This window comes from Flaviflagellibacter deserti, assembly GCF_042652085.1.
GTDB lineage: Bacteria > Pseudomonadota > Alphaproteobacteria > Rhizobiales > Methylopilaceae > Flaviflagellibacter > Flaviflagellibacter deserti.
This window is the reverse complement of the sequence record NZ_JBHSJF010000006.1, coordinates 368,133-787,874: the sequence shown is the minus strand read 5'-3', so window position 1 is coordinate 787,874 and position 419,742 is coordinate 368,133. Positions and strand designations below refer to the sequence as shown.

The window sequence follows — 419,742 nt, the reverse complement described above, 5'->3', positions numbered from 1 at the left end:
CGAGCGGCTGCAGCGGCCTGACCATCCTCGGGATCATGGGCGAGGCGCCGAAGCTCGAACCGGCCGAGTCGCGGGCGCTGGTGAAGCAAGTGGTCGGGCGGACCCGGCTGCCGGTGATCGTCGGCGTGTCGGCGCCGGGCTTCGCGGCGATGCGCTCGCTGGCGCGGGATGCGATGGCGGCCGGCGCCGCCGGGGTGATGATCGCGCCGGTGCCGAATCTGCGCACCGACGAGCAGATCACTTCCTATTTCGCGCAGGCGGTGGAGGCGATCGGCGAGGACGTGCCGTGGGTGCTGCAGGACTATCCGCTGACCCTCGGCGTGGTGATGTCGGTCCCGGTGATCGCCAGGATCATGGCCGACCATCCGTCCTGCCTGATGCTCAAGCACGAGGACTGGCCCGGCCTCGACAAGATCTCGAAGCTCCGGGCGCTGCAGGCGGAGGGAACGCTCAGGCCGGTCTCGATCCTGTGCGGCAATGGCGGCCTGTTCCTCGATTTCGAGCCCGAGCGCGGCGCCGACGGCGCGATGACCGGCTATGCCTTCCCCGACATGCTGGTCGAGCTGGTCGAGCTCCATCGCGTCGGCAAGCGCGACGCGGCGCATGATCTGTTCGACGCGCATCTGCCGCTGATCCGCTACGAGCAGCAGCAGGGGATCGGTCTGGCGGTGCGGAAATATCTGCTGTGGCGGCGCGGCGTGATCACCTCGGACGCGCAGCGCAAGCCCGGCCCGCCGCTCGATGCCGCCGCCCGGGCCGAGGTCGACTACCTGCTGGGCCGGCTCGCCCGGCGCGACCCGCGCGCCGCGATTTAGGCCGTCAGTCTATCGACGATCATCCGTGCGATCGGCATCGCCGAGGTCGCTGCGGGCGAGGGCGCGTTGCAGACGTGCAGCATGCGCGGCGAGTCCAGGAACAGGAAATCGTGGACGAGCGTGCCGTCGTCGAGGATTGCCTGGGCGCGGATGCCGGCGCCGGGCGTGCCGAGATCGTCAATGGTCAGGCTCGGGCAGTACTTGCGGCATTCCTCGAGATAGCGGGCGCGCAGGATCGAATTGCGGAATTCGATGGCGCCCGAGCGCAGGTTCTTCCGCGCCATCTTCCAGAACCCGGAGAAGCCGATCATCGACGCGACGTCGCCCAGTCGGATGCTCCCCTTGTCATAGCCCTCGCGGGAGAAGCCAAGAACCGCATTCGGGCCGACGGTAACGCGGCCGTCGATCATTCTCGTCAGATGGATGCCGAGGAAGGGGAGGTTGGGATCGGGGATTGGATAGATGAGGTGGCGGACGACGTTCGATTTGCTTTCCGGCAGCGTGTAGTACTCGCCGCGAAACGGCACGATCTGATGCGTGGCTTTCAATCCGGCGAGGCGGGCGATGCGATCGGACTGAAGCCCGGCGCAGGCGACCAGACGCCCTGACCTGATAGTGTCGTCGCTATCGGTTCGGACGGTGACGCCGGTCGCGTCTTCCGCGATCGCCGTCACGCGGGTGCCGAGCGTGAGCGTTGCGCCCATGTCCTTCAGGCGTTCGGCCATTGCGTGGCAGATGCGCTGGTAGTTGACGATCCCGGTAGCGGGAACGAGCACGGCACCGAGACCGGCGATGTTCGGCTCGATCTCGCGCAGGCGTTTGGCCGAGATGGGCTCGAAGACGATCTCGTTTTGCCGCGCGCGCTCTTCCAGCGCCGTCATCCGTTCCAATTCGAGGGGACTGGTCGCTACGAGCAGCTTGCCGCAGGTTTCGAACGGGATCTGATTATCCCGGCAGAACTCCTTGGTCGCGATCGCGCCCTCCCGGCACAATCGGGCCTTGAGCGAGCCGGGCTGATAATAGATCCCGGCATGGATGACTCCGCTGTTGTGCCCGGTCTGGTGCTGGCCGAAATCGCGCTCCTTCTCGATCAGGACAAGACGCGCCCGCGGGTCGCGGGAGAGGATTTCTAGCGCGGTGGCGAGACCGACGATGCCGCCGCCGACGATGCAATAGTCATAGGTCGTCATGCGGTCCTTTCGCTGTCTGCTGGCATGGCTTCCGCCTCGGCCTCGTCGGCCGGGATCTTGCGCAATTTCAAGACGCGCATGATCTGCGGAAGCACGATGACGAAGGCGGTCGCGATGAAGAGCGTCAGCGAGATCGGATGCTGAACAAAGACGCTGAGATCGCCCTCCGACTGGATCATCGTGCGACGGATATTGCGCTCTAGCATCGGGCCAAGCACCAGGCCGAGAACCAGCGGTACCGGCGGATAATCCAGCTCCATCAGAACGAGGCCGATGCCGCCCGCGATGATCGCAATGACGATGTTCGCCATCGAGAATTCGATCGCATAAACGCCGAACATCACGACGGCTATGATCACGGGATAGAGCAGCGCCGTCGAGATGAAGAGGATACTGGCGAGCAGCGGGGTCAACAGCAACGTCAGGAAGACCAGCGCGAGATTGCCGACCCAGAAACTGCCGAATAATGTCCAGATGAACTCGGAGTTGTTGACGAACAGCAGTGGGCCGGGCTGGAGGCCGATCATCAGGAGGCCGCCCATCATCACCGCCGTCGTCGCCGAGCCGGGAATGCCGAGCGTAAAGAGCGGAATCATATTGCCGTAGGACGCGGAATTGTTCGCCGCCTCCGGTGCAGCGACGCCCTCAACGATGCCTGTGCCGAACTTCTCCGGCCGACGCGAGAAGCGCTTGGCGGTGGCATATGACAGCATGGTCGCGGCTGTGGCGCCAACGCCCGGCAGCACACCGACGACGAAGCCGATAATCGAGCCGCTCAGGAGTTCCCAGCGCGAGGCAACCGCATCCCTGAAGCGTGGCAGGAGCGAGCGAAGACTGAAGCTGGCGGCGTCGCGATCTATCTTGTCGCTGACGCTGGTGAACATGGCGGTGAGGCCGAACAGGCCGACCGCGACGACCGAGAAATCGAGGCCATCGAACAGATCCATCTGGCCGAATGTGTAGCGGGCAGGGCCCGCGATGGGATCGAGGCCGATCATGCCGACCCACATGCCGAGCACGAGCGCGGCGAAGCCCTTGATCGAATTGCGGCCGCCGAGAACGCTGACCAGCGACAGCGAAAATGCCATCATCGCGGTCATTTCGGTCGGGCCGAAGGCGAGGGCCCATCTCGATATCGGAACCGACAGCGCGACCATTCCGGCAAGGCCGAACAGGCCGCCGATAAAGGATGCGAACACGCTCATCCCGAGCGCGCGGCCGGCCTCCCCCTTTAGTGCCATCGGATAGCCGTCGAGCACGGTCATGACCGATGGCGCGTCGCCGGGAATGCCGAGCAGGATCGAGGTGATCGCGCCGCCAAACATCGCGCCGTAGTAGATGCCGGCGATGCAGGCGATGGCCGCGGTACCGCCGAACGTCACGGCGATAGGCAGCATGATCGCGACGCCTGCGGATGGCCCAAGGCCGGGCAGGGCACCGATCAGAAGCCCTAGAATGGCTCCGAGCATGGTCGAAGCCAGGATGCTCGGCTGCATCGCCTGGCCGATGCCGTCGATGAGAAGACCCATGATTTCCATCGCGCTCTCCCTGTTGTTGTTATTCAGCGATGGCGGTCAGAGACCGAAAATACCGCGTGGCACCGGAACGCGAAGGAGCGTGCCGAACACGACGAGGCAGGCGAGGGAAAAGAAGATCGAGGTGATGCCGAGGCGCACGAGATAAGCGCGCTCCAGTGAGGGTCGGATGATCAGGCCGATAGCCAGCATCAGCAGCATGGTCGCGATGGTCATGCCCGCAAACGGGGTAATGACCACGAAGACGAGCATCGCCGCGGTGATGGCGATGAACTTGACCACGTCCCTGCGCGCCATTCGGGACTTCAGATCTTCCAGCCCGGCCAGGCTGCGGACAAGATTGATCGCACTGAGGACGATGAGGACACCGCCTGCAAGCGCCGGAAAATAGCCCGCGCCCGGTGTCGTGCCTTGCATGAATCCGAAGCCCAGCCCCGTCCATACGAGGTAGGCACCGAACAGCAGAAGGAACAGCGCAACGAATTGGTCCAGACGATGAATGGTCATGATCGAATCCCGCCGGTTCCGGAAAGGAGGTGCCCGGGCATCAGCGACGCCCGGGCACGCGCGTCGTCATTTGATGACGCCGAGTTCCTTCATCAGGCGCTCATAACGGCCGCTGGTATCAGCGATCGCGGTGGCGAATTCGGCGCTGTTCATAAAGTTCGGAACGTCGTGAAAGCGGTCGATGTACTGCGTCCGCCATTGCGGGCTTTCGGCGACCTTCTTCAGCACGCCTTCCCAACAGGCTACGACCTCGGGTTTCACGTCCTTCGGCATGACGAGGCCGCGAATCTGGGTATGGACGATGTTATGGCCGAGCTCCGAGAAGGTCGGCACGTCGGGGAAGGCGTCGGCCCGTTTGGCGGAGCTGACGGCGAGCGGACGCAGCGTGCCGGCCTTGATCTGGGGCAGGGCCTCGCTTGGATTGAAATAGGCCACGTTCACATGGCCGCCGAGGATGGCGGCCATGACCTCTCCCTCGCCATCGAACGGCACCGCGTCGATTTTCACACCGAGGCCGTTGGACGTCATCTTGGCCAGCAACGCCGCATCGGAGACGACACCAACGGTGCCGGTCGTCAGTCGCTTGGCCTTCTTGAGGTCGTCGAGCGTCTTGTATTCCGATGAGGCTGGAACGACGAGAACGTAGGGCGACTGGGCGATCGCCCCCAGCGGGGTAAAGTCGCGATAGCTCACCGGCGAGCCACCTTGCAACGGTGTCGTGAAGAAGCTCACGCTCACGGTCGCAATCACATACGGATTGCCCTTCTCCTTGCCGACGCTGCTGTATCCAACCGCGCCGCTGCCGCCCGGCCGGTTCTCCGGCAGGATTTGAACCGGCAGCAGTTTCAGCTCGCCAATGACATTGGCGATCGTGCGGGCCAGCGTGTCGCTGCCGCCGCCTACACCGAACGGAATGATCATGGAGATGTCGCGCTCGGGGTAGTCGGCGAGCGCCGGGGTGGTTGCCATCAGCGAGGCGGCGCAGAGTGCGCTGACAGCGGTGATGCGACCTCGGCTCCAGAGAGCCGAAAGCGTGGAATGCGTCATCAGTGTCCTCCCGATATTATTGTTTGTGATGGCCTGACTGTCGGGGCGCTCCCGCGACCCTTTTTTCGTTCTCCTGTCACATCCGCACTTGTGCCCGGTTCGTTGCGGGCGGTTTCATCAAGCTAGGGAAGGAATTGCCTCGCGCAGCAGGTAGCCGTGGGCATCGCGGTTTTTCAGTCGGCTTGCCTCTGGGTCCTTGACCCGGCCGTCCCTGAGGGCATCGTAGTTCGGCGTGAAGCCGAGGCCTGGCCGATCGGGAATGCGCATCTTGCCGTTGATCGGATCGGGGGTGCCGTCGAAGAAGTGCTTCCCGGTCATCCACATGCCGTAATGAAACTCGACCGGGCCACCATTCATGACGCCCGCCAGGATATGCATGTTGAAGATCGGCCAGCCACCGCCGTTGGCCATCGGCAGGTTGAAGGCCTGCGCCATGTGCGCGACCTTCAGCGCTTCGGTATAGCCGCCGTTGTAGAGGACGTTCGGCTGGAGCACGTCGACCGCATGGTGGGTGACGAGCTCACGGTAACGCCAGCGATGGCCTTCCATCTGGCCGGCTGCGATCGGCACCTGGACGCGACTGCGAAGATCGGCGAGCGCACGGGCGTCGTTCTGCTGGATCGGCTCCTCGAACCATTTCAGATTGCAGTCCTCGACGCCCTTGGCGAGCATGAAGGCGTCATGCGGATCGAACCAGCAATTGGCGTCGATCATCAGGTCGACGTCGGGGCCGATGGCGTCGCGGGCCGCGCGGACACGGCGGACATCATCCTTCCAGGTTCGTGTCGGTTCGCCGCCGACAACCATCTTCAGCATGGTGTGGCCGTCGGCCAGGAATTTCTTGGCGTAGTCGGCGATCTGCTGTTCGTCGAAGAACGGATAGCCGAACGTCGCGTAGGTGTAGGCCTCGTTGCTGAAACCGCCGAGAAGTTCGGCGATGGACTGGTTCTCGGCTTTGCCGCGCAGGTCCCAGCAGGCGATGTCGATCGCCGACAGCGCGTTGGAGATCACGCCCGTATAGGCGCGGTTGTTGAGCTGCTTCCAGACGGCATGGTGGATCGCCTCGGTGTGCCGGACATCCTTGCCTTTGATCAGCGGAAAGATGTGCTGCTCGATGCAAGGCATCACTGCCCAAGGCAGAAACGAGCCAGTGCAGCCCATTCCCTTCCGGCCGTCCTCCGTCTCGATCTCCACGAAGACGAACATGCGCGTTTCGATGGAGGCACCGATGCCCGGCAGATCAATCTCGTGCCTGTGCAGACTTGCCTTGATGTTTGCGATTTTCACCGTCTTCTTCCTCCCTGTCGTTTTGATTTTTTATGCGCGGGCGGCTTTCGGAGACCTCGCTCCCAGCGAAGCCAGCCAGCGTTCCTTTCCGTGAATGACATGTCTCTCGCCGAGCGCGCGCGCCTTGTCGTGATCGCGCTCGCGGATGGCATCGACAATCGCGCGGTGCTCGCTGTTGGTCTGGCCAGGAGAGAAGAGCGAACGGCGCAACGAATGCGTCTCGCGGATGAGATCGTCGTAGATCCGGTGCGCGCAGCTGTGGTCGGCGATGCGGCCGATCAGGTCGTGGAATTCGAGATTGATGCGATAATAGCGAGGGACCTGATTGGCCGCGATCGCATCGTCCATGCCACGGACGAGAGCGTCGAGCTGGGCAACCTGCTTGTTGCTTCTACGGTCAGCGGCGCGGCCACAGACGAGTCCTGTGAGTAGCGCGCGGACGTCGTAGTTCTCGCTGATTTCAATCTCTGACATCTCGCGTACGAACACGCCGCGCGCCGGAATCGAGGTCAGAAGTCCGGCTTTCACTAGCGCGCGCGTCGCCTCGCGCACGGGGCCTCGGCTGACGGCGAACTGCTCCGCCAGGCTGACTTCGTTCAGACGGCTACCGGGCTCGAGATCGCCGGACAGGATCATTTTCTCGATCTCCTGATAGACGCGGGTCGTCAGTCCCGCGGTCCGTTCGATGCGTCGTGTGTGCATGGGCCTCGTCTGCAATTCGGTCGACATCAGATCGTCATCTGTCATGCAGTAAACTGTCAACAGCTTTTATGAAATCGACGGGTTTACAGATAGATAGATGGGTCTCAATTGCTCCGTGTTATTTGTTGAAGGATGCTGAAAGAACCATTCGGCTCCGTTTTCGCGCGCGATCTCATGGAGACGCCGCAGCAGGCCAGGGCCAATCGGAATGCCTGTCTTCTCGCGCTCCGCCATGACCGCGCGCTCGGGATCGCCGGCAACCAGAACAGGCTTTGCCAGATCGACCGGAGGTGTCGCGCGAAGGTCGTCACAGAGTTGCTTCACGTCGGCGCGGAAGTCGGCGACATCTCGGAATTGGCCGGGATCGAAGGCCATGAAGAAATGGCCGACATCGAGCCCCTTGGGCTGTTTCGAATGCATCGGGTCGGTGATCAGGGTCGAGCCCGACAGGCACGACGACAGGATGTTGACCATGACTGCGAGGCCATAGCCTTTGTGGCTCGCGCCTTCGGGCGTGCCGCCGAGCGGCGATAGGAACCCGCCCTGCATGACCTCGGATGGATCGAGCGTTGGTTTGCCGGCTTTGTCGAAACCCCATCCTGGCGGCATCTGCTGCCGCTCGACGACTTTGTTACGGACCTTTCCGGAGGCGACGGTTGTAGTCGCCATATCGAGAAGGAACGGCTTGCCTTCGTCTCCAGGCGCGGCGAAGGACCAGGGATCCGTGCCGAAGCGAGCGGCTGCGCCGCCCGTTGGCGGAACGCGAATGCCGAACACACTCGTGGTCGCGATACCGATAAGATCGGCCTCGGCCGCCATGCTTGTGAAACAGCCAAGCGCGCCGAAATGGCCGGAATTTCGTACCGAAACCATGCCGACGCCGGAGGCTTTTGCCTTCTCGACCGCAAGCGCCATCGCGAAGGATGCCGGCACATGGCCGAGCCCGCCATCGCCATCAACCAAGGCACTCACGGGCGTCTGTCGGACGATCTTCGGGACGGCCTGCATGTTGATCGGCCGTGTCTGGCGACGTTCGTTATATTCGACAAGCATCGCGATGCCGTGGCTCTCGACGCCGCGAAGATCGGCCCAGCCAAGCACTTTGGCGGTTTGCTCCGCGTTCGCGGGTGTCATGCCCCACGATCTGAGGATCGCGGCGGCCTGCCGAATGTGAGTTTCGAAGTCGTGATTGATTGCCATGGAGACCCTCAACATCAAACCGAAACCGACGGTTGCTAGTCGAGGATAGAAAGGGAATTGGCGAAGAAAACTATGCGCTCGGTTGCTTCAAACAGAACCAAAAGTATCTTGCGAGCAGGTGCGAGGCGCTTACCGCCGCGAATTTAACGGGAGATCAAACAGGCCTCGCTTGGATGCTAAATCTTGGGAGCGCTGGGAGAACCCGGGCTTGGTGCATCACAGTGGCGGAGAGGGTGGGATTCGAACCCACGGTGGAGTTGCCCCCACGGCGGTTTTCAAGACCGCTGCCTTAAACCACTCGGCCACCTCTCCTTATCGCCCTTCCACCACGAGCGGCGCCGAAGGGCAAGGGGTTAAGGATCATGGCGCTTGTCCAATTCTGCCGCAGTTTTGACACTTTGCGCGGGCTTCCATGTTAATACGTGTTACGATTTGCTTAACGCGCGTTAAGGGTTGGAGCGGCACGGGGTCGACGGAACTTGTTTCGTCGAGGCCGCCCAAGAGGGAACAGAAACCGTATGGCTCGACCGACGGACGTTTCGCGCGGGACCCGTCCCGAACACGGCACAGCACGAGGCTCGTCATTGGTGGTTGCCGCCACGGTCGCGCTGGTGCTCGGAGCCTGCGCGCAGAAACAGAACGTCGATCCGCGCCTTGCAGTCACCACCCCGACGCCGGCGAAAGTCGTCGCCGACGGCGAGCCCGTTCCGAAAGGCGGGGGCGTCGAACAGCCGGCGGAAGCCGCTGTGACGACCAAGAAAACATTCGTTGCCGGCGTTGAGCCCGACGGCTACTCGGCGGAGGGCCTCGCATCCTGGTATGGGTCACAATTCCACGGCCGCATGACCTCCAATGGCGAGGTCTTCGACATGGCGTCCATCACCGCAGCCCATCCGAGCCTTCCACTGCCGTCCTATGCCCGCGTGACGAATACGAGCAACGGCAAATCGATCGTCGTCCGCGTCAATGATCGCGGTCCGTTCCATAAGAACCGCCTGATAGACGTCTCGAGCCGCACCGCCGAAATCCTCGATTTCAAGCGCAAGGGAATGGCGCGTGTCCGAATCGATTATGTCGGCCCAGCCTCGCTGAAGGGCAGCGACGAGCAGAAGCTCCTCGCCACATTCCGCGACAACGGCGCGAGCCCGTCGGGCACCCAGCTCGCGGCATTGGTCGAGACCTCGGGGCCGGGCGCGATCACAGCCGGCGGCAAGGCATTGTTGAAACCGAAGCCGGTGATCGCCGCCAAGGACGCGCCGCCGGAGCTGCGCACCGATACGACACCTCCGAGTGGCTACGCCCTCGCATCTGCCTCGACCGAACCGGTCGCCGCGCCGGTTCCGGCACCTCCGACCACGCCAAAGGCGAATGTCGCGTCGCGCATCGCCGCCGGCTTCGGCGGCTTCAATTCGCAGCCTCTGGCGCAGAACGCCAAGCCCGGCCTGATTCAGCCGGTTCTGAGCGGGTTCGCTTTCGACCCGACGACCTTCGCTCCCCCTCGCTGACATCATCCTGATTGGACGCTCGATCTCCCTCGCGGTAGAAACCGGGAGAAGGGGATTCTTGGCACAATGGGGCGTCTTGGTCGGATAGCGCTTCTCGCACGCGTTCTGTGCGCGTTCGCGGTCGCTTTGGCGTCGCTCGGGTCTAAAACGGCTCGGGCCCAGGCTTTCGAAACCGATGCCAAGCAGGCGATTCTCTACGATGTGCAGAGCGATTCCGTTCTTTTCGCGAAAGAGCCGGATGCTACCTTTCCGCCGGCGAGCCTAGCCAAGCTGATGACGCTTGCGGTCGTGTTCAACGAGGTGAAACGCGGCTGGGTCTCAGCCGCCGCGCCATTCACGATCTCGGAGAATGCCTGGCGCACCGGCGGTGGCCCGGCGCGGACGACGGCGATGTTCGCGAAGCTCGGCAGTGAGGTGACGGTTAGCGATCTCGTCCGCGGCGTTGCGATCGTGGTCGGCAACGACGCGGCGATCGCGCTCGCCGAGGGCATCGCCAAGAACGAAACGGCGTTCTCCGAACGCATGAATCAGCTCGGCAAGGAGATCGGCCTGACCTCGTCGGTCTTCGTCAACGCAACGGGGCTGCCGGCACAGGGGCAGAGAACGAGCGTTCGCGACATGGCGCGCATCTCGGCCTATCTCGCGACCAAGCATCCGGACTTCTATACTGTCTTTTCCCAACCGGACCTCGATTGGAACAATATCCGCCAGCTCAATCGCAATCCCCTGATGGGACAGTATGAAGGCGTGGATGGTTTGATCATCGGCTCGGTCGCTGACCTCGGCCATATGATCGCCGCGTCGGCGGTCCGCGACGGACGGCGGCTGATAACGGTGCTCGCGGGCCTTCCCGATGAAAATGCACGCGTGAAGGCGGCCAAGGCCATTCTGGACTGGGGCTTCAACGATTTCATCGACCGGGAGCTCTTCCGGCCCGGAACGCTCGTCGCCGAAGCGAAGGTTTTCGGCGGTACGCAACGTTCGGTACGGCTGGTGTCGGAAACGACGGTGACTCTCCCGGTGCCGAAGGACGGCGACAGCCGCATCGTCGCCCGTGCCGTGTATCGCGGGCCGATCACCGCGCCGGTGACCAAGGGCGAGCGGGTCGGCGTCCTCCGCATCTGGCGAGACGGCCTGCTGCAGAGCGAAGTGCCGCTCGTTGCCGACGAGAACGTCGCGGAGGGCACTTTGTGGCGCCGCGCATTCGACGCGACCTACGAGCTCGCGGTCGGCGCGGTTTCTCCGCTGTTCGAGCGGCTGAAACTATGACGCCTTTTCGCAGCCGGTTCGTCACCTTCGAAGGCGGGGAGGGGGCCGGAAAATCTACGCAGATCGGACTTCTCGCGGCCCGCCTGCGCGACCGTGGCGAGGATGTCGTTGTGACCCGCGAACCGGGCGGCTCACCAGACGCCGAACGGCTTCGCGGCATCATCCTGTCCGGCAAGGCCAAATCGTTCGGCGCCTTCGCCGAGGCGGCACTGTTCTCCGCCGCTCGGATCGATCATCTCAGCAAGACCATCCGCCCCGCGCTGGAACGCGGCGCGTGGGTGCTCTGCGACCGTTTCCTTGATTCGACCCGCGCCTATCAGGGCGCGCTCGGCAACCTCGATCCGAAGGTGCTTCGCGCAATGGAGAGGGTCGTCGTGGGGTCGACCGTTCCGGGTCTCACGATCCTGCTCGATCTGCCGGCCGAGATCGGTCTCCAGCGCGCACGGCAACGCGGGCAGAGCGAGACGCTCGACCGCTTCGAGGCGGAAGACATGGATTATCATCGCGGGCTGCGTCAGGCATTCCTCGATATCGCCCATGCCGAACCCGAACGGGTCGCGGTCATCGATGGCGAGAACGCACCCGACGTGGTTTCCGAACTGGTCTGGCACGCGGTCGAAAACCGCTATGCGATGGCGGTCGCAAGCAATGGCTGAGGCGGCTGAGCTCGAATCAGACCGGTTCGAGGACGCGCCGCATCCGCGCGAGACCTTCCGGCTGATCGGCCACGCGACAGCCGAACTGACCCTGCTCGACGCCTACCGCTCGGGCCGCATGCACCATGCATGGATACTCGGGGGCGAGGAAGGGATCGGAAAAGCGACTTTGGCCTACCGGCTCGCCCGCTTCATCTTCGCCAACCCAGATCCAATGTCCACGGCGGTCCAGCACGCGTCGAACCTCGATGTCAGTCCGGACAATCCAGTCGCGCGGCGCGTGCTTCAACAGGCGCATCCGGACCTCTTCGTCCTGCGCCGCGGCCTGACCGCCGATCGCAAGAATGTCGCCGGCGAGATCAAGGTCGACGAGGCGAGGCGGCTCGTCTCGTTCTTCTCGACGACAGCGGGCGAGGGGGGCTGGCGAATCGCGATCGTGGACACCGCCGACGACCTGAACACCAACGGCGCCAATGCCTTGCTCAAGGTACTTGAAGAGCCACCTCCGCGCTCGCTTTTCCTAATCCTGACAACCGCGCCGAAACGACTTCTGCCCACCATTCGCTCGCGCTGCCGCATGCTGACGCTGAAGCCTCTCGCAAGCGAAGAGGTCGTCGAAGTGCTTGAAGGCGTCGATGTATTGTCGGGCGGAGCAGAGGGCGATGATCTCCGCCATGCCGCCGATCTGGCCGAAGGTTCGGTGCGCCGCGCCGCCGTTCTTCTCGGCAGCGACAGCCTCGGGCTCCGGGACACGTTGTCCGGCCTGATCAATCGCCTTCCCGACGTCGACCACGCCGCTGTCCACGCGCTCGCCGAGAAGATGACAGGCAGGGAAGGGGCCCCGAGCTTCGAGTTCTTCTGCGCCTTCGTCCAGGACTGGCTGCATGAGCGGATGCGGCGCGGAGCGTCATCCGGCGAAGCCCGCCTTGCGAGATGGGCAGAGCTGTGGGACAAAAACGCCCGCGCGTTCCGCGACGTAGAGATTTATAATCTCGACAGGCGTCCGCTCGTGCTCGCCATCTTTACCGATCTCGCCGCAGCAACCCGCGGCTGACAAACCCTCCGGGCTCATGGCCGACCGCAACGCCTTTTATATCACGACCGCCATCGCATATCCGAACGGCGCTCCACATATCGGACACGCCTACGAGGTGATCGCGACCGACGCGATCGCGCGATTCCAGCGCCTCGACGGCCGCAACGTCTTCTTCATGACCGGCGCGGACGAGCACGGCATCAAGATGCTGCAGACGGCGGAGAAAGCGGGCATCACGCCGGCCGAGCTCGTCGAGCGGAACGTGCCGAAATTCCAGGAGATGGTCGAGCGGCTGAACATCTCGAGCGACCGCTACATTCGAACGACCGAACAGGCGCACCACGTCTCCTCCCAGGCGATCTGGCAGAAGATGGAAGAGGCCGGCGACATCTATCTCGATGTCTATGCCGGCTGGTATTCCGTCCGCGACGAGGCCTTTTACGCCGAGGACGAGACCACCGTTCAGGAGAACGGCACGCGTTTTGGCCCGCAGGGAACACCGGTCGAATGGGTCGAGGAGAAGAGCTATTTCTTCCGCTTGTCCGCCTATCAGGACAAACTGCTCGCCTTCTACGACGCCAATCCCGATTTCATCGGTCCCGATGCTCGCCGCAATGAGGTCGTCAGCTTCGTGAAGGGAGGCCTTCAGGATCTCTCGATCAGCCGCACGACGTTCGACTGGGGCGTGAAGGTGCCGGGCGCACCCGAGCACGTGATGTATGTCTGGGTCGACGCTCTGACGAACTACATCACCGGCGTCGGCTATCCGGACACGGAGTCCGAGAGCTTCAAGAAGTTCTGGCCGGCGGACGCCCATATCATCGGCAAGGACATCATCCGCTTCCACGCGGTCTACTGGCCGGCCTTCCTGATGTCGGCCGGCGTCGCGCCGCCGAAGCGCGTCTACGCCCACGGCTTCCTCTTTAACAAGGGGGAGAAGATGTCGAAGTCGGTCGGCAACGTGATCGATCCGTTCACTCTGACGGACGCCTATGGCGTCGACCAGGTGCGCTATTTCTTCCTGCGCGAAGTGCCGTTCGGCCAGGACGGCAGCTACAGCCACGAGGCGATCGTCCAGCGCATCAATGCCGATCTCGCCAACGATCTCGGCAATCTGGCGCAGCGTTCGCTCTCGATGATCGGCAAGAACTGCGATGGAAAGGTCCCGGCGCCGGGCGAATTCACGAAGGCGGACAAGGCGATCCTCGTAGCGGCCGACAATCTGGTGAATGAGGCGAGGGCGGCGATGAAGGGATTTGCCCTTCACACGATGCTGTCCTCGATTTGGCGCGTGATTGCCGACGCGAACCGCTATTTCGCTTCGGAAGAGCCTTGGAAGCTCAAGGCAACCAATCCGCAGCGCATGAACACGGTCCTATACGTCACGGCGGAGGTGCTGCGCAGCTTCGCGATCCTCACCTTACCCGTCACTCCAACAGCGTCCGGCAAACTGCTGGATATTCTCGGTGTTTCCCAATCGGCGCGAAACTTCGCGGCGCTTGGGGAGGGAGGACGTCTGGTCCCCGGCTCCGACCTGCCGGCACCGAGCCCGGTCTATCCGCGTTACGTGGAGACGGAAGAGGCGACGGCCTGACGCCATGCTCGTCGACAGCCACTGCCATCTCGATTTCCCGGATTTCGCGGCCGACCGCGGCGGTATAATCGCGCGCGCCAAGGCCGCCGACGTCGGGCTTATGGTGACGATCTCGACGCGGGTGCGGAAGTTCGACCAAATTCGCGAGATCATCGAGGCGTACGACAACGTTTACGGCTCGGTCGGCACGCATCCTCACAATGCGCAGGAGGAACTCGACGTCACGGCCGACGATCTGATCCGGCTCGCCGAGCATCCCAAAATCGTGGCAATCGGCGAGGCCGGTCTCGACTACCACTACGACAATTCGCCTCGTGACGCTCAGATCCAGGGTCTACGTGCCCACATCGCGGCTGCCCGGACCACCGGTCTTCCGCTTGTCATCCATGCGCGCGAAGCCGACGAGGATATGATCGCAATCCTCGAAGGCGAGACCGAGAAGGGCGCCTTTCCCGCCCTCCTGCACTGTTTCTCGTCCGGCGCCGAGCTTGCCCGTCGCGGCGTGGCGCTCGGCCTCTACGTCTCGTTCTCCGGCATCCTGACCTTCAAGAATTCTCAGGCGATCCGCGATATCGCCGCCGAGATTCCGGCCGATCGTCTGCTTGTCGAAACCGATGCGCCTTACCTCGCTCCGGTGCCGCATCGCGGCCAGACCAACGAGCCGGCCTATACTGCACACACGGCGTCGGTTCTGGCTGAGGTGCGCGGCTGGAGCCGCGAAGAGACGGCCAGGCGGACCACCGAGAACTTCGCCCGCCTTTTCCGCAAGGTCCCGCGCTCGGCGCTGGGGCTCGAGGGCGAGGCGGCGGCGTGAGCCTGACGGTCACGATCCTCGGCTGCGGCTCGTCCGGCGGCGTGCCGCGCGTCGCCACCGGCTGGGGCGCCTGCGATCCGCACGAACCTCGCAACCGACGTCGGCGATGCTCGATCCTGGTCCGGCGTGAGAACGGCCATGGCGAGACTAATTTCCTTGTCGACACATCGCCGGACCTGCGCGAGCAGATGCTGGACAACCATGTCGAGACAATCGACGGCGTGCTGCTGACGCACGACCACGCTGACCACACGCATGGCATCGACGATCTCAGGCCGTATTTTATTCGATCGCGCAGGCGCATCGATGCTTGGATGGACCCCGTGACGTCGCCGGACGTTCGCCAGCGTTTTGGCTATATTTTCGAAACGCCGGACGGCAGCGATTATCCGCCCATTCTCAACCAGCATCAGACCGGGCCTGATCGGCCTTTCGCCGTGGACGGTCCCGGCGGATCGATCCACGTGACGACATTCAGGTTGCCGCATGGGCAAACCCAGGCTCTGGGCCTTCGGATCGGCGGCATGGCCTATACGCCGGACCTCAGCGACATTCCGGACGACCAGAAAGGCCATTTGAGCGGCCTCGATCTCTGGATCATCGACGCGCTCCGCATCACGCCGCATCCTAGCCATTTCAGCCTGTCCGAGGCGCTCGAATGGATCGAACGGCTGAAGCCTAAGCACGCGGTGCTGACCAACCTGCACACCGATCTGGACTACATGACGCTGAAGAGGCAGGTGCCTCCGAATGTTGAGCCGGCTTACGACGGTCTGGTCCTCGAGCTCTGATCGATTGCTTGCAAAGGCGGTGTAACCGCATGGGACCGTCGGCGGACCGCGTCGGCTATCGGTCGATCTCCCCAAAACAATGTCAGCGATCCTTGACCGCGCTGCGCCGACTAGGTGAGGGCCCAGCGGAGAACGGATCCAACGCCGATCGCGCTCGCGCGGATTGCTGGGCGGCGCAGAGGCGCGATCCGAAGTCCGTGCATCTCCGCCGCCCAGTCGGGGAGCAGATCCACTCCCGCGTCGAGGACGAGGCGCTGGAAGGGTGCGAGCGCCAAGCTCGACGCCGGCTGCTTGAGCAGAGCATCCGCGACTTGCCGGGTTCTGCGGTCGAACCGCAGATCGGCCCGTGACGTCCGTAGATATTCCGACACCTCCTGACGAGTGCGCGGCACGGCTTCCGCCCCTAGCAAGACTGCGATTTCCGACACCTCGGCGAAGTATCTGTCCTGCTCGGAGTGCGGCAGGAGGGGGTCGCGATATCGGACATATGCTTTCAGGAAGCTGCTGACCTCCGCTACGTGAATCCAGGTGAGAAGTGCGGGGTCATTGGCGCTGTAGGGGGTACCGTCAGGGAGGACGCCCCGTACCCGGTCGTGAATAGTCCGGACCCGATCGATCAGCCTCAAAGCCTGATCAGTGTCTCCATAGGTTGTCCCGGAGATGAATTGGGCAGTGCGCCGCAGGCGCCCCTGCATATCGTGCCGGAAGTTCGAGTGATCCCATACTCCGGCAACGGCGGCTGGATGCAGCATCTGCAGGAGAAGAGCGGCAACGCCGCCGATCATCATCGTCGTGAAATCGCCGTGTACCTTCCAGCAGACCGAGCTTCGTCCGAACAGGCCGTCATCTTTTCGGATGTGCCTCGTGCCGCTTGTCCTGATGCCAACAAGACCGTGGACGTGCTCCCGGATCACATTGCGCAACCTGTTCATGCCCGAGACTATGAGCCTCGATGTCGAAAGGCGAAACTCAAACTCGCTCGATCCGGCACCAATCGATATCCACGTAGGTTCCATAATATATCTTATGCGACTCGCGGCATAAGGAACTTCAGGCGGCGTCGGCCGGTTCTTGAGCCGATGCAAACACCTTGTCGTCAGCCCCTCTTCGATCGCCTGTGATATGCGCGCGGCCATCGTACTCAATGCGATTGCCGGTTCGGCGTCCGGCATCGCGCTCGACGACCTGTTGAAGCGTTTCCGTGATTTCGGCATCCAGCCGGAGCTGCACGACGACACCAACCTGAAACTGCCCGGTCGCATCGACGCCGCGATCGCCAGCAATCCCGACGCCCTCGTCATCGGCGGCGGCGACGGTTCGATTGCCTGCTCCGCCCAGAAATTGATGGGGACCGGCATCCCGCTCGGCATTCTGCCTTTGGGTACGATGAACCTGCTGGCGAAAGACTTGGGCCTGCCACTGACGATACCCGACGCAGTCGCAGTTATCGCGCAAGGTTACAAACGTACGATCGACGTCGGACTGGCAAATGAGCATATATTCCTTTGCAAGTCGTTACTGGGCCTGCCAGCCAATATCGGTCAGCTTCGCGAGAAAGGCCGCGGCTCGCTTGGAATGACCGGCAGCCTTCGGCTCGCCCGGTCCCTCGCCCTCGGGCTTCGCCGCTATCCTCTGCTCTCGTTAGCGCTTCGGGTTGACGGCAAGACGACCCGCATCAGAACGCGCGCGCTGGCCGTCGCCTGTAATGCCTATGATGAAGCGTTCGGGCGGTTCCTTCGCCGTTCGCACCTCGATCGCGGCGAGCTCGTCCTTTACGTACCGCACGAATTGACGTTCTGGCGTCTGTTGCGCCTCGGCGCCGGCCTCGTCATCGGCAGCTGGCTCAGCCAGCCCTGGCTCGAAGTGCGGGCATTGAGCCGTCTCGCTATCGTCAGCCCACGCCCCCTGCTCCGCATCATGCTTGATGGCGAGGTGAGACTGATGAAACCGCCTATCCGCTTCCGCATTCTGCCCGGTGCGCTGACCGTCTTCGCGCCCGCCGAGAGTCCCCGCTCATGACCCGCATCGCCCATCTGTCAGACCTGCATTTCGGCCGCGTCGATCCGGTCGTGGTCGACGCATTGCTAGCCGAGATCAGGAGCAATCCGCCGGACCTCGTCATCATTTCCGGCGACTTCACGCAGAACGCGGAGCGGAGCGAATTCATCGAGGCCCGTGCCTTCGTCGACAGTCTTGGTGCGCGGACCTTTTCCGTCCCGGGCAACCACGACATCCCGCCGCGCAATCTGGTCGAGCGGTTCCTCAATCCCTACGGCCGCTATCACCGCTACATCTCGACTGACCGCGAGCCGATGTGGTGCGACGACAAGGTGGCGATCATCGGCCTGAACACAGCGCGCCGCGCGTCACTGGACTGGAACTGGGCGCATGGGCGCATCACGAAAGAGCAACTCGAAATGCTGGAGGAGCGGCTCGATCGCCTCCCCAAGGATCGGATGCGCATCATCGTCGCGCATCACCCCTTCATCACGCCGGAGGCCCTGCCGGATACCCGTCTGGTCGGGCGCGCTAACGAGGCGCTAGCGCTGTTCTCCCGCCAGAATGTGCGGCTGATCCTGGCCGGCCATCTCCACCGAGCCTATACCCGGATCGCGCCACTCAAGGATATGCCCTCGGTCTTCGTGGTGCAGGCGGGGACAGCGACTTCGACCCGTCTTCGCAACGAGCCGAATGCCTATAATCGCCTCGCCATCGCGGAGGACCGGATTGCGATGGAAACCCGGGTATGGTCCGGAGGCGAATGGCGGACCCATTACGAATCCGCCAACATCCTGAGCAAACCGGAGGAGGAAGTCGTGGCAACCACCTCCCCGCCGGATGAGATCGAGGACGAACAGCCGATGTCAGTGCTGTGACGCAGTTTTCTCGCTGTCCATGTGCGCTAGATGGGCTTCGGGATAGCGGCCACCGGCAGCGGCACCTTTCGGCACGACTGCCGAGAGCGCCGTGAGGTCGTCGGCGGACAACGTGACATCGAGAGTTCCGAGCGATTCCACCAGTCGATCACGACGGCGCGCGCCGACCAGTGGAACGATATCCTCGCCCTGCGCGGCCACCCAGGCGATGGCCACCTGCGCAACGGACACTCCGATTCTGTCGGCTACGCCCCGCAACCGCTCGACCAGTGCAAGATTGGCATCCAGATTTTCGCCCTGGAAACGCGGGCTCATCGCCCGGAAATCCTGCCCTGCCCGTTCCTTGGTCCAATGCCCGCTGATCAGCCCGCGCGAAAGGACGCCATAGGCCGTGATGCCGATACCAAGCTCCCGGCAAGTCGGCAGGATTTCATCCTCGATGCCACGGGAGATCAGCGAATATTCGATCTGCAGGTCGGCAATCGGATGGACTGCCGCCGCCCGCCGGAGGGTCGCAGCTCCGACCTCCGACAGCCCGATATGGCGGACATAGCCAGCCTTCACCATGTCCGCGATCGCGCCGACTGTCTCTTCGATCGGTACCGCTGGATCGAGACGTGCCGGACGGTAAATGTCGATGTAGTCCGTTCCCAGCCGGCGCAACGTGTAGGTCAGAAAAGTCTTCACTGCCTCCGGCCTCGTATCGAGACCTATCCAGCTCATCGCCGGATCGCGCAGCGCGCCGAATTTGACGCTGATCTCCACCTGATCGCGGTTCCTCCCCTGCAGAGCCTCGGCGATCAACATCTCGTTGTGGCCCATGCCGTAGAAGTCGCCGGTATCGAGCAGCGTCACGCCTGCATCGAGCGCGGCGTGGATGGTCGCAATGCTCTCACCGCGATCCGCCGGACCATAGAAGTCCGACATGCCCATACAGCCGAGGCCGAGCATCGAAACCTGCGGGCCAGTCTTTCCTAGAGTGCGCGTCTTCATCGTCTGGTCCTTTGAGTTGGCGTGATGCCCTCGCCGGAATAGATGACGCGGAACCATACGAGCGATAAGGTGCACAATATCGGACACACTGTTCTATATTAAGCACAATGAGCCCACCCGATCTTCGCGACCTCCAGGCCTTCATCGCCGTCGCGCGGCATCGCAATTTCCGCCGCGCCGCCGCCGAACAGCAGGTCTCCGCATCCAGCCTCAGTCAGCGGCTGCGCGATCTCGAGGAACGCCTCGGCGCCCGTCTCCTGCATCGGACGACGCGAAGCGTGTCGCTGACCGAAGCCGGCGAACGGCTTCTCGATCGGACGATCCCGGCGCTGGCCGAGGTCACCGAGGCGTTGGACGAACTTCGAGGCCTTCGCGAGGGAGCAGCGGGGCGGCTCCGCATCAATGCGCCGCCGCCGGCAATCGACTCCGTACTAGCTCCGATGATCGCGCCGTTCCTGAAGCGCTATCCCAACATTGAGCTCGAACTCGTAGCGGAGGCCGTGAGGGTCGATATCGTTGCGGGCGGCTTCGATGCCGGGGTCCGCTACGAGGAGCATCTGGCGCAGGACATGATCGCCGTGCCACTCGGCCCGCCGCAATGCTATTCGCTCGTCGCCGCCCCGCCCGTCATCGAGACATATGGTGTACCGAAAGAACCAGCGAACCTGGTCGGACTACCTTGCGTCGTGCACCGCTTCGACAACGGCAACGTGCTTCCCTGGGAGTTCGAGAAAAACGGACGGACCGTGAGGATCGCACCCACAGGCCAGTTCCGGTCCAACAATCTCGCCGCGCTGCTGCAGGCGACTCTCGACGGCTTGGGCTTCTTCCTGAGCTTCGAGGATTGGGTGCGAGCGGACATCGAGGCCGGACGGCTCGTGCCGGTACTGAAAGACTGGTGCGAGGAGTTTCCCGGTCCCCTGCTCTATTACCCGAGCCGCCGGCAGCCCCCGCCCGCGCTCCGCGCCTTCGTCGATTTCGTCAGGGAATGGCGCGCAAGCAGGATCAGCTGAAGGCGGCGTATCCGCTTTCGACCGGTTCGGCGCGTTTGGATGGCCGGGTTGGGTTTCCCAGCCTAGATCGGGAAACGCCACCAGGCGATTGCCACGACGGTCAGTTCGGCAATTGAGGAAGCCCTTCTCCTCCATATAGGCGAGGAGGCGACGCGCGCGGCCGGGGGAACGGCTGCCACATGTCCGCGCAAGCTGGAGATCGCCGGGACATGGAAGCTGCTCCATCGCCGCACGGGCGAGGACGAGGAACATGCCCTGCAGATCCTCCGTCAAATGAGCGGACAGGGCGACCGCCGCGTCCCAGTCCGCCGAACCCTCGACCTGCTTCATCGGCACGCCCGCCCGAGAGACGGCAAGGCGGCGGCGGAATTCGGAAAGATCGAGCGGGGCGCCCGGCACGTTCTGGATGCGGCAGCGGACGATGAAGTCCTGATAGAGCACGGCGACCGATCGGAACGCGGATTCCGGATCGGAGACGACCGTCTGCATCACGGCCTCTATTGCGGCTTCCCGCTCGGTGGGGTCGACGGGCTTCGCCGCGTCGGGAACCGAAATCGCCTCTGGGGGCCGCGATTGAACGAGTTGGCGAAGCAGATCGCTGGTCGCCGTCGTCCGGTTCGGCTCGGTCGCGCGGCGCTCCTGCGTGATCGGAGCGAAGATCACGCCTTCGATATCCTCCGCCTCCTCGGGCATCGGTATCAGCTTCGGGCTGACGCTGCGGGCGCCGGTCTCCACATTGCCGATCTTCACGGTCAGCGGCCGCCGCGACAGCGCGGGACCGAGAGCGACGAAGGTGCCGCGGTCGAGGTCGCGGAAGGTCTCGGCCTGACGGCGCTCCATGCCGAGCAGATCGGCGGCGCGCGCCATGTCGATGTCGAGAAAGGTCCGGCCCATCAGGAAGTTCGATGCTTCAGCGGCGACATTCTTGGCGAGCTTGGCCAGGCGCTGGGTGGCGATGACGCCGGCCAGTCCCCTCTTTCGGCCACGCGACATCAGGTTCGCCATCGCGCCCAGCGAAATTTTGCGCGCCTCTTCGGAGACATCGCCCGCGATTGCAGGTGCGAACAGCTGCGCCTCGTCGACGACCACGAGAACCGGATACCAATGATCGCGCGGCGCCTCGAACAGGCCGTTCAGAAAGGCGCCCGCACAGCGCATCTGGGTTTCCGCGTCGACGCCTTCGAGATTGAGCACGGCGGACACGCGATGCTGGCGGATGCGTCGTGCGATCTCCTCGAGGTCGCTGTCGCTCCGCTCGGCGTCCACGACCGTGTGGCCATAACGCTCCGACAGGCTGACGAAATCGCCTTCGGGGTCGATGATGATCTGCTGTACCCAGCTCGCGCTCTGCTCGATCAGGCGACGCAGCAAATGCGATTTTCCCGAGCCCGAATTGCCCTGCACCAGCAGGCGCGTCGAGAGAAGCTCTTCCAGATCGAGGGTAACCGGCGCGCCATTCAGCTGCGCGCCCATGTCGATGGCGACTTGCATTAACGAACGGTTAGCACATCCCTCCCCGCCAGGGTGTTGCAGACCGGTCGCTTCCACAGGAAGGCGCGCTGGCAAAACGAGATTGCAATTTCGCCCGTTATTCTCGTTATTTCCGGGATTATATTGCAATCATGAACGACATTCTCTCCAAACCGGTCGATGCCGGCACCCGCATCGGCCACGTCCACCTCAAGGTCGCGGACCTCGAACGCGCCATCGGTTTTTATAGCGGCGTGCTCGGCTTCGAACTGATGCAGCGCTACGGCACGCAGGCGGCGTTCCTCTCGGCCGGCGGCTACCATCACCATATCGGGCTGAACACCTGGGAAAGCCGAGGAGGCCAGCCTCCTGCGCGCGGCACCACCGGCCTGTTCCACACGGCGATCCTCTATCCGACGCGTGCGGCGCTCGCCGATGCGCTTCGCAGACTGATCGCGGCCGGAATTCCGCTCGATGGCGCGAGCGACCACGGCGTCAGCCAGGCCCTCTACCTGCGCGATCCGGACCAGAACGGCGTCGAGCTATACTGGGACCGCCCGCCGGAGGAATGGCCGCGCACGCCGGAAGGCGACCTCGCAATGGTCACCCAGCGGCTCGATATCGACGACCTGCTCAGGCAGTAGCGGTCTTTGGGAACAGGTGGACGAACGGCATCCCCGTCCGTTCCTCCACGGCCTCGGCGACGATCGTCCGGTGGCAATGAGCAGGATCGTGCTCGAAGCACATCAGGCAAACCCGTCTGCCGGATTTCATCAGATCGAGTAGGCCGGCCAAATCGTGCCGGGCAGCATCCGTTTGCATATGCGCCGTGAAAATCCTGTCGAACCCCGCACGGTTTCCCGAGCGGGCCGCAAGCCTGCCTTCCTTCGGCGTTCCGAGTCCCTTCAGATGGACATAGCCGATGCCATGCTCCTGGAGGCCGGCGGCGAATGGGGTCTTCGAGAATCCGGGCTTGCGCGATCCAGAGATGGCGCGGACATCGACGAGCAGTTCGACGCCGGCGTCTTCGAGCGCGGCAAAGACGGCATCCGGCGGCGCACCTTCATATCCAATGGTGGTGAACGTCCCACTGTCCTTGCTCATGCCCTCAAACTGTGGCGCATAGAACCGGCAATGCAAGAGGTGCGGACGTGACTCCTTCCCGCGACATCAAGGGCCTGCTCGACATCATGGCCGCGCTGCGCCACCCGGAAACCGGCTGCGCTTGGGACCTCAAGCAGACCTTCGCGACCATCGCTCCATACACCTTGGAAGAAGCAGCGGAAGTCGCCGACGCGATCGCCAGGAACGACATGCCGGACCTTCGCGAGGAACTCGGCGACCTCCTGCTCCAGGTCGTCTTCCACGCCCAGATGGCTGACGAGGCCGGCGCCTTCGCGTTCCCGGATGTCGTCGAGGCGATCACGACCAAACTCATCCGTCGCCACCCGCACGTCTTCGGCGAGACGCGGCACCTGTCTCCCGAAGAGATCAAGACGATCTGGGACAGGATCAAGGCCGAGGAGAAGGCCGAGCGCGCCGCGAAACGAGGTTCGGCCGAACCCAATGGCGGCCTACTCGACGGCGTGCAGACCTCCCTTCCCTCTCTCTCCCGTGCCGTCGCGCTGCAGGCCAAGGCCGGTACGGTCGGTTTCGACTGGAACGACGCGCGCATGGTGCTGGCGAAGATCCGCGAGGAGGCCGACGAGGTCGAGGAGACACTAAGCGCTGATGCGACCGACGAGCAGCGGTTGGACGAGATCGGTGATCTCCTGTTCGCCGTCGCCAATCTCGCCCGGCACATGAAAGCGGATCCGGAAGTCGCGCTCCGCCGCGCCAATGCCAAGTTCGAGCGGCGCTTCCGCTTCATCGAGGCCGCGCTCGCCGCCGAGGGCAAGACAACCGCAGGATCGTCGCTCGCCGAGATGGACGCGCTGTGGGATGAGGCGAAGCTCGCCGAGCGCCAGCCGGTCTAGGCGGAGAAACGCCGCCTGATCCCGTCCGCCCGGTCGGGCGGGACGCGGACGCGGAGCCGGAGAGAACCGTCTTCCTGATCGGCGCGGTCGAGCACCTCGGTATGCTCGTAGAGCCAATGCAACCCTTCGCCGTCGGCCGCGTCGAGAGCGACCTCGAGCTCGGCTCGACCAGCGGAGACGCGGGTTTCGATCTCGTCGAGCAAGGCTTCGATGCCCTCCCCCGTCAGCGCCGAAACCAGCACCGGGCGGCTCTCGGCGGGGCGCCGTGAAACAATCTCGCGCAACCGCTCCGCTCCGCCCTTTTCCAGCGCATCGACCTTGTTCCAGACCTCGATCAGACGGCGGCTCATCAGGTCGACGCCGAGTTCGGTCAGGATCGCCTTTACATCGGCGGCCTGCGCTTCGGTATCGCCATGCGAGACGTCGCGAACATGGAGGATGACGTCGGCTTCCAGTACCTCTTCGAGCGTGGCCCGGAACGCGGCGATCAAAGTGGTTGGAAGATCCGAGATGAAACCGACCGTATCGGACAGGATGATCTTGGTACCGTGCGGGAGCTCGATAGAGCGAAGCGTCGGGTCAAGCGTCGCGAACAGCATGTCGGCCGCTAGCACCTTCGCCCGCGTCAGCCGGTTGAACAGGGTCGACTTGCCGGCGTTGGTATACCCGACGAGGGCGACGATCGGATACGGCACGCGCTTGCGGCTCGCACGGTGCAGGCCACGCGTGCGGCGCACCTGTTCGAGCTCGCGCTCGATCTTGTGGATACGTTCGCCGATGACGCGCCGGTCCGCCTCGATCTGCGTCTCGCCGGGACCGCCGAGGAAACCGAAACCGCCGCGCTGGCGCTCGAGATGGGTCCAGGAACGGACGAGCCGGCTCTTCTGCCAGTTGAGGTGGGCGAGCTCGACCTGGAGCGTGCCCTCCTTCGTTCGCGCGCGCCGGCCGAAGATTTCGAGGATCAGCCCGGTCCGGTCCAGGACTTTGCAGTTCCAGGCCCTTTCGAGATTTCGCTGCTGAACCGGAGATAAAGCCGTATCGACGACGACGAGTTCCGCCTCTTCCGAACGAACGATTCCGGCAAGTTCCTCGACCTTGCCGGTGCCGATGAAGGTCGCCGGCCGAATCTCGCTGAGCGGGACAAGACCGGAAGATACGACGTCGAGATCAATCGCCAGAGCAAGGCCGACCGCTTCGTCGAGCTGTGCCTCGGGACTGCGCGCGGCGTCGAGCGGTCCGTCCTTCGACGGCCGCCTGAGATGCGGAACAATGACGATTGCCCGCCCGCTTGCACCCTTCCCTTCAGGTTGGGGCTGCAGCGGAGCGGATTCTTTGGTCTTCGGTTCGGTCAATCAGCCTTCTCGTCATCCGTCCCCTCAAACAGGGAAATAGGATGACCCGGCATTACGGTCGAGATCGCGTGCTTGTAAACCAGCTGCGAATGTCCGTCCCGACGGAGCAACACGCAGAAGTTGTCAAACCACGTCACAACGCCCTGAAGCTTAACGCCATTCACAAGGAAAATCGTCAGCGGGACTTTGTGTTTACGAACGTAATTGAGGAAAGTGTCTTGGAGGTTCTGGGCTCTGTCAGCCATTGTTCTTGCTTGCTCCCCGGGTCGTTATGCGGCTGAGGGGCAACGCACTTCCCCCTCTCCTGCCCGAATTTTTCTGTGTCTATTAGAAAGCAACCTGCCCTTGCTTCGCAAGTTATAACGAACGCCATTCGGCAATATCGTGAAAACGTTGACGCAGGCGCAGCACAATATCACCTGGTTTTCCATCGCCGACCGGGGTGTCGTCGATCTGAACGACTGGTGTAAGGATTGTCGTCGCAGATGTCACGAAGGCCTCGCGCGCTGTTTTCGCCTCATCGATCGTGAACTGCCTCTCCTCGAACCGAAGCCCTTCTATGGCGATCAGATCGAGCAATGTGGTACGCGTCACGCCGCGCAGGATACCGTGCTCGGCATGGCGCGTGACCAGGGCGTCGCCGACGATGATCCAGGCATTGCTGGATCCTCCTTCGGTGACGAAGCCGTCGCGGTCGACGAACCAGGCTTCGCGGGCGCCCGCGGTCTTGGCTGCCATCTTCGCCAGCACATTGGGCAAGAGCCCGATCGTCTTGATGTCGACCCGCGCCCAGCGATTCTCAGGCACCGAGACGATACGGATGCCGGCTTGGGCAACTGCCTCCCCGATTGCCGGATCGACCGAGCGGGCGATCACGACGAGCGTCGGGGCGACCGCATCCGGGTCCGGGAATGTGAACTCCCGTTTTGCCGCGCCGCGCGTCACCTGGAGATAGACCAAACCGTTTCGAACCCGGTTCCGGCGGAGCGTCTCGCCCATTACCAATCGAAGCGCGGCATCGGCCATCGGAAACGAGATCGACAGCTCCTTCAGCGACCGTCGCATCCGGGCGAGATGCCGGCTCTCGTCGATGATCCGTCCATTGCGGACTTCACAGACCTCATAGACGCCGTCGGCGAACTGAAAGCCGCGATCCTCCACGTGCACGCTGGCGTCGCGATAGGGCACATAGCGGCCATTGACGTAGACGACGCGGCTCAAGGATTGGCTCCGAATGGGCGGTGCAGGACGATGGTGGCTGTCGGGCGCTAGCTGATTTCCAGCGCCTTGAGCTTGCGGTGCAGAGCCGAACGCTCCATGCCAATGAACTCCGCCGTGCGCGAGATATTGCCGCCGAAACGGCTGATCTGTGCCAGCAGATATTGCCGTTCGAACACCTCGCGCGCCTCGCGAAGCGCCATGCCCATCAACTGTTCTCCGCCCGCACCGCTGGGAGTCGGCGGCACCATGGCCCCGACTTCAGACGGCAGCATGCTGGCGGTGATGACCGCTTCCGGGTCGCCGCCCGCCAGGATCAACAGACGTTCGATATTGTTGCGGAGCTGGCGAACATTGCCCGGCCAGTCGTGCGACTGCAGCACGGCAAGCGCATCCTCGCCGATGGCGCGTTTCGGCAGACCGCTCTGCCCGGCAATCTGGTCGAGGAAGTACTCGATCGTCTCCGGAATGTCCTCGCGGCGCTCGGCCAACCCCGGCACGCGGATCGGAACGACCGCAAGACGATGGAAGAGGTCTTCCCGAAAGCGGCCGGCGGAGATCTCACTCGGAAGGTCGCGGCCGGTCGAGGCGATGATGCGGACATCGACGCTAACGCGGTTTGAGCCGCCGACGCGGGTGAAGTTCTGATCGACGAGAACACGCAGGATCTTGCTCTGCGTCTCGCGCGGCATCTCCGCCACTTCGTCGATGAACAGCGTCCCGCCATGCGCCTCCTCAAGCGCGCCGACCTGCCGCTGACGGCCATTGCCGTCGGATTCAACACCGAACAACGCGACTTCCATGTTCTCCGGCGTGATGGCGGCCGCGTTGACCGCGACGAACGGGCCGTTCGAACGCTGCGACTGGGCATGCAGCGACCGGGCGACCAGTTCCTTGCCGCAGCCGGGCGCACCGGTGATCAGCACGCGGCTATTGGTCGGCGCGACACGTTCGATCGTGGCGCGCAACTGGTTCATCACGCTCGAACGGCCGATCAGTCCCGACGGGTGGTTCGACTGCTGCCGGAGTTCGCGCAGCTCACGCTTCATCCGCGAGGCTTCGAGCGCGCGGCTGGCGACCAGCACAAGCCGGTCGGCCTTGAACGGCTTCTCGATGAAGTCGTAGGCGCCCTTCTTGATTGCGGCGACGGCGGTTTCGATGTTGCCATGACCTGAAATCATCACGACGGGAACATCGGGATTGTGCTGCTTGATCACGTCGAGGATCTGCATGCCGTCGAGCTTCGAGCCCTGCAGCCAGATGTCCAGGAAGATCAGATGCGGTCGCCGTTCTTCGACGGCGGCGATCGCGAGGTCGCTGTTGCGTGCGGTGCGGGTCTTGTACCCTTCGTCCTGAAGGATGCCCGCGACAAGGTCGCGGATGTCCGCTTCGTCGTCGACGATAAGAATGTCGGCGCTCATGCCTCAATACCTGCTTCAAGGTTGGAGTCGACCACCGGGTTCGGCGGCGCGGAAGGAAACCAGAGGCTTACGCGGGCGCCCCGCCCGCCAGTTGCGACGGATGGTGCATCGTTCAGATCGATGCCGCCTCCGTGCTCCTCCAGTATTTTGGTCACTATCGCGAGACCCAAACCGGTCCCCTTCTCGCGCGTCGTCATGTACGGCTCCAGAAGCCGGCTGCGATTTTCAGCCGGCAGACCGACACCGTTGTCGGTCACGTCGATAATGATCTTGCCTCCGCTCTCGTGCACGTCGACGGAGATGCGGCCCTCACCGCGCTCCTCCTCCGGCACCGCGGCGATGGATTCCGCCGCGTTCTTCACGATGTTCTGCACGGCCTGCGACATCAGCCGCCGGTCGAACAACCCCATAACGCGCGTACCCGGCGCGTTGAGGTCAATGGTAATCTCAGGATTTCCGACGCGCATCATCAGAACGACCTGACGAACGCTCTCGGTGATGTCGTCCGGCTCGATGACCGGCTTCGGCATGCGTGCGAACGACGAGAACTCGTCGACCATGCGTTTGATGTCGTCAACCTGCCGGACGATCGTATCGGTGCACTGGTCGAAGACCTCCCGATCCTCGGTGATGTGTTTTCCGTATTTGCGACGGATTCGCTCCGCTGAAAGCTGGATCGGCGTTAGCGGGTTCTTGATCTCGTGGGCGATGCGGCGCGCGACGTCAGCCCAGGCCGAGGTCCGCTGCGCCGCGACAAGTTCGGAGATATCGTCGAGCGTCACGACATAACCGTGTTCTGGATCGGCCGTCTGCTCGCTGGTGATGCGGGCATTCACCGTCCGTTCCTTGCCGGCGCGCACCAGCATGATCGTGCCGTGCACCAGCCGCGAACGCCCTTGGAGTGCCTCATTGAACAGTTCCGAGAACTCGGGAGCCGCCTCATTGATCGGCCGATGCAGAAGCTCCGCCTCGGCGCTGCCGAGAATGAGTTCGGCCGCGCGATTGACCAGCGTTATCCGGCCGTCGCCGGTAATGCCCATCACGCCGGCGGTGACGCTCGACAGCACGGCCTCGGTGAAGCGGCGGCGCTCGTCGATCTGCTCACTGGCTTCCAGCAATGCGTTCCGCTGTGTGCGAAGCTGCGCCGTCATCCGGTTGAACGTGCCCGGCAGGCCGCCAAGCTCGCCTTCCTTCTTTCCGGTCGGCACCTGGACGTACAGATTGCCGTTGGAGACCTGCTCCGCCGCCGCAATGAGACGGCTGATCGGCGAGACGAGGCGGTTCGCAAAGGCAAGACCCAGCCAGATCGCCGCCAATAGCAGCGTCAGGCCGACAACGAAATACATCAGGCCGAACGCGACCTGCACACCGAAGCGCCGCTGCTCGAGCGCGACATATTCCGCGGCGGCAGCCTCGGTCATCCGGAGATATTGCGTCGCCTTCGGATCGACGGCGCGCACCGCGAAAAGCCAGAGGTCGTCGTAGCCCGCCAGTTTGAAGACGGCGCCCATGAGGCTCTGGCTGCCTGGCGACAGGATCGCCGGCTCCGTCTCGGTCGCCTGATCGAATGCGCTCGCGGGCGGCATGGGCACCGGCCGGCCGCCGTCGTTCGCCGCGCGCTCCACGACGGTGAGGTCGCGCTTCAGAATATAGGTTGCCTGCATGCCACGAATGGTCGACTGGACCGTGACGAGGTCCTTGAACCGTTCGCGCTCATTGTCATAGAGCGGCCGGGCACGGTTGAGGTCGTTAGCCATCGCGAGGATTTCGCCGCGGATCGTACGCGCCTGCTCCTGCAGGTAGGCGCGGGACACAACGAGAGCGTTATCGACGATGCTGCGCGCGCGGGTCGAGAACCACTGGTCGAGGCCGCGATCGAGCGTGATCACCGCAACCGCCGCCAGGATCAGCGCGGGCGTGATGGCGACGATGCCGAACAGTAACACCACCTGCTGGTGGAGCTGCGCGCCGGCATATTTCCGGCGGCGGGCAAGGATCAGTGCCCTCGCCTGCCAACCGATGATTCCAAGCATCACCAGACCGCAGGCGATGTTCACGCAGAGCGTGGTGACGACGATCGCATGCGTCGGTGTGACTGGGGTAAGACCGGCGAGAACGAGGAAGGTCGCGAGGGTCGACAGTAGCGTCAAGACAAGCGCGACGGCGCCGAAACGGCTTGGACCCGGCGTAGGGTCGCGAACCGCGTCGGGATCGTCCGAGCGCACTGCTACAGCGTCAACTGTCAAAGTCCTACCCTAGATGGAACCCCCGGATATCACACTTCCAGGGTGATGCAACGGCGTGACACTGTTGTCCAAATGCGACAACTTCTGGGCACGCCAGTCACATTTTATGAGTGATCAACGACCGTTTCGAATGACCCGGAGGTCAAGGTCGCGAATTTTCTTGCGAAGCGTATTCCGGTTCAACCCGAGCAGCTCCGCCGCGCGAATCTGATTGCCGCGGGTGGCGACCAAAGCAGCCCCGAGAAGCGGCTGCTCGATCTCGCGAAGCACCCGGTGATAGAGACCCGGAGGAGGCAGAGCATCGCCAAACTCCGCGAAATAGGATGACAGGAACCGCTCGACCGCCGCGCCCATCTGGTCTGGAACCGCGGGCTCGTCGGATGCAGGCGCAATCGCGGGCTCCGACAGCTCGACATCGACGATGTTCGCCGTGATGACGTCCTGCGGATAGAGCGCAGCGAGACGCCGGATCAGGTTTTCCAGCTCGCGCACATTGCCCGGCCAGCGATAACGCTTCATCCGGTCGAGTGCGCCGACATCGATCTGCTTGTGCGGCAATCCTTCGCGCTCGGCCATGGCGAAGAAGTGGCGGACGAGGTCAGGCACGTCCTCGGCCCGCTCCCGCAGCGGCGGCAGGCGGATCGGCACCACGTTCAGACGGAAGAACAGATCCTCGCGGAAAAGACCCTGCTGGATCAGGATCTTGAGGTCCTTGTTCGTCGCGGCGACGATGCGAACATTGGTCTTGATCGGCGTGCGGCCGCCGACCGTCGTATATTCGCCCTGCTGGAGGACGCGAAGCAGACGCGTCTGCGCCTCCATCGGCATGTCGCCGATTTCGTCGAGGAACAGCGTGCCACCCTCGGCCTGCTCGAAGCGGCCGGTCGAGCGCGCCTGAGCGCCGGTGAAGGCGCCTTTCTCGTGCCCGAACAGTTCGGATTCGATCAGGTCGCGCGGGATCGCCGCCATGTTGATGGCGACGAACGGGCCCGCACGACGCTTGCCGTAATCATGCAGCGCACGGGCGACGAGTTCCTTGCCCGTGCCGGACTCGCCGTTGATCATGACCGTCAGGTCGGTCTGCATCAGGCGCGCGAGGACACGGTAGATGTCCTGCATCGCCGCCGAACGGCCGACGAGCGGAATGTTCTCCGCCTCTTCCGGACCCGCATCGTTCGCCGCCGCCTTCGGCTCGACGAGAGCGCGGCCAACGATAGCGATCAGTTCCTTCAGGTCGAACGGCTTCGGCAGATATTCGTACGCGCCGCGCTCCGACGCGCGGATGGCGGTCATGAACGTGTTCTGCGCGCTCATCACGATGATCGGCAGATCCGGCCGAAAGCGCTTGATACGAGGCAACAGATCGAACGCGTTCTCATCCGGCATCACCACGTCGGTGATGACGAGGTCGCCCTCACCCTGCGTCACCCAGCGCCAGAGCGTCGCCGCATTGCCCGCGGTGCGGACCTCATAGCCGGCACGCGAAAGCGCCTGGTTCAGAACCGTGCGGATCGCGGCATCGTCGTCGGCGACCAGAATGCTGCCCTGCGCCATGGCTCAGATCTCCGCTTCCGACGGACGGCCGCCGGCAAAGATAGGCATCAGGATCCGGAACGTCGTGCGACGCGGCTGCGACTGGCATTCGACGATGCCACCATGGTCGCCGATGATCTTGGCGACCAGCGCAAGCCCGAGACCCGAGCCCGTGGGCTTCGTGGTGACGAACGGGTCGAACAGATGTGGCAAGAGATCCTCCTGAACGCCCGGCCCATTGTCGCGGACGCAGATTTCGAGCGGAAGGCTGACACGCGTCTGGCTGCCCGGCACGCTGAGGCGCACACCGGGACGGAAGGCGGTGGTCAGCTGGATTTCGGCATCGTTGGACGAGCCGGCTGCCTCGGCGGCGTTCTTAACGAGATTGAGGAAGACCTGGATCAACTGGTCCCGGTTCGCCAGCACCGGCGGCAGCGATGGGTCGTAGTCTTCGACGATCCTGATATTGCGGGCGAAACCCGACTGGGCCAGCCGGCGTACATGTTCCAGCACGACATGGATATTGACCGCCTCGCGCTCGACAGGCCGCTCGTCGGAGAAAATCTCCATGCGGTCGACGAGCTTCACGATACGATCGGTCTCATCACAGATCAGGCGGGTCAACGCGCGATCGTTGTCGTCCGCCGATTGTTCGAGAAGCTGGGCCGCGCCACGGATACCCGACAGCGGATTCTTGATCTCGTGCGCCAGCATCGCGGCCAGAGCCGTGACCGAACGGGCAGCGCCGCGATGGGTCAGTTGCCGGTTCATCTTGTCGGCGATGGTCCGCTCCTGAAGCATCACCACGACATGGCCCGGACGTTCGCTGTGCGCGCCGATATGGATATCGACCACGCGGGAGCCGCCGATGCGCGGCGTACCGAGATCGACCCGATATTCGTTGACCGGCGCGCCACGTGTGCGGACCTGTTCGACCTGCACCAGAACCGGCGAGCCGAACGGAACCAGATCGGCCAACGGCTGGCGGCGCAGCAGCGCCGAACTCATGCGGAAGAAGGTCTCGGCGGCGGCGTTGGCGCCGGTCAGCCTGCCCTTCTCATCGACCGAAATCACAGGGTTGGGCAGCGCGTTGAGAACGGCATCGGCTTCGCTGAACCCGACTTGCTGCATGAGCTCTTCGGCCAGCGCGCTCACGCTGCAGCCCTCCAGGCAAGGCTGTCATAGGCGGAAGCGAGCGCCATCTGCGCCTCTTCAGGTGTTGGTGCGGTCATCACGGCCATGCGGATATCCTGCGTGATCTCGATGCCGGACGTCCGGCTTGCCTCGTCGAGATACCAGCCGAGATGCTTGCGGGCATGACGCGTGCCGACCTCCCTGCCGTAAAGCATGAGAAGCCCGTCGTAGTGCTCGCGTGCGATCGCGTGCTGTTGCACGAGATCGGGCTCGCCGGAGCGCTCGCCGTTTTCGAGGAACCGCGCCACCTGGCCCGGGAACCAGGGACGGCCCTGTGCTCCACGGCCGATCATCACGGCGTCCGCTCCGGATTCATTGAGCATAGCCGGGGCATCGTCGAATTCGGTCAGGTCGCCATTGGCGACGACGGGGATCGAGACGGCATCCTTTACGGCACGAATGGCGGCCCAATCGGCCGTGCCCGTATACATTTGCTGCCGCGTGCGACCGTGAATGGTGATCAGGCGAATGCCGGCAGCTTCGGCGCGGCGCGCAAGCTCCGGCGCGACGATCGACTCCGTGTCCCAACCCAGCCGCGTTTTCAGGGTCACCGGCACCGAGACAGCATCGACCGTGGCTTCGATCAATGTCAGCGCATGATCGAGGTTCTTGAGCAGCGCAGAACCTGAATGACCGCCTGTGACCTTCTTCACCGGGCAGCCCATATTGATGTCGATCAGTTGCGCGCCGGATCCCTCGGCCACGCGAGCGGCCTCTGCCATCCACTTTGCCTCACGGCCGGCAAGCTGGACGGAATGCACGTTCATACCGTCTCCCTCGGCGCGAAGCCGCGCCTCCTCGTCACCCGTCGCGAGTTCGGCCGACGCCACCATTTCGGACACCGCGAGCCCCGCACCGAGGCGAACCGCAATACGGCGGAACACGATATCGGTGACGCCCGACATCGGAGCGAGTATGACCTGGTTATCGATCGAGAGCGGCCCAATCCGAAGACTGGCCGGCCCGGCATTCGCTGTACTGTCCAATTTTTAGGCGCTCTCTGTCGTTGCCCATTACCTAAGCAGAAGCTGCTCCGCCGGGCAAGTCACGAAACGCAGGCGAGACATTCTGCGGCGGCTTCGCTAGAAGCTGCGGTTTCGTCCGGAGGAATGTTTGTCCCATAGTTATCCACAGGCCGGCAAGACGCCTCGGGTCGCCGCGGTGATTGTCGCGGCCGGTCGCGGAACGCGCGCCGCCGGAGCGGGGGGACCCGCCAAGCAATACCGCCCCGTCGCTGGCCGCACCGTTTTGGCGCGTACCCTCGACGCCTTCACCTCTCATCCCCGGGTGGATTGCGTATTGACCGTTATCCACAGGGACGACCGCGATCTCTACGACGAGTCGGCCGCCGGATTCGTAGGCAGTCTGCTCGACCCGGTTTTCGGTGGAGCGACACGTCAGGAGTCGGTTCGCATCGGTCTCGAGGCGCTTGCCGGCGAAACCCCCGACATCGTCCTCATCCATGACGCCGCGCGCCCCTTCGTTGCCGCCGACCTCATCGACCGCGCTATCGAAGCAGCGGAAGGAGGCGCGGCAGTGCCGTGTACCCCGGTGACCGACACCGTCTCGGTCGTCGACAACGACATTCGTGGCGAGACACTGGACCGCTCGAAGCTGCGTGCCGTGCAGACGCCGCAGAGTTTTCGCTACGCCGATATCCACGCCGCCCACCAGCGCGCCGCGAGCGAAGGCCGCGACGATTTCACTGATGACGGCGCCGTCGCCTCCTTCGCGGGGCTGGATGTGACCGTCTTTCCTGGAGACGCACTCAATATGAAGCTGACCACGCCCGAGGATTTCCGTCACGCTGAAGCGCGCCTCCTCGCCTCGCTGCCCGACATACGGACCGGCACCGGCTTCGACGTCCACGAATTCTGTGACGGCGACCACGTCTGGCTGGGCGGCGTGAAGATCCCGCACGATCGCGGCGTGCTCGGCCATTCCGACGCTGACGTCGCTCTTCACGCGCTGACCGACGCGATCTTCGGTGCGATCGGCGAAGGCGATATCGGCCAGCACTTCCCGCCGTCCGACCCGCAATGGAAGGGCGCGGCTTCGGTGACCTTCCTGGCCTTCGCCGCCGGCAAGGTGAAGGAGCGCGGCGGCATCATCGCCAATGTCGACATCGCCGTCCTCAGCGAGGCGCCGAAGGTCGGCCCGCATCGCGCGACGATCAAGAAGGTGATCGCCGAGACGCTCGGCATCACCGAGGACCGCGTCGGCATCAAGGCGACGACCATGGAAGGCCGAGGCTTCATCGGCCGCCGCGAGGGTCTCTGCGCCGTCGCGACGGCGACCGTCCGGCTGCCGGTCTGATCGTGTCCGACGACCTCGACATCACCCGCCTGGACCGGGCGCTGATCGAGGCCGCCGCTGCGGTGCTGAGGCTCGGCGATGAGCGCGGACTGACGGTCGTGACCGCCGAATCCTGTACCGGGGGACTCGTCGCGGCGGCCCTGACGGACATCGCCGGTTCGTCATCGGTCGTCGAGGGCGGCTTCGTCACCTATTCGAACGAGGCGAAGTGCAAGTCACTGGGCGTTCCGAACGACATGCTGGAAGCGCACGGCGCTGTCAGCGAGCCTGTCGCCCGCGCAATGGCCGAGGGAGCGCTTCGCGCTTCGGTAAGCGCGGATCTGGCGGTCGCCATCACCGGCATCGCCGGTCCAGGGGGTGCGACTCCCGGCAAGCCGGTTGGCCTCGTCCACTTTGCCGCTGCTCGTCGTGACGGCCCGGTGATCCATCGCGAGAAGCGCTATGGCGATATCGGCCGTGCTCTGGTCCGTCGAAACTCGGCGATGGAGGCACTCGCCCTCCTGATCGAAATCGCCGACGCCCGTTAGTTCGTGACGGGAGCCTGCTGGCCATTTCTCCAGCGGCGGATGAGCGCGCCGAGAATGTCGGAATAATCGTCCGTCCAGGCTGCCACCTGCGTCGGCTGCAGCCTCTCCCAGAGATCGAGCGAGGGTAGAGCGCCGAAGGCTTCCTCGTTGCGGGCCAGCACGACAACCAGTGAACGCGCAGCCATGTTCAACGTCTCTTCATCGGTCAGCACGTCCTGCTTCCACCAGCCGACGAGACCGAGGTCATCTGCGATAGCTCCGACGACCGGCAGCAGATCCAGATGCCGGTTGGAAATGTGGAGCACAAGTACGCCGCGCGGCGTCAGGCGATCGAAATAGAGCTCGACCGCCTCGCGCGTCAGCAGATGGATTGGGATGGCGTCCGACGAGAAGGCGTCGATCAGAAGAAGTTCATGCTTCGTGTCGTCGTCCTGCAGCGTAATGCGCGCATCGCCCAGAAGGATTTTCGAGTTCGGAGCACAGGCCGGGATGAACCGGAACAGACCGCTGTCCTTGGCGATACGGACGATGTCGGCGTCTATCTCATAGAAGCGCCAATCCTCCCCCTCCTCGCGGTAGCAGGACAACGAGCCGGCACCGAGGCCGACGATGCCGACCGGCGAGAGCTTGAAGCCGTCGTTCGCATCGCGCACCGAACGGATCGCTTCCGCCATGGGACCGCCGAGGTAGTAGTAGGTCAACGGCTCCGGCCAACCGGATCCCGGCTGGCCCTTGTCGAGTCCGATCGCGCCATGAAGGGTGGTGCCGTTGTAGAGCAGCCGGAAACTGCCGTCGCGGAAGTCCACGGCCTTGTGAACGCCGAAAAAGCTCCGGGTCAGCAGCACCTGGTCCGGGTGCGATGACAACAGCCCGCCCACGAGCAGCGCCGTTGCGAACACGGCGACGGAGACGAGCGGAGCGAACCAGACGATGGCGAGTGCGAAGCCGATCACGAGAAAGACGACAATATCCCAGCGGGTCGAATAATCGACCGGGATCGAGATATCGAAGGACCACGCGAATTGCGCCGCGACCAGCGCAAGAACCGCAATCGCAAGGGCCACGCGTAACTGCTTGCGCCCGATCTTCTTGGGCGAAACGAACAGCCCGAATGCCATCACCAGCAGCAGCGGATATTCGAGGATCGTCGGGAAAATGTAAGGCGCGACCAGTCCCGTGAACGCGCCGCCGAGCACGCCGCCGAAAGACATGCAGAGATAGAATTCGGTCAGTCGCGAGGCCGGTGGACGTGCTGCGTACAGCTTCGTATGCGCGGTCAGCGCGACGACGAAGAACGTCACCAGGTGCAGCGCCAGCGTCCATTCCATAGGCAGGAAGCGGGCCTGCCAGTCGCAGGCGACTATGGCAACGAGGACCGGCATTGCGACGGCAAGGAACCTCGCCGGGACCAGCGGCCGGTCACGGAAGACGACGACAAATGTCAGCAGGAACAGCGCGAGCGGAACCACCCAGAGAAATGGTGCGGCCGCGATGTCGGTGGAAATATGCGCCGTCACCGCGACGAGCAGCGCTGACGGGATGAAGGCGAGCAATATCCATTGCAGGCGCCGAGCCATGGTGATCGGTACATCGGCTAACACAGAGACCTGGGGCAAGGTCGCGGAGCGACCGCTCGACCACATCCCCAAGGCTGCAATCAAAAGACCAGCGGTAGCATAGCCGACGGACCAGAGGAGCGATTGCGTCCCCAACCGTAGCCAGGGTTCCATCACCAGCGGATAGCCGATCAATGCGATGAAGCTGCCGAGATTGGACGCGCCGTAGAGGAAGTAGGGATCGCGAGAGCCCTCCTCGCCCGTCCGGGCGAACCACGCCTGCAAGAGCGGGGCATTGGCTGACAACGCGAAGAACGGCATTCCAACCGAAATGCCGAACAGGCCCAGCAGCCAGAACATCTGGCCACTGGCGGGCGGATGTCCCCAGCCCGAGGCGAGCGCGAGCGGCAGAAATACGGCGCCCAGGGCCAGCACCACGATGTGGATGAGCACCCCTGCCCTCGCGCCAGCGAAGCGGATCAGGAGATGGGCATAGGCGTAGCCCGCGAGCAGGACGCCCTGGAAGAAGACGAGGGCAACCGACCAGACGCCGGGAGCGCCACCGAGGCGCGGCAGCACCATCTTGGCGAACATGGGCTGAACGGCGAACAGCAGCGTGGCGGACAGAAAGAGAGCGCCGCCGAATACAAACAGGGCTCCGCGCCCCCTCGCCGACTCAGCGGTCGACGCTTCCGCAACGCTCATTACGCCTCCCAGGGAGGCGTCTTGTTCCTTATCCGCCTCTCGATGGCTGCGGAGCCTCTGTCAAATGAGCGGGCTTGTAAACATGGTTCGCGCGAGCCTCGAAGGCCTCGGCGAACCGCCTGAATGCACGCTCGAAAACCGCGCCCGCGACCATCGCGAAGGTCCGGCTCTTCATCTCCCAGGCGATGAAGAAATCGACCTCGCTGGCAGTCTCGTCGATGGGTTTGAAAGACCACCGGTTCATCAGGGATCGGAACGGACCCGTAACATATTCGACCCTGATCGTCAGATCGGCCGGGTTCATCGTGACCCGGCTCGTGAAGGTATCCCGGATCAACGAATAGGCGACCGTCATATCGGCGATGATCACCGTCTTGCCGTCGCGCTGCTCGCGCTTCCGGACCCGCAGGCTCTCGCAGAGCGGTACGAAGTGCGGATAGTTCTCGACGTCCCCGACAAGATCGTACATCTGCTGCGCCGAATGATGGACGCGCTTGGTCGTATGGTGCTGCGGCATAAAGCTATTCGACCGTCGCGCGGGCGGCGCGGGCCGCTTTCAGGCGGGCGAAATCCTCGCCGGCGTGGTGGGACGAGCGGGTCAACGGGCTGGCCGAGACCATCAGGAAGCCTTTGCTGAGCGCGACCGTCTCGAAGCCCTTGAACTCCGCCGGCTCGACGAAGCGGGCAACCGCATGATGCTTGCGGGTCGGCTGGAGATACTGGCCGATGGTCAGGAAATCCACGTCGGCCGAGCGGAGGTCGTCCATCAGTTGCAGCACCTCGTTCCGCTCCTCGCCGAGGCCGACCATGATGCCGGACTTGGTGAACATGGTCGGATCGAGTTCCTTCACCCGCTGCAGCAGCCGCATCGAATGGAAGTAGCGCGCGCCCGGACGGACCGTCAGGTAGAGCGACGGCACTGTTTCGAGGTTGTGATTGAAGACGTCGGGCTTGGCTTCGACCACCACTTCGAGCGCGCCGGGCTTGCGCAGGAAATCCGGGGTCAGGACCTCGATCGTCGTCTGCGGGCTAACCTCGCGAATGGCGCGGATGACATTGGCGAAATGCTGCGCCCCGCCATCATCGAGATCGTCGCGGTCGACCGAGGTGATGACGACATGGTGCAGCGAGAGCTTGGCGACGGCATCCGCCACGCGGCGCGGTTCGTCGGCGTCGACGCCCGGCGTCGGCAGGCCGGTGCGGACATTGCAGAAGGCGCAGGCTCGCGTGCAGGTGTCGCCCAGGATCATGAAGGTCGCGTGCTTCTTCGACCAGCACTCGCCGATATTGGGGCAGCCGGCCTCCTCGCACACGGTGACGAGCTTGTTCTCGCGGACGATGTCCTGCGTCTCGCGATAGACCGGTGAACCCGGCGCGCGCACACGAATCCAGTCCGGCTTCTTCAGAACCTCGGTGTCGGGCCGGTGCGCCTTTTCGGGATGGCGCAATGCGGGCCGCGGATTCTTGGTGAGATCGAGAACGACGGTCATCCGGTTCCTGACATGGTGACGCGGACAGATACTATAGGACGGTTGCGTCGTCACAAAATGCGAAGGCGCAACCCTGTCATCACCAAGTAACGAGGCTTATTCCGCCGCGATTTTCTTCATCGCATAGGTATGCTCGGGCGCCGGGAAGCTGCGCGCCCGCACTTCCGAGGCGTAACCCTCGATCGCGCCGCGGATATGGTCGCGGAGCGAGCCGTATTTCTTGACGAATTTCGGCACGCGCTCGGTCAACCCAAGCATGTCCTCCATGACCAGGATCTGGCCGTCGCAGGCGGCGGACGCACCGATGCCGATGGTCGGAGCCTTGGTGATCTCGGTGATCTTCTTGCCGAGCGGCTCCGCGACGCCCTCGACCACGATCGAGAACGCGCCGGCCTCGTCGACCGCTCGGGCATCGGCGAGGATCGGCTCCCAGTCCTTCTCGTCGCGGCCCTGGGCCTTGAAGCCGCCAAGCGTCAGCACCGACTGAGGCGTCAGCCCGATATGGGCCATTACCGGCACGCCGCGATCAGTCAGGAAGCGGATCGTTTCGGCCATGCGGACACCGCCCTCCAGCTTCACCGCTCCGGCGCCGGTCTCCTTCAGCACGCGAGTGCAGGACTTGAAGGCCTCCGCCGGGCTCGCCTCATAGCTGCCGAACGGCATGTCGACGACGACGAGAGCCCGTTTCGAGCCGCGGACGACCGCCTGGCCCTGCAGGATCATCATTTCGAGCGTGACGGGCACGGTCGTCTCGAGACCGTGCATCACCATGCCGAGCGAATCGCCCACGAGGAGCAGCTCGACGAGATCGTCGGCCACCGACGCGGTATGCGCGTGATAGGCCGTCAGGGTGACGATCGGCTCGCCGCCCTTGCGAGCGCGGATTTCGGGAGCGGTGATACGACGGATAGTGGCTTGAACCGACATCGGAACCTCTCTGCCCGAAGGCAAATGCCCTGGCATTTCGTTCAGGCGATCATCACATCGTACCTGCCAACGAAATGTGCAAGCGCCCTGCACTTTGCGCTTCCTGCAAACGTGCTACACTTTCGTCAACTAAACGCGTTGGATGCTTGTGCGCGCCGAAAGGTTGTGTCGCATCCCGAAGGATATGCGGTTGACCAATCGTGCCCCGCATCAGATGGCGGCTGGGCAGGTGCCTGACGCCATGCCCGCGCCTGCGCCCAGGATGAATGGCGGCTGGTCGGATCGCTCGACCGACCGCCGTCACAATCTTTACGCGGCGCTCGACCTCGGCACCAATAATTGCCGCCTCCTGATCGCCCGGCCGATCTGGGACGGCTTTCGTGTAGTCGATGCGTTTTCGCGCATCGTCCGCCTCGGGGAAGGCCTCGGCGGCTCCGGTCGCCTCTCGTCGGAGGCCATCAGCCGCGCCGTGGATGCACTCAAGATCTGCCGCGACAAGATCCAGGCGCGCGGCGTCCATCGCGCTCGCCTGATCGCGACCGAGGCCTGCCGTAGCGCGGAGAACGGCGAGGAATTCAGCACCCTGGTCCGCGAGGAGACCGGCCTCGACCTCGAAATCATCGACCGGGCCACCGAAGCGCGCCTTGCCGCGGTTGGCTGCTCTCCCCTCGCCGATCCGAGCTCGGATGGCGTGATTTTGTTCGATATTGGCGGCGGCTCTTCCGAGCTCGTCTGGATCGAGCGCCAGCATAACGGCTTCTCATCGGCTCCGAAGATTCGCTCCTGGATTTCGCTTCCGGTTGGAGTCGTGAATCTCGCCGAGCGGCATGGCGGCATGGCCGTCACCGACGAGGTGTTCGAGGACATGGTCCGCGACGTCGAACCGATGCTCGAGGCTTTCCCGCAGAAAGCCGAACTCACCAAGGCCTGCAGCCGGCTTCACATGCTTGGCACATCCGGGACCGTTACTACGCTTGCCGGCGTCCATATGGACCTGCCGCGTTATGACCGCCGCCGCGTGGATGGCTTTTGGCTCACCGACATGCAGATCAACGATGTGGTCGGCCGCCTGAAGGCAATGTCTTATGAGGAGCGCGTGGCGAATCCGTGCATCGGCCGCGAGCGCGCCGACCTCGTGCTCGCCGGCTGCGCCATCCTCGAAGCCTTCCGCCGCGCCTTCCCCTGCGCCCGCCTCCGCGTCGCCGATCGGGGTTTGCGCGAGGGCATCCTGATCGAGCTGATGCAGGCCGACGGCGTATGGCGCCGTTCTTCAAGGGCAAGCGCGTGACGGCAAAACGAAGCGGCGGCGCTGGCGGCACCAGCGGGCGCGATCTGTCGAAGCGGCTCAAGACCGCCCGTGGCCGCACCACATCCCAGCAGCTATGGCTCCAGCGCCAGATCAACGACCCCTATGTCGCCCGCGCCAAGCGCGAGGGCTATCGGTCGCGCGCTGCATACAAGCTGATCGAGATCGATCAGCAGCATCACCTGCTGAAACCCGGCGACCGGATCGTCGATCTCGGCGCGGCGCCCGGCGGATGGAGCCAGTTCGCCGCCGAGAAGGTCGGCCCCAGAGGCAAGATCGTCGCGATCGACATTCTCGACATGCCGACAATCACCGGCGTGGAGTTCGCGCAGATCGATTTCCTTGATCCCAGCGCACCCGACGTTCTCAAGGAAATGCTCGGCGGTCAGGCCGACGTCGTCCTGTCTGACATGGCGGCGAACACAACGGGCCATCGGCAGACCGACAAGCTTCGGACGCTCGGCCTCGTCGAGATAGCCATGGATTTTGCCCGCGAGGTTCTCTCACCAGGCGGGAAGTTCCTCGCGAAGGTGCTTCAGGGCGGCACAGAGGGTGAGCTATTGGCGCAGTTGAAGCGCGACTATCAGACCGTCAAGCACGTCAAGCCGCCGGCGAGCCGCCAGGGCTCGTCGGAGCTTTATGTCCTGGCTACAGGCTTTCGCGGAACGAACTAGGCGCGTCGCGTCCCGGTACGGCGGTCGTCGTGGCCGCGGCCAACGAACTTCTTGGCGATCCAGACTAGGAAGGCGGCTTTGATAAGTCGTCTGATCATCGGTTGATCCTCCTCGAGGGATCAACCGGCACTGCCCGGCATGGTTCCTCAGCCGCGCTCGCGTGCCTCGATGATGGGATCATCGGCGATGAGCTCGTCGCCCTCCTCCGACACCGTCTTGCGACGATGGCCCGACACCTCCGCGCCCGCGTTGGGCTTTAGCCGGGCGAACGCGAAGACCGACAGCGCGGAGACCACCGCGACCACGATGAAGGCCGGCGTGAAATCGCTGATGATCAGCGTGTGATCGCCGCGCAGCTTCAGCGACGTCTCGAGCGTCAGCGCCGCGATCGAGACGCCCACGGACAATGACACCTGCTGCGCCACGCTCGTCATGCTGGTCGCGCGGCTCATCTGCAGCTGTGAGACGTCGGAATAGCCGAGCGCGTTGACGCTGGTGAATTGCAGCGAGCGGAAGAAACCGCCGGCCAGGAGCACTGCCAGGACAATCGCACCGGGCGTCGCGGTCGTGAAGAAAATCGGGGCCGCGACAAACAGCGACGCGATGATCGCGTTCGTCACCATGACCGTGCGGAAACCCAATGTCCGCAAGATCGGCGGCGCGGCGAACTTCATCGCCATGGCGCCCAGAGAAGCGGCGAAGGTCAGCATGCCGGACTGGAATGGCGTCATGCCGAAACCGAGCTGGAACAGCAGCGGCAGAAGGAACGGAATCGCGCCGATGCCGATCCGGAACAGCGATCCGCCGGTGATGCTGATCCGGAAGGTAGGAATGCGGAACAACGACAGATCGAGGATCGGATTCGGTACCCGGCGAGCATAGAAGACGTAAGTAGTCAGCAAGGTCGCGCCGCAGAGGAGCAGCAGGACGACCAGCGGAATCGGCAGGATGTTCAGGCCGATCGCGGTCGAGCCGGTGACGAAGCTCGCCATGCCGATGCCGGACAGGATGAAGCCGATCGTATCGAACCGCGTCTGCTCTTCGCCGCGCACATTCGGGATGAACATGGTCGCGAGGATCAGGCCCAGCACGCCGATCGGCAGGTTGATCCAGAATATCCAGCGCCAGTGGAAATAGGTCGTGATGAAACCGCCGAGCGGCGGGCCGACGACGGGTCCGATCAGCGCCGGAATGGTCAGCCATGCCAGCGAACCGACGAGCTCGCTCTTTGGCACGGTGCGGAGGATGACCAGACGCCCCACGGGCACCATCATCGCCCCACCCATTCCCTGGACGATGCGCGCCGCGATGATCTCGCCCATCGTGCTCGACAGCCCGCAGAAGATCGAGCCCAGCATGAATACGGCGATCGCGAGCCGGAACACCGACCGCGCGCCGAAGCGGTCGGCCATCCAGCCGGAGGCTGGGATGAAGACCGCAAGGCTCAGGAGATATGAGGTCAGCGCCAGCTTCAGCCGGATCGGGTCGGCCCCGATATCCCGTGCGATCGCGGGCAATGCCGTCGCGAGAACCGTCGAATCGAGGTTCTCCATGAACAATGCGCAGGCGACGATGAGGGGAACCAGTACGCGCGGCGGGAGCATGGGCGGCTAGTTAGTGCAAAGCTGCATCGCAGCAAAGCCAAAGCGCGCTTTGCCCCCACCCGACCTTCGTGCTAAGCACCCGCGCCAACTCCCAAGAGCGAAGACGAGGCGCGACCGCGCATCCGTCCCGCTCATCCGAACGCTAGGAACGTTGGCATGGCTCGCCTCATCGAATCGGCATTTGGCCGCGAAGCCCTCACTTTCGACGACGTATTGCTTCGTCCAGGCCTGTCCGAGGTCCTGCCGAGCGAAGCCGATCTCCGGTCGCGCGTCACCCGTACGATCTCCGTCAATATCCCGATCATGTCCTCGGCGATGGACACGGTGACCGAAGCCCGCCTCGCCATCGCAATGGCGCAGGCCGGCGGCCTTGGCGTCATCCATCGCAACCTCTCTGTCGAAGAGCAGGCTGCCCAGGTCCGCGCGGTCAAGAAGTTCGAGAGCGGCATGGTGGTGAACCCGGTCACCATCTATCCGGACCAGACGCTGAGCGAAGCCTTCGAGCTGATGAAGCGCTACTCGATCTCGGGCATTCCGGTGGTTGAGCGTGGTCCGAACGGCCGTTCCGGCAAGCTCGTCGGCATTCTTACCAACCGCGATGTTCGCTTCGCCACGAACCCCGCACAGCCAGTTGCCGAGTTGATGACCAAGGACCGGCTGATCACGGTCAAGCAGGGCGTGGTCGATCAGGCCGAGGCCAAGCGCCTCCTCCATCAATACAGGATCGAAAAGCTCCTCGTCGTCGACGACGACGGACGCTGCACCGGCCTCATCACCGTGAAGGACATCGAGCGCGCGGTCTCGAATCCGCTCGCCAACAAAGACGAACAAGGCCGCCTCCGCGTCGCTGCCGCCTCTACCGTCGGCGATTCCGGCTTCGCCCGCTCCGAACAGCTGATCGACGCCGGCGTCGACCTGCTCGTCATCGATACGGCGCACGGCCATTCGGCCCACGTCCTGAAGGCGGTCGACCGGGTGAAGAAGCTCTCGAACAGCGTTCAGGTCATGGCCGGCAACGTCGCCACGGCTGGCGCCACCAAGGCGCTGATCGAGGCCGGCGCGGACGCGATCAAGGTCGGCATCGGCCCGGGCTCGATCTGCACCACCCGCATCGTCGCCGGCGTCGGCGTTCCGCAGCTGACGGCGGTGATGGATTCCGCCGACGAGGCCCGGAAGCACGACGTCCCGGTCGTTGCCGACGGCGGCATCAAGTTCTCGGGCGACCTCGCAAAAGCGCTCGCGGCAGGCGCCGACGTCGCGATGGTCGGCTCGCTCCTTGCGGGCACCGAGGAAAGCCCCGGCGAGACGTTCATCTATCAGGGCCGCTCCTACAAAGCCTATCGCGGCATGGGCTCGGTCGGCGCGATGGCCCAGGGCTCGGCCGACCGTTACTTCCAGCAGGACATCAAGGACTCGCTGAAGCTCGTGCCGGAAGGCATCGAGGGCCAGGTTCCTTACAAGGGCCCCCTCGGCGCGGTCCTTCACCAGCTGGCCGGCGGCCTCCGCGCCGCGATGGGCTATGTCGGTGCCAAGGACCTGACGGAGCTGAAGGAAAAGGCGGAATTCGTCCGCATCACCGGAGCTGGTCTGCGCGAAAGCCACGTCCACGACGTCAGCATCACCCGCGAAAGCCCCAATTACCCGACACGGGTCTGACCCATGTCCATACAATCCGTCCTGCTCCCGGTCTTTGCTCAGGCAGCCCTGACCTTTTGTCTGCTGTTCTGGATGGCTCGGGAACGGGCGCGGGCCGTGCGGGCCGGCCAATTCGACATGGCGGCCTATATGGACGAGGGCCGCGGCTGGCCGAAGCGCGCGACCTTGATCAACAATTGCTACAAGAACCAGTTCGAACTGCCGGTCCTTTTCTTCGCGCTGGTTCCGCTCGAACTCCTGACCCATCAGGCAGGCCTGTTCTTCGTCGCCCTCGCTTGGGTCTTCGTCGCGACCCGCATCCTGCATGCCTGGTTTTACGTGCAAGGAAACCTGCGCATGCGCGCCGCGTTCTTCGCAGTCGGCGTGATGATATTGTTCCTCGCTTGGCTGATCTTCGCGCTGAACATCCTGTTCGCCTCGCTCTAGATGAACGCCGACGACCTCCTCCTTCTGCTGGCGCGCGTGCTCGCGGGGGGCGCATTCATTGTCATCGGCATCCGTATCCTTCGAGGCTTGCCACTGGTCGCGGATTTGCTCAAAAGCAAGCGCATTCCGCTTCCCAAGCTGGTCGCCCAGTGCGGTGCGATCATCGAGATCGTCCTCGGCGCATTGGCCATTTCCGGCTTCTGGCTGTTTGAGGTTGCGATCGCCATGGCCGCATTCGTAATCGTGGCGACTTTGATGGTGCATGACATCTGGAACACCCGAGGTCCGCAGCGGGAGAAGGAGTTGAACGTCATCCTCTCGAACACGATCATCGTCGGCGGCCTGCTCGCAATCGCGGCGTCCGCGCGATGAGGCCCGGAGCCCATGCCGCGGCGGCCATCGAGGTTCTGGCCGATCTCGAAGCGCGCCGCCGACCTGTTGCGGACGCCCTGAAGGATTGGGGCCTGTCGCATCGCTTCGCCGGATCGAAGGATCGGGCCTCGATCGCAAGCCTCGTCTACGACGCTCTGCGCCGCCGCTCATCGATCGTCTGGCGCCTCGGAGCCGAAACGCCTCGCGCGCTCGTGCTCGGCGCGCTGGCGTTCACGCGCGGCCTGGATGCAGACAAAGTCGCCGCTTTGTTTGCAGACAGTCCGCACGCTCCCGACGCTTTGTCCGCATCAGAAATACAAGCATTATCAAATAGTAAGATCGACGATGCCCCAGAATGGGTTCGCGGCGACTATCCAGAATGGCTCGACGAGAAGTTCGCCCGCGTTTTCGGCGCTGAAAGGGCTTTCGAGGGCGAGGCACTGGCCGAGCGCGCGCCACTCGATCTCCGGGTCAACGCCCTGAAAGGTGACCGTGCGGAAGCGCTCAAAGAGCTTTCGCATCTTCATGCCGCTCCCACACCGCTGTCACCCGTCGGTATCCGCATTCCACTCCTCGCCGACGGGCGCGGCCCCCCGGTCCAGTCCGAACCGGCCTTTCTCCATGGCCTCGTTGAGGTCCAGGACGAGGGTTCGCAGATAGCCGCTCTTGTTGCCGGCGCGGCTCCGGGAGAACAGGTGATCGATCTCTGCGCTGGCGGCGGCGGCAAGACGCTCGCGCTCTCGGCCGGCATGGCGAACAAGGGCCAGATCTTCGCTTATGACCGCGACATCCGCCGTCTCGCCCCGCTCCACGAGCGAGCCCAGCGCGCCGGCGTCCGCAATCTCCAGATCCGCTCGCCGCGCGGCAAGGAAGACGTGCTCGGCGATCTCTCGGGGCACGCCGACATGGTCCTCGTCGATGCCCCCTGCACCGGCACCGGCACCTGGCGCCGCAATCCCGACGCCAAATGGCGTCTTCGCCCGAACGCACTCGAAGCCCGCATGGCCGAGCAGGACGCCGTGCTCGATCAGGCCGCCCCATTGGTGAAAGCCGGTGGCCGGCTCGTCTACATCACCTGCTCGCTGCTCGCGGACGAAAACACGGATCGCCTCGCGGCATTTCGTGAGCGCCATCCCGGCTTCGTGCCGAGCGACATGCATGAAGCCATGGGTCAAGCCGGCCTTGCCGCCTGCGAGAGCCACGCCGCGAAAGACGGCAACAGCCTGCTCCTGACGCCGCGCCGCAGCGGCACGGACGGCTTTTTCGTCGCGATCCTGAAACGTCAGTCCTGAGTGGTCGCGCCCGGCGGCGTCCAGTCCGCCGTTTGCTGGGGCGTGAACTCGGCCTGCCAGCGGCCGGACGCTGATTTCGCTGGGGCCGGGCCGCTCAGCATCGAGACATAGTCCGCGCGCGGCACGACCTGCCCGCCCAAAGTCTCGACCCAGGCCGACATGTTCTGATGGTCGACGGTGGTGAAGCCCCATTCGCTGAGGTGATGATAGAGGCTGACGATGCCGATCTTCGAGGCGTTGTCGGCGATGTGGAACATCGACATCGCGCCGAACACCGGGCCGAGCGCCACCCCGAACAGGCCACCGACGAGCGCGCCTTCCGCATTCCAGACCTCGACCGAATGGGCATGGCCCTTGTCGAAGAGACGCGAATAGAGATGCAGCGTACCCGGCCGAAGCCAGGTCAGATGAGGCCTGCCCGGGCGCCGGGCAGCGCAGCCAAGAAGCACGTCGTCGAACGCGCGGTCGAGGCTGACGGTCAGATCCGTGCCGCGCAAGGTGCGGCGGAAGCGTTTAGCGATATGAACGTCCGACAGGGACATGACCGCGCGCTTCGGCGGCGACCACCATTTCAGCGGGCCGATATGCGAGTGCGGGTAGAAACCCGCGCGCATCCCATCCAGGACGACCTCGGGTGACTCGTCGCGCACGCGGCCGCCATAGCCCGGCGGACGGTCGTTGACGCGGCCGATCTGCGGAGCGGCGGGAGCGCTTGTCAGGAAATCGGCGACGCTCGCCAGCGCCAGCGGCAGCGCCTCGCCGATGCGAACCGGCTTCAGCGTATAGGCGAGTCCGAGCACCTGCCGCTCGAGCCATTGCCGCGGAGTCTCGGCGAAGCGGGCGCGTCGGTCTTCCCGGCGGCCCGCCGAAATCGCAGCTGCGGAAGTGTCCGTCAGCGACTGCATTGCGGCATCCTTACAATCTACTGACCTCAGACATCACGGAAATCCAATAAAATGCGGTAAACACACCGAGGGAAACTTGCGGCGACGACTGAAGCCATTGCGAAGCGGACGGCTTTGCCTTAACCCCTCGCCATGTCCGCATCTCCTTCCCACGACCGCATTCTCATCATCGATTTCGGCTCGCAGGTGACGCAGCTCATCGCGCGCCGCGTCCGCGAACAGGGCGTTTATTGCGAGGTCGTTCCCTCGCAAAAAGCCGCGGAAGTCTTCCGGTCCTTCCAGCCCAAGGGCGTCATTCTCTCCGGCGGCCCGGCCTCCGTGACCGAGCTCGACACTCCCCGCGCCCCGCAGGAAGTGTTCGACGCCGACATCCCCGTTCTGGGCATCTGCTACGGCGAACAGGCCATGGTCGCCCAACTCGGCGGTGAGGTCGAAGGTGGCCATCACCGCGAGTTCGGCCGCGCCGAGGTCGAGGTCGTCGCCCACAGCCATCTCTTCGACGGCGTCTGGCAGAGCGGCCACAAATATCCCGTCTGGATGAGCCACGGCGACCGCGTCACCTCCCTGCCCCAGGGCTTCAAGGTCATCGCCGTCTCCCAGGGCGCGCCGTTCGCCGCGATCGCCGACGAGGCCCGCCGCTATTACGCCGTGCAGTTCCATCCGGAAGTTGTCCACACGCCGGACGGGGAGCGCCTGATCCGCAATTTCGTCCGTCAGATCGTCGGCGCCGACGGTGACTGGACCATGGCGACCTATCGCGAGGAGGCGATCGCCAAGATCCGCGCCCAGGTCGGCAACGGCCGGGTCATCTGCGGCCTGTCGGGCGGCGTCGACTCGTCGGTTGCGGCCCTCCTGATCCACGAGGCGATCGGCGACCAGCTCACCTGCGTATTCGTAGACCACGGCCTGCTCCGCAAGGACGAGGCCGAACAGGTCGTGAGCCTGTTCCGCAACCATTACAACATCCCGCTTGTCCACGCCGACGCGTCCGACCTCTTCCTCGGCGCGCTCGAAGGCGTCACCGACCCGGAGCAGAAGCGTAAGACGATCGGCAAGCTCTTCATCGAAGTCTTCGAGGCCGAGGCGAAGAAGATCGGCGGCGCCGATTTCCTCGCGCAGGGAACGCTCTATCCGGACGTCATCGAAAGCGTGTCGTTCCACGGCGGCCCGTCGGTCACCATCAAATCCCACCACAATGTCGGCGGCCTGCCCGAGCGTATGGACATGAAGCTCGTCGAGCCTTTACGCGAACTGTTCAAGGACGAAGTCCGCGCGCTCGGCCGCGAGCTCGGCCTGCCGGAAGCCTTCGTCGGCCGCCATCCCTTCCCCGGCCCCGGCCTTGCAATTCGCATTCCCGGCGAGATCACCCGCGAGAAGATCGGCATTTTGCAACAGGCCGACGCAATCTACCTCGACGAAATCCGGAAAGCCGGCCTCTACGACGTCATCTGGCAGGCCTTCGCTGTGCTTCTGCCGGTCCGTACCGTGGGCGTCATGGGAGATGGACGTACATACGATCACGTATTGGCACTGCGTGCCGTGACTTCGGTCGACGGCATGACCGCCGACTTCTACCCCTTCGACATGAACTTCCTCGGCCGTGCTGCCACTCGGATCATCAACGAGGTCCGTGGCATCAACCGTGTGGTCTACGACGTCACGTCGAAGCCGCCCGGCACGATCGAGTGGGAGTAATGGCGGACGCCCTAAGGACGCCGGTCGCAGGCGTGCCGGCTGGAGATCAGCCTGAGCCAGGGCGCCGAGTGGAAGGCGCTCATCAGCCCGTACATCAGGGCCATCCCGCTAACCGGTGACGCGTCCACCGCCGAGCACAACATCTCCTGCGCGCCGTGCCCGGGAACGCCCGTCAGCAGCGCCATGATCGCGAAGGTCGGCGCCGCTGCGAGGTTCAGCAAGTCTGCTGTGGCGAGGACGGACGGATCACCGCGTTCATCACGGACCGCCATGACGCCGGTCATCCTGGTCGTATTCGTCATGGCGACGCCACCAGAGACCCGCCTCGTTGCGTCCCCTGGGTGCTCGATCGAGCCACTGATACATGCCCCAAAGACCATCGAGCCCACGCGAATAGGTGGAATAGGTGTGATAGATGACGCCATCCTCCAGCACGAACGCGCTCATGCCCGGCCGCTCGCGGGTGAACGTGGCCGCGTCGGTTCCGCTCATGGCAGCGAACAGAGTGGGCCCGTCCGGTGTCGAGCGTGAGGGTATCTCGGCGTCCTCGCTCCCGTACGACGGCGCCTCGCGCTGGTAATTATATACGATCGTCCCATCGCGCTGCTGCTCTTCGGTCAGCGACACGTTGAAGTCGAAGTTGAACTCGCCGCCGGTCGAGGACGCCCAGGGAAACGTCCAGCCCATCCGCGTTTTGTAAGCCTGCAGCTTGGCGAGCGGCGCACGCGACACCGCCGTGAACGCAACGTCGTGATTCTCCAGATGGACGAAGACGCCGTTGAACCCATCCGCGATCGACGAACAGGACGGACACCCCGCCGTGTAGTCGGGTCCGAACATGAAATGGTAGACGAGGAGCTGCGAGCGCCCCTTGAAGAGGTCTTGAAGCGAGGCGCTCCCCTCATCGGTCTCGAACCGGTACTCCTTGTCGACCTTGACCCACGGCAACTCCTGACGCCGCTGAGCCAGCTCGTCGCTGCGCCGCGTCAGTTCCTTCTCCTCGTTGAGCAGCGCGAGCCGATCCTTCAGCCACTCGTCTCGTGAAGCGATTTGATGCTGCATAATTCATCTCCCTGCTGCGACGTCCATTACTAAACCATACGGTTGAATATAGGCTCGCACTCTGGATAGTCAACCGGATGGTTTAATGACGGCTGGCAAGACAGCGATCCGGGCGTCGGAATATTTATGGCAGCAGCCGTCTCCCGTGCTTCGAGCCGGCGATGCGCTTCGGCCGCCCATGGGCGACATACGGAATCCGGAATCGGCGATCGGCATGAGGGCCTCCGGGACGGCCTCGAAGGCTGTGACGACTATGCAAGGCGCGTCCGCTATCGGCTGATCCCGTTCGTCTGGTGACCGACGGCTATGTCACCTGTGTCACGATCTGAGCATTGGTGAAGTCGCGTTTGCCGAGATCATCGTCGCTGATCGCCGCATAGACGATACCGCCCGGCCCCCAGCTCTGCGACGATGCACCATCGTGGTACTCGCCGATCTGCAGCAGGAGATCGAAGTCCGGCTCGACGTAAGAATAGTCCACCAGATCGCCCTGCAGCAGATCGGGCCAGCCGAACAGCTTGCTGTTGTCGCAATGATACTTCCAGTTCTTCCCCGGCTCCGCAAACAGTTCGCCGTACATCGCCTCATAGAGGCTCGTTTCGGTGTCATCGAGCCTCAAAGCCTGGATGGCGCTACTATTGGGATGCGGAAGCTCCATCGTCTCGTAGAACGCTAGCCCGCACTGCACGGTCGGTTCAAAATCTTCGACTGGCGGCTCCGTCAGCCGGAGTCCGTCGGCGCTCGGACAATAAATGACCGCGTACTCGAATGTCGGCTCGCATCCGTGAACGTCGTCGTGATCGCAGAAGAACTGGACCAACCCTTCACTCGGCAGAGGAGTTTCGCCCACCGCCGCGTAAAGCTCGGCACAATTGATCTGGCCGATAAAAACCAACGGCTCAAGCTCACCCTCGGGCCAGGAATGCCCGGGCGCCATGATTGGTAGCCCACCGAACCTGGACGATCTGGGATCGTTCGCGGCTTCAGTCGGACGCAGCAGGATCGCTCGGCGTATCAGCGCCGACATCTCTTCGACGCGGCGTCCGGAAAACCGCGTCCTTATCGCCCCGATGACGGCATCGCGCGAATGACAGGCGGGCGCGCCGGGAAATGGCAGCACCCGAGGAATCTCCAGCGCCCTTGAAATGCCGGCGGCCATACGCTCACGACTATCCAGCCAGCGCGCGGCGCGCGATCCTATTTCGCCGCCACGCGCGACCAAGCCGCTCACCGTCGCCTCGGCATCCTGAACCATGAACCGTCGCCAGCCACAATACCAGGCGGTGGTCATCTGCACGTCCGGATCCGGATGATTGAGCAACGCGCGAAACAATTCGGTGTTGGCGGGGCTCGCCTCGGCCTGCTCGTAAAGCCGATTTTGCCTCGTGATCAGCCGATTGGTGCGGCCGATATGAGCGGTTTCCTTTATCTCGCGCGACAGTTGCGCAATCTCATTGACCAGTTCCATCAGATATCCCCCAGCCCTGCGCAACTCGATCTTCAGTGCAACCTTCCCGCGCACAGAAAAGCTCATCGGCGCAAAACATGCAAGATCAAAACGTGAACAAAATTTTCATCAATTGCGCTGATGGCGACACGCCGATACGACTTTCAAGACTCCGATCGGGCCACCCGGAGAGACGTTTTGCCCAGGTTCACGAACAAGCGCGTCCTCATCACCGGTGGCACCAGCGGCATCGGTCTGGCGGGCGCGAAACGCATCGTCGATGAAGGCGGCCAGGTACTCGTCACCGGGCTGAACGAAAGGCGGCTGGACGAGTCCCGGCGCGCCATTCCGACGGCCGCCGTCCTCCGCAACGATGCCGCAGACCCGTCCTCAGCGGATGAACTCGCTGCCCGGGTCCAATCCATCGGCAAGCTCGACGGCCTATGGCTGAATGCGGGCTATGCGGCGGTCGGAACCGTCGAGGAGGTCACGGCCGATTTCTTCGATCGCATGATGAGCGCCAATGTGCGTGGTCCGGTGCTCCAGCTCGCGCGGCTGTCCCATCTCATCAACGAGGGCGGCTCGGTGGTCGTCACCTCGTCGACGTCGACCTACGAAGGCGCCGGCATGGCCAGCGTCTATTCCGCCACCAAGGGAGCGCTCGTTGCCCTCGCACGCTGCTGGGCGTCCGCCCTCGCGCCCCGCGGCATTCGGGTTAACGTTTTGGTGCCGGGACCGATCGAAACGAACTTCCGCGATTTCATGGCCGATGACCTTCGGGCTTCTTTCGAAGCGAGCGTCGTTTCCAACGTCGCTCTCGGACGCATTGGCTCCGCCGAGGAGGCCGCCGCCGTGGCCCTCTTCCTGCTGTCCGACGACTCATCCTATGTGACGGGCAGCCAGTACGCCGTGGATGGCGGCCTGACCATGCGATGAGCGTCAAAGCTGGGGAACCATGTCCATCACCATCTACGGCATCAAGAACTGCGACACGATGAAGAAGGCGCGTGCCTGGCTCGATGAGCGCGGCGTGACCTATCGCTTCCACGACTACAAGTCCGAAGGTCTCGACGCAGCCACGCTCGCCGGCTGGGTGAAGGAACTCGGCTGGGAAGTCCTGCTGAACCGCTCCGGGACGACATTCCGGGCCCTACCCGAAGCCGACAAGCAGGACCTCGACGCGAAGAAGGCGCAGGCGCTGATGCTGGCTCAGCCGAACATGGTGAAGCGTCCGGTGCTGGACGTGAACGGCAGACTGACGGTCGGCTTCAAGCCGGAAATCTACGCAGCCGCAACGACCTGATCAGCCGGCGGGCTGCTTGACGTCACCGAGCCCGATGGCCGCCGCCCCGCGTGGCTGGCGCGGCATCGGCCCGAAATAGGAGCCGATCTGCATGAACGGTCGGGCATGGTTTTTCACCAAATCGAGGCGCTGCAGCAGGCCCTTGGCCGAAAACGGCTTCACCAGAATTTCGTTTACGCCGAGCTGCATGGCCTGCTCGATGCGGTGACGCTCGGTATGGCCGGTCATCATGATGATCGGCACGGTCGCATTGGCGGAGGTTTCCGGGTTGCGGACGAGGCGGATCATCTCCGCGCCGGTCAGCATCGGCATTTCCCAATCGACGAGAAGAACGTCGGGCCGGAACTGCTCCAGCAGTTCGAGCCCCTGCGCGCCGTCGCCGGCCTCGTAGACGCGCTGCACGCCGAAGCCGATCAGGAGGCTGCGGACGATCTTGCGAAGATAGGCGTCGTCATCGACGACGAGCACTGCAGTCTGAGCGTAGGGGGACGTAGCCAAAGGCCTGTCTCGCGAATTCAGCAATAGCCTTTATCGCCTGTCAGGCGTTAGGGACCCGTGAACGGAACTGTCGAAAATGCGGTGTCCGGCACCTATTTGGCGTTAAGCATCGAAGGAGCGCGCGATGAAGAAACCGGTCGTCGTCACCCTGCCCCATCATCACACCAAGGCCGAAGCAACGAAGCGCATCCGCGAGGGCCTGGATTCGATCAAGCCTCAGCTTGCGAGCTATGCCTCGTCCCTGGAGGACGAATGGCAGGGCGACGACCTGAATTTCAAAATGGTGATGTTGAAACAGTCGGTGACGGGTCGGATTCACGTGATGGACCAGCAGGTCCGGGTCGAGGTCGACCTTCCTTGGGTACTCGCGACGATCGCCGAGAAGGTCAAGGGGCAGATCGAGAAGCGCGGTTCGCAGATGCTTCTCACAAAGAAATGACGCTAGCGGATGATGTCGTGCTCGACCTTGTCGCCACGCTTGAGGCCGATCTTCGCCGCGGTGCCCGCCGCGAGCTCCAACACGTATTTCACGTCCACGCCTGAATCGATCGTCCTGGTCGAGAGTGGAGTGGTCCTCTCCTCGACGCGATGCACGACGCCGTCCGCACGGATGAACACCATGTCGAGCGAGACATAAGTGTTCTGCATCCACATCGAGACCGGCTGCTCCCGGCCGAAATCGAACAGCATCCCATAATCCGGCGCGATTTCGCGGCGGTACATCAGGCCGCGGGCGCGGTCATTATCGTCCTTCGCGACCTCGACATTGAAGACGTGTTCGCCGCTGGCCGTATCGATCGTCAGTTTCGTCAGGTTCGCGGCATGCGCCGCCGGCACCAAGACGAGCAGCGCCCATAGCAGGCAAAGACCAAGGCGCATCATGTGGGAGAATTTCAGTGCGAGGACGGGCCCTGGATCGGACCGCCGTCCGGGTGGACTTCCGCCGCCATCAGGCCGTTCGGTCCCTGCCCGTAGCGCACCAGCACCGTCTGGCCGGGCTTCAGCTCCGCGAGGCCATAGCGACGCAAAGTCTCCATATGGACGAAGATATCCGGAGAGCCATCGCCCCGCGTCAGGAAGCCGAAGCCGCGCAGCCGGTTGAACCATTTCACTTCCACCCGCTCGAGATTGCTGGTGGGAGTAACGTTCACATGCGTCCGCGGCGGAAGCTGGGCGGGATGAACCGCCGTCGATGTGTCCATGGAGAGGATGCGGAACGCCTGCATGCCCTTGGCGCGAGCCTGCGCCTCGCAAACGATGCGGGCACCTTCGTTCGCCGTCTGGAAACCGCCCGCGCGGAGGACTGTGACGTGCAAAAGCACATCTGGTCCGCCCGCATCCGGGACGATAAATCCGTAGCCTTTAGCGACATCGAACCACTTGATCACGCCTGCGACCTCTACAAGGTCGAGGGGATGCGATTCGTCTGTCTCTTCCGACTGCTGTGGCCCCAGCCCCGCCTGGCTGCGCATACCGTCAGATCCCATCTCGCTGCTCGCCGCCTCATTCCGCGAGTCGCTATTCAATCCAGAATAGCAGTGACTTGATCGACGGGAAGCGAAAAGTGGCCAAATCTTGGCGCCTGTGATTCAGGGTGACCGAAAAGCCTCACCCACCCCTAACTCTGGACTTGAGATCGCCGTTCCACCCCATATTTTCCAAAGCCCGCAAGCCAGAGGATTTCCCATGCGCTATCTCCACACCATGGTCCGCGTCCGCGATATCGATGCTTCGCTCGATTTCTACTGCCGGAAGCTCGGACTGGTCGAAACCCGGCGCAAAGACGTGCCGGAAGGCAAATTCACCCTCATCTTTCTGGCCGCGCCCGAAGACAAGGACCGGGCCGAGGCCGAGCGGGCACCCGAGATCGAGCTGACCTATAACTGGGATCCGGAAGAGTACGGCGAGGGTCGCAATTTCGGCCACCTCGCCTTCGTCGTCGACAATATCTACGAGACCTGCGAGCGCCTCCAGAAGGAAGGCGTCGTCATCAATCGGCCTCCGCGTGACGGCAACATGGCCTTCGTCCGCTCGCCCGACAACATCTCGATCGAGCTGCTGCAGAAAGGCCCGGCGCTGCCCAAGCAGGAACCCTGGGCCTCGATGCCGAACACCGGCAAGTGGTGAGCCAGATGCGCAGCAATCTCGTTTCCACCGATTGGCTGGCGAACAATCTCAGCCGCTCGGACGTCGTTGTGCTTGACGCCAGCTGGTACACGCCTGATCGCGATCGCGACCCCGTCGCGGAATATCGCGCAGCACATATTCCGGGTGCCGTTCGGTTCGATATCGACGCCATCTCCGATCATTCCTCGAGCCTGCCGCACACTTTGGCCTCGCCCGAGACGTTCGCCGCGGCAGTCGGAAAGCTCGGTGTCTCCGACGACATGACGGTGGTCGTCTATGACGGCGCCGGCATGTTCTCGGCCGCTCGCGTCTGGTGGAATTTCCGGGTCATGGGGCTGAAGGACGTCTTCGTCCTCGATGGCGGGTTCCCCAAATGGCAGGCGGAGGGTCGCCCCACGGAAGCGGGTGAGGTGACGCGCGGGCCGCGTCATTTCTCGACCCGCTTCGATGCCGGCGCGGTCGCGCATATCGACGACGTCCGGCAGGCGCTCGATGACGGCCTCGCCCAGGTGGTCGATGCCCGCTCGGGCACGCGCTATCGCGGCGAGGAGGAAGAGCCGCGTCCGGGCGTCCAGCCAGGACACATGCCGGGCAGCCACAATGTCCATTATTCCAGCGTGCTGACCGATGGTCAGTTGAAAGATGCCAAGGCGCTCGAAGAGGTGTTCAGCAAGAACGGCGTCGAACTTGACGGACCGATCCTGACGACATGCGGCTCCGGCGTCACGGCGGCGATCCTGGCGCTTGCGGTCGAAGAAAGCGGCCGTCCCCTGCCCCGTCTCTATGACGGCTCATGGGCGGAATGGGGGAGCCGCAGCGATACCCCGAAGGCGAAAGGCTAGGCGGCCGCCGGCTTTGCGCGAGCTTCGGCTTCCTCCGCCGGCGGCGTGTGGGTCTCGCGCGCGGACAGGAACTGGCCGATCGCGTCGAGCCCTTCGACGTGATCGGAGAACACCTTCACCATCACGAGCAAGGGCACGGCCATCAGCACGCCGACAATGCCCCACACCCAGCCCCAGAACGCGACGGCGAGCAGGATCGCCACGGCATTCATCTCGAGGCGGCGTCCGACGATCATCGGCGTCAGCACCTGCCCTTCGAGCATGGCCGCGAGAAGATAGATGCCCGGCGCGAGCATCGCGTAGCTCACGGTCTCGAACGAGACGAGCGCGACGCAGGCAACGAGGATAATCCCGATCAGCGCGCCGAGATATGGGATATAGGTCAGGAACGTCGCCAGCACGCCCCACAGCACGGGGTTGGGCATGCCGATGATCCACATGCCGACCCCGATGAAGGCGCCGGTCGCGATGTTGATGCCGGTGATGGTCAGGAGGTAGCGTGAGACCTCTCTCTCGATGTCCCGTGAAATGTGGATCGCCCGCTTCTTGTCGCTGAGCGTGGGCAGGATCTTCACCAGCTTCTCGCGGAAGAGATCTCCGGACGCCAGCAGGAAGAGCAGAAGGACAAGCGTCAGGCCGACCTTGGCCACGACTGCAGGAACGCCCGTCGCGGCACTCCTTAGGAACCCCGGCTCTTTCAGGACGACTCTCTGCACACCGGGATCGTTCTGCGTCGTCATCTGGCTGACCTGTTCGGTGACCTGCACCACGAAACCGAGCGAGGCGCGGATTCCCGACAGCTTCTTCTGGACTTCGCTGCCGATCCGGGGCGCGTCGTCGATCCACTGCGATACCGGTCCGCTCAACGAATAGACGCCGAGGGCGATCAGGAAAAAAAGAAGCAGGACCAGAGACGTAGCCGTCATCCATTCGGGAATCCGCCACTTAGCTCCCGCCCGCACGATCGGGCTGAGCAGGATCGAGAACATGAAGGCCAGCGCGATCGGCATCAGCAGATCCTGCGCGAAGTACATCGCGCCGATCAGCATGATCAGGAAAATGCCGATGATCGAACTGCGCAGCAGGCCGCGCATCGAGACCTCGATCGGCTGCTGCCGGAATGACAGGGACGAGACTTCGGCACGTTTCGACTCTTCGGCCATCGGGTTTCGTTCCAGCAAAGGGAATGCTCGAAAGAACGTCCGATCGTCTTCGCCGTTCCAAGAGATGGGCTTGCCTCCGGGCAAAAGGAGGAGAGAATGCCTGCCCTCCCAATGATCGGACCTCAGTCATTCCATGTCAGCTTCTCGTGATCCGCGGACCCCGTTGGGCCCGAACACGGCTCTGGTCGCCACCGGCCGCGATCCCCTTCAGCAGCACGGCTTCGTCAACCCGCCGACCTATCGCGGCTCGACCGTGCTCTATCCCAACGCGGAAGACCTGTTCGCGCATCGGAACAAATACAGCTACGGCCGCCGCGGTTCGCCGACGATCGATGCGCTGACCGGCGCGATCAACGAACTCGAAGGTGCCGCCGGCACAGTCCTGACCCCGTCCGGCCTCTCGGCCGTCACGACCGCCATGCTCTCGGCGGTCCGGGCGGGCGACCATTTCCTCGTCGTCGACAGCGCCTACAATCCCGGCCGGCATTTCTGCGATACGACTTTGAAGGATTTCGGCGTCGAGACGACCTATTACGATCCGCTGGTCGGTGCCGGCATCGCCGACCTGATCCGCCCGAACACCAAGGCGATCCTGACCGAAAGCCCCGGCTCGCTGACCTTCGACGTCCAGGACGTTCCCGCCATCGTCGAGGTCGCGCACAGAGCGGGCGTACTGGTCCTGATGGACAACACCTGGGCGACGCCGCTGTTCTTCAAGCCGCTCGAGCATGGCGTCGACATCTCGATCCAGGCCGGCACGAAATACATCTCCGGCCATTCCGACATCATGATCGGCACCGTTTCGGCCAACAGAGATGCCTGGGCACGGCTTCACAACACCCATGGCAATCTCGGCCTGACGGTGGGCCCGGACGACATCTCGCTCGCCCTCCGCGGCCTCCGCACGATGGGTATCCGTCTCGCCCGCCATCAGGAGACCGGCTTCGCGCTGGCCCGCTGGCTGCAGAGCCGGCCGGAAGTTGCGCAAGTCATGCATCCGGGACTCGAAACCGATCCGGGCCATGCGATCTGGAAGAGGGACTTCTCCGGCGCGTCGGGTCTTTTCGGCTTCGAACTCCGTGAAGGCTATTCACAGGCGGATATCGAGCGCTTCCTGAACTCGCTGACGCTTTACGGCATGGGCTATTCCTGGGGCGGCTTCGAAAGCCTCATCATTCCCTTCGACACCCGCGGCCGTTCCCTGCCCTCGCGATTCAAGGGGCGCACGCTGCGCATCCATGCCGGTCTCGAAGATGTCGAGGATCTGATCGCCGATCTCGACCGTGCGTTCCCGGCTCTGCGAGGCTGAAACGAACGCGGCCGGCGCAATGCGCCGGCCGCTCGGCTTTCCGTCAGGCTCGGATTATTGCGGAGCCTGCTTCTGTTTGGGCATCGGCTCCGCCGACGAGCGGCCCGTCGTCGCATCGCTCTCGCCCTGGGCCACGCCGCTCAGGCCCTGCACATGTCGGCGATGCTCCTGCAGGATCGGCAGGGTATTGGTGGCGAACTGTTTCAACTGGGAATTCGAAGCGGATGACTCGCCATAGTTCCGGAACAGGGCGACCGCCTCATTATGCGCGTCGAGCTGCGCCTGGATGTACATCCGGTCGAAGGCCGCTCCCGAGAGGCCGCCGAGCTTCTGGATGACCTGGTTGTGCTTGCTGTCGAGCGCTTTGGGCGTCTCCGCGCCCATCTCCTTCGCAAGATCCATGAGTTCGCGATTGGCCTTGCCATGATCCCGGACCATCATCCGGGCGAAATCCTTCACCTCGGCGCTCTCGCCCTTTTTCAGTGCGAGCTCGCTCGACTGGACCTCGAATGCGCCGCCAATCGCGGCGTTTTGGACGAATTTTGCGTCCGCCGACTTCAACTGGCCCTGCTGCTGGCCCATCTCGGCCGGCTTCTTCATCGGTGCGGGGGCTGCACCCTGCGCGAAGGCCGCTGCCGGGGCGAGCGCAAGACTCGCCGCTGCGGCCAGAAGGATGTGCTTTCTCATTGGATCGCTCCTCTGTGGGCGGGCCCGCAGAGGTCTCGTGCTTGGCGTGGCCCGCTATCCTATGGAAACGAACCGAAGATAGCGGGGTTCCGAGAAAGTCTTCCTGATCAGCAGCTTACCTTCGCGGTAAGGTCAGACCTCAGAACGGAATCTCGTCGTCGAGGATCTCGCCCATCCGGCCCGAACTGCTTCCGCCACCGCCACCACCCGCATAGGCCGGCTGGCGACGCTCCGACGAGCCGGAACGGCCGTAATCGCCGCCACCACCGCCGAAGTCATCCTCGCCCGAACCGCCGCCGCCCCGGCCATCGAGCATGGTCAGCACCGAGTTGAAGCCCTGCAGCACAATCTCGGTCGAGAACTTCTCCTGGCCGCCCTGGTCGGTCCACTTCCGGGTCTGGAGCGCGCCCTCGATATAGACCTTGGCGCCCTTGCGGAGGAACTGCTCCGCCACCTTGCAAAGACCTTCATTGAAGATCACCACGCGGTGCCATTCGGTCTTTTCCTTGCGCTCGCCGCTGTTGCGGTCACGCCAGGTTTCCGAGGTGGCGATGCGAAGATTCGCGATCGGCTTGCCGTCCTGGGTACGGCGAATTTCCGGGTCGGCGCCGAGATTGCCGACGAGAATGACCTTGTTGACGCTGCCGGCCATAACCATCTCCGTCCGTGCGCGTGAATTGGGATTGAAGCCCACCCTAGTCTTTGGCCGGGCGGCCCCACAATATGTGGCGTCGCTGTCGCTGTAGACAACTCGCGTGTTCTCTTTATGTTCCTAAACGCTCCGACTCGCGGGTGCAAGGCTGATCGTGCTTTATCGACACGGCTTCTCTATATCTGAACTACCGGCGGCGGGGCCGGCGGACACACCATGACCAGCAAATTCATCTCGGTTCGCGGCGCGCGCGAGCATAACCTCAAAAACATCGACATCGACCTGCCGCGCGACCAGCTGGTCGTGCTGACGGGCCTGTCCGGCTCGGGCAAATCGTCGCTCGCCTTCGATACGATCTATGCCGAGGGCCAGCGCCGCTATGTCGAGAGCCTGTCGGCCTATGCTCGACAATTCCTGGAGATGATGCAGAAGCCGGACGTCGACCAGATCGACGGTCTGTCGCCCGCCATCTCCATCGAACAGAAGACGACGTCGAAGAACCCGCGCTCGACCGTCGGCACCGTCACCGAGATCTACGATTATATGCGCCTCCTCTGGGCGCGCGTCGGCATCCCCTATTCGCCGGCCACCGGCCTCCCGATCGAGAGCCAGACGGTCAGCCAGATGGTCGATCGCGTCATGGCACTGCCGGAGGGCACCCGCCTGTTTCTGCTCGCCCCTGTCGTCCGCGGCCGCAAAGGCGAGTACCGGAAAGAAATGGCGGAATACCAGAAGAAAGGCTTCCAGCGCCTCAAGGTCGACGGCGAATTCTACGCCATCGACGAGGCCCCGGCGCTCGACAAGAAGTTGAAGCACGACATCGACGTCGTCGTGGACCGCATCGTCGTCCGCCCGGACATGGCGACGCGTCTCGCAGATAGTTTCGAGACCGCGCTCGGCCTTGCTGAAGGCATCGCCTTCGTCGAATTCGCCGACGTGCAAGAGGCGGGGAGCGCCTCAGGCGCGACAGGGAACGCAAAAACAGACGAGAAGGGTCGACCGAAGCGCATCACCTTCTCGGAGAAATTCGCCTGCCCGGTCTCCGGCTTCACCATCGCCGAGATCGAGCCGCGCCTGTTCTCGTTCAACAATCCGTTCGGCGCCTGCCCGACCTGTGGCGGTATCGGCCATGAAATGCGGATCGACCCGACGCGTATCGTCCCGGACGAGACGCGGACGCTGAAGGGCGGCGCGATCGCGCCCTGGGCGAAGTCGACCTCGCCGTTCTACGGCCAGACGCTGACCGCGCTCGCCAAGCACTACGATTTCAAGCTCTCGACACCCTGGAAGGATCTGCCAGAGAAGGCGCGCGACGTCATCCTCAACGGCTCGAGCGGCGAGAAGATCGGTTTCATCTACGACGACGGCCTGCGCGCCTACGAGACGCGGAAGACCTTCGAGGGCGTCGTCACCAATCTCGAGCGCCGCTGGAAGGAAACCGAAAGCGAATGGGCGCGCGAGGAGATCGGCAAATATATGGGCGAGTCGCCGTGCCAGGCCTGTAATGGCGCGCGACTGAAGCCCGAGGCGCTGGCCGTGAAGATCGCCGGCAAGACCATTTCGGATGTAACCGAGCTCTCGGTGACGGCTGCTGCCGAATGGTACGGCGCCCTGCCCGGCCAACTCACCGACAAGCAGAACGAGATCGCGGGCCGCATACTCAAGGAGATCCGCGACCGTCTGAAGTTCCTGGTCGATGTCGGCCTGACCTATCTCACCCTCGGTCGCGCCTCCGGCACTCTATCGGGCGGCGAGAGTCAGCGCATCCGCCTCGCCTCGCAGATCGGCTCCGGCCTGACCGGCGTTCTCTACGTCCTCGACGAGCCGTCGATCGGCCTGCACCAACGTGACAATGAGCGCCTGCTCGAAACGCTGAAACGCCTGCGCGACCTCGGCAATACCGTCATCGTCGTCGAGCACGACGAGGATGCGATCCGCCTTGCCGATTTCGTGGTCGATATCGGCCCCGGCGCCGGCACGCATGGCGGCGAGATCATCGCCAAGGGAACGCCTGATGAGATCATGGCCCATCCGGCCAGCCTGACGGGCAAATACCTCACCGGCGAAATGTCGGTCACGATCCCGAAACGCCGACGCGCATTCGACAAGAAGCGGACACTGAAGGTCACCGGCGCCCGGGAGAACAACCTCAAGGATGTCACGGCCGAGATCCCGCTCGGCACCTTCACCTGCATCACCGGCGTCTCGGGTGGCGGCAAGTCATCGCTTCTGATCGACACCATCTTCCCGGCGGTCGCGCGTCGCCTCAACGGCTCGACTGCGCATCCGGGCGCTCACGACACGATCTCCGGCCTTGAACACCTCGACAAGGTGATCGACATCGACCAATCGCCGATCGGCCGCACGCCGCGCTCCAACCCGGCGACCTATACTGGCGCCTTCACGCCGATCCGCGATTGGTTTGCAGGCCTGCCGGAAGCCAAGACGCGCGGTTACGCACCGGGACGCTTCTCGTTCAACGTCAAGGGCGGCCGCTGCGAGGCTTGCCAGGGCGATGGCGTCATCAAGATCGAGATGCACTTCCTGCCGGACGTTTACGTCACCTGCGACGTCTGCAAGGGACGCCGTTACGACCGCGAGACGCTGGAAGTACTCTATCGCGGCAAGTCCATTGCCGACGTGCTCGACATGACCGTCGAGGAAGCCGCCGAGCTGTTCAAGGCCGTGCCGTCGATCCGCGACAAGATGCAGACGCTCGCCCGGGTCGGCCTTGGCTACGTCCATGTCGGCCAGCAGGCCACCACCTTGTCGGGCGGCGAGGCGCAGCGCGTGAAGCTGTCGAAGGAGTTGTCGAAGCGCGCCACCGGCCGCACGCTGTACATCCTCGACGAGCCGACCACCGGCCTGCATTTCCACGATGTGGCAAAGCTCATGGAAGTGCTCCACGAACTGGTCGATCAGGGCAATACGGTCGTGGTGATCGAGCACAATCTCGAAGTCATCAAGACCGCCGACTGGATCATCGACATCGGACCGGAAGGCGGCACAGGCGGCGGTGAGATCGTCGCGGCCGGCACGCCTGAACAGGTCGCCAAGGTCGAGCGCAGCTATACCGGGCGCTTCCTGAAAGATGTGCTGTCACGCAAGCCGAAAGCACGAAAAGCGGCAGAAGCGGCGGAGTAGCGAAAAGAACTGGCCACTTCGGCTATGAATTGTTTCCCGTAAACCACACTTCGCGGAAAGCTGCGCCTCGGGCGCCCTCGTAGTCTAGACCTCCGATACTCGGTCGATTTATCTCGACCATGCCTTCACGTGCGGTGAATGGAATCGGGGCTCAGTGTACATGACGGTCATCAACCGCCCGGACTGGCGGGGATTTCTGGCAGGAGCAGCGTTGCCGCTGCTCGGCGCAATGTTCCTCTATACTGCTATGCTTGCGACGGGCGTCGGGCTGAAGAGCCCTGCCTTCTATCATCTGCCCTTCGAGCCGACCGGTCGGCTTTCCGCCGCGATCTGGATCGCGCTCTTCGGTTTCTACGGCATCACCCGCTGGGCGGCGCTGCGCCACGGCGAGCGTGCCAGGACCGCGATCCATCTCGTCGAGGCGCTGATGGCCTGGGCGGTGATCTACACCTTCATCGCCGGTACGCTGTCCGACTTCTGGTTCGACGTGCTCAACGTCGCCTCGCTCTGCTTCGGCATCTTCGTCGCCTTCCGGCTGGTCCGGCTGTCGCGCTTCGTCGCCGCCTGGCTGTTCCCGACCTTCCTCTGGAAAGTCTTCGCCGTTGCGATCAGCCTCGGACCGGTCGTCGGAATCAGCTTCTTCTGAGCTAACATTCGTCGAATGATGGATGTAGCGATCATCGGCGCCGGTCCCGCAGGCCTGATCGCTTCCGAACGGCTCGCGCAGGCGGGTCGCACCGTCGCGATCTACGACCGCATGCCGAGCCCGGCCCGCAAATTCCTGATAGCCGGCCGAGGTGGCCTCAACCTCACCCATTCCGAACCACTCGACCGGTTCCTCGACCGCTATGGTTCCTCGCGGCAGCGCCTCGGACCGGTAATCCGCGCCTTCACGCCAGACAATCTCCGTGCCTGGGCAGCCGATCTCGGCGAACCGACCTTCGTCGGGTCGAGCGGCCGCGTATTTCCCAAGAGCTTCAAGGCCTCGCCACTGCTGCGCGTCTGGCTCCGCCGGCTCGCGGCGCTCGGCGTGACGCTCCATTCGCGCCATTCCTGGACCGGATGGTCGAGCAATGGCGGCCTCACCTTTCGGACACCAGATGGGCAGGTATCTACCCAACCTCGTGCGACGCTGCTCGCACTCGGCGGCGCGAGTTGGCCGAAGCTCGGTTCGGACGGAGGTTGGGCCGGGCTACTGACAGCGAAAGGAGTCGAGATCACTCCATTCGCTCCCTCGAACAGCGGCGTCCGCGTCGCGTGGTCGGAGCAATTCGTCTCGCGCTTCGCGGGAGAACCAGTGAAGCGCGTCTCACTAACCCTCGGCGACATGTCGGTGACAGGCGAGATGATGGTGACCGATCGCGGCCTCGAAGGAGGCGCGATCTACGCCCTCTCCCCCCCAATCCGGTCCGCTCTCGCCGCAGGCGAAGCCGTCCTGACCGTCGATCTGAAACCCGATCTTGCCGAGGCCGAGATCGCGAGCCGCCTCGACCTCCCTCGCCGGGGAGAGACGGCCAGCAATTTCCTTCGCAAGAAGATCGCTCTCTCGCCTGTCCAGATCGGTCTACTGCGAGAGAGTGCCGGCCGCGATCTGCCTTCCAATCCAAAAGCCCTCGCCCGATTGATCAAGGCCGCTCCCCTGAAGCTCGACGGCGTTCAGGGCCTGGAGCGGGCGATCTCAACGGCCGGCGGCGTTGCGTGGGACGCCATGGACGGGAATTTCATGCTCCATGCTCTGCCCGGTACCTTCGTTGCCGGAGAGATGATCGACTGGGACGCCCCGACCGGCGGGTACCTGCTCCAGGCTTCGTTCAGTACCGGCGTTGCGGCGGCAAACGGCATCACCAATTGGTTGGCCGCCGGATAAGGACACGGTCGACACGCGGAGTGCACAAGAGTGCACACGAACGGTACCGGTTGAGACGGTTCGGGAGCGGCGCAATTCTGTAGAATCGTGCAATCGGGAGCGAGGAGCGGTCTACCGCCCTGTTTGAACCCTTTGGCATCTTGTGGCGACCAAATCAGAGATCGCGAGCAAGACGCCATGGACATCGAAAAACTCTACCTCCGCACCGTTCTCAGCCTGGGCTTCGTCAGCCTTGTAGTCGGCGCCGCGGCCACCCAATTCTGAGGGCCGGATAAACCATTGTGTATGTCCGGTGACTGAAACTTTGTTTCACCGGCCGGCGTTGTCACGACATCAGCCGGAAATGCCCGGCCGTTAGATAAGTCCTCATTCTCTTAAGCGTATCGGGTGCCGCCATGACTGACAGCTCGGACGAATTCGCGCTCTTCGCCTTTGTGGCCTGCGTTCTCGCCGGCGGCGCTTTCGCGTTCCTGCATTACGCTGTCTGAACGCGCGAGCGGTATCATCATTGAAGTGACTGGACGCCTGGCTTAAGCCTGCGCCATGACACCCGTTCATGTGATCGGCGGCGGCCTCGCCGGCTCCGAAGCCGCTTGGCAGATCGCCGAGGCCGGCGTTCCCGTCGTTCTGCACGAAATGCGTCCGGTGCGCGGCACCGACGCCCACAAGACCGACGGCCTCGCCGAATTGGTCTGCTCGAACTCGTTTCGCTCCGACGACAGCGATGCCAATGCGGTCGGCCTACTCCATTGGGAAATGCGCCGTCTCGGTTCGTTGATCATACGCTCCGCCGACTGCCATCAGGTTCCGGCAGGAGGCGCGCTTGCGGTCGATCGCGACGGCTTTTCGGAGGCGGTAACCATAGCACTCGAAGCCCATCCCCTGATTACCATCGATCGCAAGGAAATCGCGGGCCTTCCTCCCACCGATTGGGACAATGTCATCGTCGCCACCGGCCCGCTGACGTCACCCGCTCTGGCCGAAGCAATCCGCGAGAAGACCGGCCGCGACGCGCTCGCTTTCTTCGACGCCATCGCTCCGATCGTGCATTTCGACTCGATTGACATGGACATCTGCTGGTTCCAGTCACGCTACGACAAGGTCGGGCCGGGCGGCACCGGCGCCGACTACATCAACTGTCCGATGGATAAGGACCAGTACGAGGCCTTCGTCCGCGCGCTGGTTGAAGGCGACAAGGTCGACTTCAAGGACTGGGAAGCGAACACGCCCTATTTCGATGGCTGCCTGCCAATCGAGGTCATGGCCGAGCGCGGTCCGGAAACCTTGCGCCATGGTCCAATGAAGCCCGTCGGCCTGACCAATCCGCACAATCGGGAGGTGAAGCCCTACGCGATCGTGCAACTCCGGCAGGACAACGCGCTCGGCACCCTGTTCAACATGGTCGGCTTCCAGACCAAGCTACGCCACGGCGCCCAGGCTGAGACCTTCCGCATGATCCCCGGCCTAGAGAAAGCGGAGTTCGCGCGTCTCGGCGGCCTGCATCGCAACACCTTCCTCGACAGCCCGCGTCTGCTCGACGGCACGCTCTGCCTGAAAGCCGAGCCGCGCCTGCGCTTCGCCGGCCAGATCACCGGTTGCGAGGGGTACGTCGAAAGCGCATCCGTCGGCTTGATGGCCGGCCGTTTCGCGGCCGCCGAACGGCTCGGCCATGCGATCGAACTGCCGCCTGTGACGACAGCCTTCGGCGCACTGCTCGGCCATATCACCGGCGGCCATATCTCGGTCGAGGACGAGAACACTAAGCGCAGCTTTCAGCCGATGAACGTCAATTTCGGCCTGTTCCCGCCGATTGAGGGTCCTATCCGCGGACCGGAAGGGGAGCGCGTGCGCGGAGCGGCCAAATCGGCCGCCAAGAAGCGTATAATCACGTCGCGGGCGAAGGCCGACCTGGAAACCTGGCTCGGCGGGGCCCGTCAAAGCGCCGCCTGACACACACGCCTCTCCTCGGCTACATGTTCCAGCAGCACGGCCTGCTGCCGTGAAGGATCATCACTGCCAACGTCGAACTGGGTTTGGAGATTCAGGGCCTCACGAACAGGACGGTCTTGCGATGGTCGTTCCAGAACCGTGCGAACAGCTCCTGCGTGTAGATCTCGGTCTGGGCACTCAGTGCACCGAACGGCGTCCATCAGGATGACGTCTGGATCCGAGATCAATGTGCGTGCAAGTGCCGCGTGCACTGCGGTCGGCACCGGGCGTCTGGAACGAGTTCGATCTGATGAGCCCAAGACCACTCAACGGGTCATCCTTGCCGATAGTGGCTGGCTGAAGCTCGATGGCGAGCACATATTCATCCAAGGCGGAACCATTCCTGCCGAAGCGCGACGCGTGCGTAGCGTCGACAAAGGAATGAGGATCAATGACCGACACCGCGACTCTGCTCGAGCTCGATAAGCGCATCGCCGCGATTCGAGACAACATCTCCCTGCTCACTGAACAGGCGACGGCCTTGTCAGGAGCCGGAGACGAAGCCCGTATCGCCGACAGGATCGCCGAACAGGAAGAGCGACTGAGCGAACTGTTGAAGGAGCGAGACGCACTGACAAAATAGGCCTCTGGAGGCGTCGCAGATCATCGTCGATCCACGAGAGCCGCAGTGACCCCCCACGCTGATCGCCGTGTCTGGTCGACCGCCGCGATGCGACGGCGAAGTTCGTTGACGTCGGGTGATCGGCGGCCTGGCTGAACACCCTCGCGATGACACGCCTTCGTCCCGTCATCCGCAACCCGCGTTTGCCGCAAGGGCGCTCGATCGCTTCGACTTTACGCTGCATGTTTTTGCGTCGCTGCTAAAACATCCCGGGGCCCGTCAACCGGACGTTAACCGTTGCGGAACACATAAGGAACGAGTAGTTTCTTGTTCCTGATTTGTTTCGGCGATTCCTGCCGATCGCGAGGCCGATAATGTTGACGCGTAAGCAGCATGAGCTCCTCCGCTACATTCACGAACGGCTGAAGGAATCCGGTGTCCCGCCATCTTTCGACGAAATGAAGGAAGCGCTGAACCTCCGGTCGAAATCAGGCATCCATCGGCTCATCACGGCTTTGGAGGAGCGTGGCTTCATCCGCCGCCTGCCGAACCGTGCGCGCGCCCTCGAAGTGATCCGCCTTCCGGAGTCGGTCGCGCCGAACATGCGCCCTGCTCCGGGCAAATTCTCGCCCGGCGTCATTGAGGGCGGTCTCGGCAAACCGCGACCGCGTGCGGTCGAAACAGATGAGGAAGATACCTCATCCTCTCCGGTTTCAGTGCCCGTGATGGGCCGCATCGCCGCCGGCGTGCCGATCGAGGCCATCCAGACCCGCAGCCACACCGTGACTGTGCCGCCGGAAATGCTGTCCTCGGGCGAGCACTATGCGCTCGAAGTGCGCGGCGACTCGATGATCGATGCCGGCATTCTCGAAGGCGATCTGGTCATCATCCGTAAATCCGATACGGCGAATACCGGCGACATCGTCATCGCGCTCGTTGACGGCGAGGAAGCGACCTTGAAGCGGCTGCGCAAGCGCGGCGCCTCTATCGCCCTCGAAGCGGCTAACCCGGCTTACGAAACCCGCATCTTCGGACCGGATCGCGTCAACGTTCAGGGCCGCCTCGTCGGCCTGATCCGCCGCTACTGATCAGGCCCCTCGCCGATCGTATCCGCCATGATCGCGCCTCGCTGCCCTATCGGGCGCGGTGCGCCGGTCGTGCTGTCCGTCACGGTCTGGTGCTCCGTTTCGGCGCTGATCTCGGCGCCCGTTAGGACGATCGCCGTCGATATCCAGATCCAGGTCATGAAGCCGATCGCCGCCCCTAGGGAGCCGTAGGTTCTATCGTAAGAACCGAAGTTCGCTACATACCAGGAAAATAGCAGGGACGCTGCGATCCAGAGCATCGACGCCGTGATGCTGCCGACCGTCAGCCAGCGCCATTTCGCATCGGACCGGCTTGGTCCGTATCGGTAAAGAACCGAAAGCGCGAATGTCGCGATCAACAGCATCACCGGCCAGCGTAGCGCTGCGAATAGAGCCTGGGTCGCGTTCTGAAGGCCTAGATATTCCAGCGCGATCGGCACGACCGCAATGGACGTCACACCGAGCACCAGAAACAGGATCGCACCGAGGGTGAAGCTTAGTGACAAGGCGTTCAGAGCGAAGAAACCTCGTTTCTCGGTTTCGTCATAAATAACGTTCAGAGCATCAAATATTGCCTTCATGCCTGCATTGGCGCTCCAGAGCGCGGCCGCGAGGCTGATCGCGAAGGCAAAACCGAGTTTGCCCTCCCCCTGTGATGTCAGCCGCGCCAGTTGATCGCCAATGATGGAGATGCCACCAGCCGGTATGATCCCGGACATCGCATTCACATGCTCGGCAAGTGTCGCGCGATCTGCCACTAGTCCGTAGACCGAGACGAAGGCGGCGATCGCCGGGAAGATGGCCAACAGTGCATAGAACGTCACGCCGGCAGCGACGGCGAGCAGGCGATCGTTAGACATCTCGGCGAAGATCCGCTTGGCGATATCCCACCAGCCGCGAGCGGGAATTTCGACCGGCGAATGCGCCTGACGCCCGTGGGGGTCATCGGACGGATTCATCTCGCCGCCGGATGTTGCCTGCACCCGATCCCGGTGTCGCCGCCCGGCCCGGTTCTCCCAAACGCCGAGCCCGATCAAAGTCGCACCGACGCCTATGGCCAAGGCCCTCGCCAAAGTCCGGCCAGATGTCGTTCTGTGTTCGGCAGTCGAGTCTGCCATCCTGGTGTTCCAGCATTGAAGCCATCTGGAAACGCCCAACGTACACTTTCGTTGCCTCAGCCACCTTCCAGGACGCGCTGGATGGCCTTTGCCGCGACGACCCCGTCCGCCATGGCGGTAACGACGCTCGGATGTGCTCGCCGGGTCATCTCGCCGATCGCATAGACCCCTGAAATGCTGGTCTCGCACGTTTCCGGATGGGTTTTCACATAGCCCTGCTCATCGAGCTCCGGTGAAAGCCCCGGAAGCGGCGTCGGCTCCCAACCGTACATGACGAGGATGAGGTCGTAGGGAGAACCGTCGACGGTCGCCTTGTCCTCGTCGACCTCGTATGGACCGATCCGCACACCCGCCTCTGGCACCCGCTCGCGAAAGAAGCGACCGGCGCGCGCGGGCGAGCGCGCATAGATGTGGACCGTGTCGGCACCACGCGACCGGACGAAATCGTAGTTCTCGAACGCATTGTCGCCGCTGCCGAGTATGGCGACTGTCTTGCCAGCAAAATCAGCATCATGGACATGCCGTCCCGGCCCAAAGAGCAGCTTCGGCGCGGACCCCAGCCCGCCGGAACGCGGCCGTACGCCGGTCGCGAGCACGACCAATCGTGACGTTTCAGTCCTCAGCTTTCCGGTATGCATCTCGAATGTCGTCGAGAAGCTCCTGCCGCCGGCTTCGACGTTGGTCACCCGGCAGCCGAGCATCAAGGGCACGCCGATGGCAGCGAGTGACAGTCCCATCTGCTCGGCAAGGTCCGGGCCGGTCACGCCCGGCTGGGTCGCGATCCAACCGTTGACGAAGGGGCTGTCGTTGAGAAGGCCGCCGACATTCGGTCGCGCATCGACAACGGCGACGTCAAAACCCAATTTGGCCAACCACACCGCACAGGATGCGCCTGCGGGGCCCCCGCCAATGATCAGCGCATCCATCTGTGTCAGCCGCCCGTCCGCTTTGCCCGGACGAACGCTTGCTTGAAGCGCCTCGGCTTTTCAAGCCGAGGTCGCATTTCACGCTGCTTTCTTCTTGGCCCTGGTCTTCTTCGGCTTGAAGCTCGTCAGCAATTCCAGATCGATCTGCCGCTCGGCCTCGAGCCAGTGGTCCCAGTCGGCGCCATGCGGAAAGCCCATGCTCTCCCAAAGCGCGTAAGCCCGCTCCTGGATTTTCGCATCACGGTTTAGCATCGGAAGAATCTCCTCTTCGAAGCCCGCTGAGTGTCGACGCGGACACGATTCCCGTCAAAGCTGTATCCGCACGAGATCGACGCTAGGAGCGATTGGTTAACGATGTGTTGCGTGAACACCGCAAAGCCGACGACAGAAGATCGAGATTTTGAGGAAGATGTCTTGGTGAGCCGGGAGGGGATCGAACCCTCGACCACATGATTAAAAGTCACGTGCTCTACCGCTGAGCTACCGGCCCCCGCGACGCGGCGGAACCTATGGGGCTCAGCCCGTGGGGTCAAGAAGCGTAAGCAGTTATGCCGCTTCGCGCTCCCGCGCCCAACCAGCACGGGCCTCGGCCGCATAATCCGCGAACCGCCCTTCGCGGATCGCCGTCCGCGCGCCGGCCATCAGCGATTGGTAATAGGCCAGGTTCGCCCAGGTAATCAGCGTCATCGCCAGCAGTTCGCCGGAACGAACGAGGTGATGGAGGTAAGCGCGCGAATAGTCCCGCGCCGCCGGGCAGTTGCTCTCCGGATCAAGCGGTGTCGGATCGTTCGCATGCCGGGCGTTCTTCAGGTTGATGCGGCCGAAACGCGTATAGGCGAGGCCGTGCCTCCCTGCCCGCGTCGGCATCACGCAGTCGAACATGTCGATGCCGCGCTCGATGCTGAGCAAAAGATCGTCCGGCGTGCCGACGCCCATGAGGTAGCGCGGCCTGTTCGATGGCAGCTCTGGCACCGTCACGTCGAGCATCCGCGCCATGACCTCCTGCGGTTCGCCGACCGCAAGGCCGCCGATTGCATAGCCCGGAAAATCCATCTTCACGAGCGCGCGCGCCGATTCCACGCGGAGATCGGCGATGTCTCCGCCCTGCACGATCGCAAACACCGCCTGGCCCGGACCTCCCTGAAACGCGGCCTTCGACCGTTCGGCCCATCGGAGCGAAAGCCGCATCGCACGGTCGATCTCGTCGCGGCCGTTCGGCAGGTCGACGCATTCGTCGAACTGCATCTGGATGTCGGAGCCGAGCAGCGCCTGGATTTCCATGCTGCGCTCGGGCGTCAGCACATGCTTCGAGCCATCGATATGCGACTGGAAGGTCACGCCGTGCTCGGTGACCTTCCGGAGCTTGGCCAGCGACATCACCTGGAAGCCGCCGCTATCCGTCAGTATCGTGTGCGGCCAGTTCGAGAATTTGTGGAGCCCCCCAAGTTCCGCGACCCGCTCCGCGCCAGGGCGCAGCATCAGGTGATAGGTGTTGCCGAGAACGACGTCGGTGCCCGTCTCCCGAACATCGCGCATCTGCATCGCCTTAACGGTCGCCGCCGTGCCGACTGCCATGAAGGCAGGCGTCGCGACGTCGCCATGGGCGGTGCGGATCGTGCCGGTGCGCGCGGCACCGTCGGTCGCGTGGACGGTGAAAGAAAACGGTTCGGTCATCGGGTCTCGGGGAACAGGAGGCTGGTGTCGCCGTAGGAGTAGAACCGGTAGCCGGTTTCGATTGCGTGGCGATAGGCCTTCAACATGCGTTCGCGGCCGGAAAATGCCGAGACCAACATGAACAAAGTCGATTTCGGCAGATGGAAGTTGGTCATCAACGCATCGACCGCACGGAAACGATGGCCCGGCGTGATGAAGATGTCGGTATCGCCGGTCCAGGCCCTGATTTCTCCCGTCGCAGCGGCTGAGGTTTCAAGCAGGCGAAGCGCCGTGGTGCCGACGGCAATCACGCGGCCGGCATTGCGCCGAACCGCGTTCAGCGCGTCCGCGGTCTCGGCGGAGATCGTGCCCCACTCCGAATGCATATGGTGGTCGGCCGTGTCTTCGGCCTTCATCGGCAGGAACGTACCCGCCCCGACATGAAGGGTCAGCGTGTGGAGCGCCACTCCTCGCTCTCGCAGACGGGCAAGCATGGCATCAGTGAAATGCAGGCCGGCGGTTGGCGCGGCGACGGCGCCCTCCTGCACTGCGAAACGGGTTTGATAGTCGGTGCGGTCGCGATCATCGGCGGGGCGCTTGCCAGCGATGTAAGGCGGGAGAGGCATCGCTCCGGTCAGCGCGATCGCTTGGTCCAGCGCGGCGCCCGACAGATCGAACGCCAAGGCGACCTCACCGCCTTCGTGCTTTTCGAGCACGCGGGCTGTGAGTTCGCCGAGCATGCAGGTTTCGCCTCCCGTACCGAACCGGACCTGATCGCCTGGTTCCAGCTTGCGGGCGGGCTTTGCGAAGGCGAGCCAGGTCTGGGCGTCCAGCCGCTTGTGAAGCGTAGCCTCGATCTTCGGCTCGGTTTCGCCGCGACCCTTGCGCTGCCCGAACAACTGGGCGGGAATCACTCTCGTATCGTTGACGATCAGAGCGTCGCCGGGCTGCAGAACGCTCGGCAGGTCGCCGACCATGCGGTCTTCGAATTCGGGTTTCTCGTCGGGGCGGACGACGAGCAGGCGCGCGCTCTCACGCGGCTCCGCCGGGCGGAGCGCGATTCTCTCTTCCGGCAGGTCGAAGTCGAACAGCGAAACGTGCATGAAAGAGGTGATGACGGCCGGGCAGCCCGGCCGTCAAGCAGATCGGCCCTTAGATATCGGCCTTGATCTTCGCGGACACGATCTTATCCGGGTCCTTCACGGGCTCTCCGCGCTTGATCTGGTCGACGTTCTCCATGCCCGAGACGACTTCGCCCCAGACCGTGTATTGACCGTCGAGGAAGCTCGCATCCTCGAAGCAGATGAAGAACTGGCTGTCGGCCGAGTCCGGGCTCTGCGCGCGGGCCATGGAGGTCGTGCCGCGCTTGTGCTTGCCGGCGTTGAACTCCGCCTTCAGCTTCTGGCCCGAACCGCCCATACCGGTGCCGGTCGGATCGCCGGTCTGCGCCATGAAGCCGTCAATCACGCGATGGAAGACGATGCCGTCGTAGAAGCCCTGACGGGTCAGTTCCTTGATACGAGCGACATGGTTCGGGGCAAGGTCGGGACGCAGCGCGATCTCGACGGGTCCCTTTGTCGTCTCAAGGACGAGCGTGTCTTCTGCTTCGGCCATCGTACTCTCTCCTGTCTCTTGTTACTTCGCGGTCGCCTTCACGATCCGGTCTGGATTCTGGACCGGCTCTCCGCGCTTGAGCTTGTCGACGTTCTCCATGCCCGAAACGACCTCGCCGACGACGGTGTACTGGCCGTTGAGGAACGAGGCGTCGCCGAAGCAGATGAAGAACTGGCTGTTGGCGCTGTTCGGGCTCGACGATCGGGCCATACCGACCGTGCCGCGAACGAACGGTGTCTTGGTGAACTCCGCTTTCAGGTCCGGATAGCTCGATTTGCCGGTACCGGTACCGGTCGGATCGCCGGTCTGCGCCATGAAGCCTTCGATCACCCGGTGGAACGGCACATTGTTGTAGAAGCCGTCCTTCGCAAGCTGCGCAAGGCGCTTGGCATGTTCGGGCGCGAGATCGGAGCGAAGACGGATGACGACCGGGCCCTTCGTGGTCTCGAGCGTCAGGGTCGGAGAAGCCGTTGCCGGAGCCGCTGTCTGGGCGGCGGCAGGCGCGATGACGCTCAGCGCAAGCGCGAGCGCAGCAAGAATTCTGATCAAACGATGACTCCCTTGTCGCCCGTTCCGAAGCGGGCTGCCAATTTTTCCGCGACCGCGGCCGGGACGAAGCCGGTCACATCTCCGCCCATTGCGGCGATCTGACGGACAAGCGTGGCGGTGATGGGGCGAACATTCGGCGAAGCCGGCAGGAAGACCGTCTGCAGGTCGGGCGCCAGCCGCTCATTCATCCCGGCCATCTGCATCTCATAGTCGAGATCGGTGCCGTCACGGAGGCCACGGACGAGCACCGTGGACTTGGCGCGGCGGGCGGCGAAAATCACGAGGTCGGAAAACGTCGCGACTTTCAGCGTGCAGTTCTCCTCGCTGGCTATCGGCCCGCAGACAGTCTTGATCAGCGATAGCCGCTCCTGCTCCGAGAACATCGGTTGCTTGCCTGGATTGACCCCGATCCCGATCGTCAATTCGTCGAATAGCCGGCATGCCTGCCGGACAACATCAAGATGACCGTTCGTGATCGGATCGAAGGATCCGGCATAGAAGGCGGCGGGAGTCATGGGGCGGGGCTTATCCTGAAGTTACAGGTTCGGGCAAGCTTCGGATCACATCATCGTGTTACCAGAATGCTCGCATTTGAAACACTCTGGGAAACAATTTGGACATCGACGGGTTGTATAGTCCAAACAGTTGACATGGAGCGAACCAAATGCTGCGCGGTTTCGCGACGACTTTAGCGGTTGTTTCGGCAGTTACGCTGGTGGCTTGGGCCTATACGGACCAGGCTCGCATGGCGCGCGCCACGACCGCAGCCGAGATGACCCCGGTAACTTCGTCCGCCACCACCAATTCCAATCTCGCCGCCAAGGGTGACCGGCTTTCCGTCGGCGTCCGTCTCAGTGGTGTGGCGAGCGCGGACGGCGCGATGGACCGGATCATGGAAGCACATGCACGCGCCATGGCAGAAAACGCGAGCGACCGGTTCATGACCGTCTCTGTCCCCAGCGGTCATGATGAAACCACGCTCGTGAGGGTTCCTGTCCGGGACTAGACCCCCTCCCCGCTCGAACCCAATAAGGCGCCCCACTGGGGCGCCTTATTCGTTTTCGGCGCCCTCTTCCTCGTCCTCTTCTTCGCTGATCCGCTCGACTGACACGACCTTCTCGTCATCAGCCGTATTGAAGACGGTGACGCCCTTGGTGCCGCGCGCAGTGATGCGGATCCCGTCGACAGGCACGCGGATCGTCTGACCACCATCGGTGATCAGCATGATCTGGTCCGAATGCTCGACGGGGAACGAGGCGACGAGCTTGCCGTTTCGGGCATTCACGTCCATCGCGACGATGCCTTTGCCGCCCCGGCCGGTGATCCGGTACTCGAAGGACGACGAACGCTTGCCGAAGCCCTTCTCGGACACCGTCAGGATGAACTGCTCGGCCGCGCTCATGCGGGCATAGAGTTCCTGGCTGAGTTCGACCGTGCCGACGACCTCGTCCGCGTCGACCGCCACCTCTTCCGGATCTCCATTAGTGCCGCGCCGCAGCGCGCTGGCCGTCTTGAGATAGGTCGAGCGCTCCTCGGCCGTCGCTTCGATGTGGTGGATGATCGCCATCGAGATGATGGTGTCGTCCTTGTCGAGCCGGATGCCGCGAACGCCGACCGAGTCACGACCCTTGAAGACGCGGACATCGTCGACCGGGAAGCGGATGCAATTGCCGCCGGCCGTCGTCAGCAGCACGTCGTCCTGCGGACCGCAAAGCGCGACGTCGGCGATGTGCTCGCCTTCTTCGAGCTTCATCGCGATCTTGCCGTTGCGGTTGACGGTGAGGAAGTCGGCGAGCGCGTTGCGACGGACGGTGCCGCCTGTCGTCGCGAACATGATCTCGTTCCTCTCCCAGGATGCCATGTCCTCGGGAAGCGCGATGATTGAGGTGATGCGCTCATCGGCGTCGAGCGGAAGCAGATTGACGAATGCCTTGCCTCGCGCCTGTGGGGCCGCCAGCGGCAGGCGCCACACCTTCATCTTGTAGACCTGACCGGCCGACGAGAAGAACAGCACCTCGGCATGGGTCGAGGCGACGAACAGGTTCGTGACGAAATCCTCGTCCTTCGTCGTCATGCCCGAGCGGCCCTTGCCGCCGCGGCGCTGTGCTCGATAGGTCGTGAGCGGCACGCGCTTTACATAGCCGGCATGGCTGACGGTGACGACCATGTCTTCGCGCTGGATGAGGTCCTCGTCCTCCATGTCGCCGTCGGATTCGAGGATCTCGGTCCGGCGCGGCGTTGCGTGGGCGGCACGAACCTCGGCCAGTTCGTTCTGGATGATCGCCAGCACGCGGGCGCGTGAACGGAGGATGTCGAGATAGTCGGCGATCTCCTCGCCGAGCTTGTTCAACTCATCGGCGATCTCGTCACGGCCGAGAGCGGTGAGGCGCTGCAGGCGAAGGTCGAGGATCGCGCGGGCCTGCTCGGCGGAGAGCCGGTAGGTCTGCTGCTCCGAAACCCGGTGGCGCGGATCGTCGATCAGCGCCACGAGCGGCGCGACATCGCCAGCCGGCCAATCGCGCGCCATCAGCTGTTCGCGCGCCGTCGCCGGGTCCGGCGCGGTACGGATCAGGCGGATGACCTCGTCGATGTTCGCGACCGCGATCGCGAGGCCCACCAAGACATGCGCGCGGTCGCGCGCCTTGCCGAGGCGGAATCGCGTGCGGCGGGTGACAACCTCTTCGCGGAAGGCGATGAACGCCGTCAGCATGTCCTTGAGATTCATCGTCTCCGGACGGCCGCCGTTCAGCGCCACCATGTTCGCGCCGAAGCTCGATTGCAGCGGCGTGTAGCGGTAGAGCTGGTTCAGGACTACGTCGCCGACGGCGTCCCTCTTCAGCTCGACGACGATACGCATGCCGGAACGGTCGGACTCATCACGAAGCTCCGAGATGCCCTCGATCCGCTTTTCCTTCACGAGTTCGGCGATTTTCTCGACGAGCAGCGCCTTGTTCACCTGATACGGGATCTCGGTGATGATGATCGCTTCGCGGTCCTTGCGCAGCTCCTCGACCGTCGCGCGGCCGCGCATAATGATCGAGCCGCGACCGGTCGCGTAAGCCGAGCGGATGCCGCTGCGGCCGAGGATCAGGCCGGCGGTCGGGAAATCCGGGCCGGGCACGATCTCGTTCAACGCCTCGACATCGAGATCCGGGTTCTCGATCAGTGCCAGAACGGCATCGATGAGCTCGCCGAGATTATGAGGCGGGATGTTCGTCGCCATGCCGACGGCGATTCCGCCCGCGCCATTGGCGAGCAGGTTCGGGAAGCGCGCCGGAAGGACCTTCGGCTCGTGCTCCGAATTGTCGTAGTTGTCCTGGAAATCGACCGTGTCTTCGTCGATGTCCGAGAGCAGCGCCAATGCCGGCCGTGCCAGCCGAACCTCGGTGTAGCGCATGGCCGCCGGCGGATCGCCGTCGACCGAGCCGAAATTGCCCTGGCCGTCCACGAGCATCAGGCGCAACGAGAATTCCTGCGCCATGCGTACCAGCGCGTCATAGACCGACTGGTCGCCATGCGGGTGATACTTACCGATCACGTCGCCGACAACGCGCGCCGACTTACGATAGGCTTTGTCCGGCGTGTAGCCATTCTCGTTCATCGAGAACAGGATGCGGCGGTGGACCGGCTTCAGTCCGTCGCGGACATCCGGCAACGCGCGGCTCACGATCACGCTCATCGCGTAATCGAGATAGGACCGCTTCATCTCGTCGGAGATCGAGATCGGCTTGATGTCGAATGAAGGACCGCCACCCGGCGGATTGTCGTTCTCGGGCACTCTGAATCTGCTCTCGTGGGATCACCTATGGTTTAGGCGATTCCGGCATGGATACCAAGCTTTGTGGCTCTTGGCGTTCAGGTGTGGATGGGTCGGCGGAAGACGAAGCGCGCAATGCGCTCATCAAGCTGAGTGTCGGCGGTGACGGTGCCGTCATTCTCAGCTGTTTCGGCCTGGACGACGGTCAGCGGAAAGACGCCCGCGAATCGAGCCGCACGTTCGCTAAGAGCGACGTCAATCGCTCGCAACTGCTCCAGAGCCTGCTCGCCGTTCTTGAACATACGCCTGTCTCATGGTGCGGGCGCGTGTCAGAACGGCACGCGCCCGCTATTCGCCATCCTAGGCTGCAATCGCCATGCCGCTTAGACGCACGGCCGCATCTGGCCGCTGAAGCTCTTGTACATGCCGGTCGCGGCATCGAAGCTTTTATACTTCGCGGCACAGGCTGCGTTCCATTCGGCAGAGCCCTGAGCCGGACTTCCTTCCGCGCTCGCAGGCGCCGCGGGCGCCGGTGCCGGTATGGCCGCCGAGGCCCGTCCCACCAAAATGTCAGGACATTTCAGCGAGCGTGCCGTGTCGTCATACCGGCAATCGAGGTGATTGAGCGAGACTTCCTGAGCACCGGCTGTCCCTCCGGCACACAGAGCTAGTCCCACCATTGTCGCGTAGATATGGAGACGCATGACCCCACTCCCATCCCGTTAACGATTGTTAACTAGCCCGATGGGATGTGGCCATTTCATGGACGGTTTCGTCCGATTTTGAGACGTTCGGCGAAGGATTGTCGCGGGCCGAAGAGATCAGAAGTGGTAGTTTATGCCCACTTTTCCGACGTGATATTGGTGCTCGACGACCGAGCTGCCGAAGCCCACAGGTAACACGCCATTCGGATCCTGGATTGCTTCGTCATCCCCAAGATCGACGAACAGGTATTCCCCCTTCACCGACCATTTGTCGTAGAAAGCCCATTCGAAACCGGCGCCGGCGGTCCATCCCTTGCGGCTACCGGTTGTTTCTTCCTCGGCTCCGCCGGAGAGGAAACGATCATCGGTTTCCGCAGCCGCGAAACCGCCTGTGGCATAGATCAGAAGATTGTTCCAAGCGTAGCCGGCACGAAGGCGGAATGTCGCGAGCCAATCGATATTCGACTCATATTCGCCAACGGCTAACGTTTCTGACGTGTCCCCGTCGGTGAAGCTGATATCGATCTCGCCGCCGACGACGAACTGGCCGAACTGGTGGTTATAGCCAAACTCGACCCCGCCCAGAGCAAAGTTGAGATCATACTCGGCGTCGTAAGGAGCGGTATCGGCATCGGCCGTGATCTCACCCGCCGCATAGCCGCCGAAGCCGCCGAAATAGGCGCCGGTCCAGTTCACGAACTCGGAGGTGGTAGCCATAGGGTAATCCGCGGCACTGGCGGCACCACCCCAAACCAGTATGGCGGCGGCTCCAACGATTCTCATCAGCGGCTTCATGAGACACCCCACGCTTCGAGTCGTGACCTTAATCCAGACCGGCGTGGTCGTCTGTGCCTTCGTTGCAACTCAATGGCGAAAATGTGTCAGTTAGGGAACTGTCGCGAACTCCTTCGAGAGAACGACAGCGCAACCAGTATTTTTGGCCGTTTCAGGAAGGCGATCGTCAGCGATTGCAGGCGACCTGTCAGGCCGCGCGTCTCAGCTCCGTCGCGGCTTCATCGCCGCGCTGCTCGCTCGAAGGCGGTTCCGCAGGATTATCTCCGGGGCGCAGAATGAAGGCAATCTCATATATGATCAGCGCAAGCACGCCGAGAAGCACGCCCCACGCCAAAACGACAGCAAGCTCCAGCATCTTTTTCGTTTCCCACCCTCCACCGACAATACAATCACAGGGTGAGACGTCGCAAGTCACTCGCGCTTCGATTTCTCGGGCTCCGCCGGAGCGCAAATAAGCTCAATTGTCCGATGTCGAGAGAAGCTGACGGATTTTTCCGTCCTGTCTGATTTCCAACGCCTTGTTCGAATGCCCCGAACGTGTCATTTCCCTCCGCGTATCAGCGCTTCGGGGCGTAGCGCAGTCTGGTAGCGCATCTGGTTTGGGACCAGAGGGTCGCTGGTTCGAATCCGGCCGCCCCGACCATTTTTTTGGTGTTTCGAGAGATGACCGCTCGCATCTATAAGCCCGCCCGCAACGCCATGCAGTCCGGCACTGGCAAATCCAATCAATGGATGCTCGATTTCGAGCCGGCGACACCGCGCGTGATCGACCCCCTGATGGGCTGGACGTCCTCCGACGACACCCAGAAGCAGGTCCGGATGAGCTTCGACACCAAGGAAGAGGCGATCGCTTACGCCCAGAAAGCCGGCATCCCCTACCAGGTGTATGAGCCGAAGTCCGCACACCGTCAGAAGATCTCTTATTCGGACAATTTCAAATGGGGTCGCGTCGGTCAGTGGACCCACTGACTAGCGGTCCTTCGGGCTGGCCCCGTAGCTCAGCTGGATAGAGCAGCCGCCTTCTAAGCGGCAGGTCGCAGGTTCGAGCCCTGCCGGGGTCGCCACCTTTCGCCTTGCCCCCGTCCGGCCACCCCGTTAAGCCGCAGCCATGGCTCCCCCACTCCTTCTGCTGCAAAGTATCGGACTGACGTTCGGCGGCACGCCGTTGCTCGACGGCGCCGAACTCTCCGTCTCCGCCGGAGAGCGGCTTTGCCTCGTCGGCCGGAACGGTTCGGGCAAATCCACACTTCTCAAGATCGCCGCCGGCCATATCGAACAGACGTCCGGCACTCGCTTCTTCCAGCCGGGAGTGACGCTTCGCTACCTGCCGCAAGAGCCCGATTTTTCCGGCTTCACAACGGTGCTCGCCTATGTCGAGGCCGGGCTTGCCCCTGGCGACGATGCCTACCGCGCGCGCCGCCTGCTCGAAGACCTCGGCATGACGGGCGGGGAAGATCCGTCGCGTCTCTCCGGTGGAGAAGCTCGCCGTGCCGCACTGTCTCGCGTGCTGGCGTCCGAGCCGGACATTCTTCTGCTCGACGAGCCGACCAACCATCTCGATCTGCCGGCCATCGAATGGCTGGAAAATGAGCTGAAGCGCACCCGGTCTGCGCTAGTCGTCATCAGCCACGATCGTCGTTTCCTCGAAACCTTGTCCCGCGCCACGGTCTGGATCGACCGCGGCCAGACGCGCCGTCTCGAAAAGGGTTTTGCCTCTTTCGAAACCTGGCGCGACGAAGTGCTGGAACAGGAAGAGAGAGACCGCCACAAGCTCGATCGCAAGATCGCCGATGAGGAGCACTGGCTTCGCTACGGCGTGACCGCCCGCAGGAAGCGCAATGTCCGCCGCCTCGAACAGCTCGGCTCGCTGCGCAAGGACTATCGCGAGCACCGCAAGGTCCAGGGTGATGTCCAGCTGACGATGACCGAGGCCACGACCTCCGGGAAAATGGTCGCCGAGGCCCGCAACATCTCGAAATTCTACGGCGACCAGCCGGTCGTAAGGGATTTTTCGATTCGGGTGGCCCGCGGTGATCGGCTTGGACTGGTCGGTCCCAACGGCGCCGGCAAGACGACGCTTATCAACCTGCTGACGGGAGTTATTGAGCCCGACCACGGGTCGGTCCGAATCGGCGCGAGCGTCGAGCTCGCTGGGATGGATCAGAAGCGCACCAGTCTCGATCACGAATGGACGTTGAAGGAAGCGCTTACTGGCGGACGCGGCGATACGGTTTTCGTCGGCGGCCAGACCAAGCACGTCATGAGCTATATGAAGGACTTCCTGTTCGCCCCCGAACAGGCCGGCACTCAGATCAGCCGCCTATCCGGTGGCGAACGCGGTCGTCTTCAGCTTGCACGCGCGCTGGCGCAACCCTCCAACCTTCTGGTTCTGGACGAGCCGACGAACGATCTCGATCTCGAAACGCTCGACCTCCTGCAGGAGATGATCAGCGACTACCAGGGCACTGTCATCCTCGTCAGCCATGATCGCGATTTTCTCGATCGCACGGTCACCTCGGTCGTGGTCGCCGAGGGTGAAGGTCGATGGGTCGAATATGCGGGCGGCTATTCGGACATGCTTGCGCAGCGCGGCCGTGGCGTCGATGCGAGGGCAGCCGCGAAGATCGAGCGCGAACGAGACCCGGGTGACTCGGCATCCCCGGTCGCCAAGCCGCAGACGAGACGCAAACTTTCTTTCAATGACCAGCACGCCTTGAAGACGCTGCCCGGCAAGATCGACAGCTACCATGCCGAGATCGCCAAATTGAGCGACAAGCTCGCCGATCCCGCGCTTTACACCAAGGACCCGACAGCCTTCCAGAAAGGCAGCCAGAAGCTGTCTGAGGTCCAGGCTGCGTTGGCCGAAGCCGAGGACGAATGGCTCCGCCTGGAGATGCTTCGGGAGGACATCGAGTCTGCCTAAAGCGGAACGGCGGACGCGATCCGTCGTTTAGCTGTCCATGTACGACGCGATCATAGTCGGCGGCGGGCCGGCGGGACTGAACGCTGCCCTCGTCCTTGGGCGCTGCCGACGGCGCGTGCTGCTCTGCGATGACGGCACGCCGCGAAACGCCGTATCGCGAGGCGTCAGCGGCTTCATCACTCGCGACGGCATCCTCCCAGGCGAGCTTCGTTCGATCGGCCGCGCGGAAATCGGCAAGTACCCCTCGGTCGAGATCCGTGACATGCCGGTCGCTGACGTCGAGATCACGCCGGACGGTTTCGAGGTCGTGATGAACGACGGCATCCGTGAACTGGCTCGCAAACTACTGCTAGCAACGGGCGTCGACGACAATCTCCCAGATATTCCGGGTTTTCGCGAACTCTACGGCCACGGCGTCTACAATTGCCCCTATTGCGACGGCTGGGAGGAAAGGGATCGCCTCTTCGCGATCTATGGCCGGGGCGACAAAGGTAAGAACTTCGCGCTTCAGTTGACTCTCTGGGGCAAGGACCCGGTGCTCTGCACCGATGGCGCATCCGAACTTTCAGAAACGGATCTCGCTCAGCTTGAGCGGAACGGCGTCACCGTCCGCGAAGACCGGATCACTCACCTTGAGGCCAAGAACGACACGCTCGCGGCGGTGCATTTCGAGAACGACTCGTGCCTGCCCCGCGACGCGCTGTTCTTCATCACCGGCGCCAAACCGAGTTGTGCCATCGCTACAAAACTGAACTGCCATCTGACGGAGAAGGGTGTTGTCCGAACCGTCGGCAATGAGCAGACGAATATACCCGGCCTATTTGTCGCCGGAGACGCCTCACAGGGGGTACAGTTCGCAATATTAGCGGCAGCTGAAGGCGCCTTGGCGGCTTTCCAGATAAATAGCGAGTTGATCGCCGAAGATTTGATCTAGATCAGCGATCTTTCAGCGCCTTGGCGACAAGATCAGCTGCGTGATGGATTCTGAACGGCTTGCGTAGAAATGCAAAATAGTCGTCAAAACGCTCTCGGACTGCGGCCTCCGGCATCGCACTCATCATGATGATGGGCAGATCGGAATGGCCATCAGAACGCAAGGCGTGCGCCATTGTCGGTCCGTCCATGACCGGCATCATGAAATCAACAAGGATGAGGTCTGGCCGGGACTCGGCCAGTCGCTCGATGCCTTGCTTGCCGTTAGCGGCCGTGACGACGCGGTAGCCTTCGTCCTCGAGCGCTGCTGCAAGCACGTCGGCAACCCCGAACTCGTCATCGACGACGAGGATTGTCCGCACGGTCGTGCCTCACTTCTTTCAAAACCGGACGTCTCACCGCCCCGGCCCATTATCTACGCCGGGCGCCATTGCCCGGTGCGGCGCTCAGCGTTCATGCGCAAACCCCGTCATCAGCCCTTCGGCGCCAAAGACTGGGTCAAGAACGGTGAGCCCCTGATCCGAAATTTTGAACTCCCGTAGCGCCGGGTCGAAGTCGCTATCGCGCATCTTCACCACCGAAATCAGGCGGCGTACGCTGGATTGAAGTTCAACGAAACGAAGGACGATTAAGTTCTCGATCAAGCTTGAAATATTGGCGATCGGCAGTTCGACCGGAGCACCAAGGAACTCACGGCTTTCGCTGGTGTAGAGCGTGGTGACGCCCCGTACCCGAAGCTCGTTCGACAGAGCCGCAAAATATTTCGAAATCCGCTGCGGGGATATGACCGAGGCCATGAAGCCGCCGAGGCCGTCGACGACAAGACGCCGGGCGCCGGTTCGGTGGACCGCATCGAGAAGGCGCGCGCCGAGCGCATCGAAATCGTGTTCCGTTGCCGGCTGCCAGATCACGTGATGCTTGCCTGCTTGCAGCAGCGAGCGGGTCGGCAATCCAAGCGCGTCGGCCTTGCGCAGCAGCCGCTCCGGCGACTCGAAGAAACCGAAGAACAACGATGGCACGTCCGGCTCAGCCGAGAACCAATGCAGTCCGAGAGTCGTCTTACCGATACCGGGAGGACCGAACGCGACCGTCGTCGACGTTGCCGGTACCCCCTCGCCCATCTTCTGGTCGAGGCTCCCGATGCCCGACGTCACCCGCGAGAACGGCGCCTCGTCGTATCGAGACGGCCAGGCGAACCGGGATTCGATGCGGGGATAGACGACAAGCCCGTCACCGGTGATCGTGAAGGAATGGCGACCTTCGAGATAGCTCGATGCACGGAACTTCAGGATTTCGAGTGAGCGCTCGCTGCGAGCGTCGAAATTCTGGCGCTGAAGAACGAAGATGCCATCGACCATCGTGCGCTCGGGCCGCGACGGACGATCGGAACCATTGGTCAGCAGGAATACGGTGCAGCCGGCGGCGATCGCATGGCCCTGGAGCTCATGGACGAATTTCTTGAAGTCACGCTCGGTGGAGGCCGAGGCTTCGGCGGCGAGGAAGCCGTCGAGCACCATCGTCGTCGCCCGGCGGCCCATCATTTCGCGGCGCAGAAGATCGAGCAGGCCGCTCAGACCGCGATCTTCCAGGGCACTGAGGGCGCTTAGAAAGACAAGTCGCTCCGGAACCGCGCTCTCGTCGAAGAACGACATCGTCCGGAGCTGCTGCATCAGTCGCGCATGGCTCTCGGACAAAAGCGTCGCGTAGATCGCCTTGCCGCCCTTGTTCACATGATGGGCGCAGATCTGGTTAGCAAGAATGGTCTTGCCCGAGCCAGGTTCACCTTGGACGATATAGAGGCCGCCCTCGAAGAACCCGCCCCGCAGAATGGTGTCGAGGCCCTCAATCCCACTCGGTACGCGCGTCAGTTCCGTTTCTTTGTCTTGTGCCATCTTCGGGAAAGCTGCCGCGTTTGCACTGGGAAGGGATGAGGAAGGATTACGATCTTTATCGCACGCTACGATTTGTCCGCAACTGGTAGCGAGACGCGAAAAACTTGGAAGAGCAACCGGGATCCGTCACTTGAGCGTGGCCCAGCCCGCGTCGGGCTGGAAGCGCTTGCCATGCACCTTGGCCAGAGCCTTCAGGCTCTTCGTCACGTCCGCCACGCCACGCTGACGAGCATAGTGCAGAGGTCCACCCCGGAAGGGAGCGAAGCCCGTACCGAAGATCATGGCGCCGTCGATGATGTCCTCCGTCTCGGCCACGCCTTCGCGCAGAAGGGCGATGCAGACATTGACCATGGGCAGGATCAAGCGGTCGGCCATCGCCTCGTCCGGTAACGGCGAATCCTTGGCTCTGACCGCCTCGCCTTTTTCCCAGGTGTAGATGCCCTTGCCGGTCTTCTTGCCGAGTTCACCCTTCTCGACCTTGTCGCGCAGCCATTGCGGCGCGTCCGGCATCGGCCAGCCGAGGCTTTCCTTCAGCACGTCGGCGACATGGACACAGATGTCTAGGCCGACCTGATCGGCCAGTTCGATCGGTCCCATCGGCATACCGAAATCGGTCGCCGCTCGGTCGATCGTCTCAGGCTTCACGCCCTCGTCGAACATGACGAGCGCTTCCAGCATGTAAGGCAGGAGCGCCCGGTTCACGAGGAAGCCCGGCGCGCTCTTCACCGGCGCGGGCAGACGGTCGATCTGGCCGCAGAATGCGAGTGCGGCGGCGAGCGTCGCCGCCGACGCCTTGTCGTGGCTGACCACCTCGACGAGTTGCATCCGCGAGACCGGATTGAAGAAATGCAGGCCGACCAGTCGCTCCGGCCGGGCCAGCCCGTCGCGCAGCGTTTCGAGCGGAATGCTCGAAGTATTCGTCGCGAGGATCGCCTCCGGCTTCATCCGCTGCTCGGCGATTGCATAGATCTTGCGCTTGAGATCGAGATTTTCCGGCACCGCCTCGATGACGATATCGGCCCGCCCGACGCCGTCGCCGTAGAGGTCCGGGATCAGCCGATCCAGGGCATCACGCGTCTGCGCGCTCTTCCGCCCGATCTTACCGAACAGCGCCGACGCCCGGCCGATCGTCTTCGCCAGCGGAATTGGCTGCATATCGGCGAGGCTGACCGTGACGCCCTGCCAGGCACACCAGGCGGCGATATCGCCGCCCATTGCCCCGGCACCGACGACATGAACGTGCTTCACCTTCTCGGCGGCCTTGCCGGCGAGTTTTTTCAGGTTCTCGCGAAGAAAGAATACCCGGACGAGATTCTTCGCCGTCGGCGTGACGAGCAGCTTGGCGAAGGACGCGACCTCCGCTTCCTTCATCGTCTGCGGCTCGCCGCCGAGATCTTCCCAGAGATCGATCAGCGCGTAGGGTGCCGGATAGTGCCGGCTCGGCGCCTTCTTCTCCGCTTCACTGCGCATCTTGCGAGCGAACAGGCGGCGGCCGATGCCAGTCTGGGCGATGCCGGAAATCACGCGCTGCGGCAGCGCCGGCTTCGGCAGGCGAAGCGAGCCGTCGAGCGCGGCCGCGACCGCGCCGAGCACATGCCGCTCCTCGGTCACCGCGTCGACGAGGCCTGAATTTTTGGCCTGACGCGCGTGCACGGTCTTTCCAGTCAGCATCATCGTCATGGCTTCGACGGGATTGATCAGCTTGATCGATCGCCACGAGCCGCCAAGTCCCGGATGCAGCCCAAGAAGAACTTCAGGAAAGCCGAAACGGGCACCCTCGATGGCGATACGCCGGTCGCAGGCGAGGATTAGCTCAAGCCCGCCACCAAGACAGAAGCCGTGGACGACCGCGACCGTCGTGCATGGCAGATCGTCGAGGCGGTCGAAGATCGCATTGCCGTTCTTCAGCAGCGCCTCGATCGCGTCCGGATCGTCCATCACCCCGAATTCAGTGATGTCCGCGCCCGCGACGAAGCCCGACGGCTTTGCTGAGCGGATCACGAGCCCGCGCGGCGTCTCGGTCTCAAGAACCGTCAGGACATCGCTCAGCTCGGCCAATACATCGGCCGACAGCACGTTCGCGCTCGCACCCTGCTTGTCGAGGACGAGCCACGCGACGTCGTCGGCGGTGCGGGTCAGCTTCCAGTGCTTCCATTTGCTGCGCTTGGCCGGAATCGGGCCGAGTTCGAGATTGCGGTCGCCGAGCGTCCGCATCGCCAGTCCGTCCATCACGCGGCCTCCAGAAGCATCGCACCGCCCTGCCCGCCACCGATGCATTCGGTGGCGACGCCGCGCTTCTTTCCGAGCCGCTTCATTGCGTTGACGCAATGAAGCACGATCCGGTTGCCGCTCGCACCGACCGGATGGCCCAAGCTGATCGCGCCGCCGTCGACGTTCAGCGTCGACCGGTCGATCTGGCCGAACGCGCCGTCGAGGCCGAGTACGTCCTTGCAGAACTTCTCGTCGTTCCAGGCCGCCAGACAGCCCAGCACCTGCGCGGCGAAGGCTTCATTCAGTTCCCAGATGTCGACGTCCTCACGCGCCAGTCCGTTGCGGCTGAGGATCGGCGTCGAGGAGACGACCGGCCCAAGCCCCATGATCTCCGGATCGAGCGCCGCCCAATGACTGTCGCGGATGATCGCGAGCGGCGTCAGGCCGTGCTTCTTCAGCGCATCTTCGGATGCCAGGATGACCCAGCTCGCGCCGTCGGTAATCTGCGAGGAATTACCGGCGGTCACCTTGCCCCAGGGCCGCTCGAAGGCCGGGCTCAGCTTCGCCAGCTTCTCGACGGAGGAGTCGGCGCGCACGCCATCGTCCGCATCATACAGCTTGCCGTCGCGGCCGAAGGCGGGCTCCAATTCGCCCTTGAACCAGCCCTCCTTCTGCGCCCGTGCCGTCCGCAGATGGCTTTCGACCGCATACTGGTCGGAGTCCGCCCGGCTGATGTCGAACAAATGCGCGACGAGTTCAGCCGTCTGGCCCATGCCATATTCCACGATCGGGTCGGTGAGCCCCTGAACGAGGCCGATCACCGGCTTGAAGAAGGTCGGCCGCCACGACGCCAGCGTTTTCAGCTTGGGGCCGGTACCGCGTGCCGCGTTAAGCGCACTGAACCAGTTCACCGCCTGCCTGTTGTAGAGCAGCGCCGAATGGCTCAGCGCCTCGGCGCCGCCGGCCAGGATCAGGTCCGAGCCGCCATCGGCGATATAGCGATAACCGACATCGATCGACTGCATGCCCGAGCCGCAATTGATCTGCACCGAGAACGCCGGCGTCTCCTCGCCCATGCCTAGCCGTAGCGCGGCGACACGGGCCGGGTTCATCTCATTGGCGATGACGTTGACGACGCCAAGGATCACCTGGTCGAAATCGGTCGGTTTGAACGGCTGGCGCAGCAGAAGCGGCCGTCCGCACTGGACCGCCAAGTCGACCGGCGTGAAGGGTCCGAGACCACCGCGCGCGCGCAGGAACGGCGTGCGGCTGCCGTCAACGATATAGACTGGGCGTCCACCTACTTTGCGGGTGCTGCCCGTCGCGGCTGTCGTGGCGATGGTTGATCCTCCCTGCCATTATTTTTGAAGAGTGCGCTGAAATCGTCCGGCGCGAAATCGTCGACTGCGATCACTTCCGCGACGGCTTCCTGCGCTCTCGCAAGTTGATCCGCTTCGATGTCAGTGATGAGGCCGCGCTCGACCGCGAGCGACGGGTCGCGCAGGCCGAGCGCCTTGAGCTTGGCGCGGATCGGCTCGCTGCCGGTCACGAGATCGAAGGCCTCCTGCAACTTCACGAGACCCGGGACCTCGGTGTTGCGGGCAATACCCGCGACAAGTCTCTCACGTGCCGCGGAATTCTCGAGCAGTACGTTCGCGCAGGTTTGCATGAGCGCATCCGACGGCCCGCGTTTCCGTACACCGAAGGGCAGAAGCAGGAGCCGCAGAATCCAGGCGACCGGACGGTTCGGCAGATTGGCCAGGATTTCGTCGAGTCGGTGCTCGATCACCGAGAAGCCGGTCTGCATCGAGAAATCGAGGATCGGCACGTCCGCGGTCTGCCGGCCTTCGTCTTCCCAGCGCTTCAGCGCGCCGGACAACAGGAACAGTTCGGAAAGGATATCCCCGTAACGCGCCGATAGCATCTCGCGTCGCTTCAGAGCGCCGCCGAGCGTCAGCAGCCCCATATCGGCGGTGAGCGCGAAAGCCGCGGAATATCGGCTGAGCTGACGATAGTGAGGCGTCGCCGCTCCCGTCGGCGGAGCCGGAGCGAACCTGCCGCCGGACCACGCCCTCCCCCAGGCGCGGAACAGGTTCGACGCGCTGTGGCCGACATGGGCCCAGAATGCCTTGTCGAACGCATCGAGCGCCCGGCGCTTGTTGCGGTTCCGAAGCGCCAGCATCTCCTTGAGCAGGAAGGGATGACTGCGGATCGCGCCCTGCCCGAAAATGATCAGGCAGCGCGTCAGGATGTTCGCGCCCTCGACGGTGATGCCGATCGGGATGCCGCGGTACATCGAGGTCAGATAGTTCGTCGGGCCATCGATCACGGCCTTGCCGCCGTGGACGTCCATCGCGTCGTTGATGGCGACGCGCATCCGCTCGGTCGCCTGATATTTCATGATCGCCGAGATGACGGCGGGCTTCTTGCCCATGTTCAGACCAGCACAGGTCAGACGCCTCGCGCCGTCGACGACATAGGCCGAGCTTGCGAGGCGAGCGAGCCGCTCCTGCACGCCCTCGAAGCGGCCGATCGGAATGTTGAACTGCTCGCGGATGCGGGCATAGGCGCCGGTCGTGTGCGCCGACATCACGATCGCCGCCGCCGACAGCGACGGCAACGAGATGCCGCGTCCGGCCGCCAGCGCCGACATCAACATCTGCCAGCCCTGCCCGACCCGCGCCTGCCCGCCGATCACGGCATCCATCGGCACGAAGACGTCAATGCCGCGATTGGGCCCGTTCTGGAACGCCTGTCCCGAAGGGAAATGGCGATTGCCGATCTCGACGCCGGCGGTGTCCGTCGGCACCAGGGCGACGGTGATGCCGATGTTCGGATTCTTCCCGATCAGGCCATCAGGATCCTGAAGCTTGAAGGCAAGGCCGAGTACTGTCGAGACGGGACCGAGCGTGATGTAGCGCTTGCGCCAGTTCAGCTTGATACCGAGGACGTTGCCACCCGGCCCCGGTCCCATGCAGACCGTGCCGGTGTCGATCATCGCGGCGGCGTCGGAACCCGCCTCGGGGCTGGTCAGTCCGAAGGCCGGGATCTCGCGGCCGTCAGCCAGACGCGGCAGCCAGTAATCGCGCTGATCCTTGGTTCCGAACTGATGCAGCAGTTCGCCCGGCCCAAGCGAATTCGGCACCATGACGGTTACGGCGCCGGTCAATGAACGGGTCGAGACCTTCCGGACGACCTCCGAATGCGCAAAAGGCGAGAAGCCGAGGCCGCCATAGTTCTTCGGAATGATCATCCCGAAGAACTTCTCCTTCTTCAGGAAGGCCCAAGCCTCTGGCGACAGATCACCGATCTCGTGGGTGATCTTCCAGTCCTCGAGCATGTCGCACAGCTCTTCAACGGGACCGGCGAGGAAGGCTTCTTCCTCGGTAGTCAGCGCCGCAGGCGGAACTGCGAGCAGCTTGCTCCAGTCAGGATTGCCGGTGAACAGATCGGCTTCCCACCAGACGTCGCCGGCCTCGATCGCCGCGCGCTCGGTCTCGGACATAGTGGGGAGCGCTTTCTGCGCCCAACCGAAGATCGGTTTTGTAATCCAATCCCGGCGCCAATTGGTCATCCTCGCCAGCCTTATCCCAGAATCACCGTCCGGACAGAGTTTGACAGGTTGAACGCGACAAATCTGAAACTCTTGTGATCAACGCGGGCCGAATTTCTCCATTTCGCGGTGTTCCGCACGGATCCTGCGCACGGTGCCCGTCGCCGAACGGTAGACGACCGTCTCGGTCTCCACATAATCCTTGCCCAGCACGACGCCGCTCACGAGCGGACCCGTCGTTACGCCTGTCGCGGCGACGATGACGTCACCGGATGCCAGCTCATCCACCTTGTAAAGGCGGTTCGGATCGCTGACGCCCATCTTGGCGGCGCGGGCAATTTTCTCCTCAGTATCCAGGATCAGGCGGGTCTGCATTTGGCCGCCGACACAACGTAGCGCCGAAGCCGCGAGCACGCCTTCCGGCGCCGCGCCGATACCGAGATAAAGATCGATACCCGTCTCTTCGGGGCGGGTCGTGTAGATGACGCCAGCGACGTCGCCGTCGGTGATCAGGCGGACGCGAGCTCCGGTCGCACGGGCGCGGGTGATGATGTCCTTATGGCGCGGACGATCGAGCATCAGCACGCCGATCTCGCTCACCGGAACACCCTTGGCCTTGGCCAACGAATGGATATTGTCCTCGGGCGACGCGTCGAGATCGACCGTGCCTTCGGCATATCCCGGACCGATGGCGATCTTGTGCATATAAGCGTCGGGGGCGTGGAGCAGCGTGCCGCTTTCAGCCATCGCCATGACGCAGATCGCGCCCGCAAGGTCGTCGGCGCAGAGTTCGGTGCCTTCCAGCGGGTCGACCGCGATGTCGACTTTCGGACCGTTACCGGCGCCGACATTTTCCCCGATGAAGAGCATCGGCGCCTCGTCGCGCTCGCCTTCGCCGATGACGATGGTGCCGTCAATCTCAAGACGGTTCAGTTCGCGCCGCATCGCGTCGACCGCCGCCTGGTCCGCCGCGTTCTTATCGCCGCGACCGCGCCAGTAGGCAGAAGCAACCGCGGCGCGCTCGGTCACGCGGACCAGTTCCAGCGTCAGGATGCGCTCGATGGCTTTCCCAGGTTCGACTCTGATCTCGGCCATGAACGTCCTTCCGGGCGAAGCCCTTATTCGGTCTCGATGCGGATAACCTGCGGTGATCCGTGAATATGTCCGTCCGCGAGCACCGCATCGAGTGCGCGTCTCGCCGCATCCTCGCTGGTCGCATGGGTAATCAGCACCAGCGGGACGGTTTTGACATCAGTATCAGATGATTCGGACTGTTTCTTATCACGCGGCTTACGCTGCAGGATGCTCTCGAGCGAGATGCCCTGCTCCGCCATCCGGGTCGCGATCGCCGCTGCCGTTCCGGGTTGATCGACCACGCTGAGGCGGATGTAATAGCCGCCCTTGTGGGTACGGATCGGTGCCTTCTCGGCCTTCTCAAGCAACGCTACCGGCAGACCGAACGGCAGGCGCACGGCGCCGCGCGCCACGTCGACGATGTCGGAGATCACCGCCGTTGCCGTCGCTCCGCCGCCGGCACCCGGGCCGACGAGGGTCAGTTCACCGATCGCGCTGCCGTCGATTGCGACTGCATTCGTTACGCCCATCACCTGGGCGATCGCAGAGCTCTTCGGCACCATGGTCGGGTGGACACGCTGCTCGATGCCGGCATCGGTCCGCGTCGCCACGCCCAGGAGCTTGATGCGGTAACCGAGTTCATCCGCCATCGCGAGGTCGAGCGGAGCGATCGAGGCGATGCCCTCTACATAGATGGAATTGGCATCGATCTGAGTGCCGAAAGCGAGGCTGGTCAGGATCGATAGCTTGTGAGCGGTGTCAAAACCTCCGACGTCGAATGTCGGATCGGCCTCGGCATAACCGAGCCTCTGCGCCTCGACCAGCGCATCGGCGAAGGACAGCCCCTCCTCTTCCATCCGGCTCAGGATGAAATTGCAGGTGCCGTTCAGGATGCCCGAAATGCGGGTCAGCCGGCTGGCTGGAAGCGCCTCTCTAAGCGCCTTGATGACCGGGATGCCGCCCGCGACGGCAGCTTCGAAGGCGAGCGCCGCGCCATTCTCCTCCGCGAGGGCCGCGAGGTCGAGCCCGTGCTCGGCCAGAAGGGCTTTGTTCGCGGTCACGACCGGCTTGCCGCGCTTGAGGGCCGCCTCGACGACATCCTTGGCCGCGCCGTTCGAGCCGCCGATCAGTTCAACGACCAGATCGACATTCTCGTCCGTCGCGACGTCGACCGGATCGTCATGCCAGCGGACGTTTGAGAGGTCGATGCCGCGATCGCGCGAGCGGTCACGGGCCGAAACAGCAGTCACCTGAATGCCTCGGCCGCTCAGCGCTTCCAGCGCGGTACGGCGTTCATCCAGCAGGCGGATCACCGAAGCGCCGACGGTGCCAAGCCCGGCGACGCCAACTCTCAATGCAGCAGACATCAATGATCCCGAAGGGGTGTGCGCAACTCTCAGCGAGCCGCGGCGGCGAGCGGGATCACGTTGTGCAATGTTTGATCCGAGGTTTCAAGGAACCGGCGGAGATTGCGCGCCGCCTGCCGGATGCGATGCTCGTTCTCGACGAGCGCGATGCGCACATGGTCGTCGCCATACTCACCGAAACCCGCGCCCGGCGAGACCGCGACATCGGCCTTCTCGACGAGAAGCTTGGCGAACTCGACGCTGCCCATGGAGCGGAACTTCTCCGGGATCGGCGCCCAGGCGAACATCGACGCCTTGGGAGCCGGGATTTCCCAGCCCGCCCGCGTGAAGGTGTCGACCAGCACGTCGCGGCGGCTCTTGTAGATCGCACGCATCTCGTCGACGCAGTCCTGCGGGCCAGTCAGCGCGGCAGTCGCCGCGACCTGGATCGGCGTGAACGCGCCGTAGTCGAGATAGGACTTCACCCGCGACAGAGCGCCGATCAGCCGGTCGTTGCCCACCGCGAAGCCAACGCGCCAGCCCGGCATGGAATAGGTCTTCGACAGCGAGGTGAATTCCACCGCGACGTCGAACGCACCCGGCACCTGCAGGATTGAGGGCGGTGCCTCGTCGAAATAGATCTCCGAGTAGGCGATGTCGGAGAGCAGGAAGAGCTCGTGCTTCTTCGCGAAGGCGACGAGGTCCTTGTAGAAATCGAGGCTCGCGACCTCCGCCGTCGGGTTCGACGGATAGCAGAGCACGACCGCGATCGGCTTCGGGATCGAGTGCTGGATCGCCCGCTCGAGCGCCACGAAATAGTCCGGCCCGGGCGTCGACGGCACGTTGCGGATGACACCGCCGGCCATCAGGAAGCCGAACGCGTGGATCGGATAGCTCGGATTCGGGACGAGTACGACATCGCCCGGCGCGGTGATGGCCTGCGCCATATTGGCAAAGCCCTCTTTCGAACCAAGCGTCGCGACAACCTGCGTATCCGGGTCAAGTTTTACCCCGAACCGATTGGCGTAATAGGTCGCCTGCGCACGGCGGAGACCTGGAATGCCCTTGGAGGCCGAATAGCGATTGGTGCGCGGCTTGCGCGCATTCTCGATCAGCTTCTCAGTGATGTGCTCGGGCGTCGGCAGATCGGGATTGCCCATTCCAAGATCGATGATGTCGGCGCCGTTCTTGCGGGCGGCGGCCTTCACGCGATTCACCTGCTCGAAAACATAAGGCGGCAGTCGGCGGATCGAGTGGAAGTCCTGCGTCATCTCAGAAGTGTCCTAGGCAATCGGGACGGGAATTGTAGCACGTTCCAAAGTGAAAACGGCGGATTGAAGTCAACCTGGCGTAGCTTGCTTCGTGCTGGTCGTGTTTGGGGGATGACCCGCTGGCGGGTCAAGCGGCGGACGCGCCGGCGGATCGATATTGATGTTCGGATAGGCCTTGTTGGTCCGGTCGACCGGCGGCAGGCCGTATTTGTCGCTCGCCATCGTGCATCCGGCGAGCATGGCCGCGACCGTCGCCAACAAGATCATGCGTGCCGCTACCGGCATCATCGTCCCTCCCCGAACCAAAACATGCCGCAGCAAATATGAGCGGCCAATGAATATCCAAGCAGGCCCGTGTGGCGACATTAGACCAAGATATAATATGCTTGCTTATTATATCCGCCTACATCACTGCCATGACTGATAGCACCCCCAGCCTGGAAATCGGCTTCCTGCTCTCGGATACGTCCCGGATCCTACGCCGCATCATCGACCAACGGGCCAAGGAAGTCGGCATGTCGCGCGCCCAATGGGCCGTGCTCGCCCGGGTCTCTAGGTATGAGGGCCTGCGCCAGGTCGATCTGGCTGCCCAGATGGAAATGGAGCCGATCAGCGTCGGCCGCATCATCGACCGCCTCCAAGCGTCAGGTTTTGTGGAGCGTCGGCCCGACCCCGCCGACCGCCGCGCTTATCGGCTCCATCTCCTTCCCGCGGCCGAGCCGGTTCTCGACCGCGTCCGGGCGATCGGTTCGATCGTCATGGACCGCGCGCTGGCGAAGTTGGACGAGACGCAGATCGATGCGCTGGCGGAGGCGCTACAGGACATCCGCACGAACCTTCTGAAGATCGAAGATACAGGCGAAGACCATGCTGGACAGAGTGACGAACACACCTCCACTCGACCCGTCAGTCGACGCGCCTGAGGACAATGTCGCGCAGTCCAAGCCGCGCCGCCGACTGACCGCGAAGAATCTCCGCAAGCCACTGCTTATCGCCGGGCCGCTGCTCGTGGCGCTTGTCGCGCTCGGCCTGTGGCTAACAGGCGGTCGCTACGTCTCGACCGACAACGCCTATATCGGCGCGAACACCGTGATGGTGACGCCCCAGGTGACGGGCACCGTTTCTCAGGTCGCCGTCCATCAGGGCCAGCGCGTCACTGAAGGCGATCTGCTGTTCGAGATCGATCCCGAGCCTTATCGTATCGCCCTCGAAACGGCGCGCGGCCAGCTCGAAGCCTCGAAGCTCGATCTGGCTGCCCTGAAGGAGCGCTATGCCAAGGCGGTTCGCGACGCGGCCACGGCCCAGACACAGCTCGACTATCAGCTGAAGAACTTCGCCCGGATTCGCGACCTCAACGCCCGCACATTCGCGGCTCAGTCCGAACTCGATCAGGCACAGGCCTCGCTGAACAGCGCGCAGGGAGCACTCGATTCTGCCAAGCAGGACGCGTCCGAGCAGCTCGCCAATCTCGGCGGCGACCCGAACCTGCCGCTCGAAAAGTATCCTGCCTTCATGCAGGCCCAGGCCAATGTCGATCAGGCCCAGCGCAATCTCCGCCTGACCGAAACTCGCGCGCCGATCTCTGGCGTCGTGACCCAGGCCGAAATGCTGTTGACCGGCCGCTACCTCGTTCCGGGTACCGTCGCGCTCGCCGTGGTCGATGTCGATCATGCCTGGGTGGACGCCAATCCGAAGGAGACGGACATCCAGAATGTCCTTCCCGGTCAGCCTGTCACCATCACGGTCGACGCCTACCCCGACCACGCCTTTACCGGCCGGGTGGACTCGATCAACCCCGGCACCGACGCCCAATTTTCGCTGATCCCGGCCCAGAATGCCTCCGGCAACTGGGTGAAGGTCGTCCAGCGCGTGCCGCTCCACATCCTGATCGACCATAAGGACGGCGATCCAATCCTGCGCTCGGGCATCAGCGCGGTCGTATCCGTCGACACGGGCAAGTCCCGCTCGCTGAGCGATCTGTTCTGATCGACGATCGCCATGACCATCGCGGCTGATATCCTGAAGGTCCGTCCGATCATCGTCGCTTGCGCGATGATGGCGACGATCATGCAGGCGCTCGACACGACGATCGCGAACGTCGCCTTGCCCTATATGCAGGGCTCGCTATCGGCCACGCAGGACCAGATCAACTGGGTCCTGACGTCCTACATCGTCGCTGCGGCCATCATGACGGCGCCGGTCGGCTGGATCACCAACAGGTTCGGCCGCAAGAATGTGTTCATGGTCTGCGTGGCCGGATTCACCCTCGCGTCGATGCTTTGCGGCATAGCATCCACCCTCAATCTGATGGTCTTCTATCGCCTGCTGCAGGGCGTGTTCGGCGCGGCGCTGGTGCCCCTGTCGCAATCGGTGATGATGGACATCTATCCGCCCGAACAGCGCGGCTCGGCCATGGCGATGTGGGGCATGGGCGTCATGCTCGGCCCCATCCTCGGCCCGACGCTCGGCGGCTGGCTCACCGAGACCTACAATTGGCGTTGGGTGTTCTTCGTCAACCTGCCGTTCGGCCTGCTCACGTTCCTCGGCTTCCTTTGGGTCCTTCCCAAGACTGAGGCGCAGCAGGGCCTGAAATTCGACTGGTTCGGCTTCGGCATGTTGGCGCTTGCCATCGGCGCGTTCCAGATGATGCTCGATCGCGGCGAACAGCTGAACTGGTTCGACTCCAGTGAGATCGTCACCGAAACCGTGATCGCGGGCCTCGCCTTCTATCTCTACATGGTCCACACCGCGACGGCGGAGAAGCCGTTCATCAGCCCGTCGCTGCTGTTGAACCGCAATCTGGCCGCCGGTCTCGTCACGATGTTCGTGGTCGGCATTGTCCTGCTCGCGAGCCTCGCGCTGCTGACGCCATACCTCCAGAACCTGATGGGCTATCCGGTGCTCACGGCTGGCCTCGTCCTCGGCCCGCGCGGCATCGGCACCATGGTCGCGATGATGATCGCCGGGCGCCTCGTCCAGAAGATCGACCCTCGTCTTGTCATGCTAGCTGGCTTCGCCCTGACGGCATTCCCGCTCTGGCAGATGAGCGGCTACACACCCGACGTCTCGGCTTCGTCGCTGATCTGGACCGGCGTCATCCAAGGGCTCGGCCTCGGTTTCCTGTTCATCCCGATCCAGACGATCGCCTTTTCGACCATCGAGCCGCACCAGCGCACCGACGCGGCGGCGTTGATCAGCCTCGTCCGCAATATCGGGAGCGCGGTCGGCATTTCGGTCGTCACCTTCCTGCTGACCAGGAATTCGTCCGAGCTGCATGCCGAGCTTGGCGCGAGCATTAATCCGTTCCGCGCCTCGATACAGATGCTCGCGGGAACGCCGCTCGACCCGTCGACCGATCTCGGCCGACAGATTGTGGATGGGATGGTCAATCGCGAGGCGGCGATCATCGCCTATGCCGACGATTTCCGGTTGATGATGTTCATCGCGCTTGCCGCGACGCCGCTGCTTCTGTTCATGAAGCGCCCGCCCAAGGCCCAGCCGGGCGAGGCCTCCCACGCCGCGCTGGACTAAGTGTCCGCCGAGGCGTGAACGACGGGCTGATAGCCGGCTGAGAGGACACGGACGATCGGAAGCGGTGTAAGCACCCGGACCTCGTCGTCCGGAAGCTCTCGCCGCTCGCTGTAACCCTCGTGGCTCCAGCGGTGCAGGCCGCCCTTCCAGATCAGGAACGCCTGACCCTCGACGTCGACGAAACTTCCGTCCGGAAGAGACCGCGCGTGCCTCGTGGGCCGCTCCTTGGCCGTCCTCGCGGGATGGAGAACGGCATCCATTTCCTTCGCCAGCACCGGCCGGTCGCATGCGAACGCCGGCTGCCACGCGAACGCAAAACGTCTATGATCCAGACGCCGGCACTCGCCGCAGGGACGGTGTCCCGCCGCCAGAGCCACGGCCTCATCTAGAAAGAAAAGCTGGGTGTAGTGCGAGGGCGGATTGATCGTCTGCTTCCGCCCCTTGAACTCGAGCAGGCAGCAGACCCAGTTCTTGTGTCGCCAGCGTGCCCTGCCGAGCCGTTGAGCGCCGTCGTGCAGGATGCCGCGATTGCCCATGAACAGGCCACGCGCGCTGGAGAACTCGATTTCTCCGTGTGGCGTGACCCGGTTCTGGAACGGCATGGCTTAGGGGAACAGCGCGGGCCCGGCGAGCGCCGTCGCTTCGTCGAAGCCGCACATCAGGTTGAAGTTCTGCACGGCCTGACCGGACGCGCCCTTCATCAGATTGTCGGTCGTCGAAATAACGATCGCCCGGCCGTCCATGCGGTCGGCGATCACGCCGAGCTGGCAATTGTTCGAGCCCTTCACGTGCCGCGACTGCGGAACCTGGCCGAACGGCAGGATCTGGATGAAGGTCTCGCCCGCGTACGCATCTGCCAGAACGCGATGCAGGTCCTCCGGCTTCGCACCGCCGAGCGTGCGCAGATAGATCGTCGCGTATATGCCGCGGATCATTGGCAGCAGATGCGGCGTGAAACTCGCAAAGACCGGCCGGCCGGCCGCCTTCGAGAATTCCTGGTCGAGTTCAGACGTGTGCCGATGCTTGCCGACGCCATAGGCATGCGTGCCCTCGGCGACCTCGGAGAACAGCATTCCCTCGCTGGCGCCCCTGCCCGCTCCTGACATTCCGGTCTTGGAATCGATAACGATGTTATCGGCATCGACGATGCCTGCCTTCAGCAGCGGCACCATCGGGATGATCGAGGTGCCGGAATGGCAGCCGGGGTTGGCCAGCAGCCGCGTCCCCTTGATCTTCTCGCGATAGAGCTCGGTCAGGCCGTAGACGGCCTCCTTCTGCTGGTCGAGCGCTTCGTGGGCATGCCCATACCAGCGGGCATATTCCTCGGGATTCTCCAGGCGGAAATCGGCCGACAGATCGACGATCTTCAGTTCGGGCCGCTGCATCATCAGGTCGGCGACCACGTGCTGCGTCGTTCCATGCGGCAGCGCGCAGAAGACGACATCGAGCTTATGCGGATCGACTTCCGTGATCGTCGTCAGCACCGGCAGATCGACGCCGGTGAACTGCGGAAACACGTCCTTCATCTGCTGGCCAGCCTTGCGGTCGGCCGTCAGCGCGGAGATCGAGACGTTGGGATGGCGCAGCAGAATGCGGAGCAGTTCTGAGCCCGTATAGCCCGATGCACCGTAAACGCCGACCCGAACCGTCTCTGCCATCTCTTGATCTCCTTGGGGACGCTCACATAAGGACGATCGGAGCCGCCGTCGAGACGGTTGCCATTACCCAATGCAGATGACACTCGCGAAAATCGAATGTCTCGCCTCTTTAAATGCTGTGGGAAAAGAGTATGTTTACGCCTGTCCGGGATAAACGGATGTGAGCTGGCTTTGGGCCGGCTTTTATAAGAACCCAGATATGCTCAAATTGAGCATAAGGGGAGTGAGAGATGGACCTTTCGTCTGCCGCTGTCCTCGAACGGCCCCGTCCGGCGCCGCGTGTTTTGACTGCCGCGGAGCGGTTCGGCGTCCTGCCGATGCCGTCGCTTGAGTTCACCCCGGAAGTTGCTGCGGAAACAGCTCATTTCTACGAGCGCGTGAAGCACGTCATCCCCGCGATCGAGTGGCCGGTCCATGCCCCTTACGTGAAGGCGATCAACGACCTGAAGAAAGTCCGCAACGCCGTTCTCCTGGCGCACAATTATCAGACGCCGGAAATCTATCATTGCGTCGCGGATGTCGTCGGCGACAGCTTCGCGCTCGCTCGCGAAGCCACCAAGACCGACGCCCAGATCATCGTCCAGGGCGGCGTCCACTTCATGGCGGAGACCTCGAAGCTGCTGAACCCCGAAAAGACGGTCCTCATTCCGGACATGCGCGCCGGATGCTCGCTCGCCGAGTCGATCACCGCCGAGGATGTCCGCGCGCTGAAGCGCAAACATCCGGGCGTACCGGTCGCCGTCTACGTGAACACGTCGGCGGCGGTGAAGGCCGAGGCGGACATCTGCCTCACCTCCGGCAACGCCGTCGAGGTGATCGAGAGCCTCGGTGCGCCCGAAGTGCTCTGCCTGCCGGACGAATACCTGGCGGCCTGGATCGCCACCCAGACCAAGGTGAAGATCATCTCCTGGAAGGGCCATTGCGAGGTGCATGAACGCTTCACGGGAGAGGAACTTCGCCGCCTGCGCGAGGACGATCCGTCGGTGACGATCATCGCCCACCCGGAATGCCCGCCGGATGTTCTGGCCGAGGCCGACTTCACCGGCTCGACGGCGAAGATGCAGGAGTTCGTGCGGGTCAATAAACCTAAGCGGCTGGTCATGATCACCGAGTGCTCCATGGCCGACAACATTGCCGAGGTCTCGCCAGAAACCGAGTTCCTGCGGCCGTGCAATCTGTGCCCCCACATGAAGCGGATCACGCTGCCGAAGATCCTCGACAGTCTGCTGACCATGCGTGAGGAGATCATCATCGACCCGGTGATCGCCGCCAAGGCGCGCCGCTCGGTCGAGCGGATGGTCAATCTGAAGATCTGACCTGAGAGCACTCCCTTCACACGGGAGTTCTCCGCGAGGCGGCCATGTCCCCTTCGAGTGAAATCGTCATCGTCGGCGGCGGCCTCGCCGGTCTGTTCTGCGCGCTGAAGCTCGACCGCCCGGTCACGGTGCTGACCGTAACGCCGCTTGGCGAAGGCGCGTCTGCCTGGGCGCAGGGCGGCATCGCGGCCGCCATCGGCGAAGGCGACACGCCGGAAGCGCATGCCGCTGATACGATCGCTGCCGGTGCCGGCATCGTCGACCCCGAGATCGCGCAGCTCATCGCCGAAGAAGCCGGTCAGCGTATCGACGATCTCCTTCGCTACGGCGTCCCCTTCGACCGGGATCTCGAAGGCAAGCTCGCGCTTTCCCGCGAGGCCGCCCATCGCGCCCGCCGTATCGTCCGGGTCCGTGGCGACCTCGCCGGCAAGGCGATCATGGCCGCGCTGGTCTCGGCCGTGCGCTCGAATGACGAGATCCGCATCGTCGAGAACTGGTCGCTCACCAGCCTGCGCACAGAGAATGGCCGCGTGACCGGCGTGACCGGCGCCATCGTAGGCGGCAGACCGACCACGATTCCCGCCCGAGCTGTCATTCTAGCGACCGGTGGCATCGGGCATCTCTATGCCGTGACCACCAATCCCGTTGGATCGCGCGGCGATGGCCTCGCGGCAGCGGCGCTTGCCGGAGCGGTCCTGGCGGACACCGAATTCGTCCAGTTCCACCCGACCGGCATCGACATCGGCCGCGATCCGGCGCCGCTGGCGACGGAAGCCCTGCGCGGCGACGGAGCGATCCTCATCAACGGTCTCGGTGAGCGGTTCATGCCGAAGCTCCACCCGGACGCCGAGCTCGGCCCGCGCGACGTCGTTGCGCGCGGCGTCTTTGCCGAGATCGCGGCCGGCCGTGGCGCCTTCCTTGATGCCCGTCAGGCGATCGGCGCGCGCTTCCCCGATCTGTTCCCCACCGTTTACGCCACTTGCACAGCGGCCGGCATCGATCCAACCATCCAGCCGATCCCGATCGCCCCTGCCGCGCATTATCACATGGGCGGAGTGAAGACCGACCGCGACGGTCGGACCTCCCTGGCCGGCCTCTGGGCCTGCGGTGAAGTCGCCTCGACAGGCGTCCATGGCGCCAATCGCCTGGCGTCCAACTCGCTGCTTGAGGCGATCGTCTTCGCAGCCCGCATCGCCGACGACGTCAACGGCGAGATCGTACCCTCCTCTGTCTCGCCCGCCGACGGCGACGCAACGGCAGTTGCTGCCCTCCTCGCGCCCGACACTCCGGCAATGATGGAACTCCGCCGAATTATGAGCCGCCAGGTTGGCGTCCTCCGCGATGCCGACGGCATCGCCAGTGCGCTGGCCCATCTCCGCGCGATCGACCGCGACCGCGCCGCGCCACAGGCCCTGCGCAGAATGGCGATAGCCGGACTGCTCGTCGCCTCGCCAGCATGGGCGCGGCACGAGAGTCGTGGCGGCCATGCCCGTACCGACTATCCGGACGCAAATCCCTCGCTTCAGCACCGCACGATACTGACGCTCGACAAAGCACGCGCGATCGCTGACGAAGCGGCTCAACACGTCATCGAGGCCGCTGAGTGATTCCTGTTCTCGACCCGATCCAGGTGTCCCGTGCGGTCGAGGCGGCGCTTGCCGAAGACTTTGGTCGCGCCGGCGACATCACGACCAATTCGACGATTCCCGCTTCCGCCAAGGCGACGGCCGTCATTGCCACCCGCGGACCGGGGGTGGTCTCCGGTCTGCAGCTGGCGGCCGAAGCCTTTCGCCGTCTTGATCCGTTGGTTTCTTTCGAGGCACAGCTTGCCGATGGAGATGCAGTCACCCCCGGCGCGATCATCGCCCGCATCAACGGCCCCGCCCGCCCGATCCTCTCCGGCGAGCGCGTCGCGCTGAACTATCTGGGTCGTCTCTCGGGCGTTGCGACGGCGACGTCCGCCTTCGCGCGGAGGATCGCACATACCCGGGCCAAGATCGCGGATACGCGCAAGACGACGCCCGGACTGCGCGTCTTCGAGAAATATGCCGTGCGCTGTGGCGGCGGTGCCAATCATCGGTTCGGCCTCGACGATGCGGTTCTCATCAAGGACAACCACATCGCGGTCGCCGGCGGCATCGCCGCTGCTTTGCGTGCTGCGAAGGCTGGTGCCGGCCATCTCGTGAAGATCGAGATCGAGGTTGACGGACTGGATCAGCTCGACGAGGTCATCGCCGAAGGAGCCGATGCGGTCCTGCTTGACAATATGGGACCGGATCTCCTCGCGGAGGCTGTGCGCCGGGTCGCGGGTCGCATGATCACCGAGGCCTCAGGCGGTGTGACCTTGGAAAGCGTCACGGCGATCGCAGAAAGCGGCGTCGACCTGATCTCGACCGGCTGGATCACTCATTCCGCGCCGGTGCTCGATCTCGGCCTCGATATTCAGATCACCTGACGGCGCGGCGGATATTTCGGCTGCCGGTCGGGGAACATGACCCCGATCATTTCGGCGTCCTGCCAGACCATCTTGCACTTGCGAACGACGGGGATATTCGCGGCCATCTCAAGTGTGAAATAGTCCGGCACGTCCTCGAAGGTCAGCAGCTCGAGCTGGGCCCCGGTCTGCGATACGTCGCGAACCACGACTTCCAGTACCACGCCGTTCGGCAACAGGACTCGCCCCTCTCCAGCGATGGTTCTGCGGATCGCCCTGCGATTGTTAAAGTCGTAACGTCCCATGTGGTTCCCCCTCCACCTGCGACGAGCATCCGCTCTAGTAGTAAATTATAGGTTGCACTCTTCTCAGACAGAAATGCTCTTCCCGGCCACTTTCCGCGCAGACAACAATCCAAGGTAGTATTGTGCGATCGTCGCTCCCGCCAAGGCCGTAACTCCGGCGTGATCGTAAGGGGGCGACACCTCGACGACATCGCCGCCCCTGAGATCGAGCGGCTCCAGCCGCCGCAGGATCGCCAGCGCTTCGCGGGTCGAAAGGCCGCCGCAAACCGGCGTGCCGGTGCCGGGCGCATAGGCCGGGTCAAGCGCATCGATATCGAAGGTCAGGTAAACCGGCGTGTCGCCGACATGCGCCAGAATCCGCGAAGCCATCGCTGCCGGCCCGAGATCAGCCACGTCGAAGCCGCTGACGACCGCGATGCCGTGATGGGCGGGCGCATGAGTACGGATACCGACCTGGATCGACTTTTCTGGAATGATCAGACCGTCCGCGACAGCACGCGAGATCATCGTGCCATGGTCGATGCGCGCATTGTCGACGTCATCCCAGGTGTCCTGGTGTGCATCGAAATGGAGAAGCGCGACCGGTCGACCGAGTCTCTTCACCAACGCTTTCAGCACCGGATAGGTCAGGAAATGATCGCCGCCCAGGGTCAGAAGATGCGCGCCCGTCGCAAGTCGCGCGGCCGCCTGTGCCTCGATCGCTGCCGGAGTTTCAGCCGGATAGCCGTAGTCGAATACCGCATCGCCCGAATCGCAGACCGATAGTTCCGCGAAGATATCGTATCCGAATGGATACACCGGATCGCCGTCGAGGATGGTCGAGGCCTCGCGGATCGCTCTTGGTCCGAACCTTGTACCGGGCCTGTTCGACACAGTCGTATCGAGCGGCACGCCCCACACCGTCACATCGAAACCGGACGGGTCACGCGAGTAGACGCGGCGGAGAAACGACACCACGCCGGAATAGTTCGGTTCGGTGCTCTGGCCGTAGCGGAAGTCGGAATCGAGCGCCCGGTCGACGGGACGCGGCGCCAACGGATCATGTGGCATGAAAGACTCACAGACAGAAAACAATAACGCTATTCAGCGTTTTGCCCCGTACGCGACGTTCAGTCCACTTCCAGAATCCGCACTTCGGGCGGACACTTTTGGAATTGTTATCTTTCGCTGGGGTGCGAGAAGATGAACGCTACGCAAGCGCAGGCACGGGTACTGACCGTGCTTGAAGGAGCAAGAGGTCGCTGGGTACCGATGCGGTGGCTAGATACCACACCTTTACTTCACGACGATGACTTTCCGGTCATACCGAGTTTGATCGAAAACGGATGGGCGCAACACAAGCTCCGCTCCGTTCAGATCACCCGGGCCGGGATGGCAGCGCTCTACGAAGTCAGAGGCGAGACCCGGACGGCAAAACGGTAAAAACGAAAAAAGGCGGGCACCGAGCCCGCCTTTTCGTTTTCTGGATGCCGTTCGATCAGCGCTTCGAGAACTGGAAGCTGCGGCGGGCCTTGGCACGACCGTACTTCTTACGTTCGACGACACGCGAATCGCGGGTCAGGAAGCCTTCCTTCTTCAGGACGGAGCGGAGCTCCGGCTCGAAATAGGTGAGAGCCTTCGACAGACCGTGGCGAACAGCGCCAGCCTGGCCGGAAAGACCGCCGCCGGCGACCGTGACGCGCACGTCGTACTGGCCATCGCGGTTGGCGACGTGAAGCGGCTGCTGAAGGATCATGCGCAGGACCGGACGGGCGAAGTAAACTTCGAGTTCGCGGTCGTTGACGACGATCTTGCCCGAGCCGGGTTTGATCCAGACGCGGGCAACCGCGTCCTTGCGCTTGCCCGTGGCATAGGCGCGGCCCTGGGCGTCGAGTTTCTGCTCGTGACGCGGTGCTTCGGACGCACCGGACGAGCCGAGAGCGCCGCCGAGATCTTCGAGAGACTGGATGTTATCGGCCATGGGGCTCAGCTCCGGACGTTCTTGCGGTTCAGCGAGGCGACGTCGAGGACGGCCGGCTGCTGAGCGGTGTGGGGATGCTCGGAACCGGCGTAGACGCGGAGGTTGCCGAGCTGCTGGCGGCCGAGCGGGCCACGCGGAAGCATGCGCTCCACGGCCTTCTCGAGGACGCGGTTCGGGAAGCGGCCGTCGAGAATCTTCTCGGCTTTGCGCTCCTTGATGCCGCCCGGATAACCGGTGTGCCAGAAATAGCTCTTGTCGGCGCGCTTCTTGCCGGTGAACACCACCTTCTCGGCGTTGATGACGATGACGTTGTCACCGGTATCGACGTGGGGGGTGAAAATGGCTTGATGCTTGCCGCGAAGGCGCATCGCGATGAGAGAAGCCAGGCGACCGACGACGAGACCCTCGGCGTCGATCAGGACCCACTTCTTCTCGACGTCGGCAGGCTTCGCCGAAAACGTGGACATGTCGAGATCCTTGAAAATGAGAGCGGCCGCACAGGCGGCCAGCTGCGGAGCTTCTAGCTCAACACGACCGACAAATCAACGAAATGGAGAATAGAATAGCCCAGTAGAATCAATGGCTTATAAAAATGGTATTAAAATACCCCCGAAACACGCTCTGATTCTCTAGGCTTCATGGACCAGATCGCCCCATTCGTCCTTCCAGAGATCATCTTCGTCTATTACCCCGACCACCCCGCCATATTTGCCGGCAAGCTGAATCGCCGATGCCAATGCCTGATGGACACCGATAGGCTCATGATGCTGCGCGGCGACCTCCGCCGCGGTGTGCGTTCCGGCCAAACCGTCCGGCGCCGTGACCTCGCCAAGCACCTCGGACGCGTCCTGATGAATTCTCAGTGAAACTTCGCCGTCTTGAGGGACGGAACGTTTGACGAAATGCGTGGTCATTCAAGGCTCTCCCTTCCCTAAAAACGCCTGCAAACGCATCACGTTCCATGGCTTGGGAGGGTTGCAAGACGCCCCCTTAACGGGGCATCAAGGCAAATCATCCCGTTCAGCTTGAGTCGCATGCGTCTGATCGCAACCCTTCTCGCGTTCGCCATTCTGGCCGGCACGGCGGCGCACGCCCAGACCGAGACCAACGCTTCGGTCGTGGAGACAGCTCCCCTGCCCGATGTCCAACCGGTCCAGATCCAGCTCTCGCCCGATATGGTGCGGCGCTATGTCGAAAGCCTGCCAGACACAATCGTCCTGGCGCGGGAGTTCGATGCCAAGGAAAAGGCGCCTCCGGCCTCGACCAACCTGGACGACATACCCTTCCTCCTCGTGCCATATCTCTTCGATCCTGAAGCGGAACGGCGCATCAATGCGGTCCTCGCCCGTTTTGGCTTCGGCAATTATGCAGCCTGGGCAAACGCGGCTTACTCGATCGCGCTGGCTGCAGAATCCGTGAACTTCGGCCGGGTCGAAGACCTCACCAGCCAGAAGGGAGCGGCCGAGCGGGAAATCCGGGCGGACAAGACCCTCAGCGATGAGGACAAGAAGAAGGCCATCGAGGACCTCGACGCTCAATTCGCCGCTCTCGCCGAATTCGAGCCCCTTCCCGGAAATCGCGAGGCGGTGCAGCCGTTTCTTCAGCGATTGAGGTCGGCAACGGGCGGCTGACCACCTATATCAGATTGAGCAACAGGAGATTCCGCCATGGCCGCTGATGGCCTTTCCGATTCCGACGTCCGCAGCATTCTCGAGGGCGTCCGCACGATCGCGGTCGTGGGCGCCAGTGAAAAGGCCGAGCGTCCCTCGAATTACGTTCCCGCATTCCTGCAGCAGCATGGCTACCGCATCATCCCCATCAATCCGGGACAGGCCGGCAAGGAAATCCTCGGCGAGACCGCGTACGCCTCGCTCGCGGATGTCCCGGAGCCGATCGATATGGTCGAAGTCTTCCGCGCGGCCGAGCATCTTCCCGGCGTCGCCGACGAGGTAATCGCGTTGGATCCCAAGCCGCGGATCCTCTGGATGCAACAAGGCATCATCAGCGAGCCGGCGGCCGAGAAGGCACGCGCGGCTGGCCTTCAGGTCGTGATGGACCGTTGCCCGAAGATCGAAATTCCCCGTCTTCAGCCGAAAACGCCGGCCTGACGGCAAAAGAAAAAGGCGCCCAAGGGCGCCTTTTTGCTTCCATTCAGGGCGATTACCGGCAGGGGTAATTCGCGACCTTCACGACTCGCCCGTTCGGATATTCGTACCAGCAGCGGCCGCGGCTATTGAAATAAAAGCCCTCGCGGCGCTCGCGATAACGGCGGCGGTCGGATTCGCTGCCGATGATGGCGCCTGTCACACCACCGATAATGGCGCCTGCCGCCGCACCGCCGGCACGGCCGGTCGCCGCGCCACCGATCACGGCACCTGCACCGGCACCGAGAAGGCCGCCAACGAGGCCACCGTCCTGAGCCTGAGCCTGAGAAAAGGTTCCGGCCATCAGCATGGCGGCCGCGATTGCAGTCTTGCGGATCATGTAATCCCCCCGTGATTTGGCGTCTAAGCCTCGCGCGTTCTCACACGCAATCGAGGCAATTTCCAGACTATTCCCGCGTTATGCTGCGAACTCGGTTTCGCCGCCGCGAAGAGCCTTTCTGACCTTCCGCTGTTTCTTGCTGCCGGAAATCGGGTGGAGTGTCTCGACCAGCTCGAGATACAGCTTGCCGGGCAGCGGCGGGGAGAACACGAAGCCCTGCGCCGCTACCACGCCTCTCTCGCGCAGATACTCGATCTGCTCGAAGGTTTCGACGCCCTCGGCCACGAACTCCATGTTCAAGTCCTCGGACAGCTTCACCAGCGTATCGATGATCGTCGACGAGCAACGCTCCGTCCCGATCGCATCGACGAACATCTTGTCCATCTTCATCTGGTCGGCGCCGAGCTTCAGCAGATAGGACATGCCGCCATGGCCGGTTCCGACATCGTCCAACGCGATACGGGCTCCAAGCTCCTGCAGCTTGGCGATGATCACCCGAGCGCTGGCAAGATTCGGTAGAGGCTGACGTTCCGTCACCTCGAGCACGACTTGGTTCGGCCGGACCGGCCCATTGCTAAAAATCTCCTGCACATCGGAGACGATGGTCATGTCGTCGAAATGCTCGGCAACCAGGTTGAACGACACTTTCAATTCCGGCCGCGGCCCATAGGCGGGTCCAAGTTCGTCGCGCGCCTGGACCATCAAGCTCCGGGTGATCTCGAATATCTGTCCCGTCGCTTCCACCAGACGAATGAACGCGCCCGGCCCGTCGATGCCGCCATCGGGTCGCCGGCGCCGGACCAGAACCTCGCAGCCACGCAGCTTGCCGGTGCGGATATCGACGAGTGGCTGGTAATAGGGAATGAAATCGCCCCGCCGGATCGCGTTCTCAATATCGCGGACTGGCCCCTCAGTTTGCCGCGCCACGCCGATCGCGACCGCGATGCTGAGCATAGCGAGCAGCAGGCCACCGGCATTGCCCCAGATAAAGAGCTCGCGATAGCTGCGCCACAACGCTTCGCTGGGCACGGCGACCGTCAGCGCGATGGGATAGCGGTCGGAGATCGCCTGGACCTCGAACGCCGACTTCCCATCGGATGCCATTTGCTGGTTCGAGAGGCGATTGGCGACGAAGGTGCCGTCAACAAGGGTCAACCGGGCGATGAAGTCGGCCTGAAGGCGGCCAACCACAAGCGCGGGCATGAGCTTCTCGCCGGAGAGCAGCATCGCCAGGCTCGCCCCATTGGGAAATTGCCAGACGAAACGCACCGATCGCGGCCCCTGGTCGTTGCCGAGGTCGACCGCGAACAGTTTGATGTTCGGATTTCCAGTATCATGGGCCGATGAGACCGTGCGAACGATGCGAGGTGCCCCGTTCGGGGTGCAGAGAGTTGCCCCCGTCGAATCGATGACGCTGACTTCACTGACCTGGGTCGCCTTCATGGCGGCTCGCGACAGCTGCGCAAGCCCATCGGGCAAACACGAGGGCTTGCTCGCCATTCCGAGTGCGACGAGTTGCGTCATCGATTCGTCGAGACGCGCTTCGACCAATTCGAGGATATGAGCCGCCGCATCGCGAACATCGGTTCGGCCATGTGCGTTGATATGCATCCAGAGTAAGAGATTCAGACCGACAAGCGGTGCGAAAGCCATCGCACACACGAGCAGCGACACTCTTGATCTGCTAGTCTTGCGCCGAACCAAAGCGCGTCTCCGCAACTTACCCTCGTCCTATAGACCGCGGCACGTTAAGCCGCTCTTAAACCGGGGACGGCGCGGAACTTGCTGTAGGAAAAGAAGAATAACGGCGGTATTGGCCGCGTCGGAAAGGGGAGAAATGGAAGCTCTCTTCATTGGTCACACCTATATCGATGTGACTTTCATCACCGACCACTTACCCACGGGGGATGAAAAGACCTTGGCCGATGACTATGCGGTCAGCTTCGGCGGCAACGCCGTCGCCGCGGCCTTCTGCTGCGCCAAGCTCGGCATCGTGCCCGACCTCCTCACCACGCTCGGCGATGACTGGCTGTCGCGAATGTTCCGGGATATGGCCTCGCGCTATTCGATACCGCTGCATTCGCGCAAAGTCCGAGAGGCGTCCCTTTCCTTCATCATGCCGAATGCCGGAAAAAGAGCGATCGTTCGCTGCCGCGATGACGACCACCTTCATCCGTTTCCGATGCTCAACCTCTCCGGCTGCCGCGCCCTGCATCTCGACGGACATCAGCCTGACGCCGCCCTCCACTACGCCAAGAGATGTCGAGATGCGGGCATTCTGACCTCGCTGGACGGCGGTGCCGTGCGAGAGAATACCGACGAGCTTCTGACCTTCATCGACGTTGCCGTCGTGTCGGAGCGGATGTGCGAACAGATGGAGCTCGCCCCTGCCGAAATGCTCGAATACCTGAAATCCAAGGACTGCAAGGTTGGCGCGGTCACGCTCGGCGAGCGTGGAATCGTCTGGTACGACGAGAAAGGCGCACCGCGCGAAACGCCGTCACTCGCGGTGCCGTTTGAGCGCGTCATCGACACGAACGGCGCCGGCGACATCTTCCACGGCGCCTATCTCTATTCGTATCTGGCGCGGCCATATGCGCCTTGGGCGGATCATTTCCGCTTCGCGCGCGCGGCATCCGCCCACTCGGTGCAGCATCTCGGTATCGAGGACAGCCTGCCGACCCTGGCAGACGTCGAATACGTCTCCCGCACAATGCGCGAGGCGGTTCAGAAAGCCTCCTGAACCGCCATCGCCGGTCAGTTCTTCTGGCTGGCGTATTCCTGCGCCTCCATCACGGCAAAAGCCGTGACGTTGACGAGGCCGCGTGTCGTCGTCGTCGACGTAACGATCTGAGCCGGACGCGCCGCACCCACCAGGATCGGACCGATCGGCAGCGAATTGTCCATCGCCGCGACGAGCTGCGAGGCGATCTTGGCCGCATCGAGATCGGGCATGACCAGCAGATTCGCGTCGCCCTTCAGGCGCGACGAGGGCAGGACACGGTCCCGCAGTTCCTGGGAGAGCGCGAGGTCCGCATTCATCTCGCCATCGGCTTCGAGGTAGGGCGCCTGCTCATGCAGGATCGCCAGCGCTTCCCGCATCTTCAGCGAGCTTGCCGAGTCACGCGATCCGAAATTGGAATGGCTGAGAAGCGCGATCTTCGGCTCGACGCCGAAGCGGCGCACGACCTCGGCTCCAAGGCGCGCCTTCTCCGCGATCTGGGCCGCCGTCGGCTCGAGGCCCACGTAGGTATCCGAGATGAACAGCGCTCCGCGGGCTGTGATCAGCAGCGAGATCGCCGCATAATCGGAAACACCCTGGTTCTTGCCGATCACGTCGTTGATCGTGGCCAAGTGTGCCGGATAACGGCCTTCGAGACCGCAGATCATCGCATCCGCTTCGCCACGGAGAACCGACAGTGCCGCGATCACGGTCGCATCGGTGCGAACGATCGTACGGGCCAGATCAGGCGTCACGCCATGGCGCCCTGCCCGGTCCAGATAGAGCGCGACGTAATCGCGATAGCGCGGATCATCCTCGGGATTGACGATGGAAAAGTCGCGTCCGGACGCGATCGACAGGCCGAATCGCTTCAGGCGCGTCTCAATCACCTGCGGACGGCCGACGAGGATCGGTTGAGCGAGACCTTCCTCGACCACGACCTGTGCCGCACGCAGCGTCCGCTCGTCCTCGCCCTCGGCGTAGATGACGCGGCGCGGCGATTCCTTCGCGGCGGCGAAGATCGGCTTCATCACGAAACCCGAGCGGTAGACGAAGCGCGACAGGCGGTCGTCGTATGCGTCGAAATCCGCGATCGGCTTGCGAGCAACGCCGCTCTCCATCGCCGCGCGGGCAACGGCTGGCGCAATGCGGAGAATCAGACGCGGATCGAACGGGTTCGGGATCAGCGATTCACGACCGAAACCGACCGTCTCGCCTCCATAGGCGCGCGCGACCACGTCCGACGACGCCTCGCGAGCCAGAGCGGCGATCGCCTTCACAGCCGCCTGCTTCATCTCCTCGTTGATCGTCGATGCGCCAACGTCGAGCGCGCCGCGGAAGATGAACGGGAAGCAGAGGACGTTGTTGACCTGGTTCGGGAAGTCCGAGCGGCCAGTGCAGATCATCGCATCCGGGCGAACTTCGCGAGCGACGTCCGGCATGATCTCGGGCATCGGGTTGGCGAGCGCCAGGATCAGCGGGTTCGGCGCCATCGCCTTTGCCATTTCGGGCTTCAGCACATTGCCAGCGGAGACGCCCAGGAAGATGTCGGCACCACCGATGACGTCGGCGAGCGTCCGGGCCTTCGTCTTCTGCGCATAGACCTCGGTCCAGCGGTTCATCAGGACGTTGCGGCCTTCATAGACCACGCCTTCGAGGTCGGTGACCCAGATGTTCTCGCGCTTTGCGCCCATGTTGACGAGCAAGTTCAGACACGCCGTGGCTGCGGCGCCCGCACCAGATGTCACGATCTTGACATCCTGCATGCGCTTGTTGGCGAGTTCCAGCGCGTTGACGATCGCCGCCGCGACGATGATCGCCGTGCCGTGCTGATCGTCGTGGAACACCGGAATGCCCATCCGCTCCTTGAGCTTCTCTTCGATCTCGAAGCACTCGGGTGCCTTGATGTCCTCGAGGTTGATGCCGCCGAAGGTCGGCTCCAGCGCCGCTACGACTTCAACGACATGATCCGGCTCGGTCGCGGCGATCTCGATGTCGAACACGTCGATGCCGGCGAACTTCTTGAACAGGACGGCCTTGCCTTCCATGACAGGCTTCGACGCCAGCGGGCCGATATTGCCGAGGCCGAGCACGGCCGTGCCGTTCGAAATGACTCCGACGAGGTTCTGACGACCGGTCAGTTCGGCCGCTTCCTCCGGCTTCTCGTGGATTTCCTCGCAGGCGGCGGCGACGCCCGGCGAATAGGCGAGCGCCAGGTCGCGCTGCGTGCCGAGCGGCTTCGTCGCCTGGATTTCGAGCTTGCCCGGCTTCGGATGGCGGTGGAACGCAAGAGCCGCTTTACGGAGATCGTCGGAAATATTCGAAGCCATGAGAAGCCTGTTCGTCGAGGGGGCCTGAGTGAACGCCCTTCGAAGGCATTCTTCAAGCTGGGGATTTTGTTCTTAATCCAGCAATTCCAAATACATCGCCATCGCGTGAAGTGACGATGACGCGGGCGGCGAGGCTACTTCTCCGGCAAGTTTACGCGGATATGCAATTCGCGAAGCTGTTTCGGAGTGGCCGTCGCCGGCGCACCCATCAGGATGTCTTCGGCACGTTGGTTCATCGGGAACAGCGCGATCTCGCGGACGCTCTGCGCACCGCAGAGCAGCATCACGATGCGGTCCACGCCGGCCGCCATGCCGCCATGCGGCGGCGCGCCGTATTGGAACGCGCGATACATGCCGCCGAAACGCTCAATGACCGTCTCCTCGCCATATCCGGCGATTTCAAAGGCCTTGATCATTGTTTCCGGCCTGTGGTTGCGAATGCCGCCCGAGGCGATCTCGTAGCCGTTACAAACAAGGTCGTACTGGAACGCCGGGATCGTCAGCGGATCCTTGGTCTGCAGCGCTTCCAGGCCGCCCTGCGGCATCGAGAACGGGTTGTGCGAGAAGTCTACCTTCTTCTCCTCTTCGTTCCATTCGTAAAACGGGAAATCGACGATCCAGGCGAGTTCGAACCGGTCCTTGTCGATCAGACCAAGCTCCTCGCCGACGCGGATACGAGCGGCGCCGGCGAGCTTCGCCGCCTTGTCCTCGACGCCGGCCGAGAAGAACACCGCATCGCCCGCGCCGATGCCGGCCGTGGAAGCGATCGAGGCCTGCACGTCGGCCGGAAGGAACTTCGCGATCGGCCCCTTGCCGGTCAGCACGCCGCTCTCGTCATCGAAAACGATATAGCCGAGTCCCGGCGCGCCCTCGCCGCGCGCCCAGTCGTTCAGCTTGTCGAAGAACGAGCGCGGCTGCGTCGCGGCGCCCGGCGCCGGGATCGCGCGGACAACGCCACCCGAGGCGACGACGTTCTTGAAGGCGTTGAAGGTCACCTCTTCCTTGGTGAACTCCGAGCTCACATCGGCGATGACGATCGGATTGCGGAGGTCCGGCTTGTCCGAACCGTATTTCAGCATCGCGTCCGAATAGCGGATGCGCGGGAAGCTCGGCGTCACCGGCTTGCCTTCAGCGAATTCCTCGAACACACCGCGCAACACCGGCTCCATGGTCGAGAAGACGTCTTCCTGCTCGACAAAGCTCATTTCCAGGTCGAGCTGATAGAATTCACCAGGCAGGCGGTCGGCACGCGGATCCTCGTCGCGAAAGCACGGCGCGATCTGGAAGTAGCGGTCGAAGCCCGCAATCATCAGAAGCTGCTTGTATTGCTGCGGCGCCTGCGGCAGCGCGTAGAAATTGCCGGGGTGAATGCGCGATGGCACCAGGAAGTCGCGCGCGCCTTCCGGCGATGACGCGGTCAGGATCGGCGTCGCGAACTCGGTGAAACCAGCATCGCCCATCCGGCGGCGCATGGACGAGACGATCTTCGTCCGCGTCATGATGTTCTTGTGCAGCGTTTCGCGGCGCAGATCGATGAAGCGGTAGCGGAGACGGATGTCCTCCGGGTAATCCGGCTCGCCGAACACCGGCAGCGGCAGTTCGGCCGCGGCGCCGAGCGTTTCGACGTCCTTGATGAAAAGCTCGATCTGCCCGGTCGGCAGCTCGGCGTTCTCCGTGCCAGCCGGACGCTTGCGGACGGTGCCCTCGATCCGGATCACCCATTCCGAGCGAACCTTCTCGACATGCTTGAAAGCGGACGAATCCGGATCGGCCACGCACTGCGTCAGGCCGTAATGATCACGCAGGTCGATGAAGAGGACGCCGCCATGGTCGCGAATGCGATGAACCCAGCCCGAAATGCGAACGGTTTCACCAATGTGCTCCTCGCGAAGCTCGCCGCAGGTATGGGAGCGGTAACGATGCATGACCGGGTGTCCTGAAAATTCTTGGCAAACGCGCCTGATGCGCTAAAGGCGGCGGAGAACCGCACGCGACGCGGCCAATTGTCAACCGTCGCAGTCGTGCATCGCGCGCGAGTCGGTTATATGACGGCCTATGTTGATTACGACCACCGCTGATCTTCAGGCCGCCTGCGCCCGTCTCAGTTTATCGAAGTTCATCACCGTCGACACCGAGTTCCTGCGGGAAACGACGTTCTGGCCAAAGCTTTGCCTCGTCCAGCTCGCTGACGACGAAGGCGCTTTTGCTGTCGACGCCCTGGCCCCTGGCCTCGATCTGGGCCCCCTCTTCGCGCTGATGGCCGACGAGCGCGTGCTCAAGGTCTTCCACGCCGGCAGGCAGGACATCGAGATCATGTGGCATCGCGCCAAGCTGATCCCGCATCCGGTGTTCGATACCCAGGTCGCAGCGATGGTGCTCGGCTATGGCGAGTCGATCTCCTACGACCAGCTTGTCCAGCGCATCACCAGCGTCCAGCTCGACAAGTCGTCGCGCTTCACCGACTGGAGCCGCCGGCCCCTGACCGAGGCGCAGCTCACATACGCGCTGGCCGACGTCACCTATCTCCGCTCGGTCTATCGCCGCCTGTCGGAAGACCTCGAAAAACGGGGCCGCAGCGAATGGGTGACCGAGGAGATGTCGATCCTGACCTCGGTCGACACCTATCGCCAGGCTCCGGAAGACGCCTGGAAGCGCATCAAGGCACGGTTGCGCAAGCCGCGCGACCTCGCTGTTCTGATGGAAGTCGCCGCCTGGCGCGAGCTCGACGCCCAGACCCGCGACGTTCCGCGGTCACGCATCATGAAGGACGAAATTCTCGCCGAGGTCGCACTGCGGGGCCCGACCAGTCCTGAAGCGCTGGCCAGCCTGCGCGGCTTACCGAGCGGCTTCGAGAGATCGAAGGCGGGCGGCGACCTCATCGCAGCGGTCAAGCGGGGCGTGGAACGCGATCCGACGACCATCCCGAAGATCGAACGCGACCGTCCGCCACCGAATGGTGCCGGTGCAACCGTCGAGCTGCTCCGGGTTCTTCTCAAGATGATCTCGGAGAAGGAAGGCGTCGCGCCGAAAATTCTGGCGACGACCGACGATCTCGAACAGATCGCGGCCGACGACAACGCCGATGTCCCCGCCCTTCACGGCTGGCGGCGCGACCTGTTCGGCGAGAAGGCGCTCGGGCTCAAGCGAGGCGACATCGCGCTCGGCCTGCGCAAAGGCCGGGTCGCCGCGGTCGAGATCAAGGATTGATCGTCAGCTGACGATGATCTCGGCTTCCTTGCCGATCAGCCGCCCGAGCTGGCGCAGCCGGTTGTGCAAGCGGTCGCCGGCCAGATCGCGCAATTCATGCGAGAGGCGTAGCACCAGTTTGTCGCTCGAGACCTCGATTGGCGCTTGGGGCAGGATGCCGGGCATCGAGGCCGAAACCAGATAAGCCACACGCATCGCCGCGCCGACGATCTTCGCCCGTTCCAGCAGACGCGGCATCGCGAGCTGCAGCAGCATCGGGCTGACGCCGTCGTCACTCAGGCCCTCATTGCGATAATAGATCGCCAAAGCCAGAAACGCCCGGCCGGGATGGTCGACGCCGACGAAAGCGGCGTTGGCGATGATGTTCAGGCTCTGCTGGCCGCGATAGTCTGGATGCGCGCGCCAGCCGATATCGGCGAGATGACAGGCCGCATGGCGCAGCCGGCGATCGCTGGGATATTCCTCGAGCAAAGCGGTCTCGAACAGGCGCTCCGTCCAGTCGATCAGTTCGTAGCCATGCTTCGGCGAGCGCGAGCGGAGAACGTTGAATTCTTCGGCCGCCGCGATCAGTGCGTCGACCTCACGCGTCTGCTCATCCAACATCTCGTAGAGAAGGCCCTCGCGGACGCCCATGGCCGAGACGACGACATCCTTCGGTTTCATCACGCGGAGCACGTATTCGAGAACGACCGCGCCATAGGCCAACAGCGGCCGACGCTCGCTCGGCACGACATTGATGAACGGGATACTCTCCGGCGTCTGCATCCGGACGCGACGGCAAAGGTTCAGCGCTTCCTTGGTCGGGATCGTATAGGCGTGCATCACCCTAAGCGGGTAATGCTTCTGTGCCATGTGAAGACGCGCAAGTGAGCGCCAGGTGCCGCCGACGGCATAGAAGCTCCGGCCTTCTTGCCCCTTCAGCAGACTGGCTTTGCCCATGGCGTCGCGAACGATCTTGCTCGCCTTCTTGATCGATCCTTCGGAGACGTCCTGCAGCGACAGGCCGCCGAGCGGAAGCGTGATGCCCTGACCAACCTCGTGATCCTTCACGTCGATCAGTTCGAGGCTGCCGCCGCCTAGATCGCCGACAATACCGTCGGCATGAAAAATGCCGGAAACGATGCCCAGCGCCGACAAATGCGCCTCGCGCTTGCCGGACAGGAGCTCGATATCCGCCCGGCAGATATCTCGCGCCTCATCGAGGAAAGCCTGGCCGTTCGCGGCGTCGCGCGCGGCGGCCGTCGCCAGCACCTTGACCTCGTCGACGCGCATGACGTCGCAAAGCGCACGGAACCGCTTCAGCGCCGCCAGCGCCTTGGTGACGGCACGTTGCGTCAGTCGCCCCGTCGTCGCCACGGAGCGGCCGAGGCCGCAAAGCACTTTCTCGTTGAAGATCGGCGTCGGGCTGCGAGTCAGCCCCTCATAGACGACCAGTCGGACCGAGTTCGATCCGATGTCGATGACGCCGATCGTCGGGCCTGTCCGCAAACGACCGCGCGCCTCCTCGACTGCGTCGAGGCTCGCCGGCAGTTCAGCGGTTGGCGAGACGCCGAGGCGAACTCTTTTTAACAGATTTACCACGTCCCGACAGGCTCGGATTGGTCATGAAATAACGATGCGCGTTGAATGGTTCCTCACCGTCCGCGGGGTATATGCGACGCGAGGTTCCATCCGGCAATACGGTCCAGCTTTGCTGGTTGTCCTTCAGATTCGCCACCATGATCTGGTCGAGCACCTGCTCGTGGACCGTGGGGTTCAGGATTGGCACGAGCGTCTCGACGCGACGGTCGAGATTGCGCGGCATCAGGTCTGCCGAGGCAATGTAGACCGCGGCCTCGGGGTTCGGCAGACCCTTGCCATTACCGAAACAATAGATGCGAGAATGTTCGAGGAACCGGCCGACGATCGACTTGGCGCGTATGGTTTCCGAAAGGCCCGGAACACCAGGGCGCAGGCAGCAGATGCCACGGACGATGACGTCGATTTCGACGCCGGCGCGACTCGCATCGTAGAGCGCATCGATGACGACGCTGTCGACCAAGCTGTTCATCTTCAGCCAGATCGCCGCCGGACGGCCGGCCTTGGCATGGTCGATCTCGGCCGCAATGTGATCGAGGATGCGGCGACGCAGGCTAAATGGCGAGACCGACATCGCCTCGAGTTCGGCCGGCTCGGCATAACCAGTGATGAAGTTGAAGATGCGCGCGACATCGCGACCGATCACGGGATCGGCGGTGAAGAAGCTGAGATCGGTATAAATCTTTGCCGTGATCGGGTGATAATTCCCGGTGCCGGCGTGGCAGTAGGACACGAGCTGCCCTGCTTCGCGGCGCACCACCAGTGACAGCTTGGCGTGCGTCTTCAGCTCCAGGAAGCCGAACACGACCTGCACGCCGGCACGCTCCAGGTCGCGCGCCCAGCGGATGTTGGCCTCTTCGTCGAAGCGCGCCTTGAGCTCGACCAGCGCCGTCACCGACTTGCCGGCCTCCGCCGCCTCCGCGAGCGCCTTGACGATCGGGCTGTCCGACGATGTGCGATAGAGCGTCTGCTTGATCGCGACCACGTTCGGATCGCGCGCCGCCTGGTTCAGGAACTGGACGACGGCGTCGAAGCTCTCATAGGGATGATGGACGACGATGTCCTTCTGCTTGATCGCCGCAAAGCAGTCGCCGCCGTGCTCGCGGATGCGTTCCGGGAAGCGCGGATTGTAGGGAATGAACTTCAGCTCCGGCCGATCGAGCGAAACGATCTGAGAAAGCTCGTTCAACGCGATCAGGCCGTCGACGAGGAACACCTCGTTCTCGCTCACGTCGAGCGCGTCAGCCACGAAAAGGCGAAGCTCTTCCGGAGTGCCGCTCTGAATTTCGAGTCGGATCACCGTGCCGCGACGGCGCTGCTTCAATGCGGATTCGAACAGCCGGACGAGATCTTCGGCCTCTTCCTCGACTTCGAGGTCAGAGTCGCGGATGACACGGAACGCGCCCTGCCCCTTGACCACATAGCCGGGGAACAGACGGCCGATGAACAGGCCGATCGTGTCCTCGAGCAGGATGAAGCGGGTCACGCCCGGATGGCCGTCAGTGGCGATGCGGATGAAGCGTTCGATCTTGGCGGGAACGCGGATCAGAGCGTTCAGCGGCCGGCCATCGCTCTGGCGCGTCAGCTGCAGCGCAAGCGAGAAGCCGAGATTGGGAATGAACGGGAACGGGTGCGCCGGGTCGATCGCCATAGGCGTCAGAACCGGGAAGATGTACTGCATGAAATAGTCGTCGAGCCAGGCGCGCTCATGCTCGCCGATCTCGTCGCGGCCGACGATGACGACGCCCGCTTTTTTCAGATCGCCCTGAATCGACAGCCAGCGGCGCTGCTGGTCGTGCGCGAGTTCGACGACGACTTCGTTGATGCGGTCGAGCTGCTCGGCAGGCGTCCGGCCGTCCGGGCTCACCACGGTAACGCCGGTGCGGACCTGCCCCTTGAGGCCCGCGACGCGGACCATGAAGAATTCGTCGAGATTGTTCGCCGAGATCGACAGGAAACGGAGTTGCTCCAACAGCGGATGGTTCGGATTGTCCGCTTCTTCCATCACCCGGCGGTTGAACTGGATCCAACTGAGTTCGCGGTTGATGAAGCGTTCCGGGGAATGGCGAACGTCAGTCGAAGGCTCGGCGCCGGGGGTGACGACTGCAGTCGCGTCGAGGACTTCGACGACTTCATCTTCGGACATCATTGGGCCACCCGTTTTTGCCGGTTTGGCCCTGCTGTTACGACCCGAAGATGACGGTTGCGCGACGGACATCTACTCCTCGATTTCCTCGAACCTTGCCATCACCTCGGACGCGATCGGGCGCGTGACGCGTCGACCCAGCGAAAGCGCCTCCTCATCGAGCGCTGCGACGAGGTCGCGCGCGACTCCAAGCGATCGGTGCATGCGGCGGGAAATATAGTCGACCACCTCGGCATCCACGGCAAGCTGCCGATCATGAAAGAGTTTCACCAGAACCGCTCTAACCAACGCGTCGTCAGGCGCAAAGAGTTCCGCGACGGGCAGCGCGCGAAGGCGGGACGCCAGGTCCGCCAGTTTCGGCCAGATCAAGTTCGGCACCTGCGAAGCCGTCAGCAGAAGCCAGAACTTCTTCTCACGTGCGGAATTAACAAGATGAAATAGGACTTTGTCCTCGCTGCCGTTCGCATTGATGTTCTCAACGGCGACGGCGCCTTCGATCTCGTCGACCGCCGCCAATGTCAGGCGTCTCGCGTCCAAAACCGCGGCGTCCGCCTGCTCGCTCCAGATCGCCGTCAGATGGCTCTTGCCGCTGCCATGCGGACCGACCAGCAGAGCGGAGCGACCTGGCCAGTTCGGCCATTTTGTCAGGAAGGAATGCGCCTGCTCGTTCGACGGCGTCACGAGATAGTCAGCCGCATCGAACGCTGGACCGGAATCGAGCTGGAAGACCAGCTGCCGCGGCGGGCGTGTCATGCCTTGCCAGTCGATGCTTTCCGGCGCGGCTGTTTCGGCTTCGCGGCCTCTCCGCCGGTGTAGAATTCACTCGCCAGATACTGCGACAACGCAAACCGGACGATGACACCGGCAGCGGCCGCGAGCGGCACTGCGAGAAGGAGGCCGACAAAACCGAACAGCGCGCCAAACGCGAATAGCGCGAACATCAGCCAGACCGGATGGAGGCCGACCGAGCGGCCGACGAGGTTCGGCGAAAGGATATTACCCTCGATGAACTGGCCGACAGCGAAGACGAGCAGGACCAGCCCGATCGAGACATAGTCCGGCCAAAACTGAACGAGCGCCACGCCCGTCGCCACCACGAGGCCCGTCAGCGAGCCGACATAAGGCACGAAGCTGATGAGGCCCGCCCCGAGGCCGATAAGAAGGCCGAAGTTCAGGCCGACGACGGTCAACCCGACTCCATACATCGTGCCGAGCAGTATGCAGACAATCGATTGACCCCGGACGAAGCCCGCGACCGCGTCATTCATCTCGCGCGCCAATTGGCGAACCGTGTCGCGATGGCGCACAGGCACCCACCCGTCGATCGAGCCAGTCATGCGGTCCCAATCTACCAGCATGTAGAAGGCGACCACAGGAGTGACCACGAGAAGGCTCGCCACCGACATCAAGGCTGCGCCGCCCTGCAGCAGGCTTTTCAGGAAGTCACCCGCCCAGCTTGCTCCCTGCGAGACGATACCGCCGATCGAGGATTGAACGCTCGGCAGCCGGTCGCCGGCAATACTGCGCAACCATCCCAGTCCTGGGCCGGCAATCAGCGCCTGGATCCTGGATATGTAGTCCGGGAGATTGTTGACGAATGCCTGTAGCTGATCCACCAGCATCGGCACGAGGATCGCGCCGAGTACGATCACCACCAACAGGAACGCCAGCAGGATCAGGACGGCGGACGTCGTTCGCCCGATCCCGGTGCGAGACAGCCGGTCGGCAAGCGGATCCAGCATATAGGCAAGCGCAAAACCGGCCACGAACGGCAGCAGGATATCGCTCAGCAGCCAAAGCACGAAGACGACCAGGACAAACGCCACAAGCCAGAAAATGACTTGGCGTTGGATCGTCATTCCCGAGCGCTCTTCCTCGAGCTCGGCTTCGGAGGTGCCGGTTCTGCCATGTGACGCATCCATGCGGCGAGATAGGCAGCCGCCGAGACGAGCGTCAAGCCAGCCGTCACGAATGCGGCGGGATAGAGCATGTGGCCCCAGTCGACGCCGAACCCTTTCGTCGAAAGGATCGCCGCGGCAAAGAGGATCTGCGCTACCGTATTCAGCTTCGAGACCATCAAAGGTTTGATGGTGATGGGCTTTTCCATCAGCCAGGACAGGATGACGGCGCCAACGATCATCACGTCGCGGAACACGACGATGATCGCGAGCCAGTTCGGAATGACGTCCCCTATCGCGAGCGTGACATAGATCGAGACGAGAAGCGCCTTGTCGGCGATAGCGTCGAGATAAGCGCCGAGCTCGGTCCGCTGATTCCAGCGGCGAGCGAGATATCCGTCGACACCGTCCGAAATTCCGGCGGCGAGAAACACCCAGAATGCGAGCTGGATGAAGCCGCCGAGTATGGCCCAGACAGCGACCGGCACGGCGACGAGACGCAGCACCGTGATCGTGTTGGGCAGGTTCATCGGCATCCGGCCGAGACGTTATCGCGCGTGCCGGAGCTTTGGGAAGTGCGGCCTTACCGTTGAAAGCCCGCGTCTCTCGGGCTAAGCCCCGTGTCGAACGGAGATTTGGATGTCCGAGAAAAGCCAGGGCCTGACCTATCGCGACGCGGGGGTCGATATCGACGCGGGCAATGCCCTGGTTGAGGCGATCAAGCCTTTGGTGCGCGCGACGCGCCGGCCGGGCGCGGATGCGGAGATCGGCGGCTTCGGCGGCGTCTTCGATCTGAAGGCCACCGGTTACAAGGATCCGGTCCTGGTCGCCGCGACGGACGGCGTCGGCACCAAGCTCAAGATCGCGATCGACACCGGCATCCACGATACGATCGGCATCGATCTCGTGGCGATGAGCGTCAATGACCTCGTCGTTCAGGGCGCCGAGCCCCTCTTCTTCCTCGATTATTTCGCCTGCGGCCATCTCGCGCCGCAGACTGGTGTCGACGTCGTGAAGGGAGTGGCCGCCGGCTGCGTCGAGGCAGGCTGCGCGCTGATCGGCGGCGAAACGGCCGAAATGCCCGGCATGTATGCCGACGGCGACTATGATCTCGGCGGTTTCGCGGTCGGCGCGGCGGAACGCGGTATGCTGCTGCCGAAGGGCATCGCCGCAGGCGATATCCTGCTTGGCCTCGCCTCGTCGGGTGTCCACTCGAACGGCTATTCGCTGGTTCGCCGCGTCGTCGAGCGTGCCGGCCTGAAATGGACGGACCCTGCGCCGTTCGCGCCCGCCGTCAGCACGGGCCGTGCCCTCCTCGCTCCGACCCGGATCTACGTGAAGTCGATCCTCTCAGTGCTGAAGCAGCACACCGGCCTCAAGGGCCTCGCCCATATCACCGGCGGCGGCTTCCCGGACAACATCCCGCGCGTTCTGCCCGATGATCTGGCCGCCCGTCTCGATCTCGCCGCCATCGACACCCCCGGCGTCTTCCGCTGGCTTGCCTCGGCAGGCGGTATCGCCGAGAGCGAGATGCTGCGCACCTTCAACTGCGGCATCGGCATGGTTGCGGTTGTCGCCCCCGAGCAGGCCGTTGCGATCGCCGCCTCGTTCGCCGCGGCCGGCGAGAGCGTGATCCGCCTTGGCGAGGTCGTGCCGCGCACATCCGGCGGCACCGAGAACATTGGCTCGCTGGACCTCGCCTTCTGATGAGAAGGCTCAAGACCGCCGCCCTTATCTCCGGCGGCGGCAGCAATATGGCGGCGCTCGTCGCGGCTGCGAAACAGCCGGACTATCCGGCCGAGATCGCCCTCGTCATCTCAAGTCGTCCGGATGCAGGCGGCCTCGCCAAGGCGGAAGCCGCCGGAATCCCGACGGCCGCCTTCGACCACAAGGCCCATGATCGCCCGGGCCTCGAAAGGCTCGTCGACGAGGAATTGGCCGAAGCCGGCATCGAGCTCGTCTGCCTCGCCGGCTGGATGAGGCTGCTCTCGCCCTATTTCATCGAGCGCTGGCATAACCGGCTGATCAACATCCATCCGGCTCTGCTGCCAAGCTTCAAGGGCCTGCATACCCACCAGCGGGTCCTTGACGAAGGTGTGAAGATTCACGGCTGCACCGTGCATTACGTGCGCCAGGAGATGGATGCCGGGCCGATCATCGCGCAGGCGGCCGTGCCGGTGCTCGATGGCGACACCGCCGACATCCTGGCCACACGCGTTCTGATGGCGGAGCACATGCTCTACCCGCACGCGCTCGCGCTCGTCGCCTCCGGCCGCGCGCGGGTCGAGGGCGAACACGTCGTCTATTCCGGACAGCCGAGCGACGCCGTACACCCGCTCCTCATTGCTCCTCCGCTCTGACTTATTTGCAGACCGCGAGAGCCTTGGTCGCTTCGGCCTGCACCGTCGGCGTCAATTTCTTCGTCGAGCTGTAGGCCAGGATGTCGGCGTCCGTCATCGCCTTGGCCACTCGCGAGGCGTAGCAATTGCATTTCGGTCCGGCGCCCTGATCCGCGGCCTTGCCGGATTGGGTGAGTACGCAGCCATCGAGCAGGCGGATGCGCACCTGCTCACGCGTCAGTGGCGGGCCTTTCGGGGCCGAGCCGAACAAGAACTGAGCTTCGGCCGGGGCTGCCAACAGAGCCACCGCCAGCATTGCGCCACCAATTCGCACCAGACCTGCTGCACCAGCCATCGCCGCCTCCAGAAACAAAAAAGCGGGTAGCCCGAGAGCTACCCGCTTTGCAAGATTGAGAAACGCCGATCCCCCGGGATCAGCCGACGATCTCGCCGTCCTCGAAGAAGTATTTTATCTCGTTCGGAGCGGTGTCCCCGCCGTCCGAACCGTGGACCGAATTGGCCTCGATCGACTCCGCGAAATCCTTGCGGATCGTGCCCGGCTCTGCATCGGCCGGGTTCGTGGCGCCCATCACTTCGCGGTATTTCGCGATCGCGTTCTCGCCTTCGAGAACCTGGACGATCACCGGGCCGGAGATCATGAAGTCGACGAGTTCGCCGAAGAACGGCCGCTCGCGGTGAACGGCGTAGAAGCCTTCGGCCTGTTCGCGGGTCAGATGGACGCGCTTCGACGCGATCACGCGTAGCCCGGAGCTTTCGATCCGGTCGATGATCTTGCCGGTAATGTTCCGGCGAGTAGCGTCAGGCTTGATAATCGAGAAAGTACGTTCGAGCGCCATAACATCCCGCAATGGTCTGGAAAAAGACGTGCGGTTATACCGATAGGGGCGCGGTCGCCGCAACTAAAACTGGAGAGGTTCGAGAGACCAAATTCGTCGCGGGGGAAATGGTCCCGGCGCGGCCTCGAAAAAGGAAAGCGCCGGGCGGAAACCGCCCGACGCAAATCAGGATCAGGCTGCGCCCGTAACCTCTTCGACGCGCTTCTTCTGCTTGGCACGGACCATGAGCCAGCCCACCACGACGACCGCCGCGGCGCAGAACAGAGCAACCGTCATCTCCCAGCTATGGACGAACTCCTCGCCGAAACGCTCGGCAAGAGCCACGTCCGAGAGCAACATCTCGCCGGCCACGAAGCCGAGAAGCGCGGCACCCGCCCAGACGATGACCGGAAACTTGTCGATCAGCCACAGGATGGCCGCCGAACCGGCAATAATCATGGGGATCGAGATCACGAGGCCGATGATCAGAAGACCCCAGTGGTCGCCCGCCACGCCGGCAATGGCAATCACGTTGTCGAGGCTCATCACGAGGTCGGCGATAGCGATCGTGCCAACGGCACGCCAGACGCTGTCGTGCGCGGCAACACCATGGTCGCCTTCGTCCTTCGGTCTGATCAGATCGATCGCGATCCAGAGAAGCGCGAGCGCTCCAACGATCTTGAGATAGGGAATCCCCATCAACGTGACGATGATCATGGTGAAGATGATGCGCAGTCCGATTGCTACGCCAGCACCCAGAATCATGCCGATCTTGCGCTGATTGTCAGGAAGCGACCGGCACGCCATCGCAATCACGACGGCGTTGTCGCCCGACAACAGGGCATTAATCCAGATGATCTGACCGAGTGCGATCCAGACTTCGGGTGAATCCCATGACAACGTATTTGCCTCCTTCCACCGGACGGTCTCCGTCCGAAAAGCGTTGAACCCCGAATAAGCCCGGGTTGTCCGGGTCTGTTATTGTGTTGGGCGCATTGCGCGCGGCCGCGACCGGCGAGCCTGCCGGTGTCAACGCGGAGGGCATACTACGCAAACTTTCCTCAGTAAATATACGCTGTTCTACGGATGTCTCCCTTTCAGGCGCGATTTTTTGCGGCTATTTTCGGGCGCGGAGAGAAAAAGCGTTATTCTACAAATGGTTGCACCGGGCATCCGCACATCAGCCTGACCTCCCAAGCGACGAAAGATCGCCGTCGGAGGTCGCCGCCCTGGACGCCCAAGGTGGCAAGAGGCGCCAAGCTTCAAGGAGTTCGGATGGCGGACACCATGTTCTCGATGCTGGCCGGCTATAACAAATGGGCCAACAACCGCTTGTATGACGCCGCCGCTTTGGTGCCGGACGAGGAATACCGGGCCGATCGCGGCGCGTTCTTCGGCTCGCTTCACGGCACTCTCAACCACCTTCTGGTCGTGGATTACATCTGGATGAGGCGCTTCACCGGCCGGGGCAGCGCTCCCGACGAGCTCGACGTCATCCTGCATGACGATCTCGCCGCCCTCCGCGCTGCCCGTGAGGTGCAGGACGACGTCATCATCTCGTGGGTCGACAGCCTGACCGAGGCCGACCTCACCGGCATGATCCGCTACCGTTCGATCTCAAAGCCAACCGATATCGCCCAGCCGCTGGCGCCCGCTCTCGTCCATTTCTTCAATCACCAGACACATCATCGCGGGCAGGCGCACGCACTGCTGACCCGCTTCGGCGGACGCGATCTAGCACCGAGCTTCGACCTCATTCTCTACCAGCGCGAGAGCGGCGTGGGTCTGGGTTGACGAACCGTCACTTGCCCTCAAGCGCCTGAGGCGGCACAAGGCGCCATGCTTCAGGTCAACGATCTCACGCTGCGCATCGCGGGGCGCACGCTTCTCGACAATGCCTCGGCCATGATTCCCGAGGGTGCCCGCGTTGGCATCGTCGGCCGTAACGGCACCGGCAAGACCACTTTCTTCAAGGCGATCGCCGGCGATATCGGCCCCGACGACGGCACTCTGAAGCTGCCGAAAGCCGCCCGCTTCGGTCGCGTGGCGCAGGAAGCGCCGTCGGGCCCCGACAGCCTGCTCGACCGCGTGCTCGCCGCCGATACCGAGCGCACCGCGCTGCTCGCCGAGGCCGAGACGGCGACGGACCCCGGCCGCATCGCTGACATCCAGATACGCCTCGTCGACATCGACGCCCATTCCGCCCCCTCGCGCGCGGCCCGGATCCTGGCGGGTCTTGGCTTCGATGCCGACGCCCAGCAGCGGCCCTGCGCGTCCTTCTCCGGCGGCTGGCGCATGCGCGTCGCTCTGGCGGCGGTCCTGTTCTCCGAGCCGGATTTGCTGCTGCTCGACGAGCCAACCAACCATCTCGACCTTGAAGGCACGCTCTGGCTGCAGGACTATCTTGCGCGCTATCCGCGCACGGTCCTCGTCATCAGCCATGACCGCGATCTGCTCGACGCCTCCGTCGATCACATCCTGCATCTCGATGGCGGCAAGCTCGTTCTCTACCGAGGCAATTTCACCAGCTTCGACCGGCAGCGGCGCGAGAAGCTGGCGCTCGACATCAAGGCCAAGAAGAAGCAGGACGAAGAGCGCGCCCGGCTGGAAGCCTTCGTCGCCCGTTTCAAGGCCAAGGCCTCGAAGGCCAGCCAGGCCCAGTCGCGCGTCAAGCGGCTGGAGAAGATGGAGACGATCTCCGTCCGCATCGAGAACGACGTTCCCCCCTTCATCATCCCGCCGTTCGAGAAGCCGCTGGCGCCTCCGATCCTCGCGCTCGACCGCGTCTCGATCGGCTATGGCGAGCGCGTCATCCTGAAGAACCTGGCTCTGTCGCTCGCGCCCGACGCCCGGATCGCGCTGCTCGGCGCCAACGGCAACGGCAAGTCCACCTTGTCGAAGCTGTTCGCCGGCGAGCTTGGGCCGATGGCCGGCGAGGCGCACCGCTCGTCCAAGCTCAAGATCGGCTATTTCGCCCAGCATACGGTCGAGGGCCTGAATCTCGACGAGACGCCCTATCAGCACATCCGCGAGCGCATGCCGGACGCGCCGGACGCCAAGGTGCGCGCCCGCACGGCGCAGATCGGCTTTTCCGCCCAGCGCGCCGATGTCCAGGTCAACCGCCTCTCCGGCGGCGAGAAGGCGCGGCTGGCGATGGGCCTCGCCGTGTTCGAGGCCCCTCACCTGCTCATCCTCGACGAGCCGACCAACCATCTCGACATCGACAGCCGCGCGGCCCTGGTCGATGCGCTGAACGAGTACGAAGGCGCCGTGATCCTGGTCAGCCACGACCGGCACCTCCTCGACGCCTGCGCCGACGAACTCTGGCTTGTCGCGAACGGCACCGTGAAGCCATTCGACGGCAGCCTTGAGGACTATCAGAAACTGATCCTCAAGACCGCGCGCGGCGATGGCGAAGGGAAGGCCCGCAAACAGGAGCCCGCCGCCGACTGCCAGGCCGAACTTGCCCCGCTGCGTGCCCGCATCCGCGACCTCGAAGCCCAGGTGTCGAAGCTGGAGACCGATATCGGCAAGATCGACGACGAACTCGCGGCGGGAACCGCGAACCCGCTGCGGGCCGGGCAGCTTGCCAAGAAGCGTGCGGAATTCGCCACGAAGCTGATGCAGGCTGAGGAAGATTGGCTCGCGGCAGGGGCGGAACTCGAGAAGGCGATGGCGTGAGTCGGTAAGGAGCGGGATCCTTATGGATTCCCTCATTGCCGGGCTCGAGACTCGGCAATCCAGCAGCAACACCCGTTGCTTGGCTCTGGATGCCCGGGTCAAGCCCGGGCATAAGGGAAACAAGATGGGACGTCGTCCTCCAGCTCGACCGAAGGACCCATAGGAGCCTTTGCCGTGTGGCGTGGATCCTCCGGTCAAGCCGGAGGATGACGACGGTGGCAGCGCCCCAATGCCCTCACCCGCTCGCTTCGCGAGTCGGCCTCTCCCGCAAGCGGGAGAGGCGGCTGCCCTGGCTCTAAGCCCGCTTCACCCAGCGGCCGCTATCGTCCTGCTGCCAGTAGGCGATCTCGTGACCGGCGGCTTTCAGCGCCTTCCAGCGAAGGCGCTCTCCCGCGACAACATCCTCATCATTGCCGTCGAACAGGACCATCGCCCTGATATAGGCGCCGAGGTCCGGCCCTTCCGCGCCGTCGACCAGGACGCGGACCTGCGCCCCGTTCGGATTGATGTCGGACGCGGTCAGCAGGATCGGCTGCATCTCGGGCTTGCCTTCCGCCTCGGTCCCGTGCGGCAGGAAACTCTCGTCGGAAAAGGTCCAGAGCAGTTCGTCGAGCGCCCTCACCCGCTCGTCGGAGCCGGCCTGGACCACGACCTTCCAGCCGCGCTCCAGGCAACGTTCGAGCAGAACGGGCAGAACCCGTTCCAGCGGCTGCTGCTGGAGGTGATAGAAAAAGACTTCGGTCATCGCGTGTTCCGGAGCCGCGAAGCGGAGCCGGAACCCATATCCCCGGTCTCCGCAATAGGCACAGGGCTTATGGATTCCGGGCTCGCGGGCTTCCCGCGCCCGCGAAAACTCACCCCTCGTAGTGGTCCGCCACGAGCTGGTTCAGCAGGCGCACGCCCCAGCCCGAACCCCAGCTCTTGTTGATGTCGTTCTGCAACGAACCCATGCCGGTGCCGGCGATGTCGAGATGCGCCCACGGCGTACCGTTGACGAAACGCTGCAGGAACTGAGCGGCTGTAATCGATCCCCCATAACGTCCGCCGGTGTTCTTCATGTCGGCGAACTTCGAGTCGATCATCTTGTCGTAGGCCGGATCGAGCGGCAGGCGCCAGACGCGCTCGCCGGTCGCCTTGCCCGCCGCATGCAGCCGCTCGGACAATTCGTCATTGTTCGAGAACAGACCGGCATATTCCTGGCCGAGAGCAACGAGGATCGCGCCCGTCAGGGTCGCCAGATTGACCATGAAGGCCGGCTTGAAGCGGTCCTGCGTGTACCAGAGCACGTCGCCGAGGACGAGGCGGCCCTCGGCATCGGTGTTGATGATCTCGATGGTCTGGCCCGAAAGCGAAGTGACGATATCGCCCGGCCGCTGCGCATTGCCGTCCGGCATGTTCTCGGCGAGGCCGATCACGCCGATCGCGTTCACCTTGGCCTTGCGGGTCGCCAGCGCATGCATCAGGCCGACCACGCAGGCCGCACCAGCCATGTCGCCTTTCATGTCTTCCATGCTGGCCGCCGGCTTGATCGAAATGCCGCCGGTATCGAACGTCACGCCCTTGCCGATGAAGGCGACCGGACGCTCCTTGGAATCCTTGGCGCCGTTCCAGCGCATGATGACGACGCGGCTTTCCTTCTCGGAGCCCTGGCCGACGCCGAGCAGCGCGCCCATGCCGATCTTCTTCAGCGCCTTCTCGTCAAGGATCTCGACCTCGACGCCATCGTCGACCAATTGATTGGCGCGCTTGGCGAATTCTTCCGGATAGAGAACGTTCGACGGCTCGTTGACGAGGTCGCGGGCGATGTCGACGCCCTGCGCGATCGCGTGCTTCGGCTTCCAGGCCTTCTTGGCCGCGCTCTCGTCCTCGACCGCAATGGTCAGGGAGGAGGCGCAGGCGCCGTTCTCGTCGTCGGATTTCGATTTCGTCTTATAGCGATCGAACTTGTAGGCGCGGAGACGGGCGCCGAGCGCGATGTCGGCAGCCGCCTGCGCTGGCGCGTCGTCGAGGCCCGGCGGAATGTCGACGAGGATCGTCGCGGCCTCTGCCGAGCCGATCTTGCCGAGGATCTGGCCGCCAGTCTTCACCCATTCGGTGGCCGGATCGCCCTCGCCGCGACCGAGCCCGAACACGATCAGCCGGTCGAGTTCGGTGCCCTTCGGCGCAACGATGTCGACGCTGGAACCGGCCTTGCCGGTGAACTTCGCGGCCGCTGCGATACGGGCGAAATCGCCAAGTCCATCGATGAGCGCCTTGGAACTGCCTGAAAAACCGAGATTGCTGTCGGTGAGCACGACGGCAACACCTTTTGTCGGAATGCTCGATTTCGCGAACGCGATCTTGGGGGTAGAGGCCATACGGCTGTAAGCTCCTCAGACTCAAAGTGCACGGGCGGGGCCGTGCGGCGGGACACATTGTTTAGGCCTCGGTTCCCGCAAAGCCAAGGTGTCGGATTTTCACGGCTATGAGTGCGTTCGAACGCTATCTGGTCCGGCTCACGGCTTCAGCCTTCATCGGCGCGGTCGTCGCCGTCACGGCCGTGGTCTGGGTCAGCCAGTCGCTGCGCGAGTTCGACCTCATCACCACGCGCGGCCAGAGCTTCTGGACCTTCTTTGCGGTGACCGCGCTCGCGGCCCCCTATTTCGCTCTCCTGGTCGCCCCGGTCGCCCTGTTCGGTGCGGTGGTTTACGTGCTGAACCGCCTGAACGCCGATTCAGAACTGCCGGTGCTGAGCGCGGCTGGCGTCACCCCGCTGCGGCTGATGCGGCCGTTCTGGGTCGTCTCGATAATCGTCGCGCTCGCCGTCGGCATCCTGAGCACGAGCGCGATCCCTGCCAGCCTGCGCAAGGTCCGCGACATCATCACCGCGATCCATGCCGACGTCATCGTCAACGTGCTGAGGGAGGGCGAATTCACCCAGCTCGACCGGGGAGTGACGATCCATATACGTCGCCGCGATGCCGGCGCCGCGCTGATCGGCGTGATGATCGCCGACAACAGGGACAGGAAGCAGGACATCGTCTACACGGCCGAGCGTGGCCAGGTCGTCAAGACCGACCAGGGCACCTATCTCGTGATGGAAAACGGGACGGCGATGCGCAAAGCGACCGGCGAGGAAAATGCCAGCCTGGTCACGTTCGATCGCTACGCCTTCGACCTTTCGCCGTTCCAGGACGATGACGTGGTCATCTCCTATAAACCAAGAGAGCAGTATATCTCCGGCCTGTGGAAACCACCCTCCGACGTCAAGTCGGAGGCGGCGTTGGGCCGTATTCGATCGGAGTTGCACGATCGTTTGACGACCCCGCTCTATCCGGTGGCGTTTATGTGTATCGCGTTCGCTGCCCTTGGCCGCCCCCAGAGTAATCGACAGAGCAGGTTTGCCGGCATTCTGGCGGCGGTGCTTGCCGTCGTCGCCGTGCGGGTCGCCAGCCTGTGGCTGACCAACCAGATCGCCGTCAGCGCCTGGGCGGTGCCGGCGCTCTACATCCTGCCTCTGGCCGTATGCGCGATCAGTCTCTGGATGGTGCTCGGACCGGGTCTGATGGCGTCCCGCACGCGCTCGCCGCAACCGAGAACGGCGTAGCGCAGATGCTCGCCGGCACCCTGCTCCCGCTTCTTCCCGCCTATATCGCGCGCCGCGCGCTGCTGGCGATCATGGTGGCGTTCCTGATCGTCTTCGCACTGATCTATGTCATCGACTTCGTCGAGGTCGCGCGGCGCCTCGGCGATGAAGACAATGTCGGCGTTCTCGACATGATGCAGGTCTCTTTCGAACGTGCGCCCGGCATCGCCGGCGAGACCTTGCCGTTCACCGTTCTCTTCGGCGCGATCGGCGCTTTTGTCGGTCTCTCCCGGCGGCTTGAACTGGTGGTTGGCCGAGCGTCCGGGTTCTCGATCTGGCAGATCGTCGCTCCGGCCTGCATCGTCGCGGCTATCGTCGGCATCCTCGCGACCGCCGCGTATAGCCCTGTCTCCGCATGGCTCACCGAGCAATCGGCGGATCTGACCGCGAGGCTTTCGGCCAAGGCGCCGCCGACCGGCGGGCGCTGGATCAGGCAGCAGAGCGTCGACGATCAGTCGATCATCCGGGCGCAGTCGTCCTCGGAACGGGGCCGGATTCTCCGCAAGGTCACGGCCTTCGTATTCACCCAGTCCGGAGCACTGCAGGAGCGCGTCGACGCCGACAAGGCAACGCTGCGAGACGGCTACTGGGAGCTCGATCATGCGCATGTCGTCCGGATCGGTGCGACACCGGAGAATCATCAATCCTATCTGCTCGCCACCAACCTGACCGCGCAGCAGGTTGCCGATTCGCTGTCGGACGCGAATGCGATCGGCTTCTGGGCCCTCCCCTCGGTGATCTTGAGCACCGAGAGAGCCGGCCTGTCTCCGACCAAATTCCAGATGCAATATCAGTCTCTTATCGCGCAGCCGGCGATGTTCGTGACGATGATCCTGATCGCTGCGACAGTTTCGCTCGGCTTCTCCCGTACAGGGGGCGTGGCGAAGGCTGTTGTGGGTGGCATAGGGGCCGGCTTCGTGCTTTATGTCCTCGGCAAGGTGGCAGAGGATTTGGGCGCCGCGGGCTTTGTCGCCCCGGCGGTTGCGGCGTGGACACCCGCCGTGATTGGGGCGTTGATGAGCGTGACGGTGCTTCTACACCGGGAAGACGGATGAGAGGGTTGGGTCCGTCCAGTAAGAACCGTTTGGCTGCGCGGCTCGGGGCTGCTGCGGCGACGGCTTTGCTTTGCCTGGTTTTCGGTCCGTTTTCGCAGGCCTGGGCGCAGACGCCCGGCGGGCTGCGCGACCCGAACCAGCAGATGCACGTCAATGCCGACGAGCTTCTGTACGACGACACCAAGCAGACGGTTTCAGCGGTCGGCAATGTCCGGCTCGATTACGGCACGTCCACGGTCGAGGCGGACCGCGTCGTTTACAACCAGGCAACCGCGAAGGTTTATGCCTATGGCAATGTCCGCCTGACCGAGGCGAGCGGCAATGTCATCCACGCCCAGGAACTCGAGCTTTCCGAGGATCTGAGCGCCGGTTTCGTCAATTCGCTTCTCATCGAGGGCGTCGACAAGACGCGTTTCGCCGCCACTCGCGCGGTCCGTCAGGGCGGCAATGTCACTGTCCTCGACAACGGCGTCTATACGGCCTGCGAACCCTGCCGCGACAATCCGAACAAGCCGCCGCTATGGCAGATCAAGGCAGCGCGCATCATCCACGATCAGAACAACAAGACGATCTATTATGAGGACGCGCGTCTCGAATTTTTTGGCATGCCGATCGCGTACCTGCCGTATTTCCAGCACGCCGACTCCACGGTGAAGCGCAAGACCGGCTTCCTCACGCCGTCGTTGATGTCGTCGACCGAATACGGCGTCGGCGTCCGGACGCCGTTCTTCTGGAACATCGCGCCCAACATGGACGTCACGGTCGCCCCGACCTACCTGTCGGAGCAGGGACCGCTGCTGGATGTCGAATTCCGTCACAGGGTGATGAACGGCGCCTACTCCATCCGCGCCGCCGGCGTCTTCCAGCAGGACCCGGATCGGTTCGGCACGACCGAACAGCAGGAAGACTGGCGCGGCGCGGTTCAGTCCAAGGGCGAGTTCGCCATCAATCAGTACTGGTCCTGGGGCTGGGACATCAACGTCCTGAGCGATCGCTTTGTCCTTGATGACTATGACCTCTGGGGAACCGGCTGGTCCGAAGCCGTATCCAACATTCATCTGACCGGCGTTGGCGACCGCAATTACTTCGATCTGCGGGCCTATCACTTCTATGGCCTGTCGGAAGACGACGTTCAGGAGCAGCTGCCGATCGTCGGCGTCTGGGACTACAACTACGTCCACGACAAGCCGGTCCTGGGCGGCGAAGTCCGGATTGATGCGAACATCACCAACCTCTCGCGTGACGAGACGGACTTCGATTGCTCCACGAGCGAGTGCCTCGTTCGGGGCCTTGGCGGGAATTACAGCCGCGCATCCGCGGACGCCCAGTGGCGCAAGGAATTTGTCGATCCCATCGGTCAGGTCTGGACACCGTTTGCCTACGTCAAGGGCGATCTGGCGTGGCGGGATTCCGACCCCGTCCCGTCCTCGATCAATGGCGTCGATGTCGTTCCGGACGTCTACCGCAATCTCGTCAACAGCGACGAAGATTTCGTCTTCCGAGGCATGGCGGCGGCCGGCCTCGAATATCGCTATCCGTTCGTCGCGACGACGAGCTGGGGCACGCATGTCATCGAGCCGATTGCACAGCTCATCCTGCGCCCGGACGAGTCCCACATCGGAGCCTTGCCGAACGAGGACGCCCAAAGCGTCTTCTTCGACACGACCACTTTGTTCCAGTGGGACAAGTTCTCGGGCTACGACCGAATGGAAGGTGGCGGCCGCGCCAATATCGGCGCGCAGTACACCTTCAACTTCAATTCGGGCGGCTTCTTCAACGTGATGTTCGGCCAGTCCTACCACCTGTTCGGTACGAACTCGTTTGCCGAGCAGGATCTGGTCAACGCGGGCCTCGATTCCGGCCTCGACAAGGACAAGTCCGACTACGTCACGGGGGCCTATCTGCAGCTGACGCGTCAGCTGTCCTTCTCGTCCCGTTTCCGCCTCGACGAAGACGATTTCAGCCCGAACACGGCCGAAGTCGAAGGCAGGTTCGCCACGAACAATTTCTCGGGCGGCCTGATCTATGGCCGTTACGACGAACAGCCGCGCATCGGGTTCGATGAGGCGCGCGAAGGCGTCCTCGGCAATCTCAAGGTCAATCTGAACGACAACGTCTATGTCGGCGCCGCCGCACGTTATAATCTGGACGTCGACAAATTCGACCGGACCGCAGCGACGATCGGATATATCGATGAATGCTATGCGTTCGGTCTGACCTATTCGGTCGATTTCAGCGAGAACGGCAACGAAGATCCGGTACAGAAGGTCTTCGTCCGCTTCTCTCTCCGTACCATCGGCGAGGGCGGCAGCTCGTTCAATGTCGGCAATCTCGCCAGCAACGACGAGACCAGGCAACCCTGATCCTGAGCGGAACCGGGACATGAGGCGGTGTCGTGACACCTAGGCCGCTTGCATTGACGATGGGCGAGCCCTCAGGCATCGGCCCGGAACTCGCGCTGATGGCCTGGAAGGCGCGGCAGGGCCAGGGCCTTCCGCCTTTCTTCGTGATCGCCGATCCGGACCATCTGACTGCGCTCGCCGAGAAGCTGAATCTGTCCGTCCCGGTGGTTGTCACCGAACCTGACCGCGTGAACGAGATGTTTCCGCTCGCATTACCGGTCGTTCCGCTCGATATGGCGGTCGTCGCATCGCCTGGGACACCGAACGTCGCGGATGCGCCGGCCGTCATCGAATCGATCCGTCGCGGTGTATCCTTGGTTCAGTCCGGCGCCGCGTCCGCGGTCGTCACCAATCCGATCTCCAAATCGCCACTCCTGCGCGCCGGGTTCCCGCATCCGGGGCACACCGATTTTCTGGGCGTCCTCGCCGAGGAGCATACCGGCGTCTTCGCCCGGCCGGTCATGATGCTCTGGAGCGAGAGCCTCGCCGTCGTTCCCGTCACGGTGCACATACCGCTCGCCGAGGTACCCGCGAAACTGACACAGGACCTGATTGTCGAAACCGCCCGCATCGTCGTCCGCGACCTGGTCCAGCGGTTCAGGATCCAGCATCCCCGTCTGGCGCTCGCCGGCCTCAATCCGCATGCGGGAGAAGACGGCACGCTCGGTCCAGAGGATGCCGCTGTCATCGCACCCGCCATCGAGCACCTCCGCTCCGAGGGCGTGGACGCAACCGGCCCCTACCCAGCCGACACGCTGTTTCACGCCGGAGCCCGCACCCGTTATGATGCGGCGCTCGCGATGTATCACGATCAGGCGCTCATCCCGATCAAGACGATCGCTTTCGACAGCGCGGTGAACGTGACCCTCGGCCTGCCCTTCGTCCGCACTTCGCCCGACCACGGCACGGCCTTCGATATCGCCGGTACCGGCAAGGCCAACCCGGCAAGCCTGATCGAGGCGCTGAAGCTCGCCGAGCGTCTCTCCCGATGAGCATTGACGATCTTCCGCCGCTTCGAGACGTCATCCGCCGCCACGAGCTCAGCGCGCGAAAGAGTCTCGGCCAGAATTTCCTGCTCGATCTCAATCTCACGGCCCGCATCGCCCGCTCATCGGGCCCGCTGGATGGAGCGGAAGTGGTCGAGATCGGTCCCGGTCCGGGTGGCCTGACCCGCGCTCTGCTGGCCTTGGGCGCGGACCGTGTCATTGCCGTCGAAAAGGACCGCCGCGCCATCGCCGCGCTCGCGGAGGTCGGCGAGCATTATCCCGGCAGACTGACGGTGATCGAGGGCGACGCGCTTGAGACGGACCTCGCGAGCCACCTGTCGGGACGGCCCGTGCGCATCGTCGCCAACCTCCCCTACAACGTCGCGACCGTGCTCCTCACGGGCTGGCTCACCGCCGAGCCATGGCCGTCCTGGTGGCGGTCGCTGACTTTGATGTTTCAGAAGGAGGTCGCCGAACGCATCGTCGCGCAACCCGGCACCGGCGCCTATGGCCGGCTGGGCGTGCTTGCCGGCTGGCGGACCGAGGCGAAGATCCTGTTCGACGTCGCGCCGTCGGCGTTCGTTCCGCCGCCCAAGGTCACATCCTCGGTCGTCCATCTCGTGCCGCGCGCCGAGCCGGAACCCTGCCGCATCCGCTCACTCGAACAGGTCACGCAGGCGGCGTTCGGCCAGCGGCGGAAGATGTTGAGGCAGAGCCTGAAATCGCTCTTCCGCGATCCGGTGGCGGCTCTCGAGGCAGCAGGAATCGAGCCGACCCGCCGTGCGGAGGAGATCGATGTCGCCGGGTTCGCCGCGCTCGCGCGCGAACTTCTATCGGAACGTTCCGCCGCAACCGGCTGAGTCGCTGCGACGGCCGCTCGCCGCAACAGGCCCTGGCGCTCGAAAGTCCGTCGCAGGCGCAGCAGCGCGATCTCGGCCGCATTCATCTCCTGGAGCGCATCGACCGTCCGGCGAGCAAGGGCGGGATCGTCCGTGCTGACATTGGTGATCCCGTCCAGCACGGCGTCGATGATTGCCGCGTCGCTGTTCAGACCCCACGCATGCGCCTTCCGGCCGGTTTCGGTGATGCGCCTGATCAACGCTGGGGTGACGAGCCGCGCGGAGAGCGAATAGAAGTCGACGTTCAGGGCAGTGAGATTACCCACGCCGCTCGCGACGATGAAGCCGATTACGATTGCCGGCTCTTTCTGGCGCACCTCGGCCAAAATCGGCTGATCGAACGAGGAGACGACCGCCGTGTCGGCGACGCCGGTTTCCTTCAGGATGGTGAGCGTGCGGCTGGCCAGATCGACGCCGTGTCCATTCACCTTCAGTTCGACATTGAGCCGGATCCGCCCCTTCGAACGGAGCGCCAATTCCCGCAATGTCGGAATGCGTTCGTCGCGGAATGCCGGACTGAACCACGATCCAACATCGAGTTGCCGGATCTCATCGTAGCTGATGTCCCAGACCGAACGTGCGACGCCCGCCACGCGGCGGAGATCGGTGTCGTGCAGCACGACAATCTCCCCGTCACGCGTTTCCTGAACATCGATTTCGGCAAAGTCCGCCCGCGCGGCGATCGCCTTATCCAAAGCGGCGAGCGTGTTCTCCGGCGCCATCGATGAGCCGGCCCGATGTGCCGTGACGTCGATCCTGTCGTCGAGATCGAATGCCTCCAACGCCCACACGGTCTGGAGCGTCGCGACGGCGGGAACGGACAGGCAAAGGAGCCAAGTCGCCAGCACTCTGCGGGGCGTGCGCGGACTTTCGGAAGGCTCGGCGATCCGCACGCCTCCCGATCTGGCGTACAGATCGACCGCGAGGACGGCAAACAATGCGCGAATGACAGCCGAGACGAGCGTCGCCAACACGGCAGCCGCGATCGCGAGGAGCAACGTATTCCGTGTAGCGCCCTCCAGCGTCCGCTCTAGGGCGATATGATCAAACAGGACCGTGAATCCCGCTGTCGCGGCCACGGACAATAAAAGCGCGATCGCCGCCCAAGTGGCGATGCGCAGAAGCAGCCGGCCGCGGTGCCCGGTCGTTGCGGCGGCGGACCATTCGAGCGCTGCCGTAGCGCTGACACCCATGGCTACGCAATACGGCACCGCCAGAAACCAGCGCAGCACCAGGACCACGCCCAGGAGCCCGGCGAGCAGCATCACGCCTCCGACGAGCAACACCGCGTAATAGAATTCGCGCGGCCGCGTCGATACGAAGAAGTAGATGTCGCCGTCCGAAAGCCAGAGCTTCTTGGCCACGAGGGCCGCCAAGCCAACCGGGATCAGCAGCACGAAGGCGGCCAGGCAGACCAACCCGGTCAGGACCAACAGTGCCGGCAACCTTACCGTTAGCCGGCGCGTGACGGAACTCAGGCTCGTCCGCTGACGGATCAGACCGTTCAGGGTGATCAGGGTGAGGCCACCGAATTCGATTGCCGTCAGGACGACGAACGCACCCACAATCACCAGCGCGGTCAGCAGTCCCGCGGGTGACAGGAAGAAGGGGACGAGATCGAAGTCACCGGCAAAGGGCTGGCCGTGCAATGCCACCAGGCCTTGGGCGAGCGCCACCGCCAGCGGGTCCAGAACGACGAGTGAGATTGCCGCCATGATCGCCGAAAACGCGATCAGCGACCCGAGGATACGCCCGACCCAGGACCAGCTACCGACACGCCAGGGCGACATGCTTGCACCGCCCGATCACGAGCTGCCTCGGCGTGATCCTACCGGGCGGCGCAAGGAATGCCTAGGACGCGAAGCCCTTGAGGTCGGCGAGCAACTGGTCGGCGAACGCCTGGACGTTTTGCGGGTGTACCCGCTTCAGCCGTTCAGCCGTCAGGATCGAGCGCAGGCGCGTGAAGCTTCTCTCGAGCTCTCGGTTGACCAGCACGTAGTCGTATTCGACCCAATGCGGAATCTCGTCGGCGGCGTTCTCGAGCCGGCGCTTGATGACATCCGAGGGATCTTCCGCGCGCCGTTCGAGCCGTGCCTTCAGCTCCGCGGCCGAGGGCGGCAGCAGGAACACGGTGATCACGTCAGGCGCCAGAACGCTGTGGCGAAGCTGTTGCGTACCCTGCCAGTCGATGTCGAACAGAACGTCCTTGCCAGCCGCCAATGCCGCCTCGACGGGTTCACGCGGCGTCCCGTAGCAATTGCCGTGAACCTCCGCGGATTCAAGCAAGTCGCCGTTCTCGCGCATCCGCTCGAACTGCCTCTGCGAGATGAAGTGATAGTGGACGCCCTCGATCTCGCTCGGCCGCTTCGCCCGGGTGGTGACCGAGACGGACATCACGACCTCCTTCTCTTCCTGCAGCAGGTTGCGTGTCAGCGTCGTCTTGCCCGCTCCAGACGGCGACGAGACGACGAGCATGATGCCGCGGCGGTCGATTTCTAATGGCTGGTCGCTCATTCGACGTTCTGAACCTGCTCGCGGAATTGCTCGATGACGGCCTTCAGTTCGAGGCCGATCGCGGTAAGGCTTACGTGATTGGACTTAGCGCAAAGTGTATTCGACTCGCGACCGAACTCCTGCGCCAGAAAATCCAGCCGTCGGCCGACCGCATTCCCCTCGGCCAACAATGCCCGCGCCGCCGCGACATGCGCATAAAGCCGATCGAGTTCCTCGCGGATATCGGCCTTGGTCGCCAGAAGAACCGCTTCCTGATGCAGTCGGTCCTGATCGAGCATCGGCGCCGAGCCAATCAAGGCCTTTATCTGCTCAGCAAGCTTCTCCCTGATCGCGTCCGGCTGACGCGCCGGACTCTGATCGGCGGCCTTGGTCAATTGCTCGATGCCGGCCAGGCGATCCTCAATGACCGCCTGCAACGCCTCTCCCTCGCCCCGTCTGGCTTTCGACAATTGGTCGGCGGCCTGTGCCAGCCCGGCGAGGATCGCTGCCCCTTCCGCCGCCTTCGTGGCCTCGTCGGCCTCGGCGTCGGCAATCTCAACCACGCCCCGAACAGCCAGCAGACCGTCGAGCGAGGGAGCCGTCGCATCGATCCGCGATTTCAGAACGTCGAGCGCCGCCACCAATTGTTCAAGCGCCGCATCATTGATGCGAATGACGGGAGCCTGACCCTCGCGACTGACGCTGAGGTTGGCGTGGCAGGTTCCACGCTGCAGCTTCGCGCCGAGCGCCGCACGTGCGGCAGGCTCAAGCGCGTCAAAACCCGGCGGCATGCGCAGCCTGATATCCAGCCCCTTTCCGTTCACGGTCTTGAGCTCCCAGGACCAGCGCAATCCGCCGACTGAGCCGTCGGCACGTGCAAAGCCGGTCATGCTGGTCAGGCCCATCGGGTCTCCAATCTGGCGGGGGTTGGGGTGCGAACTTAGCGATGGCGCGCCGGAGGCTCAACTTGAGGGAATCAGCGCGGCGGCGCGGGAGGCGGAGGCGCCGGGCGGCGCGGCTGCTGCGGGACGCTACCTGCGGCAGGAGGTCCCGCGGGAGCCGCCGCTGGGGGACGTTGCGCCGCCGGCGTCTGCTGGCGGCGCGGTCGCTGCGGTTGTGCGGCCGGAGCCGCCGCAGGAGGCGCCTGGTCGGCCGCACCCTCGGTTTCCTCGGGCACAGCCTCTACCGGGGCACGGTCGGTATCCTGTCTGGCATTGTCGATCGCACGCCAGCGCGAAACGTTCTGGTTATGCTCGCTCAGTGTCGATGCGAATGCGTGGCCGCCCGAGCCGTCCGCGACGAAGTATATGTCGTTCGTCTGCGCCGGATTGGCGGCCGCCTCGAGCGAGGCGCGCCCCGGATTGGCGATCGGGCCAGGCGGCAGGCCGGGGATCGTATAGGTGTTGTAAGGCGTCGGACGGGTGATCTCGCTGCGCAGGATCGGGCGCCCCAAAGTGCCCTTGCCGCCCACCAGGCCGTAAATGATCGTGGGGTCGGATTGCAGGCGCATGCGCTTGCCGAGCCGGTTCACGAACACCGAGGCGACGCGCGGCCGCTCGCTGGCGATACCTGTCTCCTTCTCGACGATGGAGGCGAGCGTCACGAGTTCGAGCGGCGATTTCACCGGCACCGACGGATTGCGCTTCGCCCAGACCTCGTCGAGGAGCTTCTTCTGCGCCGTGGCCATGCGCTGAAGGATCTGCTCACGGCTGTCTCCACGCTTCACCTGATAGGTTTCAGGCAGAAGCGTACCCTCCGGCGGCACATCGCGAACGGGACCGGACAGCAGCGGCTCTTCCATCAGCCGGGTGACGATCTGCATCGAGGTCAGTCCTTCCGGCAGCGTGATCGTGTGCTCGACCACTTTGCCGGATGACAGCATGTCCATGATCTGGCGCATGCTCGCCCGCGCCGGGATTTCATATTCGCCAGCCTGTAGCGTGCCGCGATTGCCGGTTGCCTGGACACCCGCGACGAACAGCCATTCGCTGCTGATCGCTCCGGCCTTGCCCAGCGCTTCCGAAACGTCGCGGGCGCCCGCCCCGCGCGGCACGGATACGACCGTGTCGGCTTGTAGCGGGCCCGGCTCGTCGAAGCGTTTGATGCCGTAGTAGACGGTCACCGCCAGCCCAATCAACGTCAGGATCAGGATGTTCAGCGCGGCGTTGAATCCAGCAACGAACGGACTGCGCGAACGCTCGGACCATCGCGGCCCCCGGCGCTTGGCCGGCGGAGCGGGCGGCGGCGGAGGAGGAGCGGCAGCGACCTTCTCCCTGCGTCCGCCAAACCACGAACGCTTGGTTGGCTTCCCTTGAGCGGCAGGTTGTGGCGCAGGTTCGGCTGGAGCAGAGTAGGAGATTGGCGTCGCCGGCTGCACGGGAGGCGCGGTCGAAGGCGCCGGACTGGCCGGTTCCGCCGGCGCGGGTACGTCGGGCGGCAGGTTGGCTGGATCGTTCGGGTCCGGTCGGTCCTGCATCATCGCTCGTCACTGTCCGCGTTTCGGGATTCCGGCGCGGCTGGCGCCGGAACGGCGGTGCTCAGGCGTTGTAACGGCGGAAAATCAGGGACGCGTTTGTACCGCCAAAGCCGAACGAGTTCGACAACACGGTATTGATTTCCCGTTCCCGCTTCACCTTCGGCACGAGATCGATCGGCGTATCGACCGACGGATTGTCGAGGTTCAGTGTTGGCGGAGCCACCTGGTCGCGCATCGCGAGCAGGCAGAAGATCGCCTCGACCGAGCCCGCCGCACCGAGAAGATGGCCGATCGCCGACTTCGTCGACGACATCGAAATCTTGCCCGCCGCGTTTCCGACAACGCGCTCGACGGCCGCGAGTTCGATCGTGTCAGCCATGGTCGACGTGCCGTGCGCGTTGATATAGTCGAGCTCGCTCGCCGGAATACCGGCCCGCTTCAGCGCCGCCATCATCGAACGATAGGCGCCATCGCCGTCCTCGGTGGGAGCGGTGATGTGATACGCGTCGCCCGACATGCCGTAGCCGATCACCTCGCCGTAGATCTTGGCGCCGCGTGCCCTGGCGTGTTCGAGCTCCTCGACCACGACGACACCTGCGCCCTCACCCATGACGAAGCCGTCGCGGTCGCGGTCATACGGACGCGAGGCCTTCTCGGGGGTATCGTTGTAGCTGGTCGAGAGCGCCTTGCAGGCGGCGAAACCGGCGACGGAAATCCGGTTGATCGGCGATTCGGTACCGCCCGCGACCATCACGTCGGCGTCGCCGAGTGCGATAAGGCGCGCTGCATCGCCGATGGCGTGGGCGCCCGTCGAGCAGGCAGTCACGACGGCATGGTTCGGGCCTTTCAGCCCGTGCTCGATCGAGACATAACCGCCGGCGAGATTGATCAGACGGCCGGGAATGAAGAACGGTGAGACGCGGCGCGGACCCTTCTCCTTCAGGATGAGGGCGGTTTCCGCGATACCTTCGATTCCGCCGATGCCGGAGCCGATCAGGACGCCGGTCGTGTTCTGCTCATCGGGCGTCTTCGGATGCCAGTCGGCATCGTTCAGCGCCTGCGTGGCGGCGGCCATCGCAAACAGGATGAAATCGTCGACCTTGCGCTGCTCCTTCGGCTCCATCCATTCGTCAGGATTAAAGGTGCCGTCAGTGCCGTCGCCGCGAGTGACGCTGCAGGCGATTCTGGCCGGAAGATCCTCGACTTCGAACTTCTCAATCGGCTTCGCACCCGATTGTCCGTTCAGGAGCTTCTGCCAAGTCAGTTCCGCGCCATTGGCCAGCGGAGAGACCATTCCGATGCCGGTAACAACGACGCGTCTCATCAAAGCTCCATGACGGAGCGCCGAAAGGCGCTCCGTGTTTCCTAAAAAATCAGCCCGCGTTCTTCTCGAGGAAGCGCGTGGCGTCGCCGACGGTCAGGATCGTCTCGGCGGCATCGTCCGGGATTTCGACGCCGAACTCTTCCTCAAACGCCATGACCAGCTCGACGGTGTCGAGGCTGTCCGCGCCCAGATCGTCGATGAAGCTGGCATTGTCCGTCACCTTCTCGGCGTCAACGCCAAGATGTTCAATGACGATCTTCTTAACCCGTTCGGCAATGTCGCTCATCGCTCGGTACCTCAAAAATGTTGGATGTGCCGCCACGGTCTGCGACTCGGGGAGAGCCACGGGCCCGATCGGGCATCGGTTTTTTTGCCCCCGCAGAGTGTCCGGCAGCGGGCGGCGCACCGCTCCGAAACCGGGCCTCTCTCCCCTCGGGATCAAAAATCGCGGGGTCGATTAACACACTTATTTTAGATTGGCCACAAGCCCCGGCCAGCCTTCCACGCCTCAGCTCCGCCTTCAGATCATCGCCATTCCGCCATTCACGTGCAGCGTCTGGCCGGTGACGTAGGATGCTTCGTCGCTGGCGAGATAGACCACAGCGGAGGCGACGTCACCACCCGTACCCAGACGGCCGGCCGGCACCTTCTCGATGATCGTCTCTTTCTGCTTGTCGTTCAGCGCGTGCGTCATTGGGCTTTCGATGAAGCCAGGCGCCACGCAGTTCACGGTGATGCCGCGGCTCGCGACCTCCTGGGCCAGTGCCTTCGACATGCCGATCATGCCGGCCTTCGACGCCGCATAATTGCCCTGCCCCGGATTGCCCGTCACGCCGACGACCGAGGTGATTCCGATCAGTCGTCCGGTACGGCGCTTCATCATCCCGCGCAGCGCAGAGCGATAGAGGCGGAATCCGGCGGTGAGATTGACCTGCAGGACGGCATCCCACTCCTCGTCCTTCATGCGCATGAAGAGATTGTCGCGAGTGATACCTGCGTTGTGGACAAGAATGTCGAGCCCGCCGAGCGCCGTCTCCGCCTGCCCCGCCAGTGCGTCGACCGCCGCCGCGTCGGAGAGGTTGCAGGTCAGGATATGCGTCCGCTCGCCGAGTTCGCCCGCAAGCGCATCGAGCGCCTCGGCGCGGGTGCCGGACAGGACGACGGTCGCGCCTTGTTTGTGAAGCGCGCGCGCGATGTCGCCGCCGATTCCACCCGTGGCGCCGGTGACGAGCGCTTTCTTCCCGGTCAGGTCAAACATTTGATGATTCCTCCTCCATCCCTCATGCCCGGGCTCGACCCGGGCATCCAGAGCCCCGAGATCGGCGCTGCGTCTGGATTGCCGGGTCAAGCCCGGCAATGAGGGAGCCTAGATTGAAAAGCTGGCCGCATCTTCCGGCGTGCCGATGCTGGTCCCTTCAACGCCGTCGGCAATGCGTTTCACCAGTCCGGCGAGCACCTTGCCGGAACCAAGCTCGACGAACCGGGTCACGCCGTTCTGGGCCATATAAGCCACGCTCTCACGCCAGCGAACCGTTCCGGTCACCTGCTCGACGAGCAATTTGCGGATTTCGTCCGGGTCGGTGACGGCGCGCGCCACCATATTGGCGACGACCGGCACGACCGGAGCGTTGACCACGGCATCGAGCAGCGCGGTGCGCATCTTATCGGCCGCAGGCGCCATCAGCGGCGAATGGAACGGCGCGGACACCGGCAGCAGGATGCCGCGCTTCACGCCCTTGGCCTTGGCGATCTCGATCGCGCGCTCGGCCGCTGCCTTGTGGCCGGAGACGACGACCTGTCCGCCGCCATTGTCGTTCGCGACCGTGAGAACCTCACCCTGCGCGGCTTCGGCCGCGATCTCGCGGGCCTGGTCGGGATCGGTGCCGATCAGAGCGGTCATTCCGCCCTGCCCGACCGGCACGGCCTCCTGCATTGCCTCGCCGCGAATGCGCAGAAGGCGCGCGGCATCCGAAAGGGAGAGGCTGCGGGCGGCGCAAAGCGCCGAATATTCACCAAGGGAATGACCGGCCACGAACTTGGCGTTGCGTGCGAGATCGAGCCCGCGCTCCGCCTCGAGCACACGGAGCGCCGCGATCGACACCGCGAGGAGCGCCGGCTGAGTGTTCGCGGTCAGCGTCAGCTGGTCCTCGGGGCCTTCCCACATGATCTTGGAAAGCCTCTGTCCGAGCGCCTCGTCTACCTCGTCGAAGACCGCACGGGCCACGGGGAAGGCATCGGCGAGCGCGCGGCCCATGCCGACCTGCTGGCTGCCCTGCCCCGGAAAGACAAAGGCCGTTCCCATCCGTGTCTCCTCTTGTTTCTTGAGGAGGCGCACAGACACGACACAGCGGCGCACTGTCAAGCTCGCGCAAGCAAAAAGGCCGCCCGTCGGGCGGCCTCCTGGTCTCTGCCAGCTCTGCTTACTGATGGTACTTCTGTACCCTGTGGAAGGTCGCGGCCTTGGTCTGGGGAGCGGTCGAGACCGCCGGAGGCAGCTGATGGTGTGTCATACCGTACATCAATCCCTGCGACATCGGTGGAATCGCGGTATGCTCATGGTAAATCTCGTTACGGATTTCTGCGTCGACCTTGCCGGAATTGGCGAGAGCAGCATTCGCACTGAGTGCAAGAGCACTCGATGCTATGAGAACGCGGATAAGATTGGTCATAACTTCCATCCCGGTTGCGGCCGTCATTTGGCTGACCGCGATTGCTTCTGCTCGGGCGGCGAAGCTTTTGTTTACGTCGTCCGTGACTATGAAATGGGTGCGCATAGCTGGACTGCAATCCTCGACAATGGTCGAATAATGAACGACTTCGATCACAGGTCCAGCGCGCGCGTGTCGGGCTATTCAACCACCGGAAGAGTGGGTAGGCTGGTGGAGGCCGTTGCGACATAAGTGATCTGCACGGTGGTCGTCGCCAAACCACAGATTTAGAGGCAGGAGCGCCATGCTTAAGGGCTTCTTACTTGCCTTCGCAACCAGCTGTGCACTCCTCTCCCCGCCACAGGCCCGAGCGGACACGTCGGTCCCAACGTCAATCGTCACACCGAATGTGGTGGAGACATCGCGCGGTACGTTCGAGTTCAAAGATGGGGTGCCGACAGAGCCGACTGCCGACGCGCTCTACGATCAGCTCGACTTCACCTACGCCTACCGCACCTTCATGGACACCATGCGCGGCGTCAGCATCCGCGCGCTCCGGCGCGGAATGGAGGACATGGGTGTCAAGAAGAACGAGGTGCTGGTTTTCTCCGAACTGATGGACGCGAAGTCGCTGTTCCTGACCCCGAACGCGGACACGATCTACGTCATGGGGTGGCTCGACCTGAGCGACGGTCCGGTCGTGATCGAGTCGCCGCCCGAGTTCCTCGGCATCGTGCAGGATGCTTGGTTTCACTGGGTGACCGACATGGGCAGTCCGGGGCCCGACCGTGGCCTCGGCGGGAAATACCTCATCGTCCCGCCCGGCTACGATGGAGAGCTACCGAACGGCGGCTACTTCATCGCCCACGCAAAGACGAACGGCATCCTCTGGTTCGGCCGCTCCTTTCTGAAGGACGGACGCGACCCGAAGCCGGCCGTCGACGTGATCAAGTCGTCCACGAAGGTCTACCCCTTCGAGCCGGGTGGCGTCGGCACCCCGATTGCCGCCTTCCTCGCCGGCACCGCGCGCCTCGGCAAGATCATCGAGCCCCCGGCTACCATTTTCCATGAGGGAAGCGGAAAGGTAATGAACACCCTTCCCCCGAACGATTGGAGTTACTTCGAGCTACTGGACGAGGTGGTCCAGGACGAGCCCGCGACCGCGCTCGACGTCGAGCTGATGGGTCCAATCGCAGCCGTCGGCATTGTGAAAGGCAAGCCGTTCGCGCCCGACCAGCGCATGCGAGGGATCATGACGGACGCCGTCGCGGTGGCGAATGCCGCGTCGCGCAATCTCCTGATGAATCCGAGGGACCCAGACTGGTTCTTCTATCCCGACTCGTCCTGGTTCAACATGCTCTTCGAGAGCGGTTACGAGTTCGAGACCCCGATCCCCGAAATCACGCGTAACGGGGCAAAGCCCTACCCGCCGACGGGATACCGTCAGATGGACGCCCGCACGAGTTTCTTCTACGGCATCACCGGGATTACGCCGGCAATGGCGATGCGCCTGACGGGGATCGGCTCGCAGTATCTCATCACGGCGAGAGACGCCGACAGGAAGTACTTCGATGGGTCCAAAACCTACAAGGTCACGTTGCCTAAGGATATTCCGGAGTCCAACTTCTGGTCGCTTACGGTGTACGACAACATGACCCGCTCGATGCTCGACACGCCGCAACGATACCCGCGGGCCGGCAGCCAGAGCTACCCTTCGCCCGCAGCGGAAGCCAATGCCGACGGCTCAACCACGGTCTACTTCTCACCAACCCAGCCGGTCGGAGTTGCCAGGGGAAACTGGATTCAGACGATGCCAGACAAGGGCTGGTTTGTATGTCTGCGGCTTTATAGTCCGCTCGAGCCGTTCTTCGACCGGAGCTGGCGGATCAGCGAGATCGAAGCCATCAAATGATGGATCCGACGGTGCTGGTCGGCGACACCGCCATGAACCAGACCTGATGGTTCCGTTTTGCAAAAGCCCGACGAGCGACGGCTTTATGTATTTCTCGAAGCGGAATTCCGCTTTCGCCAATTCAAGCTGTTCGCGTTCATCGGGTCACGGCCTAGCTGGAAACCGATCGGCCTCCGTCACACTCGCGCCGCTGCACGGCGTCTGCTAAAGACCTCGCATGATCCGCGTCACGCTCATCGACAACTACGACAGCTTCACTTTCAACGTGTTGCACGCCATCGGCCGCCTAGGCGCGCAGGTCAAAGTCCTGCGCAACGACAAGACCACGGTCGAGGACGTCATGGCCGACCGGCCGGACGCGATCGTGATCTCGCCGGGACCGTGTACGCCTAAAGAAGCAGGCATTTCCTGTGACCTGATCCGCCGCGCGGGCCCCGAGATTCCGGTTTTTGGCATCTGCCTCGGCATGCAGGCGATGGGCGACATCTACGGCGGCAACGTCGTTCGTGCGCCCGTGCCGGTCCACGGCAAGGTCAACCTGATCAACCATCAGGGCAAAAGCGTCTTCCGCGGCATCAACGAGCCGATCCACGCGACGCGCTATCACTCGCTTGTCGTCGACCGCGCGACCCTGCCCGCCGAGCTCGAAGTGACGGCGGAGAGCGAGGACGGTCTGATCATGGGCCTGTCCCACAAAGAACTGCCGGTTCATGGCGTGCAGTTCCACCCCGAGAGCATTGCGTCCGAACACGGGTCCACCCTGTTTTCGAACTTCCTCGCGATCGCCCGCGAGTGGAACGACAGCCGCCGTACCGGCTCCCTCCGCAAGGCCGGCTGATTGCCGATGGACAGCTTCAAGCCTTTCGTCGCCCGTGTCTCCGACGGCCGTCCCCTCACACGTGAGGAAGCGACCGCCGCGTTCGACATCATCATGTCCGGCGAGGCGACGCCCGCACAGATCGGCGCCTTCCTGATGGCGCTCCGCATCCGTGGCGAAGTCGTCGACGAGATCGCGGGCGCGGTCTCGGTCATGCGGGCCAAGATGACACCGGTCATCGCTCCGCCTGGCTCGGTCGACGTGGTCGGCACCGGCGGCGACAGCGCCGGCTCGTACAATATCTCTACTTGCGCCGCCTTCGTGGTCGCTGGCGCCGGCATTCCCGTCGCCAAGCACGGCAACCGGGCGCTTTCCTCCAAATCGGGCTCGGCGGACGTGCTGATTGCGCTGGGCGTAAAGATCGACATCCCGCCGGAAAAGATATCCGAATGCATCAACGAGGCCGGCATCGGCTTCATGTTCGCGCCGAACCATCATTCGGCGATGCGCTATGTCGGCCCGGCCCGCGCCGAACTCGGCATCCGCACGATCTTCAACATACTGGGCCCGCTCTCGAACCCGGCCGGCGTCACGCGCCAGATGGTCGGTGTGTTCTCGCGCGCCTGGGTCGAGCCGATCGCCCATGCGCTCGCGGCGCTCGGCACCGAGCATTCCTGGGTCGTCCACGGGTCCGATGGCCTGGATGAGATCACCGGTACCGGCCTGAGCCACGCCGCCGAGATCAGGAACGGTCAGGTGACTTTGTTCGACATCGATCCGCGCACGTTCGGCCTCACCTGCTGCACGGCGGAAGACCTCAAGGGCGGCGACGGCATCTATAATGCGGCGGCTCTGCTCGGCGTTCTCGACGGCGTCGACAACGCCTATCGCGATGTCACGGTGCTGAACGCGGCCGCCGGTCTCGTCGTCGGAGGCAAGGCCGAGAACCTCGCGGAGGGCGTGGTGCTGGCCCAGCAGAGCATCGACACCGGTGCCGCTCGGGCGCGGTTGGAGAAGCTGATCGAAGTTTCGAATTCGTGATGGTCTGCCCCTCTCCCTTAGGGAGAGGGCCGGTTCGCCGGCAGGCGAGCGGGTGAGGGGTAAGGCCTATCGACAGCTTTTACCCCTCACCCGGTCACGGCTTCCGCCGTGACTCGACCTCTCCCCTTGGGAGAGGTAATGAACCATCCCATGACCGACATCCTGTCGAAGATCGAAGCCTACAAACGACGCGAAATCGCGGAAGCCAAGTCGACCGTGCCGCTGGTCGAGATTTCGGCTCGGGCGATGCGTGCGCCGCCCGTTCGTGGCTTTGCCGATTCCATCGCAGGGAAGATCGCAGGCGGCCAGACGGCGCTCATCGCCGAGATAAAAAAGGCGAGCCCGTCAAAAGGCCTGATCCGCGCCGACTTCGACCCGCCTGCCCTCGCCCGCGCTTATGAGGCTGGCGGTGCTGCCTGCTTGTCCGTCCTTACCGACGGCCCAAGCTTCCAGGGCGCTCCGGAGTTCCTCACCGCCGCCCGCGCCGCCTGCTCCTTGCCGGCGCTCCGCAAGGATTTCCTCTATGAGCCCTATCAGGTCGCAGAAGCGCGCGCATGGGGTGCCGATTGCATTCTGATCATCCTTGCGGGCGTCACCGATGCCGAAGCTCGTGACCTCGCCAAAGCTGCGAAGGATTGGGGTCTCGATGTCCTCGCCGAGGTGCATAACGAAGCGGAACTCGACCGCGCGCTGGAGCTCGACGCCCGGATGATCGGCATCAACAACCGTGATCTGCGGACCTTCGAGGTCTCGCTCTCGATCACCGAGCGTCTCGCGCCGAAGATTCCGAGCGACCGCATCATCGTCGGAGAGAGCGGCATCTTTACCCCGGCCGACGTCGCCCGCGTTGCCGAGGCCGGCGCTCGCACGATCCTCGTCGGCGAAAGCCTGATGCGCCAGGCGGACGTCGAAGCCGCGACCCGCGCGCTTCTGGCTTCCGCGCACGCCCGCTCCGCCGCCGAGTGATGTCCAGGCTCACCCATATCGCCGAGAGCGGCGAGGCCCACATGGTCGATGTCTCAGACAAGGCCGAGACCGAGCGCGAGGCGCGGGCCGAGGGCCGCGTCGTCATGGCCGCCGAGACGCTCGACCTGATCCTGCGCGGCGACGCCAAGAAGGGCGACGTCATCGGCACAGCCCGCATCGCCGGCATCATGGCCGCCAAGCGCACCTCGGACCTGATCCCGCTCTGCCATCCGCTGATGCTGTCCAAGGTCACGGTCGATATCGAAGCCGATCTCGCTCTTCCCGGCCTGCACGTCACGGCAACCGCCAAGCTCAAGGGCCAGACCGGAGTCGAAATGGAAGCGCTGACGGCCGTCTCCGTCGCCTGCCTCACCATCTACGACATGGCCAAGGCGGTCGATCGCGGCATGCGGATAGAAAACATCCGGGTTCTGGCCAAATCCGGCGGCCGTTCCGGCGACTGGCACGCGGACTGAGCATGAGCCGCCAACCGCTCCTTCCGGTCGCCGAGGCACTGGCACACGTCCTGCGCGGCGCGACTCTCCTCGGCACCGAAGCGGTTCCGCTGACGATGGCAGCCGGACGTACGCTCGCTGAGCCCATCACCGCCCTCCGCACCCAGCCTTCGTTCCCGTCATCCGCGATGGACGGTTACGCCGTTCGCACAGCAGATGCCGTGGAAGGCGCCGAACTCCGTCTGATCGGCGAATCGGCCGCGGGCCATCTGTTCTCCGGAAGGCTTGAGGCGGGCCAGACCGTCCGCATCTTCACCGGCGGCGCGGTGCCGGAAAACGCGGACGCCGTGGTCGCGCAGGAAGATACGGTTCGCGAGGGCGATCGCGTCAGCATCATCATCAATGCGAAGCCCAATCAGCATATCCGCCCGGCGGGTCTTGATTTCCGCGCCGACGATGTCCTGCTGGAGGCAGGCACTCTTCTGACTGCGCGGTCGGTAGCGCTCGTCGCCGCAACTGGACGCTCCGAAATCGTCGTCGCACGTCGCCCGCGTGTCGCCATTCTCGCGACGGGCGATGAACTGGTCGAGCCGGGCGAAGAGCCGCGCGACGGCCAGATCAACGGCTCGAATGGCATCATGCTGGAGAACATGGTCCGGACTGCCGGCGGCGAGCCGATCGAGCTCGGCATCGCACGCGATACGCTGGAGGCGATCCAGGACGCGGCCCGCCACGCACGCGACCTCAATGCGGACGTGATCGTCACGACTGGCGGCGCCTCCGTCGGCGACCATGACCTCGTTCACAAGGCGCTGTCAGCCGAAGGGCTCAAACTCGATTTCTGGCGTGTCGCCCTGCGGCCGGGCCGCCCGATGATGGCGGGCAACATGAACGGCATCCGCATGCTGGGCCTGCCGGGAAACCCGGTCTCGACCCATGTCTGCGCCTTCCTGTTCATGGTGCCGCTGCTGCGCGCTCTGCAGGGGCGCAGGGACGTCCATCACCAATTGGAGTATGCGGTGCTCGGCACGTCACTGGGCGAAAATCAGGGTCGCCAGGATTATATGAGGGGCAAGCTCACCCTGTCGGAAACCGGTGTGGCGACGGCCATGCCGTTCGGCAGGCAGGATTCGTCCATGCTACGCCTGCTCGCCGAGGCCGACTGCCTGATCATGCGGCCTCCGGAAGATGCGCCGCGCTCGAAAGGCGATCCGTGCCGGATCATCCGGCTCGACGAGCACTTGTAGAGAACGCGCGTCCGTATTCACGTACAATTGCAGCCGGATCGTCGGCGCGCATCACCGTGCCCATTACAGCCAGGCCATAGGCGCCCGCCTCGATGCAGGGATGCGCCGAAGTCGGGGTCACGCCGCCGAGCGCAAAGACCGGGATGGCGAACTCCGCCGCCAGACGGATCGTCTCGAGGCCGAGCGCGGGCCCATATCCCGGCTTGCTTTCGGTCGGGAAGATCGGGCTGAGCGTCACGTAATCCGCACCCGCTTCCTTTGCCGACCCGACATCGCCGAGCGAGTGCGCCGAGAGGCCGACCCAAGCCGAGCCGAGCAATTCGCGGGCGGGCCCGATATCCTCGGCCCTCTGTAAGTGGACCCCGTCCGCGCCGATCTCCGCCGCGAGGGCCACATCGGTGCTCACGGAGAGCCTGGACCCGCAGCCTCGCGTGATCTCGCGCAGCCGGAGCGCCATATCGCGCCGCTCGGCAGGGGCGATGTCCTTGTCCCGGAAGAGGATCCAGCCACAACCGCTGCCGCACAACTTCCCCACCACCTCCTCGACCGAGGTTTTCGCCTGGGTCCGGTCAGTGATGATGAGAAGACGCGGCAGCCGGTTCACGAACCGACGAGGCCGAGTTGCGGGCTCGACGGCTCCGCGCGGCCGCGGCGCGGGATACGGCCTGCCAGATAGGCCAGGCGTCCGGCATCAACGGCATGGCCCATCGCCGCCGCCATCCGCACCGGATCGGCCGCCTTGGCGACCGCCGTGTTCAGCAGGACGGCCGATGCGCCGAGTTCCATCGCAATTACCGCGTCGGAAGCAGTGCCAATACCGGCATCGACAACCACCGGAACCGGCGAACGGTTACAGATCAGTTCGATATTCGCCGGATTGGCGACGCCCATGCCCGAGCCGATCAGCGAGCCCATGGGCATCACCGCCGCCGCGCCGAGATCGGCCAGCCGCTGGCAGACCACCGGATCGTCGTTGCAATACGGCAGCACGGTGAAGCCGCGCGAGATCAGTTCCTCGGTCGCCTTCAGCAGTTCCTGAACGTCCGGATAGAGCGTCTCCCGGTCACCGATGACCTCAAGCTTGATCCAGTTCGTCTCGAGCGCCTCGCGGGCAAGCTCGGCCGTCAGGATCGCGTCGCGCGCCGTCTCGCAGCCAGCCGTGTTCGGCAGGAACTTGTAGTCCGACAAAAGCTTGACGGTATCGAAGCCCTGCCCCGCCAGCGAGACGCGGCGGATCGACATCGTCACCATCTCGGCGCGGCTGGCCTGCACGCTGTCGAGCAGCACCTTCTGGTTCGGATAACCGGCCGTGCCGATCCAGAGCCGCGAGCGGAACGTCTCGCCGCCGACGACAAAGGGATCGTCGAAAATGTCGGTGTTCGCCATCTCAGCCTCCCGGCAGCGCGCGGACGATCTCCACGCGATCGCCCTTGGAAAAGGTCACGCGCTCCCATTCGGCGCGGGGCACAACCTGCCCGTTCAGCGCGACCGCGATGCCGCGCCGCGTATGGCCCTCGTCGAGCTCTTCCTTGAGCAGGTCATCGACCGTCGTCGCACCGCATTGGCGCGTCTGGCCGTTGATCGTCAGTTCCATGGTCCTCAAAGTCCTCCGGTCAGCCGGCTGCTGTTCTTGCCGAACCGCTGAAAGGTGAAACCAGTTTCCGGGCCATCCATCCGTCCGTCCAGGATCAGGTGCTCGATCGCCCGCGCGGAAACGGGTGCGAGCAGGATGCCGTTGCGGTGATGGCCGGTCGCGAGCACGAGCCCGTCGATCCCTGCTTCGCCGAAGATCGGCGCATCATCGAGCGAAGTCGGCCGGAAGCCGGCCCATATCTCGTCGATCGCCAGCTCTTCCATGGACGGAAGAACCCTCCGCGCCGCTTCCAGCAGCGCGAAGACGCCGCCGGCGGTGTTGACCTTGTCGAAGCCGCGCTCCTCCACGGTCGCGCCGATGATCAGGCGATTATCTCCCTTCGGCGCCATATGGATCTGCTCGGTCCATATGACGTGGGTCAGCGCCGGCATGCGCGGATCCATCCGCAGCGCCAGCGACTGACCGCGCAGCGGTCGGACCGGCAGGCTGATCTCCGGCACGAGTTCCGGCGACCAGGCTCCGGCGGCCAGCACGACGGTGCCTGCCGAATAGGTCTCGGTCGCGGTCGATAGGCCGGTTATCCGCCCGCCGCTCCGCTCCAGCGAAACGACCGGCGTGTTCTCGAACAGGACGCCACCCGCGCGCTTGAATGCCTCGGCCAGGGCGGCCGCGACCTTCCGGGCGTCGACCTGATGATCCTGCTCGCAGAGGATGGCGCCCGAAACGTTGGGGCGAAGCCCCGGCTCGCGCTCGCGCGCCGACGATCCGGACAGCCATTCGGTGTTCAGGCCGAGCCGCTTCTGCAGATCATGCCGGAAGCGCAACCGGTCGACTTCCTCGCGGCCGAGCGCCACGACCATCGTACCCTCGGCCTTGTAGTCGACCGAAAGCCCGCTCACGTCCTCAAGCTCGCGGGCGAAAGCGGGCCAGAGTTCCTGGCTGGCGAGCGTCAGCGGCAGGAGATCATCCTCGCCGGCCTCGACCTCGGCGGTCGCGGCCAGCATGCCGGTCGCGGCCCGCGTCGCGCCGGACCCGACGACGTCGCGCTCGAACACCGCGACGGAAAGCCCGCGTTTCCGGAGCTTCCAGCCGATCGACAGGCCGATGATGCCGCCGCCGACGATGGCTACGTCGAAGCGGGTACCGGCCATGCGCTCACTCAGATTGATGACCCTGTCCATTCACGCTCCCTTCGCTGGAATGACCCAGATCAGGTTCGTCGGGTTTGATCTCAGCCGCTGAACAGCGGCACCCCGGCGCGGTTCAAGACGACATAATCGCGGCGTTCCCGCCGTGCAAGCCGCCCTTCCACAATCTCCATACTCTACACGCATTTAGCCTGCCGCGCGAACCTGTGGCCATGCGGCATAGCAAATGCAGCTCAGCTGCCAGCGCATTTTCAGGCCGTCAAATTAATCTAACTTATACGGGCAATCCCCTATTCAAGGGTCCGGATTCGTTTTGATTCGCGACCGGGCATCTTTCAACAGGCGCTCGCAGAAAATCGGGCGCCGATGGACCAGATCGAAGTTCTGCAAGGCTGGCTGATCTCACAGGATCTGGTTCTGCGTGGACTGCTCGCCCAGCACGCCCGCGATGTCGGCCCGGATGGCATCAAATGTATCCGCTCGATGCGCTCCGGCATGCTGGCCTCCCTGCAATTGATGCAACGCGACTGCGATGAGAAGAGCGATCGCGTCTGGGCCCATGCGACCGACTTCCTCAACACCCTCTTCGACGAGGTCGAGAAGCGGCTGGAAAGCCTCAGCCGCGCCGAGGCGGCGGAAAAAGGCAGGCAGGCTGACGCGCCATGCGGCGCAAGCCTTCCGGAAATATCGAATCTTTAGCGCAGGGAACCCGATTCCCGTGCGTACAATTCTCATAGACCGGGGTTGGGTATGGATCACCGGAGGATGGGAATGAAAAAGTTTCTCGCAACTGGCATCGCGGCGCTCATGGCGGCCGGCTCGTTCGTAAGCCCCGCCGCGGCGCAATTCGCCGGAAGCGCACCGGCCGCCGTCGCGGCCGCCGAGAAGACGAGCAATGTGACCGAGATCCGCAGCCGGCATGGCGGCGGTCATCGCTGGCACGGCAACCGTCATGGTCGCTGGCACGGCAATCGTGGCGGCCACCGGTATTACGGCTATCGCCACCGCCATTACGGCTATGGCTATCGGGACTATTACGGTCCGGCCTTCGCCGCCGGCATCATCGGCCTGACGGCCGGCGCCATTGCGGCAAATGCAGGCTCCTACGACCGTAATGACGAGTACTGCGCGGCGCGCTTCAGGTCATACGACCCGCGTAGCGGCACTTATCTCGGCTACGACGGTTTCCGGCACGCCTGCCCGTAAGGCGACCCAGACGAACCCCCGCTTCGGCAACGGAGCGGGGGTTTTTATGCCGGAACCGCCGGCGCTTCTTGCGAGACGAGGTCGCGCAATTCCGGCAGGCACGAGCCGCAATTCGTGCCGCATTTCAGCACCCGCCCAAGCGCCGCCGTATCGCCGACCCCATCCCGGATCGCCCGGCGGATCCGCTCCTCGCCGACGCCGAAGCACGAGCAGACGATCCGCCCCTCGGACGGCTGGGGCGTGACCGACCGCGCTCCGAGCAGAACTCGCCGCTCTCCGGCCGTCACAACGCGCCTGTCGGCGAACAATTCCATCAGCCAGACGGGGTCCGGCAGGCCGGCGGGACCACCCACCATCAGGCACTCGGTCATCGCGCCGCCATCGTCCAGCGCCGCCGCGCGGAAAAGACCTCGCTGCCGGTCATGATAGTCGAGAAGCCCGTTCTGGCTCGCCATCAGCGAAAGGCCGAGGACGATCCCTTCTCCCGCCGGCTCCAACCCCGCAAGCCGATACGCATAACCGCCGGGAACGGCCGATCGCGCCCAGTAGCCGAACCCCCTGGGACGGAAGCGCCGGCGTGACAGGAAAAGTCCTTCCCAGCGCGCAGCGAACGGCGCCAGACGCGCCGGGGTATGCTTCAGTTCCGGCTGGCCCGACACCGCGTCGCAGGCCGGATTTGCAACTCGCCCCGGTGAACCATGGGCGGTGACGTCGTCCGTCCAGTGCATCGGCAAAAAGGCCTGACCCTTCGTCTGGTCGGTGGTCACCCGCACGCGCGCCACTGCTCGTCCCCACGCGCTCGATACTTCGGCGAACCCGCCGTCTGCGATCCCCAACGAAATCGCGTCAGCCGGGTTCAGTTCCAGCACCGGTTCGGGAGCCTGCGCCATCAGCCGCGCAACCTCGCCGGTCCGGGTCATCGTGTGCCATTGGTCACGCAGCCTCCCGGTATTGAGGACGACGGGATGCCCCTGCCCCGTCGCGTTCGCCGGAGCCTGCTGACCCACCGCAATGAACCGCGCCCGGCCGTCCGGCGTCGGGAAACGCCTGTCGCAGAACAGTCGCGCGGTTCCAGCCCGTTGGCCCGCCGGCACCGGCCATTGCACCGGTTTCAGCGCCTCGAATTCATGGTCCGTCAGATCGGCGAGGCCGCCGATATCGAAGACCCGCTCACCGTGGTTTTCGAACGCCGATAAAGCCGCGTGCTCGCGAAAGATCGATGCCGCGTTCCGGAAGCCGAATGCCTCGCCGAACCCCATCCGCTGTGCGACATCGCAGACGATCCGCCAATCCGGACGCGTCTCGCCCGGCAGCGGCATGAAAGCCCGCTGGCGCGAAATCCGCCGCTCGCTATTCGTGACCGTACCGTCCTTCTCGCCCCATCCGGCGGCCGGAAACAGCACGTCGGCATGGCGTGCCGTGTCGGTCCCCGGGACGCAATCGGACACGACGAGAAAATCGCAATTGGCCAGCGCCTTCCGCACCTGGTTGCCGTTCGGCATGCTCGCCGCTGGATTGGTCCCCATCACCCACAGCGCCTTGATCCTGCCGTCAGCCAGCGCATCGAACATGTCGACCGCCTTGAGCCCCGACGCGGTCGCGAGCTTCTGTGTTTTCCAGAACCGCTGCACGCGATCCAGATCGGCCGGGTTCTCCAACGTCATATGCGCGGCGAGCTGGTTCGCCAGTCCGCCGACCTCGCGCCCGCCCATCGCATTCGGCTGGCCGGTGAACGAGAACGGGCCCATGCCGGCATGGCCGATCCGGCCGGTCGCCAGATGGCAATTGATGATCGCGTTGACCTTGTCCGTGCCGCGCGACGACTGGTTCACACCCTGCGAATAGACGGTAACCGTGCGCTCGGTTGCGGCGAACAGGTCATAGAACGCGACGAGATCATCGAACGGAACGCCGCATTCCTCGGCGATCGCGTAAAACTCCGGCGCGTCGGACTGCGCCTTGGCCAGCGCATCCTCGAAGCCGTTGGTGTGTTCCGAGACGAAGTCGCGGTCGATCCGGCCGACTCGCGCCAGATGGGCCAACAGTCCGTTGAACAGCAGGACATCGGTCCCCGGCTGGACCGGCAGGAAGAGATCGGCGTCGGCAGCCGTCGCGGTCCGGCGTGGATCGATCGCCACGATCTTCGTCCCACGCCGCGCCCGCGCATCGGTCAGCCGCCGGAACAGGATCGGGTGGCACCAGGCGGCATTCGAGCCGACGAGCACGACAAGATCAGCCTCGTCGAGGTCCTCGTAGCTGCAAGGCACGAGATCCTCGCCGAATGCTCGCCTGTGGCCAGCAACCGAGGAGGCCATGCAGAGCCGGGAATTGGTGTCGATGTTCCCCGAGCCGATGAAGCCTTTCATCAGCTTGTTGGCGACGTAATAGTCCTCGGTCAGGAGCTGGCCCGAGACATAGAAGGCGACCGAATCCGGCCCGTGCTTTTCGACCGCCTCGGCGAAGCGGCGCGCGGTCAGGTCGAGTGCCTCGTCCCAGCTCGCACGCCGTCCGCCGACCATCGGATGCAGCAGGCGGTTTTCCAGTCCCAGCGTCTCGCCAAGTGCCGAGCCCTTGGCACAGACGCGGCCGAAATTGGTCGGATGTTCGGGATCGCCCGGCGTCATGGGCGCCGGCCCGCCCAGGACCCCGCATCCCGTACCGCAATAAGGGCACGTGGTACGAACCGGCTCGTGATCGGCGGAATGCGCGGTCATGGACGAGACGACGCCTCTGAGGCCAGGCATTTATAAGTCGTCGTCCTCCGGCTAGACCGGAGGACCCGTGCGACGCTGCTGATGGATGCTCCGGTCAAGCCGGAGCATGACGGCGGAGAAAGAAAAACACCCACCTCAATACACATCGGCCTGGTACCGATGCGCCGCCTTCAACGCGGCGACATAGGTCTTAGCCGCCACCGCATCGCAACCACGGTGCTCCTCGACGATCGCATGCAGCGCCCGGTCGACATCGGCCGCCATGCGCTTGGCGTCGCCGCAGATGTAGAAATGCGCGCCACGCTCAAGCCATTGATAGAGCTCGGCGCCCTCTTCGCGCATCCGGTCCTGTACATACACCTTCCTGTCGCCGTCGCGCGACCAGGCGAGCGACAGCTTCGTCAGCGCTCCGGCCGTCTGGAGACCCGCCAATTCCTCCTCGTAGAAGAAGTCGTTGTCTCGCCGCTGATGGCCGAAGAACAGCCACGCACCGCCGGTCGCCGAAGTCGCCAGCCGATCCTGGAGGAATGCGCGGAACGGGGCGATGCCGGTGCCGGGCCCGACCATGATGATCGGCACGCTGCCGTCCGCCGGCAGAGCAAACCCGTGCGCCTTCTGTACATACACCGGGAGTTTTGCTCCCTCGCCGATACGTCCAGCGAGGAATGTCGATGCGACGCCCAGCCGTTCCCGGGAGCCGATCTCGTAGCGAACGGCGTCGACGGTCAGCGTCAACCGTCCGGCCTGTGCCTTCGGGCTCGACGAGATCGAATAGAGGCGCGGCTGCAGCGGGTCGAGCACCGAGAGGAAAGCGCCCGCTTCCAGCATGGTGGACGGCGACTTGTCGAGCGCGGCCAAGACGTCAGTCACGTCGAGATCGCCGTCGGGGTCCTCGCCTTCGGCCATCCGCGCCAGCTTCACCTTCTCGTCGGGGTCCTCGGCCATCTCGCCGATCAGCGCGAACAAAGCGTCGGGGGCAGCGCCGATCGCCTTCTCGCGCAGCAGCACGTCACGCACGGACTTGCCGTCGGCTGTCGCATCGGCCGCGAGACCGAGCCGCGCCATGATCGCGTCGACCAGGCCCGCGTCGTTCACCGGCATCAGGCCGAAGCTGTCGCCGGCGGCGTAGTCCAGTCCGTCGGGAAGCTGGAACTCGACGTGCCAGGTCTCCTTGGCGGACGCACCCTTGTTCAGCCGCGACCGGCTCAGGAAGGTCGCGTCGACGGGGTGCTCCCGCGAGCGCCCCGGTGCCGAGGCGGGCGCCGCCTGCGTCTCAGCCTTTGCCTCAACTGCCGGAGCCGCGCCACCGTCGAGTTCCGCGGCGAGCTTCTTCAGCATGCGCATCGTCTCCTTGCCGCCGGGCTGGCAAAGATTGAGGCGCTCCTCTTTCTTGAGAGCGATCGCGTTCGAATAGTCTTCGCAATTGTAGCCGCACTGGCCGCAGTCCTGCTGCGCCATTGCCGCCATCATCCGGCGCTTCAGCGGCTTGCCGTCGGCCAGGGCCATGCGCTCGTCCATCGCCATGGTGGGGTCGTGCCACGGCGCGCCGTCGTCGACTTCGGCTGGTTCTGCCGTACCCGGCAGTCCGGGCATGAAGGCAGCGGCCTGCTCCGACGACAGGCTCGCCGGGCCGGCGCCGTCGAGCGACAACATCCCGGCAAAGAAGCCGTTCAGCCAGGCCCGCTGCTCGGACGAGAACGGGGCATTGTCCGGAAGGACCGGCGAGAAGAAGGGTGACGGCTGAACGCTCATTCCGCGGCCTCCGCCGCGAAGATCGCGGTCAGTTGGTCGATCTCGTGACGGCGGGTGAAGTCGGCGAAGCTTTCCTCGTCCGACGAGCGATTGGCCATCCAGCCTTTCAGCATCCGCTCGACGAGGCGCGGCGCGTCCTCGGCCTTCACGTCCTGGAAGAGCTCGCGGCCGATACCGGCATCGGGGCCGAACCCGCCGCCGACGCAGACATTGTAGCCATCGACCGTATCGCCCTCATCGGAGACGGTGACGCGCTGACCGATCAGGCCGATATCGCCGATGTAATGCTGGGCACAGCTGTTGTGGCAGCCGGTCAGGTGGATGTTCACCGGCCGATCGACCTGCACCGTCGCGTCGCAATGGAGCGCGATTTCCTCGGCATTGCGCTTGGTCGGCGCCGCCGCGAACTTGCATCCTTCGCTGCCGGTGCAGGCGACGAGGCCGGCCCGTACCGCTGTCGCCGAAATCCCTAGCCCCATCGCCTCGATGGCCGCCACGGCGAGCGCAACGTTCGCGTCGCGGACGCCTGAAACCAGCAGGTTCTGCCAGACGGTCAGCCGGATATCACCGTCACCGAGATCGCGGGAAATCTTGGCGATCCCGCGCATCTGCTCGACGGTCATCTTGCCGACCGGCAGCGTCACGCCGATCCAGTTCAGTCCATCCTGCTTCTGCTTGTGGACGCCGATATGCGCCTGCCGGTCGGATGCCGGCCGTTCGATCACGGCTTCGCCTGGAACGCGGACGAGCGCCTCGCCAAGCTTCGCCTCGACCTCGACCAGGAACTTGTCGAAGCCCCAGGCGTCGAGCACGTATTTCAGCCGCGCCTTCTTGCGATCGGTGCGGTCGCCATGGTCGACGAAGACGCGGACGATCGCATCCGCGACACGGGTCGTGTCCTCCGGCTTCACGATGACGCCGGTGTCCAGCGCCAGATCCTTGTGGCCGGTGATGCCGCCGAGCGCAAGGCGGAACCAGACCCCGGCCTCGACGCCGAACCCGTCCCTCACCTCGACCGCCGAGAAGCCGATATCGTTGGTATCCTCGAGCGCCGTGATCAGTCCGGCGCCATCGAATGCCACGTTGAACTTGCGCGGCAGACCGTAGAGCGAGCGATCATTCAGGATGTGGTGGTGCCACTCGCTGGCATAGGGTCGGGTATCGAGCAATTCTTGCGGATCGATGCCCGCCGTCGGCGTACCGGTGACGTTGCGGATGTTGTCGGCGCCTGAGCCCTTGCAGGTCAGGCCGAGTGCAACGAGCTTCTCCAGCACCTGGATGCCGTCGGTCGCCGGAATCTCGCGAACCTGCAGATTGGCCCGCGTCGTCACATGGGCATATGGCCCGCCATGCGCCTCGGCGATATCGGCCACACTCGCGAACTGCCAGTGCGTCATCACCCCGTTCGGGATGCGCAATCGGACCATGTAGCTGTCCTGCGCCGGCCCGACGAAGAACAGGCCATGATAGCGCCAGCGCAGAATGTCCGGCCCCTTCGGATAGACGCCGTCCTTCGCTGCCTTCTTCATCCGGCTGTAGGAATCGAGGCCGTTTTCCTCGCGCCGGGCGATCTCGATGGGATCGAGTTTCTTGCCCTCGGCTTCCGTGCGGAGCTGCGCCTTGAGGCCGGCGGCGTCCGGGCCAGTGGGCTCGGCGGGGGCCGATGCCGGAGCCATTCCGGGCATCGCGCCGCCGCGCGCGCCGAGTGGCGGCAGGCCGCGCGACGAGCGCATCGCGCCCAGCCCCGAGACGAAGCCTTCGAGATAGCGTTTCTGTTCCGCTGAAAAATCGCCGCTCATCATCGCCTCATGCGGCCGCGCAAAGCGCGGGCCCGAAGATCAGGGTGTCGCGGATCGGCGCGGTGTCGGCGCCGCTCTGGATCAGATTGAAGAAGAAGGCGCCGTCGGCGGTGTCGCCGTAGAGCACGGCGCCGATCAGCCGGTCGTCCTTCAGTACGAGTCGCCGATAGACGCCACGGCCGGGATCGCGCAGCACGACATCCTCGCGGTCTTCGGCGGGCGCGAAATCGCCGGCCGAGAACAAATCGATGCCGGTCACCTTCAGCCGCGTGGCCGTCGCCGCGGGAACGTAGGAACCGCCCGCGCCCACTAGCGTCCTGGCCAATACCGCCGCCATGTCGTAGAGCGGAGCGACGAGCCCGTAACAGGAGCCGCGATGCTGGACGCATTCGCCGACCGCGAAGATATGCGGATCGCTAGTCCGCATCTCGTCGTCGACGACCACGCCGCGATCGACGACGAGACCCGCGCTGCGCGCCAGATCCGCGTTCGGCCGAACGCCAACCGCCATCACTACGAGATCGGCCTCGATCTCCGGTCCGAGTTTCAGCTTCACCCCGGTCACGCGGTCGGTGCCAAGAATGGCTTCCGTCACCGCGCCGGTGACAACCTCGATCCCGCGCCCTTCCAGCTCGCGCCGGAGCATCCGCCCGGCCTCGACGTCGAGCTGGCGTTCCATCAGGCCGGGCATCAGGTGGACGACCGTGACCTTCATCCCGCGCGCCAACAGACCATTGGCCGCTTCAAGTCCAAGCAGGCCGCCGCCGATAACCACCGCACGGCCGCCGCGGCCGGCCGCCACGACCATCCGGTCGACGTCGAATGCGTCGCGAAAGCTCACGACACCGTCGAGCTCGGCTCCCGGCAGGGGCAGCATGATCGGATGCGAGCCGGTGGCGAGGATCAGTTTGTCATAGGAGATGCGCTCGCCAGCGCTCGTCATTACTTCACGCGCCGCGGGGTCGATCCCCGAGACCGGAGCCGAACGGCGAAGCTCGACGCCCGCCTCCGCGTACCAATCGGCGCCATGCGAGACGATGTCGTCGAAGCTCTTCTCGCCGGCCAGGACCGGCGAGAGCATGATCCTGTTATAGGCGAAATGCGGCTCTGCGCCGAACACGGTGATGTCGAAGCGGCCCGGAGCGCGCGCCAGCATCTCCTCCACCGCGCGGATACCGGCCATGCCGTTTCCAATGACGACGAGCCGGTCCTTCATGACGCCCGCGCCTTCTCGGCGGAGGCGGCGGCGTCCTTCATGAAGCCCGCGAGAAAGGTGTAGGTCTCGACCCAGGCTTCGCGCACATCCGGCGTGAAGCCGTCCCCGAGCCCCTGCTCCAGCGTCCAGATCAATGACGCGCCGACTGGCTCGTAATGCTCCGGCTTGACGCCGTAATCGTTGTGCCGCACCGCCAGTGCCGCGACGGCTGGCGCAATCGTTTCGAGCTTGGTCAGGCCGTTCACGGCTGTCGCAAGCATCATCATCAGCTTGCGCTTCTGCTCGCTCATATCCTCGGGGAACAGCCCCCGCAGATGCGGAGCCGCCTCGAACAGGCGGCCGTAGAACAGATCGGCGGCGACATCCGAAATCGGGGCAACCTTCCGGAAGCTCTCCTGGACGAGCGCGATGTGACGGTCATCCATCACGCCGCCTCGACGAAACGGTGGCGCTCGTAGAGGAACTTCAGGACAGCCTGGCGGCAGCGGATGTACGCCGCGTCTGACACCAGTTCGAGCCGCTTGCGTGGACGCGCCAGCGGCACGTCGAGAATCTCGCCGATCCGCGCCGACGGGCCGTTCGTCATCATCACGATGCGGTCGGACAGAAGCACCGCCTCGTCGACGTCATGGGTGATCATCATCACGGTGTTGCCGAGCGTCGCATGGATCTGCATGACGGAGTCCTGCAGATGTGCCCTGGTGAGTGCGTCGAGCGCTCCGAACGGCTCGTCGAGCAGAAGCACCTTCGGCTCCATCGCGAGAGCGCGGGCGATACCGACGCGCTGCTTCATGCCGCCGGAGATTTCGGACGGCCTTTTGTCCTTGGCATGCGCCATTTGCACCAGATCGAGATTGTGCATGGTCCAGGCATGGCGCTCCGCCTTGGACCGCGTCTTGCGGGAGACCTTGTCGACCGCGAGCGAGACGTTCTCGTAGACCGTCAGCCACGGCAGCAGGGAATGGTTCTGGAAGACCACCGCCCGGTCTGGTCCGGGGTCGTTGACCTCCTTGTCCTCCAGCAGGACGACGCCGGTCGTGGCATCCGTCAGGCCGGCGACGATGTTGAGCAGCGTCGACTTCCCGCAGCCGGAATGGCCGATGATCGAGATGAACTCGCCGCGCTCGACCTTGAGGTCGATCTCCTTCAGCACCTCGGTGGATGCCGCACCGCGAGAGAAGCTTTTGCCGACGGATTCGAGCGAGAGATAAGGTTTCGCCATGACGGTTCTCCTCAGGAGTTCGCAGTACCGCGGGTGACCGCGTGGGCGACGAGAGCGACGAGACGGTCGAGGAGGAAGCCGACGATGCCGACATAGGTCAGCGCGACGATGATGTCGCTGATCAGCGACGAGTTCCAAGCGTCCCAGATGAAGAAGCCGATGCCGACGCCGCCGATCAGCATCTCGGCCGCGACGATCGCGAGCCAGCTGAGGCCGATGCCGATCTTGAGGCCGGTGAAGATGTACGGTGCGGCCGCCGGGATCATGATCTTGATCGCGTATTCAGCCGGGTTCAGCCGCAGCACGCGGGCGACGTTGCGGTAATCCTGCGGGATGTTGCGGATGCCAACGGCCGTGTTGATGACGATCGGCCAGACTGCCGTCACGAAAATCACGAAGATCGCCGAAGGTTCGCCGTCGCGGAAAGCGGCCAGCGACAGCGGCAGCCAGGCAAGCGGCGGCACGGTGCGAAGCACCTGGAAGATCGGGTCGAGACCGCGCATCGCCCAGGTCGACTGGCCGATCAGCGTACCAAGGGCGACACCAATGACCGCCGCGATCGCGTAGCCGAGCATGACGCGCTTGAGACTGGCGAACAGGTGCCAGAAGAGCCCCTTGTCGAGGCCGCCCCGGTCATAAAACGGGTCGATGATGAGTTCCCAGCTGTCGTTGATGACCTGCGACGGCGGTGGCAGGCTCGAGCCGGTCCTGCTGCACAGCAATTCCCAGATGAGCAGCAATGCTGCGAGCGTCACGAGCGGCGGCACGATGCGTGTCGCCAAGGCGCGGAGGAGCGGCATGACCCGCGACTGCAGGGCGGCGGCGGAAGACGGCGCCGGCAGGGCCAGCACCTTCGCCGCGCCGGGCAGCCGGTGGACTTTCGTTTCGGTCTCGATTGCGGGCAGGCTCATGGCCTCTCCTCCTTGTCGGGCGGTCAAGCCGCGGCGCGCTTGATGGTGAGGCTGGCGAGATAGTCTGCCGGCTTGTCGGGATCGAAGACCTTGCCGTCGAAGAAGGTTTCCTTGCCGCGCGATGTCGAGGCCGGGATGTCCTCGGCCTTGGCGCTGATCGCCTTGGCCGCCTCACGCCACAGATCCTCGCGGTTGACCTTGGCGACCATGCTCTTGACGTCGGTGTCGACTGCGAACTTGCCCCAGCGGATGTCTTCCGTGAGGAACCATGCGTCGTGGCTCTGGAACGGATAGGAGGTGTGATCGCGCCAGAACTTCATGAAGTGCGGGCTGTTCGCCTCGACCCGGCCATTGCCGTAGTCGTAATTGCCCTTGATGCGCTCGATGATGTCCTTCTTCGGAACGTTGAACCAAGCGCGCTTGCCGACGATGTCAGCCATCTCGTCCTTGTTCGCCATGTCGTCGCACCAGATCTGGGCTTCCTGCACGGCCATCAGCAGCGCCTTGGTGGCGTTGGGGTTCTTGTCCACCCAGTCCGCCCGCATGGCGAAGCTCTTCTCGGGGTGCCGGTTCCAGATCTCGGCGGTGTTGCAGGCGGTGTAGCCGATGCCCTGATGGATCAGCTGCTCGTTCCACGGCTCGCCGACGCAGAAAGCGTCCATCGTGCCGACCTTCATGTTCGCCACCATCTGGGGCGGCGGAACGACGATGGTCTCGACATCGGAATCCGGATCGATGCCGCCGGCGGCAAGCCAATAGCGGAGCCACAGATCGTGGGTGCCGCCCGGGAAGGTCATAGCGACCTTGGCCGGAGTGCCGGCCGCCTTCTTCTTGGCAAAGGCCTCCTTCAGGACCGAGGAATCGACGCCGACCTTCAGGCCCTCGTATTCCTTGGCGACAGAAATTCCCTGGGAGTCGAGGTTCAGCCGCGCCAGGATGTACATCGGCAGCGGCACGTTGTTCTGCGTCACCTTGCCGGCTGAGATCAGATACGGCATCGGCGTCAGGATATGCGCGCCGTCGATACCGGACCCTTGCGAGCCGAGGACGAGGTTGTCACGCGTCGTGCCCCACGACGCCTGCTTGACCACTTCGACATCGGGCATGCCGTATTTCGCGAACAGACCCTTTTCCTTCGCGACGATCAGCGGAGCGGCGTCAGTCAATGCGATGAAGCCGAGCACGGCCTCGGTCGTTTCCGGGCCAGCCGCGTGAGCGATGCTGGCTCCGAACGGCAACGCGGTCTTGGCCGCTGCGAGCAAGGCCGCAGTCGAAGCCGTCCCGATCAGTCCGCGCCTCGTAATGCCCTTGCCGTTCTCGATCCCGTCGCTCATTGCCCGTCCTTTCGCGAAGCCGAAAAACAAAAAAGCCGCTGTCCGCACCGGGCCGGAGGCCAGGGCGAAACAGCGGCATCGCTTATGAAAGCACCCATCGTTGGGTGCGAAGCGCGCTCTCCAGGGAGGACGGAGCGAGCAAATCTGGTGCTTACAAGCGCCGTGCCAAACCTGAGTTCGCACCTAAGTGGCCGCACAGCCACCGCAAATCGCTGCGCTTGTCAGCGACTGTGTTTATCGCTTTGGAAGAAGTCCAATCGCAAGATTAATTGTTGTGCATGCCTGCTGAATGAGCAGTCACTTCGGGTCCAGGGCGGCGAGGTAAGCGGGAATGTCGGTCGGATCGAAGGCCGGCCCGCTGAACGCGCCAATGCCGTCGTCGAGAACCGTCTTCCGGGCCATCGTGCACAGCGCGGCGTCGAAGAGTTCGGGCGACAGGCAGGCGTTCACGGCATCCATATGCGAGGACGAGAATTCCGCCTGATTCCAGCGGACCATCTGGGCATAGAGCCATAGTCCCTGGCGCACATCCGGGCGCGCCGCGGCGGACGACAAAACGAGGTATTGCGCGTTCTCCCGGATGCGCCCGTTCGCGTCCATCCGAAGCCTGCCCTCCAGCGCCCGGAGTATGAGATCCGGTGACAGATTCATGCGGCTTGGAGCGGCCAAAATATGTGCAAGCTCCACCCGGTTTTCCGGGGTCGCGCACCATACTGTGCTGCGAATAAGGGCACGAGTGAGCGCCAGAGCCGAATCGCGATTCTCTGCCGCCCATGCGGAACGCACCGCAAGCACCTTCTCCGAACACGTCGCCAGAATGTCCGAGCCGAAATGGACGATCCTTCCGATTCCGGCCTCGACCGCCATGCTCGGCCATGGAGCTCCGACGCAGAAACCGTGGACATGTCCATTCTTCAGGCTGTCGACCATATAGGGAGGCGGAAGGACGACGAGCCGGATATCCTCGTCGGGATCGATCCCCGCCGCCGCCGTCCAGAACCGCAGCAGGTAGTTGTGGCTCGAGAACGGGAAGGTCATGCTGAAGGTCAGCGGCTCCTCGCCGGCCTTCGCGCGGGCCTCGATCAGCTTCTTCAGCGCTGCTCCCGAAACCGCGGGATCGTCCAGATCGCCCTGCGCATGCTCCAGCAGCGCCGCGTAGGTCTCATTGCCGAACAGGATCGAATTGCCGTTCTGGTTCATCACCAAAAGGCTGGTCAGCGGCACCCGCGCATAATCGAGCCCGAGGCTTTCGGCGATCGCCAGCGGCGCCAGCATATGCGCAGCCTCGTAATGGCCAAGATTGAGCTTGTCGCGGACGTTCGACCAGGAAACCTCACGGACGAGTTCGAGATTCACGCCTTCGGCCTCCGCGAAGCCGCGATCGGCGGCGGCGATCAGAACGGCCGCATCGACGAGCTGGACGAAGCCGGCGCGCAGTTTGATCATTTCAGCAGTTCCGCGGCGGTGATGACCGATTGCGCGATCTCGGCCACCTTCTTCTGCTCGTTCATCGCCTTGGAGCGCAGGAGATTATAGGCGTCCTCCTCGTTCAGACCCTTCGCGCTCATGAGAATGCCCTTGGCGCGATCGATCAGCTTGCGTTCGGCAAGCGACGTCTTGGCGAGGTCCAGTTCCCGGCGAAGATTCTCGAATTCCTGGAAGCGCGCGACCGCCACATCGAGGATCGGCTTTACCCTGCTCGCCTTCAGTCCGTCGACGACATAGGCGCTGACGCCGGCACTGACCGCGGCTTTCATCGCATCGGTGTCGCTTTGGTCGACAAACATGACGATAGGGCGCGGCCGCTCGCGGCTGGCGACCCTCAACTGTTCGATCGTGTCACGGTCCGGCAGATCGAGATCTACGATCAGAACGTCCGGTTCGATCTGGCGCAGCAGATCGAGCAGGTAGCCGGTGCCGCCTGCCGCGATCTGCACGTCCAGGTTCGGATCCTCCTTGAGCGCCTGTTCCACGATCTCGGCGCGCTTCCGATCCTGATCGACGACAAGCACACGCAGCACTAGAATCCCCCGGCATCTGAGACGCGTAAAGCAATTAGCACGCCATGCTCCGCCCGATATCCCGGGCGTTTGGTCGCTGTTGCAGGGCTACCGACACGTGCGGTAATCGCGCCTCGCCCGCTGTTGTCGTCGCGCTATCGGAGGCGCATTCCCCACGATGAATTTCGCTCAAAACCCTGCCTGGATTGGCACCCGGCCGTTCTCGGTCGAGAGCAAGACACCGGAAAGCGACATCATCACATCCTTCGTGCTCCGCCCGGTCGACGGTAAGCCGGTGCCCCGTCACCTGCCGGGCCAGCATCTCAGCTTCCTCTTCGACGTGCCCGGGCTGCCGCCCCAGAAGCGGAACTATTCGATATCCTCGGCCCCAAACGGCGAGACCTATCGCATCTCGGTGAAGCGCGAGCCGAACGGCACCGTCTCGAAATGGCTGCACGACCATGTCGCGCCCGGCACAGTGATCAATGTCATGCCGCCCTCGGGCAGCTTCATACTCAAGCCGGACCATGCACGCCCGATCGTCCTTCTAAGCGGCGGAGTCGGGCTCACACCCATGGTCTGCATGCTGGAGGCGATCGCAGCCGGCCACACAAAGTCGCCAGTCCAGTTCATCCATTCGACGATCAGCAGCTCGACCCACGGCTTCGGCAAGCATGTCCGAAAGCTGGTCGAAAGCCTGCCCGACGCGTCGGCGACCTTCTTCTACTCGCAGCCGCGCGACGTCGACGTCTCGGGTCGGGATTATGACCAAGCCGGCCGGCTGACCATGGACTGGCTCAAGGCGCACACGCCAATTGAAGAAGCCGACTACTTCGTCTGCGGCCCGATCCCGTTCATGCGTACATTCGTCAACGGACTGGCCGAAGCCGGTGTTCCGACCGATCGCATCCATTACGAGTTCTTCGGCCCGGTCGAGGAGCTGATCGAGGAAGAAAGCAAGCCGGCCGCAACGGAGTCCGCGACTTTGGAAGCCAAGACCCAGTTCAAACCAAGCGCCGGCCTGGGTGTCCCCGACATCGGCCAGGCTCTGCTTGAAAGCCTTTCGGACGGTATCGTCGCGAGCGATCGGAAAGGCACGATCGTCTTCTGGAGCCCCGGCGCCACGCGCATCTTTGGTTTCAGCGAACAGGACGCTCTTGGCCAGTCGCTTGATATCATCATCCCGGAACCGTTCCGTGACCGGCACTGGGAGGGCTATCACGAGACCGTGGCGAGCGGCGAAAGCCGTTACGGCGCAGGTGACCTTCTGGCGGTCCCGGGCCAGCACAAGGACGGCCGCCGCATCTCGATCGAGTTCACCATCGTTCTCATGAAAGATGCCAGCGGCTCGGTCATTGGCATGGCCTCCGTCGTGCGCGACGTGACGAAGAAGTTCGAGGAGACGAAGGCGCTCAAGAAACAGATCGCCGAACTCACCAAGGCCTGATCCTCGAAGTCAGCCTCGATCCATCCTCGCGCGTGACAATCCGCCGGATAAGATACGGCGGGGTTCATGGCCGAGCACGACAACAAGCGAAACACGAAGCGCTGGCCGACGCGCCTTCGCGCCGGAAAAGTCTTCGATCGCTCGAACCGCCTTCTCGCCGAATGCTGGATCTCCGACCGCTCGGAAAGCGGAGCGCGCCTGAGGCTCGAATCCGTCCGCCCCCTGCCCGTCGAGATCCGCATTTACGACGAGGCATTCGCGACGCTTTCGCCTGCGGCCGTGGTCTGGATGCGCGAGGGCGAGCTCGGAATCCGCTTCCTTCGCCCGGAGGAAGATCCGATCCGTTTGTCGCCGGACGAAATCGCACAACTCAGCCGAGTCTCGCCTCGCCGGGGCTAAAACGAGCGCTTGACTCGCATGTGGCGAAAATTTGAGCAGATCGTTTTTTAGCCACTGCTGCTTTCCGGCAACATGTCACCGAGTTTAAGGGATTGATTTGTTTCATAAATCACCCGATAGACCGTCGGAAAATGAGGCGGTTCCATGACATTAAAAAACTTTCGTGACACCCATTTCCCCATAGTGACAATGGCTTGGTCCTTGGCGTAGCATCATTGCCACAAAAAGAGGCCTGCCACGCTCATGGCGTGAACGGGTTCAAGTCTTGGGAGGAAAAGAGGCTCTTTAATCGCTGTCCCGCACACGGCGATTACGACGAAAGGTCGATCCCGCATCTCGACCCTAACGAGCCCGCAGGAACTCAAAGAAAAGCAAGGCGAAAGCCTTGCTTTTTTCTTTTGTACGACCGATTTGCGGCCGTTTCTTCAGGGAAGGAACGGAATGTCGTCCAGAGAGATCAAGTGGCGGGTATAGACCCAATAGAACGCCACGAAGATGACGGTCGCGAAGATCGTGTTGATGATCACGATGCGCAGAAGCCGCGGAGTCGCGGGCGCACCGGGATCGGTACCGGGAACAACCTCTCCCGCCTCGTGCTGCGAGCGGACGCCCCACGGCAGAACGGCGAAAAGGCCGATCCACCAAATCAGGAAATAGATCGCGATCGCACTGCCGATATCCATCAGAGAGCCACCACCAGAACGTGGCACACCGGCTTCTTGCCCCAGCAGGCATTGATCTCGGCGCGGATTGCACGGCGGAGCACGTCGGCTACGAAGACCGGATCGCGGCGCTTCGGCCGCGGCAGGCTTTCCAGCGCATCGAGGACGGCATCATGGACGATGTCGTCGAACTTCTCGCCCTCCGCATCCTTCTCGGGGAAGCCGCTCAGTTCGATCTCCGGATCGCCGGCGATCTCGCCCTTCTGATCGATAGCGATTGCGACGGAAGCAACGCCCGCGAAGGCCAGACGGCGGCGCTGGCGGAGCGGCTCGTCGCTCGCCATGACCAGATCGCCGTCCTTGTAGAGCCGCCCGGCCGGTACCTCGGCGATGACCTCGGGCGCGCCAGGCGCCAGCCGCAACATCTTGCCGTTCCGCACCCGGCCGACGAACGGGATGCCCATTTTCCGAACGAGCTTCTCGTGCTCGTGCAGATGCATCGCCTCGCCGTGCACCGGCACGACCGCGAGCGGTTTCAGCCAAGTATAAAGTTCTTCCAGATCGCCGCGACGAGGATGACCCGACACGTGCACCATCGCATCGCGATCGGTGACCACCTCGATGCCAAGATCGATCAGCGCGTTAATGATCTTGTTCACCTCGCGCTCATTGCCCGGAATGGTGCGCGAGGAGAAGATCACCCGGTCGCCGCGCGACAGGCTGATCTCCGGATGATCGTCATTGGCGATGCGGGCGAGAGCCGCCCGCTGCTCGCCCTGGCTGCCGGTGAGAAGCAGAAGCGCCTTGTCCGGCGGCAGATAGCCGAACACGTCCGGCGAGCGGAATTCCGGGACGCCGTCGAGCCAGCCGGTCTCCCGCGCGGCCATCACCGTGCGCTCCATGGCTCGGCCGACGACGACGATCTCACGGCCGACCGAGACCGCCGCCTCGGCAACCGTCCGGATACGAGGAATATGCGAAGCGAAGGTCGTGACCGCGACACGCGCCGGCGCGCTCCGGATCTGTTCGCTGATGCCTTCGAGGACGTCCGCTTCGGACTGCGAATGGCCGTCACTCGTGGCATTGGTGGAATCGCCGATGACGGCGATCACGCCCTCTTCGCCGAGCGCCCGGAACAGCGACTCGTCAGTGACGCCGAAATGATGGGACTTCTTGTCCATCTTCCAGTCGCCGGTATGAACGACGAGGCCGGCCGGCGTGCGGATCGCAAGCGCATTCGCCTCGGGGATCGAATGGGCGACCGGCACGAATTCGATATTGAACGGGCCGAGTTCGATCTTGCCGCTCGGCGAGACCACCTGGACCGGCAATTGCGGACCGCGCTTCTCGCCCGCCGATTTCGCCGCCAGCAGGTTGGCGGTGAAGGGGGTCGCAATCAGCGGAATATTCAGCTTCGGCCAGAGGTCGAGAACCGCGCCGAAGTGGTCCTCGTGACCATGCGTGATGATCAGGCCGAGCAGGTTCTGCTTCAGCCCAAGCGCGAACTGGATGTCAGGGAAGATCAGGTCGACACCGGGCGTCTCCGCCGCATTGCCGAAGGTCAGGCCGCAATCGACCATGATCCACTGGCGATTGCGTGGCGGCCCGTAGCCGTAGAGGCCCATATTCATGCCGATCTCGCCCACGCCGCCGAGTGGCAGGAAGACGAGGTCGTTTCCGTCTGTCGTGCTCATTGCAATGCCGCCGTGGCCGCGGCGCCGAAATGGACTTCGCCAGCAGCAATCGTGCGGCGCGCGCCGTCAGCGGTCAGAACTATCAACCGGCCATCCTCATCGAGCGTTTCGAACGTGCCGCGCAGAATATCATTGCCGAGCCGAACGGCTACCGGCGCTCCAAGCCCCGCAGCCTGAGCCAGCCAGAGGCGGCGTATCTCGGACAGCCCCCTGCCCTCGTCCCAAATCGCATGGAAGCCGACCCAGGCGTCAGCTAAAGCGGTGAACAGCTGTTCGGCGGTCGCATCCGAGCCGAGGCGCTTCAGGCAGGTCGCGGCGTAAGGGAGCCCGTCTGGCGCGGCCGCGACATTGATCCCGAGCCCGATCACGACAGCCAGCCGGCCATCAGCCAGAGCGTCGACCTCAAGCAGGATGCCGGCGACCTTGGCACCGTCCGCGAGGACGTCGTTCGGCCATTTCAGGGTCAGCTTGGGCCCGCGCGGCTCGTCGAGGCCGTCCACGCCGACCGCGACCGCGATATTCGGAGCAACGGTCCGGATCGCCTGATTGAGCGCAAGCCCGGCGACGAAGCCGAGCGTCGCGGCGAGCGGACGATCAGCTTCGACGGAAACCAAAAGGCTGGCCGCGAGATTGCCCTCGGGCGTCTCCCAAGCACGCCCGCGCCTGCCACGACCCGCCGTCTGGTGCCGGGTCACGACCCAGACTGGCCCTGCCACTCCGACGCGGGCACGCGCCAGGGCTTCGGCATTGGTCGAGCCGACCGTATCGAAGGCTAGGAGGTCGTATCCTGCGTCCCGAGCGAGCGTCCCGAGTTCAAATCCCATCAGAACAGGCTGTTGGCGGCGGCTCCCGCGACGGCCACCATCGGCGCTGGGAAGATGAAGTAGAAGAGCACGAACGCGCCGGTCAGGGCGATGATCGCTTTCAGTTCGAACGGCATGCGCTGGAACTCGATCGTCGCCTCGTCGAAATAGATGATCTTGACGATGCGCAGATAATAGAACGCGCCCACCACGCTGGTCACGACGCCGATGACCGCAAGCCAATAGAGCTGGGCCTCGATCGCGGCCAGGAAGACGTAGAACTTGGCGAAGAAGCCCGCGAGCGGCGGGATGCCGGCCAGCGAGAACATCATCATCGCCATGACGAAGCCCATCAGCGGCTGCGTGCGGGCCAGACCGGCGAGATCATCGACGTTCTCGACCAGCCGGCCGTCCTTCGTACGCATGCAGAGCACGACCGCGAAGCAGCCGAGCGTCATGATGACATAGACCGTGAGGTAGATCAGCACGCTCTGCACGCCGTTGGACGTGCCGGCCGACAGGCCGACAAGGATGTAGCCGACATTGCCGATCGACGAATAGGCGAGCAGTCGCTTGATGTTCGACTGACCGATGGCGGCGAACGCGCCGAGCATCATCGAGGCGATCGAGATGAAGACGATGATCTGGCGCCACTGGTCGAGGATGTTCGGGAAGGCGTCGATGGCGACACGGACGAACACGCTCATCGCCGCGACCTTGGGAGCCGCGGCGAAAAACGCCGTCACAGGCGTCGGCGCGCCCTCATAGACGTCAGGCGTCCACATGTGGAACGGCACGGCCGACACCTTGAAGGCGAGGCCCGCGAACAGGAAGACGAGGCCGAAGATCAGTCCGGTCGGCGCGTTGCCGGCCTGGACCGACTGCGCGATGCCCGCGAACGAGATTGTGCCGGCGTAGCCGTAGATCAGCGAGCAGCCGTAGAGCAGCATGCCCGACGACAGCGCGCCGAGGACGAAGTATTTCAGGCCAGCTTCCGTCGACCGCAGATTGTCGCGATGGATCGCGGCGATGACGTAGAGCGCAAGGCTCTGCAGCTCGAAGCCGAGATAGAGCGCGATCAAATCCGATGCCGAGATCATGATCAGCATGCCGGTCGTCGAGAGCACGACTAGGATCGCGTACTCGAAACGCTGCAGCTTCTCGTGACGCAGATAATCGAAGCTCATGATGAGCGCGATCAGCGCGCCGCCGATGACGAGAACCTTCAGGAAGCGCGCATAGGCGTCCCAGGTGAAAGCGCCGTTGAACAGCACCTTGGTTTCGGGCGACGCCGTGACGAGAGCCGCACCAGCCGCGAGCAGAAGGATCGCCGCCAGGACGTTGATCAGACCCGACGACCGGTCACCGCCGATCGCGCCGACCAGAACCATCAAGAGCGCTCCGCCCGCCAGAAGCATTTCCGGCAGGGCTGGCGCGAGGTCGGCGAAGAATTGGCCGTTCATGGTCGAAACTGTCCGAGGTCAGCGCGCAGCGAGTGCGGCGGGTTCAATCGTAAGAGTCGACGCGGTCGCCGACTGTGTGAGGAGGTTTTCGATGCTGGCCGTCGTCACATTGAAGATCGGCTCAGGCCAGACGCCGAGCAGGATCGTCAGCACGACGAGAGGCAGCAGGATGACGAATTCGCGCAGCGACAGGTCCGTCATGAACTTCAGGCTCGGCTTGTCGAGCTCGCCCCAGATCACCTTGCGGTAAAGCCAGAGCGCATAGCCTGCCGAGAGGATGACGCCGGTCGTCGCGAAGAACGCGACCCAGGTATTGGCCTGGAAGGCGCCGAGCAGCGACAGGAATTCGCCGACGAAGCCCGACGTGCCCGGAAGGCCGACATTGGCCATCGTGAACAGCATGAAGATGGTGGCGTAGACCGGCATCCGGTTTACGAGGCCGCCATAGGCCTTGATCTCGCGGGTGTGCAAGCGGTCGTAGACCACGCCGACGCAGAGGAAGAGCGCACCCGAGACCACGCCGTGCGAGATCATCTGGAACACTGCGCCGTCGATGCCCTGACGGTTCAGCGTGAAGATGCCCATGGTCACGAAGCCCATATGGGCGACCGACGAATAGGCGATCAGCTTCTTGATGTCTTCCTGCATCAACGCGACGAGCGAGGCATAGACGATCGCCACGACCGAGAGCGTGAAGACGAGCGGCGCGAAGAACTCGGACGCATCCGGGAACATCGGCAGCGAGAACCGCAGGAAGCCGTAGCCACCCATCTTCAGCAGGACCGCGGCCAGAATGACCGAGCCCGCTGTCGGCGCCTCGACGTGCGCGTCCGGCAGCCAGGTGTGGACCGGCCACATCGGCATCTTCACCGCGAACGAGGCGAAGAAGGCGAGCCATAGCCAAGTCTGCATCGAGGCCGGGAAGTCATAGGCCTGCAGCGTCGGGATATCGGTCGTTCCGGCCTGCCAGTACATCGCCATGATGGCCAGCAGCATCAGCACCGAACCGAGCAGCGTGTAGAGGAAGAACTTGAAGCTCGCATAGACGCGGCGCGGTCCGCCCCAGATGCCGATGATGAGGAACATCGGGATCAGGCCGCCCTCGAAGAACAGATAGAACAGCACCAGATCGAGCGCGCAGAACACGCCGATCATCAGCGTTTCGAGCACGAGGAACGCGATCAGGTATTCCTTTACGCGCTTCTCGATCGACTGCCAGCTCGCGAGGATGCAGAGCGGCATCAGAAAGGTCGTGAGGATGACGAACGGCATGGAAATGCCGTCGACGCCCATGTGATAGGTGATCGTGCTGCCGAGCCACGGCTGTTTCTCGACGAACTGGTAGTCGTGAGTGCCGTAAGTGAAATTCACCACGATGAAGAGCGACACCGCGAAGGTGACGAGCGTCGTCCAGAGCGCGATGTGGCGCGCATTCCGGATCACCGCCGGGCTCTCGCCGCGCAGCATCAGGATGAACAGCGCGCCGACGAGCGGCAGGAAGGTGATGACGGAGAGGATGGGCCAGTCCGTCATATCAGTGCACTCCGCCCAGCATGAACCAGGTAAACAGGGCCGCGACGCCTATCAGCATCGCGAAGGCATAGTGGTAGACGTAGCCGGTCTGCAGCCGGACCACGCCGCGCGTCACGTCGATCACCCGAGCCGAGACGCCGTCCGGGCCGAGCCCGTCGATGATCTTTCCGTCGCCGGTCTTCCAGAGGAAGTGGCCAAGCCGCTTGGCCGGGCGCACCAAAAGGAAGTCATAGAGCTCGTCGAAGTACCACTTGTTCAGCAGGAAGCGGTACAGAACGTCGTGACGGCGGGCGAGTTGAACCGGGAGCTGCGGGTCCTTGATGTAGAACCAGTAGGACACCACGAAACCGAGGGCCATCATCACGAACGGCGATGACTTCACCCAGGCCGGAGCGTGGTGCATGTGCTCCAGGATTTCCGGCTCCGCACCGCCCGCGAGGACACCCTTCCAGAACTCAGCGTAATGCTCGCCGATGAAGGCGTCGTGGAAGAGGAGGCCCGCGAGAAGAGCGCCGGCCGCCAGGACGAACAGCGGGACCAGCATCACCATCGGCGATTCATGCACGTGCTTCATCGTTTCGAACGACGCGCGCGGCGTGCCGTGGAAGGTCATGAACACCAGGCGCCACGAATAGAAGCTCGTGAAGCCGGCCGCGATGACGAGGAGGATGAAGGCATAGGTCGACATCGAGGCATGACTGACGAACGCCGACTCGATGATCGCGTCCTTCGAGAAGAACCCGGCTGTGCCGATGATGGTCATGGGGATACCGAGACCGGTCAGCGCGACGGTGCCGATCAGCATCATCCAATACGTAGCCGGAATCAGGCGACGGATACCGCCCATCTTTCGCATGTCCTGTTCGTGGTGCATCGCGTGGATGACCGAGCCGGCTCCCAAGAACAGGAGTGCCTTGAAGAAGGCGTGCGTGAACAGATGGAAGATGCCGGCCGAATAGGCTCCGGTGCCGAGCGCGACGAACATGTAGCCGAGCTGCGAGCAGGTCGAATACGCGATGACGCGCTTGATGTCGTTCTGAACGAGGCCGACGGTCGCGGCGAAGAAGGCCGTTGTTGCGCCGAAGAAGATCACAACCTCGAGCGCGGTGTGCGACAGCTCGAACAGCGGCGACAGGCGCGCCACCATGAACACGCCAGCGGTCACCATGGTCGCGGCATGGATGAGCGCCGACACCGGGGTTGGACCTTCCATCGCGTCCGGCAGCCAAGTGTGCAGCAGGAACTGTGCGGACTTGCCCATCGCGCCCATGAAGAGCAGCAGGCAAAGGACGGTCATCGCGCTCGCCTGGGGCCAGCCGAGGAATGCCATCGTCGCGTCCGCCTTGCCGGGCGCATCCGCGAAGATCGTGTCGAACGAGACCGTGCCGAACAGCACGAAAACGCCGAAGATGCCGAGCGCGAAGCCGAAATCGCCGACGCGATTGACGACGAAGGCCTTGATCGCGGCCGCGACGGCCGATGGCTTCGTGTACCAGAACCCGATCAGGAGATAGCTCGCGAGGCCGACGCCTTCCCAGCCGAAGAACATCTGGACCAGGTTGTCCGACGTCACCAGCATCAGCATGGCGAAGGTGAACAGCGACAGATACGTGAAGAACCGCGGCCGCTGCGGATCCTCGTGCATGTAGCCGATCGAATAGAGGTGAACGAGCGTCGACACGGTGTTGACGACGACAAGCATCACGACGGTCAGCGTATCGATGCGGAGCGCCCAGTCGACTTCGAGCGCGCCGGACGTCATCCAGCGCAGGATCTGAACGCGCTCGGCCTCGTGTTCGCCCAGGCCATGCTGGAAGAACGCGACCCAGGACAGGACGGCGGCGACGACCATGAAACCGGTCGTGATCAGCTCGACCGCGCGCGCACCGGGAGCGACCGGCTGCATCGGACCATGGCTATCATGGTCGTCGTGGTCGCCATGGCCATGGTCATCGTGCGCGTCCGCATGGGCGTCGTGGCCCATGGTCGGGTCCTGCGGCTGCTCGACGAGGTGGACGTGGTCGTGGCCGTGATGGCCGTGGCCATGACCACCGGCCTCCGCCAGTTCCGCGCGACGCACGCTGTTGGCACCGATCAGCGAGACGAAGCCGCCGATGATCGCGCCGATAAGGGGCAGGAAGACGATCGCTTGATACATGGCGGTGTCTTTAGCCCTTCATCATGTTGATGTCCTCGACCGCGATCGATCCACGATTGCGGAAGAAGACGACGAGAATTGCGAGGCCGATCGCGGCCTCCGCGGCCGCGACGGTGAGCACGAGCAACGCGAAGACCTGACCGACGAGATCGCCCGAGAAGCTCGAGAACGCGACGAAATTGATGTTCACGGCGAGCAGGATGAGCTCGACCGACATCAGGATGACGATGACGTTCTTTCTGTTCAGGAAGATCCCGAACACGCCGAGCGTGAACAGGATGGCTGCCACCGTGAGATAATGTCCGAGACCGACGTCCATGTTATCCCCCGCCCCGCCTCAGAGACCCTGTCCGGGCTTGACGTCATGAAGTGAAAGACCGGCCGCCTTGGTGCGCGCGACCTGTGCGGCGATGTTCTGGCGCTTGACGCCTTCCTTGTGGCGAAGCGTCAGCACGATTGCGCCGATCATCGCGACGAGCAGGATCAGGCCCGACAACTGGAAGAACAGCAGATAGTCCGTGTAGAGCACCCGGCCGAGCGCCTCGGCGTTGGTGATGTCGGTCGGTGTCCGCTCAGCTATGGCCTGCGGTGCCGATGGCGCCACCGCCCAACTGCCGACGACGAGGACGAGCTCGACCAGCACGATGATCCCGACCAGTCCGCCGATCGGCAGATATTGCAGGAAGCCCTCCCGCAACTCGGCGAAGTCGACGTCGAGCATCATCACGACGAACAGGAAGAGCACCGCGACCGCGCCGACGTAGACGACGACGAGGATCATCGCCAGGAACTCGGCGCCCAGCAGCAGGAACAGGCCCGCGGCGTTGAAGAACGCGAGGATGAGGTAGAGAACCGAATGCACCGGGTTCTTGGCCGCAATGACCATGAACGCCGATGCGACGGCGATCCCTGCGAACAGGTAGAAGAAGGCCGAAGCCAAGGTCATTTGGTCCCCCCGTCCCGGTGCGGAACGTGTCTTGAAGTGCGGTCCATACTCTCGAACACCCGTCAGCGATACGGCGAGTCGAGAGCAATGCGGCGGGAAAGCTCCCGCTCCCAGCGATCGCCGTTCGAGAGCAGCTTTTCCTTGTCGTACAGAAGCTCTTCGCGCGTCTCGGTGGCGAACTCGAAGTTCGGTCCCTCGACGATCGCGTCCACCGGGCATGCCTCCTGGCAGAAGCCGCAATAGATGCACTTCACCATGTCGATGTCGTAGCGCGTCGTGCGGCGCGTGCCGTCATTGCGGCGCGGTCCCGCCTCGATCGTGATTGCAAGCGCTGGGCAGATCGCCTCGCAAAGCTTGCAGGCGATGCAGCGTTCCTCGCCGTTCGGATAGCGGCGCAGCGCATGCTCGCCACGGAAGCGCGGCGAGATGTGCCCCTTCTCGAAGGGGTAGTTGATCGTCGCCTTCGGCTTGAAGAAGTAGCGCATCGCCAGGAAGAAGGCGGATACGAACTCGCCGAGGAAGATCGAGCGGGCGGCCTGGTCCATTCTCATAGCCTTACGCCCCCCAACCGGTGAAATGGAGCACCGCGGCCGTGATGACGACCATCGCTAGCGAGATCGGCAGGAATACCTTCCATCCGAGACGCATCAACTGGTCGTAGCGGTAGCGCGGCACGAACGCCTTCACCATCGCGATCATGAAGAAAACGAGGCTGACCTTCAGCAGGAACCAGATCACGCCCGGCACCCAGGTGAACGGCGCGAACGGGATCGGCGACAGCCAGCCGCCCATGAATAGGATCGCCGTCAGCGAGCACATGCCCATGATCGCGACGTACTCGCCAAGCATGAACAGCAGATACGGCGTCGACGAATATTCGACCGCGAAGCCCGCGACGAGCTCCGACTCAGCTTCCGGCAAGTCGAAGGGCGGACGGTTCGTCTCGGCCAGCGCCGAGATGAAGAAGATCACGAACATCGGAAACAGCGGCAGCCAATACCAGCCGAGTGCGCCGTACGGCGTATCCTGGGCGCGAACGATGTCCGACAGGTTCAGCGAACCGACGATCAGCAGCACCGAGATGATGACGAAGCCGAGCGAGACTTCGTAGGAGACCATCTGCGCCGCCGAGCGGAGCGCGCCGAGGAACGGGTACTTCGAGTTGGACGACCAGCCGCCCATGATGATCCCGTACACGCCGAGCGACGAGATCGCGAAGATGTAGAGCACGCCGACATTGATGTCGGCGATCACCCAGCCTTCCTGGAACGGGATCACCGCCCAGGCGGCGAGCGCCAGCACCGCCGTCACCAACGGCGCCAGCAGGAACACGCCCTTATTGGCGCCCGATGGGATGACCGGCTCCTTCAGCACGAACTTCAACAGGTCGGCGAAGCTCTGGAACAGGCCGAATGGGCCAACCACGTTCGGACCGCGGCGAAGCTGAACAGCCGCCCAGATCTTGCGGTCGGCGAGCAGATAGAAGGCGATGAAGACGAGCAGCAGAACGAGCACGAGCGCGCTCTGCAGCACCATCAGCAGCAGCGGCCAGAGCCAGCTTGTCCAGGCTTCCTGCAACATCAGGTCCTCACTCCGCCGCTTCGAGCTTGCCGCCGGCGGCAAGCGTCGCGCATTCGGCCATCAAGGCCGATGCGCGGGCGATTGGGTTCGAGAAATAGAAGTTTTCGATGCTCGAGCGGAACGCGAGCCCGGCCTGTACCGCGCCACCCCGCCCCGCGAGGCTCTTCAGCGAGGCGACATCGCCGGCCAGGATCTGGTCGGCGGCCGCCATGTGCGGGTAGGCCGCGTAGAGCGTCGCGCGGAGCTGGGCGAAGCTATCATAGGGAAGTTTCACGCCCAGCACGTCGGAGAGCGCACGCAGAATCGCCCAGTCCTCGCGGGCATCGCCTGGCGGGAAGGTCGCGCGCGAACCGATCTGGACGCGGCCCTCGGTGTTCACCCAGGTGCCGTGCTTCTCAGTATAGGCCGCACCCGGCAGGATGACGTCGGCGCGATGCGCGCCGCGATCGCCATGCGTGCCCTGATAGATAACGAACGGCCCGGCCGGCACGTCGACTTCGTCGGCACCGAGCAGGAACAGGACGTCGAGCGCCTTCGGTTTCAGCATGCCCGCGAGTCCGAGACCGCCCTCGCCCGGCACGAAGCCGAGATCGAGCGCGCCGACGCGCGAAGCCGCCGTGTGGAGGACGGCAAGACCAGAGAATTCGTCGGTCAACGAACCGATCGCATCGGCAGCCTTGGCCGCGAGCGACAGCACGCCCGCGCCGTTCTCACCAATCAGGGCGCCCTGACCGACGATCACGATGGCGCGCTTGGCGTCCTTGAGCGTCTTCGAGAACGAGTGAGAGCCGTCGACAACGCCGTTCAGCGTATCGACGCCGGCACCGAGATAGTCATAGGCATAGGTCAGGTCGGCCTGCTCACCGATCACCGCGACCTTGGTGCCATTGAGGCGCCATGCCTTGCGGATGCGAGCGTTAAGCACCGGCGCTTCCCAGCGCGGATTCGAACCCACCAGCAGGATGACGTCGGCTGTGTCGATGCCGGACACGCCCGGATTGAAGATGTAGCTCGCGCGGCCGAACGACGGATCGAGAGCGACGCCGTCCTGGCGGCAATCGAGGTTCTTCACCCCGAGGTTCGACATCAGGCCTTTCAGCGCGAAAATATCCTCGACCGAAGCGAGATCGCCAGCAATCGCGCCGATCTTCTTCGGCTTCGTCGCTTTCACCTTCTCGGCGATCAGCGTGAACGCCTCATTCCAGGTCGCCGGACGCAGTTTGCCCGCCTCGCGGATATACGGGCGGTCGAGACGCTGGGTCTTCAGGCCGTCCCAGACGAAGCGGGTCTTGTCGGAGATCCACTCCTCGTTCACGTCCTCATTGAGGCGCGGCATGATGCGGAGCACTTCACGGCCCCGCGCGTCGACACGGATGTTCGAGCCGAGCGCGTCCATGACGTCGATCGTCTCGGTCTTGGACAGCTCCCATGGACGTGCCGCAAACGCATAGGGCTTCGAGGTCAGTGCGCCGACGGGGCAGAGGTCGATCACATTGCCCTGCAGCTCGGAGGTCATCGCCTTTTCGAGATAGGTCGTGATCTCCATGTCCTCGCCGCGGCCGATCGAGCCAAGGTCCGGAACGCCGGCGACTTCCGTCGAGAAGCGGACGCAGCGCGTGCACTGGATGCAGCGCGTCATCACCGTCTTCACGAGCGGACCGATATATTTGTCCTCGACCGCGCGCTTGTTCTCCGCGAACCGCGATGCGTCGGAACCGTAGGCCATCGCCTGGTCCTGCAGGTCGCACTCGCCGCCCTGATCGCAGATCGGGCAATCGAGCGGATGGTTGATCAGCAGGAACTCCATCACGCCTTCGCGCGCCTTCTTGACGTAAGGCGAATTCGTGATGACGACCGGCGGCTCGCCGTTCGGGCCGGGACGCAGGTCCTTGACCGCCATGGCGCAGGACGCGACCGGCTTCGGCGAGCCCTTCACCTCGACGAGGCACATGCGGCAATTGCCGGCGATCGACAGGCGCTCGTGGAAGCAGAAGCGCGGAATTTCCGCGCCGGTCTGCTCCGCCGCCTGCAGCAGCGTGAAGTCCGGCGGGACGTCCAGCTCGGTTCCGTCGACGATGATCTTAGCCATCTCGGCTTCTTTCCCCTCGCCTTATTCCGCCGCCACGGGGATCACGGTGTCGCCCGTGTTCCGCGCCGTGAAGTCGTCGATACGCTTCTCGATCTCGTGGCGGAAATGTCGGATCAGACCCTGCACGGGCCATGCCGCGGCGTCGCCGAGCGCGCAGATCGTGTGACCTTCGATCTGCAGCGAGACTTCGAGCAGGAGATCGATCTCCTTCTTCTGGGCCTCGCCACGGACCATGCGGGTGAGCACGCGCCACATCCAGCCGGTGCCTTCGCGGCACGGCGTGCACTGGCCGCAGCTCTCATGCTTATAGAAGTGCGCGAGCCGCGCGATCGCCTGGATCACGTCGGTCGACTTGTCCATCACGATCACCGCCGCAGTGCCGAGGCCGGACTTCAGATTGCGCAGCGTGTCGAAATCCATCGACAGCTCCTGGCACTGCTCGGCCGGGAGCAGCGGCACGGACGAGCCGCCCGGAATAACCGCCAGAAGGTTGTCCCAGCCGCCACGGATGCCGCCGCAATGGCGCTCGACCAGCTCGCGGAAGTCGACGCCCATCGCCTCTTCGACGTTGCACGGCCGCTCGACGTGGCCGGAGATCGTGAAGAGCTTGGTGCCGACATTGTTCGGCTTGCCGATGCCGGCGAACCAGGCCGCGCCACGGCGCAGGATGGTCGGCGCGACCGCGATCGACTCGACATTGTTGACGGTCGTCGGCGCGCCGTAGAGGCCCATATTGGCCGGGAACGGCGGCTTCAGCCGCGGCATGCCCTTCTTGCCTTCCATGCTCTCGATGAGAGCCGTCTCCTCGCCGCAGATGTAGGCACCCGCGCCGTGGTGGACGTAGAGGTCGAACGGATAGCCGTGAACGTTGTTCTTGCCGATCAGGTTCGCGGCATAGGCCTCGTCGACGGCCGCCTGCAGGCGTTCCTTCTCGCGGACATATTCGCCGCGGATGTAGATGTAGCAGGCGTTCGCGCCCATCGCGAAGCTTGCGATCAGGCAGCCTTCGATCAGGGTCTGCGGATCATTGCGCATGATCTCGCGGTCCTTCGCCGTGCCCGGCTCGGATTCGTCGGCGTTAACCACGAGGTAGTGCGGACGGCCGTCCGACACTTTCGGCATGAACGACCATTTCAGGCCGGTCGGGAAGCCGGCGCCGCCACGGCCGCGCAGGCCGGACGCCTTCATCTCGTCGATGATCCAGTCGCGGCCCATTTCGAGCAGCATCTTGGTGCCGTCCCAGGAGCCGCGCTTGATCGCGCCCTGAAGGCCGGAATCGTGAAGACCGTAAAGGTTCGTGAAGATGCGATCGCGATCGTGCAGCATCTCAGGCCCCCTTCGTCTTGTCGGTCGGCTGCTTGGCAGCCTGCTTCTCGCCGGGGCTCGTTTCCTTCGGCTTGGCTGCCTCCGTCGCGGCTTGAACGGTAGCGGCTTCCTTCGCGGCCTTGGTCTCGTCGAAGCGCTTCTTCCACGAGCCGACCACCGAACCGTCATAGAGCGACTGGTCGAGCAGAGTGGTGGGACCGCCGACGGGACCCGAGCAGGCGCGCTCGACCTGCGGGCCGGGCTTCACCGGTCGGTCGTTGCGGAGATCGTCGAGCAGCTTCTCGAAGCTCTCGGGATCGAGATCCTCGAAATAATCGTAGTTGATCTGCGCCATCGGCGCATTCGAGCACGAACCCAGGCACTCGACTTCGAGCCACGAAAGCTGGCCGTCCTCGGTGACGTGATTCTGGTGGCCGATCACCTTCTCGCAGACATGCATCAGCTTGTCGGCGCCACGCAGCAGGCAAGGCGTCGTGCCGCAGACCTGCACGAAGTGCTTACCGACCGGTTGGAGCGCGAACATCGTGTAGAAGGTCGCGACTTCGAGCACGCGGATATAGGCCATGCCGAGCATGTCGGCGACGGCGCGAATGGCCGGCTCCGGCAGCCAGCCGCCATGCTGCTCCTGCGCCTTCCACAGAAGCGAGATGACCGCCGAGGCCTGACGGCCTTCCGGATATTTGGCGATAATGCCCTTCGCCCACTTCACGTTTTCAGGCGTGAAGGCGAAGCTCTCGGGCTGGACGGCTGCGAGACGACGAACTGACATCAGCGATCAACCTCGCCGAACACGATATCGAGCGAACCCAGGATGGCGCTCACATCGGCCAGCATGTGGCCACGGTTGAGGAAATCCATGGCCGCGAGATGTGCGAAGCCTGGGGCCCGGATCTTCGCACGATAAGGACGGTTGGTACCGTCGGAGACGAGATAAACGCCGAATTCGCCCTTCGGCGCTTCGATCGCGGCGTAGACCTCGCCTTCCGGCACCTTGAAGCCCTCGGTGTAGAGCTTGAAGTGGTGGATCAGCGCCTCCATCGAACGCTTCATCTCACCGCGCTTCGGCGGCACCACCTTGTTGTTCCACGACGAGACCGGTCCGCCGCCATCGGCAGAGCGCAGCTTATCGCAGCATTGCTTCATAATGCGCGCCGACTGGATCATCTCTTCCATGCGGACGAGATAGCGGTCGTAGCAGTCGCCATGCTTGCCGACCGGAATATCGAATTCCATCTCGGAATAGAGCTCGTAAGGCTGCGCGCGGCGCAGGTCCCAGGCGGCACCTGAGCCGCGGACCATCACGCCCGAGAAGCCCCACTTCCACGCATCTTCCAGCGAGACCACGCCGATATCGGCGTTACGCTGCTTGAAGATTCGGTTGCCGGTCAGCAGGTCTTCCAGGTCCTGCACGGTCTGCAGGAACGGGTCGCACCAGTCGTAGATGTCGTCTATCAGCTCGTTCGGCAGGTCCTGGTGGACGCCACCCGGGCGGAAATAGGCCGCGTGCATGCGCGCGCCGGAGGTCCGCTCGTAGAACACCATCAGCTTCTCGCGCTCCTCGAAGCCCCACAGCGGCGGGGTCAGCGCGCCGACGTCCATCGCGAACGTCGTCACGTTGAGGAGATGCGACATGATGCGGGTCAGCTCGCCCATCAGCGTGCGGATCAGCTGGCCGCGGCGCGGGACGTCGACGCCGACCAGCTTCTCGATCGCGAGAACCCAGGCGTGCTCCATCGACATCGGCGAGCAGTAATCGAGCCGGTCGAAATACGGCAGACCCTGAAGATAGGTCTTGTATTCGAGCAGCTTCTCAGTGCCGCGATGAAGCAGGCCGATATGCGGATCGACGCGCTCGACGATCTCACCGTCGAGCTCCAGCACGAGGCGGAGAACGCCGTGCGCGGCCGGATGCTGCGGTCCGAAATTGATGGTGAAATTGCGAAGTTCTGCTTCGGCCATGATCAGTTCTTCGCCTTCTCGTCGCCCGGAAGGGTGTAGTCGGTGCCTTCCCACGGGCTGAGGAAATCGAAGTTTCGGAATTCCTGCGGCAGGCGCACCGGCTCGTAGACCACGCGCTTCTGGATGTCGTCGTATCGAACCTCGACGAAGCCGGTCAGCGGGAAGTCCTTGCGCAGCGGATGCCCCTCGAAGCCGTAGTCGGTGAGGATGCGACGGAGATCCGGATGTCCGGAGAACAGGATGCCGTAGAGGTCGTATGCCTCGCGCTCGAACCAGTTGGCCGAGGGATGCAGGTCGACCGCGCTCGGAACCGGCGTCACCTCGTCGGTCTGCACCTTGAGGCGGATGCGGGCGTTCTGCTTGGGCGACAGCAAATGATAGACGACGTCGAACCGATTATCGCGCTGCGGATAGTCGACGCCGCAGATGTCGATCAGGCACCAGAACTGGCAGCGCGGATCGTCGTGCAGGAACTGCAGGACGTTGAGGATCTCGGCGCCCTCGACGTCCAAAGTCAGCTGTCCGACCGGCAGACTCCAGCCGCGCACCGCGTTCGGCAGAGCCGCCGCGATGTGCTCACCCAGTTCTTTCAGACTTTCGTCCATCACTCTGAACCGCCCCCGCTTTCGGCTCAGCGCTCGATCGTGCCGGTGCGCCTGATCTTCCGCTGGAGCAGAAGCACGCCGTAGAGCAGCGCTTCCGCCGTGGGCGGGCATCCGGGCACATAGACATCGACCGGCACCACGCGGTCACAGCCGCGCACCACCGAATAGGAATAGTGATAATAGCCGCCGCCGTTGGCGCAGGATCCCATCGAGATCACGTAGCGCGGCTCCGGCATCTGGTCGTAGATCTTGCGGAACGCGGGTGCCATCTTATTGCAGAGCGTGCCGGCCACGATGATCACATCGGACTGCCGCGGGCTGGCGCGGGGCGCGAAGCCGAAGCGCTCGGCGTCGTACCGCGGCATCGACATGTGCATCATCTCGACCGCGCAACAGGCGAGGCCGAAGGTCATCCACATCAACGAGCCGGTGCGTGCCCAGGCGATCAGGTCTTCCGTCGAAGTGACGATGAAGCCCTTGTCGGCGAGTTCGCGGTTGATTTCGGAAACGAACGGGTCGTTCGAACCGACCGGCTTGCCGGTTGCCGGGTCGATAATGCCGCGAGGCTCCGGCGCGATCAGCGGGCGGGCGCGGCTCGGGTCGATGTTCAATCCCATTCCAATGCACCCTTCTTCCACTCGTACACGAATCCGATGGTCAGCACGCCGAGGAACAGCATCATCGACCAGAAACCGAGATCCCCGACATCGCGGAACGCAACGGCCCACGGAAACAGAAAGGCGACCTCGAGGTCGAAGATGATGAACAGAATCGCGACGAGATAGAACCGCACGTCGAACTTCATACGGGCGTCGTCGAACGCGTTGAAGCCGCATTCGTAGGCGGAGAGCTTCTCGGCATCCGGGCTGCGATAAGCGACCAGGAATGGCGCGATCAGAAGAGCCAGGCCGATAACGAGCGCAACACCAATGAAGATTGCGAGCGGAAGGTAGTCGGCAAGAAGCGCGTTCATGGCAACGCCTTTGAGAGGACCTCGGACCAAACGTCGGCCCGTCCGATCAAATCGCGCCCAAAGGGCGGCCCGGCCACACACCGGGAACGCCTGCAAGCCTTGGCGCAAGCGATAAAATCGGCAGGCCGAGGCATACTCCATGCCACGACGCCGAAGCAAGCCAAACCGAGCTTTTAATCCCTCTAATTAGAGGTTTCGCGACGCGGTGTGGCGAGACGCCGCGCCTGCCCTTCAATCAGTAGTTTCGCTGACGTGGGTGTGCGGCCGGTCGGAGCCGTCCTCCAGCTCCTCATGCCACCTGCCCTTTTCGTCCTGGTACTCGATCGTCCCGGTCTCGCCCGGCCTCTCCTGCTCCTTCGCCACCCGTTCGGCAGCGAAGCGCGCCTCGTCGTGAGTCGCGAAGGTCTCGGAGAAGACGTCTCCCAGTTTGTAGGCCCAGCCGCCATTGTGCTGGACGATCTCGTAGGTCACGTCGGTCATCGGCAAACTCTCCTTCGACCATCAACCCTTCTCCCGCTGGGCCGGTTCCCACGTTTGAACCTTCTGTTTCCCGGCGGAAACAAAGAACCCACGCGACGTGGTTCGCCGGAAACATGTGCCTGCAATAAGTGGCGCTTGTAAGTGAGCGTCGCCACGATGGGCTCGACGCTGACGACGGCGGATATGAGCAAGCCCCGGCAACTCGCGCCGGATCACTCAAAATTTACGTGTGAATTCAAAGCAATCTAGTCAATCTGCAGCGTAAGGCTGCACGGAACCTCCGGTTGCAACCGGGGTCCACCCAGAAGGGGATAGCAAATGGTGCCGATGGCAGTCGCCAAGAACTGGCTTGAACACGATCACTGGGCCGACGAGGACCCGTGGAATCATCCGCGTCCGCAGTCTCGCGCTCGCGCCAGGGCAATCCGCATGGACGTCCCGCAGAACGTCCTGATGATGCAGGCCGCCGCGATCGCCCTTGGTCTCGCCTTCGGCACGGCGCTCTGGAAGCTGAGCCACGCCGTCGGCATGTTCGGCTGACATCGAGGAGGATGGGGCGGAGCCGATGCTCCGCCGTGTCCTGTCAGATCAGGGATTGTTGCGCGTCCCACATCGAGAGCGCGATTTTCCAGCGCAGCGCATCGACCACGATGAACGCCAGTGTGCTGACGCCCATCAGCGGCAGTGCCCAGCCCAGGCCAATCGCCACAGCGACCGTCGCCACTTTGATCGCTGGCGATAACCTGACCCATGCCGCGATCAGGGTCTTCGGCATCACGCCGGCAGATGGGCGTCGTTTCCACCACATCGCGTAACCGAGCGCGATCATCGTCGTCAGCACGAACCCCGTCGCCGCGAGCAGAAGCTGGTTGGGCAGCCCGAAAAGCACGCCCATGTGAGCGTCGATCCCCCAGCGGATCAGTTTTGCGATAAGCGGAAACGTCTCGAAATCCGCGCGGCTGACCACCGATAGTGTGCTCGGATCGATCGCGATGGTGTCGACCTGGGTCGGCCAGCTCCGATCATATTCGCGGACCAGCCACGCCTGATCTGCGGCTTTGGCCGGCCTGATCTCGATGAATGGTGAGTCGATGCCGCCCTGTCGGGCAACGAACTGGATATCGTCGAGCAGGATTGAGGGATCGCCGGCGATCGGCGAAACGCCCGGGTCGTGCGTGCCGTGAGACGCATGCTCACTCGATCCGGTTCCTGACGAGACGCCGGTCAGCTTCGTGGTGACCGAAGGGGTCGTCCAGCCGAGATAGCCCCTCGCCTGATCGATATGATCGCCTGCCCATTTCGACCATGTCAGGCCGGTGATCGAGAGGAAGACCAATCCAACCGCCAGCCAGATGCCGGTCGTCGAGTGCAGGCGGCGCAGCCGCCCCACCCCAGTGCGCGCCGCCTGGTTGCTCTGCCAGCTCCAGAGCAGCACTCCGCCGAGCGCCGCGATCCAGAGCCACGATGCCGCCAACTCGCTGTAGACGCGCCCGATCTCCCCCAGAAGCAGATGCCGGTGGAGATAGTCGATCGTCGTTCGCAACGGCAGGTTTCCGCTGGTCCCGTACACGATCAGATCGCCCTGTATCCTCAGCGAGACGGGATCGACAAAGATCGCCCGGCTTTCGGAATCGCCAAGGCCCGGCTGGCTGAACATCACCCGCGTGGTCGCGCCCGCCTTCGGCGCCGGTCGCATTGCAAACAGCCGCGGTCCCTGGCCGATATAGGACCGGGCGGCTTGCGCCTGGTCGGCTAGGGACCGCGGTTCTCCCTGTGTCTGCGCCCGCAACTGGTCCGCATAGATGAGCGTCTCGATCTGGGGCGTCAGGACGAACAGCGTGCCGGTGAGCGCCGCGACGAGGATGAAGGGCCCGACGAACAGGCCGACATAGAAATGAAGTCGGGTGATGAAGGCCCGAAATTCGGAGCCGCTGACGCGCGTGGCTGCGTGGCCCGCGCTGGAAAGATGCTTGGTCATGACGAAGCTTTCGTTGAACGTGGGAGTGCCGCCGCTGATGCGGCGGGGTCCGGAAGAGTCGTTCAGGCGAAAGCGGGAGGAGCCCTCGGACGGGCACTGGTCACGAATTTCGGATCGCTCGGGCGCGGCTCCGCACGCGGCACGAAGACGAATTCCTGGTGGGTTTCAGGTTCGGGAGCGACGACGGTCGCGGTCGGCGCTTCAAGTGCCGCATGGCCGAACGCGCAAACGACGCATGGCGGAACATGTCGGGTGTGCGCTGGTGCCGGAAAATCGGGGCGATCGGCGGTCTGGCCAGAGCAGACGACCTGCAGGGCCGAGAGAAGCTGCGCCTCCCCCGCACGCGGCGTGGCGGCAGCAGACATGACGAAGGCGTGGAGCAGCAGCGCATAGGCTGCGAGCCCCGCGATCACTGCTCTCGTCAGTTGACTCCGTCCGGACATTCCTTCCCCCGTACGGGAGCTAACATCCCCACGGCCTCCCCACAATGGAGCGGATGCCGCAGAGAAGGCCGCTTACTTCTGCTCGTTCGCATCCTCCGCGACCAGGCGCGCGCCCCTGTCATAAGTGAGATAGCGCCAGATCCATTGCAGCGAGACGATGACGCGGTGCTGGAAACCGACCAGAAGATAGACGTGCACCACGGCCCAGGCGAACCAGGCCGGCCATCCCTTCAGACGCAACCGTCCTGCCTCGAACACCGCCGCATGCCGGCCGATGATCGCGACATTGCCGCGATTGTGGAATTGGAACGGAGGCAGCGGTGTCCCCGATCTGATGTTCGCCGCCAGCGCCTTCCCCAAAAACTGGCCCTGTTGCTTCGCCACCTGGGCGAGACCGGGAAGCGGCTGGCCGTCTTCGCCGTTCAGCAGCGCGAGATCGCCAAGCACATAGATGCGGTCCAGGCCCGGCACCGAGAGATCGGGATTGACGGCAATCCGCCCTGCCCGGTCTGGCTCGACCTCCAGCCAGCCGCTTGCATCGGTTGCCTTCACGCCCGCCGCCCAGACGATTGTCCCGGCCTCGATTGTTTCGCCGGCGACCGTGACCGAGCCATCGGAAATCCGCTCGACCTTCTGGCCCATCCGTATCTCCACGCCGAGGTCGTGCAGTGCCTTCTCGGTATATTTCGACATTTTCGGCGTGAATGCCGGCAGCGCGCGCGGGCCGGCCTCGATCAGGATGGTTCGGGCGAGATTCGGTTTGATCTTCCGGAAGTCGCGCGCCAGCGTGTAGCGGGCAAGTTCGGCGATCGATCCGGCCATCTCGACTCCGGTCGGACCTGCTCCGATGACGACCGACGTCATCAACCTGTGCTGCTCGACGGGATCATCGCAGATCTCGGCGCGCTCGAAGGCGAGCAGAAGCCTGGTCCGAAGTCTGCGGGCGTCGTCGATGGTCTTGAGGCCCGGCGCGCACTTTTCCCAGTCGTCGTTCCCGAAATAGCTGGGCCGGGAGCCCGTCGCGATCACCAGCCTGTCGAAGCGGATGGGCGCATGGCCTTTCAGGAGGACCGTGCGGGTTTGCTTGTCGATGCCGATCACCTCGGCGAAAAGCACGTCAGTACTTGGATAGGGCCGCAGAATTCGGCGGATCGGCTCGGCAATGTCCGCAGGCGAAAGGGCCGCGGTCGCGACCTGATAGAGCAACGGCTGAAACAGATGGTGGTTCTGGCGATCGACCACGGTCGCCCGAATGCCTGCCGCACCGAGCGCCTTCGCCACCTCGATGCCACCAAAGCCGCCGCCAGCAATGACGACATGTTCTCCGGCAGGCTCTTCCGCGTTCGTTTCCGGGCTCATGGCGACCTCGCAAATCGCACGCATCCTAGAGCCCGGCGCGCTGCGCTCACACCGTCATTTCGGACTAGCCGGTCCCGGCCGCGGGCATTCTGCGCCCGCGGCCCAAGCCCGTTCAGTTCGTCTCGCGAGCGATCTTGCCGGGCGATTCACCGGGCGCCAGCAGGAGAGTGTAGGCCAGCGACCCGAGCGCCGCGCCGATCAATGGCGCGACCCAGAACAGCCAGAGCTGTGACACCGCCCCGGTCTCCGCGAAGAACGCGACCGCCGTCGAGCGTGCCGGGTTCACCGAAGTGTTGGTGACCGGGATGGAGATGAGATGGATCAGAGTGAGGCCGAGGCCGATCGCGATCGGAGCGAAGCCCGCCGGCGCCGCGATTGACGTCGAGCCGAGGATGATGATCAGGAACGCCGCGGTCAGCACGATCTCGATGAGCAGCGCCGACATCATCCCGTATTTGCCTGGCGAGAGATCGCCGTAGCCATTCGAGGCGAATCCGCCTGCCGTGAAATTCGGTGCGCCGGACGCGATCATATAGAGGATGAAGGCTGCAACGAGACCGGCGATTACCTGGGTGATCCAGTACGGGACGAGTTCCTTCCACTCGAAGCGCCCCGCCATCGCCAGGCCGAGCGAGACCGCCGGGTTGAAATGACCGCCCGAAATGCCGCCGACCGCATAGGCCATGGTGAGAACGGTCAGCCCGAACGCAAACGCAACGCCGACAAAGCCGATACCGAGCTCGGGGAACGCAGCGGCAAGCACCGCGCTGCCGCAACCGCCGAAGACAAGCCAAAACGTGCCGAAGAACTCCGCCGCGAGCTTCCTGGACATCGCTTCCTCCCCTTTTGTTATTGGGAAAGGTTACGCCTATCGACAAAGCTAATCCACAGAATGCACTCAGGTATCCACCGCGAGCCGTTAACGGGGTCGTGCGCATTCTCATGGCGGGCGCCCGTTTCCTCCGCCGGTCGTTTCGGGACCGATCGTCCGAATGGAACAATTCGTCGTCGCGAGGAGTCCATTCAGAGGAGGCCCTGCCGCCAATGTTCCCAAATCCGTGGGATCAGCCGCGTTGTCGAGGAGAACAACATGTCGATCGTTCTCTTGGGTTCATTGATGCTGATCTGCGGTGTTCTTTACACGCTGTGGCAGGCCCTCGCCGGACGGCCCTTGACCGATCCGTCCCGTCTATCCCGAGGTGAGCAAACCCTGGAGCCCAAGCGGCAGGGCCTCGCTTTCCTTGGGCTGGCCAGGAATTGGCCGGGCGTGGCGCTGATGGCGCTCGGCGCGATCTGCGTCCTTTACGGCGCAGCGCTCTAGCCGACCGATCTCATGCGACAACTTCTCGGAAAATGTCTCTGCTAAGCCACCGAATGATGGCGGGAGTGACGGGGCTCGAACCCGCGACCTCCGGCGTGACAGGCCGGCGCTCTAACCAACTGAGCTACACCCCCGGAGAGGACCGCGCCGCGGCCGCTCTGAGGTGGGCGTGACTACGACACCCCCTCCCCCAAGTCAACGGACAGAACGTGAGGAAATCACCATCTGCGACATAAAAAACGCCGGACCATTAAGGACCGGCGTTTGGATGGTGGTGGGCGGTGACGGGATCGAACCGCCGACCCTCTCGGTGTAAACGAGATGCTCTACCAGCTGAGCTAACCGCCCTCTGCCGCACGCATTAAGGGGGTTCGGGGCCGCAGCGCAAGTCGCTCGGCTGTTCTCAGCGGTTGATTGCGTCCTTCAGGACCTGGCCGGCCCGGAACTTCGGCGTCTTGGACGCCGGGATCTTGATCGCCTGGCCCGTGCGCAGATTGCGGCCGACGCCGGCGGCGCGCTGCACCACCTCGAACGTGCCGAATCCAACGAGCCGGACCTCCTCACCCTGCTTCAGCTTATCGACGATCGAGTCGATGGCGGCCTCGACCGCTGCCGAAGCCTGTACCTTGCTGAGCCCTGCCTTGTCGGCAACGGCCGCGATGAGATCCGATTTATTCATGTTGCTCTCCGCATTCTTGTAGATTGGGCCTGCCCCCGCGGCCCGTGATGGCAAAGTTTCGCGAAACGCCCGTGAACGCAAGGGAATCCGGCCTGCGATTCGATCCAAGAATGGCCGTGTGTGGTAAGCACGGCACATACAAAAACGGCCCGCAAAATGCGGGCCGTTTCCGATGGTCAAAGTGTCACACTAAAGGTCAGTGAGCGGTCAGGGCCGCGCCGTCGTCCTCGACGATTGGCTTCGGAAGCGGCTCCGCCTCTTCTTCCCATTCGATCGGCTCCGGCTGGCGCAGCAGCGCCACCTTCAGGACTTCATTCAGGTGGGTCACCGGAATGATTTCCAGTCCGCTCTTAACGTTATCCGGGATGTCCGCGAGATCCTTCGCGTTTTCCTCCGGGATCATCACCGTCTTGATGCCGCCGCGCAGCGCCGCGAGCAGTTTCTCCTTCAGACCGCCGATCGGCAGCACGCGTCCGCGCAGCGTGATCTCGCCGGTCATCGCGATGTCGCGGCGGACCGGGATGCCGGTCATCACCGAAACGATGGCGGTGGCCATGGCGACACCGGCCGAGGGCCCATCCTTCGGCGTCGCTCCTTCCGGCACGTGCACGTGGATGTCGCGCTTCTCGAACAGCGGCGGTTTGATGCCGAAATCGACGGCACGCGAGCGCACATAGGACGCAGCCGCGGAAATCGATTCCTTCATCACGTCGCGGAGGTTGCCCGTCACGGTCATGCGACCGCGGCCCGGCATCATCACGCCTTCGATCGTGAGCAGCTCGCCGCCGACTTCCGTCCAGGCGAGACCGGTCACCACGCCGACCTGATCCTCCAGCTCCGCCTCGCCGTAGCGATGCTTCGGCACGCCGAGATAGGTTTCGAGATTGGCCTCGGTGACCTTCACGGACTTCGCCTTCTTGGAGACGATCTCCTTGACGGCCTTGCGGGCCATCGTGGCGATCTCGCGCTCCAGATTACGAACGCCGGCCTCGCGGGTATAGCGACGGACGACAGTCTTCAGAGCCGCGTCGTCGATCGACCATTCCTTCGGCGTCAGACCGTGCTTCTTCACCTGTTCCGGGATCAGATGGCGGCGAGCGATCTCGGCCTTCTCATCCTCGGTGTAGCCGGCGATACGGATGATCTCCATGCGGTCCATCAGCGGACCGGGGATGTTCAGCGTGTTCGCCGTGGTGATGAACATCACGTTCGACAGGTCGTAGTCGACCTCCAGATAGTGGTCGTTGAACGTGTGGTTCTGCTCCGGATCCAGCACTTCGAGAAGCGCCGAGGCCGGGTCGCCGCGGAAGTCCATGCCCATCTTGTCGATCTCGTCGAGCAGGAAGAGCGGATTGGCCTTCTTCGCCTTCCTCATCGACTGGATGACCTTGCCGGGCATCGAGCCGATATAGGTGCGGCGATGGCCGCGGATCTCAGCCTCGTCGCGCACGCCGCCGAGCGACATGCGGACATATTCGCGGCCGGTCGCCTTGGCGATCGACTTGGCGAGCGAGGTCTTACCCACGCCGGGAGGACCGACGAGGCACAGGATCGGGCCGGCGAGCTTGTTCGCGCGGCTTTGCACCGCGAGATACTCGACGATACGCTCCTTCACCTTATCCAGGCCGAAGTGGTCGGAATCGAGCACCTGCTCGGCGAAGTCGAGATCCTTGCGGACCTTCGACTTGTTGCCCCACGGGATCGACAGCAGCCAATCGAGATAGTTGCGCACCACCGTCGCTTCCGCGGACATCGGCGACATCTGCTTCAGCTTCTTAACCTCGGCCGTCGCCTTTTCGCGGGCTTCCTTCGAGAGCTTGGTGGTCTTGATCTTCTCTTCGAGTTCGGCGGTGTCGTCGCGGCCTTCATCGCCGTCGCCGAGCTCCTTCTGGATCGCCTTCATCTGCTCGTTGAGATAGTACTCGCGCTGCGTCTTCTCCATCTGGCGCTTGACGCGCGTGCGGATGCGCTTCTCGACCTGCAGCACGGAGATTTCGCTCTCCATCAGGCCGAGCACGCGCTCGAGACGCTCACCGACGTTCAGAAGCTCGAGGATCGCCTGCTTCTCGGGAATCTTCACCGAGAGATGCGATGCGACGGAGTCGGCGAGCTTCGAGGAATCCTCGATCTGCGTCACCGCCGTCACGACCTCGGAGGCGATCTTCTTGTTGAGCTTCACATAGCTCTCGAACTCGTTGACCACCGAACGGGCCAGAGCAGTGCTCTCGACCGCCTCGGCGCCGACGTCGTCGAGAACCTCGGCCTCGGCCTCGTAGAAATCCTCGCGCTCGCGATACTTGCCGACGCGCGCGCGGCCGATGCCCTCGACCAGCACCTTCACGGTGCCATCGGGAAGCTTCAGCAGCTGCAGGACCGTCGCAACCGTACCGACCTTGTAGATCGCCTCGGGCGCCGGATCGTCATCGGCCGGATTGAGCTGGGTTGCCAAAAGGATCGGCTTGTCGAGCCGCATTACCGCCTCGAGAGCGCGGATGGACTTCTCGCGCCCCACGAACAGCGGCACGATCATATGCGGGAACACGACGATGTCGCGAAGCGGCAGGACGGGATAGACGTCCGTTTCGCCCGGAACCGGCGTGCGCACCTTCGAACTGGTCATAGTGGATGTCCTTTCACGGCGACGGCCGGATAGCCCGCCGCCGACTGCACACGAAGGTGCGTGACGCGCTTTGAAAGCCGCGTGCGCCCCCCGGGAGCGAAGGCCCGTCCTGACAGTCCAGGGCGGGTCCTTGTGTTGATTTCTAATTGGTTGCCGGACCGCGAGCTTTCAAGGCGCGCGGTCCTGATCTGCAGGGCCTGCGGGAACCGGCGAACGGGAGCCGGTTCTGGATCCATCAGGCGCTGGCCTCGGTCGCGTCGGCACCGCGATCCGAGTAAATGTAGAGCGGCTTCGCCTTGCCCTCGACGACCTCGTCCGAGATCACCACCTCGTCGACGCCTTCGAGACCCGGCAGGTCGTACATCGTGTCGAGCAGGATCGCTTCCAGGATCGAGCGCAGGCCGCGCGCGCCGGTCTTGCGCTGGATCGCCTTGCGGGCCACCGCACCGAGCGCGTCCTCGTGCATCGAGAGTTCGACGCCCTCCATCTCGAACAGACGCTGATACTGCTTCACGAGCGCGTTCTTCGGCTCCGACAGGATCTTCACCAGCGCCGCCTCGTCGAGGTCTTCCAGCGTGGCGATGACCGGCAGGCGGCCGACGAATTCCGGGATCAGGCCGAACTTCAGCAGGTCCTCGGGCTCGACCTCACGGAACACTTCGCCGGTGCGGCGATCTTCCGGAGCCGATACCTTGGCGCCGAAGCCGATCGACGTACCCTTGCCGCGCGAGGAGATGATGCGCTCGAGACCCGCGAAAGCGCCGCCGCAGATGAACAGTATATTGGTCGTGTCCACCTGCAGGAATTCCTGCTGCGGATGCTTGCGGCCGCCCTGCGGCGGGACGGAAGCGACCGTGCCTTCCATGATCTTCAGAAGCGCCTGCTGCACGCCCTCGCCCGACACGTCGCGCGTGATCGACGGGTTGTCGGACTTGCGCGAGATCTTATCGATCTCGTCGATATAGACGATGCCGCGCTGCGCGCGCTCGACATTGTAGTCGGCCGACTGCAGTAGCTTCAGGATGATGTTCTCGACGTCCTCGCCGACATAGCCGGCTTCGGTGAGCGTCGTGGCGTCGGCCATCGTGAACGGCACGTCGAGGATGCGGGCGAGCGTCTGCGCAAGGAGCGTCTTGCCCGAGCCGGTCGGACCGACGAGCAGGATGTTCGACTTGGCCAGCTCGACGTCGTTGTGCTTCGTCGCGTGGTTCAGGCGCTTATAATGATTATGGACGGCGACCGAGAGGACCTTCTTCGCCTGATCCTGGCCGATGACGTAATCATCGAGGACTTTGCGGATTTCCTTCGGCGTCGGAACACCGTCGCGCGACTTCACCAGCGAGGATTTGTTCTCCTCGCGGATGATATCCATGCAGAGCTCGACGCATTCATCGCAAATGAACACCGTCGGTCCCGCGATCAGCTTGCGGACCTCGTGTTGGCTCTTGCCGCAGAACGAGCAGTAGAGCGTGTTCTTCGAGTCGCTGCCGGCCTTGCTCATGTCTTCCATTTCCTTCCGACGGCGTCCTTTTTATCTAGGGCCGTAACCCTAAACGGTAGACCCGCCGGCCTAACAATCCGTGTAGCCAATGCCAGAACCTTACGGGCATCACCCCCACGCATACCTCGCGGATCGCCGCGAACGAACCAAGACTCAACGGGAATGTGACCATGCTGAGGCTCAACAGATCAACCCGGTGGACAGACCGGGTCCCTCAGCTTCCTGTGCAAGTAGCACGCCAGCCACACTTCCCCTTTTGGGCGGCGGCTGCACGGCCTGCGTTGGTACGCCGCAGGCCGTACTTTGTCTAATCAGGCCGCCTGAATCTTCGCAGCGCCTTCGCCGTCGGTCGGACGGGTCTCGAAGACCTGGTCGATGATCCCGAATTCCTTCGCCTGGTCAGCCGACATGAAATGGTCGCGGTCAAGCGTCCGTTCAATCTGCTCGTACGGCTGACCCGTATGCTTCACGTAGATTTCATTCAGGCGGCGCTTCAGCTTAACGATGTCCTCGGCGTGGCGCTCGATATCCGAGGCCTGACCGCGGAAACCGCCCGACGGCTGATGCACCATCACGCGCGCATTCGGCGTCGCAAAGCGCATGTCCTTCTCGCCCGCGCAAAGCAGCAACGAGCCCATCGAGGCAGCCTGGCCGACGCAGAGCGTCGAAACCTTCGGCCGGATGTACTGCATGGTGTCGTAGATCGCGAGGCCCGACGTCACCACTCCGCCCGGGGAGTTGATGTACATCGAGATTTCCTTGTTCGGATTGTCGGCCTCGAGGAACAGCAGCTGCGCGACGATCAGCGAGGACATGCCGTCCTCGACCGGACCCGTCACGAAGATGATCCGCTCCTTGAGCAGGCGCGAGAAAATGTCGAAGGCGCGTTCGCCGCGGCTCGTCTGCTCGACGACCATCGGCACAAGATTCATATAGGTTTCAATCGGATCGCGCATTTCGGTTCCTATGGAGCGGAGCTCAGGCCGCGTTAGTCTCGTCGGCGTCGGCGAAGAGCTCTTCCTTGGAGACCTTCTTCTCGGTCACCTTGGCAAGCTCGACGATAAAGTCGACCACCTTCTCCTCGTAGATCGGCGCGCGGAGTTCGGCGAGAGCTTCCGGAGTCTTCTGGTAGTATTCCCAAACCATTTGCTCCTGGCCGGGGAACTGGCGGGCACGCTCGACGACGGCACGGGTGACCTCATCGTTCGTGACCTGGATATCGTTCTTCTCACCGATCTCCGCAAGGAGCAGGCCGAGGCGCACGCGGCGCTCTGCGATCGCCTTGTACTCGGTCCGCAACTGGTCTTCGGACTTGTCGCCCGCCGAACCATTCGCGATCTCACGCTCAACCTGCGCCCAGATATTGGCGAATTCCTGCTCGACCAGGGTCGGCGGGAGATCGAATTTGTGGGTCTCGTCGAGAGCGTCGAGCAGGGCGCGCTTCATCTTCATGCGCGAGGCCTGCTGGTAGTTCTTGTCGGTCTGCTCGCGGATGGCTTCCTTGAGCTTGTCGAGCGATTCCATGCCGAGCTTCTTCGCCAGCTCGTCGTCGATCGCGCCGCTCTTCGGCGAAGCGACTTCCTTCACGGTCACGGCGAATTCGGCGTCCTTGCCGGCGAGGTCGGTCGCGCGGTAGTCGGCCGGGAAGCTGACCTTCACGACCTTCTCGTCACCGACCTTGACGCCGACCAGTTGGTCCTCGAAGCCCGGGATGAAAGCGCCCGAGCCGAGCACGAGCGGGTGATCCTCGCCCGCGCCGCCATCGAACTTCTCGCCATCGATCGAACCGACGAAGTCGATCGTCACGCGGTCCTTGTTCGCGGCCTTGGCCGACTTGCCGGTCTTCGGCTCGTATTCGGAATTCTGTTCGGCGAGACGCTCCAGCGTCTCGTTGATCTCGGAATCGGGAACCTCGGCCACCGGCTTCTCGATCTTGATCTTCTTCAGGTCGCCGACCGCGATCTCCGGAAGCACCTCGACCTCGACCGTATAGGCCAGGTCGGCCTCACCGTTCACGACGCTTTCGACTTCCTCGTCGTTCTCCGGCATCGAGACCTTCGGCTGCATCGCGAGCTTGATCTTGTTTTCCTCGACGATCCGCTGATTGGCCTCGGCCATGACCTGCTGCAGGACCTCGCCGAACACCGAGCGGCCATACATGCGCTTCAGGTGGGCGGCCGGCACCTTGCCGGGACGGAAGCCGTTGATCCGGATCTTGTCCTTGAGCTCGTTCAGGCGTTCGGAAACGCGGCTGTCGAGATCGGTCGCGGGGACGGTAATGCGAAATTCGCGCTTCAGTCCCTCGGAGAGGGTTTGGGTGACCTGCATGGTTATCTTCCGGATCGTGCGGCTCTCTCGGGAGCGCTTGAAAATGGTCTAGCTGACCGGCCGTTGGTGCGGGCGGAGGGACTCGAACCCCCACGACTTTCGCCACTGGAACCTAAATCCAGCGCGTCTACCAGTTCCGCCACGCCCGCGCCGGGCGCGCCCCTCACGGGTGCGGGGCGTCTATAGCATGGCGTCCGCGCTTCGCACCAAAAAAGTGCGAGACGCGGAATCACTTGTGAAGCGTGGTCTCAAAGATCGCCGATATAGTCCATCTTGCCGACTGGCACGCCCTTGTGGCGGAGAATGTCGTAGGCGGTCGTGACGTGGAAGAAGAAGTTCGGCAGGGCGAAGCGCAACAGATAGTCCTGCCCGCGCATGGTGACCGTCTGCCGACGGCTGTTGATCGTCACTTCGCGATCCTCGCTGCCCTCGATCTGCGAACGGTCGACGCCGTTCAGGAAGTCGACGGTCTTGCTGATGCGCTCGTGGAGCTCCTCGAACGTCGTCTCGTTATCCGGGAAGCTCGGATTGTCGACGCCGCCGAGCCGCGCCGCCGCGCCCTTGGCGCTGTCGGAGGCTCGCTGGATCTGTGAGCGCAGTGGGTCCATGTCGGCGACGAGCCGCGTCTCGACCAGTTCCTTCGGATCGATGCCCTGCTCGCGGGCGAACTGCTCGCCCTTTTCGAGGATTTTGCCGAGGTTCTCGAAGGCGCGCACGAAGACGGGCAGCGACGCGTCATACATGGAAAGGGACATTGGACGTTTCCGGTTGAGGTAAGGTGCCGCCTAGGTATGGATGGATGGGCGGGGCGCAAGGGATGTCCGTGTTCCGGCGTGTGCGGAGCACATCGCGAGAACCGAGACCCAGCGTACCTCGTGGCGAAGCCGCACTTCAGCTATGGAGCGCCTGCGGCGCGCTCATGCGCTGGGCCCCGGATCGGCGTGCGCTCCGCGCACTTGTCCGGGGAACGGCCCGGTGCAAAACGCTATCCCCCATATCTCTCGGTCCTGATCGATCCCGCCGGAACACCGGCCGCGACGGAGCTTTCCGACGCCGCGGAAACGAAGGCGTTCGAGCCGCAGACGAACGTCAGCACCGGCGGCGTCGGCAGCCGCTCCGTCGCCTCCGTCACCATCGCGGAATCGATCCGACGCCCGTGAAGGCCGTTCCGCTTCTCGACGTCGCGCGTCAGAGTCAGAATGAGCTCGAAGCCGTCCCGCTTTCGGTGCATCGCCAACAGTTCGTCGCGGAATATCACCTCGTCCCAGGTCCGGCATGAGAACAGCATCGCCATCGGCACGGTCGAACCGCTCGCCGCGCGGTGCCGCGCCATCGCCATCAGCGGCGCGACGCCCGAGCCGCCGGCGATGAGTAGGATCGGACCGCCCTCCTCTGCCGCCCAGACGAAATGCCCGCCGAGCGGCCCACGCAGTTCGATCTCGTCGCCGGGCTGCACGACCTGGTGGAAGAAGGGAGAGACCTCGCCCTCCTCCAGCCGCTCGATCGCAAGCTCGATGTCGGGCGCGCTCTCGGGCGCGGAGGAGATCGAGTAACCCCGCTGCGCCTGATAGCCGTCCGGCGCCGTCAAACGCACGTCGACATGCTGCCCGGCTTTGGGGGTGAACGGCCGGGAGGGAGTGAGAACGAAACTCGTGACGCGCGGCGTCCGCGGCACGATCTCCTTGACCGTTGCCGTCTGCCACTCGATCCGCGTGCTGGAAGAAATCACCACTACGGATCGCCCGTATAGCGCTGCTCCCGCCAGGGATCGCCATAGGCGTGGTAGCCGCGCAGCTCCCAGAAGCCGAGTTCGTCGCGCTCGGTGAACTGGAGCGCGTTGACCCACTTCGCCGACTTCCAGAAATAGAGGTGCGGCACGAGGAGACGCGCCGGGCCGCCATGATCGGGCGTCAGCGGCTTGCCCTCGAAATGGGTCGCGACCATCGACTTGCCGCCAACGAGATCGGCCGTCGGCACATTAGTCGTGTAGCCATCGAAGGAATGCGCCAGCGTGAAGCCGGTCGGCGGCTCGATGTTCGCGTCGCCGAGCAGGTCGTCGATCATCACGCCCTGCCAGGGCGTGTCGAGCTTGGACCAGGTCGTCACGCAATGGATGTCGCGGGTCATCCTGGTCTGCGGCAGCGCGTTGAATTCCTCCCACGTCCAGCTCTTGACCGGACGCGGGCCGACCTTCAGCGTGAACTTCCATGTATCGAGCGGCACTTTCGGCGTCGGCCCGGCGGACAGGACCGGAAAGTCGTCCGTCAGCGCCTGCCCCGGCGGGACCCGATTTGAAATATCGGGCGGCGGCTGCCGTCCGAAAAATCCACGCGTGACCATCATTCTCCTCCGCCGCGACAGCGACGGCTAAACTCCGCCAGCCCGATAGAAAGCGCAATCGTCCGATGGCTATAGGCAGCCATCGGGACGGGAGTTACGTCAGTGCGCCGCCGTACCCGCAGCGAGAACCACGGCATTGTCAGGCGACTTGCGATTAACGGTCAGCGCCGCGACCGCGAGCACCATCAGCGCACCGCCGAGATACATCACGCTCGACACGCCAAGGCCGTCGACCACCGAACCGCCGACGAACGCTCCGGATGCAAGCGCGATCTGGAACACGAAGACGATGACGGCCATAGCCGCTTCGGGAGTTTCGGGCGATGCCTTCAGCGTCCAGGTCTGGACCGAAACCGGCAGCGCGCCGAAGGCCAGACCCCAGATAAGGACCAGGACACCAGCGCCGATCTGCGAGGAGCCGATGGTCGGCATCAGCAGCATGGTCGTGCCGAGCAGGGCCGATGTGCCCATCATGCCGGCGCGGACGCTCTTCGCAACGACCATACCGCCGAGCACGTTACCGAGCAGGCCGAGCACACCATAGCCGACAAGCGCCGCCGCGATCAGATTTGGCCCGAACGCCGAAACATGCCGGAGAAACGGCTCCATATAGGTGTAGGTCGAGAACTGGCCGACAGCCATGAAGATCGAGGCGATGATGCCGAGTCGGGCAATCGGGTCCTTGAACGGCGCGATCAGATCGGAAAACACGATCGCGTGCGACGCCGGAAGGCGCGGCAAGAAGAAGAACTGGGCGATAAAGACCAGCGCGCCGAGCGTGCCCGCAGTGACGAAGGCCGCGCGCCAGCCGAAGAGTTCGCCAATCATCGAACCGGCAGGAACCCCCAGGATCGTACCGAGCGAAACGCCGGCGAGGATCAGCGATGTCGCCTTCGCCCCCTGCTCCTCCGGCACGAGCCTCACGCCGACACTGGCCGCGATCGCCCAGAATCCGCCGACCGCCATGCCGAGCAGGAAACGGGCAAAGAGAATCGTGACAAGATTGGGCGCGAGCGACGCCAGAATGTTCGTTGCCACCAGCAGGCTCGACAGGATGAGCAGCGCGAATTTGCGATCAAGCTTTCCGGCGAGAAGCAACAGGCTCGGCGCCGCGACGGCCGCAACCAGCGCCGGCATCGTCACCAGCAATCCCGCCTGCCCGTCCGTAATCCCGAGATCGCGGGCAATCGTCGTCAGCAGCCCGATCGGCAAAAACTCTGTCGTCACAAGGCCGAACGTGCCGACGGCAACGGAGGACACGGCGAGCCACGAACGCAACGAAGAAGAACGCGGGGCCGCACCCTCGCGATTTGTATCAATCATTACTATGTACTCCGGGAAGATACGGACTGGCTCTTTCGGCACGGACCGCGTTTAATAATGTATTGACCGCTACAAATGTATGACTCGACGAAATACGTCAAGCCGCATAGGTAGCGACGAACCCAAAGGAGTGAGTTGAGATGGCAATGGGACGGCCGCGGTCGTTCGACGTGGACACGGCGCTCGATCAAGCGATGCGCGTGTTCTGGCGTCGAGGCTACGAGGGTGCATCCCTCGCCGACCTGACCAAGGCCATGGGTATCAACCCACCGAGCCTCTACGCGGCATTCGGGAACAAGGAAGGCCTGTTCCGCGCCGTGCTCGACCGCTATGGCAAGGGCCCGACCTCGCATCTGCAGGTCGCTCTCGCCGAACCGACCGCCCGCAAGGTCGTCGAATACATGATGCGTCGCACCGTCGATGTGGTCAGCGATCCGGACAATCCCGGCGGTTGCCTAGGCGCCAAGGCGACCCTGGCCTGCGATTGCGGCACCGAAGAACTCCGCGAAGAGATCATGAAGCACCACGCCGCCAAGGCGGCCGCGCTTCAGGGCCGATTGGAGAGGGCCAGGGCCGATGGTGATCTTCCGTCGGATTCGAACCCCGAGGCCCTGACGCAATACGTCATGACTGTCCTTCAGGGCATCGCGCTCCAGGCCTCCAGTGGTGCCTGCCGCGCCGATCTGAACCGCGTCGTCGACACGGCTCTCCTCGCATTCCCGAAATGACCCGATCCCCGGCGCGGTTGAAACTCCGCGCCGCCCGCCTATAGAAGCGGGATGATCTTCATACGCCCTTCCCGCCGTGAATTTCTCAGCGGCGCCGGCGCCGCCCTCCTCGCCACGGGCGTACGGGCGCAGGACATCCCCTATTCCGCCCTTCGCGAACCCGGCTTCAAACTTCGCGCTGTCAGATCCCCAACCCGCCTGACATCCGAAGAAGCGCTGGAAGCTCCGAATTTCGGCACGGCCGCCGGTCCGGTTCTCAAACTCGAGCGCGGCACCGCCCTCACGGCCTCGTTCGCCAATGACCTCGATATCGCGGTGACTGTCGCTACCCAGGGTCTGCGAGGCCGGGCGGTTGATGGTGCCGACACCCCGGTCGCGCCCGGCGAGACGCGCAAACTCGTCTTCACCGCTCCGGATCCTGGCAGTTTCCTCTACCGCCTCATCGCGGCCGACACCACGCGCGAAGGCGACACCATCCTTCTCGCGGGTCCAATCTTGGTCTCGGCCGACGAGCCCTCGATCGCCGATCAGGACGTCGTCGTCGCACTCAACGCGATTGCGCTTCCCGATAAGGGGGCCGGGAAGCCGCCCCGCCGTCTCGCTTTGGTCAATGGCGTACCGGACCTCAAGCTCAAGGCTCGTCCCGGCGAACGCCTGCGCCTCCGCTTCATCAATCTCAATCCCTTCGCGCCGGCAGCCGCCGTTCTCCCCGAGGGGGTCGCGATCATCGCGCTCGACGGTCAGCCCTGCCCGCCCTTTCCGCCGCTCGAGCGGCGCCTCATCCTGCCGCCGCTCGGACGTGCCGACGTCCTGGTCGAAGCCGCGCAGACAGGCATGATGCAGATCCAGGATGATTTCGAAGCTGGCCGATTCCTCGTCGACATCACCGTCGAGGGCGAGCCCGCGGCGCCGCGCGAACTCGCGGGCGTCCTCCCTGACAATCCCGCTTTGCCGAGGGAGTTGCCGCTGCAGAAGGCCTCTCGGGCGACGTGGAAAGCCGGCTCCGCGCCAAAGGATCCTCTCGTCACCGCCAAAAAAGGCCAGACCGTCGAGATCAGCATCGCCAACGGCGAGGAACTCTGCGCGGTCGCCATCGAAGGCCATACCGCCCGCCATCTCGATGCGCTGGACGACGGATGGAAGCCTTGGTGGAACGACACGCTTCTGATCGAACCGGGCGCGACCGAGCGACTGGCCTTCATCGCCGGAGAACCCGGCCGCTATGCGGTCAACTTGATGCCGCTCGAAGGCGAGGCCCCGTCGGCACGTGCCTTCTTCGTCGTCAGCTGAGCAGCCGCTTCAGCACGCCCGGCAGGGCGTCAGGCAGATCTTCCGAAATCAGTCCGGGACCAATCGAACTCCCGGCCTCTCCGTGCAGCCACACCGCCGCGCACGCCGCTTCGAAACCCGGCATGTTCTGCGCGAGCAGCCCGGTCACGATCCCCGCGAGCACGTCACCGGAGCCCGCCGTCGCCAGCCACGGCGTTCCATTATCGGCGATAGCGGCCCGCCTGTCCGGTGACGCCACGACAGTGTCCGCGCCCTTCAGCACGATCACCGCTCCGGACAGGGCTGCCGCCGCTCTGGCCTTTTCAAGCTTTGAGTCAGAGCCTTCTGCGATCTGGCGGAACAATCGTCTGAATTCGCCTTCGTGAGGTGTCATCACGACCGGCCGGTCAGACGCCGCGATCGCCTGATGCATCGCGCGCGGCTGTGTCTCGAAACTCGTCAGGGCATCGGCGTCCAGGACTACCGGGCGGCCCGCGCCAAGCGCCATTCGCACCCGGTCGCGCGTGTCCGCGCCGAGCCCCGCACCCGGCCCGACGAGGAGCGCATTGCGACGTTTGTCTTCAAGCAGATGCGCGTAATCGTCGAGATCGTCCATCGCGCGAACAATCACCGCTTCAAGCGCCGCCTTGAAGATCGGCAGCATCTCGGTCGATGCCGCGACCGTCACCACGCCGGCGCCCGCCCGGAGCGACGCCCGCGATGCCAGACGCGCGGCCCCCGCCATCTCCGAGCCGGCGGCGACAAGCGCATGTCCACGCGTGTACTTGTGACTTTCGAGGCTAGGCTCGGGATAGCCCGCGCGCCAAAGCGCTGGCACGTTGTGAAAGCTCCGCGAGCCGATCTCCGGCAACACCGCATCCGGAATTCCGATCTGCGCCAGTACCCGCTCGCCGCAGAGCATCCGGCCCGGCAGTAGCAGATGTCCGGGTTTGTAGCGGAAGAAGGTCACGGTCTTCGTCGCCTTCACCGCGACTCCGCGCACCCGGCCGCTGTCGCCATCGACGCCGGACGGCACATCAACCGCCAGCACGGGGCAGTCGGAAGCATTGATCCTCTCGACGGCCGCCTTTGCCTCACCGTCGAGATCGCGCGTCAGACCGGCGCCGAAGAGCGCATCCACGATCAGACCACAGCCTTTCAGCGTTCCCGCGTCGAACCGCTCCGCCTCGCCGGCCCACCTCTTCGCCGCGACAGCCGCGTCACCTCTCAACGCGGCGCGACTACCAAGCAGCATCAGCCGGACCGGATAGCCCCATTCGGCGAGAAGCCGCGCCCCAACGAAGCCGTCGCCGCCATTGTTGCCCGGCCCGCAGACCACCGCGACCGTGCACGGCACGGGGCACATCCCGCGCGCGGCATCCGCCACCGCCCGGCCGGCCGCTTCCATCAGGTCAATCCCCGGCACGCCGCCCGCGATCGTCGCGGCATCGGCCGTCTTCATCTCCTCGTTGGTCAGAAGCTCGATCACGCGGCGGTCCCGTAAACGGACAGCTCGATCAGGTTCAGGTCCGGATCGCGGACATAAATGGACTGGATCGGCCCCAAGGCGCCGGAGCGCGTCACAGGCCCCTCTTCGATCGTGATCCCCGCCCTGGCGATGCGGCTGACGGCGGCATCCAGATCCTCGACCACGAAACAGAGATCGGCCGATCCTGGCATCGGACATGCGGCCTTCGGTTCGAACGTATGATTGACCTGGTGCAGATTGATCTTCTGCTCGCCGAGCGACAACGCGATGCGATCCTCGCCGAACAATTTCTCCTCAACCCCGAGAACGTCACGATAGAATGCGACGGAGCGGGGGATCGAGGAAACGGTCAGGACGAGATGGTCGATCCGGAGAACCTTCATGCCGGCAGAAGACCATTCGGTCGGACTTTTGCCAACCGCTCAGCCGCTATGCCCAATCGGCATGCAGGATGAAAATCTTCTGCACAAATGTTTTGCCTATATATTATGCAAACGACTAGATTTTACGCGCTTTTCCCGTCGTCAGGCCGGGATCGCCCCTCGGATCGCGAATAAGCGGCTCGTGCCATCCCGTGGCACGAATGCTGCTTTTAGCCCGGCGGTCGCTCCGGCGTTCCAGGAGAGTTGGAAATGAAAAAAATCGAGGCCGTCATCAAGCCGTTCAAGCTCGATGAGGTGAAGGAAGCGCTGCAGCAGGTCGGAGTGCAAGGCATCACCGTCATCGAGGCCAAGGGCTTCGGCCGTCAGAAAGGCCACACGGAGCTGTATCGCGGCGCCGAATATGTCGTGGACTTCCTGCCGAAGGTGAAGATCGAAGTGGTGATCGGCGACGAAATGGTCGAGGGGGCCATCGACGCCATCCGCAAGGCTGCGCAGACAGGTCGCATTGGCGACGGCAAGATCTTCGTGTCCACGATCGAGGAAGTCATCCGCATCCGCACCGGCGAGACCGGCGTAGACGCGATCTGATCCCACCATTCCGGCTTCCCGGCCGGTTCCCAAGCAAAATTAGTTTCTGACAGGGGATAGCAAATGAAGACTGCCCAGGAAGTCCTCTCCTTTATCAAGGAAAAGGACATCAAGTACGTCGACCTCCGTTTCACCGATCCGCGGGGCAAGTGGCAGCACGTCACGTTCGACATCACGATGGTGGACGAGGAATTCTTCGCTGAAGGCCAGATGTTCGACGGTTCGTCGATCGCCGGCTGGAAGGCCATCAACGAGTCGGACATGCTGCTGATGCCGGTCCCGGAGACCGCCTGCCTCGACCCGTTCTTCGCCGCCTCGACCCTGTCGATCGTCTGTAACGTTCTCGAGCCGACCACCGGCCAGCCCTATGACCGTGATCCGCGCGGCATGGCCGTCAAGGCCGAAGCCTATGTGAAGTCGACGGGCGTGGGCGACACCATCTCGTTCGGCCCCGAAGCCGAATTCTTCATCTTCGACGACGTGAAGTACTCAGCGACCCCGTACAAGGTCGGCTTCCAGGTCGACCATCCGGAACTGCCGACCAACTCCGACACCGCGTATGAAGCCGGCAACAACGGCTATCACATCCCGGTAAAGGGTGGTTACTTCCCGGTTCCGCCGGTCGATTCCGGCCAGGACATCCGTGGCGAGATGCTCGCCGCCATGGCCTCGATGGGCGTCACCGTCGAGAAGCACCATCACGAAGTCGCCTCCGCGCAGCACGAACTCGGCATGAAGTTCGACACGCTGACGCTGATGGCCGACCAGCTGATGATCTACAAGTACTGCATCCACAACGTCGCGCACTCGTTCGGCAAGTCGGCGACCTTCATGCCGAAGCCGGTCTATGGCGACAACGGCTCGGGCATGCATTGCCACCAGTCGATCTGGAAGGACGGCAAGCCGCTCTTCGCGGGTGACAAGTATGCCGGCCTGTCGCAGGAATGCCTGTGGTACATCGGCGGCGTCATCAAGCACGCCAAGGCCGTAAATGCCTTCACCAACCCGTCAACGAACTCCTACAAGCGTCTCGTCCCGGGCTTCGAGGCTCCGGTTCTGCTGGCCTATTCGGCCCGCAACCGTTCCGCGTCCTGCCGTATCCCCTTCTCGACCAACCCGAAGGCAAAGCGCGTCGAAGTCCGCTTCCCGGATCCGCTGGCGAACCCGTATCTGGCGTTCGCCGCGCTCACGATGGCCGGCATGGACGGCATCCTGAACAAGATCGATCCCGGCCAGCCGATGGACAAGGACCTCTACGAGCTGCCGCCGGAAGAGCTGAAGGAAATTCCGACCGTCTGCGGCTCGCTGCGTGAAGCGCTTGAGAGCCTCGACAACGATCGTGAATTCCTGAAGGCCGGCGGCGTGTTCAACGACGACTTCATCGACGCCTACATCTCGCTGAAGATGCAGGACGTCATCAAGTTCGAGCACACCCCGCACCCGGTCGAGTACGAGATGTACTACTCGCACTGATCCGCAGGGTTCAGTTCAGTCCAGGAGAAGCCGGGGCCTCACGCCCCGGCTTTTTCGTTTCTGGAAACAAGATCGCTTCGCCGGGGTTTTCTTCGCAAAGGAGAACCCAGATGAGCGGTATCGCTTGGCTGATCATCGATCTCGGCTTCCTCGTTCTGGGGGCCGCGATCATCTACGGAATCGTCCGCTCCCGCCGCAAGACGCCGGCCGAGGGTCGGATGCAGGAGCAAGCAGCGGATCGGCTCTACAAGAACGAGCCGGAATAGCCGGGCCTGTCACCCGAGCTACATAGAACGTTTCTAGTTTCGCCTCCAACGCGCATGATCGCGCGCGTCTGGAGGTACTTCCGTGACTAAATCCATCGACTTCCTACGGCCGAGCGAGCTCGAAGGTTCGGGCGATTCCGCCGGCAATCCGACCGACAACGCCACGATGGGCGAAATCATCGCCGCCCGCTTCAACCGCCGCGATCTTCTGCGCGGTTCGCTCGCCGTGGCCGCCATCTCCGCGACCGTGGGCAGCCGCGCCATGGCGCAGGGCGCCCCGGCTCCCGCGACCGCCAAGGCCGCCGGCAAGCCGAGCTTTGACTTCATCGAGATCGAGGCCGGCGTCGATCAGACCCATCACGTGGCCGAGGGCTACGACACCCAGATCCTGTTCCGCTGGGGTGACCCGATCTTCCCGGACGCGCCGGAATTCGACCCGCTAGCTCAGACGGCCGAGAAGCAGGCCAAGCAGTTCGGCTATAACAGCGACTATATCGGCTTCTTCCCGATCGAGGGCTCGCCGGACCATGGCCTCCTCGTCTGCAATCACGAGTACACGAACGAGGAACTGATGTTCCCGGGCGTCGAATTGCAGGATTCGAAGACCGCCGCCTTCGGCAAGATGACGAAGGATCTGGTCGATATCGAAATGGCCGCGCATGGCGGTTCCGTTCTCGAAATCCGCCGCGGAGCCGACGGCCGCTGGGAACAGGTCAAGGACTCGAAATACACCCGCCGCATCACCGCCGAGACGCCGATGGCGATCACCGGCCCGGCCGCCGGCCACGACCGCCTCAAGACCTCGGCCGACGCCGCGGGCAAGTCGGTCCACGGCATGATCAACAATTGCTCGGGCGGCATCACCCCGTGGGGCACCTGGCTCTCCGGTGAGGAGAACACCAACGGCTATTTCTGGGGCAAGCTCCCGGAAGGCAGCGTCGAGGCCGCGAACTTCAAGCGTCTCGGAATCGGTACCCCGGCCTATGCCTGGGGCAAGTTCCACGACCGCTTCGACATCTCGAAGGAGCCGAACGAGCCGAACCGCTTCGGCTGGATCGTCGAGATCGACCCGTTCGATCCGACCTCAACGCCGAAAAAGCGCACCGCGCTCGGCCGCTTCAAGCATGAGGGCGCCGCCGGCCTCACCAACAAGGACGGCCGCTACGTCGTCTATCTCGGCGACGACGAGCGCTTCGACTACGTCTACAAGTTCGTCACCGACGGCAAGGTCGACCCGGCGAACCGCGCGGCGAACGCCGACCTGCTCGATTCCGGCACGCTCTACGTCGCCAAGTACAATGCAGACGGCACCGGCCAGTGGCTTCCGGTCGTTTACGGCCAGGGTCCGCTGACCGAGGCCAACGGCTTCAAGAGCCAGGCCGACGTGCTGATCGAGACTCGCCGCGCCGGCGACCTTCTTGGCGCCACCAAGATGGATCGCCCCGAGGACATCGAGGCCAATCCGAAGACCAATCGCGTCTACGTCATGCTGACCAACAACAACAAGCGCACCGTCGAACAGATCGACAGTGCCAATCCGCGCGCTGACAACAAGTTCGGCCACATCGTCGAGATGCTGCCGGACGACAGCGACCACGCCTCGACCAAGTTTGCCTGGGAAGTGCTGGTGCGTTGCGGCGATCCGTCGGTCGCCGAAGTCGGCTCGACGTTCTCGTCTGAGACGACCAAGAACGGCTGGTTCGGCATGCCCGACAATTGCGCGGTCGACAGCGAAGGTCGCCTCTGGGTTTCGACCGACGGCAACAACGCCAAGGCAACCGGCCGCGCCGACGGCCTCTGGGCGATCGAGACCGAAGGCGAGATGCGCGGCACGTCCAAGCACTTCTTCCGCGTCCCGACCGGCGCCGAAATGTGCGGTCCGTTCTTCACCTCGAACGACGAGAGCCTGTTCCTCGCGGTTCAGCATCCCGGCGAATCCGAAGACGAGAAGAAGCCCGCGACGTTCGAAGCTCCGCTCACCCGCTGGCCGGACTTCAAGGACGGCATGCCACCGCGCCCGTCTGTGCTCGTGATTACCAAGAAGGGCGGCGGCAAGATCGCCTGATCACGGCTCTGTGAATATCCGGTTCCGCGCCGGGTCCTCCTTTTTGCTCAGTCGCTTATGGAAGCCCACCAGCCATGTGGCCGGTGGGCCTTTCATATATAGCCACGTCCGTCTTGACGCCCCCGCCCGACAGTCGCACATTCGTCATGTCAGTCGCTGAAAGAGGAGGTTTAAGACAATGACTCCCCCGCAGCAGAATTCGTCGGAAAACGGCTCGTCCATCTAAGCGGCGAATACCGTCTACGACAGACAGACAATCGACTCCCAGCATCGTAAACTAGTTGAGCGGCATACATTTAGGCGTACAGGTGTCTTTCGATACTTCGCTAGATGGAACGTGATACAGTTACGAAGGCAAAAGACCTACAGAGGTTCTAACCGATCGCCAGAGCCTGATAGTGCCGGCGACCTCACTCGAGCGAACCCAACGGTCGGGCGCTCCCTGGCGAAAGCCACGGGGGCGCTTTCATTTTCCGCTTCTGTTGCGTGCCCGCTGTCGTCCCGCCACACGGCTATGCGATAGTTGCATCAACGCGAATCGGCATCTTGGATTTCATGGCAAGCGATCTCTTCGGCTCCGGCCCCCTCGCCCGCAAACCTGCGGCGCCGAAGCCGGAGCCCATACGTGGTACTCCCGGCGAAAGCGGCTACACCGCAGCCGACATCGAAGTCCTGGAGGGCCTCGAACCGGTTCGCCGCCGCCCCGGCATGTATATCGGCGGCACCGACGAGAAGGCGCTGCATCACCTCTTCGCCGAAGTCATCGACAACGCGATGGACGAGGCCGTCGCCGGCCACGCCACCTTCATCTCGGTCGAGATGGAAGCCGACGGCTTCGTCGCGGTTTCCGACAACGGCCGCGGCATCCCGATCGACCCCCATCCGAAGTTCCCCGACAAGTCGGCGCTCGAAGTCATCCTGACCACGCTGCACTCGGGCGGCAAATTCGGTTCGAAAGCCTATTCGACCTCCGGCGGCCTGCACGGCGTCGGCGTGTCGGTCGTCAACGCGCTCTCCGAGACGCTCGAGGTCGAGGTCGCCCGCGCCCAGAAGCTCTATCGTCAACTCTATTCGCGCGGCGCGCCCGCCTCGGAACTCGAAGAGGTCGGTCCCGTCCACAATCGCCGCGGGACCCGCGTCCGCTTCAAGCCGGACGCGCTGATCTTCGGCCCGAATGCGCATCTGAAGCCGACCCGCCTGTTCGCGATGACCCGGGCCAAGGCCTATCTCTTCGCCGGCATCGAGGTCCGCTGGTCCTGCACGCCCGAACTCCTGATCGGCATCGACGATGTGCCGGAAAAGGAGACCTTCCGATTCCCCGGCGGCCTCAAGGACTATCTCCGCGCCACGATCGAAGGTCAGGCGCTCCTCACGGCCGATATCTTCTCCGGTCGCGTCGAAGCCAATGACGGCCCGGGCGCCGTCGAATGGGCGCTGGCCTGGACCGAGGACGGCGACAGTGTCACACGCTCATACTGCAACACGATCCCGACACCCGAGGGCGGCACGCATGAGCAGGGCCTGCGTACCGCGTTGCTGCGCGGCCTGCGGGCCTATGCCGACCTCACGGGCAACAAGAAGTTCAAGGACGTCACCTCGGAAGACGTGATGGCGGGCTGCGTCGGCCTGCTCTCGATCTTCATCCGCGAACCTGAATTCCAGGGCCAGACCAAGGAGAAGCTCTCCTCCAGCGAGGCCGTCCGCCTCGTCGAAACGTCGATGCGCGACCCGTTCGACCATTGGCTAGCCGCCTCGCCGACGCAGGCCCGCAAGCTGATCGACCGCGTCATCGAGCGTGCCGAAGATCGCATGCGCCGCCGCTCCGAAAAGGAGACTTTGCGCAAGACCGCGACCCGCAAGCTGCGCCTTCCCGGCAAGCTCGCGGACTGCACGCAGGATCATGCCAAGGGCGCCGAGCTCTTCATCGTCGAGGGCGACTCGGCAGGTGGCTCCGCCAAGCAGGCCCGCGCGCGCCAGAACCAGGCCGTGCTGCCGCTACGCGGCAAGATCCTCAACGTCGCCAATGCCGGCGTCGAAAAGCTCGCTCAGAACCAGCAGCTTCAGGATCTCCTGCTCGCGCTCGGCTGCGGCACGAGATCGTCCTATCGCGACGAGGATCTCCGCTACGAGCGGATCATCGTGATGACAGACGCCGACGTCGACGGCGCCCACATCGCATCGCTTCTCGTCACTTATTTCTACCGCGAAATTCCGGGTCTCATTCGTGGCGGCCATCTCTACCTCGCGGTTCCGCCGCTTTACCGTATCACCGCGGGAGCAACGACCATCTACGCCCGTGACGACGCCGAACGCGAAAAGCTCATTGCCACGACCTTCAAGAACAAGAAGGTCGATGTCGGACGCTTCAAAGGCCTGGGTGAGATGATGCCGCAGCAGCTCCGCGAGACGACCATGGACCCGAAAAAGCGCACGTTGCTTCGTGTCGAGATCGCCGAGGATGATGAGATCGAAACCCGCAACGCCGTCGAACGGTTGATGGGTTCCAAGGCCGAGGCGCGCTTCCATTTCATCCAGGAACGTGCTGCCTTCGCAGGCGAGCTCGACGTTTAGGTTCCAATCGCAATGGTTCTGAAGACCTCCCCCGCGCGCATCGTTCTTTGCCTCGTCGCGGGGCTGTCCTTCGCTTCGTCCGTTGCCGCGCAGGACACGACGCCCTCCGCGACCAGCCGTCCGGCCCAGCAGCAGAAACAGCCCGTCCGCCAGGTCAAACCAGGACCGGCGCCCTCGCCCGCCACTCCTCAGACCATCGCGCCGGCGCAGACCGCGCCTGCTCCGGCGGCCCCGGCTGCTCCCTCGAACCTGCCACCATCTGTCGGTTCCGTGCCAACGGACGTCGTCATGGTCCGCGTCGTCGGTCCATGGGAAGCGGACGGCAGGAAAGGGTTCTCGCGCCTCGTCGCCACCGCGTTCGGCGGCCAGCTCTCGATGCACGTGCAGTGGATTTCCGACGCCGGCGAGATCGTCGCCACGCAGGAACTGGAGGGCAGCGCGGAGGCTCCGCAGCTCGCGCTCGCCACCGTGCGGGCCGAGAACGGCAAGGATAATTCCGCCGTTTATTTCGATACCCCGGAAGACGCTCAGGGCTTCCGGGAGACCTTCGTCCTCATAGTCGGCCAGCCGGGCGATGCCCGCTTCGGCCCGGCAACGAACTAGGCCGCGTCCCAGAGAGGCGCGAGCCCGGGCGGGCTGACGAGCCGTCCCGACGGCCGCCGCAGATCGTGCAGCGCGCCCATCTCGTCAGCCGAAAGCTCGAAATCGAAAATCGCCGCATTGGCGACCGCCCGGTCCTCATCAACCGTCTTCGACAGGGCCACGACACTCCGCTGCTGGACCAGCCAGCGCAGCACGACCTGCGCAACCGTCTTGCCGTGCCGTTCGGCGATCGCCTTGATCGTCCGGTCTTCCAGCACCTTGCCGTCCGCCATCGCGTAATAGGCGGTGATCGCAACGCCATGCTCCCGCGCCGCCGCCAGCACCACGCCCTGATCGATATAGGGGTGATATTCGATCTGGTTGGTCGCGATCGGCGCATTGGACAGTGCCACCGCCTGCTCCATCAGCTTCTTGTTGTAATTGCTGACACCGATATGGCGGACCTTGCCGGCATCGACAGCCTCATTCAGCGAAGCGATCTGCTCAGCCAGCGGCACGGCCGCATTCGGCCAATGGAGAAGGAGAAGATCGACATAATCTGTCTTCAGCTTCTTCAGGCTCTCGTCGAGTGAGGCCGCGAACCTGTTCTTCGGGAAATTGTCGACCCAGATCTTGGTCGTCAGGAAGATGTCGCCGCGCTTGATGCCCGAGGCCGCGATGCCTTCGCCGACGGCGTCCTCATTGTTATAGATCTGCGCGGTATCGATATGCCGGTAACCGTTATTCAGGACGAACGGCACCATGCGCGCCGTATCCTGCTTGTCCATGCGGAACGTACCGAAGCCAAGCGCCGGGATTTCCGCGCCATTGGCTGAAACCTTATGCATTGCAGTCTCCAGAAATCGCCGACGGGCGGGAACGCAGCACGATGCGCGGGCCGGCAAAAGGAAAGGCGGCCAAGCCCCTGCCCGGCCGCCTTCTGTATCTGGTGACGGTTGGCGCGCTCGCCAACCCGGCAGTTTGATTTACTGACGGCTGGCGATGATACCCTGCTCGGTCACGACCACCCAGTCGCCTCCAAGGCGCCGGATCGCCAGCACCTTGTTGCCGTCAGGAAGCTCGTCGCCCGGCTCGACCTCGACCATGCCGCGGCGGCCCTGCAGGACGGCCATGCCGTTGTAGATGTCGCGAACCACCCAGCCGTTGACGACAGGGCTGTCCGGCGAAGCACCGAGACGCGGGGTCGGCGGAGCCGCCGATTCGGCACGCGCGGTCGCGGTCGGACGCGGGGTCGGAACCGCCGGCGGCGTCTCGGAAGCCGGCGCCTCATTGGCGATCGAACCGCTCGCACGCGGTTCGGCCGGCGTGCCCTGCGAGTTCGACGTCGAGCTCGGCGCCGTGATGTCGCGCGGAGCTGAAGCCGTCGTCTGCGGAGCCGCAGCAGGCTCGCGCGGAGCCGTGGCGGCAACCGGGGTCGGCGTGGGCGTCGGCGCCGTGCCGGCGGACTGCGGCGCGCGCTTCTCGACGCGCTCGATGCGTGCCGAGAGCTCCTTGATCTGCTTCTCGCTGGCCTCGACCGCGGTCCTGTTCGAAGATGCGAGTTCGCTCTCGATCTTCGCGAAGCGCTGCTCGAGCTGATCGAGATGGTCGCGGATCGCCTTCAGATCGTCCGAGGAGATGTTGGCGGACTGGTTCGCATTGGCGACCGGCGTCGGCACCGAAGCGGGGGAAGCGGATGCGGCGGCGACGGGAACAGCAGCCGCTTCAGCCACCTCCTCGGCCTGGTTCGACGCGGTCTGAGTACCGCCGATACCAAATGCCGGCGCGAGATAGATGAAGCCGAGTGCGCCAAGTGCCAACGCGACGATGATACCGGCCGCCATGGCGAGGAAGCGCCCGCTCCGGCCGCCAGTGTCGTCGAGGTCGACGGACTCCGACGAGCGGTCGGCGTCGAGCACCGAGATGCGGTTCGGCATGCGCGGCTCGGAAGCCGCCGCGAGGGCCTCGATCGTCGGCTCGCGCTCACGATCCTCCTCGGAACGCTCGATGAGGTCCTCAACGGTCGGCTCTTCGTTTACCGGCGGCTCGGCGGCCAGCTCTTCGATACGCGGCTCGATCACCGGCGCATCTTCCGATTCCCCGTGGACCGGTTCCGGCTCGATCGCCACGACCGGCTTGGAAGCCGCCTCGACAACGGGTTCTTCCGCTCGGGGCGCTTCGACTTCCGGAGCGGTCTCGGCGACAGGCTCTTTCTTTTCGAAGCTCGGTTCGAGACGGCGGGCGATCTCCGCCAGCAATTCGTCGGCGTTGCTCGACACGATCTCGGCCGGGGTCTCGACGATCCGCTCAGCCACAGGCTCCGGGGCCGCAATATGCTCCTCAGCGCGCGGCGGCGTGACAGCCTGGTAGCCCTCGCTCGGTACGGTCTCGAAATCGCCGTCCCGCTGGATGCGCGGCACGAGCGGTTCGACCCGACTCGGCTCGTCAAGCACGGGCTCGATCTTCACGTCTTCATGTGGTCGTGGCCAGAGGCTCCGCGCGGGCTTTATTTCTGGCGCGCCACGTCCCGGCTCGGAAATGATGCCGGCGAGCTCGTCGTTTTGATCGTTGGCCATTTTTGAGTGCCTAGCCCCTGAGTGGTGTTTCCGGCTCAGCCTTGCAGTTTAATCTTGGCGGGAGCGCGGCGCGCAACGGGCAAAGTTCTGGCTAAGCTTGACTCCACAACCTTGTTCCCTATGTTGCGCCCAACGGAAACGCCCGCAGAAGCTACTTCCTTTTCCCTGCGGTTCCGGCACAATCTATATGAGCTTTGATACTCTCGGGCTGAGCCCCAAGGTCCTCGCTGCAGTTGAAGCGACGGGCTACACCACGCCGACTCCGATCCAGGAGCAGGCGATTCCGCATGTCCTGCAGAAGCGCGACGTTCTCGGCATCGCCCAGACCGGCACCGGCAAGACGGCGAGCTTCACGCTCCCCATGCTGACCAGGCTCGAAACCGGTCGGCCGCGGGCTCGCATGCCGCGCACGCTCATCCTCGAACCAACGCGCGAACTCGCGGCGCAGGTCGAGGAGAGCTTCAACCGCTATGGCGTCAACCACAAACTCTCCGTGGCGCTCCTCATTGGCGGTCTGTCCTTCGGTGACCAGGACGCGAAGCTGACACGCGGCGTCGACGTCCTCATCGCCACCCCCGGCCGCCTGCTCGATCATTTCGAGCGCGGCCGCCTGCTGATGACCGGCATCGAGATTCTCGTCATCGACGAGGCGGACCGCATGCTCGACATGGGTTTCATCCCGGACATCGAGCGCATCTGCAAACTGATCCCGCCGCGCCGCCAGACCCTCTTCTTCTCTGCGACCATGCCGCCGGAAATCCAGCGCCTGGTCGCCCAGTTCCTGAACGATCCGGTGAAGATCGAAGTCGCCAAGGCTTCGAGCACCTCGGCCACGATCACCCAGGCCCTTATCGCCTGCGGCAGCGATCACGCCGAGAAGCGCGACGCGCTCCGCCGCGCCATTCGCGCCGAGACCGATTTCAAGAACGCCATCGTCTTCTGCAATCGCAAACGCGACATCGGCACCCTTCATCGCTCGCTTGAGAAGCACGGCTTCAAGGCCGTAGCTCTTCATGGCGACATGGACCAGCGCGCGCGCATGCAGGCGCTCGACCAGTTCAAGACCGGCGAGGCCGAGCTTCTGGTCGCCTCGGACGTTGCCGCGCGTGGTCTCGACATTCCGGCGGTCAGCCACGTCTTCAATTTCGACGTGCCGATCCATGCCGAGGACTATGTCCACCGCATCGGCCGCACCGGCCGCGCGGGGCTCAGCGGCACCGCGATCACATTCGTGGCACCGTCCGACAAAAAATATCTCGCAGCGATCGAGAAAGTAACCGCGCAGGACATTCCGTGGCGCGGTGACGATCGCCCCGCCGAATCGGAGGGCGACAGCCGTCCGGGACGCGGCGACCGCAACCGGCGGTCGCGTGGACGCGGCGAGAAGAAGGTCGAGCAGCCCCAACGTTCCGAGCCGCGGGAAGCCTCTGCATCTCCAGCAGAATCCCGCGCGCCCAGACCTCCACGTCCGGAGCACGCGCCGCGCGATGAGACCCGCAGAGACGGAGGTCGCAGGGACCGCAACAGGCATGAACGCGACGACGAACCGACACCCGTCGGGCTCGGCGATCACGTGCCCCAATTCCTTCTTCGCCCTGTCCGAATAAAGGGCGCATAAGCCTGAAATTGATGCACTTTTGGCCCTCGGGGTATCGACCCGAATTAACGGCCGTTTAAGTGTTCTGGAGCAATTTCACCCCTGCTGGATTTCGGGAGCCAACGCCGGCCCCGAACGGCTGGGGGAAACGGCAATGTCTGACAGCGGAGACGATTTCGAGCGAACTATAGTGTTCGGCGAGTCGGCACTGGACCGCATTCGGGCGTATCGCCATCCCGCCTATCCCCGGATCTACGAGGTCTGGTACACTTACGCGACCTGTTACAACCCTTTGTTGAATCAGGCGATCAACGACGTCCTTCGCAAACGCGGCAAACTTTCCGAGCAGGATCTCGACGCGCTCTACGACATGCATCTGTCGGCTTCGCGCTTCCCGACCCGCTATGACGAGGTCGGCACGAAGATCCGTGAAGAGGTCGACCAGATGGTTTCGATGCTCGACGCCGCTCGCGGCTCCGCCTCCGCCTATGGCGAGACCCTAGACGGCATCACCCGCAGCCTCGAAGGCGCCGAGCCGACCAAGGTCAAAATGGTCGTGGAGGCCCTGATGCGCGCGACGGTCGACATGCAGTCGGCCAACAGGGAACTTGAGACCCAGCTCGTCGCCTCGCGCGAGGAGATGCTGAAGCTGCACGACAGTCTCGAAGCCATCCGCGCCGAGTCGCTCACCGACCCGCTGACGCTGCTCTCGAACCGCAAATTCTTCGACATGGCGCTCGAGAAGGCGCTGAGCGAGGGCAAGCCGTTCTCACTGCTCGTCACCGACATCGACCACTTCAAGAGCTTCAACGACAAATATGGTCACCTCACCGGTGACCAGGTGCTGCGCCTCGTCGCCACCGCCGTGAAGCAGAACATCAAGGGCCAGGACATCGCGTCGCGTTACGGCGGCGAGGAGTTCGCGCTCATCCTGCCGGGCACGACGCTGCGTCCGGCGGTGACCGTCGCCGACCACATCCGTCGCGCGGTGATGGGCAAGGAACTTGTGAAGCGCTCGACCGGCGAAAACCTCGGTCGCGTCACGATCTCGATCGGCGTCGCCAGCTTCCACGCCAACGACAATGCCGCCTCGATCATCGAACGCGCCGATATGTGTCTCTACGCAGCCAAGCGCGCGGGCCGTAACCGCGTCGTCTGCGAAACCGATCCGGAGTTCGAAGCCGGCGCCAACCGCGTTGCGTGATTAGGCTTTCTTCTTCGCGTGCGGTTTTGTCCGGGCCGCACGCTCTGCGGCAGAGAGCGCCTTGCGCGCCCATATAGCCATTTCGTCCGCATCATCGATCAGACGGTCGGGCGCGCGCCAATACGACAGTACCACCCGCCTGCCCTTTGCTTCGTAGCTGAACGGCTCTGCGCCTTCGTCTTCGAAGTCCGGCCGCGTTTCGCTATCCGCCTTCAGGTAGAGTTCGCCGCCGGTGGACAATGCGAACATGACGTCATCGGCATAGATGCCGTATCCGCCGAACATGCGACGGACGCCTACGGGGCCAAAGCCGGAAAAAATGTCCCGGATCGAATCTGCGTCCACACCAGTCAGCGTGCCTGTGCGGCAGCCTGCAGCGCTTCCGGCTTGGCCGGGACGATCTCGATCGATTCCCCGCAGCCGCATGCCGAGGTCTGGTTCGGATTGTTGAAGACGAATCGCGACGCCATCTTCTCGGTCACATAGTCCATCTCGGTGCCGAGCAGGAACAGAACGGCCTTGGGATCGATCAGGACCTTCACGCCCTTGTCCTCAATCACCTCGTCGCCCGGCTGAGCCTCGGCGGCGTAGTCCATCGTATATTCCATGCCGGCGCAGCCGCCCTTCTTCACACCGACACGAAGGCCGGCGGCCGAAGACTGCGACCGTTCCATGATCTCCCTCACCCGGTCCGCGGCGCGGTCGGTGAGGCGCATGATCGGAAAACCCATTTATCCATTCCCCTGCCGGTTCAAGGCCGGCCGCGAAGGTGCGCAGAATAGCGCGGTTTCAGCGGCTTAGATATGGGGAGTGCGCAGAGCGGTTCAACGCTCGGGCGGGAATGCGTGCCGCCGGGGCGGCACGCATTTGTCGATCAGTCCTTGAGGTCCGCCGGCACCTTGCCGCCATTAGCCTCAAGTTTGGCGATGACCTGCTTGTGCAGCCAGATGTTCATGCTCGCCGAGTCGTTGGTATCGCCGGTGTAGTTCAGTTCCTTGGCGAGTTCCTTGCGCGCTGAGAGGCTCGAATCGATGTCGAGCGCCTTCATCAGGTCGACGATCGATGTCCGCCATTCGAGCTTCTGGCCCTTGGCCTTCACGGCGTCATCAAGCACCTTGGCGACATCGACCTTCTCGCCGGTCCCTGTCGCGGCAGGCGCCGAGGCCGTGGCCGTCGCGGTGCCGCCACCCGCCGGTGCGGCGGCTTCGGCGGCCTGAGCTTCGGACGAGCCGAAGATCGCGCCCATGATTTTGCTGAAAATTCCCATTTTGGCCTCCCTGCAGCCGAAGGACCGGCTTCGCAGACAACGATCTCGTCAGCCTAGCCGTTCCTTAATGGGCAATGTTTATCAAGCCTGTGTGATCGTTCAGCGGCAGCGGCGAGATTCGTCAGCGATTGCCCGCGCTGCCTGGTTGGTCGAGGCCGCACCAAGGAAGCAGGACGAGCCGCCGGCGTTCAGGCGATAGACCGCGAGCTTGCTGACGTCGAGATTGCCGATCGCCTTCCCGGTCACGTAGCGCACGATCATGGCGTTCGGGTCGATCGTTCCGACCCGTTTCGGACCGCGCCATTCAATCGTATTGCCGACCTCGAAGAAGGACGCCCCGAGATCGAGACCGTCATCCCCGGTCTCGCCGATGGTGACGAAGCTCGCGTCCGGCTCGCCAGTCCAGACCACGGCAATGCCGCCGAGGCCCGTGCATTTGCGCACCTCGATCACATCGGGCTCCGGCGACTTCTGTTCGTCGCAGGCGGCATAGTCGTGGCGGGTGTAGATGCTTTCGATCGTCCCGGCGGACGCCGGCGCGGCGAAAGCGAAGATGGGCAGTGCGGCGGTAAGTGTGACGGAGAGCTTCTTCATGCCGGTTCGTCGCGTCCGGCACGGACGAAGTTCAAAGCGAGACCGCCCTTCCCGCTACCATCGGCACGAACCGCACCCTCATCAGGTCCCGCGTCTCGACCTCGCCCTCGATCTTGGTGATGCGCAGCAGACGCTGGTCGGTGCCCTGGGGCCCGACCGGAATGATCATCACTCCATCGTCCGCCAACTGGTCAACGAGCGTCTGCGGCACGCTTTCCGCAGCCGCCGTGACCATGATGCGATCGAACGGCGCCTGCGCCGGCCAGCCGGCAGCGCCGTCCGCAACCATCGAGGTGACATTGGTGATGCGCAGCGCGTTCAGCCGGTTCTCGGCGTCCTGGACGAGCGTGCGATAGCGGTCGATCGTGTAGATCCGGCGCCCCAGCCGGGCCAGCACGGCCGTCTGGAAGCCCGAACCCATGCCAATCTCAAGGACCTTGTGGCGGTCCTTCACGTCGAGCTGTTCGGTCATGTAGGCGACGAGATAGGGCTGGCTGATCGTCTGGCCGCAGGCGATGGGAAGTGCCCGGTCGCTATAGGCGTGCTCGACGATCTGCGTCGGCACGAACAGCGAGCGCGGCACGGTCTCCATGGCCCGCATCACCCGCGTATCGCGGATGCCGCGCTTGCGCAGGAACAACAGAAACGCGGCGCGCTGTTCGGCGTCTTCCTCGTCGCGCGGCCCCTGTTCGGCCATCGTCACAACCCCGTGTCGAACGCTCCGCCAAGCCGCTCCAGCAGCCGATGATCGGTCATGTCGATCTTCAGCGGGGTCACCGAGATCCATTTGTCAGCCACGGCGCGCAAGTCGGTGTCGTGACCAGGATCGCCGATCTCGTGACCATACACGATCCAGAAGTATGGATTTCCCCGGCCGTCACGGCGTTCATCCACCTGCGCCTGCCATTGCGGCCGCTGACCCTGCCTCGTGGCGCGCACTCCGCCCACTTTCTCGGGCGAAACGTTCGGGAAATTGATGTTCACCAGCCCGCCGGGAGGCAGTCCGGCATCGAGAATCTGCCGAATCACCCGCGGTCCGTGTGCCTCGGCCGTCGCATAGCTCACCGATTCGCGCTGTCCGGACGGATAGGCCTGCGACATGGCGATTGCCGGAATGCCGAGCAGCGCGCCCTCGATCGCTCCCGCGACCGTCCCGGAATAGGTGACGTCCTCGCCGAGATTGTGCCCGCGATTGACGCCGGACAGCAGCAGTTCGGGCAGCGCGTCCTTCATCACGAAACGCGCGCCGAGAATCACGCAGTCCGTCGGCGTGCCCTTCACCGCAAAGCGCCGCTCGCCGACGGTGCGGATTCGCAGCGGATCGTTCAGCGACAGCGAATGCGCGACGCCGGACTGGTCGTATTCCGGCGCAACTACCCAGACATCGTCGGATATCTCGCGCGCGATGCGCTCCAGCGCGTCAAGGCCCGGCGAGTGGATGCCGTCGTCGTTGGTGATCAGGATGCGCATGGCGGCCTCTCCCTCCCCGTAACGGGGAGGGCCGACTCAGCCGCCAGGCTGAGCGGGGTGGGGTCAAAACCTATCGGCAGGGCATGGGGCATGGAGGGGCAGCAAGCCCCACCCCGGTTCGCGCTTCGCGCGACTCGGCCCTCCCCTTTCAGGTGAGGGAGACCACACCCAATCACGCCCCCACCTCGATCCGCTCCAGCCCGCCCATATAGGGCCGCAGCACGGCGGGCACGGTGATCGAGCCGTCCTCGTTCTGGTAATTCTCCAGCACTGCGATCAGCGCGCGGCCGACGGCGACGCCCGAGCCGTTCAGGGTGTGGACGAAGCGGGTGTTCTTGCTTTCCGCCGGCTTGTAGCGCGCCTGCATGCGCCGCGCCTGGAAGTCGCCGCAGACCGAGCACGACGAGATTTCGCGGAACGCGTTCTGCCCCGGCAGCCAGACCTCGATGTCCCAGGTCTTCTGCGAGGCGAAGCCCATGTCGCCGGTGCAGAGCGTCATGACGCGATAATGCAGGTCGAGCTTCTGCAGCACGGTCTCGGCGCAGGAGAGCATGCGCTCATGCTCCTCGCCCGACTGCTCGGGCGTCGTGATGGAGACGAGCTCGACCTTCGAGAACTGGTGCTGGCGGATCATGCCGCGCGTGTCGCGACCCGCGGCGCCGGCTTCGGCACGGAAGCACGGCGTCAGCGCAGTGAAGCGCAGCGGCAGCTCTTCCTCGGAGAGGATGCTCTCGCGAACGAGATTGGTCAGCGGCACTTCGGCGGTTGGGATGAGCCAGCGACCATCGCTGATCGTCTCGTGCTCCCCGTTCTCCCCAACGATCGCTCCGGCGCGGAACTGGTCATCTTTGAACTTCGGCAGTTGAGCCGTACCGAACATGACCTCATCACGCACCATCAGCGGCGGCGAGACCTCCGTATAGCCGTGCTCGCCTGTGTGCAGGTCAAGCATGAACTGGCCAAGTGCACGCTCCAGCCGAGCGATACCCTTCTTGAGCACGACGAAACGGGCCCCGGAAAGTTTCGAGGCGCTCTCGAAATCCATGCCGCCCTGCGCCTCGCCGATGTCGAAATGCTGCTTGGCGGTGAAGCCCAGGCTCGGCGCTTCGCCGAAGCGGCGGTATTCGACATTGTCGTGCTCGTCCGCGCCGACAGGCACGTCCATCAGCGGCAGATTGGGGATGCTTGCTACCATCTCATTGAGCTGATCGGTCAGCTTCTTTTCGGTCTGTTCGCCCGCCGTGGTGATGTCGCTCTTGAGCCGAGAGACCTCCTCCATCAAAGCTGCTGCACGCGTCTCATCCTTAGCGGCTTTAGCCTGCCCGATCTCCTTAGACAGGCGATTGCGAGTCTCCTGCCATTCTTGGACGAGGACGATGGTCTTCCGCCTCTCCTCGTCTTTCTCGACCAGGGCCTTGAGCGTAGCCTCGGCTTCATCAGCCGCGATTCCGCGCGCGATCAGGCGCTCCTGAAAGGCGTCCGCATTGTCCCGGACCCACCTGATGTCATGCATGAGAAACGCCGCTTAAGCCGCCAGAAATTAGCCAGAATTTACGGCCCGTCGGAGGTCTCGGCGGCGGCCGCGTCGGCGCGCTTCTTCTCGACCATGCGGACCACATAGATCGAGGCTTCGTAGAGCAGCAGTGTAGGCACGGCAAGGGCGATCTGGCTGATCACGTCGGGCGGCGTCAGCACGGCCGCGACAGCGAACACGACGACGATCGCATATTTGCGCTTCGCCACCAGCCAGTCTGCGTCGATGAAGCCGGCGCGCGCCAAAAGCGTCAGGATCACAGGTGTCTGGAAGCAGATGCCGAACGCCAGGATCAGCGTCATGATCAGCGATAGGTACTCGGAGGTCTGCGCTAGGAGCTGGATGCTCGCCTCGCCGGGCCCACCCTCCTGCTGCATCGACAGGAAGAACCGCATCGCCAGTGGCATTGCGAAGAAATAGACGAACGCCCCGCCAAGGAAGAAAAGAACAGGCGTCGCAATGAGATACGGGAAGAACGCGTCCTTCTCGTTCTTGTAGAGGCCGGGCGCCACGAACTTGTAGATCTGGATCGCGATCACAGGGAACGCGATGAAGACAGCGCCGAACAGCGCCAGCTTGATCTGGGTGATCAGATATTCCTGCGGCGCCGTATAGATCAGCTGCAGCTTCGCATCGGAGCCGGCGGCGAGTTCATATGGCCAGAGCAGGATGTTGAATATGTGCCCGGCGAGCGCGAAGCAGAGCACGAAGCCGATGCCGAGCGCGATCAGCGCCCGGACCAGGCGCGAGCGCAGCTCGATCAGGTGATCCATCAGAGGCGCGCGGGAGGCCTCGACATCGTCCGCTTCGGTGGTCACGGCTTGGTCTCCACGGAAGCAGCATCCTGCGTCGGCACGACCGATGCCTTCTTGGCGGCGCGGCGCGCTTTCGGCTTGGGCTTTGGAGCAGGCGGGTTCCCGGCCGCCGAGATTGCGTCACCCACGGCCGCCGTCTGGTTGAAATGGACTTCACTGTCGGGCGAAGCGGGTGCGGGCAGATCGGCCGGACGCGGCGTCGCGACGGTGTCGTTCGCGGCAGGTTCGACGGCACCCGAAGCTGACTGCACGTCAGTCGAGGGTTTGGATTCAATCGCGGTGCGAATCTCGTGCTTCACCGTCTGGGTCGGATCGGTGAAGCCCTGCGCCGTGCGCTTCAGGTCCTGAAGCTCCTTGCGGAGATCGTCGAGCTCCGCTTCCTTCAGCGCCTCGTTGAACTGGCCCTGGAAGTCGCCGGCCATCTTGCGAAGCGCGCCGACCCATTTGCCTGCCTGGCGCAGGGCCGCGGGTAAGTCCTTCGGGCCGATGACCACGAGAGCGACCACCGCCACGACCAGCATTTCAGACCAGCCAATGTCGAACATATCAGTCCTAGGCCCTGCGCCGCTCGAAGCGGCGGCTGATTACGACCGGACTTCAGTGCGCTCGGGTGCAGGCGCGGCCGCAGGCGGCGGCGCGGGCTGATGGTCGATGGTGCGTGCCGGAGCAGCCGGCGGCGCATCGGCCGTCTCGTCGTCAGCCATGCCCTTCTTGAAGCTTTTGATGCCCTTGGCGACGTCTCCCATGAGATCGGAGATCTTGCCGCGACCGAACAGCAGCAGCACCAGAACGGCGACAACCAACCAGTGCGTGAGACTCATGACGCGTTCCTTGCAAACATTATCTTCGGCCGGAACGTGAGCCCCGACCCTTGTCCATCACTCCAAGCTAGATTTCGGACAAAGGAAAGACAAGCGCTTGGCGTGTGTCGAACGACACATTGACATCGGAGCCTTCCTGCCAGTGTCCGGCCTCGACCCGTGCGCGAAGGCGTGCATCCGTTCCATCGATCGCGATTTCGAGCTGGTCGACATCTCCGAGGAACCGCGCCGACACGACGCGTCCCGCGCGTCCCGGACCCCTGCGGTTCACCCGGACGCTGGACGGGCGCACCGCGATGATCGCCTTGCCGTCAGGCAGGCTGGTCGACATCTCGCCGAGCCATGCCGTGGCCAAACCGCTTCGCACGATGGCGTCCAATTCGTTGATATCGCTGAAGAACCGGGCCGCAAACAAAGTCCGTGGGCGCAGAAACAAATCCTCCGGCGTCCCGACCTGGACGAGACGTCCCTCGTGCATCAGCGCGATCCGGTCGGCCATCCGCATCGCCTCTTCCGGGTCATGCGTCACGATCAAGGACGTCGCGCCGCTCTCGTTCAGCACCGCGAGCGTTTCCTCGCGCACGCTGTCGCGCAGGCGGCGGTCGAGACCCGAGAAAGGCTCGTCCATCAGAAGCACGCCCGGGCGCGGCGCAATGGCGCGGGCGAGTGCCGCGCGCTGCTGCTCGCCGCCCGACAGACGGTGCGGATAATCGTCGGCATGTCCCGTAAGACCGACCCGGCCCAGTGCGGAGAGCGCGATCGCCCGCGCCTCGGCCTTCGGCACGTTCTTCAGACCGAACGCCACGTTCTCGGCGACGCTCATATGCGGAAACAGGGCGTAATCCTGGAAGACGAGCCCGATGCCGCGCTTTTCGGGGGGCAGGAACTCGCTCTCATCGGCGATCACCCGGCCGTCCAGCAGTACACGTCCGCCGCTCTGGCGCTCGATACCCGCCGCGACGCGCAGCAATGTCGTCTTCCCGCAGCCGGAGCGGCCAAGCAACGCCACGATCTCGCCCGGGAAGACATCAAGCGAAAGCCCGGTCACGGCCTCGGTCGTCCCATAGACGTGGGTCACGTCGTCGAAGGTCAGCCGGGAGGGAATGGCCGGCCCAGCCGTGCCGCGCTGTCCCCAGCGCGTCCATGCGGAACCCTTTCTGGGTGCCGCAATATCGGGAGAACTCACGTGGTGCGGTCCTGTTCGTCGTCGGCGTCGAGCGGCGTCAGGAAGTCGAGCGCGTCGGGCTCGATCATGTCTTCGTCCTCGCGCAGCGCCTGATCGTCGGATGGCATGGGTACATCGATACCCGCCGGCACCCGCGCATCCAAGAGGCCCGCCGCACGAAGCTCGTCGATACCCGGCAGATCGGAAATCTGCTCCAGGCCGAAATGATCGAGGAATTCGGGCGTCGTACCGAACGTCACCGGACGTCCCGGCGTCCGCCTGCGACCGCGCAATTTGATCCAGCCGGTCTCCAGCAGCACTTCCAGCGTGCCCTTGGCGACCGAGACGCCGCGAATGGCCTCGACCTCAGCGCGCGTCACTGGTTGGTGATAGGCGATGATCGACAGCGTCTCCAACGCCGCTCGGGACAGCTTCTTGGTCTCCTCGGCCTCGCGGCGGAGCAGCGGTCCGAGATCGCTCGCGGTGCGGAACCACCAGCGCCCTCCCGTCGCGACCAGATTCACCCCGCGCACCGCGTAGTGCGCCTTGAGGGCCGCGATGATCGCCGGGATGTCGGCGCCTTCAGGCAACCGCGACGCGAGCGTTGCTTCGTCGAGCGGCTCGGTCGCCGCGAACAGCAGCGCCTCGGCCATGCGGACATGCTCGAAATTCACCGCATCCGGAGCGGTGGCATCGCGCAGGCCGTCACGGCGAAACAGTGGACCGAACTCAGACACTCCCGCCTCCGGCATCCTTGGCCCGCAGGAACAGAGGCGCGAACGGCCTCTCCTGGCGCAATTGCACGTGGCCTTCCTTTGCCATTTCGAGGCTCGCGCTGAAACTCGATGCCAACACGGTCTTGTGTTCCTCCGGCGGCGCCAGATAAGCGAGAAGAATGGCGTCGAGCGCCGTCCATTCGGCGATCTTGCCGACAAGCCGCTCCAGGGCCGCCCGTGCCTCCGCCAGCGGCCAGACAGGCTGACGGCGGATGGTGACATGGCTGAGCGCATGGGTGGACCGCTGCCGCGCATAGGCCGAGAGAAGATCGTAGAGCGACGCGTCCCAAAGGCTTTTCCGCTCGATACGCACGCCTTCCGGCGCACCTCGGCGGAAGATGTCGCGCCCCAGCCGGTCGCGGCTGGCAAGCTGTTCGGAAACCTTCCGCATCGCCTCGAGCCGCCTCAGCCGGTGAGCCAGCGCCGCCGCCATTTCCTCGCCGGAGGGTTCGTCGCCCTTCGGAGGAGCCGGCAGCAGAAGCCGCGATTTCAGATAGGCCAGCCAGGCCGCCATCACGAGATAATCGGCGGCGAGTTCGAGCCGGAGCTTTCGCGCCTCCTCGATGAATTTGAGATATTGCTCGGCCAACGTGGCGATCGACATCCGCGCCAGATCGACCTTGTCGCGACGGGCGAGGTCCAGCAACAGGTCGAGCGGACCCTCGAACACATCGAGATCGACCACGAACGCTCGTTCGCCGATCCCCGGTCCGTCCGCTTCGAATTCCGGTTCCTGCTCGTGTGCCGCCACGCGTCCCGTCCGCTGAGCGCCTCAGGCGCCAGTCCATCACGCCACGTTGGCGGGGAGAAGGCTCCGTACCATTGCGCGCGCGCTCTCCACATCAAATGCCTGTGGAGCGCCGAGCCGCGATAGTGCTGCCATGCAACGCCGCGCCGCATCTCCATCGAGCCGGGGAGACGCCGCCGCCACTTGCCGCATCTCGTCGAGATCGCCGTTGCAGTGGAGCGCGAGATCGCAGCCGGCGTGGAAGGCCTCGTCCGTCCGCTCGGTGAAGCTGCCCGACAACGCCTTCATCGACAGATCGTCGCTCATGATCGCGCCGTCGAAGCCGATAAAGCCGCGAATGACATCTTGGATCACCGCGCGCGACAGCGTCGCGGGACGGTCGGGATCGATCGCCGTGTAGAGAACATGTGCCGTCATCGCGAGCGGCATGTCGTTCATCCAGCGGAACGAGGCAAAGTCGCTGCGCTGTAATTCCGGCAGGCCGGTATGGACCTTCGGCAGTTCCAGATGGCTGTCGGCCATCGCCCGGCCATGTCCCGGCACATGCTTCACGACCGGCAGCACGCCGCCCGCCAACAAGCCTTCGCACGCCGCGCGTGCGAGCTTCGCTACCTGCTCCGGCGTCCCGCCATAGGCGCGGTCGCCGATGATGTCGTGCGCGCCGTCGATCAGGAGATCGAGGACCGGGAGGCAATCGACGTTCACATGCAGCGAGACCAGTTCATGCGCAATCAGCCGCGCGCCAAGCCTCACCGCGTTCAGCCCGGCCACCGGATCCTTCTCATAAAGGGCCGCATAGGAGCCGGCCGGCGGATGACGCTCGGCGAGCGGAGGACGAACCCGCTGCACCCGACCGCCCTCCTGGTCGATCAGGACCGGCATGTCGTTCCGGCCGAGCAGCGCCCGACACTCGTCGACAAGTGCCCTCACCTGCGCCGCATCGCGGATGTTGCGCGCGAACAGAATGATACCCCACGGCTCCGCCTCGTCGACAAAACGGCGTTCGGCGTCAGTAAGTTCAGTGCCCGAGAGTCCGCAGATAAAGGCGCGAGGGATCATGATCCGGCCTTAGGAGTCGCGGGATGAGCAATTGGCGAGCCTTCGGCCAAACGGCGGGTCATTGAGAGAGCCACGTTCTCTTATGAGTTCAAGTTCGCGACCATTCAGGTCTGAAACGCCGACGTTTTCAAGGATGGTCAGAGTAATTCTCCTGCCTTCCCTGATAGCTAGTTCAAGCTCTTGGTGAATGCGCCGAAATCCGAGCGGTTTGCTTCGCCGATACGGCCTACCTCGGAGGAGATTCGCTACATTCCTGCCGTACTGCTTAGTCGGACGGGATAGTCGCGTAAATTTTCCGATGTAGATTCCTCGGCCCTCGATCCGCCACTCGTATAGGCCGGGTTTCGAGGGATCGACCCCAACCGGCACGACATACTCGTACCAGTTCGGTGGCAACGCGACATCCATAGTGGACTTATCGCATCAGTTCCGCTGGACGATGCAGTCGCCGCCGGCAGCCTTGAGATTGTTGCAGAGATTGGTCGCGTCGGCCTGGCTACGAGTCGCGATGCGCACGCGGTAGAACGTGCCGCGATCAGGCAGCGTCACCGGCTGCAGGCTCGGCTGGTAGCCGCCGAGGATCTGCGGGTAGCGCTGCTGCAGCGAGGAGAACGCCGCGCGGGCCTCCGCCTCGGAACGCTGCGAGGTCACCTGCACCGCGAACGCACCCGCTGGGCCACTCGGCACTGCGGCGGTCGCGACCTGTTGCTGCTGCACGGGACGCGGCGGCGTCAGCGGCGCCGGAGCGGTCGCCGTCGGGCGCGGCTGTGTTGCCACGGGCGGCGCGACCGGGGCGATCGGCTGAACTGTTGCGGTGCGAACCGGAAGTCCCGCCGGTCGGGCCGGCGGCACCGGCACCTGCGAGGTCGTACGCGGCTGAGCCTGCGGCGCAGGCGCGCTCTGCGGTTCACTCGCCATGATGCCGAATTCGCGGCCGGGATTCATCGACATGCCTTCGGCCGCGGGGCCCGTGCCGACGATCGGCTGCGGTTCGGCGGGCTGTTCCGGCGCTGCATAGGCCTGTTGTTGCTGCACCGGCGCCGGCGCAGGGGAAATCTGCGGGGCGGTCGGCGCTCCCGGCGGACGGATCGTGATGGTGCGAACCATCTTCGCGCCGTTCTGGTTGTCGTCGGTCGTTCCGTTATCGGCCGTCTGGGGTGTGTCGTTGGCACTCGCATCCGGCTGCTCGGCCGCCTGCTGGGTCCCGGGAAGCGGAATCACACGCGAGGGCTGCGGCCGGGTCGCGGCCGGACGTTCGACCGGCTCCTCCGCGCCATTGACCACAACGGCATTGCCCGAAGGCTCGGCGCCAACGCGATCATAGATCAGCTTGTTCTGGTGCGGCACGTCCTTGGCCGAGCCCTCCGGAACCGTCTTCGCCGGCTCCTTGGCGGCCTGGATCACCGGCGGTGCGCCATTCGACGCATTGCCGCCGCCGCTGAACGAATAATACGCCCAGGCACCTCCGCCGCCGATAACGGCGACGGCCAGCACGGCCGCGATCGTCAGACCGCCGCGACGGCGCAGCGAACCGCGATCTTCGTCCTCGCCGGGATAGACGTGCTCTTCGCCGTCGTACTGGTTCTCGTCATAGGGCTGATAACGATCGTCGAAATCGTCGTGTCCGCCGCCACGAAGCGGTTCGGCGTAGAGGTCGTCCGGATCGTAGTCGGGGTTGCTCGTCGCCCCATAGGCGCGATCGTAATCGTCGTGGCGCGACGCATGCTGCTGGCGCGGGTCGCTCTGCGAGACGAGGCGTGCGAGTTCCGCCAGCGGATCGTCGCCGTACACGTCTCCACGGCCAGGCGCGGCGGGCGTGCCACGCAGGCTGTCAAAATCGGAGCCGAAGCGGCGCGGTGTGTCGTTCATCCCTTGTCCCCTACCCGTGCCTAGTCATCAATCACGGGCATAATGTGGCCAAAACGGAAACATCCGGGGCGCTCCTCAGCGCATTTCCTCCGGAGCCGTCACGCCGAGCAGACCGAGCCCGCTCTTCAGAACCAAAGACACCGCTTGCACCATCGCCAGCCGAGCCGAGGTCAACTTTGTATCGTCAGCGATAATGAAGCGTAAACCTTGCGCATCATTGCCCCTATTCCAGTGTCCATGGAAGTCGGAGGCGAGCTCATGCAGATAAAAAGCGATTCGATGGGGCTCATGCGCCAAGGCGGCCCCTTCGATCACCCTAGGATATTCCCCTAATTTCCGCATCAGCCCGATCTCGCCGGCGTCGCTCAAAAGATCGAGATGCTCGGTCGAGGGTTCAACCCCCGCATTGCGAAGAACCGAGCGCGCCCGCGCATGGGCGTACTGGACGTAGAACACCGGATTCTCGCGCGACTGCTCGACGACCTTGGCGAAATCGAAGTCCAGGACCGCGTCGTTCTTGCGGAACAGCATCATGAACCGCACGGCATCGCGGCCGACCTCGTCGACCACTTCGCGGAGCGTGACGAAGTCGCCTGAGCGCTTCGACATCCTCACCGGCTCGCCGGCCCGGAACAGCCGGACGAGCTGCACCAGCTTCACGTCGATGTGCGCCTCGCCGTCCGAGATCGCCTTGCCTACAGCCTGCAGGCGCTTCACGTAGCCGCCGTGGTCGGCGCCCAGTATGAAGATCAGGTCCTTGAAGCCGCGCTCCCACTTGTCACGCATATAGGCGACGTCGGAGGCGAAATAGGTGTAGCTGCGGTCGGACTTGATCAGCGGCCGGTCCATGTCGTCGCCGAGATCGGTCGTCCGGAACAGGGTCTGCTCGCGGTCTTCCCAATCCTCCGGCACCTGCCCTTTCGGCGGCGGCAGCGTGCCCTGATAGACGTGGCCGCTCTTGCGCAGCGCTTCCAGCGTCAGATCGATCGCGCCACCCTGGCCGTGCAGCGTCCGTTCCGAAAAGAAGACGTCGTGGTGGATGTCGAGCGCCCCGAGATCCTCGCGGATCATCTCCAGCATGCTCTCGATGGCGGCGGCGCGGACGATCGGCAGCCATTCCGTCTCCGGCATGTGCACCAAGGTCGCGCCGTGAAGATCCACGAGACCCCGCCCGACTGGCTTGAGATAGTCGCCGGGATAGAGTCCCTCAGGAATCTCGCCGATGTTCTCGCCGAGCGCCTCGCGGTAGCGGAGATAGGCCGAGCGCGCGAGCACATCGACCTGCGCACCGGCATCGTTGACGTAGTACTCCCGCGTCACGTCGTGGCCGGAAAAGGCCAGAAGGTTTGCCAGCGCATCGCCGAACACCGCGCCGCGGCAATGGCCGACATGCATGGGCCCGGTCGGATTAGCCGAGACGTATTCGACGTTGACCTTGCGCTCGCCGCCCATCGGGCTGAGGCCGAAATCAGCGCCTTCGCCGATCACGCTCGCCAGCACCCGCGTCCAGACCCCGTCCTTGAGCCGGATATTGATGAATCCCGGCCCGGCGATCTCGACGGCGGCGACATCGGCGTCCTCGCGCAGCCGAGCCGCGATCTTCTCGGCGAGATCCCTCGGCTTCTCGCCGAGGTCCTTGGACAGCACCATTGCGGCATTGGTCGCCATGTCGCCATGCGAGGCATCGCGCGGCGGCTCGACCACGACGCGAGAGAGATCGAGCGCGACCGCGCCGGCCCGCTCACCGACGATGTCATTGATCGCGGTCTCGACCCGCTCGGAAAAAATGGCGAAAAGGTTCATGTTACCCACTGCCTTATCCCGAGCCGGGCGCGGGAGCGCCCGTGTCGAAGGATCGGCCAAAGCAAAATCATGGTTCGACACGGCAGCTTCGCCGCCTGCTCACCATGAGGATGAGAAAGGGCTCGCGCCTAACGCAGATCAGGCGTCGCGTCAAACAAGCGTCGATGCTCCTGGATCGCATAGCGGTCCGTCATGCCGGCGATGAAATCGGCCGCGGCCCGCGCCGGTCCGTCGCCGAGGTCGCGCCATTCCTCGGGCATCTCCTCATTATCGGCGCGGTAAATCGCGAACAGATCGGTGACGATGTTCTCAGCGTCGCCCATCACCCGCATCACCCGATCGTGGCGGTACATATGAGGATAGAGGAAGGCCTTGATCGCCTTGTCCGCCGCCGCGATTTCGCCGGCGAAGGCAACGACGGCATGGTCGGCGGCGCGGATATCCTCGGCGCTCTTCGGACCGAGCTCGGCGATCCGTCCCGCACTTTCCCTGATCGTGTCCTCCACGAAGCGCGTGATGACCCGCCGCGTCAGCTCGTGAATGCGCCGCGAGCGGTCGAGCCCCGGCCAGAGCCTGTCGATATCCTCCAGCAGCTCCGCCAGAAAGGGCACCGCGCGCAGATCGTCGATCTGGAACAGCCCTGCCCGCAGTCCGTCGTCGATGTCGTGCGCGTTGTAGGCGATGTCGTCCGATACCGCCGCGACCTGCGCCTCCGCGCTGGCAAAACTGCCGAGTTCGAGATCCTGTACCCGGGCATAGTCGACGATTCCGAACGGCAGGTCGGTCTCCGGCCTTCCCTCGCCGAGCAAAGGCCCGTTGTGCTTCACGAGGCCTTCCAGCGTCTCCCAGGTCAGATTCAGCCCATCGAACGCAGCATAGCGTCGCTCGAGCCGGGTCACGATCCTGAGCGTCTGCGCATTGTGGTCGAAGCCGCCGTGCCCGGCCATGCAGGCGTCGAGCGCCCGCTCTCCGGCATGACCGAACGGCGTGTGACCGAGATCGTGGGCGAGCGCCAAAGTCTCCGCGAGATCCTCGTCCAGTCCGAGCGCGCGAGCGATCGAACGGGCGATCTGCGACACTTCCAGCGTATGTGTCAGCCGCGTCCGGTAATGGTCGCCCTCGTGATAGACAAAGACCTGCGTCTTGTACTTCAGCCGCCGGAACGCCGAGGAATGCAGGATGCGGTCGCGATCGCGCTGCCATTCGGTGCGCGTCGGGCTCGTCGGCTCAGGCACCAGCCGTCCCCGGCTGTTCAACGGATCGACCGCATAAGGTGCGCGCGGGCGGATCAGAAAGCTGGATTCCATGCCGGACCTCTCCGTGTTCCGGAGCGCGCAGAGCGCGAGCCCGGAACCCATACGCCGCAGCCTCGCGGCATAATCACAAACGCTGCGGAGTATGGGTCCCGGACAGCGGCGTTGCCGCTTCCGAGACACGCACGCCTTCGATGCCGTCTGGCGGCCTTATAGGCTGGAATCACGACGAAACGGGAGGGCTCCGGCGCTTCCCCTTGCCTAACCCCGCCCTCACCCTCACATAATCGGCCAACAGAACGAGTCTCGGAGCGCAGATGTCCTCCACTGAAACCCTCACGCCCGTCACGGTCAGCGCCAACGCAGCCCGGCGGATCAAGCAGATCCTCTCCTCCGAACCGGAGGGCGCGATGCTGCGCGTCAGCGTCGAGGGCGGCGGCTGCTCGGGGTTCCGCTACGAGTTCGGCGTCGAGAAGATCCGTCAGGACGAGGACCTCGTCATCGAGCGCGACGGCGTTACCGTCGTAGTCGACGAGGTCTCGCTGCAATACATGCAGGGCTCCGAGATCGACTTCGTCGACGAGTTGATCGGCGCGAGCTTCCAGATCAAGAATCCGAACGCCACGTCCGGCTGCGGCTGCGGAACCAGCTTCGCGATGTGAAGCTTCGGCAGTCCTGATTCGGCCCGCGTAAATAACGCCGAAGTCGAATCGAATCCGCTTCGTCAACGCCCTCACTGAGGGCGCGCGGTGGCCATCAACAATATCTTAATAACAGCCGGTCGAATTCTCGCCCCATTGTCTGCGTTTGTTGTCGGCGGACATTGTCGCTGTCAGCACAATGAGGGGAAACTACATGTCAGCTCACGCCAATCTATCTCCGGTCATCGACGAAGATGCCTTGCTGCGGGAGATGACCATGCCTTCCGCCAATGACGAGGCCGTCGCGCCGGTCGAGGAAGAGCGTGCGCCGCTCGCCCCGGTTGCCGAACGTCTCCGCGTCGACGCACCGACACATGCGGAAGCCGAGAGCCTGCCGATCCGATCGCAGCATTCCGATCTCGCCGCGATCCACGATCTCGAGCGCCAGGCCCGCGAATGGCGTGTCGTCGCCCGCGTCGCCGAGCATCACCTGAAGCAGCTGGTCGCCGCGCAGGACGCCCGCGATGGCGCCTATCGCTCGCTCGCCGAGATCGCCGCGGATGTCGAGCGCACCGCCGAGCAGCTCTCGGAAGCGCTGAACGTCTACAACAAGGGCGATCTCAGCCACGACCTCGACGGCGTGTTTGAAGAGAGCGGCCACGTTCTCGCCGGCCTGGAGAAGATCGTCGGCGAACTCAGCGTCGCCAATGCGCTCTGTCGCTCGGCCTGGCAGGCCCATGCCCGCAGTCTGCGCGACGAGCAGAACCTTCGCGCCACCATTCAGGGCAGCCAGCACGGCTGATCTTCCGCGAGCTCGGATTGTCCGAGGCGCGGCACCCAGACTGGGTGCCGCGCCTTTTTCGTTTGAGAATCAGCACTTTTTGCCTTTTTTGGGCCGCAAGGTCGCCCCCTTGCGCTGCCACAACCCTTACCCAGTTCCTGAGGGACCGCGTCCGCGCGGCCCGGGATGCGGGCCGGAGGGGCCCGCGAGGGTGGGCACATGAAAAAGATTCTCTATCCCATGGCCGGGCTGGCCCTGTGGCTGGGCGCGATCGCGTCCGCCGAGGCGCAGAAGGCTTCCAGCAATCCCTTGACCGGCATCTACAATGCCGTCACCGGCAAGAAGCCGGAACCTGTCCCGCCGCCGCCAGGCAGCGGCTTACCCTATGCAGCGGAACAGACCGCCGTGCCGAAGGGCAAGGCCGCGCAAAAGCCGGCTGCTCCCGGAACCGCTCAGCAGCAGAAGCAGGCTGCAGCCAACGCTGCGCAGCCAAAACCGGCCACCGCCGCGCAAGCCGCTCCCGCCGCCAAGGGCAAAGCCGCCGCCGCGCCGGCAGCCGCCCCGCAGGCCACGGCGGCTCCAGCCCCACAGACCGCGCAGGCGGCACCAACTCCCGTGCAGCCGAAGGCGAAGGCCAAGTCCTCGAAGAAGAAATCGGCGAAGAAGGCCAGCAAGACCCGTATCGCCAAGGCAAAGTCTAAATCGAAGTCGAATTCGTCGCCCGAGACCGGCCGCGCCACCGCAAGCGTCCCGCCACCGGCGGATCAACCGGCTATGGCCGAAGCTGCGGCGACTGAGCAGGCTATCATCGAAGCCCCGGTCTCCGTCGTCGAGGCAACCTCGCCGCTGGCGCCGCTGGTCGCCTATCGCGAGGCCGTCTACGCGGGCGATTTCGAGCGCGCCGGCAGTCTGCTGGCGAAGGAGCTTGGCCAGCCGTCCGACACCGGCTCGGTCGTCCGCCTCAACGCGCTGATGGACATCAATCTCGGCGTCTCCGACACCGAGCTCCTGGCGCAGAAGGCCCAGTCGGCCTCGCCGGAGGACGTGGCCGAGTTGCCGCCGCCGGATGGTTCGGTCCCGGTCTCCGCGCGCATTATGGCCAGCCATTCGACCGCGGCGGAAGCCTTCGGCCGCGGCACGGTCAATGCGCTCGCCTCCTACAAGGAAGCCGCCCGCATGGGCGACGCCCAGTCCGCCGCAATGGCGCTGATCGGCGCCATGCACGGCGCGCTGGACGAGACCTCGGTGAAGCAGGCCAACGCACTGCTGAACGTGCAGACGGATCCGGGGTTCATCGTTGCCCAAACGGGGCAGTAGAGCGATTCAAAGAGCAGCGCGGGATCACAAATTGCCGCGCTGCTCTTCTCCCGCAGGCTTCGCCGGCGTGAGTTCGCGATAGATCTCCAGGGCGTTCCGCTCGACCCAATTGTGCTGGAGCAGGCCGTCCTGGCGTACCGCCCAGATCGCGGTTCCAATCATCTCGATGGGCGAGCCGCAGGGCTCGGTTCCGAGGATGCCATTGTTGCGTCCCGTGAGCCGCCAGCGGGTCACGACCCGGCTGCCATCGGCACTCTGGAACATCTCGACCGCCTTGAAGTCGGCGTCGAGCATCTTCGACTGGAAGTCGATCACCCACTTCTTGAACGCGTCCCGGCCGGTGATGTCGATCCCGGCCGAGGAGATCACCATGTCCTCGGCGACGAGCAGGTCGATGGCGTGCGGGTTCTGCGGCGCCTGCCACACCTCTCGCCAGAAGTTCCGGACAATCTCGATAGAATTCCTCGTATTCACCTTCTTTCTCCTTACGCACTCGGTATTGCCGGCAAGACCACCACCCGCGTCCCCACGGGCACGCGGCGGTGGAGATCGATGATGTCCTGGTTCAGGAAGCGCACGCAGCCGGACGAAACCATGGTTCCGATGGTCCAGGGCTCCACCGTGCCGTGCAGTCGGTAGAGCGTGTCTTGACCGTTTTTGTAGAGATAGAGAGCGCGCGGACCGAGTGGATTGCCGGCGCCGCCGGAAAGCCCGCCGGCATATTTCGCGTATCGTTCTGGATTGCGCTTGATCATGTCCGGCGTTGGCGTCCAGCGCGGCCATTCCGCCTTGCGCTGGATCACCGCCTCGCCCTGGAAGTTGAACGCCTCCTCCTTTCCGACGCCCACGCCATAGCGGAGCGCCCGGCCGCCTTCCTGGACGAGATAGGCGTGGCGCGCGGCCGGATCGACGACGATAGTCCCCGGCGGCTCCGAGGTCGCGTAGGCGACTTCCTGACGCCGGAATTCCGGGCTCACTTTCGACAAATCGATAGCCGGCACCGGGAACGGCTCGGTGTCGATCGCTGCGTATTTCGGGTCGAACTCCGCGACGGCCTTCGCCTGCACCCGGGCAGCCGGGTTCTGGTTCGTTACGCAGCCCGCCAGTCCAAACCCCGCTCCAAGCAAAAACACACGCCGATCGATCGCCATTCCAGCCAACTCCTCCAGAGGAGATTGTTGAACTCCGTGACGCGCACCATGTCGATACGTTATGAGGTGATCGCGCCATAACACCGAGGAATGGATGGATCTGACCAACGCCCTGCGCGCCTTCGTCCGGACCGTCGAGCGCGGTTCGCTCAGCGCCGCCGCGCGCGACCTGGCGGTCTCGCAGCCGGCGATCACCAAGGTCATCCGAAATCTGGAATCCCATGTCGGCGCCCGTCTGCTGGAGCGCTCCTCGCGCATGGTCCGTCCAACGCAGCAGGGTCGTGTGCTCTACGAGGCCAGCCGCGAGGCGCTGGGCACGATCGATTCCGCGCTGGAAGGCGTGCGACGCGACATGGGCGCGGTGGAAGGCCTGCTCAGGCTCCACGCTCCCTCATGCCTCGGCGCCCATCACGTCCATCCCATCGTCACCAAATTCCAGGCCGAACATCCTGGCGTCGCGGTCGATCTCGTTCTGGAAAACCGCGCCGTCGACCTGATCCACGAGGATTTCGACCTCGCGATCAAATATGGCCGTCCCGAGGGTCAGGAACTGATCATCCGGCGGCTCGGAATGGTCCGCCGCATTCTCGTCGCGGCGCCGACGTTCCTGGAACGGCACGGCCCGATCGAGACGCTGGAGAAGCTGTCCAGCCTGCCCGTCATCACCACGCCCACGGTCTCGCCACGCGACAGACTGCCCCTGCAGCGCGGAAATGAGAGCCTGGACGTGCCCGTTCGGCCGCATATCCGCACCAACAGCGCGGAAGTCCTTATCAACACCCTGTTGCGCGGCCATGCCATGGGCCCGGTCCAGAGCCTCCTCGTCTCGGAAGAACTGAATCAGGGCCGCCTCGTCCGCGTCCTGCCGGACTATGAGGTGAAATCGACGGAGGCGTTCCTTGCCTACCCGTCGGTGCGGTTCATGAGGCCGGCGGTACGAGCCTTCACGGATTTCGCGATCCCGAGGCTCAGGGCAATCGACGGCATTGTGGGGTGAATTGAGGTAGGCGCTCACCCCAGCGCCAGTTGCGCCGGAATCGAGATTATTCCTGTTGTTCCTGGCGCCATTCCCTTCTCGGCGTCATCCTCCGGCTCGACCGGAGGACCATCACCCGCCCATCCCGAGAACCGGGACCCAGCGTGCACTCGCGAAGCTCAATATTCAAAGAGCGCCTACGGCGCACTCATGCGCTGGGCCCGGATCGGCGTGCGCTGCGCGCACTTGTCCGGGGAACGTCGGAAACGCGCTTTATCCACTTTGCGAAAATGCATGCAGTCCCGGTTTGACCCCCACCGCTGCCGCGCCTAGAAGAAGCTCACCTTTTCCCCGCGCCGGCTATGTCCCACAACAGCTTCGGTCATCTCTTCCGCGTCACCACCTTCGGCGAAAGCCATGGGCCGGCGCTGGGCTGCGTCGTCGACGGCTGCCCGCCTCTTCTCCCGGTCAACGTCGCCGAGATTCAGGCCTATCTCGACAAAAGGAAGCCCGGCCAGTCGAAATTCACGACGCAGCGGCGCGAGGCCGACGAGGTGAAGATCCTCTCCGGCACGATGGAGCATGACGGCGTCCTGGTGACGACCGGCACGCCGATCGCGATGCTGATCGAGAACACCGACCAGCGCTCGAAGGATTATTCCGAGATCGAGGCGAAATACCGCCCCGGCCATGCCGACTATACCTACGAAGCCAAATACGGCCTGCGCGACCATCGCGGCGGCGGACGCAGCTCCGCCCGCGAGACGGCGGCGCGAGTCGCGGCCGGCGCAATCGCCCGCAAAGTCATCCCAGGCGTGTCGATCCGCGCCGCGCTTGTCCAGATGGGCGAGATCGAGATGGACCGCTCGCGCTGGGACTGGAACGCGGTCGACGAGAATCCCTTCTTCTGCCCCGACCGCGACGCGGCGAAGGAGATGGAGACCTATCTCGACGGCATCAGGAAATCCGGCTCGTCCATCGGCGCGGTGATCGAGGTCGTCGCCGACGGCGTCCCGGCCGGCTGGGGAGCGCCGATCTACGGCAAGCTCGACGCCGACATCGCGGCCGCCTTCATGAGCATCAATGCGGTGAAGGGCGTCGAGATCGGTGATGGCATGGCAGTCGCCCGCTTGACCGGCGAACAGAACGCCGACGAGATGCGGATGGGCAATGACGGCAAGCCCGTGTTTCTCGCCAACCACGCCGGCGGCATTCTCGGCGGCATCTCCACCGGCCAGCCCGTCGTCGCCCGTTTCGCCGTGAAGCCCACCTCCTCGATCCTCACGCCGCGCAAGTCCATCGACCGCGCCGGCAACGACGTCGAAGTCTCGACCAAGGGCCGCCACGACCCCTGCGTCGGCATCCGCGCGGTGCCGATCGGCGAGGCGATGATGGCGTGCGTGCTCGCCGACCACTATCTGCGCCACCGGGGACAAATAGGCTGACCCCTCAACCTCATCCTGAGCCGGGCCGCAGGCCCGTGTCGAAGGATGGCCAAATACTCAGGAGCGTGTGGCCCTGGTTCGACACGCCCGCGAAGCGGGCGGCTCACCATGAGGTCCGTTTTCAGACATGAGCAACGATCCAATCGCCAGCGTCCGCGGCGCTATCGAAGCCTTCGCCAAGGGCGCCATGGTCGTCGTCACCGACGACGACGACCGCGAGAACGAGGGCGACATCATCTTCGCCGCCTCGCTCGCGACACCCGAGAAGCTCGCCTTCACCATCCGCCACACCTCTGGTATCGTCTGCGCGCCGCTGACCGGCGACGAGGCGCGGCGGCTGCGGCTGTCGCCTATGGTGGCCGACAACGACGCGCCGATGAGCACGGCCTTCACGATCTCCGTCGACGCCAAGCACGGCACGACGACCGGCATCTCGGCCGAGGAGCGCACGACGACGGTGCGCGCGCTGGCCAACGGCAATATGGGCGCGGCGGACTTCGTGCGGCCCGGCCACATCTTCCCGCTGATCGCCCGCGAGGGCGGCGTGCTGATGCGCTCCGGCCATACCGAGGCCGCGGTCGATCTCTGCAAGTTGGCTTGCCTGCCGCCGGTCGGCGTCATCGCCGAACTCGTCAACGACGACGGCACGGTCATGCGCGGCCCCCAGGTCGATGCCTTCGCCAAGGCACACGAGCTGATCCGCATCTCGGTCGCCGACCTAATCTCGTATCGCCAGGCGCGCGAGAAGCTCGTCACCCGCGTCTCCGAATTCCCGGTCGAGACCGAGATCGGCGTGCTCAAGGGCTATGCCTACACGACGCCGTTCGACGCGGTGCACCACATCGCCCTCGTCTACGGCGATCTCGGCAATGGCCGCGGAATCCCCGCTCGTCTCCACAGAGCCGATGCCCTGACCGACGTCTTCGGCAATGCCAAGGCGATCAAGTCCGCCTTCCGCGCCTTCGGCAAGAACGGCAAGGGCGTCCTCGTCTATCTCCGCGACGGCACCGCCGGCGTCCCGGTCAGCACGATCCGCGACGACACCGCCTCGAAACGCGACGAGCAATGGCGCGAGGTCGGTCTTGGAGCGCAGATCCTGCGCGATCTCGGCGTCTCCTCGATCCGGCTGCTGGCCTCCAAGGAACGCCATTATGTCGGCCTGACCGGCTTCGGCATCGACATCGAAGCAACCGACATCCAGGAGTGCTGACAAGGTGATTGCGGGCCTCGGTCGCGGTCCGCAATGGACCCTTCTCATCGCGCTTTCGGCCGTTCTGGCAACCCTGCTCGAGCTGGTACGCCTTCCGGCCGCGCTGCTGATGGGCCCGCTTATCGCGGCGATCCTCGTCGCCACCAACGGCGGCACCCTCCGCGTCGCGCGCCTGCCCTATAATTGCGCCCAGGCGCTGATTTCCTGCCTCATCGTCCGCAGCATCACGCCCTCGACGCTCGACGTGGTCGCAAGCCACGCCCCGATCTTCGCCGCCCTGGTCGTCGCGGTCCTGGCCGCCAGCGCCGCCCTGAGCTGGACGCTGGCCCGGATGCAGGTCTTCCCCGGCACGACCGCGTTCTGGAGCTGCTGGCCGGGCGGCGCGACCGCCATGGTGCTGATGGCCGAGGCCTACGGCGCCGACGCCCGGCTCGTCGCCTTCATGCAATATCTGCGCGTCGCGATGGTCGCCTTGGCCGCGCCGCTTGTCGCGCGCCTGTTCGCCGATATCAGCGGCCAGATCGACATCGTCTGGTTTCCGCCGATCGAATGGGTGCCGCTCGCCGAGACGGTCGGCCTCGCCGCCTCCGGCGTCCTGATCGCGCAATGGCTGAAGATACCGGCCGGCGGCTTCACCGTGCCGCTCGTCATCGGCTCGATCCTGCACCCGCTCGGGCTGATCGACATCTTCCTGCCGCCGTGGCTCCTCGTCGTCGCATACGCGCTCGCCGGGTGGAACAACGGCCTCGGCTTCACCAAACAGATCCTGGGGCATGTCCGCCGGACTCTGCCCCAGGTGTTCGCCGCGATCCTGCTGCTGATGACGATCTGCGGTTTCTTTGCCTTCCTGCTCGTGCGCTATGCCGGCATCGATCCGCTGACCGCATATCTGGCCACCAGTCCGGGTGGCGCGGACTCCGTCGCGATCATCGCCGCCTCGACACCGGTCGACGTTCCCTTCGTCGTTGCGATGCAGACCCTGCGCTTCTTCGCGGTGCTCTTCATTGGCCCGCATCTCGCCCGCTACATGGCGAAACGCGGCCAGAGGCGCAGCGAGGAGCCGCCGGACGGCCCGCTCGACTGATCAGTTCTGAAAGATCGCGCTGAGCTTGCCGGTCTGCCCGGTGATCTCCTCGATCCGCCAGCCATCGGCGCCCTTCACGAGGTCGAGCTTCATCACCTGGGGCTGGTCGAAATTCCTGTAGCTGACGGTGCCGAGCGCGTGGCTCGCATCCCTGTCCTCGACCTTGATTGCGAGGTCGCTGATCTTCCAGTCCTGTGCATCGATGAAGGGATCGCCATCGAGCTTCGGCACTTCGCCCTTCGCTTCCGCAATCTTGATGTCGTCCTGGATCAGCCCGACGAGATGCGGCGTGAAATAGCCGGGCAGCGCCGCGTCATCGAGCATGACCCCGCCGCCGTTCTCGCCGCTGTAGGCATCGTAGATCGAATGCAGGAAAGCCTCGGCTGCCGGATCGGCATGCGCGGATGCCAGGCTGGCGACGAGAGCGGCGGCGGCAATGGTCGGAATTCGGAGAGAACGCATCTGTCGAAGCTCCATCGGGGCAGATGCGTCTTAGCGGAATGCCGATCGCCCGGACACCTCGCCAATCAGGGTATCCGGGCGGGATCGGTCAGGCGTCGGGGAAGTCGGCGCCCTTGGTCGTCTCTTCCCAGGCGGTGAAGTCGCGCTTCAGGAGTTCGATCTTCTGCTGGGCTACCGTGAACGCGGTCTTGCCGAGCAGGAGCCGAAGCGGCGGATTTTCCGCCTCGACGGCCTTCACGATCGCCTTCGCCGCGCGCTCCGGATCCCCGGGCTGCTTTCCTGAATAGCCGCGCACCTGAGCCATGCGAGCGCCGGACGTCTGGTGATAGTCTTCGATAGTCTGTGGCGCCTCATTCGCCGAGCGGCCGGCCCAGTCCGTGCGGAAGCCCGACGGTTCGACAATCAGAACCTTGATGCCGAGCGGAGCGACTTCCTGGGCGAGCGATTCCGACATGCCTTCCACGGCATATTTGGTGCCGTGGTAGAAGCTGAATGTCGGGAACGAGGTGATGCCACCCATCGACGAGATGTTGACGATGTGACCGGAGCGCTGCTTGCGCATCAGCGGCAACACGGCGCGGGTCATGTTCACGAGACCCCAGACATTGATGTCGAACATCTTCTGGACTTCCGGCATCTCGCTCTCCTCGAACGAGCCGAAATATCCGATGCCGGCATTGTTCACGAGGACGTCGATCCTGCCGAAGCGCTCGGTCGCGGCCTTGACCGAGGCGGCGATGTCCTCGGCCTTGGTGACGTCCAGCTTGAGAGCAAGAGCGATGTCCTCGTGTCCCTTTACGAGGTCCTCGACCTGTGCCGGGTTGCGGGCGGTGACGACGGTTGGATAGCCGAGTTCGAGCGTGTGCCTGGCGAGTTCGCGGCCGAATCCGGTCGAACATCCGGTGATGAACCAGACGGGTTTGCCGTTGGTGGGCATGGCAGTGTCCTTGGAAAGATTGGAAGGCCGGAGACGAGCCGGCCAGCCCCTATATGGCTCCGGAACCGGACCCTGCTAGGTTGGACTTTTGTCGAACAGGCCGCCAGCGACCTCGCGCAAAGTCGGCGCGCTCCGGGCCGCGAACGGCAGCGGACGGCAGACGGCGATCGCCGCAAGGCCAATGCGCGCGGTCAGAATGCCGTTGATGACGCCCTCGCCGAGCCGCGCCGACAGCTTCGCGGCCAGGCCATGGCCGACGATCTGGTCCAGAAACCCCTCGCCCGCCGCCATGCCGCCCGTTACCGCGAGATGGGTCAGCACTTGCCGCAGGAGACGCAGGAATCCGAGCGTGCCGGGCCGCCCCCCATAGACGTCGGCGATGCGCCGGATCAGCGAGACGGCGGTGAAGCCGACCACCGCGATGTCGATCACGGCACGGGGCGCGACAGCGGTGATCACCGAGACCCGCTTCGCCGCGCCCGCGACGAGATAGCGAGCCTCGGCGTCGAGACCCGTCATCAGTTCGCGCTCCGCCAGCCGGACGAGGTCCGCTCCGTCGATGATCTCGGTCTTCTCGCGGGCGAGGCTGGCGCGTCCGCGCGCGGTGCGGGCATGGCTGGAATAGACGCCTTCGAGGCTCGACACGACGCCGAGCGCCATCGTCCGGTCGTCCGTGCGGATCGCGGTCTCCGCCCTCGCCCGCAGGTCGTCGATCTTCGCAAGGCGCCGGAGCGCCAAAGCCTCCCGGCCTAGGATCAGCACGAGCGCGATGACCAACAGGACGGTGAAATAGACACCGACCCAGCCGAGCCATGGCGCGCGGGCGAACAGATCCTCGATCAGATTGGTGACACCAAGACCGAATGCCAGCGAGACGAGGCCGCCCAGCGCGGTCCAGAGCACGGCGCCGAGCCGCGACCGGCGCGGCGTAGTGGCGGTCGCGACCGCCGACACCTCAGCGATCTCGCCGTTTTGCGGCGGCTCGGCCATCAGGTCGATCACGTCCGGCTGCTGCTCGGCGAAGACGAGTTCCGGATCGTCGAGCGTGAACGTCTCGGGACGGCGGGGTTTCTGCGACATCAGGCCAATTTATCCCCGAGCAGGAATTGGAGCACGCGGTCCATGCGGATATGCGGCAGCCGTGTCTTGCCCCACGGGCCTTCGAGTTTCGGCGGGCGGAAGCGGATGATGCCGACATCGCCCTCGCCGGTCTCGGCGCGGCCGCGATAGCCGCCGGGAGCGAGCGCCACATTAGGATCGGCCGGCAGATCGCCCGGAAACACGCCGATCTCTTCCTCGCCGGTGAAGGTCTTGTCGCCCGAGCGTTCGCCCGGCTCCGGCGTTCCGGCGATGACCGGGAGCTCCTGCTTGCCGCGCTTGGCGGTCGCCTCCCGCGTCGCTCGGACGGCAGAAATCGCCAGCACGTCGACCTCCGCGCCGCCAAACTGCGCGGTTTCGCGGGCGCGCTGGACGAGACGGCCGAGGATCGCTTCCAGCCGGTCATGGCTCGTGTGGTGGAGATGGTCGGCCTTGGTCGCCGCGAACAGGATCTTGTCGACGCGCGGTCGAAACAGCGCCGTCAGCCAGGAATTCCGCCCATGACGAAACGCCGCCAGCACATCGACGAGCGCGGTTTCGAGGTCGGACACGGCGTCGGGCCCGGCATCGAGCGCAGCCAGCACGTCGACCAGCACGATCTGGCGGTCGAGCCGCGCGAAATGATCGCGGAAGAACGGCCGGACCACGCCGTCGACATACGCATCGTAGCGACGCGCCATCATCGCATGGAGCGTTCCCGGCTTCGGCTCCGCATCCGCTGCGACATCGAGCGGCGCGAAGGTCAGCATGGGCGAGCCTTCGAGATCGCCCGGCATCAGGAAGCGGCCCGGAGGCAATGCCGAAAGCGCGTGCCGGGCCTCGCGGGACGACCGCAGATAGGCGGTGAAGAGATCGGCGGAGGCTCTTGCTTCCGCTTCGCTTTCCGGCGCGGCGGCATCGAGCGTCTTCAGGTGCTTGTGCCAGTCCCTGGCGAACTCCTGCCGCGCGCCGCGACGGCTCATCGCCACGGTCTCCGCAGACCACTGCGAATAGGTCTTTCCCATCAGGCCGAGGTCGAGCAGCCATTCGCCTGGGTAATCGACGATGTCGAGAGTCAGATGCGACGTCCCACGCCTGCGCCCCAGAAATGTTTCGGATCCGAAATCGACGATGAGCCGAAGCTCAGAGATCCGCCGGGTCGATTGCGGCCACTTCCGGTCTTCCAGAAGCGCCTTCAGATGCGTCTCGATGTCGAAGCGCGGGACGGAATCGTCGGGCTGCGGCGAGAGCCGCGCTCCGATCAGCCGCCCGTCGGCATAGGCGCGGAACAGCGGCATCCGCGCACCGTTCGTCAGCGCGTGGACGAGTGCGGTGATGAACACTGTCTTGCCCGCCCGCGAGAGGCCGGTCACGCCGAGCCTCACCGTCGGGTTGAGCGCCTCCGCCGCCGCGTCGAGCATGCTCGAGGCGACGATGCGCGCTTCATGGCTGAGATCGGAAACCTTCATTCCTCGTGGATGCCGAGGAACTTGGGCGTCACGAAGGTCGTCAGCCAGGCGGTCTTCTCCTCGATTGCCGCCCAGGGCTCGTCCTCGAAGTCGAGTACAGCGACCGCCGCCGTCGGAAACTTCTTCTCGAACCGATCGACCACGTCCGGCTCCCCGCTCTCAGCCAAAACCCCGGTCAGGATCTCCATCCCCGGATTGTGCCCGACCAGCATGAGCGTCTGAACGTCGGAACTCGTCTCTCGGATAACGTCGAGCAGATCGTCCGGCCGCGCCTCGTAGATGCGCTCCTCGTAGATGGTCTCCGGCTCGGGCTCGAACGCGGGCTTGGCCAGCGCCCAGGTCTGCCGGGTCCGTACCGAGGTCGAACAGATCACGAGATCGGGAATGATGCCCTTCTCAGCCATCCATTCGCCCATGGCGCCGGCGGCAAGCTTCCCCCGTGACGCAAGCGGCCGGTCGTGATCCTCAACTCCCTCGGGGCGGTCAGACTTGGCGTGGCGGAACAAAACGAGACGGCGCATGTGTGTCTTTCGGGCAATGGAGCTCGGGAATGTTACGAAAATGACAACTATCCATGGGGAGATGAGGTCGGGTTAACCTTCCGTCCATCCAAACCGCCATAAATTCGACATTGCGGACGGGGCATTCAAGCTGAACCCAGCTTGATCTGGGGGAGACTACCAAAACGGGTTCTTTAGGAAACTATCGAGATGTCTGTCGCACAACGCGTTGAGTCTTCTGCTTACGAACGTCCGTTGGATCTGGTCCATTTGTCTCGCCAGACCCTCGGCGATCGCTCGGTGGAGCGTGAGGTACTCGCCCTCTTCCGCCGTCAGGCCCGTCAGGTCCTCTTTCAGCTCGACGCGCTCAACAACCCGTCCAACCGGCTTGAAATCGCTCACGCGCTCAACGGCTCCGCAAAGGGCGTAGGCGCCTGGCGTGTAGCCTCCGCGGCGGCCGCCCTCGAAACGGCGGCTCGTCATGGCCTTCCGGCCGGTGACGCGGTCGCCGCGCTCGCCGAGGCCATCTCGGAAGTCTGCGGCGAGATCGACGATCTCCTGACCGACGCCTGATCAGTACTTTTCGTCGCTCCTTAGAGCGATTACAGGGCCTAGCGCGGCGTGCGTTTTGGTCCTAAACGGTGCGCAGCTTTTCGAAAGGCGGCTTGGCTGCCTTTCAGGTTTGTGTGCGAGAAACAATGCCCAGCATCACCTTCACTGATTCATCTGGCGAGTCCCGCACGGTCGATGCCGAAAACGGCTCGACGGTGATGGAGACGGCGCTGCGCAACGCGATCCCGGAGATCGAGGCCGAGTGCGGCGGCGCCTGCTCCTGCGCCACCTGCCACGTCTATGTCGATGATGCATGGTCGGCGACCGTAGGCGGACCGTCGCCGATGGAAGAGGACATGCTGGACTTCGCCTTCGAGGTCCGGCCGACCAGCCGCCTCTCCTGCCAGATCAAGGTTTCCGACACACTCGACGGCCTCGTCGTCCACACGCCGTCGCGCCAAGGTTAGTACTGTTCCAACCTAGCCCCTCGGGGCTTTCACAACTGCCCTGCACGGTCTAAGTGAGTGCCTTCTTTCCCAAGAGGGCGTATGCGGATGCCCGTAGTGAAGACGATCCGGATTCCATGACCGATATCATCAAGACCGATGTTGTGATTGTCGGCGCCGGCCCGTGCGGGCTGTTTGCCGTCTTCGAGCTGGGCCTCCTCGACATCAAGGCCCATGTCATCGACATCCTCGACAAGGTCGGTGGCCAGTGCGCCGAGCTCTATCCCGAGAAGCCGATCTACGACATTCCCGGCCTGCCGGAAGTCACCGGGCAAGGCCTGACCGACAATCTGCTGGCCCAGATCAAGCCGTTCGGTGCCGAATTCCATCTCAACGAGCAGGTCGACACGCTCGAGCGCCTCGGCGAGGACGGCTTCCGCCTGACCACGAACGCCGGCACGGTGTTCGAGACCAAGGCCGTCGTCATCGCGGCCGGTGGCGGCTCGTTCCAGCCGAAGAAGCCGCCGATCTCGAACGTCGACGAGTTCGAGAAGGAATCAGTCTTCTATTCCGTCCGCAAGATGGAAGCCTTCCGCGACAAAAACGTCCTCATCGTCGGCGGCGGCGACTCGGCTCTCGACTGGACGCTCAACCTGACGCCGGTCTGCGGCAAGGTCACCCTGCTCCACCGCCGCGACGACTTCCGTGCCGCGCCGGATAGCGTCAACAAGATGCGGGCACTGGTTGCCGAGGGCAGGATCGATCTCAAGATCGGCCAGGTCACCGAGCTCAAGGGCACCGACGGCAAGCTCGAGGCGGCCACCGTCAAGGGTAATGACGGCGAGATCTTCGACATCGAAGCCGAGGCCATGCTGCCGTTCTTCGGCCTGACCATGAAGCTCGGTCCGCTCGCGGAATGGGGCATCCATCTCCACGAGAACCTGATCCCGGTCGACACCGAGAAGTTCGAGACGAGCGAGCCCGGCATCTATGCCATCGGCGACATCAACACCTATCCAGGCAAGCTCAAGCTCATCCTGTCGGGCTTCCACGAGGCTGCCCTGATGTCCCAGGCGGTCGCGCGCCGGGTCAATCCTGACAAGCGGATCGTGTTCCAATACACGACGTCTTCGACGAGCCTTCAGAAGAAGCTCGGCGTCGCCTGATCAACTGCCATCTCTGAAAGTAAAAAGGGCGCCTTCGGGCGCCCTTTTTGTTGATTGTGACATAAAACTGTCATCTAACCGCAGGCCAAGGGCCCGTTTCGCTCGGAATAACAGCTCACGCCGTGATCCGCGACGAACGTGTCCCAGCGGTGAGCGAGAATGAGCAGCACGATTACCGTCGTCACCGCTGCCCAACGCCTCACCACACTGTCCGACCACCAGACGGCAAAAGCTATGAAGACTGCGAATGGTACTAGCCATTCGGCGAATGTTGAAATGCCCACGGCGAGCAAAGGCCCCCTGCGATCGACTGGTTAATCAATCGTAAACAGATGGACCCACGGCAGCCAAGTGCCTTCCTCGCGTTAGGTTTAATGCCGAGGCAGGTGCTGCAACGAGGAGCACTCCGCTCTGCCCCAACAGGAAAGAAAGGAAGGAGTTCATTTTGGCCAGTCATGTCATCAACCCGTACGCACCGACCAAAAGGCAGATCGTGGTCTGGGCCTATTTCAGCCTGCTCGTCCTGTTCTTCTTCGTCGGGCTGGTGACGTTCATCCATCACGGCTTCCAAAGCACGCCGCGGACGCTCGCCTTCAACGGCGCCATCCTCATCATGGACCTCGCCAACATCGTCGGCTTCTTCTGTTTCCTGAAGTCTTGGCCCCTGTTCCGGCCCTTCGTCTGGAAGTTTCTCGCGAGCGTGCTGTTCGTCCGCCTGTCGATGGCGATCTTCGCATTCGGCTCGAACCTGATCCCGTGGGAGGCAAGCTCGGAGCAATTCGTATCGCTCGCAGGCCTCGTCTCGATCCTATTCGGAGCCCCGCTGGCGGCCGCGCTGGCCGTCTACGGTTTCCACGCCCCGCATATCTGGAAGCGTCAGACGCGCGCGGCCTGATCCCCGCATAGGACCCGGCCCGCCCAAGAGGCGGGCTGCGGATGCCGGGCAAGCACAAGCAAAGCAAAAGCGCCGTGCCTCTGCTGCGAAAACTGGCGCTTTAGCCAGCCAAATCTCGCCCTTCCACAGCCCTTTTGTTGCCCAGATACGTCTGGTCCTGACTTCCATTTTATGGTGAATGGACCGTTAACGACGTTGTCGGGTTTGTGTCACGAACGGTTCCCATCCCCTGTGCGCTTGGCTAGATTGAGGTGCGGCGAACTATAGCCGGGCGTGGGTTTTTGGGACTCATGTTTCGGTGGGGGGACGGGGGTCACCCGGAGAGTTGGAATGGCGTGTCAACGTTTGGCACGGCAGTCCTGTCTCTTCCTCCAGGACGCGGCCGACTTGAGTATTGCGGATGCGGCAGCGAGGCAGAAATGGCGAATAATCCCGTCACGGCGCAAAATCATTCAGACGCGGCTCTGTCCGCGCTCGAGGAAGCTCTCCTCGAAAGTCCAGCCCCCCACGCCGACGACGACCTGTTCGCCCCGAAGAATCCGGAATCCGGCTCGCTCCAGGCCAAGCAGCGCCCCGCGAACGACGACGCCCGTTCCTTCTCGCACGTCCTGCATGGCCTGCAGCGCCGCTCGTCCTCTGGGCCGATGGTCACGGCGTTCCTCGTATCCGCCGTCTGGGCCGCTCTGAGCATCGTCTATATCTTCGCGCAGATCAGCCAGTCGCCGCTCGATCTGTCCTCGACGGAGGGCTTCGCCCAGGCCGCGATGATGGTCATCCTGGTCGCCGCGCCGATCCTGTTCTTCTTCGTTCTGGGAGCGCTTGCCCAGCGCGCGCAGGACATGCGCGCCGTCGCCCGCTCGATGACGCAGGTCGCGATCCGCCTCGCCGAGCCTGACCGCACCGGTATCGCCTCTGTCGCATCGCTTGGCGATGCCGTCCGGCGCGAGATCAACGCCATGGACAGCGGGCTGGAGCGTATGCTCACCCGCGCGGCCGAGCTCGAAGCCACCGTGCGCGGCGAAGTCGTCACGCTCGAGCGCGCCTATCAGGACAATGAAGCGCGCATGCGCGTGCTGATCGACGATCTGCGTTCGCAGCGCGAGGCGCTCGTCACGAATGCCGGCGAACTCCGCGACTCGATCGAAGGCGCCCATAGCGGCCTGTCGCGCGAGATCGCGCTTGCCTCCGACCAGCTCACCTCGTCGATCACCCAGGCCGGCGACCGCGTCACCCGCGCGCTCGGCGACAAGAGCATGCAGATCACGCAGATGGTCTCGAGCGCCGGCGAGAGCCTGATCACGGCCGTCACGACGCAGAGCCACGGCCTGATCGACCGCCTCAACGAGACCGGCTCGGAATTCAACCAGAGCCTCGCCGTGACGAGCGAGCGCCTGACCTCCGAGCTCGGCACCCGCGCTACGAGCATCCAGGAAACATTGCTCACCACGAGCACCGAGATCACGCGCACATTCGACGAGCGCTCGCGCGCCGTCGCCGACAATTTCATCGCGACCAGCAACAGCATCTCCGACTCGCTGGAACAGCGTTCGCAGACGATCACGTCGGCGCTCAGCAGCACCAGCGCCTCCCTGACCGACGCACTGACAACCCGCGCCCAGATCCTGACCGACGCCCTGTCCCAGACGACCTCGGATCTCACCGAGGCTCTCGGCAGCCGCGCCCAGATCATCGTCGATACGCTGTCCTCGACGACGGTGAACCTCACCTCCACGCTCACCGAGCGCGGCGAGAGCGTGTCGCGTGCGCTGAATGAGTCGAGTGCGACCTTGACCTCGACCTTGACCGAGCGCGCCCGCGACATTGCCGAGACCATGGTCACGACCGGCACCGCGCTGACCGTCACGCTGACCGAGCGCGCCCGCGAAATGACGGACGCGATCTCCGATACCGGCGCTCGCATCGCCGAGACGATTTCGAGCCGCGGCGAGCTGGTCAACGAGACGCTGGAGCGTTCGGGCAAGGAGCTTGCCTCGACCTTCATCGACCGCGCCGAACAGCTTACGCAGACGCTGCACGAAACCAGCGCCGAAGTATCGAAGACGATCACCGATCGTGTCACCGACGTGAACGAGACGCTGAAGACGACCGGCGACAGCCTGCTGCTAGACCTCTCGCTCCGCGGCTCCGAGGTCACAGCCAAGCTCGACGAGACCGGTGCCCGCCTCACCACCATCCTGGACGAGCGCGGCATGGGCCTCGCCGAACGGATGGAATCGGCCAGCGACCGCATCCACGAGGCTATTGTCGGCCGCGGCGACGCGCTTGAGATGGGCTTGCAAGCCGTCGGCGACCGCATGGTCGAGACCCTGGATTCCCGCATCCTGACGGCTCGCGACGCGCTCGAAGCCGGTGCCCGTTCCGCGGAAGAGATCATCGCCGAGCGCAGCGAAGCGATCGAGCGCGTCATCTCGCTCGCCAGCGACCGCATGGCCACGGTCAGTGATCGCGTCCACGAGACGCTGATCAGCCGTAGCGAAGCACTCGAAATGACGTTGCAGGACGCGGCTGGTCGGATGATCGACACGCTCGATGCCCGCATCAGCATCGCCCGTGACGCGCTGGAAGCAGGTGCCCACGCCGCCGAGCAGGTCCTCGCCCACCGCGCCGACGCCGTCGAGCGTACGCTCAGTGTTGCGACGGACCGTATCTCGGAGACCATCGCCGACCGCGGCGGTATCCTCACCGATACCCTTTCCTCGACGGTCGACCGCATCCACGACCTCATCGTCACGCGTGGCGACGAGCTCGAAAACCGGCTGACCCTCGCCGCGGCGAATGCCGGCGAGCACATTCTCAGCTCCGCTGAAACCTTCGAGCAGCGCCTCAACGAACGTGTCCATGCGAGCGTCCTGCACGCCCGTGAGGAGCTGGAGGGTGCCGCGACCGGTCTCGGCGAGACGCTCGTCAGCCGCGTCAACGAACTCGCGCAGCAGGTCACCTTCGTCGGTGGCGAGCTGGCCCAGTCGATCGCTCGCCGCAGCACGAAGATCAACGAACAGCTGACCGAGACAACGGAGCAACTGTCTGACCTTCTGATGACCCGCGGCACCGCCGTTACCGACGTCCTTGCGGCATCGATCTCCGAGCTCGACGGCCTTATCTCGGTTCGCGCGCAGGAAATCGCCGAGAAGCTCTCGGGCGATGCGGCCTTCATCGACTCGACGCTCGCCAGCCGTGTGCAAGATCTCGAACAGGTCCTCAATGTCCGCGCTCCGGCCGTCGTCGACCTCCTCACGACGCGCGCCGAAGCGATCGACCAGGCGCTGCAGGGCGGCGCGGAATCCCTCGACGCCACACTCAGCCGTTACGTCGAAAGCTTCGAGACTGTCCTCAACAGCCGGAGCGAGGGCGTCGAGCAGGCGATCGCAAGCGGTGCCAACACGCTCGACACGACCCTCGGCCGCTATGTCGAAACCTTCGAGAACGTCCTGCATCGCCGCGGCGAGGCGGTCGACCAGATCTTCCTCTCCGGTGCGGAGAACGTCGACGCGGCTCTGACCAAGCACTCGGAAGTGTTCGAGACTTTATTCGCCCGCCGCACCGAAGAGCTCGACAATGCGGTCCGCACGCGTCTCGACGGCTTCGGCGACCAGGCCTCCGGCAAGGTCGTCGAGATCAGCGAAGAGCTGGAAGGCCGTCTGCAGCGTATCGGCGACGGCCTCGACGCCCGCACCGAGAGCTTCAACGAAATGCTCGCGGCCCGCACGCTCGAACTGTCCCGGACGCTCGCCGATGGTGGTCGTGAGCTGACTTCGAGCCTGGACGATCGCGCCCAGCGCTTCGCCGAGGACGTCTCGACTCGCGCCGAGGCGGTGGTCGAGGTGCTCACCGGACGCGCGGATGCCGTCAACTCCGTCCTCGGCCAGAAGGCCATGGAGGTCGCGGAGACGCTCGACAGCCGCATCGAACGTTTCGAGATGACCGTCGTCGGCCGTCTCGACGCCGTCTCTTCGACCCTGGAGAGCCGCAGCGACGCGCTCAGCGAACGCTTGTCGGACAAGGTCCAGAAGGTCTCCGATACGCTGCTGGGTACCGCGACCGAAATCGAGAAGACGCTGGAGAAGCTGTCCTCCGAAACCGTCACGACGCTCCGCGAGCAGACCGAGGGTCTCGCCGATACGCTCGGTGCGCGCTCGACTGAACTCGCCCGCGTGCTCGACGAAAACGGCTCGCGCTTCGTTCAGACGCTTTCCGAGCGTCGCAACGAGCTGTCCGACGAGGTCAAGAAGGTCGGCGCCTCGGTGGTCCAGACGGTCCAGCAGCAGACCGACATGGCACAGCGTGCCCTCTCCACCTCGATCGACCGTATGCGCGACGAGGTTGCCCAGTCGCTCACCGGTGTCACCAGCGCCATCGCCGGCGAGACCGAGCGCGCCAGCGCCGAGATCAAATCGCTCAGTGCTCAGGTCAAGCAGGACGCCGAGCAGGCTCTCTCCGGCGTCGCCGACTCCATCTCCACCGAAGCTCTGCGCGCGGCCAAGGAACTCCGTGGTGCGGGCGACCAGCTTCGTGGTGCGATCTCGACCTCGGTCCAGAACATTCAAGGCGCCAGCAACACAATCGGCGAACTCGTCGTCCGCGCCGAGCAGACGATCGACGAACTCGGCCGTGCGACGACCCAGAAGAGCGCGACGCTCTCCGATCAGGTCGACGCGCTCCGCACCGTCGGCCGCGGCGTGCTGAACGACCTCGCCAATCTCACCGACCGCTTCGACCAGCAGGGCCATGCCCTGGCCCACGCCGTCAATGCGCTCGGTTCGACCCAGCACTCGCTGGAGGATACGCTCGACAATCGTCGTCGCGCGCTCGAGACACTCGCGGCAACGATCGACTCCCGCACCAGCGACCTCGACGACGTCCTGCGCGGCTTCGCCAAGCTGATCGACGAGAGCCTGGCCCAGGCGGAAGGCCGCGCCCGAGATGCGAGCGCCACCCTCGCCGACCAGCTTTCGGCGGCGACCACTGGTTTCAAGGACCAGTTCGAGCAGCTTCGCTCTGTCTCGACCGACGAGCGCGAACGCACCGCGCGTGCACTGCGCTCGACCTACGAAGCCACCATCGCGGAGATGACCAGCCTGCTGAAGGGCGCGTCGGATGGCCTCGGTTCGGTCGCCTCGGACATGCAGCAGATGACCGCCTCGATCCAGTCGGAGCTCGAGACCACTCGCGAGGAGCTCCGTCGTGGCGTTCTCGCGATGCCGAAGGAGACCGAGGAGAACACCTCCGCCATCCGCCGTGTGGTTTCCGAGCAGATCAAGGCCCTCAACGCGCTCAGCGAGATCGCAGCCCGCCAGGGTGGCCTGCACGACGCCGTCGAGCCGCGCCAGGCCGATTACGCCTTCGCCGAAACGCCGCGTCCGCGCGGCGAGCGCCGCCAGCCGGCGGAAGCTCCGCCGCCGGCTCCGGCTCCCGCAGCCCGTCGCTCGAACGATGCCGCTCCGGCCGCGCGTTCCTCGCGCCGCGCCGCCGAGGAGCCGACGCCTCCGGCGAATGGCGCCGGCAATGAAGGCGGCTGGCTCTCGGGCCTCCTCGCCCGCGCCTCGCGCGATGAAGGCGGCGAACCCGCCCCGGCGCGTCCGGCCGAGACGCCTCCGCGCGGTCGCCAGTCGCGCTCGACGGAATCGCTCGAAGCGCTGGCCAACGAGATCGACACCCTCATCAACACCCGCGCGATGCTGGAGATGTGGGAGCGGTATCGCCGCGGCGAGGCGAATTCCTTCAACCCGACGCGCCTCTACACCGCCGACGGCGCCCAGACCTTCGAGGATGTGCGTCGGCGCTACGGCCAGAGCCGTGATTTCCGCCAGACCGTCGATCGCTACGTCGGCGAGTTCGAGCGGCTGCTCGAGGAGATCTCGCGGAGCGACCGGGATCCGGCGACCGCGCGTGGCTACATCTCGTCCGAAACAGGCAAGGTCTACACCCTGCTGGCCCATGCGTCGGGACGGTTCGACAGCTGAGGAAACGCAAAGAAAAGAGGAAAAGGGGCGCTCTCGGGCGCCCCTTTTTTGTTGCGGCTCCGGACAAAGAGATAGGCGCCTGAGCGCCCTTTCCCGTTAGCCTATCAAGGTCGTCTCAGACGATGCCGCTAGCCCAACCGACCAGTTCACTCAGCACCTGGGACAGCGCCCGGTCGAGCGAGGACGAGGCGGACGAGCCGTTGATCGCACCGCCCGCCGGGGCCTGGGCCGAGAACACCCGACCGGACAGGACACGGCCGTCGCGGGTGCTGACGATCTTCGCCGCGATCTCGACACGCGCCTGCGCACCGCCGCCGGCATTGATCTCGAAGGTACGGATGTCGGTCAGCAATTGATAATCGCCGGACAGCCTGTCGTCGGAACGGCCGACCGAGCCGATGCGGCCCGCATTCTCGAAGCTCTGGACGATGCGGGTCTGCAGCAGTTTCGGCAGCCGGTCGGACCATTGCGAGCCCGGCACATAGCTGACCTGATCGCCGCTGCGAACGACCATGCTCTGGGAATCGATCGTCTGGATCGCGGTCGGCTCGGCGACGACGAGGACGCCCTTGCCGGACGCCGCCCTGCCCTGGAATCCCTGCGCGGCGGCAAGATCGAATGTCGCGTTGGGACGCTCCGCAAGACAACCACCCAGGGCGAGGGCGATCGATGCGACGGCGAGCACACGTCGCGCGGAACCAAGCTCACTTTGTGTCGGCAGCACTCTGACGTTCTCCAGCCCTGGCCCGATAGCCTTCCCCGATCCGGCCGGCATCAGCGGCGCGGAGAGTAGTCCGAAACACCGCCGCCACCAAACAGGAACCGTTGGGGATTTCGTTCAAGTTCGCGCACCACACGGTCCACCCCGGCGAGAGTTTCCCGACCATTCGCGATAAGTCCACTCAGATCGCGCAGTCCGGTGCCAGTAAACTTCGTAATGTCACCGGAAAGCGACGCTGTGCGCTTGTCGAGATTGTCGGAAAGGATCCGGATCGACTTCGCAGCTTCGCGCACTTCATCGAACACGCCCGCGTTCTGACCTTCGCCAAGGAGCGAATCGGCGCGCTGGAGGATGCCGTCGACGCGGACGGAGGCCTTGTTCAGGCGATCGGACAGTTCGCGGGCATCGGAGACGATCTCGTCGACCGACGGCCCGTTGCGGGCCAGGGTCTCGGAAAACAAGGTCGCGTTATCGACGACCTTCCTGATCTTTTCCGGATCGACCGCGGCGACCACCGACTGGATGCCGGTGAGAGTCGTATTGAGCTTGTCGCTGGCGGCGATCAGGTTCGTCGTCACGTCGCCGGCCTGGTCAAGCACCACGCCCAGCTTCGGACCCACCGCGCCGAGTTCGATCGCGAACTTCTCCGCACTGCCGACGATATTGGCGACCTTCTGCGGGTCGACCGCTTTCACGATCTGACGCGCATCGAGCGTCAGTTCCTGCAACGGCCCGGCGACGGCCGAAACCGCCTTCGCCATCTCGCCGGTCGCGGCCAGGAAGTCGTCGATGCCGTCCGAGTTCTTGGCCAGCGCGTCGGTGAATTTCTGGACGTTGGCAATCGACTGGTTGATCGGGCCCGTATTGGTCTCGACCACCTTCTGCACCTGATTGAGGATGCCGTCGGCGCGTTCCATGATCTTGCGGGCGCCTTCCATCACGCTGGCATAGCCGCCCGGCTCCGCAACGATCGTAGGGAGGTCGCCCGCAATCGACGCCGCCAGCACCGGGGCATCGTTCTTGCCGCCCTCCAGCATCACGGAGGACACGCCGGTAAGGCCCTGCGACTCCAGCCGCGCCTTGGTGTCCGTCCGCACCGGAACGCCCGGGTCGACCGCGATCCTCGTGTAGATCTTGCCCGGCTCGCTCGACGAGAACTGGATTTCCGTCACCTCGCCCACCGTCAGGCCGTTGAACAGCACGGCTGAGCCCCGCGTCAGGCCGGATACCGAGCCCTCGAACACCACGCGATAGGATGTCCGGTCGCTCGAAGAATTGCCGCCGAACCACCAGACGAACCCGAACGCACCGACGAGCACCGCGAGCGTGAAGAAGCCGATCAGGACGTGATTTGCGCGCGTTTCCATCGATCAGCTCAATCCCTGCGCGGCCCGCGCACGCGGTCCTTGGAAATAGTCCTTCAGCCACGGATGAGTGGCCTTCCGCATTTCGGAGAACGGTCCTTCCGCGAGCACCTTCTTCTCACCCAGCGCCGCGATCCGGTCGCAGGCGCGCGAAAGGCTGTCGAGGTCATGGGTTACCATGAAAACGGTGAGCCCCAAAGTTCGCCTCAGCGTCAGGATCAGGTCGTCGAAGTCCTGCGCGCCGATCGGATCGAGACCGGAGGTCGGCTCGTCCAGGAAGATCAGTTCGGGGTCGAGGGCCAGGGCTCGCGCCAGGGCCGCACGCTTGATCATGCCGCCGGAAAGCTCCGACGGGTAGAGATCGGCGGCCCGCGGCTTCAGGCCGACAAGTTCGAGCTTCAGCATCGCGATCTCTTCGAGGAGACGCGGCGAGAAATTGGTGTGCTCGCGGAGCGGCACCTGGATGTTCTGCTTCACGGTCAGCGACGAGAACAGCGCGCCCTGCTGGAACAGCACGCCCCAGCGCCGTTCCACCGCCAGACCTTCCTTCAGCGAAGCCCTGTCGAGATCGACGCCGAACACCTCGACCGTGCCGCGCCTCTTCGGGACGAGTCCGATGATCGTGCGGGTCAGCACCGATTTGCCGGTGCCCGATGCACCTACAACGCCGAGGATTTCGCCCCGCCAGACATCGAGATTGAGCCCGTCGACGATCAGCCGCTCTCCGAAACCCGCCGCGAGATCGCGGACGCGGATGATCGCTTCCCGGCCGGGCACGGGTTCCGAGTGTGGGAGGTAGTATTCTTCGGTCAGTGCCATCGTCACAGACCGATTGCAGCGAAGAAGATGGCGAAAATGCCGTCGAGCACGATCACCATGAAGATCGACTTCACGACGGAGGCTGTCGTGCGGATGCCGAGCGACTCCGCCGAACCCTCGACTTTCATGCCCTCGATGGTCGCAATCAGGCCGATCACAAGCCCCATGAACGGCGCCTTGATCATGCCGACCAGGAAGGAATCCATGGTCAAAGTCTCGTGCAGACGGGCGAGGAAGACATCGAGGCTGATCCCGCCATAGACCAACGCGACCACGCAGCCGCCGGCCAATGCCGCGATCTCCGCGAGAAAAGCGAGCAATGTCAAGGAGATGATCAGCGCCAGCATACGCGGCAGGATCAGCACCTCGATATCGTCGAGCGCCATGACGCGGATCGCGTCGATCTCCTCGCGCATCTTCATTGAGCCGATCTCGGCGGTGAAGGCGGAGCCGGAGCGACCAGCCAGCATGATCGCCGTCAGGAGCACGCCAAGTTCGCGCAGAGCGAGGATGCCGATGAGGTCGACGACGAAGATCGTCGCGCCGAAATATCGAAGCTGGAAAATGCTCTGCTGCGAGACGATCGCGCCGACCAGGAACGAGATCAGGCAGATGATCGGCACCGCGCGCAGTCCAACCAGTTCGAGATGATGGACGAAGCTCGTGAACCGGAACTTCGAGGGATGCACGATCACCCGGCCGAGCGTCACCACGATCGCGCCGAGGAACGACATCCACGCCTTGAGGTCATTGCCGGCATTGATGACGCCGCGGCCGATATCGGCGACAAGCATCAGCGCGGCGCTGCCCTTCTTCGCCGGTGGCACACTTTCGCGCGGCGTGTCGGTAGCCACCGCATCGATCAGGATGCGTTGCTCCGGCCGTCCGCCCTCGATAACGCTCACCCCGCCGCTGGCGACGATCATCCGACGCAGACGGTCGAGCAGCAACGCGCCAACCGTATCGACCCGCGATACCTGTTCGAGATCGAGCGCGACCTGCCGGCCAGCGAGTTGCTTCGCCGTTTCCTCGACCAGTTCCTCCAGGTCGTCGGCGTGGGTCGCCGTCCATTCGCCGGAAAGACGCAATCTGTGCGCCTGCCCCAGCGAGGACGACACAAGACCCGGCCCGATTGCCGCTGTGCTCAAGGATTTCCGTCCTGCGGTGGATTGACCCGAAGGCTTCTACCTGAGAGAGGGCAGCTCGGAAAGACAAGAACGGTGGAGGACGCGATGAGCCGGGAGCTGGTTGTCAGGATCGAGCACTGGCCGATCGCCGGACGCTTCACGATCGCTCGCGGAGCCAAGACCGAAGCAGTCGTCGTCGTCGCCGAGATCGACGATGGCAAGGTTTCGGGCTTCGGCGAATGCGTCCCCTATGCCCGGTACGGGGAGACGGTCGAAGACGTTGCGAAGGCGGTCGAAAAGATGGCGGCGCGCGTGAGCGACGGCATCGAAACCAGCGATCTCCAGTCGGTTCTGCCACCCGGCGCCGCCCGTAACGCGCTCGATTGCGCGCTCTGGGACCTGGCCTCCAAACGCTCCGGCAGGCGCATCTGGGACATCGCCGGCATCAAGGCGCCGACGGCGGCCGTCACCGCATACACGCTCAGCGTGAACGAACCGGATGCCATGCGCGCGGCGGCCGAGGCGGCTTCGGCGCGGCCCCTGCTCAAGGTGAAGCTCGGCAAAGCCGGCGACGAGGAGCGTATCAGGGCGGTCCGCGCCGGGGCGCCGGACTCGGAGCTCATCGTCGATGCCAATGAGGGCTGGTCACCTGAGAACCTGAACGAAAACATCCGTGCCTGCGCGGATGTCGGCGTCACGCTGATCGAGCAGCCCCTGCCCGCCTCGGCGGACGAGGCGCTCATCGGCATCGACCGTCCGGTCACCATCTGCGCCGACGAAAGCGTCCATACCCGCGACGGATTGAAGGACCTGCGAAACCGTTACAACGCCGTCAACATCAAGCTCGACAAGACCGGAGGCCTCACCGAGGCGCTGGAAATGGCCAGAGCGGCACAGGATCTCGGCTTCGAGATCATGGTCGGCTGCATGGTCGGCACCTCGCTCGCGATGGCGCCCGCGCTGATGCTCACGCCGTTCGCCCGCTACGTCGATCTCGATGGCCCCCTCCTCCTCGCCCGCGACCGGCCGCAGGGGCTGGTCTATGACGGCTCGCTCGTCCATCCGCCCGCACGGCAGTTATGGGGGTAGGTTCAACTCCTTGTTGATTGGGCGTCTGAGGTTTGAGCTTAATTCTCCAGGAAGATTCCCACGATTCGGCGGCGGCGACCGCCTGGAGGTTGGTAGAGCGGATGGAGCGGCGCCCGCCCATGCCAGACGAGGATTATGAGGCCATCGAGGCCGCCGTGATGGACACGGCGCGCGGCCGCTGGTTCCTCGCCGAATTCGCGCGTCGCAACCGCAACGCCGACACCGCACTGCTACTTGATGCGATCGAGCGCATCGAGCGGCTGATGGCCCTCCGCCCCGCGCCCCCGGCGCCTCTCGCGCTGCCCTCGCCCGTAGAGACAAACCCGGTGCTTGCAGCTCTGGCGGCTCAAGAACAGGCGCCAACCCTCGCCGCGCCACAGTTGCGGCCGGAGCCGATCACGGCTCAACCACCAGCGGAGCCTCCCGCCCACTCCCCGGTCGCCGCCGCATCGGAACCCGCTGCCGCCTCTATTCCGCTGGCCTCCGTGGAAGCGCCTCCGCCGGCGCCGCAACATGTCGCCGTCCAAAAACCGGCCGAACCGCCTGCGCCTCCCATTCCTGTCGCAGCGTTGCCCGAAGTCGTCGAAGTGCCTCCGGCCGCGGTCGCCTCTCAAGAGGGACCGGAGCCCGCGCCCGTCATATCGTTCGACGTCGGAGAGCCCGAATGGTTCGACGACATCGTCTGGGGGCCTGTGCCTGGCGATACGGGGCCCGCGCAAACGGTGGCCGACGCCGAACTGATCGCTGTCGATGCCAACCCCGCTCCCGCGCGCACCGAACTCGCGCACATCGCGACGGCAGATATCGCGGAGATCGAAGCGCCTTCGATAGCGGCAGAACTCGCGCCCAACTCCGTTCCCGCCGTCTCGATTGAGGCGGTCCGGGCCGAGGCCGTGCCGGTTCAGGCCATCGCCTCGGAGCCGGATCCCGTCGCCGAAGAACCGGCGAATGTGTCTTTCATCGCTCCGGAAAGCCGACTGATCGAGGCCGCCGCGCCGCCCCTTGCCGAGGCCGAGATCACCCCGCTCCCGTCCGGCTCCTCGCCGCCGCCGGTGGACCCGGCCGATATCGACGCGATGAGCTTCGAACTGAAATCGGTCTATTTCGCCTAGGCCGTCTGGGGCGCTGTTTCGGCCTGCGGTCCCTCTTTCGCCATCTCCATTTCGCGGATGAAGATGCGGGCGCATTCCTGCCAGCTGTGTTCAAGGGCAAGGGCTCGCGCGTCTTCGCGCTTCAGCTCCAGCGCAGCGAGCGCCGCAACCCTGAGATCATGATCGAGCGCTCCCGCCTTGGTTCCGTGCAGCACGTCGATCGGTCCCGTCACGGGGTAGGCCGCTACCGGCACCCCGCTCGCGAGCGCCTCCAGGATAACGATGCCGAAGGTGTCGGTGAGGCTCGGGAACACGAAGACATCTGCCGACGAGAAGATCTCAGCTAGTTCCTCGCCGGTCTTCTTGCCCAGGAAAACGGCGGCGGGATAGCGCGTCTTCAGCATGTCCAGCGCCGGTCCCTCGCCGACCACCACCTTGGTACCGGGCAGGTCCAGCGACAGGAAAGCTTCGAGGTTCTTCTCCACCGCGACGCGACCAACCGACAGGAAGATCGGCCCCGGCAGATCGAGCACCCGCTTCTCGCGCGGCCGGAACATCTCTGAGTCCACGCCGCGCGTCCAAAGACGGACCTTGTTGAAGCCCCGCCCCTCCAGTTCACGCGCCAGCGAACGCGTCGCGACCAGTGTCCCCCGTCCCGCATTGTGGAAGCGACGCAGGAAAGCGTAGCTCCAGCTTTCCGGCACCGGCAGGCGCGCGCGCAGATATTCCGGGAAGCGGGTGTGATAGCTCGTCGTGAAGCTCCACCTGCGGTTCAGGCAGGCACGCCGCGCCGCCTGTCCTAGCGGCCCTTCTGTCGCGATATGCAGATGGTCCGGGGCGAATTTCTTGATGCGTACCGCCACGGCTCCCGGCGGCGTCATCGCCAGGCGGATTTCCGGATAGGTCGGCATAGGAATGGTCCGGAACATATCCGGCGTCAGGAACAGGACGTCGTGTCCCATCGCCCGCACCTCGTCGGCCACCCGCTCCAGAGTACGCACCACGCCGTTCACCTGGGGATGCCAGGCGTCCGTGACGATCAGGATTCTCATGGTGCGTCCTGCTGGCGGCGCTCGGTCACGCCGCCGCTGTCTGGGTCCCTGCCGCCGTTTCCAGCTCGGCAGCGGCGTCTTCCTGAATCAGACGGAGCGAGCGATTCCACCGGATGATCTCGAACGTGCCGTCATAGTTTTCGGCAACGGCGGTGCAGCTTTCAACCCAGTCGCCCGTATTCACGTACCGGATGCCGCTCGGCATATCGCGCATCGCCGCATGATGGATATGCCCACAGATCACGCCCTGCGCGCCCTGCCGCAGCGCCTCACCGGAGAGCGCGTCTTCGAATTCGCCGATGAAGTTGACGGCGTTCTTCACCTTCAGCTTCGCCCAGGCCGACAGCGACCAATAGCGCAGGCCGAGGCGACGGCGGATCATGTTGATGTAGGTGTTGATCGTCAGCGCGGTGACATAGGCCCAGTCGCCGAGCAGCGCGAGCCAGCGGGCGTGGCGAACGACCATGTCGAAAATGTCGCCGTGGATGACGAGATAGCGCGTGCCGTCCACCGCCTCGTGAATCGCGGTCTCGGCGACCTCGATGCCGCCGAAGTGCGAGCCGTAGTAATCGCGAAGGAACTCGTCGTGGTTGCCGGGGATGTAGATCATCCGGGCACCGGCGCGTCCCTTGCGAAGCAGCTTCTGCACCACGTCGTTATGCTTTTGCGGCCAGTACCAGCTCTGTTGAAGCCGCCACCCGTCGACGATGTCACCGACGAGGTAGATGGTGTCGGCGTCGTGGACCCTCAGGAAATCAAGCAGCAGGTCTGCCTGACAACCTTTGGTTCCAAGATGGACGTCTGAAATGAACAGCGTCCGTACCCGGCGGGGCTGGAGTCGTGCAGTAGTCATGGCAGCCATCAATCATGCTTACTGCGCAGGATTGTGACAGTTATGAGTTTGACGTCGGTTTTCTGTGATTCAGCGCCAAAGAGCGTGGAAATGGTGAACGGGGCCGTGCCCTTTGCCCACTGAAAGCAGGTCGGAGGCCTCGATTGCGGCGCTGATATAGGCCTTCGCGGCAGAGACCGATTCGGTCAGCGAACGGCCTTTCGCCAGTTCCGCGCAGATCGCGGACGACAGGGTACAACCGGTACCGTGCGTGTTCTGTGTCGAGATTCGCCGGGCCGGGAACCGACTCAAGCCCTCGTCGCTGAGCAGGATGTCGACGCTCTGCGGACCGAGCCCGTGGCCGCCCTTCACCAGAACCGCGCGACAGCCCAGGTCCAACAAGGTCTCCGCCTGGGCGATCATGTCCGCCTCGTTCTCGGCGAGCGGCGCATCGAGCAGAGCCGCCGCCTCCGGGATGTTCGGAGTGATGATCAGGGCCTTAGGGATCAGGACGGTTCGTAGCGCTTCGACCGCTTCTGGAACGAGCAGCCGGTCGCCCGACGCCGCCACCATCACAGGGTCGAGAACGACCGTCCCGGAATTGTAGCGCTCGAGCCCGGCTGCCACCGTCTCGATGACCTCGGGCCGCGACAGCATGCCGATCTTCACCGCCTTCACATCGAGATCGTCGAATACCGACGCCATCTGTTCGGCGATGAATTGCGGTGGCACGTCGTGGATCGAACGTACGCCCATCGTGTTCTGGGCGACCAGCGCGGTGATCACCGTCGCGCCATAGGCGCCGAGCGCCGAGAAGGTCTTGAGATCGGCCTGGATTCCCGCGCCGCCCGAAGGATCGGTGCCGGCAATCGTGAGCGCAATCGGTATGGTGGACGCCGTCTGGGCCATCCCGCTTTCCTCCGCCGGCATGACCCGGATCAGGTTCGTGGGTTGGCCTGTTACACAGGCCTCTCAGCGCAGAGCGCACCCCAAGGAGATTGCGGCGTCACATATAGCGCGACCTCTCGGGACGCAAGCGGCCCGCCCCACCACTGCTAGCCCGGCGGCGCCTCGGCCTCGCGCGCTTTTGCCCGTTCGATGCCGCGGCGGCGTTCGTGAGCGATGACGATCATGCCCGAGCCGATGACGATCAGCCCGCCGAACAGCGCGAACAGGTCCGGCAGGTCGCCGAACGCGAACCAGCCGATGCCGAGCGACCAGATCAGGGTCGTGTATTCGAACGGAGCGATCACCGAGGCTTCGGCATAGCGATATCCCTGCGTCAGCAGGATCTGCCCGACGCCGCCGAGAAAGCCGATCGTAACGAGGATCGCCATCGTTTTCATGTCGGGAACGACCCAGCCCCATGGCAGCGTGAACAGGGCAAACAGCGCCGAAAAGCTCGAGAAATAGAAGACGATCGCCGCCGTGGCCTCGCTCTGGACGAGGCGGCGCACCTGAACCATCGCGCAGGCGGTGAAGAAGGCGCCGGCCAACGCGAACAGGAAACCCTCGGAGGTCCGGTTGGCACCGGTTGAGCCGACGCTCAGCGAGGCGACCAGATCGCCATTGGCCAGATGCGGCCAGAGCATCACGCCGACGCCGACGAGGCCAATCAGCACCGCGAACAGCCGGGCCAGATGCAGAGGTTCGCGGAGGATGACAGCGGCCAGGCCGACCACCATCAGCGGCGAGGCATAGGTCAGCATGGTCGAGTCCGGCAGCGACAGGCGGGCCAGGCCGGCGAACATGCAGAACATGGCCGCAGCACCGACAGTGGTACGGATCAGATGCCCGCCGATCGACGCCGTTCGCACCGCCGAACGGATCTCTCCGTGCAACCCGAACCAGACCAGAATCGGCACGAGCGCGAGCGCGCTTCGAAAGAAGACGATCTCTCCTGTGGGCACGTCGTCGCCGATCATGCGGATCAGCGCCGCCATCACAGTGAAGGCGAAGGCCGAGCAAATCTTGAGCAAGATTCCGGTCAGCATCGGAGGCGAGATAAACCTCTGGAATCAATTGATTGAGAGCGACGTTCCGGCTTTCGGAAGCATCCGTCGAAAGGATGAATTTTCAGTGGAACTTTGCGGCCCCGGACCCGTTGTATGCGCGGCCAAACCCTTGTCATCGAAACCGTCTAGGCATGGTCTCTAGGCAGGGGAATCGGCCAAGTACGGAGTACCACATGTCGGACGTTTACCTGATCGAGGTCGAGGGGCGTGCGGTTGGTCTCGTTGCTCGCGAGAGCGATGGCACGAATTACCGGTTCCACGCAGCGGAACCGGGTGTGTTCTGCATTGACGGTCAGATCTTCAAGACCGCCGACGAGGCGCAGCGGGCAGCGAGAGCGGCGATGAAGGATCGCTCGCGCCACCTGGACCACACCGCCCCGCGAGCCGCCTAAAGCATTGGCCATGCGGCGCTAACATCCACAACTCCCGGTGCCGACGAAGCCCTTGATTTCGCACCGGGAGTTTGTGCTAGGTTCCCCGATAGAAGGATCAGCAAGATCCTTCAAATAAAACAGGGGAAACGCCTACAATGAAGAAAATGCATTTTGCTTCGCTGGTAGCTTTGTCGCTGGCGATGGGCACCGGTGCGGCTTTCGCTCAGGACAAGAAAGAAGAAATGCCTGGGCCGGCCGTAGAGAAGTACGCCAAGGACTTTCTCGCGAAGTGGTCGAAGGACCCGAAGCTTCTTGCCGCGATCAAGGCCTCGACGGCTGAGCACAAGAAGATGTCGCTGGACGACGTCACAGTGATGGACAGCCAGTGGCGCGTCGCCAAGAGCGGTCCGGAGAAGGAAAAGAAGGCGGTCGATTCGCTCACCGAGCTGACCAAGGACTCCCTTGAGGTGAACACAAAGAAGGGCGAAGAGCTGATCAAGGCAGCGCGCGGCAACGCCACGTCCAAATTCCTCACCGAGCAGATGGAGAAGGCCGAGCCCAAGGGCGCAGTCACCGAGATCTTCGTGATGGACGGCTGGGGCTGGAACGTTGGCCAAACCGGCGGCACCTCTGATTATTACCAGGGTGACGAAGGCAAGTGGCAGAAGACGTTCGCCTCGGACGGCGTCGAAGTTCTGCCGATCGTTGAGGAAGACGGCGTCCGCTACTCGCACGTCTCGCTGCCCATTAAGGACGGCGACAAGAATATCGGCGCGGTGACTATCGGCGTTGACGTCAGCAAGGTGAAATAATCAATCTCAATGGATTGAAGAAAGGGCGGCTTCGGCCGCCCTTTTTGTTGCCGGAGATCTCTTATGCAGGTCCGTCATCACCTACCGATCGCGTTCATCGTGGTCGCACTCGCTTCTCCGGCCATGGCGCAGACAGACTCCGCCGCACGCCAGAAGGTCGAGCGCTATGCGCGCGATCTGGGAGCGACCTTCACCTCCGACCCCGCACTCCGCGACGCCATCCGCGTCTCGACCCGGCAACACCGGAAATTTGGTTATCCCGAGACGCTTGCCGAAGACGCGCGCTGGCGCAACGAAATGGCAGCCGATCGCAAGGGCCCGCGGCCGCTTGTCGATTCGGTGTTCAACAATCCGGTCTCTGCAAAGCTGAAGGATATCGTCTCCTCCGCACCCGGCGGAGCCGTCGTCGATATCCAGGTCACGGACGGCTATGGCTGGAACGTCGCGCAGACCGCTCCGACTTCGGATTTCTACCAGGGCGACGAGCGTGCCTGGCAGTCGGTGATCTCCGCCGAGCCGGACAAGATCGTTCTGTCCGCGCCGGAAACTGGCGACGGCCGCATACTGATTCAGGCCGCGCTGCCGGTCGTCGACGGCGAATCCGTTATCGGCGCAATCGCAATCGTGGTCGATGCGGAACGTGTTCCCCAATAGGGGAAACCCGACTGCCCGTATCGTCCCGTTTGACAGGCCGTCACCGCTTCCCCATCTTCACGGCCGCTTCGGGGATTGCGGCCCCCTCCTCCCAAATTAGATTGCGACCATGGATCTCGTCATCGTCGAGTCGCCGGCCAAGGCCAAGACGATCAATAAATATCTGGGCTCGGGCTATGAGGTCCTGGCATCGTACGGCCACGTCCGCGACCTGCCGCCCAAGGATGGCTCGGTCGACCCGGATGCCGATTTCCGCATGTTGTGGGAGGTCGATGCCAAGGCGCAGAAGCGGATGGCGGACATCGCCCGCGCCGTCAAAGGCGCCGACCGGCTGATCCTCGCCACCGACCCGGATCGCGAAGGCGAGGCCATTTCCTGGCACGTCCTCGAAATCCTGCGTGAGAAGAAGGCGCTGAAGAGCCAGAAGATCGAGCGCGTCGTCTTCAACGCCATCACCAAGCAGTCCGTGCTCGACGCGATGAAACAGCCGCGCGAGATCGACGCGGCCCTGGTCGACGCCTATCTCGCCCGCCGCGCGCTGGACTATCTAGTCGGCTTCACGCTGTCGCCGGTCCTCTGGCGCAAGCTGCCGGGCGCTCGCTCGGCTGGTCGCGTCCAGTCGGTGGCGCTCCGTCTCGTCTGCGACCGCGAACGCGAGATCGAGGCCTTCGTTACCCAGGAATACTGGTCGCTCGTCGCTACGCTGGCCACGAAAAAGGGCGAGCAGTTCGAGGCTCGCCTCGTGGGTGCCGACGGCAAGAAGATCGGCCGCCTCGATGTCGGCACCCGCGAACAGGCGGAAGCCTTCAAACGCGCACTCGATTTCGCCCAGTTCACCGTCGCCTCGGTCGAATCCAAGCCCGGCAAGCGCCATCCCTACCCGCCCTTCACCACCTCGACGCTGCAGCAGGAAGCCTCGCGCAAGCTCGGCTATTCGGCAACGAATACGATGCGCACCGCGCAGCGGCTTTACGAGGGTGTCGATATCGGCGGCGAGACGGTCGGCCTGATCACCTATATGCGAACCGACGGCGTGCAGATCGCTCCGGAAGCGATCTCCTCTGTCCGTTCGTTCATCGGCCGGAGCTTCGACAAGCGCTATTTGCCGGGCGCGCCGCGCATCTACAAGACAAAGGCGAAGAACGCCCAGGAAGCGCACGAGGCGATCCGTCCGACCGACGTCACGCGCCGTCCGGCCGACGTCCGCAAATATCTCGATAAGGACCAGTTCGACCTCTATGAACTGGTCTGGAAGCGCACGGTCGCGAGCCAGATGGAATCGGCCGAGGTCGAGCGTACCACCGCCGAGATCGTCGCCCAGGCCGGCGGTCGCGGGCTCGAACTGCGCGCCACCGGCACCGTCATCACCTTCGACGGCTTCCTCGCCCTCTATAACGAAGGCAAGGACGACGATACGGACGAGGAAGACGCCCGCCGCCTGCCGCCGCTCGCGACTCACGATCCGCTCGATGCGAAGAACATCGCCGCCGACCAGCACTTCACCGAGCCGCCGCCGCGCTATACGGAGGCGACGCTCGTCAAGAAGCTGGAAGAGCTCGGCATCGGCCGCCCGTCGACCTACGCGGCGACAATCGGCGTGCTGCGCGACCGCGGCTATGTCGAGATCGACAAGAAGCGCCTGGTTCCGCAGGACAACGGACGCCTGCTGACGGCCTTCCTCGAAAGCTTCTTCCGCCGCTACGTCGAATACGATTTCACTGCCGGGCTCGAAGAGAAGCTCGACCTGATCTCGGATCACGAGCTCGACTGGAAGGAGGTCCTGCGTGACTTCTGGAAAGACTTCGCGGCGGCGATCGCCGGCACCAAGGACCTGCGCACCGGCGAAGTGCTGGATGCTCTCAACGAGATCCTAGGCCCACACATCTTCCCGAATCGCGCGGACGGCGGCGACCCGCGCGCGTGCCCGGTCTGCGGCACCGGCCGGCTGTCGCTGAAGACCTCGAAATACGGCGCCTTCATCGGCTGCTCGAACTATCCGGAATGCCGCTACACCCGCCAGCTCGCGACGCCCACCGAAGGCACGGACGACAAGGCAGGCCTCGGCGGCGACGGCAGCCGCGTGCTCGGCCAGGATCCGGACACCGGTCTCGACGTCACCGTCAAGGACGGCCGCTTCGGCCCGTATGTACAACTCGGAGAAGGCGAGAAGCCGAAACGCGCGTCCCTGCCAAAGGGCTGGTCCGCCGCCGAGCTGGAGCTGGACAGGGCGCTCGCCCTCCTCTCGCTGCCGCGCGATGTCGGCCCACACCCTGAGACGGGCAAGATGATCCAGGCCGGTATCGGCCGCTACGGACCGTACGTCTCGCACGACGGCACCTATGCCAATTTGCCGACGCCCGAAGAGGTGTTCGAGGTCGGCCTCAACCGCGCTGTCACGGTCATCGCCGAGAAGAAGGCCGGTCGCGGCGGACGCGAAAGCGCGCCGGCGAAGGTGCTCGGCGATCATCCGGACGGCGGGCCGGTCACGCTCCGGGCGGGCAAGTACGGTCCTTATGTCAGCCACGGCAAGATCAACGCGACGATTCCGAAGAGCCGCGATCCGGACAGCTTCACGCTCGAGGAAGCGATCTCCCTGATCGCCGCGAAAGCAGCGGCTGGCGGCGGCGGCAAGCCTGCACGCGGCCGGGCGAAGGCCAGCACTTCGGCAAAAACCGCGTCGAAGGCGAAACCTGCCGCGAAGAAGGCCGTTACGAAGAAGCCGGCGGCGAAAAGCCGACGCGCTTCGAGCTGACGGACCACCCTTTGGCGTTACCGAAAAAGCCCCGGCCAAGCGGCGTTCCTTCCAAAGAGGAAGTCGCGGCCTTCATCGCTGAGCAGTCTGGCAAGGTCGGCAAGCGTGATATTGGCCGCGCCTTCGGCATCCGCGGCGGGGCGGCGAAGATCGCCCTCAAGGCGATGCTGAAGGAGCTGGAGAACGAGGGCTCGATCGACCGCCATCGCGGCCGCGTTCACAAGCCGGGCCAGATGCCGCCCGTCGTCCTCGCAGACATCACGAGCCGCACGACCGACGGCGAACTCGTCGCCGTCCCGGCCGATTGGGACGAGGAAGAACTCGGCCCGGCTCCGAAAATCCTCATCGAGCTTCCGCGCCGCGGCCGAGGCAAGCCGGAATTCGCGCCGTCCGTCGGCGACCGCGCACTGCTCCGCACCGAAAAGAGCCACGACGACGAAGGTCCCGGCCATGTCGGCCGCGTCATCAAGGTGCTATCGCGAGAAAGCCAGCGCCAGCTCGGCATCTTCCACGCCAAGCAGGGCGGAGGCGGCTGGGTCGAGTCGGTCGACAAGAAGAAGCTCGGCCGCCCGCTCGACGTCGCACCCGGCGAGGAAGGCGGCGCCAAGAACGGCGACCTCGTTTCCGTCGATATCATCAAGCAGGGCCGCTACGGCGCGCCCTCGGCCCGCGTCCGCGAGAAGCTCGGCTCGCTGAATAGCGAGAAGGCGATCAGCCTCGTCGCCATCCACACCCACAATATCCCCCACGTCTTTCCCAAGGACGTCCTGGCCGAGGCCGACGCCGCCCAGCCGGCGACGCTCAAGGGCCGCGAGGACTGGCGCAAGCTGCCACTCGTCACCATCGACCCGGCCGACGCCAAGGACCACGACGACGCCGTCCACGCCGAGCCGGACACCAGCGAATCCAACGAAGGCGGCTTTATCGTCACAGTCGCCATCGCTGACGTCGCGGCCTACATCAAACCGGGCTCCGCGCTCGACCGCGAGGCGCTGAACCGGGGCAATTCGGTCTATTTCCCGGACCGCGTCGTGCCGATGCTGCCCGAACGCATCTCGAACGATCTCTGCTCGCTTCGGCCGCTCGAAGACCGCCCGGCCATGGCTGTGCGCCTCGTCATCGGCAAGGACGGGCGCAAGAAGAGCCACACCTTCCACCGTGTGATGATGAAGTCGGCCGCAAAGCTCGCCTACCAACAGGCACAGGCGGCGATCGACGGGCGTACCGACGACATCACCGGCCCGATCCTCGAACCGGTCTTGAAGCCGCTCTGGGCTGCCTATGCGACGGTCAAGAAGGCGCGCGACGAGCGCGGCCCGCTCGACCTCGACCTGCCCGAACGCAAGATCCAGCTTGACGCCGAGGGCGCGGTCGACCGCGTCATCGTCCCGCCCCGCCTCGACGCCCACCGGTTGATCGAGGAGTTCATGATTCTCGCCAATGTCGCGGCCGCCGAGACACTGACGCAGAAAAAGATCCCGCTCGTCTTCCGCGTCCACGATGCACCGTCCATGGAGAAGCTGGCGGCGCTTCGCGAATTCCTCGAAAGCCTCGAGATCAAGCTCGCCGAAAGCGAGAACCTGAAGCCCGAGCACTTCAATCGTATCCTCAAGCGCGTGGAGGGCACCGAACACGCCCAGATCGTCAACGAGGTCGTGCTGCGCTCGCAGGCGCAGGCCGAATACGCCGCTGATAACTACGGCCATTTCGGCCTCAATCTCCGCCGCTATGCGCATTTCACCTCGCCGATCCGCCGCTATGCGGACCTCATCGTCCACCGCGCGCTGATCCGCTCGCTCGGCCTCGGCGAAGACGGCCTGCCAGAGCATTTCACCAACGAAATCATGGCCGAGATCGGCGCTGCCATTTCCGCCGCCGAGCGTCGCGCGATGGCCGCCGAGCGCGAAACGGTCGATCGCCTGATCGCCCATCACATGGCGGAGAAGATCGGCGCCACGTTCCAGGGCAAGGTCTCTGGCGTCACCCGTTCGGGCCTCTTCGTCAGCCTGTTCGATACCGGGGCATCCGGCTTCGTCCCCGCCTCCACGCTCGGTTCAGACTATTTCGTCCACGATGAACAGCAGCATGCGCTGATCGGCGAACGCACCGGCGAGGCCTATCAGCTCGGCGACGAGGTTGAGGTGAAGCTTGTCGAGGCCATTCCGGTTGCTGGCGCTTTGCGCTTCGAGGTCCTAAGTGAGGGGCGTCGAATGAAGGCGCCGGGCCGCGGCAAGCGCGGGCTCAGGCGCACCCGCGCCGCCCAGCGGCCGGGTCCGAAGCCGAAGCACAGGACACCCAGACGCCGATGAGCACTCCGGTCGCGACGGTCCCCGAGCGCGATATCACCACTGCCGCGCTACGCGGTTTGCGTCTTCGCTGTCCGAAATGCGGCGAGGGCCGGATGTTCCGCGCCTTCCTGACAGTCAACAATTACTGCCCGGTCTGTCACGAGGCGCTCTACCACCACCGCGCGGACGACGCGCCGCCCTACGTCGTCATCACCATTGTCGGCCACATCATCGTCGGCGGCATGCTTTTCGTCGAAAAGGCCTATCACCCGGAACTCTGGGTCCATGTCGTGCTCTGGATTCCGCTGACGATCGTGATGTCCTTAGCCATGCTTCCCAACATCAAGGGCACGCTGATTGGTATTCAGTGGGCGCTGAGAATGCACGGGTTCGACCCGAACTCGCCCGAGGCACTGGAGAGCCCGCGCGACGCTGAAGCAGCGAGGGGCGAGTGAAGCCCATCGGTACCGTGCTGGATTGGAATCCTGGCTTGGCCGACGCGCCCCGTCCCGCTCCCCACCCTTCCCAGCGCAAGCCGCGCGACGCGGCGACGATCATCCTGCTCGACCGCTCCGGCCCCGAGCCGAAGATTCTGTTGGGCCAACGCCATCCCGGCCTTGCCTTCATGCCGGGCGTCTACGTTTTCCCTGGCGGCCGCGTCGAAGCCAGTGACGGCCGCGCTCCGGCCGTGGGCGCCCTGCCCGCCCATGTCGAGCGGCGCTTGATGACCGCGATCGCCCGCCCGTCCGTGACCCGCGCCCGCGCCTATGCGCTGGCGGCGATCCGCGAGCTTGCGGAAGAAACCGGCCTCCTGCTCGGAGAACACTCGGATGTCGTTCCGACCGCGCCGGACTGGAAGGATTTCGGCGAGAACGGCATCGCGCCGTCACTGTCGGACATCTGGCTCGTGGCGCGCTCGATCACGCCGCCCGGTCTGCCGCGCCGCTTCGACACCCGCTTCTTCGCGGCCGATGCGTCACGTGTCATTCACATGATTGACGGATTAGTTCATGACGACGCTGAACTCGTCGACCTCAAATGGGTGACGATCGCCGAGACCGTGGATATGCCGCTGCACCAGATCACGCGTGTCATACTTTCGGAACTCGATCAGCGTATTCACGCCGGAATCGACCGGGACATCCCCGTTCCCTTCCTCAGGCCCCGCAACGGGGTCATCGTCCGCGATGAGATTTAGGGTTTAGTTTCTCCAGATGAGTGTGTTCGAGAACGACAGGCGCCGGCAGGTGCAGGCCATCGCGGCTGCGATCGCGTGCGTGGCCGTCGTCGGCATCGGCCTCAGCCTGTCCGTGCCGCTGCTCGCCTTCGCGCTGGAAGCGCGCGGCGTGTCGGGCACGATGATCGGCATCAATACCGCAATGGCTGGCATCGCCACGATCGTCGTCGCGCCGTTCATCCCACAGGCCGCCGCCAGGCTCGGTGTGCGCGGTCTGTTGATCTTCGCGCTGGTTCTCGGCGCTGCGAGCTTCATCGGCTTCTGGTACGCGAAACCGCTCTGGCTCTGGTTCCCGCTGCGCTTCCTGATGGGCGCCTCGCTGGCGGTCCTGTTCGTCCTGTCGGAATTCTGGATCAACGCCGCCGCACCGGAAAAATCGCGCGGCCTGGTCATGGGCATCTACGCGACCGTGCTGTCGCTCGGCTTCGCCGCCGGCCCGACCGTGCTGGCGATGGTCGACCGCTCGTCGATCCTGCCCTACGCCATCGGCGCCGCGCTCTTCATCGGCGGTGCGATCCCGGTCGCCTTCGCGCATGGCCTCGCACCGAAGATCGAAGGCGCCGGCCACAGCAACATCATGGTCTATCTTCTGGCCGCTCCGTCGGCCATTGCGGCCGCTTTCGTCTTCGGCGCGGTCGAGACCGGCGGCATGAGCTTCCTGCCGCTCTACGGCCTCCGCATGGGCTATGGCGACGTCGCGGCGGCACTCCTCGTCTCGATCCTCGCGCTCGGCAACGTGCTGGTGCAGATCCCGCTCGGCCTGATCAGCGACAAGGTCGACCGCCGCAAGCTGCTGCTGATCCTTGGCATTATCGGCCTGATCGGCGCATCCCTCATGCCCTTCGTCGCCCATCGCACGGAGATACTGTTCCCGATCGTCGCGATCTGGGGTGGCCTGGTCGCCGGCCTCTACACCGTCGGTCTGGCGCATCTCGGCGCACAGTTCCGCGGCGCCCAGCTCGCCGGCGCCAACGCCACTTTCATCATGCTCTACAGCCTCGGCATTCTTGCCGGCCCGCCCCTGATGGGCGTCGGTCTCGATCTCTGGAATCCGCACGGTCTGCCGATCACCATCGCGCTCCTGTTCGCGCTCTATGTTGTGATCGTCGCCATGCGGCTGACGAAACGACGCGCGGATACGATCGACCCGGAGGCCGTCGGCGAGAATCCTTGACTTGTCCGGCGCGATGAGTAGGTTGCGCCCTTCCAATTTCCCTGCGCGCATCGCGCGCGATTGAAAAAGGTTACCCCGATGGCCAAGGCCGCGATGGTGAAGATCAAGCTCGTGAGCTCGGCTGACACGGGTTTCTTCTACGTCACCAAGAAGAACGCTCGCACGATGACCGAGAAGCTCGTGCAGAAGAAGTACGATCCCGTGGCTCGCAAGCACGTCGAGTTCCGCGAAGCCAAGATCAAGTGATCTCGGCGCGATAGCGCAAAAATCAAAAAGGGCCGGTGCTGAGCACCGGCCCTTTTGTTTTGACCCAATGGAATCGTCGCTGTGGCCGGACGGGGACGGCCTCTTGTTTGAGGCCACAAGACCGTCCCCGCCGACCGGCTTCACGACACAGGAGATGCGGCGGACCTGGATCGTGAAACCAACGTTGGCCGCCCGACTGTAGGTCGTTTGGCGCGTCTGGTTCACAACCTATAGTCCGTCTCACTACGCGCAATGTGAATCAGCGCGAGGACCTCAGGTCCGTGAAATAAACCTAAAAATTTAATCTTACTTTTCGTGGTTACCAACGCTCGCCTTTCTCAGGCCGCGTCGCATTCCACCCGGTTTCTACCGCTGCGCTTCGCGCGATAAAGCGCCTGATCTGCGCGCTTCAGCACGGTATCTCCCGTGTCCCCATTCTCGCGCATCGCGATGCCGACGGAAATCGTCACGTCGAGCTGGTTCTGGCCGTGATTGATGGAGAACGGCGTCGAGGCGATCTTCTTGCGAAGCCGCTCGCCGACCATCTGCGCGGTCGCCAGATCGGTATCCGGCATCACGATCACGAATTCCTCGCCGCCGAACCGGCAGGCGAGATCGATGCCACGCACGCTCGCCCTGACGCGCACCGCGAATTCACGCAGCACTTCGTCGCCGGCGTCGTGGCCGTAATTGTCGTTGATCGGCTTGAAGAAATCGATGTCGACCATGACCACGCCGAGCGGCTTCTCGCGGCTCGCCGCCTGCTCCAGCAGCGTCTCGATATGGGTTTCCATATAGCGGCGATTGTGGAGCCCGGTCAGCGGATCGGTCAGCGCCAGTTCCATGCTCTGCAGCACGTTCATGCGCAGGCGGTCGGCATAGCGCTTGCGGCGGACCTGCGTCGCCACTCGCGCCACGATCTCGTTCTTGTCGAGGGGCCGAACCAGATAATCGTTCACACCGAGATCCAGTCCGCGCAGCACTCGCGCGGTCTCCTCAGGCTCGGAGACGATCAGCAGCGGCAGGTTGCGTGTACGCTCCAGCGAACGGACCTGGCTGCAGAGACGTAGCGCATCGAACTCGTCGAAGCCGAGGCTCACGATCATCAGGTCGTAATCGGCCTCCGACGCCCGGAACAGAGCCTCCTGCGGTGAAGTCTCGATTTCGACCTTATGGGTGTCCCGCAGGGCCGTCTGGATGCGCTCGTAGGAGGCCGCGCGGTCGTCGACGACCAGGATTTTGCCGTTCAGCCCGTTGTCGAGGATCGTCTCTATCGACACTGCGCCCATGCCGACCTGATGACCGGACACCGCGCGCATGCGCAGCTCGTCCGTCATCATCTTCAGCCGGGTCAGGCTGCGAACACGGGCAAACAGGGCGACGTCCGAGACAGGCTTGGTGAGGAAATCGTCGGCGCCGGCTTCCAGGCCGCGCACGCGGTCGGCCGGCTGGTCGAGCGCGGTCAGGATGACGATCGGGATGTGATGCGTCGCCGGGTCTTCCTTGAGCCGGCGACAGACCTCGAAGCCGTCCATGCCGGGCATCATCACGTCGAGCAGGACGATGTCGCACTGAGACCGGACGCAGGCGTCAAGCGCCTCATGCCCGTTCATCGCGGTGATGACCTCGAAATATTCCGCGGTCAGTCGCGCCTCCAGCAGCCTGACATTCGCCAGGACATCGTCAACCACCAGGACGCGGGCAGGCATTAGGCTCTTCTCTCTTCTGGATCAGGCCAGGAAATGGCGCACGGTCTCAATGAATTTCGTCACCGAGATCGGCTTGGAGAGATAGGCCTCGCAGCCACCCTCACGGATACGCTCTTCATCGCCCTTCATCGCGAAAGCGGTGATGGCGATCACCGGAATGGCGCGCAGGTCTTCGTCCTGCTTCAGCCATTTCGTTACTTCCAGCCCGGAGACTTCCGGAAGCTGGATATCCATCAGGATCAGGTCCGGCCGGTGCTGGCGCGCGAGCGCGACCGCCTCTATGCCGTTGCGACTCTGGACGGTCTTGTAGCCATTTGCTTCGAGGAGGTCGTTGAAGAGCTTCATATTGAGCTCGTTGTCCTCCACGATGAGGATGGTTTTCGCCATCGACTCACACACTCCCTGCCCGAAGAGCCATCATGACTCATCCAGTTCGGAGAAGTCGGAAATTCCTTCGTGTTGATGAAAATACTAGCATCTAATCCTTGACGAAGGACAAATGGGATCAATGAAACAAAGGGCTATCGATCACGGCACCGCGAGCGATCTCGCTGTTTCGGCTCTGGTTTTCCTGGCCCAGGATATGGAACGGCTGGGCCGTTTCCTCGCCCTGTCGGGCCTCGATCCATCGAAAATTCGAGACGCCGCGCGCGACCCGAATTTCTTGATCGGCGTGCTCGATTACGTGCTCGCCGACGAGGGCCTGCTGATCGCCTTCACAGCCGAAGCCGGCATCCGGCCGGACATGGTCGCCGAAGCCAAAACGACCCTCGCGGGTCCGACCCAGCACTGATGGCCGCCGCGCCGGGCTTCTGCCGCGATTGCCTTACCGAAGCCGGTGATGGACCCCGCTGCACGGCCTGCGGCAGCCCTCGCCTCGCCCGTCACGCCGAGATCAACCAGCTCACGGTCTCGCACATCGATTGCGACGCCTTCTTCGCGACTATCGAGAAGCGCGACAATCCGGACATCCGCGATAAGCCCGTCATCGTCGGCGGAGCCAAGCGCGGTGTCGTCTCGACCGCCTGCTACATCGCGCGCATCAACGGCGTCCACTCGGCAATGCCGATGTTCAAAGCGCTGAAGCTCTGTCCCGAAGCCGTGGTGGTGAAGCCGAACCACGCCAAATATTCCGCCGTCGGCCGCGAGGTCCGCGCGCTGATGCGCGAGCTGACGCCCCTTGTGGAACCAGTCTCGATCGACGAGGCCTTCCTCGATTTGGCCGGCACCGAACGGGTGCACGGAATGCCGCCTGCCCGTGTCCTCGCCCGCTTCGCACGCCGCGTCGAGGAAGAACTCGGCATCACGGTTTCAGTTGGTCTCGCGCCGAACAAGTTCCTCGCCAAGATCGCGTCCGACCTCGAAAAGCCGCGCGGCTTCGCCATCATCGGACGGGCCGATGCCCGGGACTTCCTTCACGACAAGCCGATTACCATCATCCCCGGCATCGGCCCGGCCGCGCGCATCCGCATGGAGAAGAAGGGCATCCGCACAGTCGGCGACGTCAGGCGTTTCACTCCGCGGGAGATCGGGGAGCTGTACGGTGCCTACGGCCTGTCGCTCTGGAACTTGGCCCATGGCGAAGACAATCGCCGGGTGAAGCCCGAGCGGGAAACGAAGAGCGTCAGCGCCGAGACCACGTTCAACGAAGACATCTCGGACCGCGAACAGCTCGAGGCGATCCTCTGGACGTTGTCGGAACGCGTCGCAACCCGCCTCAAGGCGTCCGAGTTCGCCGGCTCGCGCATCACTCTGAAGCTGAAAAGCCCGGACTTCAAAAGCCGCACGCGCACCCGCACACTCGACAGTCCGACTCGCCTTGCCGGCCGCATTTTCGAGACCGGCCGGGAACTCCTGAAGAACGAAGCCAGAGGTGAGCGCTTCCGCCTCATCGGCATCGGCGTCGAGGAGCTCTGCCCCATCGCCGAAGCCGACCCGCCGAGCCTCCTCGACCCGAACCTGAAACGCCGCATCGCGGCGGAAGCCGCGGTCGACAAGCTGAAGGGGAAGTTCGGGGCCGACGCCGTCAAACGCGGGATTGTGTTCAAGCGTTGATTTCCCTCTCCTGCGAAGCGGGAGAGGGTCCAGAGCGCGTCAGCGCTCCGGGGTGAAGGCAAGCACGATGCTCATTGCTGCCATCATGCCCTCACCCGCTCGCTTCGCGAGTCGACCTCTCTCGTAAACGGGAGAGGGAAACAATCAGTGCTTCACCGGGCAGTCGTCTGCCGCCAGCTTCTCCAGTCCAACAAGCTTCCCGGCGACGACGAACGTCCCGTAGTCGAGCCGCAGCGCCCGCGAAATCCCGTTCTCGTAGACTTCGGCCGCGAAGATGAACTTCGGCGTCTGCTCACCTTCGGTCGACGGCTTCTGGTCGAAATAACTCACCGAGATCGGCCAACGCGGCAGCTTGTCGAGGCCGGCAGGCGCGGTGAGTGCGTCCGGGTTGGTCTCTCCAGGCTGCTGGACGGCGCCGATCATTGTCAGCGAGGGGCTCGCCGCGTCGCCGGGCTCACCGCCGTCATAGACATCGGCCTGGAGCGAGAAATCGTCGTTGCGGGCGGCCGCGAGAATCCGCCGCAGATGCTGGGTCGGAAACAGGACCGAGGCCGGCAGCGACACTTCTCTGGGCGCGGGGTCCTGGATGGTCACGCGAATCGAGCCGTCGGTCAGTCGCTCGGCCAGACCGCCCATCTTGGTCGCCGGCCCTCCGGCGACCTGGCTGGTCGAAGTGAACGAGAACGTCTTCGCCTCGTCGTCCTCGACAGTCGAGGAGCGGAAATCGATCACGCCCCCTTTTCCTTCATCGCCGCCGGCGACCGACAATACCTGCCGGTAGTTCAGCGTGAACGAGTGGCAGCCTGTCCGCGTGAACTCATAGACCAGCCGCCCGCTCGCCTGCTTCACGCCCGAGCGGTCGCGGCTTTCGAGCAGCGACAGGTCATAGATCGCGCGATGCGGCGCCAGCACGTCGGGCGGAATGATCGGCGCGGCATCCAGCGCATTCGCCGAGCAAGCGAGGGCGACTGCCGCCGCGAGCACGCGGCCAGCAGAGCCTGCAAGCCGGACTCCGTACAAACGGGGCATACAGCCCTCCCCAAAGATCGGTCGGGACGATAAACGGCCCATCGCGCCCGGGCAATGCGTAGGCGCCAACCGGTCTTAAGGTGGAACACTGCTCGTGACCGGCGGTTCCGTCTTGCGGTCGGCTCTGTTCTCGGCGATGACCGGCGTGATTTCCGGAGACCCATCATGGCTGGACAGACAGACGCACGCCTCGCCGAACTCGGCATCACGCTTCCCACTCCGACGCCGCCCGTCGCCAACTATGTTCCGGCCGTCATCACCGGCAACCAGCTCTTCATCTCAGGCCAGTTGCCGATGGTCGACGGCAAGCCCAGCGTGACGGGCCAACTCGGCGCGGGCACCGACGCGGACGCCGCGAAGGAAGCCGCCAAGCTCTGCGCCATCAATGTCCTGGCCCAGGCCAAGACCGCGCTCGGCGGCGATCTCGACCGCGTCGTGCGTCTCGTGAAGGTGGTCGGCTTCGTCGCCTCGGCGCCGTCGTTCACCGAGCAGCCGAAGATCGTCAACGGCGCGTCCGACTTTTTCGTCGAAGCGCTCGGAGACCGCGGCCGCCATGCCCGGTCGGCGGTCGGCGTCGCAGCCCTTCCCTTCGGCGCATCGGTGGAAGTCGAGGCGATCTTCGAGATCGCATGACGAGCGCGCTCGACCGGCTCTTCGCGCATCCGATAGCTCATCGCGGCCTGCATGACCGCGCCTCGGGCGTCATCGAGAACTCGGCCGACGCGGTCCGCCGCGCGGTCGAGGCCGGTTATGGCTTCGAGGTCGACGTCCAGGTGACTGCGGACGGCGAGGCCGTCGTCTTTCACGACCACACCCTCGACCGGCTGACATCCGGGAAGGGTCCGGTCGCTGGCCGGACCGCCGCCGATCTCTGCCAGATTCCGCTGCTGGACAGCGCTTGCATGGACCGCATCTGGCGGCTCGCCGATCTCCTCGCCCTCGTCGGCGGCCGCGCGCCTTTCGTCATAGAGATGAAGTCGGCGCCGAACAGCGACAGCAAGGCGCTCGCCCGCCGCACCGCCGAACTGCTCTCGGCATATAAAGGCCCTTGCGCCGCGAAGAGCTTCGACCCGCGCATGGTCGCCGAATTCCGCCGCGCCGCACCCAAGGTTCCGCGCGGCGTCGTCGCCTGCGCCTTCAGCGGCAACGATCCGGACTGGCAGACCATGTCGGCCGCTCGCCGATTCGCCGCCCGCAACCTGCTGCATTGGCCGATGACGCGACCGCATTTCATCTCCTTCGGCGTCCGTGACCTGCCGAGCCCGGCTATCAGCTTCTTCCGCAAGGTGGCCGACGTGCCGGTCATGACCTGGACGGTCCGCACCCCGCAGGACCAGGCACGCGCGGTCCTCTACGCCGACCAGATGATCTTCGAAGGCTTCATTCCTTAGTTTAGAAAGGCTGAGACGCCGTGCCGCTTGGCGTCGGCGCTGACGTCACTAGATTGGTGCGATGTCCGACGCCGCCACGACGCGCGAGAAATTCCGCGTCAATCTCATGCCCTCGATGACCGCCATCGAGCCGCTGGCCTGGAACGCCTGCGCCAACCCGCTGGAATTCCCGACCGGCGCGGTTGATTCGGCATGTGAAGTTCCGGTCTATAACCCGTTCACCTCGCACGAATTCCTGCTCGCGCTGGAACAGTCGAAATCGGCCGTCCGCGAGACCGGCTGGACCGCCGCCCACCTCGCGGTGGAGAACGCGAAGGGCGAGCTAATCGGCGTCGCGCCGATGTATGCGAAAACCCACAGCCAGGGCGAATACGTCTTCGATCACGGCTTCGCCGACGCCTATGAGCGTGCGGGCGGCGACTACTATCCCAAGCTTCAGGCCGCAGTGCCGTTCACGCCCGCGACCGGCCGCCGCTTCCTCGTCCGCCCGGGCCCGGACGCGGAACAGGCACGCGTCGCGCTCGCGCAGGGCATGGCCGGGCTGATGCGCCAGATCGAAGCCTCCTCGGTGCACATCACCTTCATGACCGAGGAAGAGCAGCGCGCCGTCGTGAAAGCCGGACTCGGCTTCCTGCCGCGCACCGACATCCAGTTCCACTGGGAGAACGAGGGCTTCGCCAGCTTCGACGACTTCCTCGCCTCGCTCGCTTCCCGCAGGCGCAAGGTGCTGAAACGCGAGCGGCGCGATGCGCTGGCCGGCGGCGAGCTCGACATCCGCTGGATCACCGGCAAGGACATCACCGAGGCCCATTGGGACGCGTTCTGGCAGTTCTATCAGGACACCGGCTCCCGCAAATGGGGCACGCCCTACCTCACCCGTTCCTTCTTCAGCATGGTCGGCCAGACCATGGCCGACCGCATCCTCCTCGTCTTCGCCTATCGCTGCGGAAAGCCGGTCGCCGGCGCGCTGAATTTCATCGGCGGCGATACGCTTTACGGCCGCTATTGGGGTTCGATCGAGGAGCACCCCTTCCTGCATTTCGAGGTTTGCTATTATCAGGCGATCGACTTCGCCCTGGCCAACGGCCTCAAGCGCGTCGAGGCCGGCGCACAGGGCGGCCACAAGCTCGCCCGCGGCTACCGCCCAGCCCTCACCTTTTCCGCCCACGCCTTCGCCCATCCGGGCCTGTCGCGCGCCGTCGAGGACTATCTGAAGCGCGAAAGGCGCGAAATACTCGCCGCCCAGGAAGATTTGGACGAAGAAACGCCATTTAAGGCCGCTACGGCCCAACAAGAATGACCTTCGGAGGAATGATGCCCGCTTACGATCCCAACAACGTTTTCGCCAAGATCCTCTCGGGCGAAGTGCCATCCTACAAGGTCTATGAGGACGACCGGGCACTCGCTTTCATGGACGTCATGCCCCGCGCCGACGGCCATGTCCTCGTCGTCCCGAAGAACCCGGCCCGCAACATCTTCGACGTCGCGCCGGAAGACCTGGGCTACGTCATGGGCGTGGTCCAGATGGTCAGCCGCGCGGTCCGCAGCGCGATGAATGCCGATGGCCTGACCATCCAGCAGTTCAACGAGGAAGCAGGCGGACAGGTCGTCTTCCACCTCCACTTCCACGTCCTCCCCCGCCACGCCGGCCAGCCGCTGCGTCCGCATACGGGCGAGTTCGAGAAGCAGGAGATTCTGGAGGCAAACGCCGCCCGGATCAGGGCGGCGCTGGGACGGTGATATCCGTCGTGCCAAGTCCCCGGGATTATGGCGCCTCCGCGGCCATTTGCTCGAGCACGGCATGCGCCGCGGTGATGCGGGCCGGAATCGGGAAATTCCTGTTCGCCAGCATCACGATGCCGATCTTTTTCTCAGGCACGAAAGCGACATAGGCGCCGAATCCGTTCGTGGAGCCGGTCTTGTTGAACAAAGTCGGCGCGGACGGAGTCTGCGGCGGGTTGAGCCGCATCGCCGCGTTGGGCTCCATGGCCATCGTGAGAGAGTTGCCGGCCAATAAGCGGTCCAATGCGACCGGATAAGGGTACTGCTCCCAGCCGAGCCCCTGCACCATCTCGCCGACCCTGAAATAGCCGATATGCGTGCCTTCGACGGCGATCCTTATCGGCGCATCGAGAGTCTCCGGCCGGATATTGGCCTCGACGAAACGGATCATGTCTGTGACCGTGGACTTGATGCCGTAAGCCTCCGCATCAAAGACGCCGGGGCTCACCCGTATCGGCTTGTTCGCCTTGTTGTAGCCCCAGGCATAATTCGCCATCTCCGCTTCGGGTACGCGGATGTAGCTGTGGCCGAGGCCGAGCTTGGGGAACAGGTCGGTTTCGATCAGGTCGGCGAATCCGCCGTTCATCGCCAGGCCGGTGACATGTCCGAGCAGACCGATGCTGGGGTTGGAATACTGCCGCTGCGCGCCCGGACTGACGGACGGTCTCCATTGCTGGAAATAGGTCGCCATCTCGGCCCCATTCGTGACGGAGTTGGGGAACTGCAGTGGCAGCCCGCCCGAGGTATAGGTTCCGAGATTGAGCAAGCTGGCCTCATCCAGGGCGCTCTCGCGTAATTGCGGCATATACTTCCCAGGACGATCGTCGAGCGAAACCTTGCCGAGCGCCTGAGCGTAGGAAGCCAGAGTGGCGGTGAATGTCTTGCTGACGGAGCCGATCTCGAAGAGCGTATCCTTCGTCACGGGCACGTTCTTCTCTTTCGAGGCGACTCCGTAGCTGAAGAAATATCGCCGGCCGTCGACCGTCACGGCCACGGCGATTCCGGGCACATCATATTCCTTCAGAAGCGGACGGAAGGCGCGCTCGACGGCTGCCGTGATTACGCCGGGACTGTCGGCAGCCCGGATCGGGGTCGAGGGCAGGCAGGAGGCAATGGCTAGGATAAATGGCGTGACCGCCCGTGCGATAGCAGCCAATTCGCTTCCTCTTTCATCAGAATGGCGTTGCGGCGCAACGCCATATCCGAGAAGCGAGGCCAATGCACGGCCGGTCTAGGATCAGGGCAGCGATGGGGCGGTAACTTCGCCGTCGGCTTTAACTGATCCCAGATCAACCCGCATTCGCGAACGACGATATACGGTCGTTCCAACCAACCTGCGATAGGAAAGGAAGCCAATTGCCACCCACATGAGCCCCGGCGAGCAAGCAGTCGCCCTGAAAGTTTATGTGATCCCAGAACTGGCAATAGCTACGCGATATGCCAATGAATGAAATCTTGTCATTCCATGTCGACCACGGCCAGCTCAGGTAGACATCGGTCAAATCGAAATACGCGCGCCCCGGCTCTAACGTGAGTGTCTCTCCTACCCACAAGCCCGCAGGGTCTTCGGGACCTATTACACCAGTGAGCTCATGCTCGCCCACCTGAATACTCCGAGGATAATGCGCTGGGATTGAACGCGTTGAGTCATCTGATCCATTCCGGAACGAATGGATTAAGCCACTAACGGTCCTCGCCTCGATCCAGCTTCTCACCGCCTGGATATCGTCAACGATATCCAGCTGGACACTACCATCCGGCCCAGCCGACGGCACATACGCGATAGCCTTGCCATCGAAGCGACGTATCTCTGATGGCTCGTGCAGCTTCCCGCTCCAACGAAAGGGAATCTGCGGCACCGCATGCTCAAGAGAAGCCTCTAACCCGTCCAAAGGCGGACGGCGCAGAGATCTAAGATCAATCGGCGCGGGTTGGCGCAAATCGCCCCCGGACCTCCTCACACGTTCGAGCAGGCGCTCCGAAAGATCATCCAGAGAACGGATACCAACTTCTTCAAGCGATGCGCGAACATCAGCGGGGGACACATCGTTCGGCCGACCGCTTGCAATCGCATCCAGCATTCGATGCAAGGCAGAGTTGGACAATTCCTGCATAGCCGCCTCCTCTGAAGACGTCAGATCAAAGCAACAGCTCAACCGAGAGTCGAGCAATACTGTTTGTCCGGGGCCTGGGAGATCGACAAACAACGACTAGACCCGCTTCACCTCGTCGAGCTGCGCGTGTGCTCTCTATACGAACGAAAAGGCCGCTCCGAAGAGCGGCCTTTCGCTTATTCCTCGGTCACCACCTTCGGCAGCGACCGCTTCACGCTCGGGACCGAGCCCTTCTTCGCCCGCGCGGCGGGCTTAGGCCTGGGCTTTGGCTTCGGCTTGGCGACGCGCGGCTCCGTGACGATCTTCTCCGGCTTCGGCTCGATGCGGCCTTCGGGAAATTCGAAGCCGAGCTTCGAGTCCTTGCCGTCCGCTTCCAGCACCACCTTCACGGCGCCGCCGTGCTGCAGCTTGCCGAACAGAACCTCCTCCGCGAGCGGCTTCTTGATCGTCTCCTGGATGAGGCGGGCAAGCGGCCGCGCGCCCATCGCCGGGTCATAGCCCTTCTCGGCCAGCCAGGTGCGCGCCTCGTCGGAGAGCTCGATCGTGACGTTGCGGTCGGCGAGCTGGGCCTCGAGCTGGAGGACGAACTTGTCGACAACCCGCTGCACCACCTCCGGCGGCAGGCCGGAGAAGGCGACGATGGCGTCGATCCGGTTGCGGAATTCCGGCGCGAACAGCCGGTTCACCGCTTCCGTATCCTCGCCCTCGCGCTTCGTGCGGCCAAACCCGATCGGCGGCCGGGCCATATCGGACGCGCCCGCATTCGTCGTCATGATCAGGATGACGTTGCGGAAATCGACCGTCTTGCCGTTGTGATCGGTCAGCTTGCCGTGATCCATGACCTGCAGAAGGATGTTGAACAGGTCCGGATGCGCCTTCTCGATCTCGTCGAGCAGGAGCACGCAATGGGGATGCTGGTCGACACCGTCGGTCAGCAGGCCACCCTGGTCGAAGCCGACATAGCCGGGAGGCGCGCCGATCAGCCGCGAGACGGTGTGGCGCTCCATGTATTCCGACATGTCGAACCTGAGCATCTGCACGCCGAGGATATCGGCGAGCTGCTTTGCGACCTCGGTCTTGCCGACGCCGGTCGGACCCGAGAACAGGTACGAGCCGATCGGCTTCTCGACATCGCGCAAGCCGGCGCGGGCGAGCTTGATCGCCGAGGACAGGGCGTCGATTGCCTTGTCCTGGCCGTAGACGACCCGCTTCAGGTTCGCCGTCAGGCTGCGGAGCACCTCGGCGTCGTCCTTCGACACCGACTTCGGCGGGATGCGGGCGATCGATGCGACGGCCGCCTCGATCTCCTTCAGGCCGATGGTCTTCTTCCGCTTGCTCTCCGGCAGCAGCATCTGCGAGGCACCGGTCTCGTCGATCACGTCGATCGCCTTGTCCGGCAGCTTGCGGTCATGGATGTAGCGTGCCGACAGCTCCACGGCGGCCTTGATCGCCTCGTTGGTGTAGCGGATGCGGTGGAAGCTCTCGTAATAGGGCTTCAGGCCCTTCAGGATCTCGATCGCATCCGGGATGGTCGGTTCGGCCACGTCGATCTTCTGGAAGCGCCGCACCAGAGCGCGGTCCTTCTCGAAATGCTGGCGATATTCCTTGTACGTCGTCGAGCCCATGCAGCGGAGCGAGCCATTGGCCAGCGCCGGCTTCAGCAGGTTCGAGGCGTCCATGGCGCCGCCCGAGGTCGCGCCCGCACCGATCACGGTGTGGATCTCGTCGATGAACAGGATCGCGCCGGGGGTGTTCTCCAGCTCCTTCACGACCTGCTTCAGACGCTCCTCGAAGTCGCCGCGATAGCGGGTGCCAGCAAGTAGCGCGCCCATGTCGAGCGAGAAGACGACGGCGTCGTCCAGCACGTCCGGCACCTCGCCGCGCACGATCCGCCGCGCCAGGCCTTCGGCGATGGCGGTCTTGCCGACGCCGGGATCGCCGACGAACAGCGGATTGTTCTTCTGCCGGCGGCAGAGAATCTGGATCGTCCGCTGGATCTCGGTGTCGCGGCCGATCAGCGGATCGATCTTGCCGTCGCGCGCCTTCTTGTTGAGGTTGACCGTGTAGGCGTCGAGTGCGTCGGCCTTCTTCTTGCCGCCGTCGTCGCTGCCGGTCGACTGCTCCTCGTCATTGCCGGTCTTCGGCCGCGCGTCGCCCGAACCGGGCCGCTTGGCGATGCCGTGGCTGATATAGTTGACCGCGTCGTAGCGCGTCATGTCCTGCTCCTGCAGGAAATACGCGGCGTGGCTCTCGCGCTCGGCGAAGATCGCGACGAGCACGTTGGCCCCGGTCACTTCTTCGCGGCCGGACGACTGGACATGGATCACGGCGCGCTGGATGACGCGCTGGAAGCCGGCCGTCGGCTTCGAATCCTCGTGGCCGTCGGTCACCAGGTTGTCGAGTTCCGCGTCGACATATTCGGCGAGATTCCGCTTCAGCTGGTCGATATCGACATTGCAGGCGCGCATCACCGCGACCGCATCGCTGTCGTCGATCAGCGACAGGAGCAGGTGTTCGAGGGTGGCATACTCGTGGCTGCGCTCGTTGGCGAGCGCCAGCGCGCGATGGAGAGTCTGCTCTAGGCTATGTGAGAAAGTCGGCAACTCGGCCTCACTTCTTTTCCATGACGCATTGCAAAGGGTGCTGGTGCCGGCGCGCAAAGTCCATGACCTGCGTCACTTTTGTTTCAGCAACTTCATAGGTGAAAATGCCGCACTCACCGACACCGTTGTGGTGCACGTGCAACATCACCCTTGTGGCCGCTTCGCGGTCCTTATTGAAAAAACGCTCTAGGACGTGGATCACGAATTCCATCGGCGTGTAGTCGTCGTTCAGCAGTAGAACGCGGTACATGCTCGGTTTTTTGGTCTTCGAGCGCGTCTTGGGGATAACGGCGGTTCCTGCCCCTGACCCGTTACCGTCGTCGTCCCGCTTTGCGGGCCCGGCCATCCAGTTGGCCCTGTAGTCGGTCATGTCCAATCCGCAGCCTACGTGGATTCCCCTGTCCCTCTGAACCTAAGTCCTGTGGAACGCTCTCGCCGCATAATCTAAGACTGCCCCCGCCGCTTCGCCAGAGCGTATGAGCACTACCCGTCGGATAACGACGGGTAGGAACTCTTGAGCGGCCTGTCCCGGAGAGAGATTCTTCGTCGGAATTAATCATTCCGCTTAACCCCTCCGTAACCGCAACCCAGCCATCCTCCTTTGTGTGCGGTGGCTACGGGAGCCGTCGCGCTGGGGGTGCTTCAACCGGTCCATGGGCAGGGCCGGATAAGAGGGTTTTGATGGTGCGTGGCGTGTCCTTCTTCCGCTCGAAGATCGTTCTCTCGGTGCTGGCTTCGGCTCTCCTGTTCGCTTTCGCGAGCGAGCCTGCCGACGCCGCGAAGAAGCCTGCCCAGAAGAAAGAGGCTTCCCGCAAGGCCAAGCGCTCCAAGGGCGGCGGTGGCGGCTACAATCCTCCCTATGCGGCCCTCGTGGTAGACGCCAACAGTGGCAAGGTCCTGTTCGCCGACAGCCCCGACGAGCTCCGTCACCCGGCTTCGCTGACCAAGGTCATGACGCTCTACATCCTCTTCGAGGAACTCGAGCGCGGCTCGATGACCCTCGATACCCCGCTCAAGGTTTCTGCCGAGGCATCGCGCCAGGCGCCGTCGAAGCTCGGCCTGCTGCCCGGCGAGACGATCCGCGTCGAGGACGCCATCAAGGCACTGGTGACGAAGTCGGCGAACGACGTCGCCGTCGCCATTGCTGAAAATATTTCCGGTTCCGAGTCCGCCTTCGCCGCGCGCATGACGCAGAAGGCCCGTGCACTGGGAATGTCGCGCACCGTCTATCGCAACGCCTCGGGTCTGCCGAATGACGGCCAGATCACGACGGCGCGCGACCTCGTCGTCCTCGGCCGCGCCATCCAGGACCGTTATCCGCGCCAGTTCCGCTATTTCTCGACGAAGAGCTTCGTCTGGAAGGGCCGCACGATCGGCAGCCATAATCGCCTCGTCGGCTCGGTGAAGGGCGTCGACGGCATCAAGACCGGCTATGTCCGCGCCTCGGGCTTCAATCTCCTGACCTCGGCCAATGACGGCGGCCGCCGCATCGTCGCCACCGTCCTCGGCGGCCGTTCCGGCGCCTCGCGTGACGCGGCCATGCGCCAGCTCGTTGCCCAGAACCTGCCGAAGGCCGCGACAGGCCGCACCGCACCGGCCATCGCGGAGGCTCAAGTCCCGGAAGCTGTCGCCAAGGCCATTCCGACTCCCGTCGCTGCTCCCGCCCGCATCGCCCCGCCGATGCCGAGCACCGCCGTCCTGACGCCGATGCCGCGCCCGCTCGTCCCACAGGTCCGTCCGGCCGTCGTCGCCGCGGCTGCAAACACCACCTCGCCTGCGGCTCCCGCACCCGTTGCCGCCGAGCCTGTGGACCTCGCTGCGTCGGCCGAAGTGCCCGATCCCGCGACCATATCTTCGGACGCCGTATCGCGCCGCATCGCGATGGCCACCGCCGTCGCAACCACGACGCCCGGCTCGTCGGATGACGGCATGCGCTGGGTCGTAGGCGCTCAGCCGAAGCAGACCGGCTCGGTCGCAACGGCATATGCCGGCGGCACCACGCCGGGTTCCGCTCCTGTCCGCCGCGAAACCATTCGCGCCTCGGCCTCTTCTCCGCCGCCTGTCCGCGTCGCCACCGCTGCTCCGATCGAAGCCAGCATGTTCCCGGCGCCGGCCCATCCGAACCAGATGGCGCTCGCCAGCCAGGCGATCGAGGCCGCCACGCCTTCGCAAGCTACCGCCGCCGCCTCGTCCAACTCCGTCGCCCGCTCCGGCTGGATCATCCAGATCGGCGCCACTCCGGACGCCGCCCAGGCCAAGGCCCTGATCGATCGCGCCGCGCCGACGGTGCACAAGGTCGACGGCCGCGCCGAGGCGTTCACCGAAACCGTCGCGAAGGGCGAACAGACGCTCTATCGCGCCCGCTATGCCGGCTTCAGCGAGAAAACCGCCGACGCCGCCTGTAAGGCGCTGAAGAAATCAGCGCTCTCCTGCTTCACGATCAAGAACTGACGAGAAGAACCATGCAGCCGACCGCCGAAAGTTCAGCGTTGAGTGCGGAAGAGGACGTCCTTGGCCTGGTTGACCCTGCTCGCCAGATAGGTCGACCCTCCCTGGTCGGGATGCAGTTTCTTCATCAGCGCCCGGTGCGCGGCGCTGATTTCGGCCGCTCCAGCCCCCGGATCAAGCCCCAGGATCTGGTACGCCTCATCCTCGGTCATCGCGCCCTGGCCCGCCGCGTGTCCGCCCCCCGGATGCGCGTCGCCCTGCAGGTGTACTCTCCAACCGGGCACCCGGCCGTCCAGATAAGCTTCGAGTAAAGCGAAACCGGCCTGGTCCCGGGCCGAGACCTCGCGCGCAAGGTCGACGAGTTCGTATTCCGACAGGGCATCCAGATTCTTGTGGGCGTAACGGCCGGTCAGGACCGAGCCGCGCATCGCCCCGCTCGTTTTGTCGATCGCCATTGCCAGCATCGCCGTGCGACGGCGGACGATCGAGCCGTTCTTCAACGACAGCCTGAAGCCCGGATTCTTCGTCTTCGCCAGCACCGTCGCGCCGATGAACAGCAGCGGCAGGCCGTAGATCGTCTTTCCCGTCAGCGCGAGAAGGCCGCCGAGCAGGAGCGCGAACACCGCCCCGCCGAGCAGGAACAGATGTTTCCGGGAACCGGGGCTGTGATCGATCGAGTTCTTCGCCGACCAGAGAACGAGGGCTATCACAGCAAGCCCGACAAGGACGGTCAGCATCACGGCGATCTCAAACCTTTCCTCGAAAGCACACGCCTTGGCGCGCGAGTGCCGCCTTGCTATGGCGTGCAGCCCATTCGGAGACAAGCACGATGCCTGAGATCGTCCACACCAAGGCCGAACTCCGCGCCAGGGTCGCAAGCTGGAAATCGGCCGGCCAGACAGTCGCGCTCGTACCGACCATGGGCGCCCTTCATGCCGGCCATCTCGCGTTGGTGAAGCAAGCCGGAGACCATGCTGACCGCGTCGTGGTCTCCATCTTCGTCAATCCGGCCCAGTTCGCGCCGCACGAGGACTTCGACCGCTATCCGCGCACGCTCGATACCGACAGCGCCGCCCTCTCGGCCGAGCGCGTGGACCTCATCTACGCACCCGCCGTGGAGGAGATGTATCCGGAAGGCTTCATCACCCGCGTCGCGCCGCAGGGCGGCCCGGCCTCCGGTCTCGAAAGCGATGCCCGCCCGCATTTCTTCGGCGGCGTCACGACCGTGGTCTCGAAGCTGTTCGGCCAGGTCCGGCCGGATGTCGCGATCTTCGGCGAGAAGGACTGGCAACAGCTTCAGGTCGTCCGCCGCATGAGCCGCGACCTCGACATCGACGTCGAGGTCGTCCCCGGCCCGACCGTCCGGGAGCATGACGGCCTCGCTTTGTCATCACGCAACCGCTACCTCTCGCCGGAAGACCGTGCCGCCGCGCCCGCACTGCATCGCATCCTCACCGAGAGCGCCGCGCTTATCGGTCACGGCGCGCCGATCGGCGTGGTCATGGCCGATGCGCGTGAGGCGATCACCAAGGCAGGCTTCACGGTCGACTATGTCGAGGCCCGCCACGCGCTCACTTTGGACCCGATCGCCAGCACCCACGACGGCCCGATCCGCCTTCTGGTAGCCGCCCGCATCGGCGGGACGCGGCTGATCGACAACGTGCCGGTACCGCGCGGGCAGGACTGATCAGCTCAGCGGTGAACCAGCCGCACGCACATCGCGGCCTGGAATCCGGCCTTCTTGCCCACGGATTCCTGGACCTTGCCCGAGTCGACGAGTGGTCCGAGATGCGATCCGATCGCCTGCCTGAGCGTAGCGCCGTTCTCGGCCTTTACGATTGACGCGTTGTAGGTCTGCAGAGAAAGACCCGAGAGCTTCCGCGCGCATGCGTCCGCATCGGACCGGTCGGCAAGCGCGGGAGTTGCGAGAAGAACGAGAGCAGCGACAGACGATACACGCAGCATGAAGGCCTCCTGGAATCAGAGGCACTCAGCGTGGGTGCGGCAAGGATTCACTGTCACTGGAAGCTCTAGGCTTATCCCCGTGATGAACCGGACTTGATCGTCACAATGCGGCCCAGCGTTGCGCGGATGACACCTGCCGGACATCGAACCGAAACTTACCTCCCTACAAAGACACGGTCTGTATGGAGACAATCCGATGCAAAACCACATCGCGATTGACGGTTTCGTCTCGCACCTCGTCCGCCTCGCCGGCGCTTTCGTCACCGTGGCGGGCCTCATCGTCTCGATCAATTGAGGGCACCCCCTCTCCCGAGGGAGGCAATCACCGACGCTGATCGCTGACGTCAGCAAAATTCGCTTTTATCCAGCCGCGTGATCCCGCACTTTCGCGCCGGTTTTTCTCCGGCACAGGATCGCGCGGATGTCCCTCACCCTCGTCATCGGCAACAAGGCCTATTCCTCGTGGTCGCTCCGACCCTGGATCGCGCTGAAGCAGGCCCGCATCCCGTTCGAGGAAAGGGTCATCCCGATCTACATCGAGGGTTCACGCGAGCAGATCCTCTCCCAGTCCCCGGCCGGCAAGGTACCGATCCTGAAGGACGGCGACGTCACGGTCTGGGATTCTCTGGCGATCATCGAATACCTCGCCGAGACCTATCCCGACGCCGGCATCTGGCCGAAGGACCCGGTGGCCCGCGCCATGGCGCGCTCGATCTCCGCCGAGATGCATTCCGGCTTCCTGGCGCTCCGCCGCCACTACACGATGAACGTCCGCCGGTCCTACACCGACTTTCCGATCGATCCGGAAGCCAATGAGAACATCGCCCGCATTGAGGAGATCTGGGCCGAGGCGCGCGGCCGGTTCGGCCAGGGCGGGCCATTCCTGTTCGGTGAATTCTCCGGAGCGGACGCGATGTACGCCCCCGTCGCCACTCGCTTCGAGACCTACAACGTCAAGCTCATGCCGGAAGCTCGCGCCTATGTCGACGCGATCCTCACGCTGCCGGCAATGCAGCAATGGTACGACGGCGCCAAGGCCGAGACCTGGGTCCTGCCGCAATACGAGTTCTGACTGTCCACAGACCCTCTTGCGGCCAACGTTATCCGGGCGCAGGTAGAGGTATGCCCCTTCACCTGCAAAAGCTCTGCGTCGGCGCGGAATCCTTCGAGGATCTGGAGGAGTGGATCGAGCAGACGCTCGAGGAGAAGCGTTCGCGCGGCCTCGCGGTCGAACAGGTGCATACCACCCGAATGGCGCCGAGCCGCGCTGAGGACCTGCTCGATGGCGGCTCGCTCTACTGGGTCATCAAGGGCGTCATGCAGGCGCGCCAGAGACTACTCGCTTTACGTTCCGTGACCGGAGCCGACGGCATCTCCCGTTGCCAGCTAGTCCTCGATCCCGAACTCGTCCGCGTCGTGCCGCGCCCCTCACGCCCCTTTCAGGGCTGGCGCTATCTCGCCCACGCCGATGCCCCGAGCGATATGCGAGACGCGACGAAGGATGCCGGCCTGCCCGCGCATATCGTTGTAGAGCTGAAGGAACTGGGCCTGCTCTGACCCGATTTCCGGGGCGGCGAAGCCGAGCCCGGAACCCATACTCCGCAGCGTCTCGACTCCATTATCAGCACAGGGACTATGGATTCCGGGCTCGTCGCTTCGCGGCCCCGGAAAACACGCCGTCATCGCCTCGAATCGCGACCACAGCTAACATTCCGCGTCTTGCGAGGACCGATCATTGTTCGACTTCACGCCGCTCGACTACGTAGCGCTCGGCCTCTTCGCCCTGGCTTGGGTCGTCTATTACATCTACCTCGAATTCACCCAGCGAGGCGGCCTCAATGCGATCATGCACGAGGCGCGCGTCACCTGGATGCGGCAGATGTACCACCGCGAGAACCGCATTCTCGACGGGCAGATCATGGGTGGTCTGCAGAACGGCACCGCCTTCTTCGCCTCGAGCTCGCTGCTGGCCATCGGCGGCACCCTGTCAGCACTCGGTACGACGGATACCGCTCTCGAAGTCCTCACCCACCTCCCGCTTGCCTCGCAGACGACCCGCGCAACGTTTGAGATCAAGGTCCTCGGGCTCGCGCTGATCTTCGCCTATTCTTTCTTCAAACTCGTCTGGTCATATCGACTGTTCAACTATGTCGCGATCCTGATCGGAGCGACGCCGATCGCCGGCAGCGTCACCGACGCCGAGGCGGAGATTGCCATCCAGCGTGCGGCCCGGATGAACATGGCCGCCGCTCGGCAGTTCAACCGGGGTCTTCGCGCCTTCTTCTTCGCCATCGCCTATCTCGGCTGGTTCGCTGGGCCGCTCGTCCTGATGGTGACGACACTGATCGTCACGATCGTTCTCTGGCGTCGGCAATTCGCCTCGGATTCGGTCGAGGCCGCCAGTTTCGGCGGTGAAGCATGAGCGTTTCCGAACAGGTAATCGAGGAAACCATCCTCGACATGACGCGCAAGCACGGCACGGGAAAGAGTGTCGACCCCGGCGAAGTCGCCAAGGCGCTTGCCACGAAAGCCGGAGTGGACTGGCACAGCCTGATGCAACCGGTCCGCAAAGTCGCGATCCGCCTGGCCCGCGACGGCCATATCGCGATCCTGCGGAAGGGGAAGCCCGTGGATCCCGAGACGTTCAAGGGCGTCTACCGGCTGGCAGCGCCTGACTAAGCTCGTTTCCCGGTCCGGGTGCAGCGAAGCTGCATCGAGAACCGGGACCCAGCGCATACTCGCGAAGCTCGTTAGCTATTGAGCGCCTGCGGCGCGCTTACGCGCCAGGCCCCGGATCGGCGTGCGCTGCGCGCACTTGTCCGGGGAACGAAGCTCAGCAGCCTACAGCGTGACCTGGCTGCCGAGTTCGATAACGCGCCCTGCCGGAATACGGAAATATTCGATCAGGTCGTCGGCCTGCCGCGAGAGAGAGATGTAGAGATTGTCCTGCCAGAGCGGCATCCCGCCCTTCTGCGATGCACGAAGCGAACGGCGCCCGACGAAGAACGAGGTCGACATGATGTCGAACTTCATCCCGGCGCGGGCTTTCGCGAGCGTCAGCGCCTTCGGGATGTTCGGGCTCTCCATATAGCCGTAGCAGATCTGAAGTTTCGAGAAGTCTTCCGACACCTTCTCGTAGGTGAAGCGGCCTTCCTCATCGACATAGGGTCGCTGCATCGTCTTGACGGTCAAGAGGATATTCTTCTCATGCAGGACCTTGTTGTGCTTCAGATTGTGAAGCATCGCCGCCGGTGCGATCTCGGGATCGGAGGTCATGAAGATCGCCGTACCGGGTACCCGTACCGCGGAGCTCTTGCCGAGCGTCTTGATCAGGGTTTCGAACGGCACGCTGTCGCGCCGGACCTTCGCGGCCAGAATCCTGGTCCCCCTCACCCAGGTCCACATCGCGATCGACATTATGGCGCCGAGCAGCAGCGGGACATAGCCGCCATCCAGCAATTTCAAGAGGTTGGCGATGAGGAACGCCGAATCTATCACGAAGAACGGTACGATGATGAGGAGCGCCAGCGGCCAACCCCACCTCCAGGACTTTGCGATGACGACAACGCTGAGAAGGCTCGTCATGAACATCGTGCCGACCACCGCGAGGCCGTAGGCCGAGGCCAGATTGCTCGATGTCTGAAAGACGATCACGAGCGCGATCGCGCCCGCCAGCATCAGCCAGTTGACCTTCGGCATGTAGATCTGGCCGAGCTGGGTCTCCGATGTGTGCTGGACCTCGAGACGCGGGAGAATGCCGAGCTGCATCGCCTGCTGGGTCAGCGAATAGGCGCCGGTGATCACCGCCTGCGCGGCGATGACGGTCGCCGCCGTCGCCAGAATCACGAAGGGCAGCCGGAGCGGCTCCGGCGCGGTGTGGAAGAACAGGTTTCCGATCGAGGCCGGATGCGCCAGCGCGAGCGCCCCCTGCCCAAGATAATTGAGGACGAGAGCCGGCAGAACGCAGAACAGCCAGGCCTTGCGGATCGGCGAACGGCCGAAATGACCCATATCCGCGTAGAGCGCCTCGGCGCCGGTGACGGCGAGGAACACCGAGCCGAGCACCGTGAAGCCCAGGATGCCGTGGCCGAACATGAAGCGCAGCGCATGATACGGGTTCAGCGCCAGCAGGATGTCCGGCGAATCCGAGATGTGGAGCACGCCGAAAATGGTCAGCGTCGCAAACCAGACGAGCATGATCGGCCCGAAGAACGAGGCGACCCGTCCTGTGCCATAGGACTGCACGGTATAGACGGCGATCAGGATCGCGAGCGTCACCGCGACCACATAGTCCTCGGAGAGCGGCGAGACGGTCGTCATGCCTTCCACCGCGGAGAGAACCGAGATGGCCGGCGTCAGGATCGAGTCGCCATAGAATAGCGAGGCACCGACGATGCCGAGTCCGGTGACGAGCGGACTCGCCTTCTTGAGCGAGGATTGCGCCAGCGCCATCAGTGACAGCGTACCGCCCTCGCCCTGGTTGTCGGCCCGCATGACGAGCACGACATATTTGACGGTGACGACGAGGATCAGCGCCCAGATCAGGAGCGAGACGACACCGATCATCTCCGCGCGCGTCGGCGCCTGGCCCACATGAAGGAGGGATTCACGAAGGGCGTAGAGAGGGCTCGTGCCGATGTCGCCGTAGACCACGCCCAGACTGCCCAGCATGAGCATCCAGTTGGAGCCATGGGAATGGGTATGGGCGTGAGGCGCGCCGACGTCAGCGGCGACAAAGCTCGGCGAAGAATCGGCCATTAGGGACGGACGTCCAATCGCGCCGTTGCGGCGCCTGCACCCTCAGAACGCGACCGGAAGAGAAAAGCTCCCGCCGCCAAAGAGCGCGGTGATATAGACTCGCCGACCTTCCGCCGCAATGCGGAACATTGCCGTCTACCCTGCATCTTCCGCATGCGAACCCCGGTGTTTCACAACCCGAACCACCATGTGGCGAGGCCAAGAAAGCCAAAGAAACCAGAAACATCGGTAAATGTCGTCAGGAAAACGCCGGACGCCACCGCAGGGTCTAGTTTCAGCTTGTGAAAGGTCAGTGGAATGATCGTACCGAACAATCCGGCGACGACCATGTTCACGATCAAAGCCGACGCGATGACGGCGCCGAGGTCCAGATTCTTGAACCAGAGGCCCGCGCCGGCACCGAGCAGAACCGCAAGAAGAACGCCGTTAGCCGCGCCGACAAGCACTTCGCGGACGACGATGCGGCCGCTGTTGCGGCGGCCCAGCTCGCGCGTCGCAAGAGCGCGCACGGTCACTGTCATCGCTTGCGTGCCGGCATTGCCGCCCATAGAGGCGACGATCGGCATCAGCACCGCAAGCGCCACCATGTGCTCCAGCGACTTGGTGAACAAGCCGATCACGCTCGCGGCAAGAAATGCCGTCCCCAGATTGACGACAAGCCACGGAAAACGGCCGCGCGCGGTCTCGACGACGGTGTCCGATAATTCCTCGTCGCCCATGACGCCGCCGAGAGCGCGCAGGTCTTCTTCGGTCTCCTGCTGGATGACGTCGACGATGTCGTCGACGGTCAGCACGCCCACCAGCCTGTCATCGGGATCGGTCACCGGCGCGGAGACGAGATTGTAGCGCTGGAACGAGCGGGCGACCTCTTCCCGGTCCTGCGTCGCCTCGAACGAGCGGACATCCTCGTTCAGTATCTTCTCGATCCGCGTATTGCGGGTGCTGCGCAGGATACGGTCGAGGGGAACCGTTCCGATCAGCTTGAAATACGGGTCGATGACGAAGATCTCGTAGAAGGTCTCCGGCGCGTCTTCCATCTCGCGCAGATGATCGATCGTCCGGCCGACCGTCCAGAACGGCGGCACCGCGACGAAATCCGTCTGCATCAGACGGCCGGCCGACTCTTCCGGGAAATCGAGACCGCGGGTCAGCGCCACCCGGTCGGGCAGCGGCAGGCGTTCGAGGATCTCCGCTCGATCCTCGTCCTCCATGTCTTCGAGAATGTAGACGGCGTCGTCGGAATCGAGATCGCGCAGGCCTTCGACGATCGTCTCGGTCGGGAGGTCCTCGAGGAGTTCGAGGCGGACGCTCTCGTCGACCTCGGTCAGCGCGGCGAAGTGGAAGTCCTCGCCCAGCAGTTCGACCAGGCCCGGACGCAGATCGGCGGGGAGCGCGGCGACGAGTTCGCCGAGGTCGGCTTCGTGGAGGTCGCCAGCCAGAGTCCGGAGGCGTTCTGCGTCTCCGGTCCGGATCGTCTCCGCGACCGCCTCGACAAGAGCGGCAGTAATCGCCTGCTCCTCGTCGCCCTCGACCTCCGGTTCCTCCGTCTGGAGCTCAGGCTCGGCCATGGTCGGGCTCCGGAAAGAGGGAAAAGATCAGCGGTCTTGTAGCGAAGTCACGCTTGGGGGCAATGGGAGATGTTCCCGCTCCTCAACTAGTTCCGGACAGTCGTTGAAACACCACGGTGCAGCCTGCGCCCCGTGGTGTTTCGATCGCGCTAACGTCAGCCGCCGCCGTCAGACGTGCCGCTGCTCGCAGAATCGGATGCGGTTGCCGAACGGGTCGATCACCGTCATTTCCAGCCCCCAGTCCACCTTCTCGATGCCGGGACGCATGTTCGCGTAGCGCTTGGCATGCAGTTCGCGATGATAGGCCTCGATACCGGCCACCCTGACGAAGCACGTCGATCCCGGCGTCGCATCGCCGTGATGCTCGCTGAGATGCAGCAGCGATTCCGAACGGGATATCTGCTGATAGAGCGGCATGCCGGGCGCGAAGCGATGCTCCCAGTCGACGCGAAAGCCGAGCCAGTCGCAGTAGAACTCCCGCGCCTTCTCCTCCGAGAAGGTCCGAACCACGGGGATCGCCGGCTGGATGGCGATCGAGCCGTCGTCGGCCCTGACTTCAGACGCGATGCGGGCCGACAGGACGTTCCAGTCCTTGCAGCCGAATTGAGCGGCGACGATTTCCAGAGCGGCGCTATGCGGCAGGTCGATGTTGCGAGCGGCGAGAGACGATTCGAGTGTCTTCGCCATCGCCTTGGCGTTCATGAAAGTGCGCATGTGTTCCCATCCGTGTTCTCACGGCGGAATATCCGGTCAGTGCCCGCATTGCCGACGCATCCGCCGTCAGAAGGACAGGAAGCGATGTCGAGATACGTTCACCAGACCCCATAGGGCGCGAGCGGCAGGCCGTATCAACCGGCGCGAAGCCTAGCCCGCGCCGGAAACGGGGACAAGCACGTGCGGGCTATTCGCGGACCTGTGCCCCGGCGCGTTGAGCGAGCGTCGTGACTACCTTGTCCAGCATAAATCCATCAATAAACATCATTTCTAATGGAATATAGATTTGGCTTTTCTTCCGAAATAGCACAGTAAGAGCGCCAAACCGAAAAATATTGATACGCGGGTGAATTTCTTTTCTCAATGTCAGCAAAACGCCGTGAGATCGAAAATACCAAGATCTATATGATGGAACTATTTTCCTGACTGATTCGACTTCCACCCATTGTATCGCTTTTCTCATTTGACGCCGATCCAATATTCCATCTTCCGAGATCACGATCAGTGGGGAGCGATCGTGGAGATCGGCAAGATGGACGAAGAACACACCTGAGAGCGGCACGGTTAAAGCGAGCGGCAATCCGCAGATGGCTGCTCCTATAAGAAAGGCGGCGATATCGTTCTCGATGAAGGCAATCGAAACAGTCGCGGCGAGACCGAAGAATAGCCACCCTGTTATCAGTATCGCAACGACGGATATCAGCAGGTGCTGAACCAGCGGGAGAAATCGTGTGGTCTCCTCCAAATGGATCGGCAAGTAAATCCGCTCCATTGGCAGGTTGTAGGTATTGAATAAGGTCGGGCTCGTCTGAACCTCGATAAAGGTTCTCGGCCTTGCATCCCGAAGATCGCGAGCCCGCATTATCGCCTTATCAGTGATGGACCGATCGCCCGAACGCTTTAGAACACCACGACGCCGCGAACGCTCTCGCCGTGATGCATCAGCTCGAAGCCCTTGTTGATGTCTTCAAGCGGCATCACGTGGGTGATCATCGGGTCGATCTCGATCTTCCCATCCATGTACCAGTCGACGATCTTCGGCACGTCGGTGCGCCCGCGAGCGCCACCAAAGGCCGTCCCTCTCCACGAACGACCGGTGACGAGCTGGAACGGCCGAGTGGAAATCTCCTGCCCGGCGCCAGCGACACCGATAACGATGCTCTCGCCCCAGCCGCGATGACATGCCTCCAAGGCCTGGCGCATGACCTTGGTGTTGCCCGTGCAGTCGAAGGTGTAGTCGGCGCCGCCGATCTGGTCCGCGCCGCGTTTGGTCATGTTGACGAGATACGGGACGAGGTCAGTGCCGATCTCGGCGGGATTGACGAAATGCGTCATCCCGAACCGCTCGCCCCAGGCCTTCTTGTCGTTGTTGATGTCGACGCCGATGATCATGTCGGCGCCCACGAGGCGCAGACCCTGAATGACGTTGAGACCGATGCCGCCGAGGCCGAAGACGATGGCCGTCGCGCCAGCCTCGACCTTGGCGGTGTTGATCACGGCGCCGATTCCGGTCGTCACGCCGCAGCCGATGTAGCAGATCTTGTCGAACGGAGCGTCCTCACGAACCTTCGCCACCGCGATCTCCGGCAGGACCGTGTAGTTCGCGAAGGTCGAGGTGCCCATGTAGTGGTGCAGCTTCTGGCCGCCGATCGAGAAGCGCGACGTCCCGTCCGGCATGACGCCCTGCCCCTGCGTGGCGCGGATCGCGGTGCAGAGATTGGTCTTGCGCGACAAGCAGGACGGGCACTGGCGGCATTCCGGCGTGTAGAGCGGAATGACGTGATCGCCGGGCTTCACCGACGTGACGCCCGTTCCGACCTCGACGACGACACCCGCACCTTCATGGCCGAGAATCGCCGGAAACAGGCCTTCCGGATCCTCTCCCGACAGAGTGAACCAGTCGGTGTGGCAAATGCCGGTCGCCTTGATCTCGATCAGGACTTCGCCGGCCTTGGGGCCTTCGAGTTGGACGGTCGTGATTTCGAGGGGTTTCCCGGCGCCGACGGCGACTGCAGCACGAACGTCCATTTCTTGTCCTCCCTGAATTATTGGATGGACTATGGCGCAGGCCAGCGGCGGCGGGTAGCCGCCGCTGGCCCCGAAACCGCGAAAATCCTATAAGTCCCGCGTCGTGGGACGGAGTCGAACGTGGCGGACACAGCCGTTCAGGTGGAAATTTACGGACGCGTGCAGGGCGTCGGATATAGGGCCTGGCTGCAGCAGGTCGCGACCATGTTCGGCCTCAACGGCTGGGTGCGCAACCGCCATGACGGCTGGGTCGAGGCGGTGATTTCCGGCCCGACGGATCAGATCGACGCCATCGTCGCGCTCATGGAACGCGGCCCGCCAGGCTCGCGGCCGGAGAACGTGGCCGTGCGTCCGGCAACCGACGATGAAACCGCATCGCACAACGACGGCTTCGCCGTCCTTCCGGATTTCTAGGCCGGCTCGACCTCCACCCGGACAAGCTCCGGCGGGTCGCCATCGACCGGCTTGATCTCACCGAAGACCTCGCGGAACGCGGTCAGCAGCGCCGCGTCCGCGTCATCCATGCCGACCGGCCGACCGAGATCGACGAGGCTGGTCACACCCGCAGTGCTGACACCGCACGGCACGATGCCTGCGTAATGCCCGAGATCGGGCTCGACGTTCAGGCTGATGCCGTGGAACGTGACCCATTTCCGGACCCGCACGCCGATCGCAGCGATCTTGTCCTCGGCGACGGACCCACGCTCGGGACGACGGACCCAGACGCCGACTCGCCCTTCACGCCGCTCGCCGCGAATCGTGAAATCGGCCAGCGCCTTGATGATCCATTCTTCCAGAGCCGCGACGTAAGCCCGCACATCGGGCTCGCGGCGCTTCAGGTCCAGCATCACATAGGCCACGCGCTGACCCGGCCCGTGATAGGTGAACTGCCCGCCCCGCCCCGTGCGGAACACCGGAAACCGGCCAGCATCGAGCAGGTCCGCGTCCTGGGCGCTCGTTCCTGCCGTGTAAAGCGGAGGGTGCTCGATGAGCCATACGAGCTCCGGCGCATTTCCGGCCGCGATCGCTTCCGCGCGCATTTCCATCGCGGCGACTGATTCCGCATAGCCGACAAGGCGCTCGCTGACCCGCCATTCCGGAAGTGCATCATTTGCGGCAGATGTCAGATGAAGAGAATTAACCACCCGGTAACCATGATCTGATGACCTCTAGAGGGTCAGCGCCGCCGTGCGGCAGAAGGTAGTTATGGCCGTTCTCGACGATATCCGTCTCGATATTTCCGTCATGCTCGGCGAAACGACCATGCCGATCCATCAGCTCCTGCGCATGGGCCGCGGCGCGGTCATCGAGCTCGATGCGACCGAGGATGACGAGGTCACCATCCTGGCCAACAACATGCCTGTCGCCGCAGGCGCGATCGTCGTCATCGGCAACCGCATCGCGGTCGAGGTCAAGCGCATTCTCAAGCGTGCGCCAGATCAACGCTGACTTCAGGCCTTGTGGCGCTGCAATCCTTTTGTTACAGACGCCGCCGCTGGACTTGCTCCGGCAGATAAGCGGTCGTGGCGGAATTGGTAGACGCGCAGCGTTGAGGTCGCTGTGGGGCAACCCGTGGAAGTTCGAGTCTTCTCGACCGCACCATAAATCCACAGAGTTGACGGAACGGCGGCCCCCTCAGCCGCCGTTTGTCATTGTAGTCGTTGGACCAATGACTAAAAAAGGGCGCAATGCGCCCGCAGATGACGGCCCGGCCGCCATTGGCCGCATTCCTTTTTTCACCCAGCCCCGTGGGGAATCATGCTTCGCAACCTGCTCGTCGTTTCGCTCCTCGCCTTCCCGACCGCCGCACTTGCTGACAGGGCGGAGGCTGACGCCTGCGCAAAGGGTCTTAGTGGCGAAGCGTTGAAGACATATCGCGCCGGTGTCGGACTGGTCGAACAGAACCGGACGCTCGAACAGGCCATCCGCCCGTACCTCGAGCCGCTGCACAACGCCGGCAAGATCACCGAGCAGGAAGCCCGCAAGGTTGGCGAGGAAGCCGCCAAGTGCATGCGTCTCGTCCACCGCAAGTGATGCGAATCGGATCATGCCCGGCCCGCCGGGCATGATCTTCAGGCCAGCGCCATCAGCCGCGCAGCCGCCTGCATTTCCTCGAAGCGCGCCGCCCGGCGCTCCATTGCTTCGTCGTCCGCGCCCCAAAGCTCGATGTTCCAATCCTCATCGACGTGAGCGGCAGCCCAGCTTTCCTGCAGCGATAATCTCCCGCGCAAAAGCGCCAGCGAGATCAGGGTCGAACCAGTCAGCGTCATTGAAGTGCTGAGCGCCGAGAGCCTGAGCACGTCCAGGTTCTCCACCTCCCGTGCCACCGCATCGAGCGCCTCCGGAGGCTGCGAAACGAACATGACCCCCTCAGCCACCACGAATCGGACGCCCAGATGGTCGTGCGCCCAATCCAGCACTGGATTCCACGCGGCGGTTTGCTGAGCGACCAGACGGTCCGGTCCTTCGGCGCGATAGCAGATGAGGTCCGAGCCGGCATATTTGACGATCTCGGCACGAACGGCGTCCGATTCGCGGCTCACACCGTCCAGAGCGGAATTGACCAGCCTGGTCAGTGGCATCCTGTTCGGATCGATCACCTCGACCTGTGCCTGCCATTCCTGTGCCAGTTCCTCCGCCAATTCGCGACGTGGCACCGACAATATGGTCTTGGCCGGTGTGCGGACCGGCCGGCCGTCCAGCATCACCCCCCAGCCGCCTTCGATCTCGGCTGCCTCGGCCTTCTCGTAAAATCGCTTGGACAGCGTGGGCCGCATCAGCCGCTGCGCCGCCTGCATCGGGCCGTCGGTATTGCTCATGCCGTTGCCGTCTCCGCAAAACAATTGGCCAGAGCCGCGTCGAGTTCATCGAAATGCCGAATGAGGGCGGTGGCGCCGGTGGCTTTCAGCGACTCGGCGGCGTGGTAACCCCAGCTGACGCCAATCGCCGAAGCGCCGGCGGCACGCCCCATTTCCATGTCGTAGCTCGTATCGCCGATCATCACCGCATGCTGAGGCAGAACACCGACTTCGGCGCAAGCGGTCAGGACCATGCTCGGATCGGGTTTGGACGGGTGCAGATCCGCCGTCTGGATCGTGGCAAAGCGGCCGTGCAGGTCGTGGAGATCCAGGATGGCCCTCACCCCGCGCTGCGATTTTCCGGTGGCGATGCCCAGTACGAGGTCCTCTCGCTCCGCGAGACGGTCCAATGCTTCGATCGCGCCCGGAAACATCGGTTCGTGATGTTCGGGACTATGGCGGAGCTCGAAGAATGCAGCCTTGTAGGCGCTGGCCAGTTCCACCGCGATCTCGTCGGGCTCTTCCGGGCAAAGCACGCCCATCGCCGTCTCGAGGGAAAGGCCGACGATCGACAGGATGCGGTCGCGACTGGGGACCGGCCGGCTTTGCGCGCCGAATGCACGCTCCATGGCCGAAACGATCATGTGTTGGCTGTCGATCAGCGTGCCGTCGACGTCGAAAATGACAAGATTCAAAATGCGTAATCTCTTGGTTGCGAGGTGATGTAACGCCTCGGAACCGGCCCGCCAACTGTCCCCTATGAAGATGGACGAAAGAGGAGCAGAATCACGGGGGTGCTTCCGAGGTGGAGTATGCCGTCATGACATCACCTTCAGCTGTTCTCGACACCACAAGGGACGTGGAAGTCCTGCGTTCGAAATGGAAATGGCTGCTTCTTGCCGGTATTGCGCTCGTCGCGGTCGGCCTGATCGCCGCGATAAACGTCGTCTCGGCGACCGTCGCCTCGATCCTGTTCATCGGCGCCATGATGATCGCCGGCGGGATAGCGCAGCTCATTCACGCCTTCCAGGTGAAGACCTGGAAGCAATCGCTGCTCTGGATCCTGGAGGGCGCCCTTTACATCGTTGCAGGTTTCCTGGCGTTCATGAACCCGCTTCTAGCCTCCGCGGCCTTCACGCTGATGTTCGCGCTGAGCGTCATCGCTGCCGGCATCGTCCGGATCGTGGCCGGCTTTCAGATCCGGCCGGAGGCGAACTGGGGCTGGCTCGTGGCGGCCGGCGTGCTGACGCTGCTCGTCGGTGCACTTCTGCTTGCCGGTTGGCCCGTCAACAGCCTCTGGATCATCGGCTTTCTGCTGGCTTTTGACCTGATCTTCCACGGTGTCGCGCTTGTGATGTTCTCGCTGGCGCTCCGGAAGATCGGCAGGACCGTCGTGACATAAAAAAACCCCGCCGGATCGCTCCGGCGGGGTTCCAGGGAGGGTTGCCTCGGTATCCCTTTACTCTGCGGCCTGTCCCGCCAGCGACTGCTGCTGGGCGGTCTCGACGGCCTTGTCAGCGGTCATCTTGTCTAGCGCGGCGCGGACGCCGGCGCCGTATTCGGGATGCACCAGTGTGAAGTGAGCAAGCTGACGCTCGGCAATGAAGTCAGGAATGCCGAACATCGCCTCCGCCAGGTTGTTGAACAGACGCTGGCGCTGGCCGGCATCGAACAGTTCGAACAGCGCGCGCGGCTGACGATAATCATCGTTGCCGTCGCGATGACTATAGCGGTCGGCATCGCCCGAAATCTTCAGCGGTGGCTCCGCGAAGCGCTCGTCCTGCACCGCGCCGTTGAAGGAATTCGGCTCGTAATAGGCGTCGACGTTCCCGGTCTGCTGACCGAAGAAGTTCATCGCGCCGTCCTTGTGGTAGTGATGCACCGGGCACTTCGGGGCGTTGACCGGCAAGTGCTCGTAGTGCGTGCCGATGCGGTAACGGTGCGCGTCGGCGTACGAGAAGATGCGGGCCTGCAGCATCTTGTCCGGCGAGAAGCCGATGCCCGGCACGACGTTCTTCGGGGCGAACGCCGCCTGCTCGACCTCGGCGAAATAGTTCTCCGGGTTACGGTTCAGCTCCAGCACGCCGACATCGATCGGCGGGTAATCGCCATGCGGCCACACCTTGGTGAGGTCGAAGGGGTTGTACCAGTGCTTGTCGGCGTCCTCTTCCGGCATGATCTGGACCTGCATGGTCCACTTCGGGAACTCGCCGCGCTCGATGGCTTCGAACAGGTCGGCCTGCGTGGTCTCGCGCGACTTGCCGACGACCTCGACGGCCTCCTCGTTCGTCCAGTGCTTGTGGCCCTGCTGAGTCTTGAAGTGGAACTTCACCCAGTAGCGTTTGTTGTCGGCGCTGATGAGCGAGAAGGTGTGGCTGCCGTAGCCGTTGATGTGACGCACATCGGTCGGCAGACCACGATCCGAGAACAGGGTCGTGACCTGGTGCAGGCTTTCGGGCGACAGCGACCAGAAATCCCACATTGCGGTGGTCGAACGCAGATTCGTCTTCGGATGGCGCTTCTGCGTGTGGATGAAGTCCGGGAACTTGTAGGGATCGCGGATGAAGAAGACCGGCGTGTTGTTGCCGACCAGATCCCAGTTACCTTCCGAGGTGTAAAATTTGATGGCGAAGCCGCGCACGTCACGCTCGGCGTCGGCGGCGCCAAGCTCGCCGGCAACGGTCGAGAAGCGGAGCAGCAGCGGCGTCTCGGTGCCCGGCTGCAGCACCTTTGCCTTTGTGTATTTCGAGATGTCGCCGGTGATCTTCAGCGTGCCGTAGGCGCCCCAGCCCTTGGCGTGGACGGTACGCTCCGGAATGCGCTCGCGATTCTGGTGCGCCAGCTTCTCGAGCAGCTGGTAGTCCTGAATGAGAAGCGGACCGCGCGGACCGGCCGTGACGGAGTTCTGGTTGTCGGAAATCGGCGCGCCGGCCGATGTCGTCAGTGTGGGTCGGGTCATGTTTGATCTCCGCAGTTGATTTGCGCGCACCATGCTCCGTTGCATCGATCAGCACAAATCAGATTGAATGCGTTCTAAGATAAGATTATCTGATGACGCTATGCTGACGCTCCGAGCCCTCCGCTATTTCCAGACGCTCGCCAAGATTGGCCATTTCGGCCGGGCGGCAGAGGCATGCGCCGTGACCCAGCCTGCTCTCTCGATGCAAATCCGGGAGCTTGAGGCGCATTTAGGCGCCAAACTCGTGGAGCGGAATCGCGACGGTCTGCGGCTGACCGATACCGGTCGAGACGTGCTACGCCACGCCGATCGGATACTGAGCGCAGTCGCTGATCTCGAAGGCGAAGCGCGCCGTGGTCGCGAACCTTTATCCGGCCCATTCCGGCTCGGTGTCATTCCTTCGGTCGCGCCCTATCTCCTGCCGCGCCTGCTGCCGGCGATCATGCAGCACGTCCCGCAGGCACGATTGACGCTCCGCGAGACCATGACGGCACAGCTCGTCGATGAACTTCTGGCGGGATCGCTCGATGCCGTCATTGCCAGCCTGCCGCTCGAACATCCCGAATTTGCCGAACTGCCGCTGTTCAACGACCCGTTCATCCTGGCAGTCGGCAAGACAAGTCCGTTCGCCGCGGCCAGCGGCGCCGACAGCGACATGCTGAACAGCCCGGACCTCTTATTGCTTGAGGATGGTCACTGTTTTCGCGATCAGGCGCTGGCGGTGTGCCGCACGCTCGATACGGGGCGCCTCAGAAGCTATGGCGCGACCAGCCTCTCGACGCTCGTACAGCTCGTCGCCAACGGACAGGGCATCACCCTCCTGCCCCAGCTTTTCGTCTCGACGGAAGCGAAAGCCGATCCCCGCGTGAAGCTCCTGCGCTTTCCCGATCCGCAGCCGGAACGGACGATCGGGCTGGCGTGGCGGAAGACCTCGGCGATCAACGGCGATATCGAGGAGATCGCGCGCGGCGTCGAGGCCGCGTTGGCGGTCTAGTCTTCCGGGGCCTCGAGAATCGGATCGTGCTCCGACGCGCTGAAGCCGAAGACCGAGAACGCCTGCTTGAAATGCTCCGGCAGCGGCGCGGTGACATCGAGCGTTCCGCCGCGCGGATGCGGCAGCGTGATCCGGCGAGCCATCAGCATCAGCTTCTTTGGAAGCTCGTCCGATAAATCGATGTCGTTATTGCTGTATTTCGGATCGCCCATGATCGGGTGGCCGATATGGGCGAGATGCGCGCGGAGTTGGTGCGTTCTACCGGTCACCGGCTTCAGCGACAGCCAGGACGCCCGCGTCGAGGCCTGATCGACCACCGCATAATAGGTGATGGCGTGGCTCGCATCGCGATCGCCATGCTTGGCGACCCGCATCTTCTCGTTTCCCGCGTCGCCGCCCTTGGCGAGATAGGTCGAGATGCGGCCCTGGTTCGGCTCGGGAACCCCGGGAACGAGCGCCCAGTAGATCTTCCGCGCCGAGCGCGAGCCGAAGGTCTTGCCGAGTTCGGACGCCGCCTTGCGGGTCTTGGCGATGATCAGGCAGCCGGCCGTGTCCCGGTCGAGGCGATGGACCAGTTTCGGCCGTTCGCCGTCGGGCCCGGCCAGAGCTGCCAGCATGCCGTCGATATGCCGCGTCGTGCCGGAACCGCCCTGCACCGCGAGCCCATGCGGCTTGTTCAGCACCATCAAATCCTTGTCCTCGAACAGGATCAGCGACTTGATGAACTCGGCGTCTTTCGCCGCAACCGGCGATTTCGCGGGCTTCGGCTTGTCCGTCGCGCCGCCCTCCCCCAGCGGCGGGACGCGGACGTTCATTCCGGCTTCGAGCCGCGTCTGCGGCTTGGCCCGCGCGCCATCGACGCGGACCTGTCCCGTACGCAGGATTTTTTGAAGCTGGCCAAACCCGAGCGCGGGATACCGTGCCTTGAGGAAGCGATCGAGCCTCAGCCCGTCCTCGCTATCCTTCACCGTGACGGTTTCGACCCCGGCCATTGCGCGCTGCTCCAGCAAAATGTGAAGGGCGCTTTTAGCGTCCTTCACGCAAATAGATAGTCGCGGTGCCCGATGCGGTCACTGCGGGGCTGGCACCGGGCAGCTCATGTCGCCTTCCTCGCAATTGAGATAGACCTTTAGATCGATGATCCGCTTGGCCGTCAGCGCGCCCAGGCATTGCAGATTGAGCATTGGCCAGATCGAACCGTCCTTGGCCGCGAAGGTCGCGAAATCGCATTCGGCATCGCGGAAGGCCAGCCAGGCCCGCTGCGCCTTGACGAGCATCTCTCTGGTCGGGTCGTCGTCTTTCAGCCGGCCCATGATCTCCTGATAGGTCGTGTTCAGCTCGGCATTCGTCTTCTTGTAGGCCTCGTCGGCGCAGACATGCAGCTCATGCTGGTTCGAAGATTCGTTGCATTCCTGCGCGTGGGCAGGAGTCGTGGCCAGAACGGCGATGGCGAGAGGAGCAAACCAGAGCTTCACGCCACCGCCCTTCCGATCAATAGCCCGGCGAAAATCGCCGCGAGCGATAGCACGACCGAGCCGAGCACATAGAAGGCAGCCGCTCCATGGTCGCCGCGCTCCCACAGCACGGCCGCGTCGAGCGAGAACGCCGAGAAGGTCGTGAAGCCGCCAAGGATTCCCGTCGCCAGGAAAAGCCTGAGCCCCTGCCCCAAGCCCTCGTACCGCGCGGCAAGCCAGGCGGTCAGCAGGCCCATCGCGAGCGACCCCGCGATGTTGATTCCCATCGTTCCCCAGGGAAACGAGATACCGAACAGCCGGGCCGCGACAATGTTGACGATATGCCGGACCGACGCACCGATGCCGCCTCCGACGAAGACCAGAAAAAGCGCGTTCATCCTATCCCAGCCCTAGAGAAGCCCGACATAGCCAAGCAATCCAGCGCATCCCAGTGCAATAAGCGGGTGCAGCTTGGTCCGCATCACAATCAGTGTGGTCGCGGCCGTGATCGCCAGCAAGCGCCAGTTTTCGCCGATGGTGCTGGTGATGATGAGCGCGCTGGAGCAGACGAGCCCGACAGTGACCGGTATCAGCCCGGCCTGAATCGCCTTCCTCCAGCGTGCCTCGCTGAATCGTTGCCAGGTGCCAGACACCACGTAAGCGAGAGTAGAACTCGGTATGAGGACGGTCAGCGTCGAAACCAGAGCACCCGGAATGCCAGCCACGTGCCAGCCGATCAAAGTCACGATCATCGCGTTCGGTCCAGGAGCGGCCTGCGCGAGGGCAAAAAGATTGCGGAATTCGGCGTCGCTCATCCAGCCGTAGACGTCGACCGCCTGCCGGTGCATCTCTGGCAGCATCGCGTTCAGCCCGCCGAACGCAACGAACGAGATGATGAAGAACTCGACGGCCAGCGAGATGAGCGGATCGCGGTCGTTCATGCCACCCGCGTCCAAGAATAGGCGATGCTCAGAGGCGCGAGCACGAGCATGGTCGGAACGAGAGGAAGCCGCAGCAGGCCGACCGCGACGAAACCGGCGGCCACGAACAGAAGCGGGACAGGCTCCTTGCCGATGCCGGCAAGCAACCTGAGCGCCATCGCGATGACGAGGCCGGCGGCCGCCGCACCCAGACCCTTGAGGACGTCCGCGACGCCCGGATAATCGGCATAGCGCGTGTAGAGCCATCCCAGGCCGACAACTAGCGTACATGGCGCGACCATCAGCCCGGTCAGGCTGACGACCGATCCGATCGGCCCTCGGGATCGGTGCCCGATAATGACCGCGAGGTTCATGATGTTGCCGCCTGGCAAGAACTGGCAGAGGGCGAGGAGTTCGCTGAACTCTTTCGGCCCCATCCACTTTCGCCGGTCGACCGCCAGCCAACGGATCCACGGCAGGACACCGCCGAAGCCGATCAGGCTGATCGTGAGAAATCCCGTGAAGAGATTGAGAAGGTCCGGCGGCTCTGGACTCGCCTCGGAAGAATCGAGGTCCTGCATGCCGAAAATCCTAGAGAGGGTATGCGCCTCGCGAAAGACGAACCATTGGCGGCACAGCGATTTTCCCGCCCCGCGGCTTCAATCCGCGACGTGGTCCTCAACCCCTGCCCCGGTCTTTCGCCCCAGCGCCAACCAGCGGGTGTAGATCGCTGCAAGACACAGTGCGACAGTGCAGCCGACCGCGATCTCCACCATCCGGAGCAGCGCATAACTGATCTCCTCCGCATGCGTCTGGGCGAGCCGACCCGCATCGACGACGATGATCACGGTTGCCGGGGCAAGTCTCCAGTTCGCCGGATAGCGATCGATCAGCACAACAACCATGACCGTGAGCGCCGCACCGATAAGAGCCGCCGGCGGGTTGTAGCCGAAGGCCAGCAGGACGATAAGCCCGACCAGGCAACCGACGGCGGTGTTGACCGCCCGTGCCTTGGCAAGTTCGGCCGCGGTCGCAATGTCCGGATCGCTGACGATCATCTCCGCCCAGACCGGGCTGCTAATCCCAGCCCATTTCAGCCCGTACCAGCAGATCGCGGCACCGATCAGCGTCTTCGACGCGTAGCGCAGCGAACGCTTGATGGCTTCGCGACGGCCGAGCACGCGAGCTAGGTCTCGCCCCGTTCGGCCCGCAGCCGCGCCCAGTAGTCGAGGCGCTTGCGGATTTCCCGCTCGAAACCGCGCTCGACAGGCTCGTAGAAGGTCTGGCGGCCGAGGTCTTCCGGGAAATAGTTCTGACCGGAGAAGGCATCGGGCTCATCATGGTCGTAGCGGTAGCCCGAGCCGTAGCCCTCGGTCTTCATCAGCTTGGTCGGCGCGTTGAGGATGTGTTTTGGCGGAACCAGCGAGCCGTGTTCCTTGGCGACCCGGCGCGCCTGCTTGTAGGCGTTGTAGACGGCAGCGGATTTCGGAGCTGTCGCGAGGTAGACGCAGGCCTGCGCCAGCGCGAGTTCTCCCTCGGGCGTTCCCAGCTGCTCATAGGCATCGCGCGCCGCGATCGTGATCGCCAGCGCCTGTGGATCGGCCATGCCGATGTCCTCGGACGCCATCCGGATCAACCGGCGCGCCAGATAGAGCGGATCCTCGCCGGCATCGAGCATCCGCGCGAGATAATAGAGCGAGGCGTCCGGGTCCGAGCCGCGCACCGATTTGTGCAGCGCCGAGATGAGATTGTAATGGCCGTCCTGCGACTTGTCGTAGATCGGCGCGCGGCGCTGGATGACGTCCTGCACGGCCGCGAGATCGAACACCTCGTCCGGCCTCGCGGCGCGCCAGAGTTCCTCGGCGAGCGTCAGCGAGGCACGGCCATCGCCGTCCGACATCCGGACCAGCGAGGCGCGCGCTTCCTCGTCGAGCGGCAGCGGCCGCCCCTCGACCTCCTCGGCACGCGCGAGCAGCTTCGCGATCGCCTCGTCGTCGAGCGACTTGAACACCATCACTCGGGCGCGAGAGAGAAGCGCCGCGTTCAGCGCGAAGCTCGGATTTTCCGTCGTCGCGCCGACGAGCGTGATCGTGCCGTCCTCCATGACCGGCAGAAATGCGTCCTGCTGGGCACGGTTGAAGCGATGGATCTCGTCGACGAAGAGAAGCGTCCCCTGCCCGGCCTGCCGCCGAGCGCGTGCTGTCTCGAAAATCTTCTTGAGATCGGCAACGCCGGAAAAGATCGCCGAGATCGGCTCGAAATGCAGATCGGTCTCGTTGGCGAGTAGCCGGGCGACCGTCGTCTTGCCGGTCCCCGGCGGTCCCCAGAAGATCAGAGACCCAAGACTGTCGGCACCGAGTAGCCGCGTCAGCGCTCCGTCGTCGCCGACGAGGTGATCCTGTCCGACCACCTCGCCAAGGGTCCTCGGCCTCAGCCGGTCGGCGAGAGGCCGTGGCGCCCCTTGTTCGAGGCCCGCGGCCTCGAACAGATTGGGACTTCTCGCCATCAGAAGCGGAACACCTGCGTCAGCACCTGGCCGTTGCGCTCGATCGTGATCTTCCACAGGCGCTGGCTTTCGCTATTGGCTGCCGCCAGCTTCTTGGCACTGTCGATTCTCGTGTCGTTGACCTGAAGCACCCGGTCGCCACGGACAAACCCGGTGCGGGCGGCGATCGAGCCCCTGGCAATGTCGATGATCACGACGCCGTTCGGTGGACCATCCTCGCCGATCTCCTCGGCGACCGCCGGCGACAGGTTGACGACCTTCGCGCCGTTGAGCGGTCCCTTGCCGTCCAGCACCTGCTCATCGCGCGGCGTCGTTTCCGGCGCGGGCTCAACCTTGACGCTGATCGCCTGTTCCTTGCCATCACGCATGACGGCGAGCCTGGCCTGGCCGCCGAGCGGCTTGATCGTCATCTGGTAGGTCAAAGCGGTCGGGTCCTCGACCATCTTGCCATCGACGGCGGTGACGAGATCTCCCGGCTTCAGGCCCGCATTGGCGGCGGGCGAGTTTTCATCCAGTTCGGCGATCAGCGCACCGAACGGCCGGTCGAGACCAAGGCTGTCGGCGATCTCGCGTGTCACCGGCTGGAGCTCAGCGCCGAGCCATGGACGGCGCACGACCTTGTCGCCCGCGCGGGCCGCGTCGAGCACCAGTCGGACAATGGAGGCCGGCACGGCGAAGCCTATGCCGTCCGAGCCGCCGGATTTCGAGAAGATCGACGTGTTGATGCCGACGAGCTGGCCCTTCATGTCGACCAGCGCGCCGCCGGAATTGCCCTGGTTGATAGCGGCGTCGGTCTGCAGGTAGACGGCCTGCTCGCCGCCCTTCTTCTGGACGCGGCGGACGGCCGAGAGAATGCCCTGCGTCACGGTCTGTCCGAGGCCATAGGGGTTGCCGACGGCCAGCACCATGTCGCCGACCTCGATCGAATCACTCTCGACCAAAGGCAGGACCGGGAAGCTCCCTTTGGCGTCCTTGACCCGCAGGACGGCGATGTCGCTCTGGGCGTCGGTCAGGACGATGTCGACATCGAATTCGCGCTGATCCTGGAGCGCGACGCGGACATCGGTCATGCCCTCGACGACATGGTTGTTGGTGACGATGAGTCCCTCGGCACCGACGAGAACGCCCGAGCCGAGCGAACGCTGCACCCGCTCGCGCGGAACGGCCATCTGGCCGCCGAAGAATTCCTGGAACAGCGGATCCTCGAACGGAAAGCCGCGCGGACGCTGCTGCACGACGCGTGAGGCATAGACGTTCACGACGGCCGGCGTGACCTGCTTCACCAGCGGCGCGTAGGACAACCTCACCTCGGCCTGAGAGGTCGGCACCACACGCTGCTGCGCGGAAGCCGGAGCCGCCAGCACCGCAGTCGCCGCCGCCAGAACCAGCACCAGAGATTTCCGCATAATCGATGTCCTCATGAAAACTCTCGCTGAACCTGAACACGCCCCGGCGCGACTTATAGGCATGCGCCGCGAGGTAATGAAGCCGTTCGTTCGCCTGTCGCGGTCTATGCTACGCATTGCGCGCTTCTTGGGGAGAACACGCTCGTGACCTGGATCATTCTCGGCATCGTCGCCGCATTCGTCCTGATCGGCATCTTCATCTACAACCGCCTCGTTTCGCTGTGCCAGACGACCGGCCAGGCCTGGTCGGACATCGACGTCCAATTGAAACAGCGCTCCGATCTCGTCCCCAATCTGGTCGAAACCGTGAAGGGCTATGCCGCGCATGAACGCGGGACGCTGGAAGCGGTCGTCGCCGCCCGCAACGCCGCGATCTCGGCCAGCGGGCCGGCCGAACAGGCTGCGGCCGAGAATGCCCTGACCGGCGCGCTCCGCCAGATCTTCGCGCTCGCCGAGAGCTATCCGGATCTCAAGGCCAACGAGAACTTCCTGCAATTGCAGACCGAGATCGCCGATCTGGAGAACAAGATCGCCGCCGCACGCCGCTTCTTCAACAATGCGGTCGCCGAGTACAACGCCGCCATCGCGCAGTTCCCGGCCGTGCTGTTCGCAGGTTCGATGGGCTTCCAGCCGCGCGACTTCTTCGAAGTCGGCGAGGCCGAGCGCACCGCGATCCAGACCCCGCCCAAGGTCAGCTTCGGTAGCTGAGACGCGCCATGGAGACCGTCGGGCTCAAAACCCACATCTGGAACAACGCTCTGAAGACAGTCCTGCTGCTTCTGGGCTTCCCGTTTCTGATGCTCGCGGTTTGCTACGCCTTCACCCTGCTCTGGGTCGCCTTCCTGGAAGATCCGACCGTTCTGGAGGGACTGGAGCGCGGCCTGGTGCTGCTGCCGGTCGCCATCGCCATCGCACTCGTCGTCTCCGGCGGCTGGCTGCTTTTTTCGTTCTTCTCCCACCAGTGGATGATCGACACGCTGACCGGCGCCAAGCCCGTCAGCCGCGAGGCCGAGCCGAGGCTCTACAATCTGGTCGAGAATCTCGCGATCTCGCGCGGCCTGCCGATCCCGTCGATCCGCGTCATCGAACGGTCGGCGCTGAACGCCTATGCCAGCGGCGTCCGCCGAAGGCACTACACGATCACGGTCACGCGCGGCCTGCTCGACGAGTTGGACGATGCCGAACTCGAAGCCGTGCTGGCCCATGAGATGACCCACATCATCAACGGCGACGTGCGCCTCATCGTGGTCGCGGCCGTCTTCGCCGGACTGATCTCGCTGTTCGGCGACCTGATGACCTCCGACGGCACGTCGGGAATGCGGACTGCGAACAGCATCACCAAGACCTCTTCCGGCTCCGGCAAGAAGAAGGGCGGCCATATCGTCATCATCGTGATCGCGATGCTGATCCTGATCTTTGCGCGTTTCGCGGCGCTCGCCCTCAGGATGGCGATCTCGCGCCGCCGCGAATTCATGGCGGACGCCGGCTCGGTCGAGCTGACGAAGAATCCGGATGCGATGATATCGGCGCTTCGGAAGATCGAGCGCCGCTCCAGCCTGGGCGCGATCCCCGGTCAGGTCGAAGCGCTGTTCGTCGACTCGGAATCCTCGGGCTTCTGGGCCACGCATCCGTCGATCAACCAGCGCTGCAAGGCTCTCGTCCGCTATGCCGGCGGCCACGATCCCGGTCCTCGCCCGATCGGCACGATGGAGGACGGGTTCGAAGAGCAGAAGACCACGCCCGAGGCCGCACGGGACATGGGCACGGAGGCCCTGCCCGCCTGACACCAGGCAACAAAAAAGGCGGCCCGAGAGCCGCCTTGTTCGTTTCGGCCAGAAGCCGTGATCAGGCTGCCGCTTCGGCCTCAGCCTCGGTGCGGGCGCGATCGACCGAACCCTTGGCATCGACGTCGCGGTCGACGAGTTCGATCACGGCGATCGCCGCATTGTCACCATGGCGGAAGCCCGCCTTGATGATGCGGGTGTAGCCGCCGTTGCGGTCCGCGAAACGCGGGCCGATCACGTCGAACAGCTTCTTGACCGTGTCGACATGGCGGAGCTCAGCGATCGCCTGACGGCGTGCATGAAGGTCGCCACGCTTGCCGAGCGTGATCAGCTTCTCGACCACCGGGCGAAGATCCTTCGCCTTCGGCAGGGTCGTCGTGATCTGCTCGTGCTCGATCAGCGAGATCGCGAGGTTGGAAAACATCGCGCTCCGATGGCTCTGGGTCCGGTTGAACCGGCGGCCGCGCTTGCCGTGCATCATCTCAGTATCTCCTCAACGCCGTTTCGTCGCCGTTCGGCGCTCAGTAATGTTCCTCGAAGCGCTTTGCGAGCTCTTCGATGTTCTCCGGCGGCCACCCGCTGACTTCCATGCCGAGGTGCAGACCCATCTGCGCCAGCACTTCCTTGATCTCGTTCAAGGACTTGCGGCCGAAGTTCGGGGTACGCAGCATTTCGGCCTCGGTCTTCTGCACGAGGTCGCCAATGTAGACGATGTTGTCGTTCTTCAGGCAGTTCGCCGAACGGACCGACAGCTCCAGCTCATCGACCTTCTTGAGGAACGCCGGGTTGAAGGCGAGCTCGGGGATCGAGGTCCGCTCTTCAGCCTTCTTCGGCTCTTCGAAGTTCACGAAGACTTCGAGCTGGTCCTGGAGGATGCGCGCGGCATAGGCCAGCGCGTCGTCCGGGCTCACCGAGCCATCGGTCTCGATGGTCATGGTCAGCTTGTCGTAGTCGAGGATCTGACCCTCACGGGTATTCTCGACGCGGTACGACACCTTGCGGACCGGCGAATAGAGGCTGTCGACGGGGATAAGCCCGATCGGCGCGTCTTCGGCCCGGTTGCGGTCGGCCGGGACATAGCCCTTGCCGGTGTCGACGGTGAATTCCATGCGGATGTCCGCGCCCTCGTCCAGCGTGCAGAGCACGTGCTCGGGGTTGAGGATCGCGACGTCGCCCGTCACCTGGATATCGCCGGCCGTCACGACGCCCGGACCCTGCTTGCGCAGCGTCATCCGCTTCGGGCCTTCGCCCTGCATGCGGATCGCGATGTCCTTGATGTTCAGGATGAGGTCGGTCACGTCCTCACGAACGCCAGCGATCGACGAGAACTCGTGCAGAACGCCATCGATCTGCACGGACGTCACTGCCGCGCCCTGGAGGGACGAGAGGAGAATGCGACGAAGCGCGTTGCCGAGCGTAACGCCGAAGCCACGCTCCAGCGGCTCGGCGACGACCGTCGTGAAGCGCTGCTTGTCGCTGCCGGGGCTCACTTCGAGCTTGTTCGGCTTGATGAGGTCTTGCCAGTTTTTCTGGATCACGGCGGCACCTTCTAGAAGTGTGGCGCGGCGCCTCGGTATCGGGCGCCGAAAGGCGGGCCATAGCCCGCCACGCATAAACTGATCAGACGCGGCGGCGCTTGCGCGGGCGGCAGCCGTTGTGCGGGATCGGGGTCACATCGCGAATCGAGGTGACGGTGAAGCCCGCGGCCTGGAGCGCGCGGAGCGCCGACTCACGACCCGAACCGGGACCGCGAACTTCGACTTCCAGCGTGCGCATGCCATGCTCGGACGCCTTCTTGGCGGCGTCCTCTGCGGCCATCTGAGCCGCATACGGGGTCGACTTACGCGATCCCTTGAAACCCATCGTGCCGGCGGACGACCACGAAACCGTGTTGCCCTGAACGTCGGTGATGGTGATCATCGTGTTGTTGAAGGTCGCGTTCACATGCGCGACGCCGGACACGATGTTCTTGCGTTCGCGACGGCGAACGCGCTGGACTTCCTTGGCCATTCTACTTCCTTCGGTCCTTCTGGCGCGCCCGTAATGCCAGGCGCTGGGGAAACAGGTAATCGCGGACGAGTCCGCTCTTCTGGACCCTCGGGCCGAACCCGAGGGTGATTCCATCGCGGGCCGAAGCCCGCTCAGGGTTACTTCTTCTTGCCGGCGATTGCCTTCGGCTTGCCCTTGCGGGTGCGCGCATTGGTATGCGTGCGCTGGCCGCGGACCGGCAGACCACGACGATGACGCAGGCCGCGATACGCACCAAGGTCCATCAGGCGCTTGATGTTCATCGCGACGTCGCGGCGGAGATCGCCTTCCACGAGATGATCACGGTCGATCGTCTCGCGGATCTGCAGGACTTCCGCGTCCGTCAGCTGATTGACGCGGCGCTCTGCCGGGATGCCCACCTTATCGGTGATCTCCTGAGCCTTCTTGGCGCCGATGCCATGAATGTACTGCAGCGCGATGATGACGCGCTTGTTCGTCGGAATGTTCACACCAGCGATACGCGCCACGTGCAGTCTCCCAAATGGCCGGTTCGGGCCTTGTTCAATGGCGGCTTACGCCGCCCCAAAATGCGGGCCTGGCAAAACGAAACGATGCCGGATCCGCGCGGAACCGGCACCGAAGCAGAGCTGTCGGCTGTCAAGTGCCGGGATATAGGAGCTTTCGCCCCTCTTCGTCAACCTCTGGCTGCCTCAATTCCGACGCCGAGCGCCGCATCGATCTGCCGGGAGACTTCATCGATCGGCGCCATGCCGTCGACCGTCTGTAGTAAGCCCTTCGACCTGAAGTAGTCGACGAGCGGTGCCGTCTGCTCGCGGTAGACCGCGAGCCGCTTGACCAGAGCCTCTTCATTGTCGTCGGCACGCGGGCCGCCGGGGGTTTCCCCTGCCCGCTTCTGGATACGCGACAACAGGATGCCTTCGTCGACCTTCAGCTCGATTACGGCATCGAGACGAAGGCCCTTCTCCGCGAGCATCTCATCCAGCGCCTCGGCCTGTGGCACGGTGCGCGGGAAGCCGTCGAGGATGAAGCCGTTCCTCGCATCGTCCTGTTCGATGCGTTCGGCGACGATGCCGACGACCACGGTGTCCGGAACGAGCTCGCCCGCATCCATGATCGCCTTGGCCTTGAGGCCGATCTCGGTGCCGGCGGCAACCGCCGCCCGCAGCATGTCACCGGTCGAGAGCTGGACGATCTCGTGACGCTCGACGAGGCGAAGCGCCTGGGTGCCCTTGCCCGCGCCGGGCGGTCCGAGAAGGATCAATCTCATCGACGCGGCCCCCGCAGCTTCGCCTTCTTGATCAGCCCCTCATACTGCGATGCGTAGAGATGGCCCTGCACCTGCGCGACCGTATCCATCGTCACGCTGACGACGATCAGGAGCGAGGTACCGCCGAAATAGAACGGCACGGCGGCGTAAGAGACAAGGATTTCCGGAATGAGGCAGACGATGGAGAGATACGCCGCGCCGACGACCGTGATCCTAGTCAGGACATAGTCAATATACTGGCCGGTGCGCTCGCCCGGGCGAATGCCCGGAACGAAGCCGCCATACTTCTTCAGATTGTCGGCCGTCTCCTGCGGATTGAAGACAATCGCCGTGTAGAAGAAGGCGAAGAACACGATCAGCGCGACATAAAGAGCCATGTAGAGCGGCCGGCCATGCCCGATATAGGTCGTGAGCGTGGTCAGCCATTCCGGACCGCCGGTCGCAGCAAGGCCCGCGAACGTCGTCGGCAGCAGGAGCAGCGACGAGGCGAAGATTGGCGGAATGACGCCCGACGTGTTGAGCTTCAGCGGCAGATGAGAGCTCTCGCCGCCGGTCATGCGCGTCGCCGAGACCTGTCGCTTTGGATACTGGATCAGAATCCGCCGCTGAGCGCGCTCGAAGAACACGATGAAGGCGATGACGATAACCGCCATCACGCAGATGCCGAGGATGATCGGCGTCGACAGTGCACCCTGGCGGCCGAGTTCGAACATGCCGACGATCGCGCGCGGAAGCTCCGCTACGATGCCCGCGAAGATGATCAGCGAAATGCCGTTGCCGATGCCGCGCGCGGTGATCTGCTCGCCGAGCCACATCAGGAACATGGTGCCACCGACGAGCGTGATGACCGTCGAGACGCGGAAGAACATGCCCGGATCGGTGACGACATTCGCCGCCGATTCGAGACCGACCGAAATGCCATAGGCCTGGAACGTCGCCAGCAGCACCGTGCCGTAGCGGGTGTACTGGTTGATGATCTTGCGGCCCTGCTCGCCCTCCTTCTTCAGCTGCTCCAGCGAGGGAACAACGGAGGTCATGAGCTGGATGATGATCGATGCCGAGATGTACGGCATGATGTTCAGGGCGAAGATGGCCATGCGGCCGACCGCGCCGCCCGAGAACATGTTGAACAGGCCGAGGAAGCCACCGCTCTGCTGGCGGAAAACGTCAGCGAGAGCGTCCGGATTGATGCCCGGCAACGGGATGTAGGTGCCGAGGCGGTAGATGATGAGCGCACCGAGGGTGAACCAGATGCGCTTCTTCAGCTCGTCCGCCTTCGCAAAGGCCCCGAGGTTCAAATTCGCAGCAAGCTGTTCAGCTGCTGATGCCATGTCCCAACGCTCCGCTTAGGAGAAGCCGCCTCGGCGAGGCGGTCAGGCCTGCTCTGCGTCTGCCGTCTTCTTGGCGAGGATCTTCACCGAACCGCCAGCCTTCTCGATAGCGGCGATCGCGGACTTGGACGCCGCGGCGACCTCGAACGCAATGTTCTTGGCTGTGAACTTGCCGTTACCAAGCAGCTTCAGGCCGTCACGAGCCTTCGACAGCACGCCGGCGGCCACAAGCGCCTCGTTCGTGATAGCGGCCTTGATGTCGAGCTTGCCAGCGTCGATCGCCGTCTGCAGACGATCGAGGTTGAGCTCGTTCAGATCGAGACGGAAGATGTTGACGAAGCCGCGCTTCGGCAGGCGGCGATGCAACGGCATCTGGCCACCCTCGAATGCCTTGATGGCGACGCCGGAACGGGCCTTCTGACCCTTCACGCCGCGTCCGCCGGTCTTGCCCTTGCCGGAGCCGATGCCGCGACCAACGCGCATGCGCGACTTGGTGGAACCGGGATTGTCCTTGATCTCGTTCAGCTTCATCGTTCGCTCCGTCTGGCTCGCTACAGCGCTTATTGGCGCATCACTCGAAAAAGGCTCCCGCGCCAGCAAGGAGCCTCAGGGTCTTATTAAGAGAACGATCCCGGTTCGGCTAGCCGACCGGGACCGGATGTCTCACTTGGCCTTAGTCGACCACCTTCACGAGGTGGGCAACCTTGGCGATCATGCCGCGGATCGCCGGATTGTCCGGGAGCGTCTTGCGGCGGCCGATCTTATTGAGGCCGAGACCGATCAGCGTCTGCTGCTGATGGTCGGGGCGACGGATGTGGCTTCCGGTCTGCTCGACCGTGATGCTCGGACCCGTCTTATTGGCTGCAGGCTTCTTTGCCATCGTCTCTCTCCCGAGCCTTAGGCTTCGACAGCTTCGCTGGCGTCGACGTCGCGACGGCGAGACTGCAGAACCGAGACCTTGAGGCTGCGGCGCGCCGCGACCGAACGCGGGCTGTCCTCAGCCTTCAGGGCGGCGAAGGTGGCGCGCACCATGTTGTACGGATTCGACGAACCGAGCGACTTCGCGACAACGTCCTGGACGCCGAGCGTCTCGAAGACGGCGCGCATCGGACCGCCGGCGATGATGCCCGTACCGGCCGGAGCCGCGCGGACGATCACCTTGCCCGCGCCCCAACGGCCGGACACGTCATGATGCAGGGTACGGCCCTCGCGGAGCGGAATGCGGACCAGAGCGCGCTTGGCGGCTTCAGTCGCCTTGCGGATCGCCTCCGGCACTTCACGCGCCTTGCCGTGCCCATAACCGACGCGACCCTTCTGGTCTCCGACGACGACAAGCGCCGCGAAGCCGAAGCGACGTCCGCCCTTCACGACCTTGGCCACACGGTTGATGTGAACCAGCTTGTCGACGAATTCGCTATCGCGCTCTTCCTGCTGGCCACCACGGCCACGGTCACGACCGCGACCTTCGCCGCGCCCCTGGCGCTGCCCGTCGCCGCCGCGCGGACCCCTCGGCTCGTTTGCCATATCTTTGTCCTCTTCCCGTCTGGGATCAGAAGTTGAGGCCGCCCTCGCGGGCACCCTCTGCCAGCGCCTTGACGCGGCCGTGATAGATGTAAGCGCCGCGGTCGAAGACCACGTCCTTGACGCCAGCCTTGCTGGCGCGCTCGGCGATCAGCTTGCCCACTTCGGCCGCAGCCGCGGTATCGGCGCCCGTCTTGCCGCGCAGGTCCTTCTCGTTCGACGAGGCAGCAGCCAGAGTGTGGCCCTGCACGTCGTCGATGATCTGCGCGTAGATGTGCTTCGACGAGCGGAATACGGACAGACGCGGACGTCCGGTAGACGCAACCTTCTTCAGGCTGCGGCGAACGCGCGCTTTGCGTCGGGCTTCCGCCTTGAGATCCTTGACCATCGTCCGCTCCGTTACTTCTTCTTGCCTTCCTTGCGGAAGATGAATTCGCCCGCATAACGGACGCCCTTGCCCTTATAGGGCTCCGGCGGCCGCCATTCGCGGATCTCGGCGGCCACCTGGCCGACCTGCTGCCGGTTGATGCCGGCAACGATGATTTCCGTCGGCTTCGGCGTCGTGATCGTGATCCCCTGCGGGATCGCGTAGTTCACGTCGTGGCTGTAGCCGAGGGCGAGAACGAGGTTCTTGCCCTGGACCGACGCACGGTAACCGACGCCTTCGATCTCGAGCTTCTTCTCAAAGCCCGAGCTGACGCCCGTGGCGATGTTCTGAACCATGCTGCGCGACAGGCCCCACATGGAGCGCGCGCGCTGGGTCTTCGACCGCGGGCTGACCTTGACTTCGCCGTTCTCGAACACGCCCTCGATGTCCTCATGCAGGACAAAGGACAGCTCGCCCTTCGGGCCCTTCATGCGGACGGTCTGGCCGTCGACAGATGCGGTCACGCCCTGCGGGACCGGAATCGCTTTCTTGCCAATGCGCGACATGGCGCTCTTCCTTATTCCTGTATGCCCGATCAGAAGACCGTGCAGAGAACCTCACCGCCGACGTTCTGGTCGCGTGCATCGTGATCAGCCATCACGCCCTTCGGCGTGGAGACGATCGCAATGCCCAGACCATTGGACACGCGGGGCAGATTGGTCACCGACGAATAGACGCGGCGGCCGGGCTTCGACACGCGGGAGATCTCACGGATCACCGGCGCGCCGTCGTAGTACTTCAGTTCGATTTCGAACTCGGTACGGCCAGCGTCGAACTCGGTCGTCGAGTAGTCGCGAATGTAGCCCTCGGTCTTGAGGACGTCGAGAACGCGAGCGCGCAGCGTCGAGCCCGGTGTCTTGACCGAGGTCTTGCGGCGCATCTGGGCGTTCCGGATGCGGGTCAGCATATCGCCGAGCGGATCAACCATGCTCATGGTCGTATTCTCCTTACCAGCTCGACTTTACGAGGCCGGGGATGAGGCCCTTCGACCCGAGTTCGCGAAGCGCGATACGGGACATCTTCAGTTTGCGGTAGTTGGCGCGCGGACGGCCCGTCACCTCGCACCGCAGACGCAGGCGGGTTTTGGCCGAGTTGCGCGGAAGCTCCGCCAGCTTGAGGCGTGCCTCAAACCGCTCTTCCATCGGCAGGGACTGGTCATCAGCGATCGCCTTCAGCGCGGCGCGCTTGGCGGCGAAACGGTCGACAAGCGCCTTGCGGTTCTTGTTCTTCTCGATCGAGCTCTTCTTAGCCATGTGGCTCTCTCCTGCCGCTCAGGTACGGAACGGGAAGCCAAGAGCGCGGAGCAACTCACGCGCCTCGTCATCCGTCTGCGCCGAAGTGGCGACAATGATGTCCATGCCCCAGATCTGCTCGACCTGGTCGTAATTGATCTCCGGGAACACGATGTGCTCCTTGATGCCGAGGGCATAATTGCCACGACCATCGAAGCTCTTCGGGTTCAGACCGCGGAAGTCGCGGACGCGCGGCAGCGCGACGTTGATCAAGCGATCGAGGAATTCCCACATGCGCTGCTTGCGCAGCGTGACCTTGCAGCCGACGGCCTGGCCTTCGCGAAGCTTGAAGGTTGCGATCGAGGTACGCGCCTTCGTGATCACCGGCTTCTGGCCGGCGATACGGGCGAGATCGGCCGCGGCCGACTGCACCTTCTTCGAGTCCGCGACGGCCTCGCCGACGCCCATGTTCAGCACGATCTTGTCGATCGCGGGGACCTGCATCGCGTTCTTGTAGCCGAACTTCTCGTTCAGCTCCTTGCGGACCTGGTCCTCATAGACGCGCTTCAGGCGCGGTTCGTAGTTCACCGTATCAAGCATCGATCCGCTCTCCCGAGGCCTTGGCGACGCGGACCTTGCGGCCGTCGTCGAGCGTCTGGAAACCGACGCGGGTCGCCTTGCCGGTCGACGGATCGGCGAGCGCGATATTCGACAGGTGGATCGTGCCTTCCTTGCGGATCAGGCCCCCCTCCTGCTGCGCCGTCTGGCGCTGGTGGCGGACATGGACGTTGACGCCCTTGACGACGGCACGGTCCTCGCTCGGGATCACGCGCAGGACTTCGCCAGTCTTGCCCTTGTCCTTACCGGTGAGAACGACGACGCGGTCGCCCTTCTTGATCTTGGCGGCCATTACAGCACCTCCGGCGCGAGCGAAATGATCTTCATGTGGTTGCGGGCGCGAAGCTCGCGCGGCACCGGTCCGAAGATACGCGTGCCGATCGGCTCGCCTTCCTTGTTGATCAGAACGGCGGCGTTGCGGTCGAAACGGATCACCGAACCGTCCGCGCGCTTGATGTCCTTGGCGGTCCGCACGATGACGGCCTTGAGGACTTCGCCCTTCTTCACGCGGCCGCGCGGAATAGCCTCCTTGACGGAGACGACGATGATGTCGCCCACGCCGGCATATTTGCGCTTCGAGCCGCCGAGCACCTTGATGCACATGACTCGACGGGCGCCGGAATTGTCGGCGACGTCGAGATTCGACTGCATCTGGATCATGGCATCTTTCCCTTATCTGACGGGCCGGTTTCCCTCTCGGGACCTCGTCCGCCGCTACTTGTTCAGCTCTCGGCGGAAGCGGCCTGGTCTTCGACGACCCGCCAGCGCTTCTGCTTCGAAATCGGTGCGCTCTCTTCGATGGCGATCTGGTCGCCGACCTTGAAAACGTTGTTCTCGTCGTGCGCGTGATAGTTCTTCGTGCGCCGCACCGTCTTCTTCAGAAGAGGATGCGTGAAGCGCCGCTCAACCTTCACGACCACGGTCTTGTCGTTGGTGTCGCTCACGACGACGCCACGGAGAATGCGTTTCGGCATTGTCTATCCTCAGGCCTTCGCCTTCGCGGCCGTGCGCTTGGCGCGCGGCTTGGTTTCAGTCGTCTCGGCAGAAGCCTCTGCCTTCTTTGCGGGCTTCGCAGCCTTCGCCGGCTTTTCAGCCTTGGCGCGTCCGACCGGAGCCTCAATGCCGAGCGCACGCTCACGGTCTACCGTCTGGAGCCGCGCGATATCGCGACGAATCTGACGGAAGCGTGACGTGTTCTCGAGCTGGCCCGTCGCCCGCTGAAAGCGCAGATTGAACTGCTCTTTCTTCAGCTTCAGGATCTCGTCGTTCACCTGATCGGCGCTGAGCGTCCGGACATCGCTGATTTTCGTCATGGAAGTCAACCTCATTCAGCAATGCGCGCGACAAATCGCGTGCGGATCGGCAGTTTGGCGGCCGCAAGGCGCAGCGCCTCACGGGCCACTTCCTCGCTGACGCCGTCGAGCTCGAACATAATGCGGCCCGGCTTGACCTTCGCGGCCCAGTATTCCGGAGCACCCTTGCCCTTACCCATGCGGACTTCGGTCGGCTTCTTGGAAACCGGAACGTCCGGGAAGATTCGGATCCAGACGCGACCCTGGCGCTTCATCTCGCGGGTCAGCGCGCGACGGGCAGCCTCGATCTGACGCGCGGTCACGCGCTCAGGCTCCATGGCCTTCAGGCCGAAGGCTCCGAAGTCCAGGTTCGTGCCGCCCTTAGCAGCGCCGGAGATCCGGCCCTTGAACTGCTTGCGGAATTTCGTGCGCTTCGGCTGAAGCATGTTCTGTCCTCACCAAATCCTAGACGGGATCACTCGGCCGCTTCGCGCTCGCGGCGCGTACGGCCCTGGGACTGCTCGCCCTCATGCAGGCGCTTGTCCTGAGCCATGGGGTCGTGCTCCATGATCTCGCCCTTGAAAATCCAAACCTTGACGCCGCAGGTGCCCATCGCCGTGTGGGCGGTGGAGACGCCGAAGTCGATGTCCGCGCGCAGCGTGTGCAGCGGAACCCGGCCTTCGCGATACCACTCGGTACGAGCGATTTCGGCGCCGCCTAGACGGCCCGAGCAGGTGATGCGGATGCCTTCGGCGCCGAGACGCATCGCCGACTGAACGGCGCGCTTCATCGCACGACGGAAAGCCACGCGGCGCTCGAGCTGCTGGGCGATCGAGTCGGAAACGAGCTGGGCGTCGACCTCGGGCTTGCGCACTTCAACGATGTTGATGTGCACGTCCGAACCGGTCATCGAGCCGACCTTCTTGCGAAGCTTCTCGATATCCGCGCCCTTCTTGCCGATGACGATGCCCGGGCGAGCCGAGTGGATCGTGACGCGGCACTTCTTGTGCGGGCGCTCGATGACGATCTTCGAGACGGCAGCCTGCTTCAGATCCTTCAGCAGGGCGTCACGGATGCGCATGTCCTCGTGCAGCAGCTGGCCGTACTCGCCCTTATTCGCGAACCAGCGCGAATCCCAGGTGCGGTTGATGCCGAGACGCAGCCCGATCGGATTGACTTTCTGACCCATTAGGCGGTCTCCCGGACCTGGCGAACCACGATCGTGAGGTTCGAGAAGGGCTTTTCGATACGGCCGACACGGCCACGGGCGCGCGGCGAAAACCGCTTCATCACCAGTGCCTTGCCGACATGTGCTTCGGCGACGATGAGATCATCGACGTCGAGGCTGTGATTGTTCTCCGCGTTGGCGATCGCGCTTTCGAGCGTCTTCTTGACGTCCTTGGCGATGCGCTTTTGCGAGAATTCCAGATCGGCAAGCGCGGTCGAGACCGCCTTGCCGCGGATCAGCTGCGCGACGAGATTCAGCTTCTGAGGGCTGACGCGGATCAGCCGGGTCTTCGCCTGCGCTTCATTCTCCGGAAGGCGGCGATCACGAGCCTGCTTGCCCATCGATTACTTCCTCTTGGCTTTCTTGTCCGCCGCATGCCCGTAATAGGTGCGGGTCGGCGCGAACTCGCCGAGCTTGTGGCCAACCATCTCTTCCGAGACGAAGACCGGGATGTGCTTCTGGCCGTTGTGGACACCAAAGGTGAGCCCCACGAACTGCGGCAGAATGGTCGAGCGACGGCTCCAGGTCTTGATGACCTCGGAGCGGCCGGATCCACGGACGGCGTCTGCCTTCTTGAGCAGATAGCCGTCGACAAACGGACCCTTCCAGAGCGAGCGTGCCATCTCTCTTCCTTACTTCTTCTTCGCGTGCCGGCTGGACACGATGAACTTCGTGGTCGACTTGTTGCTGCGGGTCTTCTTGCCCTTGGTCGGCTTGCCCCAAGGCGTGACCGGGTGACGACCGCCCGAGGTACGACCCTCACCACCACCGTGCGGGTGATCGACCGGGTTCATCGCAACGCCGCGGTTATGCGGACGGAAGCCGAGCCAGCGCGAACGACCGGCCTTACCGTAGTTGACGTTGGCGTGGTCCGGGTTCGACACCGCGCCGACGGTCGCAAAGCACTGACCGTTGATCAGACGCTGCTCGCCCGAGTTCAGGCGGACGGCGACGTAACCCTGGTCACGGCCGACGATCTGGGCGTAGGCGCCGGCGGATCGGGCGATCTGACCGCCCTTCCCGATCTTCATCTCGATGTTGTGCACGATCGTGCCGACCGGGATCGAAGACAGAGCCATGGCATTGCCCGGCTTCACGTCGACCTGCTGGCCCGAGATCACGCTGTCGCCGACCTGCAGGCGCTGCGGCGCCAGGATGTAGGCGAGCTCGCCGTCGGTGTACTTCACCAGAGCGATGAAAGCCGAACGGTTCGGATCGTACTCGATGCGCTCGACCGTGCCGGCAACGTCAAGCTTGCGACGCTTGAAGTCAACGATGCGGTAGGTGCGCTTGTGTCCGCCGCCACGGAAGCGGACGGTCACGCGGCCGGTGTTGTTGCGGCCGCCGTTCGAGGACAGACCTTCGGTGAGGCTCTTCTCGGGCTTACCCTTGTAGAGCTCCGAACGGTCCACGATCACGAGCTGGCGAAGGCTCGGCGTGACGGGTTTGAAGTGTTTCAGTGCCATGATCTATGCCTCACAGACCCGTCGTCACATCGATCGTGTGGCCCTCGGCGAGGGTCACGACGGCCTTCTTGACGTCGCTCTGCTGTCCCAGACGGCCCTTGAAGCGTTTCACCTTGCCCTTGCGGACAAGCGTGTTGACGCCGAGGACCTTCACGTCGAACAGCTTCTCGACCGCTTCCGCGATCTGCGGCTTGGTCGCTGTCCTGGCCACCTTGAAGACGACCTGGTTGTGCTCTGACGCGAGCGTCGCCTTTTCGGTGATGACCGGCGACAGGATCACGTCGTAATGGCGCGGATCCTTGCTCATTTGAAGCGCTCCTCGAGGGCGTCGACAGCGGCGCGCGTCAGGACAAGCGTGTCGCGGCGCAGGATGTCGTAGACGTTGATGCCCTGAACCGGCAGCACGTCCGCGAACGGAACATTGCGGGCCGCCAGCCCAAGATTGGTTTCGACTTCGGTACCGTCGACGATCAGAACCGACGCCAGACCGAGCTTGGTCAGGGTCTCCTTGAACGCCTTGGTCTTGGCTTCCGCCAGGTTGGCCTTGTCGATGACGATCAGGCCGCCGTCCTTGGCCTTGGCCGAGAGAGCCAGACGCAGGCCGAGAGCACGCACCTTCTTCGGCAGATCGTGCGCATGGCTGCGAACGACCGGACCGTGCGCACGACCACCGCCGCGGAACTGCGGAGCGGACGCGGCGTGGTGACGAGCACGACCCGTGCCCTTCTGCTTGTACATCTTCGACTTGGTGCGGTTCACATCAGACCGCCCCTGAGCCACGTGCGTGCCTGCCTGGCGCTTTGCGAGCTGCCAGCGGACGACGCGGGCGAGGATGTCGGCGCGCGGCTCGAGACCGAAGATCTCGTCGGACAGGGTCACCTTGCCGGCGTCCTTGCCCTCGAATGTCTTGACGCTGATATCCATTACGCCTGCTCCCCGTCGGTCGTCTCAGGAGCCTGGGTCACGGCGTCGGTCTCTTCGACCGGAGCCTGGGACTCCTCGGCGGCCTGCTTCGGCGACGCTTTCTCTTCGTTGGCGAGACGGAACTTGCCCGGCGTCGGAACGCCGTCCGGAAGCTTCCGCTTCACGGCGTCGCGCAGCTCGATCCAGCCGCCGGCCGGACCGGGAACGGCGCCCTCGACGAGAACCAGACCGCGCTCCACATCGGTGCGGACCACCTTGAGGTTCTGCGTGGTGACGCGCTCGACACCCAGGTGACCGGCCATCTTCTTGTTCTTGAAGACCTTGCCCGGATCCTGACGGCCGCCGGTCGAACCGTGCGAACGGTGCGAGATCGACACGCCGTGGGTCGCACGCAGACCGCCGAAGTTCCAGCGCTTCATGGCGCCGGCGAAACCCTTACCAGTCGAGGTGCCCGTCACGTCGACGAACTGGCCGGCGACGAAGTGGTCGGCCGTGATCTCGGCGCCGACAGGGATGAGCCCGTCCGCCGGAACGCGGAATTCGACCACTTTGGCCTTCGGCTCGACCTGGGCAACGGCGAATTGGCCGCGCTGCGCCTTCGAGACGTTCTTCGTCTTGCGGAGGCCAGCACCAAGCTGGACCGCGGCGTAGCCGTCCTTCTCGACAGTGCGGTGGGCGACCACCTGGCACTGTCCGAGTTCCAGAACGGTGACCGGAACATGCTCGCCCGCATCCGTGAAGATGCGCGTCATGCCGACCTTCTTTGCAATCACTCCGGACCGCATTGTCGTGGTCCCTCTCAGAGCTTGATTTCGACGTCCACGCCGGCGGCGAGGTCGAGCTTCATCAGCGCGTCCACCGTCTGCGGGGTCGGATCGACAATGTCGAGAAGACGCTTGTGCGTGCGCATTTCAAACTGCTCGCGGCTCTTCTTGTCGACGTGGGGGCTGCGGTTGACCGTGAACTTCTCGATCCGCGTGGGCAGCGGGATCGGGCCGCGCACGCGCGCACCCGTCCGCTTTGCGGTCGAGACGATCTCCTTCGTCGAACTATCGAGAACTCGATGGTCGAACGCTTTGAGCCGGATACGGATATTCTGACCGTTCATGATCAGCCTCAATGGGGAGGACCGGCCGCCGAATGACGACCGTTCGCCCGTTAAAAGAAATTACTCGATGATGCTTGCGACGACGCCTGCACCGACGGTCCTGCCGCCTTCACGGATGGCGAAGCGGAGCTTCTCTTCCATCGCGATCGGGACGATCAGGGTGACCTCCATGGCGATGTTGTCGCCCGGCATCACCATCTCGGTGCCCTCCGGCAGCGTCACCACGCCCGTCACGTCGGTCGTGCGGAAGTAGAACTGCGGACGGTAATTGCCGAAGAACGGCGTGTGACGGCCGCCCTCGTCCTTGGTCAGGATGTAGGCCTCGGCCTTGAACTTGGTATGCGGCTTCACCGAACCCGGCTTGCACAGCACCTGGCCGCGCTCGACGTCCTCGCGCTTGGTGCCGCGCAGCAGCGCGCCGATGTTGTCGCCGGCCTGGCCCTGGTCGAGCAGCTTGCGGAACATCTCGACGCCGGTCACCGTCGTCTTCTGCGTCGGCCGGATGCCGACGATCTCGACCTCCTCGCCGACCTTGACCACGCCGCGCTCGACGCGGCCGGTCACGACCGTGCCGCGGCCCGAGATCGAGAACACGTCCTCGACCGGCATCAGGAACGGCTGGTCGATCGGACGGTCAGGCTGCGGGATGTACTTGTCGACTTCCGCCATCAGCGCAAGGATCGCGTCGTGGCCGAGTTCCTTGTTGGAATCCTCCAGCGCCGCCAACGCCGAGCCCTTGACGATCGGAATGTCGTCGCCCGGGAAATCGTACTTCGACAGCAGTTCGCGGACCTCGAGCTCGACCAGTTCCAGAAGCTCCGGATCGTCGACCATGTCGCACTTGTTGAGGAACACCACCAGCGCCGGGACGCCGACCTGGCGCGCCAAGAGGATGTGCTCGCGGGTCTGCGGCATCGGGCCGTCGGCCGCCGACACCACCAGGATCGCGCCGTCCATCTGCGCCGCGCCCGTGATCATGTTCTTCACATAGTCGGCGTGGCCGGGGCAGTCGACATGGGCGTAATGCCGCGCCGTCGTCTCGTACTCGACATGCGCCGTCGAGATCGTGATGCCGCGCGCCTTCTCCTCCGGCGCCTTGTCGATCTGGTCGTACGCCGTAAACGTCGCGCCGCCCGTCTCAGCCAGAACCTTCGTGATCGCCGCCGTCAGCGACGTCTTGCCATGGTCAACATGACCAATCGTTCCAATGTTGCAGTGCGGCTTGTTCCGCGAAAACTTCTCTTTGGCCATGGCGAACCAGGTTCCCTTGCATTCAATATGTTCGATGGGGTGCTTGGCGGCGGGTTCGATAAGCGTTTTCGAGCCGCACCGCAAGGCTTTCCAGGGTGCAGTGCGCGGGACGCCCTGCCACTTCAGCCTGTTGGGCCAGATATGGTGACAGGGTGATGACTTGCCAATGGCCGGCCCGGGCCCGTGCCGATTCGAGGGCTCAGGCTTCCTTCGTCAGGCGATGAAGGCAGAAGGAGAAATGCCCGTCGGGCGACAGCGCGAGATATTTGAAGCCCCACTCTTCCCGCTCGCAGAATTCGAGGCAGGCCTCGATGACGCCGTAGGGATAGGGCGTCACGACATTGCCTGTGCAGAAATCGTGACCCGCGATCAGGCCTTCCGGCTTGACCTTCCGGACGCAGATTTCCAGCTCCCGCGCCGTCGTCGCATATGAATGATCGGTGTCGATGTAGACCCAGTCGAAATAATTCTCGGGGAATTCGGGCAGCCTGTCGGTCGAGAATCCACGATGGATTTTGACGGTGCCGTCGAGAATCTTGTTCCTGAAGCCGTACTCGACCACGGCGAAGTCCGCGGCGTAACGCGGATCGTCCCACGCATCGACCAGATGCAAGATGCTCGGCTCCGCTAGTTGCAGGATCGCGGCGCTGAAATCGCCGTTCGCGACACCAATCTCGCAAGCCACCGCTTTTTTTGGCAGCCGATCCAGCATCGCCTCACGCGAAGGCAGCAACATCGCGCCGGCCGTGTGGCGCTCGGTCAGGGTGACCCGCGGCGCGGATTCCTGCAGGCGGCGCCTCCCTTCCTGTTCCGAGGCCCTTACCTTGCCTAGAACGTCGGAGAGTTTGACGACAGTCGTGTTCATTGAATCTTCCCTGACCGCTATCAGGGATGTTCCCCGGTAAGTCTTGCGCCACGCTGGATAGCCGGAACTGATAAACGGGCCGATGGAGCAAGACTGGGGTGCGAGCAGGTTGACAGGGCAGTCGCGGCTCACCATAAGAGCCGCCGCTGAAGGCGGCTCACGGGTCGCCGGAAACAAGCGTCTGCGACCCGCCTTACTGTTCAGGTGTTGAGTAGTCGCGGGGGAGTGTCCCGAGCGGCAAAGGGGGCGGACTGTAAATCCGCTGGCTATGCCTTCGTAGGTTCGAGTCCTACCTCCCCCACCAGCTTCCTCTTTTTAGAGACCCGATCATGCAAACCCGCCTTGGCGAACGCCGTTTCGCCAATTAAAAGAGGCGCGGCGCGGGTGTAGCTCAATGGTAGAGCAGCAGCCTTCCAAGCTGAATACGAGGGTTCGATTCCCTTCACCCGCTCCAGTTTCCCTCATCATTTGGGCGAGTTCCCGGCGGCAGCGGGCATCCGCATTGCAAAATCGTCCTGCGCCATGACAAGAACCGGCATATGAGCCGCCCTCCGCAACGCCCGAAATCGAATGCGCGCCCGGTCTTCAAGGGACGCGGCGGCCGCCCGCTCGGCACCGGCGGCGAGACGCCCATCCTCTATGGCTGGCACCCCGTCGTGGAGGCGCTGGGCAATCCGAAGCGCAAGATTCGCAAGTTTCTCGCCACCGAGAACGCACTGAACAGGCTACGCGAGGAAGGCGTTCAGATCCGATTCGAGCCCGATCAGGTCCGCCCCGGGGATATCGATCGGCTGCTTCCGCCGGACGCGGTGCATCAGGGGCTCTATATCGAGGCCGACGCCCTGCCCGCGCCGAAGATTTCAGATCTTCCGGCTAACGGCCTGGTCCTCGTCCTCGACCAGATCACCGATCCCCACAATGTCGGCGCGATCGTCCGCACCGCGGCCGCCTTCGCCGTCGATGCAATCATCAGCACAAATCGTCACAGCCCGGCCGCCACCGGCGTGCTTGCCAAGTCCGCCTCGGGCGGACTTGAGCATGTGCCGTTCATCACCGTGACCAATCTCTCGCGGGGCCTCGAAGAGCTCGCCGAGCAGGGCTACCACCGAGTCGGGCTCGATTCGGATGCGCCCGAAAACCTGGACGAGGTCGCCCTGCCCCGTCCCCTCGCTCTGGTGCTCGGCGCCGAGGGCAAGGGTCTGAGGCACAAGACCCGCGAATTCTGCGATGCGCTCGCGCGCATGGACATGCCGGGCGCGATCCGCAGCCTGAACGTCTCCAACGCCGCGGCCATCGCCCTGCATGTCGCCCACCGCGCCGGGAAATCGGCCTAGCCGGCCAGTTCCCGCAGATCGGCAGCCAGTGCGTCGACCCGCGAAAGATCGGCGTCCCAGGCGAACATGAAGCGGGCCGAACCGCCGATGAACGTATAGAAGCGCCAGCCGCGCTCGCGCAGTTTCCCCAGGATCTCGTCGGAGGCGCTGAGGAAAACCCCGTTTGCCTGGACCGGGAACATCAGTTCGACACCCGGAATGTCTGCGATCTGGGAGGCCAGCCGCTGGGCAGCGGCGTTGCCATGAGCCGCATTGTTGAGCCAGGCGCCGTTCTCCAGCATCCCCACCCAGGGCGCGGTCAGAAATCTCATTTTCGAGGCTAGCTGGCCCGCCTGCTTGCAGCGGTAATCGAAGTCCTGGGCGAGCGCGCGATCGAAGAACAGAATCGCCTCGCCCACCGCCATGCCATTCTTGGTACCGCCGAAGCAGAGCACGTCGACTCCGGCCTTCCAGGTAATATCGGCAGGTTTGCAGCCCAGACTCGCCACCGCGTTGGCGAACCGCGCACCGTCCATATGGAGTCTAAGGCCAAGCTCGCGGCAGACTGCCGAAATCGCCTTCACCTCCTCGACGGAATAGACCTGCCCGGTCTCGGTCGACTGGGTGATCGTCACCGCGCGCGGCTTCGGAAAATGGATGTCGCTGCGACTCAGCGCGAGTGCCCGCAGGGTTTGCGGGTTCAGCTTGCCGTCGGTGGTCTCCGCGATCAGGAGCTTGGAGCCGTTGGAGAAGAACTCCGGCGCGCCGCATTCGTCGGTCTCGACATGGGCCGACGAGGCGCAGATCACGCTGTGGTAGGACTGGCAAAGCGAAGCGAGGGCCAAGGCGTTCGCGGCAGTACCGTTGAACGCGAAGAAAACCTCGCAATCCGTTTCGAACAAAGAACGAAACGCATCCGCGGCGCGCGTCGTCCAGCCGTCGTCGCCATACGCGGGAGCGGAACCACGGTTGGCGTCGGCCATCGCCGCCCAAGCTTCAGGGCATATGCCGGAATAATTGTCACTGGCGAATTGCTGCGGAAGATCGGTCATGGGGAAGTCGAACCTCGATTGTCACGCCCGCAAGAGAACCGACGATCGAGTGGCTGCTTCCCGAAATTGCCGGTCCGGCCACATCCCTCCTCTCGGAGGCACCACCTTGCTCGGGGCAGGTTGGCGTTGAGCGTCGGCTCAACTCTTGATGCTGGCCGCGATCTATCAGGAAAACCAGAAAGTTATCAAGTCATCAGGTCGGAGGAATTCGGTCTATCGCGGGCGGAGGCGCGCCATAGGTTGGGGTGCCTATATCCGGCTGGCGAACGCCGGACTCCGGCGACGGCCTTTTCACGCGCGGTCGTGGACGATGGCGATGCTCCAGTGTGTTCGACGGCCTGTCCAGTACATAGGGGCGCATCGAATCCGGTCCCCAGCGCTTCGGGGCGAGCGCCTGAGCTTCCGCAAAAGACGTTCCGGCTATCAGCAAGACCACCGGAACAAGAAGGTCACGCGAACGAAGAATCATCGGTCTCAAATGGAGATAGCCTGTTCACAAGACGAGCCTCTTGTACGAAAGTTGAATACATAGGCTGGGTTCCCGGTCTAGGGTTCGATGCGTCCAACGAGGCGCATGGGCCAAAAAAGACCCGCAACAACAATCGCGTCCGGGTGAAGGACGGTTCCGTTCTTCGCGCAGGGATGCCGGAGGACAACGCATGACGACAGCAAGCGACGTCGGTCGAGCTCCCGCTCGTACTAAGACAATGACCAAAGAAGAGCGGAAGGTGATTATAGCCTCTTCCGCCGGCACTGTATTCGAGTGGTACGATTTCTATCTGGCAGGCTCGCTTGCGGCGAACATCGCGGCGACCTTCGTGCCCGGAACCAACGACACCGCCAAATTCATCTTCGTTCTCTTCGGCTTCGCCGCAGGCTTCGCCGTGCGCCCCTTCGGCGCGCTCGTGTTCGGACGATTGGGCGACCTGATCGGCCGCAAATACACCTTCCTCATCACGATGACGCTGATGGGCATAGCGACCTTTGTCGTCGGCCTGCTGCCCGGATATGCCACGATCGGCTACGCCGCTCCGGTGATCTTCATCATCTGCCGCCTGCTGCAAGGCCTCGCCCTTGGTGGCGAGTACGGTGGCGCCGCGACCTACGTAGCCGAACACGCGCCTCATGGACGGCGAGGCTTCTACACATCGTGGATCCAGACGACCGCGACGGTCGGCCTCTTCCTGTCGCTGCTCGTCATCCTGGTGCTGCGCCTCAACATGACGCCGGAGGACTTCGCCGCCTATGGCTGGCGCATTCCCTTCTTGCTCTCGATCATCCTGCTCGGTTTCTCGATCTGGATCCGGCTTTCGCTTAACGAATCACCGGCCTTCCAGAAGATGAAGGACGAGGGCCGGCGTTCGAAGGCTCCGCTTACCGAGGCCTTCGGCCGCTGGGAGAACGCCAAGATCGCGCTCATCGCTCTGCTCGGCGGCACCGCCGGCCAGGCGGTGGTCTGGTACTGCGGACAGTTCTACGCGCTGTTCTTCCTTACCCAGACGCTGAAGGTCGACGGCACTACGGCGAACCTGCTCATCGCGGCAAGCCTACTCATCGGCACGCCGTTCTTCATCTTCTTCGGTTGGCTGTCGGACAAGATCGGCCGCAAGCCGATCCTTCTCGCCGGCTGCCTGATCGCGGCGCTGACCTATTTCCCGCTCTTCTACATGATCGCGAAGACGGCGAATCCGACCCTCATCGCCGCAACCGAGAACGTGAAGATCGACATTACCGCCGATCCCGCGACCTGCGGCACGCTGTTCGACCCGGTCGGGGTCCGGACCTTCACGGCGCCGTGCGACGTCGTCCGCCGCACGCTTGCGACCAACTCGATGCACTACGAGCTGAAGGAAGGCTCGGCCGGTTCGCCGGTTACCGTGGCGGTCAACGGTACGCCGGTCACGGCGGCCGATGCGACCGGCGCGGCCGTCGGCACGGCGACGGTGGCGGCGGCCCAGGCTGCCGGCTATCCGAAGGCGGGCGATCCCTCGATCGTCAAGCAGCCCTCGGTTGGCGGCGTCCTTTCCGACAGCCGCACGCTGACCCTGATCGGCCTCCTGTTCATCCTCGTCCTCTACGTGACGATGGTGTACGGCCCGATCGCGGCTCTGCTCGTCGAGCTGTTCCCGACCCGCATCCGCTATACCGGCATGTCGCTGCCCTACCACATCGGCAATGGCTGGTTCGGCGGCTTCCTGCCTCCGACCGCCTTCGCCATCGTGGCTGCCACGGGCAACATCTTCTCGGGCCTCTGGTATCCGATCGTGATTGCCGTGATGACGCTCATCATAGGCTTCTTCCTCCTGCCGGAGACGAAGGATCGCAATCTCGAAGACTGGCACTGAGATCGGAACGAGAAACGAGGCGGCCCCGCTTTTGCGGGGCCGTTCCAATTTTGCGGGCTGGAAAGGCCTAGGCCCGGTGTGCCCGCTGCCAGGCGGCCGGCGTATCGCCGACGATCCGGCGGAAGACCCGGGTGAAATGCGCCTGATCGGAAAAGCCGGTCTCCGCCGCGATCTCGGTCAGCGCCATCTCGCCCCGGAGCAGCATGTCCTGCACCTTTCGGATGCGGGCGTTCATCGCCCATTGATGCGGCGGCAGGCCGGTCGAAGCCTTGAAGGCGTGGCTGAAATAGGACTGCGACAGCTCGACCATATCGGCCAGTTCCTGCAGGCGGATGCTGCGCGCGCAATTGGCCTGGATGAAATCGGTAACCCGCTTGAGCTGCCAAGAAGCGAGCGGCGTGCGCGCCCTCTCCTTCTTCTGGCCGAGCCTGAGAAGATCGATCAGCAGCGCCGTGGTCAGTCCATCTCCGTAGAGGTCGTGCCTGCCGCCCGGATTGGCGCATTCGTCGGCGATGAGCCGGGCGAGGCCCAGAATCCGCTCGTCGGCGAACATGATCTGCGGCGTCGCGAGTTGATCCTGGGCGAGGTCTTCACCCAGCCGCTCGCTCAGCGCGACAGGATCGAAATGCAGATCGAGATGCCGAATCCGGGTGGCATCCCGCGCGCCGCCCCATAGCGGAACATCGGCGGGCACATAGCAGATCGGCGTGCGGCAACGCGCGGATGAGCGCGCCTCGCCTCGCGGACTCAGGCAGGCATCGAGATCGCCGCCGACGCTGTCGAGCAGGATGAAGAGGCGCGGATCCTTCGAGATGTATTCCCCGCGCGCACCGGACGCGCAGCGGGCGTTCCAGAGGTCCGCGACCACTCCGTTCCAGGACCGCCACTTCAATTCGCCGATCACCGAGACGCCTTCACGGACGGACGTCATGCGAGGCTGGAACGTCATGGGCGACTCCCCGGCGGCTGTTGCTCTTATACAACAGCGCGCCGCAAACAGAATTGAACGTGGATCGAAACAAACCCGGATGCCAGGAATATACAATCCACGATAAGATCGATCAATCCGCTATTGTTGTCAGTTGTTATGAGCCGCGATAACGATCATAGCCTGCCACCAAGTCAGTTATTCAGTTTTGAAACGTTCTTAAGTGGCTGTGCGACGCATGAGTGAGCGTAGCAATGACTTATAATAGTGGAAATCAGTTTAGAGATATTCTTATGAACGGAGCAGCATTGGCTGTTCTGTTCATTCCGTCGATTGCCGCCGCCCAGCAGCCTCAACAAAAAATCGAACTCGGAACGATCGTCGTCGAGGGCGACCGGAGCCAGGACAACGGCAACGAAGGCGGACCAGCGCAGGCCGCCGAGACGGGAACCGGCCCGGTCAATGGATATGTCGCGACCAAATCGACAACGGGCTCGAAGACTGACACACGCATTACCGCCATCCCGCAGTCAGTCTCCGTCGTCGGTCGCGAGGAAATCGATGACCGCAAGGCACTGAAGGTCGATGAGATTCTTCGCTACACGGCGGGCGTCAACACATCAGCCTTCGGCGGCCCCGATCCGGATACCGACTGGTTCTATATCCGAGGCTTTGACGCCACCCAGACGGGCGTATTCCTCGATGGGATGCAGCTCTACAGCTACGGGTTCGGTGGATTCCAGATCGACCCGTTCACACTCGAACGCGTTGAGGTACTGAAGGGCCCCGCGTCAGTTCTTTATGGCGGCGCCAATCCCGGCGGCATCATCAATCTCGTGAGCAAGCGTCCGACCTTCGAAGATTTCGGTTACGTCGAACTTGGCGTGAACAACTGGGGCAACGCTTATATCGGCGGGGACTTCGGCGGAGTATCGGGCGAGCAGAAGGAATGGTCCTGGCGCTTTACGGGCCGCATCGCGGGTGGTGATCAATACACCGACTATTCCGAGGACCTGCGCGGCACTGTACTGCCGCAGATCACCTACAAGCCCAACGACGCCACTACACTCACGCTCTACGCTCAATATTCCGCACTGGATCAGATTCACATCGGCGGCGGCTTCCTGCCCTACAACGGTACCGTTGTAAGCACGACGTTCGGCAAGATTCCTCGTGACGCCTTCCTCGGGGAACCGGACATCGACAACCAGTCACGCTGGCACACGCTGGTTGGTTATGAGCTCGAGCATGAATTCGACAATGGTTGGACGATCAACCACAACGCTCGCTACGGCCATGTCAAAAATGAAGAGCGCGGCCCGTACACCTACGGCTACTACAATCAGGCGTTGGATTTAGACGGCGATCCTTTCACCTATCCCGGTGGCAATACCAGTCCGGTGGGGAGCCCCCCGAACGCGCCTGGATTGGGGAATGCTCTATTCCGCATCGCCTTCGAACATGAAACCGAAGTCGATACCGTCACTACCGACACCCGGATGAGCCGGGAGTTCGATACAGGATTCTTGAACCACCGCGTGCTGGCTGGTCTCGACTACCGCTACTTCCTAATCGACCACGTGCAGTCGAGTGGTCTCGGAGGCGGAGTCGATCCGTTCAACCCGGTTTATGGGCAGCCGCAGGTCATCAACAATCCCAACTATATCGACCAAGAGCTTGAGCAGCAGGTGTTGGGCTTCTATGGCCAAGATCAAATCCGCTTCGGGGGCGGCTGGCTCATCACGCTCAACGGCCGCTACGACTACGTGAATACGGAAGCCACAGGTACGCCGGCTCTCGCCGGCGACGATGGCGCGCTCAGCGGACGTGCCGGCTTTGCATACGAATTCGACAACGGCATCACTCCGTATGTCAGCGCGGCAACGTTTTTCAATCCGTTGGTCGGAACCACATTTGCAGGAGCTCTTTTCGAACCTGAAGAGGGTGAACAGTACGAAGTCGGCGTGAAGTATCGACCCACATTCGTAGACGCCCTAATCACCGCGTCTCTGTTTGACCTGACCAAGCAGAACGCCACCGTCAACGACCCCGACCACCTCTTCCAACAGATACAAACCGGCGAAGTTCGCTCCCGCGGTTTCGAACTTGAGGGGAAGGCGAATATCACCGAAAGCCTGAAGGTGCTCGCGGCATTCACTGCCTTCGATATCGACGTCACCAAAGATACGAATGCGGCGGTCATCGGGAAAACACCGACGACGGTTCCAGAGGTGACTGCATCGCTCTGGGTGGATTACGCAATCAGGTATGGCGTTTTCGAGGGCGTCAGCTTCGGCGCCGGTATGCGCTATCAAGGCGAAACATGGGCCAACGCCCAGAATACGCTGAAAGTCCCCGATGCAGTTCTCGCTGACGCAGCAATTCGCTACGAACGCGACGATTGGGGCGTCTCGTTGAACGTCACAAACCTCTTCGACAAGGAATACGTGAAGGGTTGCGGCAGCGAACTGCAATGCGGCTACGGCGATAGCCGCACCATCACCCTCTCCGCCCACTACAAATGGTAGACTGAACCAACGATCCGAATTCCGAACAGGGCCGCACGTTCGCCGCGCGGCCCGAACCGTTTTCAAAGAGTGCGATGACCAGTCCGCTTTTTCATCTCTCCGGCGTGCGCTTCTCGGTGCCCGGCCGCGTCATTCTCGAGCCGCTCGATCTCGGTCTGGCGCCCGGCCGCATCTATGGGCTGATCGGGCCGAACGGTTCGGGCAAGAGCACGCTCGTGAAGATGCTGGCGCGGCAGCTGCAGCCGAGCGGTGGCTCGATCTCGTTCGACGGCAAGCCGCTGGCCGACTGGAGCGACAAGAGTTTCGCCCGCCGCGTCGCCTACATGCCGCAATTCACGCCTGCCGCCGACGGCATGAACGTCCGCGAGCTCGTCTCGCTCGGCCGTTTTCCCTGGCACGGCACGCTCGGGCGCTTCACCGCGCAGGACGGCGAGAAGGTCGAGGCGGCGATCGAGCGAACCGGGCTCGGGCCGTTCGCCGACAGGCTCGTGGACACGCTCTCCGGCGGCGAGCGCCAGCGCGTCTGGCTTGCCCTGATGCTGGCGCAGGATACGAGCTGCATCCTGCTCGACGAGCCGACCTCGGCGCTCGACATCGCACATGAGAGCGAGGTGCTATCGCTCGTCCGCGAGGTCAGCCGCGAGCGCGGCGTCACCGTCGTCGTGGTCCTACACGACATCAATCTCGCCGCCCGCACCTGCGACGACATCATTGCGCTGCGTGCCGGCAAGCTCGTCGCCCACGGCCCTGCCTCGGAGATCATGGCCCCCGAGATTTTGGGCGGGATCTATGGCTTGCCGATGGGCGTGCTGTCCCATCCGACGCGCGGCGAGCCGATCGCCTACGTTCTCTGATGCGCCATCCCTCGATCACGCGACGCGGATTCGTGGCTGGCGGAGCGGCTCTCCTCGCCGGCGGGCCAGCTTTTGCGGCCGTGTCGAAGCGGGTGGCGACGGTCGACTGGTCCGTGCTCGAAACCATGCTCGCGCTCGGCGCGCCTCCGGTCGCGGCGACCGAGCTGCGGCAGTTTCGGGAGGTCTCGGTGGAGCCGGAGGTGCCGTCCTCCGTCGTCGATCTTGGCCTGCGCGGCACGGTGAACTTCGAGCTTCTGCGCCTGACCGAGCCGGATCTGATCTTCAGCTCCAGCTTCTACGCCACGTCGGAGGATCGCTTCAGGCGCATCGCGCCGGTCGAGAGCTTCTCGATCTATGTCGCGGGCCAAAAGCCGTTCGAGCCTTGCGTCGCGATGACGAAAACAATCGGCGAGCGTCTTCAGGTATCGGATAAAGCCGAGGCGCTAATCGGCTCCACCAACGACAAGTTCGCTCGACTGCGCGAACGCCTCAAGAGCGGCGACGGACGGCCGGTGATGCCGATCAATCTCGGCGATCCGCGCCATTTCCGCGTCTTCGGCGAAGACAGCATGTTCGGCGAGGTGCTGACCCGGCTCGGCCTCCGCAACGCTTGGACCGACAAGACCAGCTATTCGGCCTGGGCGCCGGTCGGGCTGGAAGCGCTCGCCACCGTGCCCGACGCCTGGATCGTGCTCATCCCGCCGATCCCCGCCGATGCGAAGAGCGTGCTGCCGCGCAGCGTGTTCTGGAATTCGTTGCCGAGCGTAAGGGAGGGCCGCGTGCTGACGCTCGGCTCGATCAACCCGTTCGGCGCCCTGCCCGCCGCCTCCCGCTTCGCGCGTCTTCTGGTCGACGCCCTGCCCTTCGCGGAGAAGGCGAATGGTTAGCTGGCTGCCACTGTCGGCCCGGTCGAGCGCGGCATGGGCGGGGCTGGCCGCGTTCGCCGCGGCACTGTTCGTGGCGCTGCTGCAGACGCGGGGGCCGCTGACGGGCCCGGGCCACATCGCGGACGAACTCGACCGCGTCCTGCTCTGGTACAGCGAGATGCCGCGCGCGGTGACGGCGCTCCTCTGCGGCGCGGCGCTCGGGCTCTCCGGCGCGCTTCTCCAGCGCGTGCTTCGCAATCCGATCGCCGACCCCTCGACCATCGGCATCGCCTCCGGAGCACAGCTCGCGCTGACGCTCGCGACAGCCTTCGTACCCGCATTGATCGAGTTCTCGCGAGAAGCCGTGGCCTTCGGGGGCGGCGTGATCGCGGTCGCCATCATCCTCGGCCTGAGCTGGCGGCGCGGGCTCGATCCCGTCACCGTCGTGATCTCCGGCATGGTGATCTCGATGGTCGCCGCGGCGCTCGGGGCGACGATCATCCTCGCCAAGGGCGAGTATGTGATGTCGCTCTATATCTGGGGCGCCGGCTCGATGAACCAGCAGAGCTGGGACGCGGCTCTCGCCATCGCCCCGCGCTTCGCCATCGGCTGCGTCGCGGCAGTCCTGCTGCTCCGCCCTCTCGCCGTGCTCGGCCTCGACGATGCGGGCGCGAAGAGCCTCGGCGTCGCGCTTCACACCTCCCGCTTCCTCATCCTCGGCGTCGCGATCTGGCTGGCGGCGAACGTCGTCGCGGAAGTCGGCATCATCGGCTTCGTCGGCCTCGCCGCGCCAGCCCTGGCGCATGCCGGCGGCGCCCGGACCCCACGCCAGATCCTGATCGCCTCTCCCATCATCGGCGCGATCCTGCTGTCCTTGACCGACACCTCGGTGCAAATCCTCGGCTCGGGCACCGCCGATATCGCGCCGACCGGGGCCGCCACCGCGCTGTTCGGCGGGCCGATCCTGCTCTGGCTCCTGCCGCGCGTGCGCAGCGCCGACGGCCGCCTCGCGGGCATGCCGCAGGTCACGCTCTCGCGCGTCGCGCGGCCGTGGCTCGCTCTTGGCCTGCTGGCTTCGGCGACGATCGTGATCGCCGTCGTCGCCCTCGTCTTCGGCCAGGGGCCTGACGGCTGGACACTCGCGACGGGCACGCTCTTCACCGACCTCCTGCCCTTCCGTGGACCCCGCCTCGTCGCGGCCGGCGCTGCGGGCGCGATGCTCGGCGCGGCGGGAACCCTGATGCAGCGGCTGACCGCCAATCCCATCGCCGGACCGGAAATCCTCGGCGTCAGCGCTGGCGGAGGCGTCGGTCTCGCGGTCGTCCTCTATCTGCTGCCGGTGCTCAATCCCGCTTATCTGGTGTTGGGCATCGCCGGCGGGTCGCTCGTGACATTGCTGATCGTGCTGGCCGTCGCGTCGCGTTCCGGCTTCGGCGCGGAGCGGTTGCTGCTCGCCGGTGTCGCCATCGGCTCGCTGTGCATGGCGGTGATCTCGACCGTGCTCGCCCAGGGCGACATGCGCTCCCACGTGCTGCTCGTCTGGATGTCGGGCTCCACCAACCGCATCGGCGAGATCGAGGCCTGGGCCGGCTTTCTCGCGGCCGTCGTCCTCATCTCGCCGCTCCTGTTTTTCTGGCGCTGGCTCGACATCCTGCCGCTCGGCGAAAGCACGTCGCGCAGCCTCGGCCTGCCGCTCACCGCGAGCCGCCTGACCCTTTCGATGTTCGCGGCCGTCCTGACCGCGTTCGCCTCCTTCCTCATCGGCCCGCTCAGCCTGATCGGCCTGATCGCGCCCCATCTCGCGCGTCTGCTCGGCTTCGTGCGCAGCCAGCAATTGCTGGCCTCGGTACTGACCGGCTGCGCCGCGATGGTGCTGGCCGACTGGCTCTCGCGGGTGCTGACCTTCCCCTATCAGGTGCCGGTCGGCCTGTTCGCCGCGCTGATCGGCGGTCCGTATCTCATCTGGCTCCTGCGCCGTGGAGACACCCATCATGGCTGAGACCGAAACGCTCGTCGCGGCGACGCGGGTCACGCTTCCCGATCCGAAAGCCGTGCTCGACAAACTCTGCGGGCACTTCGTCGAGCACGGCACGGTGACCCGCACCGCCGATGGCGGCCGGATCGACAGCCCGCTCGGCACGGCCATTCTGGACGTCGTGGGCGACGACCTGCGGGTGACGGCGGAGTGCCCCAACGAGGGCGCGCTCTTCATCGTCAAATCCTCGATTGCCGAGCACATCTTCATGTTCGCCGACGACGAGGCGATCGACCTGTTCTGGACGGGAGACCGTTCGGACGCGCGCGACATCCCGTATTTCCGCGAAGTCGTGGTTCGCGGCGCCTGCAACGTCACGCCGAGGATGCGGCGGATCACCCTCGCCTGCGCGGATACCCGCCATTACGAGACTGGCGGCATGCATGTCGGCGTCCTGATCCCGCCCAGGGATCGTGACCCGGTCTGGCCCTGGCTCGGAGCCGATGGCCGCGCGGTCTGGCCGAAGGACGAGGATGAGATCACCCGCCGCGTCTACACGATCCGGCGGATCGACCATGAGCGCGGCGAACTCGACATCGACGTCGTCCTGCATGGCGATACGCCCGGTTCAGTCTGGGCGATGGGAGCGAAAGCCGGCGACCGCGTCGGGCTGATGGGTCCGGGCGGCGGGAACATCCCGGCGGTCGAGTCCTATCTGCTCGTCGGCTGCGAAACCGCTTTGCCCGTCATCGCCCGCATCGCGGCGGAACTTCCGAAGCACGCCCGCACGACGATCATCCTGGAAGTCGCGGACGCGAGCGAGGAGCAGGTGATTTCCTCGGCCGCCACGATCGATCTGCGCTGGCTGCACCGCAACGGTGCCGAGGCCGGAAGCACTGATGCCCTGTTCGCGGCAGTCCGCGATTTCGACTGGGCCGGGAACGCTCCGGACTTCGTGCTCGTCGGCTGCGAGCAGAGCGCCGCCCGCGCGATCCGCAAATATCTCCGCAAGGAGCGCGGGCTGGGCAAGGACCAGCACCTCGCCGCCGCCTATTGGCGACGCGGCCATGCCGGCACTCCCGAGGATCGCGACTAGGCCGCCATCCCGGCCAGCGTCTGCGGGAGGATGTAGGGCATGCCGGTCGGCAGGTGACCGACCCGGAGCGGGATGCCGAACACGTCCGAGATGAGGGTGTCGGTCATGACCTCGCGCGGATGCCCGTCGGCATAGAGCTGCCCGGCACGCATGACCAGAAGCCGGTCGGCGAATGCCGCCGCCAGATTGAGATCGTGCAGGATCGCAAGAACGCCCGCCCCCGCCCGCGCCAGGCCCCTGGCGATCTCGAGCGTCGAGATCTGGTGGCGGATGTCGAGGCTCGACGTCGGCTCGTCGAGGAAGATGAATTGCGGACGGCCGTCGACCACCGGCTCGCCGAGCTGGCAGAGCACGCGGGCGAGATGGACGCGCTGCTGCTCGCCGCCCGACAGCTGCTGGTAATGCCGCCCGCCGAAGCCGGACAGATCCACCCGTTCGAGCGATTTCAGCGCGATCTGGTTTCGCGCGTCGGATGTGAGATCGTGGCGCGTCTCGAGGCCGAGCCGCACCACTTCGAGTACCGTGAACGGAAAACTGAGCTGCGCGCTCTGAGGCAGCACCGCCCGTCGCGCGGCCATCGCGGCGGGCGTCATTTTCGTGAGGCTCCGCCCCTCGAAGAATGCCTCGCCGGAATCCGGCGCGAGTTCTCCGGTGAGCACCTTCAGCACCGTCGATTTGCCGGCGCCGTTCGGGCCGGCGACGACGGTCAGCACGCCCGGCTCGATGCGCGTCGACAGGCCATGCAGGATGGGGCGGGAGCCGAAGCTCACCGAGACGTCACGAAGCTCGAACATGGCCTACAGGTCGATCAGATTACGCTGCTTGAGCAGCATCCAGAGGAAGAATGGCGCGCCGAGCAGAGCGGTGATGATGCCGATCGGCAATTCCGCCGGGGAGACGATCGTCCGCGCCGCCATATCGGCCAGCAGCAGCAGGATCGCACCGAGCAGCGCGCAGGCAGGCAGCAGCGGACGATGATCTGCTCCCATTCCAAGCCGAAGCAGATGCGGCACGACGATGCCGACAAAGCCGATGACGCCGCTTGTCGCGACGGCGGCGCCCGTGGCCAGCGCGACCAGGAAGATCGCCAGCCGTTTCATCCGCTGGACGGAGACACCGAGATGGAAGGCCTCCGCCTCCCCCAGCACGATCGCGTTGAGACCACGGCCGAGAACCGGGACGGCGATGATCACAAGCATCATGATCGGCCCGCTGACCGCGAGCTTCGCCCATGACGAACCGCTGAGGCCGCCGAGCGTCCAGAAGGTGATGTCGCGAAGCTGCTGTTCGCTGCTGATGTAGATCAGCACGCCGGTGCCAGCGGCGGCGAACGCTCCGAGCGCGATGCCCGCGAGCAGCATGGTCGCGACCGACGTCCGTCCCTGCCGGGTGGCGATCAGATAGAGGACGATCGTCGAGGCAAGACCGCCGAGGAACGCCATCAACGGCAGCCCATAGGCTCCGAAGATCGCGAGCATCGGCGCGAGAATCGTATTGCCGAGAACGATGGTCGACACCGCGCCGAGCGCCGCGCCCGACGAGACGCCGACCAGGCCGGGATCGGCCAGCGGGTTCCGGAACAGCCCCTGCAGGACAGCGCCCGCGACCGCCAGCGATGCGCCGACGAGCGCCGCCATCAGGATGCGCGGCATGCGCACCTGCCAGACGATCAGCACCTCGCCGATCGGCTGATCCGTCGAATGCGGACCGGCCATCAGGATACTCAGAACCCGGCCGACCGAAAGGCCGGCCGGGCCGACGCCGAGCGAAATCACCGCAACGGCTGCGAGGGCCATCGACAGCCACAGTAATCCCGCGGCGGCCGTCCGTGAGCGGTCGCCCTCGACGGCAAGATCCATTGTCGTCACGCTCATCGATTACTTCGCCGCGGCCAGATTCAGATCGGGATAGAGCTTGCTTGCGAGTTCGCGCGCCGCCTGTCCGGTGCGGGGGCCGAACCCGAGGAGATAAAGCGCGTCCATCTTGAACAGCGAGCCCGTGGCGGCAGCCGGCGTCGCGGCGAAGGCCGGCACCGACAGCAGGCCCTCGCCTTCGTGCGGCGCGCTGCTCCGGTCGATCATCAGGATCGCGTCGGGCTTCATCGCGGCGGCCGCCTCCGGAGACAGGGTCTTGTAGCCCTTCACGTCGGCGAAGACGTTCTCGGCGCCGGCGAGTTCGATGATGCCGTTCGCGGCGGTGTGGGTTCCGGCCGCCATCGGACGGCCGTCGACCAGCGACAGGATGAACAGCACCCGCTTTTTGGTCTTCACGCCCGCGAGGCGGTTCTTGAGATCAACGAGTTCCGCATCGACTTCGGCGGCGAGCTTGTTGCCGTCCTCGGACTTGCCTACGGCCGCGGCGATGTCGCGGATCTTCTGGGGAACGCCGCCGAGGTCGTAGCCGGACGGCACATGCGCCACCTTCAGGCCGGCCTTGTCGATGATCGCGACCGTCTCAGGCGGACCGGAAGCCTCTTCCAGGATAATCAGGTCAGGCGAGAGCGAGAGAATGCCCTCGGCCGAGAGCGAGCGGATGTAGCCCACGTCCGGCTTGTCCCGCGCCTCGGCCGGATAAAGGCTGGTCGAGTCGACGCCGACCACGCGGTCCTGCACGCCCAGGCGATAGAGCACCTCCGTCGCCGCGCCCCCCACGGACACGATCCGCTGCGCATCCGCGGCCACGGCCGGCGCGGAAAGCGAAAGAGCGATCGCACCCAGCATCGCCAAGTGGCTGAGCGGGCGCAGGAAAGTAAGTTCTCGAATTGTCATGTTTGCCTCGGACACCGCAGCGCCCCTTCTGAGATCGGTCACTTATTGAGAATCAGCTTACCGGCGCGAGTAACGCGAAGCCTATACAACGCACCTTCATGCATAATTCCGATTTCATTTGCTCCATTGAACAAGTCACGACTCTCTATCACGCGATCCAACACATCCTGCAATGCATTCATAGCGTCTAGTTTTGAATTGTTCGACACAGTAGCTGTGTCTTCACTATCGTCGATCATGTTCTTTAGAATTAGAATACTTTTTATTTTGCAGACCACCCGCAAAACCATTTGACACGTCTTCTCAGTTTTCTATAGGAGCGTCAACTGAAGAAGGGGAGCGACGGTGAAGACGCCGCGCTCCAGCACGGCGAAGCAAGCCAGGCTCCGGAACGCTCCGAACCCAGCCAGCACAGCCTGTTTCCTTCAATGGAACAGGGGTGGGGGTTGAGTATGAAGAACCCGGTTTTCGCCGGCGCTGCGGCGTCGGCCTTGTTGATCTCGATCAGCGCAGGCGCGGCACTCGCGCAGCAGTCTCCGCAACGCGATGCGGACGGCAACATCGTGCTTGAGCCGATCGTGGTTCAGGGCACGGGGACAGCGAACGGTTCGGGGGGCGGCGAAGGCGGCGAGCAGAAGCCGGCTCTTGCGACCGAGCAGGAGACGGTGCTTACGACGCGCGTCACTAAGGAAGAGATGGAACAGCGGCAGGTCACCGACATCCGGGACATCGACCGACTGGCTCCGGGTGTTTCGTACAATGAGGCTTCACGCAGCTTCAATGTTCGCGGCCTTGATCGGACGCGCGTACTCACGACGATCGATGGAATCCGCGTTCCGTGGTTCGAGGACGGAGCGCGTGGCGTCCAGGGCGGCGTGAACACCTTCGAGTTCGACTCCCTCTCCGCCGTCGATATCATCAAGGGATCTGACTCGAGCATTTTCGGCTCCGGCGGCATCGGCGGCGTCGTCGCGTTCCGAACCCTCGATCCGGAGGATCTGATCAAGGATGGCCGGAACTGGGGCTCGATCACCCGGAGCGGCTTCGACAGCAAGGACGACAGCTGGCGAGTGGACGAAGCCGCGGCGGCGCGCGTCGACAACACCTTTGTGCTTGTTCAGGGCGGCTATCGAAACGGACACGAGCTCGAAAACAAGGGCGACATCGATGCCTACGGAACGAGCCGCACGGAAAAAAATCCGTCCGATTACGATCAGGAAAACCTGCTCGTGAAACTTCACCAGTACGTCGACGGCGGTCATCGTTTCGGATTTACGGGCGAGCTCTTCAACCGCGACGAAGACATCGACGATCGGCTAGCAACAACGCCGTTAACCTATGCACTCGGCTCGGTCACCACGAATGACGTGACGAAGCGTCAGCGTGTGTCAGCGGACTACCGTTACGATGGCGGCGGCGCGATCGATCAGGCAGAGGCCGTGATCTACTGGCAGCGGCAGCAGCTCGAAAGCGACTTTCGATCAATTCGTATCACTCCCGGACCGCCTAACGGGCCCTATCGCCGCGATAACACTCGCGAACAGGAAATCTTCGGCATTAATGGCAGCGCGCTGAAGATTTTCGATCTGGCGACAACGGAGCACCGCGTCAGCTTCGGTGGGGAGCTCTACGGCAGCAAGGCATCGTCCTACTCTGCGGGCGTGGACAATTGTCCGCCCCCTCCGTATCCGCCCTTCGCAACGTGCTCATTCCTTCACACCAACCAAGCCGACATGCCCAATGTCGACGGCACGACGTTCGGCGCGTTCGTTCAGGACGAGATTGTGCTGGCTGGCGGAGCCATCCGGGTCACGCCGGGGCTCCGTTACGACTGGTATCAGGAAAAGCCCCAAGAGACCGCCGGGCTCGAAAGCAATCCGAACTACGATGGGACTCTGCCCCCGGATTCCAGCGATTCAAACCTGGCCGGCAAGCTGCGTGTCGAATACGACATCGACCCCGAGATCACGCTTTACGCTCAGTGGGCGCAAGGCTTCCGTGCCCCCACCGCAAACGAACTCTATCTCGACTACGGCGGCCCAGGCACCTACCTGCGCCTTGGCAACGAAAACCTGAAGCCTGAAACCAGCAACGGGTTCGAGATCGGGGCCAAGGCCGGAGATCAGGATTTCGGTGGTGCGGTCTCAGCCTTCTATAACCGCTACAAGAACTTCATCGATCAAAGCGATCCGGTAGCCACTCCAACCTATCCACTAGGCGTCACCGACACCATCAATCGCGACAATGTCGAGATCTACGGCGCGGAAATCGAAGGCCATTACCGCCATGTGTCCGGTTGGCATACTTGGGGTAATTTGGGTGCCTACGTCGGTCGAGACATCGACGATGATGAGCACCTGAACACTATCCCGACGGCCAGGCTGATGACCGCCGTGGGTTATGAGACCGACCGGTGGGGTAGCGATGTCATCCTGACGATCGGGGCAGGTCGAGGCGTCGACAAGGTGGAAACTGTCACGTCGACCACGCCATCATATCAGCTCGTCGACTTTACGGTCTGGTGGAAGCCTCAGGTGTTTGACGGCCTGACACTGAGAGCAGGCGTCTTCAACATCTTCGACGAGACGTACTTCAAGACGCTGGACCTGGCTGCGACGACCCGGAACAAGGACTACTATTCGGAACCGGGCCGCAATTTCAAAGTCAGCGCCACGTACCAGTTCTAACACCAGCCAGGAAATTCGCCCGGCGGTGTCGAGCCGCCGGGCTACCCAGCTAACCAGAGGAAATCCCAATGTTCATCGCCATGAACCGCTTCAAGGTCGCCAAGGAGTCCACCAAGGACTTCGAGGACATCTGGCTGTCGCGCCAGAGCAACCTGCATGAGCTCGACGGCTTCGTCGAATTCCACATGCTGCGCGGCCCGGAGCACGAGGATCATGTGCTCTATGCCTCGCACACGGTCTGGCGCTCCAAGGCCGAATTCGAGGCCTGGACGAAGTCCGACCAGTTCCGCGCCTCGCATGCCCGCGCCAACACCAGCGAGCGCAAGCCGACCTATCTCGGCCATCCGAATTTCGAGGGTTTCGAGGTGTTCCAGCACATCACGGCGGAACACGCCGTAGCGGCGGAGTAAAAGGTGACCATCGCTGTTAGCCCCGACCAGGAGCGCATCCGCACCGCGCTTGCCGAGAAGCCGAACGGCATTCTCGAATTCATCGCCCGCGACCAGAACGTGCCGCTTCGCGCCGTCCTGGCGGAGTTGCCGCAGGGTGAAGCCACGATCATTCCCGGTGAGCGCTTCGACGACATCTGGTCGGAGATGACGAGCTGGGGCGACGTGCTCTTCCTCGTCCACACCAAGGATGTCGTCGCCGAGATCACCGGCAGCCTGCCCGCGGGCACCCATGGCCACGGCTATTTCAACATCCATGGCGACAGTCCGATCGGCGGTCACATCAAGGCGGAGAATTGCGCCGAGATCGTCCTCCTCGACCGCGCGCCCGGCGGCCGCCGCTCCTGCTCTGTGCAGTTCATGAACAAGAGCGGCGACGCGATGTTCAAGGTGTTCGTGCGGCGCGACGAGGAGAAGAACCTCCTCGCCGATCAGGTCGCCCAGTTCGAGGCCCTGAAGACCTGGGCGTGATTGTCCAGGACTGAGGAGTCGAAGGCGGCGCCGACGGGCGCCGCCTTTTTTCATGTCAGGCAGCGTTGATGCGTTCGACGATCGCCCGGGTCATGTCCGCGGTGCCGCCCGAGCCATTGATGTCGGACGTCCTGCTTTTCGGATCGGCCAAGGCCGCCTCAATGCCGATCGACATCAGCTTCGATGCGCGCACGGCGCTGTCGATGCCGTGCTTGCGGCCGAGCCAGTCGACCAGCATGCGGCTCGATTCGATCATCGCATAGGGATTGGCGATCCCCCTGCCCGCGATGTCGGGCGCGGAGCCATGCGTCGCCTGCGCCATCGCGATATTGCCGCGGCCGATGCAGAGACCCGGCGCCATGCCGAGGCCACCGACGAGGCCCGCCGCCTCGTCCGTCAGGATGTCGCCGAACATGTTGGTCGTGACGACGGTGTCGAAGCGGTGCGGGTCGCGGACCAGCATCATCGCGAACGTGTCGACGATGACCTCGTCGACCTCGACGTCGGGATAGTCCTTCGCCGCCTTGTGGCATTCCTCGACGAACATGCCGCAGCCGAGTTTGAAGACCGTATTCTTATGAACCACGGTCAGCTTCTTCCGGCGGTTCTGCGCGAGTTGTAAAGCGGCGTGGGCGACCTTTGAACTGCCTGCGCGGGTGATGACGCGAACAGAGATCGTCACGTCCTCGGTCGGACGGAATTCGCCGGAGCCGGCGACGACATTACGGTCCGGCTGGAAGCCTTCGTTGTTCTCGCGGACGATGACGAGATCGACATTGTCATAGAGGCAATCGATGCCCGGATAGGACCGCGTCGGCCGGACATTGGCGAACAGGTCGAAGTGCTTGCGCAGGATCGGGTGCGGATTGATCGCGTTCGCATGCTTCGGATAGGCGCGATGACCGATTGGCCCGAGGATGAAGCCGTCGAGTTCGCCCAGCCGCTCCAGCATACCCGGCGGCATCGTATGGCCGAGATCGTCGAAGGCTTTCCTGCCGATCGGCATCGGCACCCAGTCTATCTCCAGACCGGTCTTTGCCGCTGCCGCCTTCACGACCTCGACGGATGCGGGGACGATCTCGTGGCCGATATCGTCGCCGTTCAGAATTCCAAGGCTGAGATCCGCCATGTCGCTCACGCCGTCGCAAGCTGAACGGGAGTTGGCACGCTGGCGGCCGTGACTTCGGAGGCCTTGCCGAGGCTCGGCAGTTTCCAGGCCGTTGCGAGCAGCTTGTCGCAAAGCTCGGCGCCGATGACCGGAGCTGCCTGACCGCGGAATTTCGCCTCGATCTGCGCGTTCGACAGCGGCTTCTCGTGACTGCCGATGGCACGTTCGATCTTCTTCTCGATCGTCCGGCCGTCCTTGAGCTTGAGCACGATATCGACCGAGGCCTCGTGGACGTTCGGATCGGTCGTGACATGGACCTTGCGGCGGAGGGCTATGAGCGTCGGGTCGTTGACCGCCTCGTCGGTGAATGCCGTCGGCGAGCCGTCGCCGCGAACGAGCGCGCAGGCGGCGGAATGGAAAACGCTGAACTTGGATTCGAGGCCGGTCTTCGGCTCGCGCTTGCCGGTCAGTTCGAGCACCAGCGGATGGGCTCTTAGCTCGATCGCCTCGACCTCGTTGGCACCAACGCCGGTCTCGTTGCGGAGCTGGATGCAGCCGTCGATCGTCGGATGAATGACGATGCCGCAGGCAAACGGCTTGTAGCTGTTGAGCGCCGCTTCCCACGTCTCGCCGAGGCCACCGAGGATCTCGTTGTAGTCCTGTTTCGTCGACAGGACATTGGCGAAGCCGCGTGGCGCCTCGATGCCCTGATTGGACGAGTCGTAGCCGGCTGCCGCGAGATAGGCTGATGCAGCGCCATTCTGTGCCGCGCGTCCCGGATGGAAGCTCTTCGTCATCGTGCCGAACATCTCGCGCAGGTTCGACGACTGCGTCGCGGCGAGACCGAGCGCCCAGACCATCTTCTGGACGTCGAGCTTCAGAAGCCGGCCGACGGCCGCCGCCGCGCCGAACACGCCCGCAGTGCCGGTGATATGCCAGCCGCGATCGTAATGATCAGGATAAACGGAATTACCAATCCGACACTCGACCTCGACGCCCACGATCATGGCGTTGAGGAGTTCACGGCCGGAGATGCCATGGCGTTCCGCGACCGCAAGCGCAGCGGAAGCGACCGGGCCAGCCGGGTGGATGATCGTCTTCAGATGCGTGTCGTCGTAATCGAGGACGTGCGAGCTGATGCCATTGATAAGCGCCGTGTGGAGCGCGTCGAGCCGCTCGCCTCGGCCGATGACCGTCGAAGTCGGCGCGCCGGAGAATTGGGTCAGCGCATCGAGTGCGCGATCGACCGTCTCATGACGAGCGCCGCCGACGGCGCAACCGAGCCAGTTGACGAAGGTGCGGACGCCCTCCTGCTGCACCGCCTCCGGGATTTTCGCGATGTCGCAGTCAACGATCCATTCGGCAAGCGCTCGCGTCACGTCGGTTCGCTGGGCCATCGTCTTTCCTCCCGGTCTTCTGTTTGTCGACAGTTCGCATGCGGCTTTCGAACGAGCCGCCAGCTCTCCTGATTGGCCTGCATTCAATCCCTATGCCCGGCCATTTTGTCAATCGTTGACAATTTTTGACGGAGGGCTACGCTGCCGGGCATGTTGTCAGACGCATCAGACGGTATCGGAATGTCCGCGCAGCCCCTCGGCGTGCGCTCCCTGCCAATGGCGCTCCGCGCGGAAATCGAGCGGATCATCCTGCAGGGCGACCTTCCGATGGGAGAGCGCCTGAACGAGAACTATTTCGCCGAGAAATTCCAGGTCAGCCGTGGTCCCGTGCGCGAGGCCTTCCGCGCCCTCGTCGAGGCCGGCCTGCTGGAATTCATCCCGAACCGTGGCGTCTTCATCCGGCCGATCAGCCTCGCAGAGGCGATGGCGGCGTATGAGGTCCGCGCCGGACTGTTCGCCCTCGCCGGCCGGCTTGCCGCGACGCGCATCCGCAAGGAAGAGGTCATCCGCCTGCGCGGGCTCGTCCACGAGATGGACGAATGCATCAAGCGCGGCGGCGACGGGAAGGCCTATTACCAGGCGAACATCGCGCTAGACGCAGCGATCCTTGCGGCCGCCCGCAACGACCGGCTGGCCCAGACCTATCAAGGTCTGGTCAAGGAGCTTCACCTGTTCCGGATGAAGAATCTCGGCCGCGCCGACCATATGGGCGAGTCGAACCGCGAGCATGCCGAAATGGTCGATGCGCTCGCCGCCGGCGATGAGCAGCGCGCCCAGGACGCGCATTTCAATCATGTCATGAATGCCCGCGAGCGGGTGCTGGAGGCATACGCCGCGAAGACTGACTGACCACGACAAAAACAAAACCGACCACAAGAACAAGAGGCCGAATAGGCCCGATAAAAACGACAAACGGGAGGAAAAAATGTTGGTCAAACACACGAACGCGCTCGCGCGCTCGCTTTTCGCCGCGACTTTGGGACTGGCCTGTGCGGCCGCCCTGCCGGCTCTCGCCCAGGACAAGATCGCCTATCCGCACAAGGTCGTGACGCTCGTCACCCATTCGAGCCCGGGCGGCGGCAGCGACGTCTTCCTGCGTGACATGACGAAGTATCTGAAGCAGGTGATCGATGCCGACTTCGTCGTCGAGAACGTCTCGGGCGGCTCGGGTGCCAAGGCCATGGCGCATATGGCCAAGCAGAAGCCCGACGGCAGCGTCTTCTACGCGACGACTCCGACCTACATCTACACCTCGCACATGGCCGAGCTCAGCGCGAACTACACCGCGCTCGAACCACTCGCGAACTTCTTCTATGACCCGGAAGTCATCTACACGCGCGCCGACGCTCCCTTCAAAACGCTGAAGGACGTGCTCGACAAGGCGAAGGCCGGCCGCAGCGCCTGGGGCGCCGCGAACCCGGGCTCGCTCGAGCGCATCACGCTCGAACAGATGAAGAAGATCACCGGCGTCAATGCCGCGGTCGTCACCAGCGAAGGCGGTGGCGAGACGATGATCAACGTGCTGAACGGCACGCTCGATATCGCCATCGGCGAAGTCCAGGAACTGCGCTCGCAACTCGAGGGCAAGCAGGTCCGCGTGCTGGCGGTTCTGTCCGAGGCTCCTCTCGCCCTTCTGCCGGGCGTGCCGACCGCCAAGGATTCGGGCATCGATCTGGCGGTCCGTAAGTTCCGCGGCCTCGCCGGTCCGAAAGGCCTGCCGCCGGAGATCACCAAAGCCTGGGACCAGGCGATCCCGAAGCTGCTCGCCGATCCAAAGTACAAGGCTGACTACGAAGCGGCGAACCTCGTCCCGGCATTCATCGCGCACGACGACTACGTAAAGTTCGTCGATCACTTCGCGATGGAGCAGAAGACGCTCCTGACCGAAGTCGGCGTCGTCAAGAAAAAGTAACGCAAACAGGACGAGCGCAATGGACAGGGACATTCTCTGCGGCGTGATCGCGTTTGCCATCGCGCTCGCCTACCTCACGGCGGCGGCCACCATTCCGGAAACCGCCATTGGCGATACGGTTGGCGCCGCCGGCGTACCCCACCTGCTGGGCTACGGCCTCGCAATCATGTCGGCTCTGTATGTCGGCCAGCGGCTTCTTGTGCTGCGGGCCGGCATCGGCCCCACGGCCGATGAAGAGGGCGATTCTCGCGGCGTGTTCGATCACCCCCTCGCAGCCTTCGCATGGGCGGCCGGGGCGGTCGCGATCTGCGCCGTGTTCATCTTCTTCTTCGAAACCACCGGATACTTCCTGTCAGTCGCCCTGCTGATCTTCGCGATGTGCGTCTACCAGGGCGTCAAACCCGACATCCGCCTCGCCGCAATCTCGATCGGCGGCGCGGTCGTGTTCTGGCTCATCTTCGTCATGCTTCTCGACGTCCACATGCCACTCGGCATCTGGGCGGACCTGATCTGAAGGCCGTCATGGACGCGATCATCACAAGCTTCGAACTGCTTGGCACGACGCTCATCATACCGATGGCCGTCATCGGCATGACCTGGGGCATTTTCGGCGGCGCCACGCCCGGCCTGTCGCCGTCGATCACCATGGCTCTGCTTCTGCCATTCACCTACACGATGGACCCGATCCCGGCACTGGTCCTTCTGACTTCGACCTATGTTGGCGCTGAATATGGCGGGTCGATTCCGGCCATCCTCATTCGGACTCCGGGAACGAGCGCATCCGCCGCGACAATGATCGACGGCTACGAGATGCGGAAACAGGGCAGAGCGGGTGAGGCGCTCGGCATCTCGCTGCAGGCTAGTTCTATCGGTAATTTCGTCGGCATCCTCTGCGTCATCCTCCTGACCGCACCGCTGTCGCAACTGGCCCTTGCCTTCAAGCCCAGCTCCTATTTCGCGCTCGGCATCCTCGGCCTCAGCGTCATCGTCTCAGTGTCCGAAGGCATGCTGTTCAAGGGCATAATCGGCGCGCTGATCGGCCTGATGATCGCGACTATCGGCACCGACCCGGTCACCGGCGTCGGCCGCTTCACCTACGGCAACGCCGACCTTCTGACCGGCGTGCCTATCATCCTCGTCATGGTCGGTCTGTTCGCCGTCGGCGAAGTGCTCGAACAGGTCGCCAATCGTCAGCCGACGGCGCATATCAGCGGCGGCGCGACGAAGTTGAAATGGCCGAGCTGGGCCGTACAACTGAAGACTGCAAAGGCGAATCTGATCGGGTCCGTCATTGGCATCTTCTCCGGCATCATGCCGGGCGCCGGAGGAACCGTCGCGTCCTTCATGGCCTATACGGAAGCCCGCCGCTTCTCGAAAACTCCGGAAGAATTCGGCAAGGGCTCCGAGGAAGGCGTTGCCGCTCCCGAATGCGCCAACAATGCCGATGCGGGCGTCGGCCTGATCCCGCTGCTGAGCTTCGGCATCCCCGCGTCGAATTCGACGGCCGTGCTTCTCGGCGGCTTCCTGATCCACGGCCTGATCCCCGGCCCGGTGCTGTTCAATCGCGACCCGACCATCCTCTACGGCATGTTCTCTGGCCTCCTGGTCGCCTCGCTCGCGCTGATCCCGATCGCCTATATGACCCTGTCGGCGTCGATCTGGCTGGTGAACAGGCCTAAGCCTTATCTCTTCGCCTTCATAGCGGCGCTCGTCTTCTCCGGCGCTTATTCGATCAACAACAGTCCATTCGATCTCGGCCTCGTCCTCGCCTCGGGCATCCTCGGATACGGGATGCGCTATTTCGGCATGCCGATGCTGCCGACAATTCTCGGCCTCGTGCTCGGCTACATGATCGAGTCGAACTACCGCCGCTCGCTCGTGATCTCCGGTGGCGACTATCACATCTTCATCGAAGATCCGGTTTCCGTGATCTTCCTCTCGCTGGCGGTTTTGTTCCTTGCCGGCTCCCTCATCCGTGAATTCAGGAATCGCAGGCTGCGCCCGCAGGACAAGGAAGTTTCGGCATGAACGACATGAGCAGCCACGCGCAAATGAGCATCGCCTCTCAGATTGCGGACTGGATCGTCCGCACGGCGGAGAAGCCGCTTCCGGCAGACGTCGTCAATATGTGCGAGCGCCTTCTGCTCGACGTCAGCGGCCTCTGCCTTGCGGCGCGGAATACGGACTATGTGCAGGCGACGTTGACCGCCGCCGAGCCCGGCTCATGCACCGCGCTCGGCCATGCCCAGCGATACGACATGTACAGCGCCGCTCTGATCAACGGCACGGCGGCGCATGGCGAGGACTTCGACGACACGTTCGAGGGCGGTCCGGTTCACTCAAGCGCGGTCGTGATGCCGGCCGTGCTCGCCGCCTGCGAGCGCTTCGGCCGCTCGGGCCAGGACGCACTGCTCGGCTGCGCAGTCGGCATCGAGCTTCTCTGCCGCCTCAGCCTGGTGGCACCTCGCGCGATCCACAAAGCTGGTTTCCATCCGACCGCGGTCATCGGCACTCTGGCGGCGGCAGCCGGCGTCGGCGCGGCGCTCGGGCTCAACCGCGAACAGCTGACCTCAACGCTCGGCATCGCCGGTTCGATGTCGTCGGGCATCATCGAATACCTGAAGGACGGCAGTTGGACGAAGCGCATGCATGCCGGCTGGGCGGCACAGTCGGGTATCCGCGCGGCGCTGCTCGGAAAGGGCGGCTTCATGGGCCCTGTCTTCGTGCTGGAAGGCGAGCATGGCTTCTTCCACGGCTTCGCGCCGAGCAAGACGCCGGACTTCAGCAAGCTGCTCGACGGCCTCGGCGATCAATGGCTGCTGACGACGATCGCCTTCAAGCAATATGCCTGCGGAACCATGACCCAGCCCTATGTCGACTGCGCCATCGAGTTGTCGCGGCGCGGCGTCAAGGCCGACGACGTCGTGTCGATGGTCTGCGAGGTCGGCGAAGGCACGGTGCATCGTCTATGGGAGAAGCTGGAGGACAAGCGCAATCCGCCGACCTCTTACGCGGCCAAGTTCAGCTCGCCCTATTGCGTCTCGGTTGGCTTCTTGAAGAACGCCGCCGGCCTGGCCGAATTCAGCGAGGAGATGGTGCGCGATCCGGAAATCCTCGCGCTGGCACAGAAGGTCTCCTACGTCGTCGATCCCGACAATCCCTACCCGACCCGCTACACCGGCCACATCCGTGCGACATTGAAGGACGGCACAGTCCATGAGGTCCGCCGTGAGAACATGCGCGGTGGCGCCCACGATCCGCTTCCGCCAGAGGAGTTCGAGGCGAAGTTCGTCGGCAACGTCCTTTACGGCGGCTTCGACAAGAGCGTCGCGGGCCGCCTGAAGACGGCAAGCACCGAACTGTTCAAACAGCCGGATCTGTCCAGCTACACCGGCCTCCGGACGGCGTGATGGGAACTCTGCAAGGCAAGGTCGCGCTGGTCACCGGCTCGGCGCGCAATATCGGCCGCGCGATCGCTTTGGGGCTTGCGGCCCAGGGCGCCCATATCGTCGTCAATGCACGGAGATCGCGCGAAGACGTCGAGGCGGTCGCGGCCGACATCAGGTCCGCCGGCGGCAGCGCCGACGTGATCATGGCCGATCTCGGCGAGGCATCACAAGTGAAGGGCCTGTTCGCCGAGATCAAGGACAAGCACGGCAAGCTCGACATCCTCGTCAACAACGCTGCGGTGCGCCGCGAGACGCCGCTCGCCAACATCTCGGCCGCCGAATGGCGGATCGTGATGTCGAGCATCCTCGATGCCTCATTCTTCTGCTCGCAGGCGGCAGCGTCGATGATGCCTGACGGGGGACGCATCATCAGCATGGGCGGACTGAGCGCGCATACAGGCGCATCCAACCGCGCCCATGTCGTCGCGGCAAAGGCCGGCCTTGTCGGCCTGACCAAGGCACTGGCGATGGAGCTCGCGCCACGGCACATCACGGTGAACCTCGTCGCGCCCGGCCGCATCGACACCAACCGTGAGAAGACCGGCGCGCCGAACCCGACCCATCATTCCGGCCACAACTCCCCGCTCGGCATGCAAGGCTCGCCGGAGGATGTGACGGCGATGGTCGTGCATCTCGCCGGCCCGGGCGGACAATACATCACCGGCCAGACGATCCACGTGAACGGCGGAATCTACCTTCCGTGATAATCCTCGCCCGGACGGGACGGAGGATCGGGTGAACGAAGACCTGTTGCACGAGGTGCAGAACGGCATCGCCGTCGTGACCTTCAACCGGCCGGAGAGCCGGAACGCGATGACGTTCGAAATGTACGATCGTCTCGCCGAGATCTGCGACGCAGCGGCCAGCGACCCGAATTTGCGCCTCGTCGTGCTGACGGGCGCGGGCCGCAAGGCATTCGCGTCCGGGACCGACATCGCGCAGTTCCGCAATGTCACGACCGCGGAAGACGCGCTTGCCTATGAGGCGCGGATCGGCCGCGTGCTGACGGCAATCGAGAATTGTCCGGTGCCGACGATCGCGCTCATTCCCGGCTCATGCACAGGCGGCGGCGCGGGCATCGCCGCGTGCTGCGATTTGAGGATCGCGGCCAGCGACCTGAAGTTCGGCATGCCGATCGCGCGTACGCTTGGCAACACTCTCTCACTGCAGAATTACGCTCGCTTCGCAGCCCTGTTGGGTCCAGCCAAGCTGAAGGATCTGATCTTCACAGCGCGCCTCATGGGCGCCGAGGAAGCCAAGGCGATCGGCCTCGTGATTGAGGTCACCGAGCCCGATCAACTCTTGCAGCGGGGAATGGAAATCGCCCGCCAGGTGGCTGCGCACGCGCCGCTCACGCTGCGAGCCGCCAAGAAAGCACTGGGCGCCATTGGTCCGGACATCTCCTCGGCCCTCGCAGTGGAGATCAATCTGATGTGCTATCTCAGCGAGGATTTTCGTGAAGGCGTGGAAGCCTTTCTGGCGAAACGCCCCCCTCGCTGGACTGGCCGGTAACGCATCGCTCCGTCGCAGTCGCGCGCGCACTGCAACCCTCCCATACGTCTCGCCTCCTACCTGTCAACAATAGGCAAAGGTAAGAAGCGCTGACCTTAAGGAGGATCAGATGTCGAACGCTGCAGTGATGACCGCCCGTGTGACCAATGGCGGTTCGTTCGATTTCCTCGGTGCCATCGCGAGCTTCTTTGAATCGTTCGGCGCCGCTATTCGTGTATCCAATGCGCTAAGTGCTCATCGTCGTCCGGAAGCGGAAGACCTGAAGGTTCTCGGCATCGACGAGAACGCTTTCGACGCGGTCCGCTGACCTAACGTTCAGGGCTTTTGAAAAAGGGACGTGCCACGGCGCGTCCCTTTTCGTTTGTTCACTCGGCTGCGGTCGCCATGCTTTCGAGGCTGGCGAGCACCGCGTCAGTTACCTGACGGGTGCCGGCATTGCCGCCGAGATCCGGCGGCAGGACATTGCCGCGCGCCGTCACTTCCTCGATCGCCCGCATCAGCCGGTCCCCCGCGTCCTTCTGGCCGAGATGCTCGAGCATCATCGCAGCAGTCCAGAACGCGCCGATCGGGTTTGCGATTCCCTTCCCGGTGATGTCGAAGGCCGAGCCGTGGATCGGCTCGAACATGGACGGGCCGGCACGGCTTGGATCGAGATTGGCCGTCGCACCGATACCCAAGCTGCCAGCGACCGCCGATGCGAGATCGGACAGGACGTCGGCGTGCAGGTTGCTCGCCAGCACCGTGTCGATCGTACCGGGCTTCAGCACCATGCGCGTCGTCATCGCGTCGACGAGCATCCAGTCGATATCGAGGTCCGGATAGTCCTTGATCACTCCGCGGCAGACCTCGTCCCAGAACACCATTCCGTGCCGCTGGGCATTCGACTTGGTGACGATCGTCAGCTTCTTGCGCGGGCGCGAACGGGCGAGATCACAGGCGAAGCGGCAGATCCGCTCGATGCCGGTGCGGGTGAAGATCGAGACGTCGAGACCGACCTCGATCGGCAGGCCCCTGTGGGCGCGGCCACCGGCGCCGGCATATTCGCCTTCCGAATTCTCGCGGACGATGACCCAGTCGACATCCTTGGCGAGGTCGGCGCGCAGGGGGCTCTTCAGGCCCGGCAGGAGCCGCGTCGGACGGACATTGGCGTATTGGTCAATGCCCTGGCAGATCGCGAGGCGAAGGCCCCAGAGCGTTATTGCATCAGGGATTTTCGGGTCACCCACCGCGCCGAAATAGATAGCATCGAAGCCCCGAACTTGATCGACGCCGTCAGCCGGCATCATCACCCCGTGCTTACGGTAGTAGTCCGAGCCCCAGTCGAAATGGGTGAATTCGAAGCGGAAACCACCGTCCGCGCGGGCGATGGTTTCGAGCACCTCGCAGCCCGGATTGATGACCTCGGTTCCGATGCCGTCAGCCGGAATGACCGCGATCTTGTAAGTCTTCATGACCTCCCCTTCCTTTTTCTTCTTCAGATGGCCCCGCCGCGCCAGGTGTGGATGCGTGTGAAGATCGCGAACACGATGAGAATCGTGGCCTCGATCAAAGCGATGCGCATGACGTGGAAGGCAGTGACGATTTCGGCGTCGAGATGCATGGCCTGGGCGGTCAGCACCATTTCGGTCACGGCGGCCGGAGCGATCGAGAGGAAGCTCGTTCCGTAGGGCAGTCCGGTGCCCCAGGAGAGCAGCATCGCGCCCAAGGCGGTAGCGACGATCATGTAGAAAGTGATCACCAAAGCTGCCGCGACGACGCGGGGCAGTTTCAGGATCAGGTCCCGTTCGAATCTGACACCTAAGGAAACGCCGATAACGAGCTGGCAGATCAGCATCAACGGGCGCGGAATGCCGACCAGCAGAAGGTCGGTTCCGGCTAAAATCCCACCCAGAACGCAGCCGCCGATCAGCCATGGGTTCGGAAAGTGTGTCAGGTTGAGGATGCGCGCCGCGATATAGGCGAGACCGATCGCGATCAGGATCGAGAGCACGTCCTCGCGCATGTGAACATGGTTGTGAACAGATGTGCCCTGTTCGCCGAATGCGAACAGCAAAAGGGGTACCGAGAGAACCACCATCGAGACGCGGATGGCGTGGACGACCGACACCGCGTTCGGATCGCCGCCGCGCTGAACAGCGATCGTCGCCATGTCGGCCATGCCGGCGGCGGCGGTGGAGAAGAACGCCGTCTTCGGATCGAGCCGACCGATCGGCATGATCAGGAAGGCGCCGACGGTCGTGACGATCATGACGAACATGGTCGTCAGCGCCATGGCCGGCAGCAGGGTTGCGGTCGCGGCGAGGACCGGCGCGGTGAAGCGCAGGCCAATGGCGAGGCCGACGATCGACTGCGCGACTTCGCGGCCGTGCGGGACGCTCTTGAGCGGGAGACCGCTCAGAGACGCGGCGGCGCAGAACAGGAACGGCCCCAGCATCCACGCCAGCGGCATATGGATCGAACTGGCGGCGAACGCGCCGATCAGGCCAATGACGAGGGTGAGGACGAGGCGCGCCAGCCAGCGCGCCCCGATCCAGCTCATCAGCTTGGCTGCCTTGTGTTTGAGCGAGGCCACAGCGACCTCGTCCTCAGGCGCCTTTTGCGAGGGCTCCCATGAGGCGGTCAATGTTCGGAAGCTCCTCAAGATCACGGACCATTGCCACGACGTCTTCGGCCTTGGCCGACGGCCAGCGGGCGAACTCCGCGCATTCACGGAATTTGTCGGCCACTTCCTCGTAGGTCATCGGATCGGCCGGGCTGCCCTTGCCGAAATCGGCGCGGCCGGAGATGCGGCGGCCATCGGTCAGGTCGATGTCGATGATCGTCGTCATCTTGTGGTAGCCGGCCGCCTCCGCCTCGTCGTCGACGACGAAATCGACCTTCTCGATCATCGCTTTCACATCGGGGCGAAGAACCACTTCGTCGGTGAATTCGTTCAGACCCGCTCGGCCCTCCAGGAGGAGGATCGCCATGCAGAACTCCATCGAGAACTTGGCCTGGAGCTCGTTGGTCGGCCTGTGATGGATGAGCGCGTTCGGCATGTTGTGATTGGTGCCGACGCGGACACGCTTCACCTGGTCCGCGGTGATCTTGTTGACACGGATCAGCTTCAGCATCTCGGTCATGCCGGGGTGAGTCAGCGAGCCCGACGGATGCGGCTTGATGGAGACGCCCGGCGAGGCGAAGGTCCACGGCGCGCCAAGACGACCGTGAATCGCGCCGCGATCATAGCCACCACCGGCGGCGCTGAAGAAGCCGCGCGGTGCTTCCAGAATGGTCGGCGCGGCGGTCCAGCCGATATCGGCGAACTGCGCGGCGGCGACGCCGCTCTCCGACGAACGGCCGGCGTGGAACGGTTTCGTCATCGTCCCGAAGTTCTCACGCAGACCCGCCGACTGGCTGCCGGCGATCGACAGTGCGCGGAGGGTGGTCTCGACATCGAGACCCATCAGTTTCGAAGCGGCCGATGCCGAGGCGAAGGTTCCGCAAGTCGCGGTCGCGTGGAAGCCGGTCTGGTAGTGGCGCGGATTGATCGCCTCGGCGATCTTGCACTCCACTTCGACGCCGATGTGATAGGCGAGCATCACGTCGCGACCGGAAGCGCCTCGCGCCTCACCGACCGCCAATGCGGACGGAAGGGCCGGCGCTGTGGGGTGAGTCAGCAGGCCGTAGACGCGATCCGGCGCGACGGCGAGCTGCGTATCGTCGTAATCGTCAGCGTGGATGCCGACACCATTGGCGAAGGCGGCGAAGCGGCTGGCGACCTTGCGGTCCGAACCGATGACGGTCGACTTGCCTGGGGCAAGGCCGATCTCGTCGAGATGCTTGCGGACAAGTTCGCCGCTCTTCGCGACCGAGCCTGAGAGCGCGAGGCCGAGGCCGTCGAGGATCGACTTCTTCCCGAGATCCGCGACGTCCTTCGGCACGTCGCGGGTCGAGACGACGAAGTCGGCGACGTAGCGGGTCAGATCCTCGCTGACGGCGTTGGTATGGGCGTTCATCGCGTCTCCTTCCTGTCTGTTGTTTTGGTTGGCCGGCGCTATTGGCCGGCGCCCGCCCGCGTCCATCAGGACACGGCGGCGAATTTGTCGGCCTTGAAGTGGGCCGGCAGAGCGGCCGTGATGGCGTCGGCGAGCTCGCGGGTGTTCGCCTTTCCGCCGAGATCGGGCGTCAATGCCTCGCCGCGTGCGAGAACATCGGCGATCGCATCCTCGACCGCGCGGGCGGCGGCCTCCTCGCCGAGATGGCGAAGCATCATCGCGCCGGACCAGATCTGGCCGATCGGATCGGCCAGGCCCTTGCCGGCGATGTCGGGCGCCGAGCCGTGGACCGGCTCGAACATCGACGGGTAGTCCTTTTCCGGATTGATGTTGGCGCCAGCCGCGATACCGATCGAACCAACAACGGCAGGACCGAGGTCGGACAGAATGTCGCCGAATAGATTCGAGGCGACGACGACGTCGAACCAGTCCGGATTGCGCACGAAATGCGCGGTCAAGATATCGATGTGGAACTGGTCGGTCTTGAAGCCCGGATATTCCGTCGAGATCGCGGCGAAGCGCTCGTCCCAGTACGGCATCGTGTGGCTGATGCCGTTCGACTTGGTGGCTGAGGTGACGTGCTTCTTGCGGGTTTTGGCCAGCTCGAAGGCATAGCGCATGACCCGGTCGCAGCCGCGCCGTGTGAAGATCGACTGCTGCATGACGAGTTCGTCCGGGCTGCCATCATAGAGCCGGCCACCGATCGACGAATACTCGCCCTCATTGTTTTCGCGGACGACGTAGAAATCGATCGATCCGGCTTCACGACCTTTCAGAGGGCTCTCGATGCCCTTGAGCAGCTTCACCGGCCGCAGGTTCACATACTGATGGAAGCCGCGGCGGATCGGGATCAGGAGCCCCCAGAGCGAGACGTGATCCGGAACGCCGGGAAAGCCGACGGCGCCGAGATAGATCGCGTCCTTGTTGCGGATCTGGTCGAGGCCGTCTTCCGGCATCATCGCGCCGGTCTTGGCGAAGCGCTCGCAGCTCCAGTCGTAATGGGTCCAGTCGAATGAGAAGCCCCCGAGACGCGCCGCGGCTTCCATCACCTTCTGCCCTTCCGGCACCACCTCATTGCCGATGCCGTCGCCCGGAATAGCCGCGACCGAATACTTTTTCATGCTGTCCTCCCAGGCGTACTCCGGCGCTCTGACAGGCGCCTTTCGACCGACGGAACTTGTCGCGCCGGGCAGATGCAGATTGGTCCGCGAGCACACAAACTGTCAACACTATAAATCGCCATGCCGTCATTATTCCGATATCCTTCTGGACCTCCTATTAGAGCGTTCTCCCTGTGCGAGCGAGCGTGCTATAGGGCCTGATCTGAGATGGCCGGTCATCAATGAGCGACTTATATGTGTTGACAGTGTGAAGCGCTGTGTCAGATTGAAAGGACGTCGGAGCCCTTGAATGACCGCCAACCGCAATCCCCGCACCGCGAGCTTCGTGCCGGTCGTCCAGCGCGAGATCGAGCGGATGATCGGCTCCGGAGAGCTGACCGGCGGAACGCGCATCAATGAAAGCACGCTGGCGCTGAAGCTCGGGGTCAGCCGCGGCCCGATCCGTGAGGCATGCCGGACGCTCGAGCAACTCGGCCTGCTTCGGAGTGAACTGAATCGCGGCTTCTTCGTCCGAGAGATTTCGACCAAGCAGGCGCTCGACATCTACGACACGCGCGCCGGCCTGTTCGGCCTCGCTGGCCGTCTGGCCGCGAGCATCATCACCACGCATCAGTTGAACGGACTCGATGCGCTGATCGCCGAGATGGACAAGGCGATCACGGCCTCCGACATCGCGGCATTCTATCCGCTGAACAACGAATTCCACCTTTTGCTCGTCGAGGCGTCCGATAACGCCAAGCTGATCGAGCTCTATCCGACGCTCGAAGCCGAACTGCACCTCTTCCGCCGCCGCGGCCTCATCCTGCCAGGCTCGATGCGTGTCTCGAACGACGAGCATCGCGCGATCGTGGATGCTCTTCGCACCGCCGATACGACGGTCGCCGGGCGGCTGATGGAACGACATATCCTGGCGGGCAAAGCCCGCTTCATCCGGACGCTCGATCAAACGAGCGCGTAAACAACAAAGACAGGTGAGGAAACATGGCCGCTCAATCGCTCCCCGTCGTCGCGATCCTTCCTGGCGACTGCACCGGAATCGGCCCCGAACAGACCGCCCGCATCCTGCATGACGGCCGGCTCCGTCATGTCGCCCGCCTCGTCTATGTCGGCGACAAGCGCGTACTGGACATGGGCGCCAAGCATGCCGGCGTGACGGTCGATTACGTCGTGTATGCGTCGGTATCCGCGGTCGACTGGAACGACCCGCGGGTGCCGGTCATCGATCTCGGCAACACCGACCCAAGCCAGTTCAAGCTCGGAGAACTGAGCCCCGAATCCGGCCGCCTGACCGGGGAGACACTGTCCCGCGCCGTGGACTTCGCAAAGGCCGGCGAAATCGACGCCGTGACCTTCGCGCCGCTCAACAAGCAGGCGATGTTCAAGGGCGGCTGGCACTTCCCGGACGAACACAAGATGTTCGCCCATTTCCTCAATCACACCGGTCCGTTCAGCGAGATGAACGTGCTCGAAGGTCAGTGGATGACGCGGGTGACGTCGCACGTCTCGCTGCGCTCCGCGCTCGAACAGATCAGCATCGAATCGATCTCGCGCGCCCTTCGCCTGGCCGACGACACCCTGCGCAAGGCCGGCATCGAGAAGCCGCGGATCGCGGTCGCGGCCCTCAATCCGCATGCGGGCGAAGGCGGCCTTTTCGGCACCGAGGAGATCGACATCATCCGCCCGGCGATCGAGGCGATGCAGCGCGAGGGGATCCTCTGCGAAGGCCCCTTCCCGTCCGACACTGTCTATCTGAAGGCGTTTGCCGGGCACTACGACAGCGTGCTCGCGATGTATCACGACCAGGGCCAGATCGCGACGAAGCTCAAGGGCTTCAACAAGGGCGTGACGATCACGGCCGGCCTCGAAACCGTCTTCACGACACCCGCGCACGGCACCGCCTTCGACATCGTCGGCAAAGGCATCGCGGACACGGGCGCTTACGAGGCCGCGGTCAAGCTCGCCGCCCGCATCGCATCCCGGAAGATCGAGGAGCGTGCGCGCGCGGCCTAGGTCGATGCCGCGAGCACGCGCTTCTTAGCGAGCGAGACGTGACGCCAATGAGCGAGTTGAGCCCGATCCCCATCACCCGACGCGAGTGCCTCGAGCATTCCGCGATGCTCGGTGTTGGATATCTTCAGGCCGCCGGACTGCACCAGGGCGCGGGTCCGGAACAGGTGCAACTTGTTGACGAAGCGCTGATACTCGGCCGCAAGCGTGCGGTTGCCGCACGACGTGACGATCAGGTTATGGAATGCCAGATTGATCGGGTAGTAGGCGTCAACATCCCCGGTCTCTGCTATCTCGTCCATCCTGTTGACGAGCCTCGTCAATTCTCCGAGCAGCTTGTCGTCCATCCGCTCGGCGACGAGACGTCCGGCCTGGCCGAACAGAGCGGCACGGATGTCATAGATCTCGATAGCATCCTCGACCGACAGGCGACGTACGAAGACGCCGCGATTGCGGATCACTTCGACGAGGCCCTTCGCCTCGAGGCTGCGCGTCGCTTCGCGCAACGGGCCACGGCTCGTGCCGAACCGGTTCGAGAGATGGATCTCGTTGATCCGGATCCCGGGCTCGAGTTCGCCGGTCAGAATCAGCCGCTCTATTTCCTTTTCCAGAACGGTCGTCAGCGACGCCGTTTTGACGATGTCGAGATCGCTCAGAAAGGGGGAAACCGTGCCAGCGGCGTCGGTCGGATGATTCACGAGGTACTCCGGAAAGAAGATCGCGCCACGCGGTAACTTGCGCGTGATTGAGTGACACAGAAACCGACTGCGGTTTCAACGGGCAAATACCGAACGTCCTGTCGATTGTCGACAAGGCGCTTTTTTCGCTTCGCCCCGCCGCAGCGATCCTCCGCTACATAACTCGCAAATCTACGACCAATGGACCGTCAAATCTGTTGACAGTTGACGCGAGCAGTACGAACCTTCCGTCTGTCGGTCCGCGAAAATGGCCGCTGATCAGCAAACAATGCTGACGGCCGCAGAAGCCAAAAATTGGAACCGGCTGGGAGGAAAGGCCATGAAGCAATTTACACGACGCGAAGCGTTGAAGCTGACCGCCGCCGGCGGTCTCGTCGCGGGCGGTTCGCTCGCAATGCCTGGTATCGTGCGGGCGGCAAGTTATCCGACGCGCCCGATCAATGTCATCGTTCCCTTTGCCACGGGCGGCTACAATGACCGCCTGTCGCGCGCATTCGCTCCTTACCTCGAGAAGGAGCTCGGCCAGCCGCTGGTGATCATCAACAAGCCGGGCGCCGGCACGCAGCTCGGCCACACCTATGCTCTCCAGCAGCCGAACGACGGCTACACGATCCTTTGCACCTCGGCCTCGCCGTACATCCCGCTGACGGTTCTCCTGCAGCAGGCCCCGTACAAGAACGAGGACTTCTGGATGATCAACCTGCCGTCGCGCGACTATACGCTCGCGGCAACGTCGTCCGACAGCTCGATCAAGGACTTCAAGCAGGTCATCGACATGCTGAAGAAGGACCCGTCGAGCCTGTCGATCGGCGTCCAGCCGGCCTCGGCGGACTACGCCAACATGGTGCTGACAATGCAGGCCGTTGGCATCGATCCGACCAAGCTTCGCGTCGTCACCTATGATGGCGGTGGCCCGGCCCGCAACGCCACGGCCGGCGCGCAGGTCGATGTCGGCTTCGTCGGCGGCGAGGGCTTCATCCCGCTGAAGACCAAGATCAAGCCGCTCGCGATCTATGCTGCCGAGACGGTGAGCTGGTTCCCCGAGGCTCCGCTGATCAGCGCCAGCGGGATCAAGACCGACATGGTCGAAGGTTCGCAGCGCGGCTGGGCGGTTTCGGCCAAGCTCAAGGCCGAGGCGCCGGACGTCTACAAGACGATCGAGAACGCGGTCAGCAAGGCGAGCCAGGATCCGAAGGCGGTCGAAGCCCTGAAACTGCAGGACCTCGCCACGACCTGGTATGGCCCCGAGGCGTCCAACAAGGCGTTCCTCGACAACGCCGCCAAGATGGCCAGGTACGTCGACCTCCTGAAGTCCTGAGACGACAACGGCAGGGAGCCGGAGGCCATTCGCGCCTCCGGCTCCCGCCATCTATCACCGGGAGAGTCACATGCGTTTCAGAGGAAACGAATACCGGGTCGACGGCGGACATGTCCTGTTCGTCAGTCTGATCGCCGCGGCGATCATCTGGTATCTGTTCGATGCCCGCGGCGTTTCGACCAGCATCAACAATCTGCTCTTGATCCAGCCGGTTGCGATCTTCGCCCTGGCAATGGTCGTCCTCATCATTCCGCAGCTCTTCGTGCGGGCCGACAAGGTCGTCGAGGAAAAGGAAGAGGAATACGACCCCCTCGCTCCGAAGCTGCCGACCGACAGGGTTCAGGTCATCAAGATGCTCACGCTCGGAGCGGCACTGGGCGTCTTCGTCTTCGCGCTCAACGTCATTGGTTTCGATATCGCGATCTTCCTGTTCGCCGCCGCCACCATGCTGGTCTGCGGAGAGAGGCGACCGCTGCACATCATCGCGTTCTCGGCGGCCGTCGCCGTCGTCGCGATCTACGGGTTCCGGGCGCTGATGCCCTACCCGATGTTCACTGCGATTCTGTAGGAGCGCTCGATGATCGACTTTCCGGCCTTTTATGATGCCCTCGGCATCATGGCCACATCGGCGGGATCCTGGGGCTGGATCGTTCCCGGCCTGATCGTCGGCCTCGTCTTCAGCGCCGTTCCCGGCGTCTCGATCACCATGGCGATGGCGATTGTGCTGCCGATGTCGCTCTACATGGATTTCTTCTCGGCGATCGTCTTCCTGACCTCGGTCTATACCGGCGCGGGCTTCGGCGGCTCGGTCCCGGCGATCCTGATGAACATTCCGGGCTCGCCGTCCTCGTACGCGACCACGTTCGACGGCTACGCCATGTCGAAGAAGGGTCAGCACAACGAGGCGCTGGGCTACGCGCTCTTCGCCTCCACGATCTGCGGCATTCTCGGCTATGTGCTGCTGCTCTTCGTCGTCGAGCCGCTCGCCGGCATCGTGCTGAAGATCGGGCCGGTCGAGATGTTCGCGGTGGCGATCTGGGGCATGCTGCTGCTGGGTTCGCTCGGTTCGAAATACGTGACGCGCGGTCTGCTCGCGGCGGCGTTCGGCGTGCTGCTCGGCACGGTCGGCATGAACACCGCCGGCTTCATCCGCGGCACGATGGGCCTGCCGGTCCTGCTCGACGGCATCTCACCGATCCCGGCGATGATCGGCCTCCTCGCCGCCGGCCAGCTCCTGACGCTTGCCGGCAAGGACTACATCCTCGACGCCGAGGAAGCGCGCTCGGTCAGCGTGAAGAAGATCCTCGCGGGCTGCTGGGGTACAATGAAGTATCCCGGCGTGCTCATCCGCGGTTCGATCATCGGCATCATCATCGGCGCGGTACCGGGCGTCGGATCGTCCGTCGGCAACCTCATCGCCTATGCCGAGACCAAGCGCACGTCGAAGGACAGCGCGAGCTTCGGCAAGGGCAATCCGAAAGGCGTCATCGCGGCGGAATCCGCGGTCGCCTCGGCGGAGGGCGGCTCGATGGCGACCATGCTGGCGCTCGGCATTCCGGGCGGCGGCGCGACCGCGATCCTGCTCGCGGCCTTCATGATGCACAACATCGTGCCGGGCCCGAGCTTCATCGAGACGCAGAAGCCGATGGTCTACGCGATCATCCTGAACAATATCGTCCAGGCGATCGTGCTCCTCGTTGTCGGCATCGGCTTCATCTACGTCGCCAGCAACGTGGTGAAGGTCCGCACCCGCTACATCCTGCCGGCGATCCTGGTCATCGCGACGCTCGGCACTTACGCGGTCGACGGCTCGCCGAGCGGCCCGATCACGCTGTTCATCTTCTCGCTGATCGGCTTTGCGCTCGTTCGGTATGAGTACCCGGTGGCGGCAGTCGTGGTCGGCATCCTGCTCGGACGCATGCTCGAGACCGAGTTCCTGCGCTCCTACCAGCTCAGCGCCGGCAATCCGCTTTACATCCTGCAGCGGCCGGGCGCGATGGCGATTGTCGGCATCATGTTGCTGTCCTTGGCGATGACTGCCTGGGGCAAGCGCAAGCAGGCCAAGCAGGAAGCGGAAGAGGAAGCCGCCATGCAGGCGCTCCACCGCGAGGAACTCGCGACAGCCGGCAAGCACTGATCGGCAAAGGCAGAAACAGAAACGGGCGGAGCCGCAAAGCTCCGCCCGTTTCATTTGCACCCCCAGCACTTTACGGGCGCAATCTCTCGATCTCGGCGAATTCGGCACGCTCCTGCGGGTCGAGCTGCGCGATCAGCCCCATCTCCCACGAGAGGTATTGGAGCGAGGCCTCCCGATTGCCATCATGCCGGTCGTGGACGAACCAGACGCGATCGATAGCCGCCTTGCGTGACAAAGGCGCGTCGCGCACCACGCTCCAGCCCGCCTGCGCGCATGCGTCGAGCCCGGCCGCGAGCCAGCGCACGTCGATACCGGCCTCAGCGATATCCTGGCTCGCGGCGGCCGCGACCCCCGGATCGGGCGTGTGGAGGATGACGAGCCCGGTCCCGGCGGGGAGTGCATCGGCAAGCTTCGGACGCACCGCCCACATCGCGCCCTGCAGATGGCCCGCATCCCAGTCCTGCGAGGGGCGGACGTCGACGAGGACCACGCCCGTCCTCGCCAAGGCTGCGAAAGCCCGCGTCGGCGACAATTCCGGAGGCGTCTCCGGCAGAGCGAAGACACGTGCCGGCACTTGCGGGAGTTCGACCTCCTCGTCGAGCGCCAGCACATGGGTCTCGTAACCCAGCGCGCGGAGGAAAAGCGCCGAAAGCCCGGACCGTAGTCCGGTGTCGCAGACGAAGATCAGCCGGGCATGGCGGACGCCGACATATTGATCGGTCGCCTGAACGATCTGGCCGGCGAGGACCGGCACGGCGCCCGGGCATGGCCGCTCGGCGCGTTCCTCCGCCGTCCGGAGGTCGAACAGATAAGTGGTCCGACCCGGTTCCGTGGCCAGCCGCGTCGCGCGCTCGCTCGACAGTTTCGACAGTCCGGTTCGCCGCACGAGATCGCGGGCGCGGCGGATGCTGATACACCGCTCGCCTTCGGTCAGGTCCGGAAACGGGTCGGGCTTTGTGCCGCGATCGAGCGGAAGCCCTTCGAGCGCCCACCCCTGTGTTCCATTCTCGAGCGCATAGACCGGATTGCCGATGCCCAGCGCGGCCAAGCCGAGAGCGCCGACAATGCCGCGCGTGCGGCCGGCACAGGTGATGACGACGGGCGTCTCGTCGTCACCCACCGCATGCGCGAAACGATGCGCCAGTTCGCCATTGGGCAGGCAGCGGGCGCCCGGGATCTTCATCTTGCCGTATTCGGCTGGCGGCCGAGCATCGAAGAACTTGAGCGCCCTGCCCTCGTCCTGCCATTGGCGCAATGTCCTGGCGTCGATCGTCCGCGGATGCCAGGCGTGCTCCAGCAATTCGCCGAGCGTCTTGCTCGGCACATTGACGCCGGCGAACACCCCGAAGCCGGCCCTCGCCCAGGATTTCATCCCGCCCTCGACGACGCGGACATCCCGGTAGCCGCACGACAGGAGGCGTTCCGCCGCGCGGTCGGAAAGATCGTCCCCGTCGTCGAGGAGCAGGATCGGCACGTCGGCCCGAGGGACAAGCGCGACGGCCGTTGTCTCAAGCCGGCTGTACGGACAATGCACGGCGAACAGCGCATGACCGTCGCCATAGGCGGCGGCCTCCCGTACATCCAGCAGTGCGACTTCGCAGCCGTAGTGAAGCAGCGCCTTCGCCGCTTCCGGCGACATCTGTCGAACCGTCATCCCAAACGTTCGCCGCGGAAGAACCGGTAGAACGCGGCATAGACGAGATCGGGACGATGCTCTGCCGGGTAATGGCCCGTCGGGATCGAGAAGCCGGTCAGGTCATCGGCCCATTCCGACCACGCCTTCATCACCTTGAAATGGCGGCCGCAATGGCTGTTGTCGCCCCAAAGGACGAGCGTCGGACAGGCAATGGTCTTCCTGCCGTAATCAGCGGTGTCCATCGCGAGGTCCACGGTGATCGTCGCGCGGTAGTCTTCGCAGACGGCGTGGATCTGCTCGCGGGTCGCGCAGCGGACATATTCTTCCATCGCTTCGGGGGTGAATATCTCGAGCCCGACGCCTTTCTTGTTGAGCTTGTAGCGCATGTAATAATCGAGGTCGGCGCCGAGCAGATTTTCCGGGAACGGCGCCTTCTGCGCCATGAAGAACCAGTGGTAGCTCTCCGACGCCCAGCCAAGCGTGATGTTGTTCAGCACGTGATGGGTCGGGACGATGTCGAGCGCCGAATAGCGGACGATGCGATCCGGACGATCGAGCGCCATGCGGAAGCCGACACGGGCGCCACGGTCATGGCCGGCGACGGAAAACTTGTCGAAGCCGAGCGCGTCCATCACCTCGAACGCATCCTCGCCGATGGCGCGGAACGAATAGCCGGAATGGTCCTCGCCGCCGTCGGGCTTCGAACTGTCGCCATAGCCCCGCATGTCGATGGCAACGACCGTGAAATCACGGGCCAGCGACGGCGCGATCTTGTGCCAGCTGACGAGCGTCAGGGGATTGCCGTGGATCAGGAGAAGCGGCGGCCCGTTACCGGCGATCGCGACGTTGATCTCGGCGCCGCGCGTCTTGATACGGCGACGCTCGAACCCTTCCATCAGCGTCTTCGACCTCACGAGCTCCGGAACTTCCAGATCCTGCAGCATTGCTCTCCTCCCGTTTCCTGGAGGTTAGCGTGCGAAGTGAAAACTGTCGACAGTTTTGGGGCAGCAGATACGATCTTGTCCGTGGTCGGCACCCATCCCGCCCTGACCGGGCTCACCCCAACTTTTTCCGTCCTGCACGTCCAGCGGCCAGAAGAAACTCCGTATAGCCATTCGGCTGGGTCCGGGCATCGAAGATCAAATCGCGCGCCGTTCGGAACGCTATGCCGTCAAAACCCGGGCTCATCGGGATATACGCCGTGTCTTCGGCATTCTGCCGATCGACGAGGACGGCCATGCGGCGAAGGCTTTCGTCGACCTGGGCGGCGGATATCACGCCGTGCAGCAGCCAATTCGCGATGTGCTGGCTCGATATGCGAAGCGTCGCGCGGTCTTCCATCAGATCGATGCCGTTGATGTCCGGCACCTTCGAACAGCCGACCCCCTGATCGATCCAGCGGACGACATAGCCGAGGAGGCTCTGCACGTTGTTGTCCAGCTCGCTTCTCACCACCGCTTCGGTCAGCCTGTCAGGGTCGGCGAGCGAGGGTGTCAGCAGTTCGGTCACCGGAGGCAACGGAGCTGACCTCAAGCCGGACTGCACATCACGCACATCGATGCCGTGGTAGTGAATCGCGTGCAGAACGGCCGCGGTCGGCGACGGAACCCAGGCGGTGCTCGCGCCGGCTCTCAGCTGGGCACCCTTCTGTGCGATCATGTCCGCCATGCGGTCCGTCGCGGTCCACATCCCCTTCCCGATCTGTCCCTTGCGGTCGAGACCGGCGTTCAGACCAGTCACAACGTTCCGCTCTTCATAAGCTCGAAGCCACGGCTGGGATTTCATCGTCGTTTTGGGGACGACCGGTCCCGCCTCCATGGCGGTGTGGATCTCGTCTCCCGTTCGATCGAGGAAACCGGTGTTGATGAAGAACACCCGATGGCGGGCGACGTTGAGCGCCGCCCGCAGATTGGCGCTCATCCGCCTTTCCTCGTCCATGATGCCGATCTTGATCGTATTCGACGACAGTCCGTAGATCTCCTCGAGCCGGGCGAATAGATCGACCGCGAGCTGGACCTCGTCCGCGCCATGCATCTTCGGTTTCACGACGTAGATCGAACCCGCACGGCTGTTCAGGCCACGATGCTCGCCGCGCAGATCGTGCAGGCCGATCAGGGTCGTCACAGCGGCGTCGATGAATGCCTCCGAGACCGGGTCCCCATCCTTCGTCAACACCATGTCGGTCTTTACGTGCTGCCCGACATTGCGAACCAGCAGCAGGCTTCTGCCAGGAAGGGAAGTCTCCCGTCCGTCGGTTCCGATCATGCTCCGGTCGTCCGCCAGGCGGCGCTCGATTTCGCCGCCACCCTTGCGCACCGCCGCGCGAAGTGTGCCCTTCATCAGGCCAAGCCAGTCCCGATATGCCGGGATCTTGTCCTGCACATCGACCGTGGCGACGCTGTCCTCGAAGTCGACGATCGTCGTCAACGCCGCTTCCAGCACGACATCGGACATGCCCGCGGGGTCCAGGCGCCCGCTCGGCGTGTCTGGGTCGAACGCCAGATCGATATGCAGACCATGGTGCTTGATGTACACGTGTTCCGGACGTTCCTCCGGGCCGCGATGTCCGACGAACGCCGCCGCGTCCAGCAGCCCCCTCGCCTCCCCGTTCGAAAGCCGGCATTCGAGCGCGCCACCCGCGATCCGGTAGGAGACCACGTCGGAATGGCTGCCGTCGGCCAACGGAATCCAGCGGTCGAGCAGGCCCTTGACGTGGTCGATAACCAAAGTCGCGCGCGACGTGTCGAGTTCATGCCCCGCGCTATCGGCCTTCGGAAGAAGCGCATCGGTGCCGTAGAGGGCGTCGTAGAGGCTTCCCCATCTCGCATTGGCCGCGTTGAGCGCGTAACGCGCGCTCGTGACCGGCACGACGAGCTGAGGGCCATTAAGTTTGGCCACCTCCGCGTCGACACCCTGCACGTCGACCTCGAAATGCGGAGGTTCCGACCCGAGATAGCCGATCTTTTCTAGGAACCGGCGATATGCCGCGAGGTCGAATGCCTCGCCCCGGCGCGCGACGTGCCAGGCGTCGATTTCCGCCTGAAGCCGATCCCGTTCTCGCAGCAAAGCACGATTTCGGGGCTCGAACTCGGCGATCAATGCATCGAGCCCCGACCAGAAGCGCCCTGGATCGACACCGGTGCCCGGTATGACCTCGTTCTCGATGAAGGCAGCCAACAACGGGTCGACGGTGATGCGAGCCGAAGCATCCGGTTTCAGTTCTGCAAACGTTTCCATCCCTATCTCCGTTCGAGACTTGCGCGGACGACGCTTCAAAATCCGATCAGGTTCCCTCGGAACGTCGCGCGCGGTCTGCTCATTTTTGGACCCGGAGCGCTTGAAACGGCTCGGCGTCGTCAACAGGGCTAGTGGTCATTCTGCGGCTGCGTCGCGCTTTTACTGCGCCACTTGGCCATCCTAACGCTTGATGCTCCAGACAATAGCTCATCTTTAACCCGTGCAGGAGAGCCACGGCGTCCTCGTGCACGCCATGATTGCGATTGCTGCCATGCATAATACTGCGCTTGACTGCCGTGCGTTCCCACCGCTTGACGCGATCTCCGGCCAGAGCGTAGATCGCCCCCGGGCCGGCTTAGCTCAGCGGTAGAGCAGCGGTTTTGTAAACCGAAGGTCGGGGGTTCAATCCCCTCAGCCGGCACCAGCACTGCGACCACGGGCCCGCGATGTTTGCCGTGGCAGTGTCGTCTTCGTCGTTAATATCGGAACCTCCGACTCAGGCGCGCCACGCGCCGTCCTTCCGCGAGTTTCCGATGCCGCGTCCCGACCAGGAATATGTCGACTGGCTGGTGTCCCAGTCGATGCTGCACCATGCCCGGACCTGCGCCGTCCGCTACACGGGACATGGGCGCCAGTGGCAGCGTCCTTACGGCGACAGCCGGCCGCGGGCGGCATCGGCAATGGCATCGGTCTGGTTCACCGCCTACCCGGCCTCGATCGTAACCCGGCCGGGCGAATCTGTATTGAAGACGCTCGGCGACGAGACGCTCTGGCACTCCCTGGCCAGCATCGGCGTCCAGGGCATCCATACCGGGCCGATGAAGCGCGCGGGCGGGCTGAGAGGACGCGATCACACACCGACGGTGGACGGCAATTTCGACCGCATCAGCGTCGAGATCGACCCGGCCTTCGGGACACAGGAAGAATTCGTCACGATGAGCCGCATGGCCGCGGCGCACAACGCCATCGTCATCGACGATGTCATTCCCGCCCATACCGGCAAGGGCGCCGACTGGCGTCTCGCAGAAATGGCCTATGGCGACTACCCGGGCCTCTACCATATGGTCGAGATCCGGCCGGAGGACTGGGACTTGCTGCCCGCGATCCCCGAAGGCCGCGATGCCGCGAACATCTCGCCGGCCGCCGTCGACCAGCTTCGCGACAAGGGCTACATCGTCGGCCAGCTCCAGCGGGTCATCTTCTTCGAGCCGGGCGTCAAGGAGACGGACTGGAGCGCGACGGGCGTCGTCACCGGCGTCGACGGCACCGACCGCCGCTGGGTCTATCTGCACTACTTCAAAGAGGGCCAGCCGGCGCTGAACTGGCTCGACCCGACCTTCGCCGCCCAGACCATGATCGTCGGCGACGCCCTGCATTCGCACGACGTGCTCGGCGCGCGCGGCATCCGGCTCGACGCCAACGGCTTTCTCGGCGTCGAGCGGCAGCCCGCGGGGACGGTGCTCTCGGAGGGCCACCCGCTCGCGGTCGTCGGCAACCAGTTGATCAGCGGAATGCTGCGCAAGATCGGCGGCTTCAGCTTTCAGGAACTGAATCTGACGATCGACGACATCGCCCAGATGTCGACCGGCGGCGCCGACCTCTCCTACGATTTCATCACCCGCCCCGCCTACCAGCACGCGCTGGTGACCGGCGACACCGAATTCCTGCGGCTGATGCTGCGCAAGACGCATCAGTACGGGATCGATCCGGCCTCGCTGATCCATGCGCTGCAGAACCATGACGAGCTGACGCTCGAACTCGTCCATTTCTGGACCAGGCATGCGGCGGACCGCTACCAGTTCCAGGGCCAGGAAATGCCCGGCATCGTGCTTCGCGACCATGTCCGCAACGCGATGTACGACGCGCTCTCGGGCGAGGCGGCGCCCTACAATCTCAAGTTCACGACGAATGGCGTGGCCTGCACCACCGCGAGTCTGATCGCGGCGGCGCTGAAGGTGCACGACCTCGACGAATTGACGAGCGAGGACATCACGCGGATCCGCGACATCCATCTTCTCCTCGTCATGTACAACGCCTTCCAGCCCGGCGTTTTCGCGCTGTCCGGCTGGGACCTCGTCGGTGCCCTGCCGCTGAAGCCGAACCAGGTCACGGACCTCATGCGCGACGGCGACACCCGCTGGATAGAGCGCGGCGCCTACGACCTCGTCAACGTAGCTCCGGAGGCCATAGCCTCGGCGGCAGGCCTGCCGAAGGCGCGCGCGCTTTATGGGCCGATTCAAGAGCAGATGAAGGATCCGGACTCATTCGCCTCGCAGTTGAAGCGACTACTGTCCGTACGCGCGGCCTATGACATCGCGCAGGCGCGGCAGATCGGCATCCCGGACGTCACCTCGCCTGGCCTTCTGGTGATGGTGCATGAACTGCCGGCCGAACGCGGCATGCAGATCACCGCACTTAATTTCAGCGCGGCGCGCATCATGGAGACGATCGTATTGGCGGATGTGCCGCCGGGGCCGGTCGTCGACATGATCAACGAGCAGGTCGCGGGCGATCTCGCGGAAAACGGCGAACTGACCCTGACCCTCGAGCCTTATTCGGCCACCAGCCTGCGCGTCGTACCCGTGTTGTCGGCGGTATCCTAGGGGAACCGGCAGGCATCATAAAGGCCGTGAATACGGCACATCACGAAACCTCGTTTGCCTTTCCGCCTCATTCACAGGCAATCTCCGGCGCCTGGCTGATGCGTCCGACGCGCGGGCCAGACTGGGACGCCGCCTCGCTTCGCGAGAGGACTACAGGCGTCTCGATGTCCGCCCGGCGGACCGCACTGCAACAGATCGAACGCACGCGCAGGAGCCGCTGCAATGGCCGATGTGATTCCGACTCCCAAGGCGACCCGGCGCGACTGGATCGGGCTCGGCGTGCTGTCCATCGCATGCCTGCTTTACTCGATGGACCTCACGGTCCTGAATATCGCGATCCCGCATCTCACGGCCGACCTCAAGCCGACCGCCGCACAGCTTCTCTGGATCGTCGACATCTACGGCTTCCTCGTCGCCGGATCGCTGGTGACGATGGGTACGCTGGGCGACCGTATCGGCCGGCGGAAAGTCCTGCTCGTCGGCGCGGCCGCCTTCGGCGCGATCTCGGTTTTCGCCGCATTCGCGACCACCCCGAACATGCTGATCCTCGCCCGCGGATTGATGGGGATTTCGGCGGCCGCGCTTGCGCCGTCCACGCTTTCGCTGATCCGCAACATGTTCCTCGACGATCGCGAGCGGACGATCGCGATCGGCCTCTGGATCGCGAGCTTCTCGGCCGGCGGCGCCATCGGACCGCTCGTCGGCGGCCTGCTGCTGGAGCATTTCTGGTGGGGTTCGGTGCTGCTGCTGAACGCCCCGGTGATGCTGGTGCTGCTCATGCTCGGACCGGTCCTGTTGCCCGAGTTCAAGGATCCGAATGCCGGCCGCCTCGACATTTTGAGCGCGGCGATGTCGGTGGTCGCGGTGCTGTCGGTCATCTGGGGCCTGAAGCATGTCGCAGTCTATGGACCGGGCGTCCTGGCATTCACGGCGCTCGTGGTCGGCCTCTTCGTCGGCGCGCTGTTCGTCCGCAGGCAGCTCCGGCTGCCGGAACCCTTGATCGACCTGTCGCTGTTCCGCATCCCCGCGATCGGCGCATCGCTGACGGTCAACATCCTCGGCCTGTTCGCGATCTTCGGCATCTTCCTGGTGATCACACAGTATTTCCAGCTCGTGCTCGGCATGGGGCCGCTCGAGGCCGGGATCTGGATGGCGCCCTCGGGTGTCGCATTCGCGCTCGGCTCGCTGATCACGCCCTGGCTGACGGCGCGGTTCCGCCCGTGCCAGATCATCGCGGGCGGCTTCCTCTCGGCCGCGCTCGGCTTCGTGTTGATGGCGGGGGTCGGTACTGGCCAGGGCTGGTTCATGCTGGCCGGTCTGATCGCCATGAGCGTGGGCTTCTCACCGATCGCCACGATCACGACCGACCTCGTCATGGCATCGGTCGAGCCCGAGCGCGCGGGTGCGGCCTCGGCGATCTCCGAGACGAGCTTCGAATTCGGCGGCGCGCTCGGCATCGCCGTCCTGGGCAGCCTGTTCTCGGCCGCCTACCGGACCCTGATGGACGGCATCCAGATCCCCGGCGTCGGCGCGGAACAGCTCGCCTATGCGCAGGACACGCTCGGCGGGGCGCTGTCGGTCGCGGCCGAGGCACCGAGCGCGTCGACGGCACAGCTCGCCGATCTCGCGCGCGACGCCTTCGTGCAATCGCTGGTGATGACCTCGGCGATCTGCGCCGTGATCGCGCTCGCGACCGCGCTGTTTGCCCTGCGCGCGCTTCGCGGCCCGCACGACCGCAGCCCGGCAGACAGACCGGTCCACGCTTAGGGGTCTGTACTCACATGGATAGCGGTCCGACACAGCCGTCGGGCGGTTTTGACCTCACCCCGCAGGGGCGCGGTCCCTGCGGCCGGCTGATGCGTCGCGGTCCGTTGCAAACCGACATGGTTTGCTGCCGGCCCGCTCCTGCCATCCGACCACATGGCCTCGCGTCGGATCGCTACCCATTATGAGTACAGACCCTAAAAGTTCAGGAGATCGACGCCCATCGCCAGCACGACGTAGCGGGCAAGCTTTCCGATCGTGACGAGGACCAGGAACAGCCGGAAGTCGGTGCGGAGCAATCCTGCGATCGCGGTGATCAGATCGCCGAAGAACGGCGCCCACGACATCAGCAGGATCCAGCTGCCATAGCGCTCGAAATGATCCGACGCCCGCGCCAGCTGAGCCTCGTTGGCGGGAAACCATTTCTTGCCCGCGAGTTCCGAGACGAAATAACCGACCACGTAGTTGACGATCGCGCCGAGCACGTTGCCCGCGGTCGCGGAGGCGACAAGAAGCATCGTGTCCCCCTGCTTGTTCGCCAGCAGGCCCGCAAGGACAATCTCCGAGGATCCCGGCAGGAACGGCAGGAAGGTGCCGGCGATCAGCGCCGCCGTAAACATCGAGCCGTAGACCCAGAACTCACTCACTTGCGGCGCCCCTTTCGCGCTGTCTTGCCATGCCCGACATAAGCTGTCGTCGGTACAGGCAGATGAAGTGGTTCAAAGTTTTGACGGGAAACGGACTTTTACGCGGGTGCGGCCTTGGCGCGCTGCGGCTGCCGGGCTCCTTTCAGCAATTCCGCAACCTGGTCGGATAAGTCGCTGTCCTTGAAAGGCTTGTGCAAAATCGGCTCCGACGCAAATTCGCCGAGCGCAGTCAGGTCAGCATAGCCGGTCACGAAGAGGATCGGCACGTTCGGCCGCCTCTTGCGAGCAGCGCGGGCGACCTCGGCGCCGTTCATGCCGGGCATCGCGAAATCGAGGATCAGCATGTCGAAGCCGGCATCCTCCTCGAAGGCGAGGAGCGCCGCCGGGCCGTTGGCCGCCTGCTGCACGGAATAGCCGAACTCCTCCAGCTTCATCGCGGTGACTTCCCGGACGAGATCGTCGTCGTCGACGAGAAGGATGGAGGGAACGGTCGTGGAGGCACGACGCGCCGTTTTTGGTGTCTTCGCCACCGTCACGTCCTCGGTGGAACGAGGCAGGAATACCTGGACGGTCGTCCCTCGCCCTTCGCCGGTCTCGATACGCACGCCGCCGCCCGATTGCTGGGCGAAGCCGAGCACCTGACTGAGGCCGAGGCCCGAACCCTTGCCGACTTCCTTGGTCGTGAAGAACGGCTCGAAGACGCGCGACAGAACTTCCGAGCTCATGCCGGAGCCCGAATCGCTGACCGAGACGACAACGTAGTCGCCCGGCGCCGGCTCTTCGGGACGCGTCGCCGGTTCGGTGACCTCAGCATTCGACGTCTCGACCTTCAGCAACCCGCCGACTTCCATCGCGTCGCGCGCATTGATCGCGAGGTTGAGGATAATGAGTTCCATCTGCGTCGGGTCGACCAGCGCCGGCCAGAGGTCGTCCTCGAGCACGATGTCGACCGCAACGCTGCCCCCCATCGAGCTTTGCAGCAGCTCGCGCATGCCGAGTACGGTCTCGTTGAGATTGACCGCTTTAGGCGCGAGCCGCTGGCGTCGGGAAAATGCAAGAAGCTGCGCGACCAGCGAGGCGCCGCGCTCTGCCGCCATGCGCATATTGGCGAGACGCTTGTGCAGCGGCCCCTCGGTCACGGTCCGCTCGGCGAAGCTCAGATTGCCGAGGATGACGGTCAGCAGATTGTTGAAATCGTGCGCGACGCCGGAGGTCAGCTGTCCCACCGCCTCCAGGCGTTGGACCTGGCGGAGTGTCGCCTCCACGCGCTCGCGCTCGTCGATCTGCGACAGGAGCTGGAAGTTGACGAGCGCAAGCTCGCCGGTGCGTTCCTCGATGCGCCGCTCGAGCGCGTCTTCCGCGAGCTTGCTTTCGGTGATGTCGACATTGCAGCCGACATAACCGAGGAACTTGCCCTCGGGCCCGGACAGGCGCGGCGCGCCCTCGCAGCGCAACCAGCGGACCTCGCCCATGGCATCGCGAACGCGAACGTCCTGCCGGAATGGCTCCTGCTCGGCAATCGCACGCAGGAACGCGGACTGGAAGGCGGGCACGTCCTCGGGGATGATGATCTCGGTCCAGCCATTGCCGAGCATCTCGACAGCCGGACGGCCGAAGACACGTTCGTAATGCCGATTGGCGAAGGTGATCTGGCCAGCAGGATCGCTCAGCCAGATCAAAGCCGGCGCGCTATCCGCCATAGTGCGGAACCGCTCTTCGCTTTCGCGCAATGTCTGTTCCGAACGACGGCGCGCGGTCACGTCGATCAATGTGCCGTTCGCGCGGATCGGCGTGCCATCCTCGTCGACGGACAGGCGGCCGGTTGCCGTCACCCACACTTCCTCGCCCGTATCAGCGCGAATAATGCGGAACTCCGCCTCATAATGTCCGTTGCCCTTGCCGCTGCAGAACAGGTCATATTCCGCCTGCACCCACCCGCGATCTTCAGGATGGATCCGCTCCGCCAACAGATCGGCCCGCGCCGGGCTATCCTGCGGCAGGCCGAGAATGGCGCGGAATTCGGGCGACCACGTCCTGGCGCCGGTCCTGGCGTCGGAGTCCCAGATTCCGAGACCTGTGGCCTGGACGGCGAGCCTGAGACGAGACTCGCTTTCCCTGAGATCGGCCTGACGATGCGCCAGAGTGTCGGCCGCGCTCCTGAGACTATCGGCGACGGCGTTGATCTCACGGATCTTGGTGTGCGGGACATTGACCGGTTCGCCGGCGCCGAGCGCGCTCGCTCCGCGAGCCAAGGCCTCTACCGGTCGAGAAATGCCACGGGCCACGCTCGCAGATAGCAGAGCGGCCAACAGCATGAAGATGATCCCGGTCAGCGCCGCCAGCGCGAGCGTGCTCGTGATCGTCGTCAGCAATTGCGCACGAGGTACTGAAACGCCGAAGGTCCAGCGATAGGCCGGGGAGCGGCTGAAGGCGACGAGAGTCGGGCGGCCTTCGAACGAGAAACTTTCGACGATGCCTTCGTCGGCCTTCTCCATCTCGGCGATGACCGGCGCGCTTGGCTGGCTGCCGATCACGACCTCGCTGCGATAGCTTCGCGCGACGACGTTCTTTTCGGCATCCAGGATATTGCCGATCCAGCCCGGTGGCAGATTCTGATCGGCCAGGATCTTGCTGAGGACCGTGGGCGTCATCGCATAGGATAAGGCGTAACGCGTTTGCCCCCCGATCCTTATCGGGGTGTCGATGGTGATGACCGCCTGATCAGGCGTCCGGTTTCGCAGGAGATTGGAAACGACCGTTTCGCCAGATTGCAGTTTCCGCCAGGAAGCCGGATCGGGTGCGAAACTGGGTAGCGGCGAACCCAGAGGGCGAGATGTGTTGACGAGTTGCTGACCGTTCTGGTCCGAAAGAACAATCCAGGTCTCTCGGCCGTCGGTCACGCTTCGGGCCTGCTGGTCGAAGGCGATGAAATCGCCATTCGCGATATACGGCGAGGTCGCCAGCGCCTTGCTCAGCGCCGCCGCCTGCCCGAGCTGGCGGTCGACAACCAGTGACAGTGCGCGTGCCGTCTCGGCAAGCTGCCGCTCGAACGAAGCGCGAGACTGCCGGTAGGAATCCCAGATCAGCAGGCCGCCAATGAGGATGCCGGGCAGCAAGAGGCCAAGCGTCAACAAAGCGAGGCGGCCGCGGATCGTCGTGATCAGAGGCTTGCTGTTCGACACTGCCAGGGCCTCATCCCGGTGAACACAGACTCATACGAGCCCTGCGAATTTAGAATACCGGGGGGCGGCGCGGTCAACCGAACTGTCGCCGCGGCTATCCGATTCCGAAGTTTGCGCTAGGTCTTGGCGGGTTTTTGCCGGTTGGTGAATCTCGCGTTTCCGAGGCCCGTTCCCATGGTCAGGACGCCCCAGCTCGTGACGTCGTGCATGAACGGCACTTCGCTCAGCCCCTGCACCACCGCGTCGTTATGCAAGACGATCGCAGTCTCGTAACCCTCGATCTTCGGGATCGCCTCCTTGAGCAGCGTCGGCAGGTGGAACTTGCTCGACGCCCAATTGCCGGGAAGATTCTGCGATCCGCGCTCGATCGTGCCGTCATCATTGATCAAGCCTGGACAGCCGATGCCGATGAACGGCGCGAGCTGGATGTCGTTTTTTTTCGCCTTCGCGATGAGGTCCTCAAGCATTTCGATGAGGCGCTCGACCGCTTCCTCGCGCGTCGGCTTGTCGTCCCGGTGCCGCCACAGATCGAAGAACGCGACCTCCGCCTGCGATGCGTCCTGAGCCTTTTTGAGATTGGTGCAAACGACGCCTGAGCGGATGTTCGTGCCGCCGATATCGACGGCGATGATCCCGTCGTGGCCGGAAAACATCCATGCCGGCGCGAGATGGATTGCCCCGATCAATCCCGCCTCGTCTGGATGATAGTGGATCGGCCTAAGGTCGATCGCGTGGTCCTGCTCCTTGAGCATCACAGCGGCGCGGCCAATGGCGAGTTCGCCGACCCGGCTATCGCGCAGGCCACCGCCGATCGCGATCCGCTCGGTATCCTTCCAGCCCTTGAGTTTCATGAAGCGCCGGATGACGAAGGCGAGTTCGTTGGCAAATTTCTCGATCGTGCCCAGGACGATGCCCGCGGCTTCCAGATCACCGTTCGCGAGGAGCTTATCGAGCTTCTTCTTGGAAATCTCGAGACTTGGCTCGTCACCGAGCGGATCGGCCCCATTTTTGCGATGCGGCTTCCGAAGCTCTTCCAGAAGTCCGCGGAACGCCTTGTTCGAGGCACGGTCCCCGACGAAGCCCTCCTCGTCCTTGACCTCGAGATTGTAGCTGTCGAGCACGACGCTCGGCAGGTTCGCCGCGCCATGAGGCGCGAGTCCGGGAGAGATTCCGGTCTGGTCGTTCACATCCGCCCCCATAGGATCGATCAACGCGATGCGGACGCGGTCAGCATCGGCTGGAACGTGATCCTGGAGCGGATCACCAGCGCTTTTTCCTGGCGCGCGCCGCGATATTCCTCGTAGCAGAGGTCGATATCGAGCCCGCGGCGGCCCGCTTCGCGCATCAACAGGTCGAGCTCACCCGATGTCAGCCGGCCGGAGATGGCCTTCTGCAACTGTTCGTTGGTCAGTTCGCCGACATTCATCCCGCAATCCCTGCCCCGTCATTGAAACGTCACGACGTGATTGAAGAACGCGGTCTTCGAAGCCACGTTCCTTCCAGCTTGAAAGAAAGCTTCCGGGCTGGCTTCCTGCACACGAACACGTGACGCTTTTGCGCCGAGAAAAAGCGCATGTTCGCCGCGTCTGCACAGCAGGTTGGGAGACCTCCGCATGACTGACTTGACCCGCCGCGCAGCGCTGGCCACCGGAGCAGCCGCCGCGCTCGCGTCCCTGATTTCCCCCACCCCCAGTCTCGCAGTCGCACCGCCCAGCGGCCGGCAGGCCCCGGGCGTCTATCGATATCGTGTCGGCGATTTCGAGATGACCTCGATCAGCGACGGCGTCGGCATCCGCAAGCTGGACGACACCTTCGTGCGGAATGCGACTGTCGACCAGGTGAAGGCGGCGCTGGAAGAGGCGTTCCTGCCAACCGACAGGCTCACGATTCCATATACCCAACTGGTGGTGAACACGGGCGGCAGGCTGGTGCTGCTCGATGCAGGCACAGGCGCGCGCATCTCGCTGGAGACCGCCGGCCTGATGATGGACAACATGGCCGCAGCCGGTATCGACCCGCGCGCGATCGACACCGTCATCATCTCCCATTTCCACGCCGACCACATCTTCGGCCTGGTGACCCGGGATGGCCAGCCTGCCTTCCCGAATGCGGAAGTCCTGGTTCCGGAACCGGAATGGGCATTCTGGACCGACGAGGGCCAGGCGAGTCGCGCCACCGAGAGGCTGAAGACGCAGTTCGAGAGCATCCAGAAGACCTTCGAGCCGGTCCGGAAGGTCGTGAAGCAATACAGGGGCGACACCGAGATCTTGCCCGGCATCGAGGCGATCTCAGCCCGCGGCCACACGCCGGGCCATATGGTCTTCCGCGTGTCGTCCGGCTCGGATCAACTCCTGGTCCTGTCCGACACGACCAATCATCCCGCGCTGTTCGTCCGCAATCCGGGCTGGCATGCGATGTTCGACATGGACCCGGAGATGGCAGAGGCGTCGCGCCGACGCATCCTCGACATGGCGGCCGCGGACCGGACGCGGGTGCAGAGCTACCACTTCCCGTTCCCGGCGACCGGTCACATCGCCAAGGACGGCGATCGCTACGCCTTCGTGCCATCCGCCTGGACCTCGGTGCTCTAGGCTCAGGGCCTAATCCTGGCGCTGCTTCATCTGCCGTGGGCGGCTCATTCGGGCGCGGCGATACGAATAGGACGTGTTCCGACCGGAGCGCCGGTCGCGCGGTCGATGGTGACGGGATCGATCTCCGTTCCTGTCTCGGCGTCGAAGAAACGGGTCACCTTGCCGCCGTCGCGATGCTTGCGTCCCCACGCGCCGATCGCAAACAGAACCGGCAGAAAGTCGCGGCCTGCTTCCGTCAGCACATACTCGTCCCGTGGCGGACGGTCGGAATAGCGGCGTTTCTCCAGCAGCCCCTCCTCGGTCAGTGACGAAAGCCGCCCCGTCAGCATCGTCGGCGCGATACCGAGGCTCTTGCGAAAATCATCGAAGCGGGTCAGCCCCGCATGGGCGTCGCGCATGATCAGCATGCTCCAGGCGTCCCCCACAAGCGCCAGGCTGCGGGCGATCAGGCATGGCTGGTTCGAAAGATTCTTCATGTCGATATCTTTTTGGTAGTGACTTGATACTTATTTGATAGTAACTGCTCGTTCACCGATGTTCCATGACAAAATGAAAGCGGAAGCCGATGAGCAAGACAGAACGCGGCATTGCCCTGGTCACGGGTGCCTCCTCCGGCATCGGGCTGGTGACGGCGCAGGCGCTGCGGCGCGATGGCTACCGTGTCTTCGGCACCAGCCGAAAGCCGATGCCCGATACCCCGGATGGGATCACGATGCTGGCCTGTGACGTGATCAACGATGCATCCGTGCAAAACGTCGTCGACGAGGTCCTGAGCCGCGCGGGGCGGATCGATCTTCTGGTCAATAACGCCGGTCTCGGCCTCTTAGGGGGCGCTGAGGAATCATCGGTTGCACAGGTGCAAGCCCTGTTCGACGTCAATCTGTTCGGCGTCATCCGCATGACCAATGCGGTGTTGCCGTCGATGCGGCGCCGCAGCAAAGGGCGCATCATCAACATCGGCTCGATCTTGGGCCTCATACCTGCGCCGTATGCGGCTCACTATTCAGCAGCAAAACACGCAATTGAGGGCTATTCGGAATCACTGGATCACGAGGTTCGCGCCTTCAATATTCGCGTCTCGGTTATCGAGCCGGCGTTCGTTCGTACTGTCTTCGACCAGAATGGGATTAAGCCGGATTCCATCTTGAATGAATATGATGGCGCTCGAGCCGACCTCGACGCGCTCCTTCGCGATGTGATGCCAAAAGCCGATCTGCCAGAAGTCGTGGCCGCTGTGGTCGTCAAGGCCGCGACCGATGCCCGTCCGCGACGCCGCTATACCTCTGGCAAGGCAGCGCAGCAGATCAGCATACTGCGCCGGTTTGCCCCCGCAGAGATATTCGACAAGAGCTTGCGCAAGCAGTTCCGCTTGCCGGTCTGACGGCATTGCGCAGTCTACCTGCTTGCCAGAACCGAAAGTCAGTCCGATGAAATCTTTCCTGCTCGATCGCTATACGAAAGGCGCGCTGCGGCTTGGCGAAGGTCCCGAGCCGGAATTGCGTGAGAACGACGTCATGGTCGAGATTCATGCGGCCGGCGTGAACGTCCTGGACAACAAGATCAGGGACGGAGAGTTCAAGCTCATCCTGCCCTACCGCCTTCCGCTGGTGCTGGGCAACGATGTAGCGGGCGTCGTGGTCCGGGTCGGGGCCAATGTCCGGCGGTTCAAGCCCGGTGACGAGGTCTATGCACGTCCGGCCCAGGATCGCATCGGGACATTCGCGGAGTATATCGCCATGGACGAGGCGGATGTCGCGATGAAGCCGGCCAATCTGACCATGGAAGAGGCCGCATCCATTCCGCTTGTCGCCCTGACGGCATGGCAGGTGCTTGTCGAGCGGGCGAACTTGCAGAAGGGGCAGAAGGTCCTGATCCATGCCGGCTCGGGCGGCGTGGGTACGATCGCGATCCAGCTTGCCAAGCATCTCGGGGCATATGTGGCCACGACCACGAGCACGGCGAATATCGCCCTTGTGAAAAGTCTCGGCGCGGACGTCGTGGTCGATTACAAGAACGACGACTTCGAGAAAGTGCTGCAGGGCTATGACGTCGTGCTGAACAGCCTCGGGACGGACACACTGGAGAAATCCCTTGCTGTGCTGAAGTCGGGCGGGATCCTGATCTCGATTTCCGGTCCGCCCGATCCGGACTTCGCGAAGCAGAACGGCTCCGGCTGGTTGCTTCGACAGGTCATGCGCCTGCTTAGCTCCGGCATCAGGAGAAAATCGAAACGCCGAGGGATCAGCTATTCGTTCCTCTTCATGACAGCGAACGGCGGGCAGCTCGGGAAGATCACCTCCCTGATCGAGGCGGGTGACATACGCCCGGTGATGGACCGGGTCTTCCCGTTCGAGAGGACCAACGAGGCACTGGCCTATGTCGAAACGGGTCGTGCGAAGGGAAAAGTCGTCGTCGCCGTAAAGTGACGTCTGGGGCAGCTGTTATCTTCTGGCTCTGATCAATGAGTCCCTGAGCCTAGGGCGCGGTTTCGGCGGCAATCCAGGCCGCGTAGCGGGGATCGACCAGACCGACCGGTAATTCGAGGATGGCCGGCGTGTCATAGGGATGCGCCGCCCTCACCGCCTCCATCAGCGCCTCAAGACGAGCCCTCCGCGTCTTGAGGATCATCACCACCTCTCCGGCACGCTCGACGGCGCCCCGCCAGGCATAGATCGACACCATTCCGGGCAGGATGTTGACGCAGGCGCAGAGCTTTGCCTCCACCAGAGCGCGTCCAGCCTGTTCAGCATCCGTTAGGCGCGGCCATGTGGTGTAGACGAGAACCGTTTCCTGCATGTAAGGCTCCTGTATGAGCTCCGCGCATACCCCGATGGATACAGTCGATTTCGATGGCTTGCAGCCGGAGCCCCGCCAATCGGGTCCGCGGTTCAGCCGTGTCGCGTTCATCGCAAGCGGAGCCGAGGAGGCGCAAGCGGCCTGCCGGCGTCTCGCCCATACATACGGCAACACCCCGCCGGAAAGCGCCGACGTCGTCGTCGCGCTCGGTGGCGACGGCCTGATGCTGCAGACCATGCACCGCTTCATGTCGCGCGGCATCCCGATCTACGGCATGAATCGCGGCACGGTCGGCTTCCTGATGAACGACTTCCGCGAGGAAGGCCTCCTGGAGCGACTGGAGGTGTCTGTGCCGACGGTCATCAAGCCGCTCGTCATGCATGTGCTCGACATCGATGGCCATCGCCATTTCGCCCGCGCGATCAACGAGGTATCGCTTTACCGTCAGACTTTCCAGGCGGCGAAGCTCGAACTATGGGTGGACGGGCAGATCCGGATGAAGGAGCTGATCGGCGACGGCGCGCTGGTGGCGACGCCCGCCGGCTCGACCGCCTACAATCATTCGGCTTACGGCCCGATCGTGCCGCTGAACTCGAATCTCCTGGCGCTGACGCCGCTCAATCCGTTCCGGCCGAAGCGCTGGCGCGGCGCGCTCCTCCCCGATCGTTCGGAAGTCCGGTTCGGTGTGCTCGATCCCATCAAGCGGCCCGTGGCGGCGGTTGCCGATCACACCGAATTCCGCAATGCCAAGGAAGTCGTGATCCGGCTCGATCGCGACCGCAGCATGGTCATGCTGCACGATCCCGATCACGGCATGGACGAGCGTATCATCGCGGAACAATTCGCGGCCGCTCAAACCTTGCGTTAACCCTGCGCAGGCAAAGTCCCGAAGCTGGTATCCGCATCTCGCGGATGCGCCGGGGCCGTTATGATCCGGGTCGACTTCAACAAGCTCCGCTTTCTCGTCATCGACGACAATGCGCATATGCGCCGTATCCTGCGGACGCTGCTCCACAGCTTCGGCTCCCGCGAGGTCTATGAAGCGGAAGACGGCGCGGCGGGGCTCGAAGCCTACACGACCTATCTGCCCGACATCGTCATCACCGACTGGGCCATGCCGATCTTCGACGGTCTCGAACTGACCGCGATGATCCGGAAACCGGGCGCAAACTCAAACCCTTATGCGCCGATCATCATGCTGACCGGCCATTCGGAAAAGAGCCGCGTGCTCCGCGCGCGAGATGCCGGCGTCACCGAATTCCTGTGCAAGCCGATCTCGGCGAAATCGCTCTACCAGCGCATCCTGAACGTGGTCGTGAATCCGCGTCCGTTCGTCCAGACCAAGGACTATTTCGGGCCCGATCGACGGCGCACCCAATCGGCCAATTATCTCGGTCCGGAACGCCGTACGGCTGAAGTCGTCGAGCTGATCGAACAGCAACCCCTCTACCACAAGGCCCGCGAAGCGATATGAGCAGCTTGAAGAGCAGAAGCCGCCGCGAGGACAAGGTGGAGACTGTGGTTCACAAGGACCACAAGGTCATCACGCCGCCGGCCACTCTCCGCAAACGCGCGATGACGATCGGCGGTCCGGGCGGGGTGGACACGTTCGACATGGCGGCGCTGGAGCGCGCGGAAGCGGCTCTCGTCGAGCTGGAGAAGGAATTCTCCGGCTGGATGGTACTCGAAATCGACCATCTCGAAGAAGCACGGGTGAAGCTTCGCGAAACGCCTGCCGACGACGAGGCCCGCCAGATCCTTTACCGCGCCGGACACGATATCCGCGGTCAGGGCAAGACGTTCGGCTATCCGCTGGCCGCCGAGTTCGCCGACGGAATGTGCGACTTGATTGAAGGCGCCGAGGAGATCGACCAGACCGTGCTCGATCTCGTCGACGGCCATGTCGACGCAATCCGCGCCGTTGTCCGCAACGATGTCCGCAATGGCGGCGACGACATTGCCCGCAGCCTCGTCACCTCGCTCCGCACGGCCCGCGAGCGCATCATCGGTGTCGACCGCTTCGTGAAGATCAACGTCGAGCACTGAGCCTGCAAGCCTGCCCTTGTGACAGGCTTGTTGAAAACCTGTGGGAAAGCGGTGATTAAGCCGCTGCCAACCTCAACGGCTCGGCGTAAGCCTGCAGCCTCTCGCGCGCCTCGTACCGGGCGGCTTCGGTGGCAATCCGGCTCAGCAGATTGATTGCTTGGCCCAGTTCTCGCGGGTGATTTTCCGCGGCTTGCAGGGCCCGCTCCGCGGCTTGCTTCCGGCCAGCAGCGATCGAAAGGTCGCGCCGGTCGCTGTCGTACCAACTTGCCAATCCGGCCTGGAAGACCGTGAGATAGGGCTCCGGGAAACCGGCGCTCCGATAAAGGGCGCGGAAGCCCGCACGCTCCGGCTCTTCGAGGAAGCGCTCGACGCGGTGGAGCTCCATGCCCGTGAGCTCCGCGAACGCCGACCGTACGAAGCCGAGATCCCCACGCAGAAGGGCCTTCAGGACAAGACCCGTGGTCAGCTGCTCGCTAGTGCGAAGATGGCTGACGAGACCCGGCACGTTGTGGGCTTCCTCTCCCGCGAGCATCAAGGTGGCGCGCTGGGCGGCATCCTCCGTGAGCTGGCGAACACGCTCCTTTCCGATCTGGAATTCACGCTCCGCAACCCGGCCCAGGCTATGGGCGAGCCTGAGAAGCAGTATCTGCCGCTCACTGATCGGAAGATCGTTGCGATTCAACAGGATCGAGCGGATTTCGTGATCGTTGCCGTAACGCTGTGTCAGCCGGGCGAAGACGCCCGGGGTAAATTTCGCCTCGGCATTCTGAAGCAGGACCACGCAAGCGCGGGGGCCCGCGATTTCGCCGATCGCCGCCGCAAGGGCCGCGCTCAAGTCCGGACGACATGCGATCGCGGCCTGGACCTCTTCTCCGCGCGTGGCGAGAATCTCGATCAGATCCTGATCGTTCAGAACCGGAGAGCGCTGCAGGACCGGCATCGCGATATCCGGAGCATCATGGGCGAGCGCCAGAACGATGTGACGCGGAGCGGCTGGGTGCGAAGCGAAGGCCTCGGCGATGTTCTGGCGGACATCGAGGCAACGATCTTCGAGGAGGAGCGTCAGCGCTGCCGCGGCGCGCTCGCGTTCTCCTGGAATGAGATCGGAATAGAGATAGACCCGCGCCAATGCCCCGGCGGCTTCCGCGCGGAGATCGGGCATCGCGGTCGGTGCCCATGCAAGGAAACGCTGGACGATCATCGCCTTACACCCCTTTTGTGGTCTGGTTTCCGGCCTGTTGCTCGCCGGATTTTCTGTACGACGAGAGATCGAGCGGCATGCCCGTGTTGTTGGTAGCGCGAACGGGGCCGGTCCCGTTCGAGGCGCTTGCCGGTGCCTGCAGACCCGACCAGATGCCCTGGACATAGGCGGATACCGGCGGACGGCGGTTGGTCGAGAACAGGGAATTGAACAATGGGCCCTGATTGGCATAGCTCGCCGTCGGATAAAGCGGCTGAGCCTGGCTCGCCGCCATCAGGGTCTGGCCGCTGGTGTAGCTCGGCACGGCCGGCGTGCCGTCGTGCTTCTTCACCAAACCCGCGAGCACTTCCGAGGAACTGCGCGGTTGGCCCTTGTTGTAGAAGATCGTTGGGTTGGCGGCGGCCGCGTCCGGGAACGCCTTTGCCGCCGACGCGGCGGGATTGGAGGACGCGAGCCTGATCAGGTCGATCGCGCCTTGGGCACCAAGGAAATGAGCCGCATAAAGCTCGCCATCGCTCGGCGGACGGCGCAGCGCGGCCGTCATGGTCTCTTCGTTGCGCTGGGTGAAGGCGCCGGCCATAACCGACGAGATCTGCGGATCGTAACGGAGAGCGAGGATGTCTTCCTTCTGCTCCGGATCCTTGACCGTGAACCGGCCGGACGGCGTCCTGGTGATCGCGTCGGCCTGGCCGTCGAGGCCGTATTTCGGTCCCTCCTCCTTCACCATCTGCAGCCAGGTCTGCTCGGTGAACTGGAACATGCCGGCGGCGGAAGAACCCTTGGCCTTGGCCGACGGGTCCATGCTCGACTCGCGCATCGCAGTTTTGACGAGGTAGTCGAAGCCCGCGCCCGTCGCCGAAGCCGCCCGGCGCAGGGCGCCGGAAACGCTTTGGGTGACTGAACTGACGGACCAGTTGCTCATAGTTGCGGCGGCACCAGACGGTGGAATCGGGCTATTTCCTGCCCGCCGCGAGCTTCGGCCGCTTATGGTAAACGAGACGTTAACAACGGTTAACGTTGCACACACCAAGGCCGGTCAATCGTCAGTATTCTCCTGTGCCACCTCGGTGAATACCGGCAGCGCCCGGTCGACCATTGCATCCGAGGCCGTGAGACTGATGCGGAAATACTCTGGCAAGTTCATGAAGCCACCGGGCAAGACCAGTACATCCCGCTCCGCCAGCGCCTGCCAAAACAGGTTGGGGGCGCCTTTGGGCCATTTGCTCCAGATATAGAATGTGCCTTCCGGGACCAGCGGGCCATATCCCGCCGTATCCAGAACGGAAATCAGCCGGTCGCGGCGACTGGTCAGCGCGTTCAGGTCGATCGACAGCGTTTCGAGATCCGGCACGGCGTATTGCATGACAGCGTTGGGGAAACACCAGCCAAGCGCCATCTGCGCGACCAGCATGGAGTCCCGGATCGCCTGGCGATCGGACGGAGGCATCAGGGGAGAGATCGCGAGATAGCCGATGCGCTGGCCCGGGGCGAGCAGGACTTTACCGTAGCTGTATGAAATCAGGGTCCAGGGATAGAGGGTAGCCGGACTGACGAAGCCTCTGCCGTCGAACCGGAGTCGCCGATAGGGCTCGTCCGAAAGCAGATAGATCCGGTGGCCGACCCGTCGGGACGCACGCTCCAGCAAGTCCGCCAGTTCTGCAAGCGTGGCACGGTCGCAGATGCGGCCGGTCGGATTGTGCGGCGTGTTGACGATGACCAGCCGCGTTTTCGGGCTGATCGCCGCCTCGATCGCGGCAAGGTCGAGATCGAACGCGGGCGGCTTGAGGCGGACCTTCCGCGGCACCACGCCGGCTGCGAGCAGCATCGGCTCATAGCAGAACCAAGCGGGCTCGGAGAAGATCGCCTCGTCGCCGGCGTCGAGCACCATATGGATCGCAACATTGATCGCGGCGAACGCACCGGCCGTCAGCGCGATATCGGCGGGTTCGAATTTCAAACCCAGTTCGCGACCGGCATGTTCGGCAATGAAGGCCTGCGGCTCGGCCTCGCTCGCCTTATAGGCGAACCAGTCCTTGTTCCGCGGCACGGCCCGAGCGCGGATCGCATCGCCGATCCCGGCCAAGGGCATCTCGTTCGGATTGCCGAAGGTGAGGTCGGAGAGGTCGGGATTTCGGCGCCGTTCGCCGCACTCCATGAAAAAGCGGCCGATTGCCGAGGCGGCTGCATTCGCGGCAGCGATGCGATTTGAGACCATTCTTCCGCTCCCCCATTCGCCGAGACGTCAGAGGCAGATACGCACCGCCGGCGCGGGCTCCATCCGTCGACGATAGCGGAGAACGAGGATCAGCGCTGAAGTCTGTTCATCTCGAAGAGGCTCGCGACCTCGGCATAATCTGCGCGGTAGCCGCAGCGCGCGATCGGACGGGCGGCGGCGGTGTCGAACAGCCCATCGACCAGATAGGCGCGGTCGATGTGGACGCCGACGACCTGGCCGAGGATGAGGTATCGGCCGAGCTTCTGCCCGTCGAGGTCCTTCAGCTCGATGATGTCGAGCAGACGGCATTCGAGCGCCGCCGGGCTCTTCGCCACCCGTGGCGCCCTGACGATCTGCGACGGCGCAGGGTCTAGCCCGGCCTCCCGCATCTCGTCGACGCCGTGCGGATGCGGCGCGCCCGTCGCATTCATCGCCTCGGCCAGGGGCATGGTCGCGAGGTTGAAGACGAATTCCTTCGTCGCCTCGATGTTCGTGACGCTGTCTTTCCAACCTTCGCTGGAGAAGCCGATGATCGGCGGCACGGACGAGAAGGCGTTGAAGAAACTGTAGGGGGCGAGATTGACCCGCCCCTTTAGATCCACTGACGAAATCCAGCCGATCGGACGCGGCGCGATGATTGCCTTGAACGGATCGTGCGGGAGCCTGTGCCCCTTGGCCGGTTCGTAGAAGTGGATGTCCTCGCTCACCCGATCCACCGGGTCGCGATCTCGTCGAGCGGCGGACGCGGACGGTCTGCCGGTACCATGTCGCTCGAACCGATATGGATGAAGCCGGCCACCTTTTCCGTCGACGACAGGCCGAGCAGTTCCGCGACACGACGGTCGTAGGAGCCCCAGCCGGTCAGCCAGTTGGCCTTGAACCCGAGTGCATGAGCCGCCGCGACAAGGTTCATGCAGGCGGCGCCGACCGAAAGGTTCTGCTCCCATTCCGGGATCTTCACATGCGGCCCGGAGCGGCTGACGACGACCACGGTCAGCGGCGCGTCGAACTTCTTCTCGTCTTCCGACAGTTTCTGGCGGTCGGCATCCGGGCGTTCGGCCAGGGCAAGCTCGGTCAGCTTTGCCGAGAAGGTCTTGCGGGCGGGTCCCTCGATCAGGATGAACCGCCAGGGCGCGAGCTTGCCGTGATCCGGCACGCGGCTCGCGGCGGTGAGCATTTGCTCGAGCTGTTCCTTGGAAGGGCCGGGTTCGGTGAGCGTGAACGCAGGCACGGAACGGCGGGTGAGCAGAAGGTCGATGGCTTCGGGCATGTACTCTCCAGATATGTCACACCTCTTCGCAAAATCCGGCACAGTGGGCAACGCCGACCGTCGTTGTCTTGCAAATGCCCCGGTTTCGTGAAAACCCATTTCCATGCTGATCACGGAAATGCGACGCCTCGCGCGCAGCCTTCTGGTCTCGGTGCTGGTGGCGGTCTCCGCCCCGTCGCTCGTCCACGCGCAGTCGAACTCGCTTGCCGATCCCGGAATGAATCTTCCGGCTCCTGGTATCGATCTGTCGCCGGGCAGCAGCATCGTAAGTCCGGATGGTCTTCGCCGCGGAACGCTCGCCCCGGTCAGCCCGTCGTCGATGACGAAGACGGTGCTGAGCCTCCAGGCCTTCTTCTTCGAAGGATCGGACGCGATCAATGCCGGCCTGCGCTGGCGCATCTTCTCCGATCAGGCGGACGTCAACGGCAACCACGCGCTCGTCGTCGAAACGACCGATTCGCGCCCGCTAGTGACACTCGATCCCGGCGGCTACATCGTCCATGTCAGCTATGGACTCGCGACCGTCACGCGCCCCGTGGTGCTAGGTACCGGCGCTGAAAGCCAGCGCATCGTGCTCAATGCCGGCGCGATCCGCTTCACCGGCAGCGTCGCCAACAAGGCGATTCCGGCCAAGGATCTCAGCTTCGAGATTCATCGCACCGAAGGGGAGATGGAGCGGCTGATCGCCGACAGGATCAAGGCCGGCGATATCGTGCGCCTGCCGGCTGGCTCCTACCAGATCACGTCCACCTACGGACAGGCGAATGCCCGTGTCGTCTCCGAGGTCCGGGTTGAGCCCGGCAAGCTGACGGACGCCGCGGTTCTGCACAAAGCGGCCCATGTCGCGCTTCGTCTCGTCGGCGCGGGCGGGATCGAGATCCAGAACGCCAACTGGAACATCCTCACACCCGGCGGCGACGCCGTGACCGATACCCTCAACAGCACGCGCGATATCATTCTGGCCGAAGGCGAATATGTCGCCGTGGCGCGCGTCGACGGACAGCCTCAACCGTTCCAAAAGCCGTTCGAAGTCTCCGCCGGCAAGAACGCGCGGATCGACGTCCTGGCGCGGTGAGTCTTGCCTCTCCCAAAGGGAGAGGTCGGCACGACGCGACAGCGTCGGCCGGTTAGACTTCTCGATGGAACGCCGTCGAGCCTGACCGAGAGGGCAGTCCCCTCACCCCGCTCCAAGCCTTCCGGCTTGAGTCGGCCCTCTCCCAGTGGGAGAGGGTGATCCCCGCGCCTAACGTTCGTCCGGCGCCTTCGCCTCTTCGACCAGCGCCTTGATCGCGTCGTCGAGCGTCGACGGAGTCTGGTCCGGCGAGCCGAGGCGGCGGATCGACAGGGTCCGCTCCGCTGCTTCCTTCCGGCCGATCACCGCCAGCACCGGCACCTTGGCCAGCGAGTGCTCGCGCACCTTGTAGGTGATCTTCTCGTTGCGAAGATCGGCCTCCGCGCGGAGCCCTGCCTTCTTCATCGCCGCGACCACGTCATGGGCGTAGTCGTCCGCGTCCTGCGTGATGGTCGCGACCATGACCTGGACCGGCGACAGCCAGAGCGGAAACGCGCCGGCATGCTGCTCGATCAGGATACCGGTGAAACGCTCCAGCGAGCCGAACATCGCGCGGTGCAGCATGACCGGCTGCACTTTCTCGCCCGAAGGGGCGATGTAGAAGGCGCCGAGACGTCCCGGCATGTTGAAGTCGACCTGCAGGGTGCCACATTGCCAATCGCGGCCGATCGCATCGCGCAGCACGTATTCGAGCTTCGGCCCGTAGAACGCGCCCTCGCCCGCATTGATCGTATACGGGCGGCCGGACTTCCGGAGCGCCCCTTCGAGCGCCTCTTCCGCACTGTCCCACACCTCGTCCGAGCCGATGCGCTTGTCCGGCCGGGTGGAGAGCTTGATCCGCACGTCCTCGAAGCCGAAGTCGTGATAGATCGACAGGATCAGGTCGTTAACCTTCAGACACTCCTCGAGCAGCTGCTCTGCGGTGCAGAAGACATGCGCATCGTCCTGGGTGAACGAGCGCACGCGAAGCAGGCCATGCAACGCGCCCGACGGCTCGTAGCGATGCACCTTTCCGAATTCGGCCAGCTTCGTCGGCAGGTCGCGATAGCTCTTCAGCCCGTTCTTGAAGATGCAGATATGACCCGGGCAGTTCATCGGCTTCAGGGCGTAGACACGCTCGTCCTCGGTCTTCGTCGTGAACATGTGGTCATGGTAGGTCTGCCAATGACCCGAGGTCTCCCAGAGACTCCGGTCCATCATGTCCGGAGAATTCACCTCGGTGTAGCCGGCCGCGTTCTGACGGCGGCGCATATAGGCGATCAGCATCTGGAAGAGCGTCCAGCCCTTCGGATGCCAGAACACCGAGCCGGGCGCCTCCTCCTGGAAGTGGAAGAGATCCATCTCGCGGCCGAGCTTGCGATGGTCGCGGCGCTCGGCCTCCTCGATCTGGTGCAGATAGGCGTCCAGCTCATCCTGCGTGGCGAAAGCCGTGCCGTAGATGCGCTGGAGCTGCGGATTGTTGGAATCGCCGCGCCAGTACGCGCCCGCGACCTTGGTCAGCTTGAACGCATTGCCGACCTTGCCGGTCGAGGTCATGTGTGGGCCGCGGCAGAGGTCGAGCCATTCGCCCTGCTTGTAGATCTTCAGTTCCTGCCCGGCCGGGATCGCGTCGACGAGCTCGATCTTGAAGGTCTCGCCCTTTTTGCGGAAGAATTCCTTCGCCTCGTCGCGCGACCAGATCTCCTTGGTGAAGGGGCGGTCGCGGCCGATGATCTCGCGCATCTTCTTCTCGATGGCGGCCAGGTCCTCGATAGAGAAGGGCTCCTCGCGGAAGAAGTCGTAATAGAAGCCGTTCTCGATCACCGGGCCGATGGTGACCTGGGTGCCGGGGAACAGATCCTGCACCGCCTCGGCCAGCACGTGGGCGGCGTCGTGGCGGATCAGTTCGAGCGCGCGCGGGTCGTCGCGGCCGACGAAGTCGATCTTCGAGTCGGCGACGATCTCGTCGGCGAGATCGTGAAGGGTGCCGTTGAGGGCCATCGCGACGGTGCGCTTCGCGAGCGATGGCGAGATGGCCTTGGCGACGTCGAGACCCGTGGAGCCCGCGGGATATTCACGCGCGGCACCATCGGGGAATGTAAGGATTGGCATGACAAGAACCTCAATCGCTCAGCCCTGCAAACCAAGCAGGTAAGCGGTTATCGGGAGGAGGCGCGTTGCGCCCTGCGATCGGTGCGGTAGGCCATGTGCCGGCCGGTCCAGCGCCCGTAGCGCCACGGCATATACCAGCGTCCGTTAACGGGCAATTGCTCCGGAACCGGGTCGATACCGGCCGGCCCGAGCGGATGGCAGCGACAGAGCCGTGCCGTCGTCATCCAGCCGCCCGCCCAGGCGCCATGCCTCTCGATCGCCTCGACAGCGAAGGTCGAGCAGGTCGGCTCATAGCGACAGCGCGGCCCGATCACGGGCGAGATCGCGTTGCGGTAGACCCAGATCGGCGCGAGGAGCAGGTGTTTCATCATGGCGTTGATCACCATGTAGGCGGCTTGCCCCCCGGCGGCAAACCGGCGACAAACACGCCATGCGCATCGCGACCTGGAACATCAATTCCGTCCGCCTCCGACAGGAGAACGTCCTACGCTGGCTGAAGGAGGCGGAGCCGGACGTGCTCTGCCTTCAGGAGATCAAGTGCCAGAACGAGCAGTTCCCGCGCGAGGCCTTCGAAGACGCCGGCTATAACTCCGCGGTGCACGGCCAGAAGTCGTGGAACGGCGTTGCGATCCTGTCGCGCCATCCGATCGACGAGCGGCATGTGAACCTGCCCGGCGATTCAGCCGACGAGCAGTCGCGCTACATCGAGGCCGAGATTTCGACCGAAGACGGCATCATGCGCGTTGCCTCGATCTACCTGCCGAACGGCAATCCGGTCGACACCGCGAAATATCCCTACAAGCTCGCCTGGATGGAGCGCCTTCGCCAGCATGTTGCGGCGCGGCTTCTCCTGGAAGAGCCGCTGATCCTCGCGGGTGACTACAACGTCATTCCCGCGGCCGAAGACGTCCACAATCCCGCAGCCTGGGTCGAGGACGCGCTGTTCAAGATCGAGACGCGGCAGGCGTTCGACGCTCTGCTCAATCTGGGCCTGACCGAGGCGCTGCGGGCGACCACCGACGAATCCGGGCTCTACACGTTCTGGGACTATCAGGCGGGTGCCTGGCAGCGGAATGCGGGACTGCGGATCGATCACCTGCTGCTGTCGCCGCAGGCGGCCGACCGGCTTCGCGGCGTGCGCATCGACAAATATGTCCGCGCCTGGGACAAGCCGTCCGACCATGTCCCGGTGATCGGCGACTTCGCGATCGAGCCCCGATAATGGACGTCACAACTTTTCCGTAGAGGTACGACTTGCCCCGCGCTCGCCGGGCAGCAAATTCTCCTGACCACAGTGGAGGTTAAAAAACCGGATGGAATATGCGATCGGACTTCTGTCGGATCCCGCAGCCTGGGCAGCCCTTGCGACATTGATCGCGATGGAGATCGTTCTCGGCATCGACAACCTGATCTTCATCTCCATCCTCACCAACAAACTACCTGAAGAGAAGCGCAGCTTTGCGCGCCGCCTCGGCATCGGCATGGCGGTCGTGCTCCGGCTCGCCCTGCTAGGAACAGTCGCCATCATCGTCGGCCTGACCGCCCCGGTCTTCACCGCATTCGGCCACGGCTTCTCATGGCGCGATATGATTTTGATCGCCGGCGGCCTCTTCCTCGTCTGGAAGGCGACCAAGGAGATCCATCACCACGTCGATCCGCCGGAAGAAGGCGACATGTTCGAGAAGGCGTCGGCGGCGCCGAGCGTCGCCGCAGCGATCGGGCAGATCCTCATCCTCGATCTCGTCTTCTCGGTCGACAGCATCATCACCGCCGTCGGCATGACCCCGCACATCCCGATCATGGTGGTGGCGGTGGTCGTCACCGTCGGCGTCATGCTGCTCGCCGCCGATCCGTTGGCGAACTTCATCGCTCGGAACCCGACCATCGTCATGCTGGCGCTTGGCTTCCTGCTGCTGATCGGTACGACACTGATCGCGGAAGGCTTCGGCGCTCATGTCCCGAAGGGCTACATCTATACCGCGATGGCGTTCTCGGCGGGCATCGAGCTTCTGAACATGTTCGCGAGACGAGCGAAGAAGAAGCCTTCAACGACGGAGCTGCACTGAGGCCGTGTCCCGGGCGGCGGAGCCGAGCCCGGGAACATACTCCGCAGCAGACCGAGATCGTCATCCTCCGGCTTGACCGGAGGATCGATCAAAGGTCGGGATGGATGCCCCGGTCGAACCGAGCATGACGATCCATCGGCACAGGGGTTATGGATTCCGGGCTCGGCTTCGCCGCCCCGGAAAGCGCGCTACCCGCGATTCAGCGCGGATTTGGGATCGATTGTGGTGACGGGCAAAGCGGAGGTCCCTGACTGAACGCAGGGACCTTAAGCGGAAACTCAGTTCCGTGCCTTCAGCCATCCGTCGAGTACGCCAAGGGCACCGCTGCGCTCCTCCTCGGAGCTTTCGGCCAGCGCCTTCTCATGCAGGTCGATGATCCACTGCGCGTCCGGGGCACCGGACTGCTCCGCCGCCTGGCGGGCCAGCATCATCAGCATCAGGCCGCGGGCCGGCTGCTTCTTCACGATCTCGCCCTTGAACATCATGTGGCCGAGCAGCGCGCGCGACGGACCGTGGCTTTTCTGCGCGGCGAGGTTCAGCCAGCGCACCGCCTGGGCCGGGTCGCGCTTCACGCCGTTCCCGTCGAGATACATGCGGGCGAGATTATACTGGGCGTTCGGATCGCCGTAGTTCGACGCCGCGTCCGTGAACAGGCGAACGGCCGCCTGCGGGTTCGGCTTCACGGCCGTGCCGGGAATGCCTTCGAGATAATACGAGCCGAGCCAGACCAGCGCATTGGAGACGTAGGGCGCATTGCTGCGGCCTTCGGGGCTGTCGGAGGCATCGTCGCCGGCCTTGTTCACCAGCTCGCGGAAATATTCGAACGCCTTGAGGTCGTCATGGCTGACACCGTCGCCCTCGGCATACATCCGGCCGAGCATCCACTGAGCGCCGGCATGCCCCTGCCCAGCCGCGAACTGCAGAGCCGATAGAGCCGAGGCCTTGTCACCCGCACGATAGGCATTGCGGGCCCGGTTAAAGGCATCGAGCGGCGAGCTGTCCGAAACGGGAGCGGACGACGCGGCGGTTCCGAGCGCCGTCGCATCGAACAGCCCACCCGCCGGATCGGCGCCGGTAATGGCCGCCGACCCCGCTGGAGCGGAAGTCGCCGGCGGCGCGTCAGGGGTCGAAGCCGTGCCGTCGAAGGCAAGGGCCATGTCGTTCGAGCCACTCTCGAACGGCAGCGGGGTTCCGTCGCTCGACCGGCCGACGTCGAAAGCCAACGCCGGACCGGCCGCGAAGACGGCCACAAACAAAGAGGCTTTAGCGCTGGCGCTAAATATCCGCATAACAGCGTGTCTCATGCTTTGCGCCTGGATGGGTGACGGCGCCGTTACGCGCCGGCCCTACGCCCTGGGCGAACTTCCACAAAGCCCCAGACCCAAACCCTGTCTCACGCGGCGTCCACTGCGCCTTGCGAGCCTCCAATTCTTCCGCCGACAACCGGACTTCGAGGCGGCCTTCGACCGCGTCGATGTCGATGATGTCGCCGTCACGGATCAGAGCGATCGGGCCGCCGACCGCTGCCTCCGGCCCAACATGGCCGATGCAGAAGCCGCGGGTTGCCCCCGAGAAGCGACCGTCGGTAATCAAAGCCACCTTGTCGCCCATTCCCTGACCGTAGAGCGCCGCAGTCGTCTGCAGCATCTCGCGCATGCCCGGACCGCCCTTCGGACCCTCGTATCGGATCACCAGGACTTCGCCCTCTTTGTAGGAGCGATTATTGACAGCCTCGAAGCAGGCTTCCTCATTGTCGAAGCACCGGGCCGGACCCGAGAACTTCTGATTTTTCAGGCCCGCAACCTTCACGATCGCGCCGTCCGGCGCCAAGTTGCCGGACAGGCCGACGACGCCGCCGGTGGGCGTAATGGGCTTGTTCGCGGGCATGACGACATCCTGCTGATCGTTCCAGCGAACCTTGCTCATGTTCTCGGCGATAGTGCGGCCGGAAACTGTCAAACATTCGCCGTGCAGGAATCCGTGATCGAGGAGTGTCTTCATGATCAGCGGCACGCCGCCGACCTCGAAGAGATCCTTCGCCACATAACGGCCACCCGGCTTCAGGTCGGCGATGTACGGCGTCTTCTTGAAGATTTCGGCGACGTCGAACAGATCGAAGTCGATGCCGATCTCGTTCGCCATGGCCGGGAGATGCAGCGCCGCATTGGTCGAGCCGCCGGTCGCGGCGACCACGGTCGCGGCGTTCTCCAGCGCCTTCTTGGTGACGATGTCGCGCGGACGGATGTTGCGGGCGATGAGCTCCATGATCTGTTCGCCGGCGGTCATGCAGAACCGGTCGCGGATTTCGTAAGGAGCAGGCGCACCGGCCGAATAAGGCAGCGCCAGGCCGATCGCCTCGGAGACGGTCGCCATCGTATTGGCGGTGAACTGCGCGCCGCAGGCGCCGGCCGAGGGACAGGCGACGGATTCGAGCTCATCGAGATCCTCGTCCGACATCGCGCCGACCGAATGCTTGCCGACCGCCTCGAACAAATCCTGCACCGTGACCGGCTGGCCGCGGAACGAACCCGGCAGGATCGAGCCGCCATAGATAAAGATCGACGGCACGTTGAGGCGGAGCATCGCCATCATCATGCCCGGCAGGGACTTGTCGCAGCCGGCGAGGCCGACGAGCGCGTCGTAGGAATGGCCGCGCATGGTGAGCTCGACCGAGTCAGCGATGACCTCGCGGGACGCCAGCGAGGACTTCATGCCCTCATGGCCCATCGCGATGCCGTCGGTGACGGTGATGGTGCAGAATTCGCGCGGGGTGCCGTTGGCAGCCGCGACGCCCTTCTTCACCGCCTGCGCCTGACGCATCAGCGAAATGTTGCAGGGGGCGGCCTCGTTCCAGCAGCTCGCCACGCCGACCAGCGGCTGGTGAATCTGCTCCTTCGTGAGGCCCATCGCGTAGAGGTATGAGCGATGGGGGGCGCGGGTCGGTCCCTCCGTCACATGGCGGCTGGGAAGATTGTTCTTCTGAAAAACCTTGGCGTCCATCTCTGTCCTTCGCGCGCTGCTTTAGCACACGTACGCAACCCGTTGAATGGACGACCGTTTTATGCCTCGACGGCTCACCTGAGGAGCGGCCGTCCTGGCCCCGCTCAAGCTGGTCACGACATGCGTCTTCCTCTATGGCGCAATTGGGGCAAATGTCTCTTAACGCGGAGCCTCTGGAAGCAATTCGGCAACAGCGTTGCGGAAGTGTCACACGACTGTTTCGACCCTTCCGGACCGCTCCCTTGCGGGCCCGAGATCCGGCATCTCCGCCACCGTCCGAAAGTCCTACGCGGGTCGTCCGCTCGTCATCAAATCGGGAGAGGTTCGCGCTACTGAAAACCCGATTTGGAGGTCGGACCATGATCCTTCGCACGATTCTCGCCGCCTCGGTCGCCGTGGCAGCCTTCACGGCCCCTGCCCTCGCCCAGGGGAAGACGCTCAACGGCCAGCGCGCGCTCGTCATCGCCCATCGCGGCACTCCGGGCTATCTCCCCGACCACACCCTCGAGGGTTATACCAAGGCCATCGAGATGGGCGCCGACTTCATCGAGCCCGACCTCGTCGTGACCAAGGATGGCGTACTGGTCGCCCGCCACGAACCGATGCTCGGTGGCACGACGGACGTTGCCGACCGTCCGGAATTCGCCGCCCGCAAGCGCACGCTCAACATCGATGGCATCCCGACCGAGGACTGGTTCGCCAGCGACTTCACCCTTGCCGAGATCAAGACGCTGCGCGCCAAGCAGCCGTTGGCCGAGCGCGACCAGAGCTTCAACGGCAAGTTCCTGGTGCCGACCTTCCAGGAGGTGATCGACCTCGCCAAGGAGCAGAGCCAACGCACCGGCCGCACGATCGGCATCGCGCCCGAGACCAAGCACCCGACCTTCCACACCGCGATGGGCCTGCCGATCGAGGACCGCCTCGTCGAGACGCTGCAGAAGGCCGGCTGGACCGAGAAGAGCTCGCCGGTGATCATCCAGAGCTTCGAGACGGCGAATCTCAAATATCTGCGCGGCAAGACGAACGTCCGCCTGGTCCAGCTCGTCGACGGCAGCTCGACCGACGCGCAGGCAAGAACACCGCCGAACCGCCCTATGTGAAGCCGTACGATTTCGTCGTCACCGGCGACAAGCGGACCAACAACGACATCCTGACCGCCGACGGCCTCAAGGAAGTCGCGACCTATGCCGACGGCATCTCGCCGTGGAAGGCCTATCTGATCCCGAACGTCCCGGTCGATGCGAACGGCGACGGCAAGCCGGACGATCTCAACGCCGACGGCAAGATGGACGAGCGCGACAAGGTGGCGGCGAAGCCGACCGACGTCGTGAAGAACGCGCACGCGACGGGCCTTTTCGTCCAGACCTGGACGTTCCGCAGCGAACCGCGCCGGCTGGCCTCGACCTATAACGGCGATCCGGCCGCCGAATACCGCGCCTTCCTCGACATCGGCGTGGACGGCATCTTCAGTGATTTCGCCGACCAGGCCGTCGCCGCGCGCAACAACGCGACGAACTGAGCAAACGGCCGTACCGCTTCCCGGCGGTACAGCCCCGTCTCGTCTGATTGCAGTATCGGGATTGTGGGACGCTTTGCCTGCACCCCGGATGGTTGAGCGCGGCCTATTCCTTGCGCGGGTCAACCGGCCGGTTGGACGCCGTGGGCCGCGGCTCCTCGAGGAGCGCCTTCAGTTCGGCGAGCTTGTCGTTGACGAGCCAGCCGTAATAATTCTCCTCCGGCAAGGCGCGCCCGGCCTTCGCCGCAAGAGCGGCCGCGCGTTCCTCCGACCCGCCGGTATTGTAGAGCGTCGCGGTGATGCCCGGGTTCTTGGAGATGTCGACATTGGCGATCGTCTTGTAGTCGTCGATCGCGCGACGGATGATCGCCGCCATGTAGGCGAGCGACTTGTCGGGGTCCATGATCGCCGAATAGACGTCCGCCGCCTTGCCCGCATCGAGCTTGGGATAGCCTGACGTCTTCGCCACCATGTCCGACAGCATCAGGGCCGTCAGCGGGTTCTCCTGCCCGAGCCCGAAAGTCTGGCCAGCGAAGAAGGGCTGGAAGAATACCGCGCTGAAGCGATTGTTCGGGAAAGCGGTTCCACCGACGGTGCGGCCTCGGAACGTCTTGTCCCAGACATCTTCGCGGCAGGACCAAAGCTTGTAGGAATCCGTAAGGTCGGCGCACTTCTTGAATTCGGGTCGCGTCGCGAAGTCCAGGACGGATTCGCTGCCGTAGCCGAAGCGGAAGCTGTCGCCGGCGTAAGAGACGGCCTTGATGTAATAGGTCTGCAGCCGGTCGTAAGCGTCGACATTGTATGTATGTTCGCCGACGATGGCGCCGATCATGTGGATCGGATCGATCCCATAAGTGGCGGCCGTCGACTTGATCTTCGAGATCAGCGTCTTGTCGTGCGCCAGAAGGTCGATGACCTTGTCGTACTTCTCGTCGAACGTGGTCTTGCCGGCCTTCGTCCGCGCGACGGAACCGCCCGGCACCTTGGGCTGCTCCTTGTTCCGATTTCCTTCCGGCACGACCAGAGGCCCGGCAGATGCCACCGAAGACATTGTCGCGCACGCGAAGACGAGGGCTACTGCCAGCAGGATACGTTTCAAGTTTTCCGTGTCCCTGGCACCCGGTTCGCTTACGGCCTCTTTAAGAAGTCACCGCAAACGCGAGTCTGGTTCGATGGTTCTGAACTTTTTGCAGAGACCGAGTCCGAACGCGAGCGACTTGCGAGCGCTCGCGACAGACCGGCGGTCTACGTGATGAAAAGGAGACAGATCAGGGGGATAAACCCTTCAGGCCACAACCTTTAGTCGCTCCAATGCATCCGCCAGTTTCATGCGACGCGCTTCCGCCTCTTCGCGGCGCTCGCGCTGCTCCTCGACCACTTCTTCCTTGGCGCGGGCCAGGAAGTCGGGATTGCCGAGCTTCTTGTCGATCTTGTCGATCTCGTCGACGATCTTGCCGATCTCCTTTGAGAGGCGTGTCCTCTCGGCTCCGAGATCGACCACGTCGGCGATCGGAAGCGCTCCGACTCCGCCGCGGACGAGAAGCTGCACCGCGCCGGCCGGAGCCGAATCGGCGAAGTCGATGCCGGACAGGCGCGCCTGACGGCGAAGCGCGTCCTCGTAGCGCCTGGCCCAGGCCTGCACCTCGGCGGAAGCCCCGATGAGGAGAAGCGGGATTTGGGCGCCGCCCGGCACGTTCATCTCGGTTCGGACCGAACGGACCTCGGAGATCATGTCGACGAGCCAGCCGATCTCGGCCTCCGCCGCCTCGGTGTCGCTCTTCGGTAGTTCCGGCCAGTCCGACAGGGCAAGCAGCTTCGCGCGGCCGCCGGCCGGAGCCGTCACCGCCCACAGCTCCTCGGTGATGAAGGGCATGAACGGGTGGAGCAGAGCGACGATCTGGTCGAGCGTCCAGGACACTGTCGCGCGGGTTTCGGTGCGCTCGGCGCTGTCCGTCTCCGACTGGAGGACCGGCTTCGCCAGTTCGAGATACCAGTCGCAGAAGATCGACCAGGCAAAGCGATAGACCGCGTTCGCCGCATCGTTGAAGCGATAGGCCTCGATCGCGGCGCTCGTTTCCTTCACCGTGCGCGCGGCCTCGCCGACGATCCATTTGTTGAGCGTGGTCGTGACCGATGACGGGTCGAAGCCCGGAACGACGGCGCACTGGTTCATCTCGGCGAAGCGGGTCGCGTTCCAGAGCTTGGTCGCGAAGTTGCGATAGCCCTCGATGCGCGACTTCGCGAGCTTGATGTCCCTGCCCTGCGCCGCCATGGCGGCGAGCGTGAAGCGGACCGCGTCGGCGCCGAACTCGTCCATCAGTTCGAGCGGGTCTATGACGTTGCCCTTGGACTTCGACATCTTGGCGCCCTTCTCGTCGCGGACGAGCGCGTGGATGTAGACGTCCTTGAACGGCACCTCGCCCATGAACTCGATGCCCATCATCATCATCCGGGCGACCCAGAAGAAGATGATGTCGAAGCCCGTCACGAGGACGGAGGTCGGATAGTAGCGTTTCAGCTCCGGCGTCTCGTCCGGCCAGCCCATCGTCGAGAACGGCCAGAGCGCGGACGAGAACCATGTGTCGAGAACGTCCTCGTCCTGAATGAGGAAATCGCTCTGCGGGCCGCCGAGCAGTTCCTGATGGATCGATTCCGCCTCGTCGTCCGAGAGCATGTTCTCGGTTTCGTTGCGCAGGATCGCGGCACGCAGTGCGTCCTCCCGGCTCTCCTCGACGTAGACGTGGCCGTGCGGGTCGTACCAGGCCGGGATCTGGTGTCCCCACCAGAGCTGACGCGAGACGCACCAGGGCTGGATGTTCTCCAGCCATTCGAAATAGGTCTTCTCCCAGTTCTTCGGGACGAAATTCGTCTTGCCCCCGCGAACCGCCGCGAGCGCCGGCTGGGCAAGCGTCTTCGCATCGACCCACCACTGGTCAGTGAGCATGGGTTCGAGCACAACGCCCGAGCGGTCGCCGAACGGCTGCGGGATGACCTTGTCCTCGATGCCGCGGAGGAGACCCATCTCCTCGATCTCGGCCACGACCATCTTTCGGGCCTCAAACCGGTCGAGGCCGAGATAACGCTCCGGCACGTTGTCGGACATGCGCGCGTCTTCATCCATCAGCATAAACAGCGGGATGTCGTGACGACGAGCGACCTCGAAGTCATTGAAGTCGTGTGCGCCGGTGATCTTGACCGCGCCTGAGCCGAATTCCGGATCCGGATATTCGTCGGCGATGATCGGAATCAGGCGCTCCGCGACCGGCAGGCGGACCATCTTGCCGATGAGATTCCTGTAGCGCTCGTCGCTCGGATGGACCGCGACCGCGCCGTCGCCGAGCATGGTCTCCGGACGGGTCGTCGCGATGACGATCTCAGCGATGCCGTCAACCGGGCCTTCGGCGAGCGGATAGGCGAAGCGCCACATATGGCCCTTCACCTCGCGCGTCTCGACTTCGAGATCGGAAACCGCCGTGCGGAGCTTCGGATCCCAGTTCACAAGGCGCTTGTCCTTGTAGATCAGGCCCTTGCGGTGAAGCTCGACGAACACCTTGCGGACCGCCTGAGACAGACCCTCGTCCATGGTGAAACGCTCGCGCGAGAAATCACACGAGGCACCGAGGCGCTTTAGCTGGTTGATGATCGTGCCGCCGGACTCTTCCTTCCAAGCCCAGACGCGCTCGATGAACTTCTCGCGGCCCATATCGCGGCGCGACGGCTCCTGCCGTTCGGCGAGCTGGCGCTCGACGACCATCTGGGTCGCGATGCCCGCATGGTCCATGCCGGGCTGCCACAGCACGTCCTTGCCGCGCATCCGCTCGAAACGCGTCAGCACATCCTGCAGCGTGTTGTTGAGCGCGTGGCCCATATGCAGGGAGCCGGTGACGTTCGGCGGTGGGATGACGATGGAGAAGCTCTCCGCGCCGGGCTTCGCATTCGCGCCGGCCTTGAACGCCTGGGCCTTGTTCCAGGCCTCGGAGATGCGTTCCTCGATTTCGGCAGGCTGATAGGTTTTCTCGATTGGCATCGAATATCGCGATTGTTTCTACTGGCGCCGACGGCTCGGCTGGGAATTTCGGATTCTCGCGCTTTACAAGCGGAGCGGCACGAGAGTGTCAACGCAAGCCGGGTTCATTCTCGCAATAAGACGCATTTGAAGGCGGCCTCAACGGCGTTAAATCACGAACTTCATGACATCCGTTTCCGCCTCCGCCGAATCTACGACAGCCCCGATCCGCATGATTTTCTGGCTTGCCGCGGCGGCTTTCGCGAGCTCGGCTTCCGTGCGCGTGGCCGATCCGCTCCTGCCTTCGATCGCCGGTGAGTTCGGAGAATCGATCGGCGGCGCCTCTCATATCGTGACGGCCTACGCGATTGCCTATGGCCTGTTCCAGCTGGTCTACGGCCCGCTCGGCGACCGGATGGGCAAGACCTTCGTCGTCACCATCATCACGCTCGGCGCCTCTCTCGCGACATTCGCCTGCATTTTCGCGACGTCGCTTGGAGCACTGACCGGACTGCGCTTTCTTGCCGGCGTCTTCGCGGGCGGGCTGATCCCGCTTTCGCTCGCGTATATCGGCGACACGGTGCCGCTAGCCGCACGCCAGACCATGCTGGCGCGGTTCGTCGTCGCGAACACTTTGGGGCTCGTCCTTGGACAGGCGGCGGGCGGCTTCCTGGCGGAATATCTGAGCTGGAGAGCGGTCTTCGGCGGCCTTGCGATCTTCTTCCTGATCGCGGCCGTAGGCCTTCGACGAGAGCTCGGACCGCTCCGCGATCTACGACCGGTCGGCACTCCGCCACCGCTTCTGGAATCCTACCAGAAGGCGTTCGGACTGTTTCGGCTGCCGATGGTACGGGCCGTGCTGTCGTCGATCTTCCTCGAAGGCGTCCTGCTGTTCGGCGCCCTCACCTTCGTCGGCAGCCATCTGCATGCCCGGTTCGGTCTCGGCCTCGACCGCGTCGGCCTCGTCCTCGCGCTGTTCGGCATCGGTGGCGTCTTCTATTCGCTCGCGGCGCCGCTGTTCATCAGGACCATGGGCGAGCGTGGCCTCGCCTCGGCAGGCGGCGTCCTGCTGGGAGTGGGCTTCCTGGGAGCGGCCGTCTCCGGCCCCTCGCCGTTTCTCGTCA

Annotated in this window: 409 protein-coding genes, 11 tRNA genes, 6 pseudogenes and 3 riboswitches (1 of these 429 cut by a window edge); of the genes and pseudogenes, 165 read left to right on the top strand and 261 right to left on the bottom strand. The window is 63.9% G+C overall.

From position 1 onward, the window contains the following. A partial coding sequence (locus ACFPFW_RS10820) for a dihydrodipicolinate synthase family protein (protein ID WP_379770664.1) occupies positions 1–815 on the top strand: 815 nt, incomplete at its 5' end. On the opposite strand, the gene lhgO is transcribed toward ACFPFW_RS10820, so the two are convergent. The 8 genes from lhgO to ACFPFW_RS10780 all read right to left on the bottom strand — a co-directional run bounded on the left by lhgO (position 812) and on the right by ACFPFW_RS10780 (position 8,595). Next, entirely contained in the window at positions 812–2,005 is a 1,194-nt protein-coding gene (lhgO, locus tag ACFPFW_RS10815; protein WP_114955610.1) for an L-2-hydroxyglutarate oxidase, read from the bottom strand. The two genes, ACFPFW_RS10820 and lhgO, sit on opposite strands and share 4 nt — an antisense overlap. After that, positions 2,002–3,543, bottom strand: coding sequence for a tripartite tricarboxylate transporter permease (locus ACFPFW_RS10810; protein ID WP_114955611.1), 1,542 nt, complete (start codon positions 3,541–3,543; stop codon positions 2,002–2,004). Before ACFPFW_RS10810 ends, lhgO begins: the two co-directional genes overlap by 4 nt. A gap of 36 nt (positions 3,544–3,579) precedes the next feature. Beyond that, positions 3,580–4,047: a tripartite tricarboxylate transporter TctB family protein gene (locus ACFPFW_RS10805; RefSeq protein WP_114955612.1), complete on the bottom strand. Its 468-nt coding sequence runs from the start codon at positions 4,045–4,047 to the stop codon at positions 3,580–3,582. Between the two features lie 66 nt (positions 4,048–4,113). Continuing rightward, positions 4,114–5,094: a Bug family tripartite tricarboxylate transporter substrate binding protein gene (locus ACFPFW_RS10800; protein WP_114955613.1), complete on the bottom strand. Its 981-nt coding sequence runs from the start codon at positions 5,092–5,094 to the stop codon at positions 4,114–4,116. Between the two features lie 117 nt (positions 5,095–5,211). Next, on the bottom strand, positions 5,212–6,381 hold the full coding sequence (locus ACFPFW_RS10795; RefSeq protein WP_114955614.1) for a mandelate racemase/muconate lactonizing enzyme family protein: 1,170 nt from the start codon (positions 6,379–6,381) through the stop codon (positions 5,212–5,214). Positions 6,382–6,411: 30 nt separating this feature from the next. After that, on the bottom strand, positions 6,412–7,128 hold the full coding sequence (locus ACFPFW_RS10790; protein ID WP_379770658.1) for a GntR family transcriptional regulator: 717 nt from the start codon (positions 7,126–7,128) through the stop codon (positions 6,412–6,414). Positions 7,129–7,149: 21 nt separating this feature from the next. Then, the gene (locus ACFPFW_RS10785; RefSeq protein ID WP_379770655.1) at positions 7,150–8,283 is read right to left on the bottom strand and encodes an Ldh family oxidoreductase; all 1,134 of its coding nucleotides are present in this window, start codon (positions 8,281–8,283) and stop codon (positions 7,150–7,152) included. Positions 8,284–8,505: 222 nt separating this feature from the next. Beyond that, a tRNA-Ser gene (locus ACFPFW_RS10780) sits at positions 8,506–8,595 on the bottom strand. Between the two features lie 206 nt (positions 8,596–8,801). Here ACFPFW_RS10780 and ACFPFW_RS10775 point away from each other — a divergent pair. From ACFPFW_RS10775 to ACFPFW_RS10745, 7 genes are all read left to right on the top strand, one after another. Beyond that, a complete protein-coding gene (locus tag ACFPFW_RS10775; RefSeq protein WP_114955615.1) occupies positions 8,802–9,788 on the top strand; it encodes a septal ring lytic transglycosylase RlpA family protein in 987 nt (328 codons plus the stop codon). Positions 9,789–9,854: 66 nt separating this feature from the next. Then, positions 9,855–11,057: a D-alanyl-D-alanine carboxypeptidase family protein gene (locus tag ACFPFW_RS10770; protein ID WP_114955616.1), complete on the top strand. Its 1,203-nt coding sequence runs from the start codon at positions 9,855–9,857 to the stop codon at positions 11,055–11,057. Next, positions 11,054–11,713 (top strand): dTMP kinase, encoded by a 660-nt coding sequence (tmk, locus tag ACFPFW_RS10765; protein ID WP_114955617.1) that lies wholly within the window; start codon positions 11,054–11,056, stop codon positions 11,711–11,713. The genes ACFPFW_RS10770 and tmk overlap by 4 nt, the downstream gene beginning before the upstream one ends. Then, on the top strand, positions 11,706–12,767 hold the full coding sequence (locus ACFPFW_RS10760) for a DNA polymerase III subunit delta' (protein ID WP_379770651.1): 1,062 nt from the start codon (positions 11,706–11,708) through the stop codon (positions 12,765–12,767). The genes tmk and ACFPFW_RS10760 overlap by 8 nt, the downstream gene beginning before the upstream one ends. A gap of 16 nt (positions 12,768–12,783) precedes the next feature. Beyond that, entirely contained in the window at positions 12,784–14,343 is a 1,560-nt protein-coding gene (gene metG / locus ACFPFW_RS10755) for a methionine--tRNA ligase (RefSeq protein WP_114955619.1), read from the top strand. 4 nt (positions 14,344–14,347) lie between these two features. Then, positions 14,348–15,157, top strand: coding sequence for a TatD family hydrolase (locus ACFPFW_RS10750; RefSeq protein WP_114955620.1), 810 nt, complete (start codon positions 14,348–14,350; stop codon positions 15,155–15,157). After that, a complete protein-coding gene (locus ACFPFW_RS10745; RefSeq protein WP_114955621.1) occupies positions 15,154–15,948 on the top strand; it encodes an MBL fold metallo-hydrolase in 795 nt (264 codons plus the stop codon). The genes ACFPFW_RS10750 and ACFPFW_RS10745 overlap by 4 nt, the downstream gene beginning before the upstream one ends. Positions 15,949–16,058: 110 nt before the next feature. Here ACFPFW_RS10745 and ACFPFW_RS10740 read toward each other — a convergent pair whose 3' ends face one another. Then, positions 16,059–17,084, bottom strand: coding sequence for an oxygenase MpaB family protein (locus ACFPFW_RS10740; protein WP_379770646.1), 1,026 nt, complete (start codon positions 17,082–17,084; stop codon positions 16,059–16,061). Here ACFPFW_RS10740 and ACFPFW_RS10735 point away from each other — a divergent pair. Both ACFPFW_RS10735 and ACFPFW_RS10730 read left to right on the top strand, forming a co-directional pair. Beyond that, positions 17,071–17,967, top strand: coding sequence for a diacylglycerol/lipid kinase family protein (locus tag ACFPFW_RS10735; protein ID WP_114955622.1), 897 nt, complete (start codon positions 17,071–17,073; stop codon positions 17,965–17,967). The two genes, ACFPFW_RS10740 and ACFPFW_RS10735, sit on opposite strands and share 14 nt — an antisense overlap. Continuing rightward, positions 17,964–18,824 carry a metallophosphoesterase family protein gene (locus ACFPFW_RS10730; protein WP_114955623.1) on the top strand — a complete coding sequence of 287 codons (861 nt, stop codon included), beginning with the start codon at positions 17,964–17,966 and terminating at the stop codon, positions 18,822–18,824. The genes ACFPFW_RS10735 and ACFPFW_RS10730 overlap by 4 nt, the downstream gene beginning before the upstream one ends. Here the strand turns inward: ACFPFW_RS10730 and ACFPFW_RS10725 are convergent. After that, positions 18,813–19,817 carry an aldo/keto reductase gene (locus ACFPFW_RS10725; RefSeq protein ID WP_114955624.1) on the bottom strand — a complete coding sequence of 335 codons (1,005 nt, stop codon included), beginning with the start codon at positions 19,815–19,817 and terminating at the stop codon, positions 18,813–18,815. The two genes, ACFPFW_RS10730 and ACFPFW_RS10725, sit on opposite strands and share 12 nt — an antisense overlap. Before the next feature lie 107 nt (positions 19,818–19,924). On the opposite strand from ACFPFW_RS10725, the gene ACFPFW_RS10720 reads away from it, so the two are divergent. Further along, on the top strand, positions 19,925–20,830 hold the full coding sequence (locus tag ACFPFW_RS10720; RefSeq protein WP_114955625.1) for a LysR substrate-binding domain-containing protein: 906 nt from the start codon (positions 19,925–19,927) through the stop codon (positions 20,828–20,830). On the opposite strand, the pseudogene ACFPFW_RS10715 reads toward ACFPFW_RS10720, so the two are convergent. Then, positions 20,822–22,321: pseudogene (locus tag ACFPFW_RS10715) on the bottom strand (ATP-binding protein); the annotation flags it as partial. The gene ACFPFW_RS10720 and the pseudogene ACFPFW_RS10715 overlap by 9 nt on opposite strands. Positions 22,322–22,452: 131 nt before the next feature. On the opposite strand from ACFPFW_RS10715, the gene ACFPFW_RS10710 reads away from it, so the two are divergent. Next, the gene (locus ACFPFW_RS10710; RefSeq protein ID WP_114955626.1) at positions 22,453–22,944 is read left to right on the top strand and encodes a VOC family protein; all 492 of its coding nucleotides are present in this window, start codon (positions 22,453–22,455) and stop codon (positions 22,942–22,944) included. On the opposite strand, the gene ACFPFW_RS10705 is transcribed toward ACFPFW_RS10710, so the two are convergent. Continuing rightward, positions 22,934–23,404 carry a DUF488 domain-containing protein gene (locus ACFPFW_RS10705; protein WP_114955627.1) on the bottom strand — a complete coding sequence of 157 codons (471 nt, stop codon included), beginning with the start codon at positions 23,402–23,404 and terminating at the stop codon, positions 22,934–22,936. The two genes, ACFPFW_RS10710 and ACFPFW_RS10705, sit on opposite strands and share 11 nt — an antisense overlap. 47 nt (positions 23,405–23,451) lie before the next feature. Between ACFPFW_RS10705 and mazG the strand changes: the two genes are divergently transcribed. Beyond that, a complete protein-coding gene (gene mazG, locus ACFPFW_RS10700; protein ID WP_114955628.1) occupies positions 23,452–24,276 on the top strand; it encodes a nucleoside triphosphate pyrophosphohydrolase in 825 nt (274 codons plus the stop codon). On the opposite strand, the gene hflX is transcribed toward mazG, so the two are convergent. From hflX to dusB, 8 genes are all read right to left on the bottom strand, one after another. Further along, a complete protein-coding gene (hflX, locus tag ACFPFW_RS10695) occupies positions 24,273–25,628 on the bottom strand; it encodes a GTPase HflX (RefSeq protein WP_114955629.1) in 1,356 nt (451 codons plus the stop codon). The genes mazG and hflX overlap by 4 nt on opposite strands. Beyond that, on the bottom strand, positions 25,625–25,873 hold the full coding sequence (hfq, locus tag ACFPFW_RS10690) for an RNA chaperone Hfq (RefSeq protein ID WP_114955630.1): 249 nt from the start codon (positions 25,871–25,873) through the stop codon (positions 25,625–25,627). Before hfq ends, hflX begins: the two co-directional genes overlap by 4 nt. 112 nt (positions 25,874–25,985) lie before the next feature. Continuing rightward, positions 25,986–26,849, bottom strand: a complete 864-nt coding sequence (locus ACFPFW_RS10685; protein WP_114955631.1) for a D-amino-acid transaminase — start codon at positions 26,847–26,849, stop codon at positions 25,986–25,988. Between the two features lie 47 nt (positions 26,850–26,896). Continuing rightward, entirely contained in the window at positions 26,897–28,267 is a 1,371-nt protein-coding gene (gene ntrX / locus ACFPFW_RS10680) for a nitrogen assimilation response regulator NtrX (protein WP_114955632.1), read from the bottom strand. Next, entirely contained in the window at positions 28,264–30,513 is a 2,250-nt protein-coding gene (locus tag ACFPFW_RS10675) for a sensor histidine kinase NtrY-like (protein ID WP_379770636.1), read from the bottom strand. The genes ntrX and ACFPFW_RS10675 overlap by 4 nt, the downstream gene beginning before the upstream one ends. Before the next feature lie 114 nt (positions 30,514–30,627). Next, complete coding sequence (gene ntrC, locus ACFPFW_RS10670) at positions 30,628–32,067, bottom strand: nitrogen regulation protein NR(I) (protein WP_114955633.1); 1,440 nt, start codon at positions 32,065–32,067, stop codon at positions 30,628–30,630. 3 nt (positions 32,068–32,070) lie between these two features. After that, positions 32,071–33,177, bottom strand: a complete 1,107-nt coding sequence (locus ACFPFW_RS10665; RefSeq protein ID WP_114955923.1) for a two-component system sensor histidine kinase NtrB — start codon at positions 33,175–33,177, stop codon at positions 32,071–32,073. Positions 33,178–33,197: 20 nt separating this feature from the next. Then, entirely contained in the window at positions 33,198–34,226 is a 1,029-nt protein-coding gene (gene dusB, locus ACFPFW_RS10660; protein WP_379770632.1) for a tRNA dihydrouridine synthase DusB, read from the bottom strand. Positions 34,227–34,353: 127 nt separating this feature from the next. On the opposite strand from dusB, the gene ACFPFW_RS10655 reads away from it, so the two are divergent. After that, entirely contained in the window at positions 34,354–35,556 is a 1,203-nt protein-coding gene (locus ACFPFW_RS10655; protein ID WP_114955635.1) for a bifunctional 2-C-methyl-D-erythritol 4-phosphate cytidylyltransferase/2-C-methyl-D-erythritol 2,4-cyclodiphosphate synthase, read from the top strand. 2 nt (positions 35,557–35,558) lie between these two features. Further along, a complete protein-coding gene (locus ACFPFW_RS10650) occupies positions 35,559–36,083 on the top strand; it encodes a CinA family protein (protein WP_379770629.1) in 525 nt (174 codons plus the stop codon). On the opposite strand, the gene ACFPFW_RS10645 is transcribed toward ACFPFW_RS10650, so the two are convergent. The 4 genes from ACFPFW_RS10645 to panB all read right to left on the bottom strand — a co-directional run bounded on the left by ACFPFW_RS10645 (position 36,080) and on the right by panB (position 40,761). Beyond that, entirely contained in the window at positions 36,080–38,344 is a 2,265-nt protein-coding gene (locus ACFPFW_RS10645; protein ID WP_114955636.1) for a fused MFS/spermidine synthase, read from the bottom strand. The two genes, ACFPFW_RS10650 and ACFPFW_RS10645, sit on opposite strands and share 4 nt — an antisense overlap. 28 nt (positions 38,345–38,372) lie before the next feature. Further along, the gene (locus ACFPFW_RS10640; protein ID WP_114955637.1) at positions 38,373–38,861 is read right to left on the bottom strand and encodes a type II toxin-antitoxin system RatA family toxin; all 489 of its coding nucleotides are present in this window, start codon (positions 38,859–38,861) and stop codon (positions 38,373–38,375) included. 4 nt (positions 38,862–38,865) lie between these two features. Next, the gene (lipA, locus tag ACFPFW_RS10635) at positions 38,866–39,834 is read right to left on the bottom strand and encodes a lipoyl synthase (RefSeq protein WP_114955638.1); all 969 of its coding nucleotides are present in this window, start codon (positions 39,832–39,834) and stop codon (positions 38,866–38,868) included. Positions 39,835–39,930: 96 nt separating this feature from the next. Continuing rightward, complete coding sequence (gene panB, locus ACFPFW_RS10630) at positions 39,931–40,761, bottom strand: 3-methyl-2-oxobutanoate hydroxymethyltransferase (RefSeq protein WP_114955639.1); 831 nt, start codon at positions 40,759–40,761, stop codon at positions 39,931–39,933. Positions 40,762–40,945: 184 nt separating this feature from the next. On the opposite strand from panB, the gene ACFPFW_RS10625 reads away from it, so the two are divergent. Together ACFPFW_RS10625 and ACFPFW_RS10620 are read left to right on the top strand one after the other, a co-directional pair. Next, entirely contained in the window at positions 40,946–42,049 is a 1,104-nt protein-coding gene (locus tag ACFPFW_RS10625) for a Ppx/GppA phosphatase family protein (protein WP_379770624.1), read from the top strand. Further along, complete coding sequence (locus ACFPFW_RS10620) at positions 42,019–42,741, top strand: RlmE family RNA methyltransferase (RefSeq protein ID WP_114955641.1); 723 nt, start codon at positions 42,019–42,021, stop codon at positions 42,739–42,741. The genes ACFPFW_RS10625 and ACFPFW_RS10620 overlap by 31 nt, the downstream gene beginning before the upstream one ends. Positions 42,742–42,887: 146 nt before the next feature. Here ACFPFW_RS10620 and ACFPFW_RS10615 read toward each other — a convergent pair whose 3' ends face one another. After that, positions 42,888–44,345 carry an MFS transporter gene (locus ACFPFW_RS10615; RefSeq protein WP_114955642.1) on the bottom strand — a complete coding sequence of 486 codons (1,458 nt, stop codon included), beginning with the start codon at positions 44,343–44,345 and terminating at the stop codon, positions 42,888–42,890. 156 nt (positions 44,346–44,501) lie between these two features. Between ACFPFW_RS10615 and guaB the strand changes: the two genes are divergently transcribed. The 4 genes from guaB to ACFPFW_RS10595 are packed head-to-tail and all read left to right on the top strand — an operon-like array spanning position 44,502 to position 48,091. Continuing rightward, complete coding sequence (gene guaB / locus ACFPFW_RS10610; protein ID WP_114955643.1) at positions 44,502–46,001, top strand: IMP dehydrogenase; 1,500 nt, start codon at positions 44,502–44,504, stop codon at positions 45,999–46,001. Between the two features lie 3 nt (positions 46,002–46,004). Further along, on the top strand, positions 46,005–46,427 hold the full coding sequence (locus ACFPFW_RS10605) for an MAPEG family protein (RefSeq protein WP_114955644.1): 423 nt from the start codon (positions 46,005–46,007) through the stop codon (positions 46,425–46,427). Next, the gene (locus tag ACFPFW_RS10600) at positions 46,428–46,799 is read left to right on the top strand and encodes a DoxX family protein (protein WP_114955645.1); all 372 of its coding nucleotides are present in this window, start codon (positions 46,428–46,430) and stop codon (positions 46,797–46,799) included. Continuing rightward, entirely contained in the window at positions 46,796–48,091 is a 1,296-nt protein-coding gene (locus ACFPFW_RS10595) for an RsmB/NOP family class I SAM-dependent RNA methyltransferase (RefSeq protein WP_114955646.1), read from the top strand. The genes ACFPFW_RS10600 and ACFPFW_RS10595 overlap by 4 nt, the downstream gene beginning before the upstream one ends. Here ACFPFW_RS10595 and ACFPFW_RS10590 read toward each other — a convergent pair. Further along, positions 48,082–48,996 (bottom strand): leucyl/phenylalanyl-tRNA--protein transferase, encoded by a 915-nt coding sequence (locus tag ACFPFW_RS10590; RefSeq protein WP_114955647.1) that lies wholly within the window; start codon positions 48,994–48,996, stop codon positions 48,082–48,084. The two genes, ACFPFW_RS10595 and ACFPFW_RS10590, sit on opposite strands and share 10 nt — an antisense overlap. A gap of 132 nt (positions 48,997–49,128) precedes the next feature. Between ACFPFW_RS10590 and guaA the strand changes: the two genes are divergently transcribed. Continuing rightward, positions 49,129–50,691, top strand: coding sequence for a glutamine-hydrolyzing GMP synthase (guaA, locus tag ACFPFW_RS10585; protein ID WP_114955648.1), 1,563 nt, complete (start codon positions 49,129–49,131; stop codon positions 50,689–50,691). An 11-nt stretch (positions 50,692–50,702) separates the two neighbouring features. Here guaA and ACFPFW_RS10580 read toward each other — a convergent pair whose 3' ends face one another. The 3 genes from ACFPFW_RS10580 to ACFPFW_RS10570 form a co-directional block, all read right to left on the bottom strand. Next, positions 50,703–50,963, bottom strand: a complete 261-nt coding sequence (locus ACFPFW_RS10580; protein ID WP_379771464.1) for a hypothetical protein — start codon at positions 50,961–50,963, stop codon at positions 50,703–50,705. Further along, a complete protein-coding gene (locus ACFPFW_RS10575; protein ID WP_114955650.1) occupies positions 50,950–51,753 on the bottom strand; it encodes a DUF899 domain-containing protein in 804 nt (267 codons plus the stop codon). The genes ACFPFW_RS10580 and ACFPFW_RS10575 overlap by 14 nt, the downstream gene beginning before the upstream one ends. Before the next feature lie 304 nt (positions 51,754–52,057). Then, entirely contained in the window at positions 52,058–53,287 is a 1,230-nt protein-coding gene (locus tag ACFPFW_RS10570; protein WP_114955651.1) for a DUF1963 domain-containing protein, read from the bottom strand. Between the two features lie 111 nt (positions 53,288–53,398). Here ACFPFW_RS10570 and ACFPFW_RS10565 point away from each other — a divergent pair, with 111 nt between their 5' ends. Together ACFPFW_RS10565 and ACFPFW_RS10560 are read left to right on the top strand one after the other, a co-directional pair. Beyond that, on the top strand, positions 53,399–54,136 hold the full coding sequence (locus ACFPFW_RS10565) for an SDR family oxidoreductase (RefSeq protein WP_114955652.1): 738 nt from the start codon (positions 53,399–53,401) through the stop codon (positions 54,134–54,136). Between the two features lie 19 nt (positions 54,137–54,155). Next, positions 54,156–54,503, top strand: coding sequence for an ArsC family reductase (locus tag ACFPFW_RS10560; RefSeq protein WP_114955653.1), 348 nt, complete (start codon positions 54,156–54,158; stop codon positions 54,501–54,503). Here the strand turns inward: ACFPFW_RS10560 and ACFPFW_RS10555 are convergent, their stop codons facing one another. Continuing rightward, the gene (locus ACFPFW_RS10555) at positions 54,504–55,001 is read right to left on the bottom strand and encodes a response regulator (RefSeq protein WP_162799581.1); all 498 of its coding nucleotides are present in this window, start codon (positions 54,999–55,001) and stop codon (positions 54,504–54,506) included. A gap of 124 nt (positions 55,002–55,125) precedes the next feature. Between ACFPFW_RS10555 and ACFPFW_RS10550 the strand changes: the two genes are divergently transcribed. Beyond that, the gene (locus tag ACFPFW_RS10550) at positions 55,126–55,440 is read left to right on the top strand and encodes a polyhydroxyalkanoic acid system family protein (RefSeq protein WP_114955655.1); all 315 of its coding nucleotides are present in this window, start codon (positions 55,126–55,128) and stop codon (positions 55,438–55,440) included. Between the two features lie 2 nt (positions 55,441–55,442). Here the strand turns inward: ACFPFW_RS10550 and ACFPFW_RS10545 are convergent, their stop codons facing one another. Together ACFPFW_RS10545 and ACFPFW_RS10540 are read right to left on the bottom strand one after the other, a co-directional pair. Next, complete coding sequence (locus ACFPFW_RS10545; protein ID WP_114955656.1) at positions 55,443–55,883, bottom strand: DUF192 domain-containing protein; 441 nt, start codon at positions 55,881–55,883, stop codon at positions 55,443–55,445. Between the two features lie 11 nt (positions 55,884–55,894). Beyond that, positions 55,895–56,488 (bottom strand): cold-shock protein, encoded by a 594-nt coding sequence (locus tag ACFPFW_RS10540; protein WP_114955657.1) that lies wholly within the window; start codon positions 56,486–56,488, stop codon positions 55,895–55,897. A 199-nt stretch (positions 56,489–56,687) separates the two neighbouring features. Between ACFPFW_RS10540 and gloA the strand changes: the two genes are divergently transcribed. Both gloA and sseA read left to right on the top strand, forming a co-directional pair. Beyond that, on the top strand, positions 56,688–57,128 hold the full coding sequence (gene gloA / locus ACFPFW_RS10535; protein WP_114955658.1) for a lactoylglutathione lyase: 441 nt from the start codon (positions 56,688–56,690) through the stop codon (positions 57,126–57,128). Positions 57,129–57,133: 5 nt separating this feature from the next. Continuing rightward, positions 57,134–57,970, top strand: a complete 837-nt coding sequence (sseA, locus tag ACFPFW_RS10530) for a 3-mercaptopyruvate sulfurtransferase (protein ID WP_114955925.1) — start codon at positions 57,134–57,136, stop codon at positions 57,968–57,970. Here sseA and ACFPFW_RS10525 read toward each other — a convergent pair. Then, the gene (locus ACFPFW_RS10525) at positions 57,967–59,133 is read right to left on the bottom strand and encodes an AI-2E family transporter (RefSeq protein ID WP_379770610.1); all 1,167 of its coding nucleotides are present in this window, start codon (positions 59,131–59,133) and stop codon (positions 57,967–57,969) included. The two genes, sseA and ACFPFW_RS10525, sit on opposite strands and share 4 nt — an antisense overlap. Positions 59,134–59,296: 163 nt before the next feature. Here ACFPFW_RS10525 and metC point away from each other — a divergent pair, with 163 nt between their 5' ends. Next, a complete protein-coding gene (gene metC, locus ACFPFW_RS10520) occupies positions 59,297–60,442 on the top strand; it encodes a cystathionine beta-lyase (protein WP_379770607.1) in 1,146 nt (381 codons plus the stop codon). A 54-nt stretch (positions 60,443–60,496) separates the two neighbouring features. Here metC and ACFPFW_RS10515 read toward each other — a convergent pair whose 3' ends face one another. Both ACFPFW_RS10515 and ACFPFW_RS10510 read right to left on the bottom strand, forming a co-directional pair. After that, positions 60,497–61,129 carry a DUF4142 domain-containing protein gene (locus ACFPFW_RS10515; protein WP_114955660.1) on the bottom strand — a complete coding sequence of 211 codons (633 nt, stop codon included), beginning with the start codon at positions 61,127–61,129 and terminating at the stop codon, positions 60,497–60,499. A 139-nt stretch (positions 61,130–61,268) separates the two neighbouring features. Continuing rightward, the gene (locus tag ACFPFW_RS10510; RefSeq protein ID WP_114955661.1) at positions 61,269–61,781 is read right to left on the bottom strand and encodes a single-stranded DNA-binding protein; all 513 of its coding nucleotides are present in this window, start codon (positions 61,779–61,781) and stop codon (positions 61,269–61,271) included. A gap of 216 nt (positions 61,782–61,997) precedes the next feature. Here ACFPFW_RS10510 and uvrA point away from each other — a divergent pair, with 216 nt between their 5' ends. From uvrA to ACFPFW_RS10485, 5 genes are all read left to right on the top strand, one after another. Further along, positions 61,998–64,925: an excinuclease ABC subunit UvrA gene (gene uvrA / locus ACFPFW_RS10505; protein WP_114955662.1), complete on the top strand. Its 2,928-nt coding sequence runs from the start codon at positions 61,998–62,000 to the stop codon at positions 64,923–64,925. A 160-nt stretch (positions 64,926–65,085) separates the two neighbouring features. Then, the gene (locus tag ACFPFW_RS10500) at positions 65,086–65,571 is read left to right on the top strand and encodes a tryptophan-rich sensory protein (RefSeq protein ID WP_162799582.1); all 486 of its coding nucleotides are present in this window, start codon (positions 65,086–65,088) and stop codon (positions 65,569–65,571) included. Positions 65,572–65,586: 15 nt separating this feature from the next. Then, positions 65,587–66,792, top strand: coding sequence for a BaiN/RdsA family NAD(P)/FAD-dependent oxidoreductase (locus ACFPFW_RS10495; RefSeq protein WP_379770602.1), 1,206 nt, complete (start codon positions 65,587–65,589; stop codon positions 66,790–66,792). A gap of 543 nt (positions 66,793–67,335) precedes the next feature. Then, positions 67,336–68,742 (top strand): methylenetetrahydrofolate--tRNA-(uracil(54)-C(5))-methyltransferase (FADH(2)-oxidizing) TrmFO, encoded by a 1,407-nt coding sequence (trmFO, locus tag ACFPFW_RS10490; RefSeq protein WP_114955664.1) that lies wholly within the window; start codon positions 67,336–67,338, stop codon positions 68,740–68,742. 430 nt (positions 68,743–69,172) lie between these two features. Beyond that, positions 69,173–69,364, top strand: coding sequence for a hypothetical protein (locus ACFPFW_RS10485; protein WP_114955665.1), 192 nt, complete (start codon positions 69,173–69,175; stop codon positions 69,362–69,364). Positions 69,365–69,438: 74 nt separating this feature from the next. Here ACFPFW_RS10485 and ACFPFW_RS10480 read toward each other — a convergent pair. Then, positions 69,439–69,587: pseudogene (locus ACFPFW_RS10480) on the bottom strand (transcriptional repressor); the annotation flags it as partial. 130 nt (positions 69,588–69,717) lie between these two features. On the opposite strand from ACFPFW_RS10480, the gene lexA reads away from it, so the two are divergent. Continuing rightward, positions 69,718–70,431 carry a transcriptional repressor LexA gene (gene lexA, locus ACFPFW_RS10475; protein WP_114955666.1) on the top strand — a complete coding sequence of 238 codons (714 nt, stop codon included), beginning with the start codon at positions 69,718–69,720 and terminating at the stop codon, positions 70,429–70,431. Here the strand turns inward: lexA and ACFPFW_RS10470 are convergent. The 9 genes from ACFPFW_RS10470 to coaD form a co-directional block, all read right to left on the bottom strand. Beyond that, positions 70,425–71,387, bottom strand: a complete 963-nt coding sequence (locus ACFPFW_RS10470; RefSeq protein WP_379770597.1) for a YihY/virulence factor BrkB family protein — start codon at positions 71,385–71,387, stop codon at positions 70,425–70,427. The two genes, lexA and ACFPFW_RS10470, sit on opposite strands and share 7 nt — an antisense overlap. A 215-nt stretch (positions 71,388–71,602) precedes the next feature. Continuing rightward, the gene (locus tag ACFPFW_RS10465; protein ID WP_114955668.1) at positions 71,603–72,472 is read right to left on the bottom strand and encodes an NAD(P)/FAD-dependent oxidoreductase; all 870 of its coding nucleotides are present in this window, start codon (positions 72,470–72,472) and stop codon (positions 71,603–71,605) included. A 78-nt stretch (positions 72,473–72,550) separates the two neighbouring features. After that, the gene (locus ACFPFW_RS10460) at positions 72,551–72,724 is read right to left on the bottom strand and encodes a DUF2934 domain-containing protein (RefSeq protein WP_114955669.1); all 174 of its coding nucleotides are present in this window, start codon (positions 72,722–72,724) and stop codon (positions 72,551–72,553) included. Positions 72,725–72,887: 163 nt separating this feature from the next. Continuing rightward, a tRNA-Lys gene (locus ACFPFW_RS10455) sits at positions 72,888–72,962 on the bottom strand. 56 nt (positions 72,963–73,018) lie between these two features. After that, complete coding sequence (gene tgt, locus ACFPFW_RS10450; RefSeq protein ID WP_114955670.1) at positions 73,019–74,146, bottom strand: tRNA guanosine(34) transglycosylase Tgt; 1,128 nt, start codon at positions 74,144–74,146, stop codon at positions 73,019–73,021. Continuing rightward, positions 74,143–75,228, bottom strand: a complete 1,086-nt coding sequence (queA, locus tag ACFPFW_RS10445) for a tRNA preQ1(34) S-adenosylmethionine ribosyltransferase-isomerase QueA (protein ID WP_114955671.1) — start codon at positions 75,226–75,228, stop codon at positions 74,143–74,145. Before queA ends, tgt begins: the two co-directional genes overlap by 4 nt. 49 nt (positions 75,229–75,277) lie before the next feature. Then, positions 75,278–75,739 (bottom strand): peptidylprolyl isomerase, encoded by a 462-nt coding sequence (locus tag ACFPFW_RS10440; protein ID WP_114955672.1) that lies wholly within the window; start codon positions 75,737–75,739, stop codon positions 75,278–75,280. Between the two features lie 21 nt (positions 75,740–75,760). After that, the gene (locus ACFPFW_RS10435) at positions 75,761–76,288 is read right to left on the bottom strand and encodes a peptidylprolyl isomerase (protein WP_114955673.1); all 528 of its coding nucleotides are present in this window, start codon (positions 76,286–76,288) and stop codon (positions 75,761–75,763) included. Further along, on the bottom strand, positions 76,285–76,803 hold the full coding sequence (gene coaD / locus ACFPFW_RS10430; protein WP_114955674.1) for a pantetheine-phosphate adenylyltransferase: 519 nt from the start codon (positions 76,801–76,803) through the stop codon (positions 76,285–76,287). The genes ACFPFW_RS10435 and coaD overlap by 4 nt, the downstream gene beginning before the upstream one ends. A 149-nt stretch (positions 76,804–76,952) precedes the next feature. On the opposite strand from coaD, the gene ACFPFW_RS10425 reads away from it, so the two are divergent. Then, entirely contained in the window at positions 76,953–77,294 is a 342-nt protein-coding gene (locus tag ACFPFW_RS10425; protein WP_114955675.1) for a hypothetical protein, read from the top strand. A 45-nt stretch (positions 77,295–77,339) separates the two neighbouring features. Here ACFPFW_RS10425 and gyrA read toward each other — a convergent pair whose 3' ends face one another. From gyrA to ACFPFW_RS10400, 5 genes are all read right to left on the bottom strand, one after another. Next, positions 77,340–79,994, bottom strand: coding sequence for a DNA gyrase subunit A (gene gyrA / locus ACFPFW_RS10420; RefSeq protein WP_114955928.1), 2,655 nt, complete (start codon positions 79,992–79,994; stop codon positions 77,340–77,342). Positions 79,995–80,143: 149 nt separating this feature from the next. After that, positions 80,144–80,347, bottom strand: a complete 204-nt coding sequence (locus ACFPFW_RS10415; RefSeq protein ID WP_114955676.1) for a hypothetical protein — start codon at positions 80,345–80,347, stop codon at positions 80,144–80,146. Positions 80,348–80,428: 81 nt separating this feature from the next. Further along, entirely contained in the window at positions 80,429–80,725 is a 297-nt protein-coding gene (locus ACFPFW_RS10410) for a BA14K family protein (protein ID WP_379771461.1), read from the bottom strand. Between the two features lie 141 nt (positions 80,726–80,866). Continuing rightward, positions 80,867–81,544 carry an outer membrane protein gene (locus ACFPFW_RS10405; RefSeq protein WP_114955678.1) on the bottom strand — a complete coding sequence of 226 codons (678 nt, stop codon included), beginning with the start codon at positions 81,542–81,544 and terminating at the stop codon, positions 80,867–80,869. Between the two features lie 187 nt (positions 81,545–81,731). Beyond that, complete coding sequence (locus tag ACFPFW_RS10400) at positions 81,732–81,899, bottom strand: hypothetical protein (protein ID WP_162799583.1); 168 nt, start codon at positions 81,897–81,899, stop codon at positions 81,732–81,734. Between the two features lie 211 nt (positions 81,900–82,110). Here ACFPFW_RS10400 and ACFPFW_RS10395 point away from each other — a divergent pair. The 5 genes from ACFPFW_RS10395 to ACFPFW_RS10375 all read left to right on the top strand — a co-directional run bounded on the left by ACFPFW_RS10395 (position 82,111) and on the right by ACFPFW_RS10375 (position 85,401). Continuing rightward, positions 82,111–82,187: transfer RNA gene (locus tag ACFPFW_RS10395), tRNA-Pro, on the top strand. Between the two features lie 20 nt (positions 82,188–82,207). Beyond that, a complete protein-coding gene (locus ACFPFW_RS10390; protein ID WP_114955679.1) occupies positions 82,208–82,513 on the top strand; it encodes an ETC complex I subunit in 306 nt (101 codons plus the stop codon). Between the two features lie 18 nt (positions 82,514–82,531). Beyond that, positions 82,532–82,608, top strand: a tRNA-Arg gene (locus ACFPFW_RS10385). Between the two features lie 44 nt (positions 82,609–82,652). Next, on the top strand, positions 82,653–84,467 hold the full coding sequence (locus tag ACFPFW_RS10380) for an ABC-F family ATP-binding cassette domain-containing protein (RefSeq protein WP_114955680.1): 1,815 nt from the start codon (positions 82,653–82,655) through the stop codon (positions 84,465–84,467). A 37-nt stretch (positions 84,468–84,504) separates the two neighbouring features. Beyond that, positions 84,505–85,401 (top strand): NAD(P)/FAD-dependent oxidoreductase, encoded by an 897-nt coding sequence (locus tag ACFPFW_RS10375; protein WP_114955681.1) that lies wholly within the window; start codon positions 84,505–84,507, stop codon positions 85,399–85,401. Position 85,402: 1 nt separating this feature from the next. Here ACFPFW_RS10375 and ACFPFW_RS10370 read toward each other — a convergent pair whose 3' ends face one another. The 9 genes from ACFPFW_RS10370 to ACFPFW_RS10330 all read right to left on the bottom strand — a co-directional run bounded on the left by ACFPFW_RS10370 (position 85,403) and on the right by ACFPFW_RS10330 (position 97,035). Beyond that, positions 85,403–85,762 carry a response regulator gene (locus ACFPFW_RS10370; RefSeq protein ID WP_114955682.1) on the bottom strand — a complete coding sequence of 120 codons (360 nt, stop codon included), beginning with the start codon at positions 85,760–85,762 and terminating at the stop codon, positions 85,403–85,405. Positions 85,763–85,846: 84 nt separating this feature from the next. Continuing rightward, positions 85,847–87,292 (bottom strand): DUF7125 family protein, encoded by a 1,446-nt coding sequence (locus ACFPFW_RS10365; RefSeq protein ID WP_114955683.1) that lies wholly within the window; start codon positions 87,290–87,292, stop codon positions 85,847–85,849. A gap of 126 nt (positions 87,293–87,418) precedes the next feature. Continuing rightward, entirely contained in the window at positions 87,419–89,521 is a 2,103-nt protein-coding gene (locus tag ACFPFW_RS10360; RefSeq protein ID WP_162799584.1) for a 3-hydroxyacyl-CoA dehydrogenase NAD-binding domain-containing protein, read from the bottom strand. Then, a complete protein-coding gene (locus tag ACFPFW_RS10355) occupies positions 89,521–90,843 on the bottom strand; it encodes an acetyl-CoA C-acetyltransferase (RefSeq protein WP_114955685.1) in 1,323 nt (440 codons plus the stop codon). The genes ACFPFW_RS10360 and ACFPFW_RS10355 overlap by 1 nt, the downstream gene beginning before the upstream one ends. Further along, positions 90,804–93,077 carry an acyl-CoA dehydrogenase gene (locus ACFPFW_RS10350; RefSeq protein WP_114955686.1) on the bottom strand — a complete coding sequence of 758 codons (2,274 nt, stop codon included), beginning with the start codon at positions 93,075–93,077 and terminating at the stop codon, positions 90,804–90,806. Before ACFPFW_RS10350 ends, ACFPFW_RS10355 begins: the two co-directional genes overlap by 40 nt. Before the next feature lie 78 nt (positions 93,078–93,155). After that, positions 93,156–94,151, bottom strand: coding sequence for a class II fructose-bisphosphatase (gene glpX, locus ACFPFW_RS10345; RefSeq protein WP_114955687.1), 996 nt, complete (start codon positions 94,149–94,151; stop codon positions 93,156–93,158). 23 nt (positions 94,152–94,174) lie between these two features. Further along, positions 94,175–95,497, bottom strand: coding sequence for a homoserine dehydrogenase (locus tag ACFPFW_RS10340; protein ID WP_114955688.1), 1,323 nt, complete (start codon positions 95,495–95,497; stop codon positions 94,175–94,177). Positions 95,498–95,526: 29 nt separating this feature from the next. Then, a complete protein-coding gene (locus tag ACFPFW_RS10335; RefSeq protein WP_114955689.1) occupies positions 95,527–96,747 on the bottom strand; it encodes an LL-diaminopimelate aminotransferase in 1,221 nt (406 codons plus the stop codon). 69 nt (positions 96,748–96,816) lie between these two features. Next, entirely contained in the window at positions 96,817–97,035 is a 219-nt protein-coding gene (locus ACFPFW_RS10330; RefSeq protein ID WP_114955690.1) for a hypothetical protein, read from the bottom strand. Between the two features lie 98 nt (positions 97,036–97,133). Here ACFPFW_RS10330 and ACFPFW_RS10325 point away from each other — a divergent pair, with 98 nt between their 5' ends. Genes ACFPFW_RS10325 through ACFPFW_RS10315 form a run of 3 tightly spaced genes read left to right on the top strand, consistent with a single transcriptional unit; the run spans position 97,134 to position 100,278 of the window. Continuing rightward, on the top strand, positions 97,134–97,670 hold the full coding sequence (locus ACFPFW_RS10325; RefSeq protein WP_379770580.1) for a MarR family winged helix-turn-helix transcriptional regulator: 537 nt from the start codon (positions 97,134–97,136) through the stop codon (positions 97,668–97,670). Continuing rightward, entirely contained in the window at positions 97,615–98,733 is a 1,119-nt protein-coding gene (locus ACFPFW_RS10320) for an efflux RND transporter periplasmic adaptor subunit (protein WP_114955692.1), read from the top strand. The genes ACFPFW_RS10325 and ACFPFW_RS10320 overlap by 56 nt, the downstream gene beginning before the upstream one ends. Before the next feature lie 12 nt (positions 98,734–98,745). After that, the gene (locus ACFPFW_RS10315; protein ID WP_114955693.1) at positions 98,746–100,278 is read left to right on the top strand and encodes a DHA2 family efflux MFS transporter permease subunit; all 1,533 of its coding nucleotides are present in this window, start codon (positions 98,746–98,748) and stop codon (positions 100,276–100,278) included. On the opposite strand, the gene ACFPFW_RS10310 is transcribed toward ACFPFW_RS10315, so the two are convergent. Continuing rightward, positions 100,275–100,880: a hypothetical protein gene (locus ACFPFW_RS10310; protein WP_114955694.1), complete on the bottom strand. Its 606-nt coding sequence runs from the start codon at positions 100,878–100,880 to the stop codon at positions 100,275–100,277. The two genes, ACFPFW_RS10315 and ACFPFW_RS10310, sit on opposite strands and share 4 nt — an antisense overlap. Positions 100,881–100,883: 3 nt before the next feature. Beyond that, complete coding sequence (gene argC / locus ACFPFW_RS10305) at positions 100,884–101,936, bottom strand: N-acetyl-gamma-glutamyl-phosphate reductase (RefSeq protein WP_114955695.1); 1,053 nt, start codon at positions 101,934–101,936, stop codon at positions 100,884–100,886. Positions 101,937–102,166: 230 nt separating this feature from the next. On the opposite strand from argC, the gene nadA reads away from it, so the two are divergent. Genes nadA through nadC form a run of 3 tightly spaced genes read left to right on the top strand, consistent with a single transcriptional unit; the run spans position 102,167 to position 105,707 of the window. Continuing rightward, positions 102,167–103,252: a quinolinate synthase NadA gene (nadA, locus tag ACFPFW_RS10300; RefSeq protein ID WP_379770574.1), complete on the top strand. Its 1,086-nt coding sequence runs from the start codon at positions 102,167–102,169 to the stop codon at positions 103,250–103,252. A 44-nt stretch (positions 103,253–103,296) separates the two neighbouring features. Then, positions 103,297–104,859, top strand: coding sequence for an L-aspartate oxidase (locus ACFPFW_RS10295; RefSeq protein WP_114955696.1), 1,563 nt, complete (start codon positions 103,297–103,299; stop codon positions 104,857–104,859). Then, positions 104,856–105,707 (top strand): carboxylating nicotinate-nucleotide diphosphorylase, encoded by an 852-nt coding sequence (gene nadC, locus ACFPFW_RS10290; RefSeq protein WP_114955697.1) that lies wholly within the window; start codon positions 104,856–104,858, stop codon positions 105,705–105,707. Before ACFPFW_RS10295 ends, nadC begins: the two co-directional genes overlap by 4 nt. Here the strand turns inward: nadC and ACFPFW_RS10285 are convergent. From ACFPFW_RS10285 to ACFPFW_RS10265, 5 genes are all read right to left on the bottom strand, one after another. After that, positions 105,695–105,991 (bottom strand): PilZ domain-containing protein, encoded by a 297-nt coding sequence (locus ACFPFW_RS10285; RefSeq protein ID WP_114955698.1) that lies wholly within the window; start codon positions 105,989–105,991, stop codon positions 105,695–105,697. The genes nadC and ACFPFW_RS10285 overlap by 13 nt on opposite strands. A 63-nt stretch (positions 105,992–106,054) precedes the next feature. Further along, complete coding sequence (gene speB / locus ACFPFW_RS10280; RefSeq protein WP_114955699.1) at positions 106,055–107,041, bottom strand: agmatinase; 987 nt, start codon at positions 107,039–107,041, stop codon at positions 106,055–106,057. A gap of 427 nt (positions 107,042–107,468) precedes the next feature. Further along, complete coding sequence (gene rpsI / locus ACFPFW_RS10275; RefSeq protein WP_114955700.1) at positions 107,469–107,951, bottom strand: 30S ribosomal protein S9; 483 nt, start codon at positions 107,949–107,951, stop codon at positions 107,469–107,471. Between the two features lie 5 nt (positions 107,952–107,956). Further along, a complete protein-coding gene (gene rplM, locus ACFPFW_RS10270) occupies positions 107,957–108,418 on the bottom strand; it encodes a 50S ribosomal protein L13 (protein WP_114955701.1) in 462 nt (153 codons plus the stop codon). Positions 108,419–108,580: 162 nt separating this feature from the next. After that, positions 108,581–108,865, bottom strand: coding sequence for a hypothetical protein (locus ACFPFW_RS10265; RefSeq protein ID WP_114955702.1), 285 nt, complete (start codon positions 108,863–108,865; stop codon positions 108,581–108,583). Positions 108,866–108,985: 120 nt separating this feature from the next. On the opposite strand from ACFPFW_RS10265, the gene ACFPFW_RS10260 reads away from it, so the two are divergent. Both ACFPFW_RS10260 and ACFPFW_RS10255 read left to right on the top strand, forming a co-directional pair. Beyond that, entirely contained in the window at positions 108,986–109,582 is a 597-nt protein-coding gene (locus ACFPFW_RS10260; RefSeq protein ID WP_114955703.1) for a hypothetical protein, read from the top strand. A gap of 36 nt (positions 109,583–109,618) precedes the next feature. Next, positions 109,619–110,059: a CoA-binding protein gene (locus tag ACFPFW_RS10255; RefSeq protein ID WP_114955704.1), complete on the top strand. Its 441-nt coding sequence runs from the start codon at positions 109,619–109,621 to the stop codon at positions 110,057–110,059. Between the two features lie 52 nt (positions 110,060–110,111). On the opposite strand, the gene ACFPFW_RS10250 is transcribed toward ACFPFW_RS10255, so the two are convergent. Next, on the bottom strand, positions 110,112–110,435 hold the full coding sequence (locus tag ACFPFW_RS10250; RefSeq protein WP_114955705.1) for a glycine zipper domain-containing protein: 324 nt from the start codon (positions 110,433–110,435) through the stop codon (positions 110,112–110,114). A gap of 78 nt (positions 110,436–110,513) precedes the next feature. Then, entirely contained in the window at positions 110,514–112,109 is a 1,596-nt protein-coding gene (locus ACFPFW_RS10245; RefSeq protein WP_379770565.1) for an EAL domain-containing protein, read from the bottom strand. Between the two features lie 163 nt (positions 112,110–112,272). On the opposite strand from ACFPFW_RS10245, the gene ACFPFW_RS10240 reads away from it, so the two are divergent. Then, positions 112,273–113,178 (top strand): sugar kinase, encoded by a 906-nt coding sequence (locus ACFPFW_RS10240; protein ID WP_114955707.1) that lies wholly within the window; start codon positions 112,273–112,275, stop codon positions 113,176–113,178. A gap of 14 nt (positions 113,179–113,192) precedes the next feature. Here the strand turns inward: ACFPFW_RS10240 and ACFPFW_RS10235 are convergent, their stop codons facing one another. Beyond that, positions 113,193–115,487 carry an NADP-dependent malic enzyme gene (locus ACFPFW_RS10235; protein WP_114955708.1) on the bottom strand — a complete coding sequence of 765 codons (2,295 nt, stop codon included), beginning with the start codon at positions 115,485–115,487 and terminating at the stop codon, positions 113,193–113,195. Between the two features lie 134 nt (positions 115,488–115,621). Beyond that, on the bottom strand, positions 115,622–117,412 hold the full coding sequence (aspS, locus tag ACFPFW_RS10230; protein WP_114955709.1) for an aspartate--tRNA ligase: 1,791 nt from the start codon (positions 117,410–117,412) through the stop codon (positions 115,622–115,624). 130 nt (positions 117,413–117,542) lie between these two features. Between aspS and rnd the strand changes: the two genes are divergently transcribed. After that, positions 117,543–118,694, top strand: coding sequence for a ribonuclease D (rnd, locus tag ACFPFW_RS10225; RefSeq protein ID WP_114955710.1), 1,152 nt, complete (start codon positions 117,543–117,545; stop codon positions 118,692–118,694). Between the two features lie 3 nt (positions 118,695–118,697). Here the strand turns inward: rnd and ppx are convergent, their stop codons facing one another. From ppx to ACFPFW_RS10200, 5 genes are all read right to left on the bottom strand, one after another. Beyond that, complete coding sequence (ppx, locus tag ACFPFW_RS10220) at positions 118,698–120,275, bottom strand: exopolyphosphatase (RefSeq protein WP_379770559.1); 1,578 nt, start codon at positions 120,273–120,275, stop codon at positions 118,698–118,700. Continuing rightward, the gene (locus tag ACFPFW_RS10215; protein ID WP_379770556.1) at positions 120,226–122,421 is read right to left on the bottom strand and encodes an RNA degradosome polyphosphate kinase; all 2,196 of its coding nucleotides are present in this window, start codon (positions 122,419–122,421) and stop codon (positions 120,226–120,228) included. The genes ppx and ACFPFW_RS10215 overlap by 50 nt, the downstream gene beginning before the upstream one ends. 69 nt (positions 122,422–122,490) lie before the next feature. Beyond that, complete coding sequence (locus ACFPFW_RS10210; protein WP_114955712.1) at positions 122,491–123,171, bottom strand: HdaA/DnaA family protein; 681 nt, start codon at positions 123,169–123,171, stop codon at positions 122,491–122,493. Beyond that, positions 123,168–124,277, bottom strand: coding sequence for an AI-2E family transporter (locus ACFPFW_RS10205; RefSeq protein WP_114955713.1), 1,110 nt, complete (start codon positions 124,275–124,277; stop codon positions 123,168–123,170). Before ACFPFW_RS10205 ends, ACFPFW_RS10210 begins: the two co-directional genes overlap by 4 nt. After that, complete coding sequence (locus ACFPFW_RS10200; RefSeq protein WP_114955931.1) at positions 124,274–124,846, bottom strand: CDP-alcohol phosphatidyltransferase family protein; 573 nt, start codon at positions 124,844–124,846, stop codon at positions 124,274–124,276. Before ACFPFW_RS10200 ends, ACFPFW_RS10205 begins: the two co-directional genes overlap by 4 nt. Positions 124,847–124,955: 109 nt before the next feature. Here ACFPFW_RS10200 and purM point away from each other — a divergent pair, with 109 nt between their 5' ends. Next, the gene (gene purM / locus ACFPFW_RS10195) at positions 124,956–126,023 is read left to right on the top strand and encodes a phosphoribosylformylglycinamidine cyclo-ligase (protein WP_114955714.1); all 1,068 of its coding nucleotides are present in this window, start codon (positions 124,956–124,958) and stop codon (positions 126,021–126,023) included. After that, positions 126,023–126,676: a phosphoribosylglycinamide formyltransferase gene (purN, locus tag ACFPFW_RS10190; protein ID WP_114955715.1), complete on the top strand. Its 654-nt coding sequence runs from the start codon at positions 126,023–126,025 to the stop codon at positions 126,674–126,676. Before purM ends, purN begins: the two co-directional genes overlap by 1 nt. Position 126,677: 1 nt before the next feature. Here purN and ACFPFW_RS10185 read toward each other — a convergent pair whose 3' ends face one another. From ACFPFW_RS10185 to ACFPFW_RS10175, 3 genes are all read right to left on the bottom strand, one after another. Next, positions 126,678–127,010 carry a hypothetical protein gene (locus ACFPFW_RS10185; protein ID WP_162799585.1) on the bottom strand — a complete coding sequence of 111 codons (333 nt, stop codon included), beginning with the start codon at positions 127,008–127,010 and terminating at the stop codon, positions 126,678–126,680. Between the two features lie 79 nt (positions 127,011–127,089). Then, positions 127,090–127,512, bottom strand: coding sequence for a nucleoside-diphosphate kinase (gene ndk / locus ACFPFW_RS10180; RefSeq protein ID WP_114955717.1), 423 nt, complete (start codon positions 127,510–127,512; stop codon positions 127,090–127,092). Between the two features lie 171 nt (positions 127,513–127,683). Then, positions 127,684–128,391: a TerC family protein gene (locus tag ACFPFW_RS10175; RefSeq protein ID WP_114955718.1), complete on the bottom strand. Its 708-nt coding sequence runs from the start codon at positions 128,389–128,391 to the stop codon at positions 127,684–127,686. A gap of 375 nt (positions 128,392–128,766) precedes the next feature. Between ACFPFW_RS10175 and ACFPFW_RS10170 the strand changes: the two genes are divergently transcribed. After that, complete coding sequence (locus ACFPFW_RS10170) at positions 128,767–129,285, top strand: DinB family protein (RefSeq protein WP_114955719.1); 519 nt, start codon at positions 128,767–128,769, stop codon at positions 129,283–129,285. A gap of 45 nt (positions 129,286–129,330) precedes the next feature. Continuing rightward, positions 129,331–131,172 (top strand): ABC-F family ATP-binding cassette domain-containing protein, encoded by a 1,842-nt coding sequence (locus tag ACFPFW_RS10165; protein WP_114955720.1) that lies wholly within the window; start codon positions 129,331–129,333, stop codon positions 131,170–131,172. 295 nt (positions 131,173–131,467) lie between these two features. Here ACFPFW_RS10165 and ACFPFW_RS10160 read toward each other — a convergent pair whose 3' ends face one another. Both ACFPFW_RS10160 and ACFPFW_RS10155 read right to left on the bottom strand, forming a co-directional pair. After that, positions 131,468–131,917 carry a DNA polymerase III subunit chi gene (locus tag ACFPFW_RS10160; RefSeq protein WP_114955721.1) on the bottom strand — a complete coding sequence of 150 codons (450 nt, stop codon included), beginning with the start codon at positions 131,915–131,917 and terminating at the stop codon, positions 131,468–131,470. 109 nt (positions 131,918–132,026) lie between these two features. Beyond that, a complete protein-coding gene (locus ACFPFW_RS10155; RefSeq protein ID WP_114955722.1) occupies positions 132,027–133,529 on the bottom strand; it encodes a leucyl aminopeptidase in 1,503 nt (500 codons plus the stop codon). 107 nt (positions 133,530–133,636) lie between these two features. Between ACFPFW_RS10155 and lptF the strand changes: the two genes are divergently transcribed. Genes lptF through rsmA form a run of 5 tightly spaced genes read left to right on the top strand, consistent with a single transcriptional unit; the run spans position 133,637 to position 140,100 of the window. Continuing rightward, a complete protein-coding gene (gene lptF / locus ACFPFW_RS10150; RefSeq protein ID WP_114955723.1) occupies positions 133,637–134,758 on the top strand; it encodes an LPS export ABC transporter permease LptF in 1,122 nt (373 codons plus the stop codon). Between the two features lie 5 nt (positions 134,759–134,763). After that, on the top strand, positions 134,764–135,852 hold the full coding sequence (gene lptG, locus ACFPFW_RS10145; protein ID WP_162799586.1) for an LPS export ABC transporter permease LptG: 1,089 nt from the start codon (positions 134,764–134,766) through the stop codon (positions 135,850–135,852). A 29-nt stretch (positions 135,853–135,881) separates the two neighbouring features. After that, positions 135,882–138,215: an LPS-assembly protein LptD gene (locus ACFPFW_RS10140; protein WP_379770543.1), complete on the top strand. Its 2,334-nt coding sequence runs from the start codon at positions 135,882–135,884 to the stop codon at positions 138,213–138,215. 32 nt (positions 138,216–138,247) lie between these two features. Next, positions 138,248–139,246: a 4-hydroxythreonine-4-phosphate dehydrogenase PdxA gene (gene pdxA, locus ACFPFW_RS10135; protein WP_114955726.1), complete on the top strand. Its 999-nt coding sequence runs from the start codon at positions 138,248–138,250 to the stop codon at positions 139,244–139,246. Beyond that, positions 139,243–140,100 (top strand): 16S rRNA (adenine(1518)-N(6)/adenine(1519)-N(6))-dimethyltransferase RsmA, encoded by an 858-nt coding sequence (gene rsmA / locus ACFPFW_RS10130; RefSeq protein ID WP_114955727.1) that lies wholly within the window; start codon positions 139,243–139,245, stop codon positions 140,098–140,100. The genes pdxA and rsmA overlap by 4 nt, the downstream gene beginning before the upstream one ends. Positions 140,101–140,231: 131 nt before the next feature. Here rsmA and ACFPFW_RS10125 read toward each other — a convergent pair. The 9 genes and pseudogenes from ACFPFW_RS10125 to ACFPFW_RS10085 form a co-directional block, all read right to left on the bottom strand. Beyond that, a pseudogene (locus tag ACFPFW_RS10125) lies at positions 140,232–141,929 on the bottom strand (glycerophosphodiester phosphodiesterase family protein); the annotation flags it as partial. Positions 141,930–141,990: 61 nt separating this feature from the next. After that, complete coding sequence (gmk, locus tag ACFPFW_RS10120; protein ID WP_114955729.1) at positions 141,991–142,653, bottom strand: guanylate kinase; 663 nt, start codon at positions 142,651–142,653, stop codon at positions 141,991–141,993. Next, a complete protein-coding gene (locus tag ACFPFW_RS10115) occupies positions 142,650–143,537 on the bottom strand; it encodes a YicC/YloC family endoribonuclease (protein ID WP_114955730.1) in 888 nt (295 codons plus the stop codon). Before ACFPFW_RS10115 ends, gmk begins: the two co-directional genes overlap by 4 nt. Before the next feature lie 71 nt (positions 143,538–143,608). Continuing rightward, positions 143,609–145,111 carry an endolytic transglycosylase MltG gene (mltG, locus tag ACFPFW_RS10110; protein ID WP_379770537.1) on the bottom strand — a complete coding sequence of 501 codons (1,503 nt, stop codon included), beginning with the start codon at positions 145,109–145,111 and terminating at the stop codon, positions 143,609–143,611. Between the two features lie 58 nt (positions 145,112–145,169). Then, complete coding sequence (gene fabF / locus ACFPFW_RS10105; protein WP_114955731.1) at positions 145,170–146,432, bottom strand: beta-ketoacyl-ACP synthase II; 1,263 nt, start codon at positions 146,430–146,432, stop codon at positions 145,170–145,172. Positions 146,433–146,481: 49 nt separating this feature from the next. Continuing rightward, positions 146,482–146,718 (bottom strand): acyl carrier protein, encoded by a 237-nt coding sequence (locus ACFPFW_RS10100; RefSeq protein ID WP_114955732.1) that lies wholly within the window; start codon positions 146,716–146,718, stop codon positions 146,482–146,484. 234 nt (positions 146,719–146,952) lie between these two features. Continuing rightward, a complete protein-coding gene (gene fabG, locus ACFPFW_RS10095; protein WP_114955733.1) occupies positions 146,953–147,690 on the bottom strand; it encodes a 3-oxoacyl-[acyl-carrier-protein] reductase in 738 nt (245 codons plus the stop codon). 108 nt (positions 147,691–147,798) lie between these two features. Next, the gene (gene fabD, locus ACFPFW_RS10090; RefSeq protein WP_114955734.1) at positions 147,799–148,734 is read right to left on the bottom strand and encodes an ACP S-malonyltransferase; all 936 of its coding nucleotides are present in this window, start codon (positions 148,732–148,734) and stop codon (positions 147,799–147,801) included. Positions 148,735–148,852: 118 nt separating this feature from the next. Further along, positions 148,853–149,257: a hypothetical protein gene (locus tag ACFPFW_RS10085; protein ID WP_379770531.1), complete on the bottom strand. Its 405-nt coding sequence runs from the start codon at positions 149,255–149,257 to the stop codon at positions 148,853–148,855. A gap of 274 nt (positions 149,258–149,531) precedes the next feature. Between ACFPFW_RS10085 and ACFPFW_RS10080 the strand changes: the two genes are divergently transcribed. The 6 genes from ACFPFW_RS10080 to ACFPFW_RS10055 all read left to right on the top strand — a co-directional run bounded on the left by ACFPFW_RS10080 (position 149,532) and on the right by ACFPFW_RS10055 (position 155,518). Then, the gene (locus ACFPFW_RS10080) at positions 149,532–150,992 is read left to right on the top strand and encodes a DUF1254 domain-containing protein (RefSeq protein ID WP_379770529.1); all 1,461 of its coding nucleotides are present in this window, start codon (positions 149,532–149,534) and stop codon (positions 150,990–150,992) included. 217 nt (positions 150,993–151,209) lie between these two features. Then, complete coding sequence (locus ACFPFW_RS10075) at positions 151,210–151,830, top strand: anthranilate synthase component II (RefSeq protein ID WP_114955737.1); 621 nt, start codon at positions 151,210–151,212, stop codon at positions 151,828–151,830. A gap of 6 nt (positions 151,831–151,836) precedes the next feature. Beyond that, on the top strand, positions 151,837–152,850 hold the full coding sequence (trpD, locus tag ACFPFW_RS10070) for an anthranilate phosphoribosyltransferase (RefSeq protein WP_114955738.1): 1,014 nt from the start codon (positions 151,837–151,839) through the stop codon (positions 152,848–152,850). Positions 152,851–153,000: 150 nt separating this feature from the next. Then, positions 153,001–153,816: an indole-3-glycerol phosphate synthase TrpC gene (gene trpC / locus ACFPFW_RS10065; protein WP_114955933.1), complete on the top strand. Its 816-nt coding sequence runs from the start codon at positions 153,001–153,003 to the stop codon at positions 153,814–153,816. Next, positions 153,816–154,292 (top strand): cyclic pyranopterin monophosphate synthase MoaC, encoded by a 477-nt coding sequence (gene moaC / locus ACFPFW_RS10060; protein WP_114955739.1) that lies wholly within the window; start codon positions 153,816–153,818, stop codon positions 154,290–154,292. The genes trpC and moaC overlap by 1 nt, the downstream gene beginning before the upstream one ends. A 2-nt stretch (positions 154,293–154,294) precedes the next feature. Next, entirely contained in the window at positions 154,295–155,518 is a 1,224-nt protein-coding gene (locus ACFPFW_RS10055; protein WP_114955740.1) for a molybdopterin molybdotransferase MoeA, read from the top strand. Here the strand turns inward: ACFPFW_RS10055 and ACFPFW_RS10050 are convergent. The 4 genes from ACFPFW_RS10050 to thiO all read right to left on the bottom strand — a co-directional run bounded on the left by ACFPFW_RS10050 (position 155,493) and on the right by thiO (position 158,293). Continuing rightward, a complete protein-coding gene (locus ACFPFW_RS10050) occupies positions 155,493–156,122 on the bottom strand; it encodes a thiamine phosphate synthase (protein ID WP_379770524.1) in 630 nt (209 codons plus the stop codon). The genes ACFPFW_RS10055 and ACFPFW_RS10050 overlap by 26 nt on opposite strands. Beyond that, on the bottom strand, positions 156,119–156,904 hold the full coding sequence (thiG, locus tag ACFPFW_RS10045; RefSeq protein WP_114955741.1) for a thiazole synthase: 786 nt from the start codon (positions 156,902–156,904) through the stop codon (positions 156,119–156,121). Before thiG ends, ACFPFW_RS10050 begins: the two co-directional genes overlap by 4 nt. A gap of 1 nt (position 156,905) precedes the next feature. Further along, positions 156,906–157,112 (bottom strand): sulfur carrier protein ThiS, encoded by a 207-nt coding sequence (gene thiS / locus ACFPFW_RS10040; RefSeq protein WP_114955742.1) that lies wholly within the window; start codon positions 157,110–157,112, stop codon positions 156,906–156,908. A 5-nt stretch (positions 157,113–157,117) separates the two neighbouring features. After that, complete coding sequence (gene thiO / locus ACFPFW_RS10035; RefSeq protein ID WP_114955743.1) at positions 157,118–158,293, bottom strand: glycine oxidase ThiO; 1,176 nt, start codon at positions 158,291–158,293, stop codon at positions 157,118–157,120. Further along, positions 158,283–158,378, bottom strand: a riboswitch (TPP riboswitch). It overlaps the preceding gene by 11 nt. A 248-nt stretch (positions 158,379–158,626) precedes the next feature. Between thiO and ACFPFW_RS10030 the strand changes: the two genes are divergently transcribed. Beyond that, complete coding sequence (locus tag ACFPFW_RS10030) at positions 158,627–158,959, top strand: hypothetical protein (protein WP_114955744.1); 333 nt, start codon at positions 158,627–158,629, stop codon at positions 158,957–158,959. Positions 158,960–159,031: 72 nt separating this feature from the next. Further along, entirely contained in the window at positions 159,032–159,466 is a 435-nt protein-coding gene (locus tag ACFPFW_RS10025) for a BA14K family protein (protein ID WP_379770518.1), read from the top strand. 44 nt (positions 159,467–159,510) lie between these two features. Here ACFPFW_RS10025 and ACFPFW_RS10020 read toward each other — a convergent pair whose 3' ends face one another. The 10 genes from ACFPFW_RS10020 to ACFPFW_RS09975 all read right to left on the bottom strand — a co-directional run bounded on the left by ACFPFW_RS10020 (position 159,511) and on the right by ACFPFW_RS09975 (position 172,441). Continuing rightward, positions 159,511–162,210: a nitrate reductase gene (locus ACFPFW_RS10020; RefSeq protein ID WP_379770515.1), complete on the bottom strand. Its 2,700-nt coding sequence runs from the start codon at positions 162,208–162,210 to the stop codon at positions 159,511–159,513. 105 nt (positions 162,211–162,315) lie between these two features. Continuing rightward, positions 162,316–163,932 carry a sulfite reductase subunit alpha gene (locus ACFPFW_RS10015; RefSeq protein WP_114955746.1) on the bottom strand — a complete coding sequence of 539 codons (1,617 nt, stop codon included), beginning with the start codon at positions 163,930–163,932 and terminating at the stop codon, positions 162,316–162,318. Next, positions 163,929–165,731 carry a NirA family protein gene (locus ACFPFW_RS10010; protein ID WP_114955747.1) on the bottom strand — a complete coding sequence of 601 codons (1,803 nt, stop codon included), beginning with the start codon at positions 165,729–165,731 and terminating at the stop codon, positions 163,929–163,931. Before ACFPFW_RS10010 ends, ACFPFW_RS10015 begins: the two co-directional genes overlap by 4 nt. A 7-nt stretch (positions 165,732–165,738) precedes the next feature. Next, positions 165,739–166,947 (bottom strand): NAD(P)/FAD-dependent oxidoreductase, encoded by a 1,209-nt coding sequence (locus ACFPFW_RS10005; RefSeq protein WP_114955748.1) that lies wholly within the window; start codon positions 166,945–166,947, stop codon positions 165,739–165,741. Next, a complete protein-coding gene (locus ACFPFW_RS10000; protein ID WP_114955749.1) occupies positions 166,944–167,372 on the bottom strand; it encodes a globin family protein in 429 nt (142 codons plus the stop codon). The genes ACFPFW_RS10005 and ACFPFW_RS10000 overlap by 4 nt, the downstream gene beginning before the upstream one ends. Then, a complete protein-coding gene (locus ACFPFW_RS09995; protein WP_114955750.1) occupies positions 167,372–168,169 on the bottom strand; it encodes an ABC transporter ATP-binding protein in 798 nt (265 codons plus the stop codon). The genes ACFPFW_RS10000 and ACFPFW_RS09995 overlap by 1 nt, the downstream gene beginning before the upstream one ends. Before the next feature lie 11 nt (positions 168,170–168,180). Beyond that, entirely contained in the window at positions 168,181–169,080 is a 900-nt protein-coding gene (ntrB, locus tag ACFPFW_RS09990; RefSeq protein WP_114955751.1) for a nitrate ABC transporter permease, read from the bottom strand. Positions 169,081–169,103: 23 nt separating this feature from the next. After that, on the bottom strand, positions 169,104–170,414 hold the full coding sequence (locus ACFPFW_RS09985; RefSeq protein ID WP_114955752.1) for a CmpA/NrtA family ABC transporter substrate-binding protein: 1,311 nt from the start codon (positions 170,412–170,414) through the stop codon (positions 169,104–169,106). A gap of 297 nt (positions 170,415–170,711) precedes the next feature. Beyond that, positions 170,712–171,860, bottom strand: a complete 1,149-nt coding sequence (locus ACFPFW_RS09980; RefSeq protein WP_114955753.1) for a CmpA/NrtA family ABC transporter substrate-binding protein — start codon at positions 171,858–171,860, stop codon at positions 170,712–170,714. Next, positions 171,857–172,441 (bottom strand): ANTAR domain-containing response regulator, encoded by a 585-nt coding sequence (locus ACFPFW_RS09975; protein ID WP_114955754.1) that lies wholly within the window; start codon positions 172,439–172,441, stop codon positions 171,857–171,859. The genes ACFPFW_RS09980 and ACFPFW_RS09975 overlap by 4 nt, the downstream gene beginning before the upstream one ends. Before the next feature lie 151 nt (positions 172,442–172,592). On the opposite strand from ACFPFW_RS09975, the gene ACFPFW_RS09970 reads away from it, so the two are divergent. Further along, on the top strand, positions 172,593–173,861 hold the full coding sequence (locus ACFPFW_RS09970) for a PAS domain S-box protein (RefSeq protein ID WP_114955755.1): 1,269 nt from the start codon (positions 172,593–172,595) through the stop codon (positions 173,859–173,861). 66 nt (positions 173,862–173,927) lie between these two features. Beyond that, positions 173,928–174,260: a PilZ domain-containing protein gene (locus ACFPFW_RS09965; protein ID WP_114955756.1), complete on the top strand. Its 333-nt coding sequence runs from the start codon at positions 173,928–173,930 to the stop codon at positions 174,258–174,260. A 425-nt stretch (positions 174,261–174,685) separates the two neighbouring features. Here ACFPFW_RS09965 and ACFPFW_RS09960 read toward each other — a convergent pair whose 3' ends face one another. The 18 genes from ACFPFW_RS09960 to ACFPFW_RS09875 all read right to left on the bottom strand — a co-directional run bounded on the left by ACFPFW_RS09960 (position 174,686) and on the right by ACFPFW_RS09875 (position 192,532). Then, the gene (locus ACFPFW_RS09960) at positions 174,686–174,943 is read right to left on the bottom strand and encodes a DUF1467 family protein (protein WP_114955757.1); all 258 of its coding nucleotides are present in this window, start codon (positions 174,941–174,943) and stop codon (positions 174,686–174,688) included. After that, positions 174,943–176,616: a ribonuclease J gene (locus ACFPFW_RS09955; RefSeq protein WP_114955758.1), complete on the bottom strand. Its 1,674-nt coding sequence runs from the start codon at positions 176,614–176,616 to the stop codon at positions 174,943–174,945. The genes ACFPFW_RS09960 and ACFPFW_RS09955 overlap by 1 nt, the downstream gene beginning before the upstream one ends. Further along, on the bottom strand, positions 176,613–177,440 hold the full coding sequence (locus tag ACFPFW_RS09950) for a biotin--[acetyl-CoA-carboxylase] ligase (RefSeq protein ID WP_114955759.1): 828 nt from the start codon (positions 177,438–177,440) through the stop codon (positions 176,613–176,615). The genes ACFPFW_RS09955 and ACFPFW_RS09950 overlap by 4 nt, the downstream gene beginning before the upstream one ends. Then, on the bottom strand, positions 177,440–178,882 hold the full coding sequence (gene nuoN, locus ACFPFW_RS09945; protein ID WP_114955760.1) for an NADH-quinone oxidoreductase subunit NuoN: 1,443 nt from the start codon (positions 178,880–178,882) through the stop codon (positions 177,440–177,442). Before nuoN ends, ACFPFW_RS09950 begins: the two co-directional genes overlap by 1 nt. 18 nt (positions 178,883–178,900) lie before the next feature. Then, entirely contained in the window at positions 178,901–180,415 is a 1,515-nt protein-coding gene (locus ACFPFW_RS09940) for an NADH-quinone oxidoreductase subunit M (protein ID WP_114955761.1), read from the bottom strand. A gap of 1 nt (position 180,416) precedes the next feature. Continuing rightward, a complete protein-coding gene (nuoL, locus tag ACFPFW_RS09935; protein WP_114955762.1) occupies positions 180,417–182,573 on the bottom strand; it encodes an NADH-quinone oxidoreductase subunit L in 2,157 nt (718 codons plus the stop codon). 10 nt (positions 182,574–182,583) lie between these two features. Then, positions 182,584–182,892, bottom strand: a complete 309-nt coding sequence (gene nuoK / locus ACFPFW_RS09930; protein ID WP_114955763.1) for an NADH-quinone oxidoreductase subunit NuoK — start codon at positions 182,890–182,892, stop codon at positions 182,584–182,586. 18 nt (positions 182,893–182,910) lie between these two features. After that, positions 182,911–183,519: an NADH-quinone oxidoreductase subunit J gene (locus ACFPFW_RS09925; RefSeq protein WP_114955764.1), complete on the bottom strand. Its 609-nt coding sequence runs from the start codon at positions 183,517–183,519 to the stop codon at positions 182,911–182,913. Between the two features lie 62 nt (positions 183,520–183,581). Further along, a complete protein-coding gene (nuoI, locus tag ACFPFW_RS09920; RefSeq protein ID WP_114955765.1) occupies positions 183,582–184,070 on the bottom strand; it encodes an NADH-quinone oxidoreductase subunit NuoI in 489 nt (162 codons plus the stop codon). Between the two features lie 4 nt (positions 184,071–184,074). Further along, positions 184,075–185,100 carry an NADH-quinone oxidoreductase subunit NuoH gene (gene nuoH / locus ACFPFW_RS09915; protein WP_114955766.1) on the bottom strand — a complete coding sequence of 342 codons (1,026 nt, stop codon included), beginning with the start codon at positions 185,098–185,100 and terminating at the stop codon, positions 184,075–184,077. Between the two features lie 7 nt (positions 185,101–185,107). Then, positions 185,108–187,189, bottom strand: coding sequence for an NADH-quinone oxidoreductase subunit NuoG (gene nuoG, locus ACFPFW_RS09910; protein ID WP_114955767.1), 2,082 nt, complete (start codon positions 187,187–187,189; stop codon positions 185,108–185,110). A 21-nt stretch (positions 187,190–187,210) separates the two neighbouring features. Further along, positions 187,211–188,515 (bottom strand): NADH-quinone oxidoreductase subunit NuoF, encoded by a 1,305-nt coding sequence (gene nuoF / locus ACFPFW_RS09905; RefSeq protein WP_114955768.1) that lies wholly within the window; start codon positions 188,513–188,515, stop codon positions 187,211–187,213. 1 nt (position 188,516) lies between these two features. Beyond that, positions 188,517–189,284 carry an NADH-quinone oxidoreductase subunit NuoE gene (nuoE, locus tag ACFPFW_RS09900; protein WP_114955769.1) on the bottom strand — a complete coding sequence of 256 codons (768 nt, stop codon included), beginning with the start codon at positions 189,282–189,284 and terminating at the stop codon, positions 188,517–188,519. Continuing rightward, entirely contained in the window at positions 189,284–190,474 is a 1,191-nt protein-coding gene (locus ACFPFW_RS09895; protein ID WP_114955770.1) for an NADH-quinone oxidoreductase subunit D, read from the bottom strand. The genes nuoE and ACFPFW_RS09895 overlap by 1 nt, the downstream gene beginning before the upstream one ends. Positions 190,475–190,476: 2 nt before the next feature. After that, a complete protein-coding gene (locus ACFPFW_RS09890; protein WP_114955771.1) occupies positions 190,477–191,079 on the bottom strand; it encodes an NADH-quinone oxidoreductase subunit C in 603 nt (200 codons plus the stop codon). A 26-nt stretch (positions 191,080–191,105) separates the two neighbouring features. Beyond that, on the bottom strand, positions 191,106–191,696 hold the full coding sequence (locus tag ACFPFW_RS09885; RefSeq protein WP_114955772.1) for a NuoB/complex I 20 kDa subunit family protein: 591 nt from the start codon (positions 191,694–191,696) through the stop codon (positions 191,106–191,108). After that, the gene (locus ACFPFW_RS09880; RefSeq protein WP_114955773.1) at positions 191,687–192,052 is read right to left on the bottom strand and encodes an NADH-quinone oxidoreductase subunit A; all 366 of its coding nucleotides are present in this window, start codon (positions 192,050–192,052) and stop codon (positions 191,687–191,689) included. Before ACFPFW_RS09880 ends, ACFPFW_RS09885 begins: the two co-directional genes overlap by 10 nt. A 231-nt stretch (positions 192,053–192,283) precedes the next feature. Beyond that, a complete protein-coding gene (locus tag ACFPFW_RS09875) occupies positions 192,284–192,532 on the bottom strand; it encodes a DUF2188 domain-containing protein (protein ID WP_114955774.1) in 249 nt (82 codons plus the stop codon). A gap of 318 nt (positions 192,533–192,850) precedes the next feature. Between ACFPFW_RS09875 and ACFPFW_RS09870 the strand changes: the two genes are divergently transcribed. Then, positions 192,851–193,072, top strand: coding sequence for a hypothetical protein (locus ACFPFW_RS09870; RefSeq protein ID WP_114955775.1), 222 nt, complete (start codon positions 192,851–192,853; stop codon positions 193,070–193,072). A gap of 43 nt (positions 193,073–193,115) precedes the next feature. On the opposite strand, the gene ACFPFW_RS09865 is transcribed toward ACFPFW_RS09870, so the two are convergent. The 4 genes from ACFPFW_RS09865 to aqpZ form a co-directional block, all read right to left on the bottom strand. Then, positions 193,116–194,510, bottom strand: coding sequence for a PepSY-associated TM helix domain-containing protein (locus tag ACFPFW_RS09865; protein ID WP_114955776.1), 1,395 nt, complete (start codon positions 194,508–194,510; stop codon positions 193,116–193,118). A 62-nt stretch (positions 194,511–194,572) separates the two neighbouring features. Beyond that, complete coding sequence (locus tag ACFPFW_RS09860) at positions 194,573–194,953, bottom strand: hypothetical protein (RefSeq protein ID WP_162799588.1); 381 nt, start codon at positions 194,951–194,953, stop codon at positions 194,573–194,575. Between the two features lie 72 nt (positions 194,954–195,025). Beyond that, on the bottom strand, positions 195,026–196,312 hold the full coding sequence (locus ACFPFW_RS09855) for an NAD(P)/FAD-dependent oxidoreductase (protein ID WP_114955936.1): 1,287 nt from the start codon (positions 196,310–196,312) through the stop codon (positions 195,026–195,028). A 112-nt stretch (positions 196,313–196,424) separates the two neighbouring features. Then, on the bottom strand, positions 196,425–197,144 hold the full coding sequence (gene aqpZ, locus ACFPFW_RS09850) for an aquaporin Z (protein WP_114955778.1): 720 nt from the start codon (positions 197,142–197,144) through the stop codon (positions 196,425–196,427). 258 nt (positions 197,145–197,402) lie between these two features. Between aqpZ and ACFPFW_RS09845 the strand changes: the two genes are divergently transcribed. Then, a complete protein-coding gene (locus ACFPFW_RS09845) occupies positions 197,403–197,633 on the top strand; it encodes a hypothetical protein (RefSeq protein ID WP_114955779.1) in 231 nt (76 codons plus the stop codon). A gap of 57 nt (positions 197,634–197,690) precedes the next feature. On the opposite strand, the gene ACFPFW_RS09840 is transcribed toward ACFPFW_RS09845, so the two are convergent. The 12 genes from ACFPFW_RS09840 to ACFPFW_RS09785 all read right to left on the bottom strand — a co-directional run bounded on the left by ACFPFW_RS09840 (position 197,691) and on the right by ACFPFW_RS09785 (position 208,424). Beyond that, positions 197,691–197,767, bottom strand: a tRNA-Asp gene (locus ACFPFW_RS09840). 138 nt (positions 197,768–197,905) lie between these two features. Beyond that, a tRNA-Val gene (locus tag ACFPFW_RS09835) sits at positions 197,906–197,981 on the bottom strand. 55 nt (positions 197,982–198,036) lie between these two features. After that, a complete protein-coding gene (locus ACFPFW_RS09830; RefSeq protein ID WP_114955780.1) occupies positions 198,037–198,312 on the bottom strand; it encodes an HU family DNA-binding protein in 276 nt (91 codons plus the stop codon). A gap of 196 nt (positions 198,313–198,508) precedes the next feature. Further along, positions 198,509–200,932, bottom strand: a complete 2,424-nt coding sequence (lon, locus tag ACFPFW_RS09825) for an endopeptidase La (protein WP_114955781.1) — start codon at positions 200,930–200,932, stop codon at positions 198,509–198,511. A 235-nt stretch (positions 200,933–201,167) separates the two neighbouring features. After that, entirely contained in the window at positions 201,168–202,433 is a 1,266-nt protein-coding gene (gene clpX / locus ACFPFW_RS09820; protein WP_114955937.1) for an ATP-dependent Clp protease ATP-binding subunit ClpX, read from the bottom strand. A gap of 311 nt (positions 202,434–202,744) precedes the next feature. Further along, positions 202,745–203,389 (bottom strand): ATP-dependent Clp protease proteolytic subunit, encoded by a 645-nt coding sequence (locus tag ACFPFW_RS09815; RefSeq protein WP_114955782.1) that lies wholly within the window; start codon positions 203,387–203,389, stop codon positions 202,745–202,747. A 22-nt stretch (positions 203,390–203,411) separates the two neighbouring features. Further along, complete coding sequence (tig, locus tag ACFPFW_RS09810) at positions 203,412–204,761, bottom strand: trigger factor (RefSeq protein WP_114955783.1); 1,350 nt, start codon at positions 204,759–204,761, stop codon at positions 203,412–203,414. A 64-nt stretch (positions 204,762–204,825) separates the two neighbouring features. Next, positions 204,826–204,910: transfer RNA gene (locus ACFPFW_RS09805), tRNA-Leu, on the bottom strand. Positions 204,911–205,009: 99 nt separating this feature from the next. Beyond that, a complete protein-coding gene (locus ACFPFW_RS09800; RefSeq protein WP_114955784.1) occupies positions 205,010–205,516 on the bottom strand; it encodes a DUF1993 domain-containing protein in 507 nt (168 codons plus the stop codon). A 230-nt stretch (positions 205,517–205,746) separates the two neighbouring features. Continuing rightward, positions 205,747–206,490 carry a ferredoxin reductase gene (locus ACFPFW_RS09795; protein WP_465254246.1) on the bottom strand — a complete coding sequence of 248 codons (744 nt, stop codon included), beginning with the start codon at positions 206,488–206,490 and terminating at the stop codon, positions 205,747–205,749. Positions 206,491–206,492: 2 nt separating this feature from the next. Beyond that, a complete protein-coding gene (locus tag ACFPFW_RS09790) occupies positions 206,493–207,101 on the bottom strand; it encodes a sulfite oxidase-like oxidoreductase (protein WP_114955786.1) in 609 nt (202 codons plus the stop codon). A gap of 99 nt (positions 207,102–207,200) precedes the next feature. Continuing rightward, entirely contained in the window at positions 207,201–208,424 is a 1,224-nt protein-coding gene (locus tag ACFPFW_RS09785; RefSeq protein ID WP_114955787.1) for an MFS transporter, read from the bottom strand. Positions 208,425–208,570: 146 nt separating this feature from the next. On the opposite strand from ACFPFW_RS09785, the gene ACFPFW_RS09780 reads away from it, so the two are divergent. Together ACFPFW_RS09780 and ACFPFW_RS09775 are read left to right on the top strand one after the other, a co-directional pair. Further along, positions 208,571–209,152: a TetR/AcrR family transcriptional regulator gene (locus tag ACFPFW_RS09780; protein ID WP_379770486.1), complete on the top strand. Its 582-nt coding sequence runs from the start codon at positions 208,571–208,573 to the stop codon at positions 209,150–209,152. Between the two features lie 51 nt (positions 209,153–209,203). Next, entirely contained in the window at positions 209,204–210,442 is a 1,239-nt protein-coding gene (locus ACFPFW_RS09775) for a multicopper oxidase family protein (RefSeq protein WP_114955789.1), read from the top strand. Here ACFPFW_RS09775 and ACFPFW_RS09770 read toward each other — a convergent pair. Both ACFPFW_RS09770 and ACFPFW_RS09765 read right to left on the bottom strand, forming a co-directional pair. Continuing rightward, positions 210,435–211,883, bottom strand: coding sequence for an NAD(P)H-hydrate dehydratase (locus ACFPFW_RS09770; RefSeq protein WP_114955938.1), 1,449 nt, complete (start codon positions 211,881–211,883; stop codon positions 210,435–210,437). The two genes, ACFPFW_RS09775 and ACFPFW_RS09770, sit on opposite strands and share 8 nt — an antisense overlap. A gap of 23 nt (positions 211,884–211,906) precedes the next feature. Then, positions 211,907–212,293, bottom strand: coding sequence for a VOC family protein (locus tag ACFPFW_RS09765; protein WP_114955790.1), 387 nt, complete (start codon positions 212,291–212,293; stop codon positions 211,907–211,909). Here ACFPFW_RS09765 and ACFPFW_RS09760 point away from each other — a divergent pair. The 7 genes from ACFPFW_RS09760 (at position 212,292) to ACFPFW_RS09730 (ending at position 219,859) form a co-directional block, all read left to right on the top strand. Beyond that, entirely contained in the window at positions 212,292–212,546 is a 255-nt protein-coding gene (locus tag ACFPFW_RS09760; protein WP_379770481.1) for a hypothetical protein, read from the top strand. The two genes, ACFPFW_RS09765 and ACFPFW_RS09760, sit on opposite strands and share 2 nt — an antisense overlap. Continuing rightward, positions 212,543–212,881: a P-II family nitrogen regulator gene (locus ACFPFW_RS09755; RefSeq protein WP_114955791.1), complete on the top strand. Its 339-nt coding sequence runs from the start codon at positions 212,543–212,545 to the stop codon at positions 212,879–212,881. The genes ACFPFW_RS09760 and ACFPFW_RS09755 overlap by 4 nt, the downstream gene beginning before the upstream one ends. A gap of 63 nt (positions 212,882–212,944) precedes the next feature. Next, complete coding sequence (gene glnA, locus ACFPFW_RS09750; protein WP_114955792.1) at positions 212,945–214,354, top strand: type I glutamate--ammonia ligase; 1,410 nt, start codon at positions 212,945–212,947, stop codon at positions 214,352–214,354. Positions 214,355–214,464: 110 nt separating this feature from the next. After that, positions 214,465–214,620: a hypothetical protein gene (locus ACFPFW_RS09745; RefSeq protein ID WP_162799589.1), complete on the top strand. Its 156-nt coding sequence runs from the start codon at positions 214,465–214,467 to the stop codon at positions 214,618–214,620. An 82-nt stretch (positions 214,621–214,702) separates the two neighbouring features. Next, complete coding sequence (locus ACFPFW_RS09740) at positions 214,703–216,685, top strand: PhoX family protein (protein WP_379770476.1); 1,983 nt, start codon at positions 214,703–214,705, stop codon at positions 216,683–216,685. Positions 216,686–217,240: 555 nt separating this feature from the next. Next, complete coding sequence (gene parE / locus ACFPFW_RS09735; RefSeq protein ID WP_114955793.1) at positions 217,241–219,256, top strand: DNA topoisomerase IV subunit B; 2,016 nt, start codon at positions 217,241–217,243, stop codon at positions 219,254–219,256. A gap of 12 nt (positions 219,257–219,268) precedes the next feature. Next, entirely contained in the window at positions 219,269–219,859 is a 591-nt protein-coding gene (locus tag ACFPFW_RS09730; RefSeq protein WP_114955794.1) for a hypothetical protein, read from the top strand. Here the strand turns inward: ACFPFW_RS09730 and ACFPFW_RS09725 are convergent. Beyond that, positions 219,856–220,686, bottom strand: coding sequence for an aldo/keto reductase (locus tag ACFPFW_RS09725; RefSeq protein WP_114955795.1), 831 nt, complete (start codon positions 220,684–220,686; stop codon positions 219,856–219,858). The two genes, ACFPFW_RS09730 and ACFPFW_RS09725, sit on opposite strands and share 4 nt — an antisense overlap. Positions 220,687–220,824: 138 nt before the next feature. Next, positions 220,825–222,414, bottom strand: a complete 1,590-nt coding sequence (locus tag ACFPFW_RS09720) for a hypothetical protein (RefSeq protein ID WP_114955796.1) — start codon at positions 222,412–222,414, stop codon at positions 220,825–220,827. A 187-nt stretch (positions 222,415–222,601) separates the two neighbouring features. On the opposite strand from ACFPFW_RS09720, the gene ACFPFW_RS09715 reads away from it, so the two are divergent. Both ACFPFW_RS09715 and ACFPFW_RS09710 read left to right on the top strand, forming a co-directional pair. Further along, the gene (locus ACFPFW_RS09715; protein ID WP_114955797.1) at positions 222,602–224,032 is read left to right on the top strand and encodes a DEAD/DEAH box helicase; all 1,431 of its coding nucleotides are present in this window, start codon (positions 222,602–222,604) and stop codon (positions 224,030–224,032) included. A gap of 133 nt (positions 224,033–224,165) precedes the next feature. Next, positions 224,166–225,215: a GGDEF domain-containing protein gene (locus ACFPFW_RS09710; protein WP_114955798.1), complete on the top strand. Its 1,050-nt coding sequence runs from the start codon at positions 224,166–224,168 to the stop codon at positions 225,213–225,215. Here ACFPFW_RS09710 and ACFPFW_RS09705 read toward each other — a convergent pair whose 3' ends face one another. The 17 genes from ACFPFW_RS09705 to ACFPFW_RS09625 all read right to left on the bottom strand — a co-directional run bounded on the left by ACFPFW_RS09705 (position 225,216) and on the right by ACFPFW_RS09625 (position 240,443). Next, positions 225,216–225,560: a TfoX/Sxy family protein gene (locus ACFPFW_RS09705; RefSeq protein ID WP_379770470.1), complete on the bottom strand. Its 345-nt coding sequence runs from the start codon at positions 225,558–225,560 to the stop codon at positions 225,216–225,218. 5 nt (positions 225,561–225,565) lie between these two features. Then, complete coding sequence (sufA, locus tag ACFPFW_RS09700) at positions 225,566–225,946, bottom strand: Fe-S cluster assembly scaffold SufA (protein WP_114955800.1); 381 nt, start codon at positions 225,944–225,946, stop codon at positions 225,566–225,568. Between the two features lie 143 nt (positions 225,947–226,089). After that, the gene (locus ACFPFW_RS09695; protein WP_114955801.1) at positions 226,090–226,482 is read right to left on the bottom strand and encodes a DUF3597 domain-containing protein; all 393 of its coding nucleotides are present in this window, start codon (positions 226,480–226,482) and stop codon (positions 226,090–226,092) included. 99 nt (positions 226,483–226,581) lie between these two features. Then, positions 226,582–227,076 carry a hypothetical protein gene (locus tag ACFPFW_RS09690; RefSeq protein WP_114955802.1) on the bottom strand — a complete coding sequence of 165 codons (495 nt, stop codon included), beginning with the start codon at positions 227,074–227,076 and terminating at the stop codon, positions 226,582–226,584. A 31-nt stretch (positions 227,077–227,107) separates the two neighbouring features. After that, positions 227,108–227,773, bottom strand: a complete 666-nt coding sequence (locus tag ACFPFW_RS09685; protein WP_114955803.1) for a protein-L-isoaspartate(D-aspartate) O-methyltransferase — start codon at positions 227,771–227,773, stop codon at positions 227,108–227,110. 2 nt (positions 227,774–227,775) lie between these two features. After that, positions 227,776–228,546 carry a 5'/3'-nucleotidase SurE gene (surE, locus tag ACFPFW_RS09680; protein ID WP_114955804.1) on the bottom strand — a complete coding sequence of 257 codons (771 nt, stop codon included), beginning with the start codon at positions 228,544–228,546 and terminating at the stop codon, positions 227,776–227,778. Positions 228,547–228,718: 172 nt separating this feature from the next. Then, on the bottom strand, positions 228,719–230,059 hold the full coding sequence (gene serS / locus ACFPFW_RS09675; RefSeq protein WP_114955805.1) for a serine--tRNA ligase: 1,341 nt from the start codon (positions 230,057–230,059) through the stop codon (positions 228,719–228,721). Positions 230,060–230,097: 38 nt separating this feature from the next. Continuing rightward, the gene (tatC, locus tag ACFPFW_RS09670) at positions 230,098–230,853 is read right to left on the bottom strand and encodes a twin-arginine translocase subunit TatC (RefSeq protein ID WP_114955940.1); all 756 of its coding nucleotides are present in this window, start codon (positions 230,851–230,853) and stop codon (positions 230,098–230,100) included. A gap of 41 nt (positions 230,854–230,894) precedes the next feature. Next, positions 230,895–231,440 (bottom strand): Sec-independent protein translocase protein TatB, encoded by a 546-nt coding sequence (gene tatB, locus ACFPFW_RS09665; RefSeq protein ID WP_114955806.1) that lies wholly within the window; start codon positions 231,438–231,440, stop codon positions 230,895–230,897. Positions 231,441–231,479: 39 nt separating this feature from the next. Further along, the gene (locus ACFPFW_RS09660) at positions 231,480–231,716 is read right to left on the bottom strand and encodes a twin-arginine translocase TatA/TatE family subunit (protein WP_114955807.1); all 237 of its coding nucleotides are present in this window, start codon (positions 231,714–231,716) and stop codon (positions 231,480–231,482) included. Between the two features lie 67 nt (positions 231,717–231,783). Continuing rightward, positions 231,784–232,902 carry an ABC transporter ATP-binding protein gene (locus tag ACFPFW_RS09655; RefSeq protein ID WP_379770463.1) on the bottom strand — a complete coding sequence of 373 codons (1,119 nt, stop codon included), beginning with the start codon at positions 232,900–232,902 and terminating at the stop codon, positions 231,784–231,786. Further along, entirely contained in the window at positions 232,899–233,534 is a 636-nt protein-coding gene (gene scpB / locus ACFPFW_RS09650) for an SMC-Scp complex subunit ScpB (protein ID WP_379771454.1), read from the bottom strand. Before scpB ends, ACFPFW_RS09655 begins: the two co-directional genes overlap by 4 nt. Positions 233,535–233,610: 76 nt before the next feature. Further along, entirely contained in the window at positions 233,611–234,408 is a 798-nt protein-coding gene (locus ACFPFW_RS09645) for a segregation and condensation protein A (RefSeq protein WP_114955809.1), read from the bottom strand. A gap of 36 nt (positions 234,409–234,444) precedes the next feature. Then, positions 234,445–235,464, bottom strand: a complete 1,020-nt coding sequence (gene nagZ, locus ACFPFW_RS09640; protein ID WP_114955810.1) for a beta-N-acetylhexosaminidase — start codon at positions 235,462–235,464, stop codon at positions 234,445–234,447. Between the two features lie 423 nt (positions 235,465–235,887). After that, entirely contained in the window at positions 235,888–237,333 is a 1,446-nt protein-coding gene (locus ACFPFW_RS09635) for an SPOR domain-containing protein (RefSeq protein WP_114955811.1), read from the bottom strand. Positions 237,334–237,408: 75 nt separating this feature from the next. After that, positions 237,409–239,136 (bottom strand): arginine--tRNA ligase, encoded by a 1,728-nt coding sequence (gene argS / locus ACFPFW_RS09630; RefSeq protein WP_114955812.1) that lies wholly within the window; start codon positions 239,134–239,136, stop codon positions 237,409–237,411. 128 nt (positions 239,137–239,264) lie between these two features. Continuing rightward, positions 239,265–240,443 (bottom strand): deoxyguanosinetriphosphate triphosphohydrolase, encoded by a 1,179-nt coding sequence (locus tag ACFPFW_RS09625; RefSeq protein ID WP_114955813.1) that lies wholly within the window; start codon positions 240,441–240,443, stop codon positions 239,265–239,267. A gap of 263 nt (positions 240,444–240,706) precedes the next feature. Between ACFPFW_RS09625 and erpA the strand changes: the two genes are divergently transcribed. From erpA to ACFPFW_RS09610, 3 genes are all read left to right on the top strand, one after another. Beyond that, entirely contained in the window at positions 240,707–241,051 is a 345-nt protein-coding gene (gene erpA, locus ACFPFW_RS09620) for an iron-sulfur cluster insertion protein ErpA (RefSeq protein ID WP_114955814.1), read from the top strand. Positions 241,052–241,244: 193 nt separating this feature from the next. After that, complete coding sequence (locus ACFPFW_RS09615; RefSeq protein ID WP_114955815.1) at positions 241,245–241,832, top strand: hypothetical protein; 588 nt, start codon at positions 241,245–241,247, stop codon at positions 241,830–241,832. A 198-nt stretch (positions 241,833–242,030) separates the two neighbouring features. Then, positions 242,031–243,128 carry a hypothetical protein gene (locus ACFPFW_RS09610; protein ID WP_114955816.1) on the top strand — a complete coding sequence of 366 codons (1,098 nt, stop codon included), beginning with the start codon at positions 242,031–242,033 and terminating at the stop codon, positions 243,126–243,128. A gap of 24 nt (positions 243,129–243,152) precedes the next feature. On the opposite strand, the gene ACFPFW_RS09605 is transcribed toward ACFPFW_RS09610, so the two are convergent. Beyond that, positions 243,153–243,602 (bottom strand): ester cyclase, encoded by a 450-nt coding sequence (locus ACFPFW_RS09605; RefSeq protein WP_114955817.1) that lies wholly within the window; start codon positions 243,600–243,602, stop codon positions 243,153–243,155. Between the two features lie 11 nt (positions 243,603–243,613). Continuing rightward, a complete protein-coding gene (locus ACFPFW_RS09600; RefSeq protein ID WP_114955818.1) occupies positions 243,614–244,279 on the bottom strand; it encodes a L,D-transpeptidase in 666 nt (221 codons plus the stop codon). Between the two features lie 94 nt (positions 244,280–244,373). On the opposite strand from ACFPFW_RS09600, the gene ACFPFW_RS09595 reads away from it, so the two are divergent. The 4 genes from ACFPFW_RS09595 to ACFPFW_RS09580 all read left to right on the top strand — a co-directional run bounded on the left by ACFPFW_RS09595 (position 244,374) and on the right by ACFPFW_RS09580 (position 248,994). Further along, complete coding sequence (locus ACFPFW_RS09595; protein ID WP_114955819.1) at positions 244,374–245,276, top strand: LysR family transcriptional regulator; 903 nt, start codon at positions 244,374–244,376, stop codon at positions 245,274–245,276. 341 nt (positions 245,277–245,617) lie between these two features. Then, positions 245,618–246,700, top strand: coding sequence for a chorismate synthase (gene aroC, locus ACFPFW_RS09590; protein ID WP_114955820.1), 1,083 nt, complete (start codon positions 245,618–245,620; stop codon positions 246,698–246,700). A gap of 127 nt (positions 246,701–246,827) precedes the next feature. Then, the gene (gene ribB, locus ACFPFW_RS09585; protein WP_114955821.1) at positions 246,828–247,910 is read left to right on the top strand and encodes a 3,4-dihydroxy-2-butanone-4-phosphate synthase; all 1,083 of its coding nucleotides are present in this window, start codon (positions 246,828–246,830) and stop codon (positions 247,908–247,910) included. A gap of 4 nt (positions 247,911–247,914) precedes the next feature. Then, the gene (locus ACFPFW_RS09580; protein WP_114955822.1) at positions 247,915–248,994 is read left to right on the top strand and encodes an AbrB family transcriptional regulator; all 1,080 of its coding nucleotides are present in this window, start codon (positions 247,915–247,917) and stop codon (positions 248,992–248,994) included. Here the strand turns inward: ACFPFW_RS09580 and ACFPFW_RS09575 are convergent, their stop codons facing one another. The 5 genes from ACFPFW_RS09575 to ACFPFW_RS09555 form a co-directional block, all read right to left on the bottom strand. After that, a complete protein-coding gene (locus ACFPFW_RS09575; RefSeq protein ID WP_162799590.1) occupies positions 248,995–249,456 on the bottom strand; it encodes a YqhG/Tai3 family protein in 462 nt (153 codons plus the stop codon). Positions 249,457–249,544: 88 nt separating this feature from the next. Beyond that, positions 249,545–250,393: an oxidoreductase gene (locus tag ACFPFW_RS09570; protein WP_114955824.1), complete on the bottom strand. Its 849-nt coding sequence runs from the start codon at positions 250,391–250,393 to the stop codon at positions 249,545–249,547. Positions 250,394–250,468: 75 nt separating this feature from the next. Next, a complete protein-coding gene (locus ACFPFW_RS09565) occupies positions 250,469–251,473 on the bottom strand; it encodes a YcjF family protein (protein WP_114955825.1) in 1,005 nt (334 codons plus the stop codon). Beyond that, entirely contained in the window at positions 251,473–252,939 is a 1,467-nt protein-coding gene (locus ACFPFW_RS09560) for a YcjX family GTP-binding protein (protein ID WP_114955826.1), read from the bottom strand. Before ACFPFW_RS09560 ends, ACFPFW_RS09565 begins: the two co-directional genes overlap by 1 nt. Next, a complete protein-coding gene (locus tag ACFPFW_RS09555) occupies positions 252,936–253,460 on the bottom strand; it encodes a SixA phosphatase family protein (RefSeq protein WP_114955827.1) in 525 nt (174 codons plus the stop codon). The genes ACFPFW_RS09560 and ACFPFW_RS09555 overlap by 4 nt, the downstream gene beginning before the upstream one ends. A gap of 249 nt (positions 253,461–253,709) precedes the next feature. Between ACFPFW_RS09555 and ACFPFW_RS09550 the strand changes: the two genes are divergently transcribed. The 5 genes from ACFPFW_RS09550 (at position 253,710) to ACFPFW_RS09530 (ending at position 262,479) form a co-directional block, all read left to right on the top strand. Next, positions 253,710–254,012 (top strand): Hpt domain-containing protein, encoded by a 303-nt coding sequence (locus ACFPFW_RS09550; RefSeq protein WP_379770449.1) that lies wholly within the window; start codon positions 253,710–253,712, stop codon positions 254,010–254,012. 125 nt (positions 254,013–254,137) lie between these two features. Next, on the top strand, positions 254,138–254,458 hold the full coding sequence (locus ACFPFW_RS09545; protein ID WP_114955829.1) for a 2Fe-2S iron-sulfur cluster-binding protein: 321 nt from the start codon (positions 254,138–254,140) through the stop codon (positions 254,456–254,458). A 116-nt stretch (positions 254,459–254,574) separates the two neighbouring features. After that, complete coding sequence (locus ACFPFW_RS09540; protein WP_114955830.1) at positions 254,575–255,603, top strand: NAD(P)/FAD-dependent oxidoreductase; 1,029 nt, start codon at positions 254,575–254,577, stop codon at positions 255,601–255,603. Positions 255,604–256,048: 445 nt separating this feature from the next. Next, positions 256,049–256,498: a hypothetical protein gene (locus ACFPFW_RS09535; protein ID WP_114955831.1), complete on the top strand. Its 450-nt coding sequence runs from the start codon at positions 256,049–256,051 to the stop codon at positions 256,496–256,498. Between the two features lie 419 nt (positions 256,499–256,917). After that, a complete protein-coding gene (locus ACFPFW_RS09530; RefSeq protein ID WP_162799591.1) occupies positions 256,918–262,479 on the top strand; it encodes an apolipoprotein A-IV repeat region-like domain-containing protein in 5,562 nt (1,853 codons plus the stop codon). Positions 262,480–262,594: 115 nt separating this feature from the next. Here the strand turns inward: ACFPFW_RS09530 and ACFPFW_RS09525 are convergent, their stop codons facing one another. The 4 genes from ACFPFW_RS09525 to ACFPFW_RS09510 are packed head-to-tail and all read right to left on the bottom strand — an operon-like array spanning position 262,595 to position 266,531. Then, positions 262,595–263,203: an ABC-type transport auxiliary lipoprotein family protein gene (locus tag ACFPFW_RS09525; protein ID WP_379770445.1), complete on the bottom strand. Its 609-nt coding sequence runs from the start codon at positions 263,201–263,203 to the stop codon at positions 262,595–262,597. 50 nt (positions 263,204–263,253) lie between these two features. Further along, entirely contained in the window at positions 263,254–264,567 is a 1,314-nt protein-coding gene (locus tag ACFPFW_RS09520; RefSeq protein WP_114955834.1) for an MCE family protein, read from the bottom strand. Positions 264,568–264,570: 3 nt separating this feature from the next. Further along, complete coding sequence (locus ACFPFW_RS09515) at positions 264,571–265,383, bottom strand: ABC transporter ATP-binding protein (protein ID WP_114955835.1); 813 nt, start codon at positions 265,381–265,383, stop codon at positions 264,571–264,573. A 2-nt stretch (positions 265,384–265,385) separates the two neighbouring features. Further along, positions 265,386–266,531 carry an ABC transporter permease gene (locus tag ACFPFW_RS09510; RefSeq protein WP_379770440.1) on the bottom strand — a complete coding sequence of 382 codons (1,146 nt, stop codon included), beginning with the start codon at positions 266,529–266,531 and terminating at the stop codon, positions 265,386–265,388. A gap of 84 nt (positions 266,532–266,615) precedes the next feature. On the opposite strand from ACFPFW_RS09510, the gene dgcA reads away from it, so the two are divergent. Both dgcA and ACFPFW_RS09500 read left to right on the top strand, forming a co-directional pair. Beyond that, positions 266,616–267,599, top strand: coding sequence for an N-acetyl-D-Glu racemase DgcA (dgcA, locus tag ACFPFW_RS09505; protein WP_114955836.1), 984 nt, complete (start codon positions 266,616–266,618; stop codon positions 267,597–267,599). Between the two features lie 119 nt (positions 267,600–267,718). Then, positions 267,719–268,711 (top strand): hypothetical protein, encoded by a 993-nt coding sequence (locus ACFPFW_RS09500; RefSeq protein WP_114955837.1) that lies wholly within the window; start codon positions 267,719–267,721, stop codon positions 268,709–268,711. Here the strand turns inward: ACFPFW_RS09500 and ACFPFW_RS09495 are convergent. The 4 genes from ACFPFW_RS09495 to ACFPFW_RS09480 form a co-directional block, all read right to left on the bottom strand. Further along, positions 268,708–269,742, bottom strand: a complete 1,035-nt coding sequence (locus ACFPFW_RS09495; RefSeq protein ID WP_114955838.1) for a glycosyltransferase family 4 protein — start codon at positions 269,740–269,742, stop codon at positions 268,708–268,710. The two genes, ACFPFW_RS09500 and ACFPFW_RS09495, sit on opposite strands and share 4 nt — an antisense overlap. 25 nt (positions 269,743–269,767) lie before the next feature. Further along, on the bottom strand, positions 269,768–270,595 hold the full coding sequence (locus ACFPFW_RS09490) for a UDP-2,3-diacylglucosamine diphosphatase (RefSeq protein WP_379770435.1): 828 nt from the start codon (positions 270,593–270,595) through the stop codon (positions 269,768–269,770). 69 nt (positions 270,596–270,664) lie between these two features. Next, positions 270,665–271,483 carry a bifunctional hydroxymethylpyrimidine kinase/phosphomethylpyrimidine kinase gene (gene thiD, locus ACFPFW_RS09485; protein ID WP_114955840.1) on the bottom strand — a complete coding sequence of 273 codons (819 nt, stop codon included), beginning with the start codon at positions 271,481–271,483 and terminating at the stop codon, positions 270,665–270,667. After that, positions 271,473–271,576: riboswitch (TPP riboswitch) on the bottom strand. Its footprint overlaps the gene before it by 11 nt. Positions 271,577–271,629: 53 nt before the next feature. Beyond that, positions 271,630–272,568, bottom strand: a complete 939-nt coding sequence (locus ACFPFW_RS09480) for a DMT family transporter (RefSeq protein WP_114955841.1) — start codon at positions 272,566–272,568, stop codon at positions 271,630–271,632. A gap of 194 nt (positions 272,569–272,762) precedes the next feature. Between ACFPFW_RS09480 and ACFPFW_RS09475 the strand changes: the two genes are divergently transcribed. The 9 genes from ACFPFW_RS09475 to rpmG all read left to right on the top strand — a co-directional run bounded on the left by ACFPFW_RS09475 (position 272,763) and on the right by rpmG (position 282,126). Beyond that, positions 272,763–272,981 (top strand): hypothetical protein, encoded by a 219-nt coding sequence (locus ACFPFW_RS09475; RefSeq protein WP_114955842.1) that lies wholly within the window; start codon positions 272,763–272,765, stop codon positions 272,979–272,981. A 137-nt stretch (positions 272,982–273,118) separates the two neighbouring features. After that, positions 273,119–273,775 carry a hypothetical protein gene (locus tag ACFPFW_RS09470; RefSeq protein ID WP_114955843.1) on the top strand — a complete coding sequence of 219 codons (657 nt, stop codon included), beginning with the start codon at positions 273,119–273,121 and terminating at the stop codon, positions 273,773–273,775. Positions 273,776–273,838: 63 nt separating this feature from the next. Next, positions 273,839–274,429 carry a hypothetical protein gene (locus ACFPFW_RS09465; protein WP_114955844.1) on the top strand — a complete coding sequence of 197 codons (591 nt, stop codon included), beginning with the start codon at positions 273,839–273,841 and terminating at the stop codon, positions 274,427–274,429. 109 nt (positions 274,430–274,538) lie between these two features. Beyond that, entirely contained in the window at positions 274,539–277,181 is a 2,643-nt protein-coding gene (gene topA, locus ACFPFW_RS09460) for a type I DNA topoisomerase (RefSeq protein WP_114955845.1), read from the top strand. Between the two features lie 11 nt (positions 277,182–277,192). Next, positions 277,193–279,490, top strand: a complete 2,298-nt coding sequence (gene rnr / locus ACFPFW_RS09455) for a ribonuclease R (protein ID WP_114955846.1) — start codon at positions 277,193–277,195, stop codon at positions 279,488–279,490. Continuing rightward, on the top strand, positions 279,487–279,924 hold the full coding sequence (locus tag ACFPFW_RS09450; RefSeq protein ID WP_114955847.1) for a DUF983 domain-containing protein: 438 nt from the start codon (positions 279,487–279,489) through the stop codon (positions 279,922–279,924). Before rnr ends, ACFPFW_RS09450 begins: the two co-directional genes overlap by 4 nt. Next, complete coding sequence (locus ACFPFW_RS09445; protein WP_379770427.1) at positions 279,921–280,667, top strand: NUDIX hydrolase; 747 nt, start codon at positions 279,921–279,923, stop codon at positions 280,665–280,667. The genes ACFPFW_RS09450 and ACFPFW_RS09445 overlap by 4 nt, the downstream gene beginning before the upstream one ends. A gap of 16 nt (positions 280,668–280,683) precedes the next feature. Continuing rightward, positions 280,684–281,880, top strand: coding sequence for an MFS transporter (locus tag ACFPFW_RS09440; RefSeq protein ID WP_114955848.1), 1,197 nt, complete (start codon positions 280,684–280,686; stop codon positions 281,878–281,880). A gap of 78 nt (positions 281,881–281,958) precedes the next feature. Then, positions 281,959–282,126 (top strand): 50S ribosomal protein L33, encoded by a 168-nt coding sequence (gene rpmG, locus ACFPFW_RS09435; RefSeq protein WP_114955849.1) that lies wholly within the window; start codon positions 281,959–281,961, stop codon positions 282,124–282,126. A 338-nt stretch (positions 282,127–282,464) separates the two neighbouring features. Here rpmG and ACFPFW_RS09430 read toward each other — a convergent pair whose 3' ends face one another. Both ACFPFW_RS09430 and ACFPFW_RS09425 read right to left on the bottom strand, forming a co-directional pair. Next, the gene (locus ACFPFW_RS09430; RefSeq protein ID WP_114955850.1) at positions 282,465–283,835 is read right to left on the bottom strand and encodes a PleD family two-component system response regulator; all 1,371 of its coding nucleotides are present in this window, start codon (positions 283,833–283,835) and stop codon (positions 282,465–282,467) included. Between the two features lie 21 nt (positions 283,836–283,856). Beyond that, positions 283,857–284,222 carry a response regulator gene (locus ACFPFW_RS09425; protein ID WP_114955851.1) on the bottom strand — a complete coding sequence of 122 codons (366 nt, stop codon included), beginning with the start codon at positions 284,220–284,222 and terminating at the stop codon, positions 283,857–283,859. Positions 284,223–284,343: 121 nt separating this feature from the next. Between ACFPFW_RS09425 and ACFPFW_RS09420 the strand changes: the two genes are divergently transcribed. Both ACFPFW_RS09420 and ACFPFW_RS09415 read left to right on the top strand, forming a co-directional pair. Further along, a complete protein-coding gene (locus ACFPFW_RS09420) occupies positions 284,344–284,628 on the top strand; it encodes a DUF3572 domain-containing protein (RefSeq protein ID WP_114955944.1) in 285 nt (94 codons plus the stop codon). Then, on the top strand, positions 284,628–285,890 hold the full coding sequence (locus tag ACFPFW_RS09415; protein WP_114955852.1) for a DNA polymerase IV: 1,263 nt from the start codon (positions 284,628–284,630) through the stop codon (positions 285,888–285,890). Before ACFPFW_RS09420 ends, ACFPFW_RS09415 begins: the two co-directional genes overlap by 1 nt. Before the next feature lie 144 nt (positions 285,891–286,034). Here ACFPFW_RS09415 and ACFPFW_RS09410 read toward each other — a convergent pair whose 3' ends face one another. Further along, positions 286,035–286,919: an EipB family protein gene (locus ACFPFW_RS09410; protein ID WP_162799592.1), complete on the bottom strand. Its 885-nt coding sequence runs from the start codon at positions 286,917–286,919 to the stop codon at positions 286,035–286,037. 165 nt (positions 286,920–287,084) lie between these two features. On the opposite strand from ACFPFW_RS09410, the gene ACFPFW_RS09405 reads away from it, so the two are divergent. The 4 genes from ACFPFW_RS09405 (at position 287,085) to ACFPFW_RS09390 (ending at position 290,050) form a co-directional block, all read left to right on the top strand. Then, positions 287,085–287,552: a RidA family protein gene (locus ACFPFW_RS09405; protein WP_114955854.1), complete on the top strand. Its 468-nt coding sequence runs from the start codon at positions 287,085–287,087 to the stop codon at positions 287,550–287,552. After that, the gene (locus tag ACFPFW_RS09400; protein ID WP_114955855.1) at positions 287,549–288,310 is read left to right on the top strand and encodes a glycerophosphodiester phosphodiesterase family protein; all 762 of its coding nucleotides are present in this window, start codon (positions 287,549–287,551) and stop codon (positions 288,308–288,310) included. Before ACFPFW_RS09405 ends, ACFPFW_RS09400 begins: the two co-directional genes overlap by 4 nt. Before the next feature lie 61 nt (positions 288,311–288,371). Continuing rightward, on the top strand, positions 288,372–289,610 hold the full coding sequence (locus ACFPFW_RS09395) for a GNAT family N-acetyltransferase (protein ID WP_379770419.1): 1,239 nt from the start codon (positions 288,372–288,374) through the stop codon (positions 289,608–289,610). Between the two features lie 14 nt (positions 289,611–289,624). Continuing rightward, positions 289,625–290,050, top strand: coding sequence for an HIT family protein (locus ACFPFW_RS09390; RefSeq protein WP_114955946.1), 426 nt, complete (start codon positions 289,625–289,627; stop codon positions 290,048–290,050). Between the two features lie 25 nt (positions 290,051–290,075). Here ACFPFW_RS09390 and ampC read toward each other — a convergent pair whose 3' ends face one another. The 4 genes from ampC to clpS form a co-directional block, all read right to left on the bottom strand. Next, complete coding sequence (ampC, locus tag ACFPFW_RS09385) at positions 290,076–291,239, bottom strand: class C beta-lactamase (RefSeq protein ID WP_379771451.1); 1,164 nt, start codon at positions 291,237–291,239, stop codon at positions 290,076–290,078. A gap of 142 nt (positions 291,240–291,381) precedes the next feature. Beyond that, complete coding sequence (locus ACFPFW_RS09380; protein WP_114955857.1) at positions 291,382–292,206, bottom strand: hypothetical protein; 825 nt, start codon at positions 292,204–292,206, stop codon at positions 291,382–291,384. Between the two features lie 176 nt (positions 292,207–292,382). Further along, complete coding sequence (clpA, locus tag ACFPFW_RS09375; RefSeq protein ID WP_114955858.1) at positions 292,383–294,809, bottom strand: ATP-dependent Clp protease ATP-binding subunit ClpA; 2,427 nt, start codon at positions 294,807–294,809, stop codon at positions 292,383–292,385. Positions 294,810–294,816: 7 nt separating this feature from the next. After that, on the bottom strand, positions 294,817–295,179 hold the full coding sequence (gene clpS, locus ACFPFW_RS09370) for an ATP-dependent Clp protease adapter ClpS (protein ID WP_114955859.1): 363 nt from the start codon (positions 295,177–295,179) through the stop codon (positions 294,817–294,819). A 311-nt stretch (positions 295,180–295,490) separates the two neighbouring features. On the opposite strand from clpS, the gene ACFPFW_RS09365 reads away from it, so the two are divergent. Continuing rightward, positions 295,491–297,260 (top strand): serine hydrolase, encoded by a 1,770-nt coding sequence (locus ACFPFW_RS09365; protein ID WP_114955860.1) that lies wholly within the window; start codon positions 295,491–295,493, stop codon positions 297,258–297,260. Positions 297,261–297,292: 32 nt separating this feature from the next. Here ACFPFW_RS09365 and ACFPFW_RS09360 read toward each other — a convergent pair whose 3' ends face one another. Beyond that, complete coding sequence (locus ACFPFW_RS09360; RefSeq protein WP_114955861.1) at positions 297,293–297,994, bottom strand: DnaJ domain-containing protein; 702 nt, start codon at positions 297,992–297,994, stop codon at positions 297,293–297,295. A 92-nt stretch (positions 297,995–298,086) separates the two neighbouring features. Here ACFPFW_RS09360 and panC point away from each other — a divergent pair, with 92 nt between their 5' ends. Next, positions 298,087–298,944: a pantoate--beta-alanine ligase gene (gene panC, locus ACFPFW_RS09355; RefSeq protein WP_114955862.1), complete on the top strand. Its 858-nt coding sequence runs from the start codon at positions 298,087–298,089 to the stop codon at positions 298,942–298,944. 5 nt (positions 298,945–298,949) lie between these two features. On the opposite strand, the gene ACFPFW_RS09350 is transcribed toward panC, so the two are convergent. Continuing rightward, positions 298,950–299,222, bottom strand: a complete 273-nt coding sequence (locus ACFPFW_RS09350; RefSeq protein ID WP_114955863.1) for a hypothetical protein — start codon at positions 299,220–299,222, stop codon at positions 298,950–298,952. Between the two features lie 421 nt (positions 299,223–299,643). On the opposite strand from ACFPFW_RS09350, the gene ACFPFW_RS09345 reads away from it, so the two are divergent. The 4 genes from ACFPFW_RS09345 to ACFPFW_RS09330 all read left to right on the top strand — a co-directional run bounded on the left by ACFPFW_RS09345 (position 299,644) and on the right by ACFPFW_RS09330 (position 301,901). After that, entirely contained in the window at positions 299,644–300,294 is a 651-nt protein-coding gene (locus ACFPFW_RS09345) for a glutathione S-transferase family protein (RefSeq protein WP_114955864.1), read from the top strand. Positions 300,295–300,344: 50 nt separating this feature from the next. Then, positions 300,345–300,779, top strand: a complete 435-nt coding sequence (locus ACFPFW_RS09340; protein WP_114955865.1) for a DUF1489 family protein — start codon at positions 300,345–300,347, stop codon at positions 300,777–300,779. Positions 300,780–300,957: 178 nt separating this feature from the next. Further along, complete coding sequence (locus tag ACFPFW_RS09335; RefSeq protein WP_114955866.1) at positions 300,958–301,644, top strand: DUF599 domain-containing protein; 687 nt, start codon at positions 300,958–300,960, stop codon at positions 301,642–301,644. Then, a complete protein-coding gene (locus ACFPFW_RS09330; RefSeq protein WP_114955867.1) occupies positions 301,641–301,901 on the top strand; it encodes a DUF3253 domain-containing protein in 261 nt (86 codons plus the stop codon). Before ACFPFW_RS09335 ends, ACFPFW_RS09330 begins: the two co-directional genes overlap by 4 nt. 162 nt (positions 301,902–302,063) lie before the next feature. On the opposite strand, the gene ACFPFW_RS09325 is transcribed toward ACFPFW_RS09330, so the two are convergent. From ACFPFW_RS09325 to ACFPFW_RS09305, 5 genes are all read right to left on the bottom strand, one after another. Continuing rightward, complete coding sequence (locus tag ACFPFW_RS09325) at positions 302,064–303,980, bottom strand: potassium transporter Kup (RefSeq protein ID WP_114955868.1); 1,917 nt, start codon at positions 303,978–303,980, stop codon at positions 302,064–302,066. 170 nt (positions 303,981–304,150) lie between these two features. Further along, complete coding sequence (mgtE, locus tag ACFPFW_RS09320; protein WP_114955869.1) at positions 304,151–305,548, bottom strand: magnesium transporter; 1,398 nt, start codon at positions 305,546–305,548, stop codon at positions 304,151–304,153. Positions 305,549–305,716: 168 nt separating this feature from the next. Further along, positions 305,717–306,262, bottom strand: coding sequence for a glyoxalase superfamily protein (locus ACFPFW_RS09315; protein WP_114955870.1), 546 nt, complete (start codon positions 306,260–306,262; stop codon positions 305,717–305,719). 187 nt (positions 306,263–306,449) lie between these two features. Continuing rightward, positions 306,450–307,124: a hypothetical protein gene (locus ACFPFW_RS09310; RefSeq protein ID WP_114955871.1), complete on the bottom strand. Its 675-nt coding sequence runs from the start codon at positions 307,122–307,124 to the stop codon at positions 306,450–306,452. Between the two features lie 38 nt (positions 307,125–307,162). Then, complete coding sequence (locus ACFPFW_RS09305; RefSeq protein ID WP_114955872.1) at positions 307,163–308,290, bottom strand: S-(hydroxymethyl)glutathione dehydrogenase/class III alcohol dehydrogenase; 1,128 nt, start codon at positions 308,288–308,290, stop codon at positions 307,163–307,165. A gap of 120 nt (positions 308,291–308,410) precedes the next feature. Here ACFPFW_RS09305 and ACFPFW_RS09300 point away from each other — a divergent pair, with 120 nt between their 5' ends. Next, positions 308,411–308,704, top strand: coding sequence for an acylphosphatase (locus ACFPFW_RS09300; RefSeq protein ID WP_114955873.1), 294 nt, complete (start codon positions 308,411–308,413; stop codon positions 308,702–308,704). Here the strand turns inward: ACFPFW_RS09300 and lipB are convergent. Next, the gene (gene lipB, locus ACFPFW_RS09295) at positions 308,701–309,435 is read right to left on the bottom strand and encodes a lipoyl(octanoyl) transferase LipB (protein WP_114955874.1); all 735 of its coding nucleotides are present in this window, start codon (positions 309,433–309,435) and stop codon (positions 308,701–308,703) included. The genes ACFPFW_RS09300 and lipB overlap by 4 nt on opposite strands. 61 nt (positions 309,436–309,496) lie before the next feature. Between lipB and ACFPFW_RS09290 the strand changes: the two genes are divergently transcribed. From ACFPFW_RS09290 to ACFPFW_RS09280, 3 genes are all read left to right on the top strand, one after another. Further along, positions 309,497–309,739, top strand: a complete 243-nt coding sequence (locus ACFPFW_RS09290; RefSeq protein WP_114955875.1) for a FliM/FliN family flagellar motor switch protein — start codon at positions 309,497–309,499, stop codon at positions 309,737–309,739. A gap of 68 nt (positions 309,740–309,807) precedes the next feature. Further along, positions 309,808–309,892, top strand: a tRNA-Leu gene (locus ACFPFW_RS09285). Between the two features lie 156 nt (positions 309,893–310,048). Next, entirely contained in the window at positions 310,049–310,324 is a 276-nt protein-coding gene (locus tag ACFPFW_RS09280) for a hypothetical protein (RefSeq protein ID WP_114955876.1), read from the top strand. A gap of 38 nt (positions 310,325–310,362) precedes the next feature. On the opposite strand, the gene ACFPFW_RS09275 is transcribed toward ACFPFW_RS09280, so the two are convergent. After that, positions 310,363–311,109, bottom strand: coding sequence for an ATP12 family chaperone protein (locus ACFPFW_RS09275; protein ID WP_114955877.1), 747 nt, complete (start codon positions 311,107–311,109; stop codon positions 310,363–310,365). After that, entirely contained in the window at positions 311,106–311,783 is a 678-nt protein-coding gene (locus tag ACFPFW_RS09270) for an HAD-IA family hydrolase (RefSeq protein WP_114955878.1), read from the bottom strand. The genes ACFPFW_RS09275 and ACFPFW_RS09270 overlap by 4 nt, the downstream gene beginning before the upstream one ends. 125 nt (positions 311,784–311,908) lie before the next feature. On the opposite strand from ACFPFW_RS09270, the gene ACFPFW_RS09265 reads away from it, so the two are divergent. Next, positions 311,909–312,490, top strand: a complete 582-nt coding sequence (locus ACFPFW_RS09265) for an HdeD family acid-resistance protein (RefSeq protein WP_114955879.1) — start codon at positions 311,909–311,911, stop codon at positions 312,488–312,490. 57 nt (positions 312,491–312,547) lie between these two features. On the opposite strand, the gene ACFPFW_RS09260 is transcribed toward ACFPFW_RS09265, so the two are convergent. Continuing rightward, positions 312,548–314,047, bottom strand: a complete 1,500-nt coding sequence (locus ACFPFW_RS09260) for a catalase (RefSeq protein ID WP_114955880.1) — start codon at positions 314,045–314,047, stop codon at positions 312,548–312,550. A 100-nt stretch (positions 314,048–314,147) separates the two neighbouring features. Between ACFPFW_RS09260 and ACFPFW_RS09255 the strand changes: the two genes are divergently transcribed. After that, a complete protein-coding gene (locus ACFPFW_RS09255) occupies positions 314,148–315,041 on the top strand; it encodes a hydrogen peroxide-inducible genes activator (protein ID WP_114955881.1) in 894 nt (297 codons plus the stop codon). Here ACFPFW_RS09255 and ACFPFW_RS09250 read toward each other — a convergent pair. The 8 genes and pseudogenes from ACFPFW_RS09250 to ACFPFW_RS09215 form a co-directional block, all read right to left on the bottom strand. Then, positions 315,038–316,045, bottom strand: a pseudogene (locus ACFPFW_RS09250) (RluA family pseudouridine synthase); the annotation flags it as partial. The gene ACFPFW_RS09255 and the pseudogene ACFPFW_RS09250 overlap by 4 nt on opposite strands. A gap of 66 nt (positions 316,046–316,111) precedes the next feature. Then, positions 316,112–316,516 (bottom strand): lysozyme inhibitor LprI family protein, encoded by a 405-nt coding sequence (locus ACFPFW_RS09245; protein WP_114955883.1) that lies wholly within the window; start codon positions 316,514–316,516, stop codon positions 316,112–316,114. Further along, positions 316,513–316,893 (bottom strand): fluoride efflux transporter CrcB, encoded by a 381-nt coding sequence (gene crcB, locus ACFPFW_RS09240; protein WP_114955884.1) that lies wholly within the window; start codon positions 316,891–316,893, stop codon positions 316,513–316,515. Before crcB ends, ACFPFW_RS09245 begins: the two co-directional genes overlap by 4 nt. 12 nt (positions 316,894–316,905) lie before the next feature. After that, positions 316,906–317,436 carry a chromate transporter gene (locus tag ACFPFW_RS09235; protein WP_114955885.1) on the bottom strand — a complete coding sequence of 177 codons (531 nt, stop codon included), beginning with the start codon at positions 317,434–317,436 and terminating at the stop codon, positions 316,906–316,908. Further along, on the bottom strand, positions 317,433–317,996 hold the full coding sequence (locus tag ACFPFW_RS09230) for a chromate transporter (RefSeq protein ID WP_114955886.1): 564 nt from the start codon (positions 317,994–317,996) through the stop codon (positions 317,433–317,435). The genes ACFPFW_RS09235 and ACFPFW_RS09230 overlap by 4 nt, the downstream gene beginning before the upstream one ends. 78 nt (positions 317,997–318,074) lie before the next feature. After that, positions 318,075–318,596, bottom strand: coding sequence for an FUSC family protein (locus tag ACFPFW_RS09225; RefSeq protein WP_114955887.1), 522 nt, complete (start codon positions 318,594–318,596; stop codon positions 318,075–318,077). A 5-nt stretch (positions 318,597–318,601) separates the two neighbouring features. Beyond that, entirely contained in the window at positions 318,602–319,921 is a 1,320-nt protein-coding gene (locus ACFPFW_RS09220) for a replication-associated recombination protein A (RefSeq protein ID WP_114955888.1), read from the bottom strand. After that, the gene (locus tag ACFPFW_RS09215; protein ID WP_379770394.1) at positions 319,921–321,342 is read right to left on the bottom strand and encodes a Do family serine endopeptidase; all 1,422 of its coding nucleotides are present in this window, start codon (positions 321,340–321,342) and stop codon (positions 319,921–319,923) included. Before ACFPFW_RS09215 ends, ACFPFW_RS09220 begins: the two co-directional genes overlap by 1 nt. 129 nt (positions 321,343–321,471) lie before the next feature. Between ACFPFW_RS09215 and ACFPFW_RS09210 the strand changes: the two genes are divergently transcribed. Then, entirely contained in the window at positions 321,472–322,035 is a 564-nt protein-coding gene (locus ACFPFW_RS09210) for a LemA family protein (RefSeq protein ID WP_114955890.1), read from the top strand. Between the two features lie 8 nt (positions 322,036–322,043). Then, positions 322,044–323,111: a M48 family metallopeptidase gene (locus ACFPFW_RS09205; protein WP_114955891.1), complete on the top strand. Its 1,068-nt coding sequence runs from the start codon at positions 322,044–322,046 to the stop codon at positions 323,109–323,111. 61 nt (positions 323,112–323,172) lie between these two features. Here the strand turns inward: ACFPFW_RS09205 and rplQ are convergent, their stop codons facing one another. The 29 genes and pseudogenes from rplQ to ACFPFW_RS09060 all read right to left on the bottom strand — a co-directional run bounded on the left by rplQ (position 323,173) and on the right by ACFPFW_RS09060 (position 339,651). Further along, entirely contained in the window at positions 323,173–323,592 is a 420-nt protein-coding gene (gene rplQ / locus ACFPFW_RS09200) for a 50S ribosomal protein L17 (RefSeq protein ID WP_114955892.1), read from the bottom strand. 40 nt (positions 323,593–323,632) lie between these two features. Further along, the gene (locus ACFPFW_RS09195; protein ID WP_379770389.1) at positions 323,633–324,649 is read right to left on the bottom strand and encodes a DNA-directed RNA polymerase subunit alpha; all 1,017 of its coding nucleotides are present in this window, start codon (positions 324,647–324,649) and stop codon (positions 323,633–323,635) included. 82 nt (positions 324,650–324,731) lie between these two features. Continuing rightward, complete coding sequence (gene rpsK / locus ACFPFW_RS09190) at positions 324,732–325,121, bottom strand: 30S ribosomal protein S11 (RefSeq protein WP_114955894.1); 390 nt, start codon at positions 325,119–325,121, stop codon at positions 324,732–324,734. Between the two features lie 137 nt (positions 325,122–325,258). Continuing rightward, positions 325,259–325,627: a 30S ribosomal protein S13 gene (gene rpsM, locus ACFPFW_RS09185; RefSeq protein WP_114955895.1), complete on the bottom strand. Its 369-nt coding sequence runs from the start codon at positions 325,625–325,627 to the stop codon at positions 325,259–325,261. Positions 325,628–325,794: 167 nt separating this feature from the next. Continuing rightward, on the bottom strand, positions 325,795–326,388 hold the full coding sequence (locus ACFPFW_RS09180; RefSeq protein WP_114955896.1) for an adenylate kinase: 594 nt from the start codon (positions 326,386–326,388) through the stop codon (positions 325,795–325,797). Next, positions 326,385–327,719 carry a preprotein translocase subunit SecY gene (gene secY, locus ACFPFW_RS09175; protein WP_114955897.1) on the bottom strand — a complete coding sequence of 445 codons (1,335 nt, stop codon included), beginning with the start codon at positions 327,717–327,719 and terminating at the stop codon, positions 326,385–326,387. Before secY ends, ACFPFW_RS09180 begins: the two co-directional genes overlap by 4 nt. A 42-nt stretch (positions 327,720–327,761) precedes the next feature. Next, positions 327,762–328,250 (bottom strand): 50S ribosomal protein L15, encoded by a 489-nt coding sequence (rplO, locus tag ACFPFW_RS09170; protein WP_114955898.1) that lies wholly within the window; start codon positions 328,248–328,250, stop codon positions 327,762–327,764. A 142-nt stretch (positions 328,251–328,392) separates the two neighbouring features. After that, on the bottom strand, positions 328,393–328,599 hold the full coding sequence (rpmD, locus tag ACFPFW_RS09165) for a 50S ribosomal protein L30 (RefSeq protein WP_114955899.1): 207 nt from the start codon (positions 328,597–328,599) through the stop codon (positions 328,393–328,395). A 17-nt stretch (positions 328,600–328,616) separates the two neighbouring features. Continuing rightward, entirely contained in the window at positions 328,617–329,243 is a 627-nt protein-coding gene (gene rpsE / locus ACFPFW_RS09160) for a 30S ribosomal protein S5 (protein ID WP_114955900.1), read from the bottom strand. 25 nt (positions 329,244–329,268) lie between these two features. Further along, positions 329,269–329,628, bottom strand: coding sequence for a 50S ribosomal protein L18 (gene rplR / locus ACFPFW_RS09155; RefSeq protein ID WP_114955901.1), 360 nt, complete (start codon positions 329,626–329,628; stop codon positions 329,269–329,271). An 11-nt stretch (positions 329,629–329,639) separates the two neighbouring features. Continuing rightward, the gene (gene rplF / locus ACFPFW_RS09150) at positions 329,640–330,173 is read right to left on the bottom strand and encodes a 50S ribosomal protein L6 (protein ID WP_114955902.1); all 534 of its coding nucleotides are present in this window, start codon (positions 330,171–330,173) and stop codon (positions 329,640–329,642) included. 29 nt (positions 330,174–330,202) lie between these two features. Continuing rightward, positions 330,203–330,601, bottom strand: coding sequence for a 30S ribosomal protein S8 (rpsH, locus tag ACFPFW_RS09145; RefSeq protein WP_114955903.1), 399 nt, complete (start codon positions 330,599–330,601; stop codon positions 330,203–330,205). A 13-nt stretch (positions 330,602–330,614) separates the two neighbouring features. Next, entirely contained in the window at positions 330,615–330,920 is a 306-nt protein-coding gene (rpsN, locus tag ACFPFW_RS09140; RefSeq protein WP_114955904.1) for a 30S ribosomal protein S14, read from the bottom strand. Between the two features lie 18 nt (positions 330,921–330,938). Further along, entirely contained in the window at positions 330,939–331,499 is a 561-nt protein-coding gene (gene rplE, locus ACFPFW_RS09135) for a 50S ribosomal protein L5 (RefSeq protein WP_114955905.1), read from the bottom strand. Beyond that, complete coding sequence (rplX, locus tag ACFPFW_RS09130) at positions 331,492–331,809, bottom strand: 50S ribosomal protein L24 (protein ID WP_114955906.1); 318 nt, start codon at positions 331,807–331,809, stop codon at positions 331,492–331,494. Before rplX ends, rplE begins: the two co-directional genes overlap by 8 nt. Then, positions 331,809–332,177, bottom strand: a complete 369-nt coding sequence (rplN, locus tag ACFPFW_RS09125) for a 50S ribosomal protein L14 (protein ID WP_114955907.1) — start codon at positions 332,175–332,177, stop codon at positions 331,809–331,811. The genes rplX and rplN overlap by 1 nt, the downstream gene beginning before the upstream one ends. A gap of 62 nt (positions 332,178–332,239) precedes the next feature. Next, a complete protein-coding gene (gene rpsQ / locus ACFPFW_RS09120) occupies positions 332,240–332,491 on the bottom strand; it encodes a 30S ribosomal protein S17 (RefSeq protein ID WP_114955908.1) in 252 nt (83 codons plus the stop codon). Between the two features lie 138 nt (positions 332,492–332,629). Beyond that, a pseudogene (rpmC, locus tag ACFPFW_RS09115) lies at positions 332,630–332,830 on the bottom strand (50S ribosomal protein L29); the annotation flags it as partial. Between the two features lie 11 nt (positions 332,831–332,841). Next, entirely contained in the window at positions 332,842–333,255 is a 414-nt protein-coding gene (gene rplP / locus ACFPFW_RS09110; RefSeq protein ID WP_114955910.1) for a 50S ribosomal protein L16, read from the bottom strand. A 29-nt stretch (positions 333,256–333,284) separates the two neighbouring features. Further along, positions 333,285–333,998, bottom strand: coding sequence for a 30S ribosomal protein S3 (gene rpsC / locus ACFPFW_RS09105; RefSeq protein ID WP_114955911.1), 714 nt, complete (start codon positions 333,996–333,998; stop codon positions 333,285–333,287). After that, positions 333,998–334,378 (bottom strand): 50S ribosomal protein L22, encoded by a 381-nt coding sequence (gene rplV, locus ACFPFW_RS09100; protein WP_114955912.1) that lies wholly within the window; start codon positions 334,376–334,378, stop codon positions 333,998–334,000. Before rplV ends, rpsC begins: the two co-directional genes overlap by 1 nt. A 3-nt stretch (positions 334,379–334,381) precedes the next feature. Then, entirely contained in the window at positions 334,382–334,660 is a 279-nt protein-coding gene (rpsS, locus tag ACFPFW_RS09095) for a 30S ribosomal protein S19 (RefSeq protein ID WP_114955913.1), read from the bottom strand. A gap of 9 nt (positions 334,661–334,669) precedes the next feature. Then, positions 334,670–335,503 (bottom strand): 50S ribosomal protein L2, encoded by an 834-nt coding sequence (gene rplB, locus ACFPFW_RS09090; protein WP_114955914.1) that lies wholly within the window; start codon positions 335,501–335,503, stop codon positions 334,670–334,672. A gap of 10 nt (positions 335,504–335,513) precedes the next feature. Further along, positions 335,514–335,810, bottom strand: a complete 297-nt coding sequence (locus ACFPFW_RS09085) for a 50S ribosomal protein L23 (protein WP_114955915.1) — start codon at positions 335,808–335,810, stop codon at positions 335,514–335,516. Next, positions 335,807–336,427: a 50S ribosomal protein L4 gene (gene rplD, locus ACFPFW_RS09080; protein WP_114955916.1), complete on the bottom strand. Its 621-nt coding sequence runs from the start codon at positions 336,425–336,427 to the stop codon at positions 335,807–335,809. The genes ACFPFW_RS09085 and rplD overlap by 4 nt, the downstream gene beginning before the upstream one ends. Next, positions 336,427–337,212, bottom strand: a complete 786-nt coding sequence (gene rplC, locus ACFPFW_RS09075; RefSeq protein WP_114955917.1) for a 50S ribosomal protein L3 — start codon at positions 337,210–337,212, stop codon at positions 336,427–336,429. Before rplC ends, rplD begins: the two co-directional genes overlap by 1 nt. Positions 337,213–337,226: 14 nt before the next feature. Further along, the gene (rpsJ, locus tag ACFPFW_RS09070; protein ID WP_114955918.1) at positions 337,227–337,535 is read right to left on the bottom strand and encodes a 30S ribosomal protein S10; all 309 of its coding nucleotides are present in this window, start codon (positions 337,533–337,535) and stop codon (positions 337,227–337,229) included. A 60-nt stretch (positions 337,536–337,595) separates the two neighbouring features. Beyond that, entirely contained in the window at positions 337,596–338,786 is a 1,191-nt protein-coding gene (tuf, locus tag ACFPFW_RS09065) for an elongation factor Tu (RefSeq protein ID WP_379770373.1), read from the bottom strand. 199 nt (positions 338,787–338,985) lie between these two features. Beyond that, entirely contained in the window at positions 338,986–339,651 is a 666-nt protein-coding gene (locus ACFPFW_RS09060) for a class I SAM-dependent methyltransferase (RefSeq protein ID WP_379770370.1), read from the bottom strand. 219 nt (positions 339,652–339,870) lie between these two features. On the opposite strand from ACFPFW_RS09060, the gene ACFPFW_RS09055 reads away from it, so the two are divergent. The 3 genes from ACFPFW_RS09055 (at position 339,871) to ACFPFW_RS09045 (ending at position 340,985) form a co-directional block, all read left to right on the top strand. Next, a tRNA-Tyr gene (locus ACFPFW_RS09055) sits at positions 339,871–339,955 on the top strand. A 76-nt stretch (positions 339,956–340,031) separates the two neighbouring features. Then, positions 340,032–340,105 (top strand) — tRNA-Gly (locus ACFPFW_RS09050). A gap of 85 nt (positions 340,106–340,190) precedes the next feature. Next, on the top strand, positions 340,191–340,985 hold the full coding sequence (locus tag ACFPFW_RS09045; protein WP_114957646.1) for a TrmH family RNA methyltransferase: 795 nt from the start codon (positions 340,191–340,193) through the stop codon (positions 340,983–340,985). Here the strand turns inward: ACFPFW_RS09045 and ACFPFW_RS09040 are convergent. Next, on the bottom strand, positions 340,982–342,016 hold the full coding sequence (locus ACFPFW_RS09040; RefSeq protein WP_114957645.1) for a threonine aldolase family protein: 1,035 nt from the start codon (positions 342,014–342,016) through the stop codon (positions 340,982–340,984). The genes ACFPFW_RS09045 and ACFPFW_RS09040 overlap by 4 nt on opposite strands. Before the next feature lie 52 nt (positions 342,017–342,068). Next, positions 342,069–342,173: riboswitch (SAM-I-IV-variant riboswitch) on the bottom strand. Positions 342,174–342,675: 502 nt separating this feature from the next. Between ACFPFW_RS09040 and ACFPFW_RS09035 the strand changes: the two genes are divergently transcribed. Next, positions 342,676–344,361 (top strand): MFS transporter, encoded by a 1,686-nt coding sequence (locus tag ACFPFW_RS09035; RefSeq protein ID WP_379770366.1) that lies wholly within the window; start codon positions 342,676–342,678, stop codon positions 344,359–344,361. Positions 344,362–344,428: 67 nt separating this feature from the next. Here the strand turns inward: ACFPFW_RS09035 and ACFPFW_RS09030 are convergent, their stop codons facing one another. Further along, complete coding sequence (locus tag ACFPFW_RS09030; protein ID WP_114957643.1) at positions 344,429–345,310, bottom strand: helix-turn-helix domain-containing protein; 882 nt, start codon at positions 345,308–345,310, stop codon at positions 344,429–344,431. Positions 345,311–345,543: 233 nt separating this feature from the next. Between ACFPFW_RS09030 and ACFPFW_RS09025 the strand changes: the two genes are divergently transcribed. From ACFPFW_RS09025 to ACFPFW_RS09005, 5 genes are all read left to right on the top strand, one after another. Continuing rightward, on the top strand, positions 345,544–347,817 hold the full coding sequence (locus tag ACFPFW_RS09025) for a TonB-dependent siderophore receptor (protein WP_114957642.1): 2,274 nt from the start codon (positions 345,544–345,546) through the stop codon (positions 347,815–347,817). 74 nt (positions 347,818–347,891) lie between these two features. Beyond that, positions 347,892–348,671, top strand: coding sequence for an ATP-binding cassette domain-containing protein (locus tag ACFPFW_RS09020; protein ID WP_114957641.1), 780 nt, complete (start codon positions 347,892–347,894; stop codon positions 348,669–348,671). Beyond that, on the top strand, positions 348,671–349,558 hold the full coding sequence (locus ACFPFW_RS09015; protein WP_114957640.1) for an iron-siderophore ABC transporter substrate-binding protein: 888 nt from the start codon (positions 348,671–348,673) through the stop codon (positions 349,556–349,558). The genes ACFPFW_RS09020 and ACFPFW_RS09015 overlap by 1 nt, the downstream gene beginning before the upstream one ends. Further along, the gene (gene fhuB / locus ACFPFW_RS09010) at positions 349,551–351,536 is read left to right on the top strand and encodes a Fe(3+)-hydroxamate ABC transporter permease FhuB (protein WP_114957639.1); all 1,986 of its coding nucleotides are present in this window, start codon (positions 349,551–349,553) and stop codon (positions 351,534–351,536) included. The genes ACFPFW_RS09015 and fhuB overlap by 8 nt, the downstream gene beginning before the upstream one ends. Continuing rightward, the gene (locus ACFPFW_RS09005; protein ID WP_114957638.1) at positions 351,529–352,608 is read left to right on the top strand and encodes a DUF2218 domain-containing protein; all 1,080 of its coding nucleotides are present in this window, start codon (positions 351,529–351,531) and stop codon (positions 352,606–352,608) included. The genes fhuB and ACFPFW_RS09005 overlap by 8 nt, the downstream gene beginning before the upstream one ends. On the opposite strand, the gene ACFPFW_RS09000 is transcribed toward ACFPFW_RS09005, so the two are convergent. From ACFPFW_RS09000 to hemP, 4 genes are read right to left on the bottom strand one after another with little or no spacing between them, the layout of a single operon-like run. Continuing rightward, on the bottom strand, positions 352,605–353,402 hold the full coding sequence (locus ACFPFW_RS09000) for a heme ABC transporter ATP-binding protein (protein WP_114957637.1): 798 nt from the start codon (positions 353,400–353,402) through the stop codon (positions 352,605–352,607). The genes ACFPFW_RS09005 and ACFPFW_RS09000 overlap by 4 nt on opposite strands. Before the next feature lie 3 nt (positions 353,403–353,405). Then, positions 353,406–354,482 carry a FecCD family ABC transporter permease gene (locus ACFPFW_RS08995; protein WP_114957636.1) on the bottom strand — a complete coding sequence of 359 codons (1,077 nt, stop codon included), beginning with the start codon at positions 354,480–354,482 and terminating at the stop codon, positions 353,406–353,408. A gap of 3 nt (positions 354,483–354,485) precedes the next feature. After that, a complete protein-coding gene (locus tag ACFPFW_RS08990) occupies positions 354,486–355,376 on the bottom strand; it encodes a heme/hemin ABC transporter substrate-binding protein (RefSeq protein WP_114957635.1) in 891 nt (296 codons plus the stop codon). Positions 355,377–355,414: 38 nt separating this feature from the next. Then, entirely contained in the window at positions 355,415–355,615 is a 201-nt protein-coding gene (gene hemP, locus ACFPFW_RS08985; RefSeq protein ID WP_114957661.1) for a hemin uptake protein HemP, read from the bottom strand. A gap of 213 nt (positions 355,616–355,828) precedes the next feature. Here hemP and ACFPFW_RS08980 point away from each other — a divergent pair, with 213 nt between their 5' ends. The 3 genes from ACFPFW_RS08980 (at position 355,829) to hutX (ending at position 358,983) form a co-directional block, all read left to right on the top strand. Then, positions 355,829–358,063 carry a TonB-dependent hemoglobin/transferrin/lactoferrin family receptor gene (locus ACFPFW_RS08980; protein ID WP_162799728.1) on the top strand — a complete coding sequence of 745 codons (2,235 nt, stop codon included), beginning with the start codon at positions 355,829–355,831 and terminating at the stop codon, positions 358,061–358,063. A gap of 68 nt (positions 358,064–358,131) precedes the next feature. Beyond that, on the top strand, positions 358,132–358,473 hold the full coding sequence (locus tag ACFPFW_RS08975) for an antibiotic biosynthesis monooxygenase family protein (protein WP_114957633.1): 342 nt from the start codon (positions 358,132–358,134) through the stop codon (positions 358,471–358,473). A 3-nt stretch (positions 358,474–358,476) separates the two neighbouring features. Further along, complete coding sequence (hutX, locus tag ACFPFW_RS08970; protein WP_114957632.1) at positions 358,477–358,983, top strand: heme utilization cystosolic carrier protein HutX; 507 nt, start codon at positions 358,477–358,479, stop codon at positions 358,981–358,983. Positions 358,984–359,038: 55 nt separating this feature from the next. Here hutX and ACFPFW_RS08965 read toward each other — a convergent pair whose 3' ends face one another. Together ACFPFW_RS08965 and ACFPFW_RS08960 are read right to left on the bottom strand one after the other, a co-directional pair. Continuing rightward, positions 359,039–360,112, bottom strand: a complete 1,074-nt coding sequence (locus ACFPFW_RS08965) for an isocitrate/isopropylmalate dehydrogenase family protein (protein WP_379770355.1) — start codon at positions 360,110–360,112, stop codon at positions 359,039–359,041. Positions 360,113–360,117: 5 nt separating this feature from the next. Then, a complete protein-coding gene (locus ACFPFW_RS08960) occupies positions 360,118–361,488 on the bottom strand; it encodes an MmgE/PrpD family protein (RefSeq protein WP_114957630.1) in 1,371 nt (456 codons plus the stop codon). Positions 361,489–361,668: 180 nt separating this feature from the next. On the opposite strand from ACFPFW_RS08960, the gene ACFPFW_RS08955 reads away from it, so the two are divergent. From ACFPFW_RS08955 to ACFPFW_RS08920, 8 genes are all read left to right on the top strand, one after another. Then, positions 361,669–362,337 carry an FCD domain-containing protein gene (locus ACFPFW_RS08955; RefSeq protein WP_114957660.1) on the top strand — a complete coding sequence of 223 codons (669 nt, stop codon included), beginning with the start codon at positions 361,669–361,671 and terminating at the stop codon, positions 362,335–362,337. Positions 362,338–362,413: 76 nt separating this feature from the next. Next, positions 362,414–363,400 (top strand): tripartite tricarboxylate transporter substrate binding protein, encoded by a 987-nt coding sequence (locus ACFPFW_RS08950; RefSeq protein WP_114957629.1) that lies wholly within the window; start codon positions 362,414–362,416, stop codon positions 363,398–363,400. Positions 363,401–363,419: 19 nt separating this feature from the next. Next, the gene (locus ACFPFW_RS08945; RefSeq protein WP_114957628.1) at positions 363,420–363,914 is read left to right on the top strand and encodes a tripartite tricarboxylate transporter TctB family protein; all 495 of its coding nucleotides are present in this window, start codon (positions 363,420–363,422) and stop codon (positions 363,912–363,914) included. Positions 363,915–363,922: 8 nt separating this feature from the next. Next, positions 363,923–365,428, top strand: coding sequence for a tripartite tricarboxylate transporter permease (locus tag ACFPFW_RS08940; protein WP_114957627.1), 1,506 nt, complete (start codon positions 363,923–363,925; stop codon positions 365,426–365,428). Continuing rightward, a complete protein-coding gene (locus tag ACFPFW_RS08935) occupies positions 365,425–366,810 on the top strand; it encodes an MmgE/PrpD family protein (protein WP_114957626.1) in 1,386 nt (461 codons plus the stop codon). The genes ACFPFW_RS08940 and ACFPFW_RS08935 overlap by 4 nt, the downstream gene beginning before the upstream one ends. Further along, positions 366,810–367,553: an SDR family NAD(P)-dependent oxidoreductase gene (locus ACFPFW_RS08930; protein ID WP_114957625.1), complete on the top strand. Its 744-nt coding sequence runs from the start codon at positions 366,810–366,812 to the stop codon at positions 367,551–367,553. Before ACFPFW_RS08935 ends, ACFPFW_RS08930 begins: the two co-directional genes overlap by 1 nt. Positions 367,554–367,584: 31 nt before the next feature. Further along, positions 367,585–368,361, top strand: a complete 777-nt coding sequence (locus ACFPFW_RS08925; protein ID WP_114957624.1) for an enoyl-CoA hydratase/isomerase family protein — start codon at positions 367,585–367,587, stop codon at positions 368,359–368,361. A gap of 109 nt (positions 368,362–368,470) precedes the next feature. Beyond that, entirely contained in the window at positions 368,471–368,668 is a 198-nt protein-coding gene (locus ACFPFW_RS08920; RefSeq protein WP_114957623.1) for a hypothetical protein, read from the top strand. Between the two features lie 58 nt (positions 368,669–368,726). Here ACFPFW_RS08920 and ACFPFW_RS08915 read toward each other — a convergent pair whose 3' ends face one another. From ACFPFW_RS08915 to ACFPFW_RS08900, 4 genes are all read right to left on the bottom strand, one after another. After that, complete coding sequence (locus ACFPFW_RS08915; RefSeq protein ID WP_114957622.1) at positions 368,727–369,812, bottom strand: tartrate dehydrogenase; 1,086 nt, start codon at positions 369,810–369,812, stop codon at positions 368,727–368,729. Positions 369,813–369,835: 23 nt separating this feature from the next. Continuing rightward, the gene (locus ACFPFW_RS08910) at positions 369,836–370,933 is read right to left on the bottom strand and encodes an AbrB family transcriptional regulator (RefSeq protein ID WP_379770346.1); all 1,098 of its coding nucleotides are present in this window, start codon (positions 370,931–370,933) and stop codon (positions 369,836–369,838) included. A 13-nt stretch (positions 370,934–370,946) separates the two neighbouring features. Then, the gene (locus tag ACFPFW_RS08905) at positions 370,947–372,359 is read right to left on the bottom strand and encodes an MmgE/PrpD family protein (RefSeq protein WP_114957621.1); all 1,413 of its coding nucleotides are present in this window, start codon (positions 372,357–372,359) and stop codon (positions 370,947–370,949) included. Between the two features lie 65 nt (positions 372,360–372,424). Next, positions 372,425–373,519, bottom strand: coding sequence for a tartrate dehydrogenase (locus tag ACFPFW_RS08900; protein WP_114957620.1), 1,095 nt, complete (start codon positions 373,517–373,519; stop codon positions 372,425–372,427). Positions 373,520–373,808: 289 nt separating this feature from the next. Between ACFPFW_RS08900 and ACFPFW_RS08895 the strand changes: the two genes are divergently transcribed. Continuing rightward, a complete protein-coding gene (locus tag ACFPFW_RS08895) occupies positions 373,809–374,477 on the top strand; it encodes an FCD domain-containing protein (protein ID WP_114957619.1) in 669 nt (222 codons plus the stop codon). Between the two features lie 23 nt (positions 374,478–374,500). Continuing rightward, a complete protein-coding gene (locus tag ACFPFW_RS08890) occupies positions 374,501–375,529 on the top strand; it encodes a PdxA family dehydrogenase (protein WP_114957618.1) in 1,029 nt (342 codons plus the stop codon). Here ACFPFW_RS08890 and ACFPFW_RS08885 read toward each other — a convergent pair. Further along, positions 375,526–376,224 carry an FCD domain-containing protein gene (locus tag ACFPFW_RS08885; protein WP_379770341.1) on the bottom strand — a complete coding sequence of 233 codons (699 nt, stop codon included), beginning with the start codon at positions 376,222–376,224 and terminating at the stop codon, positions 375,526–375,528. The genes ACFPFW_RS08890 and ACFPFW_RS08885 overlap by 4 nt on opposite strands. 319 nt (positions 376,225–376,543) lie before the next feature. Here ACFPFW_RS08885 and ACFPFW_RS08880 point away from each other — a divergent pair, with 319 nt between their 5' ends. From ACFPFW_RS08880 to ACFPFW_RS08870, 3 genes are all read left to right on the top strand, one after another. Beyond that, positions 376,544–377,542: a Bug family tripartite tricarboxylate transporter substrate binding protein gene (locus ACFPFW_RS08880; protein WP_114957657.1), complete on the top strand. Its 999-nt coding sequence runs from the start codon at positions 376,544–376,546 to the stop codon at positions 377,540–377,542. Positions 377,543–377,612: 70 nt separating this feature from the next. Next, entirely contained in the window at positions 377,613–378,110 is a 498-nt protein-coding gene (locus ACFPFW_RS08875; RefSeq protein WP_114957617.1) for a tripartite tricarboxylate transporter TctB family protein, read from the top strand. Positions 378,111–378,119: 9 nt separating this feature from the next. Further along, the gene (locus tag ACFPFW_RS08870; protein WP_114957616.1) at positions 378,120–379,679 is read left to right on the top strand and encodes a tripartite tricarboxylate transporter permease; all 1,560 of its coding nucleotides are present in this window, start codon (positions 378,120–378,122) and stop codon (positions 379,677–379,679) included. Between the two features lie 70 nt (positions 379,680–379,749). On the opposite strand, the gene ACFPFW_RS08865 is transcribed toward ACFPFW_RS08870, so the two are convergent. From ACFPFW_RS08865 to ACFPFW_RS08855, 3 genes are all read right to left on the bottom strand, one after another. Then, positions 379,750–381,333, bottom strand: a complete 1,584-nt coding sequence (locus ACFPFW_RS08865; protein ID WP_114957615.1) for a rhodanese-like domain-containing protein — start codon at positions 381,331–381,333, stop codon at positions 379,750–379,752. Further along, positions 381,330–382,259, bottom strand: a complete 930-nt coding sequence (locus tag ACFPFW_RS08860; RefSeq protein ID WP_114957614.1) for an alpha/beta fold hydrolase — start codon at positions 382,257–382,259, stop codon at positions 381,330–381,332. The genes ACFPFW_RS08865 and ACFPFW_RS08860 overlap by 4 nt, the downstream gene beginning before the upstream one ends. Positions 382,260–382,371: 112 nt before the next feature. Further along, on the bottom strand, positions 382,372–384,552 hold the full coding sequence (locus ACFPFW_RS08855; protein ID WP_114957613.1) for a malate synthase G: 2,181 nt from the start codon (positions 384,550–384,552) through the stop codon (positions 382,372–382,374). Positions 384,553–384,901: 349 nt separating this feature from the next. On the opposite strand from ACFPFW_RS08855, the gene ACFPFW_RS08850 reads away from it, so the two are divergent. The 3 genes from ACFPFW_RS08850 (at position 384,902) to ACFPFW_RS08840 (ending at position 388,922) form a co-directional block, all read left to right on the top strand. Further along, positions 384,902–384,976, top strand: a tRNA-Thr gene (locus tag ACFPFW_RS08850). A 109-nt stretch (positions 384,977–385,085) separates the two neighbouring features. Further along, a complete protein-coding gene (gene treS / locus ACFPFW_RS08845) occupies positions 385,086–387,155 on the top strand; it encodes a maltose alpha-D-glucosyltransferase (RefSeq protein WP_114957612.1) in 2,070 nt (689 codons plus the stop codon). Positions 387,156–387,377: 222 nt separating this feature from the next. After that, a complete protein-coding gene (locus ACFPFW_RS08840; protein ID WP_114957611.1) occupies positions 387,378–388,922 on the top strand; it encodes an MFS transporter in 1,545 nt (514 codons plus the stop codon). 194 nt (positions 388,923–389,116) lie between these two features. Here ACFPFW_RS08840 and ACFPFW_RS08835 read toward each other — a convergent pair whose 3' ends face one another. The 4 genes from ACFPFW_RS08835 to ACFPFW_RS08820 form a co-directional block, all read right to left on the bottom strand. Then, positions 389,117–389,566, bottom strand: a complete 450-nt coding sequence (locus tag ACFPFW_RS08835; protein WP_379770333.1) for a YqaA family protein — start codon at positions 389,564–389,566, stop codon at positions 389,117–389,119. Between the two features lie 98 nt (positions 389,567–389,664). After that, a complete protein-coding gene (locus tag ACFPFW_RS08830; RefSeq protein ID WP_114957610.1) occupies positions 389,665–392,748 on the bottom strand; it encodes a PAS domain S-box protein in 3,084 nt (1,027 codons plus the stop codon). A gap of 116 nt (positions 392,749–392,864) precedes the next feature. Continuing rightward, the gene (locus tag ACFPFW_RS08825) at positions 392,865–393,935 is read right to left on the bottom strand and encodes an ROK family protein (protein WP_162799727.1); all 1,071 of its coding nucleotides are present in this window, start codon (positions 393,933–393,935) and stop codon (positions 392,865–392,867) included. Positions 393,936–393,955: 20 nt separating this feature from the next. Next, positions 393,956–394,174: a hypothetical protein gene (locus tag ACFPFW_RS08820; RefSeq protein WP_114957608.1), complete on the bottom strand. Its 219-nt coding sequence runs from the start codon at positions 394,172–394,174 to the stop codon at positions 393,956–393,958. 187 nt (positions 394,175–394,361) lie between these two features. Between ACFPFW_RS08820 and ACFPFW_RS08815 the strand changes: the two genes are divergently transcribed. Beyond that, on the top strand, positions 394,362–395,339 hold the full coding sequence (locus ACFPFW_RS08815; protein WP_114957607.1) for an MBL fold metallo-hydrolase: 978 nt from the start codon (positions 394,362–394,364) through the stop codon (positions 395,337–395,339). 16 nt (positions 395,340–395,355) lie between these two features. Here the strand turns inward: ACFPFW_RS08815 and ACFPFW_RS08810 are convergent. After that, positions 395,356–395,815, bottom strand: a pseudogene (locus ACFPFW_RS08810) (winged helix-turn-helix transcriptional regulator); the annotation flags it as partial. A gap of 89 nt (positions 395,816–395,904) precedes the next feature. Between ACFPFW_RS08810 and ACFPFW_RS08805 the strand changes: the two are divergent. Further along, positions 395,905–396,720, top strand: coding sequence for an oxidoreductase (locus tag ACFPFW_RS08805; RefSeq protein ID WP_114957605.1), 816 nt, complete (start codon positions 395,905–395,907; stop codon positions 396,718–396,720). Between the two features lie 46 nt (positions 396,721–396,766). After that, on the top strand, positions 396,767–397,765 hold the full coding sequence (locus tag ACFPFW_RS08800; RefSeq protein ID WP_114957604.1) for an NADP-dependent oxidoreductase: 999 nt from the start codon (positions 396,767–396,769) through the stop codon (positions 397,763–397,765). A gap of 49 nt (positions 397,766–397,814) precedes the next feature. On the opposite strand, the gene cutA is transcribed toward ACFPFW_RS08800, so the two are convergent. Further along, positions 397,815–398,135 (bottom strand): divalent-cation tolerance protein CutA, encoded by a 321-nt coding sequence (gene cutA / locus ACFPFW_RS08795; RefSeq protein WP_114957603.1) that lies wholly within the window; start codon positions 398,133–398,135, stop codon positions 397,815–397,817. A 34-nt stretch (positions 398,136–398,169) separates the two neighbouring features. Between cutA and ACFPFW_RS08790 the strand changes: the two genes are divergently transcribed. From ACFPFW_RS08790 to ACFPFW_RS08780, 3 genes are read left to right on the top strand one after another with little or no spacing between them, the layout of a single operon-like run. Further along, positions 398,170–399,003, top strand: a complete 834-nt coding sequence (locus ACFPFW_RS08790) for an NAD kinase (protein WP_114957655.1) — start codon at positions 398,170–398,172, stop codon at positions 399,001–399,003. 60 nt (positions 399,004–399,063) lie between these two features. After that, positions 399,064–399,609 carry a response regulator transcription factor gene (locus tag ACFPFW_RS08785; protein WP_114957602.1) on the top strand — a complete coding sequence of 182 codons (546 nt, stop codon included), beginning with the start codon at positions 399,064–399,066 and terminating at the stop codon, positions 399,607–399,609. Beyond that, positions 399,606–400,181 carry an Hpt domain-containing protein gene (locus ACFPFW_RS08780; protein ID WP_114957601.1) on the top strand — a complete coding sequence of 192 codons (576 nt, stop codon included), beginning with the start codon at positions 399,606–399,608 and terminating at the stop codon, positions 400,179–400,181. The genes ACFPFW_RS08785 and ACFPFW_RS08780 overlap by 4 nt, the downstream gene beginning before the upstream one ends. 55 nt (positions 400,182–400,236) lie before the next feature. On the opposite strand, the gene ACFPFW_RS08775 is transcribed toward ACFPFW_RS08780, so the two are convergent. From ACFPFW_RS08775 to ACFPFW_RS08755, 5 genes are all read right to left on the bottom strand, one after another. Then, complete coding sequence (locus ACFPFW_RS08775; RefSeq protein ID WP_162799726.1) at positions 400,237–401,382, bottom strand: DUF2336 domain-containing protein; 1,146 nt, start codon at positions 401,380–401,382, stop codon at positions 400,237–400,239. 4 nt (positions 401,383–401,386) lie between these two features. Next, on the bottom strand, positions 401,387–402,304 hold the full coding sequence (locus ACFPFW_RS08770) for a lytic transglycosylase domain-containing protein (protein WP_162799725.1): 918 nt from the start codon (positions 402,302–402,304) through the stop codon (positions 401,387–401,389). Positions 402,305–402,418: 114 nt separating this feature from the next. Beyond that, positions 402,419–403,597 carry an aminotransferase class I/II-fold pyridoxal phosphate-dependent enzyme gene (locus ACFPFW_RS08765; protein ID WP_114957599.1) on the bottom strand — a complete coding sequence of 393 codons (1,179 nt, stop codon included), beginning with the start codon at positions 403,595–403,597 and terminating at the stop codon, positions 402,419–402,421. 89 nt (positions 403,598–403,686) lie between these two features. Next, positions 403,687–404,304 (bottom strand): flavin reductase family protein, encoded by a 618-nt coding sequence (locus tag ACFPFW_RS08760; RefSeq protein WP_114957654.1) that lies wholly within the window; start codon positions 404,302–404,304, stop codon positions 403,687–403,689. Next, positions 404,301–404,867: a nitroreductase family protein gene (locus tag ACFPFW_RS08755; RefSeq protein WP_114957598.1), complete on the bottom strand. Its 567-nt coding sequence runs from the start codon at positions 404,865–404,867 to the stop codon at positions 404,301–404,303. Before ACFPFW_RS08755 ends, ACFPFW_RS08760 begins: the two co-directional genes overlap by 4 nt. 103 nt (positions 404,868–404,970) lie before the next feature. Between ACFPFW_RS08755 and ACFPFW_RS08750 the strand changes: the two genes are divergently transcribed. After that, positions 404,971–405,942 carry a hypothetical protein gene (locus ACFPFW_RS08750; RefSeq protein WP_114957597.1) on the top strand — a complete coding sequence of 324 codons (972 nt, stop codon included), beginning with the start codon at positions 404,971–404,973 and terminating at the stop codon, positions 405,940–405,942. A gap of 168 nt (positions 405,943–406,110) precedes the next feature. On the opposite strand, the gene thrS is transcribed toward ACFPFW_RS08750, so the two are convergent. Both thrS and yidD read right to left on the bottom strand, forming a co-directional pair. Then, on the bottom strand, positions 406,111–408,030 hold the full coding sequence (gene thrS, locus ACFPFW_RS08745) for a threonine--tRNA ligase (RefSeq protein WP_114957596.1): 1,920 nt from the start codon (positions 408,028–408,030) through the stop codon (positions 406,111–406,113). A 47-nt stretch (positions 408,031–408,077) separates the two neighbouring features. Continuing rightward, positions 408,078–408,401, bottom strand: coding sequence for a membrane protein insertion efficiency factor YidD (gene yidD, locus ACFPFW_RS08740; RefSeq protein WP_379770320.1), 324 nt, complete (start codon positions 408,399–408,401; stop codon positions 408,078–408,080). A gap of 59 nt (positions 408,402–408,460) precedes the next feature. Here yidD and xth point away from each other — a divergent pair, with 59 nt between their 5' ends. Together xth and ACFPFW_RS08730 are read left to right on the top strand one after the other, a co-directional pair. Beyond that, positions 408,461–409,252 (top strand): exodeoxyribonuclease III, encoded by a 792-nt coding sequence (xth, locus tag ACFPFW_RS08735; RefSeq protein WP_114957594.1) that lies wholly within the window; start codon positions 408,461–408,463, stop codon positions 409,250–409,252. 91 nt (positions 409,253–409,343) lie between these two features. Next, entirely contained in the window at positions 409,344–410,096 is a 753-nt protein-coding gene (locus ACFPFW_RS08730) for a TerC family protein (protein ID WP_114957593.1), read from the top strand. 278 nt (positions 410,097–410,374) lie between these two features. Here ACFPFW_RS08730 and ACFPFW_RS08725 read toward each other — a convergent pair whose 3' ends face one another. Then, positions 410,375–411,346: a tetratricopeptide repeat protein gene (locus tag ACFPFW_RS08725; protein WP_162799724.1), complete on the bottom strand. Its 972-nt coding sequence runs from the start codon at positions 411,344–411,346 to the stop codon at positions 410,375–410,377. A gap of 25 nt (positions 411,347–411,371) precedes the next feature. Further along, a complete protein-coding gene (gene ilvD, locus ACFPFW_RS08720) occupies positions 411,372–413,096 on the bottom strand; it encodes a dihydroxy-acid dehydratase (protein WP_114957591.1) in 1,725 nt (574 codons plus the stop codon). A gap of 359 nt (positions 413,097–413,455) precedes the next feature. Between ilvD and ACFPFW_RS08715 the strand changes: the two genes are divergently transcribed. Both ACFPFW_RS08715 and ACFPFW_RS08710 read left to right on the top strand, forming a co-directional pair. Next, positions 413,456–414,196 (top strand): glycerophosphodiester phosphodiesterase family protein, encoded by a 741-nt coding sequence (locus ACFPFW_RS08715; protein ID WP_379770314.1) that lies wholly within the window; start codon positions 413,456–413,458, stop codon positions 414,194–414,196. Then, entirely contained in the window at positions 414,193–414,615 is a 423-nt protein-coding gene (locus ACFPFW_RS08710; protein WP_379770311.1) for a glycerophosphodiester phosphodiesterase family protein, read from the top strand. The genes ACFPFW_RS08715 and ACFPFW_RS08710 overlap by 4 nt, the downstream gene beginning before the upstream one ends. Before the next feature lie 103 nt (positions 414,616–414,718). On the opposite strand, the gene ACFPFW_RS08705 is transcribed toward ACFPFW_RS08710, so the two are convergent. Beyond that, entirely contained in the window at positions 414,719–415,663 is a 945-nt protein-coding gene (locus ACFPFW_RS08705; protein ID WP_114957653.1) for a DUF1402 family protein, read from the bottom strand. 234 nt (positions 415,664–415,897) lie between these two features. Next, positions 415,898–418,639, bottom strand: a complete 2,742-nt coding sequence (locus ACFPFW_RS08700) for a valine--tRNA ligase (RefSeq protein ID WP_114957590.1) — start codon at positions 418,637–418,639, stop codon at positions 415,898–415,900. Between the two features lie 163 nt (positions 418,640–418,802). Between ACFPFW_RS08700 and ACFPFW_RS08695 the strand changes: the two genes are divergently transcribed. Beyond that, positions 418,803–419,742, top strand: partial view of an MFS transporter gene (locus ACFPFW_RS08695; protein ID WP_114957589.1) — the 5' portion only. 263 nt of this gene lie beyond the right edge of the window; 940 of the gene's 1,203 nt are visible here — the first part of the coding sequence; its start codon is at positions 418,803–418,805; its stop codon lies off the right edge, out of view.

Bases quoted from the DNA above. Each gene is read 5' to 3' on its own strand.
- lhgO (WP_114955610.1), bottom strand. From the start codon at position 2,005: ATGACGACCTATGACTATTGCATCGTCGGCGGCGGCATCGTCGGTCTC.
- ACFPFW_RS10810 (WP_114955611.1), bottom strand. From the start codon at position 3,543: ATGGAAATCATGGGTCTTCTCATCGACGGCATCGGCCAGGCGATGCAG.
- ACFPFW_RS10805 (WP_114955612.1), bottom strand. From the start codon at position 4,047: ATGACCATTCATCGTCTGGACCAATTCGTTGCGCTGTTCCTTCTGCTG.
- ACFPFW_RS10800 (WP_114955613.1), bottom strand. From the start codon at position 5,094: ATGACGCATTCCACGCTTTCGGCTCTCTGGAGCCGAGGTCGCATCACC.
- ACFPFW_RS10790 (WP_379770658.1), bottom strand. From the start codon at position 7,128: ATGACAGATGACGATCTGATGTCGACCGAATTGCAGACGAGGCCCATG.
- ACFPFW_RS10785 (WP_379770655.1), bottom strand. From the start codon at position 8,283: ATGGCAATCAATCACGACTTCGAAACTCACATTCGGCAGGCCGCCGCG.
- ACFPFW_RS10775 (WP_114955615.1), top strand. From the start codon at position 8,802: ATGGCTCGACCGACGGACGTTTCGCGCGGGACCCGTCCCGAACACGGC.
- ACFPFW_RS10770 (WP_114955616.1), top strand. From the start codon at position 9,855: ATGGGGCGTCTTGGTCGGATAGCGCTTCTCGCACGCGTTCTGTGCGCG.
- tmk (WP_114955617.1), top strand. From the start codon at position 11,054: ATGACGCCTTTTCGCAGCCGGTTCGTCACCTTCGAAGGCGGGGAGGGG.
- ACFPFW_RS10760 (WP_379770651.1), top strand. From the start codon at position 11,706: ATGGCTGAGGCGGCTGAGCTCGAATCAGACCGGTTCGAGGACGCGCCG.
- metG (WP_114955619.1), top strand. From the start codon at position 12,784: ATGGCCGACCGCAACGCCTTTTATATCACGACCGCCATCGCATATCCG.
- ACFPFW_RS10750 (WP_114955620.1), top strand. From the start codon at position 14,348: ATGCTCGTCGACAGCCACTGCCATCTCGATTTCCCGGATTTCGCGGCC.
- ACFPFW_RS10735 (WP_114955622.1), top strand. From the start codon at position 17,071: ATGCGCGCGGCCATCGTACTCAATGCGATTGCCGGTTCGGCGTCCGGC.
- ACFPFW_RS10740 (WP_379770646.1), bottom strand. From the start codon at position 17,084: ATGGCCGCGCGCATATCACAGGCGATCGAAGAGGGGCTGACGACAAGG.
- ACFPFW_RS10730 (WP_114955623.1), top strand. From the start codon at position 17,964: ATGACCCGCATCGCCCATCTGTCAGACCTGCATTTCGGCCGCGTCGAT.
- ACFPFW_RS10725 (WP_114955624.1), bottom strand. From the start codon at position 19,817: ATGAAGACGCGCACTCTAGGAAAGACTGGCCCGCAGGTTTCGATGCTC.
- ACFPFW_RS10720 (WP_114955625.1), top strand. From the start codon at position 19,925: ATGAGCCCACCCGATCTTCGCGACCTCCAGGCCTTCATCGCCGTCGCG.
- ACFPFW_RS10710 (WP_114955626.1), top strand. From the start codon at position 22,453: ATGAACGACATTCTCTCCAAACCGGTCGATGCCGGCACCCGCATCGGC.
- ACFPFW_RS10705 (WP_114955627.1), bottom strand. From the start codon at position 23,404: ATGAGCAAGGACAGTGGGACGTTCACCACCATTGGATATGAAGGTGCG.
- hfq (WP_114955630.1), bottom strand. From the start codon at position 25,873: ATGGCTGACAGAGCCCAGAACCTCCAAGACACTTTCCTCAATTACGTT.
- ntrX (WP_114955632.1), bottom strand. From the start codon at position 28,267: ATGAGCGCCGACATTCTTATCGTCGACGACGAAGCGGACATCCGCGAC.
- ntrC (WP_114955633.1), bottom strand. From the start codon at position 32,067: ATGGCGCAGGGCAGCATTCTGGTCGCCGACGACGATGCCGCGATCCGC.
- ACFPFW_RS10665 (WP_114955923.1), bottom strand. From the start codon at position 33,177: ATGCAGCAAGTCGGGTTCAGCGAAGCCGATGCCGTTCTCAACGCGCTG.
- ACFPFW_RS10645 (WP_114955636.1), bottom strand. From the start codon at position 38,344: ATGAGCGTTGCGGAAGCGTCGACCGCTGAGTCGGCGAGGGGGCGCGGA.
- ACFPFW_RS10640 (WP_114955637.1), bottom strand. From the start codon at position 38,861: ATGCCGCAGCACCATACGACCAAGCGCGTCCATCATTCGGCGCAGCAG.
- lipA (WP_114955638.1), bottom strand. From the start codon at position 39,834: ATGACCGTCGTTCTCGATCTCACCAAGAATCCGCGGCCCGCATTGCGC.
- panB (WP_114955639.1), bottom strand. From the start codon at position 40,761: ATGTCGGTTCAAGCCACTATCCGTCGTATCACCGCTCCCGAAATCCGC.
- ACFPFW_RS10625 (WP_379770624.1), top strand. From the start codon at position 40,946: ATGCGGTTGACCAATCGTGCCCCGCATCAGATGGCGGCTGGGCAGGTG.
- ACFPFW_RS10620 (WP_114955641.1), top strand. From the start codon at position 42,019: ATGGCGCCGTTCTTCAAGGGCAAGCGCGTGACGGCAAAACGAAGCGGC.
- ACFPFW_RS10615 (WP_114955642.1), bottom strand. From the start codon at position 44,345: ATGCTCCCGCCGCGCGTACTGGTTCCCCTCATCGTCGCCTGCGCATTG.
- guaB (WP_114955643.1), top strand. From the start codon at position 44,502: ATGGCTCGCCTCATCGAATCGGCATTTGGCCGCGAAGCCCTCACTTTC.
- ACFPFW_RS10605 (WP_114955644.1), top strand. From the start codon at position 46,005: ATGTCCATACAATCCGTCCTGCTCCCGGTCTTTGCTCAGGCAGCCCTG.
- ACFPFW_RS10600 (WP_114955645.1), top strand. From the start codon at position 46,428: ATGAACGCCGACGACCTCCTCCTTCTGCTGGCGCGCGTGCTCGCGGGG.
- ACFPFW_RS10595 (WP_114955646.1), top strand. From the start codon at position 46,796: ATGAGGCCCGGAGCCCATGCCGCGGCGGCCATCGAGGTTCTGGCCGAT.
- ACFPFW_RS10590 (WP_114955647.1), bottom strand. From the start codon at position 48,996: ATGCAGTCGCTGACGGACACTTCCGCAGCTGCGATTTCGGCGGGCCGC.
- guaA (WP_114955648.1), top strand. From the start codon at position 49,129: ATGTCCGCATCTCCTTCCCACGACCGCATTCTCATCATCGATTTCGGC.
- ACFPFW_RS10580 (WP_379771464.1), bottom strand. From the start codon at position 50,963: ATGGCGGTCCGTGATGAACGCGGTGATCCGTCCGTCCTCGCCACAGCA.
- ACFPFW_RS10575 (WP_114955650.1), bottom strand. From the start codon at position 51,753: ATGCAGCATCAAATCGCTTCACGAGACGAGTGGCTGAAGGATCGGCTC.
- ACFPFW_RS10570 (WP_114955651.1), bottom strand. From the start codon at position 53,287: ATGAGCTTTTCTGTGCGCGGGAAGGTTGCACTGAAGATCGAGTTGCGC.
- ACFPFW_RS10560 (WP_114955653.1), top strand. From the start codon at position 54,156: ATGTCCATCACCATCTACGGCATCAAGAACTGCGACACGATGAAGAAG.
- ACFPFW_RS10550 (WP_114955655.1), top strand. From the start codon at position 55,126: ATGAAGAAACCGGTCGTCGTCACCCTGCCCCATCATCACACCAAGGCC.
- ACFPFW_RS10545 (WP_114955656.1), bottom strand. From the start codon at position 55,883: ATGATGCGCCTTGGTCTTTGCCTGCTATGGGCGCTGCTCGTCTTGGTG.
- ACFPFW_RS10540 (WP_114955657.1), bottom strand. From the start codon at position 56,488: ATGGGATCTGACGGTATGCGCAGCCAGGCGGGGCTGGGGCCACAGCAG.
- gloA (WP_114955658.1), top strand. From the start codon at position 56,688: ATGCGCTATCTCCACACCATGGTCCGCGTCCGCGATATCGATGCTTCG.
- sseA (WP_114955925.1), top strand. From the start codon at position 57,134: ATGCGCAGCAATCTCGTTTCCACCGATTGGCTGGCGAACAATCTCAGC.
- ACFPFW_RS10525 (WP_379770610.1), bottom strand. From the start codon at position 59,133: ATGGCCGAAGAGTCGAAACGTGCCGAAGTCTCGTCCCTGTCATTCCGG.
- ACFPFW_RS10515 (WP_114955660.1), bottom strand. From the start codon at position 61,129: ATGAGAAAGCACATCCTTCTGGCCGCAGCGGCGAGTCTTGCGCTCGCC.
- ACFPFW_RS10510 (WP_114955661.1), bottom strand. From the start codon at position 61,781: ATGGCCGGCAGCGTCAACAAGGTCATTCTCGTCGGCAATCTCGGCGCC.
- uvrA (WP_114955662.1), top strand. From the start codon at position 61,998: ATGACCAGCAAATTCATCTCGGTTCGCGGCGCGCGCGAGCATAACCTC.
- ACFPFW_RS10500 (WP_162799582.1), top strand. From the start codon at position 65,086: ATGACGGTCATCAACCGCCCGGACTGGCGGGGATTTCTGGCAGGAGCA.
- ACFPFW_RS10495 (WP_379770602.1), top strand. From the start codon at position 65,587: ATGATGGATGTAGCGATCATCGGCGCCGGTCCCGCAGGCCTGATCGCT.
- trmFO (WP_114955664.1), top strand. From the start codon at position 67,336: ATGACACCCGTTCATGTGATCGGCGGCGGCCTCGCCGGCTCCGAAGCC.
- ACFPFW_RS10485 (WP_114955665.1), top strand. From the start codon at position 69,173: ATGACCGACACCGCGACTCTGCTCGAGCTCGATAAGCGCATCGCCGCG.
- lexA (WP_114955666.1), top strand. From the start codon at position 69,718: ATGTTGACGCGTAAGCAGCATGAGCTCCTCCGCTACATTCACGAACGG.
- ACFPFW_RS10470 (WP_379770597.1), bottom strand. From the start codon at position 71,387: ATGAATCCGTCCGATGACCCCCACGGGCGTCAGGCGCATTCGCCGGTC.
- ACFPFW_RS10465 (WP_114955668.1), bottom strand. From the start codon at position 72,472: ATGGATGCGCTGATCATTGGCGGGGGCCCCGCAGGCGCATCCTGTGCG.
- ACFPFW_RS10460 (WP_114955669.1), bottom strand. From the start codon at position 72,724: ATGCTAAACCGTGATGCGAAAATCCAGGAGCGGGCTTACGCGCTTTGG.
- tgt (WP_114955670.1), bottom strand. From the start codon at position 74,146: ATGACCGAACCGTTTTCTTTCACCGTCCACGCGACCGACGGTGCCGCG.
- queA (WP_114955671.1), bottom strand. From the start codon at position 75,228: ATGCACGTTTCGCTGTTCGACTTCGACCTGCCGGAAGAGAGAATCGCG.
- ACFPFW_RS10440 (WP_114955672.1), bottom strand. From the start codon at position 75,739: ATGGCCGAAGCAGAAGACACGCTCGTCCTTGAGACGACAAAGGGACCC.
- coaD (WP_114955674.1), bottom strand. From the start codon at position 76,803: ATGACTCCCGCCGCCTTCTATGCCGGATCCTTCGATCCGATCACGAAC.
- ACFPFW_RS10425 (WP_114955675.1), top strand. From the start codon at position 76,953: ATGCTGCGCGGTTTCGCGACGACTTTAGCGGTTGTTTCGGCAGTTACG.
- gyrA (WP_114955928.1), bottom strand. From the start codon at position 79,994: ATGAAGCGGTCCTATCTCGATTACGCGATGAGCGTGATCGTGAGCCGC.
- ACFPFW_RS10415 (WP_114955676.1), bottom strand. From the start codon at position 80,347: ATGTTCAAGAACGGCGAGCAGGCTCTGGAGCAGTTGCGAGCGATTGAC.
- ACFPFW_RS10410 (WP_379771461.1), bottom strand. From the start codon at position 80,725: ATGGTGGGACTAGCTCTGTGTGCCGGAGGGACAGCCGGTGCTCAGGAA.
- ACFPFW_RS10405 (WP_114955678.1), bottom strand. From the start codon at position 81,544: ATGAAGCCGCTGATGAGAATCGTTGGAGCCGCCGCCATACTGGTTTGG.
- ACFPFW_RS10400 (WP_162799583.1), bottom strand. From the start codon at position 81,899: ATGCTGGAGCTTGCTGTCGTTTTGGCGTGGGGCGTGCTTCTCGGCGTG.
- ACFPFW_RS10390 (WP_114955679.1), top strand. From the start codon at position 82,208: ATGACCGCTCGCATCTATAAGCCCGCCCGCAACGCCATGCAGTCCGGC.
- ACFPFW_RS10380 (WP_114955680.1), top strand. From the start codon at position 82,653: ATGGCTCCCCCACTCCTTCTGCTGCAAAGTATCGGACTGACGTTCGGC.
- ACFPFW_RS10375 (WP_114955681.1), top strand. From the start codon at position 84,505: ATGTACGACGCGATCATAGTCGGCGGCGGGCCGGCGGGACTGAACGCT.
- ACFPFW_RS10365 (WP_114955683.1), bottom strand. From the start codon at position 87,292: ATGGCACAAGACAAAGAAACGGAACTGACGCGCGTACCGAGTGGGATT.
- ACFPFW_RS10360 (WP_162799584.1), bottom strand. From the start codon at position 89,521: ATGGACGGACTGGCGATGCGGACGCTCGGCGACCGCAATCTCGAACTC.
- ACFPFW_RS10350 (WP_114955686.1), bottom strand. From the start codon at position 93,077: ATGACCAATTGGCGCCGGGATTGGATTACAAAACCGATCTTCGGTTGG.
- glpX (WP_114955687.1), bottom strand. From the start codon at position 94,151: ATGGCCGAGATCAGAGTCGAACCTGGGAAAGCCATCGAGCGCATCCTG.
- ACFPFW_RS10340 (WP_114955688.1), bottom strand. From the start codon at position 95,497: ATGTCTGCTGCATTGAGAGTTGGCGTCGCCGGGCTTGGCACCGTCGGC.
- ACFPFW_RS10335 (WP_114955689.1), bottom strand. From the start codon at position 96,747: ATGACGCAGGACTTCCACTCGATCCGCCGACTGCCGCCTTATGTTTTC.
- ACFPFW_RS10330 (WP_114955690.1), bottom strand. From the start codon at position 97,035: ATGATGCCGGTAGCGGCACGCATGATCTTGTTGGCGACGGTCGCGGCC.
- ACFPFW_RS10320 (WP_114955692.1), top strand. From the start codon at position 97,615: ATGCTGGACAGAGTGACGAACACACCTCCACTCGACCCGTCAGTCGAC.
- ACFPFW_RS10315 (WP_114955693.1), top strand. From the start codon at position 98,746: ATGACCATCGCGGCTGATATCCTGAAGGTCCGTCCGATCATCGTCGCT.
- ACFPFW_RS10310 (WP_114955694.1), bottom strand. From the start codon at position 100,880: ATGCCGTTCCAGAACCGGGTCACGCCACACGGAGAAATCGAGTTCTCC.
- argC (WP_114955695.1), bottom strand. From the start codon at position 101,936: ATGGCAGAGACGGTTCGGGTCGGCGTTTACGGTGCATCGGGCTATACG.
- nadA (WP_379770574.1), top strand. From the start codon at position 102,167: ATGGACCTTTCGTCTGCCGCTGTCCTCGAACGGCCCCGTCCGGCGCCG.
- ACFPFW_RS10295 (WP_114955696.1), top strand. From the start codon at position 103,297: ATGTCCCCTTCGAGTGAAATCGTCATCGTCGGCGGCGGCCTCGCCGGT.
- ACFPFW_RS10285 (WP_114955698.1), bottom strand. From the start codon at position 105,991: ATGGGACGTTACGACTTTAACAATCGCAGGGCGATCCGCAGAACCATC.
- speB (WP_114955699.1), bottom strand. From the start codon at position 107,041: ATGCCACATGATCCGTTGGCGCCGCGTCCCGTCGACCGGGCGCTCGAT.
- rpsI (WP_114955700.1), bottom strand. From the start codon at position 107,951: ATGGCCGATAACATCCAGTCTCTCGAAGATCTCGGCGGCGCTCTCGGC.
- rplM (WP_114955701.1), bottom strand. From the start codon at position 108,418: ATGTCCACGTTTTCGGCGAAGCCTGCCGACGTCGAGAAGAAGTGGGTC.
- ACFPFW_RS10265 (WP_114955702.1), bottom strand. From the start codon at position 108,865: ATGACCACGCATTTCGTCAAACGTTCCGTCCCTCAAGACGGCGAAGTT.
- ACFPFW_RS10260 (WP_114955703.1), top strand. From the start codon at position 108,986: ATGCGTCTGATCGCAACCCTTCTCGCGTTCGCCATTCTGGCCGGCACG.
- ACFPFW_RS10255 (WP_114955704.1), top strand. From the start codon at position 109,619: ATGGCCGCTGATGGCCTTTCCGATTCCGACGTCCGCAGCATTCTCGAG.
- ACFPFW_RS10250 (WP_114955705.1), bottom strand. From the start codon at position 110,435: ATGATCCGCAAGACTGCAATCGCGGCCGCCATGCTGATGGCCGGAACC.
- ACFPFW_RS10240 (WP_114955707.1), top strand. From the start codon at position 112,273: ATGGAAGCTCTCTTCATTGGTCACACCTATATCGATGTGACTTTCATC.
- ACFPFW_RS10235 (WP_114955708.1), bottom strand. From the start codon at position 115,487: ATGGCTTCGAATATTTCCGACGATCTCCGTAAAGCGGCTCTTGCGTTC.
- aspS (WP_114955709.1), bottom strand. From the start codon at position 117,412: ATGCATCGTTACCGCTCCCATACCTGCGGCGAGCTTCGCGAGGAGCAC.
- rnd (WP_114955710.1), top strand. From the start codon at position 117,543: ATGTTGATTACGACCACCGCTGATCTTCAGGCCGCCTGCGCCCGTCTC.
- ACFPFW_RS10215 (WP_379770556.1), bottom strand. From the start codon at position 122,421: ATGATGTCCGAAGATGAAGTCGTCGAAGTCCTCGACGCGACTGCAGTC.
- ACFPFW_RS10210 (WP_114955712.1), bottom strand. From the start codon at position 123,171: ATGACACGCCCGCCGCGGCAGCTGGTCTTCCAGCTCGATTCCGGTCCA.
- ACFPFW_RS10205 (WP_114955713.1), bottom strand. From the start codon at position 124,277: ATGACGATCCAACGCCAAGTCATTTTCTGGCTTGTGGCGTTTGTCCTG.
- ACFPFW_RS10200 (WP_114955931.1), bottom strand. From the start codon at position 124,846: ATGAACCTGCCCAACACGATCACGGTGCTGCGTCTCGTCGCCGTGCCG.
- purM (WP_114955714.1), top strand. From the start codon at position 124,956: ATGTCCGAGAAAAGCCAGGGCCTGACCTATCGCGACGCGGGGGTCGAT.
- purN (WP_114955715.1), top strand. From the start codon at position 126,023: ATGAGAAGGCTCAAGACCGCCGCCCTTATCTCCGGCGGCGGCAGCAAT.
- ACFPFW_RS10185 (WP_162799585.1), bottom strand. From the start codon at position 127,010: ATGGCTGGTGCAGCAGGTCTGGTGCGAATTGGTGGCGCAATGCTGGCG.
- ndk (WP_114955717.1), bottom strand. From the start codon at position 127,512: ATGGCGCTCGAACGTACTTTCTCGATTATCAAGCCTGACGCTACTCGC.
- ACFPFW_RS10170 (WP_114955719.1), top strand. From the start codon at position 128,767: ATGGCGGACACCATGTTCTCGATGCTGGCCGGCTATAACAAATGGGCC.
- ACFPFW_RS10165 (WP_114955720.1), top strand. From the start codon at position 129,331: ATGCTTCAGGTCAACGATCTCACGCTGCGCATCGCGGGGCGCACGCTT.
- ACFPFW_RS10160 (WP_114955721.1), bottom strand. From the start codon at position 131,917: ATGACCGAAGTCTTTTTCTATCACCTCCAGCAGCAGCCGCTGGAACGG.
- ACFPFW_RS10155 (WP_114955722.1), bottom strand. From the start codon at position 133,529: ATGGCCTCTACCCCCAAGATCGCGTTCGCGAAATCGAGCATTCCGACA.
- lptF (WP_114955723.1), top strand. From the start codon at position 133,637: ATGAGTGCGTTCGAACGCTATCTGGTCCGGCTCACGGCTTCAGCCTTC.
- lptG (WP_162799586.1), top strand. From the start codon at position 134,764: ATGCTCGCCGGCACCCTGCTCCCGCTTCTTCCCGCCTATATCGCGCGC.
- rsmA (WP_114955727.1), top strand. From the start codon at position 139,243: ATGAGCATTGACGATCTTCCGCCGCTTCGAGACGTCATCCGCCGCCAC.
- gmk (WP_114955729.1), bottom strand. From the start codon at position 142,653: ATGAGCGACCAGCCATTAGAAATCGACCGCCGCGGCATCATGCTCGTC.
- ACFPFW_RS10115 (WP_114955730.1), bottom strand. From the start codon at position 143,537: ATGGGCCTGACCAGCATGACCGGCTTTGCACGTGCCGACGGCTCAGTC.
- mltG (WP_379770537.1), bottom strand. From the start codon at position 145,111: ATGATGCAGGACCGACCGGACCCGAACGATCCAGCCAACCTGCCGCCC.
- fabF (WP_114955731.1), bottom strand. From the start codon at position 146,432: ATGAGACGCGTCGTTGTTACCGGCATCGGAATGGTCTCTCCGCTGGCC.
- ACFPFW_RS10100 (WP_114955732.1), bottom strand. From the start codon at position 146,718: ATGAGCGACATTGCCGAACGGGTTAAGAAGATCGTCATTGAACATCTT.
- fabG (WP_114955733.1), bottom strand. From the start codon at position 147,690: ATGTTTGACCTGACCGGGAAGAAAGCGCTCGTCACCGGCGCCACGGGT.
- fabD (WP_114955734.1), bottom strand. From the start codon at position 148,734: ATGGGAACGGCCTTTGTCTTTCCGGGGCAGGGCAGCCAGCAGGTCGGC.
- ACFPFW_RS10075 (WP_114955737.1), top strand. From the start codon at position 151,210: ATGATCCGCGTCACGCTCATCGACAACTACGACAGCTTCACTTTCAAC.
- trpD (WP_114955738.1), top strand. From the start codon at position 151,837: ATGGACAGCTTCAAGCCTTTCGTCGCCCGTGTCTCCGACGGCCGTCCC.
- trpC (WP_114955933.1), top strand. From the start codon at position 153,001: ATGACCGACATCCTGTCGAAGATCGAAGCCTACAAACGACGCGAAATC.
- moaC (WP_114955739.1), top strand. From the start codon at position 153,816: ATGTCCAGGCTCACCCATATCGCCGAGAGCGGCGAGGCCCACATGGTC.
- ACFPFW_RS10055 (WP_114955740.1), top strand. From the start codon at position 154,295: ATGAGCCGCCAACCGCTCCTTCCGGTCGCCGAGGCACTGGCACACGTC.
- thiG (WP_114955741.1), bottom strand. From the start codon at position 156,904: ATGGCGAACACCGACATTTTCGACGATCCCTTTGTCGTCGGCGGCGAG.
- thiS (WP_114955742.1), bottom strand. From the start codon at position 157,112: ATGGAACTGACGATCAACGGCCAGACGCGCCAATGCGGTGCGACGACG.
- thiO (WP_114955743.1), bottom strand. From the start codon at position 158,293: ATGGACAGGGTCATCAATCTGAGTGAGCGCATGGCCGGTACCCGCTTC.
- ACFPFW_RS10030 (WP_114955744.1), top strand. From the start codon at position 158,627: ATGGACCAGATCGAAGTTCTGCAAGGCTGGCTGATCTCACAGGATCTG.
- ACFPFW_RS10025 (WP_379770518.1), top strand. From the start codon at position 159,032: ATGAAAAAGTTTCTCGCAACTGGCATCGCGGCGCTCATGGCGGCCGGC.
- ACFPFW_RS10020 (WP_379770515.1), bottom strand. From the start codon at position 162,210: ATGCCTGGCCTCAGAGGCGTCGTCTCGTCCATGACCGCGCATTCCGCC.
- ACFPFW_RS10015 (WP_114955746.1), bottom strand. From the start codon at position 163,932: ATGAGCGTTCAGCCGTCACCCTTCTTCTCGCCGGTCCTTCCGGACAAT.
- ACFPFW_RS10010 (WP_114955747.1), bottom strand. From the start codon at position 165,731: ATGAGCGGCGATTTTTCAGCGGAACAGAAACGCTATCTCGAAGGCTTC.
- ACFPFW_RS10005 (WP_114955748.1), bottom strand. From the start codon at position 166,947: ATGAAGGACCGGCTCGTCGTCATTGGAAACGGCATGGCCGGTATCCGC.
- ACFPFW_RS10000 (WP_114955749.1), bottom strand. From the start codon at position 167,372: ATGGATGACCGTCACATCGCGCTCGTCCAGGAGAGCTTCCGGAAGGTT.
- ACFPFW_RS09995 (WP_114955750.1), bottom strand. From the start codon at position 168,169: ATGGCGAAACCTTATCTCTCGCTCGAATCCGTCGGCAAAAGCTTCTCT.
- ntrB (WP_114955751.1), bottom strand. From the start codon at position 169,080: ATGAGCCTGCCCGCAATCGAGACCGAAACGAAAGTCCACCGGCTGCCC.
- ACFPFW_RS09985 (WP_114955752.1), bottom strand. From the start codon at position 170,414: ATGAGCGACGGGATCGAGAACGGCAAGGGCATTACGAGGCGCGGACTG.
- ACFPFW_RS09980 (WP_114955753.1), bottom strand. From the start codon at position 171,860: ATGATCAAACTGCGCGCCGGCTTCGTCCAGCTCGTCGATGCGGCCGTT.
- ACFPFW_RS09970 (WP_114955755.1), top strand. From the start codon at position 172,593: ATGAATTTCGCTCAAAACCCTGCCTGGATTGGCACCCGGCCGTTCTCG.
- ACFPFW_RS09965 (WP_114955756.1), top strand. From the start codon at position 173,928: ATGGCCGAGCACGACAACAAGCGAAACACGAAGCGCTGGCCGACGCGC.
- ACFPFW_RS09960 (WP_114955757.1), bottom strand. From the start codon at position 174,943: ATGGATATCGGCAGTGCGATCGCGATCTATTTCCTGATTTGGTGGATC.
- ACFPFW_RS09955 (WP_114955758.1), bottom strand. From the start codon at position 176,616: ATGAGCACGACAGACGGAAACGACCTCGTCTTCCTGCCACTCGGCGGC.
- ACFPFW_RS09950 (WP_114955759.1), bottom strand. From the start codon at position 177,440: ATGGGATTTGAACTCGGGACGCTCGCTCGGGACGCAGGATACGACCTC.
- nuoN (WP_114955760.1), bottom strand. From the start codon at position 178,882: ATGAACGGCCAATTCTTCGCCGACCTCGCGCCAGCCCTGCCGGAAATG.
- ACFPFW_RS09940 (WP_114955761.1), bottom strand. From the start codon at position 180,415: ATGACGGACTGGCCCATCCTCTCCGTCATCACCTTCCTGCCGCTCGTC.
- nuoL (WP_114955762.1), bottom strand. From the start codon at position 182,573: ATGTATCAAGCGATCGTCTTCCTGCCCCTTATCGGCGCGATCATCGGC.
- nuoK (WP_114955763.1), bottom strand. From the start codon at position 182,892: ATGGACGTCGGTCTCGGACATTATCTCACGGTGGCAGCCATCCTGTTC.
- ACFPFW_RS09925 (WP_114955764.1), bottom strand. From the start codon at position 183,519: ATGACCTTGGCTTCGGCCTTCTTCTACCTGTTCGCAGGGATCGCCGTC.
- nuoI (WP_114955765.1), bottom strand. From the start codon at position 184,070: ATGAGAATGGACCAGGCCGCCCGCTCGATCTTCCTCGGCGAGTTCGTA.
- nuoH (WP_114955766.1), bottom strand. From the start codon at position 185,100: ATGTTGCAGGAAGCCTGGACAAGCTGGCTCTGGCCGCTGCTGCTGATG.
- nuoG (WP_114955767.1), bottom strand. From the start codon at position 187,189: ATGGCTAAGATCATCGTCGACGGAACCGAGCTGGACGTCCCGCCGGAC.
- nuoF (WP_114955768.1), bottom strand. From the start codon at position 188,515: ATGCTGCACGATCGCGATCGCATCTTCACGAACCTTTACGGTCTTCAC.
- nuoE (WP_114955769.1), bottom strand. From the start codon at position 189,284: ATGTCAGTTCGTCGTCTCGCAGCCGTCCAGCCCGAGAGCTTCGCCTTC.
- ACFPFW_RS09895 (WP_114955770.1), bottom strand. From the start codon at position 190,474: ATGGCCGAAGCAGAACTTCGCAATTTCACCATCAATTTCGGACCGCAG.
- ACFPFW_RS09890 (WP_114955771.1), bottom strand. From the start codon at position 191,079: ATGGACGAAAGTCTGAAAGAACTGGGTGAGCACATCGCGGCGGCTCTG.
- ACFPFW_RS09885 (WP_114955772.1), bottom strand. From the start codon at position 191,696: ATGGGATTGAACATCGACCCGAGCCGCGCCCGCCCGCTGATCGCGCCG.
- ACFPFW_RS09880 (WP_114955773.1), bottom strand. From the start codon at position 192,052: ATGAACGCGCTTCTTGCCGACTACCTTCCGCTCGCAATCTTCATTGGT.
- ACFPFW_RS09875 (WP_114955774.1), bottom strand. From the start codon at position 192,532: ATGACCGACGTGACCTACGAGATCGTCCAGCACAATGGCGGCTGGGCC.
- ACFPFW_RS09870 (WP_114955775.1), top strand. From the start codon at position 192,851: ATGGTGCCGATGGCAGTCGCCAAGAACTGGCTTGAACACGATCACTGG.
- ACFPFW_RS09865 (WP_114955776.1), bottom strand. From the start codon at position 194,510: ATGACCAAGCATCTTTCCAGCGCGGGCCACGCAGCCACGCGCGTCAGC.
- ACFPFW_RS09860 (WP_162799588.1), bottom strand. From the start codon at position 194,953: ATGTCCGGACGGAGTCAACTGACGAGAGCAGTGATCGCGGGGCTCGCA.
- ACFPFW_RS09855 (WP_114955936.1), bottom strand. From the start codon at position 196,312: ATGAGCCCGGAAACGAACGCGGAAGAGCCTGCCGGAGAACATGTCGTC.
- aqpZ (WP_114955778.1), bottom strand. From the start codon at position 197,144: ATGTCCAGGAAGCTCGCGGCGGAGTTCTTCGGCACGTTTTGGCTTGTC.
- ACFPFW_RS09845 (WP_114955779.1), top strand. From the start codon at position 197,403: ATGTCGATCGTTCTCTTGGGTTCATTGATGCTGATCTGCGGTGTTCTT.
- ACFPFW_RS09830 (WP_114955780.1), bottom strand. From the start codon at position 198,312: ATGAATAAATCGGATCTCATCGCGGCCGTTGCCGACAAGGCAGGGCTC.
- lon (WP_114955781.1), bottom strand. From the start codon at position 200,932: ATGACCAGTTCGAAGGTGCGCACGCCGGTTCCGGGCGAAACGGACGTC.
- clpX (WP_114955937.1), bottom strand. From the start codon at position 202,433: ATGAGCAAGGCCGGCAGCGACTCGAAGAACACGCTCTACTGCTCGTTC.
- ACFPFW_RS09815 (WP_114955782.1), bottom strand. From the start codon at position 203,389: ATGCGCGATCCGATTGAAACCTATATGAATCTTGTGCCGATGGTCGTC.
- tig (WP_114955783.1), bottom strand. From the start codon at position 204,761: ATGCAGGTCACCCAAACCCTCTCCGAGGGACTGAAGCGCGAATTTCGC.
- ACFPFW_RS09800 (WP_114955784.1), bottom strand. From the start codon at position 205,516: ATGTCCCTTTCCATGTATGACGCGTCGCTGCCCGTCTTCGTGCGCGCC.
- ACFPFW_RS09790 (WP_114955786.1), bottom strand. From the start codon at position 207,101: ATGGTCACGCGTGGATTTTTCGGACGGCAGCCGCCGCCCGATATTTCA.
- ACFPFW_RS09785 (WP_114955787.1), bottom strand. From the start codon at position 208,424: ATGATTGATACAAATCGCGAGGGTGCGGCCCCGCGTTCTTCTTCGTTG.
- ACFPFW_RS09780 (WP_379770486.1), top strand. From the start codon at position 208,571: ATGGGACGGCCGCGGTCGTTCGACGTGGACACGGCGCTCGATCAAGCG.
- ACFPFW_RS09775 (WP_114955789.1), top strand. From the start codon at position 209,204: ATGATCTTCATACGCCCTTCCCGCCGTGAATTTCTCAGCGGCGCCGGC.
- ACFPFW_RS09770 (WP_114955938.1), bottom strand. From the start codon at position 211,883: ATGAAGACGGCCGATGCCGCGACGATCGCGGGCGGCGTGCCGGGGATT.
- ACFPFW_RS09760 (WP_379770481.1), top strand. From the start codon at position 212,292: ATGCCGGCAGAAGACCATTCGGTCGGACTTTTGCCAACCGCTCAGCCG.
- ACFPFW_RS09765 (WP_114955790.1), bottom strand. From the start codon at position 212,293: ATGAAGGTTCTCCGGATCGACCATCTCGTCCTGACCGTTTCCTCGATC.
- ACFPFW_RS09755 (WP_114955791.1), top strand. From the start codon at position 212,543: ATGAAAAAAATCGAGGCCGTCATCAAGCCGTTCAAGCTCGATGAGGTG.
- glnA (WP_114955792.1), top strand. From the start codon at position 212,945: ATGAAGACTGCCCAGGAAGTCCTCTCCTTTATCAAGGAAAAGGACATC.
- ACFPFW_RS09745 (WP_162799589.1), top strand. From the start codon at position 214,465: ATGAGCGGTATCGCTTGGCTGATCATCGATCTCGGCTTCCTCGTTCTG.
- parE (WP_114955793.1), top strand. From the start codon at position 217,241: ATGGCAAGCGATCTCTTCGGCTCCGGCCCCCTCGCCCGCAAACCTGCG.
- ACFPFW_RS09730 (WP_114955794.1), top strand. From the start codon at position 219,269: ATGGTTCTGAAGACCTCCCCCGCGCGCATCGTTCTTTGCCTCGTCGCG.
- ACFPFW_RS09725 (WP_114955795.1), bottom strand. From the start codon at position 220,686: ATGCATAAGGTTTCAGCCAATGGCGCGGAAATCCCGGCGCTTGGCTTC.
- ACFPFW_RS09720 (WP_114955796.1), bottom strand. From the start codon at position 222,414: ATGGCCAACGATCAAAACGACGAGCTCGCCGGCATCATTTCCGAGCCG.
- ACFPFW_RS09715 (WP_114955797.1), top strand. From the start codon at position 222,602: ATGAGCTTTGATACTCTCGGGCTGAGCCCCAAGGTCCTCGCTGCAGTT.
- ACFPFW_RS09710 (WP_114955798.1), top strand. From the start codon at position 224,166: ATGTCTGACAGCGGAGACGATTTCGAGCGAACTATAGTGTTCGGCGAG.
- sufA (WP_114955800.1), bottom strand. From the start codon at position 225,946: ATGGGTTTTCCGATCATGCGCCTCACCGACCGCGCCGCGGACCGGGTG.
- ACFPFW_RS09695 (WP_114955801.1), bottom strand. From the start codon at position 226,482: ATGGGAATTTTCAGCAAAATCATGGGCGCGATCTTCGGCTCGTCCGAA.
- ACFPFW_RS09690 (WP_114955802.1), bottom strand. From the start codon at position 227,076: ATGAAGAAGCTCTCCGTCACACTTACCGCCGCACTGCCCATCTTCGCT.
- ACFPFW_RS09685 (WP_114955803.1), bottom strand. From the start codon at position 227,773: ATGGCCGAACAGGGGCCGCGCGACGAGGAAGACGCCGAACAGCGCGCC.
- surE (WP_114955804.1), bottom strand. From the start codon at position 228,546: ATGCGCATCCTGATCACCAACGACGACGGCATCCACTCGCCGGGCCTT.
- serS (WP_114955805.1), bottom strand. From the start codon at position 230,059: ATGCATGACATCAGGTGGGTCCGGGACAATGCGGACGCCTTTCAGGAG.
- tatC (WP_114955940.1), bottom strand. From the start codon at position 230,853: ATGGATCACCTGATCGAGCTGCGCTCGCGCCTGGTCCGGGCGCTGATC.
- tatB (WP_114955806.1), bottom strand. From the start codon at position 231,440: ATGTTCGACATTGGCTGGTCTGAAATGCTGGTCGTGGCGGTGGTCGCT.
- ACFPFW_RS09660 (WP_114955807.1), bottom strand. From the start codon at position 231,716: ATGAGTCTCACGCACTGGTTGGTTGTCGCCGTTCTGGTGCTGCTGCTG.
- scpB (WP_379771454.1), bottom strand. From the start codon at position 233,534: ATGGCCGAGGCGCTGCTGTTCGCGGCGACCGAGCCGCTCGACGAAGCA.
- nagZ (WP_114955810.1), bottom strand. From the start codon at position 235,464: ATGATCCCTCGCGCCTTTATCTGCGGACTCTCGGGCACTGAACTTACT.
- ACFPFW_RS09635 (WP_114955811.1), bottom strand. From the start codon at position 237,333: ATGAACGACACACCGCGCCGCTTCGGCTCCGATTTTGACAGCCTGCGT.
- argS (WP_114955812.1), bottom strand. From the start codon at position 239,136: ATGAACCTTTTCGCCATTTTTTCCGAGCGGGTCGAGACCGCGATCAAT.
- ACFPFW_RS09625 (WP_114955813.1), bottom strand. From the start codon at position 240,443: ATGGAATCCAGCTTTCTGATCCGCCCGCGCGCACCTTATGCGGTCGAT.
- erpA (WP_114955814.1), top strand. From the start codon at position 240,707: ATGTCCTCCACTGAAACCCTCACGCCCGTCACGGTCAGCGCCAACGCA.
- ACFPFW_RS09615 (WP_114955815.1), top strand. From the start codon at position 241,245: ATGTCAGCTCACGCCAATCTATCTCCGGTCATCGACGAAGATGCCTTG.
- ACFPFW_RS09610 (WP_114955816.1), top strand. From the start codon at position 242,031: ATGAAAAAGATTCTCTATCCCATGGCCGGGCTGGCCCTGTGGCTGGGC.
- ACFPFW_RS09600 (WP_114955818.1), bottom strand. From the start codon at position 244,279: ATGGCGATCGATCGGCGTGTGTTTTTGCTTGGAGCGGGGTTTGGACTG.
- ACFPFW_RS09595 (WP_114955819.1), top strand. From the start codon at position 244,374: ATGGATCTGACCAACGCCCTGCGCGCCTTCGTCCGGACCGTCGAGCGC.
- aroC (WP_114955820.1), top strand. From the start codon at position 245,618: ATGTCCCACAACAGCTTCGGTCATCTCTTCCGCGTCACCACCTTCGGC.
- ribB (WP_114955821.1), top strand. From the start codon at position 246,828: ATGAGCAACGATCCAATCGCCAGCGTCCGCGGCGCTATCGAAGCCTTC.
- ACFPFW_RS09575 (WP_162799590.1), bottom strand. From the start codon at position 249,456: ATGCGTTCTCTCCGAATTCCGACCATTGCCGCCGCCGCTCTCGTCGCC.
- ACFPFW_RS09570 (WP_114955824.1), bottom strand. From the start codon at position 250,393: ATGCCCACCAACGGCAAACCCGTCTGGTTCATCACCGGATGTTCGACC.
- ACFPFW_RS09565 (WP_114955825.1), bottom strand. From the start codon at position 251,473: ATGTCGCAGAAACCCCGCCGTCCCGAGACGTTCACGCTCGACGATCCG.
- ACFPFW_RS09560 (WP_114955826.1), bottom strand. From the start codon at position 252,939: ATGAAGGTTTCCGATCTCAGCCATGAAGCGCGCATCGTCGCCTCGAGC.
- ACFPFW_RS09555 (WP_114955827.1), bottom strand. From the start codon at position 253,460: ATGCGCCGTCTCGTTTTGTTCCGCCACGCCAAGTCTGACCGCCCCGAG.
- ACFPFW_RS09545 (WP_114955829.1), top strand. From the start codon at position 254,138: ATGCCCAGCATCACCTTCACTGATTCATCTGGCGAGTCCCGCACGGTC.
- ACFPFW_RS09540 (WP_114955830.1), top strand. From the start codon at position 254,575: ATGACCGATATCATCAAGACCGATGTTGTGATTGTCGGCGCCGGCCCG.
- ACFPFW_RS09530 (WP_162799591.1), top strand. From the start codon at position 256,918: ATGGCGAATAATCCCGTCACGGCGCAAAATCATTCAGACGCGGCTCTG.
- ACFPFW_RS09520 (WP_114955834.1), bottom strand. From the start codon at position 264,567: ATGGAAACGCGCGCAAATCACGTCCTGATCGGCTTCTTCACGCTCGCG.
- ACFPFW_RS09515 (WP_114955835.1), bottom strand. From the start codon at position 265,383: ATGGCACTGACCGAAGAATACTACCTCCCACACTCGGAACCCGTGCCC.
- dgcA (WP_114955836.1), top strand. From the start codon at position 266,616: ATGAGCCGGGAGCTGGTTGTCAGGATCGAGCACTGGCCGATCGCCGGA.
- ACFPFW_RS09500 (WP_114955837.1), top strand. From the start codon at position 267,719: ATGCCAGACGAGGATTATGAGGCCATCGAGGCCGCCGTGATGGACACG.
- ACFPFW_RS09495 (WP_114955838.1), bottom strand. From the start codon at position 269,742: ATGAGAATCCTGATCGTCACGGACGCCTGGCATCCCCAGGTGAACGGC.
- ACFPFW_RS09490 (WP_379770435.1), bottom strand. From the start codon at position 270,595: ATGACTACTGCACGACTCCAGCCCCGCCGGGTACGGACGCTGTTCATT.
- thiD (WP_114955840.1), bottom strand. From the start codon at position 271,483: ATGGCCCAGACGGCGTCCACCATACCGATTGCGCTCACGATTGCCGGC.
- ACFPFW_RS09480 (WP_114955841.1), bottom strand. From the start codon at position 272,568: ATGCTGACCGGAATCTTGCTCAAGATTTGCTCGGCCTTCGCCTTCACT.
- ACFPFW_RS09475 (WP_114955842.1), top strand. From the start codon at position 272,763: ATGTCGGACGTTTACCTGATCGAGGTCGAGGGGCGTGCGGTTGGTCTC.
- ACFPFW_RS09470 (WP_114955843.1), top strand. From the start codon at position 273,119: ATGAAGAAAATGCATTTTGCTTCGCTGGTAGCTTTGTCGCTGGCGATG.
- ACFPFW_RS09465 (WP_114955844.1), top strand. From the start codon at position 273,839: ATGCAGGTCCGTCATCACCTACCGATCGCGTTCATCGTGGTCGCACTC.
- topA (WP_114955845.1), top strand. From the start codon at position 274,539: ATGGATCTCGTCATCGTCGAGTCGCCGGCCAAGGCCAAGACGATCAAT.
- ACFPFW_RS09450 (WP_114955847.1), top strand. From the start codon at position 279,487: ATGAGCACTCCGGTCGCGACGGTCCCCGAGCGCGATATCACCACTGCC.
- ACFPFW_RS09440 (WP_114955848.1), top strand. From the start codon at position 280,684: ATGAGTGTGTTCGAGAACGACAGGCGCCGGCAGGTGCAGGCCATCGCG.
- rpmG (WP_114955849.1), top strand. From the start codon at position 281,959: ATGGCCAAGGCCGCGATGGTGAAGATCAAGCTCGTGAGCTCGGCTGAC.
- ACFPFW_RS09430 (WP_114955850.1), bottom strand. From the start codon at position 283,835: ATGCCTGCCCGCGTCCTGGTGGTTGACGATGTCCTGGCGAATGTCAGG.
- ACFPFW_RS09425 (WP_114955851.1), bottom strand. From the start codon at position 284,222: ATGGCGAAAACCATCCTCATCGTGGAGGACAACGAGCTCAATATGAAG.
- ACFPFW_RS09420 (WP_114955944.1), top strand. From the start codon at position 284,344: ATGAAACAAAGGGCTATCGATCACGGCACCGCGAGCGATCTCGCTGTT.
- ACFPFW_RS09415 (WP_114955852.1), top strand. From the start codon at position 284,628: ATGGCCGCCGCGCCGGGCTTCTGCCGCGATTGCCTTACCGAAGCCGGT.
- ACFPFW_RS09410 (WP_162799592.1), bottom strand. From the start codon at position 286,919: ATGCCCCGTTTGTACGGAGTCCGGCTTGCAGGCTCTGCTGGCCGCGTG.
- ACFPFW_RS09405 (WP_114955854.1), top strand. From the start codon at position 287,085: ATGGCTGGACAGACAGACGCACGCCTCGCCGAACTCGGCATCACGCTT.
- ACFPFW_RS09400 (WP_114955855.1), top strand. From the start codon at position 287,549: ATGACGAGCGCGCTCGACCGGCTCTTCGCGCATCCGATAGCTCATCGC.
- ACFPFW_RS09395 (WP_379770419.1), top strand. From the start codon at position 288,372: ATGTCCGACGCCGCCACGACGCGCGAGAAATTCCGCGTCAATCTCATG.
- ACFPFW_RS09390 (WP_114955946.1), top strand. From the start codon at position 289,625: ATGCCCGCTTACGATCCCAACAACGTTTTCGCCAAGATCCTCTCGGGC.
- ACFPFW_RS09380 (WP_114955857.1), bottom strand. From the start codon at position 292,206: ATGCAGGAATTGTCCAACTCTGCCTTGCATCGAATGCTGGATGCGATT.
- clpS (WP_114955859.1), bottom strand. From the start codon at position 295,179: ATGACCGACTACAGGGCCAACTGGATGGCCGGGCCCGCAAAGCGGGAC.
- ACFPFW_RS09365 (WP_114955860.1), top strand. From the start codon at position 295,491: ATGGTGCGTGGCGTGTCCTTCTTCCGCTCGAAGATCGTTCTCTCGGTG.
- ACFPFW_RS09360 (WP_114955861.1), bottom strand. From the start codon at position 297,994: ATGCTGACCGTCCTTGTCGGGCTTGCTGTGATAGCCCTCGTTCTCTGG.
- panC (WP_114955862.1), top strand. From the start codon at position 298,087: ATGCCTGAGATCGTCCACACCAAGGCCGAACTCCGCGCCAGGGTCGCA.
- ACFPFW_RS09350 (WP_114955863.1), bottom strand. From the start codon at position 299,222: ATGCTGCGTGTATCGTCTGTCGCTGCTCTCGTTCTTCTCGCAACTCCC.
- ACFPFW_RS09345 (WP_114955864.1), top strand. From the start codon at position 299,644: ATGTCCCTCACCCTCGTCATCGGCAACAAGGCCTATTCCTCGTGGTCG.
- ACFPFW_RS09340 (WP_114955865.1), top strand. From the start codon at position 300,345: ATGCCCCTTCACCTGCAAAAGCTCTGCGTCGGCGCGGAATCCTTCGAG.
- ACFPFW_RS09330 (WP_114955867.1), top strand. From the start codon at position 301,641: ATGAGCGTTTCCGAACAGGTAATCGAGGAAACCATCCTCGACATGACG.
- ACFPFW_RS09325 (WP_114955868.1), bottom strand. From the start codon at position 303,980: ATGGCCGATTCTTCGCCGAGCTTTGTCGCCGCTGACGTCGGCGCGCCT.
- mgtE (WP_114955869.1), bottom strand. From the start codon at position 305,548: ATGGCCGAGCCTGAGCTCCAGACGGAGGAACCGGAGGTCGAGGGCGAC.
- ACFPFW_RS09315 (WP_114955870.1), bottom strand. From the start codon at position 306,262: ATGCGCACTTTCATGAACGCCAAGGCGATGGCGAAGACACTCGAATCG.
- ACFPFW_RS09310 (WP_114955871.1), bottom strand. From the start codon at position 307,124: ATGCGGGCTCGCGATCTTCGGGATGCAAGGCCGAGAACCTTTATCGAG.
- ACFPFW_RS09305 (WP_114955872.1), bottom strand. From the start codon at position 308,290: ATGGACGTTCGTGCTGCAGTCGCCGTCGGCGCCGGGAAACCCCTCGAA.
- ACFPFW_RS09290 (WP_114955875.1), top strand. From the start codon at position 309,497: ATGGCCGTTCTCGACGATATCCGTCTCGATATTTCCGTCATGCTCGGC.
- ACFPFW_RS09280 (WP_114955876.1), top strand. From the start codon at position 310,049: ATGCTTCGCAACCTGCTCGTCGTTTCGCTCCTCGCCTTCCCGACCGCC.
- ACFPFW_RS09275 (WP_114955877.1), bottom strand. From the start codon at position 311,109: ATGAGCAATACCGACGGCCCGATGCAGGCGGCGCAGCGGCTGATGCGG.
- ACFPFW_RS09265 (WP_114955879.1), top strand. From the start codon at position 311,909: ATGACATCACCTTCAGCTGTTCTCGACACCACAAGGGACGTGGAAGTC.
- ACFPFW_RS09260 (WP_114955880.1), bottom strand. From the start codon at position 314,047: ATGACCCGACCCACACTGACGACATCGGCCGGCGCGCCGATTTCCGAC.
- ACFPFW_RS09255 (WP_114955881.1), top strand. From the start codon at position 314,148: ATGCTGACGCTCCGAGCCCTCCGCTATTTCCAGACGCTCGCCAAGATT.
- crcB (WP_114955884.1), bottom strand. From the start codon at position 316,893: ATGAACGCGCTTTTTCTGGTCTTCGTCGGAGGCGGCATCGGTGCGTCG.
- ACFPFW_RS09235 (WP_114955885.1), bottom strand. From the start codon at position 317,436: ATGAACGACCGCGATCCGCTCATCTCGCTGGCCGTCGAGTTCTTCATC.
- ACFPFW_RS09230 (WP_114955886.1), bottom strand. From the start codon at position 317,996: ATGCAGGACCTCGATTCTTCCGAGGCGAGTCCAGAGCCGCCGGACCTT.
- ACFPFW_RS09220 (WP_114955888.1), bottom strand. From the start codon at position 319,921: ATGGCGAGAAGTCCCAATCTGTTCGAGGCCGCGGGCCTCGAACAAGGG.
- ACFPFW_RS09215 (WP_379770394.1), bottom strand. From the start codon at position 321,342: ATGAGGACATCGATTATGCGGAAATCTCTGGTGCTGGTTCTGGCGGCG.
- ACFPFW_RS09205 (WP_114955891.1), top strand. From the start codon at position 322,044: ATGGAGACCGTCGGGCTCAAAACCCACATCTGGAACAACGCTCTGAAG.
- rplQ (WP_114955892.1), bottom strand. From the start codon at position 323,592: ATGATGCACGGCAAGCGCGGCCGCCGGTTCAACCGGACCCAGAGCCAT.
- rpsK (WP_114955894.1), bottom strand. From the start codon at position 325,121: ATGGCCAAGGAAGTCCAGCGCGTTCGCCGTCGCGAACGCAAGAACATC.
- ACFPFW_RS09180 (WP_114955896.1), bottom strand. From the start codon at position 326,388: ATGAGATTGATCCTTCTCGGACCGCCCGGCGCGGGCAAGGGCACCCAG.
- secY (WP_114955897.1), bottom strand. From the start codon at position 327,719: ATGGCATCAGCAGCTGAACAGCTTGCTGCGAATTTGAACCTCGGGGCC.
- rplO (WP_114955898.1), bottom strand. From the start codon at position 328,250: ATGAAGCTGAACGAGATCAAGGACAATCCCGGTTCCACCAAGTCGCGC.
- rpmD (WP_114955899.1), bottom strand. From the start codon at position 328,599: ATGGCAAAGAAGCCTGCAGCCAATAAGACGGGTCCGAGCATCACGGTC.
- rpsE (WP_114955900.1), bottom strand. From the start codon at position 329,243: ATGGCAAACGAGCCGAGGGGTCCGCGCGGCGGCGACGGGCAGCGCCAG.
- rplR (WP_114955901.1), bottom strand. From the start codon at position 329,628: ATGGTCAAGGATCTCAAGGCGGAAGCCCGACGCAAAGCGCGCGTTCGC.
- rplF (WP_114955902.1), bottom strand. From the start codon at position 330,173: ATGTCGCGCATTGGCAAGAAAGCGATTCCGGTCCCGCAGGGCGTGACC.
- rpsH (WP_114955903.1), bottom strand. From the start codon at position 330,601: ATGAGCATGGTTGATCCGCTCGGCGATATGCTGACCCGCATCCGGAAC.
- rpsN (WP_114955904.1), bottom strand. From the start codon at position 330,920: ATGGCTAAGAAGAGCTCGATCGAGAAGAACAAGAACCGCAAGGCGCTT.
- rplE (WP_114955905.1), bottom strand. From the start codon at position 331,499: ATGCTTGATACGGTGAACTACGAACCGCGCCTGAAGCGCGTCTATGAG.
- rplX (WP_114955906.1), bottom strand. From the start codon at position 331,809: ATGGCCGCCAAGATCAAGAAGGGCGACCGCGTCGTCGTTCTCACCGGT.
- rplN (WP_114955907.1), bottom strand. From the start codon at position 332,177: ATGATCCAGATGCAGTCGAATCTCGACGTCGCCGACAATTCCGGCGCC.
- rpsQ (WP_114955908.1), bottom strand. From the start codon at position 332,491: ATGCCGAAACGCATTCTCCGTGGCGTCGTCGTGAGCGACACCAACGAC.
- rplP (WP_114955910.1), bottom strand. From the start codon at position 333,255: ATGCTTCAGCCGAAGCGCACGAAATTCCGCAAGCAGTTCAAGGGCCGG.
- rpsC (WP_114955911.1), bottom strand. From the start codon at position 333,998: ATGGGTCAGAAAGTCAATCCGATCGGGCTGCGTCTCGGCATCAACCGC.
- rplV (WP_114955912.1), bottom strand. From the start codon at position 334,378: ATGGGCAAGCAGGCTCGTGATCGCCGCCTTCCGGAGAATGAAGCGCAG.
- rpsS (WP_114955913.1), bottom strand. From the start codon at position 334,660: ATGGCACGCTCGCTCTGGAAGGGTCCGTTTGTCGACGGCTATCTGCTC.
- rplB (WP_114955914.1), bottom strand. From the start codon at position 335,503: ATGGCACTGAAACACTTCAAACCCGTCACGCCGAGCCTTCGCCAGCTC.
- ACFPFW_RS09085 (WP_114955915.1), bottom strand. From the start codon at position 335,810: ATGAGCAAGGATCCGCGCCATTACGACGTGATCCTGTCGCCGGTCATC.
- rplD (WP_114955916.1), bottom strand. From the start codon at position 336,427: ATGGATATCAGCGTCAAGACATTCGAGGGCAAGGACGCCGGCAAGGTG.
- rplC (WP_114955917.1), bottom strand. From the start codon at position 337,212: ATGCGGTCCGGAGTGATTGCAAAGAAGGTCGGCATGACGCGCATCTTC.
- rpsJ (WP_114955918.1), bottom strand. From the start codon at position 337,535: ATGAACGGTCAGAATATCCGTATCCGGCTCAAAGCGTTCGACCATCGA.
- tuf (WP_379770373.1), bottom strand. From the start codon at position 338,786: ATGGCCAAAGAGAAGTTTTCGCGGAACAAGCCGCACTGCAACATTGGA.
- ACFPFW_RS09060 (WP_379770370.1), bottom strand. From the start codon at position 339,651: ATGAACACGACTGTCGTCAAACTCTCCGACGTTCTAGGCAAGGTAAGG.
- ACFPFW_RS09045 (WP_114957646.1), top strand. From the start codon at position 340,191: ATGAGCCGCCCTCCGCAACGCCCGAAATCGAATGCGCGCCCGGTCTTC.
- ACFPFW_RS09040 (WP_114957645.1), bottom strand. From the start codon at position 342,016: ATGACCGATCTTCCGCAGCAATTCGCCAGTGACAATTATTCCGGCATA.
- ACFPFW_RS09035 (WP_379770366.1), top strand. From the start codon at position 342,676: ATGACGACAGCAAGCGACGTCGGTCGAGCTCCCGCTCGTACTAAGACA.
- ACFPFW_RS09030 (WP_114957643.1), bottom strand. From the start codon at position 345,310: ATGACGTTCCAGCCTCGCATGACGTCCGTCCGTGAAGGCGTCTCGGTG.
- ACFPFW_RS09025 (WP_114957642.1), top strand. From the start codon at position 345,544: ATGACTTATAATAGTGGAAATCAGTTTAGAGATATTCTTATGAACGGA.
- ACFPFW_RS09020 (WP_114957641.1), top strand. From the start codon at position 347,892: ATGACCAGTCCGCTTTTTCATCTCTCCGGCGTGCGCTTCTCGGTGCCC.
- ACFPFW_RS09015 (WP_114957640.1), top strand. From the start codon at position 348,671: ATGCGCCATCCCTCGATCACGCGACGCGGATTCGTGGCTGGCGGAGCG.
- fhuB (WP_114957639.1), top strand. From the start codon at position 349,551: ATGGTTAGCTGGCTGCCACTGTCGGCCCGGTCGAGCGCGGCATGGGCG.
- ACFPFW_RS09005 (WP_114957638.1), top strand. From the start codon at position 351,529: ATGGCTGAGACCGAAACGCTCGTCGCGGCGACGCGGGTCACGCTTCCC.
- ACFPFW_RS09000 (WP_114957637.1), bottom strand. From the start codon at position 353,402: ATGTTCGAGCTTCGTGACGTCTCGGTGAGCTTCGGCTCCCGCCCCATC.
- ACFPFW_RS08995 (WP_114957636.1), bottom strand. From the start codon at position 354,482: ATGAGCGTGACGACAATGGATCTTGCCGTCGAGGGCGACCGCTCACGG.
- ACFPFW_RS08990 (WP_114957635.1), bottom strand. From the start codon at position 355,376: ATGACAATTCGAGAACTTACTTTCCTGCGCCCGCTCAGCCACTTGGCG.
- hemP (WP_114957661.1), bottom strand. From the start codon at position 355,615: ATGATCGACGATAGTGAAGACACAGCTACTGTGTCGAACAATTCAAAA.
- ACFPFW_RS08980 (WP_162799728.1), top strand. From the start codon at position 355,829: ATGAAGAACCCGGTTTTCGCCGGCGCTGCGGCGTCGGCCTTGTTGATC.
- ACFPFW_RS08975 (WP_114957633.1), top strand. From the start codon at position 358,132: ATGTTCATCGCCATGAACCGCTTCAAGGTCGCCAAGGAGTCCACCAAG.
- ACFPFW_RS08965 (WP_379770355.1), bottom strand. From the start codon at position 360,112: ATGGCGGATCTCAGCCTTGGAATTCTGAACGGCGACGATATCGGCCAC.
- ACFPFW_RS08960 (WP_114957630.1), bottom strand. From the start codon at position 361,488: ATGGCCCAGCGAACCGACGTGACGCGAGCGCTTGCCGAATGGATCGTT.
- ACFPFW_RS08955 (WP_114957660.1), top strand. From the start codon at position 361,669: ATGTCCGCGCAGCCCCTCGGCGTGCGCTCCCTGCCAATGGCGCTCCGC.
- ACFPFW_RS08950 (WP_114957629.1), top strand. From the start codon at position 362,414: ATGTTGGTCAAACACACGAACGCGCTCGCGCGCTCGCTTTTCGCCGCG.
- ACFPFW_RS08945 (WP_114957628.1), top strand. From the start codon at position 363,420: ATGGACAGGGACATTCTCTGCGGCGTGATCGCGTTTGCCATCGCGCTC.
- ACFPFW_RS08940 (WP_114957627.1), top strand. From the start codon at position 363,923: ATGGACGCGATCATCACAAGCTTCGAACTGCTTGGCACGACGCTCATC.
- ACFPFW_RS08935 (WP_114957626.1), top strand. From the start codon at position 365,425: ATGAACGACATGAGCAGCCACGCGCAAATGAGCATCGCCTCTCAGATT.
- ACFPFW_RS08930 (WP_114957625.1), top strand. From the start codon at position 366,810: ATGGGAACTCTGCAAGGCAAGGTCGCGCTGGTCACCGGCTCGGCGCGC.
- ACFPFW_RS08920 (WP_114957623.1), top strand. From the start codon at position 368,471: ATGTCGAACGCTGCAGTGATGACCGCCCGTGTGACCAATGGCGGTTCG.
- ACFPFW_RS08915 (WP_114957622.1), bottom strand. From the start codon at position 369,812: ATGAAGACTTACAAGATCGCGGTCATTCCGGCTGACGGCATCGGAACC.
- ACFPFW_RS08905 (WP_114957621.1), bottom strand. From the start codon at position 372,359: ATGAACGCCCATACCAACGCCGTCAGCGAGGATCTGACCCGCTACGTC.
- ACFPFW_RS08900 (WP_114957620.1), bottom strand. From the start codon at position 373,519: ATGAAAAAGTATTCGGTCGCGGCTATTCCGGGCGACGGCATCGGCAAT.
- ACFPFW_RS08895 (WP_114957619.1), top strand. From the start codon at position 373,809: ATGACCGCCAACCGCAATCCCCGCACCGCGAGCTTCGTGCCGGTCGTC.
- ACFPFW_RS08890 (WP_114957618.1), top strand. From the start codon at position 374,501: ATGGCCGCTCAATCGCTCCCCGTCGTCGCGATCCTTCCTGGCGACTGC.
- ACFPFW_RS08880 (WP_114957657.1), top strand. From the start codon at position 376,544: ATGAAGCAATTTACACGACGCGAAGCGTTGAAGCTGACCGCCGCCGGC.
- ACFPFW_RS08875 (WP_114957617.1), top strand. From the start codon at position 377,613: ATGCGTTTCAGAGGAAACGAATACCGGGTCGACGGCGGACATGTCCTG.
- ACFPFW_RS08870 (WP_114957616.1), top strand. From the start codon at position 378,120: ATGATCGACTTTCCGGCCTTTTATGATGCCCTCGGCATCATGGCCACA.
- ACFPFW_RS08865 (WP_114957615.1), bottom strand. From the start codon at position 381,333: ATGACGGTTCGACAGATGTCGCCGGAAGCGGCGAAGGCGCTGCTTCAC.
- ACFPFW_RS08860 (WP_114957614.1), bottom strand. From the start codon at position 382,259: ATGCTGCAGGATCTGGAAGTTCCGGAGCTCGTGAGGTCGAAGACGCTG.
- ACFPFW_RS08855 (WP_114957613.1), bottom strand. From the start codon at position 384,552: ATGGAAACGTTTGCAGAACTGAAACCGGATGCTTCGGCTCGCATCACC.
- treS (WP_114957612.1), top strand. From the start codon at position 385,086: ATGCCGCGTCCCGACCAGGAATATGTCGACTGGCTGGTGTCCCAGTCG.
- ACFPFW_RS08840 (WP_114957611.1), top strand. From the start codon at position 387,378: ATGGCCGATGTGATTCCGACTCCCAAGGCGACCCGGCGCGACTGGATC.
- ACFPFW_RS08820 (WP_114957608.1), bottom strand. From the start codon at position 394,174: ATGAATGTCGGCGAACTGACCAACGAACAGTTGCAGAAGGCCATCTCC.
- ACFPFW_RS08815 (WP_114957607.1), top strand. From the start codon at position 394,362: ATGACTGACTTGACCCGCCGCGCAGCGCTGGCCACCGGAGCAGCCGCC.
- ACFPFW_RS08805 (WP_114957605.1), top strand. From the start codon at position 395,905: ATGAGCAAGACAGAACGCGGCATTGCCCTGGTCACGGGTGCCTCCTCC.
- ACFPFW_RS08800 (WP_114957604.1), top strand. From the start codon at position 396,767: ATGAAATCTTTCCTGCTCGATCGCTATACGAAAGGCGCGCTGCGGCTT.
- cutA (WP_114957603.1), bottom strand. From the start codon at position 398,135: ATGCAGGAAACGGTTCTCGTCTACACCACATGGCCGCGCCTAACGGAT.
- ACFPFW_RS08790 (WP_114957655.1), top strand. From the start codon at position 398,170: ATGGATACAGTCGATTTCGATGGCTTGCAGCCGGAGCCCCGCCAATCG.
- ACFPFW_RS08785 (WP_114957602.1), top strand. From the start codon at position 399,064: ATGATCCGGGTCGACTTCAACAAGCTCCGCTTTCTCGTCATCGACGAC.
- ACFPFW_RS08780 (WP_114957601.1), top strand. From the start codon at position 399,606: ATGAGCAGCTTGAAGAGCAGAAGCCGCCGCGAGGACAAGGTGGAGACT.
- ACFPFW_RS08775 (WP_162799726.1), bottom strand. From the start codon at position 401,382: ATGATCGTCCAGCGTTTCCTTGCATGGGCACCGACCGCGATGCCCGAT.
- ACFPFW_RS08770 (WP_162799725.1), bottom strand. From the start codon at position 402,304: ATGAGCAACTGGTCCGTCAGTTCAGTCACCCAAAGCGTTTCCGGCGCC.
- ACFPFW_RS08765 (WP_114957599.1), bottom strand. From the start codon at position 403,597: ATGGTCTCAAATCGCATCGCTGCCGCGAATGCAGCCGCCTCGGCAATC.
- ACFPFW_RS08755 (WP_114957598.1), bottom strand. From the start codon at position 404,867: ATGCCCGAAGCCATCGACCTTCTGCTCACCCGCCGTTCCGTGCCTGCG.
- ACFPFW_RS08750 (WP_114957597.1), top strand. From the start codon at position 404,971: ATGCTGATCACGGAAATGCGACGCCTCGCGCGCAGCCTTCTGGTCTCG.
- thrS (WP_114957596.1), bottom strand. From the start codon at position 408,030: ATGCCAATCCTTACATTCCCCGATGGTGCCGCGCGTGAATATCCCGCG.
- yidD (WP_379770320.1), bottom strand. From the start codon at position 408,401: ATGATGAAACACCTGCTCCTCGCGCCGATCTGGGTCTACCGCAACGCG.
- xth (WP_114957594.1), top strand. From the start codon at position 408,461: ATGCGCATCGCGACCTGGAACATCAATTCCGTCCGCCTCCGACAGGAG.
- ACFPFW_RS08730 (WP_114957593.1), top strand. From the start codon at position 409,344: ATGGAATATGCGATCGGACTTCTGTCGGATCCCGCAGCCTGGGCAGCC.
- ilvD (WP_114957591.1), bottom strand. From the start codon at position 413,096: ATGGACGCCAAGGTTTTTCAGAAGAACAATCTTCCCAGCCGCCATGTG.
- ACFPFW_RS08715 (WP_379770314.1), top strand. From the start codon at position 413,456: ATGATCCTTCGCACGATTCTCGCCGCCTCGGTCGCCGTGGCAGCCTTC.
- ACFPFW_RS08705 (WP_114957653.1), bottom strand. From the start codon at position 415,663: ATGTCTTCGGTGGCATCTGCCGGGCCTCTGGTCGTGCCGGAAGGAAAT.
- ACFPFW_RS08700 (WP_114957590.1), bottom strand. From the start codon at position 418,639: ATGCCAATCGAGAAAACCTATCAGCCTGCCGAAATCGAGGAACGCATC.